This window comes from Pseudomonas zanjanensis (assembly GCF_014268745.2).
GTDB lineage: Bacteria > Pseudomonadota > Gammaproteobacteria > Pseudomonadales > Pseudomonadaceae > Aquipseudomonas > Aquipseudomonas zanjanensis.
In genome coordinates this window covers 282,840-743,019 of sequence record NZ_JABWRB020000001.1, presented here as the reverse complement: position 1 = coordinate 743,019, position 460,180 = coordinate 282,840, and the positions used below count along the sequence as shown (strand labels likewise).

Annotated in this window: 418 protein-coding genes, 2 tRNA genes, 4 pseudogenes and 1 riboswitch (2 of these 425 only partly in view); of the genes and pseudogenes, 160 read left to right on the top strand and 264 right to left on the bottom strand. The window is 60.8% G+C overall.

Annotation, left to right across the window (positions count from 1 at the left end; translation table 11 throughout):
- On the bottom strand, positions 1-223 hold the beginning of the coding sequence (locus tag HU715_RS03460) for an acyltransferase family protein (RefSeq protein ID WP_186704734.1). The gene continues 869 nt to the left of window position 1, outside the view; the window shows 223 of its 1,092 coding nt (coding positions 1-223); the start codon lies at positions 221-223; its stop codon lies beyond the left edge, outside the window.
- A 362-nt stretch (positions 224-585) separates the two neighbouring features.
- On the opposite strand from HU715_RS03460, the gene HU715_RS03455 reads away from it, so the two are divergent.
- Positions 586-2,526, top strand: coding sequence for an acyltransferase family protein (locus HU715_RS03455; protein ID WP_367617196.1), 1,941 nt, complete (start codon positions 586-588; stop codon positions 2,524-2,526).
- A 151-nt stretch (positions 2,527-2,677) separates the two neighbouring features.
- On the opposite strand, the gene HU715_RS03450 is transcribed toward HU715_RS03455, so the two are convergent.
- From HU715_RS03450 to mtnA, 22 genes are all read right to left on the bottom strand, one after another.
- Positions 2,678-3,883: a glycosyltransferase family 4 protein gene (locus HU715_RS03450; RefSeq protein WP_186704732.1), complete on the bottom strand. Its 1,206-nt coding sequence runs from the start codon at positions 3,881-3,883 to the stop codon at positions 2,678-2,680.
- A complete protein-coding gene (locus HU715_RS27485) occupies positions 3,880-4,449 on the bottom strand; it encodes an acyltransferase (RefSeq protein ID WP_272971935.1) in 570 nt (189 codons plus the stop codon). The genes HU715_RS03450 and HU715_RS27485 overlap by 4 nt, the downstream gene beginning before the upstream one ends.
- Positions 4,446-5,786: an O-antigen polymerase gene (locus HU715_RS03440; RefSeq protein WP_186704731.1), complete on the bottom strand. Its 1,341-nt coding sequence runs from the start codon at positions 5,784-5,786 to the stop codon at positions 4,446-4,448. The genes HU715_RS27485 and HU715_RS03440 overlap by 4 nt, the downstream gene beginning before the upstream one ends.
- Positions 5,787-5,798: 12 nt before the next feature.
- A complete protein-coding gene (locus HU715_RS03435; RefSeq protein WP_186704730.1) occupies positions 5,799-7,259 on the bottom strand; it encodes a lipopolysaccharide biosynthesis protein in 1,461 nt (486 codons plus the stop codon).
- Between the two features lie 590 nt (positions 7,260-7,849).
- The gene (locus HU715_RS03430; RefSeq protein ID WP_186704729.1) at positions 7,850-9,844 is read right to left on the bottom strand and encodes a polysaccharide biosynthesis protein; all 1,995 of its coding nucleotides are present in this window, start codon (positions 9,842-9,844) and stop codon (positions 7,850-7,852) included.
- A 114-nt stretch (positions 9,845-9,958) separates the two neighbouring features.
- Positions 9,959-10,975, bottom strand: a complete 1,017-nt coding sequence (locus HU715_RS03425; protein ID WP_186704728.1) for an MraY family glycosyltransferase — start codon at positions 10,973-10,975, stop codon at positions 9,959-9,961.
- Positions 10,976-10,993: 18 nt separating this feature from the next.
- Complete coding sequence (locus HU715_RS03420) at positions 10,994-11,968, bottom strand: NAD-dependent epimerase/dehydratase family protein (protein WP_225917543.1); 975 nt, start codon at positions 11,966-11,968, stop codon at positions 10,994-10,996.
- Positions 11,965-13,095, bottom strand: coding sequence for a glycosyltransferase family 4 protein (locus tag HU715_RS03415; RefSeq protein WP_186704727.1), 1,131 nt, complete (start codon positions 13,093-13,095; stop codon positions 11,965-11,967). The genes HU715_RS03420 and HU715_RS03415 overlap by 4 nt, the downstream gene beginning before the upstream one ends.
- 206 nt (positions 13,096-13,301) lie before the next feature.
- Complete coding sequence (locus HU715_RS03410; RefSeq protein WP_186704726.1) at positions 13,302-14,324, bottom strand: NAD-dependent epimerase/dehydratase family protein; 1,023 nt, start codon at positions 14,322-14,324, stop codon at positions 13,302-13,304.
- A gap of 42 nt (positions 14,325-14,366) precedes the next feature.
- Complete coding sequence (gene tviB, locus HU715_RS03405) at positions 14,367-15,650, bottom strand: Vi polysaccharide biosynthesis UDP-N-acetylglucosamine C-6 dehydrogenase TviB (protein ID WP_225917542.1); 1,284 nt, start codon at positions 15,648-15,650, stop codon at positions 14,367-14,369.
- 165 nt (positions 15,651-15,815) lie between these two features.
- The gene (locus HU715_RS03400) at positions 15,816-16,865 is read right to left on the bottom strand and encodes an LPS O-antigen chain length determinant protein WzzB (protein ID WP_186704724.1); all 1,050 of its coding nucleotides are present in this window, start codon (positions 16,863-16,865) and stop codon (positions 15,816-15,818) included.
- Positions 16,866-17,046: 181 nt separating this feature from the next.
- A complete protein-coding gene (locus HU715_RS03395) occupies positions 17,047-17,271 on the bottom strand; it encodes a LapA family protein (RefSeq protein WP_186704723.1) in 225 nt (74 codons plus the stop codon).
- A 26-nt stretch (positions 17,272-17,297) separates the two neighbouring features.
- A complete protein-coding gene (gene ihfB / locus HU715_RS03390; protein WP_003199243.1) occupies positions 17,298-17,594 on the bottom strand; it encodes an integration host factor subunit beta in 297 nt (98 codons plus the stop codon).
- Between the two features lie 145 nt (positions 17,595-17,739).
- Positions 17,740-18,018: a hypothetical protein gene (locus tag HU715_RS03385; protein WP_186704722.1), complete on the bottom strand. Its 279-nt coding sequence runs from the start codon at positions 18,016-18,018 to the stop codon at positions 17,740-17,742.
- Positions 18,019-18,285: 267 nt separating this feature from the next.
- Positions 18,286-19,974, bottom strand: a complete 1,689-nt coding sequence (gene rpsA / locus HU715_RS03380; protein WP_186704721.1) for a 30S ribosomal protein S1 — start codon at positions 19,972-19,974, stop codon at positions 18,286-18,288.
- Positions 19,975-20,093: 119 nt separating this feature from the next.
- Complete coding sequence (gene cmk / locus HU715_RS03375; RefSeq protein ID WP_003183882.1) at positions 20,094-20,783, bottom strand: (d)CMP kinase; 690 nt, start codon at positions 20,781-20,783, stop codon at positions 20,094-20,096.
- Entirely contained in the window at positions 20,780-22,987 is a 2,208-nt protein-coding gene (locus HU715_RS03370; protein WP_186704720.1) for a bifunctional prephenate dehydrogenase/3-phosphoshikimate 1-carboxyvinyltransferase, read from the bottom strand. The genes cmk and HU715_RS03370 overlap by 4 nt, the downstream gene beginning before the upstream one ends.
- 28 nt (positions 22,988-23,015) lie before the next feature.
- Positions 23,016-24,128, bottom strand: coding sequence for a histidinol-phosphate transaminase (hisC, locus tag HU715_RS03365; protein ID WP_186704719.1), 1,113 nt, complete (start codon positions 24,126-24,128; stop codon positions 23,016-23,018).
- Positions 24,129-24,141: 13 nt separating this feature from the next.
- Positions 24,142-25,236 (bottom strand): prephenate dehydratase, encoded by a 1,095-nt coding sequence (pheA, locus tag HU715_RS03360; protein WP_003199233.1) that lies wholly within the window; start codon positions 25,234-25,236, stop codon positions 24,142-24,144.
- Complete coding sequence (gene serC / locus HU715_RS03355; protein ID WP_186704718.1) at positions 25,236-26,321, bottom strand: 3-phosphoserine/phosphohydroxythreonine transaminase; 1,086 nt, start codon at positions 26,319-26,321, stop codon at positions 25,236-25,238. Before serC ends, pheA begins: the two co-directional genes overlap by 1 nt.
- A 302-nt stretch (positions 26,322-26,623) precedes the next feature.
- The gene (gene gyrA / locus HU715_RS03350; protein ID WP_186704717.1) at positions 26,624-29,287 is read right to left on the bottom strand and encodes a DNA gyrase subunit A; all 2,664 of its coding nucleotides are present in this window, start codon (positions 29,285-29,287) and stop codon (positions 26,624-26,626) included.
- A 444-nt stretch (positions 29,288-29,731) separates the two neighbouring features.
- Positions 29,732-30,808, bottom strand: coding sequence for an S-methyl-5-thioribose-1-phosphate isomerase (mtnA, locus tag HU715_RS03345; RefSeq protein WP_186704716.1), 1,077 nt, complete (start codon positions 30,806-30,808; stop codon positions 29,732-29,734).
- Positions 30,809-30,914: 106 nt separating this feature from the next.
- On the opposite strand from mtnA, the gene HU715_RS03340 reads away from it, so the two are divergent.
- The 5 genes from HU715_RS03340 to HU715_RS03320 all read left to right on the top strand — a co-directional run bounded on the left by HU715_RS03340 (position 30,915) and on the right by HU715_RS03320 (position 35,892).
- The gene (locus HU715_RS03340; RefSeq protein WP_186704715.1) at positions 30,915-32,246 is read left to right on the top strand and encodes a TRZ/ATZ family hydrolase; all 1,332 of its coding nucleotides are present in this window, start codon (positions 30,915-30,917) and stop codon (positions 32,244-32,246) included.
- Between the two features lie 61 nt (positions 32,247-32,307).
- Positions 32,308-33,006, top strand: coding sequence for a bifunctional 2-polyprenyl-6-hydroxyphenol methylase/3-demethylubiquinol 3-O-methyltransferase UbiG (ubiG, locus tag HU715_RS03335; RefSeq protein WP_063322361.1), 699 nt, complete (start codon positions 32,308-32,310; stop codon positions 33,004-33,006).
- Between the two features lie 4 nt (positions 33,007-33,010).
- A complete protein-coding gene (mupP, locus tag HU715_RS03330; protein ID WP_186704714.1) occupies positions 33,011-33,682 on the top strand; it encodes an N-acetylmuramic acid 6-phosphate phosphatase MupP in 672 nt (223 codons plus the stop codon).
- 189 nt (positions 33,683-33,871) lie between these two features.
- The gene (locus HU715_RS03325) at positions 33,872-34,612 is read left to right on the top strand and encodes a YciK family oxidoreductase (protein ID WP_186704713.1); all 741 of its coding nucleotides are present in this window, start codon (positions 33,872-33,874) and stop codon (positions 34,610-34,612) included.
- A 353-nt stretch (positions 34,613-34,965) separates the two neighbouring features.
- Entirely contained in the window at positions 34,966-35,892 is a 927-nt protein-coding gene (locus HU715_RS03320; RefSeq protein ID WP_186704712.1) for a GGDEF domain-containing protein, read from the top strand.
- A gap of 408 nt (positions 35,893-36,300) precedes the next feature.
- Here the strand turns inward: HU715_RS03320 and HU715_RS03315 are convergent, their stop codons facing one another.
- The 7 genes from HU715_RS03315 to HU715_RS03285 form a co-directional block, all read right to left on the bottom strand.
- Positions 36,301-37,071, bottom strand: coding sequence for an iron-containing redox enzyme family protein (locus HU715_RS03315; protein WP_189656065.1), 771 nt, complete (start codon positions 37,069-37,071; stop codon positions 36,301-36,303).
- A gap of 78 nt (positions 37,072-37,149) precedes the next feature.
- Positions 37,150-39,609 carry an EAL domain-containing protein gene (locus HU715_RS03310; RefSeq protein ID WP_186704710.1) on the bottom strand — a complete coding sequence of 820 codons (2,460 nt, stop codon included), beginning with the start codon at positions 39,607-39,609 and terminating at the stop codon, positions 37,150-37,152.
- A 191-nt stretch (positions 39,610-39,800) separates the two neighbouring features.
- Positions 39,801-41,627: an ATP-binding cassette domain-containing protein gene (locus HU715_RS03305; protein WP_186704709.1), complete on the bottom strand. Its 1,827-nt coding sequence runs from the start codon at positions 41,625-41,627 to the stop codon at positions 39,801-39,803.
- Positions 41,620-42,222 carry a DsbA family protein gene (locus HU715_RS03300; protein ID WP_186704752.1) on the bottom strand — a complete coding sequence of 201 codons (603 nt, stop codon included), beginning with the start codon at positions 42,220-42,222 and terminating at the stop codon, positions 41,620-41,622. The genes HU715_RS03305 and HU715_RS03300 overlap by 8 nt, the downstream gene beginning before the upstream one ends.
- 36 nt (positions 42,223-42,258) lie before the next feature.
- Positions 42,259-43,200, bottom strand: coding sequence for an oxygen-dependent tRNA uridine(34) hydroxylase TrhO (gene trhO, locus HU715_RS03295; protein ID WP_186704708.1), 942 nt, complete (start codon positions 43,198-43,200; stop codon positions 42,259-42,261).
- A gap of 284 nt (positions 43,201-43,484) precedes the next feature.
- Positions 43,485-43,784, bottom strand: a complete 300-nt coding sequence (locus tag HU715_RS03290; RefSeq protein WP_014337210.1) for a BolA family protein — start codon at positions 43,782-43,784, stop codon at positions 43,485-43,487.
- A gap of 12 nt (positions 43,785-43,796) precedes the next feature.
- Positions 43,797-44,318 (bottom strand): DUF2059 domain-containing protein, encoded by a 522-nt coding sequence (locus HU715_RS03285; RefSeq protein WP_092167494.1) that lies wholly within the window; start codon positions 44,316-44,318, stop codon positions 43,797-43,799.
- A 202-nt stretch (positions 44,319-44,520) separates the two neighbouring features.
- Between HU715_RS03285 and HU715_RS03280 the strand changes: the two genes are divergently transcribed.
- Positions 44,521-45,915, top strand: coding sequence for a class II fumarate hydratase (locus tag HU715_RS03280; RefSeq protein ID WP_186704707.1), 1,395 nt, complete (start codon positions 44,521-44,523; stop codon positions 45,913-45,915).
- A gap of 185 nt (positions 45,916-46,100) precedes the next feature.
- On the opposite strand, the gene HU715_RS03275 is transcribed toward HU715_RS03280, so the two are convergent.
- Entirely contained in the window at positions 46,101-47,063 is a 963-nt protein-coding gene (locus HU715_RS03275) for a DMT family transporter (RefSeq protein ID WP_186704706.1), read from the bottom strand.
- A gap of 192 nt (positions 47,064-47,255) precedes the next feature.
- Between HU715_RS03275 and HU715_RS03270 the strand changes: the two genes are divergently transcribed.
- The gene (locus HU715_RS03270; RefSeq protein ID WP_186704705.1) at positions 47,256-47,453 is read left to right on the top strand and encodes a DUF6316 family protein; all 198 of its coding nucleotides are present in this window, start codon (positions 47,256-47,258) and stop codon (positions 47,451-47,453) included.
- Positions 47,454-47,612: 159 nt separating this feature from the next.
- Here the strand turns inward: HU715_RS03270 and HU715_RS03265 are convergent, their stop codons facing one another.
- Together HU715_RS03265 and pap are read right to left on the bottom strand one after the other, a co-directional pair.
- A complete protein-coding gene (locus HU715_RS03265) occupies positions 47,613-48,797 on the bottom strand; it encodes a thiolase family protein (RefSeq protein WP_186704704.1) in 1,185 nt (394 codons plus the stop codon).
- A 103-nt stretch (positions 48,798-48,900) separates the two neighbouring features.
- Positions 48,901-50,415, bottom strand: coding sequence for a polyphosphate:AMP phosphotransferase (pap, locus tag HU715_RS03260; protein ID WP_186704703.1), 1,515 nt, complete (start codon positions 50,413-50,415; stop codon positions 48,901-48,903).
- 150 nt (positions 50,416-50,565) lie between these two features.
- On the opposite strand from pap, the gene mnmC reads away from it, so the two are divergent.
- From mnmC to HU715_RS03235, 5 genes are all read left to right on the top strand, one after another.
- Positions 50,566-52,548, top strand: a complete 1,983-nt coding sequence (mnmC, locus tag HU715_RS03255) for a bifunctional tRNA (5-methylaminomethyl-2-thiouridine)(34)-methyltransferase MnmC2/FAD-dependent 5-carboxymethylaminomethyl-2-thiouridine(34) oxidoreductase MnmC1 (RefSeq protein WP_186704702.1) — start codon at positions 50,566-50,568, stop codon at positions 52,546-52,548.
- Between the two features lie 423 nt (positions 52,549-52,971).
- Positions 52,972-54,744 carry an N-acetylglutaminylglutamine amidotransferase gene (locus tag HU715_RS03250; RefSeq protein WP_186704701.1) on the top strand — a complete coding sequence of 591 codons (1,773 nt, stop codon included), beginning with the start codon at positions 52,972-52,974 and terminating at the stop codon, positions 54,742-54,744.
- 3 nt (positions 54,745-54,747) lie between these two features.
- Positions 54,748-56,493 (top strand): N-acetylglutaminylglutamine synthetase, encoded by a 1,746-nt coding sequence (ngg, locus tag HU715_RS03245; RefSeq protein WP_186704700.1) that lies wholly within the window; start codon positions 54,748-54,750, stop codon positions 56,491-56,493.
- 179 nt (positions 56,494-56,672) lie between these two features.
- A complete protein-coding gene (locus tag HU715_RS03240) occupies positions 56,673-57,863 on the top strand; it encodes an osmoprotectant NAGGN system M42 family peptidase (RefSeq protein ID WP_053120340.1) in 1,191 nt (396 codons plus the stop codon).
- Between the two features lie 229 nt (positions 57,864-58,092).
- Complete coding sequence (locus tag HU715_RS03235) at positions 58,093-58,320, top strand: YheU family protein (RefSeq protein WP_003199186.1); 228 nt, start codon at positions 58,093-58,095, stop codon at positions 58,318-58,320.
- Here HU715_RS03235 and csrA read toward each other — a convergent pair.
- The 3 genes from csrA to HU715_RS03220 all read right to left on the bottom strand — a co-directional run bounded on the left by csrA (position 58,309) and on the right by HU715_RS03220 (position 59,866).
- The gene (gene csrA / locus HU715_RS03230) at positions 58,309-58,509 is read right to left on the bottom strand and encodes a carbon storage regulator CsrA (RefSeq protein WP_053120338.1); all 201 of its coding nucleotides are present in this window, start codon (positions 58,507-58,509) and stop codon (positions 58,309-58,311) included. The genes HU715_RS03235 and csrA overlap by 12 nt on opposite strands.
- Before the next feature lie 151 nt (positions 58,510-58,660).
- Entirely contained in the window at positions 58,661-58,993 is a 333-nt protein-coding gene (locus tag HU715_RS03225) for a YnfA family protein (RefSeq protein WP_060743066.1), read from the bottom strand.
- Positions 58,994-59,050: 57 nt separating this feature from the next.
- On the bottom strand, positions 59,051-59,866 hold the full coding sequence (locus HU715_RS03220) for an SDR family oxidoreductase (protein WP_186704699.1): 816 nt from the start codon (positions 59,864-59,866) through the stop codon (positions 59,051-59,053).
- A gap of 345 nt (positions 59,867-60,211) precedes the next feature.
- Between HU715_RS03220 and HU715_RS03215 the strand changes: the two genes are divergently transcribed.
- Positions 60,212-60,364 carry a DUF3309 family protein gene (locus tag HU715_RS03215; RefSeq protein ID WP_003183939.1) on the top strand — a complete coding sequence of 51 codons (153 nt, stop codon included), beginning with the start codon at positions 60,212-60,214 and terminating at the stop codon, positions 60,362-60,364.
- 64 nt (positions 60,365-60,428) lie between these two features.
- Here the strand turns inward: HU715_RS03215 and HU715_RS03210 are convergent, their stop codons facing one another.
- The 11 genes from HU715_RS03210 to ccmA form a co-directional block, all read right to left on the bottom strand.
- Positions 60,429-62,522, bottom strand: coding sequence for an LTA synthase family protein (locus tag HU715_RS03210; RefSeq protein ID WP_186704698.1), 2,094 nt, complete (start codon positions 62,520-62,522; stop codon positions 60,429-60,431).
- A 444-nt stretch (positions 62,523-62,966) separates the two neighbouring features.
- Complete coding sequence (locus tag HU715_RS03205) at positions 62,967-63,374, bottom strand: hypothetical protein (RefSeq protein WP_186704697.1); 408 nt, start codon at positions 63,372-63,374, stop codon at positions 62,967-62,969.
- A gap of 14 nt (positions 63,375-63,388) precedes the next feature.
- A complete protein-coding gene (gene ccmI / locus HU715_RS03200) occupies positions 63,389-64,591 on the bottom strand; it encodes a c-type cytochrome biogenesis protein CcmI (protein ID WP_186704696.1) in 1,203 nt (400 codons plus the stop codon).
- Positions 64,584-65,057 (bottom strand): cytochrome c-type biogenesis protein, encoded by a 474-nt coding sequence (locus HU715_RS03195; protein WP_186704695.1) that lies wholly within the window; start codon positions 65,055-65,057, stop codon positions 64,584-64,586. Before HU715_RS03195 ends, ccmI begins: the two co-directional genes overlap by 8 nt.
- Complete coding sequence (locus tag HU715_RS03190) at positions 65,054-65,590, bottom strand: DsbE family thiol:disulfide interchange protein (protein WP_186704694.1); 537 nt, start codon at positions 65,588-65,590, stop codon at positions 65,054-65,056. Before HU715_RS03190 ends, HU715_RS03195 begins: the two co-directional genes overlap by 4 nt.
- On the bottom strand, positions 65,587-67,575 hold the full coding sequence (locus HU715_RS03185; protein ID WP_186704693.1) for a heme lyase CcmF/NrfE family subunit: 1,989 nt from the start codon (positions 67,573-67,575) through the stop codon (positions 65,587-65,589). The genes HU715_RS03190 and HU715_RS03185 overlap by 4 nt, the downstream gene beginning before the upstream one ends.
- Positions 67,576-67,578: 3 nt before the next feature.
- A complete protein-coding gene (gene ccmE / locus HU715_RS03180) occupies positions 67,579-68,034 on the bottom strand; it encodes a cytochrome c maturation protein CcmE (protein WP_186704692.1) in 456 nt (151 codons plus the stop codon).
- Positions 68,031-68,207, bottom strand: a complete 177-nt coding sequence (ccmD, locus tag HU715_RS03175; RefSeq protein ID WP_003199159.1) for a heme exporter protein CcmD — start codon at positions 68,205-68,207, stop codon at positions 68,031-68,033. The genes ccmE and ccmD overlap by 4 nt, the downstream gene beginning before the upstream one ends.
- Complete coding sequence (locus HU715_RS03170) at positions 68,204-68,959, bottom strand: heme ABC transporter permease (RefSeq protein ID WP_081352495.1); 756 nt, start codon at positions 68,957-68,959, stop codon at positions 68,204-68,206. Before HU715_RS03170 ends, ccmD begins: the two co-directional genes overlap by 4 nt.
- A gap of 94 nt (positions 68,960-69,053) precedes the next feature.
- Positions 69,054-69,722, bottom strand: a complete 669-nt coding sequence (ccmB, locus tag HU715_RS03165; protein WP_003183957.1) for a heme exporter protein CcmB — start codon at positions 69,720-69,722, stop codon at positions 69,054-69,056.
- Positions 69,719-70,354, bottom strand: coding sequence for a cytochrome c biogenesis heme-transporting ATPase CcmA (gene ccmA / locus HU715_RS03160; RefSeq protein ID WP_186704691.1), 636 nt, complete (start codon positions 70,352-70,354; stop codon positions 69,719-69,721). The genes ccmB and ccmA overlap by 4 nt, the downstream gene beginning before the upstream one ends.
- Before the next feature lie 200 nt (positions 70,355-70,554).
- Between ccmA and fliK the strand changes: the two genes are divergently transcribed.
- Positions 70,555-72,126, top strand: a complete 1,572-nt coding sequence (gene fliK, locus HU715_RS03155; protein ID WP_186704690.1) for a flagellar hook-length control protein FliK — start codon at positions 70,555-70,557, stop codon at positions 72,124-72,126.
- Positions 72,123-72,452: an EscU/YscU/HrcU family type III secretion system export apparatus switch protein gene (locus HU715_RS03150; protein ID WP_186704689.1), complete on the top strand. Its 330-nt coding sequence runs from the start codon at positions 72,123-72,125 to the stop codon at positions 72,450-72,452. The genes fliK and HU715_RS03150 overlap by 4 nt, the downstream gene beginning before the upstream one ends.
- 244 nt (positions 72,453-72,696) lie before the next feature.
- Here HU715_RS03150 and HU715_RS03145 read toward each other — a convergent pair whose 3' ends face one another.
- The 14 genes from HU715_RS03145 to flhA all read right to left on the bottom strand — a co-directional run bounded on the left by HU715_RS03145 (position 72,697) and on the right by flhA (position 87,091).
- Complete coding sequence (locus tag HU715_RS03145) at positions 72,697-73,092, bottom strand: DUF2802 domain-containing protein (protein ID WP_003183966.1); 396 nt, start codon at positions 73,090-73,092, stop codon at positions 72,697-72,699.
- Between the two features lies 1 nt (position 73,093).
- A complete protein-coding gene (locus HU715_RS03140) occupies positions 73,094-73,579 on the bottom strand; it encodes a chemotaxis protein CheW (RefSeq protein ID WP_003199144.1) in 486 nt (161 codons plus the stop codon).
- A 70-nt stretch (positions 73,580-73,649) separates the two neighbouring features.
- Complete coding sequence (locus tag HU715_RS03135; RefSeq protein WP_186704688.1) at positions 73,650-74,525, bottom strand: CheW domain-containing protein; 876 nt, start codon at positions 74,523-74,525, stop codon at positions 73,650-73,652.
- Between the two features lie 96 nt (positions 74,526-74,621).
- Positions 74,622-75,413 carry a ParA family protein gene (locus HU715_RS03130; RefSeq protein ID WP_053120309.1) on the bottom strand — a complete coding sequence of 264 codons (792 nt, stop codon included), beginning with the start codon at positions 75,411-75,413 and terminating at the stop codon, positions 74,622-74,624.
- Between the two features lie 49 nt (positions 75,414-75,462).
- A complete protein-coding gene (gene motD, locus HU715_RS03125) occupies positions 75,463-76,347 on the bottom strand; it encodes a flagellar motor protein MotD (RefSeq protein ID WP_186704687.1) in 885 nt (294 codons plus the stop codon).
- 15 nt (positions 76,348-76,362) lie between these two features.
- Positions 76,363-77,103 (bottom strand): flagellar motor protein, encoded by a 741-nt coding sequence (locus HU715_RS03120; protein WP_186704686.1) that lies wholly within the window; start codon positions 77,101-77,103, stop codon positions 76,363-76,365.
- Positions 77,103-78,236 carry a protein-glutamate methylesterase/protein-glutamine glutaminase gene (locus HU715_RS03115; RefSeq protein ID WP_186704685.1) on the bottom strand — a complete coding sequence of 378 codons (1,134 nt, stop codon included), beginning with the start codon at positions 78,234-78,236 and terminating at the stop codon, positions 77,103-77,105. Before HU715_RS03115 ends, HU715_RS03120 begins: the two co-directional genes overlap by 1 nt.
- 48 nt (positions 78,237-78,284) lie before the next feature.
- Positions 78,285-80,543 carry a chemotaxis protein CheA gene (locus HU715_RS03110; RefSeq protein ID WP_186704684.1) on the bottom strand — a complete coding sequence of 753 codons (2,259 nt, stop codon included), beginning with the start codon at positions 80,541-80,543 and terminating at the stop codon, positions 78,285-78,287.
- A 28-nt stretch (positions 80,544-80,571) separates the two neighbouring features.
- Positions 80,572-81,357, bottom strand: a complete 786-nt coding sequence (locus HU715_RS03105) for a protein phosphatase CheZ (protein WP_186704683.1) — start codon at positions 81,355-81,357, stop codon at positions 80,572-80,574.
- An 18-nt stretch (positions 81,358-81,375) separates the two neighbouring features.
- Entirely contained in the window at positions 81,376-81,747 is a 372-nt protein-coding gene (locus HU715_RS03100; RefSeq protein ID WP_064378627.1) for a chemotaxis response regulator CheY, read from the bottom strand.
- A gap of 167 nt (positions 81,748-81,914) precedes the next feature.
- Positions 81,915-82,658: an RNA polymerase sigma factor FliA gene (fliA, locus tag HU715_RS03095; protein ID WP_014337177.1), complete on the bottom strand. Its 744-nt coding sequence runs from the start codon at positions 82,656-82,658 to the stop codon at positions 81,915-81,917.
- Complete coding sequence (gene fleN, locus HU715_RS03090; protein WP_003184001.1) at positions 82,655-83,485, bottom strand: flagellar synthesis regulator FleN; 831 nt, start codon at positions 83,483-83,485, stop codon at positions 82,655-82,657. Before fleN ends, fliA begins: the two co-directional genes overlap by 4 nt.
- A gap of 115 nt (positions 83,486-83,600) precedes the next feature.
- Positions 83,601-84,950, bottom strand: coding sequence for a flagellar biosynthesis GTPase FlhF (gene flhF / locus HU715_RS03085; RefSeq protein ID WP_186704682.1), 1,350 nt, complete (start codon positions 84,948-84,950; stop codon positions 83,601-83,603).
- Between the two features lie 11 nt (positions 84,951-84,961).
- On the bottom strand, positions 84,962-87,091 hold the full coding sequence (gene flhA / locus HU715_RS03080; protein ID WP_186704681.1) for a flagellar biosynthesis protein FlhA: 2,130 nt from the start codon (positions 87,089-87,091) through the stop codon (positions 84,962-84,964).
- Between the two features lie 478 nt (positions 87,092-87,569).
- On the opposite strand from flhA, the gene HU715_RS03075 reads away from it, so the two are divergent.
- Complete coding sequence (locus tag HU715_RS03075) at positions 87,570-88,631, top strand: RHS repeat-associated core domain-containing protein (protein ID WP_186704680.1); 1,062 nt, start codon at positions 87,570-87,572, stop codon at positions 88,629-88,631.
- A gap of 61 nt (positions 88,632-88,692) precedes the next feature.
- Here the strand turns inward: HU715_RS03075 and flhB are convergent, their stop codons facing one another.
- The 51 genes from flhB to HU715_RS02820 all read right to left on the bottom strand — a co-directional run bounded on the left by flhB (position 88,693) and on the right by HU715_RS02820 (position 144,298).
- A complete protein-coding gene (gene flhB, locus HU715_RS03070; protein WP_186704679.1) occupies positions 88,693-89,829 on the bottom strand; it encodes a flagellar biosynthesis protein FlhB in 1,137 nt (378 codons plus the stop codon).
- A 3-nt stretch (positions 89,830-89,832) separates the two neighbouring features.
- On the bottom strand, positions 89,833-90,615 hold the full coding sequence (gene fliR, locus HU715_RS03065) for a flagellar biosynthetic protein FliR (protein ID WP_186704678.1): 783 nt from the start codon (positions 90,613-90,615) through the stop codon (positions 89,833-89,835).
- 4 nt (positions 90,616-90,619) lie between these two features.
- Positions 90,620-90,889 carry a flagellar biosynthesis protein FliQ gene (gene fliQ, locus HU715_RS03060; protein WP_038858957.1) on the bottom strand — a complete coding sequence of 90 codons (270 nt, stop codon included), beginning with the start codon at positions 90,887-90,889 and terminating at the stop codon, positions 90,620-90,622.
- Between the two features lie 23 nt (positions 90,890-90,912).
- Complete coding sequence (gene fliP / locus HU715_RS03055; protein ID WP_186704677.1) at positions 90,913-91,662, bottom strand: flagellar type III secretion system pore protein FliP; 750 nt, start codon at positions 91,660-91,662, stop codon at positions 90,913-90,915.
- On the bottom strand, positions 91,662-92,099 hold the full coding sequence (gene fliO, locus HU715_RS03050) for a flagellar biosynthetic protein FliO (RefSeq protein ID WP_186704676.1): 438 nt from the start codon (positions 92,097-92,099) through the stop codon (positions 91,662-91,664). The genes fliP and fliO overlap by 1 nt, the downstream gene beginning before the upstream one ends.
- Positions 92,100-92,558: a flagellar motor switch protein FliN gene (gene fliN / locus HU715_RS03045; protein ID WP_053120289.1), complete on the bottom strand. Its 459-nt coding sequence runs from the start codon at positions 92,556-92,558 to the stop codon at positions 92,100-92,102. It abuts the gene before it with no gap.
- A gap of 59 nt (positions 92,559-92,617) precedes the next feature.
- Positions 92,618-93,586 carry a flagellar motor switch protein FliM gene (gene fliM / locus HU715_RS03040; RefSeq protein ID WP_186704675.1) on the bottom strand — a complete coding sequence of 323 codons (969 nt, stop codon included), beginning with the start codon at positions 93,584-93,586 and terminating at the stop codon, positions 92,618-92,620.
- Positions 93,587-93,595: 9 nt separating this feature from the next.
- Positions 93,596-94,102 (bottom strand): flagellar basal body-associated protein FliL, encoded by a 507-nt coding sequence (gene fliL / locus HU715_RS03035; RefSeq protein ID WP_186704674.1) that lies wholly within the window; start codon positions 94,100-94,102, stop codon positions 93,596-93,598.
- Positions 94,103-94,336: 234 nt separating this feature from the next.
- Positions 94,337-95,710 carry a flagellar hook-length control protein FliK gene (locus HU715_RS03030; RefSeq protein WP_186704673.1) on the bottom strand — a complete coding sequence of 458 codons (1,374 nt, stop codon included), beginning with the start codon at positions 95,708-95,710 and terminating at the stop codon, positions 94,337-94,339.
- An 89-nt stretch (positions 95,711-95,799) separates the two neighbouring features.
- Complete coding sequence (locus HU715_RS03025) at positions 95,800-96,144, bottom strand: Hpt domain-containing protein (RefSeq protein WP_186704672.1); 345 nt, start codon at positions 96,142-96,144, stop codon at positions 95,800-95,802.
- A 31-nt stretch (positions 96,145-96,175) separates the two neighbouring features.
- Positions 96,176-97,882, bottom strand: coding sequence for an ATP-binding SpoIIE family protein phosphatase (locus HU715_RS03020; RefSeq protein WP_186704671.1), 1,707 nt, complete (start codon positions 97,880-97,882; stop codon positions 96,176-96,178).
- 5 nt (positions 97,883-97,887) lie between these two features.
- Positions 97,888-98,193 (bottom strand): STAS domain-containing protein, encoded by a 306-nt coding sequence (locus tag HU715_RS03015; protein ID WP_186704670.1) that lies wholly within the window; start codon positions 98,191-98,193, stop codon positions 97,888-97,890.
- Positions 98,194-98,295: 102 nt separating this feature from the next.
- Positions 98,296-98,745: a flagellar export protein FliJ gene (fliJ, locus tag HU715_RS03010; protein ID WP_186704669.1), complete on the bottom strand. Its 450-nt coding sequence runs from the start codon at positions 98,743-98,745 to the stop codon at positions 98,296-98,298.
- Positions 98,746-98,751: 6 nt separating this feature from the next.
- A complete protein-coding gene (gene fliI, locus HU715_RS03005; protein ID WP_186704668.1) occupies positions 98,752-100,110 on the bottom strand; it encodes a flagellar protein export ATPase FliI in 1,359 nt (452 codons plus the stop codon).
- The gene (gene fliH / locus HU715_RS03000) at positions 100,100-100,939 is read right to left on the bottom strand and encodes a flagellar assembly protein FliH (RefSeq protein WP_186704667.1); all 840 of its coding nucleotides are present in this window, start codon (positions 100,937-100,939) and stop codon (positions 100,100-100,102) included. The genes fliI and fliH overlap by 11 nt, the downstream gene beginning before the upstream one ends.
- A gap of 7 nt (positions 100,940-100,946) precedes the next feature.
- Positions 100,947-101,966 (bottom strand): flagellar motor switch protein FliG, encoded by a 1,020-nt coding sequence (fliG, locus tag HU715_RS02995; RefSeq protein ID WP_003184041.1) that lies wholly within the window; start codon positions 101,964-101,966, stop codon positions 100,947-100,949.
- Positions 101,959-103,743, bottom strand: coding sequence for a flagellar basal-body MS-ring/collar protein FliF (gene fliF, locus HU715_RS02990; protein ID WP_186704666.1), 1,785 nt, complete (start codon positions 103,741-103,743; stop codon positions 101,959-101,961). Before fliF ends, fliG begins: the two co-directional genes overlap by 8 nt.
- 15 nt (positions 103,744-103,758) lie before the next feature.
- Entirely contained in the window at positions 103,759-104,085 is a 327-nt protein-coding gene (gene fliE / locus HU715_RS02985) for a flagellar hook-basal body complex protein FliE (RefSeq protein WP_003199082.1), read from the bottom strand.
- A gap of 215 nt (positions 104,086-104,300) precedes the next feature.
- Positions 104,301-105,683: a sigma-54-dependent response regulator transcription factor FleR gene (fleR, locus tag HU715_RS02980; RefSeq protein WP_186704665.1), complete on the bottom strand. Its 1,383-nt coding sequence runs from the start codon at positions 105,681-105,683 to the stop codon at positions 104,301-104,303.
- Between the two features lie 5 nt (positions 105,684-105,688).
- Positions 105,689-106,897: a sensor histidine kinase gene (locus HU715_RS02975; protein ID WP_434571670.1), complete on the bottom strand. Its 1,209-nt coding sequence runs from the start codon at positions 106,895-106,897 to the stop codon at positions 105,689-105,691.
- Positions 106,898-107,007: 110 nt separating this feature from the next.
- Entirely contained in the window at positions 107,008-108,483 is a 1,476-nt protein-coding gene (locus HU715_RS02970) for a sigma-54 dependent transcriptional regulator (RefSeq protein ID WP_003199076.1), read from the bottom strand.
- Between the two features lie 170 nt (positions 108,484-108,653).
- Positions 108,654-108,950, bottom strand: a complete 297-nt coding sequence (gene fliT, locus HU715_RS02965; RefSeq protein ID WP_063322407.1) for a flagellar protein FliT — start codon at positions 108,948-108,950, stop codon at positions 108,654-108,656.
- 11 nt (positions 108,951-108,961) lie between these two features.
- The gene (gene fliS / locus HU715_RS02960; RefSeq protein ID WP_030141090.1) at positions 108,962-109,357 is read right to left on the bottom strand and encodes a flagellar export chaperone FliS; all 396 of its coding nucleotides are present in this window, start codon (positions 109,355-109,357) and stop codon (positions 108,962-108,964) included.
- Between the two features lie 131 nt (positions 109,358-109,488).
- On the bottom strand, positions 109,489-110,925 hold the full coding sequence (gene fliD, locus HU715_RS02955; protein WP_186704664.1) for a flagellar filament capping protein FliD: 1,437 nt from the start codon (positions 110,923-110,925) through the stop codon (positions 109,489-109,491).
- Positions 110,926-111,007: 82 nt separating this feature from the next.
- Complete coding sequence (locus tag HU715_RS02950) at positions 111,008-111,373, bottom strand: flagellar protein FlaG (protein WP_186704663.1); 366 nt, start codon at positions 111,371-111,373, stop codon at positions 111,008-111,010.
- Between the two features lie 72 nt (positions 111,374-111,445).
- A complete protein-coding gene (locus tag HU715_RS02945; protein WP_186704662.1) occupies positions 111,446-112,297 on the bottom strand; it encodes a flagellin domain-containing protein in 852 nt (283 codons plus the stop codon).
- 254 nt (positions 112,298-112,551) lie between these two features.
- Complete coding sequence (locus tag HU715_RS02940; protein ID WP_186704661.1) at positions 112,552-112,821, bottom strand: hypothetical protein; 270 nt, start codon at positions 112,819-112,821, stop codon at positions 112,552-112,554.
- Positions 112,818-114,110, bottom strand: a complete 1,293-nt coding sequence (locus tag HU715_RS02935; RefSeq protein WP_186704660.1) for a motility associated factor glycosyltransferase family protein — start codon at positions 114,108-114,110, stop codon at positions 112,818-112,820. Before HU715_RS02935 ends, HU715_RS02940 begins: the two co-directional genes overlap by 4 nt.
- Positions 114,111-114,193: 83 nt before the next feature.
- On the bottom strand, positions 114,194-115,120 hold the full coding sequence (locus HU715_RS02930; protein ID WP_186704659.1) for a ketoacyl-ACP synthase III: 927 nt from the start codon (positions 115,118-115,120) through the stop codon (positions 114,194-114,196).
- A gap of 197 nt (positions 115,121-115,317) precedes the next feature.
- Positions 115,318-116,370, bottom strand: coding sequence for a pseudaminic acid synthase (pseI, locus tag HU715_RS02925; RefSeq protein ID WP_186704658.1), 1,053 nt, complete (start codon positions 116,368-116,370; stop codon positions 115,318-115,320).
- Positions 116,363-117,868, bottom strand: a complete 1,506-nt coding sequence (pseG, locus tag HU715_RS02920) for a UDP-2,4-diacetamido-2,4,6-trideoxy-beta-L-altropyranose hydrolase (protein ID WP_186704657.1) — start codon at positions 117,866-117,868, stop codon at positions 116,363-116,365. The genes pseI and pseG overlap by 8 nt, the downstream gene beginning before the upstream one ends.
- On the bottom strand, positions 117,865-118,566 hold the full coding sequence (pseF, locus tag HU715_RS02915; protein ID WP_186704656.1) for a pseudaminic acid cytidylyltransferase: 702 nt from the start codon (positions 118,564-118,566) through the stop codon (positions 117,865-117,867). The genes pseG and pseF overlap by 4 nt, the downstream gene beginning before the upstream one ends.
- Positions 118,567-118,572: 6 nt before the next feature.
- Positions 118,573-119,733 carry a UDP-4-amino-4,6-dideoxy-N-acetyl-beta-L-altrosamine transaminase gene (pseC, locus tag HU715_RS02910; RefSeq protein WP_186704655.1) on the bottom strand — a complete coding sequence of 387 codons (1,161 nt, stop codon included), beginning with the start codon at positions 119,731-119,733 and terminating at the stop codon, positions 118,573-118,575.
- Positions 119,730-120,731, bottom strand: a complete 1,002-nt coding sequence (gene pseB, locus HU715_RS02905) for a UDP-N-acetylglucosamine 4,6-dehydratase (inverting) (protein WP_186704654.1) — start codon at positions 120,729-120,731, stop codon at positions 119,730-119,732. Before pseB ends, pseC begins: the two co-directional genes overlap by 4 nt.
- A gap of 26 nt (positions 120,732-120,757) precedes the next feature.
- Complete coding sequence (locus HU715_RS02900; RefSeq protein ID WP_186704653.1) at positions 120,758-123,691, bottom strand: TIGR00180 family glycosyltransferase; 2,934 nt, start codon at positions 123,689-123,691, stop codon at positions 120,758-120,760.
- Positions 123,692-123,741: 50 nt separating this feature from the next.
- Positions 123,742-124,479: a cephalosporin hydroxylase family protein gene (locus HU715_RS02895; RefSeq protein ID WP_186704652.1), complete on the bottom strand. Its 738-nt coding sequence runs from the start codon at positions 124,477-124,479 to the stop codon at positions 123,742-123,744.
- A gap of 16 nt (positions 124,480-124,495) precedes the next feature.
- Positions 124,496-125,566: a class I SAM-dependent methyltransferase gene (locus HU715_RS02890; protein WP_186704651.1), complete on the bottom strand. Its 1,071-nt coding sequence runs from the start codon at positions 125,564-125,566 to the stop codon at positions 124,496-124,498.
- A complete protein-coding gene (locus tag HU715_RS02885; protein ID WP_186704650.1) occupies positions 125,556-126,413 on the bottom strand; it encodes an NAD-dependent epimerase/dehydratase family protein in 858 nt (285 codons plus the stop codon). The genes HU715_RS02890 and HU715_RS02885 overlap by 11 nt, the downstream gene beginning before the upstream one ends.
- Positions 126,410-127,636 carry a class I SAM-dependent methyltransferase gene (locus tag HU715_RS02880; RefSeq protein ID WP_186704649.1) on the bottom strand — a complete coding sequence of 409 codons (1,227 nt, stop codon included), beginning with the start codon at positions 127,634-127,636 and terminating at the stop codon, positions 126,410-126,412. Before HU715_RS02880 ends, HU715_RS02885 begins: the two co-directional genes overlap by 4 nt.
- Entirely contained in the window at positions 127,633-128,193 is a 561-nt protein-coding gene (locus HU715_RS02875) for a dTDP-4-dehydrorhamnose 3,5-epimerase family protein (protein ID WP_186704648.1), read from the bottom strand. The genes HU715_RS02880 and HU715_RS02875 overlap by 4 nt, the downstream gene beginning before the upstream one ends.
- Positions 128,190-129,263, bottom strand: a complete 1,074-nt coding sequence (gene rfbG / locus HU715_RS02870) for a CDP-glucose 4,6-dehydratase (protein ID WP_437182508.1) — start codon at positions 129,261-129,263, stop codon at positions 128,190-128,192. Before rfbG ends, HU715_RS02875 begins: the two co-directional genes overlap by 4 nt.
- Positions 129,254-130,027: a glucose-1-phosphate cytidylyltransferase gene (gene rfbF / locus HU715_RS02865; RefSeq protein WP_079305235.1), complete on the bottom strand. Its 774-nt coding sequence runs from the start codon at positions 130,025-130,027 to the stop codon at positions 129,254-129,256. The genes rfbG and rfbF overlap by 10 nt, the downstream gene beginning before the upstream one ends.
- Positions 130,028-130,292: 265 nt before the next feature.
- Positions 130,293-133,865 carry a glycosyltransferase gene (locus HU715_RS02860; RefSeq protein ID WP_186704646.1) on the bottom strand — a complete coding sequence of 1,191 codons (3,573 nt, stop codon included), beginning with the start codon at positions 133,863-133,865 and terminating at the stop codon, positions 130,293-130,295.
- 94 nt (positions 133,866-133,959) lie between these two features.
- The gene (locus tag HU715_RS02855; protein WP_186704645.1) at positions 133,960-135,525 is read right to left on the bottom strand and encodes a flagellar hook-associated protein 3; all 1,566 of its coding nucleotides are present in this window, start codon (positions 135,523-135,525) and stop codon (positions 133,960-133,962) included.
- 13 nt (positions 135,526-135,538) lie between these two features.
- On the bottom strand, positions 135,539-137,605 hold the full coding sequence (gene flgK / locus HU715_RS02850; RefSeq protein ID WP_186704644.1) for a flagellar hook-associated protein FlgK: 2,067 nt from the start codon (positions 137,603-137,605) through the stop codon (positions 135,539-135,541).
- A 10-nt stretch (positions 137,606-137,615) separates the two neighbouring features.
- On the bottom strand, positions 137,616-138,923 hold the full coding sequence (flgJ, locus tag HU715_RS02845; protein ID WP_189656063.1) for a flagellar assembly peptidoglycan hydrolase FlgJ: 1,308 nt from the start codon (positions 138,921-138,923) through the stop codon (positions 137,616-137,618).
- A gap of 11 nt (positions 138,924-138,934) precedes the next feature.
- On the bottom strand, positions 138,935-140,005 hold the full coding sequence (locus HU715_RS02840; protein ID WP_161798353.1) for a flagellar basal body P-ring protein FlgI: 1,071 nt from the start codon (positions 140,003-140,005) through the stop codon (positions 138,935-138,937).
- 60 nt (positions 140,006-140,065) lie between these two features.
- Positions 140,066-140,761: a flagellar basal body L-ring protein FlgH gene (gene flgH, locus HU715_RS02835; protein ID WP_186704643.1), complete on the bottom strand. Its 696-nt coding sequence runs from the start codon at positions 140,759-140,761 to the stop codon at positions 140,066-140,068.
- A 67-nt stretch (positions 140,762-140,828) separates the two neighbouring features.
- Positions 140,829-141,614, bottom strand: coding sequence for a flagellar basal-body rod protein FlgG (gene flgG / locus HU715_RS02830; RefSeq protein WP_053120245.1), 786 nt, complete (start codon positions 141,612-141,614; stop codon positions 140,829-140,831).
- A 49-nt stretch (positions 141,615-141,663) separates the two neighbouring features.
- Positions 141,664-142,401, bottom strand: a complete 738-nt coding sequence (locus HU715_RS02825; RefSeq protein ID WP_186704642.1) for a flagellar basal body rod protein FlgF — start codon at positions 142,399-142,401, stop codon at positions 141,664-141,666.
- 337 nt (positions 142,402-142,738) lie between these two features.
- Positions 142,739-144,298, bottom strand: a complete 1,560-nt coding sequence (locus HU715_RS02820) for a sigma-54-dependent transcriptional regulator (RefSeq protein WP_186704641.1) — start codon at positions 144,296-144,298, stop codon at positions 142,739-142,741.
- A 398-nt stretch (positions 144,299-144,696) separates the two neighbouring features.
- Between HU715_RS02820 and phhA the strand changes: the two genes are divergently transcribed.
- The 3 genes from phhA to HU715_RS02805 all read left to right on the top strand — a co-directional run bounded on the left by phhA (position 144,697) and on the right by HU715_RS02805 (position 147,131).
- Entirely contained in the window at positions 144,697-145,482 is a 786-nt protein-coding gene (phhA, locus tag HU715_RS02815) for a phenylalanine 4-monooxygenase (protein WP_186704640.1), read from the top strand.
- Between the two features lie 99 nt (positions 145,483-145,581).
- A complete protein-coding gene (locus tag HU715_RS02810; protein ID WP_003184087.1) occupies positions 145,582-145,938 on the top strand; it encodes a 4a-hydroxytetrahydrobiopterin dehydratase in 357 nt (118 codons plus the stop codon).
- Entirely contained in the window at positions 145,938-147,131 is a 1,194-nt protein-coding gene (locus tag HU715_RS02805; RefSeq protein ID WP_186704639.1) for an amino acid aminotransferase, read from the top strand. The genes HU715_RS02810 and HU715_RS02805 overlap by 1 nt, the downstream gene beginning before the upstream one ends.
- Before the next feature lie 195 nt (positions 147,132-147,326).
- Here HU715_RS02805 and HU715_RS02800 read toward each other — a convergent pair whose 3' ends face one another.
- Positions 147,327-147,890 carry an NAD(P)H nitroreductase gene (locus tag HU715_RS02800; protein WP_186704638.1) on the bottom strand — a complete coding sequence of 188 codons (564 nt, stop codon included), beginning with the start codon at positions 147,888-147,890 and terminating at the stop codon, positions 147,327-147,329.
- 161 nt (positions 147,891-148,051) lie between these two features.
- Here HU715_RS02800 and HU715_RS02795 point away from each other — a divergent pair, with 161 nt between their 5' ends.
- On the top strand, positions 148,052-149,506 hold the full coding sequence (locus HU715_RS02795; protein ID WP_186704637.1) for a TrkH family potassium uptake protein: 1,455 nt from the start codon (positions 148,052-148,054) through the stop codon (positions 149,504-149,506).
- On the opposite strand, the gene HU715_RS02790 is transcribed toward HU715_RS02795, so the two are convergent.
- Positions 149,463-150,524 carry an AraC family transcriptional regulator gene (locus tag HU715_RS02790; protein ID WP_186704636.1) on the bottom strand — a complete coding sequence of 354 codons (1,062 nt, stop codon included), beginning with the start codon at positions 150,522-150,524 and terminating at the stop codon, positions 149,463-149,465. The two genes, HU715_RS02795 and HU715_RS02790, sit on opposite strands and share 44 nt — an antisense overlap.
- Positions 150,525-150,683: 159 nt before the next feature.
- Here HU715_RS02790 and HU715_RS02785 point away from each other — a divergent pair, with 159 nt between their 5' ends.
- Both HU715_RS02785 and HU715_RS02780 read left to right on the top strand, forming a co-directional pair.
- Entirely contained in the window at positions 150,684-150,995 is a 312-nt protein-coding gene (locus HU715_RS02785; protein WP_186704635.1) for an Mpo1-like protein, read from the top strand.
- 12 nt (positions 150,996-151,007) lie between these two features.
- Entirely contained in the window at positions 151,008-151,592 is a 585-nt protein-coding gene (locus HU715_RS02780; protein ID WP_186704634.1) for an HD domain-containing protein, read from the top strand.
- Between the two features lie 150 nt (positions 151,593-151,742).
- Here HU715_RS02780 and HU715_RS02775 read toward each other — a convergent pair whose 3' ends face one another.
- The gene (locus tag HU715_RS02775; RefSeq protein ID WP_186704633.1) at positions 151,743-152,561 is read right to left on the bottom strand and encodes a UDP-2,3-diacylglucosamine diphosphatase; all 819 of its coding nucleotides are present in this window, start codon (positions 152,559-152,561) and stop codon (positions 151,743-151,745) included.
- Between the two features lie 134 nt (positions 152,562-152,695).
- Between HU715_RS02775 and HU715_RS02770 the strand changes: the two genes are divergently transcribed.
- Positions 152,696-153,445 (top strand): helix-turn-helix transcriptional regulator, encoded by a 750-nt coding sequence (locus HU715_RS02770; RefSeq protein WP_186704749.1) that lies wholly within the window; start codon positions 152,696-152,698, stop codon positions 153,443-153,445.
- Between the two features lie 219 nt (positions 153,446-153,664).
- Positions 153,665-154,555 carry a DMT family transporter gene (locus HU715_RS02765; RefSeq protein WP_186704632.1) on the top strand — a complete coding sequence of 297 codons (891 nt, stop codon included), beginning with the start codon at positions 153,665-153,667 and terminating at the stop codon, positions 154,553-154,555.
- Here HU715_RS02765 and HU715_RS02760 read toward each other — a convergent pair.
- Complete coding sequence (locus HU715_RS02760; protein WP_003199006.1) at positions 154,549-154,836, bottom strand: Rdx family protein; 288 nt, start codon at positions 154,834-154,836, stop codon at positions 154,549-154,551. The genes HU715_RS02765 and HU715_RS02760 overlap by 7 nt on opposite strands.
- Before the next feature lie 71 nt (positions 154,837-154,907).
- Between HU715_RS02760 and HU715_RS02755 the strand changes: the two genes are divergently transcribed.
- Entirely contained in the window at positions 154,908-157,097 is a 2,190-nt protein-coding gene (locus tag HU715_RS02755) for a patatin-like phospholipase family protein (RefSeq protein ID WP_186704631.1), read from the top strand.
- 420 nt (positions 157,098-157,517) lie between these two features.
- Here HU715_RS02755 and HU715_RS02750 read toward each other — a convergent pair whose 3' ends face one another.
- The 3 genes from HU715_RS02750 to recQ all read right to left on the bottom strand — a co-directional run bounded on the left by HU715_RS02750 (position 157,518) and on the right by recQ (position 162,286).
- Positions 157,518-159,488 (bottom strand): FimV/HubP family polar landmark protein, encoded by a 1,971-nt coding sequence (locus HU715_RS02750; RefSeq protein ID WP_186704630.1) that lies wholly within the window; start codon positions 159,486-159,488, stop codon positions 157,518-157,520.
- A gap of 119 nt (positions 159,489-159,607) precedes the next feature.
- Positions 159,608-160,042, bottom strand: a complete 435-nt coding sequence (locus tag HU715_RS02745; protein WP_003199001.1) for a MarR family transcriptional regulator — start codon at positions 160,040-160,042, stop codon at positions 159,608-159,610.
- A gap of 117 nt (positions 160,043-160,159) precedes the next feature.
- The gene (gene recQ, locus HU715_RS02740) at positions 160,160-162,286 is read right to left on the bottom strand and encodes a DNA helicase RecQ (RefSeq protein WP_186704629.1); all 2,127 of its coding nucleotides are present in this window, start codon (positions 162,284-162,286) and stop codon (positions 160,160-160,162) included.
- A gap of 414 nt (positions 162,287-162,700) precedes the next feature.
- Here recQ and HU715_RS02735 point away from each other — a divergent pair, with 414 nt between their 5' ends.
- A complete protein-coding gene (locus tag HU715_RS02735) occupies positions 162,701-163,288 on the top strand; it encodes a UPF0149 family protein (protein WP_186704628.1) in 588 nt (195 codons plus the stop codon).
- A gap of 8 nt (positions 163,289-163,296) precedes the next feature.
- Positions 163,297-163,692, top strand: a complete 396-nt coding sequence (locus HU715_RS02730; RefSeq protein ID WP_186704627.1) for a YbaN family protein — start codon at positions 163,297-163,299, stop codon at positions 163,690-163,692.
- 253 nt (positions 163,693-163,945) lie between these two features.
- Here HU715_RS02730 and HU715_RS02725 read toward each other — a convergent pair whose 3' ends face one another.
- The gene (locus HU715_RS02725) at positions 163,946-171,052 is read right to left on the bottom strand and encodes a retention module-containing protein (protein WP_186704626.1); all 7,107 of its coding nucleotides are present in this window, start codon (positions 171,050-171,052) and stop codon (positions 163,946-163,948) included.
- Positions 171,053-171,505: 453 nt separating this feature from the next.
- Between HU715_RS02725 and HU715_RS02720 the strand changes: the two genes are divergently transcribed.
- From HU715_RS02720 to HU715_RS02710, 3 genes are all read left to right on the top strand, one after another.
- Complete coding sequence (locus HU715_RS02720; protein ID WP_186704625.1) at positions 171,506-172,864, top strand: TolC family outer membrane protein; 1,359 nt, start codon at positions 171,506-171,508, stop codon at positions 172,862-172,864.
- 19 nt (positions 172,865-172,883) lie between these two features.
- Positions 172,884-175,043: a type I secretion system permease/ATPase gene (locus HU715_RS02715; RefSeq protein WP_186704624.1), complete on the top strand. Its 2,160-nt coding sequence runs from the start codon at positions 172,884-172,886 to the stop codon at positions 175,041-175,043.
- Between the two features lie 223 nt (positions 175,044-175,266).
- The gene (locus tag HU715_RS02710) at positions 175,267-176,631 is read left to right on the top strand and encodes an HlyD family type I secretion periplasmic adaptor subunit (RefSeq protein WP_186704623.1); all 1,365 of its coding nucleotides are present in this window, start codon (positions 175,267-175,269) and stop codon (positions 176,629-176,631) included.
- A gap of 148 nt (positions 176,632-176,779) precedes the next feature.
- Here HU715_RS02710 and HU715_RS02705 read toward each other — a convergent pair whose 3' ends face one another.
- Both HU715_RS02705 and HU715_RS02700 read right to left on the bottom strand, forming a co-directional pair.
- Entirely contained in the window at positions 176,780-177,376 is a 597-nt protein-coding gene (locus HU715_RS02705) for a tRNA-uridine aminocarboxypropyltransferase (RefSeq protein ID WP_186704622.1), read from the bottom strand.
- A 2-nt stretch (positions 177,377-177,378) separates the two neighbouring features.
- Positions 177,379-178,272: a LysR family transcriptional regulator gene (locus tag HU715_RS02700; RefSeq protein ID WP_186704621.1), complete on the bottom strand. Its 894-nt coding sequence runs from the start codon at positions 178,270-178,272 to the stop codon at positions 177,379-177,381.
- A 341-nt stretch (positions 178,273-178,613) separates the two neighbouring features.
- Here HU715_RS02700 and speB point away from each other — a divergent pair, with 341 nt between their 5' ends.
- From speB to HU715_RS02680, 4 genes are all read left to right on the top strand, one after another.
- Positions 178,614-179,564: an agmatinase gene (gene speB / locus HU715_RS02695; protein ID WP_186704620.1), complete on the top strand. Its 951-nt coding sequence runs from the start codon at positions 178,614-178,616 to the stop codon at positions 179,562-179,564.
- A 9-nt stretch (positions 179,565-179,573) separates the two neighbouring features.
- Entirely contained in the window at positions 179,574-179,981 is a 408-nt protein-coding gene (locus HU715_RS02690; RefSeq protein WP_186704619.1) for a YybH family protein, read from the top strand.
- A gap of 49 nt (positions 179,982-180,030) precedes the next feature.
- Positions 180,031-181,536 carry a cytosine permease gene (locus HU715_RS02685; protein WP_186704748.1) on the top strand — a complete coding sequence of 502 codons (1,506 nt, stop codon included), beginning with the start codon at positions 180,031-180,033 and terminating at the stop codon, positions 181,534-181,536.
- A 190-nt stretch (positions 181,537-181,726) separates the two neighbouring features.
- The gene (locus tag HU715_RS02680) at positions 181,727-183,115 is read left to right on the top strand and encodes a sodium:solute symporter family protein (protein ID WP_186704618.1); all 1,389 of its coding nucleotides are present in this window, start codon (positions 181,727-181,729) and stop codon (positions 183,113-183,115) included.
- Between the two features lie 286 nt (positions 183,116-183,401).
- Here the strand turns inward: HU715_RS02680 and HU715_RS27410 are convergent, their stop codons facing one another.
- The gene (locus HU715_RS27410) at positions 183,402-183,530 is read right to left on the bottom strand and encodes a PA1414 family protein (protein ID WP_003198971.1); all 129 of its coding nucleotides are present in this window, start codon (positions 183,528-183,530) and stop codon (positions 183,402-183,404) included.
- A gap of 139 nt (positions 183,531-183,669) precedes the next feature.
- On the bottom strand, positions 183,670-184,563 hold the full coding sequence (gene ptrR / locus HU715_RS02675) for a putrescine utilization regulator PtrR (protein WP_186704617.1): 894 nt from the start codon (positions 184,561-184,563) through the stop codon (positions 183,670-183,672).
- 104 nt (positions 184,564-184,667) lie between these two features.
- Between ptrR and HU715_RS02670 the strand changes: the two genes are divergently transcribed.
- Complete coding sequence (locus HU715_RS02670) at positions 184,668-185,840, top strand: MFS transporter (RefSeq protein WP_186704616.1); 1,173 nt, start codon at positions 184,668-184,670, stop codon at positions 185,838-185,840.
- Here the strand turns inward: HU715_RS02670 and HU715_RS02665 are convergent, their stop codons facing one another.
- Positions 185,841-187,295 carry an NCS1 family nucleobase:cation symporter-1 gene (locus HU715_RS02665; protein WP_186704615.1) on the bottom strand — a complete coding sequence of 485 codons (1,455 nt, stop codon included), beginning with the start codon at positions 187,293-187,295 and terminating at the stop codon, positions 185,841-185,843.
- 426 nt (positions 187,296-187,721) lie between these two features.
- Positions 187,722-188,558, bottom strand: a complete 837-nt coding sequence (locus tag HU715_RS02660) for a CvfB family protein (protein WP_186704614.1) — start codon at positions 188,556-188,558, stop codon at positions 187,722-187,724.
- 337 nt (positions 188,559-188,895) lie between these two features.
- Here HU715_RS02660 and HU715_RS02655 point away from each other — a divergent pair, with 337 nt between their 5' ends.
- The 3 genes from HU715_RS02655 (at position 188,896) to HU715_RS02645 (ending at position 190,931) form a co-directional block, all read left to right on the top strand.
- Positions 188,896-189,084: a PFL_1563 family small protein gene (locus tag HU715_RS02655; RefSeq protein ID WP_018607615.1), complete on the top strand. Its 189-nt coding sequence runs from the start codon at positions 188,896-188,898 to the stop codon at positions 189,082-189,084.
- 189 nt (positions 189,085-189,273) lie between these two features.
- Positions 189,274-189,984, top strand: a complete 711-nt coding sequence (locus tag HU715_RS02650; RefSeq protein WP_186704613.1) for a TorF family putative porin — start codon at positions 189,274-189,276, stop codon at positions 189,982-189,984.
- 80 nt (positions 189,985-190,064) lie between these two features.
- Positions 190,065-190,931 (top strand): DUF6279 family lipoprotein, encoded by an 867-nt coding sequence (locus HU715_RS02645; protein WP_186704612.1) that lies wholly within the window; start codon positions 190,065-190,067, stop codon positions 190,929-190,931.
- Positions 190,932-191,072: 141 nt separating this feature from the next.
- Here the strand turns inward: HU715_RS02645 and HU715_RS02640 are convergent, their stop codons facing one another.
- Positions 191,073-191,465: a transcriptional regulator gene (locus HU715_RS02640; RefSeq protein WP_186704611.1), complete on the bottom strand. Its 393-nt coding sequence runs from the start codon at positions 191,463-191,465 to the stop codon at positions 191,073-191,075.
- Positions 191,466-191,650: 185 nt separating this feature from the next.
- On the opposite strand from HU715_RS02640, the gene HU715_RS02635 reads away from it, so the two are divergent.
- Positions 191,651-192,382 carry a DUF899 domain-containing protein gene (locus HU715_RS02635; protein WP_186704610.1) on the top strand — a complete coding sequence of 244 codons (732 nt, stop codon included), beginning with the start codon at positions 191,651-191,653 and terminating at the stop codon, positions 192,380-192,382.
- Between the two features lie 278 nt (positions 192,383-192,660).
- Here HU715_RS02635 and HU715_RS02630 read toward each other — a convergent pair whose 3' ends face one another.
- The 3 genes from HU715_RS02630 to HU715_RS02620 form a co-directional block, all read right to left on the bottom strand.
- Positions 192,661-192,948: a HigA family addiction module antitoxin gene (locus tag HU715_RS02630; protein ID WP_186704747.1), complete on the bottom strand. Its 288-nt coding sequence runs from the start codon at positions 192,946-192,948 to the stop codon at positions 192,661-192,663.
- Between the two features lie 620 nt (positions 192,949-193,568).
- Positions 193,569-194,489, bottom strand: coding sequence for a hypothetical protein (locus tag HU715_RS02625; RefSeq protein WP_186704609.1), 921 nt, complete (start codon positions 194,487-194,489; stop codon positions 193,569-193,571).
- On the bottom strand, positions 194,486-195,181 hold the full coding sequence (locus tag HU715_RS02620; RefSeq protein ID WP_186704608.1) for a hypothetical protein: 696 nt from the start codon (positions 195,179-195,181) through the stop codon (positions 194,486-194,488). The genes HU715_RS02625 and HU715_RS02620 overlap by 4 nt, the downstream gene beginning before the upstream one ends.
- A 234-nt stretch (positions 195,182-195,415) precedes the next feature.
- On the opposite strand from HU715_RS02620, the gene HU715_RS02615 reads away from it, so the two are divergent.
- Positions 195,416-195,595, top strand: coding sequence for a hypothetical protein (locus HU715_RS02615; protein WP_186704755.1), 180 nt, complete (start codon positions 195,416-195,418; stop codon positions 195,593-195,595).
- A 48-nt stretch (positions 195,596-195,643) separates the two neighbouring features.
- Here the strand turns inward: HU715_RS02615 and HU715_RS02610 are convergent, their stop codons facing one another.
- On the bottom strand, positions 195,644-196,513 hold the full coding sequence (locus tag HU715_RS02610) for a LysR substrate-binding domain-containing protein (protein WP_186704607.1): 870 nt from the start codon (positions 196,511-196,513) through the stop codon (positions 195,644-195,646).
- Between the two features lie 184 nt (positions 196,514-196,697).
- On the opposite strand from HU715_RS02610, the gene aepX reads away from it, so the two are divergent.
- The 3 genes from aepX to HU715_RS02595 all read left to right on the top strand — a co-directional run bounded on the left by aepX (position 196,698) and on the right by HU715_RS02595 (position 199,635).
- Entirely contained in the window at positions 196,698-197,630 is a 933-nt protein-coding gene (aepX, locus tag HU715_RS02605) for a phosphoenolpyruvate mutase (RefSeq protein ID WP_186704606.1), read from the top strand.
- 53 nt (positions 197,631-197,683) lie between these two features.
- The gene (locus HU715_RS02600) at positions 197,684-198,826 is read left to right on the top strand and encodes a hydroxymethylglutaryl-CoA lyase-like TIM-barrel protein (protein WP_202892767.1); all 1,143 of its coding nucleotides are present in this window, start codon (positions 197,684-197,686) and stop codon (positions 198,824-198,826) included.
- A gap of 83 nt (positions 198,827-198,909) precedes the next feature.
- Positions 198,910-199,635: a sulfite exporter TauE/SafE family protein gene (locus HU715_RS02595; protein ID WP_186704605.1), complete on the top strand. Its 726-nt coding sequence runs from the start codon at positions 198,910-198,912 to the stop codon at positions 199,633-199,635.
- A 196-nt stretch (positions 199,636-199,831) separates the two neighbouring features.
- Here the strand turns inward: HU715_RS02595 and HU715_RS02590 are convergent, their stop codons facing one another.
- A complete protein-coding gene (locus HU715_RS02590; RefSeq protein WP_186704604.1) occupies positions 199,832-202,375 on the bottom strand; it encodes a sialidase family protein in 2,544 nt (847 codons plus the stop codon).
- Positions 202,376-202,728: 353 nt separating this feature from the next.
- Between HU715_RS02590 and HU715_RS02585 the strand changes: the two genes are divergently transcribed.
- Positions 202,729-203,004 (top strand): hypothetical protein, encoded by a 276-nt coding sequence (locus HU715_RS02585; protein ID WP_186704603.1) that lies wholly within the window; start codon positions 202,729-202,731, stop codon positions 203,002-203,004.
- Between the two features lie 237 nt (positions 203,005-203,241).
- On the opposite strand, the gene HU715_RS02580 is transcribed toward HU715_RS02585, so the two are convergent.
- Entirely contained in the window at positions 203,242-204,588 is a 1,347-nt protein-coding gene (locus HU715_RS02580) for a DEAD/DEAH box helicase (protein WP_186704602.1), read from the bottom strand.
- Positions 204,589-204,781: 193 nt separating this feature from the next.
- On the opposite strand from HU715_RS02580, the gene HU715_RS02575 reads away from it, so the two are divergent.
- Positions 204,782-206,080 (top strand): mechanosensitive ion channel family protein, encoded by a 1,299-nt coding sequence (locus HU715_RS02575; protein ID WP_186704601.1) that lies wholly within the window; start codon positions 204,782-204,784, stop codon positions 206,078-206,080.
- A gap of 115 nt (positions 206,081-206,195) precedes the next feature.
- On the opposite strand, the gene HU715_RS02570 is transcribed toward HU715_RS02575, so the two are convergent.
- The 4 genes from HU715_RS02570 to HU715_RS02555 form a co-directional block, all read right to left on the bottom strand.
- On the bottom strand, positions 206,196-207,062 hold the full coding sequence (locus HU715_RS02570; protein WP_186704600.1) for a carboxylate/amino acid/amine transporter: 867 nt from the start codon (positions 207,060-207,062) through the stop codon (positions 206,196-206,198).
- Between the two features lie 141 nt (positions 207,063-207,203).
- A complete protein-coding gene (locus HU715_RS02565; RefSeq protein ID WP_186704599.1) occupies positions 207,204-209,072 on the bottom strand; it encodes an ATP-binding protein in 1,869 nt (622 codons plus the stop codon).
- A 297-nt stretch (positions 209,073-209,369) separates the two neighbouring features.
- Positions 209,370-209,969, bottom strand: a complete 600-nt coding sequence (locus HU715_RS02560; RefSeq protein ID WP_122566133.1) for an FMN-dependent NADH-azoreductase — start codon at positions 209,967-209,969, stop codon at positions 209,370-209,372.
- A gap of 150 nt (positions 209,970-210,119) precedes the next feature.
- Positions 210,120-210,434: a 3-phosphoglycerate kinase gene (locus HU715_RS02555; RefSeq protein WP_122566132.1), complete on the bottom strand. Its 315-nt coding sequence runs from the start codon at positions 210,432-210,434 to the stop codon at positions 210,120-210,122.
- Positions 210,435-210,484: 50 nt separating this feature from the next.
- On the opposite strand from HU715_RS02555, the gene HU715_RS02550 reads away from it, so the two are divergent.
- The 5 genes from HU715_RS02550 (at position 210,485) to aqpZ (ending at position 215,800) form a co-directional block, all read left to right on the top strand.
- Positions 210,485-211,408: a PA3225 family LysR-type transcriptional regulator gene (locus HU715_RS02550; RefSeq protein ID WP_053120154.1), complete on the top strand. Its 924-nt coding sequence runs from the start codon at positions 210,485-210,487 to the stop codon at positions 211,406-211,408.
- 14 nt (positions 211,409-211,422) lie between these two features.
- Positions 211,423-212,226, top strand: coding sequence for an alpha/beta fold hydrolase (locus HU715_RS02545; RefSeq protein WP_186704598.1), 804 nt, complete (start codon positions 211,423-211,425; stop codon positions 212,224-212,226).
- A 4-nt stretch (positions 212,227-212,230) separates the two neighbouring features.
- Entirely contained in the window at positions 212,231-212,794 is a 564-nt protein-coding gene (locus HU715_RS02540) for a peptidylprolyl isomerase (protein ID WP_186704597.1), read from the top strand.
- An 84-nt stretch (positions 212,795-212,878) separates the two neighbouring features.
- Positions 212,879-214,711, top strand: a complete 1,833-nt coding sequence (locus HU715_RS02535) for an ABC transporter ATP-binding protein (RefSeq protein ID WP_186704596.1) — start codon at positions 212,879-212,881, stop codon at positions 214,709-214,711.
- Between the two features lie 399 nt (positions 214,712-215,110).
- Positions 215,111-215,800 (top strand): aquaporin Z, encoded by a 690-nt coding sequence (aqpZ, locus tag HU715_RS02530; RefSeq protein ID WP_186704595.1) that lies wholly within the window; start codon positions 215,111-215,113, stop codon positions 215,798-215,800.
- A gap of 16 nt (positions 215,801-215,816) precedes the next feature.
- Here aqpZ and HU715_RS02525 read toward each other — a convergent pair whose 3' ends face one another.
- The 7 genes from HU715_RS02525 to aceK form a co-directional block, all read right to left on the bottom strand.
- On the bottom strand, positions 215,817-216,941 hold the full coding sequence (locus HU715_RS02525) for a GNAT family N-acetyltransferase (RefSeq protein WP_186704594.1): 1,125 nt from the start codon (positions 216,939-216,941) through the stop codon (positions 215,817-215,819).
- A 140-nt stretch (positions 216,942-217,081) separates the two neighbouring features.
- Positions 217,082-218,392: an OprO/OprP family phosphate-selective porin gene (locus tag HU715_RS02520; RefSeq protein WP_053120140.1), complete on the bottom strand. Its 1,311-nt coding sequence runs from the start codon at positions 218,390-218,392 to the stop codon at positions 217,082-217,084.
- Positions 218,393-218,685: 293 nt separating this feature from the next.
- Positions 218,686-218,922 (bottom strand): anti-sigma factor family protein, encoded by a 237-nt coding sequence (locus HU715_RS02515; RefSeq protein WP_186704593.1) that lies wholly within the window; start codon positions 218,920-218,922, stop codon positions 218,686-218,688.
- Positions 218,916-219,527 carry an RNA polymerase sigma factor gene (locus tag HU715_RS02510; RefSeq protein WP_186704592.1) on the bottom strand — a complete coding sequence of 204 codons (612 nt, stop codon included), beginning with the start codon at positions 219,525-219,527 and terminating at the stop codon, positions 218,916-218,918. Before HU715_RS02510 ends, HU715_RS02515 begins: the two co-directional genes overlap by 7 nt.
- Positions 219,528-219,723: 196 nt before the next feature.
- The gene (locus HU715_RS02505) at positions 219,724-220,845 is read right to left on the bottom strand and encodes a beta-ketoacyl-ACP synthase III (RefSeq protein ID WP_186704591.1); all 1,122 of its coding nucleotides are present in this window, start codon (positions 220,843-220,845) and stop codon (positions 219,724-219,726) included.
- 337 nt (positions 220,846-221,182) lie between these two features.
- Positions 221,183-225,094: an ATP-dependent RNA helicase HrpA gene (gene hrpA / locus HU715_RS02500; RefSeq protein ID WP_186704590.1), complete on the bottom strand. Its 3,912-nt coding sequence runs from the start codon at positions 225,092-225,094 to the stop codon at positions 221,183-221,185.
- Between the two features lie 386 nt (positions 225,095-225,480).
- Positions 225,481-227,202 carry a bifunctional isocitrate dehydrogenase kinase/phosphatase gene (gene aceK, locus HU715_RS02495; RefSeq protein ID WP_186704589.1) on the bottom strand — a complete coding sequence of 574 codons (1,722 nt, stop codon included), beginning with the start codon at positions 227,200-227,202 and terminating at the stop codon, positions 225,481-225,483.
- Between the two features lie 130 nt (positions 227,203-227,332).
- On the opposite strand from aceK, the gene HU715_RS02490 reads away from it, so the two are divergent.
- Complete coding sequence (locus HU715_RS02490; protein ID WP_186704588.1) at positions 227,333-228,241, top strand: DMT family transporter; 909 nt, start codon at positions 227,333-227,335, stop codon at positions 228,239-228,241.
- 120 nt (positions 228,242-228,361) lie between these two features.
- Here the strand turns inward: HU715_RS02490 and HU715_RS02485 are convergent, their stop codons facing one another.
- The 3 genes from HU715_RS02485 to cysK all read right to left on the bottom strand — a co-directional run bounded on the left by HU715_RS02485 (position 228,362) and on the right by cysK (position 231,840).
- Positions 228,362-229,225 carry a DMT family transporter gene (locus tag HU715_RS02485; RefSeq protein WP_186704587.1) on the bottom strand — a complete coding sequence of 288 codons (864 nt, stop codon included), beginning with the start codon at positions 229,223-229,225 and terminating at the stop codon, positions 228,362-228,364.
- 339 nt (positions 229,226-229,564) lie between these two features.
- Positions 229,565-230,503, bottom strand: coding sequence for an aspartyl/asparaginyl beta-hydroxylase domain-containing protein (locus HU715_RS02480; protein ID WP_186704586.1), 939 nt, complete (start codon positions 230,501-230,503; stop codon positions 229,565-229,567).
- 362 nt (positions 230,504-230,865) lie between these two features.
- The gene (cysK, locus tag HU715_RS02475; protein WP_186704585.1) at positions 230,866-231,840 is read right to left on the bottom strand and encodes a cysteine synthase A; all 975 of its coding nucleotides are present in this window, start codon (positions 231,838-231,840) and stop codon (positions 230,866-230,868) included.
- 146 nt (positions 231,841-231,986) lie between these two features.
- Here cysK and HU715_RS02470 point away from each other — a divergent pair, with 146 nt between their 5' ends.
- The 3 genes from HU715_RS02470 to HU715_RS02460 all read left to right on the top strand — a co-directional run bounded on the left by HU715_RS02470 (position 231,987) and on the right by HU715_RS02460 (position 235,379).
- Positions 231,987-233,063: a DUF748 domain-containing protein gene (locus HU715_RS02470; protein ID WP_186704584.1), complete on the top strand. Its 1,077-nt coding sequence runs from the start codon at positions 231,987-231,989 to the stop codon at positions 233,061-233,063.
- 257 nt (positions 233,064-233,320) lie between these two features.
- Positions 233,321-234,166, top strand: coding sequence for an AAA family ATPase (locus tag HU715_RS02465; RefSeq protein ID WP_186704583.1), 846 nt, complete (start codon positions 233,321-233,323; stop codon positions 234,164-234,166).
- A gap of 34 nt (positions 234,167-234,200) precedes the next feature.
- On the top strand, positions 234,201-235,379 hold the full coding sequence (locus tag HU715_RS02460) for a vWA domain-containing protein (protein WP_003198888.1): 1,179 nt from the start codon (positions 234,201-234,203) through the stop codon (positions 235,377-235,379).
- Between the two features lie 106 nt (positions 235,380-235,485).
- Here HU715_RS02460 and HU715_RS02455 read toward each other — a convergent pair whose 3' ends face one another.
- The 7 genes from HU715_RS02455 to HU715_RS02425 form a co-directional block, all read right to left on the bottom strand.
- Complete coding sequence (locus HU715_RS02455) at positions 235,486-236,406, bottom strand: 5-oxoprolinase subunit C family protein (protein WP_186704582.1); 921 nt, start codon at positions 236,404-236,406, stop codon at positions 235,486-235,488.
- The gene (gene pxpB / locus HU715_RS02450; protein WP_186704581.1) at positions 236,403-237,107 is read right to left on the bottom strand and encodes a 5-oxoprolinase subunit PxpB; all 705 of its coding nucleotides are present in this window, start codon (positions 237,105-237,107) and stop codon (positions 236,403-236,405) included. The genes HU715_RS02455 and pxpB overlap by 4 nt, the downstream gene beginning before the upstream one ends.
- Positions 237,104-237,856: a 5-oxoprolinase subunit PxpA gene (locus tag HU715_RS02445; RefSeq protein WP_186704580.1), complete on the bottom strand. Its 753-nt coding sequence runs from the start codon at positions 237,854-237,856 to the stop codon at positions 237,104-237,106. Before HU715_RS02445 ends, pxpB begins: the two co-directional genes overlap by 4 nt.
- Before the next feature lie 77 nt (positions 237,857-237,933).
- Positions 237,934-239,220, bottom strand: coding sequence for an MFS transporter (locus tag HU715_RS02440; protein WP_060738732.1), 1,287 nt, complete (start codon positions 239,218-239,220; stop codon positions 237,934-237,936).
- A 283-nt stretch (positions 239,221-239,503) separates the two neighbouring features.
- Entirely contained in the window at positions 239,504-240,046 is a 543-nt protein-coding gene (locus HU715_RS02435; RefSeq protein ID WP_039593345.1) for a DUF2937 family protein, read from the bottom strand.
- 12 nt (positions 240,047-240,058) lie between these two features.
- Positions 240,059-240,835, bottom strand: a complete 777-nt coding sequence (locus HU715_RS02430) for a class II glutamine amidotransferase (protein WP_186704579.1) — start codon at positions 240,833-240,835, stop codon at positions 240,059-240,061.
- 32 nt (positions 240,836-240,867) lie between these two features.
- Positions 240,868-241,362, bottom strand: coding sequence for an MFS transporter (locus tag HU715_RS02425; RefSeq protein WP_186704578.1), 495 nt, complete (start codon positions 241,360-241,362; stop codon positions 240,868-240,870).
- Positions 241,363-241,497: 135 nt separating this feature from the next.
- Between HU715_RS02425 and HU715_RS02420 the strand changes: the two genes are divergently transcribed.
- The gene (locus HU715_RS02420) at positions 241,498-243,552 is read left to right on the top strand and encodes a S9 family peptidase (RefSeq protein ID WP_186704577.1); all 2,055 of its coding nucleotides are present in this window, start codon (positions 241,498-241,500) and stop codon (positions 243,550-243,552) included.
- Between the two features lie 220 nt (positions 243,553-243,772).
- A complete protein-coding gene (locus HU715_RS02415; protein ID WP_014337065.1) occupies positions 243,773-244,246 on the top strand; it encodes a cyclic nucleotide-binding domain-containing protein in 474 nt (157 codons plus the stop codon).
- A gap of 159 nt (positions 244,247-244,405) precedes the next feature.
- On the opposite strand, the gene HU715_RS02410 is transcribed toward HU715_RS02415, so the two are convergent.
- The gene (locus HU715_RS02410; RefSeq protein WP_186704576.1) at positions 244,406-244,693 is read right to left on the bottom strand and encodes a hypothetical protein; all 288 of its coding nucleotides are present in this window, start codon (positions 244,691-244,693) and stop codon (positions 244,406-244,408) included.
- Positions 244,694-244,766: 73 nt separating this feature from the next.
- Here HU715_RS02410 and HU715_RS02405 point away from each other — a divergent pair, with 73 nt between their 5' ends.
- Entirely contained in the window at positions 244,767-245,453 is a 687-nt protein-coding gene (locus tag HU715_RS02405; RefSeq protein WP_018607541.1) for a spermidine synthase, read from the top strand.
- Positions 245,454-245,501: 48 nt separating this feature from the next.
- Entirely contained in the window at positions 245,502-245,876 is a 375-nt protein-coding gene (locus HU715_RS02400; protein WP_003184246.1) for a YajD family HNH nuclease, read from the top strand.
- A 125-nt stretch (positions 245,877-246,001) separates the two neighbouring features.
- On the opposite strand, the gene HU715_RS02395 is transcribed toward HU715_RS02400, so the two are convergent.
- The gene (locus tag HU715_RS02395) at positions 246,002-246,334 is read right to left on the bottom strand and encodes a DUF2790 domain-containing protein (protein WP_186704575.1); all 333 of its coding nucleotides are present in this window, start codon (positions 246,332-246,334) and stop codon (positions 246,002-246,004) included.
- A gap of 238 nt (positions 246,335-246,572) precedes the next feature.
- Here HU715_RS02395 and HU715_RS02390 point away from each other — a divergent pair, with 238 nt between their 5' ends.
- Together HU715_RS02390 and HU715_RS02385 are read left to right on the top strand one after the other, a co-directional pair.
- The gene (locus HU715_RS02390; protein WP_030141187.1) at positions 246,573-247,043 is read left to right on the top strand and encodes an RNA methyltransferase; all 471 of its coding nucleotides are present in this window, start codon (positions 246,573-246,575) and stop codon (positions 247,041-247,043) included.
- Between the two features lie 77 nt (positions 247,044-247,120).
- On the top strand, positions 247,121-247,498 hold the full coding sequence (locus tag HU715_RS02385; RefSeq protein WP_186704574.1) for a YgaP family membrane protein: 378 nt from the start codon (positions 247,121-247,123) through the stop codon (positions 247,496-247,498).
- Between the two features lie 198 nt (positions 247,499-247,696).
- Here the strand turns inward: HU715_RS02385 and HU715_RS02380 are convergent, their stop codons facing one another.
- Together HU715_RS02380 and HU715_RS02375 are read right to left on the bottom strand one after the other, a co-directional pair.
- On the bottom strand, positions 247,697-248,926 hold the full coding sequence (locus HU715_RS02380) for a hypothetical protein (RefSeq protein ID WP_186704573.1): 1,230 nt from the start codon (positions 248,924-248,926) through the stop codon (positions 247,697-247,699).
- Between the two features lie 32 nt (positions 248,927-248,958).
- Entirely contained in the window at positions 248,959-249,408 is a 450-nt protein-coding gene (locus HU715_RS02375) for a YcgN family cysteine cluster protein (RefSeq protein ID WP_186704572.1), read from the bottom strand.
- Positions 249,409-249,568: 160 nt separating this feature from the next.
- Here HU715_RS02375 and HU715_RS02370 point away from each other — a divergent pair, with 160 nt between their 5' ends.
- Positions 249,569-250,162, top strand: a complete 594-nt coding sequence (locus tag HU715_RS02370) for a nitroreductase family protein (protein WP_186704571.1) — start codon at positions 249,569-249,571, stop codon at positions 250,160-250,162.
- Positions 250,163-250,433: 271 nt separating this feature from the next.
- Here the strand turns inward: HU715_RS02370 and HU715_RS02365 are convergent, their stop codons facing one another.
- The 6 genes from HU715_RS02365 to HU715_RS02340 all read right to left on the bottom strand — a co-directional run bounded on the left by HU715_RS02365 (position 250,434) and on the right by HU715_RS02340 (position 256,914).
- A complete protein-coding gene (locus HU715_RS02365; protein ID WP_186704570.1) occupies positions 250,434-251,366 on the bottom strand; it encodes a D-2-hydroxyacid dehydrogenase in 933 nt (310 codons plus the stop codon).
- A gap of 123 nt (positions 251,367-251,489) precedes the next feature.
- Positions 251,490-251,783, bottom strand: a complete 294-nt coding sequence (locus HU715_RS02360; RefSeq protein ID WP_186704569.1) for a YcgL domain-containing protein — start codon at positions 251,781-251,783, stop codon at positions 251,490-251,492.
- Positions 251,780-252,913, bottom strand: coding sequence for a ribonuclease D (gene rnd / locus HU715_RS02355; protein WP_186704568.1), 1,134 nt, complete (start codon positions 252,911-252,913; stop codon positions 251,780-251,782). Before rnd ends, HU715_RS02360 begins: the two co-directional genes overlap by 4 nt.
- Positions 252,914-253,034: 121 nt before the next feature.
- On the bottom strand, positions 253,035-253,676 hold the full coding sequence (locus HU715_RS02350) for a class I SAM-dependent methyltransferase (protein ID WP_186704567.1): 642 nt from the start codon (positions 253,674-253,676) through the stop codon (positions 253,035-253,037).
- A 68-nt stretch (positions 253,677-253,744) separates the two neighbouring features.
- A complete protein-coding gene (locus tag HU715_RS02345; RefSeq protein WP_186704566.1) occupies positions 253,745-255,394 on the bottom strand; it encodes a phosphoethanolamine transferase in 1,650 nt (549 codons plus the stop codon).
- 152 nt (positions 255,395-255,546) lie between these two features.
- A complete protein-coding gene (locus tag HU715_RS02340; protein ID WP_186704745.1) occupies positions 255,547-256,914 on the bottom strand; it encodes a glutamine synthetase family protein in 1,368 nt (455 codons plus the stop codon).
- Positions 256,915-257,450: 536 nt separating this feature from the next.
- Here HU715_RS02340 and HU715_RS02335 point away from each other — a divergent pair.
- Positions 257,451-258,392, top strand: a complete 942-nt coding sequence (locus HU715_RS02335; protein WP_186704565.1) for a LysR family transcriptional regulator — start codon at positions 257,451-257,453, stop codon at positions 258,390-258,392.
- On the opposite strand, the gene HU715_RS02330 is transcribed toward HU715_RS02335, so the two are convergent.
- The 6 genes from HU715_RS02330 to HU715_RS02305 all read right to left on the bottom strand — a co-directional run bounded on the left by HU715_RS02330 (position 258,386) and on the right by HU715_RS02305 (position 264,130).
- Positions 258,386-258,751: a 5-carboxymethyl-2-hydroxymuconate Delta-isomerase gene (locus tag HU715_RS02330; protein WP_186704564.1), complete on the bottom strand. Its 366-nt coding sequence runs from the start codon at positions 258,749-258,751 to the stop codon at positions 258,386-258,388. The genes HU715_RS02335 and HU715_RS02330 overlap by 7 nt on opposite strands.
- A 105-nt stretch (positions 258,752-258,856) precedes the next feature.
- Positions 258,857-259,780, bottom strand: coding sequence for a LysR family transcriptional regulator (locus HU715_RS02325; RefSeq protein WP_186704563.1), 924 nt, complete (start codon positions 259,778-259,780; stop codon positions 258,857-258,859).
- A gap of 207 nt (positions 259,781-259,987) precedes the next feature.
- Positions 259,988-262,072, bottom strand: coding sequence for a DUF6311 domain-containing protein (locus HU715_RS02320; protein ID WP_186704562.1), 2,085 nt, complete (start codon positions 262,070-262,072; stop codon positions 259,988-259,990).
- Positions 262,069-262,404, bottom strand: a complete 336-nt coding sequence (locus HU715_RS02315) for a GtrA family protein (protein ID WP_186704744.1) — start codon at positions 262,402-262,404, stop codon at positions 262,069-262,071. The genes HU715_RS02320 and HU715_RS02315 overlap by 4 nt, the downstream gene beginning before the upstream one ends.
- 44 nt (positions 262,405-262,448) lie before the next feature.
- Entirely contained in the window at positions 262,449-263,159 is a 711-nt protein-coding gene (locus HU715_RS02310; protein ID WP_186704561.1) for a class I SAM-dependent methyltransferase, read from the bottom strand.
- Positions 263,160-263,161: 2 nt separating this feature from the next.
- Positions 263,162-264,130 (bottom strand): glycosyltransferase, encoded by a 969-nt coding sequence (locus HU715_RS02305; protein WP_186704560.1) that lies wholly within the window; start codon positions 264,128-264,130, stop codon positions 263,162-263,164.
- Between the two features lie 291 nt (positions 264,131-264,421).
- Between HU715_RS02305 and HU715_RS02300 the strand changes: the two genes are divergently transcribed.
- The 3 genes from HU715_RS02300 (at position 264,422) to HU715_RS02290 (ending at position 266,121) form a co-directional block, all read left to right on the top strand.
- Entirely contained in the window at positions 264,422-264,613 is a 192-nt protein-coding gene (locus HU715_RS02300; protein WP_014337049.1) for a YegP family protein, read from the top strand.
- A 231-nt stretch (positions 264,614-264,844) separates the two neighbouring features.
- Positions 264,845-265,651, top strand: coding sequence for an AraC family transcriptional regulator (locus tag HU715_RS02295; RefSeq protein WP_186704559.1), 807 nt, complete (start codon positions 264,845-264,847; stop codon positions 265,649-265,651).
- 101 nt (positions 265,652-265,752) lie between these two features.
- Complete coding sequence (locus HU715_RS02290) at positions 265,753-266,121, top strand: cupin domain-containing protein (protein WP_186704558.1); 369 nt, start codon at positions 265,753-265,755, stop codon at positions 266,119-266,121.
- A gap of 11 nt (positions 266,122-266,132) precedes the next feature.
- Here HU715_RS02290 and HU715_RS02285 read toward each other — a convergent pair whose 3' ends face one another.
- From HU715_RS02285 to HU715_RS27580, 3 genes and pseudogenes are all read right to left on the bottom strand, one after another.
- On the bottom strand, positions 266,133-266,879 hold the full coding sequence (locus tag HU715_RS02285) for a phytanoyl-CoA dioxygenase family protein (protein WP_186704557.1): 747 nt from the start codon (positions 266,877-266,879) through the stop codon (positions 266,133-266,135).
- A 12-nt stretch (positions 266,880-266,891) separates the two neighbouring features.
- On the bottom strand, positions 266,892-267,671 hold the full coding sequence (locus HU715_RS27585; protein ID WP_411387473.1) for a methyl-accepting chemotaxis protein: 780 nt from the start codon (positions 267,669-267,671) through the stop codon (positions 266,892-266,894).
- A 78-nt stretch (positions 267,672-267,749) separates the two neighbouring features.
- Positions 267,750-268,526, bottom strand: a pseudogene (locus HU715_RS27580) (MCP four helix bundle domain-containing protein); the annotation flags it as partial.
- Positions 268,527-268,869: 343 nt separating this feature from the next.
- On the opposite strand from HU715_RS27580, the gene HU715_RS02275 reads away from it, so the two are divergent.
- The gene (locus HU715_RS02275; RefSeq protein WP_041475780.1) at positions 268,870-269,136 is read left to right on the top strand and encodes a hypothetical protein; all 267 of its coding nucleotides are present in this window, start codon (positions 268,870-268,872) and stop codon (positions 269,134-269,136) included.
- A gap of 188 nt (positions 269,137-269,324) precedes the next feature.
- Positions 269,325-269,471, top strand: a complete 147-nt coding sequence (locus tag HU715_RS02270; RefSeq protein ID WP_186704555.1) for a hypothetical protein — start codon at positions 269,325-269,327, stop codon at positions 269,469-269,471.
- Positions 269,472-269,625: 154 nt separating this feature from the next.
- Here the strand turns inward: HU715_RS02270 and HU715_RS02265 are convergent.
- The 5 genes from HU715_RS02265 to dapA form a co-directional block, all read right to left on the bottom strand.
- A tRNA-Ser gene (locus HU715_RS02265) sits at positions 269,626-269,715 on the bottom strand.
- An 83-nt stretch (positions 269,716-269,798) separates the two neighbouring features.
- Complete coding sequence (gene purC / locus HU715_RS02260) at positions 269,799-270,512, bottom strand: phosphoribosylaminoimidazolesuccinocarboxamide synthase (protein WP_030141208.1); 714 nt, start codon at positions 270,510-270,512, stop codon at positions 269,799-269,801.
- Between the two features lie 27 nt (positions 270,513-270,539).
- Positions 270,540-271,298: an MBL fold metallo-hydrolase gene (locus HU715_RS02255; RefSeq protein WP_186704554.1), complete on the bottom strand. Its 759-nt coding sequence runs from the start codon at positions 271,296-271,298 to the stop codon at positions 270,540-270,542.
- A 4-nt stretch (positions 271,299-271,302) separates the two neighbouring features.
- Entirely contained in the window at positions 271,303-272,418 is a 1,116-nt protein-coding gene (bamC, locus tag HU715_RS02250; RefSeq protein ID WP_186704553.1) for an NlpB/DapX family lipoprotein, read from the bottom strand.
- Positions 272,419-272,435: 17 nt separating this feature from the next.
- Entirely contained in the window at positions 272,436-273,314 is an 879-nt protein-coding gene (gene dapA, locus HU715_RS02245) for a 4-hydroxy-tetrahydrodipicolinate synthase (protein WP_186704552.1), read from the bottom strand.
- Positions 273,315-273,628: 314 nt separating this feature from the next.
- On the opposite strand from dapA, the gene HU715_RS02240 reads away from it, so the two are divergent.
- Both HU715_RS02240 and HU715_RS02235 read left to right on the top strand, forming a co-directional pair.
- The gene (locus HU715_RS02240) at positions 273,629-274,189 is read left to right on the top strand and encodes a glycine cleavage system transcriptional repressor (protein ID WP_003184325.1); all 561 of its coding nucleotides are present in this window, start codon (positions 273,629-273,631) and stop codon (positions 274,187-274,189) included.
- Positions 274,190-274,199: 10 nt separating this feature from the next.
- Positions 274,200-274,673 carry a peroxiredoxin gene (locus HU715_RS02235; RefSeq protein ID WP_186704551.1) on the top strand — a complete coding sequence of 158 codons (474 nt, stop codon included), beginning with the start codon at positions 274,200-274,202 and terminating at the stop codon, positions 274,671-274,673.
- A 138-nt stretch (positions 274,674-274,811) separates the two neighbouring features.
- Here the strand turns inward: HU715_RS02235 and HU715_RS02230 are convergent, their stop codons facing one another.
- On the bottom strand, positions 274,812-275,882 hold the full coding sequence (locus HU715_RS02230) for an AI-2E family transporter (RefSeq protein WP_186704550.1): 1,071 nt from the start codon (positions 275,880-275,882) through the stop codon (positions 274,812-274,814).
- Between the two features lie 30 nt (positions 275,883-275,912).
- Positions 275,913-276,152, bottom strand: coding sequence for a sulfurtransferase TusA family protein (locus HU715_RS02225; protein WP_109755885.1), 240 nt, complete (start codon positions 276,150-276,152; stop codon positions 275,913-275,915).
- A 98-nt stretch (positions 276,153-276,250) separates the two neighbouring features.
- On the opposite strand from HU715_RS02225, the gene HU715_RS02220 reads away from it, so the two are divergent.
- Positions 276,251-277,684, top strand: coding sequence for a M48 family metalloprotease (locus tag HU715_RS02220; protein ID WP_186704549.1), 1,434 nt, complete (start codon positions 276,251-276,253; stop codon positions 277,682-277,684).
- A 228-nt stretch (positions 277,685-277,912) separates the two neighbouring features.
- On the opposite strand, the gene HU715_RS02215 is transcribed toward HU715_RS02220, so the two are convergent.
- From HU715_RS02215 to rpoE, 4 genes are all read right to left on the bottom strand, one after another.
- Entirely contained in the window at positions 277,913-279,343 is a 1,431-nt protein-coding gene (locus HU715_RS02215; RefSeq protein WP_186704548.1) for a DegQ family serine endoprotease, read from the bottom strand.
- Positions 279,344-279,577: 234 nt separating this feature from the next.
- Positions 279,578-280,525 (bottom strand): MucB/RseB C-terminal domain-containing protein, encoded by a 948-nt coding sequence (locus tag HU715_RS02210; RefSeq protein WP_186704547.1) that lies wholly within the window; start codon positions 280,523-280,525, stop codon positions 279,578-279,580.
- Between the two features lie 12 nt (positions 280,526-280,537).
- On the bottom strand, positions 280,538-281,125 hold the full coding sequence (locus tag HU715_RS02205) for a sigma-E factor negative regulatory protein (RefSeq protein ID WP_053120046.1): 588 nt from the start codon (positions 281,123-281,125) through the stop codon (positions 280,538-280,540).
- Positions 281,126-281,156: 31 nt separating this feature from the next.
- Complete coding sequence (gene rpoE, locus HU715_RS02200) at positions 281,157-281,738, bottom strand: RNA polymerase sigma factor RpoE/AlgU (RefSeq protein ID WP_003172477.1); 582 nt, start codon at positions 281,736-281,738, stop codon at positions 281,157-281,159.
- A gap of 559 nt (positions 281,739-282,297) precedes the next feature.
- Between rpoE and nadB the strand changes: the two genes are divergently transcribed.
- Entirely contained in the window at positions 282,298-283,914 is a 1,617-nt protein-coding gene (gene nadB / locus HU715_RS02195; protein WP_186704546.1) for an L-aspartate oxidase, read from the top strand.
- Here nadB and HU715_RS02190 read toward each other — a convergent pair.
- Complete coding sequence (locus tag HU715_RS02190; protein ID WP_186704545.1) at positions 283,883-284,335, bottom strand: protein YgfX; 453 nt, start codon at positions 284,333-284,335, stop codon at positions 283,883-283,885. The two genes, nadB and HU715_RS02190, sit on opposite strands and share 32 nt — an antisense overlap.
- Positions 284,319-284,573, bottom strand: coding sequence for an FAD assembly factor SdhE (locus HU715_RS02185; RefSeq protein WP_003184348.1), 255 nt, complete (start codon positions 284,571-284,573; stop codon positions 284,319-284,321). Before HU715_RS02185 ends, HU715_RS02190 begins: the two co-directional genes overlap by 17 nt.
- 149 nt (positions 284,574-284,722) lie before the next feature.
- Here HU715_RS02185 and ygfZ point away from each other — a divergent pair, with 149 nt between their 5' ends.
- A complete protein-coding gene (gene ygfZ, locus HU715_RS02180; protein WP_186704544.1) occupies positions 284,723-285,664 on the top strand; it encodes a CAF17-like 4Fe-4S cluster assembly/insertion protein YgfZ in 942 nt (313 codons plus the stop codon).
- A gap of 35 nt (positions 285,665-285,699) precedes the next feature.
- Positions 285,700-286,521, top strand: coding sequence for an HDOD domain-containing protein (locus HU715_RS02175; RefSeq protein WP_186704543.1), 822 nt, complete (start codon positions 285,700-285,702; stop codon positions 286,519-286,521).
- Between the two features lie 175 nt (positions 286,522-286,696).
- On the opposite strand, the gene HU715_RS02170 is transcribed toward HU715_RS02175, so the two are convergent.
- Both HU715_RS02170 and HU715_RS02165 read right to left on the bottom strand, forming a co-directional pair.
- Positions 286,697-288,082, bottom strand: a complete 1,386-nt coding sequence (locus tag HU715_RS02170) for a sensor histidine kinase (RefSeq protein ID WP_186704542.1) — start codon at positions 288,080-288,082, stop codon at positions 286,697-286,699.
- Positions 288,075-288,746: a response regulator gene (locus tag HU715_RS02165; protein WP_003198779.1), complete on the bottom strand. Its 672-nt coding sequence runs from the start codon at positions 288,744-288,746 to the stop codon at positions 288,075-288,077. Before HU715_RS02165 ends, HU715_RS02170 begins: the two co-directional genes overlap by 8 nt.
- 456 nt (positions 288,747-289,202) lie before the next feature.
- Here HU715_RS02165 and HU715_RS02160 point away from each other — a divergent pair, with 456 nt between their 5' ends.
- Genes HU715_RS02160 through HU715_RS02145 form a run of 4 tightly spaced genes read left to right on the top strand, consistent with a single transcriptional unit; the run spans position 289,203 to position 293,264 of the window.
- Positions 289,203-290,195 (top strand): Bug family tripartite tricarboxylate transporter substrate binding protein, encoded by a 993-nt coding sequence (locus HU715_RS02160; RefSeq protein WP_186704541.1) that lies wholly within the window; start codon positions 289,203-289,205, stop codon positions 290,193-290,195.
- A 55-nt stretch (positions 290,196-290,250) separates the two neighbouring features.
- Entirely contained in the window at positions 290,251-290,712 is a 462-nt protein-coding gene (locus HU715_RS02155) for a tripartite tricarboxylate transporter TctB family protein (protein ID WP_186704540.1), read from the top strand.
- A 1-nt stretch (position 290,713) separates the two neighbouring features.
- Positions 290,714-292,228 (top strand): tripartite tricarboxylate transporter permease, encoded by a 1,515-nt coding sequence (locus tag HU715_RS02150; RefSeq protein ID WP_053120026.1) that lies wholly within the window; start codon positions 290,714-290,716, stop codon positions 292,226-292,228.
- Complete coding sequence (locus tag HU715_RS02145) at positions 292,221-293,264, top strand: AbrB family transcriptional regulator (protein ID WP_186704539.1); 1,044 nt, start codon at positions 292,221-292,223, stop codon at positions 293,262-293,264. Before HU715_RS02150 ends, HU715_RS02145 begins: the two co-directional genes overlap by 8 nt.
- 129 nt (positions 293,265-293,393) lie before the next feature.
- Here the strand turns inward: HU715_RS02145 and ung are convergent, their stop codons facing one another.
- Positions 293,394-294,086: a uracil-DNA glycosylase gene (gene ung, locus HU715_RS02140; protein ID WP_186704538.1), complete on the bottom strand. Its 693-nt coding sequence runs from the start codon at positions 294,084-294,086 to the stop codon at positions 293,394-293,396.
- Between the two features lie 131 nt (positions 294,087-294,217).
- Between ung and dspII the strand changes: the two genes are divergently transcribed.
- A complete protein-coding gene (gene dspII / locus HU715_RS02135; RefSeq protein ID WP_186704537.1) occupies positions 294,218-295,330 on the top strand; it encodes an enoyl-CoA hydratase/isomerase DspII in 1,113 nt (370 codons plus the stop codon).
- A 213-nt stretch (positions 295,331-295,543) separates the two neighbouring features.
- On the opposite strand, the gene HU715_RS02130 is transcribed toward dspII, so the two are convergent.
- Positions 295,544-295,954: a hypothetical protein gene (locus tag HU715_RS02130; RefSeq protein ID WP_186704536.1), complete on the bottom strand. Its 411-nt coding sequence runs from the start codon at positions 295,952-295,954 to the stop codon at positions 295,544-295,546.
- Positions 295,955-296,260: 306 nt separating this feature from the next.
- A riboswitch (guanidine-I (ykkC/yxkD leader) is annotated at positions 296,261-296,362 on the top strand.
- Positions 296,363-296,422: 60 nt separating this feature from the next.
- Here HU715_RS02130 and HU715_RS02125 point away from each other — a divergent pair.
- The 15 genes and pseudogenes from HU715_RS02125 (at position 296,423) to HU715_RS02055 (ending at position 312,128) form a co-directional block, all read left to right on the top strand.
- Positions 296,423-297,490: a putative urea ABC transporter substrate-binding protein gene (locus HU715_RS02125; RefSeq protein ID WP_186704535.1), complete on the top strand. Its 1,068-nt coding sequence runs from the start codon at positions 296,423-296,425 to the stop codon at positions 297,488-297,490.
- Positions 297,491-297,505: 15 nt separating this feature from the next.
- On the top strand, positions 297,506-298,321 hold the full coding sequence (locus HU715_RS02120; protein WP_053186390.1) for an ABC transporter permease: 816 nt from the start codon (positions 297,506-297,508) through the stop codon (positions 298,319-298,321).
- Positions 298,318-299,106 (top strand): ABC transporter ATP-binding protein, encoded by a 789-nt coding sequence (locus HU715_RS02115; protein ID WP_186704534.1) that lies wholly within the window; start codon positions 298,318-298,320, stop codon positions 299,104-299,106. The genes HU715_RS02120 and HU715_RS02115 overlap by 4 nt, the downstream gene beginning before the upstream one ends.
- Before the next feature lie 14 nt (positions 299,107-299,120).
- Positions 299,121-299,846 (top strand): urea amidolyase associated protein UAAP1, encoded by a 726-nt coding sequence (locus tag HU715_RS02110; RefSeq protein ID WP_186704533.1) that lies wholly within the window; start codon positions 299,121-299,123, stop codon positions 299,844-299,846.
- Positions 299,847-299,857: 11 nt separating this feature from the next.
- Positions 299,858-300,499, top strand: a complete 642-nt coding sequence (locus HU715_RS02105) for an urea amidolyase associated protein UAAP2 (RefSeq protein WP_186704532.1) — start codon at positions 299,858-299,860, stop codon at positions 300,497-300,499.
- Positions 300,500-300,802: 303 nt separating this feature from the next.
- Positions 300,803-304,444 (top strand): urea carboxylase, encoded by a 3,642-nt coding sequence (gene uca / locus HU715_RS02100; RefSeq protein ID WP_186704531.1) that lies wholly within the window; start codon positions 300,803-300,805, stop codon positions 304,442-304,444.
- 22 nt (positions 304,445-304,466) lie between these two features.
- The gene (gene atzF / locus HU715_RS02095; protein WP_186704530.1) at positions 304,467-306,245 is read left to right on the top strand and encodes an allophanate hydrolase; all 1,779 of its coding nucleotides are present in this window, start codon (positions 304,467-304,469) and stop codon (positions 306,243-306,245) included.
- 250 nt (positions 306,246-306,495) lie between these two features.
- Positions 306,496-307,113 (top strand): annotated as a pseudogene (locus HU715_RS02090) (GGDEF domain-containing protein); the annotation flags it as partial.
- A complete protein-coding gene (locus HU715_RS02085; RefSeq protein WP_186704528.1) occupies positions 307,106-307,324 on the top strand; it encodes a cysteine-rich CWC family protein in 219 nt (72 codons plus the stop codon). The pseudogene HU715_RS02090 and the gene HU715_RS02085, both read left to right, overlap by 8 nt.
- A 35-nt stretch (positions 307,325-307,359) precedes the next feature.
- A complete protein-coding gene (locus HU715_RS02080) occupies positions 307,360-308,052 on the top strand; it encodes a pseudouridine synthase (RefSeq protein ID WP_186704527.1) in 693 nt (230 codons plus the stop codon).
- 310 nt (positions 308,053-308,362) lie between these two features.
- On the top strand, positions 308,363-309,247 hold the full coding sequence (locus tag HU715_RS02075) for an alpha/beta fold hydrolase (RefSeq protein WP_186704526.1): 885 nt from the start codon (positions 308,363-308,365) through the stop codon (positions 309,245-309,247).
- Between the two features lie 160 nt (positions 309,248-309,407).
- Positions 309,408-309,481: transfer RNA gene (locus tag HU715_RS02070), tRNA-Gly, on the top strand.
- A 250-nt stretch (positions 309,482-309,731) separates the two neighbouring features.
- Positions 309,732-310,643 carry an Abi family protein gene (locus HU715_RS02065; RefSeq protein ID WP_186704525.1) on the top strand — a complete coding sequence of 304 codons (912 nt, stop codon included), beginning with the start codon at positions 309,732-309,734 and terminating at the stop codon, positions 310,641-310,643.
- 902 nt (positions 310,644-311,545) lie between these two features.
- A complete protein-coding gene (locus HU715_RS02060) occupies positions 311,546-311,845 on the top strand; it encodes a DUF3077 domain-containing protein (protein ID WP_014337003.1) in 300 nt (99 codons plus the stop codon).
- A 115-nt stretch (positions 311,846-311,960) separates the two neighbouring features.
- Positions 311,961-312,128, top strand: coding sequence for a type II toxin-antitoxin system ParD family antitoxin (locus tag HU715_RS02055; RefSeq protein WP_186704524.1), 168 nt, complete (start codon positions 311,961-311,963; stop codon positions 312,126-312,128).
- A 16-nt stretch (positions 312,129-312,144) separates the two neighbouring features.
- On the opposite strand, the gene HU715_RS02050 is transcribed toward HU715_RS02055, so the two are convergent.
- Positions 312,145-312,624, bottom strand: coding sequence for an Lrp/AsnC family transcriptional regulator (locus HU715_RS02050; protein WP_186704523.1), 480 nt, complete (start codon positions 312,622-312,624; stop codon positions 312,145-312,147).
- 145 nt (positions 312,625-312,769) lie between these two features.
- Between HU715_RS02050 and HU715_RS02045 the strand changes: the two genes are divergently transcribed.
- The 3 genes and pseudogenes from HU715_RS02045 (at position 312,770) to HU715_RS02035 (ending at position 314,484) form a co-directional block, all read left to right on the top strand.
- Entirely contained in the window at positions 312,770-313,399 is a 630-nt protein-coding gene (locus HU715_RS02045) for a LysE family translocator (protein WP_186704522.1), read from the top strand.
- Positions 313,400-313,856: 457 nt separating this feature from the next.
- A pseudogene (locus HU715_RS27220) lies at positions 313,857-314,033 on the top strand (type II toxin-antitoxin system HicA family toxin); the annotation flags it as partial.
- 40 nt (positions 314,034-314,073) lie between these two features.
- Positions 314,074-314,484, top strand: coding sequence for a type II toxin-antitoxin system HicB family antitoxin (locus HU715_RS02035; RefSeq protein ID WP_053119286.1), 411 nt, complete (start codon positions 314,074-314,076; stop codon positions 314,482-314,484).
- Between the two features lie 136 nt (positions 314,485-314,620).
- Here the strand turns inward: HU715_RS02035 and HU715_RS02030 are convergent, their stop codons facing one another.
- Positions 314,621-314,767, bottom strand: a complete 147-nt coding sequence (locus HU715_RS02030; RefSeq protein WP_186704520.1) for a hypothetical protein — start codon at positions 314,765-314,767, stop codon at positions 314,621-314,623.
- A gap of 175 nt (positions 314,768-314,942) precedes the next feature.
- On the opposite strand from HU715_RS02030, the gene HU715_RS02025 reads away from it, so the two are divergent.
- Positions 314,943-315,347, top strand: coding sequence for a low affinity iron permease family protein (locus HU715_RS02025; RefSeq protein WP_186704519.1), 405 nt, complete (start codon positions 314,943-314,945; stop codon positions 315,345-315,347).
- A 45-nt stretch (positions 315,348-315,392) separates the two neighbouring features.
- Here the strand turns inward: HU715_RS02025 and HU715_RS02020 are convergent, their stop codons facing one another.
- The 4 genes from HU715_RS02020 to fos all read right to left on the bottom strand — a co-directional run bounded on the left by HU715_RS02020 (position 315,393) and on the right by fos (position 319,150).
- Positions 315,393-316,301, bottom strand: a complete 909-nt coding sequence (locus HU715_RS02020) for an SDR family oxidoreductase (RefSeq protein WP_186704518.1) — start codon at positions 316,299-316,301, stop codon at positions 315,393-315,395.
- A gap of 79 nt (positions 316,302-316,380) precedes the next feature.
- The gene (locus HU715_RS02015; RefSeq protein WP_186704517.1) at positions 316,381-316,884 is read right to left on the bottom strand and encodes a DUF4142 domain-containing protein; all 504 of its coding nucleotides are present in this window, start codon (positions 316,882-316,884) and stop codon (positions 316,381-316,383) included.
- 344 nt (positions 316,885-317,228) lie between these two features.
- Entirely contained in the window at positions 317,229-318,578 is a 1,350-nt protein-coding gene (locus tag HU715_RS02010; RefSeq protein ID WP_186704743.1) for a sensor domain-containing protein, read from the bottom strand.
- Between the two features lie 155 nt (positions 318,579-318,733).
- On the bottom strand, positions 318,734-319,150 hold the full coding sequence (gene fos, locus HU715_RS02005) for a fosfomycin resistance glutathione transferase (protein WP_186704516.1): 417 nt from the start codon (positions 319,148-319,150) through the stop codon (positions 318,734-318,736).
- 257 nt (positions 319,151-319,407) lie between these two features.
- On the opposite strand from fos, the gene HU715_RS02000 reads away from it, so the two are divergent.
- Together HU715_RS02000 and HU715_RS01995 are read left to right on the top strand one after the other, a co-directional pair.
- Positions 319,408-320,643 carry an aminotransferase class I/II-fold pyridoxal phosphate-dependent enzyme gene (locus HU715_RS02000; protein ID WP_186704515.1) on the top strand — a complete coding sequence of 412 codons (1,236 nt, stop codon included), beginning with the start codon at positions 319,408-319,410 and terminating at the stop codon, positions 320,641-320,643.
- Between the two features lie 13 nt (positions 320,644-320,656).
- The gene (locus HU715_RS01995; RefSeq protein ID WP_186704514.1) at positions 320,657-321,820 is read left to right on the top strand and encodes an MFS transporter; all 1,164 of its coding nucleotides are present in this window, start codon (positions 320,657-320,659) and stop codon (positions 321,818-321,820) included.
- A 153-nt stretch (positions 321,821-321,973) separates the two neighbouring features.
- Here the strand turns inward: HU715_RS01995 and yiaY are convergent, their stop codons facing one another.
- Positions 321,974-323,122 (bottom strand): L-threonine dehydrogenase, encoded by a 1,149-nt coding sequence (gene yiaY, locus HU715_RS01990; protein ID WP_186704513.1) that lies wholly within the window; start codon positions 323,120-323,122, stop codon positions 321,974-321,976.
- A 141-nt stretch (positions 323,123-323,263) separates the two neighbouring features.
- Here yiaY and HU715_RS01985 point away from each other — a divergent pair, with 141 nt between their 5' ends.
- Positions 323,264-324,283, top strand: coding sequence for a DUF4917 family protein (locus tag HU715_RS01985; protein WP_186704512.1), 1,020 nt, complete (start codon positions 323,264-323,266; stop codon positions 324,281-324,283).
- A gap of 213 nt (positions 324,284-324,496) precedes the next feature.
- On the opposite strand, the gene HU715_RS01980 is transcribed toward HU715_RS01985, so the two are convergent.
- From HU715_RS01980 to HU715_RS01955, 6 genes are all read right to left on the bottom strand, one after another.
- Positions 324,497-324,841: a YegP family protein gene (locus tag HU715_RS01980; RefSeq protein ID WP_186704511.1), complete on the bottom strand. Its 345-nt coding sequence runs from the start codon at positions 324,839-324,841 to the stop codon at positions 324,497-324,499.
- A gap of 71 nt (positions 324,842-324,912) precedes the next feature.
- The gene (locus tag HU715_RS01975; RefSeq protein WP_186704510.1) at positions 324,913-325,494 is read right to left on the bottom strand and encodes a DJ-1/PfpI family protein; all 582 of its coding nucleotides are present in this window, start codon (positions 325,492-325,494) and stop codon (positions 324,913-324,915) included.
- A 218-nt stretch (positions 325,495-325,712) separates the two neighbouring features.
- Positions 325,713-326,930: a class I SAM-dependent methyltransferase gene (locus HU715_RS01970; RefSeq protein WP_186704509.1), complete on the bottom strand. Its 1,218-nt coding sequence runs from the start codon at positions 326,928-326,930 to the stop codon at positions 325,713-325,715.
- Positions 326,931-327,265: 335 nt separating this feature from the next.
- Positions 327,266-327,883, bottom strand: a complete 618-nt coding sequence (locus HU715_RS01965; RefSeq protein ID WP_186704508.1) for a TPM domain-containing protein — start codon at positions 327,881-327,883, stop codon at positions 327,266-327,268.
- A 28-nt stretch (positions 327,884-327,911) separates the two neighbouring features.
- On the bottom strand, positions 327,912-328,661 hold the full coding sequence (locus tag HU715_RS01960; RefSeq protein ID WP_186704507.1) for a TPM domain-containing protein: 750 nt from the start codon (positions 328,659-328,661) through the stop codon (positions 327,912-327,914).
- Between the two features lie 137 nt (positions 328,662-328,798).
- On the bottom strand, positions 328,799-329,407 hold the full coding sequence (locus HU715_RS01955; protein WP_186704506.1) for a LemA family protein: 609 nt from the start codon (positions 329,405-329,407) through the stop codon (positions 328,799-328,801).
- Positions 329,408-329,657: 250 nt separating this feature from the next.
- On the opposite strand from HU715_RS01955, the gene bglX reads away from it, so the two are divergent.
- Positions 329,658-331,949 (top strand): beta-glucosidase BglX, encoded by a 2,292-nt coding sequence (gene bglX, locus HU715_RS01950; RefSeq protein WP_186704505.1) that lies wholly within the window; start codon positions 329,658-329,660, stop codon positions 331,947-331,949.
- A gap of 140 nt (positions 331,950-332,089) precedes the next feature.
- Here the strand turns inward: bglX and HU715_RS01945 are convergent, their stop codons facing one another.
- From HU715_RS01945 to HU715_RS01925, 5 genes are all read right to left on the bottom strand, one after another.
- Positions 332,090-333,247: a phospholipase D-like domain-containing protein gene (locus HU715_RS01945; protein ID WP_186704504.1), complete on the bottom strand. Its 1,158-nt coding sequence runs from the start codon at positions 333,245-333,247 to the stop codon at positions 332,090-332,092.
- Position 333,248: 1 nt separating this feature from the next.
- Positions 333,249-333,839: a YceI family protein gene (locus HU715_RS01940; protein WP_186704503.1), complete on the bottom strand. Its 591-nt coding sequence runs from the start codon at positions 333,837-333,839 to the stop codon at positions 333,249-333,251.
- Positions 333,840-334,119: 280 nt separating this feature from the next.
- Positions 334,120-334,431, bottom strand: coding sequence for an amidase (locus HU715_RS01935; protein WP_186704502.1), 312 nt, complete (start codon positions 334,429-334,431; stop codon positions 334,120-334,122).
- Positions 334,428-335,522: a serine hydrolase domain-containing protein gene (locus HU715_RS01930; RefSeq protein WP_186704501.1), complete on the bottom strand. Its 1,095-nt coding sequence runs from the start codon at positions 335,520-335,522 to the stop codon at positions 334,428-334,430. The genes HU715_RS01935 and HU715_RS01930 overlap by 4 nt, the downstream gene beginning before the upstream one ends.
- 184 nt (positions 335,523-335,706) lie before the next feature.
- The gene (locus HU715_RS01925; RefSeq protein WP_186704500.1) at positions 335,707-336,579 is read right to left on the bottom strand and encodes an acyl-CoA dehydrogenase family protein; all 873 of its coding nucleotides are present in this window, start codon (positions 336,577-336,579) and stop codon (positions 335,707-335,709) included.
- Between the two features lie 146 nt (positions 336,580-336,725).
- Between HU715_RS01925 and olsB the strand changes: the two genes are divergently transcribed.
- Together olsB and HU715_RS01915 are read left to right on the top strand one after the other, a co-directional pair.
- Positions 336,726-337,481: an L-ornithine N(alpha)-acyltransferase gene (gene olsB, locus HU715_RS01920; protein WP_053119242.1), complete on the top strand. Its 756-nt coding sequence runs from the start codon at positions 336,726-336,728 to the stop codon at positions 337,479-337,481.
- Positions 337,481-338,275: a lysophospholipid acyltransferase family protein gene (locus HU715_RS01915; protein WP_186704499.1), complete on the top strand. Its 795-nt coding sequence runs from the start codon at positions 337,481-337,483 to the stop codon at positions 338,273-338,275. The genes olsB and HU715_RS01915 overlap by 1 nt, the downstream gene beginning before the upstream one ends.
- Positions 338,276-338,391: 116 nt before the next feature.
- Here HU715_RS01915 and HU715_RS01910 read toward each other — a convergent pair whose 3' ends face one another.
- Complete coding sequence (locus tag HU715_RS01910; RefSeq protein ID WP_186704498.1) at positions 338,392-338,976, bottom strand: acyl carrier protein phosphodiesterase; 585 nt, start codon at positions 338,974-338,976, stop codon at positions 338,392-338,394.
- Between the two features lie 156 nt (positions 338,977-339,132).
- Between HU715_RS01910 and HU715_RS01905 the strand changes: the two genes are divergently transcribed.
- The 4 genes from HU715_RS01905 (at position 339,133) to HU715_RS01890 (ending at position 342,482) form a co-directional block, all read left to right on the top strand.
- A complete protein-coding gene (locus HU715_RS01905) occupies positions 339,133-339,435 on the top strand; it encodes an ArsR/SmtB family transcription factor (RefSeq protein WP_053182660.1) in 303 nt (100 codons plus the stop codon).
- A 17-nt stretch (positions 339,436-339,452) separates the two neighbouring features.
- Complete coding sequence (locus HU715_RS01900) at positions 339,453-340,619, top strand: MFS transporter (RefSeq protein ID WP_186704497.1); 1,167 nt, start codon at positions 339,453-339,455, stop codon at positions 340,617-340,619.
- Between the two features lie 34 nt (positions 340,620-340,653).
- The gene (locus tag HU715_RS01895) at positions 340,654-341,703 is read left to right on the top strand and encodes an alkene reductase (protein ID WP_186704496.1); all 1,050 of its coding nucleotides are present in this window, start codon (positions 340,654-340,656) and stop codon (positions 341,701-341,703) included.
- Between the two features lie 272 nt (positions 341,704-341,975).
- Complete coding sequence (locus tag HU715_RS01890) at positions 341,976-342,482, top strand: hypothetical protein (protein WP_186704495.1); 507 nt, start codon at positions 341,976-341,978, stop codon at positions 342,480-342,482.
- A 204-nt stretch (positions 342,483-342,686) separates the two neighbouring features.
- On the opposite strand, the gene HU715_RS01885 is transcribed toward HU715_RS01890, so the two are convergent.
- Positions 342,687-343,319: a TetR family transcriptional regulator gene (locus HU715_RS01885; RefSeq protein WP_186704494.1), complete on the bottom strand. Its 633-nt coding sequence runs from the start codon at positions 343,317-343,319 to the stop codon at positions 342,687-342,689.
- A 266-nt stretch (positions 343,320-343,585) separates the two neighbouring features.
- Here HU715_RS01885 and HU715_RS01880 point away from each other — a divergent pair, with 266 nt between their 5' ends.
- The 4 genes from HU715_RS01880 (at position 343,586) to HU715_RS01865 (ending at position 351,969) form a co-directional block, all read left to right on the top strand.
- Positions 343,586-344,743, top strand: a complete 1,158-nt coding sequence (locus HU715_RS01880; protein WP_186704493.1) for an efflux RND transporter periplasmic adaptor subunit — start codon at positions 343,586-343,588, stop codon at positions 344,741-344,743.
- A 3-nt stretch (positions 344,744-344,746) separates the two neighbouring features.
- Complete coding sequence (gene emhB, locus HU715_RS01875) at positions 344,747-347,911, top strand: efflux RND transporter permease subunit EmhB (RefSeq protein WP_186704492.1); 3,165 nt, start codon at positions 344,747-344,749, stop codon at positions 347,909-347,911.
- Positions 347,908-349,365 (top strand): AdeC/AdeK/OprM family multidrug efflux complex outer membrane factor, encoded by a 1,458-nt coding sequence (adeC, locus tag HU715_RS01870; RefSeq protein ID WP_186704491.1) that lies wholly within the window; start codon positions 347,908-347,910, stop codon positions 349,363-349,365. The genes emhB and adeC overlap by 4 nt, the downstream gene beginning before the upstream one ends.
- A 1,350-nt stretch (positions 349,366-350,715) precedes the next feature.
- Positions 350,716-351,969 (top strand): OprD family porin, encoded by a 1,254-nt coding sequence (locus tag HU715_RS01865; RefSeq protein WP_186704490.1) that lies wholly within the window; start codon positions 350,716-350,718, stop codon positions 351,967-351,969.
- 225 nt (positions 351,970-352,194) lie between these two features.
- On the opposite strand, the gene pcaC is transcribed toward HU715_RS01865, so the two are convergent.
- The 11 genes from pcaC to pcaR form a co-directional block, all read right to left on the bottom strand.
- Positions 352,195-352,587, bottom strand: coding sequence for a 4-carboxymuconolactone decarboxylase (gene pcaC, locus HU715_RS01860; RefSeq protein ID WP_186704489.1), 393 nt, complete (start codon positions 352,585-352,587; stop codon positions 352,195-352,197).
- Positions 352,588-352,597: 10 nt separating this feature from the next.
- Positions 352,598-353,398, bottom strand: a complete 801-nt coding sequence (gene pcaD, locus HU715_RS01855) for a 3-oxoadipate enol-lactonase (protein ID WP_186704488.1) — start codon at positions 353,396-353,398, stop codon at positions 352,598-352,600.
- 12 nt (positions 353,399-353,410) lie between these two features.
- Entirely contained in the window at positions 353,411-354,775 is a 1,365-nt protein-coding gene (locus tag HU715_RS01850; protein ID WP_186704487.1) for a 3-carboxy-cis,cis-muconate cycloisomerase, read from the bottom strand.
- 214 nt (positions 354,776-354,989) lie between these two features.
- Positions 354,990-356,285: an MFS family transporter gene (locus tag HU715_RS01845; protein WP_186704486.1), complete on the bottom strand. Its 1,296-nt coding sequence runs from the start codon at positions 356,283-356,285 to the stop codon at positions 354,990-354,992.
- Between the two features lie 273 nt (positions 356,286-356,558).
- Entirely contained in the window at positions 356,559-357,125 is a 567-nt protein-coding gene (pcaG, locus tag HU715_RS01840) for a protocatechuate 3,4-dioxygenase subunit alpha (protein ID WP_186704485.1), read from the bottom strand.
- A gap of 1 nt (position 357,126) precedes the next feature.
- A complete protein-coding gene (gene pcaH, locus HU715_RS01835) occupies positions 357,127-357,831 on the bottom strand; it encodes a protocatechuate 3,4-dioxygenase subunit beta (protein ID WP_186704484.1) in 705 nt (234 codons plus the stop codon).
- A gap of 38 nt (positions 357,832-357,869) precedes the next feature.
- Positions 357,870-359,075 carry a 3-oxoadipyl-CoA thiolase gene (gene pcaF / locus HU715_RS01830; protein ID WP_186704483.1) on the bottom strand — a complete coding sequence of 402 codons (1,206 nt, stop codon included), beginning with the start codon at positions 359,073-359,075 and terminating at the stop codon, positions 357,870-357,872.
- Entirely contained in the window at positions 359,072-359,851 is a 780-nt protein-coding gene (locus tag HU715_RS01825; RefSeq protein ID WP_181290317.1) for a CoA-transferase subunit beta, read from the bottom strand. Before HU715_RS01825 ends, pcaF begins: the two co-directional genes overlap by 4 nt.
- Positions 359,848-360,708 carry a CoA transferase subunit A gene (locus HU715_RS01820; protein WP_186704482.1) on the bottom strand — a complete coding sequence of 287 codons (861 nt, stop codon included), beginning with the start codon at positions 360,706-360,708 and terminating at the stop codon, positions 359,848-359,850. Before HU715_RS01820 ends, HU715_RS01825 begins: the two co-directional genes overlap by 4 nt.
- Positions 360,709-360,920: 212 nt before the next feature.
- Positions 360,921-362,267 (bottom strand): 4-hydroxybenzoate transporter PcaK, encoded by a 1,347-nt coding sequence (gene pcaK / locus HU715_RS01815; protein ID WP_186704481.1) that lies wholly within the window; start codon positions 362,265-362,267, stop codon positions 360,921-360,923.
- Between the two features lie 141 nt (positions 362,268-362,408).
- Positions 362,409-363,251 (bottom strand): pca regulon transcriptional regulator PcaR, encoded by an 843-nt coding sequence (pcaR, locus tag HU715_RS01810; RefSeq protein ID WP_003184507.1) that lies wholly within the window; start codon positions 363,249-363,251, stop codon positions 362,409-362,411.
- Between the two features lie 570 nt (positions 363,252-363,821).
- Between pcaR and HU715_RS01805 the strand changes: the two genes are divergently transcribed.
- Both HU715_RS01805 and HU715_RS01800 read left to right on the top strand, forming a co-directional pair.
- On the top strand, positions 363,822-364,022 hold the full coding sequence (locus HU715_RS01805; RefSeq protein WP_003184509.1) for a hypothetical protein: 201 nt from the start codon (positions 363,822-363,824) through the stop codon (positions 364,020-364,022).
- A 365-nt stretch (positions 364,023-364,387) separates the two neighbouring features.
- On the top strand, positions 364,388-365,863 hold the full coding sequence (locus HU715_RS01800; protein ID WP_186704480.1) for an inorganic phosphate transporter: 1,476 nt from the start codon (positions 364,388-364,390) through the stop codon (positions 365,861-365,863).
- 251 nt (positions 365,864-366,114) lie between these two features.
- Here the strand turns inward: HU715_RS01800 and ccoM are convergent, their stop codons facing one another.
- From ccoM to HU715_RS01790, 3 genes are all read right to left on the bottom strand, one after another.
- A complete protein-coding gene (gene ccoM, locus HU715_RS27480) occupies positions 366,115-366,231 on the bottom strand; it encodes a cytochrome c oxidase subunit CcoM (protein ID WP_025212288.1) in 117 nt (38 codons plus the stop codon).
- A gap of 144 nt (positions 366,232-366,375) precedes the next feature.
- Positions 366,376-366,537: a hypothetical protein gene (locus tag HU715_RS01795; RefSeq protein WP_003184513.1), complete on the bottom strand. Its 162-nt coding sequence runs from the start codon at positions 366,535-366,537 to the stop codon at positions 366,376-366,378.
- A 95-nt stretch (positions 366,538-366,632) separates the two neighbouring features.
- Positions 366,633-366,974, bottom strand: coding sequence for an aspartate-semialdehyde dehydrogenase (locus HU715_RS01790; RefSeq protein WP_186704479.1), 342 nt, complete (start codon positions 366,972-366,974; stop codon positions 366,633-366,635).
- Between the two features lie 229 nt (positions 366,975-367,203).
- On the opposite strand from HU715_RS01790, the gene rapA reads away from it, so the two are divergent.
- Together rapA and HU715_RS01780 are read left to right on the top strand one after the other, a co-directional pair.
- A complete protein-coding gene (rapA, locus tag HU715_RS01785; protein ID WP_186704478.1) occupies positions 367,204-370,050 on the top strand; it encodes an RNA polymerase-associated protein RapA in 2,847 nt (948 codons plus the stop codon).
- Between the two features lie 530 nt (positions 370,051-370,580).
- Positions 370,581-370,841 carry a hypothetical protein gene (locus tag HU715_RS01780; RefSeq protein ID WP_217884304.1) on the top strand — a complete coding sequence of 87 codons (261 nt, stop codon included), beginning with the start codon at positions 370,581-370,583 and terminating at the stop codon, positions 370,839-370,841.
- Positions 370,842-371,066: 225 nt separating this feature from the next.
- On the opposite strand, the gene HU715_RS01775 is transcribed toward HU715_RS01780, so the two are convergent.
- The 4 genes from HU715_RS01775 to HU715_RS01760 all read right to left on the bottom strand — a co-directional run bounded on the left by HU715_RS01775 (position 371,067) and on the right by HU715_RS01760 (position 375,011).
- The gene (locus HU715_RS01775) at positions 371,067-371,903 is read right to left on the bottom strand and encodes a cache domain-containing protein (protein ID WP_186709157.1); all 837 of its coding nucleotides are present in this window, start codon (positions 371,901-371,903) and stop codon (positions 371,067-371,069) included.
- A 177-nt stretch (positions 371,904-372,080) separates the two neighbouring features.
- Positions 372,081-372,962, bottom strand: coding sequence for an ATPase (locus tag HU715_RS01770; protein ID WP_186709159.1), 882 nt, complete (start codon positions 372,960-372,962; stop codon positions 372,081-372,083).
- Between the two features lie 106 nt (positions 372,963-373,068).
- The gene (locus HU715_RS01765; protein ID WP_186709161.1) at positions 373,069-374,061 is read right to left on the bottom strand and encodes an NAD-dependent epimerase/dehydratase family protein; all 993 of its coding nucleotides are present in this window, start codon (positions 374,059-374,061) and stop codon (positions 373,069-373,071) included.
- Between the two features lie 56 nt (positions 374,062-374,117).
- On the bottom strand, positions 374,118-375,011 hold the full coding sequence (locus HU715_RS01760; RefSeq protein WP_186709163.1) for a LysR family transcriptional regulator ArgP: 894 nt from the start codon (positions 375,009-375,011) through the stop codon (positions 374,118-374,120).
- A 97-nt stretch (positions 375,012-375,108) separates the two neighbouring features.
- On the opposite strand from HU715_RS01760, the gene HU715_RS01755 reads away from it, so the two are divergent.
- From HU715_RS01755 to HU715_RS01740, 4 genes are all read left to right on the top strand, one after another.
- Positions 375,109-375,711 carry a LysE/ArgO family amino acid transporter gene (locus HU715_RS01755; protein WP_186709165.1) on the top strand — a complete coding sequence of 201 codons (603 nt, stop codon included), beginning with the start codon at positions 375,109-375,111 and terminating at the stop codon, positions 375,709-375,711.
- Positions 375,712-375,887: 176 nt separating this feature from the next.
- The gene (locus tag HU715_RS01750) at positions 375,888-376,484 is read left to right on the top strand and encodes a superoxide dismutase (protein ID WP_122566812.1); all 597 of its coding nucleotides are present in this window, start codon (positions 375,888-375,890) and stop codon (positions 376,482-376,484) included.
- Positions 376,485-376,779: 295 nt separating this feature from the next.
- Positions 376,780-378,831: a putative bifunctional diguanylate cyclase/phosphodiesterase gene (locus HU715_RS01745; protein WP_186709167.1), complete on the top strand. Its 2,052-nt coding sequence runs from the start codon at positions 376,780-376,782 to the stop codon at positions 378,829-378,831.
- A gap of 269 nt (positions 378,832-379,100) precedes the next feature.
- The gene (locus HU715_RS01740; protein WP_186709169.1) at positions 379,101-380,444 is read left to right on the top strand and encodes an imelysin family protein; all 1,344 of its coding nucleotides are present in this window, start codon (positions 379,101-379,103) and stop codon (positions 380,442-380,444) included.
- Positions 380,445-380,681: 237 nt separating this feature from the next.
- Here the strand turns inward: HU715_RS01740 and HU715_RS01735 are convergent, their stop codons facing one another.
- The 4 genes and pseudogenes from HU715_RS01735 to HU715_RS01720 all read right to left on the bottom strand — a co-directional run bounded on the left by HU715_RS01735 (position 380,682) and on the right by HU715_RS01720 (position 382,961).
- Positions 380,682-381,917, bottom strand: a complete 1,236-nt coding sequence (locus HU715_RS01735) for an RNA polymerase sigma factor (RefSeq protein WP_186709171.1) — start codon at positions 381,915-381,917, stop codon at positions 380,682-380,684.
- Positions 381,917-382,054, bottom strand: a pseudogene (locus tag HU715_RS01730) (SRPBCC domain-containing protein); the annotation flags it as partial. The pseudogene HU715_RS01730 and the gene HU715_RS01735, both read right to left, overlap by 1 nt.
- A 60-nt stretch (positions 382,055-382,114) precedes the next feature.
- Entirely contained in the window at positions 382,115-382,459 is a 345-nt protein-coding gene (locus HU715_RS01725) for a YciI family protein (protein WP_186709173.1), read from the bottom strand.
- Positions 382,460-382,526: 67 nt separating this feature from the next.
- Positions 382,527-382,961 carry a YybH family protein gene (locus HU715_RS01720; protein ID WP_186709181.1) on the bottom strand — a complete coding sequence of 145 codons (435 nt, stop codon included), beginning with the start codon at positions 382,959-382,961 and terminating at the stop codon, positions 382,527-382,529.
- A gap of 142 nt (positions 382,962-383,103) precedes the next feature.
- Here HU715_RS01720 and HU715_RS01715 point away from each other — a divergent pair, with 142 nt between their 5' ends.
- Positions 383,104-383,589 (top strand): GNAT family N-acetyltransferase, encoded by a 486-nt coding sequence (locus tag HU715_RS01715; RefSeq protein WP_186709182.1) that lies wholly within the window; start codon positions 383,104-383,106, stop codon positions 383,587-383,589.
- A 34-nt stretch (positions 383,590-383,623) separates the two neighbouring features.
- On the top strand, positions 383,624-384,229 hold the full coding sequence (locus HU715_RS01710) for a pyridoxamine 5'-phosphate oxidase family protein (RefSeq protein WP_186709243.1): 606 nt from the start codon (positions 383,624-383,626) through the stop codon (positions 384,227-384,229).
- Positions 384,230-384,240: 11 nt separating this feature from the next.
- Here HU715_RS01710 and HU715_RS01705 read toward each other — a convergent pair whose 3' ends face one another.
- Together HU715_RS01705 and HU715_RS01700 are read right to left on the bottom strand one after the other, a co-directional pair.
- A complete protein-coding gene (locus HU715_RS01705; protein WP_186709183.1) occupies positions 384,241-384,729 on the bottom strand; it encodes a GyrI-like domain-containing protein in 489 nt (162 codons plus the stop codon).
- 79 nt (positions 384,730-384,808) lie between these two features.
- Positions 384,809-385,471 carry a LysE family translocator gene (locus HU715_RS01700; protein ID WP_186709184.1) on the bottom strand — a complete coding sequence of 221 codons (663 nt, stop codon included), beginning with the start codon at positions 385,469-385,471 and terminating at the stop codon, positions 384,809-384,811.
- A 208-nt stretch (positions 385,472-385,679) separates the two neighbouring features.
- Between HU715_RS01700 and alaC the strand changes: the two genes are divergently transcribed.
- On the top strand, positions 385,680-386,897 hold the full coding sequence (gene alaC, locus HU715_RS01695) for an alanine transaminase (RefSeq protein ID WP_186709190.1): 1,218 nt from the start codon (positions 385,680-385,682) through the stop codon (positions 386,895-386,897).
- Between the two features lie 119 nt (positions 386,898-387,016).
- On the opposite strand, the gene HU715_RS01690 is transcribed toward alaC, so the two are convergent.
- Both HU715_RS01690 and HU715_RS01685 read right to left on the bottom strand, forming a co-directional pair.
- Complete coding sequence (locus HU715_RS01690) at positions 387,017-388,369, bottom strand: GntP family permease (RefSeq protein ID WP_186709192.1); 1,353 nt, start codon at positions 388,367-388,369, stop codon at positions 387,017-387,019.
- Positions 388,370-388,461: 92 nt separating this feature from the next.
- Positions 388,462-388,995, bottom strand: a complete 534-nt coding sequence (locus HU715_RS01685) for a gluconokinase (RefSeq protein WP_186613539.1) — start codon at positions 388,993-388,995, stop codon at positions 388,462-388,464.
- 216 nt (positions 388,996-389,211) lie between these two features.
- On the opposite strand from HU715_RS01685, the gene gntR reads away from it, so the two are divergent.
- The 3 genes from gntR (at position 389,212) to HU715_RS01670 (ending at position 391,673) form a co-directional block, all read left to right on the top strand.
- Complete coding sequence (gene gntR / locus HU715_RS01680; protein ID WP_186709194.1) at positions 389,212-390,243, top strand: HTH-type transcriptional regulator GntR; 1,032 nt, start codon at positions 389,212-389,214, stop codon at positions 390,241-390,243.
- A 162-nt stretch (positions 390,244-390,405) separates the two neighbouring features.
- Positions 390,406-390,960 (top strand): hypothetical protein, encoded by a 555-nt coding sequence (locus HU715_RS01675; RefSeq protein WP_186709195.1) that lies wholly within the window; start codon positions 390,406-390,408, stop codon positions 390,958-390,960.
- A 290-nt stretch (positions 390,961-391,250) separates the two neighbouring features.
- Positions 391,251-391,673 carry a GNAT family N-acetyltransferase gene (locus HU715_RS01670; protein ID WP_186709196.1) on the top strand — a complete coding sequence of 141 codons (423 nt, stop codon included), beginning with the start codon at positions 391,251-391,253 and terminating at the stop codon, positions 391,671-391,673.
- Between the two features lie 124 nt (positions 391,674-391,797).
- Here HU715_RS01670 and def read toward each other — a convergent pair whose 3' ends face one another.
- Together def and HU715_RS01660 are read right to left on the bottom strand one after the other, a co-directional pair.
- Positions 391,798-392,337 carry a peptide deformylase gene (gene def, locus HU715_RS01665; protein ID WP_186709197.1) on the bottom strand — a complete coding sequence of 180 codons (540 nt, stop codon included), beginning with the start codon at positions 392,335-392,337 and terminating at the stop codon, positions 391,798-391,800.
- On the bottom strand, positions 392,334-393,284 hold the full coding sequence (locus tag HU715_RS01660; RefSeq protein ID WP_053119137.1) for a YihY/virulence factor BrkB family protein: 951 nt from the start codon (positions 393,282-393,284) through the stop codon (positions 392,334-392,336). Before HU715_RS01660 ends, def begins: the two co-directional genes overlap by 4 nt.
- Before the next feature lie 246 nt (positions 393,285-393,530).
- Between HU715_RS01660 and HU715_RS01655 the strand changes: the two genes are divergently transcribed.
- The gene (locus HU715_RS01655; RefSeq protein ID WP_186709198.1) at positions 393,531-393,908 is read left to right on the top strand and encodes a hypothetical protein; all 378 of its coding nucleotides are present in this window, start codon (positions 393,531-393,533) and stop codon (positions 393,906-393,908) included.
- Positions 393,909-394,158: 250 nt separating this feature from the next.
- On the opposite strand, the gene fadD1 is transcribed toward HU715_RS01655, so the two are convergent.
- Both fadD1 and fadD2 read right to left on the bottom strand, forming a co-directional pair.
- Positions 394,159-395,850, bottom strand: coding sequence for a long-chain-fatty-acid--CoA ligase FadD1 (fadD1, locus tag HU715_RS01650; RefSeq protein ID WP_186709199.1), 1,692 nt, complete (start codon positions 395,848-395,850; stop codon positions 394,159-394,161).
- Positions 395,851-396,212: 362 nt separating this feature from the next.
- A complete protein-coding gene (fadD2, locus tag HU715_RS01645; protein ID WP_186709201.1) occupies positions 396,213-397,901 on the bottom strand; it encodes a long-chain-fatty-acid--CoA ligase FadD2 in 1,689 nt (562 codons plus the stop codon).
- A gap of 224 nt (positions 397,902-398,125) precedes the next feature.
- Between fadD2 and HU715_RS01640 the strand changes: the two genes are divergently transcribed.
- Positions 398,126-399,070 carry an alpha/beta hydrolase gene (locus tag HU715_RS01640; protein WP_186709204.1) on the top strand — a complete coding sequence of 315 codons (945 nt, stop codon included), beginning with the start codon at positions 398,126-398,128 and terminating at the stop codon, positions 399,068-399,070.
- Between the two features lie 40 nt (positions 399,071-399,110).
- On the top strand, positions 399,111-399,581 hold the full coding sequence (locus HU715_RS01635; RefSeq protein WP_014336929.1) for a MaoC family dehydratase: 471 nt from the start codon (positions 399,111-399,113) through the stop codon (positions 399,579-399,581).
- A gap of 174 nt (positions 399,582-399,755) precedes the next feature.
- On the opposite strand, the gene HU715_RS01630 is transcribed toward HU715_RS01635, so the two are convergent.
- From HU715_RS01630 to HU715_RS01615, 4 genes are all read right to left on the bottom strand, one after another.
- The gene (locus HU715_RS01630) at positions 399,756-400,619 is read right to left on the bottom strand and encodes an efflux RND transporter periplasmic adaptor subunit (protein ID WP_186709206.1); all 864 of its coding nucleotides are present in this window, start codon (positions 400,617-400,619) and stop codon (positions 399,756-399,758) included.
- A gap of 9 nt (positions 400,620-400,628) precedes the next feature.
- Positions 400,629-400,835: a DUF1656 domain-containing protein gene (locus tag HU715_RS01625; RefSeq protein ID WP_053119123.1), complete on the bottom strand. Its 207-nt coding sequence runs from the start codon at positions 400,833-400,835 to the stop codon at positions 400,629-400,631.
- Positions 400,822-402,822, bottom strand: a complete 2,001-nt coding sequence (locus HU715_RS01620) for an FUSC family protein (protein WP_186709208.1) — start codon at positions 402,820-402,822, stop codon at positions 400,822-400,824. Before HU715_RS01620 ends, HU715_RS01625 begins: the two co-directional genes overlap by 14 nt.
- Before the next feature lie 260 nt (positions 402,823-403,082).
- The gene (locus HU715_RS01615) at positions 403,083-403,547 is read right to left on the bottom strand and encodes a PA2169 family four-helix-bundle protein (RefSeq protein ID WP_186709209.1); all 465 of its coding nucleotides are present in this window, start codon (positions 403,545-403,547) and stop codon (positions 403,083-403,085) included.
- 206 nt (positions 403,548-403,753) lie between these two features.
- Between HU715_RS01615 and HU715_RS01610 the strand changes: the two genes are divergently transcribed.
- On the top strand, positions 403,754-403,990 hold the full coding sequence (locus HU715_RS01610) for a DUF3820 family protein (protein WP_186709211.1): 237 nt from the start codon (positions 403,754-403,756) through the stop codon (positions 403,988-403,990).
- A gap of 15 nt (positions 403,991-404,005) precedes the next feature.
- Positions 404,006-405,193, top strand: coding sequence for an aminotransferase class V-fold PLP-dependent enzyme (locus HU715_RS01605; protein WP_186709213.1), 1,188 nt, complete (start codon positions 404,006-404,008; stop codon positions 405,191-405,193).
- A 111-nt stretch (positions 405,194-405,304) separates the two neighbouring features.
- Here the strand turns inward: HU715_RS01605 and HU715_RS01600 are convergent, their stop codons facing one another.
- Genes HU715_RS01600 through zwf form a run of 3 tightly spaced genes read right to left on the bottom strand, consistent with a single transcriptional unit; the run spans position 405,305 to position 408,157 of the window.
- The gene (locus HU715_RS01600) at positions 405,305-405,970 is read right to left on the bottom strand and encodes a bifunctional 4-hydroxy-2-oxoglutarate aldolase/2-dehydro-3-deoxy-phosphogluconate aldolase (protein ID WP_053119112.1); all 666 of its coding nucleotides are present in this window, start codon (positions 405,968-405,970) and stop codon (positions 405,305-405,307) included.
- Between the two features lie 17 nt (positions 405,971-405,987).
- Positions 405,988-406,701, bottom strand: a complete 714-nt coding sequence (gene pgl, locus HU715_RS01595; protein WP_186709215.1) for a 6-phosphogluconolactonase — start codon at positions 406,699-406,701, stop codon at positions 405,988-405,990.
- Entirely contained in the window at positions 406,688-408,157 is a 1,470-nt protein-coding gene (gene zwf, locus HU715_RS01590; RefSeq protein ID WP_186709220.1) for a glucose-6-phosphate dehydrogenase, read from the bottom strand. Before zwf ends, pgl begins: the two co-directional genes overlap by 14 nt.
- A gap of 196 nt (positions 408,158-408,353) precedes the next feature.
- Between zwf and HU715_RS01585 the strand changes: the two genes are divergently transcribed.
- On the top strand, positions 408,354-409,214 hold the full coding sequence (locus HU715_RS01585) for a MurR/RpiR family transcriptional regulator (protein WP_170842276.1): 861 nt from the start codon (positions 408,354-408,356) through the stop codon (positions 409,212-409,214).
- A 140-nt stretch (positions 409,215-409,354) separates the two neighbouring features.
- Here HU715_RS01585 and HU715_RS01580 read toward each other — a convergent pair whose 3' ends face one another.
- The 11 genes from HU715_RS01580 to edd form a co-directional block, all read right to left on the bottom strand.
- The gene (locus HU715_RS01580; protein ID WP_186709221.1) at positions 409,355-410,209 is read right to left on the bottom strand and encodes a D-hexose-6-phosphate mutarotase; all 855 of its coding nucleotides are present in this window, start codon (positions 410,207-410,209) and stop codon (positions 409,355-409,357) included.
- 277 nt (positions 410,210-410,486) lie between these two features.
- Positions 410,487-411,833, bottom strand: a complete 1,347-nt coding sequence (locus HU715_RS01575; RefSeq protein ID WP_186709222.1) for a carbohydrate porin — start codon at positions 411,831-411,833, stop codon at positions 410,487-410,489.
- Positions 411,834-412,060: 227 nt separating this feature from the next.
- The gene (locus tag HU715_RS01570; RefSeq protein WP_186709223.1) at positions 412,061-413,221 is read right to left on the bottom strand and encodes an ABC transporter ATP-binding protein; all 1,161 of its coding nucleotides are present in this window, start codon (positions 413,219-413,221) and stop codon (positions 412,061-412,063) included.
- A gap of 2 nt (positions 413,222-413,223) precedes the next feature.
- Positions 413,224-414,069, bottom strand: a complete 846-nt coding sequence (locus tag HU715_RS01565) for a carbohydrate ABC transporter permease (RefSeq protein ID WP_003198539.1) — start codon at positions 414,067-414,069, stop codon at positions 413,224-413,226.
- On the bottom strand, positions 414,062-414,970 hold the full coding sequence (locus HU715_RS01560; protein ID WP_003198535.1) for a carbohydrate ABC transporter permease: 909 nt from the start codon (positions 414,968-414,970) through the stop codon (positions 414,062-414,064). The genes HU715_RS01565 and HU715_RS01560 overlap by 8 nt, the downstream gene beginning before the upstream one ends.
- A gap of 182 nt (positions 414,971-415,152) precedes the next feature.
- A complete protein-coding gene (locus tag HU715_RS01555) occupies positions 415,153-416,454 on the bottom strand; it encodes an ABC transporter substrate-binding protein (protein WP_186709225.1) in 1,302 nt (433 codons plus the stop codon).
- 116 nt (positions 416,455-416,570) lie between these two features.
- Positions 416,571-417,830 (bottom strand): D-mannose isomerase, encoded by a 1,260-nt coding sequence (locus HU715_RS01550; protein ID WP_186709227.1) that lies wholly within the window; start codon positions 417,828-417,830, stop codon positions 416,571-416,573.
- A gap of 242 nt (positions 417,831-418,072) precedes the next feature.
- Positions 418,073-419,542: an ATP-binding protein gene (locus HU715_RS01545; protein WP_186709229.1), complete on the bottom strand. Its 1,470-nt coding sequence runs from the start codon at positions 419,540-419,542 to the stop codon at positions 418,073-418,075.
- Entirely contained in the window at positions 419,532-420,263 is a 732-nt protein-coding gene (locus tag HU715_RS01540; protein ID WP_186709230.1) for a response regulator, read from the bottom strand. Before HU715_RS01540 ends, HU715_RS01545 begins: the two co-directional genes overlap by 11 nt.
- Positions 420,264-420,444: 181 nt before the next feature.
- Positions 420,445-421,404: a glucokinase gene (locus HU715_RS01535; protein WP_186709231.1), complete on the bottom strand. Its 960-nt coding sequence runs from the start codon at positions 421,402-421,404 to the stop codon at positions 420,445-420,447.
- Positions 421,401-423,227 (bottom strand): phosphogluconate dehydratase, encoded by a 1,827-nt coding sequence (edd, locus tag HU715_RS01530; RefSeq protein ID WP_186709232.1) that lies wholly within the window; start codon positions 423,225-423,227, stop codon positions 421,401-421,403. The genes HU715_RS01535 and edd overlap by 4 nt, the downstream gene beginning before the upstream one ends.
- Positions 423,228-423,457: 230 nt before the next feature.
- On the opposite strand from edd, the gene gap reads away from it, so the two are divergent.
- The 7 genes from gap to HU715_RS01495 all read left to right on the top strand — a co-directional run bounded on the left by gap (position 423,458) and on the right by HU715_RS01495 (position 431,657).
- Positions 423,458-424,459: a type I glyceraldehyde-3-phosphate dehydrogenase gene (gap, locus tag HU715_RS01525; RefSeq protein ID WP_003184623.1), complete on the top strand. Its 1,002-nt coding sequence runs from the start codon at positions 423,458-423,460 to the stop codon at positions 424,457-424,459.
- A gap of 201 nt (positions 424,460-424,660) precedes the next feature.
- The gene (locus HU715_RS01520) at positions 424,661-425,173 is read left to right on the top strand and encodes an RNA polymerase sigma factor (RefSeq protein ID WP_186709233.1); all 513 of its coding nucleotides are present in this window, start codon (positions 424,661-424,663) and stop codon (positions 425,171-425,173) included.
- A gap of 129 nt (positions 425,174-425,302) precedes the next feature.
- Positions 425,303-426,208, top strand: coding sequence for a FecR family protein (locus HU715_RS01515; protein WP_186709245.1), 906 nt, complete (start codon positions 425,303-425,305; stop codon positions 426,206-426,208).
- A gap of 119 nt (positions 426,209-426,327) precedes the next feature.
- Positions 426,328-428,922: a TonB-dependent receptor gene (locus HU715_RS01510; RefSeq protein WP_186709234.1), complete on the top strand. Its 2,595-nt coding sequence runs from the start codon at positions 426,328-426,330 to the stop codon at positions 428,920-428,922.
- Positions 428,923-429,072: 150 nt separating this feature from the next.
- The gene (locus tag HU715_RS01505; RefSeq protein WP_186709235.1) at positions 429,073-429,663 is read left to right on the top strand and encodes a biliverdin-producing heme oxygenase; all 591 of its coding nucleotides are present in this window, start codon (positions 429,073-429,075) and stop codon (positions 429,661-429,663) included.
- Positions 429,664-429,834: 171 nt separating this feature from the next.
- Positions 429,835-430,275 carry a YbaN family protein gene (locus tag HU715_RS01500; RefSeq protein ID WP_186709237.1) on the top strand — a complete coding sequence of 147 codons (441 nt, stop codon included), beginning with the start codon at positions 429,835-429,837 and terminating at the stop codon, positions 430,273-430,275.
- 35 nt (positions 430,276-430,310) lie between these two features.
- Positions 430,311-431,657, top strand: coding sequence for a CoA transferase (locus tag HU715_RS01495; protein ID WP_186709239.1), 1,347 nt, complete (start codon positions 430,311-430,313; stop codon positions 431,655-431,657).
- A gap of 150 nt (positions 431,658-431,807) precedes the next feature.
- On the opposite strand, the gene arcD (HU715_RS01490) is transcribed toward HU715_RS01495, so the two are convergent.
- Positions 431,808-433,235 (bottom strand): arginine-ornithine antiporter, encoded by a 1,428-nt coding sequence (gene arcD / locus HU715_RS01490; protein ID WP_217884303.1) that lies wholly within the window; start codon positions 433,233-433,235, stop codon positions 431,808-431,810.
- Positions 433,236-433,604: 369 nt separating this feature from the next.
- On the opposite strand from arcD (HU715_RS01490), the gene arcD (HU715_RS01485) reads away from it, so the two are divergent.
- From arcD (HU715_RS01485) to HU715_RS01460, 6 genes are all read left to right on the top strand, one after another.
- On the top strand, positions 433,605-435,032 hold the full coding sequence (arcD, locus tag HU715_RS01485) for an arginine-ornithine antiporter (RefSeq protein ID WP_217884302.1): 1,428 nt from the start codon (positions 433,605-433,607) through the stop codon (positions 435,030-435,032).
- Positions 435,033-435,063: 31 nt separating this feature from the next.
- Positions 435,064-436,320 (top strand): arginine deiminase, encoded by a 1,257-nt coding sequence (gene arcA / locus HU715_RS01480; RefSeq protein WP_186708480.1) that lies wholly within the window; start codon positions 435,064-435,066, stop codon positions 436,318-436,320.
- A gap of 70 nt (positions 436,321-436,390) precedes the next feature.
- Complete coding sequence (locus HU715_RS01475; RefSeq protein WP_186708478.1) at positions 436,391-437,401, top strand: ornithine carbamoyltransferase; 1,011 nt, start codon at positions 436,391-436,393, stop codon at positions 437,399-437,401.
- A 167-nt stretch (positions 437,402-437,568) separates the two neighbouring features.
- On the top strand, positions 437,569-438,498 hold the full coding sequence (gene arcC, locus HU715_RS01470) for a carbamate kinase (protein ID WP_186708476.1): 930 nt from the start codon (positions 437,569-437,571) through the stop codon (positions 438,496-438,498).
- Positions 438,499-438,562: 64 nt separating this feature from the next.
- Positions 438,563-438,922 (top strand): DUF5064 family protein, encoded by a 360-nt coding sequence (locus HU715_RS01465; RefSeq protein WP_186708475.1) that lies wholly within the window; start codon positions 438,563-438,565, stop codon positions 438,920-438,922.
- Positions 438,923-439,211: 289 nt separating this feature from the next.
- Positions 439,212-439,388 carry a hypothetical protein gene (locus HU715_RS01460; protein ID WP_162843733.1) on the top strand — a complete coding sequence of 59 codons (177 nt, stop codon included), beginning with the start codon at positions 439,212-439,214 and terminating at the stop codon, positions 439,386-439,388.
- A 7-nt stretch (positions 439,389-439,395) separates the two neighbouring features.
- Here HU715_RS01460 and HU715_RS01455 read toward each other — a convergent pair whose 3' ends face one another.
- The gene (locus HU715_RS01455) at positions 439,396-440,289 is read right to left on the bottom strand and encodes a helix-turn-helix domain-containing protein (protein ID WP_186708473.1); all 894 of its coding nucleotides are present in this window, start codon (positions 440,287-440,289) and stop codon (positions 439,396-439,398) included.
- 175 nt (positions 440,290-440,464) lie between these two features.
- Between HU715_RS01455 and pobA the strand changes: the two genes are divergently transcribed.
- Both pobA and HU715_RS01445 read left to right on the top strand, forming a co-directional pair.
- Positions 440,465-441,655, top strand: coding sequence for a 4-hydroxybenzoate 3-monooxygenase (gene pobA, locus HU715_RS01450; RefSeq protein ID WP_186708471.1), 1,191 nt, complete (start codon positions 440,465-440,467; stop codon positions 441,653-441,655).
- A 69-nt stretch (positions 441,656-441,724) separates the two neighbouring features.
- Positions 441,725-443,242 (top strand): MDR family MFS transporter, encoded by a 1,518-nt coding sequence (locus HU715_RS01445; RefSeq protein WP_186708469.1) that lies wholly within the window; start codon positions 441,725-441,727, stop codon positions 443,240-443,242.
- Between the two features lie 138 nt (positions 443,243-443,380).
- Here the strand turns inward: HU715_RS01445 and HU715_RS01440 are convergent, their stop codons facing one another.
- Complete coding sequence (locus HU715_RS01440; protein WP_186708467.1) at positions 443,381-444,730, bottom strand: spinster family MFS transporter; 1,350 nt, start codon at positions 444,728-444,730, stop codon at positions 443,381-443,383.
- 360 nt (positions 444,731-445,090) lie between these two features.
- Between HU715_RS01440 and HU715_RS01435 the strand changes: the two genes are divergently transcribed.
- Positions 445,091-447,268: a hypothetical protein gene (locus HU715_RS01435; RefSeq protein ID WP_186708465.1), complete on the top strand. Its 2,178-nt coding sequence runs from the start codon at positions 445,091-445,093 to the stop codon at positions 447,266-447,268.
- 298 nt (positions 447,269-447,566) lie between these two features.
- Here the strand turns inward: HU715_RS01435 and HU715_RS01430 are convergent, their stop codons facing one another.
- Both HU715_RS01430 and HU715_RS01425 read right to left on the bottom strand, forming a co-directional pair.
- Positions 447,567-447,872, bottom strand: a complete 306-nt coding sequence (locus tag HU715_RS01430; RefSeq protein ID WP_053119051.1) for a DUF2288 domain-containing protein — start codon at positions 447,870-447,872, stop codon at positions 447,567-447,569.
- A complete protein-coding gene (locus tag HU715_RS01425; RefSeq protein WP_186708488.1) occupies positions 447,869-448,030 on the bottom strand; it encodes a hypothetical protein in 162 nt (53 codons plus the stop codon). Before HU715_RS01425 ends, HU715_RS01430 begins: the two co-directional genes overlap by 4 nt.
- Before the next feature lie 181 nt (positions 448,031-448,211).
- Here HU715_RS01425 and HU715_RS01420 point away from each other — a divergent pair, with 181 nt between their 5' ends.
- The 9 genes from HU715_RS01420 (at position 448,212) to HU715_RS01380 (ending at position 455,919) form a co-directional block, all read left to right on the top strand.
- Positions 448,212-449,339 (top strand): branched-chain amino acid ABC transporter substrate-binding protein, encoded by a 1,128-nt coding sequence (locus HU715_RS01420; RefSeq protein ID WP_186708463.1) that lies wholly within the window; start codon positions 448,212-448,214, stop codon positions 449,337-449,339.
- 230 nt (positions 449,340-449,569) lie between these two features.
- Positions 449,570-450,493 (top strand): high-affinity branched-chain amino acid ABC transporter permease LivH, encoded by a 924-nt coding sequence (livH, locus tag HU715_RS01415; RefSeq protein WP_014336891.1) that lies wholly within the window; start codon positions 449,570-449,572, stop codon positions 450,491-450,493.
- On the top strand, positions 450,490-451,746 hold the full coding sequence (locus HU715_RS01410; RefSeq protein WP_186708461.1) for a high-affinity branched-chain amino acid ABC transporter permease LivM: 1,257 nt from the start codon (positions 450,490-450,492) through the stop codon (positions 451,744-451,746). The genes livH and HU715_RS01410 overlap by 4 nt, the downstream gene beginning before the upstream one ends.
- Complete coding sequence (gene livG, locus HU715_RS01405; RefSeq protein ID WP_053119044.1) at positions 451,743-452,510, top strand: high-affinity branched-chain amino acid ABC transporter ATP-binding protein LivG; 768 nt, start codon at positions 451,743-451,745, stop codon at positions 452,508-452,510. Before HU715_RS01410 ends, livG begins: the two co-directional genes overlap by 4 nt.
- The gene (locus HU715_RS01400; protein WP_053119042.1) at positions 452,511-453,212 is read left to right on the top strand and encodes an ABC transporter ATP-binding protein; all 702 of its coding nucleotides are present in this window, start codon (positions 452,511-452,513) and stop codon (positions 453,210-453,212) included.
- A 275-nt stretch (positions 453,213-453,487) separates the two neighbouring features.
- On the top strand, positions 453,488-453,793 hold the full coding sequence (locus HU715_RS01395) for a BufA1 family periplasmic bufferin-type metallophore (RefSeq protein ID WP_058544229.1): 306 nt from the start codon (positions 453,488-453,490) through the stop codon (positions 453,791-453,793).
- A gap of 25 nt (positions 453,794-453,818) precedes the next feature.
- Complete coding sequence (gene bufB, locus HU715_RS01390) at positions 453,819-454,688, top strand: MNIO family bufferin maturase (RefSeq protein WP_186708459.1); 870 nt, start codon at positions 453,819-453,821, stop codon at positions 454,686-454,688.
- Entirely contained in the window at positions 454,685-455,443 is a 759-nt protein-coding gene (locus HU715_RS01385) for an HvfC/BufC N-terminal domain-containing protein (protein WP_186708457.1), read from the top strand. The genes bufB and HU715_RS01385 overlap by 4 nt, the downstream gene beginning before the upstream one ends.
- On the top strand, positions 455,440-455,919 hold the full coding sequence (locus tag HU715_RS01380; RefSeq protein ID WP_186708455.1) for a DoxX family protein: 480 nt from the start codon (positions 455,440-455,442) through the stop codon (positions 455,917-455,919). Before HU715_RS01385 ends, HU715_RS01380 begins: the two co-directional genes overlap by 4 nt.
- Positions 455,920-456,041: 122 nt before the next feature.
- Here HU715_RS01380 and HU715_RS01375 read toward each other — a convergent pair whose 3' ends face one another.
- A complete protein-coding gene (locus HU715_RS01375; protein WP_186708454.1) occupies positions 456,042-456,956 on the bottom strand; it encodes a LysR family transcriptional regulator in 915 nt (304 codons plus the stop codon).
- A gap of 104 nt (positions 456,957-457,060) precedes the next feature.
- Here HU715_RS01375 and HU715_RS01370 point away from each other — a divergent pair, with 104 nt between their 5' ends.
- The 3 genes from HU715_RS01370 to HU715_RS01360 form a co-directional block, all read left to right on the top strand.
- Positions 457,061-457,660 (top strand): short chain dehydrogenase, encoded by a 600-nt coding sequence (locus HU715_RS01370; RefSeq protein ID WP_186708452.1) that lies wholly within the window; start codon positions 457,061-457,063, stop codon positions 457,658-457,660.
- A gap of 218 nt (positions 457,661-457,878) precedes the next feature.
- On the top strand, positions 457,879-458,553 hold the full coding sequence (locus HU715_RS01365; RefSeq protein ID WP_186708450.1) for a hypothetical protein: 675 nt from the start codon (positions 457,879-457,881) through the stop codon (positions 458,551-458,553).
- A gap of 73 nt (positions 458,554-458,626) precedes the next feature.
- Positions 458,627-460,180: the 5' portion of an NAD(P)/FAD-dependent oxidoreductase gene (locus HU715_RS01360; protein WP_186708448.1), read on the top strand. The gene runs 60 nt beyond the window's last position; 1,554 of the gene's 1,614 nt are visible here — the first part of the coding sequence; its start codon is at positions 458,627-458,629; the stop codon falls past the right edge of the window.

Below are 460,180 nucleotides of genomic sequence, written 5' to 3'. Positions count from 1 at the left end.
TGAAACCCTCCCCCCCGGCGGTCATCATGATGACAAAACCGCTGATCATGAAAAACAGCTCTACACCCAAATAACCATATTTTGCTACAGGTGCTAATAACGGATAAGGCAGGAGCGACCTGTCATCGGCGGCGTAGCCCCGAAATGTATAATGAAAAAAAACGACCGACATAGCAGCTATGAACCGGAGCAGATCTATCTCATTAATTCGCTTTTGGTTCATTTGCCGCCGTTACCTTTCATTTTTAAAACGCGCATGATACCGAGATCTCTGTTTTTATAGAATCTTTTTGAGTTAGAAGGCCAGCCACAGACTCCCGCACCCTGCATCACCGCACCAAGCCCTGCGAGAGGGTCTCTCTTCCAGTCCGGGCACGGTATGAGTGATGCTGGCGAAATCAAGCTGTCTGAACAGGAGCGAACCTGCGTCTTCGGTGCGCAAATATATGATTTCGGGAAGAAGCCGACCAACACTGGCCATCACGCCGACGCAGATCCAGTGATCAAATACACACGCAAGACCTCCGTCGGTACCGGTTTGCTACTTATTTTTCATGAGGTTAAACTCGGCGGCCGCGCACATTCATGCGGACACTCCATACCATTACGTCAAGGCCCCACGCCCTCATGCAACCATCCCTTCGGTATAGACCAGATATTGACGGATTACGCGCGATCGCCGTTATGGCCGTCGTACTATACCATGCGTTTCCGACTATTATCCCTGGCGGCTTTATCGGCGTAGATGTGTTCTTCGTTATTTCTGGATATTTAATTACCGGAATTCTATTGAATGGCGCTGCAAAGGGCAGGTTAAACATCCTGAGTTTTTACTCGAGGCGCATCCGTAGATTGTTTCCGGCGTTAATCCTAGTCCTCTTTTGTTGCATGGGATTTGGTTGGTACTTTTTATTTGACCCAGAGTACAAACAGCTTGGTAAACACGTTGCTTCAGGCATAGGCTTTGTAGCAAATTTGAATTTGTGGAGCGAGTCCGGCTACTTCGATTCGGCCGCTGAAATGAAGCCACTCCTTCATTTGTGGAGCCTTGGAGTTGAAGAGCAATTTTATCTGATTTGGCCCGTAGTAGTTTGGATGGGATGGACATTCAGGAAGACTTCCTTAGCTATAATTCCCGCGCTGATCCTTGCCTCCTTTATTTACAGCGTCGTAATGGTTGATTCTGATCCTGCGGGTGCTTTTTACTCACCACTTACGCGGTTTTGGGAGCTTGCGTCAGGAGGGTTACTAGTCTACGGATATGCATATTTTAAACGGGGCAATACCGCTCGCACGATTCCGGTGTGGATGATTGAGGCGAGTTCTGTCGGCGCGCTCGCTCTGCTGATGTTTGGTTTCATTTTTATTGATAAGAACAAACAATTCCCGGGTTTCTGGGCGGTATTGCCTGTGGCGATCTCTTTGTTACTTATTGGTCCGGCAGAAGGGTCCTGGTTAAATCGAAACATACTGGGTAGCAAATTATTCGTATCGATAGGCTTACTCAGCTTCCCACTTTATCTTTGGCACTGGCCCCTCTTGTCGTTTGCCACTTTGACGGGCGGCGAGGTTCCAAATTCTGGCTACAGGGGGGGCGCAATAGCGGTCGCGGTAATGCTTGCATGGACAACATATAAATATGTTGAAACGCCAATAAGACATTCCGAGCGCAGAAGCGTGGTTGGAATGCTTGCCTCGTTGGGCTTGATAGTTGGCACCCTGGGCTTTTATGTATATACCGGCGGCGCCACTCAACTTAGACCGGGCAAAGAAATAGCTGGAGAGATTGGGCACGAGCAGTTCTTTAACTATCTTACCGATAATTATCAGGTGTGCTCAGAGCCCAGCATTAGAAGTGTCGCACTGATTCACGAACGCCATGTGAGATGCATGCAGTCAAAGGCCGACTCTAGAATTGACGTGGCGATCATTGGGGATAGTCATGCCGAACATTTATTTAACGGCATGGCAAAGGCATTACCAAATCTAAACGTCGCATATTATATTAAGGCAAGCCCACCCTTTGTGAGCAATACAGAATTCAAGGAAGTCTATGACTTTCTCGCGAGTGAGGATGGACCAGAAAAAATAATCATCACGATGCATTGGATAAAACGTCTTAATCAAGTTCCCGTAGGTTCGACTGTTGAAGATGAGCTTTTCGCCTCGGTTGAGAGGCTGCTGGCTAGCGGCAAAGAGGTGTATTTATTCGACGACGTGCCTAGGTTTCCATTCGACCCTAAGAAGTGCATCACGAAAGCTCGGGTCCTAAAAAATGAATGTTCCATTCCCTTGGCCACTGCCAATAAAGAATTCGACATATACCGAAAGCAACTGCTTAATGTCGTGCAGAGAGAGCCGCGCGTTAAATATGTACCTATTAGTCAATACGTTTGCCGAAATGGGCAATGCGGCATGACTCGCAATGGTCATCTTCTCTATCGAGACAAAAACCACCTGAATGTTACCGGATCCAATCTTATAGGTAGTTCAATAGTGAGGGATAATCCTGACTTGCTTCGTTAGTGAGAGTCGCTGTGACAGATAGGTGCAATTGCAGAGTCTTATGCGTGGCTGCGCCACGCACTGGAGCGCCCGCCACAGGCATCCTCGGTCAAAATTACGATGCCTTGTCGTCGTGGAACTGCAAGCCTCGGCTCCACGGCAAGCGCGCTCTCTAGGTGCGGTTTATGGGTCGGTTACGATTGGACCCGATGTATTGCCCGAAAGAAGACCAGAAGGTCGTACGTCGGGTATCCAATACCGGTTGGTAGTATGACTGGGCTCTTTCGAAATTTTCCCGCGCCAAACGTAACATCGCTTCGTTATCCTGAAGCAATGCAAGAATCTTGCTCGACAGCGTCGCGTGGTCACCCGCCGCGATCATCTCGGAATCCTTTAACAACTCGGGTATACCTGCTATTGAAGTAGCAACGGCCGGACAACCGCGACTCATGGCTTCGACCAAAGCGCGAGGCAACCCTTCCTGAAAACTAGGCTGCAGATACAAATCGACAGTATCAAGCCATTCGTATATCGCGCTGCCCGAAGGTTTCGTACCGACAAACTTGACCTTTTCATCCACGCCGAGCTTATGAGCCAAATCGATATAGGCGCTCGCATCGCCTGAACCGACTACCTGAAATTCCCATTCAGGAAGCTTTTCATCTGCCAACGCCATTGCGCGAATGGCCACATCAATCCCTTTGTATTTGGATGAGTAATTTCCGATTAAGCCGATAACAACTTTTGTTTTATGTGATTCAATACGGCGTTGTCGGGCAAACAACACCTCATCAGCAACAGGCTGAATGTTCACATTGGAACAAAAAGTAGTGACCCCTCCTTTGCATGGGTAGCGTTTTTGTAGAAATTTCTCTGTGACATATAGAGCAAACGGCGCCGAAGCTACCGCCTGCCGAGTTTTCAGAGCTTCTATCGGCGCCAGAAACTTTCCTTTCCAACTACCATGGTCCCACAACGAACCCCATGCGCATCCCACCACCTCCACTGCGTAGGGTTTTCCTTGTCTTTTAGCCTCTTTAACAAACAAGTGACCCAGTCGACTTGGAAGACGTGCGATCACGCCTTCGGAGTCAGCCACCAGAGATCGGCAAACGGCCTCCACACCAGCATGGCCTAAAAGCAAACTCTTTAAATTTGAAATACCAGGAAGCAAGCAAAAATCGACTCCACTTGCGGAAGACAGGGTATACCCTTCTTCCCCTTCGATAAGAGTTCCACCATCCCGTCCAACGACGGTAAGTGAAGGAAAAACCTGCAGGTAGCGGGGCCATATGGCAGCAGGCAGCCCTCCCCCGGAGTAATACGCATTACCACGGTATTTGAAAATATGGTCATGAACAAACAACACGCGCTTCATACGATACTCTTGATAATTTTCGCCGGCACTCCCGCAACTATGACGCCGGGGGGCACATCGTTTGTGACAACGGAACCCGCTGCAATGATGGAGCGTTTGCCAATGACAACGCCGGGCAGGATACGCACGCCGCAGCCGATCCAAACGTCATCTTCAATGATGACGGGGGCTTTTTCTATCGGGTTATATTTTATAGGCTGACTCATATCCGACCAAGTGTGATTGAACGTAATGATAGACGTTTGATGCGCGATGGACACATCAGCCCCTATCTTCAATCCACCAATAGCATCCAAATAGCAGGAATCATGTATCGAAACGTTATTACCCACTGAAAACTCTGCGGGATTTTTCAGAACTACTGTCTTTCCAAAATAGATATTTTTCCCAAAGTGCTTGGCACGACCTGAAACAATACAATACCGCAGCAAAACCGCGACCTTACCACCAAAGGGTGAGACGAGATCCCACAAAAACCAGGCGACGAATGAGGGCAGCATCTTAAAGCAAGCTGAAACAACCCAAATCAAGAAAGAGAAATACTTGAAAAGCATTCTACCGTTCATAATTCCCCCTTATTAAGATCACCGCTTCCAGAAGGCCGCCTTAACAAATAATGCGCCATAAAAACAAACAGAACACACAGCCCGGATATTTTGAAAACCTGAGATAGCAAGTTGGCCAGATCTGCCCGCAGCGCGTATACAAAGGCTGCAAGCGCGAGGATATAAAACGCATACCAGTAAAGTGAGCGCCATCGGCGATTATAAAGAAATGCGAGCAGCCATGCATAAAACGTCATTATCAGAACAATACCCGCCAGACCGCCGACTATGTAACCAAATCCCACTATTGTAAAGCCCCAACCTGACGTGCCATCAAACCCGTGCTCAGGCCTAAACACACGATCAAACCAAGCGACGGTACTTTGCATACCGTAATCACCCAGCAATGCGGTCGGTACAAAGGCACGCACCACGTCACTGAGCAGGAATGAAATATTTTGGCCAGCATCGAAAACCAATAGGGAATAGAAATTACGCGAAGAAGACATGAATTCGCTATACAGAATCAAATCTCCACCAAAGCGATCAAAATTTACCGTACCCGACAGTAAAACGCTTTTAAAATACTGGGACACTGGAACAACAAACAAAAGCGCACCAAAGATAGCGATCATTTTCAGAAAATTAAAATTCCCACGCCGGTCATAATATATGATCATAAAACCGAATAATAACTTGAACAGACTGTCGCGTTCTCCAGTCAACAACACATAGAACACGCAGAACACCAAATAAAGCATCAAGAACAAATCTTTGTAAAAAAAGCGTCCTATTCTTGCCGCGCGCAGAAACACAAGAACAGTAAGTATCAATATCGAAAAGTCACTGATTGTTTTTACAGAAGAAAAACTGTCCAGCACTTCGCGCTTTGACGTCGCTTCCGAAGTCAGGATGATGACCAATGAATAAAAAACAAAGGGCAGCATAAAGACGAACAACAGCCGTTCCGAAGACGTACTACGAACCTGTTGAGAACAGAATGTTGAAATCCCTACTTGTCGCACGTTACTAACCAACAAATTTGAGACCGCAACAAAAACCAGCATTGCGATAAATTGCAACCGCAAACTGAGGATCAAAACGCCCTCATCGAATGGTAGATTTTCCGAGCCATACAAATAAGCACGCAACGGGAAAAACGTAAAATACACGGACATAAAGGCCAAAGGAAATACCCTTGGATCCGCCACGCCTTTTTTTGCGTAAAGGAAAACGATTATCCCTGTATAAAAATACACCAACGTGACTATGACCGGAATAGAGTCAATCACACCGATGAGACAAAGCATGAAAATGCCAAACAGAAACACTTGCAATTTCGAAAATAAACTATTCATCATTCACCACGTTCATCGCTTGGCAACAAGCTTGAGAACTCCAAACTCGTCTTTCAGGTACCTTGCAAATACGACCAACACCACTCCGAATGAAGCGGCATAAATCAGACTGGACACAACGAACCCCAAGAGCGGACTTTTAATATCAATCAACCGATTTAAAAACAGGAAAATCAGAAGCGAGATTGAAAACAAACCAAGCACTTTGAGGTGACGAAGGAATACTACGCCCACGTTAAAGTTCAATATTCTCCAGACAAGCATCATCATCATCAGATAATTGAGAACTATCGCCACCACCACACCTATCGAGGCGCCTATCAATCCCCACCCACTTCCCAACACCACGAGTACCACAACAGAGAGAGCGTAAAGGAATTGAATACCCGCACGGGCATAGACTTTCCCAACCGCCATCGTTAAGCAATCGCTAAATTTATAGCCGATTCTGAAATACAAACCGATTGACATAACCTCTATCAGTTTTGCTACCTCACCCCATCCATCACCGAAGAGAGCACCTATCAGTTGATCGGAAAAAATGTAGATATAACCGCTCAGATATACAAATATAAGCAATGAAAAATAAATCGAAGAGAGGTATAGCCTTTCGAGCGCCTCATTATTATTCTGCATTTTTGCCATCAGTGGAAAAAACACCTTATCCACTACGCTGCCAAATAAGATCGCGGGCATGGACATGATTTGATAGGCCCGCCCATAGAGCCCAACCGACTCGGCGCCGAGGAGCTTACCTACAACGAGGTTATCCCCCTGGCCTGCGGCATAGTTACAGAGCCGGGCCATCGAGTAGCCTACGCCGAAGTCCAGCATCCCCTTGGCGCTGGGGTAGCTAAAACCGACCTTCGCGGCATCCCTGCACAGTATCAGTATCAATATCAGAAAAATTATCGACTGAATCCAGAATGCAGCAACCAAGGACCACATGCCATATCCATGCAGCGCCATGTAAACCGAAACGCCGCCGTAAGCAACCAGATAACTTGAAAACGTAACACTCGACAACTTCTTAAATTCGAAGCGTCGTTGAAGCAACGATTGCCCTACCACAGAATATGAAATGACAGGCAGCATCAAGGCCAGTGTTCTCAATACTTCCGTCAGCTCCGGCATACTAAAAAAAAGTGAAAAACTTTCAGCTGAAAAATATAAAGAGATGGCCAGAATGACGCCCAATAGCAAAGACATCGAATTGGCTGTTTTGATGTCCACCGAGGATATTTCTTCTTTTTGAACCAGAGCAGGCCCTACTCCGACCTCAGAAAAAATCCTCAAAAACGCAATGATGGCGGCACCAATGCCAACGACCCCAAATTCTGCTGGCGTCAGGATTCGAGCTAGAATGAGAATTGAAATGAGCTGTACGGCGTTTTGACCAGCGGTCCCCAATAACAACCAAAAAAAACCACTTCTACTTTTTTCATTGGCCGTACTTATTGCTTTTGTCTTCAAAGTCAATCCTTGTATTTACTACAAACTTATTTATCAAGCAAAACAGTACACAATACAAACTGCAAATCGCTTGATGATTTCCGGCCTAGAGTATGCCAGAAGCTCTCAATACGCGCTCAGTCAACGACACATCGTGCCTTTTTATGCGGAAACTGTCCATCTGAAGGATGGTATCTACGATTTTCTCCAGACACGGATCGCTGTGTGCGCAAAATCCTTGCACCGTTCGGAGGCCAGGCCGGGCTTGATAATTGGAATGATTCTTGAAAAAGTCGATCTGCGGTCAGCCCACGGCATGGCGAGGCCGGATCAAACCACCTCAAACGACCGCTTTGGGCCTGCACAAAATACTATAGGACTGAACGTACCGGCTCTGTCTAACCTGAAGGAAGGGCTGGAGCATTGCTCAACGCAGTAGGCCTAGAAGTGGGCTTCATAAATTACAACGGCGCCTACCTACTAGTTTCCTCTAAGCATTGATGACGCTCCATGACATCGTTAAGAGAAAGCAGCTTTCCGAAGCTGCTTCTCAAATATTAGCGATGGTGAAAGGCTGTCAAAAACCTGCACGTTACAACATGTCAGATATGTTAAGGCTCAAGGCGACGCTGTTGATAAATCCAATCGACAATCTCGCCATCCGGGGCATATCCACTCACCGTATCCCTAAGCAACTGTCGAACCCTGGCGTAATCATCACGGTCAATGGCAGCGAGCAGCTCGGTCAAGCTGGCCTTCAGCAGCTCCCAAGGCAGGTGATCCTCATTGGCGCTCATGATCATAGGGTGTTGAGTCGCGACAACGTTGTTGCCGATCAGCAGCTCTTCGTAGAGCTTCTCTCCAGGACGAAGGCCAGTGAATTCTATCGAAATGTCCCCATGGGGATTTTTTTCAGAGCGGACACTTAGACCTGACAGGTGGATCATTTTTTCTGCTAGCTCGATGATTTTTACCGGCTCGCCCATATCTAAAACAAATACGTCCCCACCCAACCCCATGGAGCCCGCTTGGATTACCAACTGAGCGGCTTCAGGGATTGTCATGAAATAGCGCGTGATCTTGGGGTGCGTAACGGTCAGAGGCCCCCCCGATTTGATCTGTTTGTGAAACAGGGGAATTACTGAACCGGAAGAGCCCAGTACGTTACCGAATCGAACCATAGTGAAGCGGGTCTTATTGACCCGTGAGACGTTTGCCCTGTCGCCAAATAATACGGGGGCCAGCTCTCGACTGAGGGCTTGTAAAGTCAGCTCCGCGAGTCGCTTCGTACTGCCCATCACATTGGTGGGTCGAACTGCCTTGTCAGTAGAAATAAGCACAAAATTTGACACGCCAGCCTGCAATGCGGCCTGCGCGGTATTAAGCGTTCCGATTACGTTGTTCAGAACGCCTTCCGCAATATTATGCTCTACCATGGGCACATGCTTGTAAGCCGCAGCGTGATAGACCGTGTTGACGCTCCAAGTCTTCATCACGTCCAGCAATTTGTTCTCATCCCGTACCGATCCTAGAATCGGCAACACCCTTACAGACAAGGACTCCCGGGCTATTCGGGGTTCAAGTTCAGACAAAATGCTATAAAGATTGAATTCGCTATGCTCATAAAGCAACAGTGTAGTGGGTTGAAGGGCCAGGATTTGGCGGCACAATTCAGAGCCGATTGACCCGCCGGCACCGGTCACCAATACCGATTGCCCTGCTATACAATGCTCCAACAGATCAGCCTGGGCCGGTACGGAATCACGCCCAAGTAAATCCGCGATGTCCACCTCTTGGATGTCATCCACCTTGACCCGGCCGCTTGCCAGATCCATGAATCCCGGAACACTGCGAACGTGTAACGGGAACCCCTCCAGCAATGTCAGGATTTCCCTACGACGACCGCGTGACGAAGAAGGAACGGCCAACAGGATTTCCTGCGCGCCGGTCGCGTCAATCATCTTCTGGATATGTTTGGGCTGATAAACTTGCAATCCGGCGATAACCCGGTCAGCGATACTCCGATCATCATCAATAAATGCGACAGGCCTCATCACCCTCCCCATACGCAGTGCGGCGACGAGCTGGTTGCCCGCCGCACCCGCACCGTAAATCGCAACCTTGGGCAGGCCATCATCGCGATTCGCAAATGGCACATGCTGGGCTGCGGAGAACCAATCACCCAGAAAATATTGCCGCATCATCAAGCGCAGGCCTCCAAGCATGATGAGGCTCAGCCACCAGAAATTGAAAATGATAGATCGCGGTACCAAGGTCGTATGGTTGCTGTACCAATACACCACAAGCGCTAATAGCAATGCCGAAAGACTGACGGCCTTGCAGATGGTAATCAACGCATCATTGCCGAAATAGCGCATCACCGCGCGGTACATTCCGAAGCGAATGAAAATTGGAATCGCGATCACCGGGGCAGACGCAAAAAGCCAGAGATGGGTCTCGATGGGGGTCGCCCATACGTCAATACCTAACCGGACGACAAAAGCCAACCAGAGCGCGGCCCAGACTAAAACCACATCCGTGGTCACCTGGATTGCCCGCTTATGACGTCTGGGCAGCCCCAGCAACGCTGTTCTTACTTTATCCATAACTACCTTCACGCACCCTGACCGGGCTCTAATGCATCCATTACTGAAGTACGTTGTGAATCCGTTGTCCATTGGACAATTGCCAAACAGAAAAAACCATCCATCAGTCTGGCGTCATACCTTCTCGAGCTCCCCGGCATGAAATCTAACAGCCAGGAACACCAGCGGCGCATAAGCCACCGTCAGCGCTAACCCTCCATCGACATTCCACCATACGACACAAGCGGCCAGGGGTAGGAGCCAGAATAGATTAATGGCACCGACGGCGAGCGTCACTGGTAAATGACGCCCGTACTGGCGTGAGGCGAACTGATAGGCATGGCTGCGATGAGCTTCGTATACCTTGTCGCCCCGCAGAAGGCGCCTCATAAGGGTGACGGTAGCATCCACGATAAAGACACCGAGTAAAATCAGCCACACCCATAGAAGCTTCGGAGAAACCCAAGCGGCTTGCAAGGAAAGCAGCCCAAGGATGATCCCTAGGAACCCACTGCCCGCATCGCCCATGAAGATACGTGCAGGGGGGAAATTCCAGTAAAGAAACCCCACGACTACCATCGCCAACATCAGCGGCGCCACGATAAGGCCGTTAAATCCACCCAACCAGTAAATGACACATGCGCCGAGGCAAACGCATATCGCCTCCACGCTAGCGATACCATCGATACCATCCATGAAGTTATAGAGATTGAGCATCCACACCAAATAAACGACCGCCAGTACGTGTCCAAACCAACCCAACGCAAACTCATGACCAAACAAGTTAATCGTGGGCAGACCACTTAGCCAACATAACGCCCAAATTGCAGCTGAGAAATGGCCAAGCAACCTCCAGCGAGCTGCTATGTGACCGTGGTCGTCCAGAAAGCCGAGAACGGCGACCCCGATACCCGCTCCCAACATCGCCCACGCCGCGGACCAAGACAGAAAACCGTTGCCTGCAAGTAGCGGCAGCGCCAAGAGAAAGACAATGACAAATGCCAAGCCGCCCCCCCGGGGGGTGGGTATGGTGTGTGAACTACGCCCCCCCGGGATGTCGATAATGTTCTTATGAATGGCATACGAGCGTAAAATCCAGGTTAATACCAATGAGGCACCGGTGCTGAGCAAAAGCAAAACAAATATTTTCATTACAGAACACGCCTATGCTTAAACATCTAACTTTTTCTGCATCATATATTTACGTCCTGACTGATGCAGCGCATCAATCACCGAGATGGGCGGAGTCCAACCCAGCAGGTCACGAGCCTTCGATGAATCAATAACTAATGAACCACATAGCTGCGTGTAGATTGATTGTTTCCGGAAGACCCTAGCACCAGTACGGAGCAAAAAATCAGGTACCGAAATGAGCCGAGGTTTCAATCCCATGCCCTGGGCCAGCGCGGTTATCATCTCGCTTGTAGACACCGGCCTGATATCTGACACTAGAAACAGCTCGTTAGCCGCTGCTGGGTGTTCGATGCAAAGACAAATAAAGTCAACCAGGTTTTCCAGCGAAATTAGGCTTCTAAGATTTTTTATAGCACCGAGGGGTAAAGGCAAGCCCTTGGACACCAAACGCATCAAACGTTGGTAATTGCCTGGGGCATTCGCTGCATAGACTAACGGTGGCCGAATAACCACCAACTCCATCGAACTTTTTTCTACCAGAGCGCGCAATGCACATTCAGCTTCTAGTTTGGATACAGCATAGTCCGCATGCGGTTGTGGAGCTGCATCCTCATTAAATGGAACGGAATATGTTACAGAACCGTTAACCCCGATAGAGCTAACGAAAATGAATCTTTTGGCTCCAGCCTCCATTGCTTGACGCGCCAAGTCAATTGTAGCTTCAACATTAACGAGCCTGAATTCATGCAGAGGACTTTCGGATTTATCATCTAATATGTGTGCCCGTCCCGCCAAATGAATAACAGTCGCCCCCTTACTAATAGATAAAGGACGCTGAAAGGGCTTCTCCGACGGCACGACAACCTGATCTACACCTGATAAAAAACAGTCAACCTGTTTTCGAACCAACAACGTCAGCTTATAATCTGAATTACCTTGCAGTTTTTCGACTAGAGCCCGACCAACGAATCCTGTTGCGCCGGTTATAACTATGCTCTTTGGCAAGTTCAAGATTCAGCCTCAAGTGTTTGATAGACATCCAAATGGACTTTCACCACATTCTCAATGGCGAACTCACGCTCCGCCCATTTTCTTCCAGCACGACCCATGTCATGCCTTAACTCTGCATTCGAAACCAACTTCTCAATCGCGATGGCTAATGCTTCGGCGTCTTTAACCGGCACAAGCAGTCCGGTTTCTCCCGCTATAATAGCATCACGGCAGCCGGGAACGTCAGACGTGACAACAGGCCGCGCACAGGCCGCAGCCTCGATCAGGACTTTTGGTAATCCTTCTCGATAAGAGGGCAAGACTACAATATGCGAACGAGAAAATATCTTGGCCAGATCACTCTGATAACCGAGTACACGTACATTCCCTTCGACTGTCAGGGCCTCTACCTCAGCACCGGAAAGGCTGGTTGGGTTGCCTTCATCCACGTCACCAACCAGTTGAAAGATCACATCGTTCTGACGACGTTTGACTAATTGGGCGGCCTTGATAAATTCATGGACACCCTTGTCCCTAAGGAATCGTCCTGCAAACGTAACGGTTATCGTGCCGATTGGCTCTGGCAAAACCGGATAAGAAGCCAGATGGACCCCCGAACCACGAATCAACACCGCCTTATCAGCATCCAAGCCGCTCATCTTCATCACCAGGGCGCGGTCGCAAGGGTTCTGAAAGATCGCCCGAAGATTGTGAGTGCCCAGCGCTAATCGATACATACGTCTCAAAACAAACGACAGAACTTTCGACCGCAAGTCTCTTCCAATAAACACAGAGCCCATGCCAGCGATGGCGGATACAACCCCTCCGACAGGAGCGAGGCGAGCAGCCATCCCCCCATAAAGAACCGGTTTAGTCGTCACCAAATGCAAAAGAGTCGGCCGTAGACGCCAAAGCAATCTCACGAACGATATCATCGCAAAGAACTCAAGGAATGGGTTGGTACCGCCGCGCTCTAACTTGATCGTGTGATAAATAAAGCCTTCTTCAACAACTTTTCCTGACAAAGGGCTCGCAATGCTCGCAACGTGCACTTCATAGCCCTTCCCTTGGGCTGCCTTGGCTATCGGCAATCGGTGCGACAAAAAATACCGAGGGTCATTGACTACAATTAGCAGTATCCGACTCATTCCTCCCCCACATAAACTGTCAAATTAAAAATATATCCAGTTGAAGACCATGCACTCTTACATCAACCAAGAATGAATCGTGCAATTTACAGCTGACAGTCACAACCCCATCATCAGAGTGCATCAAACCATACTTGCTGAAGACAACTCTTCCAAAGTTAGAATGACTGGATACATTTCTAATCGAGACATCAAAGCAGCGCCCATCATACGTTTTTCAGATACCAAGGCATTGCCACTCTCAAGCCCTCAGCGACACTATAATCGGGAGCGTAGCTCAAATTATTTTTGATCTTTTCGATACTTGCCTGAGAATGCAGGACATCTCCAGCCCTGAAGTCTTTATATACAGGCTCCTTTGCATAATTTACGCCCAAATCTGCCAACATAGCCTTCAACATGGAAAACAGCTCTTCCAGGCTCGTTCGTGCATTCACCGCCACATTGTAAACATTATTCAAAGCATGGCTTTTTTCTTCGGTTGCAGCCAGAAGATTGGCCTGAACAACGTTCTCGATAAAACAAAAATCTCGGCTTGTTGAACCATCTCCGTTGATATTGATGCTCTCATCCAAAATCATCGCAGCGGTCCATTTAGGTATTACGGCAGCATAGGCTCCGTTCGGGTCTTGCCTTTTTCCAAACACATTGAAATAACGCAGGCCGATCGTGTTGAAACCATAGCTCTTGTAAAAAACATCGGCATACAGCTCATTAACATATTTCGTTACGGCATAGGGTGAAAGAGGCTTACCGATGACGTCTTCGACTTTTGGCAAAGCTGGATGATCGCCATAAGTAGAACTACTCGCCGCATAAGTGAAGCTTTTTACCCGCGCATCACGGGCAGCGACCAACATATTCAAAAAGCCGTCTATATTAGATGCGTTAGTAAGAATGGGATCGGCCAATGATCTGGGAACAGAGCCCAACGCCGCTTGATGGAGTACATAATCGACGCCTTCGCACGCGTTTCGGCAATCATCCAGAGTGCGGATGTCTCCAACTTTTAACGTGAAACGAGCCCATTGATCAGCTGAAACTTCGCCCTTGACCTCATCGAGATTTCGCTGATGGCCAGTAGCAAAGTTATCAAGGCCAATGACGCTCTGATCCAGTTTTAATAGCGTCTCAAGCAGGTTAGAACCTATAAACCCCGCAACACCAGTAATGAGCCATACACGCGGGCTCTTCGGGAGAGTGGCAACCAGCTCATTGTATCGACTCATACGACCTCCAAATTCATTCTGCAAAACAATAGACACGTATAATTAAAGTCGGATATCCGACTCATCATTATCAAGCAGATATTTAAGGTCATAAAGCACGTGATTTGCCTTGCCTAATGAGCGAATGTGACGAGGCCCCATATCGGCAAACTGAGAGTGCGCGACAGCCAGAACAATTGCGTCATACGAATCTGGGGCGGGCGTGGAAAGCAGCTTAATTCCATACTCATGCTCTGCCTCCTCAGCCGCTGCCCATGGATCAAAAACGTCGACAACGATATTATAGTCAGCCAACTCACTAATGATGTCGATAACTCGCGTATTTCTTAAATCCGGGCAGTTCTCTTTAAACGTAAGCCCCATTATCAATACTCGCGCACCGTCCACGTGTATGCGTTTCTTAACCATCGCCTTCACGAGTTGGGAAACGACGTATTCTCCCATGCTGTCATTAAGGCGCCGGCCGGCCAGGATAATCTCCGGATGGTACCCGATGGACTGTGCTTTGTGCGTCAGATAGTAAGGATCTACGCCAATACAGTGACCGCCCACCAAACCTGGACGAAACGGTAAAAAGTTCCACTTGGTTCCTGCGGCTTTCAGGACAGACTCCGTGTCAATGCCCAGCTTATTAAAAATAATCGCCAACTCATTGATTAGCGCGATGTTCAGATCTCGCTGAGTATTCTCGATGACTTTAGCAGCTTCAGCGACTTTTATTGAGCTGGCTTTATGTGTTCCAGCAATGATAATTTTTTTATACAGATTATCAATTTTGGTGGCCACTTCCGGCGTGGAGCCCGACGTCACTTTCTTGATCGTGGTGACACGATGCTCTTTATCGCCTGGATTGATCCTTTCAGGACTATATCCAACGTAGAAATCCGAATTAAATTTCAGGCCTGATACACGCTCTAAAACTGGGACGCAATCCTCTTCGGTTGCCCCGGGATACACGGTTGACTCGTAAATTACTACGTCACCTTTTTTTAACACACTCCCAATAGTCTCAGATGCCTTCAACAACGGAGTCAAATCCGGATTGTTATACTGATCTATGGGCGTTGGAACGGTCACTATGAAGATATTGCAATTACTAAGTTTCTCCACACTGGTGGAGAACTGCAGATTCTTAGCTTCGCCCAGCTCTTGCTCACTGACTTCAAGCGTCGAATCTCGACCTCCACTCAGCTCTTCAATCCTACGCTCACTGATATCGAAACCCAAAACGGAATAGTGCTTGCCAAACTCCACGGCAAGAGGCAGCCCCACGTAACCCAAGCCTACGATTCCAAGTTTTACACTTTCAAAGTTTTGATTATTCAATTTCATATCCACTTTAAATTGGTAGTTAGCGCAGCATTGAAATCTACCACTGTAGAATAATAGTCACTGCCGACTGAATATATACGAGCGCAATCTCCAGAACACTCGACCCGCACCGTCGCTGAGGGGCGCTTACACTATGTCCAGCCCCCTTATGAACAACGCTTAAACCAGATTCTTGTCACTTCGACTGAACAAGATACGAAGCAACGCGACAGAACAGCCTAGCAAAACGCCACCTATCACACCCAAGAGCAGGATCAGCATCTTCTTCGGCTTGATGGGACTCTCCGGCAGCTCTACTGTGCCGTCTTGGCGGTAGACTGAGATGCTCTCAGGATCGATGTTCAATTTGCTATAAAAATAGTATCGCATCTGAAGCGATCGCAAATCAGGAATAAACGCATCATCGGAAGAGCGTGCCTGCAGCGCGTCTACCTCCGCAGACAACGCTTTACTACCCCTTTGATAATCCAGCTTGTTTCCTGTTTCGACCGTAATATCAACCGCAGCCGTAGAATTCACGCTGGGTGTCGTGAGACCAATTGCCTGGGCGATATTTAAGGCTTCACGTAGCTGCTGTACCCGATCCTCTCGAATGCGCTGGGCGTTTTCCCGCAAGCTGATAATCCGCTGTTCCAGATTCCGTGCCCTAACCGACGCTTCTGCCGTTACGTTCTTGATAAGCTCAGATTCGGCCGCTTCGCTGGCGAGCTTCACATACGTTTTGGCCCACTCTGTGGCGCGAACGGGATCTTCGTTTTTCACAGCGACTAAATAACGATCCGGAGAATCCTTACCGGGCTGCTTGATGACCAGTTCGCGTGAAAAACGCACGTAGACCTGGTCGAGCGCCCCTTCTCGCTGCGATTCGCTCAATGATGGAAGGTAAACCTCGTTGAAAAACCTCTGACGAAGTGATTCTGCTTGTAAGTTACGAGCAAAAACTTCGTAGACGTGGTCTATGGAGTAGATGTCGAGCTCGCTACTTTTACCCCTGCCATAGTTGAGCTCAGCTATACCATTCTGAGTAGGCGGCATGATAAAAAGCTTGGCTTCATAGACAGGCTTACTGAGAAACGCATAAAGACCCGCGCCAACAGCAACCAAAAGAGTGACACCCAAAATCAACCCTTTCTGAGCCCAGAGGCCCCGGACCAGCTCGATCAGATCAATTTCGTCATCGCGACGCGCATCAATACGATCATTTTGCATGGAAAGCCTCGCTTGGCATCGCGTTCGCGTACACACCAAACGCATTAAAAGGCAAGACGGGCAAAGCCGCGTCGGACACAGCGGCACACTGAGCTAGATTAAATACGAACAAAACGCACCCAAAGTCAGAAAAAATTGTAGACAGTGATCCTTACCAAGACCCCTGGGCTCACACATCCATTTATTTCGATCGCCTACGCGCCCCCATGAACCACGCGAGCAACGGGCCAACCATCATACCAGCGAGAAGTGACACTAGCACGCAAACTGAAACAGGAAGTTGCGGTGATGACCAGCCCAGAAACAGCAATGCGACCGACTGGTTGTTTTCAAGCACAAACAGGACGACTGCCGAGGCCACGAGCAGCGCAAGTACAACAAGGGCCAGGCGTTTAAAGCTCCGCATGAGAACTCCTTTGTCTTAGCGCTCCGTCAGAGCTCATCCCCCTCCTCCTCATTCACCCGATCCCTAAGCTCTTTGCCTGGCTTGAAATGAGGAACAAATTTTCCATCAAGGCTGACGGACTGGCCGGTCTTTGGATTGCGACCTACCCGCGGGGCGCGGTAATGCAGAGAAAAGCTGCCGAAACCACGGATTTCAATACGATCACCCGTAGCCAGGCACTGGGACATTTGTTCAAGCATGGTCTTGATAGCCAGCTCCACATCCTTGGATGAGAGTAGCCCTTGATGGGTGACAATTCGTTCGATCAACTCCGACTTCGTCATATTTTTCCCTTCTTTTTCAAGCAGCTAGGAAAATCGCTTGAAAAGGTTTTAGCATGACCGGAGGGATTTGAACAGCCCAAGTATTGACATTCTTCTTTGCTCCCTTGTCGCTTCTTTCCATGCAGGCCCAGGAGTTTTTCTCAAACTATCGACAGATGAGCAACATCGTGCGAGTCAGATAGCCAGCCGGATTAAAACCAAAGGGGTATTGATCGTTATCCTTCGCGTCGTCGGATCGGGTAATGACCTTGTAGCCTGCGCCCTTGCACTCTCTTGCGGCTCTCTTATGGCACTTCTCCCAGCCAGAGCCCAACCCTGAACAGTCGACTTCAATACCGCTGACACCACGCACTGCGTGGGTCTTGGCACTTGTGGTGCAACCTGCCAATGTCAGTATTGCGAAGATCAGGATGAGTCTGTTCATTCATCTCCTTAAATATCTATCGCTCGACTGGGTGGTGCCTGATCTGGCGCTATCGCGAGCAGGCTCGCTCCCACATTGCTCAGGGGGAACCATGACATCTGTGGTCCAACCTTGATAGATGGCTGATACGCTTAAAGAAAGAGACAGCTGGGCTTGGAGGTTGGTTTCGCGACTGGAGAAAGATCGCAGCCTTCGGCAGCTCCTACAAGGAATCGAGCCCACAAAAAAGGGCGACCGAAGTCGCCCTTTTTCATGGTCTGACAGAACTTAGTTCTGTTTTTCCATCTGTGCACGCAGCAGGTCGCCCAGAGTGGTAGGACCAGGAGCATCAGTAGCTGGCTTCTCGCGCAGGCTCTGGATTGCTTCTTTCTCTTCAGCATCGTCTTTCGACTTGATGGAGAGCTGGATTACGCGGCTCTTGCGGTCAACGCTGATGATCTTGGCTTCTACTTCTTCGCCTTCTTTCAGAACGTTGCGCGCGTCTTCAACGCGGTCACGGCTGATTTCGGAGGCTTTCAGAGTCGCTTCGATATCGTCGGCCAGAGTGATGATGGCGCCTTTGGCGTCAACTTCTTTCACGATGCCCTTAACGATTGCGCCTTTGTCGTTCTCTTGAACGTACTCGGAGAACGGATCGCTTTCCAGTTGCTTGATACCCAGGGAGATACGCTCGCGCTCTGGGTCAACCGACAGGATAACGGTGTCCAGCTCGTCGCCCTTCTTGAAACGGCGTACGGCTTCTTCGCCCACTTCGTTCCAGGAGATGTCGGACAGGTGAACCAGGCCGTCGATGCCGCCGTCCAGACCAATGAAGATACCGAAATCGGTGATCGACTTGATGGTGCCGGAGATTTTATCGCCCTTGTTGAACTGGCCAGAGAAGTCTTCCCATGGGTTGGACTTGCACTGCTTGATGCCGAGGGAGATACGACGACGCTCTTCGTCGATGTCCAGAACCATGACTTCCACTTCGTCGCCGACTTGTACGACTTTCGAAGGGTGGATGTTCTTGTTGGTCCAGTCCATTTCGGAAACGTGTACCAGGCCTTCAACGCCTTCTTCCAGCTCAGCGAAGCAGCCGTAGTCGGTGAGGTTGGTAACACGAGCGGTGACGCGGGTGCCTTCTGGGTAACGGGCTTTGATAGCGACCCATGGATCTTCACCCAGTTGCTTGAGGCCCAGGGAAACACGATTGCGCTCGCGATCGTACTTCAGAACCTTGACATCGATCTCGTCGCCAACGTTGACGATTTCCGAAGGATGCTTGATACGCTTCCAGGCCATGTCGGTGATGTGCAGCAGGCCATCGACGCCACCCAGATCGACGAATGCGCCGTAATCGGTGAGGTTCTTGACGATACCCTTGACCTGCTGGCCTTCCTGCAGCGATTCCAGCAGAGCTTCACGCTCGGCGGAGTTCTCGGCTTCCAGGACGCTGCGACGGGAAACGACAACGTTGTTGCGCTTCTGGTCCAGCTTGATGACCTTGAATTCCAGCTCTTTGCCTTCCAGGTGCGTGGTGTCGCGCACTGGACGGACGTCAACCAGGGAACCTGGCAGGAACGCACGGATGCCGTTAACGTCGACAGTGAAGCCGCCTTTAACCTTACCGTTGATAACGCCCTTGACCACTTCCTCAGCTGCGAAGGCCGCTTCCAGAACGATCCAGCATTCAGCACGCTTGGCTTTCTCACGGGACAGCTTGGTTTCACCAAAGCCATCTTCAACCGAGTCCAGCGCAACGTGAACTTCGTCACCGACGTTGATGTTCAGTTCGCCAGCGTCGTTGTAGAACTGCTCAAGCGGGATCAGCGCTTCAGACTTCAGACCAGCGTGAACGGTTACCCAGCGAGCTTGGTAATCGATATCAACGATAACGCCGGTGATGATGGAGCCTGCCTGAAGGTTCAGGGTTTTCAAGCTTTCTTCAAAGAGTTCCGCAAAGCTTTCGCTCATTTTAATTCCTGTTGATTAGGGCGAAGTAAACGCCCATCTCCACACCCCAGACGGTGTGGGTTAGTTTCATATAAAAGAAGCGCCGCAGGACTATGACTGGTCCCCTGCGGAGCTTCCTGTCACCCGGCGATATCGCGAAGCGCGATCTCGCTCATGATGCGTTGCAACACCTGATCGATGGACAACTCCGTGGAATCCAGCTGTATCGCATCGGCCGCCGGCTTTAGCGGGGCTACTGCGCGCTGGGTGTCACGCTCATCGCGTGCACGGATCTCATCTAGCAGACTCGACAGACTAACATCCTCGCCTTTGCCCTTCAACTGCAAATATCGGCGGCGCGCCCGTTCCTCGGCGCTGGCAGTCAGGAAAATCTTCAGCGGCGCGTCGGGGAACACCACCGTGCCCATGTCGCGGCCATCGGCCACCAGCCCTGGCGGCTCCTGGAATGCACGCTGGCGTTGCAGCAAGGCTTCGCGCACCGCCGGCAGCGCGGCGACCTGGGAGGCACCGGCGCCCACGCTTTCGGTACGGATGACGTCGCTGACTTCGTCGCCTTCCAGAATAATGCGCTGGAGCTGACCGTCGGTCGCCGCGATGAATTGCACATCCAGATGAGCGGCCAGCGCCTTGAGCAATTCCTCGTTGGTCAGGTCGACGCCATGGTTGGCGGCGGCGAACGCCAACAGACGGTACAAGGCGCCCGAATCGAGCAGGTTCCAGCCCAACTGCCTGGCCAGGATCCCGGCGACGGTGCCCTTGCCCGAACCGCTTGGGCCATCGATGGTGATGACCGGTGCCTTGATGTTCACGACTGTGCCTCTTGTGCTACTCGGATACCGACCTGCGCGCACAGCGCCAGGAAGTTCGGGAACGACGTCGCGACGTTGGCGCAGTCATGGATGCGAATCGGCGCACTGGCGCGCAAAGACGCAACACTGAAGGCCATGGCGATGCGGTGATCACCGTGACCATGGACTTCGCCGCCGCCAATCTGGCCGCCGTCGATAATGATGCCATCCGGGGTTGGCTGGCACTTGACGCCCAGGGCGAGCAAGCCGTCAGCCATCACCTGGATGCGATCCGATTCCTTGACCCGCAGCTCCTCGGCACCCGTCAATACGGTGCGCCCTTCTGCACAGGCGGCCGCCACGAACAACACCGGGAACTCGTCGATGGCCAGCGGAACCAGCGCCTCCGGAATCTCGATACCCTTGAGTTTAGCCGCTCGTACGCGCAGGTCAGCTACCGGCTCGCCACCCACTTCACGCTGGTTTTCCAAGGTGATGTCGGCGCCCATCAGGCGCAGGATGTCGATCACGCCGGTACGGGTCGGGTTGATGCCAACGTGCTCCAGAACCAGGTCGGAGCCTTCGGCGATCGAGGCGGCCACCAGGAAAAACGCCGACGACGAGATGTCGCCCGGCACTTCGATGTGGGTCGCAGTCAGCTTGCTGCCAGACTCGACGGACGCCGTGGCGCCATCGACCGTGACCGGGTAGCCGAAGCCGCGCAGCATGCGCTCGGTGTGGTCGCGGGTCGGGGCCGGTTCGGTGACGGTGGTCTTGCCTTCGGCGTAGAGACCCGCCAGCAGCAGGCAGGATTTCACCTGGGCGCTGGCCATTGGCATGGTGTAGGTCAAGCCCTTGAGCTTGTTGCCACCACGAATGATCATCGGCGGACGACCCTCGGCGGCCGTCTCGATGACTGCGCCCATTTCCCGCAACGGGTTGGCCACCCGATTCATCGGACGCTTGGACAGCGAAGCATCACCGGTCAGGGTGCTGTCGAAGTCCTGGGCGGCCAGCAGGCCGGACAACAGGCGCATCGAGGTCCCGGAGTTGCCCAGGTAGATCGGCCCTGGAGCAGGCTTGAGGCCGTGCAGGCCGACACCATGGATGGTCACGCGACCGTGGTGCGGGCCTTCGATGACCACGCCCATGTCGCGAAACGCTTGCAGCGTCGCCAGGGCGTCTTCGCCCTCGAGGAAGCCTTCCACCTCGGTCACGCCTTCGGCCAGGGAGCCGAGCATGATCGAACGGTGGGAAATCGATTTATCGCCCGGTACACGAATACGCCCACTCAGGGAGCCACCAGGTTGTGCCAGGAAAATCAGATCGTTGGAGTTCATAGCGTCCACATAGGCCCGACGGGCCAGGATTTTACTGAAATGCTCGCGGGCCACCCTGGCGCGTGTGAAAACGCCCAGCAATTGGTGCCCGTCCCCTGCATCGACCGCGTCGCGCAAGGCGTCGAGGTCGCTGCGAAATGTATCGAGTGTGCGCAAGACAGCTTCGCGGTTGGCGAGGAAGATGTCGTGCCACATGACCGGGTCGCTTCCGGCGATTCTCGTGAAATCGCGGAAACCGCCGGCAGCGTAACGGAAGATCTCAAGATTTTCATTGCGTTTGGCCAATGAATCCACCAGGCCGAACGCCAACAGGTGCGGCAAATGGCTCGTGGCCGCCAACACTTCATCGTGACGCTCGACCTGCATGTGCTCGACATCGGCACCCAATTCGCGCCACAAACGGTCCACTACGGCGAGCGCGGCCGGATCGGTCTGGTCCAGTGGCGTGAGGATCACCTTGTGACGACGAAACAGTTCGGCGTTGGAGGCTTCCACCCCGCTCTGCTCGGAACCGGCAATTGGATGACCGGGCACGAAACGCGCCGGCATCCCGCCAAAAGCCTCGGTGGCTGCATGCACCACGTTGCCCTTGGCACTGCCGACGTCGGTCAGGATCGCTTGCCCCAGGTTCATGGTTGCCAGGCGCGCCAGCAATTTTTCCATGGCCAGGATCGGCACCGCCAGCTGGATCACATCCGCGCCTTGGCATGCGATTGCCAAGTCATCTTCGCAGCGATCAACCACGCCCAGCTCCACGGCCAGCTTGCGCGACTGCGGATCCAGGTCGACACCGACCACTTCACGGCACAAGCCGCTTTCACGCAAGCCCTTGGCAAACGAGCCGCCGATCAACCCCAGGCCGACTACCACCAGGCGACCGATCATAGGGACAGCAGGTTGCAGTGAAGTGACATCAACCACGAACCAGGACCTTGCTCAACGCCTCGAGGAAACGGCTGTTTTCCGCCGGCAGGCCAATGGTGATGCGCAGATGGTTCGGCATGCCGTAATTGGCCACCGGACGCACGATCACACCTTCGCGCAACAGCCCCTGGTACACCGGCGCGGCGACGCGCCCCAGGTCGACACAGATGAAGTTGCCTTTCGAGGGAATCCAGCCCAAGCCCAGTTCACGCAGGCCTGCTTCCAACTGCTCCATGCCGGCCGCGTTCAGGCGACGGCTTTCAGCCAGGTAGGCTTCATCCTGCAACGCGGCACAGGCGGCGGCCAGGGCGAAGCTGTTGACGTTGAACGGCTGGCGCACGCGGTTCAGCACATCGGCCACCACCGCAGTGGACAGGCCGTAGCCGACCCGCAGCGAAGCCAAGCCGTAGGCTTTGGAGAACGTACGCGATACCAGCAGGTTCGGGTAGGCCGCGAGGAAATCCAGGCCATCGGGCAAATCGCTGCCTTCGGCGTATTCGATGTAGGCCTCGTCCAGCACCACCAGCACATGCGCGGGCACGTCCTGGAGGAAGTCATCCAGGGCCTGGGCATCGAACCAGGTGCCGGTCGGGTTGTTCGGGTTAGCGATGAAGACCACGCGGGTATTGGCGTCGATGGCCGCCAACATGGCCGGCAGGTCGTGCCCCCACTCCTTGGCCGGAACCACATGGGCATCCGCGCCGACGGCCTGGGTCGCGATCGGATAGACCGCGAACGCGTGCTCGCTGAATACAGCGTTGAGACCTGGCGCCAGATACGCCCGCGCCACCAATTCAAGAATGTCGTTGGAGCCGTTGCCCAGGGTCACCTGGTTCAGCTCGACACCGCAACGCTCGGCCAGCAGGCTTTTCAACGCAAAGCCATTGCCATCGGGATAGCGGGTCAGCTCGGCCAGTTCGTCGCGGATTGCCGCCAGCGCCTTGGGGCTCGCGCCCAGCGGGTTTTCGTTGCTCGCCAACTTGACGATGCTGGCCGGATCCAGGTCCAGCTCGCGGGCCAGTTCGTCCACGGGTTTGCCCGGAACGTAAGGCGAGAGTTGTTGCACGCCTGGCTGAGCCAGAGCGAGGAAGTTGCCACTCATTTGCTATCCGCCCTTAAAGAACTGCCTTGGGGTAGGAACCCAGCACCTTGAGTGCCACTGCTTCCTGACTGATTTTTTCCAGCACACCTTTTACCAGCGGATCGCGGTGATGGCCGACAAAATCGATGAAGAACACGTAGGTCCATTTACCGCTACGCGACGGACGGGTCTCGATCCGCGTCAGGTCGATACCGTTGTCGTGGAACGGCACCAGCAACTCATGGAGCGCGCCCGGCTTGTTGCTCATGGAGACGATGATCGATGTCTTGTCGTCGCCGGTCGGCGGCACTTCCTGGCTACCGATCATCAGGAACCGCGTGGAGTTGTCCGGGCGATCCTCGATTTTCTCGGCCAGGCGCGTCAGCCCGTAGAGGCCGGCCGCCATGTCGCCGGCAATCGCCGCCGAGTTCCACTCGCCCTTGACCCGCTTGGCCGCCTCGGCGTTGCTCGAGACCGCCACGCGCTCGACGTTCGGGTAATGAGCGTCCAGCCACTTGCGGCACTGGGCCAACGACTGAGCGTGGGAATAGATCCGGCTGATGCTGTCGGTCTTGGTGTTCTCGCCCACCAGCAGGTGATGGTGGATGCGCAGCTCGACTTCGCCGCAGATCACCATGTCGTGTTCGAGGAAGCTGTCCAGCGTGTGGTTGACCGCACCTTCGGTGGAGTTCTCCACCGGCACCACGCCAAAATTCACCGCGCCGGCGGCGACTTCACGGAACACTTCATCGATGGCCGCCATCGGCTTGCTGATCACCGCGTGACCGAAGTGTTTCATGGCCGCAGCCTGGGTGAACGTGCCTTCCGGCCCCAGGTAGGCGACTTTCAGCGGCTGCTCGAGGGCCAGGCACGAGGACATGATTTCGCGGAACAAGCGCGCCATCTCTTCGTTGCCCAGCGGCCCCTTGTTGCGCTCCATGACACGCTTGAGCACCTGGGCTTCACGCTCGGGGCGATAGAACACCGGCACTTCGCCTTCAGCCAGGGAGGCCATCTTCACCCGGGCGACTTCCTGGGCGCAGCGCGCGCGCTCGCTGATCAGCTCCAGGACCTTTTCGTCCAGGGCGTCGATGCGCAGGCGCAGCGCCTTGAGTTCTTGCTCAGACATCAGCCATGTTCCTTCTCGAACTCTGCCATGTAGGCGATCAGCGCATTGACGGCGTTGATGTCGACGGCGTTGTAGATGGAGGCGCGCATGCCACCGACCGAACGGTGGCCCTTGAGGTTCAGCAGGCCGCGCTCGTCGGCACCGGCCAGGAACGGCTTGTCGAGACGGTCGTCGGCCAGGCGGAACGGCACGTTCATCCATGAGCGATCGGTCTTGTTGATCGGGTTGCTGTAGAGGCCGCTGGCATCGATGAAGTCATACAGTGTGCGCTGCTTCACTTCGTTGAGCTTGCCAATGGCTTCGACACCACCCTGCTCTTTCAGCCATTCGAACACCAGGCCGGACAGGTACCAGGCCAGGGTCGGCGGGGTGTTGTACATCGAGCCGTTGTCGGCCGCGACCTTGTAGTTGAGCATGGTCGGGCACAGGGAACGGGCGCGCCCCAGCAGGTCTTCGCGAATGATGGCGACCAGGATGCCACTTGGGCCGATGTTCTTCTGGGCACCGGCGTAGATCATGCCGAAACGGGAGATATCCACAGGGCGCGAGAGAATATCCGAAGACATGTCGGCCACCAATGGCACGTCGCCGGTTTCCGGGATCCAGTTGAATTCCAGGCCGCCAATGGTTTCGTTCGGCGCGTAGTGAACATAGGCCGCGTCCTTGGACAGCTTCCACTCGTTCTGGCCGGGAATGGCGAAATAGTCGTAGGGCTTGGCGGTGGCCGCCACGTTGACGTGACCGTAGCGCGACGCTTCTTCGATGGCTTTCTGCGACCAGATGCCGGTGTCGATATAGTCGGCGCTGCCGTTTTCCGGCAACAGGTTCAACGGGATCTGGGCGAACTGCTGGCTGGCGCCGCCCTGCAGGAACAGCACTTTGTAGTTGGACGGGATGTTCAGCAGATCACGCAGGTCCTGCTCTGCCTTGGTGGCAATGGACACGAACTCATCGCTGCGATGGCTCATTTCCATGACCGACAGGCCCTTGCCGTGCCAGTCGAGGAGTTCACCCTGGGCACGTTTCAGGACCGCTTCAGGAAGCGCCGCCGGGCCGGCACAGAAGTTATAGGCTCTCTTGCTCACATCCAATCTCGCTCTGATCTGGTGGTCACTTAAATCTTTTGATCCGCACCGCTCCCACAGGGGTTACCGCTCATTCAAGGCATGGATGAATCCGTGGCGAGGGAGCTTGCTCCCGCTTGAGTGCGAAGCGCTCACAAAAGGAGGGGCCGCTGCGCGGCCCAGCGGGAGCAAGCTCCCTCGCCACAATGAATCAAACAAGCCTCAAGAGAGGGGCAGCATCCTTGGGACTGTGCAGTGTCGCAAATTTTCAAACAGAACAAACAACAAGGGGGCGAATCTTCATCCGCCCCCTGTGTGTCCGCTTAGTCCTGCGGTTCTTCTTCGTCTGCGGCAGCGTCGAGCGGTTGGTCGCCGACAGCATCGTCGACATCGGCGCCGAGGGTGCCGTCGAGCGCCACGCCGTCTTCGCCTTCCAGCTCCTCGCCTTCGACTTCCGACGGCTCCTGGACCCGCTCGAGCCCGACCAGCGTTTCGTCGCTGGCCAGCTTGATCAGCGTCACGCCCTGGGTGTTACGACCCAGGCTCGACACTTCGTCGACCCGCGTACGCACCAGCGTGCCCTGGTCGGAAATCAACATGATCTCCTCGCCGTCGAGCACCTGCACGGCGCCGACCAGGCGACCGTTACGCTCGTTGCTGACCATGGCGATCACGCCCTGGCCGCCACGCTTGTACTCGGGGAACTCGCTGATGGCCGTGCGCTTGCCATAACCACGGGCCGAAGCGGTGAGGATCTGGCTGCCTTCTTCAGGGATCAGCATGGAAATCAGCTTCTGCCCTTCCGGCAGGCGCATACCACGGACACCGCGGGCGGTACGGCCCATCGCGCGAACGTCGGATTCCTTGAAGCGGGTGACCTTGCCGCCGTCGGAGAACAGCATGACCTCACGCTCGCCGTCGGTGATGGCGGCGGAAATCAGCACGTCGCCTTCGTCCAGCTCCAGGGCGATCAGGCCGACGCTGCGCTGGCGACTGAAGGATTCCAGCGGGGTCTTCTTCACAGTGCCGTTGGCGGTCGCCATGAAGATGTAGTGACCTTCGGTGTATTCCTCCACCGGCAGCATGGTGGTGATGTATTCACCATCGTCCAGCGGCAACAGGTTGACCAGCGGACGACCGCGTGCGGCACGGGAGGCTTCCGGGATCTCGTAGGTCTTGAGCCAGTACACCTTGCCTTTGCTGGAGAACAGCAGCAGCGTGGTGTGGCTGTTGGCGACCAGCAGGTGAGCGATGTAGTCCTCGTCCTTGACGCCGGTCGCCGACTTGCCTTTGCCGCCGCGACGCTGGGCCTGGTAGGCGGCCAGCGGCTGGGTCTTGGCGTAGCCGCCGTGGGAAATAGTCACCACGCGCTCTTCTTCCGGGATCATGTCACCCAGGGTCAGGTCCAGGCGCGCATCGAGGATCTCGGTGCGGCGCACGTCGCCGTATTCGGCGCGGATCACTTCCAGTTCTTCGCGGATCACTTCCATCAGGCGCGTGGCGCTGTTGAGGATGCGGATCAGCTCGCCGATCTGGTTGAGGATCTCCTGGTACTCGGCCAGCAGCTTCTCGTGCTCCAGGCCGGTCAGGCGGTGCAGGCGCAGTTCCAGGATGGCTTGCGCCTGTTCCGGGGACAGGAAGTACTTGCCTTCGCGCAGGCCGTATTGCGGATCGAGGTTTTCCGGACGGCAGGAATCGGCGCCGGCACGCTCGACCATGGCCACCACCGCGGAGGATTCCCAAGGCGTGCTGACCAGCGCTTCCTTGGCTTCCGACGGCGTTGGCGAGGCCTTGATCAAGGCGATCACCGGGTCGATGTTCGACAAGGCAACGGCTTGGCCTTCGAGAATGTGGCCACGCTCACGCGCCTTGCGCAGCTCGAATACGGTACGGCGGGTGACCACTTCGCGGCGGTGACGGACGAAGGCTTCCAGCAGGTCCTTGAGGTTCAGGATCCGCGGACGGCCGTCGATCAGCGCAACGATGTTGATGCCGAACACGCTTTGCAGCTGGGTCTGGGCGTAGAGGTTGTTGAGGATCACCTCAGGCACTTCGCCACGGCGCAGCTCGATCACGACGCGCATGCCGTCCTTGTCGGACTCGTCACGCAGCTCGGTGATGCCTTCGAGCTTCTTCTCTTTCACCAGCTCGGCGATCTTCTCGATCAGGCGGGCCTTGTTCAGCTGGTATGGCAGTTCGGTGATGACGATCTGCTGGCGACCACCGACCTTGTCGATGTCCTCGACAGTCGAGCGGGCGCGCATGTAAATGCGGCCACGGCCGGTGCGGTAGGCTTCGATGATGCCGGCGCGACCGTTGATGATCGCGGCGGTCGGGAAGTCCGGACCAGGGATGTATTGCATCAGCTCATCGACGGTCAGCTCGGGATTGTCGATGAGGGCCAGGCAACCGTCGATGACTTCACCGAGGTTGTGCGGCGGGATGTTGGTCGCCATGCCCACGGCGATACCGCTGGAGCCGTTGACGAGCAGGTTCGGGATACGGGTCGGCATGACCGCCGGGATCATTTCGGTGCCGTCGTAGTTCGGCACCCAGTCCACGGTTTCCTTGTGCAGGTCGGCCAGCAGCTCGTGGGCCAGCTTGGTCATGCGCACTTCGGTGTATCGCATGGCCGCGGCGTTGTCGCCGTCCACGGAACCGAAGTTGCCCTGGCCGTCTACCAGCAGGTAGCGCAGGGAGAATGGCTGCGCCATACGAACGATGGTGTCGTACACGGCAGTGTCGCCGTGGGGGTGATACTTACCGATCACGTCGCCGACGACACGGGCGGATTTCTTGTACGGCTTGTTGAAGTCGTTGCCCAGCTCGCTCATCGCGAACAGCACGCGCCGGTGCACGGGCTTCAAGCCATCGCGCGCATCCGGCAGCGCCCGCCCGACGATTACGCTCATCGCGTAGTCGAGGTAGGACTGTTTCAGCTCGTCTTCGATATTGACCGGGAGGATTTCTTTGGCCAGTTCGCCCATGAGAAGCCTGATTCCTTTTTCTGGTGAAACCTCGTCACATCCAGATGGGACGAACGAAGCTCGCCGCTGCAGAACAAGTGCCATGCAGCGACTTACGACAAATCAACGAGTTATGCCATGGATCTGCGCAGTAAAGACCACCTCGCGAGGCGGCCTTGGAAACCGCCGGATGTTATCACAAGAGCCGCCACGCACCTATCCCCCAGATGCGCATGGTGCGTAGTTAGTTGACCGGTGACAGGCTGATATGGGATCAGAGGGGCTTAGAAGCACTGCGGATGGAGAATCAGGGCGTAAATGCAAGGAATTTGTTGCCTTAAAGGCCTATTCGCGAGCAAGCCCGCTCCCACAGGGGATTTTTGTACGCCTGATATGTCAGCTCAACACATTCCACTGTGGGAGCGGGCTTGCTCGCGAAGGCAATGGATCAGGCAGCCCCAATCTTCAATGCAACCGCTTGCGGCACATCAACTGCGCCAGCTTCGCGGTGTCCGGACGCTCGATGATGCCCTTCTCGGTCACAATCACATCGATCAAATCCGCCGGCGTGACATCGAATACCGGGTTGAAGGCGTCGATATCCGCGCCGAGCCCCTTGCCACCGACTTCCAGCAGTTCGCGCCTGTCGCGCTCTTCCATCGGAATGTCGTCACCGCTGGCCAGGCTCAGGTCGACGATCGAACTCGGCGCCACCACCATGAAGCGCACGCCATGGTGCATGGCACAGACTGCCAGCTGATAAGTGCCGATCTTGTTCGCCACGTCACCATTGGCGGCGATGCAATCGGCACCGACGACCACCCAAGTCACTCCCTTGGTTTTCATGATGTGGGCAGCGGCCGAGTCGGCGTTGAGGGTCACCGGAATGCCCTCACGAGCCAATTCCCACGCCGTCAGGCGCGAACCTTGCAGCCACGGCCGGGTTTCGTCGGCATAGACGCGCTCCACCATGCCTTCGATATAGGCACCCCGGATGACCCCCAAGGCCGTGCCGAAACCGCCGGTGGCCAGGGCGCCGGTGTTGCAGTGGGTGAGGATGGCCTGGGCGTTGCCCTGGTGCTTGCGGATCAGGTCGACACCCAGCTGGGCCATGGTCAGGTTGGCTTCGCGATCACTCTCGTGGATGGCGATGGCTTCGGCCTCTAATACCGCCAGCGGCTCGGCATGCCCTTTCAAGCGCCCCAGCCGGTCACGCATCCGATCCAGCGCCCAGAACAGGTTCGCCGCCGTCGGCCGGGCCTCGGTCAGCAAGGCAAAATCGGCCTCCAGCGCCGCCTGCCAATCGCCGCCCTCGGCCATCCTGGCCCGCGCCGCCAGCACAACGCCATACGCCGCGCTGATGCCGATGACCGGCGCGCCGCGCACGACCATCGAGCCAATAGCCTCGGCCACGTCGGCGACACGGGTGCAGGCGATCCAGTTCTCCTCGAACGGCAGGCTACGCTGGTCCAGCAGGTACAGGACGCCATCACGCCAATCGATGGCCTTCACCTTCTCCGCAGCCAATAGTCGATCGCGCATCCTTCACCCCGTACTCATGAACAAAAGCCGCCGATTATAGCGATCCCTCCGCGAAGACGCTCGGGTATACTTCGCCATCCTTTATACCCCATGGAACCGTTCCACGATGCCCAAGCCTGCCGTTGCGCTCGACTTATTATTGCTGCCGACCTGGTTGGTGCCTGTCGAACCCGCCGGTGTAGTGCTCAAGGATCATGGCCTGGGCATCCGCGACGGCTGCATCGTGTTCATCGGCCCACGGGCAGAAGCCCTGAAATGTGACGCAACCGAAGTCCGTGAGCTACCCGGCATGCTGCTCAGCCCCGGTCTGGTCAACGCCCACGGCCACGCGGCCATGACCTTGTTCCGTGGCTTGGCCGACGACCTGCCCTTGATGACCTGGCTGGAACAGCACATCTGGCCGGCCGAGGCCAAATGGGTCGATGAGGATTTCGTGCGCGACGGCACCGACCTGGCGATCGCCGAACAGATCAAGGGCGGCATCACCTGCTTCTCCGACATGTATTTCTACCCCAAGATCGCCAGCGAGCGCGTCCACGACAGCGGGATTCGCGCGCAAATCGCCATTCCGGTCCTCGACTTCCCGATCCCCGGTGCCGCCAGCGCCGACGACGCCATTCGTCAGGGCATCGAATTATTTGGCGACCTCAAGCACCACCCGCGGATCAAAGTCGCATTCGGCCCGCACGCCCCTTACACGGTGGGCGATGAGAACCTGGAGAAAATCCGCGTGATCGCCGAGGAACTGGACGCGGCCATTCATATGCACGTTCACGAAACCGCCTTCGAAGTGCAGCAGGCTGTGGATAACACCGGTGAGCGACCGATGGCTCGCCTCGGGCGCCTGGGCCTGCTGGGGCCACGCTTCCAAGCCGTGCACATGACTCAAATCAGCGACGAAGACCAGGCCTTGCTGGTAGAAAGCAATTGCAGCGTGATCCACTGCCCGGAGTCGAACCTGAAGCTGGCCAGCGGTTTCTGTCCGGTGGAACGCCTGTGGCAGGCCGGCGTCAATGTCGCCCTTGGCACCGATGGCGCGGCGAGCAACAACGACCTTGACCTGCTCGGCGAAACCCGCACCGCCGCCCTGCTGGCCAAGGCCGTCGCCGGTTCGGCCACGGCCCTGGATGCCCATCGGGCCCTGCGCATGGCCACGCTCAATGGCGCCCGGGCGCTGGGCATCGAAACGACCGTCGGCTCCCTGGAAGTCGGCAAGGCCGCCGACCTGGTGGCTTTCGATTTGTCGGGCCTGGCCCAGCAACCGATCTACGACCCGGTGTCGCAGTTGATTTATGCCACCGGTCGCGATTGCGTCAGACACCTGTGGGTAGGCGGCAAGCCGTTATTGGAGGATGGCCGGCTGACCCGGATGGACGAACCGACACTGATCGCCACGGCCCAGGCCTGGGGTCGCCGCATCAGCGGCCACAACGAATGACCACGCCCCTTGAGCCACGGCTCGGGGCACCTGATTTTTCAAGCTTTTCGAGGATCTGCACATGAGCAACGTCGACCACGCCGAAATCGCCAAATTCGAAGCCCTGGCCCATCGCTGGTGGGACCGTGAAAGCGAATTCAAACCGCTGCACGACATCAACCCGCTGCGGGTCAACTGGATTGACGAACGGGTCAACCTGGCCGGCAAGAAAGTCCTCGACGTCGGTTGCGGCGGCGGCATCCTCAGCGAAGCCATGGCCCAGCGCGGTGCAACGGTGATGGGGATCGACATGGGCGAAGCCCCGCTGGCGGTGGCGCAACTGCATCAGTTGGAATCCGGCGTCAGCGTGGAATACCGGCAGATCACCGCCGAAGCCCTGGCCGAAGAAATGCCCGGCCAATTCGACGTGGTCACCTGCCTGGAAATGCTCGAGCACGTGCCAGACCCGTCCTCGGTCATCCGCGCCTGCTTCCGCATGGTCAAGCCGGGTGGGCAGGTGTTCTTCTCCACCATCAACCGCAACCCAAAGGCCTACCTGTTCGCCATCATCGGTGCCGAATACATCATGAAGCTGTTGCCACGGGGCACCCACGACTTCAAGAAATTCATCCGCCCTTCCGAACTGGGCGCTTGGAGCCGCGCGGCCGGGCTGACGGTCAAGGACATCATCGGCCTGACCTACAACCCGCTGACCAAGCACTACAAGCTGGCCGCCGACGTTGACGTCAACTACATGATCCAGACCTTGCGCGAGGAATAAGTCGATGCGTCTCAAAGCGGTTCTCTTCGACATGGACGGCACGCTGCTCGACACCGCGCCAGACTTCATCGCCATCTGCCAGGCCATGCGCGCCGACCGTGGCTTGCCACCGATGAACACCCAGCACATACGCGACGAGATTTCCGGCGGCGCCCGGGCGATGGTCGCGGTGACCTTTTCCATGGACCCGGAATCACCGGGGTTCGAGGAACTGCGCCAGGAATTCCTCGACCGCTACCTCAAGGGGTGCGCGGTCCACAGCCACCTGTTCGACGGCATGGCCGAGGTGCTGGCCGATATCGAAGCGGCCAACCTGATCTGGGGCGTGGTCACCAACAAGCCGGTGCGTTTCGCCGAACCGATCATGCAGCAACTGGGCCTGGCCGAGCGCTCGAAAGTGTTGATCTGCCCTGACCACGTGAAAAACAGCAAGCCGGACCCGGAACCGCTGACCCTGGCGTGCAAAATGCTCGACCTGGACCCGGCCAGCGTGCTGTTCGTGGGCGATGACCTGCGGGACATCGAGTCCGGCCGCAGCGCCGGCACCAAGACCTGCGCGGTGACCTATGGCTACATTCACCCGGACGACAACCCCAAGCATTGGGGCGCGGATGTGGTGATCGATCACCCATTGGCCCTGCGTGAAGTGCTGGATAACGCGCTGTGCAGTTGCTGAGCTGATGTCGCTTTTGTGGCGAGGGTGCTTGCTCCCGTCCGGCGGCGAAGCCGTCGCCTGGGGACCGCTTCGCGGTCCAGCGGGAGCAAGCTCCCTCGCCACAAAAGCTCACCAAGCTCACCAAGCTCACTGGCCATGACTGCTCTGCACAAACGGTAACGTGCCGCTTTATTTTGTTGAGGTTTTTTTATGTTTGATTATTCCGCCCGCCCCGATCTGCTCAATGGCCGGGTGATCCTGGTCACCGGCGCCGGTCGCGGGATCGGTGCCGCTGCTGCGAAAGCCTACGCCGCCCACGGTGCCACCGTCCTGCTGCTGGGCAAGACCGAAGCCAACCTGACCCAGGTCTACGATGAAATCGAAGCGGCCGGTCACCCGCAGCCGGCGGTGATCCCGTTCAACCTCGAAACCGCCCTGCCGCATCAATACGATGAACTGGCGGCGATGATCGAAACCGAGTTCGGTCACCTGGACGGCCTGCTGCACAACGCCTCGATCATCGGCCCACGTACGCCACTGGAACAGTTGTCCGGTGAGAACTTCATGCGGGTGATGCACGTCAACGTCAATGCGATGTTCATGCTCACCAGCACCTTGCTGCCCCTGCTCAAGCTGTCCAAGGACGCGTCGGTGGTGTTCACGTCCAGCAGCGTCGGCCGCAAGGGCCGGGCCTACTGGGGCGCCTATGGTGTATCCAAATTCGCCACCGAGGGGCTGATGCAGACCCTGGCCGACGAAGTCGATACCGTCGCCCCGGTGCGCGCCAACAGTATCAACCCCGGTGCCACCCGCACCAGCATGCGTGCCCAGGCCTATCCGGGAGAAAACCCGCTCAACAATCCAACGCCCGAAGCGATCATGCCGGTCTACCTGTACCTCATGGGCCCGGACAGCACCGGCGTCAACGGCCAGGCGTTCAACGCGCAATAACGACCCGAGCCGGCGGCGCGACGATTTACCGTCGCGACACCGGCCCTGATCCATGCCAAACCAGGCGAACCGCCAAGCCCACGTCGCCGAAGCTTATCGCGAGCTGTTTTCAATCCATTGATTCCTCATCGGTTTTTACTGAAATGAACCGAATGGCACGACTTTCGCTCTAACCTCTTCAAACATGCCATGTTCGGCAGGTAATGGACGTTGAGACGAGACTTATGCCTGCCATGGAAAGCGGACTAAACTCAAATCAGTTGTCCTACGGGACTGATGGACCAGTACGACGCGCAGCCCAAAGTCGCCACACCCAACCTGCGGGACAGATTTAGCTTAGGGGCTAACGCCATATGAAAACGCCCACCCAGATCAACGCGATCGACTTCGACAGCGCCAAATTGCAGCGCCTGGGCCTGGCCCAGCCATCGCCGCTTGCGGCACGCTCTGTCAGTCTGTCGCAATTGCGCCAACAACTGAGCCAGCAATTGCAGACCAGCCTGGAGCCACAGCGCATCCTGGGCCTGTTTTTCCGCGAAATTCAGCGACTGGTTCCCCTGGATGCGTTGGCCTATCAGCACAAAGCCAGTGACCTGCGCCTGGAGTTCGGGCAACGAGGGCATCACACCCTCAGCTACAACCTCAGCCATGAAGGCGAACAGCTGGGGGAACTGGTATTCCGCCGCAACCAGCGTTTCATCGAGGCGGAACAGAGCGATCTCGAATCCATCATGTCGACGCTGCTGTATCCGCTGCGCAACGCGCTGCTCTACCGCGCCGCCACCCGTAGCGCCCTGCGAGATCCACTGACCGCTACTGGCAACCGCATCGCCATGGACCAGACCCTGATGCGGGAAATCGACATGGCCAAGCGTCATTCGCAGCCCTTGTCAGTGCTGATGCTCGATATCGATCATTTCAAGCGCATCAACGACAACCATGGTCACGGCGTCGGTGACGAAGTGCTCAAGGCCGTGGCCGAGTCGATCAAGGGCCAACTGCGCAACGTGGACATGGTGTTCAGGTTCGGCGGTGAAGAATTTCTGATCCTGCTGGCCAATACCAGCCGGGATGCGGCAGCCATGGTCGGCGAACGGCTGCGTTATGCCGCCCAGGCCCAGGATTACTTCGCCGCTGGCACCCGGATCGAGCTGACCGTCAGCCTGGGCTGCGCCACCCTGCTACCGGGGGAATCCTCGGAGAGCCTGCTGCGCAGGGTCGACAGCGCGCTGTACGTGGCCAAGCGCGAGGGTCGCAATCGACTGGCGATGGCCGGCTGACAAGTATCGGCAGCAAAGAATATCGAAATATCTGTGGGAGCGGGCTTGCTCGCGAAAGCGGTGGGTCAGCCTACGACTATGTTGCATGTGCCAGAGTCTTCGCGAGCAAGCCCGCTCCCACAAGGTTTAAGGCGATTCAAGACAGCGCTCATCCAAAACAACTGTGGGAGCGAGCCTGCTCGCGAAAGCGGCCTAGCAGTCAACCTCCCCGTCGACTGGCAGACCGCTTCGCGAGCAGGCTCGCTCCCACAAGGTCTTGCGGCGATCACAGGCCAGCACTCACCCAAACAACTGTGGGAGCGAGCCTGCTCGCGATAGCGTCCTTGCAGCCAACCTCCCCGTCGACTGTCAGACCGCTTCGCGAGCAGGCTCGCTCCCACAGGTTGTGGCTATCTGTAGTGGTAGTAATCAGCTCCCGGCCAATGCCAGGCGCTCGCGGGGGGATGACGACTTACTCACCGTCTCCGACTGTTCCAGTTGCATGCAACGCTCCAGGAACAGATACATGTAGTCATAGCTCTTGCAAACGGCCTGGCGCAGCTCCGTCTGCAGGGCTTTGCTCGGGTTCATCCCCGCCAGCGTACAGATGATTTCCAAGGCTTCCCAAGGATGGGCATCGTCGTACTGGGCATGCATCTTGAGCCATTTCATGGCCCGCTTGCGGTCTTCCTCGGCGAAGGCGGCCGCATAGACACCGGTGGAACACACCAGCGCCGACCACTCTCCCGTGGCACCCTCGATGGCGTAGTTGGTCGCGGCGATGGCCACGATCAACGCGTCCGAGGAACTGGTGTGCCAGCACCAGTGGCTCAAGGCATGAAGCTCAGGCGGTACCTGCTGGGCCTGCAGGTCTTCCAGGGTCACGCCGTGGGCGGCGCTCCAGTTGACCCAATAATCGGCATGGTTGAGTTCGACACGAATGTTGCGCATCAGCCAGCGACGCGCCATGTCCTCGCCAGGATGGCGGGCAAAGCGGGTCTTGGTGAGGTTCTGTGCCATGTATAAAGCGAACTGTTCAACGACCGGCCAACCACCAATGAGGTAGTGGCGCATGGTCTTGGCGCTGAGCTTGTTGTCGCGCATGCGCTGATACAGTTCGTGTTCGACAACCCGGCGCTTGCTCTCGCTGCAATCGGTAATGAGCTGCTGTGCCCATTTCGGATAGCTTGTGGCGTCCATGAGCGGGCCTGTTCGGTTGAATGTGTCGATCACTGTCGGGCTCCTTTTGATTGTGATTTTCTCGGATCAACAAGCGTTTCAGCGGAACGTGCCGGGGGCCTTGAATAACAACGGCTGGGGCCGGGCCGGCCGACATTGCAACGTGTCGCAGGTAAACAATTGCGGGCGTTCGATCACATACCCCTGAGCGTAGTCCACCCCAATCTCCAACAATGCCTGCTCGATCTGGGCGGTTTCTACAAACTCGGCAATCGTGCGCTTACCCATGACGTGACCGATGTGATTGATCACTTCGACCATTGCACGGTTAATCGGGTCGTCCAGCATATCCTTTACGAAACTCCCGTCGATCTTCAAGAAGTCTACAGGTAAATGTTTCAGGTAAGCGAATGAAGACATTCCGGCGCAAAAGTCATCCAGCGAGAAATAACATCCCAAGCTCTTGAGTTCATTGATAAAACGGATCGCACTGCCGAGATTCGAAATAGCGCTGGTTTCTGTAATTTCAAAACAAATCATTTCCGGCGGGATCGAGTAGGCGGCGAACTGTTTACGCAGGAAGTCGAGGAACGCCTGATCTCCGATAGTTGTGCCTGACAGATTAATCGCACACATCGCCATGGGCCCCTGTCGCGATTCATTCAGGCACTGGCGGATGATCTTGAAGACGTTTTCCACTACCCAACGATCCAGGGATGTCATCAGCCCGTAGCGTTCCGCCGCGGGAATGAAGCTGTCCGGCAGGATCATCCGCCCGGCTTCGTCATGCAGGCGCAGCAGGATTTCTATGTGCCCGCCACCATGATCGCCCGGGCCCAGCGCGGCGATTTCCTGGGCGTACAGGCAAAAGCGGTTTTCCTCCAAAGCCATGTGCAGGCGCTGGACCCAGGCCATCTCGCCAAAACGCAGGGACAACTCCGAGTCGTCGGCATGATAGACCTGGACCCGGTTGCGCCCCTTTTCCTTGGCCATATAACAGGCCATGTCGGCGGCCCGCAGGGATGCCTCCAGGGTCGTCGGGGTCTGGGCGATGTGCACCAGGCCAATGCTCACGGTGGTCACGAACGGCCGGCCCTTCCAGACAAAATGCAGGTTCTGCACGGTCTGGCGCAGCCCTTCGGCAATCTTTTCCGCAGCCTCCGGCGAACAGTTCTCCAGCAGGATCCCGAACTCATCGCCGCCCAACCGGGCCAGGGTGTCGTTTTCCCGCAGCCCTGATTGCAACAAGGCACAGATATGCCGCAACAACTCGTCTCCCGCCGCGTGGCCGCAGGTGTCGTTAACCAGCTTGAACTGGTCCAGGTCGAGAAACATCAAGGCATGACGACCGACCTGGCGAGTGAGGTTGTGCAGGGCCTGCTCGAGGCGATACTCGAATTCCCGGCGGTTGGCCAGGCCGGTCAGGGCGTCGTGGGTGGCCTGCCACGACAGGTTGGCGATGTATTGCCGCTCCTGGGTCATGTCATGCAGCACCAGCACGGCGCCGCTGACCTTGCCAGCATGGCGGATCGGCGCGCCCACCAGGGTGACCGAGACCGTGCTGCCATCCAGGCGCTGGATCAGTTTCGAATGTTCGCTGGCGCCACTGAGTCGACCGCTGAGGATGTGCTCGATCAAGGTCAGCCCTTCGGTCTGGGCATTGTCATCGAGCAAATTGAACAGCGCGGCCAAGGGCAAGCCCGTGGCGTGTTCGGCCTTCCAATGGGTCATCGCTTCGGCAGCGGGGTTCATGTAGGCGATGGCCCCTTCCACGTCGGTGGTGATCACCCCATCGCCAATGGATTGCAGGGTGATCTGCGCTCGTTCTTTCTCCATCTGCAGCGCATTGGCGAACACCTGCCGCTGGGCCAGCAACTTATGGGTACGCAACAGCGCCAGGACGATCAGCCCCAGGGCGGTGGCGAAATTGGTCACCAGCAGAAGCCGCAGGATGAAACGCGAGCCCTCGCCCAGTGCGTCGCTGAACGCCTTGGCAGCCGGGGTCACGGAATCGTTGATCGCAAAGATCTGGGCCTTCCAGCCGCGGATGTCCACCTCCGAGGCCTGGCCCGCGGCGATGCTGCCGTGCATCTGCCGGGCGACGTTATTCAATTCGATCAGGTAGCCGTCGCCCACCGTCCAGAGATCGATGGCTTCTTCCAAGTAACTGAAGTGACGGAAATTCAAATAAAGCCAGATCAGGCTGGACACATCGTCCGGGTGATTGCCGCCCTTGAGGATGCCGGCCCGTGCGGCCTCCAGGTCCGGCGGCTCACGGTCCAGCGCCACCCGCAATTCGTGGCCGCCCTCGGGCACGGCGATGGCCTGCTGAAATTTTCGGAAAATCGCCTCATCGCGGCTGTCGGCGTAGAGGTTGAGGTAATAGATGGCGTCTTTCTGCCCCTTGGACCAGAGACTCTCCCCCGCCACATAGCCGCGAACCGCAGACAATACGTATAGGCTGACGCCGCCGAGCAATGCCTGAAATAGCACAACGGCGATAAAGGGCCAGACGATACCCAGCAGCCGTGGTGTTCCGAGAGTCTGCTTTTGCTTCATGAGGTCCCTTGCACACAGGTATTGCGGACGAACACCCGCCAGAATTCCACTCCTGACTCAATAGCCTAGGCTAGTTTTCGACCCATCGAATGAATGGATGAACAGATCGACAGACTTTGCGTGGAATTTGGGAAAAACAGCGGGTTTGCCTGCTTTTTTTCCGATACTAAGCGCAGAAAACCGCCGGAAACTCAAGGCTGCTGTATTTGTTGCAAATGACCGTAGAGCCGAGCGTACAGGCCCCCTTCGGCAATCAGTTGCAAATGGTCGCCGTCTTCGGCGATTCGCCCACCGTCGAACACCAATACCCGATCAGCCTGCTTCACCGCCGAGAGCCGGTGGGCGATGATCAGGGTGGTACGCGCGCTCAAAAAACGCGCCAGGGCCTGGTGCAGGTTGTACTCGGTGGCCGCGTCCAGGGCCGAGGTGGCTTCGTCGAGAATCACCACCCGAGGATTGGCCAATACCATGCGGGCAATGGCCAGCCGTTGGCGCTGCCCGCCGGACAACCGTACCCCGGAACGCCCAACGATGCTTTCCAGGCCCAGGGGCAGCGCCCGTACCGTGGCGTCGAGTTGGGCGATTTCCAGCGCCTGCCAGCAGGCCTCGTCGCTGCGTTCACGGCCCATGGTCAAGTTAGCCCGCACCGTGTCGTTGAACAACGCCGGATGCTGAAGCACCACAGCGACGTTCTCGCGAATGGTTTCCAGGCCAACCTCCTGCTGCGTGGCGCCGCCGAAACGAATGCTGCCCGACTGCGGCGTGTACAGCCCGAGCAGCAACTGCACCAGAGTGCTCTTGCCGCCGCCACTGGCCCCGACGATGGCGACTTTTTCCCCCGCAGAGATGGACAGGTTCAATTGGTCGAGCACCAACTCCTCGCCGTAACCGAAACTCAACCCTTGGATCTCGATGCCCACGGTGTCACGGCCCTTGAACGGATCGACGACGCCGGTGTACTGCGGCTCGTCGGCCCGGGCCAGCAGTTCATTGATGCGGTTCAAGGCGCCGCCGGCGGCGTAAAAAGCGTACTGCAAATTCAACAACTGCTCGACCGGACCGATCATGAACCAGAGGTAGCTGAACACCGCCAGCATCTGGCCGATGGACAGGTCGGAAAACACCACGGTGAGCATGGCCGCCGCGCGAAAAATATCGATGCCGAACTGGAACAGCAAACCACTGGCGCGGTTCGAGGCGTCGGTTTTCCACTGCGAGTTCACGGCATAATCGCGGACTTCCTTGGCGCGCATTCCCAAGCGCCCAAGGAAATGGCCCTGGCGGTTGCCGGCGCGCACTTCCTGGATGGCGTCCAGGGTTTCGGTCAAGGCCTGGGTAAAGCGCGAGGTGCTGTCGTTCTCCAGTTTCTTGAGGTGCTTGACCCGCTTGCCCAACTGTACCGTGGCGTAGATCACCAGCGGGTTGAACAGCAGGATCAGCAGCGCCAGTTTCCAATGCATCCACACCAGGATCCCGGCGGTGCCCACCAAGGTCAGCATCGCCACCAGGAAACGGCTGAGGGTTTCGCCGATGAATTTGTCGAGGGTGTCCAGGTCGGTGACCAAGTGGGCCGCCACCGTGCCGCTGCCCAGGCTTTCGTACTCGCCCAGGGAGATTCGCTTGAGACGTTCGATCAGACGGATGCGAATGCGGTAGACGAGGTCCTTGGCCAGCCTGGCGAACAAGCGCGCCTGCAGCACGTTGAACAGCAAGGCGCCGCAGCGCAGGGCCAGGGTCGCCAGCAACATCAGCCCGATATAGCCAGCAGCGCTCTGCCACGCCGTTGGCAATGCATGGTTCATGACGTTCAAGGCCGCATCGCCGTGCCCCAGCAGGACTTCGTCCACCAACAGCGGCAACAACAACGGGATCGGCACGCTGCACAGCGTCGCCAGCACGGCCACGCCGTTGGCGATCCACAGGGCTTTTTTATGGGTGAGGGCCAGGCGACGGATTTCCGCCCAGCTCAACCGATCGATGCGCCGCGAGGCCGATGGGTCTGGCGGCCGCTCAGGCACAGGTCGCGCGCTCCAGCCATCGGCCCAGCAACGGCGACAACTGGCCCAGGGGCTGATAACCGTTGGTCAGCAAGGCCAGTTGGCCGTCGCGCTCAGCCAACAGCGTGGGGAACCCGGCGATGCCCAGGTCCTGTACCCAGGTGAAATCCGCCGCGGTGGCCGCGTGTTGGTCGGCGCGGTCAAAAGCGGCAGCGAATTCGATGCGTGGCAACCCGGCCTGTTCGGCCAGCTCCACCAGGACGCTGGCGTGGGTGACGTCGCGGCCTTGCACATAAAAGGCCTGCTGGATCAGCTTCACCAGCTTCCAGGCCAAGTCCGGGGCGAGGCTGCGGGCCGTCACCAATGCCCGGCAGGCTGGTTCGGTGTCGTAGACGAAACCGTCCGGCAGCGCCCCTTCAAGCTTGAAGGGCTGGCCGGTGGCCTGGGTCACCGCCTGCCAATGCTCAAGAATGTAGCGCCGGGTGGTCGGCTCCAGCGCCGAACCACTGCCGGTGCGCAAACCGCCCACCACCAGGTGCAATTCCACGCCCGCGGCCTGCGCCTGCTCGACCAATGCCTCGGCCACCGGTGCAAAGCCCCAGCACCAGGAGCACATCGGGTCCATCACGTAGAGCAGGCGTGACGCCATGGTTCAAGCCTCGGAAGATGTTTGCTTATAGTTGTAGCCGATCGGGTGCGGCATGTTCCGCGCCTTGGCCAACTCGATCTGCTTCTGCCGGTCGATGGCGCTGCGACGGGTTTTCTCGCTCAGCTTATCCCAGCAATGCGGGCAACTGATGCCAGGCACGTAATGCTCCGAGGCGCGGTCTTCGACGCTCACCGGCGTACGACAAGCGTGACATTGATCGTAGTCCCCTTCGCTGAGGTCGTGGCGAACGGTCACGCGGTTATCGAACACGAAGCAGTCGCCGCGCCACTTGGTTTCCTCCTGAGGCACCTCTTCGAGGTATTTCAGGATGCCGCCCTTGAGGTGATAGACCTCGTCGAAGCCTTGGCCCAGCATGTAGCTGGAAGCCTTTTCACAACGAATGCCGCCGGTGCAGAACATCGCGACTTTCTTGTGCCTGGCCGGGTCGAAGTTGGCCTTGATGTACTCGGGGAACTCGCGAAAGCTGGTGGTCTTGGGGTCGATGGCGCCTTCGAAGGTGCCGATGGACACTTCGTAATCGTTGCGGGTGTCGATCAACAGCACTTGCGGATCGCTGATCAACGCGTTCCAGTCTTGTGGCTCGACGTACGTGCCGACCTGCTTGTTCGGGTCCACGCCTTCGACGCCGAGGGTGACGATTTCTTTCTTGAGCTTGACCTTGGTGCGGTAGAACGGCTGCTCGTCGCAGTACGACTCTTTATGGTCGATGTCGTCCATGCGCGGATCGTTCTTGAGCCAGGCCATCAACCCGTCGATGCCTTCACGGGTGCCGGAGACCGTGCCGTTGATGCCTTCCTCGGCGATCAGCAGCGTGCCTTTGATGCCGTTATCAAGCATGGCCTTGAGCAGGGGCTCACGCAGCTCGACGTAATCTTCAAGGGTGACGAACTTATACAGTGCCGCCACGACAATGGGTTGTGTCATGGGTGTTTCTCCAGGTGGCTACCCTCGTAAAGGGTGAACCGGATGCGAAAAAAAACGCGCCGGGTGAGCGGCGCGTTGCGGATTCTAACAAAAACAATGTGGTTTTAGGAGCGAGAGCCTGTGTGGCGAGGGAGCTTGCTCCCGCTGGGTTGCGCAGCAGCCCCAAAAAACTGATTGGGATCAGCCTGACACGACGCGTGTGATTGGCTTGGGGGCCGCTTCGCAGCCCAGCGGGAGCAAGCTCCCTCGCCACAAAAGCTTCCTGGCCATAACAGGTTGCCCGCTCAGTGCTTGCTGCCACCGGCACACGTCGGCGAAGCCGGGGCCGCGTCGATCTGCGCCCATTCTTCGGGGGTGTAGGTGTGCAGCGCCAACGCATGGAACTCACCCATCAGCTCGCCCAGCGTGCCGTAGACCTTCTGGTGGCGCTTGACGCGATTGAGGCCTTCGAACTGCTGGCTGACCACCACGGCCTTGAAATGCGTCTGCAGGCCACGGCTGTGCATGTGGCTTTCATCCAGCACTTGCAAGTGCTCGGGCTGCAAGAGCCCGAGTGTCGATTCGATGCGTTGTTGCATGCTCATACCGGGCTCCGCTTACGGCTTTTTCTTGGCTGGGGCAGCGGCTTTTGGCTCGAGCTCGGCCGTCATGTCGGCCAGCAGCTTGTTGACCACCGGCACCGCGCTTTCAAGCTTGGCCTGGGTCAGCTGGGCCGATTGCTGAGTCAGCTGTGGCATTTTTTCCAGGACTTTCTTGCCCAATGGCGATTGGTAGAAAGCCACCAGGTCCTTGAGCTCCGACTCGTTGAAGTTGCTGGTGTAGAGCTTGACCATGTCGGGCTTGAGCTTGTTCCAGCCAATGGCTTGGTCCAGCGCGGCATTGGCCTTGGCCTGATAGGTTTCCAGGGTGGCTTTTTTCGACTCAGGGGCCTTGGTCTGTTCAAAGCGCTGGGCAAACATTTGCTGCACTTGCATGTACACCGGAGTGCCCAGTTTGTCAGCGTGCGCCAGGGTCAGGAACGCTTCGGCGCTGGCGTTGTGGCTGGCGGTATCGGCGAAAACAGGGCCGCTGGCACACACCAGAGCAACTGCGGTACAGATGGCACGAAGACGGGTCATCGAGTTTCCTTTGTTTACAGGCGAGGTAAAACCCCAAGGGCGACCATTCTGCGCCTAAAAAACGCCGGGCCTCAACCCCGATGCTTGTCGGGTCCGATTGACGGAGCGAACACACCGCTCCTGGATTGAGCGATGATTGAGGGAACCGGTGCCGCCCATCTGGGCCTAAACTGCGCATTCAGCCTTTAAGGAGTTTGACCCGATGAGCCGTATCGAAACCGACAGCCTTGGCCAGGTTGAAGTCCCGGATGAGGCCTACTGGGGAGCCCAGACGCAGCGTTCCATGATCAACTTCGCCATTGGCAACGAACGCATGCCGCTGTCGGTGCTGCATGCCCTGGCACTGATCAAGAAGGCCGCCGCGCGGGTCAATGATCGCAATGGCGACCTCCCCGCCGACATCGCCCGCCTGATCGAACAGGCCGCCGACGAAGTGCTCGCCGGCCAGCACGACGACCAATTCCCGCTGGTGGTCTGGCAGACCGGCAGCGGGACCCAGAGCAACATGAACGTCAACGAGGTGATCGCCGGGCGCGCCAACGAACTGGCCGGCAACCCCCGCGGCGGCAAGAGCCCGGTGCACCCCAACGACCACGTCAACCGCTCGCAGAGTTCCAACGACTGCTTCCCCACCGCCATGCACATCGCCGCCGCCCAGGCTGTCCATCAGCAATTGCTGCCGGCCATCAGCGAACTCTCCGGCGGCCTCGCGGAACTGGCGGCGCGCCACATGAAGCTGGTCAAGACCGGCCGCACCCACATGATGGATGCCACGCCAATCACCTTTGGCCAGGAGCTGTCGGCGTTCATTGCCCAGCTCGATTATGCCGAACGGGCGATCCGCGCCGCGCTTCCGGCCGTCTGCGAACTGGCCCAGGGCGGCACAGCCGTGGGCACCGGCCTCAATTCACCCCATGGTTTCGGCGAAGCGATTGCCGCTGAACTGGCGGCGCTCTCGGGCCTGCCGTTCGTCACCGCACCGAACAAGTTCGCCGCGCTGGCCGGCCATGAACCCCTGACTTCCTTGTCCGGCGCCCTGAAGACCCTCGCCGTGACCCTGATGAAAATCGCCAACGACCTGCGTCTGCTGGGCTCTGGCCCCCGGGCCGGCTTCGCCGAGGTGAAATTGCCAGCCAACGAACCGGGCAGTTCCATCATGCCTGGCAAGGTCAACCCGACCCAGTGCGAAGCCTTGTCGATGCTGGCCTGCCAGGTCATGGGCAACGACGTGACCATTGGTTTTGCCGCCAGCCAGGGGCATTTGCAGTTGAACGTGTTCAAACCGGTGATCATCCACAACCTGCTGCAGTCGATACGCCTGCTGGCCGACGGCTGCAGCAACTTCCAGCAGCACTGCATCGCCGGTCTCGAACCGGACGCCGAGCAGATGGCCGCGCACCTGGAACGTGGGTTGATGCTGGTGACCGCACTGAACCCGCATATCGGCTACGACAAGTCAGCGGAAATCGCCAAGAAAGCCTACGGCGAAGGGCTGACCTTGCGCGAGGCGGCGCTGCAACTGGGGTACCTGACCGATGAAGAATTCGATGCCTGGGTGAGGCCGGAGAATATGTTGGAGGCCGGTAGCCAGGGCTAACGCCATCCCCCCTGTGGGAGCGAGCCTGCTCGCGATGAGGCCGGCAGGCTCGACATCCTTATCGCCTGCCAAGCCGCTTTCGCGAGCAAGCCCGCTCCCACAATGGATCTTCAGTGTATGCAATATTACGGCTCACATAGATGCCCTGTGGGAGCGGGCTTGCTCGCGAAGAACGATAACGCGGTTTAACGCCCGACAGCCAAACGCTCGCGTCGGGCCTTGAGCCCGGCGATCAACGAGGGGCCCAGGGCGACCAGCGCCGAACCCAGCACTACCAGCACCGCCCCGCCATAGCCCAGCAGGTTGATCTGCTCGGCATGGACATAATCAGGCCACCACCAGGCCGCCATCGCCACTGCGGCGAAGGTCACCAGCGGCGTGATCGCCAGGGTCGCGCTGACCCGCGACGCTTCCCAATGGGCCAGGGCTTCGGCAAACGCGCCATAGGCAATCAAGGTATTGAGGCAGCAGGCGAGCAACAACCAGCCTTGCAGCGGGCTCAATTGCAGCGCCTCCAACGGATGCACCCAGGGCGTGAGCAGCAGCGCGCAAAACAGGTAGATCACCATCATCACCTGCAGCGAATTCCACACCGTCAACAATTGCTTCTGGCCCAGGGCGTAGAACGTCCAGACCGTCGATGCCAACAACACCATCAACACCCCGGCGGTGTATTCGCTCAGGGACGTCAGCAACTCGCCCAAGCGCTGGTTGAAAAACAGCGTGAAACCGATCAGCAGCACCAGCAGGCCAATGCCCTGCCCCACGCTGAACCGCTCCTTGAACACAAACAGGCTGGCGACCAGCAACATGATCGGCCCCATCTGCACCACCAATTGCGCGGTGCCGGGGCTCAAGCGGTTCAGGCCCATCAGGTACAACACGTAGTTGCCCACCAGCCCGAGCACCGCCATCGCCACCAGCCAGCCGCCGCGTGGGCCGAGGACCTTGCGACTGGGCAGGCGCCGGGTCGCCGCCAAATAAATGAACAGCAAACCGCCGGACACCAGCAAGCGAAACCAGGTCACGGTAACCGGGTCCATCACTTGCAGCACTTGCTTGAGCTTGATCGGCAGGATTCCCCAGAGCAGGGCCGTCAACAGGGCGAGGAACAAGCCGTAGACCCAGCGACCGGACGATATGTGCATGCAACCCTCGAAGCCCAGGACAAAGAACGCCCATTCTAGGCATCTATTCGCCCAGCGACACAGGAACAGTTGCGGATTAATTGAATCAATACCGACATGGCACATGGCCGCCTATCGGCTGGCCAAGCAGCGGTTCACGCCAGCCTCTAAACTTCACTCAACCTGATCCCGCCGCCCCTTTTGGAGCCCCTCATGCTTGGCAAACGCGCCCAGGACCTCGCCCCTGCGATGGTCTTTCCCAGTGACCGGATTTGCCGCATCAACGGCGAATTTTACTTCAACACCCGGGAAGGCACCCAGGAAGGGCCGTTCGCCAATCGCGAGGAGGCGTTGCGGGAGGTGGAAGCGTATGTACAGCGGATGCTGCAACTGACTCAGGTCGCCAGCTAGCGCCGTACTCCTGTGGCGAGGGAGCTTGCTCCCGCTGGGTCGCGAAGCGGCCCCCTGCCCCATTCAATAAACCGCATCGACAGTTTGGCGCCTGCTTCGCAGCCGAGCGGGAGCAAGCTCCCTCGCCACAAAAGCTCTGTGCAAGCATACTTTTTGCGGTTATCTCACCGCCTCGAACAACCCCGTAGCCCCCATACCGCCGCCCACACACATGGTCACGATGCCGTAGCGCAGGTTGCGCCGTTGCAACTCACGCACCAGATGCCCGACTTGCCGGGAACCGGTCATGCCGAACGGATGGCCGATGGAGATCGAGCCGCCGTTGACGTTGTATTTCTCTGGATCGATTTCCAGCCGGTTGCGGCTGTACAGGCACTGGGAAGCAAACGCCTCGTTGAGTTCCCACAGGTCGATATCGGCGATCTGCAAGCCCTTGGCCTTGAGCAGCTTGGGAACTGAAAATACCGGGCCGATGCCCATTTCGTCCGGCTCGCAACCGGCCACGGCGAAACCACGGAAAAACGCCTTGGGCTTGAGCCCCAGCGCCAAGGCCTTTTCCAGGCTCATGACCAAGGTCATCGAGGCGCCGTCGGACAACTGCGACGAGTTGCCCGCCGTCACCGAACCGTCTTCGGCGAACACCGGCTTCAGGCCCGCCAGGCTTTCATAGGTGGTGTCCGGGCGGTTGCAATCGTCATGATCGACCACGCCTTCAAGAATCTGCACCGCACCGGTCTGCTTGTCCTCGACCCGGTACTTGACCGCCATCGGGATGATTTCATCATCGAACAATCCCGCCGCCTGGGCCTTGGCGGTGCGTTGCTGGCTCTGCAAGGCGTAGCGGTCCTGCTCCTCGCGGCTGACCTGGTAACGGCGAGCGACGATCTCCGCTGTCTGGCCCATGGGAAAATAAATCCCGGGCACTTGCTCCTTGAGCAGTGGGTTGATCAGGTTGTCGGTATTGACGCTTTTCATCGTCAGGCTGATGGATTCCACACCGCCCGCCACAATGATGTCGCTGCAACCGGAAGCGATCTGGTTGGCGGCGATGGCAATGGCTTGCAGGCCCGAGGAACAGAAGCGGTTGAGGGTCATCCCGGCCGTGCCAATGCCCAATCGCGAGAGCACCGCCACGTTGCGCCCGATGTTGTAGCCCTGGGCGCCCTCATTGGAGCCGGCCCCGACGATGCAATCCTCGACGCTGGCCGGGTTGATGTCGTTGCGCGCCAACAAGGCATCGACACAATGGGCCGCCATGTCGTCTGGACGGGTCATGTTGAACTTGCCACGAAAGGACTTGGCCAGGCCGGTCCGTACGCTGTCGACGATCACCACTTCACGCATGGCTGTACCTCATTGTTCTGGTCGGTTGAGAGTGAATCGAGCATAGATCCACTGGATAACCGACCGCGACAATCATTCACCTCGCGTATGCGTACCCATCGCCCTAGCGCTTCTTCTTGCGAGCCTGTTTTGCGCTGCGCTCGAAAGCCGCCTCCAATGCCTGGTTAAGGGTGCGCAGTACCTTGACCCGCGCCCAGCGCTTGTCGTTGGCCTCCACCAAGGTCCAGGGGGAAATCTCGGTGCTGGTGCGGTCGACCATGTCGCACACTGCGGCGCGGTAGGCGTCCCACTTGTCGCGGTTGCGCCAGTCATCCTCGGTGATCTTGAAACGCTTGAACGGGATTTCCTCGCGCTCCTGGAACCGCTCCAGCTGGGTTTCCTTGTCGATGGCCAGCCAGAACTTGACCACCACCACGCCGGCGTCGGCGATCTGCTCCTCGAAGTCGTTGATTTCCCCGTAGGCCCGCAGCCAGTCGGCTTGGCTGCAAAAACCTTCGACCCGCTCCACCAGCACCCGGCCGTACCAGGAGCGGTCGAACATGGTGAACTTGCCGCGCGCGGGGATATGCCGCCAGAACCGCCACATGTAGGGGTGGGCGCGCTCTTCTTCCGTGGGCGCGGCAATCGGCACGATGCTGTATTGGCGTGGGTCCAGGGCCGCCGCGACCCGCCGGATCGCTCCACCCTTGCCCGCCGCGTCATTGCCTTCGAACACCGCCACCAGGGCATGTTGGCGCATGCGTTTGTCCCGCAGCAGGCCGGCGAACCGCGCCTGCTCGGTGATCAATTGTTCTTCGTAGTCGGCCTTGTCCAGGCGCCGGGTCATGTCCAGGCTGTCGAGCAGCGTGACCTGGCCGTCCAGCTCGGGCAGCGGCGCCACGCTGACCTTTTGCGGCTTGATTTTCGACCGGTCCAAGGCCTGGCGCAAACCGTCGAGCAGGATCCGCCCGACGGTGAGGCTGCGATAACAGCTGTCCATGCCTTCGATCACGTGCCATGGCGCGTAATCGCGGCTGGTACGGCGCAGCACCCGCTCACCGTATTTGACGAACTTGTCGTAGGTCTGGGATTGCTGCCAATCCAGCGGGCTGATGCGCCAACTGTGCAGCGGGTCATCCTTGAGCCCCTTGAGTCGGGCCTTCATCTGCTTCTTGGAGAGGTGGAACCAGAACTTGAAGATCAGCGCGCCTTCATCGCAGAGCATTTTTTCCAGGCGCTCGGCACCGGCGATCGCCTGGTCGAGTCGTGGGTCCTTGAATTCGCCATGGACCCGGCCCTGGAGCATCTGGCTGTACCAGTTGCCGAAGAAAATCCCCATGCGCCCTTTGGCCGGCAGCATCCGCCAATAGCGCCACGCGGGAGGCCGCGCCAATTCCTCGTCAGTCTGCTGGTCGAAGGTGCGCACTTCGATCAGCCGTGGGTCCATCCATTCATTGAGCAACTTCACCGTCTCGCCCTTGCCCGCGCCTTCGATGCCGTTGATCAACACGATGACCGGAAACCGGCCCTGCTGCTGCAACTCGAACTGCGCTTCCAACAGCGCTTCACGCAGGGCGGGCACCTCGGCCTCAAAGGTGTCTTTATCGATCACATGGCCGATTTCAGCGGATTCAAACATGGGCAGCTCCTTCCGGGGATGGCTCAAGACTAGCGGATTGGATGCGGCCCTGTGCAGCAGATTCCATTCAGATGCGCGCTCTGTTGCGATGGGTCAAGCAAGCCGATACCGATCGGCTAGAATGGCCGCTCAGTTTTGACCGAGCCTGCCATGACGCCCATCCAGCAACACGCCCAACTCGACTGGGATGATCAGGGGCGCCCGCGTTCGCGGGTGTTCGACGATGTGTATTTTTCCGATCAGTCGGGCCTGGATGAAACCCGTTATGTGTTCCTCGAGCAGAACAACCTGGCCGAGCGCTTCGCTGCGCTGGCCGCTGGCGGGCGGCTGGTGATCGGCGAAACCGGGTTTGGCACCGGCTTGAATTTTCTCTGCGCCTGGCAATTGTTCGAACAGTGCGCGCCAGCAGGCGCTCGGCTGCACTTCGTCAGCGTCGAGAAGTATCCCCTGAGCCCCGAAGACTTGCGCCGGGCCCTTGCCCTGTGGCCGCAACTGAGCCTTCAAGCGGAACAATTGCTTGAGCAGTACGTGGCGATCCACCAGGGTTTCCAGCGCCTGGTCCTGGCCAATGGCCGGGTGACGCTGACCTTGTTGATCGGCGATGCCCTGGAGCAGTTGCCGCAGTTGGACGGGCAGATCGATGCCTGGTTCCTCGACGGCTTTGCCCCAGCCAGGAACCCCGAGATGTGGACCGCCGAGCTGTTCGCCGAACTGGCCCGGCTGGCCGCACCCGGCGCTACCCTCAGTACCTTCACCAGCACCGGTTGGGTTCGGCGGTTGCTGAACGCGGCGGGCTTCAAGATGAAGCGCACACCGGGCATTGGCCATAAATGGGAAATCCTGCGCGGCGTGTTTCTTGGCTGGCCCGAGCAGACACCCGCGCCGTCCCTGGCAAAACCCTGGTACGCCCGCCCCTTGCCGCCCACCGGCGAGCGTCGGGCCTTGGTCATCGGCGGCGGCCTGGCCGGGTGCGCCAGCGCGGCGAGCCTCGCCGCCCGTGGTTGGCAGGTGACGCTGCTGGAGCGTCATGCCGGGTTGGCCGAGGAAGCGTCCGGCAATCCCCAAGGCGTGCTGTACCTCAAATTGTCGGCCCATGGCACGGCGTTGTCGCAGATGATCCTCAGCGGCTTCGGCTACACCCGACGCGTGCTGGAGCAACTGCAACGCGGCGTTGACTGGGATGCCTGCGGCGTCTTGCAACTGGCCTTCAACAGCAAGGAAGCCGAGCGCCAGGCGCAACTGGCCGAGGCGTTCCCAGCGGACTTGCTGCATTCACTGGATCAGTCCGAGGCCCAGGTTCGCGCCGGCATCGGCCTGGCCTGTGGCGGCTTGTTTTATCCCGAAGGCGGTTGGGTGCATCCGCCGGCGCTGTGTCGCTGGCAAGCCTCGGGGCCGGCAATTGATGTGCGACCCCATCATGACGTGCTGCACCTGCGCCGAGTCGACGGCCAATGGTCGGCATGGGACGGCGAACGCTGCCTGGCCAGTGCGCCAGTGGTGATCCTCGCCAGCGCTGCCGAGATCAAACGCTTCGAACCTGCCGCTGGTTTGCCGCTCAAGCGCATTCGCGGGCAGATCACGCGGTTGCCGCAAACCCGCCGCAGCCAGAGCCTGGCGACGGTGGTCTGCGCCGAAGGATATGTGGCGCCGCCGCGGCTGGGCGAACATACCCTGGGCGCCAGTTTCGATTTCAACAGCGACGACCTGACCCCCACCGCTGCCGAGCATGCCGGCAATCTGCAGATGCTCGAAGAGATCTCCCACGACCTGGTGGAGCGCCTGGATGCTGGCACCCTGGACCCGCACCACCTCGAAGGCCGCGCGGCGTTTCGTTGCACCAGCCCCGATTACCTGCCGATTGTCGGACCGCTGGCCGGGCGCCAGGCCTTCACCGAGGCCTACGCTGCCCTGGGCAAAGATGCGCGCCAAGTGCCGGACGCCCCCTGCCCATGGCTCGATGGCCTGTACATCAACAGCGGCCACGGTTCCCGCGGCCTGATCACCGGGCCCCTGTCGGGCGAACTGATCGCCGCCTGGCTGGACAACGAACCCCTGCCGCTGCCCCGCAGCGTGGCCGAGGCCTGCCATCCGAACCGGTTCGCGTTGCGGGCCTTGATTCGGGGCAAGACCTGACACAGATGGATGACCCGCCACAAATCCTGTGGGAGCTGAGCTTGCTCGCGATAGCGATGTGTCAGCCAATTAAGATGCCGACTGATCCACCGCCATCGCGAGCAAGCCCACTCCCACAAAGAGCCTGTGCCAGACGCATCATTTCTGCGGTCGATGAAAATCAACTGTGGGAGCGAGCCTGCTCGCGATTGCGGTGTGTCAGTCGCTTAGATACCAACTGATCTACCGCAATCGCGAGCAGGCTCGCTCCCACAGGTTTCGCTCTATTCTTCAGTCATGCAGCAGACCAAACGGGCCCCACCCCGCCGGCTTATAACGCATTGATCTAAAACTCACAGCAATCCCTCCGGTCAGTTTCAGAGTACCCGCCCTTTCGGCGCGTGCTGCTTGACCCCTCCCCAACGGAAACACCGGTAAGGACTTATGTGCGGATTAGCTGGAGAGTTACGTTTCGATCAACAACCTGCGGACCTTGCGGCCGTAGAGCGAATCACCCATCACCTGGCCCCTCGCGGCCCTGATGCCTGGGGTTTTCATAGCCAGGGACCGATTGCCCTCGGCCACCGACGCCTGAAAATCATGGACCTGTCGGACGGCTCGGCCCAGCCGATGATCGACAATCAATTGGGCCTGTCGCTGGCTTTCAACGGCGCGATCTACAACTACCCGGAGCTTCGCACCGAGCTGGAAGGCCTGGGCTACACCTTCTATTCCGGTGGCGACACCGAAGTGCTGCTCAAGGGTTACCACGCCTGGGGCGAAGCGCTGCTGCCCAAACTCAACGGCATGTTCGCCTTCGCCATTTGGGAGCGTGATGCCAAGCGGCTGTTCATCGCCCGCGACCGCCTCGGCGTCAAGCCGCTGTACCTGTCGCGCACCGGCCAGCGCCTGCGCTTCGCCTCGGCATTGCCGGCGCTGCTCAAGGGCGGCGACATCAATCCGATGCTCGATCCGGTGGCCCTCAACCATTACCTGAATTTCCACGCGGTGGTCCCGGCGCCCCGCACCTTGCTGGCCGGTGTTGAAAAACTGCCGCCCGCCACCTGGATGCGCATCGAAGCCGACGGCACCACCGAGCAGAAAACCTGGTGGACCCTGCCCTACGGCCCTCGCGCCGACGAACAGCACCTGAATCTGGAAGACTGGATCGATCGCGTTCTCGACAGCACCCGCGAAGCGGTTGCCATTCGCCAGCGCGCCGCCGTCGACGTCGGCGTGCTGCTGTCCGGCGGCGTCGACTCAAGTATGTTGGTGGGCCTGTTGCGGGAAGTCGGCGTCGAGGACTTGTCGACATTCTCCATCGGCTTCCAGGACGCCGGCGGCGAGCGCGGTGACGAATTCCAATATTCGGACCTGATCGCCAAGCACTACGGCACTCGCCACCACCAACTGCGCATCGACGAAAAAGAGATCATCGAGCAACTGCCCGCCGCGTTCCGCGCCATGAGCGAGCCGATGGTCAGCCACGACTGCATCGCCTTCTACCTACTGTCGCGGGAAGTCGCCAAGCATTGCAAAGTGGTGCAAAGCGGCCAAGGCGCGGATGAGCTGTTCGCCGGTTATCACTGGTACCCGCAGGTCGATGGCGCCAGCGATCCGTACGCCGCCTATCGCGCGGCATTCTTCGACCGCAGTTACGCAGAATATGCCGCCACTGTGCAGCCCAACTGGTTGACGGCCAACGACGCGGCCGGGGACTTCGTCAAGGAGCATTTCGCCCAACCCGGCGCCGATGCCGCGGTGGACAAGGCCCTGCGCCTGGACAGCACCGTGATGCTGGTGGACGACCCGGTCAAGCGCGTCGACAACATGACCATGGCCTGGGGCCTGGAAGCGCGCACACCGTTCCTCGACTATCGCCTGGTGGAACTCTCGGCCCGGGTCCCGGCGAAATTCAAGTTGCCCGATGGCGGCAAGCAGGTGCTCAAGGAAGCCGCCCGACGGGTGATTCCCAGCGAAGTGATCGACCGCAAGAAAGGCTATTTCCCGGTGCCGGGCCTCAAGCACCTGGAAGGCGACACCCTGGCCTGGGTTCGCGAACTGCTGCTGGATCCGAGCCAGGATCGCGGCCTGTTCAACCCAGCCATGCTCGACCGCCTGCTCACCGACCCCAACGGGCAACTCACGCCGTTGCGCGGTTCGCGACTATGGCAACTGGCGGCGCTGAACCTGTGGCTCAGCGAGCAAGGAATCTGATCGATGAAACCTCACGCAACTGTTCACAACCAACGCCTCTTGCGCGGCCAGGCGCCCTCCTATGAACGCCTGCAGGCACGCCTGGCCGAAGACGGCAGCGAATTGGGCGCCGACCCGATCGCGGTGCATTGCGGCTGGGGCCGACTGCTGATCGGCCACACCTTCCCGGACGCGGCGTGCCTGGCCCGGGAACTGCTCAACGAACAACCCGGCGAACGCGACATTGCCTTGTACGTGGCCGCGCCCCAGCAGGTGCTGGGGCTGGAACCGGCGCAATTGTTCCTCGATCCGTCCGACACCTTGCGCCTGTGGTTCAGCGACTATCGCCAGTCCACCCGGGTGTTTCGCGGCTTCCGCATTCGCCGCGCCCAGAGCGAGACCGACTGGCAGGCCATCAACCAGCTCTACCAGGCCCGGGGCATGCTGCCCATCGACCCGCTGCGACTGACCCCGCGTCACGAAGGCGGACCGGTGTACTGGCTGGCTGAAGACGACGATACCGGTGCGGTGATCGGCAGCGTCATGGGCCTGAATCATCAGAAGGCCTTCAACGACCCGGAAAACGGCAGCAGCCTCTGGTGCCTGGCCGTCGATCCGCAATGCCCGCGACCCGGTGTCGGCGAGGTGCTGGTGCGTCACCTTATCGAGCATTTCATGAGCCGTGGCTTGAGCTACCTCGACCTGTCGGTGCTGCACGACAATCGCCAGGCAAAAAATCTCTACGCCAAACTCGGCTTTCGCAACCTCTCGACCTTCGCCATCAAGCGCAAGAACGGCATCAACCAGCCGTTGTTCCTTGGGCCCGGCCCCGAGGCGGAGTTCAATCCGTATGCGCGGATCATCGTCGAAGAAGCTCACCGGCGCGGCATCGAAGTGCAGGTGGACGATGCCGAGGCCGGCTTGTTCACCCTGGTCCACGGCAGCCGCCGGGTGCGCTGCCGCGAGTCCCTGAGCGACCTGACCAGCGCCATCAGCATGACCCTGTGCCAGAACAAAAGCCTGACCCACAAGGTGCTGAAAAACGCCGGCCTGAACCTGCCGGCGCAACAGCTGGTGGGGAACGCCGATGACAACCTGGCGTTTCTCGATGAGCACGAACGGGTGGTGGTCAAGCCGCTGGACGGTGAACAGGGCCAAGGCGTGGCGGTGGACCTGCGCACCATCGAGGAGGTGCAGAGCGCCATTGAAGCGGCTCGGCAGTTCGATAGCCGGGTGCTGCTGGAGAGCTTCCACGAAGGGCTGGACCTGCGCATCCTGGTGATCGGCTTTGAAGTGGTGGCGGCGGCGATCCGGCGCCCGGCGGAGGTGATCGGCGACGGCCGGCACACCATCGGTGCCCTGATCGAAGCCCAGAGCCGCCGACGGCAGGCCGCTACGGGTGGTGAAAGCAAGATACCGATGGACGCCGAGACCCTGCGCACCCTCAATGCGGCGGGGTACGACTACGACAGCGTCCTGCCGGCCGGAGAGCACCTGTTCGTACGCCGTACAGCGAACCTTCATACCGGCGGCGTCCTGGAAGATGTCACCGGTATCCTGCATCCGACCCTTGCCGATGCGGCGGTGCGTGCCGCGCGGGCGCTGGACATCCCCATGGTCGGCCTCGACCTGCTGGTGCCGGCGGCCGATCAACCCGAGTATGTGTTCATCGAAGCCAACGAACGCGCAGGTTTAGCCAACCACGAACCCCAACCCACCGCCGAGCGTTTTGTGGATCTGTTGTTTCCTCATAGCCAGACGGTGGCTTAGCCCTTCTTCCGTGGCGAGGGAGCTTGCTCCCGCTGGGCTGCGAAGCGGCCCCTCTGCGTAGCCATCCGGGTTTGTGCATCGACCTGGAGCTCAAAGGGACCGCTTCGCGGTCCAGCGGGAGCAAGCTCCCTCGCCACAGGGTTCCCCTATTTCAACCTAATGTTCCGAGAGGAGTTTCCATGATCAGCAAAATTCCCGAACCGGATCTCGAATACCTGCAAAAGGTCCTGCTGGAAATGCTCGCCATCCCCAGCCCGACCGGCTTCACCGACACCATCGTGCGCTACGTCGCCGAGCGGCTCGAAGAGTTGGGTATCGCCTTCGAAATGACCCGTCGTGGCACGATCCGCGCCACGCTCAAGGGCCGCAAGAGCAGCCCCGACCGGGCCGTGTCGGCGCACCTGGATACCATCGGTGCCTCGGTGCGGGCCATCAAGGACAACGGTCGCCTGACCCTGGCTCCGGTGGGGTGCTGGTCCAGCCGGTTTGCCGAAGGCAGTCGGGTCAGCTTGTTCACCGACACCGGTGTGATTCGTGGCAGCGTGCTGCCATTGATGGCATCCGGTCACGCGTTCAACACCGCCGTGGATGAAATGCCCATCAGTTGGGACCACATCGAGCTGCGCCTGGACGCCTATTGCGCCACCCGCGCCGATTGCGAAACCCTGGGCGTGGGCATCGGCGATTACGTGGCCTTCGACCCCTTGCCGGAATTCACCGAAAGCGGTCACATCAGCGCCCGGCACTTGGACGACAAGGCCGGGGTCGCGGCACTGCTGGCGGCGCTCAAGGCGATTGTCGACAGTGGCGAGGAACTGCTGATCGACTGTCACCCCCTGTTCACCATCACTGAGGAAACCGGCAGCGGCGCAGCGGCCGCACTGCCCTGGGACGTCAGCGAATTCGTCGGTATCGACATCGCGCCCGTCGCCCCTGGCCAGCACTCGAGCGAACATTCGGTCAGCGTGGCGATGCAGGACTCCGGAGGCCCTTACGACTATCATCTGTCGCGGCATTTGCTGAAACTGGCCAAGGAGAACGACATCTCGGCACGCCGCGACCTGTTCCGCTATTACTTCAGCGACGCTCATTCGGCCATCACCGCTGGCCACGATATCCGTACCGCCCTGCTCGCCTTCGGCTGCGACGCCACCCATGGCTACGAACGCACCCACATCGACAGCCTGGCCGCCCTCAGCCGCCTGCTCGGCGCCTACATCCTCAGCCCACCGGTGTTCGCCAGCGACGCGCAACCGGCCCAAGGCTCCCTGGATCGCTTCAGCCACCAGATCGAGCACGATGCCCAGATGGAAAGCGATACCCGGGTGCCGTCGGTGGACAGCCTGGTGGGGCAGCGGTCGGACAGCTGATCCAGCTCGCGATGTCGGCTGACACATGACGCTTTCGGAGTCTACACAAATCAAATTGTGGGAGCGGGCTTGCTCGCGAAGGCGGCGGTACATTCAAACTCTATGCTAGCCGACCCACCGCTTTCGCGAGCAAGCCCGCTCCCACAAGGATTCGCAATGGTCAAAACCCAGGCTAGCCGCAAAAGCCCATTGGCCGTAGCATCGCCCTAATGTCTAGCCGAGGTCCCCCATGCTCATCCCCCACGACCAACTCGAAGTCGACACGCTCACTCGCCTGATCGAAGATTTCGTGACCCGCGACGGCACCGACAACGGTGACGACACGCCCCTGGAGACGCGGGTGCTGCGGGTCCGGCAAGCCCTGACCAAAGGCCAGGCCTTGATTGTCTTCGACCCGGAAAGCGAACAGTGCCAACTGATGCTCAAGCACGACGTGCCCAAGCACCTATTCGACTGAACAGGCCTTGCGGGCGGCGTTAGCCTTTTTCCTCTGGATCTTTTCATAGATTTCGGAGCGATGGACATCGACGTGCCGTGGCGCTTCGACGCCAAAACGCACGGTGGTGCCACTGACCGACAGCACCCGGACGGAAATATCGTCACCGATGGAAATCAACTCGCCCACAGCACGGCTTAATACGAGCATGGTTCTTGTCCTTAAGAATGTCTGGACCCTGACCATGCCCGGCCTGCTTTCCGTTCTCAAGACACCAGCGAGAATTCAGTAAGGCCCTACAAGCAAAGTTCTTGCGACTGAAGGAAACGTCCTGCAAAAACCTGGCGAACCGTAGGTTATTTCAGGAAGCTGAGAGCCGTGGGCCGAATAGAATCACGCTCGCCCCCAACACGCAGAGCGCCACGCCAATCCAGTCGGAACCCAGTGGCCGGACCCGCTCCACCACGGCCAGCCAGCCGATCGAGGCAATGATATAGATACCGCCATAAGCCGCGTAGGCGCGCCCGGCGTAGGTCGCTTCGATGCGGGTCAGCAACAGCGCGAACAAGGTCAGGCTGAGCAGCGCCGGGGCGATCCACCAGGCGCTCTTGCCCTGGCGCAGCCACATCCAGAAGGCGTAGCAACCGGCGATTTCAAACAGCGCGGCGAGAAAGAACCACAGGTAGTTGAGCATGCAGATGTCCATCAAGAGGGCCGAATGGCGCCATCCTGAGGACATCGCGCAGCCAGGTCAATTCAGGTTCTGGCGGGCCTTGGCGCGCATCTTGTCGGCCATGGCGGTCATTTCGTCGTAGAGCAACTGTGGGTTCTTCTGCTTGAGCGCCCAGGCCATGCGCCCCTGTTCATGGGGCAGGATCATGAACTGCCCTTGGGCCACTTGCTGGTAGATGTAGTCGGCAATGTCAGCGGCGCTGATCGGTGAGCTTTCCAGCAACTTGCCGACCTGAGCCTTCATGGCTGGGGTCGGCCCGCGGAAGGAGTCCAGCAGATTGGTCTGGAAAAACGACGGGCACACCACGTGGACGCCGACTTCCTGCTGCGCCAACTCTACCAGCAGGCTCTCCGATAACGCCACGACGCCTGCCTTGGCCACGTTGTAGTTGCTCATGGCTGGCCCCTGCATCAAGGCCGCCATGGAGGCGATGTTGATGATCTTGCCGCGGCTCTTTTCCAGCAATGGCAGGAAAGCCTTGCAGCCCTTGACGACGCCCATCAGGTTGATCGCGATCTGCCAGTCCCAATCTTCCAGGGACAGTTCGCTGAAGAACCCGCCCGAAGCTACGCCGGCGTTGTTGACGATGATATCGATACCGCCGAGCTTTTCTTCGCAAGCCTGGGCGAACGCCGTCAATTGGCTGTAGTCGCGCACATCGCAACGCTGGATGAAGCCTTCACCACCGGCAGCGCGCACCAATTTCAGAGTTTCCACCAGGCCTGGCTCGCTGACATCCGACAAGGCCAGGCGCCAGCCTTCACGAGCCCAGCGCAGCGCGATTTCGCGACCCAGGCCGGAGCCGGCCCCAGTGATCATCATGCGATTTTGCATAGCAAACAGCCTTGTTCCGGGAGAGATAGGCCGAGTGTAGCGAAGGCGCCTGCCAGACCCACGCTCCATCAGATTGCTGAATGGCGAGGGCAAACTGTGGGTGCTGGCGAAGCCTGCGATTTTTTGATCTTTCGCTTGGGATTCAAGTGTGTGGGGAAAGATCGCAGCCTCGTTTCACTCGACAGCTCCTACACAGCTCCTACCAGCTCATACCGGCGCCTACAAAAACTTTGAATTTTTTACAGGACGTTACGGTCGGACTTATTAAGCCGCCCGGATTTAACGCATGCGTGCTGGTAGTTGGAAGTTGCATCAATCCAAAACTGACCAATAAGGAAATCTACAATGGGCACAATACTTATCATTATTCTGATCCTCCTGCTGATCGGTGGTCTTCCGGTCTTCCCGCACTCCAGAAGTTGGGGCTACGGTCCGTCCGGTATCATCGGTGTAGTGTTGGTGGTGCTGTTGGTCCTGCTATTACTGGGCAAGATATAAACCACTAAGTAAGCGCAAAAAAAAAAGAGGCCTCTGTAGGCCTCTTTTTTATGCTCGCCGTTTCTCAGTCCGGCTTGCCGTCAATCACGCCGGCGGTGTTATCCAGCAGGCTCTTGGTCGCGGTTTGCAGGAACGATTCGAGCTTGAGTTTCATCTCAGCCGTCTCCGGTGCATCCGGGATGACCTCTGCATGTGGATTGGCGCCCAGTTGATAACGGAACAGTTTCGGTGCCATTGCCTTTTCCTCTGGCAACACCAGGATCTTGTCGTCGTGGATAAGTGCGGTGGTCTGATCACTACCCGACGGTTTGATCACGCCAAAACCGGTGTCGCCTGGCGGCAGATTCAACAGGTCGCGGCCCCAGCACTGGTTGCGCACTTCCCCGCCAAGCCGGCCCATGATGGTCGGGACGATATCGACCTGGGTGCCAATGGTGTGGTTGCGCTGGCCGAATTTCTCCTGGACGCCCGGCCCGATCAGCAGCATCGGCACATTGAAGCGGCCCAGGTCCATCTCGGTGATCTGGCGCTCGTTGCCGAAGCCATGGTCACCGACCACGACGAACAGGGTTTCCTTGAAGTAAGGTTCCTTGCGGGCCTTCTCGAAGAACTGGCCCAGCGCCCAATCGGAGTAACGCATGGCGGTCAGGTGTTCGTTCAGGCGGCCACGGTCAGTGACCGGCTCCACCGGCAACGGCGTCGGCAGCGCATAAGGCGTATGGTTGGACAGAGTCTGCAGCAACGCATAGAACGGCTTGCCGTTTTCCCGCGCCTTGAGTTCGATCAGGCCCCGGTCGAACATGTCCTGGTCGGACACGCCCCAGGTCGGGTCGGAGAACACCGGGTTCACGAAGTCGTTACGCCCGATGAACGTGGTCATGCCTTGGCTGCTGAAGAAACCCGACTGGTTGTCCCAGGCAAAATCGCCGTTGTAGACATACACATCGTCATAGTTGCGGGCGCTGAGCAGTTGCGGCAGGCCCGACAGCTTGTGGCTGCCCTCCGGCGTCTGCATCAGGTATTCGAAACCCGGCAGGTTCGGGAAGCACGCCATGGTGGCGAACATGCCTTGGTGGGTGTGGGTGCCATTGGAGAAAAAACGGTCGAACAACAGGCCTTCCTTGGACAGTTTGTCCAGGTAAGGCGTGATGTTGCCCGGCGCGCCCAGGGCGCCCACCGAGTGACCGGCCATGCTCTCCATGAGGATCACGACCACGTTCTTGATCGGCAGGGTCTTGTCCGCTGGCGGCGTGTAGTCGCGGCGCACGGCGGCTGTCTCGGCGTCCACGAGTTTGTCGTCAGGCATCACCAGCATGTTGCGCACGGTCTGCTGTGCCAGCGGTTGCTCGAGTGTGGCCTTCCAGATGTTGTCACGGTGTTCGGACAGCCGGCTCTTGGCCGCCGCCACCAATGACAAGGTGCCATTGAGGCCCAACTGGTTGGCGAAGTTCGAATCGGTGGTGTAGACGTCGCCCCAACGCAATGGCGGACCTTGGCGCAGGGTACCGCGCGCAGCGGCCACGGCCACCAGCAGGCAAACCATGAACACCGCGACACGTCCGTACCACGGCGCGAGCTGACGCGTGCCGATGCTGCCGCCGCTGAACGGCCCACGCGGGCGGGTGGCATGGTCGGCGCCCTTGAACGCCAGGCTCAGGATAAGGGTGCCGCCCACCCAGGCCAGCAGGTAGCGCACTACCGGGAAACCGTACCAGAGCATGCTCATCACGGTTTTCGGGTCTTCCTTCACATACTGGAAGACCAGGCCGTTGAGGCGCTGGTGGAATTCACGGTAGAAGTCCATCTCCATCAAGCCGAGGAACAGCGCAACACTGGAGGTAATGGTCAGCCAGAAACGAAAGAAACCACGGGCGGCCATGGCCCTTGCGCTGAACAATGCCAGCAGCAACGGGATGCTGAGGTAGACCACCAGGCGCAAGTCAAAGCGCAGGCCATTGAAAAACGCTTCAACGAAGGTCGAGGCCGGGGTGTCGAGGATCATCTCGCGGTTGTAGACCAGCAGCGCCACGCGCAGCAGGCTCAGCATGACCATCATTACCAGGGCGCAAAGCAACGTGTAGGCCAGGTGCGATTTGACGGTCGGTTGCAGCAGGCGATGCGTGGTGCGCTGCTGACTCAGGGCGTCCGGGATTGCCATGTCGTTTAAGGACCCTATTGGAGTTGGAGTGTCAAAAAAAGAAACAACGGCGCGCCCTCTGTTGGCCAAAGCCTGGCCCCGGGGCTTGCGCGAGTGCGCAAATGTTGCACGAACGGCTATGGCATTGCCATTAAATAACCGGCGGCGATATGAGCGCGGGGGATTGTCCGCAAGATTTGGTGAAAATTTCGTTCAAAGAATATTCGGAAACACAAAAAGCCCGGCCTACTGCACGGTTGTGCCGAACGCCATTGTGGTGGAGGACTTGATTGTGGCGAGGGAGCTTGCTCCCGCTCGGCTGCGCAGCAGTCGTAAAACCTGGATAGCGAAATATGCCCGACAGACCGCGGTGGCTGGATTGGGGCTGCTTCGCAGCCCAGCGGGAGCAAGCTCCCTCGCCACAGGGTTGCCGATCACTTCCAGATCAGTGTGAAACGATCACTTTCAGTGGAACTTGCGCCCCAGCCCCGCCGGCACGCCTTCGATGGTGGTTTCTTCCCACGGGCCGTTCGGGCTGACGGAACGGCTCCAACCGTTGTTCCAGCGGAAATAGGTGCGCTGGCGGTAGAACGTATTGGTCTGGTTATCCAGCACATAGACCCCCAGCTTGGCGTCCCAGTGGCTGTTGCCACCCGGTGGCGGGGCGAAACTGGCGGAGGTACGTGGCACCGGCTTGGCCGGTTTGTTCGGGATGACTGGCTTGCCAGGAGGCATGGACGGGGCCGGCTTGGTGGTTGGGGTCGACGGTGGAATCGGTGGCAGTGGCGCCGAGGGCTCCGGCGGACGCTGGACCGCGCAAGCGCTCAGGCCCATGACGAGCGTGAGCAGGGTGATACGAGCGATGGCGGTCATGGTGCGAATTCCTGTTATTTATCCGGGCTGTCGATGGTCAATTGTTGTTGCGCCGTGGTGCTGCTCGCCAGGGGCTGGCTGCGGCCGATCCACTCACCCGCGGTCGGCTGGCCGGCCCGGGAGACGCGCGCCATCAGTTGGACTTCGGGGAAGTTCGACAGTTTCAACTGGGGCATCATGGCGTCTGCATCGCCCAGTTCAACCGTGACCGGCAGATCGGCCACTGTCAGGCGCTTGGCGGCCAGGGGTGCCGGCGGGCCGGCCACGGCGCGGGCAAAGATGAACACGCTGTCGCCCGGCTGCACCTTGGCCTTGAGCTCCGGCGCCAGGTCGACGCGAACCTTGAGCACTGCCCCGGTCTTGGCCGGCGGGGCCTGGACGACTTTGCCACCACTGGCCTGCAGCTTCTCGGTGGCCCGGGTAATGCCGCCCTGCAGCGCCTCGCGTGATTTGTCGCCTTCCGGCAGTTGCGCGAGCAGGCGCCCCCAGTAATCGATCGCCTCCTGATAGCGTTCGCCTTCAAACGCGGCGATGCCCAACAGGCCGAGGCTGGTGACTTCCTTCGGATCGAGCTTGAGCGCTTCGTCGGTCAAGGCCTGGACTTTATCCGACCATTTCTTGCCATCGGCGAAATACTGCGCCTGGGCCCACTGGCCCAACAGTTCCGGTTGGCGACCGGCGACCGCCACGGTGCGCTCGAAAATCTTCGCCGCATCCGCGGGCCGATCCTGGGCCATGTAGGTACGCCCGAGGAAATACAGGCCTTCGGCCGAGTCTGGCTGTGCCGCCACCGCGCGCTCCAGGCGCTGGGTCATCTCTTCCATCGACTGCGGCGCCTGGGCGAATTCGCGGGTCAGCTCGACCTTGTCACTGGCACCGAAATGCAGGTACAGCGCCAGGCCCAGCACCGGCACCAATACGGCGGCGAGCAACGGCAACGGTTTGCCTAGCCGGGATTCGCGCGGAGCATCGGTGCCCTCGGTGTCGGCGAGCAGCTCCCGGGCGGCTTCGGCACGACCGGTGTCCAGTTGCGCGGCGTTGAGCACGCCCTCCTCCCGCTCGGCTTGCAGTTCGGCCACGCGCTCCTGATACAGCGCTACGTTGAGTGCGGTGCGGTCCTCTTCGCGTTGAGCGCGACGACCACGCAGTACAGGGATCAACAGAAAACTCAGGGCAACCAGAAGAAGCAGACCTGCGGCGAGCCAGAAATCAATCATGCTTGGTTTTATCCAACAGTTGGTCGAGGCGCTGGCGCTCTTCGACAGAAAGCGTGTCCGGTGCGGCCGTGCGCTGGACCCGGCGCCGGCGCACGATGACTGCGATGATCACGAGACCACCGAGCAACAGCCCGGCGGGGCCGAACCAAAGCACCGCGGTCTTGGAGGACAGGGCGGGGTTGTAGCGCACGAACTCACCGTAGCGATCGACCATGAAGTCGATGATCTGCTGGTTGTCCTTGCCCTCGCCGAGCATGCGGAAGATTTCCTTGCGCAGGTCGGCGGCAATCGGGGCGTTGGAGTCGGCGATGTCCTGGTTCTGGCATTTGGGGCAGCGCAGTTCCTTGGTCAGCTCGCGAAACCGCTCGCGCTCGCCGTCGTTGGCGAACTCATAGGTGTCGATGGCGGCCTGGGCCACACCGACCAGGCTCAACCCCAGGATGGCAGCGGCTAACCAACGCTTCATGGCTTGGCCTCGTCCACCAGGGCCTGGTACTTGGCGGCCAGTTTCTCGCGCCAGACCTGTTCGTCGATCACGCCGACGAACTTGTCGCGGATCACGCCCTTGGCATCGATGAAGAAGGTTTCCGGCGCGCCATAGACGCCCAGGTTCAGGCCCAGGGAGCCCTCTTCGTCACGAATGTCCAATTGGTACGGATTGTGAAACTCGGCCAGCCACTTCAGAGCGTCGGCATTGACGTCCTTGTAGTTGACGCCGTAGATCACCACGCCGTTCTGGGCCAGCTTGTTCAGCACCGGGTGCTCGACCCGGCAGGAAATGCACCAGGTGCCCCACACGTTGACCAGCGCCGGCTTGCCCAGCAGGTCGGCACGGGTCAGGGTCTTGTCGCCTTGCACCGAAGGCAGGGAAAACTCCGGGAATGGCTTGCCGATCATCGCCGAGGGCAACTCGCTCGGGTTCAGGTACAACCCCCGGTACAAGAACACCGCCATCAACAGGAACAGCGCCAACGGCAACAGCATCAACCAACGTTTCATGCAGTGGCTCCCGTCACGCCCAAGGCTTCACGCACCCGGGTTCTCACCTTGACTCGATAACGCCGATCCAGCGCCGCCAGCATCCCGCCCAGGCCGGTGAGCAAGCCACCGAACCAGATCCAGCGCACGAACGGCTTGACATGAACGCGCACCGCCCACGCGCCGTCGCCCAGGGACTCGCCCAGGGCCACGTAGAGATCGCGAGTGAACCCGGCATCGATCCCGGCTTCGGTCATGACCGAGTTCTGCACGGTGTAGAGGCGTTTTTCCGGGTGCAGCACGGTGATTTCCTGGCCGTTGCGAATGACCCGCACAGTGCCTTTGTCAGAGGTGAAGTTCGGCCCTTCGAAATGCTTGGCGCCTTCGAACACGAACTGATAGCCCCCCAGGTCCATGGACTCCCCCGGCGCCAGGCGCAGGTCGCGCTCGGCACTGTTCTGGCTGGACAACACCACGCCCAAGGCGCAGACGGCGATGCCCAGGTGGGCGATCTGCATGCCCCAATAACTGCGAGTCAGGGATGGCAGGCCTTTGATCAGGCCTTTGTGGCGGGTCTTGTCGAAGATGTCCCGGACGCCGGCCAGCAACACCCAGGCCGCCAGCACGAACGTCGCCAGCACCGCCCAGTTGAAATCGCCGTAGGCCACGCCGGCCACCACGGCCAGGGCGGCCGTGCCCAGCAGCACCGGGGTCAACATGCCCAGTAGCCACTTGACCGGGGTGTCTTTCCAGCGCACCAGCATACCGATGGCCATCACCACCATCAGGATCGCCATCAGCGGGATGAACAACGCATTGAAGTACGGCGGACCCACCGACAGCTTGGCGCCGGACAGTGCATCGAGCACCAGCGGGTACAACGTACCCAGCAGGATCATCGAAGCCGCCACCACCAGCACCAGGTTGTTGCCCAGCAACAGGGTTTCCCGCGACCAGAGGTTGAAGCCGACCTGGCTCTTGACCACCGGCGCCCGTAGGGCGAACAGCGTCAGCGAACCGCCAACGACGAACAGCAGGAACATCAGGATGAACACACCGCGCTCAGGGTCCGAGGCAAAGGCATGCACCGACGTCAGCACGCCGGAACGCACCAGGAACGTGCCCAACAGGCTCAACGAGAACGCCGCGATGGCCAGCAGCACGGTCCAGCTCTTGAACACACCGCGCTTTTCCGTGACGGCGAGGGAGTGAATCAGCGCAGTACCCACCAGCCAAGGCATGAAGGATGCGTTTTCCACCGGATCCCAGAACCACCAGCCGCCCCAGCCCAGTTCGTAGTAGGCCCACCAGGAGCCCAACGTGATACCGACACCGAGGAAGGCCCAGGCGACGATGGTCCACGGGCGCGACCAGCGCGCCCAGGCGGCATCGAGCCGCCCGCCGAGCAACGCGGCGATGGCGAAGGCGAAGGCCACGGAAAAACCGACGTAGCCCATGTAGAGCATCGGCGGGTGAACGATCAGGCCGATGTCTTGCAGCAATGGGTTCAGGTCGCGGCCATCCATCGGCATCTGCGGCAGGATGCGCTCGAACGGATTGGACGTGACGATCAGGAACAGCAGGAAACCAGTGCTGATCATGCCCATGATCGCCAGTACGCGGGCGAGCATCACGCGTGGTAATTGCCGGGAGAACACCGAGACCGCAAAGGTCCATCCGGCGAGAATCAAAGCCCAGAGCAACAGCGACCCTTCGTGGGCGCCCCACACCGCGCTGAACTTGTAATACCAGGGCAAGGCGCTGTTGGAGTTGCTGGCGACGTACTCCACGGAAAAATCGTCAGCCATGAACGCGTAGGTCAGGCAACCGAAGGCGAACAGCATGAACGCGAACTGCCCCCATGCCGCCGGCTGTGCCAGGCTCATCCACAACCGGTCGCCACGCCAGGCACCGAGCAGGGGTACCACGGCCTGGACCAGGGAGAAACACAGGGCCAGGATCATCGCCAGGTGGCCCAACTCGGGAATAAAGATACCAGCCGTCATCGGTCAGCCCTCCTTCACAGGCGCGGGTGCCGACTGGCCGCTGTCTTTCAGGGCCTTGGTCACTTCCGGCGGCATGTATTTCTCATCGTGCTTGGCCAGCACTTCATCGGCGACCACAACGCCGTCAGCGTTGAGCTTGCCCAGGGCGACGATGCCCTGCCCTTCGCGGAACAGGTCCGGGAGAATGCCGCGATAGGTGATGGTCACGGTCTTGCTGAAATCGGTGACATTGAATTTCACGTCCAGCGAATCCCCGGAACGCACCAGCGAGCCCTGCTCCACCATGCCACCGGCGCGGATGCGTGTGTCTTTCGGCGCTTCGCCATTGGCGATCTGGGTTGGGGTGTAGAACAGGTTGATGTTCTGCTGCAAGGCGCTGAGAGCCAGGCCGACCGCGGCACCGACACCCACCAGGATCGCCAGAATGATGACAAGACGTTTTTTGCGCAGCGGATTCACTGACCGTTCTCCCGGCGCAGACGACGCGCCTCTTGTTGCAGATACCGCTTGCGGGCCAGGATCGGCACCGCCACGTTGAGGGCCAGCACCACCAGGCAAATGCCATAGGCTGACCAGACATACAGGCCATGATGGCCCATGGCGAGGAAATCGCCGAATGAAGCGAAACTCATCGAGCGGCCTCCAGGCTGTTCTGTACTTCGGCCTTCACCCAACTGGCCCGGGACTCGCGCTTGAGCACTTCCAGGCGCATGCGCAGCAACAGCACCGCGCCGAAGAAACAGTAGAAGCCCAGCACCGTCAGCAACAGCGGCAGCCACATTTCGACGGGCATCGCCGGTTTTTCGGTCAGGGTGAAGGTCGCGCCCTGATGCAAGGTGTTCCACCACTCCACCGAATACTTGATGATCGGGATGTTGATCACGCCGACAATCGCCAGCACCGCGCAGGCCTTGGCCGCGCTGTCACGATTGCTGATGGCGTTGCCCAGCGCAATAAGACCGAAGTACAGGAACAGCAGGATCAGCATCGACGTCAGTCGTGCATCCCAGACCCACCACGAACCCCAGGTCGGCTTGCCCCAGATGGCCCCGGTGACCAGCGCCACGGCGGTCATCCAGGCGCCGATGGGGGCGGCGCATTGCAGGGCTACGTCGGCCAGTTTCATCTTCCACACCAGCCCGACCACACCGCACACCGCCAGCATCACATAGATGGATTGGGCCAGCAGGGCCGTGGGCACGTGGATATAAATGATGCGAAAGCTGTTGCCCTGCTGGTAGTCCGGCGGGGCGAAGGCCAGGCCCCAGACCACGCCAGAACCCATCAATAGCAGCGCGAAGAGGCTCAACCAGGGGAGCAGTTTGCCGCTGATGCCGTAGAACCACTTGGGTGAGCCGAGCTTATGAAACCAGGTCCAGTTCATTGCTGTTTCCATCACGGTTGCGGTTCGCCATCACGAACCGCCGGGTCTGCCTTTACTTCCAGGGAAGTGGTCAATTTTTGACCAGGCCTCGTTATTATTCGCCGACGCTGATTTTCAGGCCAGCGGCTATTGCGAAGGGTGTCAGGGTTATCGCCAGGGCGGTCAGGCTCCCAAGCCACAGCAGATAACCGGTCGCGGGCATGCCTTGCAATGCGGCTTGCAAGGCACCGCTGCCCAGGATCAACACCGGGATATACAACGGCAGGATCAGCAGCGCCAACAACAGGCCGCCGCGCTTCAAACCCACCGTCAACGCCGCGCCCACCGCACCGAGCAAGCTCAGCACCGGAGTGCCCAGCAGCAGCGACACCAGCAGCACCGGCATGCACGCGGCGGGCAAGCCCAGCATCATCGCCAGCAGCGGCGAGAGCAGCACCAGTGCCAGCCCGGAAAAAACCCAGTGTGCCAGTACCTTGGCCAAAACCAGAAGGGCCAGGGGGTGCGACGAAAGGACCCACTGTTCCAGTGAGCCGTCTTCGAAATCACTGCGGAAAAGCCCGTCCAGCGAGAGCAGGACCGATAAAAGCGCGGCCACCCAGACCAGTCCTGGAGACAAGGTTTGCAACAATTGAGTCTCCGGACCGACCGCCAACGGGAAGAGCGCGATGACAATCGCGAAGAATACCAGCGGATTGGCCAATTCGGCCGGACGACGAAACAGCAGGCGCGCCTCGCGGGCAAGCAGCAGGCCAAACACACTCATACGGCCCAATTCCCCAGATCGATATTGCGATAACCGGACGGCATCCGCGCCAGCGTGTGGTGGGTCGTCAACAGGACCATGCCGCCGTTCTCGCAGTGCCGGGCCAGGTGTTCCTCGAGTTGCGCGACGCCCTGCTTGTCCAGGGCAGTGAACGGCTCGTCGAGAATCCACAGCGGCGGGCCGTCCAGGTACAACCGGGCCAAGGCCACTCGGCGCTGCTGGCCGGCGGACAGGGTGTGGCTCGGCACGTCTTCGAAGCCGCGCAGCCCGACCGCCGCCAACGCTTGCCAGATCGCCTCGCGCTCGGCCGGCGTATGCAGCGCACAGAGCCAACTGAGGTTTTCTTCGGGGGTCAGCAAATCCTTGATGCCCGCGGCGTGGCCGATCCAGAGCAGGTTACGGGCCAGTTCGCTGCGCTGGCTGTGCAAGGGCTGGCCATTGAGCAACACTTGCCCTGCGGTGGGCTGCATCAACCCGGCGAGCAGGCGCAACAGACTGGTCTTGCCACTGCCGTTGGGGCCACTGATCTGCACCATGTCGCCAGGCGAGAGTCTCAATTCCAGATGTTCGAAAAGCAGCCGCAAGTCTCGCTCACAGGCGAGGCCAACGGTTTGCAGGAGAGGACTGGTCAAGGGATCGCGGGCCTTATACGGTGTTCAAGTCGGCGGTGCAGCGGCCGTTAAAGAGGTGCAGCATAGATGCTTTGACGGCCTGTTCCACAGAGCTGCGTCAAACAATTGCAAGGTTTTCGCCACTCCCTGAAAGACGGGCGGCATTATACATGCCCTGACCTACTCTCAAGAGAGCTTATTTCCCCAAGGTAAGACCGCAAATGACAGGCGACATGAACATCCTGCCGCTGCCCCAGGCCACGGCAACGACGCGTATGCCAACGGTGACGGGGGAGCTGCTCAAGTTGCTGGCACCAGCCGAAGGGCTGATCGGGCCCGGCCAGACCGCCAAGGCCGAGGTGCTGTCGCTCAAGCAGGCGGACCAGACTTTTCAGCTACTGCTCAAGGTCACCCTGGAGAGCGGTCGACAGGCCACCGTGCAGGCCACCAGCACCCAGCCACTGCCCCAGGGCACCAGCCTGGCCGTGACCCAGCCGTCCGCCAGCAACCTGGCGATTGCCGTGCAACAGGCCGTTGCCTCCAGCGTTGCCACCTTGACGCGCATCGACACCGCGCAGATGCCGGTGGGCACGTTGCTGCAAGGCAAGGTGTTGACCAGCCAGGCGTTGCCCGCCTTGCCCGGACAGCCGGTGGTCTACCGGTCGTTGGTGAGCCTGCTCAACACCGCCCAGGCTGGCAGCACCCTGGACATCGACAGTCCCCAACCGCTGCGCATCGGCACACTCTTGAGCGCCCAGGTGCAAGATGCCCAGACGCTGAAATTCGTACCCCTGAGCAACCGTCAGGAGCAACTGGCGGTAAGCCAGCAACTGGTTACCCAAGTCAGCCGCCAGGGCTCGCTGGACAGTCTGATCACTGCGCTGCAAAACCTTCCCGTCACTGACGACACAGAAACACAGCTGCGCGCGGCGGTGACTCGCTTGCTGGCAGGCCTGCCGGATGTCCAGCAACTGAGCACGCCCAAGGGCGTGGCCCAGGCCATGATCGCCAGCGGTGTGTTCCTGGAAAGCAAACTGCTCGCCGGACAGCCACCGAGCCTGGCGCCGGACATGAAGGGCGACCTGCTGAAACTGATTGCCCAGCTGACACCGGCCCTGCCCGCCTCGACCAACCTCGGCGCCATCATTGCCGCCAACACGCTGGCCCAGGCCCTGCCGAGTTTCGTTCGCAGTGCCCTGGGGATGCTCGGCCAGGTCAGCGCCAAACCGTCGCCCACCAGCTTTCCGCTGCCCTCCCGGCAGCTGAAAGAGCAGGACGAAGAAGGCGACCTGGAACACCTGCTGCGCCTGGCCGCCGCGGCCGTGTCGCGCCTGCAAAGCCATCAGTTGTCGAGCCTTGAACAGACCGGCCTGACCGACGACGGTCGACTGATGAGTACCTGGCAGTTGGAGGTTCCGATGCGCAACTTGCAGGACATCGTGCCATTGCAGGTCAAGTTCCAGCGCGAGGAAACCCCGCCCCGGGAACAACCCGACGAACGCCGGGAAGAACGCGAGCCGAAACAGCAGCTCTGGCGGGTGGAGCTGGCGTTCGACGTGGAACCGCTCGGCCCCTTGCAGGTCCAGGCCCAGTTGCTCAGCGGCAGCCTGTCCAGCCAGTTATGGGCAGAACGGCCGTATACCGCGAGCCTGATCGAAAGCAACTTGACCGCCTTGCGTGAACGCCTTGTGACCTGTGGCCTGAACGTCGGTGACCTGGACTGCCACCTCGGTACCCCGCCCCAAGGCCCCAAGACTCGCCTGGAACAGCGTTGGGTGGACGAAACCGCATGACCACCCACACTGAACCCCGCCAAGCCATCGCCCTCAAGTACGACGGCCACCACGCCCCGACCCTCACCGCCAAGGGCGACGAGGCCCTGGCCGAGGAAATCCTGCGCATCGCCCGCGAAAGCGAAGTACCGATCTATGAAAATGCCGAACTGGTGAAGCTGTTGGCACGGATGGAGTTGGGGGACAGCATCCCGGAGGAACTGTACCGCACGATTGCCGAGATCATTGCGTTTGCTTGGAACCTCAAGGGCAAGTTTCCGCAAGGGTTTGACCCGCACGCACCGAGTGTCGAGAAGGATGTGACCGACCGCGGTGACGATTACTGATCAGTGGCGAGGGGATTTATCCCCGCTGGGTTGCGCAGCGACCCCATTTTTGCGGCTGCTGCGCACCCGAGCGGGGATAAATCCCCTCGCCACAGGGGCTGGGCTGGAAAGATTGGCGCCCCAGAAAACCTGTGGGAGCGAGCTTGCTCGCGATGACGGAATCACACCCGACATTTCTATCGACTGCCACACCGCTATCGCGAGCAGGCTCGCTCCCACATTGGTCTTGGGGGATAGCTAAAGATCAGCCGCCCTTGTGCAGCTTGCTCATCAACTCCGCCTCGGCCTGGGTCAGGCCGCAGGCTTGGGTCAGTTCGTCGACGCTGGCGCCCATGCCCACCAGGCGAGCGGCCTGGGCGAAGGACAGGCTGGAGGGGTCGCGCTGTTCCAACTGGGCGAGTTTGTCCGGCAACGGCGCGACCACGGCACGCAGCTCATGGAGCGCTTCGCCCATGCGCACGGTGCCGTTCTGGTAATCGTCGACGCGCTTGGCCAGGTCCTTGATGCGCTGGTCGCGCAGCGCATCGCCCTGGGCCTGCTGAGCGGCGATCTGCCGCTGGCCACGTATGTACGCCAAGAACATCGCCAGCGTGCCTGCCCAGAAAAGGAACAGGACAATGACTGCTACCTCAAGAATCAAATCAGATACTCTCCAGTTCCGACCACTCTTCTTCGCTCATCATCTTGTCCAGTTCAACCAGGATCAGCAACTCGTTGTTCTTGTTGCACACGCCCTGAATGAACTTGGCGGATTCTTCGTTACCCACGTTTGGCGCGGTTTCGATTTCCGATTGGCGCAGGTAAACCACTTCGGCAACGCTGTCGACCATGATGCCGACCACTTGCTTGTCGGCTTCGATGATGACGATCCGGGTGTTGTCGCTGATCTCGGCGTTCATCAGGCCGAAGCGCTGACGGGTATCGATCACGGTGACCACGTTGCCGCGCAGGTTGATGATGCCCAGCACATAGCTCGGTGCACCCGGTACCGGGGCGATCTCGGTATAGCGCAGCACTTCCTGAACGCGCATCACGTTGATGCCGTAGGTTTCGTTATCGAGCTTGAAGGTCACCCATTGCAGAATCGGATCTTCAGAACCCTTTTGAGACGACGCCTTATCATTCATACCCTGACCCCTCGAAAAACCGCCTGTGGCGGCGTGTATTCTGTCCGGCGACTGTGCGCCACCGGTTGTCTTATTTCGGTTTCTGGGCTGGCTTCTTGCTGCCACCCAGGTGTTTTGCCCCGCCGCTGGCGATCAGCTCCGCCAGTTCGGAAACGTCCAGCAAGGCGCACATGTGCTCGATCACCGTACCGGCCAGCCATGGCCGTTGCCCTCGATGGCTGCGCCACTTGATCTCGTTCGGGTCCAGGCGCAGCGAACGGCTGACCTGGTGCACCGCCAATCCCCACTCATAACCTTGCACCGAAATCACGTATTGCAAGCCCTGGCGAAAGTCGTCGCGATAACGGTCCGGCATCACCCAACGCGCCGTATCCAGCACCTTCAGGTTGCCGGCCTGGCTCGGCAGGATCCCGAGGAACCATTCCGGCTGGCCAAACAACGGCGTCAATTCCTGACCGGCCAGGGAATAAATCGATCCCAGGCAGACCAGCGGCACCGCCAGGGTCAACCCGGCCACATCGAACAACAAACACTCGAACGGCTCGGCCGCCCAGGCCGGACGGTCGTCGCCCGGCACCGGTGGCGGCGGACTGCTCGGCGGCAAGTGGACTTCCACCACCGGCGTCACCAGGCCCTGCAGCAACGGGGCGACGGTCGAGACCGGGGCCAGGATCGGCGCAGGTGCGTCCATGACCGCCAGTTGCGGCTTGATGAACGGTGCTTCGACCACCGCAGCCACTACTGATTTGCGTGCATCACGGGCCTGCTCTTCGAGCACGGCCGCTTGAAATTCATCCAGCACACCCTCGGCTTCGACGGGTTCGGGCAACGCCTCGATCACGCTTGGCGGCGGTGGTAGTTCTTCGGTCGCTTCCTGCAACAGCCCATCCAGATAGGACTGCAGGGCCATTTGCGGACGCGAGGTTGTCTTTATCGGGCGGCTCATGGGAACAGTGCGCCACTTGAAGAGGTTATCGGCATGAATGCGCTAGGACTTGAGTGCTCGCAAGCGAACACGATGCCAGTGGAAAGCCTCGTCACCTTAAGCCACCTGCTGCGGAACAAGCTGTTGGGCCAGCAGGTGCTTGAGCAGCGCCCGGTAAGCCAGTACGCCACGGCTCTTGCCATCGAATTGCGAAGGGGTCACACCGGCACGGCTGGCATCGCGCAGGCGCGTATCAACGGGGATATAGCCTTGCCAGATGTCCTCCGGGTACATGTCCCGCAAGACGCGCAGGGTGCCCAGGGACGCCTGGGTGCGACGGTCGAACAAGGTCGGCACGATGTTGAAGGCCAGCGTCTGCTTGCGCGAACGATTGACCATCGCCAGGGTATTGACCATGCGCTCCAGGCCCTTGACCGCCAAATGCTCGGTCTGCACCGGGATCACCAGTTGTTGGCTGGCTGCCAAGGCATTGACCATCAGCAAACCCAGCAACGGCGGGCTGTCGATGATCGCGTAATCGAAATCCTGCCACAGCTGCGCCAGACTCTTGGCGATCACCAGGCCCAGCCCGCTCTGCCCAGGCGACTGTCGCTCCAGGGTGGCCAGGGCGGTGCTCGACGGCAACAGGGAAATGCGCTCGTCGCTGGTGGACAACAGCAACTGCCCCGGCAGGCCCTCGGGCACCACGCCCTTGTGCAGGAACAGGTCGTAGTTACTGTGCTCCAGGCTGTCGGGATCGTAGCCGAAATAGCTGGTCATCGAGCCGTGGGGGTCCAGGTCGACGATGACCACGCGCTTGCCCGCCTCGGCCAGCAACCCGGCTAAAGCGATGGAAGATGTGGTCTTGCCCACACCACCTTTTTGATTGGCGACTGCCCAGACTCTCATTCGGATCGTTCCTCCCGGCCGAAACTGGCTCGACCGAGAAATAGCTCGGTTATAAAGCGGGTGACGGAGAATTGACGGCACTCTGTCTTCCCGGCGACTTGACCGGAGCCGGTGCAGTTTGTGTGCCAGCCCGCTTCAATGCCGCGTCCGGGGTTGCTTTGGCCGTACCGGTACCGGTCAGACTGCGACGCACATCGAGGTTGCGCGACACCACCAATATTACGCGACGGTTGCGCGCACGCCCCTCGGCGGTGGCGTTGTTGGCCACCGGCTGGAACTCGCCGTACCCCACCGATGCCAAGCGCCCGGGATTGAGTCCCTGCATCGCCAGCATGCGCACGATGCTCGCCGAGCGGGCCGAGGACAGTTCCCAGTTGGTCGGGTATTGAGCGGTACGGATCGGCTGGTCGTCGGTGAAGCCTTCGACGTGGATCGGGTTGTCGAACGGCTTGAGGATCGCCGCGACCTTATCGATGATGTTGAACGCCATGTCGCTGGGCATGGCATCGCCACTGCCGAACAACAGGCTGGAATTGAGTTCGATCTCGACCCACAGCTCGTTGCCGCGCACGGTCATCTGGTTGGAGCTGATCAGGTCGCCGAACGCCGCGCTGATGTCGTCGGCGATGCTTTTCAACGGATCGCTACTGCCGGCGATACCGGCGTCGACCTGCTCGCTGTCCTTGACCAAGGGTTTGGCCGGCGTGGTGGTCTTGGGCCGCTCCTCGCCGATCGGAATGGGCTTGAGAGCCCGGTCGGAATCAGTGAAGACCCCAATCAACGCCTCGGAAATGACTTTGTACTTGCCTTCGTTGACTGACGAGATCGAATACATGACCACGAAAAAAGCGAACAGCAGCGTGATGAAGTCGGCGTAGGAAACCAGCCAGCGTTCATGGTTGACGTGTTCTTCACGATGCCTGCGACGTGCCATGCTCCATATCCCCCATTAATCCATGAAGCCCTGGAGCTTCAATTCAATGGAGCGCGGGTTCTCACCCTCGGCGATCGACAGGATCCCTTCCAGCAGCATTTCGCGATAACGCGACTGGCGCAACGCGATGGACTTGAGTTTGGCCGCGATCGGCAGCAACACCAGGTTGGCGCTCGCCACGCCGTAGATCGTCGCGACGAAGGCCACGGCGATGCCGCTGCCCAGTTGCGACGGATCGGCCAGGTTGCCCATTACATGGATCAGGCCCATCACCGCACCGATGATGCCAATGGTCGGCGCGTAGCCGCCCATGCTTTCGAAGACCTTGGCCGCCTCGATGTCGCGACTTTCCTGGGTGTAGAAGTCCACCTCCAGGATGCTGCGGATGGCTTCCGGCTCGGCGCCGTCCACCAGCAATTGCAGGCCTTTGCGCGAATAGCTGTCGGGTTCGGCATCGGCCACCCCTTCCAGGCCCAGCAAGCCTTCCTTGCGAGCGGTCAGGCTCCAGTTCACCACGCGGTCGATGCCACCGGCCAGGTCGACGCGGGGTGGGAACAGAATCCAGATCAATATCTGCATGGCGCGCTTGAAAGCGCTCATGGGTGATTGCAACAGCGCCGCGCCAATGGTGCCGCCGATCACGATCAACGCCGCCGGACCGTTGGCCAGCGCGCCCAGATGACCGCCTTCCAGGTAATTGCCGCCAATGATGGCGACGAACGCCATGGTGATGCCAATCAGGCTGAGCACATCCATTACAGGCAGGCCTCGACCAGGTGTCGACCGATGTCATCCAACCCGTACACCGCGTCGGCAAGATCAGCTTTCACGATCGCCATGGGCATGCCGTAGATCACGCAACTGGCTTCGTCCTGGGCCCAGATCGCACTGCCGCCCTGCTTGAGCAGGCGCGCGCCTTCGCGACCGTCGGCGCCCATGCCGGTCAGCACCACTGCCAAAACTTTGTCACCGTAGGACTTGGCGGCGGAACCGAAGGTAATGTCCACGCAAGGCTTGTAGTTCAGACGCTCATCGCCCGGCAGGATTTTCACCGCGCCGCGGCCGTCGATCATCATCTGCTTGCCACCCGGTGCCAGCAACGCCAGGCCGGGACGCAGGATGTCGCCATCCTCGGCTTCCTTGACGCTGATGTTGCAGAGCTTGTCCAAGCGCTCGGCAAATGCCTTGGTGAACGCCGCCGGCATGTGCTGGATCAGCACGATGGGGGCCGGGAAGTTGGCGGGCAACTGAGTCAGGACCCGTTGCAGCGCCACCGGGCCGCCGGTGGACGTGCCGATCGCCACCAGCTTGTAGGCTTTGCGCTTGGGTGCCGGCGACGATGCACTGGCAGGCGCCGAACGCGTCGGCGCAGGTGCCGGGGCGCTACGCACCGGTGCAGGATTGAAGCTGCTCGAAGCCGTCGGCGCAGGCGCAGGGCTTGGCGCCGCCACCGGGGCGGGTGCCGGCGCGCTATAGGCACTGACACGGCGATTGCTGCGGGAAATGCTGTGGACCTTTTCGCACAGCAACTGCCGGACCTTGTCCGGGTTGCGCGAAATGTCTTCGAAATTCTTCGGCAGGAAATCCACCGCCCCGGCGTCCAGCGCATCGAGGGTCACCCGGGCGCCTTCATGAGTCAGGGAGGAGAACATCAAGACCGGGGTCGGGCAGCGCTGCATGATATGCCGCACGGCCGTGATGCCGTCCATCATCGGCATCTCGTAGTCCATGGTGATCACGTCCGGCTTGAGTGCCAGGGCCTGATCGATCGCCTCTTTGCCGTTAGTCGCGGTACCGACGACCTGAATACTCGTGTCCGCTGAAAGAATTTCCGAGACGCGGCGACGGAAAAAACCCGAATCGTCCACCACCAGGACTTTAACTACCATAAACACTCCGTTAGACGAGACGCGGCCCTGGGCCACGCCCCTCCAGAATCAAATACGCCGGGCGGCGTAACGCTTGAGCATGCTCGGCACATCGAGAATCAACGCGATGCGGCCGTCGCCGGTGATGGTGGCGCCGGACATGCCCGGGGTGCCCTGGAGCATCTTGCCCAACGGCTTGATGACCACTTCTTCCTGGCCCACCAACTGGTCGACGACAAAGCCGATCCGCTGGGTGCCCACCGAAAGGATCACCACGTGGCCTTCGCCCTGCTCGACGTGAGCAGCGGAGCTGACCAGCCAGCGCTTGAGGTAGAACAGCGGCAGCGCCTTGTCCCGCACGATGACCACTTCCTGGCCGTCGACCACGTTGGTGCGCGACAGGTCGAGGTGGAAAATCTCGTTGACGTTGACCAACGGGAAGGCGAAGGCCTGGTTGCCCAGCATCACCATGAGCGTCGGCATGATCGCCAGGGTCAACGGGACCTTGATGACGATCTTCGAGCCCTGGCCCTTGGTCGAGTAGATATTGATCGAACCGTTGAGCTGGGAAATCTTGGTTTTCACCACGTCCATGCCCACGCCACGGCCCGACACGTCGGAGATCTCGGTCTTGGTTGAGAAGCCCGGGGCGAAGATCAGGTTGTAGCACTCGGTATCGCTCAGGCGGTCGGCGGCATCCTTGTCCATCACACCGCGTTTCACCGCGATGGAACGCAACACATTCGGGTCCATGCCTTTGCCATCATCGGAGATCGACAGCAGGATGTGGTCGCCCTCCTGCTCGGCGGCCAGGATCACCTTGCCGCTGCGGACCTTGCCCGAGGCTTCGCGTTCTTCCGGCGACTCGATGCCGTGGTCGACCGCGTTGCGCACCAAGTGGACCAGCGGGTCGGCCAGGGCCTCGACAAGGTTCTTGTCGAGGTCGGTCTCTTCACCCACCAGTTCCAGGTTGATTTCTTTCTTGAGCTGGCGAGCCAGGTCGCGAACCAGGCGCGGGAAGCGCCCGAAAACTTTCTTGATCGGCTGCATCCGCGTCTTCATGACCGCGGTCTGCAGGTCCGCCGTGACCACGTCGAGGTTCGACACGGCCTTGGACATGGCTTCGTCCTGGCTGTTGAGACCCAGGCGCACCAGGCGGTTACGCACCAGCACCAGTTCGCCGACCATGTTCATGATCTCGTCCAGGCGCGCGGTGTCGACCCGAACGGTGGTCTCGGCTTCGCTGGCCGGTTTTTCCGCTGGCGCAGCCGCTGGAGCACGGGCTGGCGCCGGGGCGGCGGCAGCGGCAGGCTTGGCGGGCTCGGCCTTGGGTTCCGGTGCCTTGGCGGCGGGTTTGGGCGCGGCCTTGGCCGCCGGTGCGGCCGTCTTGGCGGCGGCAGGCGCGGCGGAAGCGGTACCGACCTCGCTGAACTTGCCCTTGCCGTGCAGCTCATCGAGCAGCGATTCGAATTCGTGGTCGCTGATCAGGTCGCTGCCTGCGGCAGCGGCAGCAGGTTTGGCCGGCGTCGGTGCCGAAGCGATGGCCGAATCCAGGGCGTCAACGGCAAAGGTGCCCTTGCCATGCAACTGGTCGAGCAACGCTTCGAATTCGTCGTCGGTGATGTCCGAGCTGTCGCCCGCCGCTTTCGCGGCGGCCGGGGCTGCTGGCGGGACAACGGCATCTGGCGCGAATTGGCCCTTGCCGTGAAGCTGGTCGAGCAGCGACTCGAACTCGGCATCGGTGATTTCGTCGCTGCCAGCCCCATTGCTGGCCGGTGCGGCCGGCGCAACCTGAGCGGCCGGTGCCTCGGCCTGGGCCTTGACGGCACTCAGGGAGTCCAGCAACTGTTCGAATTCATTATCGGTGATGTCGCCCGATTCTTCGGCGACCGGTTCTTCAACCACAGCCTCGGCAACCGGCGCGGCTTCGTCAGCCGATTGCGGCTCGGCCAGGCGTGCCAGCGCGGCGAGCAGCTCGGGGGTGGCCGGGGTAATCGGCGAGCGCTCGCGCACTTCGCTGAACATGCTGTTGACCGCATCCAGCGCTTCGAGCACCACGTCCATCAATTCCGAATCAACGCGACGCTCACCCTTGCGCAGGATGTCGAACACGTTCTCGGCAATGTGACAGCACTCCACCAGCTCGTTGAGCTGGAGGAAGCCGGCGCCTCCTTTTACAGTGTGGAAACCGCGAAAAATTGCATTGAGCAGATCCGCATCATCAGGTCGGCTTTCCAGCTCGACCAGCTGTTCGGACAGTTGCTCTAGAATCTCGCCGGCCTCAACCAGGAAATCCTGAAGGATCTCTTCATCGGCGCCGAAGCTCATTAATGGCTGCTCCTAAAATAGGGCTAAATCAAAATCCAAGGCTGGACAGCAAATCGTCCACATCGTCCTGACCGGACATAACGTCTTCTCTTTTATCGGCATGAATTTGCGGACCTTCACCCTGAGAGAGATGTTTTTGTGGATCTTTTTCAGCAAGTATCGCTTCACGGTCGTGTTCGATGCCTGCAAAGCGGTCGACCTGGCTAGCCATCAGCACCAGTTTGAGCAGGTTGCTTTCCACTTCGGTGACCAGTTGGGTCACACGCTTGATCACCTGGCCGGTCAGGTCTTGATAGTCCTGGGCCAGCAGAATGTCGTTGAGATTACTGGCCACGGCGCGGTTTTCGTTGCTGCTGCGCGTCAGGAAACCGTCGACCCGACGGGCCAGCTCCCGAAATTCTTCAGCACCGACTTCGCGACGCATGAACCGGCCCCAGTCGGTGCTCAAGGCCTGGGCCTCTTCACTCAGGCCATTGACCAGCGGTGTTGCGCTTTCCACCAGGTCCATGGTGCGGTTGGCCGCGGCCTCCGTCAGCTTGACCACATAGCCCAGGCGCTCGGTGGCGTCGGTGATCTGCGAGACTTCCTCGGCCTGCGGCATGTGCGGGTCGATCTGGAAATTGACAATCGCGCTGTGCAGTTCACGCGTGAGCTTGCCCACTTCCTGATACAGACCGCGGTCACGGGTCTGGTTGAGCTCATGGATCATTTGAACCGCATCGCCAAAGCGACCTTTTTCAAGGCTGTCGACCAGTTCGCGGGCATGTTTTTTCAGGGTCGATTCGAAATCGCCCATTGAAGATTCGTTGTCCATAGCTCCCCCGTGGCGCCGTTAACCGATGCGTTCGAAGATTTTTTCGATCTTCTCTTTCAACGCCTGGGCCGTGAAGGGCTTGACCACATAGCCGTTTACACCGGCCTGGGCCGCTTCGATGATCTGCTCGCGCTTGGCTTCGGCAGTCACCATCAGCACCGGGAGGTGCTTGAGTTTTTCGTCGGCGCGCACATGGCGCAGCAAGTCGATACCGGTCATGCCGGGCATGTTCCAGTCAGTCACCAGAAAGTCGATGCTCCCGCTGTTGAGGACCGGAATGGCTGTGACGCCATCATCCGCCTCGACCGTGTTGGTGAACCCAAGGTCACGCAACAGGTTTTTTATGATCCGCCGCATCGTTGAGAAGTCATCAACGATGAGGATTTTCATGTTCTTGTCCAATTCGACCTCCAAGCAGTCTTAAACGCGCCCAGCACCTGGACGCGCCATTTCAATCAATTCCGGCACAACACTCGACAACGGTCTGGAGCACAACGGATGGAAACTGACCCGGCAACGCCATGCCAGCCCCGCTCGCAGTGTCCCCACACTGCCTGTCAGCGCGCTCGCCACTCCCCCAAACGGCCCCGCAAGCGGGCCGCGCACTGGCTGTGTAACTGGCTGACCCGAGATTCGCTGACCCCCAGGACCTCACCGATTTCCTTGAGGTTCAGCTCTTCGTCGTAGTACAGCGCCAAGACCAGTCGCTCACGTTCCGGCAAATTGGCAATCGCATCCGCCAGCGCGCTCTGGAAACGTTCATCTTCCAGGTCACGTGACGGCTCCATGTGAGCACTCGCGTTATCCTCATGCAGCCCTTCGTGCTCGCCGTCCTGCAAGAGGTCGTCGAAGCTGAACAGGCGACTGCCCAAGGTATCGTTCAAAATCCCGTAATAATCATCGAGACTCAACTGGAGTTCGGCCGCAACCTCGTGATCTTTAGCGTCACGCCCAGTTTTAGCTTCGATTGCCCGAATCGCGTCACTGACCATGCGGGTATTGCGGTGCACCGAACGCGGCGCCCAATCGCCCTTGCGGACTTCATCGAGCATCGCCCCACGAATGCGAATACCGGCATAGGTCTCGAAACTGGCGCCCTTGCTGGCGTCGTATTTGTTCGACACTTCAAGCAGGCCGATCATGCCGGCCTGGATCAAATCCTCGACCTGGACACTGGCCGGCAACCGCGCCAGCAAGTGATAGGCGATACGCTTGACCAGTGGCGCATAACGCTCGATCAATTCGTATTGGGCGTCCCGTGCCGATTTTTTGTAGAGATGGTTGTAACCGCTGGCTGTCATAACACGGGCCCTGCTGTTTGTTGCACAAGACGCTCGACGAAAAACTCCAGATGCCCGCGGGGGTTGGCCGGCAGCGGCCAGGTATCGACCTTCTGGGCGATCGCCTTGAACGCCAGCGCGCATTTGGAACGTGGAAAGGCTTCATAAACGGCACGTTGCTTCTGGACGGCCTTGCGCACGCTTTCGTCGTAAGGCACTGCACCGACGTATTGTAGGGCGACGTCCAGGAAGCGATCGGTGACCTTCGTCAACTTGGCGAACAGGTTGCGTCCTTCCTGCGGGCTCTGGGCCATATTGGCCAGGACGCGGAAGCGGTTCATGCCATAGTCGCGGTTAAGCAGTTTGATCAGGGCATAGGCGTCGGTGATGGACGTCGGTTCGTCGCAGACCACCAGCAGCACCTCCTGGGCGGCGCGCACGAAACTGACGACCGAGTCGCCGATGCCGGCCGCGGTATCGATTACCAGCACATCGAGGTTATCGCCGATGTCGCTGAACGCCTGGATCAGGCCCGCGTGCTGCGCCGGGGTCAGGTGAACCATGCTCTGGGTGCCGGAGGCAGCCGGCACGATGCGAATCCCGCCCGGCCCCTGCAACAGCACGTCGCGCAGTTCGCAACGGCCTTCGATCACGTCCGCCAGGGTGCGTTTGGGGGTAAGCCCCAGCAACACGTCGACGTTCGCCAGGCCCAGGTCGGCGTCCAGCAGCATGACCCGTCGGCCAAGCTCTGCCAGAGCCAGGGACAAGTTCACTGACACGTTAGTCTTCCCGACGCCACCTTTGCCGCCGGTCACCGCGATCACCTGTACGGGATGCATGCTGCCCATGTTCGTTCTTTACCTTGTCTTCTTAGACGGAGGCCACATTACTGGCTGCGCGTTCGCATACGGAACAATGCATGGCAGACCATCGATGTAGGTACAAAAAATATTCATGATTACCTCAGCCGACCTGCTTGGTCGGGCTGTGGTAGATGTCAGCGAACATGTCAGCCATGGCTTCTTCGCTGGGTTCTTCCTGCATTTGCACACTCACGGCACGACTGACCAGTTGATGACGGCGCGGCAGATGCAAATCATCCGGGATCCGCGGCCCGTCGGTCAGGTAGGCCACCGGCAGTTCATGACCGATCGCCAGGCTCAACACCTCGCCCAGGCTTGCCGTTTCGTCCAGCTTAGTCAGGATGCAGCCGGCCAGCCCGCAGCGTTTGTAGCTGTGGTATGCGGCGGTTAGAACCTGTTTCTGGCTGGTGGTTGCCAACACGAGATAATTTTTTGACTTGATACCGCGTCCGGCCAGGCTTTCGAGCTGCATGCGCAGGGCCGGATCGCTGGCTTGCAGGCCGGCGGTATCGATCAGCACGACGCGTTTGCGCAGCAGCGGCTCCAGCGCCTGGGCCAGGGATTGGCCCGGATCCACATGGGTTACCGACACATTGAGGATCCGGCCCAGGGTCTTGAGTTGTTCCTGGGCACCGATGCGGAAACTGTCCATGCTTACCAGGGCGATGCTCTGGGCGCCGTACTTGAGTACATAACGGGCGGCGAGCTTGGCCAGGGTGGTGGTCTTGCCCATGCCGGCGGGACCGACCATGGCAATGACCCCGCCCTCTTCCAGCGGCTCGACTTCCGGCGTGGCAATCATGCGTGCCAGGTGCGCCAGCAGCATGCGCCAGGCCTGGCGCGGCTCTTCGATACCATTGATCAGCGCCAGCAGGTCGCGGGACAACGGGCCGGACAGGCCGATGCGTTGCAGGCGACGCCACAGGTTGGCCTGGGCCGGACGGCTGCCTTGCAGCTGGTTCCAGGCCAGGGAGCCGAGCTGGACTTCCATCAGCTCGCGCAGGCTGTTGAGTTCGAAGCGCATCGAGTCCAGGGCGCGCGGGTCAAGCCCACGGGCTGGCGCGGCAGGTGCCGGCTCTGGACGACGCGGTTCGGCCTGGACCTGTTCCATCAGCGGTTCGGCGGCGGTCAACGGCAGGCCGGCGGTCAGCGGCTGACCGGCGAACAATTGACGATTGGTGCCCGGCGCACCTTCGCCTTCGCTGCTGCGCAGGCTCAGTTCGGCCTGGGCGCTGGCGATGCGCGATTGAGTCTTGCGCAGCTCGTCTTCAAGTTCCATGTTCGGAACCCGTGGCGCCAGCGCCGACAATTTGTAATCCAGGGCCGCCGTCAGCTCGACACCGCCGGCGATACGACGGTTGCCAATGATGGCTGCTTCAGCGCCCAGCTCGTCACGAACCAGTTTCATGGCCTGACGCATGTCTGCGGCGAAAAAACGCTTCACTTGCATAAACCACTACCTCAGCCGTTGGGCCCTACTGTCGCAACGATGGTCACTTGCTTGTTGTCCGGTATTTCCTGGTACGCCAGCACATGCAGCCCCGGGACCGCGAGGCGTCCGAATCGCGAGAGCATCGCGCGAATCGGACCGGCCACCAGCAGGATCACCGGTTGGCCTTGCATCTCTTGCCGCTGGGCTGCCTCGATCAACGAACGCTGCAGCTTCTCGGCCATGCTTGGCTCCAGCAGAACACCCTCTTCCGAGCCTTGTCCTGCCTTCTGCAGACTATTGAGCAATATCTGTTCCAACCTTGGCTCCAAGGTGATAACAGGCAGCTCAGACTCAGTGCCTACAATGCTTTGGACGATTGCGCGGGATACGCCGACCCGAACCGCGGCCACCAGGGCGGCGGTATCTTGACTCTTGGACGCGTTGTTGGCGATGGCTTCGGCAATACTGCGTATGTCGCGCACGGGCACTTGCTCGGCCAACAACGCTTGCAGGACCTTGAGCAACTGCGACAACGAAACCACGCCCGGCACCAACTCTTCAGCCAGCTTCGGCGAGCCTTTGGCCAGTACTTGCAGGAGTTGCTGGACTTCTTCGTGGCCAATCAACTCGCTGGAGTGCTTGTACAGAATCTGGTTCAAGTGGGTCGCCACCACGGTACTGGCGTCCACCACGGTGTAGCCGAGGGACTGGGCCTGGGCCCGCTGGCTGATTTCGATCCACACCGCCTCCAGGCCAAAAGCCGGATCCTTGGCGGTGATGCCGTTGAGGCTGCCGTAGACCTGGCCAGGGTTGATCGCCAGCTCGCGGTCGGGGTAGATCTCGGCTTCGGCCAGGATCACGCCCATCAGTGTCAGGCGATAGGCGCTCGGCGCCAGGTCGAGGTTGTCGCGGATGTGCACAGTGGGCATCAGGAAGCCCAGGTCTTGGGAGAGCTTCTTGCGCACCCCCTTGATCCGCGCCAGCAACTGACCACCCTGGTTGCGGTCGACCAACGGAATCAGGCGATAACCGACTTCCAGGCCGATCATGTCGATGGGCGTCACGTCATCCCAGCCCAATTCCTTGGTTTCCATGGCGCGGGCCGGCGACGGCAGCAGTTCCTGCTGGCGCTTGACCTCTTGCAGGGCCTGGACTTTCTGCACGTTCTGCTTCTTCCAGAACAGGTAGGCACCGCCAGCCGCCAGGGCCGCCATGCTCAGGAAGGAAAAATGCGGCATGCCAGGCACCAGGCCCATCACCGCCATCAGGCCGGCGGCAACAGCCAGGGCCTTGGGCGAGGCGAACATTTGGCGACTGATCTGCTTGCCCATGTCTTCGGAGCCCGAAGCACGGGTCACCATGATCGCGGCGGCTGTGGATAACAGCAGTGATGGCAATTGCGCCACCAAACCGTCACCGATGGTCAACAAGGCGTAGACCTTGCCGGCGTCACCGAAGGTCATGCCATGCTGGAAGATACCGACGGCCATGCCGCCGATCAGGTTGATGAACAGAATCAACAGGCCGGCGATGGCGTCACCGCGCACGAATTTGCTGGCACCGTCCATGGAGCCGTAGAACTCGGCTTCCTGGGCCACTTCCAGGCGACGCAGCTTGGCCTGGCTCTGGTCGATCAGGCCGGCGTTGAGGTCGGCGTCGATCGCCATCTGCTTGCCGGGCATCGCATCGAGGGTGAAACGTGCGCTCACCTCGGAAATCCGCCCGGCGCCCTTGGTCACCACGACGAAGTTGATGATCATCAAGATCGCAAAAACCACGATACCGACCACGTAGTTACCGCCGATCACCACCTCACCGAAAGCCTGGATCACCTTACCGGCGGCGGCGTGGCCTTCTTGGCCATGAATCATCACCACCCGGGTGGACGCCACGTTCAGCGCCAGGCGCAACAGCGTGGCCACCAGCAGGATGGTCGGGAACACGGCGAAATCCAGCGGCCGCAGGGCGTAGACGCACACCAGCAGCACCACGATCGACAGGGCGATGTTGAACGTGAAGAACACGTCCAGCAGGAACGGCGGCACCGGCAGCATCATCATGGCGAGCATGACCAGCAGCAACAGCGGCACGCCCAGATTACCCCGGCTGAGGTCTACGACATTGCTGCGTGCAGAGCTGAGTAACTGAGAGCGATCCACCAAAATTCCCCGTTCCTGTGAAGCAAACTTTTGACGCCCGGAGGGGGCGCAGACGGGGTATTGCAAGAAGCCTTCCAACTTTTCTTGAAGACTGCAATAGAGCGGCTGACGCACATTCAACCCTGTGGGAGCGAGCCTGCTCGCGATTGCGATTTGTCAGTCAACATTTGCATGGGCTGGATTACCGCATTCGCGAGCAGGCTCGCTCCCACAGGGTCATGCTGTTCACCTAAGGCAAACGACAAACCTGTGGCGAGGGAGCTTGCTCCCGCTGGGTCGCGAAGCGGCCCCGAAACCAGCCGAATACGAAACATCAGACACACCTGCGTTATGGCGGTCGCTGCGCAACCGAGCGGGAGCAAGCTCCCTCGCCACGGGGCCTGTCGCTTTCCAGGCAAACCTAACAGTTCTGCTAGTTCCCCCTCTGCATCCCAACCCCGATAATCCAACGGAGCCTCACCCGAACGGAGCGTCGACCATGTCAGCCACGCGCCTCTGCACTTACCGCTATGACCCACTGGATCGCCTCACCCACCACGCGCTGGCGACGCATGCTCCGATCCAGCGGTTCTACTGTAAATCGCGCCTGGCCACCGAAATCGAAGGTGTGATCAACCGGTCAATCGTTCAACACGGCGACCAACTGCTGGCCCTGACTGAAACTCAGGGCAACCTAAGGCAGGCAACACTATTGGCGACCGATCAACAACGCTCGGTGCTACAGGCCATTGCCTGCAATGAATCGCAATCCCATGCCTATTCGCCCTACGGCAATCGAACTATCGGCAACGGCTTGTTGAGCCTGCTCGGCTTCAATGGACAGCGACCGGATCCGGTGACCGGACATTATTTGCTGGGGAATGGTTATCGGGCGTTCAATCCGGTTTTGATGCGGTTTAATAGTCCGGATAGTTGGAGTCCATTTGGGAGGGGGGGATTGAATTCGTATACATACTGCTTGGGAGATCCAATTAACAAAATCGACCCAACAGGACACCTACCAAATTTTTTTGCTAAGATATTTGGCAAAAAAGTCGTTATCAACAACTTCTACGTGTCAAAACGCGGAGTTCCTGCTGATAAGGCCCACAAGATGTATCAACGCATCCTTGATTTAGAAGGCGGTATTTATAGGCGCGTAAATGAGGCACAACACGCAGCCTTTAATCAAGACAAACTTCTCATAGATTCAATCGATGCTCCCCCGCAAGACCCCTCACTACTAAGACGCCTGGTTCATGAGGCGGCGCAAAACAAGCTGCTAAGCCACTACCCAACAACTCAATCTACGGCTGTATATAAAGCAGCGACCGATGACCTGGCACGCTACGCTCCCTTATTTAAACGAATAGACGAGAGCAGGAAAGGGATAGCGCATACACAAATTTCACAGCATATTTACTTTGCAACAAAAAGACACAAGGATATTAATCCATGGATAGCTTCTTTATATACAAAAAAAATGGAATCAATTAGAAGCGCCATAACCAATGAAGTTAACGCCGAGATCCAGAGTATTAAGGACAAGTATTTTGTTTAGGAGCGCGAATTGTATAAAGACCTCTGGTGATGACCAGAAGTCATCACACGCGAAATTTAACTCACGTATCCCGTCGCAGCTCCGGCGGAATGGGCAGATCCCTCAGCGGATCGGGGCGTTTGCCCTTGCCGGCGCGGTGCTGGCGAATCTGATAAACGTAGGCCAATACCTGCGCAACAGCCAAATACAGCCCCCCAGGGATTTCCTGGTCGAGTTCGGTGGAGTAGTAGATTGATCGCGCCAACGCCGGGGATTCGAGCAGCATCACTTCATTGGCCACGGCGATCTCGCGGATCTTCAGTGCCAGGAAGTCACTGCCCTTGGCCAGCAACACGGGAGCGTTGCCTTTTTCGGGGTCGTACTTGAGGGCGACAGCGTAGTGCGTCGGGTTGGTGATGACCACATCGGCGTCGGGGATCGCCGCCATCATCCGCCGCTGGGAGACCTCGCGCTGCAACTGGCGAATCCGTTGCTTGACCTCCGGCTTGCCTTCCTGATCCTTGTGTTCGTCGCGTATCTCCTGCTTGGTCATCATCAGCTTCTGCTTGCTCTGATAGAGCTGGATCGGCACATCGATCGCAGCAATCAGGATCAAGCCGCAGGCCATCCACAACGTGCTCCAGCCCACTAACTGCACGCTGTGGATAATGGCCTGTTCCAGCGGCTCATGGGCAATGCGCAGCAGGTCATCGATGTCAGCCTGCAAAACCGTCAACGCGACAAAAAGAACCAGGAAGAATTTTCCGAGGGCCTTGAGCAGCTCCATCAACGCATTGGTGGAAAACATCCGCTTCAGACCGCTGGCCGGGTTCATTCGACTGAACTTCGGCGCAAGGCTTTTGCCGGCGAACAGCCAGCCACCCAAGGAAATAGGACCAATAATGGCGGCCAGCAGCAGAAATATCAGCACTGGCTGCACCGCCAGAATCGCGATCTTGCCGGAATGCAGCAAATATTGCCCCATCGCCTCCGGACTGAGCAGCACCTCACGAGGCAGGGAAAAATTAAGCCGCATGATTTCCAGCAGATCCAACGCCAGCCCCCCGCCGTAGATCAGCAACCCGCCCGCCCCGGCCAGCATCACCGCCAGCGTATTGAGCTCCTTGGATCGGGCGATCTCGCCCTTTTCCCGGGATTCGCGCAGGCGCTTTTCCGTGGGGTCTTCTGTCTTGTCCTGACCACTCTCGCTCTCGGCCATGGTTCAGCGTGCCTGTGCCATGTCGCGCAGCAGCTGCAAGGCCTGGGTGGCCAGCGGCTGATACTGGTTGAGGATATCCCCCAGGCTGACCCAGAAAATCACCAGGCCCAGCACCAGGGTCAACGGGAAACCGATGGAGAAAATATTCAATTGCGGCGCCGCCCGGGTCATCACGCCAAACGCGATGTTGACCACCAGCAACGCCGTGATCGCCGGCAATACCAGCACCATCGCGGCGCCGAGGACCCAGCCGAGCTTGCCGGCGATGTCCCAGAAATGATTGACCAGCAATGCGCTACCCACTGGCATGGTGGTAAAGCTCTCGGTCAAGACCTCGAACACCACCAGATGCCCGTTCATGGCGAGGAACAACAGGGTCACCAGCATCGTCAGGAACTGGCCGATCACCGCGGTGTTGACGCCATTGGTGGGGTCGATCATGGACGCGAAGGCCATGCCCATCTGGATCGAAATGATTTGCCCGGCCACCACAAAGGCCTGGAAGAACAGTTGCAGCGAGAACCCCATCAAGGCACCGATGAGAATCTGCTCGGCCACCAGCATCAGCGCACTGAGGTCCAGGGCATTGACCGGCGGCATCGGTGGCAGCCCAGGTGCGATAACCACCGTGATCGCCAGGGCGAAGTACAAACGCACCCGAGTTGGCACCAGTGTCGTGCCGAAGATCGGCATGCTCATCAGCACCGCGGTGACGCGAAACAGCGGCAGAATGAACGATGCCACCCACGTGCTGATCTGGGTGTCCGTCAGCTCGAGCATCGACATGGGGTCAGCCGATCAACTGCGGAATACTGCCGTACAACTGCAGGATGTATTCCATGAAGGTCTGTACCATCCAGGGGCCGGCGACGATCAACGTCACCAGCATCACCAACAGGCGCGGCAGGAAGCTCAAGGTCTGTTCGTTGATCTGGGTCGCAGCCTGGAACATCGCCACCAGCAAGCCCACCAGCAGGCTGGGGATCACCAGGATGGCAACCATCATAGTCGTCAGCCAGAGCGCTTCACGGAACAGGTCTACCGCTACTTCAGGCGTCATATTGTCCTACCCGTACAAGAGGCCTAAACACCGCCGAAACTGCCCGCCAGGGTACCGATGATCAGCGCCCAGCCATCCACCAATACAAACAGCATGATCTTGAACGGCAGGGAAATGATCAGCGGCGAGAGCATCATCATACCCATGGCCATCAGTACGCTGGCGACCACCAGGTCGATGATCAGGAACGGGATGAAAATCATGAAACCGATCTGGAACGCGGTCTTCAGCTCGGACGTCACGAACGCCGGCACCAGGATGGTCAGCGGTGCCTGGTCGGCACTCGGGATGTCGGTGCGCTTGGACAGGCGCATGAACAATTCCAAGTCACTGCTGCGAGTCTGGGCCAGCATGAAGTCCTTGATCGGCACCTGGGCCTTGGCTACGGCATCCTGGGCGCTGAGTTGTTCCGCCAGGTAAGGCTGCAGCGCATCCCGGTTCACCCGGTCGAACACGGGCGCCATGATGAACATGGTCAGGAACAGCGCCATGCCAGTGAGGATCTGGTTCGAGGGGGTCTGTTGCAGACCCAGGGCCTGGCGCAGGATCGAAAAGACAATAATGATCCGGGTGAAGCTGGTCATCAGCATGACGAACGCCGGAATGAAACTCAGCGCGGTCATGATCAGCAGGATCTGCAGGCTGACCGAGTATTCCTGGGCCCCTTCGGCGTTGGTTCCCAGGGTGATCGCCGGGATCGACAGCGGGTCCGCGGCGAACGCCAACGGTGCGGCCAGCATCAGGGCCAATGCCAACAGAATGCGCAACGGCATTACTTTTTATCCTTCTGGTCTTTCCCCAGCAGCTCCATGAGGCGCTGGGCAAATTCGGGGCTGGCCGACTCGGTGGAGGGTACCTGTACCGGCTCCTTGAGGACGTGCAACGCAGTGATGGTGCCCGGGCTCAGGCCCAGCAGGATCTGCTCGTTGCCGACCTGCACCAGCACCAGCCGGTCGCGCGGCCCGAGCGCGCGGGAACCGACGATGTCGATGACCTGGCCCTTGCCGGCCGGCCCCGCCTGTTGCACGCGCCGCAACAACCAGGCGAGAAAGAAGATCAAGCCCAGCACCAGGAGCAAGCCGAGCACCAGTTGCGCCAGTTGCCCGGCGATACCCGTGCCCGACGTCGGCGCAACGGCGGCCGTGGCAACCGGTTCGGCCGCCAGCACGCTCAAGGGCAGCATCGACGCTGCGGCGAGGAAACCTTTCACTCAGCGCAACTTCTTGATGCGTTCGCTCGGGCTGATCACGTCCGTCAGGCGAATGCCGAACTTCTCGTTGACCACCACCACTTCGCCATGGGCGATCAAGGTGCCGTTGACCAGCACGTCGAGTGGCTCGCCGGCCAGGCGATCCAGCTCGATCACCGAGCCCTGGTTGAGCTGCAACAGGTTGCGGATGTTGATATCGGTGCTGCCCACTTCCATGGAGATGGACACCGGAATATCGAGGATCACGTCCAGGTTCGGCCCGTCCAGCGTCACCTGTTCATTGCTCTTGGGCACGCTGCCAAACTCTTCCATCGGCAAGCGATTGGAGCCGTGGTTACCGCTATCGGCGGCCAGCAAGGCATCGATGTCAGCCTGCCCGGCATCGCCGGTTTCTTCCAGGGCCGCGGCCCATTCGTCGGCCAGCGCCTGGTCATCCTGGGTGTTCATATCGTTAGCCATCATTTGTCCTCGGCGGGCAAAAATCAGTTAGAAACGCAAACTTAAAAATTCGACACCGCTCAGCGGCGTTCGATCGGCTCGATCACCTGCAACGCCAGGTTGCCTTTGTGAGAGCCCATCTTGACCTTGAAGGCCGGTACGCCATTGGCGCGCATGATCATTTCGTCGGGCATTTCGACCGGAATGATGTCACCCGGCTGCATGTGCAAGATGTCCCGCAGGCGCAGTTGGCGCCGGGCGACCGTCGCGCCGATCGGCACATCGACGTCGAGCACGTCCTGGCGCAAGGCGTTGATCCAGCGTTCATCCTGGTCGTCGAGGTCCGACTGGAAACCGGCGTCAAGCATTTCCCGCACCGGCTCGATCATCGAATACGGCATGGTCACGTGCAGGTCGCCGCCACCGCCATCGAGTTCGATGTGGAAGGTCGAGACCACGATGGCTTCGCTCGGCCCGACGATGTTGGCCATGGCCGGGTTCACTTCCGAGTTGATGTACTCGAAGTTCACTTCCATGATCGCCTGCCAGGCTTCCTTCAAATCGATGAAGGCCTGCTCCAGCACCATGCGCACCACTCGCAGCTCGGTCGGGGTGAATTCGCGACCTTCGATCTTGGCGTGACGACCGTCGCCGCCGAAGAAGTTGTCCACCAGCTTGAACACCAGTTTGGCGTCGAGGATGAACAACGCAGTACCGCGCAACGGCTTGATCTTCACCAGGTTGAGGCTGGTGGGCACGTACAGCGAATGCACGTACTCGCCGAACTTCATCACCTGCACGCCACCCACGGCCACATCGGCCGAGCGGCGCAGCATGTTGAACATGCTGATGCGGGTGTACCGGGCGAAACGCTCGTTGATCATTTCCAGGGTCGGCATGCGTCCGCGAACGATGCGATCCTGGCTGGTCAGGTCGTAGCTTTTGACGCTGCCCGGTTCAGCAGCGTTTTCGGTCTGTACCAGACCGTCGTCGACACCATGCAACAGCGCATCGATTTCGTCCTGGGACAGCAGGTCCTGCACGGCCATGTCGTGTTCCTACTGCAATACGAAGTTAGTGAAGAGCAACTGTTCGATCACCACTTTGCCGAGCTCTTTCTGAGCCACTTCCTGCACGCTGGCCGTGGCTTTCTGGCGCAGCATTTCCTGGCCGACGGGGGTGGCCAGGGTGTCGAAACTCTGTCCGGAAAACAGCATCACCAGGTTGTTGCGAATCAGCGGCATGTGGACCCGAAGCGCTTCCAGGTCAGCCTGGTTGCGCCCCTGCAACGTAATGCTGACCTGCATGTAGCGTTGGCGACCGTTCACGGTGTAGTTGGCCACGAAGGCCGGCGCCATCGGTTCGAAAATCGCCGGCTGCTTGCCCACTGGCGCGACTTCGGCCGCTGCCGCCGCCGGCTTGCTTTGAGCGCTGTGCATGAAATACCAGGTTGCCCCCACGGACACGCCGATCGCCAGGAGCAAACCCACCACGATCATGATGATCAGCTTGAGTTTGCCTTTGGTTGCAGGGTCTTTTACAGCTGCTGCTTCGCTCTTCGCCATGCCAATAATCCGTCACTAATCGGGGTTTTCACTGTTGCACGGCAAGGCTGGAGCAAGTGTTATGCCAGAAGTGTCGGCACTTGGGATGACGGGCAGATACGATCTTCAGACCCCCCATAAACCAGTGTGGGAGCGGGCTTGCTCGCGAAGGCGGTGTGTCAGTTAACAACTATGTCGACTGACACACCGCCTTCGCGAGCAAGCCCGCTCCCACAGGGGGAAAACGTCATTGGATCAGGCGTAGTAGTCGACCGCGCTGGTGCCGATGACGCTGGTCGTGCTGGCGGCCACTTCAGCGATGCTGGCCGCAGTGGCTTCATCCCCGGCTTCCACCGGTCCACCGGAAGAGGTCGAACGCCCCGCCCGGGCCTGCTGCTGGGCTTGCTGCTCCTGGTTCTGCGAACCACGGGATTGGTCCGACACGCTGACGTCGACCTGGCCCATGCCCTGCTGGGCAAAACTGTCCCGCAGGCGATGCATCTGGCCTTCGAGGGCTTCGCGAACGCCGGAGTGGGCGCTCATGAAGGTGACCTGGGTCTGCTGGTCCGGCACCATGTTCACCCGGATATCCAGGCGTCCGAGTTCGGCGGGCTGCAATTGGATGTCGGCCGCCTTGAGATTGACGCTGGACAGGTACATCACCCGGTTCACCACCTCTTCGGTCCAACCGCTCTGGTTCATCGCGATAGGTTGGTTGATCGGCACCGCGTTGGCGGTTTTGGGCGTGGCGGCCTGGGTCAGTGCAGCCAGGCGGTTGGCGAAATCGTCTACGCGGGTGTCACTGGACGCGGCGCCCAAGTCCTTGAGGCCCTCGCTGATCAAGCCGCCGAAGGCCTTGTCACCGCCCTGGCTGCCGGACTCGGTGCTGTTCTGGTCGGCTTGCACGCCGAGCATACTGGCCATGCCGGCGGCGAAGGTCTGCGCCGAAGTCGGCTCGCCGTCGAGCGACGCCGGGGCAGCGCTCTTGGGCTGCGCCTGGCTGCTGGCGGAAACATGACCGCTCTGCTCCATTGCCAAGCGCAAGGCGGGCAATGCGTCGAGCGGATCGGCTTGTGGGTCGAAGGCTGGATCGACGACCGGAACCGCAGGTTGGGCCGGTGCGGCCAATGGGACAACCGGTGCCGCGACCGCAGTCGTTACCTGAGCCTCAGCCGTAACCACTACGGGGGCAGGTTCGGCCGGGGCTGTCGCCACCGGCACCGCCATGTCCGTCAGCGCGCCTGGGTCGAGGCTCGGATCGACCGGTGCCGCATCCGCCACCGGCGCTTCAGCCGCGTCGGCATCGTTATCGCTGGCCGCTTTGTCGTCGGTGCTCGGGGGTTTGTCCGCGGGCAAGGGTTTGCCGCTATCGGCAACCGTCGCTTCCGGGGCGGCAGGGTTTTCGTTGCCGGCGTCTTTTTTGACGGTGTTGTCAGCGGCCTTGTCGCGCGCCGGTTTCACCACGGGATCAGGGGCCGCCGCGGCTTTGGCAGGGGCCTGCTTGGCGAAGACTTGAGCGAAGCTGGAGGCTCTATCCCCGAGGTCCGGGGCCGCTGCCGGTGAATTGACGGCGGCCTGGGGCTTGGCCTGGACGGAGGCCTGAAGCAATGAATTAGGGGTGACGGGCATAAAAAGGTCTCCGCTGCACTGGGATCATAGGTACAGTCGAGACTAGGCAATGCAAGGCACGGGCCAACGTTTTACCCGAGCGTCAAATCTCAGCAGCGGAAACCTTCACGCTCTTCCCGGCACAGCTTGCGGACATGGGCGAATTCGCTGTCGATTTCGTTGACCAGGTTTTCGATGCCGCCCAAGGACGGCTGCTTGGCACGCTGTTCCAGCTCGCCGCACAGCTCGGCCAGGCGAATGGCGCCCATGTTGCTGCTGCTGCCCTTGAAGCTGTGGGCGGTGGCGCTCAGTTTTTCAGCGTCCTGTGCCTCGTGCAGCACGCGCAGGCGAGCCTCGGAGTCGTTGAGAAACGTATCCAGCAACTCCGGATACCCCTCCTCCATGACTTCCTTCAACGTGCTAAGCACGTCGCGGTCCAGATGAATCTCGTTCACTTGTTCGCTCCCTGATCAAGAATGGCCCCAATTATGCCAGAGCCTCCCAGAAAAACTCCACGCGCGCACTACGACCATCGTCTGACCAACTGGCCTGATGGCTCAGTTGGCGAACCAGGCTCACGCCGCGCCCCGACAATCGATCACTGTCCACGGGCCGTGCCAGCACCCGGGCGACATCGAACCCTTCGCCACTGTCCTCGACTTCGATGGCCAGGCGTCCGCCCTCGCCGTTTGGCGAAACGTGCAAGTGCACCCGCACGTAACCGTCGCTCAACTCATCCAGGCGCGTATTGCGCTCCCTGTAGTAGCGGGCGAAACCCGCCGCATCACGCTTGAGACTCGAATCGAGGCCCAGCACCCCGTGATCCAGGGCATTGGAGTAGAGCTCCGACATGACGCTGTAAAGGGCGCCACTCTGCGCCCTGAGCCCATGCACCTCCAGCAGCAACTGCAACAGGTAGGGCATCGGGTTGAAGCGCTTGAGGGTCTGCGCACGGAACTCGAAGCTCACCGACCAATCCAGCGGGCTGGACTGGCCGCTATCGGAATAGACCGGTGGTGGCGGATTGAGTTGCGTCGGAGCGACCAGCCGCACCTCGACCATGCTGAAGTCGTCACGGGCCTCACCACGAAAATCCAGCAGCGCCTGCTGGATATCCTCGAAAAGACGGTCGGGCTCACGGTTGGCCGAAAACACCTGCTGCAACCGCTCCACGCCAAACGGCTGGTCGTCGCGGTCACTGGTCTCGATGACGCCATCGGACAGCAGGAACACCCGGTCCCCCAGCGACATCGGATGCACTTCGGTGCGGTCATCGAACAGCTGCGGGGTGAGCACGCCCAATGGCAGGTGTCGCGCCGGTAAGGGCGTGCGCACGCCACTGAGGCTGTCATGCAGGTAACCATCGGGCATGCCGCCGTTCCAGATCTCCACCGTGCAACGCTGGAAGCTCAGGCATAACAGCGTCGCACAGCAGAACATATCCACTGGCAGAATGCGTTTGAGCTTGGCATTCATCTCCCGCAGGATTTGCGCCAGCCCATAGCCCTTGGCCGTCATCCCGTAGAACACTTCCGCCAGGGGCATCGCGCCGACCGCCGCCGGCAAGCCGTGCCCGGTGAAATCCCCCAACAGGATGTGCATGTCGCCGGCCGGGTTGAACGCGGCCAGCAACAGGTCGCCGTTGAACAAGGCGTAGGGGGATTGCAAATAGCGGATATTCGGCGCGCTCAGGCAACCGGAGTGGGCGATCTTGTCGAACACGGCCTTGGCGACCCGTTGTTCGTTGAGCAGATAATCATGGTGCCGGGCGATCTGGTCGCGCTGTTCCACCACCGTGGCCTGCAACCGGCGCAAGCGGTCCATGGCCTTGATCTTGGCCGTCAGGATCACTTGGTTGTAGGGTTTGGCCAGGAAATCGTCGCCACCTGCTTCCAGGCAACGGGCCAGGGCTTCGCTCTCAGTCAGCGAGGTGAGGAAAATGATCGGGACCAACTGGTCCCCGGCCAACTGTTTGATTTTCTGCGCCGCTTCGAAGCCGTCCATCACCGGCATCATCGCGTCCATCAGCACCAGGTGCGGACGCTGCTCCAGATAGACGTCGACCGCTTCGGCGCCATCGGCCGCCGTGAGCACATGATGGCCCTGGCGGCGGACAATGGTCGACAGCAGCAGTCGATCAGCGGCGCTGTCTTCGGCAATCAGGACCGTCAGTGGCTCCGACGACGATTGCATGGCGATCAACTGATGTCGAACAGCTTGTCGAAATTGGAGATCGCGAGGATTTTCTTGACGTCGCTGCTGCTGTTGACGACGCGGATATCCGACTGGTCGCCACCGGCATGATCGCGCAACAGCAGGAGCATGCCCAAGGCGGAACTGTCGAGGTAGGTGGCTTCTTTCAAATCCACCACGATGGAGTCAGGTTTCTTGTGGAGCCGCTCATAGGACTCACGAAACTCCTGATGCCGCCCGAAATCGAATCGACCCTTGATCGAGATCGTCAGCTTATGCCCATCGGGGGATACTTCGGTAACGACTGACATGATCGGCTTCCTTGTCATGGACATACGTGTACAAGGTGTAGCATCTGGTAAAGGTCTGAGCAAGGTTTTGCCTCGTTCATCCGACAAAATCCTCGTTTCCCATCAGTAGGGATTCTGCCGCGGCAGGCGCTGGGACAATTCATCGAGCAATTTCTGTTCGCGTTTGTCTTCCAGTTGCCGCGCCTCATCGATATAGCGCTGCACCAGTTTGCGCAGCCCTTCGACTCGGGCGAATGCTTCTTGCCAGCTCTGGCGGGCCTTCTCCAGGTTGTTCTGGTGCCAGACCAGGCTCTGGCGCTGCTGATCGATGGCCGTGCCCAGTTGCGCAAGAAATCCTTGGTAACCCAACAACCACTGCCCCGACACCCCGTGGGCGCCACGGGCGATCCACTGTTCTTGATATTCGAGTCGAAAGTTCTCGAGGTCTGCCAGCTTGCTCTCGGCAACGGCCACTTGCCCCTGGAAATACGCCAGGCGCTGGACGGCGGTCTTCTCGGCCTTTTCCGCCATGTCCACCACGGGTGCCAGGCGTGCCGCACGACTCGTGGCCATGGTCGGTTATCCGCCAGCGACCGGAGCGAAAATGGTCTGCAGGTGCGCTTCGCTGGCACCCATGCCGATATTGTCGTTCAGGCTCTGGCGCAGATAAACGGCCATCGCCGGGTAAAGGCTGATGGCGGTGTCGGTTTCGCGGTCGCCACCAGGTACATAGGCGCCGACGCTGATCAGGTCACGGCTTTGCTGGTAGCGCGACCAATATTGCTTGAACTGCTGGGCACGCCTCATATGCTCGGCACTGATCACCGACGGCATGACCCGGCTGATGGACGCCTCGATGTCGATGGCCGGGTAATGCCCTTCTTCGGCCAGGCGCCTGGACAGCACGATGTGGCCGTCGAGTACGCCTCGGGCCGAGTCGGCGATGGGGTCTTGCTGGTCGTCACCTTCGGACAGCACGGTATAGAACGCGGTGATGGAACCGCCGCCCTTTTCCGCATTGCCGGCGCGCTCGACCAGTTTCGGCAGCTTGGCGAACACCGAAGGCGGATAACCCTTGGTGGCCGGCGGCTCGCCGATGGCCAGGGCGATTTCCCGCTGGGCCTGGGCGAAACGAGTGAGCGAATCCATCAGCAACAGGACGTTCTTGCCCTTGTCGCGGAAATACTCGGCGATACGGGTGCAATACATCGCCGCCCGCATACGCATCAGCGGTGCATCGTCCGCTGGCGAAGCCACCACGACCGAACGCTTGAGCCCTTCCTCGCCGAGGATGTGCTCGATGAATTCCTTGACCTCACGGCCCCGCTCGCCAATCAGCCCCACCACGATAATGTCGGCTTCGGTGAAGCGGGTCATCATGCCCAGCAGCACACTCTTACCTACGCCGGTACCGGCAAACAGGCCCAGGCGCTGGCCGCGACCGACCGTCAACAAACCGTTGATGCAACGGATGCCCACGTCCAGCGGCACGCTGATGGGGTCACGCTTGAGAGGGTTGATCGTCGGGCCGTCCATCGGCACCCAGTCTTCGGCTTTCATGCCGCCCTTGCCGTCCAAGGCCCGTCCGGCCCCGTCCAGAACGCGCCCGAGCATGCTCATGCCCATGGGCAGGCGACCGTTGTCGGCCAGGGGCACCACGCGCGCGCCGGGGGCGATGCCGGCGACACTGCCCACCGGCATCAAGAAGACCTTGCTGCCGGAAAAACCCATGACTTCGGCTTCGACCTGCACCGGGTGGTAGCTGTCGTCGTTGATCACCATGCAGCGGCTGCCCATGGCGGCACGCAGGCCCTCGGCTTCGAGGGTCAGGCCAACCATGCGCAGCAAGCGACCTTCCAGGATCGGCTGGCCGGCCAGCTCACTGGCCTCGGCGTAGCTGCCCAGGCGCTTGCCGAAGCTGGTTCGCTCAAGGCGCATCGCGGCTGTCCAGTACAGAAGCGTCCAATTCAGGCAAGTCCACCCCCTCTTCGACCGTCGCCACGTCACCCTGGAGTTCGTCCGGCAACTCCAGGCTCAGGTCGGCGGCGGCCGGGTGCAGGGCCTGTTCGTGTAGCTGGTCGAACAATTTGGCCATGATCTGGCTGATGCGTGTTTCAACCGTGGCGTCGATGCGGCTGTGTTCGGTTTCCACCCGACAACCGCCCGGCAGCAGCGTCGCATCCTCGACGATGCGCCAGGTTTCCTCATGGCGCTCGCGCAGGGCCTTGACCAGTTCGAAATCCTGGGGATTGATGTACAGCCGCACGTTGCCCACGCCCAACGGCAACAGCTTGAGCGCTTCACGCATCACCTCTTCGATCTGGGTCGAATCGATGGCCAGCTCGCGCTGGATCACTTGTTTGGCGATGTGTTGCACCAAACCCACCAGGGATTTCTCGATCTGGGTGTCCTGCTCGGCAATGGGGTCGAACAGGTTGAGCATCAGCGATTCCAACGCACGAAGCTTGGCCGTCAACGCCACATCGGCTTCCTGGCGGACCTTGAGCGTGGTGCTGTGGAAGCCCTCCTTTTCGCCCACGGCGAAGCCTTCGTTATAGGCTTCCTGGCGAATGCTCTCGACTTCCTCGAGGGTCAGCGGCTGGACTTCTTCCAGCGGCACCTCTTCCATCTCCGGCAGTTCCTCCACGGGCTCCGGCTCAGGCTCGGGCACGTGGGGGTCGAAGCTGGGCAGCGACCAGACGTCGAAATTACTGACGTCTCGGCCGCGGATCAGGTCGCTGGGTGCTTCATCACTCTTGGCAGACATAACGACCTTAGATCATCTCTTCGCCGCCCTTGCCACCGAGAACAATCTCCCCGGCTTCGGCCATGCGGCGGGCGATGGTGAGGATTTCCTTCTGTGCGGTTTCCACGTCGCTGACGCGCACCGGGCCCTTGGCCTCGAGGTCGTCGCGCAACAGTTCGGCCGCCCGTTTGGACATGTTCTTGAAGATCTTTTCCTTGACGCCTTCGTCCGAACCCTTGAGGGCCAGCACCAGCACGTCGGACGACACTTCGCGCAACAGCGCCTGGATGCCACGGTCGTCGACATCGGACAGGTTGTTGAACACGAACATGAGGTCTTCGATCTGACCGGACAGGTCTTCGTCGACTTCGCGGATCGAGTCCATCAACTGACCTTCGATCGAACTGTCGAGGAAGTTCATGATGTCCGCCGCGCGCTTGATGCCACCCAAGGTGGTGCGCGAGGCATTGGAGTTGCCCGAGAACTGCTTCTCGAGAATCTGGTTCAATTCTTTCAGGGCCGCCGGCTGCACGGTGTTGAGCGACGACACCCGCAGGATGATGTCCAGGCGCACCTTGTGATCGAAGTTGCCGAGCACTTCACCAGCCTGGTCCGGGTCGAGGTAAGCCACCACGATCGCCTGGATCTGCGGGTGCTCGTAACGGATCACGTCGGCAACCGCCCGCGGCTCCATCCACTTGAGGCTGTCCAGGCCGCTGGTGTTGCCACCCAACAGGATCCGGTCGATGAGGCCGTTGGCCTTGTCCTCGCCCAGTGCCTGGGTGAGCATCTTGCGCACGTAGTCGTCGGAACCGACGCCCAAGCTGGTTTGATCGCCGACGATGTCGACGAATTCGCTCATCACCTGCTCGACCTGCTCACGGTGCACGTTGCCCATTTGCGCCATGGCCACGCCCACGCGCTGGACCTCTTTGGGGCCCATGTGACGCAGCACTTGGGCGGCGTCGGTCGAACCCAGGGACAGCAGCAGGATCGCGGCTTTGTCGACCCGGGACAATTTGGCAACAGCGGCTCGATTATCACTCATCTGCGTTAATCCACTCTTTCACGACCTGGGCCACACGACCCGGGTCTTCTGCCACCAGACTCTTGATGGCGTTCAACTGAGCGTCGTAGCCTTCGCTCGGGCTTGGCAGCAGGATGCTCTGCGGCCCGCCGAGGCTGACGCGATCGTTGGCCAATTCGCCATCCAGGCCGCCCATGCCTCCCAGCTCGACATCGCCCAAGCCTGCCAACTGCTTGTTCTTGCCGCCACCGGTGATGTTGTTCAGCACCGGACGCAACACACCGAAGACCAGTATCAGGATGAACAACACACCCAATACTTGCTTGACCACATCCCAGAACCAGGGTTGCGAATAAAACGGAATGTCGGCGATTTCTTCACCGCGCTCCAGGGAGAACGGCACGTTGATTACACTGACGCTGTCGCCACGGCTGGCGTCGAAACCGACCGCGTCCTGCACCAGGCGAGTGAAGCGCGCCAATTCGTCGGCGGTCCACGGCGCACGGCTGGTTTCGCCGTTGGCCGGGTTGACCTTGACCTGGTCGTCCACCACCACGGCGACCGACAGGCGATTCAAACGGCCCTGCTGCTGCTTGGTGTGGCTGATGGAACGGTCGAGCTCGAAGTTCTTGGTCGATTGCTGGCGCTTATCGGCCGGGTACGGCGCGAGCATCGGCTGGCCGGTGGCCGGATCCATGATTTGCTGGCCATTGGCATCGATCAGCGGCTGGCCTGGCTGCACCATGCCGGCGGCCGCCGTAGCACCACCGGTGGTTTGCGGCGCGCTGGCCGGCGACGGCGGCTGGTTGCTCAGGGCACCGGGCACGCCCTGCGGGCCATTGCTGGCGGTACGCTGCTCGTTCACCGACTGCTCGCTGCGCAACGCCGGTTGATCCGGGTTGAACTGCTCGGAAGTCGATTCGACGGCGCTGAAATCCACATCCGCGGAGACTTCGGCCTTGTAGCGACCATTGCCGAGGATGGGTTGCAGAATGTTATGTACCCGCTGGGTGAACATGCCTTCCATGCGGCGGCTGTAGTCGTATTGCTTGCCGGCCATGGTCAGTTCGGAATTTTCCGCCTGGTCGGACAGCAGGTTGCCCTTCTGGTCGACCACAGTGATCTGCGACTTGCTCAGCTCGGGTACGCTGGTCGCCACCAGATTGATAATGGCAACGACCTGGCCTGGCTCAAGGGAGCGGCCGGAATACAGTTCGACCAATACCGAAGCACTCGGCTTGCGCTCATCGCGCACGAACACCGAGCTTTTCGGAATCGCCAGGTGCACACGCGCACCCTTGACGTTGTTCAGGCTGGAAATGGTCCGCGCCAGCTCACCTTCCAGGCCGCGACGATAACGGGTCGCTTCCATGAACTGGCTGGTGCCCAGGCCCTGGTCCTTGTCGAGGATCTCGAAACCGATGTTGCCATCGGTCGGCGTCACGCCAGCGGCGGCGAGCTTGAGGCGCGCACGCGCGACATCGTCGGCCTTGACCAGCAAGGCGCCAGAGTTGGGCTCGACGGTGTAAGGAATGTCGGCAGAAGCCAGGGTCTCCATGACTTGCTTGGCATCCATGCCCTCCAGGCTGCCGTACAACGGACGGTAGTCTGGCTGCTGGGACCACAACACCACGGCGAAACCAATCGCCACGCTGGCAGCCAGGCCGACCAACAGGCCGACCTGACGCAGCATGGTCATCTCGGAGAGATTTTCCAGGAAGGACAGGCCGAACAACGGCGGTTTGCCGTCTACCGGAGTGGCCTTGGCTGGAACGTTATCAACGGCTGCTTCTGCCATGACTCAATAATTTCCTTAAACCGGCATCTGCATGATGTCTTGGTAGGCCTGAACCAGTTTGTTGCGAACCTGGGTCAGCGCCTGAAACGAGACACTGGCTTTCTGCGAGGAGATCATTACGTCCGTCAGGTCGACGCCACTTTTGCCAATCTCGAAAGCACTGGCCAACTGGTTCGAAGCCTGCTGGGTATCGTTCACTTTATTGACGGCCTGACCGAGCATGTCGGAAAAGCTGCTGCCACCCACCTGGGGGACCGCGACCGATTTAGGCTGGGCCATGGCGTCCATTTGCATGGCCCGCATGTCCAGCATCAACCGATTAAATTCAATACCTTGGCTCATGGTCTACTCTCTCTGGCGGCCCGCGTTTTTTTGACACTTACTCAGCGGGTACGTAGGTATTAGCAACAAGGGTGCCAGCTCCATGGCCGCAAAAAACAAATGCATGTGGGAGCGGGCTTGCTCACGAAGGCGGTGGTTCAGTCAATGCAACGGTGACTGATAAAGCGCTTTCGCGAGCAAGCCCGCTCCCACAAGGGATATTCGGTGCACATCATTCAACTGGCGAACAGATAAGCCTCGACATCCATGCCGGCGTCGCGCATTTGCGCCAGCTTGTAGCGCAGGGTGCGCGGGCTGATGCCCAAGCGTTCGGCCGCCTCCTTGCGACGACCGCGTTCGGCGCGCAGGGTATCGATGATCATCTGGAACTCGCGGCGTCGCAGGTCGTCTTCCAAAGCACCAACCGAGTCGCCCTCGACATCCGGGGTTGCTGCCGGTGCCGGCGTCAAGGCTGGCAATGGCGCACAGGCCACCGGCCCGGCCAGGCAGAAATCCTCCGGCTGGATCAAACCGCCTTGCTGCAGGATCAGGGCCCGCTGAATGGCGTTATCCAGCTCTCGGACATTGCCCGGCCACGGGTAGGCAACCAGACAGGCCCGGGCTTCGGCTGAAAGCCGCGCCGCCGCGTGCTTCATTTTATTGACGTGTTTGTTCAGCAGGCGCTCGGCCAGCGGCAGGATATCGGCGGTGCGCTCGCGCAACGGACGCCAGGCCAGCGGAAATACCGACAGGCGGTAATAGAGGTCTTCACGGAAACGCCCCGCCGCGACTTCGCCGGCCAAGTCGCGGTTGGTGGTCGCCACCACGCGGATGTCCAGGCTGATGGGCTTGCGGGCACCGACCCGCTCCACTTCCCGCTCCTGCAATACCCTCAACAGCTTGGCTTGCAGGCCCAAGGGCATTTCGGAAATCTCATCGAGCAAGATCGTGCCACCGTCGGCCTGCTCGAACTTGCCGGCCTGGGCGGCAATGGCGCCAGTGAACGAGCCTTTTTCGTGGCCGAACAGCGTCGCCTCGAGCATGTTGTCAGGAATCGCCGCGCAATTGATGGCGATAAACGGTTCCCCGGCACGCCGGGATTGTTGATGGATGTAGCGGGCCAGTACTTCCTTGCCCGTACCGGATTCGCCGGAAATCAGCACCGTCGAATCGCTGCGAGCCACCCGCGCGGCCAATTCCAGCAGCTGCGCGCTGGCCGGTTCGATGGCCACCGGGCCTTCGCCCTCCACCGCCAGGCTGCCCAAGGCATGACGTGCGACCAGGTCCAGCAGCGCCTTGGGCTCGAACGGCTTGACCAGGTAATCCGCCGCGCCCTGGCGCATGGCATCCACCGCTCGCTCGACGGCCCCGTGAGCCGTCATCAGCAAGACCGGCAGTTGCGGCTGACGGGCGCGCAACAGGCCAAGCAACTGATGACCATCCATGCCCGGCATGTTGACGTCACTGACCACCAGGCTGAACGCTTCCCGGCCGACCGCCAACAGCGCTTCTTCCGCCGAACCGACGGCGGCGTAATCGTGCCCGGCCAGCACCAGCGTATCGGCCAGCGCCTCGCGCAGGGCCCGATCATCCTCAACCAGCAACACCTTGATCGCCATTGTGTTCACTCCACCCCCGGCGCGTTGGAAAACAGCGGCAAGCACACCGTTGCGCAGGTGCCACGGCCCAGCCGCGAGCGCAGCTGCAATTCTCCCTGGTGGGCACGGGCCACGGCCTTGACCACGGTCAGGCCCAGGCCAGTGCCGGTGGTCTTGGTGGTAAAGAATGGCTCGCCCAGGCGCGCCAGCACCGCCGGCTCGATACCGCTGCCGTTGTCGCTGATCGACAGGCGCAGGGTGTTGCCTCGTGTGTATAAGTGCACTTTCAGCCGGACATCGCCACCGCTGGCCTGGATCGCGTTTTCGATCAGGTTCAACACCGCACCCACCAGCGTGTCGCGATTGCACAACACTTCGCCGGCATGGCTGTCGCACTGCCAGCGGATCGGCAATTGCTGCACATGGGTCAATGCCGCGGCTTGCAGCGATTGCAGCAAGGCCTTGGGGCTGACGCGGTCAGTCAACGGCAGCTCGCCGCGGGCGAACACCAGCATGTCGCGCACTTGGTGTTCCAGCTCGTGCAGGCGCTCTTTCAAGCGCCCAGCAAAGCGTTGCTGGGTTTCCACTGGCAATTGCTGCTCGGTCAGATGACTGGCGTAAAGCAGCGCGGCGGAAAGCGGGGTACGAATCTGGTGGGCCAGCGAGGCCACCATCCGCCCCAGGGAAGACAGGCGCTCATGGCGCGCCAATTGGTCTTGCAGGTGACGGGTTTCAGTCAAGTCGTTGAGCAGTACCAACTGTCCAGGCTCGGCATCCAGCGAGCGCGTCGAGATGGACAGGCGCCGACCGTCCTTGAGGGACACTTCATGGCCATCGTCTTCCCGGGGCGCAAAGCAGCGGGCGATAACGTGCCGCCACAGCTCGCCTTCCAACGGCAGGCCGAGCAATTCGCAGGCCGCCGGGTTGGCTTCGCGCACGAAACCGTGAGCATCGATGACAATGACGCCACCCGGCAAGAGGTCGAGGAGATTCTGCAGCCGATTGGCCAGGCGTTCCTTTTCCGCCAGCTCCTGCATGCGCTGGGCGCTGACCACGGCCAGCTCACCCTTGAGTTCGGTGACCCGGGCTTCGAGCAGGCTGTAGGAATCGGTCAGTTGGCTGGACATCTGGTTGAACAGCGAAAATGCCTGCTCAAGTCCAAGCCGGCTCGCCTGTTCGGCGGACGGCAGGTGTCCCGGCTCGGGGACAGGCGACATCTGGGCGGCTTGGGTCATCGTGCTCTCTCGCTTGGCTGACCGTCAGTTAAACGGAACGTTGCGAGGGCTATAGCAATACCCGTGCCGAAAAAAAACCGCCTGAAAATCAGGCGGTTGGAAAACAGGCGTCAATCATCCGCCTGTTCATCTCCTTCGCGACGGCTCATGCCGTACTTGCGCATCTTCTCCACCAGGGTGGTACGGCGGATGCGCAGGCGTTCCGCCGCGCGGGCCACGATGCCGTTGGCATCGTCCAAGGCCTGCTGGATCAGCCCTTGTTCAAGGCCTCCCAGGTAATCCTTGAGGTCCAAGCCTTCGGGCGGCAACAAGGCATTGGCGGTGAAGTCCGGCGTGTGGCCGTTGATCGCCACCCGCTCCTCCAGGTCGCTGCGCAGGCTGTCGACCATTTGCTCGTCTTCGTCGTCGACGTAGCGGAATTTCTTCGGCAGTTCGTTCACGCCGATCACCCCGTACGGGTGCATGATCGCCATGCGCTCCACCAGGTTGGCCAACTCACGGACGTTGCCCGGCCAGCCATGGCGGCACAGGGACATGATCGCCGCCGAGTTGAAGCGGATCGAACCGCGCTTTTCGTGCTCCATGCGCGAGATCAGCTCGTTCATCAGCAACGGGATGTCTTCGACGCGCTCACGCAGTGGCGCCATCTCGATCGGGAAAACGTTGAGGCGGTAATAGAGATCTTCGCGGAAACTGCCGACCTCGATCATGCTCTCAAGGTTCTTGTGCGTGGCGGCGATGATGCGCACATCGACGCTCTGGGTCTTGTTACTGCCCACGCGCTCGAAGGTGCGTTCCTGCAGGACGCGCAACAGCTTGACCTGCATCGGCAGCGGCATGTCGCCGATTTCGTCGAGAAACAGCGTGCCGCCGTTGGCCAGTTCGAAACGCCCGGCGCGGCTGGTGATTGCGCCGGTGAAGGCGCCCTTCTCATGACCAAACAGTTCGCTCTCCAGCAACTCGGCCGGGATCGCGCCACAGTTGACCGGCACGAACGGCGCTTCGCGGCGCTTGGAGTGATAATGCAAGTTGCGCGCAACCACTTCCTTGCCGGTGCCCGACTCGCCCAGGATCAGTACGCTGGCGTCGGTGTCGGCGACCTGCTGCATCATCTGGCGCACATGCTGGATCGCCCGGCTGGTGCCGACGAGGCTGCGGAACAGGTTGGGTTCGCGATGCCGGCCGCGCTCGCGGGCCTGATCGTACATCTCGCGATAAACCTGCGCGCGATGCAGCGAATCGAGCAGCTTGCTGTAGCTGGGCGGCATTTCGAGGGTGGAAAGCACCCGGCGACGCTGGTCCTCAGGCAAGTCAAGGGAAGAATTTTCGCCCATTAACAAAACCGGAAGGAACTCATCCCAGGTTGAGAGTGTCTTTAGCAAGCCCAAAAGCGTTGCGGGAGCATTTACGGTCCCGATAAGGACACAAATGACTTCACGACTGGACGACAATGAGCCGACAGCCTGCTGCCAGTCATGGCTTCCGCAGGGTAAATTTTCTTCGCCAAGAAAATTTAGGATCACCGCCAAGTCGCGGCGGCGGACGCTATCGTCATCGATCAGGAGAATTTTGGTTTCACGCCACATGCAATAGCAACTTCCCTAGTCAACCCAATGCCCAAAAATTAGGGGGCAAGCTAGACGCTTGCAGACTTGTTATGCCTGTAGACGCCTTAAATCTGTAAACAGTTACTAGTTAAGTCAAAAAACCGTGCACAGTCAAATTTATGGCGCAACGGATTCGGATTAACTGAGCATTAACCGAACAGATGGTAAACCTTTGCAGCGTTCTGTGCTTGATGGATCTGCTGCATCTCATCGACGATCGCCTGACGCTCTCCCGTCGCCGCCTCCAGCAATTGCCGATACACCCCCAGCAATTCCTCAAGATTGATCCGCAACGCCGCCTCGTCCACCTGAGGCTCACCCAAGACGTCTTCCATGCAGGAACGGCACGCCAGGTCCAACTGACCGATGGCCTCCCAGTTACGCTCGGCCAAGGCATCGACCAAGGCGTCACGGGTTTGTTCGATTCGCTGCAGGACAAGACTCATGAGAGCACTCCTTAGAATTGCGGACCAGCTGGCGCGATGCCGTCCCAGCCTTCCTTGACCGTGCGGAGCAGATCGGCGACTTCGTCGAGGATCTTCGGATCGGTCTTGGCGTTGGCTTCGGCCAGGCGTTTCATCATGTAGGTGTAGAGAGCGTCCAACTCGGCTACCGACTCGGCCTGGTTTTCCAGATCCAAGCCTTCACGCAGGCCGCCGACGATGCCGATGGCCTTGCTGATCAGTACGCCTTTGTTGGCGATGTCCTTGCGTTCCATAGCGCCCTTGGCCTGGGCGATACGGTCCAATCCACCTTCCATGAGCATCTGCACCAGACGATGGGGACTTGCTTCGGAGGTTTGCGCCTGGGCGCCAATCTTCTGGTATTGGCGAAGGGCTAACATCGGATTCATGTTCTACCTCATCAAAAACTTCGGTTCGTATAAACAGCGTATCGACGCTGCGTCAAAAAACTTTAGGTCGAAAAAGCCGAAAGCCCGGAACGTTGTCAAAACGTTGCCGGGCTTTTTGCATCGGTCGAAAATCAGCTGTTTTTCTGCTGTGCCGTCATCGCTTCGAACATGGAGGTGATGTTGCTGGCGGTGGCTTTCAGCCTGCCGACCAGGGTGTCCATGTCGTTGTACTTTTTGGTCAGCACTGCGGTAAGGGTTTCGATCCGGCGATCCAAAGCCAACTGGTCTTCACTCAGTTTCGCCTTGAGGACTTCCAGGTTTTTCGATCGAGCCGTCAGGATGTTATCGACAGGCTTCCCATTGGAGTCCTTCTTGCCGGTCTCCGTGTAAGGATTGAGTGCATTCTGCATGCGCTCGATGAGCCCGTTCTCCCCAGTGAACAGGGTTTGGATTTCTCCACCCAACTGTTTTTCGTTCACGGCAGTTGCGAATTTTGCGCTGTCAAAATCCAGAGTGCCATTTGTCTGGTTGGTGGTAATCCCCAACTGAGACAATACGGTCAGCTTATCGCCGGCACCGGTTTCAGACAAAGGCGCACGAATGGCCGCCAAAAGCGAGCGCGGCAGTGAGTCACCGGTCAATGCTGCCGGAACCGAGTTACCTTCGGCGTCTGTCGATGGCTTGGTCAACGAAGTCACAGCCTTCGCGATAGCATTATAGGCATCGACAAATTTCTGGATCGAAGCTTTCAGGCCATCGGTGTTAGCGGCAACAGTGACAATCGTTGGGCCAGTATCCTCAACGAGCAACGTCATGCTCAAGCCCGAGACCACGTTATCCAGCTTGTTGGTCGGACTGGTCATTGCCAAGCCGTCAACAGTAAAAATGGCGTCCTTGGCAAACCCCAGCGAACCCGAAGAAGTCGCGGTGGGTGGTGAGGCCATGACTACGGAGCCATCAGCTGCGAGGCTGGCAATGCCACTGAGGGAAATATCGTTACCCGCACCGGTCTTAGTCGATCCCACCACAAGACGCGAACCGAAACTGTCGGTCACGATGTTGGCGGTCAAGCCACTTGAAGAGTATTTGCTATTGATAGCGTCCCGAACCGACTGCAGCGTAGAGTCAGCAGGGATATCAAGGGTGTAGTCCGTGCCGCCCTGACTGATAGTCAGCGTACCCGTCTCCACGGCGCTGGAAGCACCGCCTGCGAAAGCAGCCGTCGCAACTTTCGACGAAGTTGCCAGTTGAGTGACATTTACCGTGTAAATACCGCTAACCGCCGAATTGCCGGCCGTCACCGTCAACGCGCTGGTATTGGCCGAAGTAGCGGCGACGCCAGTAAATTGTGGCGTAGTCGTGCTCCCCAGGCTTTTCAGCGCGGACTGGAAGGTAGCCAACAGCGACTTCAGGGTACCAATCCCCGAAATGTTGGCCGTATTGGTCTTGGTGGCACGGTCGATCTGACCTTGCTTGGCCGCTTTGTCAGAGTCAACCAGTGCCTTGACGATAGCACTGGTATCAAGGCCGGAGCCTAAACCCAAGCCAGGTAGAATTGGACTTGCCATGTGGGACTCCCTTCAGTGTGTCGCCGGCCTTTTGACCTTTACAACGCCCAAAAGAACATAACAACAGAATTCGTGCCGGTTGTCAGGCTTCGGCGCTGAACAACAAGCTGTTTGCATCATTCAAACTGTCCGCCAGCCGCAAGACTTCCTCATTAGGAATCTGGCGAATCACTTCGCCGGAACTGCTGGCAATCACTTTGACTATTACTTTGCCTGAAGGCTCATCGATAGAGAACTCCAGGTTGCGCTTGACCGACTGGACGAACTTCTCGATTTCCTGAACGGCTTTCTTGAGTTTGTCCTGCTCGGCAGCAGCATCTTTAGGGGCTTCTTTGACCGGAGCTACCACAGCAACCTCGGCCCGAGGCTTCTCCACGGGCTTATCGGCCACATTGGGCGCCGGTTTCGCCGCCGGATAAGACAAGTTCAGCTTCACGCTCATATCCATGTCCATCACCTCTTGAACGGAAAAAGCGAGAGAGTACGCAAGCGCACTCCCCCGCTAAAACTCATCCGACTATTACTGAAGCAGCTTCAGTACAGCGGATGGCAACTGGTTGGCCTGGGCCAGAACCGAAGTGGAAGCTTGTTGCAGAGTCTGCTGCTTGGTCAGCTGGGCAGTTTCAGCAGCGAAGTCGGTGTCTTGTACGCGACCCAGTGCAGCAGCGGCGTTTTCGTTCACGTTCTGCAGGTTGGAGATGGTGCTGGTCAGACGGTTTTGTGCAGCACCGAGGTCAGCACGGCTGGAGTTGATGGTTGCCAGAGCTGCGTCGATTGCGTCGATTGCAGCAGAGGTACTTGCTTCAGCAGTGGTGCTGTCGCTACCGGTGATGGCGATGGCCGCAGAGTCTACGCTCAAGGTTGCAGCGTCGAAGCCACTGTCCAGGGTCAAAGTGATCTGGTTGGTAGCGCCGGTGTTGGAGCCGACCTGGAAGGTCATGGTGCCAGCGGTACCGTCGATCAGGTTCTTGCCGTTCAGGTTGGTCGACTCGGCGATACGGGTCAGTTCGTCCGACATCTGAGCAAATTCTTTGTTCAGTGCCTCACGGTCAGCAGTACCGTTGGAGTCGTTTCGAGCCTGGACAGCCAGTTCACGCATACGCTGCAGGATGTTGGTGGATTCCTGCAGAGCGCCTTCAGCGGTCTGGGCGATGGAGATACCGTCGTTGGCGTTTTTGATTGCAACAGTCTGACCGCGGATTTGCGAAGTCATACGGGTAGCGATCTGCAGGCCGGCGGCGTCATCTTTGGCGCTGTTGATTTTCAGGCCGGAGGACAGACGGGTCATCGAAGTGGAGAGAGCATCGGAAGCCCGGTTCAGGTTCTTCTGAACGTTCAACGATGTGACGTTGGTGTTTACTGTTAAAGCCATGACGAATTCCTCGTTGGTTGGGTACTGCGGCTTCCGGCCCTGGCAACCGCCGGGTGTGGCCTAGAGAACCTTCGTAATAGTTATCGTCGTAATCGGAACTTGCTTTAGCAGATTTTTCAAAAATTTTGCCATCAGGGTGCCACCCCTCGTAAATCAAGGACTTGGCTGCGATTCAAGGGTAGAAAAATGGCGTCAGGGAAACGCCGCTGGCGTCGTTGAAGGCAATACCCAGTGATGAACGTAGCCCAAGAGAGCTAGATAGCCTGACCAGCGGTCAACAGTTGGACCCATTCGTACTCAAGGTAATCGGCCAGGGAGATCCAGTTCTGCGCCTGCTGGTCATCGAACATCAAGGCAAGCAGCCCATTCCATGATGTGGTGACATCGCCTGGCATCCGTTCAACCAAGGGCTGAGTCGATTCAACCAGCGCGACCATCGCCAACCCCGCCTCAATGTCCCTGCCGAGACGAAACAGGCGCGCGCATTCACGGGCATCATTGATTGCCTCATCAAGCGTAGTCATTGCGCATACTCCGGATGGAAATCGGTGCCGACGATCATCGCCCCGTCCCGACTGCTGTTGAGGAACCGCACCTGGGGGTGCCCGGCAATAAAACGTTCCAGCTCACAGAGGTAGCTGCGGAAGTTGAGTTGGGTCTTGACTCGCCGGCCATACCCATCGAGCACCCAATGCCGGGACGCGCCCAGTTGCGGGCCCAAATCACCGTCGCCCCAACCTGCATGAGTCTTGTCATGGGGAAAGGCAAAATCGGCACCGAAGAGCGTGACCTGTACAGCGCCCATTTTCACCGCCAGGTCGACGGCCGGATGAATCACGCTGCCGCCTACATGGAGTTCGGCGCGGCGCAGCTGCGCCCGCATCTGACGGTAGACAGGGCTCGAGGAGTAGCCGGCATAACGCGCTCCCCGCCACGCTCCGATCACCAAGGGGTCGGCCATCGGCAGATAGACCAGGGCAATGCCGTCGGTGTCTTCAGGCGGAAGATGACGTGCCGAAATACGCTGGTCGATGCTGACCACGATATCCGGGGCAACGCCATGATCGATCAACGGTCGGTAAGCCGTATCGACACAAATCAACAATGGTCGCTCGGTTTGGTTGCTCAGGTGACGCAATTTCTCGAAGTGCCGCTCAAGACTGGGACCGGTGGCAATGACGAACGCCTCACGCCCGTCCAAGGAACCGAACAGCTCGGAAACGTCACGATCTTCCTGCACAAGACTTAACGTCGATTGCAGGCGCTCGACAATCTCAGGGGACCGGGGGTCAAACGCCTGGTTGGTGAAGTCCAGATGAATTTCGCTGATCAACCGATCACGAATCTTGGCGCTGTAATCATCGGCCAGCACCAACTCGGCGGGGAGCGCAAAAAATGGCAGTTGGATTTCCGCCAGATCGCCGGCATAGCGCAACACCACCCTCGGGTCGGAAAGCCAGGGCGATTGGTCCAGCACCTGCAGCACCAGGGCGAACACCGCGCCGTTGAGGATATGCACCGACAACCGTTCAAGCCCTGCCCGCTCCAGCAAACGACTCTGCAGATCGCCCAGCCCGGTGCCATAGACATGCACAATGGAGGCGTCCGGCGCCACGCTGGCGGCTTGCAGGTCGGCCTCGGCGAGGCGATCATGGCGACTGCTCAGTTGGATACCGTTGACGCTCAGGGTCGACCCAAGCCCCTCCACCAGATCGGTTTGCAAGCCAGCAACATCCTCCATTGACAGGCGCCCGGCCAGGGCCGGCCAACGCTGCTGGATGATCTGGAGATTGCGCTCGAAGAACTCGCTCATGGTGTCTCGCTTTCGCGTCAGGCAAAAAAATAGCGTCCAAGATTACACCTTGGACGCTATTTTTGTGCCTGGGTTTTATAGATTCACGGGCGATAGATGATCGCCGAACCCCATGACAGACCTACGCCGAAGCCACTCAACGCCACCCGTTTCCAGTCGGAATCGAGCACGTGCTTCTCCAACAGCAGCGGAATGCTCGACGACACCGTGTTTCCGGTCTCAACCATGTCCTTGATGAACTTCTCCGGCTCGCCTTCGAAACGCCGCGCCACGGCATCGACAATCGCCGCGCTGCCCTGGTGAATACAGAACGCATCGATATCGCTGGCCTGCAGGTCAGACTCGGCCAGCAGCTCATGCAAATGAGCCGGCACCTTGAGCAACGCGAAGTTGAACACCTGGCGACCGTTCATGAAGAACACACCATCGCTGACCTTCAGGTGCGGCGCACCGGAACCGTCAGTGCCAAACTTGGCCTTGCCCAATTGCCACGGCGCATCTTCACCCATCCACGTCGCCGTGGCGGCATCGCCGAACAGCATCGTGGTGTTGCGGTCTTCCGGATCGACGATCTTCGAGTATGGGTCGGCGGTCACCAACAGGCCATTCTTCAGGCCGGCGGCTTCCATGAAACCTTTGATGGCATAGATGCCGTAGACATAACCCGAGCAGCCCAGGGAAATATCGAACGCCGCCACGCTAGTGGGCAGACCGAGCTTGTCCTGGACGATGGCCGCGGTGTGGGGCAAGCCTTCTTCATCGCCGTTCTGGGTGACGACGATCAGTACATCGATTGATTCGCGCTTTAGATCGGGATTATTGGCAAACAGCGCATTGGCCGCTTCGACACACAGATCCGAGGTTTCCTGACTGTCATCCTTGCGTGGCAAGAAGGCGGAACCGATCTTGCCAAGGATGAACTCTTCATCCTTTTCAAACTTCGCACCTTGTGCGTAATTGTCCACGCCGGCTACAGGAACGTAGCTCGCAATGCTTTTTATGCCAATCATTACGGCTTCCCAATCAAAAACAGCCCAATACCACCGCTCGCAAGGAATCGAGGGGCGCCGACAAACGGGAAGTGTAAAGGGCTATCACTGGTCCTGATAAGGGCCAGGCGCCATCTTCCCGGTCAATACAATACAGTGAAGATGCGCGTTATGACTCGCAGGTCACGCTAAATTGCCGAATAAGCCCGATCAAAAAGCTATTCGACCAACGACCACGACAGCGCAGTGCCGCGCTTGATGGCCTGGCGGGCGCGATGGCCTATCAGGGAATCCAAATGTTTCGGCGCCAGTCCGAGGCCCGGGCGGATGGCCCGCACGTTCTGCGACGTAAACACTTCGCCGGCAGCCATGTCTTGCGTGACATACAGCGAACGGCGATAGACCAGCGACTTTTGCTCAGCCTCGGTCACGCCGTAGCGCACCTGCCCCATGGCCTGCCAGGCGCGCTCGGTTTCGACCACCAGCGCTGCCAGCTCTGCCGGTTCCAGGGAGAAACTGGCGTCCACGCCGCCGGCGGCACGGTCCAGGGTGAAGTGTTTTTCAATGACGGTCGCCCCCAGCGCCACCGCAGCCACGGACACCCCGACGCCCATGGAATGGTCCGACAACCCCACCTCGCAACCGAACAACTCCCGCAAATGGGGGATGGTGCGCACGTTGCTGTTGGCCGGTGTCGCCGGATAGGTGCTGGTGCACTTGAGCAATACCAGATCCTTGCAACCGGCCTCGCGGGCAGTACGCACGGTTTCGTCGAGTTCGGCAATGCTGGCCATGCCGGTGGAAATGATCAGCGGCTTGCCGGTAGCGGCGACCCGGCGAATCAGCGGCAAGTCGGTGTTTTCGAAACTGGCGATCTTGTAGGCCGGCACGTCCAGGCTTTCCAGGAAACCCACGGACGTCTCGTCGAACGGTGTGGAGAAGGCGAGCATGCCCAGCGCCTTGGCCCGGGCGAAAATCGGAGCGTGCCATTCCCACGGCGTATGGGCCTTTTGGTATAAATCATAGAGCGATGTTCCAGCCCAAAGGCTGTTGAGGTCCTTGATGAAGAACTCGCCTTCGCTCAGATCCAGCGTCATGGTATCGGCGGTGTAGGTCTGTAGCTTCAACGCATGAGCACCGGCCCGGGCGGCGGCTTCGACGATCTGCAAGGCCACCTCCAGGGATTGGTTATGGTTGCCGCTCATCTCGGCAATGATGAAAGGCGGCGCGTCAGCCCCGATGCTGCGCTGGCCGATCTTGAAACTACTCATGAACTTCATCCTTCAACACCCGGTTGAACACGCATGTGCCCCGACTGAAACCTGCCTGGCGGAACAGCGCCAGAGACGCTTGATTGCCGGACAGAACCTGAGCGGTAAAACTGCGCAGTTGCGGCCAGTGGGCGCTAGCAAACGCCTCACCATGGGCCAGCAGTGCCCTGCCCCACCCCATGCCCAGGCGGTTCTCGAACAGATAAATCGATATCAGCGCTTCGCTGCCTTGCAAGTCATAACGCAGTGCGCCGACGGGACCATCGGACGCTTCGCCAATCAACAGCAAGCGCTGTGGATTGACCAGGCTGGCTTGCAGCCATTGGCAATGACGATCCCAGTCGATGACCGAATGATCCAGCGATACTCGGCGAACGGCCTCGGCATTACGCCCCTCGAAAAGCAGACGGGCGTCAGCTTGCGTGGCCGGACGAACCCGCAACAAGGCACCGGCCAGCGCGACGGCGACGCGTGAGACGCCCAAGCCATCGACCAGTCGCCGGGAGTGCTGTGCCAAGCTCTTGCGCAACCCCTGGTTATCCACGACGAATCCGATGGCCTGGCGCAACTGTTCAACCGTGACGTTCTCTCTAGGGCCAAGGTAAATATGGGCACCGAATGTCGCCATTACGTCACTGTTAGCCTGCTGATTGTTCGATACCGTGATACAGATCGTGGGCAATCCCACGGCTGCCCGCTCCCAACTGGTTCCGCCACCGGCACCAATGAACAGATCGGCCTCCAACATGAGCTGATGAAAATGACTGACGAAACTGTGCAATCGCCAGTGGGGCCGACTCGCCGCCATCCGTTCCATCCGAACCCAAGCCGGGTTGTCCGCACCGGCAACAAAATCCACTTCCAGCTCAGGGTAATCCGCCAGTGCCAGCATTGCGTGATGGGTCTGCATCGCCGCATCAAAACCGCCGAAATTGACGAGCACGCGCTTGACCTTGGGTTTTATGTCAATCGCCTCGCAACGGAATTCCTCGCGCAACAACGCGTAGCGCGGGCCCAGCAGCGTACGGCATTCCTCGGGAAGCAACCCTTCATACGCCGCTTGCGTGCCGGACAGGTTCTGATTGAGCAAGAGGTCGACGCTATAAGTCCGAGTCGCCAAGTCGTCCACCGCCATGATCCTTGGCGCAAAGCGCCGGGCAGCGGTCTGCCAATGATGATCCAGGCCATAATGGTCAACGATGATCCAGTCGAAACCGGGCCGGCCGGCCAAGGCTCGTTCCAACGCATCGATATCTGCGTGCCAGGGCAGCAACGACTCGATGGCCTGTTGCGGATCTTCCCCGGGATAAAAATTGGGCAGGGCGAACGTCTCGAAGCCCTCGGCCTCCAGGGCATGCAGGCGATGCCCAGTGAGCAGCCGGCAGGCAAACGCGACGTGCGCACCCTGCTCGCGCAACACCCGCGCCAAAGTCAGACAACGGGCAATATGCCCGCTGCCTATGGTGGGCGAAGCGTCGGCGCGAATCAGCACTCTCATTGCAATTCACCGCCCGCTCTCAAAGCGGCGTAGAGATACTCGGCGCGCTTCCAATCTTCGGCTGTATCGATGTCTTGCACCAAATAACGAGGCAACACGACCGGCAGGCTTTTGGACGAAAACAATGCATCGCCACGCAACCAGGCGTCCCGCCGCCCCCAATAGAATTGGCCGGCATCCTGGAAAGCTTCGGCCAGGTCCTGGGAGCGGCTGTCGCGAAATTGCGGATACAGCGGCGTCAACGCGCCCTGATCGTCCAAGGTCAGTGCACGCTGTACGGGGAAGCCGAAAGTGCTCACGGAAAATGCGAACGATTTGTCGGGATGCCCGCGTAGCAAGTCAAAACCTTCACGCAGAAACCGAGCTTGCAGCAGGGGTGCCGTGGCATAGATGCAACAGGCGAATTCGAACGGTCGTTCACGCAGCTCATCCAGGGCATGAGCGATCACCGCCGCCGTCCCGGTGAAATCATCCGCCAACGCTGCCGGCCGCAAGAATGGCACTTGCGCACCGTGAGCCTTTGCCACTTCGGCAATTTCCTCATCATCGGTGCTGACGATCACTTCGTTGAACAACCCCGATTCCAGCGCCGTGCGAATCGAACGGGCAATCATCGGCACGCCATCGAACGGTTTCAGGTTTTTGCGAGGAATACGCTTGCTGCCGCCACGGGCGGGAATGATCGCGATTGCGCTCACGCGTCGTTACTCCTCGAGTAATCGTTGCAGTTGCCCAACCACATACTCTTGCTCCTCGTCGCTGAGGGAAGGAAACATCGGCAGACTGATGGCCTCGGCGTAATAACGCTCGGCCTGTGGATAATCACCCTGGGCAAATCCCAGATCGCAGTAATACGGCTGCAGGTGGACCGGTATGTAGTGCAGGTTCACGCCAATCCCTGCCGCACGCAAGCCTTCGAAGACCTGACGATGATCGAGGGATATCTCGTCGAGCCGCAAGCGTACGACATACAAATGCCAAGCCGATTCGGCCTCGGGTTGCAAACCGGGCAAGGTCAGTGGCAAACCATTCAGCAAGCGGTTATAGCGCGACGCCAGTTCACGACGCCGCGCGATGAAACCTTCAAGCTTATTCAACTGGGAAAGCCCCAGGGCAGCTTGAAGATCCGTGATGCGGTAATTGAAACCCAACTCCACCTGCTGGTAGTACCAAGGCCCATGGCTAGGCTCGCTCATCTGTTCAGCGTCACGGGTCATCCCATGGCTGCGCAGACGTTGCAGGTGCTGCGCCAGCTCCGGGCGATTGGTCAGGACCATCCCGCCTTCGGCGCTGGTGATGATTTTCACCGGGTGGAAACTGAACACCGTCATGTCCGCGAATTCGCCACACCCCACCGGCCTGCCGGCATAAGAGGCTCCCACCGCGTGAGAGGCGTCCTCGATGACCGTGAAACCGTAACGCTCGGACAAGCGGGCGATTTCACGCATGTCACAGCTTTGTCCGGAGAACGCTACCGCCACCAACACCTTGGGCAGGGTCCCGTTACGCTCGGCCTTTTCAAGCTTTGCGGCCAGGGCAACGGCGTCCAGATTCCAGGTCAGCGGATCGATATCGACGAAATCCACCTGCGCGCCACAATATCGGCCGCAGTTGGCCGAGGCCAGGAAGGTGTTGGGTGTGGTCCACAAGCGATCCCCCGGCCCAAGCCCCGCCGCCAGGCAAGCAATGTGCAGCGCGGCGGTCGCGTTGCACACCGCCACGGCATGGCCGGCCTGGCAGCGGCGGGCCATGGCCTGTTCAAAGCGCTCGATCGCAGGCCCTTGCGTCAGCCAATCGGACTGCAACACGGCCATCACGGCATCGATGTCCGCCTGATCGAGGCTTTGCCGACCGTAAGGAATCATACCGACAGCCGGGCGTGCAAATCTGCGATCTGCTCCACCGACAGAAAGTGCGGATTGGTGTCGGAGCGATACTCGAAATCCTCCGCGACGGGCCTGCCGCGTTCACCCAGGTTATCCACAGCGAAATCCACGTCCACGCTGGTGAAGCGAATCGATGGCTGGATCGTGTAATGATCGGCGAACTCGATGGTCATGCGCGCATCGTCCAGCGGCACCATCAACTCATGAAGCTTTTCACCAGGCCGAATACCGACGTTCTTATGAGGCAAATGACCCGCCATGCCCGACGCCAGGTCGACGATGCGAATCGACGGGATCTTCGGCACGAACACCTCGCCGCCATGCATGCGGGCGAAACTGTCGAGCACAAATTGCACGCCGTGATCGAGGGTGATCCAGAAGCGAGTCATGCGCTCATCGGTAATCGGTAATTCGGTGGCACCCTCAGCAATAAGCTTGCTGAAGAACGGCACCACCGAGCCCCGGGAGCCCGCAACGTTGCCATAGCGCACCACGGCGAAGCGGGTCTGCTGTTCGCCCGCGATATTGTTGGCGGCGACGAACAGTTTGTCCGACAGCAACTTTGTCGCGCCGTACAGATTGATCGGGCTGGCCGCTTTGTCAGTGGACAACGCAACGACCTTTTTCACGCCGTTGTCGATGGCCGCTGCGATGATGTTTTCGGCGCCATTGACGTTGGTACGAATGCATTCGGTGGGATTGTATTCCGCCGCCGGCACCTGCTTGAGGGCCGCGGCATGCACCACGTAATCGATGCCACGCATGGCCTGGCGCAGGCGATCGGCATCGCGCACGTCTCCCAGGAAATAACGCATGCACGGGGCGTTGAAGGTCTGTTGCATCTCATACTGCTTGAGTTCGTCGCGGGAAAACACCACCACGCGCTTGGGCTGGTATTGCTCCAGCAACCGGCGGATGAAGTTGCGCCCGAACGAGCCGGTGCCGCCTGAGATGAAAATCGATTTACCGTTGAACATACCCTGATTCCTTTTGCCTGGCAGGCTTATGCGAGCAACCGCGCCCAATCGACAGCCGTGGCGGCGCCCAACGCAAAACCGGTGCCGGTCAAGGCCAGGTTCGGGTTCCGGGCCGCGTCATGGTCGAAGCGTGCCTGCCACTTGTTGCGCAAGGCGTCGGCCGCCTCCGGCGCATCGGGGAACGTACCGGCGTGCAGCATCTGGGCCTGGGGTGTCCAGACCGTGATATAACCCGCGTCGGCGGTTTTCAGGCAAAGGTCGACATCGGCAAAGGCCTCGGCGAATTGATCCTCGTCCAGGCCACCAACAGCGTCGAACAAATCCTTGCGGATCATCAGGCAAGCGCCGGACACCGCCGAGTAGTTCTGTTCCGCCTGATGGCCGTTGAGATAACCCTTGGCGTCCTTGCGTTCGCCAACGAACACCGAGGCCACCTGGCCATCGGGCTTGAGCACCAGGCCAGCCTGGGTGGTGATGCCACGAATATCCATCTGCTTGCTGCCGACGATCCCCACTTCCGGTCGCTGGGCTTGGTTGAGCAGGCTATCGAGCCAGTTGGCGTTGATCACTTGCACCTCGGCCGACAACAGCACCAGGTATTCACCCTTGGCCTGGGCGCTCGCCCAGTTGTACAGAGCCGACGCACTCAAGCGCCGATCGCTGCGCAGGATACGGATCCGATCGCCCTTGCCTTCCAGGCTGTCGAGCCACTGGGCCAATGCTTCGGATTGACTATGGTTATCGGCGATCAGAACTTCGTGACGATGATAACGGGTGCGCTGCAGCACGCTCACCAGTGCCTGCTGTACCTGTTCGAAGTTGTCCCGGCTTTCGAGGATGATCGATACCAACGGCCGCTCGGCATGCTGGTAGTCGATTTGATAGGTCATCGGTAATGCCGCAGTAACCTGGGCACGATAACCCCGGGCTGCCAAGTGGCGTGTCAGTACTTGGCGTTCCTGGGGGTTTTCCTCTTGCGCCGGGGCGTTGCAGATCAGCAACGGCTCGGCCAAGTGCGCCAGGCCGGCCAGCCCGGCGTCTTCGATCAAACGCAACAGCAGGTCCAACTCCAGGGCCTGAGTGTATTCAGGTGTGAAACCGCGAGCCTGTACCAGTACATCACGATGAATCAGCCAATGCCGTGCCATCAGCGAAGGCACCGATTGCAGGAAATCGAGATTGACGCCTGGCCGGAACACATCGGTGAGACTGCCATCGGCCTTGCGCTGGATTTCGTCCATGGCCACGGCACGCACGCCATCGGCGCCGATCAACTCGAGGCTGGCCCGCAGCAGTCCGCTTTGTGTGAACTGGTCACCAGACTCGGCCAGCACCATCCAGTCGGCTGAGGATTGCCCGATGATCTGGTTGATGCGCTCGACATAATTAGTCGTGCTGACTTTGACGAAGTGCACGGTGTCATGTGCCGAGGTGGTCGCTGGTAAGTCGCCGGTGGTGAATACCACCACATTGAACGCCTTGCAGTGGCCGTTGACCAGACTGTCGAAGGTGGTCTGCAGCTTGAACATGTCAGCGTCCAGATCCAGCAAGAGGATGCCGAATCGCGGTCCGCCTTGATGCTCAGCCAGGTGAGACGCGACGGACTTGAGCTGCTGCGCGCCTGGATTACGTGCCTCAAGCCAGTTCAACAGACGACCAGAGTGCATGTTTTCCAACAATCGGCGATCCTGCTGACCCGGTAGCGCGTCCAGTCGCTCGGCCCAGGCTTGCAACTTCACCGCCTCCTCAGGCTCATCGCTGCTCTTCAACGACTCGGCCAAGCGCTGGACCACGGTACGGTTGAACGCATACAGGCCTTGGGCCTCCCACAAACGACTGCGCACCGTGCGCTCGTTGTCATTAGGATGCACGCGCATCAGTTCGTGCTGGCGCAGCAAAATACCTTCCAACTGCTGCAACTGCAGGCGACCGGCCGGCATGGCGTGCAAAAGGAATTCAAACTCGGTCAGGAGATCGAACACACGCTGGTTGTAAAAAGGCATCTCTACAAATTGTTGCGGGCCAAACGAACGAACCGGCTCGCCACCCGCCTCCAACCAGGCCGAACGAATGATCTGGGTGCCTTTGAGTGAGCGCCCCTGCAGCAGGCAGTCAGCCATGGCCGCGAAGCTATCCAGGGCAATCTGTTTGACCCGCCCCGGAGCCTGCTCGCGCAGCGGTGTTGGAAGGGACGCCAGGAACTCGGCGAATTGCTCACGCTCAGCAACGCTTTTTGCGTCCTTGTAGCTGAGCACGGTCAACACGTTGGTGTTGTGTTCCGAACCGCCGTAGTTGAGTTCACGAACGGCGAATGGAATCGGCAGGATCCGCGCCTTGGCGCAGGCCAGCAGATAAAAGGTGTGGCCGATCTCCTGCCATTCGAAACTGGTGCCCGGCGGCAACAGGCCATACCACTGTTGCAGCAGATCAGTGCGGGTCACGGCATAAAATGGTGGCAGGAACTGATCCATGAAGCGGATGACCCGGTCTTCGGCCAGCTCGCTGTTGTAATCCTCATGCACTTTGCGATCGCGACGGAAGTAATTCACTTCAGTCGCGCAGGACAGATACATGATCCCGTAGCCATGGCATAGACCGTAGTCGAGGTTGGCCTCGAGAAACTCCACCGATTCGGTCAACGCATCGTGCAGCAAGAAATCATCATCGGCGGCAAACACCATGTACGGCGTCGTGACCTGGGTGACGCCGTACACCAGTTTGTCCTGCAGTCCCTTGTAGGTGAACTGAGGCAAGTGTCGGTAATCGACCAAGGGAAAGTCCCGAGCGATTTGCTCATCGCGCTCAACCGACGAGTCAAGCACCAGTACCGAACACGGATAGCTGCTGTAGTAATGCAACGTGCGCCGCAGGAATGCGCTGCGGTTGTGGGAAATCACCACCACGGTGAACCGCTCGTTCAGCGGTGCCACGTTGTTTTGAATATTGTTTCGAACCTGCATATTTCCTGTCCCCACAACCTGCCAGACGCCAATGACTTGAAACGGATGGATTAACGAACCCGACGCAGATAACCGTCTGGAGCAACGGTGATCAGCAGCTTGTTCTGCAATTGCTGGTCAATTTCAAAATCAGCGTTTTCCTCAAGGTATTTCCACACGGCGGTTTTCGGGTTATCGCCAGGGCCCCATGGGCGATCCGGGAAAAAGTCCGCTGGCATGTCTTCGACCACGGTGTCCATCACCACGCAATAGCTGCCCACCGAAACCAGCGGCGCGTACAGGCGCAGCTCTTCGAGGACATGGTCATGGGTGTGGTTGGAGTCGAGAACCAAAATGACCTTTTTACCTTTCGCCGCCGCATGGACCTGCTCGGCGATGGCCGGATCGATGCTCGAACCCTCGATCATTGAGATGCGTTTACTCATCGGATGGCTCTCGATGGCTTCGCGGTTATGGGGACGAATATCCAGGTCGATGCCCAGCACTTCGCCGTGGCCCTGCAACTCCAGCAACGAAGCGTAATAAATGATCGAACCGCCATGGGCGATACCGCATTCGATGATCAGGTCAGGCTTGATCTGCCAGATCAATTCCTGCATGGCCATCATGTCCTGCGGCAGTTGGATGATCGGTCGCCCCATCCATGAAAAATGGTAGCTGTACTTGTGGCGGGCCGATTCGTTGAAAAACGCCTTGGCCAAGCCGACGAGTTTCTGATCTTGGCCCTGACCGGCGATTTCGGTCTGGCATTGGGCTTCGAAGGCTTTATGGATAGTGTTGTCGGTCATTTTTCGAATCTCGTGGTTATTGGAACGAAGCGCTGTCAACGGCGTGGTAGACGTAGCGCCCACCCGTCATCCGCTTGATCTCTTCGAGGTAATTGGAGTTCATTACGAACAGGTTGGCGCCTTCGGGCAGCGCATTCATAGCTTCTTGCGGCGAAGATACCCGAGCGCCCGACAACGGCAGATACCGCCCCTGCTTGGCCGGGTTGATATCCACCACGCAGTCCACTGCAACACCGGCTCGTTGCAGGAATAGCGAATAGATCACGCCCTTGGAGGAAGCCCCCCAGATCGCCGAGCCTTGTTGCGGCGCAGCCTGGACGATCTGCACGGCATGACCGAGGCTGGCGGTGAATCCATCGGGCATTTGCAAGGCTGGAACGGGCCGTTCTGGCTTCAGGCGCAACGTGGCCAGATCGGCAACGATGTACAGGTACTGACCGCCAAACAGATGCCCCGCCTCATGCACCGTGCCGAACATCCGCCGCAGATCGTCAAGGCGGAAATAATTGACGTGTTCGTAGAACAGGTCGAACCAGGCTCGATGCTCCAGGATCCAGTCCAGGCACGGCACTTCGATGTAAATCTGTCCGCCCTGGTTGGCCGCTGAGATTTCGGCGAGGAAAGCCACCGGATCCTGAATATGCTCCAGCACATGACGCAGCACGACCGCGTCAGCCGAAAGCCCGAGGTCACGGGTAAACGGCGCCTTGATGACATCTGCGTTATTGCCCTCATAGGCCGGGTCGATACCCGTGATCGCGTAACCACACTCCTTGAGCAGCTCCAGGAAATAGCCTTTGCCGCAACCGACCTCGATCAATTCCTGGCCGCTGAAATGCCGGGCGATGATGCCTTCCACGTCAGCAAGATGCTTCTGAAACTGACCGGAATGGGCCTGTTCATTCTGGTAGTCGCTGTCATAGCTGAGCTTGTCGGCATCGAACGCCTGGTTGAAAACCAACCCGCTCACTTCGTCCTGGACCAACACCATGTCGGCACTCGCCGAGGTTTTGGCTGACTGCTCATCGGCGAAGGTACGGTTCTGCAGAACCGGAAGGCCGGTGGCCCGGTACAGCTCAAGCGTCATGTTCGGCTCCCAACAAGGTTTGCAAACGTTCGGCCACGCCCCAGAACGCCATGGGTTCGTGAGTCGGATAGGGATAGTGGCCCAGGTTCAGGCGAATGGCCGCGCCACGCTCGCGCAGCCGTGCTTCTACCAGCGCGCGAACCGACACCGGTTCACCACTTGAGCAATTGACGACCCCATTGAATTCGCGCTGCGACAGCAGCCCCGCCAGATAAGCACTCGCTGTTTCGATTGCCAGGTAATCGCGCAATTGCTCGCCCCCCGACATATCGAATACTGGCGCCTGGGTATCGATGGCCCGGTCCAGCGCCGCGAGCAGGCTGGTGGGGTTCTGACCGGTGCCGTACAAATAGAACAAACGTGCCCACTGCAAGGTAAACGGGTGCTCGCGCTGCAGGTGTTCAAGAAACAGGCGCAAGGTATTTTTCGCCAAGCCGTAAGGGTTGGCCGGTTGCGGCGCAGTCTGCTCATCGAGCGGTCCGCTCTGCAGGCCGTACTCGAAACAGGTACCTGTGACCAGCACCTGTCCCACACCCGCCACGACAGCCTCTTTGATGAACTGATAATCGGCCATCAAGTTATGTTCGAAATGAAACAGGGCCTGGTAGTTCGGCAGCCCCGGCCACGCCAGATGCGCCAAGGCATCGACATCCTCCACCAATGCAACAACGTCCAGCGCTTCTGCGTAGACATCGGCCGCGACGAATTCAACCTGGTCGAACCAGGGCAATTCCCTGGCCGGCTCTTCCCGGCGCGCAACCGCCCGGACCTGACACCCGCGAGCGAGCAAGGCCGCGACCAGATGACGGCCTACAAACCCGGTGGCGCCAGTTACTAAAACTTTCATAGCAGCGTCAACTCAGGCACCGCGATGACGAATTGCCCACCCCATTGACGAACCTCAACCAGCTGCTGGCTGACTTCGCTCAGCAAATTCCAGGGCAGGACGAGCACGTAGTCGGGTTTCTCTATTGCGATACGCTCAGGCGACACAATAGGAATCCGACTGCCCGGCAAATACTTACCCTGCTTGTGCGGATTGGCGTCCGCCACCCACGCCAGCAAGTCAGGCTTGACCCCGGCGTAGTTGAGCAAGGTGTTGCCCTTGGCGGCCGCGCCATAACCGACCACACGCTTGCCATCGGCCTTGGCCTGTAGCAAAAAGCGTAGCAAGCCATGCTTGATCGCTTCGGCGGCTGGCGCCAGGGTGGCGTAGTAGGCGGCGGTTTTCACGCCTGCCTCCCGTTCGGCCTGCAATTGTTGTTGCACTGAAGATTGGACCGGACGCCGGACTCCATCAATCCGCTGGACGAAGACTCGCAACGAGCCGCCGTGGGTCGACAGTTGGCTAACATCGAATACTTCAAGCCCATTGCGCTCGCACAGGGTCTGCACGGACGTCAGCGACAAGTAGGAAAAATGTTCGTGGTACAGCGTGTCGAACTGCTGCCCGGCCATCAATGTGAGCAGTTGCGGAAACTCGAACGTGGCGACACCGGTTGGCTTGAGCAGAGTGGCAAAGCCGGCGAGGAAATCATTGATGTCCGGCACGTGGGCCAATACGTTATTGGCCGCCATCAAATCCGCTGCCCAGCCTTCGCCGATCAGTTGCGTGGCCGTTTCGCGACCAAAGAACAACTCGCGGATCTCCAGGCCTTTGGCACGGGCGGCCTCTGCGGTGCTGCGTGTCGGCTCGACGCCCAGACACGGAATACCGCGCTTGGCCACGTACTGCAACAGATAGCCATCGTTGGCGGCAATTTCCACCACGCGACTGTCAGCACTCAGGTCGAAGCGCTCGACCATCTCGGCAACGTAGCGCTCGGCGTGGGCCAGCCAGGTGCTGGAAAAAGAACTGAAATAGGCATACTCGGCGTCGAACAATGTGTCCGCGCGGGTATAATCCTCGGTCTGCACCAACCAGCATTGCTGGCATACCGCGACCTTGAGCGGCACCCACTGCTCGGCCTGGTCCAATTGGTCGGCCCGCACATAAGCGTTGGATGGCGGCGAAGTACCGAGATCGATCAAAGGCAAAGCCAGGGCAGTCCCACAACCTCGGCAGTTCATAGACGCACTCCAGCGAAACGCTCGTCGAGCAAGGGATGGTTGCTGTCCCGACTCGACAGATTATTGACAGGCAGCGGCCAGGCAATTGCCAGCCGCGGATCATTCACCGACAGGCCACCCTCGTGCTCGGGAGCGTAGTCGGCACTGTGCAAGTAAAGCAGCTCCGCGTCGCCGGTGAGGGTCTGGAACCCATGGGCGAACCCCGCCGGGATCAACAGGCTGCGGCCATCGCCGGCCTTCAGGTGCTCGGCATGCCAATGCAGGAAGGTCTCGGAATCGGGACGCAAATCCACCGCCACATCCCATACTTCGCCACGCAAGCACGTGATCAGCTTGGCTTCCGGCTGCGCCGCGTTCTGATAATGCAACCCGCGCACGCTACCGCGCTCACGTGTGCAGGAGTGGTTGATCTGACGAATATGGAACGGCTGGCCGAATGCGCTCAGGCTGCCTTCGCAGAACAGCCGGGCGAAATGCCCGCGCTGGTCTTCGAAGCGTTTGTGCTGGACGCTGAACAGATCGGCCAGCGGCAATGCCTTCAAGGAAAACTCGCTCACAACGCGCCTCGATACAGGTTCAGTTGACCGAGGGTGACTTGACGCATGTCATCACCGTTCTGCCACGCCAAATGCCAATCCAGGGTCTGGGCCAGGCATTGCTGCAACGACCAGCGCGGCTGCCAGCCAAGCAACTGCCGGGCGCGGCTGCTGTCCAGGCGCAACAGGCCGGCCTCATGCAAATCGCTCGGTTCGATGCGCAGGCCCGGCGCTTGCGGCCAGCGCTCAGCCAACAGCTGGACGACTTCACCGACGCTGCACATGTCGGCTTCACTTGGACCGAAATTCCAGGCACCGGCGAACTCCGGCCCCTGCTGATACAGACACTCGGCCAATTGCAGATAACCGGCCAACGGTTCCAGGGCGTGCTGCCACGGACGCACGGCCTGTGGATAACGCAGCGTCACCGGCTCGTCTGCCGACCACGCTTTAAGCACGTCGGGAATCAGGCGCTCGGGAGCGAAATCACCGCCACCCAGCACGTTGCCGGCCCGTGCCGTCGCCAGCGCCAGGCCATGCTCGGCATAGCGCTCAGCCGAGAAGAATGAGGCGGCATAAGACTGCGCCAGCAATTCGCAGCAGGCCTTGCTGCTGCTATAGGGATCGTGACCGCCCAAAGGCTCGTTTTCGCGGTAGGGCCATAACCATTCCTGATTGGCGTAGACCTTATCAGTGGTAACCAGTACACACGCCTTGACCCCACCCACTTGGCGAACCGCTTCCAGCAGGTTGAGCGTGCCCATGACGTTGCTGGAATACGTGCCCAACGGGTCGCGATAACCTTCGCGCACCAACGGCTGCGCCGCCAGATGCAGGACGATCTCCGGCTGCACGTCCGCCAGCAATTCCAGCAAGGCGCCGAGGTCGCGCAAATCACCGCGCCGGTCATCGATGCCCTCGCCCACGCGGGCCAGCTCGAACAGGTTTGGCTGGGTGGCCGGGTCAAGGGAAAAGCCACTGACCTTGGCCCCCAGGCTTTGCAACCACAGCGTCAGCCAACTGCCCTTGAAGCCGGTATGGCCGGTGACCAGTACGCGCTTGCCACGCCAGAACTCCGGATTCAAGACCATTGTTTCCATGGGGCCTCGCCGCTTTGCCACAGGGCTTCGAGGTGGTTTTTATCCCGCAGGGTGTCCATTGGATGCCAGAAACCATCGTGCTGGAACGCCTGGAGCTGCTGCTCGCTCGCCAACGCAGCCAGCGGCTCAGCCTCCCAGGACGTTTGGTCATCGGTGATAAAAGGCAAGACTTTTGGCGAGAGCACAAAGAAGCCCCCATTTATCCAGCCACCGTCACCTCGAGGTTTTTCAGTGAAACCCAGAACGCTATCGCCGTCGCGCTCCAACGCACCGTAACGCCCGGGGGGCTGGACTGCCGTCACGGTGGCAAGCTTGCCGTGAGACAAATGAAAATCCACGAGCGCGCCAATATTGAGGTCCGACACGCCATCACCATAGGTGAAGCAGAACGCCTCTTCATTTTCCAGGTAACGTGCCGCCCGACGCAGACGCCCACCGGTCATGGTGTCCTCACCGGTGTCGATCAATGTCACGCGCCACGGCTCGCTGTAGTTCTGATGAACGTCCATGCGGTTGTTGCACATATCGAAGGTGACGTCAGAGGTGTGCAGGAAGTAATTGGCGAAGAAATCCTTGATGGCATAGCCCTTGTAGCCCAGGCAGATCACGAAGTCGTGGATTCCGTGGGCGGAATACTGCTTCATGATGTGCCAAAGAATTGGCTTGCCGCCGATCTCGATCATCGGCTTGGGCTTGAGGTGGGACTCTTCGCTGATCCGCGTGCCGAGACCACCTGCCAAGATAACTGCCTTCATCGTCTCCCCTCTTGTTCATCACCGGGCTTGGGCAAGCGTTGTTTCGCTTTGCGGGCACAGGGATTACACCTTCAATGCCGGTACGGGCGCTGCGACGGGCCGCGAGCGCTCGTTTTATGGCGATATGAGGGGGACTTGCAGGAAACGCGCCAGCTCTGGCGGGGGCGGTTTCAGGAGTAGAAATCACAAAAACGGCCGCACGCGGCCTTGGTGGCGAAGTGGCTAGTTTCTCCGCCACGAGTGTCGACGCTGCACAAGGCAACGATCAATCCGGCAACCACCCCCACAACCAATGCTGCAGGTTCTTGCCGCTGAGCATGTAGTCCCGCAATACCGCTTCACGCAGTTCATCGCCCATGCGGTAGCTGGCGTCCGGATCGGCCAGGTGCATGCGGATGGCCGCGATCCATTCTTCGGTGCTGTTGCTGCGCACTTTGGTACAAGGCAGGAAACCGTCGTAGGCCTTGGTATCGGTGCAGATGACCGGGTAGCCACAGGCACCGTATTCCAGCAAGCGCAGGTTGCTCTTGCAGTCGTTGAAGATATGGAATTCCAGTGGCGCCAAGGCCAGGTCGAGGTTCAAGCTGGCCAGCTTGAACGGATAGGTGTTTAGGCCGACCGAGGCATGGAACTCGTGAATATACGGACGCAGCGCTTCCGGACACATACCGAAGAACACCCAGTCCACTTCATTGGCCAGCTCGCGAACCAAGTCTGCAATGATCTCCAGATCGCCACTGTGGCTGGTTCCTCCCCCCCAACCCACCCGAGGCCTGGAGGACGTGCCGCGCCGGCTGGTCAGTTGCGCCCACGGCTCAGGTGGCAACATATTAGGCACGATACGAATTTCATTGTGCATGCTGGACAAGGCATCAGCGAGCGAAGGTGTGGTCACCACCACGCGATCACACATCCTGATTCCTTCGCGCAGCATCTGCTCGATATTGGCCGGCTTGTTGCGCGCATGCGTGTTTTTCTTGGGGGCCTTAACGACGTAATCGTCGAGCTCGAAGATCCGCAAGGCACCGGAGTATGTCTTCATTCTAAGAATATCGCCAGCAGCCCCTTCGCTGTAGCGACCCTGCAATACGATCGTATCCGGCGACAAGCGCTCGATCTCAACGGTCGAAGGCGACTCGTAGGCAACTCGGGCGATTACCCGTCCGGCGGCCTCCAACTCTGCCAACGGGGCCGTGACGCGATAATGGCCGACCGCAGTGGAGTTGACCGGCAAGCCAAGTATCAATGGCAGAGCGCGGGTGCAGAACGGGTTCCAGTTATTGCGCAGCGACGGTTCCAGGCTAAAGCTGGAAGCCCCCAGACTCAGTGCTGGGTTGTAGCTCGAATCTCGGGCGATCTGCGGCAGCCATTTGCGATAAAAGACTTCACGCTCTCGCTCCACCAACGGGGTTTCTTCAGGCTGGGCGGCGGTCGATTGTGGGTCGACTTTCATGACCGTGGCGTAAGGCGTCCAGACCACCAGATAGCCGTTTTTGCTGGAGCGCAAGCACAGGTCCACATCGCTGAGGCCGAAGGTGAAGGACGCATCGTCCAGGCAGCCCAGTTCGTCGAAAACCTGCTTGCGCACCATCAAACAATCGCTGCTGACCGAACTCCAGTTCTGCGTTGCATGCAAACGTTGCATGTAGCCGCGCGAAGCCGCGGATTCACCGTAGAACGGCGTGCCCACCGGCCCAGCCAACCCGAGAACCTGTCCGCCGCCGACAATCGTGCCTTGAGGACTGAGTATTCTAGCACCGACCACCGCGACCTCTGGCCGCTGGGCATGATTGATCAGCTCGTCCAACCAGTCATTTTCACAAATGACCGTTTGCGGACTGAGCAACAGCAAATAGTCGCCCCGGGCCTGACCTGCAGCAAAATTGCGCACCGCTGCATCGCTGTCATCACCGGCGTATCGCAATACGCGCAACATGCTCGCGCCCAACTGCGACATGTTCTCCAGCCAGTCGAGCATGGCCGGATCCCGGACGCCGCTGTCCACGATCAGAATTTCATAATGGGTGTAGGCCGTGCGCTCGATCAGGCTCTCAGCGCAACGCTGCAAGGCTGTGAGCGAGTCACCGGTACGCATGATGATCGATATCAGTGGGCGACCGCCGTGCCGGTAGTTGATGCGGTTGATTAACGGCAACGTGTCGGGGGATATCTCATGATCGATGCCGATACGTTCCAGGTGTGCGCCAACCAACCGGGCATTGCCATCGATGACCTCAGGCAACGACAACCATTGAGCGAAGCTCAGGACCGACTCGACCTGGATTTCCGCGATGTGCTCGACGGTCTGAGGGCCAGTCTCCTCCAACAGGCGCCAAAGCAGATCATGGGGCGCCAGTTCACCGTGATCCGATTCGAAGCCGCCGAGAGCCATGAATCGCTCACGCTCGAAAGCCAGGGTCCGACCGACATAAGGGTAGGCGCGCATCAGGTCCAGGTTGAAATCCGGCTTGAACACCGGTTCGAAGGACTCCCCGTCGACCAACGCGCCTTCGTCACTGTAGATGCAAAGGATGCCCTGCCTCCCAGCGACACGCTCGGCCAGGATCAGCAACGCCGAATTGCGCAGCACGTCGCCCGCTCGCAGCAGGTAGAACCAGTGCGCGCCTTCCAGCTGTGGCACGATAACATTGAGCTGACGCGGCCAATCGGCCTGATAAGGCAGCTGCAACACTCGATCGTCCACTTCGCAATGAGCATCGGAAAGCACCACTGCGGCCTGGGCTGGATACAACTGATCCTTGATGCTAAGTAATGTCGCCGCAAGCGCCTGCGCATCGCCGAGCGCGTCGATGACCACAGTTACGATGTTTGGCCGAAACGGCCAGCTATCGATGCGCGCAGGCATGACGCGCTGTTCAACCTTGGTGAACCGGCGGACAGCAAGCCACTCACGGTAAAAGTCGGCGTAGCTCTCACTTTGCGCCCCAACCCGACCGTTGACGACGGTATTGCGGTTACCGAGTACGCGGGTTACGCAGAGCTCCTGCCAGGCATGAGGCTCATCAGTGATTTTGTCCAGATCAATGCAGCGCACCCAGCCCGCGGCCGGAGCCGCTTCACCGCTGCGCGCGACAAGCATTTGTGCCAGCCATTCCCACTCAATCTTTGCTGCCTTGAGCATTTCCGGGGTCTTGCTCAAACGCCCCGGATAGAGACGCTCAACGCTCAGCACAGTATTCAACGCAATCAGATTACCGCGCCGCATCAGGCAGACAAACAAAGCAAAATCGAGCACCGCAACAAAACCGGCACCGTCCTGAATCAGCGCGGGCAGCAATTCCAGCACATCGGCCCGGCGCATCAGAGTCGAACTGAAATTGCCAATGAAATTGGTTGGCGTGCTCTCGAAAATCGCCAGCATATCGTCGCCCTTGAGCAAGGCGTCATTTGGCGAGAAACGACAGTTGTCCACACGGGATGGGAGGATGAAGTTGCCGGCATCGCACAACAGCCGCAGCGCGAACACCACGCTCACGTCAGCATGATCCATCAACGCCTGGGCCTGCATCGCAATGCTCGGTGCGAATAGCCGGTCGTCATCGCACAGCACCTTGATGAACTCGCCCTGCGCCTCTTCGACACAGCGCAACAGGTTGCCCTGCAGCCCTAGTCGTTGACGGTTTTTCAGATAGCGGACCGGATGGGCCGGCTCTTTGAAAGACGCGACTATGTCGCGGATTTCATCGCCAGGCGAATCGTCGCAGACGATGATTTCAACGTTTTCGTAGGTCTGGGCCAGGGCACTGAGCAGTGCCTGGTCGAAAAACCGAGGGTTATAGGCAGGAATGACGATGCTGACGAGGGGAAGTGACTTCACGGTTAAAACTCTCGAGCGGCGGGCTCCGGCCTTTTCAGGTCGGAGCCCCGAAACCGCTTAAAAAAAGACGGTTGGCGGCTCGGTCGATACCGGCTCAGATCTTGTTGAACAGACCCAACTGGGCGATCTTGCTGAACGCCAGTTGCGAGGCTTGCAGCATGGTCTGTTGCAACGTCAGGCGGGTCATCACCTCGGCCGCATCGGAATCGCGGATAGACGATTGGGTCTGGTTGTTGGCCAGGATCAGGCTCTGGTTGGTGTCGCTCTGGGTATCCAGAGCGGCACCACGACCACCCACTGAACTCAGGGCACTGGACAATTGATCGGTGCCGCTTGCCAGGTTGCCAATACCGGACGCCAGCGAAGCCTGCAGCTTCTGCAGCGCAATAGGATCGTTGTTAGTCGGCGTGCTCAACGCGGTCTTCAACTGATTCACGGTGTCCAGGACGTTCTGGGTTTCGTGGGTGTTGACCGCGATGCTGAACTGATCGTCAGCGGCTGGCGTACCGTTCAGGGTAAAGCTAACGCCCGACGCTGTTGCGACGTTGCCAGCCAGGGTGCCACTGGACACGGGTTGGCTGTTAGCCGTCAGCGGTGCTGCGTAGAGATCGAAATCGGTGGCGCTGGTGAACTTCAACACGGCCGCCCCGGTAGGGAAACTGGCGTGGTACGCCACCGGATCGGTGATCTCGCTGCCGGTGATCTGCACTGCGGTCGGGTTGCCGGGACTGCGCATCGGAACAAAGGTGTCCGGCTTGGCAGCCAGGGTGAAAGTATGGCCTGGCAACACGGTGCCCGGGACGTCACCCGCTTGCAGATTGATGTTCAGGGTCAGTTCCACACCACGGAACTGGACCGCCTGCCCACTCTTGCTGTTAGGGTCGAACGCGCCACCCTGGCTGGCTTCGGCGGTCACGTCATTGCCGAGCGCGTCGGTAATTTTCAGTTGCGTGCCGCTGGTGAACTCAACGGTGTACGGCTCTCCGCTGCGGAACTTGCTGTTGTAGCTGACACTGGACGACACCTGGCCGTCGGACAAGACCACGCGTCCGTCATCCACCGGCGGCGCGGTGCGGGTGACCTGGCTGCGGCTGGTATTGACGGCCTGCTGGAACACTTCCCAGCCAGTGCTGTTGGTGGCCATCGACATGGTGTCGCCGATCGGCAGGTCGAGCGTCACCTGGTCGCCGTTGTAGCTGTAGCTGCCATCGGTGTTGCGGGTAAACGGGATGGTGTCACCCTTGGAACCGGCAAAGATGTACTTGCCGTTTTCGTCCTTGCTGTTCATCAGGCTCAGCAATTGTTCTTCGATCTGCGCCAGCTCCGAAGCGTTGGCCTGGCGATCGGCATCAGTGTAACCGGCGTTACCCGCACCGACGGCCAATTCCTTGGCGCGCTGCAACACGTTGCCGATGCTGGTCATCACCGCTTCGGTGGTGCCCAAGGTGGCCTTGATGGTGTTGGCGTTGGTTTCGTACTGGGCCAGCATCGAAGCCTGTGTACCCAGTTGCAGCAGACGCGAAGCCCCCACCGGGTCGTCGGCGGCGGTGTTCACGCGCACCAGGCTGCTGGCCTCTTCGCTGGTCTTGACCACATTGGCGAAGTTTTTCTGGTAGTTCGCAGCCGTGCTTTCGTAGAACTGAGAAGTAGAAATGCGCATGGGCTACGGCTCCTTAAAGACTGTTGATCAACGTGCTGAAAATTTCCTGCGCAGCCTTGATGATCTGCGAAGACGCGGTGTAGTACTGCTGGAACTTGACCAGGTTTCCGGTTTCTTCATCCAGGTCCACGCCCGACAGCGAGTCGCGGGCGTTCTTGGCATTGTCCAGGATTGCACCAGTGGCGGCGCTGTCCAGCTTGCCCTGGGCAGCCTTGGCGCCGACGCCTTCAACCAGTTTGCCGTAGGCATCGTTCAGGGAAATGCCTTTGCTGGCGGCACCGGTGTCGACGGTCTTGGCGGTCTGCAAGCCCGCGAGCGCGTTACCGTTACGGTTGTCCAGGGTGCCAGGCTGGCTGAGGCTTATGTCGATGCCTGCCCCATTAGATGGCGCGCCGGCGATGGACATGTCGAACGCGACAGTACGTTGCACCGGCGGTACGGACGAATCCATGATCGGGTTGCCGCTGGCATCCTTGAGCGGAACACTCAGGCTCAGGGTGTTGCTCTGACCGGGTTTGATCGTGCCGCCACTGATAAATCCGCCCTTGGCATCGAGCAACTGATAAGCCTGGCTCGTGCCATCGGCCGAGGTCGCGCCGAACACCACCTTGACCGGCATGGAATTCTTGATGCCGTTCTGGATGATGCTGGTGGTGGCCTCGTCGTAGATGTCCAGCTTCGTCGTCATGGTCGGCTGGCCGCTGGCCGGAATGGTCAGCGTGCCACTGCCGCCCGGCGTGATGGCGGCGCCCAGCGGGGCAGCAATCGCCAGCCGCTTGGAGTCGGTCATCTCGGTCTTGATGCTGCCCGCCGCGTTGCGGGTCGGGGTGATCTTGAACGAATCGCCGGCGGCCGCAGTGCCATTGGCGAAGGTCAGCGAGAAGCCATCGACGACCGGCGCTGGCGTGGTCGTCGTGCTGAACGCGCCCAGGGAGGTGTTATCAGGCAGGCGCTGTACGGTGTAGTTGGTGCCGCTGGTGAAGGTGATCTTGTAGTCGTTGGTGGTCAGCTTGCCGGTGTCTTCGATGGACACATTGAAGTTGCCGGAGCCTGCGCTATTGCCCAGCGAGGCGACGCTGCGCTGGCTCATCTGCGCGGCGCTGTTGATGCTGCTGAACAGGTTGGAACCAAACGCACCGTTCTTGTCGATGCCCGAGGCCTGGATGCTGTTCATCTGATCGGCGACAACCAGTGCCACGCGGCCCAGCTCGTTCATGGCCGGGTCGAGCACGGTGCTGCGGTAGCGCATCAGGCCACCGATCTCGCCACCGGTCATCACCTGGGTGAGGTCCATGACGCTGGAGCCGCTGTTGAGCTGGATGCCGATGCGCCCCGGATCGTTCTTGTCCGGCACCGCTTCGAGTTTATTGGTGATGTTGCCCATCACCAGCGGCTGGCCGGAACCGAGGTAGATGTCCAGGCTGCTGCCGTTCTCGACGACTTGGGTGCCGGTGAAGGTCGACAGTTGGCGAATGGTTTCGCTGCGCGCGTCGAGCAAATCGTTCGGCGCGCCTCCAGAATTGGAGACTTCGGCGATTTTCTTGTTCAACTGGGCAACGGTGGTGGCCAGGCTGTTGATCTGGTCGACCATGTTCGACAGGTTGCCATTGATGTTTTCGTTCTGCGCGGTCAGCTGGCTGGCAACCGAATTGAAACGGTTGCTCAGGGCTTGAGCATCGCTGAGCAGCAACTGGCGGGACGCATCGTCGCCCGGCTTGGCGTTGACGTTCTGCACCGAGGCGAAGAATTTGGTCAGCGCGCCGTTGAGGCCGGTGCCGCTGTCCGACAGCAGCGAGTCAAGCGGCGTGATCTGCCCCTGGTAGGCCGCCGCATCGCTGTTGAGCGAGGTGGTGGTCTTCAGTTGCGCTTCAAGATACGAGTTATACACCCGGCGCACATCGGCCAGGGTCGTGCCGGAACCGATGAACACGTTGCCGTACTGGTTTGACGCCTTGGTGGTCTGCACGGTCTGCTGACGCGAATACCCGGCGGTATCGACGTTGGCGATGTTGTTACCCGTGGTCACCAGTGCGGTCTGGCTTGCGGACAGACCCGACATCCCGATATTGAGCAAACTCATGGTTCAGACCTTATAAAGTCGTGGTGGCACCAGCCGATGCGTAGTTTTGGTAACTCGTCATCTGCCGGGCTATGTTCGAAATCTTGCTGGCGTAGTTCGGGTCGGTGGCGTAACCGGCCTTCTGCAACTCGCGTACAAACTGTTCCGGTTTATCGGCCGACTTCAGCACTTCTTGATAGCGGCTGTTGCTTTGCAGCAGATTGACCAAGTCATGGAAACTGTCGCGGTACGAGGCGTAGGAACGGAACTCGGCCGTCTCCTTGACCATCTCGCCATTGCGGAATTCGCTAGTGATCGCCCGCGCCGAATCGCCCGTCCAATTCTTGCTGGCCTTGATGCCGAACAGGTTGTGGCTGCTGCTGCCATCGGGCTGGCGCATCACCGATTTGCCCCAACCGGTTTCCAAGGCGGCCTGGGCCACCAGGTAACGTGGGTCGACACCGATGCGGTCGGCGGCTTCCTTGGCCATTGGCAGCATGGCATTGACGAATTCATCGGCATCGCGGAAGGCCTTGCGCGCTGGCGCCAACGGTGGCTGGGCCACGGCGCGACCATAGACCTGCATGTCGCCTTTGGGCTCGGACGCCTTGAGCGCGGCCAGCCAGTCGCCATTGGCCAGTTCGCCGGTGGCCGGCTTGACGGCGGCGATGGCGCGATCCGGCAGCAGGTTCTGCGCAGGGGCATCGGCATTGGCCGCAGCCGAAGGCACCAGCCCGGCGAGCAGGCGGTCAGCCAGTTTCGGTGGCAGGGCCAGGCGCCGCTGGTTGAGCAGTTCCATGTCGTTACGGTGGACGCCCTCGGCCCCTTGCGGCGCGCTCACGGCCCGCGAGGCCCACAACGGACGCTGGCCACTGGTACGCGACAACGGCCCATCGGTAGGCAGGGTCCCGGCCGCTACTGGCGTCGGCACCGGTGCCTTGGCGACGGTGTCCTGCGCCTCTTGTTGCTTGGCAGCCGACAATGTCGCCGCCTCGCCGGACACCAAAGGCTTGTTCTTCGACATCTGGCGCAACAGCACATCGGCCAGGCCGATACCACCGCCTTCGCGGGACATGGAAACGGCCAACTGCTGGTCGTACATTTCCTGGTATTGCTTGGCTTCCGGCGTGTTCATCGGATTGTCCTTGCCCAGGGCCTCGGTGGCCGAACGCATGGACTTGAGCATTTCGCCGAGGAACAGCGACTCGAATTCCTGCGCCACTTTGCGCAGGTTGCCTTCGCTGTTCTTGTCGCCGACCTTGAGCTGGTTCAGGCGATTCAGGTCCGAGTAGGACCCCGAATCCCCGCTGATCAAGGCGCCTTTGCGCATATCCACCATGACCGCTTTCCTTAAATCACGATCAGGTCGGCTTGCAACGCGCCGGCCTGCTTCAAGGCTTCAAGAATGGCCATCAAGTCGCCCGGCGCCGCGCCGACCTGGTTCACCGCCCGGACGATTTCATCCAGGGTCGTGCCCGGGCCGAACTTGAACATCGGCTTGGCTTCCTGTTCGGCATTGACTCGCGAACGCGGGACCACGGCGGTCTGGCCGTTGGACAATGGCCCCGGCTGGCTGACGATCGGGTCTTCGGTGATGGTCACGGTCAGGCTGCCGTGAGTCACGGCGGCCGGGGAAACCTTGACGTTCTGGCCGATCACGATGGTGCCGGTACGGGAGTTGATGATGACTTTCGCCACCGCCTGGCCCGGATCGACTTCGAGGTTTTCCAGGATCGACAGGTAGTCGACGCGCTGGCTCGGATCCAGTGGCGCGGTGACGCGGATCGAACCGCCGTCGATGGCCTGGGCCACGCCTGGGCCAAGCATGTCGTTGATCTTGTCGACGATGCGCTTGGCCGTGGTGAAATCGGAACGGTTGAGGTTCAGTGTCAGGCTGTTGCCCTGGTTGAAACCGCTCGGCACCGCACGCTCCACCGACGCACCACCCGGGATGCGACCGGCCGACGGAACGTTGACGGTGATCTTCGAACCGTCGCGACCCTCGGCATCAAAACCGCCCACCACCAGGTTGCCCTGGGCAATGGCGTAGACGTTACCGTCGATCCCCTTGAGCGGCGTCAGCAACAACGTGCCGCCACGCAGGCTCTTGGAGTTACCGATCGACGAAACGGTGATATCCACTTGCTGGCCGGGCTTGGCGAATGCCGGCAGATCGGCACTGATCGACACCGCCGCGACGTTCTTCAACTGCACGTTGCCGGAGCCGGCCGGCACCTTGATGCCGAACTGCGACAGCATGTTGTTGAAGGTCTGCAAGGTGAACGGGGTCTGGGTGGTCTGGTCACCGGTGCCGTTCAGGCCCACGACCAGGCCGTAGCCGATCAACTGGTTGGAACGCACGCCGGAAATGCTGGCGATGTCCTTCAGACGCTCGGCTTGAGCGGTGAAGGCTGCCGACATCACCAGGGCACCGATCAACAGCTGTTTAAGATTCAACCGCTTGAGATTCAACTTGGCCACCTAGAAAGGGAACTTCGGGCTGAGGAAGAAACGGTCGAACCAACCTGGCTGACTCGCATCGGCAAAGGCACCAGTGCCCGAATAGGTGATGCGCGCATCGGCCACGCGGGTCGATGGAACAGTGTTGTCGGTGGAAATATCATCGGCGCGAACCATGCCGGCGATACGCACCAGCTCATCGCCCGTGTTGAGGGTCAGCCACTTCTCGCCGCGCACGGCGATGATGCCGTTGGGCAACACATCGGCGACGGTCACGGTGATCGAGCCGGTCAGGCTGTTGCTCTGGCCGGACTGGCTGTCGCCTTTGCTCGATCGGTCGGAGCCGTAGCCGGCATTGAGGCTCAGGTCGCCGCCACCGATCGGGTTGTTGGTGGTCAGGCTGGAGCCGAACAGCGAGGTCAGGCCGACACTGGTCTCGCTGGTCTTGTCGATCTGCGAGTTGGCGTTCTTGCTGGCCTGGGTCCGCTCGTTCAGGGTGATGGTGATGATGTCACCGACCCGGAAGGCCTTGCGGTCGCTGTACAAGTTCTGCTCGAAGCCGGCCTGGTAGATCGAGCCATTGTTGGCGGCAGCCGGCAACGGCGTACGCGGCAACACCGGAGCGTAATACGGGTCATTGGGCCGTGGCGTTGGCGCAACACAGCCCGCGAGTGCGGTAATCCCACTCAGTGCCAGAACAGATACGAAGCGTTTCATGACCCTACCTCTTGGTGTTGCAGGCGACCCTGGGGCCGCCCTGTCTACGTAATGACGGACGACGCGGTTACAGATTCTGCGTAACGAACGAGAGCATCTGGTCGGCGGTGGAGATCACCTTGGAGTTCATCTCGTAGGCGCGCTGGGTGGTGATCATGTTGACCATCTCCTCGACCGTGCTCACGTTGGAGGTTTCCAGGGTGTTCTGCAGCGTGGTACCGAAGCCGTTCAAGCCTGGGGTGCCGACTTGCGGCGCGCCACTGGCAGCGGTTTCCAGGAACAGGTTGTTGCCCACCGCTTGCAGGCCGGCCGGGTTGATGAAGTCGGCGGTCTGCAGGTTGCCGATAACCTGGGCGGCCGGGTTGCCCGCCACGGTGATGGACACGGTGCCGTCACGGCCCACGGTGAAGGTCTGGGCATCGTTCGGGATGACGATGGCCGGTTCCAGGGCGAAACCGCTGGCGTTGACGATCTGGCCGTTGGAGTCGAGGTGGAAGGTACCGTCACGGGTGTAGGACGTGGTGCCGTCCGGCTGCAGGATCTGGAAGAAACCGCGACCGTCGATGGCCATGTCCAGCGGCTGCTCGGTGGTTTGCAGGCTGCCGGCGTTGAAGTTTTTCTGGGTGCCGACAATGCGCACACCGGTACCCACTTGCAGGCCCGACGGCAATTCGCTGTCCTGGGTCGATTGGGCGCCTGGCTGGCGTTTTACCTGGTAGAGCAAGTCCTGGAACTCGGCGCGATCACGTTTGAAACCCGTGGTCGAGACGTTCGCCAAGTTGTTGGAAATGGTAGAAAGGTTGGTGTCCTGGGCGGACAGACCTGTTTTGGCAACCCAAAGAGCCGGAAGCATTCGATTCTCCTCGTACGCCTGTTTTTCGGCGCGACGCTGTAATTAATAGTTAGATCTGCAAGACCCGAGCCATGGCTTCATCGCCTTCTTTGGCGGTGTTCATCATCTTGACGTGGAGCTCGAACTGCTTGGCCAGGGCCAGCACCGACGTCATTTCATCCACGGCATTGACGTTGCTCGCCTCCTGGAACCCGGACACCAATTGCACGTTGCCGTCGATGGGCGCCGGCTGGCCGTCCTTGGTCCGGATCGAGCCGTCCAGGCCCTTGGTCATGGTCCTGAGGTCTGGGTTGACCAGCTTGATGCGGTCCACTTCCGCCATCACCCGCGGGCCTTCGCCCATGGCGCGGATGCTGATGGTGCCGTCCTGGCCGATTTCGATTTTCTGCTCGGGTGGCACGGCGATCGGACCGCCATTGCCCATCACCGGCATGCCGTTGCCGGCCCGCAGCACGCCCAGGGCGTCGACATTGAGGCTGCCGGTGCGCACGTAGCTTTCACCGCCATCGGGGTTCTGCACGGCCATCCAGCCCGGCCCGCTGACCGCCACGTCCAGATCGCGACCGGTCTCGATCAGCGCACCCGGGGTGAAATCGGTGGCAGGACGCTCGGAGAGGGCAAACGCCCGCGCCGGAAAGCTGTCGCCGAACACCGGCATCGAGCGCGCCTGCTCCAGGTCTTTCTGAAAACCATTGGTGGAGATGTTCGCCAGGTTGTTGGCATGGGCCCGCTGCGCCAGTGCGTTCTGGCTGGCGCCGGTCATTGCCACATAAAGGTACTTGTCCACTGTCGTTCCTCTGCATGCCGGACGTTTGCCGCCCACTGCTGTGTTGCACAGCCTTAAGCAATTTGCAGACCAACTTTTTTCTGGCGCCCCTGGGTCCTGGAAACAAAGGACTTGAGGGTTCTGGAAGGGATTTGGGGAAGGTATCGAAGACGAAAAACCGGCGGTGTTGTGCCGGTTCGTGGCAATGCTTTTCCTTGGGTAATGGCCTCTGCCGTCATCGCGAGCAGGCTCGCTCCCACATTGGACCTCCAGTGCTCCAATGATTTGTGAGCAATCAGTAATCTTGTGGGAGCGAGCCTGCTCGCGATAAGGCCGCATGAGCACCGAGAGCAAGCAACTATGGCTCGGTTTTGCCGACTTCGTATTCGCGCAATTTATTAGCAATGGTCGTATGGGAAACCCCCAGCCGCTTGCCCAGTTGCCGGCTGCTGGGATGTTCGGAATACAAGCGCTCCAGTACCGCTTTCTCGAAACGCCCAACGATCTCGTCCAAGCCCCCCTCAAGGGAGAAATCGCCAAGGGGCTGGCGCACGCCGTAGTCCGGCAGGCGGATGTGCTCGGCTTTCACCTTCCCGCCATCGCACAGGGAAACCGCTTGGAACAGCACGTTTTCCAATTGCCGGACGTTGCCCGGCCAATGGTAATGACTGAGGCGGTCCATGGCCGCCGGCGCCAGCTTGGGCAGTGCACAGCCGATCTGGCGGCTGGCCTGGTCGAGGAAATGCTCCACCAGTGGCCCCAGGCCATCGAGGCATTCGCGCAGGGGTGGGATGTGTAGCGAAAGCACATTCAAGCGGTGGTACAAATCCTGACGGAATTCGCCCCGGGCGCAGAGTTCGGACAAGTCCACCTGGGTCGCACAGATCACCCTGACGTCCAGGTACACCTCTTCATCGCTGCCGACACGCCGGAAGCAACCGTCCTGCAGGAAGCGCAGCAGTTTCACTTGCAGGCGCGGGCTCATCTCCCCGACTCCGTCGAGGAACAGCGTTCCTCCAGCGGTCAGTTCCAGCAGGCCGAGCTTGCCTTCGGCCCTCGCCCCTTCGAATGCACCGGGGCCGTAGCCGAACAGCTCGGTCTCGGCCATCGACTCCGGCAGCCCGGCACAGTTGAGTGCCATCAAGGGCGATTGCCCACGCGGGCTCGCCAGGTGACAAGCCCGGGCCAGCAGTTCCTTGCCGGTGCCGGTTTCGCCTTCTATCAATAGCGGCGCGTCCAGCGGGGCCATCCGCCGGGCCTCGCGCACCACGGCCGCCATCACTTTCGAACTCTGGAAAATACTGTCGAAGCCACGCAGTTCCTGCTTGCGCACGTTGTAGATCCGCTCACCCACCCGGTCGGCCCGGTGCAGGGTCAACACCGCACCGGCCATGGCTTCGCTGTCGTCGTGTTCCGATTGCAGTGGCGCGATGTCGGCCAGGAACACGTCGCCCTTGACCTTGACCCTCAGGCCGTTGATGCGCGACTGGTTGGCGCGCACCAGTTCCGGCAAGTCGAAATCCTCGGCATAGCGTGACAAGGGAATCCCCGGCACCTCGTCGACCCGCACCCCGAGCAACTGCGCCGCCGCCCGGTTGGCCGCGACGATGGAACCCCCCATGTCGATGGACAGCACTGGAAACTCCAGGGCGCCGAGCAAGGCGTTGAGCTCCATGTGCCGACGCTCGCTGGGCATCAGTCCTACGCGCTTGACGCCAAACACCCCGGCAATCCCTTCGAATTTCGGACGCAACGCCTGGAACTGGATGTTGATCAGGTTCGGGCAGTGCAGGTAGATCGCATTGCCATGCTCGCCACCGACCTCGCCCCGGGCGACGTTGATGCCGTACTCCACTAACAGGTTGAGGATGTCCCGGAGGATGCCGATGCGATTCTGGCAATGGACTTTGATGCGCATGAAAGGGCCCAGGTGCATATGAGATAGAAAAACGCGCCATTCCAGCCCCTCTGTGGCGAGGGAGCTTGCTCCCGCTGGGCTGCGCAGCAGACCCAAAACAGGGGCCGCTTCGCGCCCCAGCGGGAGCAAGCTCCCTCGCCACAAAGGTTTTCGGCGTGGCAACGCAAATAATCGTCAAGATTATGTGACAGATGTAGGCCATTTCCCACCCGAAAATCCCGGAAAGATCGTACCACCCGCCAAATCGTAACGAAAACTTTACGATTCAACCCGTCGTTCGCCCAATCCATCCTCGCCAAGCCAATGCACACATCGCCGCTTCGGGTTATCTCTAATGCATCGCTCGACATAACAACAAACGCATCTTCCCCCTGAGGGAAAATCAGCAGGAGAGCAGCATGAAGCAGACGCAATACGTGGCCCGCGAGCCCGATGCGCAAGGTTTTATCCACTACACCGCTGAAGAACACGCGGTGTGGAACACGCTGATCACCCGCCAGCTCAAAGTCATCGAAGGCCGTGCGTGCCAGGAATACCTGGACGGCATCGACAAGCTGGGCCTGCCCCACGACCGCATCCCGCAACTGGACGAAGTCAACAAAGTGCTGGGCGAGACCACGGGCTGGCAAGTCGCCCGCGTGCCGGCGCTGATACCTTTCCAGACCTTCTTCGAATTGCTCGCCAGCAAGCAGTTTCCGGTGGCGACCTTCATTCGTACCCGTGAAGAGCTGGATTACCTGCAAGAGCCGGACATTTTCCACGAGATCTTTGGCCACTGCCCGTTGCTGACCAACCCTTGGTTTGCCGAATTTACCCACACCTACGGCAAACTCGGCCTACAGGCTTCCAAGGAAGAACGCGTCTACCTGGCGCGCCTGTATTGGATGACCATCGAGTTCGGCCTGGTGCAGACCCCGCAGGGCCGGCGCATCTACGGCGGCGGCATCCTCTCCTCGCCCAAGGAAACCGTGTACTGCCTGTCCGACGAGCCCGAGCATCAGGCCTTCGATCCGTTGGAAGCCATGCGCACGCCGTACCGCATCGACATCCTGCAACCGGTGTATTTCGTGTTGCCCGAGCTCAAGCGCCTGTTCGACCTGGCCCACGAAGACATCATGGGCATGGTCAAGCGCGGTCGGGAACTGGGCCTGCACGCCCCGAAATTTCCGCCCAAAGCGGCGTGAACCGCGTCTTTTAATCCCAATTGAGTCTGTTGCACGACGCGGCTTTGCTTTAGCGTGGGTGCATCGACGTTTTTCAAATATTCGATCCAGGAACACACCATGAACACTCTGAACCAAGCCCACTGCGAAGCCTGCCGCGCCGATGCCCCACAAGTCAGCGACGAAGAATTGCCGGTGTTGATCAAACAGATCCCAGACTGGAACATCGAAGTGCGCGACGGCGTCATGCAGCTGGAAAAAGTTTTCCTGTTCAAGAACTTCAAGCACGCCCTGGCGTTCACCAACGCCGTTGGCGAGATCTCCGAGGCCGAAGGCCACCACCCAGGCCTGCTCACCGAGTGGGGCAAAGTCACCGTGACCTGGTGGAGCCACTCCATCAAGGGCCTGCACCGCAACGACTTCATCATGGCCGCTCGCACCGATGACGTGGCCAAGACCGCCGAGGGCCGCAAGTAATGCATTTCGACGCCATCGGCCGGGTACCCGGCGATCCGATCCTCGGCCTGATGGAGGCCTACGGGGCGGATAGCAACCCGAGCAAGTTCGACCTGGGCGTGGGCGTCTATAAGGACGCCCAAGGCCTGACGCCGATCCTTCAATCGGTGAAGCAGGCCGAGCAGCGACTGGTGGATCGCCAGGTCACCAAGACCTACATCGGCGGTCATGGCGACGCCGCGTTCGGCCAGTTGATCAATGAGCTGGTGCTGGGCGCCGACTCGCCGATGATCAGCGCAAAACGCGCCGGCGCCACCCAGACACCCGGCGGCACTGGTGCCCTGCGCCTAAGCGCCGACTTCATCGCCCAGTGCCTGCCGGGCCGTGGCGTCTGGCTGAGCAACCCGACCTGGCCGATCCACGAAACCATTTTCGCCACGGCCGGGGTCAAGGTCAGCCATTACCCTTATGTGGGCGCCGATAACCGCTTGGATTTCGAGGCGATGCTGGCAACCCTGAACCAAGCGCCCAAAGGCGATGTGGTCTTGCTGCATGCCTGCTGCCACAACCCGACAGGGTTCGACCTGTCCCATGAGCAATGGCAGCAGCTGCTGGAAGTGGTGCGCAGCCGCGACCTGCTGCCGCTGATCGACTTCGCCTACCAAGGCTTTGGCGATGGCTTGGAACAGGACGCCTGGGCGGTCCGGCTATTTGCCGAAGCGTTGCCGGAAGTGCTGATTACCAGCTCCTGTTCGAAGAACTTCGGCCTGTACCGCGACCGTACGGGTGCGTTGATCGTCTGCGCCCGGGACGGCGAAAAACTGATCGATATCCGCAGCCAATTGGCCAACATCGCCCGCAACCTGTGGTCGACGCCACCCGACCATGGCGCAGCCGTGGTGGCGACCATCCTCGGCAACCCGGAACTCAAGAGCCTGTGGGCCGATGAAGTCCAGGCCATGCGCCTGCGCATCGCGCAATTGCGCAGCGGTTTGCTGGAAGCCCTCGAACCCCATGGTCTGCGCGAGCGCTTCGCCCATATCGGCGTGCAACGCGGGATGTTTTCCTACACCGGCCTGACGCCGGAACAGGTCAAGCACCTGCGCGAACGCCACAGCGTCTACATGGTCGGCACCGGCCGGGCCAACGTGGCCGGTATCGATGCCACGCGCCTGGACTTGCTGGCCGAGGCGATTGCCGACGCGTGCAGATAACACCACCGTCGGCTGTTGATTGTGTGGCGAGGGAGCTTGCTCCCGCTCGGCTGCGCAGCAGTCGTAAACTGGCCTGGCGCGGTGTGCCTGAGGGTAGCGCTGTTCCACTTGGGGCGGCTTCGCCGCCCAGCGGGAGCAAGCTCCCTCGCCACGGTGGATCAAACCAGCCTCAAGTCATCCGCCGCCCTTGAGCCGTTATTGGCCCGTCCACTCCCGGACAAACTGCCCCACATCTTCCTGCGGTGCGGTACGCGCTTCTTTCTGCGGCGTGCCCAGGTAGAGGAGACCAATTACTTCCTCCCCGTCTTCCAGGCCAAGCCCCCGGGCCACATGTGGCGAGTACGCCAGTTCGCCGGTGCGCCACACGCCACCAATCCCCTGGGCATACGCGGCCAGCAGGATGCCATGGGCCGCGCAGCCAGCCGCCAGCAGTTGCTCGGATTTCGGGATTTTGAAATGGTCCTGCAGACGGGCGATCACCACCACGACCAGGGGCGCGCGCAATGGGCCATTGAGGGCCTTTTCCACGACGGCTTCGGGCACCAGCGGGTCATTGAACTTTGCCGCTTCGGCCAGCAGCTCGCCCATGCGATGCCGCGCCTGCCCTTCCACCGTCAAGAAGCGCCATGGCCGCAACTGGCCGTGATCCGGTGCCCGCATGGCCGCGGCGAACATGAGCTCGCGCTGTTCCGGCGTGGGTGCCGGCTCCACCAGGCGCGGGACGGAAACACGGTTGAGCAAAGCGTCGAGAGCCTGCATCGGCCACCTCCTGAAAAAATGTCCAGCTATTCTAGTGGCTGTGCGGCGAGTCCGTTAGCGCAAATTCCGCGGCCAGGCAGCCAGGCGCCGCCGAGTGCCGGTTTACAGGACGCTGGCCGCAGGTAGAATGGCGCCCTTCCCTTTCAGCCTGAGCGGACTTCATGGCGTTGCCGACCCTGCGAATCATCGGTTTCATCATCGGCATCTTCCTGATCACCCTGGCGATCTTCATGGTCGTGCCCATGGTCACGCTGATGATCTTCGAGCGCACTGGCGACCTGCCGTCGTTCCTCTGGTCGAGCATGATCACGTTCCTCGCCGGCCTGGCGCTGGTACTTCCCGGGCGCCCGGAACACATCCACCTGCGGCCGCGGGACATGTACCTGCTGACCGTCAGCAGCTGGCTGGTGGTGTGTATCTTCGCTGCGCTGCCGTTCCTGCTGACCCAGCACATCAGCTATACGGATTCGTTCTTCGAAAGCATGTCGGGCATCACCGCCACCGGCGCCACCGTCCTGAGCGGCCTGGACAATATGTCGCCGGGCATCCTGATGTGGCGCTCGCTGCTGCACTGGCTCGGCGGTATCGGCTTCATCGGCATGGCGGTGGCGATCCTGCCCCTGCTGCGCATCGGTGGCATGCGGCTGTTCCAGACCGAGTCATCGGACCGCTCGGAAAAAGTCATGCCCCGCTCCCACATGGTGGCGCGATTGATCGTGGCGGCCTACGTGGGCATCACCATTCTTGGCACCCTGGCGCTCTGGTGGGCCGGGATGAGCCTGTTCGATGCCATCAACCATTCGATGTCGGCGATTTCCACCGGCGGCTTCTCCACCTCGGACCTGTCCCTGGCCAAGTGGACCCAGCCGGCGGTGCACTGGGTCGCCATCGTCATCATGATCCTCGGCAGCCTGCCGTTTGCCCTGTACGTCTCGATGTTGCGGGGCAATCGCCGGGCGTTGATCAAGGACCAGCAGGTCCAGGGGCTCATTGGCGTGCTGCTGGTGACCTGGCTGGTGCTCGGCACCTGGTATTGGGCGACCACCGACCTGCATTGGCTGGACGCCCTGCGGCACGTGGCGCTGAACGTGACGTCCATCGTCACCACCACCGGCTTCGCCCTCGGCGACTACAGCCTGTGGGGCAATTTTTCGCTGATGCTGTTCTTCTACCTGGGGTTCGTCGGCGGTTGCTCGGGTTCGACGGCCGGCGGGATCAAGATCTTTCGCTTCCAAGTCGCCTACATCCTGCTGCGGGCCAACCTTAATCAATTGATCCATCCCCGTGCGGTGATCAAGCAAAAATACAACGGTCATCGCCTCGACGAGGAAATCGTCCGCTCGATCCTGACGTTTTCGTTCTTCTTCGCCATCACGATCTGCGTGATCGCCCTGCTGCTGTCGCTGTTGGGGGTGGAATGGATGACGGCGTTGACCGGTGCGGCCAGTACCGTGTCGGGCGTCGGCCCGGGGCTGGGGGAAACCATCGGGCCGGCCGGCAACTTCGCACCGCTGCCGGACGCCGCCAAGTGGATTCTGTCGGGGGGCATGTTGCTGGGCCGGCTGGAGATCATCACCGTGTTCGTGCTGTGTATCCCGGCGTTCTGGCGTCACTGACCGGTTCAGGCTGGCTCGCCAATCGCGCCCGGTATTCGCCGGGCGTGGTGTCGAACCAGCGGCGAAAGGCCCGGAAAAAATTGCTCGGGTCGGCAAATCCCAACAGGTAGGCGATTTCCAGCAGCGTCATGCCCGGCTGTGCCAGGTACTGCTCGGCCAGCTCGCGGCGGGTGTCCTCCAGCAGGCTCTGGAAACTGGTGCCCTCTTCCTGCAAGCGCCGTTGCAAGGTGCGCTGGGACAGGTGCAACGTCTGCGCCACCACGTCTCGCTTGGGTTCCCCCTGGGGCAACAACCGACACAAGACTTGTCGTGCCTTGTGGGTCACGCGGCTTTCCGAGAAACGCGCGAGGTATTCCCCGGCAAACCGATCGTGCAACTGCGCCATGGCTTCATTGGCCGTTGGCAGCGGCGCCTCCATGTCGGCCCGTTCGAAGATCAGCGCGTCGTAAGGAGCGCCGAACACCAACGGCGCGTGAAAAGCTCGCTGATAAGGCGCCGGGTCCGAGGGTTCGGCGCCCTGGAACAGCACCTTTACCGGATGCAGGGTGCGCCCAGTCAACCAGCTGCACAGGGCCAGCGCACAGGCCAGGGACGCTTCGGCGCTTTGGCGGGTCGGGGGCAGATGGTCGCCATGCACGGTCAGGATCAGCCCATAGCCGCCTTCCAACGGGCGGAAACTCAAGTCGGCGCTTTCGGCGATGATCCGCTGGTACCGCACCAGCCGTTGGAAACCCTCCACCAGGGTGCGACTGGACATCAAGGCGTAGCCCGCCACATGGAACGAGGCCGGGCGCACCACCTTGCCCATGTTCAAGCCAATGGCCGGGTTGCCCGACAACTCCACCGCCCGTTGCCAGAGCCGTGTCATCGAGTCCTGGGGGAACCGTGCATCCGGATCGTCCAGCGCATCGAAATCCAGCCCCAATTGATTGAACAGCGCCCGACAATCCAGGCCGTCCATTTCCAACGCCTTGACAATCCCCATCGCCCAGCTTGAAGAAGTCGTTCGTTCGCTCATGACGTTTTACTTGCATGACGAGCCGCAGGGTACGGCTGGATTTGCGAAGGATACTAAAGTGGCGCTGATTGTCACTGGCTGTAGTAAATGATGGTTCTAGACTTGAGTTAGAAGCCTTAAGCAGTGATCGCCAGAATAATAACCACAGAGAGCGCAGTCGTGGAAAACGCCAAACGATTCAATACCTTCGCCGAGTTCTACCCGTATTACCTCAGCGAACACAGCAACGGCACCTGCCGACGATTGCATTTCATCGGCACCTCCCTGGTCATCCTGGTATTCGTCATGGCCCTCGTCGTGGGCGCCTGGTGGCTGTGGGTCGCCCTGCCGGTGGCCGGTTACGGCTTTGCCTGGGTCGGGCACTTCTTCTTCGAAAAGAACCGTCCCGCCACCTTCCAGCATCCGCTCTACAGCCTGCTCGGTGATTTCGTCATGTACCGCGACATGCTGCTGGGCAAGGTCGCGTTCTGATAAGGAGTGTCGATGAGCAACCACGCACGCTTCACCCACATGCAAGAAGGCACTGCGCAAGATTGGGCGATCATCGCGGCCGACTTCAGCGCCTACGCGCGACAGTTGTCGGGCCGGATCCTGGCCCACTTAAGACTGCTGGACGGTGATTTTGGCGGGTTCCCAGTGGACCGCCTGACCCATTCCTTGCAAACCGCCACCCGTGCCTACCGTGACGGGCGCGATGAGGAATACGTGGTCTGCGCCCTGCTCCACGACATCGGCGACACCTTGGGTTCGTATAACCACCCGGACATCGCCGCGGCGATCCTCAAGCCCTTCGTCAGCGCCGAAAACCTGTGGATGGTGGAGAAGCACGGAATTTTCCAGGGTTATTACTTCTTCCATCACCTGGGCATGGACCGGCACCTGCGCGAGCAGTTTTTCGAACATCCGCAGTACCAGGCGACCATTGATTTCTGTGCGAAATACGACGCGGCGGCGTTCGATCCCGAGTACGACACATTGCCGTTGAGCTTCTTCGAGCCGATGCTGGAAAGGCTGTTTGCCGCGCCGAAGCAATCGATCTACAAGGCGGCGATGGCGGAGCAAGCCTGAATCCAATGGACGCAGAAAAACCTGTGGCGAGGGAGCTTGCTCCCGCTGGGCGCGAAGCGCCCCTCTTTTCCAGGGCTGCTGCGCAGCCAGCGGGAGCAAGCTCCCTCGCCACACAAGCACTCTGTGGGCTTGAGAAACAGGCAGACTGGCCTAGGCAGGCTCAGTCACTTTCAACTCAGTCTTGGCCAGCGCCTCCCGCGCCTGGGCGTCCGCCAACCGATACAACTCGATCGTCCCATCCCAATGTTCGATCAGCGCCGTGCAGGATTCGACCCAGTCGCCACAATTGAGGTATTCCACCTCGCCCACCTTGCGCATCTCGGCATGGTGGATGTGCCCACAGACCACGCCATGCAATTCGCGCTTCACGCACTCGTGGGCGATGGCTTCTTCGAAGTCGCTGATAAAGCTGACGGCCGTCTTCACCTTGTGCTTGAGATACGCCGACAGCGACCAGTAACCGTAGCCATAACGGGCCCGCCAGTGGTTGAGCCAGCGGTTCAGCGTGAGGGTGAATTCGTAGGCTGAGTCCCCGAGGAACGCCAGCCAACGGTGGTAACGGGTGATGACATCGAACTGGTCGCCATGGATCACCAGCAGGTGCCGGCCATCGGCGGTGACGTGCACCGCTTCGTCCACCAACTGGATATTGCCCAGGATCAGCTTCGAATAGCGCCGCAGGAATTCGTCATGGTTGCCAGTGACGTAGATCACTTCGGTACCGCGCTTGCTCATGGTCAGCAAGCGGCGAATGACGTTGGTGTGGGCCTGGGGCCAATACATGCCACCGCGCAGCTTCCAGCCGTCGATGATGTCCCCCACCAGGTAGATCTTGTCGGCGTGGTAGCCCTTGAGAAACTGCGACAGGTGCTCGGCCTGGCAGTCCCGGGTGCCCAGGTGCACATCGGAGATCCACAGGGTGCGTACACGCTGCTTGCGGCTGGGTTTGGCGAGCTCGGCGCTGGTCATTGGGCAACCCTCTGATCGTTTTCGCCACTGTGCACCCCAGCGGTTAATGGCCTATGACAAACACAAGTCCATTGCATGACAGCGCCGGGCGTTGCCCCTCGGTGTATGCTGGCGGCCTGACACGGGAGACCGCGATGCGACCGATCCTCACGCTACGCCACTACAGCCACGACTTGATCGCCCACAGCCACGACCACGCGCAGCTGGTGTTCGGGTTGTCCGGCGCGCTGGACTTCGAGGTCGAAGGTCGTGGCAGCCAAGTGGTGCAACAAAGTTTCGTGGTGGTACCTGCCGGCGCCCATCATGGCTGTGGCAGCCCCCACGGCAGCCGCTGCCTGGTACTGGATGTGCCCAGTGACGACTGGGTCGGACAATGCCTGGGGGATCACGCCGACGCCAGCCGCCGCTTGCTCGACGACAGCGTTCGCCTGCCCCTGGACGCGGGGCAAAGCCAGTTGGTCAGTTGGCTGGCGGGCAGCCCGGTGGACGACCCGGTGATCGCCCAGCAAGGCGCAGTACTGCTGCTGGCGAGTCTCAACGGCGTTCGCCGGGAAACCCTCGGTGGCCGGCGCCTGCCCTATGCCGCGCTCAACGCCCACATCGACCAGAACGCGGCCTACCCGCTGCAAGTGGCGGACCTGGCACGGGTCGCCGGCCTTTCCAGTGCCCGCCTGCACGCGCGTTTCATCGCCGAGTGCGGGCAAACCCCGATGGCGTACATCCGTAGCCGCCGCTTGCACCAGGCCGTGGCGTTGTTGCGGGAGTCGGACCTGCCCATCGGCGAGATCGCCCATCAGGTCGGCTACAGCTCCCAGAGTGCTTTCGCCGCGGCGGTGCTGCGCGAATTCGGCGCCACGCCGGGCAAGCTGCGGCATCAGCGCTAGGTTCGCGCTAAAAATCGCTAGGCTCGCGACAGACACAGCCGCCTCAACCGCGCTTAAATACTGCAATCTGTGAGGGGAACAGCCCTGTGGGAGCGAGCCTGCTCGCGATTGCTATCTGTCAGTCAATATCTGCATTGCCTGGACCAGCGCTTTCGCGAGCAGGCTCGCTCCCACAGAAGACATTCACCAGTTGCCCCACTGTCTGTTGAAAGGATCGAAATGACGCCTCGTACTGCCCTCGGCGCCCTGCACATTGGCGCACTCATGTTTGGCCTGACCGGTGTCTTCGGCAAACTCGCCGCAGCCTCGCCAGCGGTCATCGTGTTCGGTCGCGCCGTCTTCGCCGTGCTGGCCCTGGCGGTGTTTGCCCGGTTCGCCAGCCGCAGCCGCTGGCAGAAACTGCGGGCCGAGGATGGTCGGCGATTGCTGCTGGGCGGCCTGTTGCTGGCCGGGCACTGGGTGAGCTTCTTCATCGCGGTGAAAGTGGCCGGCGTGGCAATCGCCACGCTGGGGTTCGCCAGTTTCCCGGCCTTCACGGTATTGCTCGAGGGGCTGATCTTTCGCGAGCGGATTCGCGCCAATGAAATCTGGCTGGTGGTGTTGGTGAGCGTCGGCCTGGTGCTGGTCACGCCGAGCTTCGACCTGGCCAGCGGTGCCACCACCGGCCTGCTCTGGGCCGTGGCCTCGGGGCTGCTGTTCTCCCTGTTGTCATTGACCAACCGTGCTGGTTCCGCCCATGTGCCGCCGGTGCAGGCCGCGCTGTGCCAGAACGTGGTGGTCGGGTTGTGCCTGCTGCCGGTGGCCGCACCGCAATTGAGCGATGTTCGCCCCATCGACTGGTTGTGGATCGGCTTGCTCGGCGTGTTTTGCACCGGCCTGGCCCACAGCCTGTTCGTCGCCAGCCTGGCCGTGATCAAGGCCCGAACGGCGGCGGTGGTCTTTGCCATGGAACCGGTCTACGGCATCGCCATGGCCTGGTGGCTGTTCGACGAGCGCCCGACGTTGCGCATGTTGCTGGGCGGCGTGGTGATCATCACGGCCATCGTGATCTCAAGCCAACTGGGCGGCTCGAAAAAACCGCGGGTGGAGACCCAAGCCGCGTCTCACTGAACCCGATCGTTGTGGCCCAGGTCCCGCTCCGGGTCGATCCGGTCGCGGACCCGCTGCTTGAGGACCTTGGCCTCGGGGAAACCGCCATCGGCCTTGCGCTCCCAGATCTGCGTACCGTCACAGCTGATGTGGAATACACCGCCGGTGCCCGGCACCAGGGACACTTTGCCCAGGTCGTCGCCAAAGGTGCTGAGCAGTTCCTGGGCCAGCCAGGCGGCGCGCAGCAACCATTGGCACTGGGTGCAATAGGTAATGACGACTTCCGGTTTGTGTTCGGTCATGGCGGGTGGACTCCTGGGTGCTAAGGCGTCGTTATAATACCCGCCTTTGATCGCCCGCCCCGAGATTGACGATGCGCCGCCTCCTGCCCCTCCTGCTTCTGCTGCTGTTGCCCCTTTTCGTCCAGGCTGTCGAAGCACCGCGGCCGAAAATCGGCCTGGTACTGTCCGGCGGCGCGGCGCGGGGACTGGCCCACATCGGTGTGCTCAAGGCCTTGGAAGAGCAAGGCATCAAGATCGATGCCATTGCCGGCACCAGCATGGGCGCGGTGATCGGCGGGCTGTACGCCTCGGGCTACAAGATCGACGAACTGGAAAAACTCGCCCTGGGCATCGACTGGCAACAGGCCTTGTCGGACGCGCCGCCGCGCAAGGACGTGCCGTTCCGGCGCAAACAGGATGACCGGGATTTTCTCGTGAAGCAAAAACTGAGCTTTCGTGACGACGGCAGCCTCGGCCTGCCCTTGGGGGTGATCCAGGGCCAGAACCTGGCCCTGCTGCTCGAAAGCCTGCTGGCCCATGCCAGCGATACGCGTGACTTCGACAAACTGCCGATCCCGTTTCGCGCCGTCGCCACTGACATCGCCACCGGCGAAAAGGTGGTGTTCCGCAAAGGCCACCTGCCCAAGGTCATTCGCGCCAGCATGTCGATCCCGGCGGTGTTCGCCCCGGTGGAACTGGACGGCCGGCTGCTGGTGGACGGTGGCATGGCCGATAACATCCCGTTGGATGTGGCCCGGGAAATGGGCGTGGACATGGCCATTGTGGTCGACATCGGCACGCCGCTGCGCACCCGCAAGCAACTGGTCACGGTGGTCGATGTGCTGAACCAATCGACCACCCTGATGACCCGGCGCAACTCTGAAGAGCAACTGGCGACCCTGAAAAAAGACGACGTATTGATCCAGCCGGCCCTGGCGAGCTTCGGCTCTACCGACTTCGGCCGTGCCCAGGAAATGATCGACGCCGGCTACCGCGCCACCCGCATACTCGACGCCCGCCTGGCCCCGCTACGCCCGTCCGAGACACCCGACGCCGAACTCATGGCCGCGCGTACGCCCAGCGAACGCACGCCGGTCATTACCGCCATTCGCGTGGAGAACGACTCCAAAGTCGGCGATGACGTGATTCGCTATTACATTCGCCAGCAGATTGGCGAGCCGCTGGACCTGGCTCGCCTGCAGACCGACATGGGTACGCTGTACGGCCTGGATTACTTCGAGCAGGTTCAATACCGCGTGGTCCACAAAGGCCAGGACCGTACGCTGGTGATCAGCGCCCGGGGCCGACGGACCGGCACCGATTATCTGCGGCTGGGGCTGAGCCTGTCGGACGACATGCGCGGCGACAGCGCTTTCAACCTGGGAGCCAGTTATCGGGTCAACGGCATCAATCGCCTGGGTGCCGAATGGCTGACCCGGGCGCAGATCGGCGACAAGCAGGAGTTGTACAGCGAGTTCTACCAGCCATTGGATGTCGGCTCGCGCTACTTCATCGCCCCCTACGGGCAATTCGAATCGCGCAATGTGGAGTCCATCCTGGACAACGACCCCGTGGCCCAATATCGCGTCGAGCGCTATGGCTTCGGGCTGAACGTGGGCCGCCAGATTGGCAACAGTGGTGAAATTCGCTTCGGTGTCGGCCAAGCCTGGGGCAAGGCCGATGTGCGCATCGGCGACCACGACCAGCCCAGCGAGAATTTCAACGAGGGTTTCTACGAGCTCAAGTATTCGTTCGACTCCCTGGACAGTGTGTATTTCCCCCATGAAGGGGAAGACATCGGCTTGAGCTGGCGCCAATACGAACCGGGGCTGGGCTCCGACCAACGTTACCGTCAATGGGAGTTCAAACTGGACAAGGCCCTGAGCAGCGGCCCGGACACTTTCATCCTGGGCGGGCGCTACGGCCGCACCTTGGACACCGCCGAGGTGGTGACGTCCAGCTTTGTGCTCGGTGGCGCGCGGCAATTGTCGGGCTTTCGCGAAGATGGAGTGTCCGGACAGAACATGAGCCTGATGCGTGCCGTGTATTACCGCCGCCTCACACCGCGGGCCTACCTGCCCTTGGACTTCCCGCTGTACATCGGTGGCTCGTTGGAGCGCGGCCGGGCCTGGAACAACGACAACGAGTTCGACAGCGGCTACATCAATGCCGCGAGCATTTTCCTCGGCTTCGATACGCCGCTGGGGCCACTGAATTTCAGCTATGGGTTTAACGACGATGATGAACAGGCGGTTTACCTGAACCTGGGGCAGACGTTTTGAGAAGTAGGCGTTTGCCTGGGAAAGGTAGAGGGGCTGACCTGACGCCTTCGCGAGCAAGCCCGCTCCCACACTGGATTCGGGATGTAGGCGAAATCCCTGTCCACCAAAGATCCCTGTGGGAGCGAGCTTGCTCGCGATAGCGGTGGGTCTGTGCCAGTGATGTTGGCTGTGCTGCCGCCTTCGCGAGCAGGCTCGCTCCCACACTGGATTCGGGATATACGCGAAAATCCCTGTCCACCAGAGATCCCTGTGGGAGCGAGCCTGCTCGCGATAGCGGTGGGTCTGTGCCAGTGATGTTGGCTGTGCTGCCGCCTTCGCGAGCAGGCTCGCTCCCACATTGGATTCTCTGTGTACCAAAGATCCCTGTGGGAGCGGGCTTGCTCGCGAAGGGGCCCGTTGACTCGACATCCATCAACAGCTTCAGCGAATCCCAGCCAGCAGCACCCGGGCAGTCTCCTTCAGGGGTTCGTCGCCCTCTTCGAGCAACTCTTCAAGCAGGGTCACGGCGGTCTTCAGGTCGCCATCGTCGATGCAGTTCTGGGCCTGTTCCAGCTTGGCCGAATGTTCCGGGGGCTGGGGTTCGAGGGACAGGGTGTCCAGGGAAACAGGTTCAAGGGCCAGTGGTTCAAATTCCAGCGCCTGTTCTTCATCGGCAAAACCATCGAGGAAAGCATCGTCCAGCGATTCGGTTTCCAGGGGCGCTTCCCATTGCAGCTCCGGTTCGTCGAAACCTGAAAGCGACAAACCCTCGGCCGGGTCGTTAGCAAGGGGGGCGACCGGTGTGTTTTCGGTGGAGGCGTCCTGGTCATCGGCAAGGTCCCAACTGGTTTCCATGGACAGCGCATCCAGGTCCAGCTCGAACTCATCACGCGGCGCCTGTTCAGGTTCAGGTTCAACTTCAGGCGCCGGTGCCTGGGGTTCTGTCGGAGCCACTATCGGTGCGGTGATCGCGGCAACCTTGGGATAACGCCCACGAATGTCCTCCAGCGTCCCGGCATCGACCCCCTGTCCCAGCAAATGATTTTCCTGGGCCTGGAAACCGATGACATCGCCCTGCCTGCCCAGGACCTCCAGCAGTTTCAGGCCCAGGTCGGTGCGTTCAGGCTCCGCCAGCAATGCCGCGCGCAACAGCCCCGCTGCCTCGGTGAAACGGCCGTAGGTCAGGTAGATCCCGACGCCCTCCAGCACATCACCCAGGGGCGCATCGCCGTTATTGAACGTTGTCGCCGCCTCGGGGGGCTCCGTGTCGGGGATTGAGTCGAAGTTTTCGTCGCCCGCCTCCAGCATCGGTGTGGGGCGCTCGGTCATCGGCTCCAACTCGGCCTGCTGCTGGCGACGCCGGATGAACAGTAACAACGCCAACAACCCCAACAGGGCTACCAACCCGGCCACCCATGTCCAATCGATGCCCTCTGGCTCTGCAACCGGTTCTGTCGCGGGCTGCTCTAATGTTTCAGGCGCAGGTACGGATGGGGCGGCCTCAGCTTGCGACTGCAAATCCGTAACTGTCGTGAGCCTAGCCAGTTGCGTCTGCAATTCGCTGATCTGCTGGCGCTGCCCGGCGAGTTCCGCATCCTGGGCCTGGAGCCGCGCTTGCAGTTCCTCGATGGTCTTCTGTTGTTGCTGATTTTGCAGCACGCTGGCGGCCAGCTGCTCATCGGACGCGGCAGAAGCCTGGCCAGCGGCGGTCGCTGCCGATGTCGGCAACACGGCCGAATCGGGCAACAACAGGCGTTGGCCGATGGAGAGCCGGTCGCTGCCGGGATTCAAGGCCTGGATCCCTTGCACCAGCTCATTGACCGACGCGTTACTGCCAGCGTCATGCAGGCGCTGGGCAATGATCCAGGGGTTGTCTCCCTGCACGACCGTATAGCGCTTGCCCTGTACCGCCGGGGGCTTGATGGCCGGGGTGGCCTGGCTCGGCGCAGGCTGCGCAGCCGTGGAAGGCTCGTCACGCTCCGACACGATACCCGGTGAGCCCGGAGGGTCGAGCAGCACGGTGTATTCGCGCAGCAGGCGCCCATTGGGCTGATTGAGCTGCACCAGGAAATTAAGGAAAGGTTCCTCCACCGGTTTGCTGGAGGTCACTCGAATGAAGCTGCGCTCCCCGCGCAAGACCGGCGTAAAGCGCAGGTTATTGAGAAAGAACACCCGCTCCACACCCGCACGACTGAAATCGTCCGGGCTCGCCAGGCTGGCCGACAGATCACCTTCACTGATCCCGGCCACGTCGACCAGGGCGATATCGGCACGCAACGGCTGGTTCAGGGCGGAATGGAGCGTGATCTCGCCAAGCCCCAGCGCTGACGCCAAGGCCGGAAACCCAAGGGCACCCACGACGATCGACACGTTGACCCAACTGCGCAACGTGGACTGCAAACTTTCAAGCATGGGCATCCCTTTCGATTACCAGAACCAACCTCGGCATAAACGCCCTCAATAGGAACGCTTACTACTGGTTATAGTTCGCTAACCGGCGAATCTCAAAAGTCTGACGCCAGGGATATGCCTCAGGATTTTTCCAGGTTGGCCAGGATCGTGCCATGGACCCGCATGCAGACGCGCATGTCCGCCTCGTCGACACCTTCGAACAGCTCCCGACGCAATTGCGTGGCGATGGTTTCGATTTGCTCGATCAACGGCAGGGCGGGTGCGCAGAGCACGATTTTCTTGGCCCGGCGGTCTTCTGCCACGGCTTGGCGCTGTACCAGCCCCTGGGTTTCCAGGCTGTCGAGCAAGCGGGCCAGGGTCGGGCCTTCGACCGCGACGCTCTGGGCCAATTCGCGCTGGGTCGGCGCCTGTTCGAAACGGGCCAAGTGCAGCAGCACCAGCCAGCGCGCCTGGGACAGGCCCAGCCCGGCCAGGCGACGGTCCAGTTCGGCACGCCAGCCTCGGGACATCTGCGCCAACTGCATGCCAAAACGGTGTTGATCGGTTAACGGCATAAAAAACTCATCAGATCTGAAATAGAGAAAAACTAATTATTAGTCAGCTAAGCATGAGCTTTGGATTCAAGCAAGGCTGGCCTTGTACTGAATCGTTAAAGGAGCGCAACTCACTGATCAGACTTCAAATTCCGACTGCAATGCAGCCCTGACGCAGTACAGCACACCTTCGGGCACCCGTCCGACAAACAACGCGGCGACTTCGGACACTGGCGGCAACTCGCCTTCGCCATCCAGGAACGCGTCCTGTACTTCGCCCATCAGCTCCTCGGGCAGATCCAGTGCCTGCTCCAGGGATAACTGCTGTTTGCCAATGGCCTCGGCCAGCATCGTGTAGACGTTTTTTTCCGAGCATTGCAATTGCCCGGCGATCTGCACCGGTGTCATGCCGGCCCGAGCCAGGGTGATGAGTTCGTGGCGCACATCGGCCACCGCTTTCGGCGCTTCGGCTTCGCCGCCCAGCACCTGGAGGAAAGCCTCGCCATAACGCTCCAGCTTGCGCGCCCCCACACCGCTGACCCGGGCCATTTCCGCCAGGGAAGTGGGCTGGCTGCGGAGCATTTCCAGCAGCGTGGAGTCGGGGAAGATGACGTACGGCGGTACACCGTGTTCCTCGGCCAGCTTGCGACGCAAGGCGCGCAAGGCTTCCCATTGATCGCGCTCTTCGCCACGGACCAATTGGCTGGCCTGGCTCTTGCTGCTCTTGACCGCCGTTGCCGGCTTGAGGTCGCGGCGCAGTTCCAGGGTGACCTCGCCCTTGAGCAGGGGCCGGCAGGTTTCGGACAAACGCAAGCCGCCGTAGCCTTCCAGGTCGATGTCCGCCAGGCCGCGGGCCACCAGTTGCCGGAACAATGAACGCCACTCGCCCTCGGTACGGGCCTTGCCCACGCCGAACACCGTCAGGTGCTGGTGGCCGAAGTTGCGGACCTTCTCGTTGTCCTTGCCCAGCAACACGTCCACCAGGTGCCCGACGCCATAACGCTGGCCGGTGCGGAAAATCGCCGACAAGGCCTGGCGGGCCGGTTCGGTGGCGTCCCAGGTTTCCACGCCATCGACACAGTTGTCGCAGTGCCCGCACGGCTGGGGCATGTCTTCGTCAAAATAGGCCAGCAACGTCTGGCGACGGCAGCGGGTTTCCTCGCACAGCGAGAGCATGGCGTCGAGCTTGTGCTGCTCCAGGCGCTTGTGCCGCTCATCGCCTTCGGAGTTCTGCAACATCTGCTTGAGCATCACCACGTCTTGCAGGCCGTAGGCCATCCAGGCATCGGCCGGCAAGCCGTCACGGCCGGCGCGCCCGGTTTCCTGGTAATACGCCTCGAGGGACTTGGGCAGGTCCAGGTGCGCGACAAAACGCACGTTGGGCTTGTCGATGCCCATGCCGAACGCCACGGTGGCCACCATGATCAGGCCTTCCTCGTTGAGGAAACGCTTCTGGTGGTAGGCCCGCAGGTCGTTGGGCAGGCCGGCGTGATACGGCAACGCCGGGAACCCTTGTTCACACAGGAACGCCGCCACTTCGTCGACCTTCTTGCGCGACAGGCAATAGACAATGCCTGCATCGCTGCGGCGCTCGGCGAGGAACGCCAGCAACTGCTTGCGCGGCTGCTCCTTGGGCACGATGCGGTAGAAAATATTCGGACGGTCGAAACTCGACAGGAACCGCTCGGCATCCTGCAAATGCAGGCGCTCGACGATTTCCTCGCGGGTGCGCTTGTCGGCGGTGGCGGTCAGGGCGATGCGCGGCACGTCGGGGAACAGTTCCGCCAGTTGCCCCAACTGCAGGTATTCACGCCGGAAGTCATGACCCCACTGGGACACGCAGTGGGCTTCATCGATGGCGAACAGGGCGATTTCCAAGCTCTGCAGGAACGCCAGCATGCGTGGCTGCACCAGGCGTTCCGGGGCCAGGTACAACATCTTCACTTCGCCGCGCTTGATCCGCGTCGCCAGGTCTCGCTGTTGCTCGGCGCTGAGGGTGGAGTTCAGCGCCGCGGCGGCGACACCCAGTTCCTCGAGGGTCGCGACCTGGTCATCCATCAGCGCGATCAGCGGCGAAACCACCACCGCCAGGCCGTTGCGCAGCAGCGCCGGTACCTGGAAGCACAAGGATTTGCCGCCGCCGGTGGGCATGAGCACCAAGGCATCGCCACCGCTGGCCACGCGCTCAATAATGGCACCCTGGCGGCCACGGAAACTGTCGTAGCCGAAGATGTCCTTGAGGACGCGTTGAGCCTGTTCGAGCATAGAAACTCCAAAAATCACCAAAACATCCCTGCAAGGCTGGTTCAGAATCACAAACGCTGCACCGGCAATTCGTAAGTGCGCGTTTCGAACCGGCGGGACGCCGCAGGGCATCGCAAAACGCGGCAGTATACCCGAGGCCTTCGTTGCAAAGGGGGCTGCTGACAGGAGGTGCTAGCGGCGAGTGTTGGACAACACCCAAACCTGTGGCGAGGGAGCTTGCTCCCGCTGGGTGGCGTAGCCGCCCCCAAAAACAGGGCCGCTGCGCGCCCCAGCGGGAGCAAGCTCCCTCGCCACAAACCGCCCTGACTTTGAGTCAAGCCCGGCCAACAACAAGGCAAATCCACCACGCGGCTGGCCTGGGCGCTCAAGAAGGCCTAGAATTCCCGCATTGTTTATTCCCCAAGGTAGCCCGTAATGTCCTTCGCTGAGCAACTGACCCGCCTGCAAGTCTTCCTCGACGCCGATGAGCTGCACGACGAAGCGCTGGACTACGTGGCCGCTCATGGCTACTTGACCGCCCTGTCCATCTGCGCAGAAACCGTGCCGGAGCGTGAGTGGATCGACGCCCTGTTCGCCGAAGAGCCGCACTACAGCGACGAAGCCCAGCGCGCCGAAATCGAAGCCACGCTGATTGGCCTCAAAGCCCACATCGCCCGCCAACTGGCTTCCGATGAAGAATTCGAGCTGCCGTGTGAACTGGACCTGGGCGATGACCCGGACGATTCGGAGCTGCGCGGCTGGTGCATCGGCTTCATGGAAGGTGTGTTCCTACGCGAAGCCGCCTGGTTCGAAACCGCCGAAGAGGAAGTCAGCGAAATGCTGCTGCCGATCATGGTGGGTTCCGGCCTGTTCGACGAGCAACCGGAGTTTTCCGACATCGCCGCCGACGCGAACCTGATGGACGACATGATCGTCCAGATCCCCGAAGCCCTCACCGCCTTGTACCTGCTGTGCAACGCCCCGGACGAGAAACCGGCGATCCTCAAGCCTCGCCACCACTGAGTGACCGGGTGCCCTCGCCCGTCGGCAACCGCTCGCTGATCCTGCGTTACGCTCTACTGGCCATCGGCTGGTTGAGCGTGGTGCTGGGGGTCATCGGCATCTTTATTCCCGTCCTGCCCACCACCCCCTTCCTGCTGCTGGCCGCCGCCTGCTTCGCTCGCAGTTCACCGCGCTTCTACCAATGGCTGGTAGAGCATCCCCGCCTCGGTCCGTGGATCCGCGACTACCTCAGCGGCAACGGCATCCCGCTCAAGGGCAAGTTCTATGCCATCGGGCTGATGTGGGCCAGCATCCTGTTGTCCTGCTACCTGGTGCCATTGCCATGGGCGCGGGGGTTCATGCTCACCAGCGCGGTGCTGGTGACGGTTTATATTCTCAGGCAGAAAACGCTGCGCAAACCCTGAATATCTAACGTGGCGAGGGAGCTTGCTCCCGCTGGGTGGCGAAGCCGCCCCTCTCAGGATTAACTCAATCTCCCAGGCATTGCGCGCCAGGCCTTTTGCGGCTGCTGCGCAGCCGAGCGGGAGCAAGCTCCCTCGCCACAAGGGTCTGTGTGCATTCAAGTAGCGGTGGGGCATCCCCATTTATCTTCACTAACATGAACAAAACCCGCCACATCCAAACCGGACATGGCGGGTTTTGTCGTTTCAGCTCACCTCACACCGTATCCACCTTCAACGAGTGATCATTCAACATCCCATTGATGATGGTCGCCGTGTCCGCACCGCCGATGATTCCCCCCGCGCCCGGCGTGACGCCGTAGTGACTGGCCAGGTTGACGCCGGCCAGGTCGATGGTCTGGTTCGGCGTGGCGCCGGCAAGGGCGCTGATGTCGATGCTAGTGGTGACCGATGCACCGCTGCCGCTGACGGAGAAATGCAGGTAATCGTCCAGTGACGCCGCGCTGCCGTTCTCCCCTTGCAGCAGTTGGGACAGGTCGAGCTTGTCGACGCCGGGCGCGAAGTCGGTGATCACATCGTGGCCGCTGTTGCCCGCCTGCCATTGGAAGGTGTCGGCGCCACTGCCGCCGGTCAGGGTGTTGTTGCCCTGGCCGCCAATCAGTAGGTCATCGCCGCCTGCACCATTGAGCACGTCATGGCCCAACCCGCCGTCGATGCGATTGCTGGCACCGTCGCCGGTGAGGGTGTCGTTGAAGTTCGAGCCCACCAGGTTTTCGATGCCTGCCAACGTATCGGTGCCGGCGCCCAAGGTGTTCTGCGCCGCGAGCAGGCCCAGGTTCACCGTGACCGCCGAGATGGCGTGGGCGTAGCTGGCGGTGTCGTGACCGCTGCCGCCATCGAGCAGGTCATTGCCCGCGCCACTGTAAAGCACGTCATCGCCCGCCCCACCCTGCAAGGTGTTGTTGCCCGAACCGGCACTGAGGGTGTCGTTGCCGTCCCCCGCATTGAGGACATCGTCGCCATTGCCGGCCAACAGCACATCGTCGCCACTGGTGCCCGTCAGGGTGTGGCCCGCCTGATAGCTGATGCCGACCGAGGCGCTGTCACTGCCGCCGTGGTTGTCGCTGGCGGTGTAGCTTCCGTGGAAATCCGCAGTCTTGTCCTGCGCCCCGGCATAATCGACAGTCAGGGTCAGTTGGTAGTTTTCCGCAGCGTTGGCGTTGCCGCCGCCGGGATTGGCGATGTTGGTGACGTGGATCTGATAATTGCCATCCGCTGCCGCGGTGAAAGACGCGCCGTCGTTGATTGCGATGAACGGCCCGCCGTTGAGCGAATACTCCATCGCAATGCGACTGGCCGAGAGGTTGTGGTCCAGGGTGAGGGTTTCGCCCTGTTTGAGGCTGATGTTGAGCCGGTCTTCGTCGTTGGCGTTGTTGTTGGAGACCATTCCCAGGGCACCGCTGACCACCAGCATCGCCGTCATGCTCGCGGTATTGGCGACGAAAGCACTGCGGCTGAGGTTGATCGACTGCACGTTGTTGCCAGTGAAGCTGGCCGTGCCGATGCTGCCGGTAAAGTCCGCGCCCTTGGCGAGCCAACCGGTATTGAAACTGGTGGGCGAAGCCGTGAGCGGATCGCCGTTGGCGTCGCTGTCGTTACCCAGCAGCAATTCACCCGGGATCACGATGTTGCCCGACAGCACGTTGGTGATGACGTTGTCATCGACAGCGATCGGCGGGCTGTTCGGAACGACTTTGATCACCAGGTTGGAGCTTGCCAGGTCACCGTCGTTATCGCTGACGGTGTAGCCGATATTCTCAGTGATCAAGGCATGGGTGACGGTCTGGGAGGTATAGCTGAACGCACCGGTATCCAGGTTGACCACCAGGGTGCCGTCGTGGTCGGTGGCGATACTCAGCGTATTGGTGGCGGTATTGAAGGAGCCGTGGTTGAGCCCGCCGCTAGCGGTCAATGCACCGTGACCACCGTTGGCCGCCGGGTCGTAGTTGTACGTGGTGCCATCGACCACCAGGCTTTTGACAAACCCGCCATCGGCGCCGAACGAGCCGCCCTCGCCCAACAGGTTGCCGGTGACCGGTGCACCTTGCACGGTGTCGGCGAGCACCGAGTTGAGCTGGTTCAGGTCAGTGACCACCACCGCGTTGGTGTTGGTGTGGGTGCTGCCGTCGTAGGCCAGCGGGTCGAGGTGGGCATTGCTGACGCCGCTGCCCAGGCCAATGGCGTAGTTCTTGATGCCGTTGGCGTCGAGGAAGGCTTTCCACGCGGCTTCATCCGCCGAGCCGATTTCGCCCAAGGTCGGCTTGCCGTCGGAGAAGAAATAGCCAACGTTCTGTGCGCCGGTCAGTTGGCCGGAAGTTGCAAACGCCGTCTGGGCCATCGCCACGGCCGCATCGTAATTGGTGTCGCCGTGCGCCGTCAGCGCGGCGATCAGCGTCTTGGCCGTTGCCACGTCTACCCACACGGCGCTCTGGTCGGTGGCGCTGCCGCTGAAGGTCACGAGCTGGACTTTTACATCGCCCATGTCGTCGTATTTGTCGAGCAAGGCGCTGACCGCCTGCTTGGCCAGGTCCATTCGCGAGAGCCCCGACACGCCAGAGGGGTCTTTCATGCTGCCGGAGACGTCGAGCACGATCAGCAGGTTGGAATCGATCTCGGTCGCCGTGACCGACCGCTCGGACGCGACAGCCTTGGGCACGTCATCGACAATACTGACCACCAGGCTGCCGGTGGTGCTGTTGCCCAGGGAGTCCGTGGCCTGGTAGGTGAAGCTTTCACTCAGGGTATTCTGGCCATCGTTGGTGTGGGGCGTGGTGGTGGCTGGCGCCGTCAGGGTGTAGGTGTAGGAACCGTCGGGGTGAAGCTGCAACTGGCCATAGGCACCGGTGGCGTTGCCCACCAGGGTGAAGGTGACGGCGCCGGTGGCTCCGCTGATCGAACCGACCAAGCTGCCGCTGGCGGTTTCACCGGTGGCACTCGGCTCGCTGCCGGTGACGGTGCCGGGGGCCAGGTCCTGGCCATCTTGGTTCAGGTCGAGGGCTTTCTCGTAGACGGTAATGTCGTGGTCGGTTTCGGCGACGAGGCAGCTGTTGTGTACATCAATGGTGATGGTCGTGGTGCTTTCATCGCCATCGGCGTCGCGCACGGTGTAGGTGAAGACATCGGTCGCGCCGAGGGCACCGACAGAGCCAGGGTTGCTGTGGTAGACCGCGTTGCCATTGGCGTCCAGGGTCAGGTAGCCATAGGTGCCGTTGACCTGGGTGTTGAGGCCGCCGATGGCAGGGTTCGAGGTGTCGTTGCCAGCGCGCACGCCGATGACTGCGCCGCCGTCGGCGCCGAGTACGTCGTTGTCCAGCACGTTGCCATTGACCGTCCCGCCCTCCACCACCGAGGCAGCGTCGCAGTGAGCCTTGGGTACGTCGTCGACAATGTCGATGACGATGGTGCTGGTGACCGTGTTGCCCAACGAGTCCGTGGCCTGATAGGTGAAGCTTTCGCTCAATACGTTCGGGCCATCGTTGGCATGAGGTGTTGTCGTGGCCGGCGTGGTCAGGGTGTAGGTGTAGGAACCGTCGGGCTGAAGCGACAGTTGACCGTAGGCACCGGTGGCGTTGCCCACCAGGGCGAAGGTCACTGCGCCAACCGCGCCGCTGACCGAACCGACAAGGCTGCCGCTGGCGGTCTCACTGGTGGCGCTCGGGGCGCTGCCGGTGACGGTGCCGGGGGCCAGGTCCTGGCCGTCCTGGTTCAGGTCGAGGGCTTTTTCGTAGACGCTGATTTCCTGGTCCGGTGTGGCGACGAGGCAGCTTTCGTGGACATCGACGGTGATGGTGGTGGTGCTTTCATCGCCATCGGCATCGCGCACCGTGTAGGTGAAGACATCGGTCGCGCCCGGGGCGCTGACAGTGTTCGGGTTGCTGTGGTAGACGGCGTTGCCGTTGGCGTCCAGGGTCAGGTAGCCGTAGGTGCCGTTGATTTGGGTGTTGAGGCCGCCAACGGCCGAGGTCGAGGTGTCGTTGCCGGCGCGCACGCCGATCACGGCACCACTGGCAGCCGGCCCGTCGGCACCACCTTCGTCGTTATTCAGGACATTGCCACTGACCGTCCCGCCCTCATCCACCGAGGCGGAATCAGCATGAGCGGTCGGCAGGTCGTCGACGATGTTTACGTCCAGGTTGCCGTTGGCCGTGGTGCCGTTGTCATCGGTGACGACGACCGCGAACTGTTCGCTGAGGCTGTTCGCGCCGTTGGCATTAGGATGGGCTTCATTGTCCAGAAGCGTGTAGCTGTAGCTGACCACGCCGGTGCTGGCATTGAAGCCGGTGATGGTCAACGTATTGCCCAGCGCGGTGGTAATCGATTGTGGGAAACCGGCCGCTACGCCGCCCGTCACCACATTGATCCCGCCCACGCTCAGGGTCTGCACACCGTCCAACGCCGTCACGGTAAACGTACCGCTTTGGGTCAGGGCCGATGCATCCGGGCTGCTGCCATCGCTGAGGTTTTTTTCCTGCAACGACAGCTCGCCGCCTTCGGTGTCGAGGCCGGTGATGATCACCGGATCATCGTTGTTGTGCACTTGCAGCACCAGGTTCGCGGTGCTGGTATCGCCGTCGGCGTCGGTCAGGGTGTAGGTGAAGGTTTCGCTGCCATTGCCGCCGCCGTGCAAGCCTTTGAAATCAGCGTCGGCGGTGTTGAGGGTGTAGGTGTAGGAACCGTCGGCGTTGAGCACCAGGGTGCCGTAGGTACCGGTGAACGTGCCGGGGGTGATTGGGCCGGACGCCACAGCGTCCGCACCTTGGGTGTCGTTGGTCAGCACGCTGCCGGTCAGGGTCAGGTTGGTTTCCGAGGCGGTACCGTTGCTGTCGTCCACGGCTTTGGGCAGGTCATCGACGATGTTCACATCGAGGTTGCCGTTGGCGGTGGTGCCGTTGTCATCGGTGGCCACAACCGCGAACTGTTCGCTAACGTTGTTGGCGCCGTTGGCATTTGGATGGGCTTCATTGTCCAGAAGCGTGTAGCTGTAACTCACTACACCGGTAGCCGCGTTGAAGCCGGTGATGGTCAGGGTGTTGCCCAGCGCGGTGGTAATCGATTGCGGGAAACCAGCCGCTACGCCGCCCGTCACCACATTGATCCCGCCCACGCTCAGGGTCTGCACACCGTCCAACGCCGTCACGGTGAACGTGCCGCTTTGGGTCAGGGCCGATGCATCCGGGCTGCTGCCATCGCTGAGGTTTTTTTCCTGCAACGACAGCTCGCCGCCTTCAGTGTCGAGGCCGGTGATGATCACCGGATCATCGTTGTTGTGCACTTGCAGCACCAGGTTCGCGGTGCTGGTGTCGCCGTCGGCGTCGGTCAGGGTGTAGGTGAAGGTTTCGCTGCCATTGCCGCCGCCGTGCAAACCCTTGAAGTCGGCGTCGGCGGTGTTGAGGGTGTAGGTGTAGGAACCGTCGGCGTTGAGCACCAGGGTGCCGTAGGTGCCGGTGAACGTGCCGGGGGTGATTGGGCCGGACGCCACAGCGTCCGCGCCTTGGGTGTCGTTGGTCAGCACGCTGCCGGTCAGGGTCAGGTTGGTTTCCGAGGCGGTACCGTTGCTGTCGTCCACGGCTTTGGGCAGGTCATCGACGATGTTCACATCGAGGTTGCCGTTGGCGGTGGTGCCGTTGTCATCGGTGGCCACAACCGCGAATTGCTCGCTAACGCTGTTGGCGCCGTTGGCGTTTGGATGGGCTTCATTGTCCAGAAGGGTGTAGCTGTAACTCACTACACCGGTAGCCGCGTTGAAGCCGGTGATGGTCAGGGTGTTGCCCAGCGCAGTCGTGATCGACTGTGGGAAACCAGCCGCTACGCCGTTGGTGACGACGTTAATCCCGCCTACGCTCAGGGTCTGCACACCGTCCAACGCCGTCACGGTGAACGTGCCGCCTTGGGTCAGGGCCGATGCATCCGGGCTACTGCCGTCGCTGAGGTTTTTCTCCTGCAATGACAGCTCGCCGCCTTCAGTGTCGAGGCCGGTGATGATCACCGGGTCATCGTTGTTGTGGACCTGCAAGACCAGGTTCGCGGTGCTGGTATCGCCGTCGGCGTCGGTCAGGGTGTAGGTGAATGTCTCGGTGCCACTGCCCCCGCCCTGCAACGCGACGAACTGCGGGTCGCTGGTGTTCAGGGTGTAGGTGTATGTGCCGTTGGGGTTGAGCACCAGGGTGCCGTAGGTGCCGGTGAACGTCCCGCCAATGATCGGTCCGCTGTCGGGGCCGGTGGGGATCCGGTCGGCGCCCTGATGGTCGTTGGGCAATACGTTGCCGGTGAGGCTGACCAGGGTTTCCGACGCCGTGTTGGCGTGGCTGTCATCGATCGCCTGGGGCACGTCATCGGTGATGTTGACGTCCAGGGTGCCAGTGGCCGTGTCGCCGTCGGTGTCGACCGCCACCACAGGGAACTGCTCGGTAATGTTGTTGACACCGCCGCCAGCAGGATGGGTTTCATTGTCCGTCAGTGTGTAGGTGTAGCTGACCACTCCCGTAGCCGGGTTATAACCGGTGATGGTCAATGTGTTGCCCAGCGCCGACGTGATGGTTTGGGGGAAGCCTGCGGGCACACCGCCGCTGATCACGTTGATGCCGCCGATGCTCAGGCTGTTCAGCCCGTCAGGCGCGGACACCGTGAACGTGCCATTTTGCACCAGCGCCCCCGGATTGCTGGCCGAACCGTCGGCCAGATTGGCCTCGTTGGTGGTCAGTTCGCCGCCCTCGACAGTCACACCGTCGAGGGTCACGGGGTTGTCCGGGGTCTCCGGGACGACCGGTGGCACGGTCGCATCGTCGCCCGTGTTATCCGGGTCACCGGCCAGGCGCAGTTCTGGAAACTCAGGAATCCCGTTGAACCCGGCCGTCGGGAAACCGATCAACGGATCGACCTCCCCGCCCACCTCTTCCAGCAACACAAAACTGTGCCCACCCCCTACGCCACCCGGGTTGCCCCCTTCGGGTCCGGCAGCCGTGGCTTCACCGGTCTGCGTCGGGTCGGCACCGGCGGCGATGGCTTGCTGCAGCTTTTGCACATCGGTCAGTTGCGCGTCATTCGGTGCCACTGTGTCGGGCGTGTCGACATGAGGCGCAGGGTTGGCGAGCAGCTGCGGGGTCAGGGTCAGGTTGCTTTCGCGGCCCAGGGTCAACGCCTGGCCGTTTTGCAATTGGACAGCCACGGCCCCTTCGGCACCGGTGACCAAGTGTTCGCCGGCATAGAGCCGATCGCCTTCGACCAGAGGCCGCCGCAGGCCACCAGCCGTTTCCGCGAAAACTTGCCCGACCACTTTGCTGACGATACCGATGAGCGCTGCCATGTGCATTTCCTCCGTTGCCGACCGCAGTCGGCACCTGTTTGGGTGAAGAATCCGTCCTCAGATTGGCGATCTGCAAAGCTGGAAAATCTGCCAGCTTTCGAGAAGGAGAAACGTGCTGGCAATTCGCTAAAACGACAAAAAACCGTCACCGTTAACCGCCTTATCCAGCGCCCTTTCGGCACTTCTTCACATCGCTTGAAAATCTGAATGGAACTTTTATTGACGCCTAAAATCCGTCAGAACCCGCAGATTCAAAGGCTTTCGCTTTGAACAATGTGCCGGTTTTTTACAAGCACATAAGTTTTTTTCGGAATAAGCGTTATGAGAAATTCTTCTTAGGTTTTGCGCAGGATGTTCTTAGCTGTGTTGTTACAAGGTTGAAACGGTTTTGATCTTAAATACGTCAATAAATTGGCGACAACGAAGCACTACAGACCTCAGGAGATGCACCCCATGCGCGTTCTAACCCCCCTCTGCAGCGCGGTTTTGCTGGCCATGGCCTGCTCTTCTCAGGCGCAGGCCATGTCCTTGACCGAAGCGATCCAGAGCACCATCGCGACTCACCCGGAATTGGCACAACGGGTGGACAGCCGCCTGTCGGCCAATGAAGACGTCAAAGTCGCCCGGGGGGGCTTTTTCCCGTCGGTGGATCTCAATGCCGGTTATGGCCGTGGCTACAGCGACAACACCAACACCCGGGCGCAGGGCAACCACCACACCAATATCCTGACCTACACCCAATCGGAACTGCGCCTGCGGCAGATGATCTTCGACGGGTTCAACACCGCCAATGAAGTGCAGCGCACCCAGGGCGTGGTCAATTCCCGGGCCTATTACGCCCAGGGCACCGCCCAGGATCTGGCGCTGCGCACCATCGAGGTCTACCTGGAAGTGCTCAAGCGTCGTGAACTGGTGACCTTGGCCAAGAACAACCTGCAGGCGCACCTGCGGGTCAACGACCAGATCGGCCTGCGCACCGAGCGAGGGGTGGGCAGTACGGCCGACTCCGACCAGTCCAACGCCCGTCGGGCCCTGGCGGAAAACAACTTCGACACCGCCCAGGTCGACCTGGCGGACGCCGAGGCGAACTTCTACAGCGTGGTCGGGCGCATGCCCGATGAGCTGGAAGCGCCGCCCTCGACCAAAGGCGAGCTTCCCGCCGACCTGCGCGAAGCCCAGCAAAGCATGGTGGATAACAACCCGTACCTGAAATCGGCCCAGGCCGACATCCAGTCCGCCGAGAGCCAATATGAAGTGGCAAAGTCGCCGTTCTATCCGCGCTTTGACGCCGAGGCGGCAGTGGGCGCCAACAACAACATCGGTGGCGAAGAAGGCCACGACAACAACTGGCGGCTGGGCGTGGTGATGAACTACAACCTGTTCCGCGGCGGCAGCGACAAGGCGCGGCTGGCGTCCAACGCCCACCAGATCAACCAGGCCATGGACATCCGCAACAACGCCCTGCGCCAGCTCAACGAAGACACGCGCCTGGCCTGGAACGCCATGCTCAACGCCCGCAAGCAGACCCCGACCGCCCGCGAATACGCCGACACCACCGCCCGTGTGCGCGCCGCCTACCAGGATCAGTTCGGCCTCGGCCAGCGCACCCTGCTCGACCTGCTCGACAGCGAAAACGAGTTGTACAACGCCAACCGTCGCTACACCGAAGTGCGCTACACCGAGGAATACTCGATGTACCGGGTGCTGGCGAACATGGGCCTGTTGTTGCAAAAACAACGGATCGTGCTGCCGGCCGATGCGGTCGCGCAGACCGAAGTCAAGAACCAGGCACGGTTGCCGGAACTGAAGTAATCCAGTGGGAGCGATCAATGTGACCAGCATGGAACCCGCAACCCCCGGCGCCGATCCGCGCCTGAACTTCGATGATCCGTTGCTGGACGGCCTGTTGATCCTCTGCAAACTCCATGGCGCGACGGCCAGTCGCGCCAGCCTCAGCGCCGGGCTTCCTATGGCGCACCAACGCTTGAGCCTGGACCTGCTGCCCCGCGCAGCGGCCCGGGCGGGCTTGCAGGCGCGGCTATTGCGGCGTGAGCTGGCGGACATCTCAGCCCTGAACCTGCCGGTGATGCTGATCCTGGCGGGGGGCCGCTGCGCCGTATTGCGGCGCTGGGGCGAGGATGGCAAGGCGCTGATCCTCCCCAGCGAAGCCGATGGCGGTGAACAATGGGTCAGCCGCGAGGAACTGACCACCGATTACAGCGGCCAGGCGCTATTCGCCCGGCCGCGCCATGAACTCGAAGACTTGCGCGCCCCGCTGGTGCCGCGGGTCGAGGCGTGGTTTCGCGACACCCTGAAACTGTCGCGCTGGCTGTACAGCGATGCGATCCTGGCGAGTTTCCTGATCAACCTGCTGGGCCTGATGGTGCCGCTGTTCGTGATGCAGACCTACGACCGCGTGGTGCCGAACCAGGCCACATCGACCTTATGGGTGCTGGCCGTGGGGCTGCTGATCGGCACCGGTTTCGAACTGGTGCTGCGGGTGGTGCGCGCCCATCTGCTGGACACCGCCGGCAAGAAAACCGACGTGATTCTCTCCGCGACTTTGTTCGAACGCATCACTGGCATGGCGATGAAGGCCAAACCGGTGACCATCGGCGGCTTCGCCCAGAGCATCCACGACTTCCAGGGCCTGCGGGAATTCCTCACGGCGGTGACGCTCACCAGCCTCATCGACCTGCCCTTCGCCCTGCTGATGCTGGTGGTGATCGGCCTGCTGGGCGGCTGGCTGGTGGTGATTCCCGTGATCGCATTTCCGATCACCATTGTCTTCGCCATGATCATCCAGGCACGCCTGCGCGACACCGTGCAAAAAAGCCTGGCCCTCGGCGCCCAGCGCCAGGCCCTACTGATCGAAACCCTCGGCGGCCTGGAAACCCTCAAGGCTTGCAGCGCCGAAAGCGAGCGCCAGCACCAATGGGAAAGCACCCACGGCGCCCTCACCCGCCTGGACAGCCATGCGCGCAACCTCTCGGCACTGGCGACCAACGGCACCTTGTTCCTGCAACAACTGGCGGGCATGGCGACCATCGTCGCGGGGGTCTACAGCATCATTGCCGGCAATCTCAGCGTCGGCGCGCTGGTGGCGACCTACATGCTCGGCAGCCGCGTACTGGCCCCGCTCGGGCAGATCGCCGGGCTGATCACCCGCTACCAGCAAGCCCAGCTCACCATGCGCAGCACCGATGCCCTGATGGCCTTGCCCCAGGAGCGTGACGCCAAGCAGCGGCCCCTTGAGCGCACCCAATTGCAGGGCGCGCTGGACGTCAGCGGCGTGACGTTCCACTACAACGGCCAGAGCGCCCCGGCACTGGCCAATATCAGTTTCAGCCTCAAGCCCGGCGAACGGGTCGGGATCATCGGCCGCAGTGGCTCGGGCAAGAGCACCCTGGCGCGCCTGGTGATGGGTTTCTATGCACCGGAGGAAGGCCAGTTGCTGCTCGACGGCCTGGACTTGCGGCAACTGGACGTCGCCGACCTGCGCCAACAGATCGGCTATGTCGCCCATGACCTGCCGCTGCTGGCCGGCAGCCTGCGGGACAACCTCACCCTCGGTGCGCGCTACATCAGCGACGCGCGCATGCTGGAAGTGGCGGAACTGACTGGTGTCACCGAACTGGCGCGCCAGCATCCCCAAGGTTTCGACCGCCCGGTGGGCGAGCGCGGACAACTGCTGTCCGGCGGCCAGCGCCAGGCTGTGCTGCTGGCCCGGGCCTTGTTGCTCGACCCGCCGATCCTGCTGCTGGACGAACCCACCAGCGCCATGGACAACAGCAGCGAAGACGTCTTGCGGCAGAAGCTTCATACCCACGTGCAGGGCAAGACCGTGCTGCTGGTCACCCACCGCACCTCGATGCTGAGCCTGGTGGACCGCTTGGTGGTGCTGGATAACGGCCGGATCGTGGCGGACGGGCCGAAGGACGCGGTGATCGATGCGCTGCGCAAGGGACGGGTGGGCTCCGCGGCGGTTTAGAGGCCGACACATACCCCTGTGGCGAGGGAGCTTGCTCCCGCTGGGCTGCGAAGCAGCCCCAAGGGCCATTCCCCCGGTTGTATCAGGCGGACCGCGCCGGCAGGTTTTGCGACGGCTTCGCCGCCGAGCGGGAGCAAGCTCCCTCGCCACAAAAAGCAGCACCCAGCTCTTTTACTTAAAAGCAGCACCCAGCTCTTTTCATTTAACCAACGGGTACCGCCCCATGTCTGCTCAAACACCGGATTCAGCCGCCCGAAGCTACTTCGGCAGTTTCAGCAAAAGCGCCGAAAGCGAGTTCATGCCGGAAACCGCCGGCGCCACGCTGCAGGATTCTCCCCGGCGCTCGCGGGTTACCGTGTGGCTGGCCGCCGGGTTGATCGTCACCGGGTTGGTCTGGGCGAAGTTTGCGGTCTTGCAGGAAGTCACCACCGGCGAAGGCAAGGCGATTCCGTCGAGCAAGATCCAGGTGATCCAGAACCTGGAGGGCGGCATCGTCACCGAAATTTTCGTGCGCGAAGGCCAGATGGTAAACAAGGGCGACACCCTGCTGCGCCTCGACGATACGCGGTTCCTGTCGAACAAGGGCGAGAGCGAGGCTGACCGCTATGCCCTGACCGCCCAGGTCGAGCGCCTGTCGGCCGAAGCTGAAGGGCGGCCCTTCGCGCTCTCGGCAGAGGTCACCGCCAAGGCCCCGCAAGTGGCCGAGGACGAACGCTCGCTGTATGAACAACGCCAGCGACGCCTGGCCAGCGAACAACGGACCCTGACCGAACAGCTGCGGCAGAAGACCCAGGAACTGGCGGAGTTTCGTTCCAAGCAAGGCCAGTTCAGCTCCGCCCTGGCCTTGCTGCAAGAAGAAATGAACATGTCCGCGCCGCTGGTGCGCACCGGGGCGGTATCGCCGGTGGAGATCCTGCGGCTCAAGCGCAGCGCGGTGGAAATCCGCGGCTCGCTCAACGCCACCACCCTGGCCATTCCCAGGGCCGAATCGGCGATCAACGAGATCAAGAGCAAGATCGACGAATCGGAACAGACCTTCCGTTCCGAGGCGGCCAAGGACCTCAACGAGAAACGCACCGAACTGTCGAAAATCACCGCCTCAAGCATCGCCATCGACGACCGCGTGACCCGCACCACCGTGGTCTCGCCGGTGCATGGGGTGATCAAGCAATTGAAGGTCAATACCATCGGCGGCGTGGTGCAGCCGGGCAACGACATGGTGGAAATCGTGCCCCTGGAAGACAACCTGCTGATCGAAGCCAAGGTCCGCCCCCAGGACGTGGCGTTCCTGCACCCTGGCCAGAAAGCCATGGTCAAGTTCAGCGCCTACGACTACACGATCTATGGCGGGCTCAGCGCCAAGCTCGAACTGATCGGTGCCGACACCATCACCGACGACAAGGGCAACAGCTTCTATTTGATCCAGGTGCGGACCGATAAAAACCACTTGGGCGGCGATGCCAAGCCGTTGCTGATCATTCCGGGGATGGTGGCGACGGTGGACATCATCACTGGGGAGAAAAGTGTGTTGGATTACTTGCTCAAGCCGGTGTTGAAGGCGCGGACCGAGGCGATGCGCGAGCGCTGATTTCTGCTGAGATATGCGGTGATTGAGAGGCCGCCTTCGCGAGCAAGCCCGCTCCCACAATGGATCTGCGGCGAACACAAATTTTGCGGCCACAGGCGATCAAATGTGGGAGCGGGCTTGCTCGCGAAGGCGCCGGCAAAGACAACCATTATTTCTCAGCATGATTACGCCGAAACGTCTCCTCCCCCATCGCCACAATCTGCCCCTCGATCAACGCCTCGAACGGCTTCAGCAGCGGCTCGAAACGGGTCGGCGCTTCGAGTGTCTGCAACGCCTGGACAATCGCCTCCACCGTCGACAACGCCCCCGGCCCCGGTGCCTTGCGCAAACGGTAACGAGACACCCCACCGTTAGCCAACGTCACCCTCGGCAACGCCGCCAGCAGCGGATTGAGGTGCAGCAGTTTTCTCGCCTTGCGCCAGGTGCCATCGGGAACGACCAACAGCAGCGGCTCATCGGACGGCCCGTAGGTTTGCAGCGGCTGCGCGTCGTTAGCGGGAAACAACAACCGCGCCTGATAACCCGCCTGGTTGAGCAACCGGGGCAGATCCTCGAACACCTCGCCCACGATCAGCTCGGCATTGCGCAGCCCCAAGGCCGCCAGCCGGGCAGTGTTCAAGGCGTGGTTCACTTCGCTCGGATGTTGCAACAGCAAGACCCGGGTGCGGCTGTCGAGGTTGGGGATCAACGGGCACAGGCAATGGCTTTGCGGTCGTTGGCAGCGCGGGCATTGGATTCTGGACATGATCAGGCCTGGTTCAGTTGAGCTTTGAGCAAATCACGGAAGGTCTGGATCAGCGGCTCGCGGCTGCGGCCACGGCGCACGATCATCGAAAACGGCGCCTGATAACCGAAGGTCGCCGGCAACAGCACGCGCAAGTCGCCCTTGTCGACCCAAGCCTGGGCATAGTGCTCAGGCAAATAACCGACGTAGGCACCGGACAACACCAGGATCAACTGCGCTTCCATGCTCTCGACCGTCGCCGCACTGTGCTTGAAGCCATGACGAGCCAGCTCGGCCTGGCTCCAGTAACCGCGTCCGACCATGCGCTGCTGGGTGATGACCTGTTCGGGGATGCGCCGCTCGTTGAACAGCGGGTGGCGGTTGCTGCAATACAACCAGTGCTGCTCGCGGTACAACGGCATGTAGACCAACCCGCTCATGCGCGTGGAAAACGCACCGATGGCCAGGTCCAGGCGGTTGTCCTGCACACCGAGTTGCAGCTCGTAAGGGCTCAGGACCGACAGGTGCAAATGCACCGCCGGATGTTCCTGGCTGTAGGCACCGATGGCTTCGGCGAATGGCAAGGCCGTGTCGCTCACTGTCGAGTCGATCACCCCCAGGTTCAGCGTGCCGCGCAGTTCCCCCTTGAGCGCGGCGGCGTACTGTTCGAAGCCTTCGAGCTCGCCCAGCAGGCGCAGGGTTTCCTGATGGAACAACTCGCCCTTGCTGGTCAGGCTGAACCCGCCCCGGCCACGATGACAGAGGACCAGGCCCAGGGCCGATTCCAGCTGGCTCATATAAGTGCTGATGGCCGAGGTGGAGAGGTTGAGCTCGTGCTGGGCATTGGCGAACCCCTGGTGCCGGACCACGCTGACGAAAATGCGCAGCAGTTTCAGGTCGGGTAGAGCGTTGGCCATTGGGTGTCTCCGGATCACACATAAACAGAACTTGTCGCGCTTTTGTGGCGGGGGAGCTTGCTCCCGCTCGGTTGCGAAGCAGTCGTAAAACCTGCCCACGCGATCTACCTGATACACCGAGGTGAATGGTTTTGGGGCCGCTTCGCAGCCCAGCGGGAGCAAGCTCCCTCGCCACCGGGGTAATCGTCTGCCCCAGGATTGCGCTGCTGCGGAGTCTATCGCCCCGCCCGCCATTAGTTTAGAAAAATCTGAACTAAGTATTTGCCGCCAGCGATTCTTCACGACAGCGGCTTTTCGCAGAATCGGCCCCTGATAAATAAAACAACGATGAGGCCCTACCCGTGGACAAGATTCTTCACCAACCACTGGGCGGCAACGAAATGCCGCGCTTCGGCGGCATCGCCACCATGATGCGACTTCCTCATTTGCAAACCGCTGCCGGCCTGGACGCTGCTTTCGTCGGCGTGCCGCTGGACATCGGCACCTCCCTGCGCGCCGGCACCCGTTTCGGGCCGCGGGAGATTCGCGCCGAATCCGTGATGATCCGCCCCTACAACATGGCCACCGGCGCTGCACCGTTCGACTCGCTGTCAGTGGCGGACATCGGTGACGTGGCGATCAACACCTTCAACCTGCTGGACGCGGTGCGGATCATCGAAGAGTCGTACCACAAGATCCTCGAACACAACGTCATCCCCCTGACCCTGGGCGGCGACCACACCATCACCCTGCCGATACTGCGAGCCATTCACAAGAAACACGGCAAGGTCGGCCTGGTGCACATCGACGCCCATGCCGATGTGAACGACCACATGTTCGGCGAGAAAATCGCCCACGGCACCACCTTCCGCCGCGCCGTGGAAGAAGGCCTGCTCGATTGCGACCGCGTGGTGCAGATCGGCCTGCGGGCCCAGGGCTACACCGCCGATGATTTCAACTGGAGCCGCCATCAGGGCTTTCGCGTGGTCCAGGCCGAAGAGTGCTGGCACAAATCCCTGGCGCCGTTGATGGCCGAAGTGCGTGAAAAAGTCGGCGGCGGCCCGGTGTACCTGAGCTTCGACATCGACGGTATCGACCCGGCCTGGGCGCCCGGCACCGGCACCCCGGAAATCGGTGGCCTGACCACCATCCAGGCGATCGAAATCGTCCGTGGCTGCCAGGGCCTCGACCTGGTCGGTTGCGATCTGGTAGAAGTCTCGCCGCCGTACGACACCACCGGCAACACCTCGCTGCTGGGCGCCAACCTGCTGTACGAAATGCTCTGCGTACTGCCTGGCGTGGTTCATCGCTGAGGCGCCGTCATGAGCCATCGAGACCAGGTTCTCAAGGCCGCCGCTGAGCTGGTGTCGGCCTTCGCCCGCAACGATCGCGAGGCTTATTTCAGTGCGTTCAGCACCGATGCGAGCTTCGTGTTCCACACCCTCGAACAGCCCCTGCTGTCACGCGATGCCTACCGGGCGTTGTGGGATCGCTGGAGGTCCGAGGATGGCTTCGAGGTGCTGAGCTGCACCTCGAGCAACGCCTTCGTCAGCCTGCAAGGGGACGTGGCGATTTTTATCCATGACGTGGCCACCGAGCTGCGCATGCAAGGGGAGCTTCACATTAGCCAGGAGCGCGAAACCATTGTGTTTCGCCAAGAACAACAAGGCCTATGGCTGGCCTGTCATGAACATTTGTCCGCAATGCCGGAAGGGCTGCCACCCCCTTAGCCACAGGCGACATTCACAACCGATGAATGCGCCTCGATGATCGGAGCAGATCATGAATAACAATAACGATAAAAGCCTTACGCAGATTGAAACCAACGGGGTCGAACAGATCCCGGACCACGAACGCACCGCAGGCACAGGCGACCTGTTTCGCCTGATCTTCGGCGGCGCCAATACCTTTGCCACCGCCGTGCTCGGCAGTTTTCCGGTGCTGTTCGGCCTGTCGTTCCAGGCCGGGGTCTGGGCGATTGTGCTGGGCGTGTTGGTGGGTTCGATCATTCTCGCGCCGATGGGCCTGTTCGGTCCGCTCAACGGCACCAACAACGCGGTGTCATCCGGCGCGCACTTCGGCGTGCACGGGCGAATCGTCGGCTCGTTCCTCTCGTTGCTGACCGCCATCGCGTTTTTCTCACTGTCGGTGTGGAGTTCGGGCGATGCATTGATCGGCGGCGCCAAGCGGCTGATCGGCGTGCCGGAAACCGACTTGAGCCTGGGCCTGGCCTACGGCCTGTTCGCCCTGCTGGTGTTGACCGTGTGCATCTACGGCTTCCGCTTCATGCTGTGGGTCAACCGCATCGCCGTGTGGGCCGCCAGCCTGCTGTTCCTGCTCGGCATCTTCGCCTTCGCACCGACCTTTGACAGCCAGTTCGCCGGCACGGTCAGCCTTGGCCAGCCGGGCTTCTACGCCGCCTTCATCGGCGCGGCGCTGGTGGCCATGAGCAACCCGATTTCCTTCGGTGCGTTCCTCGGTGACTGGTCGCGCTACATCCCGCGCAACACGCCCAAGCGCCGCATCATGCTGGCGGTGATCGCGGCGCAACTGGCGACATTGATCCCGTTCCTGTTCGGCCTCGCCACCGCCACCATCGTGGCGATCAAGGCGCCGGACTACATCGCGGCCAATAACTACGTGGGCGGGCTGCTGGCGGTGTCGCCGGGGTGGTTCTTCCTGCCGGTGTGCCTGATCGCGGTGATCGGCGGCATGTCCACCGGCACCACGTCGCTGTATGGCACCGGGCTGGACATGTCCAGCGTGTTTCCACGGCTGCTGTCGCGGGTCAAGGCGACGCTGCTGATCGGCGTGCTGTCGATTGCCTTCATCTTCATCGGGCGCTTCGCGGCGAACCTGGTGCAGAGCGTGTCGACCTTCGCGGTGCTGATCATCACCTGCACCACACCCTGGATGGTGATCATGATCATCGGCCTGCTGGTGCGCCGCGGCTTCTACTGCCCGGACGACCTGCAAGTGTTCACCCGCGGCGAAACCGGCGGGCGCTACTGGTTCAGCCACGGCTGGAACTGGCGCGGCCTGGGGGCGTGGATCCCCAGCGCGCTGGTGGGGTTGTGCTTCGTCAACCTGCCAGGGCAGTTCGTCGGGCCGCTGGGGGAACTGGCCGGCGGGATCGACATCAGCCTGCCGGTGACCCTGGGCCTGGCCTCGGTGGTGTACCTGGCGTTGTTGGGGCTGTTTCCAGAGCCGGCGGCGGTGTATGGGCCGCAAGATCCGCGGGGCACAGCGCCGCTTGCTAAATCAGAGCTCCGGCAGACCGCCTGACTGAAAAATACCCGTGGCGAGGGAGCTTGCTCCCGCTGGGCTGCGCAGCAGCCCCCCAAGTTTCTGAACCGATAAGCGACGACTGCTGCGCAGTCGAGCGGGAGCAAGCTCCCTCGCCACAAAGACTCGTTCGCCAGGGACAGCAGCACTTCGTCCCGTACATAAAAAAGACAATCGGAGACACGCCATCATGGCTTTGGATTTAATCGTCGTTCTCATCTACGCCGCCGGCATGATCGCCCTCGGCTGGTACGGCATGCGCCGCGCCAAGACCCGTGACGACTACCTGGTCGCCGGGCGCAACCTCGGCCCGGGCTTCTACTTGGGCACCATGGCCGCCACCGTGCTGGGCGGCGCATCGACCATCGGCACCGTGCGCCTGGGCTACGTCCATGGCATTTCCGGGTTCTGGCTGTGCGGCGCCATCGGCCTGGGCATCGTAGGCCTGAGCCTGTTCCTCGCCAAGCCGTTGCTCAAACTGAAGATCTACACCGTGACCCAAGTGCTGGAGCGCCGCTACAACCCGGCCGCGCGCCAGGCCAGTGCGCTGATCATGCTGGTGTATGCGCTGATGATCGGCGCCACCTCGACCATCGCCATCGGCACCGTGATGCAGGTGCTGTTCGGCCTGCCGTTCTGGTTGTCGATCCTGGTGGGCGGTGGCGTGGTGGTGCTGTATTCCACCATTGGCGGCATGTGGTCGCTGACCCTCACGGATATCGTGCAATTCTTGATCATGACCATTGGCCTGGTGTTCCTGCTGATGCCGATGTCCATCGGCGATGCCGGCGGCTGGGACGCGATGGTGGCGGCCTTGCCGGCCAGCTACTTCGATTTCACCGCGATTGGCTGGGACACCATCCTTACCTACTTCCTGATCTACTTTTTCGGCATCTTCATCGGCCAGGACATCTGGCAGCGGGTGTTCACCGCCCGCAGCGAAGGCGTGGCCAAAGTGGCCGGCACCGCCGCCGGCCTGTACTGCGTGCTGTACGGCCTGGCTGGGGCGCTGATCGGCATGGCGGCAAAGGTGTTGCTACCGGATCTGGAAAACGTCAACAACGCTTTCGCCAGCGTGGTGCAGACCAGCCTGCCCAATGGCATTCGTGGATTGGTGATCGCCGCGGCCCTGGCGGCCTTGATGTCCACCGCCGCGGCGGGCCTGCTCGCCGCGTCCACCACGGTGGTCCAGGACCTGCTGCCCCGCCTGCGTCATGGCCGTGAGAGCGGCAGCGGCGACGTCCACGAAAACCGCATCGCCACCCTGCTGATGGGGGCGATGGTCCTGGTGATCGCCCTGGTGGTCAGCGACGTCATCAGCGCCCTCACCCTGGCCTACAACCTGTTGGTGGGCGGCATGCTGATCCCGCTGATCGGCGCCATCTACTGGAAACGCGCCACCACCGCTGGCGCGATCACCAGCATGTCGCTGGGCTTCTTGACCGCGCTGTTCTTCATGTTCAAGGATGGCCTGGATGCGAACACACCGATCTACTACAGCCTGAGCGTGGCGCTGGTGAGTTTCGTGCTGGTGAGCTTGCTGTCGCACAGGTCGAACGTGGTGGCCAAGGCGGTTTGACCGAGCACTGAGACAGATTCTTCAAGAGGCATGGCGTCGGTGGCCATGCCCCTTTTTGCAACACATCCCTGTGACGAGGGAGCTTGCTCCCGCTGGACTGCGAAGCAGGCCCCGGCGTCCTGTCTGCCGCACTGCGGTGATGGATACATCTTGGGGCTGCTACGCAGCCCAGCGGGAGCAAGCTCCCTCGCCACAGGGGTTCGCGCCACCAATAAAAAGATCGCAGTTCCGGGCCATCTCGATCGAGATGGTCCGGAACTGCGATCTCTCCAAATTCCTGGTGTATTTACCGGCGGCGCGGCTGGCGGCGGCGTTGCTCGTCATCGGTGCGGATCGGTACCGGTTGCATCGGCGGCTCGATCAGGCCAAGCGCGACACCCAAGTCGTGAAGCCAGTTCTGGATTTTCTCTTTCATCGTGGTGCCCCCTCAGGGTGGTGCGAGCGGCAGATTTCTGTGGCCCCTTCGCACTGATAATAGTCCGATGTGCTATGCAATGCTCGTCTCAGTTTGCAATGATCTGTTACTGAATTGATCCAAATCCACCTCCCGGAGTTCAAGCCGATTGCGCCGTGATCATTGGCGCTCGCGGCCACGCCTGTTGTTGCAATTCAATCCAGGCATTCAAGTTGGCCCCGACCATGCCTTTACGCCACATCAGCCAAGTGGTGGCGCTGGCAAACGGCTCGGCCAGCGGATGCACCGTCACCCGCTCGCGGCCCGGCAGGCTGGCCAGCATCGACTCGGACATCAACGCCACGCCGGATCCGGCGATCACACACGCCAGCATCCCCTGGTAAGACTCGATTTCCATCGCCCGGCCCATGGTCGCGTGATCGTGGGCAAACCAGGCTTCCAAGCGCATCCGGTACGAGCAGCCACGGCGGAACGTGAACACCGCGCGGCCCTGCACATCCAGCGCACTGCGCACCGGCGGGTGATCGGCCTCGGTGATCAGCACCAACCGTTCGTCGCACAGCGGCACGCCATCCAGCCCCGCCAGCTCCAGCGGGCCGTCCACCAACGCCGCATCGAGCCGATTGGTGAGCAGGCCTTCAAACAGTTCACCACTGGGCCCCGACTGCACTTGCAGGTTCACCGCTGGATACCTCCGGTGATACGCCGCCAGCAGGTCCGGCAAATGCGTCGCCGCCGTGCTGTACATCGTTCCCAGCAGGAAATCCCCGGCCGGTTGTCCGCCCTGCACCGCTGCGTGGGCTTCGTCGTGCAAGGCGAAGAGCTTGGTTGCATAGTCCAGCAGGACTTTTCCTGCCGGTGACAACTGCAAGCGCTGACGCTCTCTTAGGAAAAGGTCTACGCCCAACTGCTCTTCGAGCTGCTTAAGCCGGGTCGACAGGTTCGAGGGCACCCGGTGCAAGCGCTCCGCAGCCCGGGTGATCGAACCTTCCTCGGCCACGGCCTGGAAAATCCTTAACTGGCTGAACTCCACGACCTTCTCCAAAAAAGAACAAGTTACTCACTATTATTCATTTTTAATGAAAGTCAATCAGTCCTAGCCTGACGGTCATTCCCCCCGACAACCGGAGAACGACCATGTCACCTTTTATTCGCCTGCTCGGCAGCTTCATCGCGCTGATGATGGCCATGGGCATCGGCCGCTTCGCCCTCACACCGCAGTTACCTCATTTGATCGGCGAAGGTCAGGTCGACTTGACCGCCGCCGGTCTGATTGCCGCCGCCAACTACCTGGGTTATTTCCTCGGCGCGCTGGACGCCATGTTCGCCCGGCGCCCGGAACAGGTGCGGCGGCGGTTGCTCGGCGGCCTATGGCTGTGCGTGCTCCTGACCCTGGCGTCGTTCTGGGCATGGGGCTTCTGGCCGCACCTGGCATTGCGCTTCGGCATCGGCGTGGCGAGCGCCTGGGTGATGGTGATGATCACCGCCCTGAGCCAACCCTTGGCAGCGGCGACGGGACGGCCGCGGCTCGGCGCCCTGGTGTTTGCCGGTCCTGGATTGGGGATTTTCCTGACAGGTTTGTTGGCATTGGGCTCGAACCTGCTGGGCCAGACCTCGGCAACCCTGTGGCTGGCGTACGCCGGCGTGGCGCTGGCGATGTTGCTGGTGATTTTGCCGATCCTGCCGCAACCCGCCGCAACCGCGACCGTTGCCGCGCCAGTCACCTCCTCGCCGAATCGTGGCATCGCTCGACTGGGCGTGGTGTATGCCTTGTACGGCGTGGGCTACATCATTCCGGCCACGTTCCTGTCACAAATGGCCTCGGCGCAGTTCCACGGACAGTGGCTGGCGGATCTGTTCTGGCCCAGCTTCGGCCTGGCCGCCGCCATCGGCGTGTTGCTGGTCAGCTTGCGGCGGCCGAACCCGAACAGCACCGGTCGCTGGCTGATCGGTACGCTCTGGCTGCAAGCCGCCGGGGTGTTTGCATGCCTGCTGGGCAGTGGGCCGGGGCTGGCGCTGGGGGTGATCCTGTGTGGTGCGCCATTCCTGGCCTGCATGCAGCTGGTGATGCTGCGCTCCCGGGAACTGGCCCCCCACGCCACCCAGCGCAACGCCGGCCTGCTGACCGCCTGCTTTGCCGTGGGCCAGCTCAGCGGGCCGTTGCTGGCAGCGCTGAGCAGTCATTTCAGCGGCGGCCTGCAACCGGCGCTGATCATTGCCGGCAGCGGCCTGCTGTTGGCTGGCGGCCTGTTGTTGCGGCCCGCCAGCCGGGGCGCGGTGGGCCCTTGCGCCCAGACCGCCCTGCGTTGATCAGGCCTGGCCGGCCGGACTGAACGCTTTGCTCGATTGCGCGGTCGGCTCTCGTAGGGCCAAGACGAAATACAACACCCCGCCGAGGAAACAACCGGTGAACCAGGCGAAGTTGGCCATCGGTTGCAGCAGCGGCGTGAAGGTGATTGCCACGCCCATCAAGGTCGCCGGGATCAGCGCCTTGACCGCGGTCCAGTTGATACCGCCGCTGTAGTAATAGCGTCCGCTCGGACCGTCATTGAACAGCGCATCGACGTCAATCTGCTGTTTTTTGATCAGGTAGTAATCCACCAGCAGGATCCCGAACAGCGGGCCGATGAACGCGGCCAGCACGTCCAGGGTGTAGTGGATCACTTCGGGGTTGTTGAACAGGTTCCACGGAGTGATGAAAATCGACGCCACCGCCGCAATCATGCCACCGGCGCGCCAACTGATCTTGCTCGGCGCGACGTTGGCAAAGTCGAACGCCGGGGACACAAAGTTGGCGACAATGTTGATGCCAATGGTGGCGGTCACGAAGGCAAAGGCACCCAGCAGGACGGCCACGTCGTTGTCGATGCGCGCCACGGTGGCAATCGGGTCGTGGAGCATTTCACCGAACACCGGCAAGGTCCCGGAAACAATCACCACGGTGACCAGGGAAAACGCCAGGAAATTCACCGGCAGCCCCCAGAAATTGCCCCGGCGCACGTCAGACATGCTCCGGCAGTAACGGCTGAAATCACCGAAATTCAGGGTGGGCCCGGAAAAGTACGACACCACCAGGGCCGTCGCCACGATCACTTGTCCGAACGCTTGCCAGCCAGACAACGACTTTTCCGCCAGGGTGAAGCTGATGTTGCTCCAACCGGCCTTCCACACGATCCAACCGGCCAACAGGAACATCACGGCATACACCACCGGTCCGGCCCAGTCGATGAAACGCCGGATCGACTCCATGCCGGTCCAGAACACCAGCGCCTGGACGAACCACAAGCTGAGGAAACCGAACCAGCCCAGGTAGGACAAACCGGCAAAATGCGGCGTCGCGTAGACTTCCATCGAAGGAAAAAACCGCAGCACCACGATGATCAGCGCACTGGACGCCAGGTACGTCTGAATCCCGTACCAGGCTACGGCGATCAAGCCGCGAATGACCGCTGGAATATTCGCCCCGAACACGCCGAACGCCAGCCTGCAAATGACGGGATAGGGCACTGCCGCCTGCTGGCTCGGCCTGGCGACCAGGTTGGCGATCAACTGCACGATGCAGATCCCGCCGAGCAACGCGATCAGCACCTGCCAACTCGCCAGGCCCAAGGCGAACAGGCTGGCAGCGAACACATAGCCGCCGACGCTGTGCACATCACTCATCCAGAACGCGAAGATGTTGTACCAATTCCATTTCTGCGGCAGCGGGCCCAGGTCCTGGTTATAGAGGCGGGGGCTGTAGCCGTTGGGCAATTGCTCGGACATTGCGGGGCTCCTTTTGAGTACCGCCGTGCCCCCGTATCGACCTGCTCACCATACTGCGCACGGGAGCCGGCATGGTTTGTATACGCGTTGCTACGCAGAATGCGTGCCATAGACGTGGAATGTTAGACAAACCGGGGTGTGTAGCGGGGGTTAAGATCGAGCAGGAGCAGGCATGCGCCCACGAACAGGGCGTGAATGCATGCTAAAGGTGCAGGAGTTTGTATACAGAGATGAGCGCCCGTGGCGAGGGAGCTTGCTCCCGCTGGGCTGCGAAGCAGCCCCAAAAATGATTTTTAACCACAGTACGTCAGGAAGAACGCCGGGGCCCGCTGCGCAGGCCAGCGGGAGCAAGCTCCCTCGCCACAAGGTCACGAGCCACTGGATCATTGATCACAAGGTTCACAAGCCCCGGATTCTGCGTTCGAATCAGCTCAATTCAATGCGATCCGCATGAATGACAATCTGCCCATTCTTGTACAGCGCACCAATGGCCTTCTTGAAGTTGCCCTTGCTCACGCCGAACAGGCTGCTGATCAGCGCCGGGTCGCTCTTGTCGCTGACCGCCAGGGTGCCGTTGTTCTCACGCAATTTGGCGAGGATCTTGGCGTTGAGGCTGGTGGCGGCCTCCTGGCCAACGGGCTGCAGGCTCAGGCTGATCTTGCCGTCCGGACGGATTTCCTTGATGAAGCCCTTTTCCTGTTTGCCGGCGCGCATGAACTTGAAGATTTCGTTCTTGTGGATCAGGCCCCAGTGCTTGTTATTGATGATCGCCTTGAACCCCATGTCGGTGGCTTCGGCGACCAGCAAATCCACTTCCTGGCCCGGCGTGTAGTTGGCCGGGGTCTTGTCCAGATAACGATCCAGGCGCGCCGTGGCGGTGATGCGGCGGGTGTGCTTGTCGAGGTAGACGTGCACCACGCAGTATTCGCCGGCGGTCATCTGGCGCTTTTCTTCGGAATACGGCAGCAACAGGTCCTTGGGCAGGCCCCAGTCCAGGAACACGCCGATGCTGTTGATCTCAACCACTTTCAGGCTGGCGAATTCACCGACCTGGACCTTGGGTTTTTCCGTGGTAGCGATCAGTTTGTCGTCGCTGTCCAGATAAATGAAAACATTGAGCCAATCTTCATCTTCGCTGGGAATATCCTTGGGAATATATCGATTGGGCAGCAGGATTTCGCCGTCCGCACCACCGTCCAGATATAAACCGAAGTTAGTGTGTTTAACCACTTGCAAACTGTTGTAGCGCCCGACTAAAGCCATTTCCAATACCCTCATTGCGTGGGCGCATTCTACCCGGTTTTACGGTGCGATTCGTGGTCGCCGGCACGGTTTGCCGACAAGGCCCGGCACAACCCTTGATTTTCCTGGGTTTTCACCCGGGCACGGCCATTCGTCAGGCGAGCGGCGGTGCGTACCGCTTGCCATCGGCACACTATTTTTCGCACGGTTGTTATTTAAAACAGGGGCTTAGGGCAGTAATTGACGGATAACCGCGCACTATTCCCGCCACGCCGATGATAATTCAGAAGGATATTTGCCAAGCAATTGTCAAGTATTTCCTGTACGATGCCTGGCCCAATTAATTATCTACAGGTTAATGGCCGTCATGCGCGTAAAAGCATCCAACAGCAAAGCAAAGCCAGCTCCAGCCGTTGAAACCAGCGAGTCGATCAACGACCAGATCGCTGCGTTCCTCAAGTCCGGCGGCGAGATCCAGCAAATTGCCAAAGGCGTCAGCGGCCAGACATTCGGCCCGTCCAAGCAGATCAGCCTGGGCAAGAAGTAACCTGCGCGTCACCTGGTCCCAAAGCGCTTTGAGCTTCGAAGCGCTTGGACTGGAACCTTTCCTGCCTCACCCATTTCCCAAAAATCGACGAACGGCCTTCGCTGCCGAGTATTCGCCGGTATGCTTGCACCTCTCTAGCCCAAGCGTTTCAGCTTAGTTCCTGCTCCTCGCTATTTCATGGAGTGAAGCATGCGCATCCCTATTGTCCCGCTGATGATCAGCCTACTGTCCTGTTCTCTCGCTCATGGGCAGGTGTTCCAGCGCGAACTCGGCGACTTCGACCTCAAGCTCGGCACCACCCCCAGCCGCAGCATGGCCCAGGGCCTGGTCACGCCGTCGAGCACCGGTTCGTTCCATGGCGGCCTTGACCTGAGCCACGACAGCGGCTGGTACGTCGGCCAGTGGTCACCCAGCGCCGGCCTATCCGCCGATCTTGAAGTCGATTCCTACATGGGTTTTAAACAACCCTTCGACCAGACCCTGGGCTACGAAGTCGGCCTGATCCACTACAGCTACCCCACCGTCGATACCCTCGACAGCCAGGAGTTCTATGGCGGCCTGACCGTGCTGGGCAGCCGCTTCGGCGCGGCCCTGAGCAACGATCCGGACAAGCAGAACAGCACACTGTTTGCCGACCTGGGCGGCAATGTGCCGTTCGGCATTGGCATCAGCGCCAAATACACCACCCACCAACTCAATACGCCGGTCTCGGTCGAGAACGGTTCTGTAGGCAGTTTCAGCGACTGGTCACTGAAAATTTCCCGCCCCTGGATGGGCATCGACCTGGACCTGATCTACAGCGACTCAAGCCTCAGCGGCAGCAGCTGCTCGGCGTACTCTGGCCACAACAGCGAATGCGACAGCCTGCTGACCCTCAAGATGGCCCACCCTTTTTACTAAGCGTTACGCATTAATCAGCTGAACTGCCGCGCGCCTGCCATGCTCAAACAAAGCACTTACGCATTCGCAAGGACTCGCTCATGTCGCGCTGGTTAACACGCTCCGCCATGTTCATCGCCATGCTCTTCGTGCTCACCGCTTGCAGCCGCGTCGGGCTGGCGTACCGCAACCTCGACCTGATCATCCCCTGGACCCTCAACGACTACCTGGACATCAAAGGCGAGCAAAAAGACTGGTTCAACGAACGCCTCAAGGACCATCTGACCTGGCACTGCACCACCCAGTTGCCCGGCTACCTCGACTGGCTGGATCGCCTCAAGACCATGGTGCAGACCAACCAGGTCACCGACGAAGCGCTACAACAGCGCACCCGGGAAGCCAAGGCCGCCATCGCCGAAACCGCCCGGGCAATCACCCCCTCGGCCATCGAACTGCTGCAAGGCCTGAGCGACGACCAAGTTGCCGACATGGACGCCGCCTTCGTCAAGGACCAGCGCAAGCGCCAGCAGCAATACCTCAAGCCGACGCTGCAAGAGCAGATCCAGCAACGCAGCGAACGAATGGTCAAACGCCTGGACGACTGGCTCGGCCCGCTCAACGACGCCCAGCGCCAACGGGTGATGGCCTGGTCCACTGCCCTCGGCGACCAGAACCAGCAATGGATCGCCAACCGCGCCCACTGGCAAAACCAGTTCAGCGAAGCCGTGGCCCAACGCCACAGCCCGGACTTCCCCAAACGCATCGAGCAGCTACTCGTCGACCGCGAAAGCCTCTGGACTCCAGCCTACCGCGAGGCCTTCAGCAAAACCGAAGCCCAGGCCCGCAGCCTGCTGGTGGACCTCATGGCCGAAAGCACCCCGCCCCAGCGCGAACAGCTGTTGAAGAAAATCGACGGGGTGAAGAAAGATTTCACTGATTTGAAGTGCCTGAAAGCAACACAGCCCTGAGACCAGCAAAAATCCAATGTGGAGTGAAAAACAAATGTGGGAGCGGGCTTGCTCGCGAAGGCGGTGCATCAGTCAACATAATCATTAATGGCCCACCGCCTTCGCGAGCAAGCCCGCTCCCACAAAAATCTGCTCTCGGCGCTAGGCAATCTGCGCCTTCGAAGCCACTTCATCAAAGGTAAACTCATCCAGCGCGTCTTCCTGCTCATCCAACACCTCGCGTGGATGATCATTGCCCGGAATGCTGCTGTCGATCAGGCTCAACAACCGCGAGCCACGCGGCGTCAGCACAAAATTCTCGCCGTTGCCGCCCTCTTCCTCCGGCCGCGGCTCGATATAGCCACGCTCCAGAAGTAACTTTTCATACTCCCCGGCGACCGCTTTCAGATGATCGAGGTTCTCGATTTCCTCGCCTTCAGCCGCTTTTGCCGCCGCGTACTGCTCCGCATAGGGCCGAGGGGTAAAACTGTGGCCAGCGCCGTTCTGCACTTCGTGCAACAACCGTTCGATCAAGTCCCAGTTATAAGTCGTCATCCTGGTCCATCCTCTAAAGAGTGAGATGCCTACCTAGGTTGTGACCGAGGCGCCACGCCACCGTTCAGCCGGGTTGGCGGACGGGCCATCCCGCCAGCCGACCAACGGCCTGTCGAATTCACCCCAGGCCAAACGACCAATCAGTGAAGCGCCGACTTGAGCAACTGCCTACAGGAGAAATCACCATGAACGTAGAGAATCATCCAGTCGTCTCGCGGGAAGAATGGCTCGCCGCCCGCCGCCAGCACCTGGCCCACGAAAAAGCCTTCACCCGCGAACGGGACAAACTCAACGCCGAACGCCGCACCCTGCCCTGGGTAAAAATCGACAAACCCTACCGCTTCCAAGGCCCTCACGGCGAACTGAGCCTGGCCGACCTGTTCGGCGGCCGCAGCCAACTGATCATCTACCACTTCATGTTCGGCCCCGGCTGGACAGAAGGCTGCCAGGGCTGCTCTTTCCTCTCCGACCACATCGACGGCGCCAACCAACACCTGGCCCACCACGACGTGGCCGTGGTCGCCGTCTCCCGCGCGCCCTTCGGCGAATTCCAACCGTTCAAACGCCGCATGGGCTGGGCCTTCGATTGGGTCTCGTCAGAAGGCTGCGACTTCAACTACGACTTCGGCGTCAGCTTCAAAGCCGAAGACACCGCCGCCGGAAACGCCACCTACAACTACGAAAAAACCGACACCACCGAAGGCGAACTCCCAGGCCTGAGCGTCTTCTATCGCAACGAAGCCGGCGACATCTTCCACACCTACTCCACCTACGCCCGCGGCCTCGACATCCTGGTCGGCACTTACAACTACCTCGACCTGACGCCCAAAGGCCGCAACGAAGACGAAATCATGGACTGGGTGCGGCATCACGATAAATACGAAGAGGCCAAGCCCCATGGCTGCTGCCACAGTTGATGCGCCCACCCACACAGTCGAGCACGATCCCCTGTGGCGAGGGGATTTATCCCCGCTGGGCTGCGCAGCAGCCCCAAGCCAAGCAACTCGATGTGACAGGAGGAATGAGTTCACTGATTTAGGGCTGCTACGCAGCCCAACGGGGATAAATCCCCTCGCCACAAAAGGTGTTGTTCGACTAACTCCAAACAAGAACTGGGTCAGGCCACAATTAAAAAGACAGCCGATCTCGATTGGTCTGTCTCGGATCCACACGTCCGGCGACGTTCGAGGTTGATTCAGGCAAAAGCGAGTTTTCTTACCAGCAACAAATCAACATGCTGACGAGCCACCCACAGATCGTAAGCATCCTGCTTGGCTAGCCAACTCTCCGGCGAGCGGCCAAGCGCTACAGACAGCCGCAGCGCCATTTCGGGCGTCACGCGGCTGGAGCCCTTCAAGACACGGCTCAGTGTTGAGGGAGCTACACCGAGTTTTTCCGCCAGCTCATGGCCGCTGATGCCGTTCGGTTCCAGATAAGTCTCGGTAATGAATTCCCCGGGATGGGGAGGGTTATGCATGTTCATCAGCTTGGCGCGGCGGAAAAAATCCCCGTCTAGCGGGGGTATATCGCTGGTATCGATGTCCAAGTCGTTCATCTTGCCCAAGCGCTCCCAATCGGTTTTCGATGTTTCCGACATAACGTATGCCTCCTATTTCGTAGCTATCGCGCGGAGACATGCAGATCTCATCGCCTCGCCGTTCGGTGTAGCCAACCGCGCCAGCCACATACTGATCGGGTCAATGGTTCGACGCGGCGCACCTCTGACCAAAGAGACTACTGTCGAAACCGTCCTTCTGAAATCAGACGCGTCCCGTACAGAAGTACGAAGGATCCCGCTCGAAAGTTGAAACTTCCTACAAATAGACAGATGACAAAACAGCGCGTAGTGGAAGAAACGAGGAATTATCCACATCCCTACGGACACTAAGAGGCCAAGCCCTGCGGCTACTGATGCGGATAAGCACAATCTTCAAGCCGAACACCGCCCCGTGGCGAGGGAGCTTGCTCCCGCTCGACTGCGCAGCAGTCGCTTGCTTTGCCTGAGCCAAAGCCGACGACTACCACTGCCATCCTCGCCAGAGTGGTAGCCGTCGTTGGTTATCTGCACGAGCGAAACAGGTTGAATGTTGGGGGCAGGTGTTTTTAACGGAGATGGGGTACGCCGTAGGCCCTTTTCAACTGCTCCCCCGTCAAGGCGTCCTCGAATGGCACCGGCACTGATTTCACCGCGCCGTAAAGGTTACGGTAGCGCCAGTAATTGCCGTTATTGGGCAGTTGGTAACCACGCTCGACCACACGTTGGCCGTCGAGCACATAGCGCAAGGTTTCCTGAGCGGCTTCCGGCGGCGGCGCTAACATCAGGTCAGTGGCCAGCACTCGCATCGACTCGTCGATGCACTCGTCGAGCACCGCCGTGACTTGCGCCAGGTCCAGATCGCCGTCATCGATACAACGTTTGCCGCAGCGTCGAATCGGCTGGCTGGTGACTTCGATGCGCATGCGATACAGCGCGGAGCCGGCAATGTCCTGAACCTGCACCTGATTGATCAGCACGAAACTGCCGCGATCCGGTGTGAGCATCATTTTCGGTTCTACCACCAGTCGCGCGCTGACGTCCCCGCTCCCCTGCTTGAGGCCCGCGGTTAGCGAAGCCTGCTGGAAACGCTGTTGCAGACGCTCCTGCAACGGCACGCCTGCAAGCAAGTCTGCCATCGGGCGCGACTCCTTAGCGGCGGCGTTTTCCGCATCCCGCTGCAAACTGCCGCTGCCCATCTGGGTGTTGATCAAGCTGGCAACCAGCAAACCGGCAAGACCGGCGCTGTTGCCGGAACTCGCGATCAGATTATGACTCGACGACGCGGCCCTCTGTGCGCTCTCAGCGTCGATCACCGTGCTGGCACCGACGAATGCCTGAGGCAGTTGCATATCCACTTTGACCCCATGGGCCTGGATGTAGGACACCGCCTCTTGCGACTTGAAACCGGTCTGCGGCGCCGGCTTCTGCGCGCAGCCAGCCAGCATCAGCAAAAGCAGCGCGCTGACCGATATTGGCGAGCACTTCATTGTTCGAACGGAGTGATCATTTGCTGACGGCTGGTGTCCATCGCCTGGTAGAAGGCGTTAGTCAGATTAGTGTAGGTCGGCTCGTCCCACTCGCCCTGAGCAGCCTGCACTACTGAAAAAGGTTTGAACCACAGCAGTTTGTTGTCGGCCAGATCGACGACCATGCCCTGCCCGCCCACCTGCGCCATCGGAACGCTGGTAGGCACAATGCTGTAATAACTGCGAGTGGCCCCGGTGCCCAGGATGTTGACCAAGAGCAGGCGATCGACGCCGTAAGTCGCCTTGATCGGGGTCAGGTCGCGGACCGTGTAGCCTTCGCGGAAGCTCACCTCTTTATAGGATTTCAGGTCAACGGGGTCATTGATTCTTTTGGCCTTGTAACCCTTGGCCTGCAACTTGGCAACAATGACATCGGGCAACGTGTTGAGGTCGCGCACTTGCCATTTTTCGACATTGTCGCTGAGCTTGCTGTTGACGCCCGTGTTGATGGCCAGATCCAGAATCCCCTGGTTGCCGGTCAAGGCCAGCACAGGTTCCGGCACCACGGAAATCGCCACCCCGATCGTTGGTTCCTTGGCATCCCAGAATTGATGGTCCAGCGGCACCGGTGGTTGAACATGGGCGCATCCGGTGAGCGTCAAGCAGGCAAGCAATGTCAGTGCCGCCAGGGTGCGAAGCGTATGAAAAGGCATGTAATCCAAGTCCTTATGATTAAAAATGATGTTGCTTATGTCGGCAGGGGCGGGCAAATGATTAGTGGCACATTGATATATTTTTCAACCGTGGTTCAGCACGTTCGGTAAAACGGTGTGCAAAGCGGCGTTCCAGCTGAGATCGAACCACCCCGTGGCGAGGGAGCTTGCTCCCGCTCGACTGCGCAGCAGTCGCCCGCTTTAAGCCGACAAATTCCAGGCCAAACGTCCTACATGAAGCTCGCAAACGTCCTCTTCGAAACTGCCGATTACCGCATCCGCACCGTGACCCAACTGCTGGAGAACATCGCGTTCCGCTCGGATACGGTGGTGCTTTCGGACTTTTGCAAGATACTGACGATAGCGTTGCGTGATGGATGTGATTGGGAGGCGGTTGCGGGCACAAGCTGCTGAATAACGAAAACGTGGTCTCTCCCGTGATCCCTCGCATCGAAACCAAGGCTATGAAGCCTGCCCACGCAGCCATTCCAGAAAGGTCAGCACCGCTGTGTTTTCCTGGCGCGATCGCACGGCATAAGAATAATGGCCGGTCAGCACACGCTGCGGATCTACGAGAGACAGCAACCTTCGCTGCAACATAGTCGCTACAAAAATTTCCGGTACCACCACCACCCCAAGACCTTCAAGCGCAGCCTGAATCGCGAGGACTGTGTTATCGAACTCCAATGTCGGCTCAAGAAAAGATGACTGAATCTGATGATGTGCGCCCCATTGCGACCAAAGCGTAGGCCTGGAGCGTGCGCCTATCCGGGGAATTTCTTTGACGATTTCCGGGAGGCTGAACGGTGCTCCCGGAAGCAATCTCGGGCTGCCGACAAGAACGGACCACTCCTCCAGAAAAGGTTGATAAGCCAAGTCGCCCAGATCTGCCGGATCACGGCGAATATGCAGATCGACTCTAGTCGACAGTGTGATCGGGCCACCGGAAGTCCCGAGTTGCACGTCAAGGTCCGCCTGCGCCTCGCTGAACGAAGCAAGGCGTGGCAGAAGCCAGTGCATCGCGAACGTCACACCCGCATCCACGCGTACCACCGCCTTATGACCACCACGACGCAGAAGGCTGACTTCCGCGGCGACGGATGCCAGCTTATCACCCACCCGAGCCTGCAACTCCACACCTTTGGGGGTGAGCTCCATCTGGTGCGCGCCACGTTCAAAAAGCCGGAACCCCAGGTATGACTCAAGGGCCTGGATCTGTCGACTGACTGCACCGGGGGTAACGCACAACTCGTGCGCGGCCTTACGAAGGCTGCCGCACTGGGCCACCGTGGCAAAGGCATAAAGTGCCGTTAAAGGGGGACGAGGGGACATGGTGGGCCGTTGAGTTTTTCTCAATGCAGCACGAAAAGAAGTCGATTGTGACACCGGCATGACATCGACAAGACTTGCTCATCGCCATAGGGGGCCAAGCGGAACGCCATTCCCCGGAGGCGAAACGGCGCTGCCAACCGCACGCCCTGCAACCGAGTCATCGAATGCTTATCAGGAGCAAGGGATGGAAAAGTCACGAACGACGACCACTGAAAAGCGAAGAGCCCGTATTCGATCTGCTTTGCAAGAGAAGCGCTGCTTGCGTCTGCTCGAAGCCCACAGTCCGATTGCCGCGTTGCTTGCTGAGTCCATTGTTGTCACCGATTCCTTCGGCCGAGAGATTTCCTATGACGGCTTCTGGTCCAGCTCGCTGACGGATTCGACAGAACGCGGAAAGCCAGACACCGAAGTTTTAACTATCCATGATCGATTACTCAACATCAACGAAATATTTGAGGCTACCACCCTGCCGTTAGTTGCCGATGGCGATACGGGCGGGCTCGCCGAACACTTCGCCTTCCATGTTCGCTCCATGGAGCGCCTGGGGATTTCGGCGGTCGTGATCGAGGACAAGCGTGGCCTCAAGAGGAACTCTTTGCTGGGCATGGAAGTATTCCAGGAACAAGAGGACATCGAGTCCTTTTGCCGGAAAATCCGCATCGGTAAAGCCGCACAGATCACCCCAGACTTCATGGTGATCGCCAGGATCGAGAGCCTGATACTCGAGGCGGGGATGGACGACGCCCTGAAGCGTGCCCGTGCCTACGTCGAGGCAGGGGCCGACGGCGTAATGATCCATAGCCGGATGACTGATCCGGGTGAAGTCATGGCGTTCGCACAGACGTTCAAAGCAGAGCATGAAGAAGTGCCTCTGGTCTGCGTGCCAACAAGCTATTCACAAACATCTTTCGAAGATCTTCAGGCCGCCGGATTCAATGTCGTGATCTATGCCAACCACATGCTTCGATCGTCGTATCAGGCGATGCGGTCGGTGGCCGAAGGCATCCTGCGCCATGGGCGGTCCCTTGAGGTGGAAGGCAGCTGCCTGGATGTAAAGGAACTACTAAGCATCATTTCGTCGGGACTCGGCGAAACGACGCGAAGTTCATCTGCTTGACCATTGATAAAACCTTATTGCAAACGACATCGGTAATGACTGGGAGGTCCGTCATGCGAAATGACATTATCTTGGAAGACACGACTCTTAGAGACGGGGAGCAGGCACCGGGAGTAGCTTGGGCGCGGCCTCAAAAGTTGGAACTGTTGCGCGCCTTGATCGAGGCTGGAGTCCGCTGGATTGAGGTTGGAATCCCCAAGATGGGCGGCGATGAATTGTCGTTCGTGGCTCAAGCACGCGAATATGCCGATCAAGCCAGACTGATCGCTTGGAACAGAGGCCTGTACGACGATATAGAGCAGTCCATGGCGCTCGGATACGACGCGATCCACATTGGTCTGCCAACGTCGGACATTCATCTCCAATCCAGCGTCGGAAAGAGCCGTGAATGGGTATGCCAGCGGGCGGTCGAACTCATCAAGGCTGCCAAGGATCGCGGGGTCTTTGTGTCCATCAGTGCCGAAGATGTCGGGCGGACCGAACTCCCTTTCCTGCAGGAGTACGCCGGTCGAGTCCACGAGGCCGGTGCTGACCGCCTCAGGCTATCCGACACGATCGGAATCCTGAACCCCGAATCTTATGCTGAGCGAGTCCGGGCCGCTAAACAGGCAGCCCCAATAGACTTGCAATGCCATTGCCATAATGACTTCGGTCTCGCAGTGGCTAATACCCTCGCAGGTTTGCAGGCGGGTGCCCGGTACTTCCATGTCTGTGTCAATGGTATTGGCGAACGCGCGGGCATGCCGGACCTGGCCCAGACTGTGCTCGCGTTAAAGCACCTATACGGGCACGACATCGGCGTGGACACGACTCAACTCCCAAGGCTGTCACGCCTGGTTTCCACACTGACGAAAACGGCCATCGAGCCGTGGCGACCGGTTGTAGGAGCAAACGTCTTTGCCCATGAATCAGGCATTCACTCCAACGGCACACTCAAGGATGCAAAGTCCTTTGAGCCCATTGCGCCGGAAGAGGTTGGCGGCCAACGGCGGATTGTGATCGGAAAGCATTCTGGAAGAGCCGCACTCGCTCACGTGCTGGGGCAACAAGGCGTGGATTATGACGAGAAGAGACTCAACGAACTCTTGGAGCACGTGCGTACCCTGTCCATCGCCAAAAGCGGCGAGGTACTGGCGGAGGAACTGGTGACCCTGTACCGCGACCTTCCTGAACAAGGGCGTTCGTTGCCAAACTGAACGCCATAAGGGGCCGGGCTTAGCTTTGTGACGCCAGAAGCGGCCATAGACGAACAAGGGGGTTGCAATTGGGAAACGTTGGCGTGTACGAGGCAGTGTTGGTCGCCGCCGTTGCATTCTTTGCCTCCCTGATCGGAGGCGTTTCAGGCTTCGGCACGGGATTGATCCTGCCCATCGTACTGGTGCCCATTGTTGGTGTTGAGAATGTGATCCCCCTCATGGCCGTCGGCATGGTCCTGACCAACGGGAGCCGGGCATGGGCGTTTTGGCGGGCTGTCGAGTGGGCACATGTCAAGAGGCTATTGTATGGTGGCTTGCCGTGTTGCGCCTTGGGCGCTTACAGCTACACCTTGTTGTCCTCACGGTGGATTTACCTCCTGCTCAGCGGGGTCATGTTTTGCAGCATCGTGTTCCGACGGCTGCGTTCGTCATCCAACTACCGCCTTGGCCCCCTCGGAGAACGCATTTGCGGCGCGGGGTTTGGCCTGGTCAACGGGGCAATGACCGGGACGGGGCCGGTCCTCAGTACCATCCTCTTGTCGTCGGGGCTGTACGGGGCTCCGCTCATTGCGACCGACGCGGTCATCTCCTTGACGATGGGACTGGTCAAGGTGGCAGTGTTCGGCGGATTCCAGCAGCTCGACGCCAAACTTTTGTTGGGAGGGCTTTTAATCGGTCTGGCAACGGTGCCCGGGGCGTTTGTCGCCCGTTATTTATTGCGTACTGTGACGCCGGGCGGGCATTCGATTTTAATGGAGGGCGTGGTGTTTATCGGTGCGGTTATGCTGCTGGTGCGGGGCTTCTACTGAAACTTGGCCTGGTTGGGGCTGCTACGCAGCCCAGCGGGAGCAAGCTCCCTCGCCACAAAGGCAGGGCCAAATTCAGGTTTGGACTTCAATAAAAAACCGGACCCAAAGTCCGGTTTTTTATCGAAAGCGTGTTGCTTCTGCTTCAGGCAGCAGAGCGGTCCGCGTTTGCGCCGCTCCTGCTCGAGGCGTTCGGCTGCTACTTGCCCGTACTCTCCACCACATCCTGACTCTGGAAGCCCAAAGCGTATTTCCGGGCCCGCTCAGCCATGGTGTGAGGGTCCGGCAAGCCGACGGTTTCTGGATTCCTGAACCCGGTAGGCTCAACGAAGCTGGGTGTATGAGGTTTGACCTTGGGTGGTTTGATCGCATCGAACAGGAAGCTGAAACCTTGCTTCAATTGGCTCTGGGCAATGCCGTGACACCCCATGCAACCGCCCATGGTCAGGGTGCTTTTCGTGCTGTGGTCATAATCGGGCACCCTGATGTTCAGGAAGTCGCGAGTATTGGTCAGGACGCTGTCCTCTGGAATGGGAAATGAGTTGCTACCGCGAAACAGCTGGATCCCCGGCTGGCTGCTCTCGACCATGATATTGGCCAGGTAGTAATCCGGGTCGGTTTGCTCGCTAGAAGGGATAGCCTGCACCCCTTTAAGTTTGTAATGCTTCCAGACCGAACTGGTGAATTCGCTGCTCCCGTTCATCAGCGCTTTGACCTGATCGTTGACCGCAGCGACTTCGTTAAAGACGGTTTGCGGTTGCACTACAGCAATCGGACCGGCTTGCCCCTCAGGGATCCCCTTGGTGCCGGAGTAGATTTGCGGATTAACGCTCGATTTTACGAAATCCTCTCTGGGCAGGGTAACCGTATGGGTTGTGTTGCCATCAGAGAAGGTCGCGACCGGTGGATTAGGCGCTACTGCTGAGGAGGAGGGATAGTCAATCTTGTTGTAGTTGGCGATGTAGTAGAGACCGGTCGGTTTGCCGTCACTTGTCAGGGCATCTTCGTGCTCGAACGTGGCGAAGATGAAGGTCGGGTAGTTGGGCGTCTTATGGATAATGTGCAAGGCGACCAAAGCGTAGTCTTCATTGTATGCAACCGGCTGAGCGTCGGTGCCCCGATAGGTCACCACAGTTGCCGTGAGGTAGCGCGATTGATTCGGTACTGGAATGTCTGCCAGCTTGCGCCATGCCGCCTTGACCTCCACCGCGCCGTCGGGCAAGACGATATTGGTGTCGGGATAGCTTGTCAGCTTCCGAGCATACTCATAGATGACTGGATTCGCCTTGGCCTCAAACAATATCTGACTGTCCTTTGAAGGCGCGTAGTCCCCGGTTGGGTCGTCTTTTGTCTTCGCTGGATAGGGGGGATTCACAGGGAAAAATATCGCGTTTTGCCCTATCTGGGTCGCCTCATCCAAATTGTTGTAATGAGCATAGGTAGCGCCCGACGCCAAAGGCGCCCCCTGGGGAAACTCGATATAACTGTATTGCGGGTCAGAACCAAACGGACGCGTAGGTCCGCCTGCGCCGTTTTTATTGATTGCCGGAAACAACTCGGTACGGTGCGCGAAGGTTTGCCATAACAACGGGCTGGGAGACTTTGACACCTTGCCCGAATCAGCAAAACTGCTGGCGGGATTGCCGACGCCGCGGTTAGCGGGCAATGGTGCCGCTGCCGTGTTGTTGAGGGCGAAAAAGCTGCGCCAGGCGAACGTTGCGTAATCGGTATGGCTGAGGCCTGTGGCCAGATCGGCCGGCAGTTTCGGGTTGCGCGTGGTTAGATCGCTTGTGGTAATGGCGTAGGAAACGCCCAATCCCGAGGGGTAGGCGGAACGTCCGGGAAAAGCGAAATAGGGCGCCCATTCAAGTCCATTGATTGAACCGGTTGGACCGGTTGAAGCGGTGGAATAAAAAACATTGGGGCCACTGCTGATGAACAACCGTTCATTGACCATCGTGGCACTGTTCAGGGAACTCTTGTCAGGTATACCCTTCAGGCCCTGCTTCGTGCCCCAGTTCCCACCCCGGTCATAAGTACGCTCGAACAGCCCACCGTTAAAAAAACTGTAATAGACCCTTAAATCTCCGTTGTAGACGACAGGTACCAGATTCACGATCGTGTCGGGACCTTCCTGGAATGCAGTTTTTTCCGTGCTCCACTTAAGGCCGTCGTAGGTCACGTAGTAAACAGCCTTGCCACTGTTTTCGTTATACAAGACGAACAACTGACCGTTGTACACGACGGCTTTGTTATTAAGCGCAGTATGGATTGTATTGACCGAATCAACAGCGGACCAATTGATGCCGTCGTCGGAATTGATGGTCTTTAACTGTTGGCGCGGGGAGTCGGCAAAGGTCAGTACCAGTTTTTGCTGAAAAACGGTGGCCGAGACACCACTGTAGATGTTACCGACCGGGATGGGCTTCGGCGCGGACCAGACTTTTCCCTCTACCGAAGAAGAGAAATAAATATTCTTTTGATCATTGTTGCTGGCCCAGAACATGTAGACCTTGCCCTTGAACGACTGCACCACGGGGACAAAGTACGATGAACTGTAGCGCACCACGCTCGTTGAAGACGGCTTGCCACTGACGTCATCCGGGTTATCAAAGACATTCACTTCGATCCCTACGCCTTGTTGCGGCGTCGCGACAATCACGCTTTCCGCATAGCTTGAGGAGACAATAAATAAACCACACAGACACAACATCAGCCGACCGAGTATCGTTCTAAGGCTCATCGCTTTCATTCCTTGAGTGAGTGACTACCCAGGCCGCACGTGTACTTGGGTAGTTATTCCATTGCTAAAGCATGATCTGCACCGACAGCGACGTGTTCAGGCTCAACCGTTTCTGGAGTCTCCTCCGTTGTTATTCATGGACAGTGCATAGGGTTGGAAGGCATCGACTGCAGGCGAGCTCCGGCTTTTTCTGGCGGATGTGCGGCAGGTGCATCCTCCATGGTAGCCGACTGTTTAATATCGGCTAGGAGAACGCCGAAAAAGACTTCAAGCGATGGCGGCTCAAGATGAACTTTCCGGCCTATACCAGCCTCAACCCATTACCTGCCCAACAAGGAATATGAGGCCCTGCCATGAAAACCCTCATCAAACTCACCCTCGCCGCCACCCTCACCTGCGCCCTGCCCGCCTGGGCCGCTTGTACACCTGAGGAGGCGACCATCAAGCGTGAACAACTGGCGGATAAAATCGCCAAGCTCACCGAACAGGATCCGTCCAAGGCCAAGGAGATGAATGACGAGTTGAAGGCTATGGATCTGGAAACATCCAGCAAGGAAGTGCCGGATAAGTGCCAGTTGATCGATAAGCGCCTGCAGGAGCTGGAAGAGGCGCAGAGGAAAGCGGAGTGATCGCCGAGCGAGCACGGCCAGCTTTTGTGGCGAGGGAGCTTGCTCCCGCTGGGTGCGAAGCGCCCCAAAACGCTGGCATCCGCGCATGAATCAAACCGTTTTGTTGGGGCTGCTGCGCAGCCCAGCGGGAGCAAGCTCCCTCGCCACAAGAGCCTGTGTTGTACGTAAGGCTGAGTAACCGCCCATAAAAAAACCGGACCCAAGGTCCGGTTCTTTTTAGCAAGCGCTAACGCAGCTTCACTCAGCCGCTGGTGCCTCTGGCTTGCGCCGCTTGAGCGGGGCCATGCCGTCCTTGCTGACCAGCGACGGGGCGTCGGACTTAGGGCGATTGGCGGTCTTGCGTTTGGTCGGGCCCTTGGCGCCGGCTTTTTTCTTGTCGCCCTTGGCGTCGACCTTTTTCTTCTTCACGCCAACGGCCTTGCCCGACGCCTTGACCTTCTTCGGTCCGCCGTAAGTACCTTTGACTTCCTTGATGGTGCGGCGCTCGAAGCTCTGCTTGAGGTAGCGCTCGATGCTCGACATCAGGTTCCAGTCGCCGTGGCAGATCAGCGAGATCGCCAGGCCGTCGTTGCCGGCGCGGCCGGTACGACCGATGCGGTGCACGTATTCATCGCCACTGCGGGGCATGTCGAAGTTGATGACCATGTCCAGGCCATCCACGTCCAGGCCGCGGGCAGCGACGTCGGTGGCGACCAGGATCTTCACGCCGCCCTGCTTGAGGCGGTCGATGGCCAGCTTGCGGTCCTTCTGGTCCTTCTCGCCGTGCAGCACGAACGCCTTGTAATCCTGGGCAACGAGCCGGCCGTAGATGCGGTCGGCCATGGCCCGGGTGTTGGTGAACACGATGGCCTTTTCGTAGGTCTCGTTGGCCAGCAACCAGTTGACGATCTGCTCTTTGTGCTGGTTGTGGTCGGCGGTGATGATCTGCTGCCGGGTGGTGGAGTTCAGTTGGCTGACCGCGTTGAGCTGCAAGTGCTCGGGGTTGTTCAGCACCTTGGCGATCATCTCGCGCAGGCCCGAACCGCCGGTGGTGGCGGAGAACAGCATGGTCTGCTGGCGGTTGACGCACTCGTCCACCAGGCGCTGCACGTCTTCGGAAAAACCCATGTCCAGCATGCGGTCGGCTTCGTCCAGCACCAGCACTTCGACTTCCTTGAGGTCGAGATTGCCGGCGTTCAACTGCTCGATCATCCGCCCCGGCGTGCCGATCAGGATGTCCGGCACCTTGCGCAGCATGGCGGCCTGGACCTTGAAGTCTTCGCCGCCGGTGATCAGGCCGGACTTGATGAAGGTGAACTGCGAGAAGCGCTCCACTTCCTTCAAGGTCTGCTGGGCCAGTTCACGGGTCGGCAGCAGGATCAGGGTCTTGATGCTGACGCGGATCTTGGCCGGGCCGATCAGGCGGTTGAGGATCGGCAGCACGAACGCGGCGGTCTTGCCGCTGCCGGTTTGCGCCGTTACCCGCAGGTCACGCCCCTGGAGCGCGAGCGGAATAGCCGCTGCCTGCACCGGCGTTGGCTCGACAAATTTAAGCTCGGCCACGGCTTTGAGCAGGCGTTCGTGCAGGGCGAATTGGGAAAACACGGGTGCTACCTCGAAGAAATGCAAAAAAACAGCTGCATAGGGTAACGGTTTCGAGCGCGAAGGCCGAGTTTCTTTATACAAACGGCGGTAAATCAGTGCTTTTTTATCAGCCGATATTGCATCAACGGTCACTTGAGCGGGCTTAAATGCTCTAATCGCCCCGTCGCGTCTCTATAGAAGAATCGTTTCGTCCATGGACATCAAACAACTCTGGGTCAACATTCAAGACCTCTGGGGTGCCCTTGACCAGCACCCGCTCCTGCATTCCAGCCTCGCCCTGATGTTGCTGCTGGTCATCGCCCTGGTGCTCGGACGCGTGGCGCGCTACCTGATCCTGCACGCCGCCAAGTTGCTTGGGCGCCAGCCGGCCTTGCATTGGGTCAACGACCTGCGCCAGAACAAGGTCTTTCATCGCCTGGCGCAAATGACGCCGTCACTGATCATTCAATCCGGCCTGCACCTGGTGCCGGAACTGAGCAAGACCAGCATGATTTTCCTGGGTAATGTGGCCCTGGCGTTCACCATCCTGTTCATGGTGCTAAGCCTCAGTGCCCTGCTCAGCGCCCTGCTGGACGTCTACGCACGCACCGAACATGCGCGTACTCGCTCGATCAAAGGCTACGTGCAACTGACGAAGATGGTGCTGTATGTGTTTGGCGCGATCATCATCGTCGCCACGCTGATCGACCGCTCGCCACTGTTGCTGCTGTCGGGCCTGGGTGCGATGTCGGCGGTGATCCTGTTGGTCTACAAAGATACCCTGCTGTCGTTCGTCGCCAGCGTGCAGTTGACCAGTAACGACATGCTGCGGGTCGGCGACTGGATCGAGATGCCCCAGGTCGGCGCCGACGGTGATGTAGTGGACATCACGTTGCACACGGTCAAGGTGCAGAACTTCGACAAGACCATCGTCTCGATCCCCACCTGGCGCCTGATGTCCGAGTCATTCAAGAACTGGCGCGGCATGCAGCAGTCCGGTGGGCGACGGATCAAGCGCAGCCTGTTCATCGACGCGAGCGGCGTGCGTTTCCTGCATGACGAGGAGGAACAACGCCTGACCCAGGTCCGCCTGCTGACCGACTACATCAGCCGCAAGCAGGCCGAGCTCAAGGCCTGGAACGAGGCCCAGGGTAATGTCGCGGCGATGTCGGCCAACCGCCGCCGGATGACCAATCTCGGCACCTTCCGCGCCTATGCCCTGGCCTATTTGAAAAGCCACCCGGAGATCCAGCCGAACATGACCTGCATGGTCCGGCAGATGCAGACCACCGCCCAGGGCATCCCGCTGGAAATCTACTGCTTCACCCGCACCACCGCGTGGGCGGACTACGAGCGCATCCAGGGGGACATTTTCGATTACCTGCTGGCGGTGATGCCGGAGTTCGGATTGAACCTGTACCAGCAGCCGAGCGGCACGGACCTGCGCTCGGGGCTGCTGCCGGCAGTGCTGGGGGCGAGTCACCTGCCGGAGCCGCAGAAGCAGGTGGTTTGACCCTCACCACAAATCCCCCTGTGGGAGCGGGCTTGCTCGCGAAGGCAGAGTATCAGTCGATATTTAATTGACTGACCCACCGCCTTCGCGAGCAAGCCCGCTCCCACAAAGGTTTTCAGTGTGAAGGCTGAGGTTTGCGTACCCCCAACCGACTGATCCACACCGCCATCAATATCACCGCCCCACCCAGCAGCAACCGCCCCAGCGCCTCATGCTGGTTCCAGATCAGCAGGTTCACCAACAGCCCCACCGGCACGTGCAGGTTGTTCATCACTGCCAGCGTCCCGCCGTTGACCAGGCACGCGCCCTTGTTCCACCAGTACAGCCCCAATGCGGTGGAAACCAGCCCGAGGAACACCAGCACACCCCATTGCAATGGGGCTTCGGGCCAGAAGTCTGGCTTGCCGAACAGCAGGAACGCCGGCAACGCCACCATCAGCGCACCGAGATAGAAATAGCCGAAACGCCGGTAATGCGGCAGGTCGCTCGGGTGACGGGCCACCAGGTGTTTGTAGAGCACCTGCCCGGCGGCATAGGTGAAGTTGGCCAGTTGCAGCAGCAAAAATCCCATGAAGAAATCCGGGTTGATCCGGTCATAACGAATCACCGCCGCACCGGCCACGGCCACCAGCGCCGCGATCAGCGCCCAGGGATTGAAGCGGCGGTTCAGCGCGTCTTCGATCAAGGTCACGTGCAGGGGCGTGAGAATGGTGAAAAGCAGCACTTCCGGCACGGTCAAGACCCGGAAGCTCAGGTACAGGCAGACGTAGGTCACGCCGAACTGCAAGGCCCCGATCAACAGCATGCCGCGCATGAATGACGGCTCCACCTGGCGCCAGCGGGTCAACGGAATGAACACCAGTCCCGCCAGCACCACGCGCACCAGCACCGCGAAATAACTGTCCACATGCCCAGCCAGGTACTCGCCGATCAGGCTGAAGGAAAACGCCTGGACCAAAGTCACAAACAGTAGATAGCCCATACCGCCCCTCGTTTCGAATGGCGGCGAAGATAGCGGTTTTGAACGGCGGGAGCGAGCTTGCTTGCGATTGCGGAGTGTCAGTCAACATCAATATTCTGACCCATCGCCATCGCGAGCAAGCTTGCTCCCACAGGTCCTCCACTAACTTGGAGTTTCATCCACGACCCAAGGATGGGCCTGGCGCTGGCGCCGATGGTTGGCCGCACGTTGAAGCACACGGGTCAACGCCTGAAAGTTCGCCGGCTTGGTCAGGATGTCGTCGGCACCCGCGGCCCTGAAACGTTCTATCTCGCTGGAAAAGGCGCTCGCGGTGAAGGCCACGATGTAGCAGGTATCGCCCCCCGGGAGTTCACGGATGCCATGGATGGCCTCCAGTCCGTCCATGACGGGCATGTTGATGTCCATGAAAATGATTTCCGGCGTCGAAACCCTGCACTGATCGACCGCTTCCCGCCCGTTGGATGCCAAGTCGGGTACATAGCCCAACTCTTGTAGCATCGCCATGGCAACTTTCTGGCTCACGGGATGATTTTCCACCAGCAGGATATCCAGCGGGTAATCCTCGGCAAAAGAGGCGTCGAAACTCACCGCGGCGCGATCGTTTCCGAGGGGTATTTCCGAGACTGAAAAAAGCGTTAGGGGAAGCGAGAAGCAAAACGTCGATCCAACCCCAGGCTGGCTGGTAAAGGACAAGGTCCCCTGCTGCGCCTCGATCAGTGTTTTGCAGATGGAAAGCCCCAGCCCACTCCCGGTAAAACCTTGGCTGACCGGCTCTTTAAACTGGGTAAAGGGCTTGAACAGACTGTTCTGCCGCTCAAGGGGAATGCCAATGCCGGTATCGCGGATGGAAAAGTCGAGCCGGGCTTGGGGGCCGTGGCCGATGGTGGAGACCGTGAGCGAGACCTCGCCGCTTTCGGTAAACTTGACGGCGTTGCCCAGCAAGTTGATCAATATTTGGCGAAGGCACTCGATATCGGTTTTGATCAAGGGCGGCACGTCCGCAGAAACCTTGGCCTCAAGGACGATTGGTTTACCCTGGATATTTTGTCGGATCATTTCAAGACTGGATGAAACCAGTGTTCTCACATCGAACACACAAGGCTTCAACTCAAGTTTGCCCGCTTCGATTTTTGCCAGATCGAGAATGTTATCAATAAGCGACAACAGCGTTCGTCCACTGCCATGAATCGTTTTTAACAGGCGGCGCTGCTCAGGATTCAGTTCGGACTTCGCCAGCAGCTCGGTCGCGCCGATGACGCCGTACATAGGGGTGCGAATCTCATGGCTCATGGTGGCCAGAAACCGGGTTTTAGAACGATCCGCCTCTTCGGCGGCATTTTTTGCCTGATTCAATACCTGTTCATTGACTCGCAGTTGCTGGACATGCGTACGCATGCGCAAAAGGATTAAAGCGAGAAAGACCAAAATGGCCAGGATGATATGGTAGAGGGAGTCATGACTGAGTTGTTGGTAGTACTCCGCCAAGGTAATTTCCGCCCCGACAACGTACACCGTACCGTCTTGTGATTTCAGTGGCACAAAGACCGCGCGAAAATCCCCCCAATGATCCGAGTAATCGATCCAGGTTGGCTCGGTGCGTTTGAAACTGTCGAGTAAGGCTTGGCTGGCATCGGGATACGGATCGAAAAAGCGCACGAAATTCCCCGCTTGGATTTCTTCCTTCGATGCGCTGGAGCTGACCAGATAAGCCTCTCCACCTCGCTGGATCACGCTATAGACAAAAGCAGTGCCCATGGACTCGTTGAAGTTGGAGAGCCGCTCGATGGTATCCCAGTCTTGCGCCTGGGATTTGGAACGTTTATCGACCAGATTGTCATGGTAACGGTCGCCGAGGATGGCCGAAGCGCCCAGCGCGGCATGCAGCAATTTATTGTTGATATTGTCAGTAAGGACGCTTTGCGTCTCGACATAGAGGTAGTAGATGTAGCCACTCGCCCCTAAGAGATAGGCCAGGAATAAGGCCCATGTTTTCCGTTTAACGTTGAACATATCACAGTCTCCCTACTGTAATTGCGCGCATAAATTACCACAGCAGGCATCGAGAGATTTGCCCAATCCGGGTGACGCTACGGCCTGACCATTTCCAGTGCTCAGGACTTGAAAGACCGTCCATCTTAAGGCCGTTTTTTCCATTTCCCCAAAAAAAAAGCCCGATCTCGCTAAAGCGTTCAATCGGGCTGATGCACTCAGGAGCAATAAGTGCAAAGGGAGGTTCGATGCGCAAAACGGTTTGAAGGGAAGCGCCAGGTCACTAAACCACCTGGCGATTATCCGAGGATTAACGGATCAGGCGACCTGGGACAGTTTGGCGTTGGCCTGATTCAACCCTTTCTCCTGGAAGTCGCCACCCAGGTTCATGCCCTCGGCATGGATGAAGGTCACGTCGTGGATCCCGATGAAGCCCATGACCTGGCGCAGGTAGGGTTCCTGATGGTCGGTGCTGCCACCGGCGTGAATGCCGCCGCGGGCGGTGAGCACGAAGGCGCGCTTGTCGGCCAGCAGGCCTTGCGGACCGGTGGGCGTGTATTTGAACGTCACGCCGGCACGCAGCACGTGGTCGAGCCAGGCTTTCAGGGTGCTGGGAATGGCGAAGTTGTACATCGGTGCTGCCATCACCAGTACATCGGCGGCCAGCAGCTCATCGGTCAGTTGGTTGGAGCGTTCCAGCGAGGCGTTCTCAATGTCGTTGCGCTGCTCGGCCGGCTTCATCCAGCCGCCCAGCAGATTGGCATCCAGGTGGGGCACCGGGTTGATGGCCAGGTCACGAACGCTGATTTCGTCGGCCGGGTGCGCAGCTTTCCACTGGCTGATGAAGGTTTGGGTCAGTTGGCGGGAAACCGAGTCTTGCTGGCGGGCACTGCTTTCGATGATCAGAACGCGGGACATGGCTTGTAGGCTCCATCTGAGAATGTTGTCAGTCGATGGAGTGAAGGTTAAACGTGAGCATATCGATGAAAAAGCGCAAATAACTGCTGTAATGCATCGATATTTTCGTTTATAAGCGGAGCAAGCAATGTCAACTGCCCCGCCGCCGGCCTATTTCGGCTGACAGGTCAGCTTGATGCGCAGCTTGATGATGTTGCGGTTGAACTTGGCCGTGGCGTTCTTGAACTTGCCGGCGGCGACTTCGATCTTGCGGGTGCGCGGTGCCTCGGGACCGTTGCGGAACACGACGGTGCAGGCCGCATCGGTACTGCCGTAGTTGTTGACCTGGATGGAACCGATGTCGGCATCGGTGTCATAGGCGGTGTAGTCGATGCTCAGGCCGTTGAGGTGTTTTTCCACATCGATCGGGTAGGCAAACGCGGTCAGTGGCAGCAAGGCCAGCACCACACAACAGATTTTCTTCATTCGGCAGTCTCCACCAAGGGACCGCCAGCTTAGGACAAGAGGAGCTCGATATGAAAGCGCCCCGCGTGACCCTGGATCAATGGCGCACCCTGCAGGCGGTGGTCGACCACGGCGGTTTCGCCCAGGCCGCCGATGTGCTGCATCGCTCCCAGTCGTCAGTGAGCTACACCGTGGCCCGCATGCAGGATCAACTCGGTGTGCCGTTGCTGCGCATCGATGGGCGCAAGGCCGTGCTGACCGAAGCCGGCGGCGTGCTGCTGCGCCGTTCGCGGCAACTGGTGAAACAGGCCAGCCAACTGGAAGACCTGGCCCACCACATGGAGCAGGGTTGGGAAGCGGAAGTGCGCCTGGTAGTCGACGCGGCCTATCCCAACGCCCGCCTCGTTCGCGCCTTGACCGCGTTCATGCCGCAAAGCCGCGGTTGCCGAGTGCGGCTGCGGGAAGAAGTGTTGTCGGGTGTCGAAGAAGTGCTGCTCGAAGGCGTGGCCGACCTGGCCATCAGCGGTTTCAGCATTCCCGGTTACCTGGGCGCGGAATTGAGCGATGTGGAATTCATCGCGGTGGCCCACCCCGAGCATGCCCTGCACCGTCTCAATCGGGAACTTAACTTCCAGGACCTGGAAAGCCAGTTGCAAGTGGTCATTCGCGACTCCGGCCGCCAGCAACCCCGGGACGTTGGCTGGCTCGGCGCCGAACAACGCTGGACCGTGGGCAGCCTGGCCACCGCCGCGAGTTTTGTCGGCAGCGGCCTGGGTTTCGCCTGGCTGCCCCGGCATATGATCGAGCGGGAACTCAAGGAAGGCGTGCTCAAGCGTCTACCCTTGGAACAGGGAGGCAGCCGCAACTCGACCTTCTATCTTTTTTCAAACAAGGAAAAACCCCTGGGGCCGGCCACGCAAATCCTGATCGAACTGCTGCGCACCTTCGACACCGCGCCGCTGGATGCCCCATTCGCCGCCCCTGAACAAGCCTGACAAGGACTTCGCCGATGGCCTATTTCGAGCACGAAGGTTGCAACCTGCACTACGAGGAATACGGCCACGGCGCGCCCGTGGTGCTGGTCCACGGGCTGGGCTCCAGCACCCAGGACTGGGAAAAGCAAATCCCGGTTCTGTCCGCCCACTACCGCCTGATCGTGATGGATGTGCGCGGCCACGGCCGTTCCGACAAACCCCGCGAGCGCTTCAGCATCGCCGGTTTCAGCGCCGACCTGAGCGCGCTGATCGAACACCTCGCCGTTGGGCCGGTGCATCTGGTGGGCTGGTCCATGGGCGGCATGATCTGTTTCCAACTGGCGGTGGATGAACCCGAACGGGTCAAGAGCCTGTGCATCGTCAACAGCGCGCCGGAAGTCAAAGTCCGCACGCCGGACGATTGCTGGCAATGGTTCAAGCGCTGGAGCCTGATGCGCCTGCTCAGCCTGGAGACCATCGGCAAGGCCCTGGGTGCGAAGCTGTTCCCCAAACCTGAACAAACCGAGTTACGCCTGGAAATGGCCCGGCGCTGGGCAAAGAACGACAAACGTGCTTATCTCGCCAGCTTCGATGCGATCGTAGGCTGGGGCGTTCAGGAACGACTTTCACAGGTTACCTGTCCAACCCTCGTCATCTGCGCCGACCATGACTACACCCCGGTGGCGCTGAAAGAAGCCTATGTAAAGCATCTGCCCAACGCACGGCTGGTGGTCATCGCCGATTCACGGCACGCTACCCCGCTGGATCAACCCGAACGCTTCAACCAAACCCTGCTCGACTTTTTGACCGCAACCGATTCCACCACTCAGGATCACTGACCCCATGCTGAAAAAAATCGTCCTCGCCGCCGGCACCGTACTGTTCGCCGCCAACCTGATGGCCGCGACACCTGCCAAGGCGCCGCATGTATTGCTGGACACCACCAACGGCCAGATCGAAATCGAACTGGACCCGGTCAAGGCCCCCATCAGTACCAAGAATTTCCTTGAGTACGTGGACAGCGGCTTCTACACCAACACGATTTTCCACCGTGTGATCCCGGGCTTCATGGCCCAGGGCGGCGGCTTCACCCAGCAGATGCAGCAGAAAGAAACCAAGGCGCCGATCAAGAACGAAGCCAGCAACGGCCTGCACAACGTTCGCGGCACCTTGTCGATGGCCCGCACCTCCAACCCGGACTCAGCCACCAGCCAGTTCTTCATCAACGTGGCCGACAACGCCTTCCTCGACCCGGGCCGTGACGCTGGCTACGCGGTGTTCGCCAAGGTGGTCAAGGGCATGGACGTGGTGGACATCATCGTCAACTCCCAGACCACCACCAAGCAAGGCATGCAAAACGTGCCGATCGACCCTGTGATCATCAAGTCAGCCAAGCGCATCGACTGAACACACAGGGCAAGCCTGAGCGGTGCCGGCGACCCCGCGCCGCTCACAGCAATATAAGGAGAGCCCTGCCCGGGCTATGTACCCATGGTTTACCGCCGTTTTGAGAAACTGATCGACATCTTTCGCGACGCCCCTACCTCGGCCCCGCCGGACCGCGTCCTGCCCTTCTATACTTATTACCTGAAACAGGTCTGGCCAAGCTTCGCCGCGTTGCTGGTGGTGGGCCTGATCGGTGCGCTGATCGAGGTGGCGCTGTTCAGCTACCTGAGCCGCATCATCGACCTGACCCAGGCAACGCCCAGCGCGGATTTCTTCAAGCTCCACGGCCTGGAACTGGCGTGGATGGCTGTTGTGGCCCTGGTTTTTCGGCCTATCTTCGTGGCCCTGCATGATTTGCTGGTGCACCAGACCTTGAGTCCCAGCATGACCAGCCTGATCCGCTGGCAGAACCACAGCTACGTGCTCAAGCAGAGCCTGAACTTCTTCCAGAACGATTTCGCCGGACGCATCGCCCAGCGCATCATGCAGACCGGCAACTCCCTGCGCGACTCGGCGGTGCAGGCCGTGGACGCGCTGTGGCACGTGCTGATCTACGCCATCAGCTCACTGGTTCTGTTCGCCGAAGCCGACTGGCGCCTGATGATTCCGCTGCTGATGTGGATCGCCTCGTACATCGGTGCACTTTATTACTTCGTGCCACGGGTCAAGGAACGCTCCGTGGTGTCCTCCGATGCCCGCTCCAAGCTCATGGGACGGATCGTCGATGGCTACACCAACATCACCACCCTGAAGCTGTTCGCCCACACCAATTTCGAACAGCAATACGCCCGCGAAGCCATTGAGGAGCAGACTGAAAAAGCCCAACTGGCCGGCCGCGTGGTGACCAGCATGGACGTGGTCATCACCACCATGAACGGGCTGCTGATCGTGGGTACCACGGCCCTGGCCCTGTGGCTGTGGACCCAGTCGCTGATCAGCGTAGGCGCCATTGCCCTGGCCACGGGCCTGGTGATTCGCATCGTTAACATGTCCGGCTGGATCATGTGGGTGGTCACCGGCATCTTCGAAAATATCGGCATGGTCCAGGACGGTTTGCAGACCATCTCCCAGCCCGTCAGCGTCACCGACCGCGACGAGGCCAAGCCGCTGGCGGTGGCCCAGGGCGAGGTGCGTTTCGAGCATGTGGATTTCCACTATGGCAAGAAAAGCGGGGTCATCGGCGACCTGAACCTGGTGATCAAGCCCGGCGAGAAAATCGGCCTGATCGGCCCGTCCGGCGCGGGTAAATCCACCTTGGTCAACCTGCTGCTGCGCCTCTACGACGTACAGGGCGGGCGCATCCTCATCGATGGCCAGAATATCGCCGAAGTCGGCCAGGAAAGCCTGCGCGAGCGCATCGGCATGATCACCCAGGACACGTCGCTGCTGCATCGTTCGATTCGCGACAACCTGCTCTACGGCAAGCCCGACGCCACCGATGCGCAACTCTGGGAAGCCGTGCACAAGGCCCGGGCCGATGAGTTCATCCCGTTGCTGTCGGACGCCGAAGGCCGCACCGGCTTCGATGCCCATGTGGGTGAGCGCGGTGTGAAACTGTCCGGTGGCCAGCGCCAGCGCATCGCTATCGCACGGGTGCTGCTCAAGGACGCGCCGATCCTGATCATGGACGAAGCGACGTCAGCGCTGGACTCGGAAGTCGAGGCCGCGATCCAGGAAAGCCTTGAAACCCTGATGCAAGGCAAGACTGTGATCGCCATCGCCCACCGCCTCTCCACCATCGCCCGGATGGACCGCTTGGTGGTGCTGGAAAATGGCCGCATCGCCGAGACCGGCAGCCATGCCGAGTTGCTGGCCCATGGCGGGTTGTATGCGCGACTGTGGCAGCATCAGACGGGTGGATTCGTGGGGATCGACTGATCTCTACCAGACACCACTTACCCGTGGCGAGGGAGCTTGCTCCCGCTGGGGCGCGAAGCGCCCCCAAAATCTGAGTTCCAACACAATAAATACGTTGGACACCCAGCCTTATTGGGGCTGCTGCGCAGCCCAGCGGGAGCAAGCTCCCTCGCCACAGGGTCTGGTTTGAGTCCGCAATACTGAAAAATTCTGTCCAGGATCCATTTAGCCCACGCAGCCACCCCATACTCCCCGCCGACCACGGCCAAAACCGCCACAGTCCCTGACTCTGGCGGTTTTTTCATGCCGCTGGATTTGTCGATAAACCCTGCTGTACTCAGCCCAGGTTCTGGAGATGAACCTGTCGTAATGCTGCTGGATGCATAACCGATTATCACGACTGTTTTATCAAGGAAACTTATGTCTTTACTCAAACGTTCAACGACTGAGTTGTTGGGTACGTTCTGGCTGGTGCTGGGCGGCTGCGGCAGCGCGGTATTGGCCGCCTCCGGGATTGGCGTGCTGGGGGTGGCCCTGGCCTTCGGCTTGACGGTATTGACCATGGCGTTCGCCATCGGTCATATCTCGGGTTGCCATTTGAACCCGGCCGTTTCGTTGGGCTTGTACGTGGGGGGTCGTTTTCCAGCCAAGGAACTGCCTGCCTACATCATCGCCCAAGTTATCGGCGGGGTGCTGGCCGCCGCGTTGATCTACTTCATCGCCAGCGGCAAGGAAGGTTTTGACCTGGCGGCGTCCGGCCTGGCCTCGAACGGTTACGGCGAGCATTCGCCCGGTGGGTATTCGATGGCGGCCGGTTTCGTCACCGAACTGGCAATGACGGCGATGTTCATCCTGATCATCCTCGGCGCCACCGATAAACGCGCGCCGTCCGGACTGGCACCGATTGCCATCGGCCTGGCCCTGACGCTCATTCACCTGATCTCGATCCCGGTCACCAACACATCCGTCAACCCGGCCCGCAGCACGGGTCCGGCGCTGCTTGTCGGCGGCTGGGCCATCGAGCAATTGTGGCTGTTCTGGGTGGCACCGCTGCTGGGCGCCATCATCGGTGGTGTCTCGTACCGCTGGCTGGGTCAGGAAAGCCGCTGAGTCATTCCCGCAAAAATCAGCACTGCCGATAAGGCAGTGCTGTTTTCGCTTCTTCGGCATACGCCAGCACGCCCTCCTGCTCCCTCATGAGGAAGTCCGCCACTGCCGCCTTCAAGCCCGGGTGGCGCAGGTAATGCCACGAGCGAGTAATCACCGGCTCGAACCCGCGAATCAATTTGTGCTCACCCTGGGCACCGGCGTCAAAGCGCTGCAAACCGTGGGCAATCGCGTAGTCCATACCCTGATAGAAACAGGTCTCGAAATGCAGGCGATCGAACTCCGCCAGGCAGCCCCAGTACCGCCCGTAGAAACTGTCACCGCCCACCAGGCTGAACGCCATCGCCACCGGCCGTGAACCTTGCTTGGCCAATACCACGCGAATGGCCTCGGGCATGCGCTCGGCCAGCAAGCTGAAGAATGTCCGGGTCAAGTAAGGCGCCTGCCGTCGTATCGCGTAGGTATTGGCATAACAGGCGTAGACAAAATCCCACTGCGCCTCGTCCAGTTGACCGCCTTCCAGCCACTCGAACTCGATCCCCTGCCCCGCCACCTGCTCGCGCTCCTTGCGCATCTGCTTGCGCTTGCGGGAACTGAGGGCATCGAGAAAGTCCTGGAAGTCCCGATAACCGCGGTTTTGCCAGTGATATTGGCAGCCAATCCGCTGCAGCCAGCCTTCTTGCCCGGCGAGCGCCGCGTCGGTGAAGGCATCGGTGAAGTTGATGTGGGCGCTGGAAAGCCCTTCGATTTCCAGATAACCCGGCAGGCTGCCCAGCAGCTCCAGGCCGTCCTCCACCCGCGCCGCCAATAATCGCGGCCCACTGACCGGGCTGAACGGCACCGCTGTCAGCAGCTTGGGGTAATAGTCGATGCCGGCGCGGGCGCAAGCGTCGGCCCAGCCGTGGTCGAACACGTATTCACCGTAGGAATGCCACTTGCGGTAACTGGGCAAGGCCGCCAGCAGATGACCGTCTTCAATGTGCAGCAAATGTTCGGCTTGCCAACCGGATTGCGGGCCCAGGCTGGCGCTGTCTTCCAGCGCGCTCAGGAAGGCATGACTCAGGAAAGGCTGGTTGACGGGCACCAACGCGTCCCACTCCAGAGGCGCGATGGCGGACAGGCTGTCCAAGACGTGAAGCGGCATGCGGTTCCTCGAGAGCCAAACGATGGATGGAACGAGTATCGCCGATCCTGACCGGGCGCACATAAAAAAACCCCGCCAGGGGCGGGGTCGAAAGGAGCATTAACGGATGAAAGTGCAGCGGTGTATCAAATCAAAACGTTTTAGAACACGTACTGGGCACGGACAACAAAACCGTCGCCATCGTCATCGCCATTGGCGTTGGTGACTTTGTCGGTCTTGGCCTTGACGTAGGCGCCGGTGATTTTCACCGCTTCGTTGGCGTACCAGTTCACGCCCAGGTTGTGCACCTTGGCTTCGGCATCGCCGACTTCACGGGTTGCCGAGGCAGTGGTGATGTTGTCGTCTTCGACGGTCATGCTGTCGAAGCGGTAGAACACTTCCCAGGCGCCGATGGATTTGTTCTGAGGCTTGATGGCGTCGAACTTGCCGACTTTATAGCCACGGGATTCACCGGTGATGGTGTAGGCACCCTGGACGTAGAAGCCGTGGCCTTTGAGGTCTTCGAAGGCGTCGCTGTCAGCCTTGGTCTTGCGGGAGATGTATTCACCTTGGATCGACGCTGGGCCCATGGCGAAAGCGGCTTCCAGGCCGAAGGCGGTGTCGGTGTCGTAGGAACCGGCCGGCGAGTTGTTGGCGCCGCCCAGGACCGGACGGTTACCGTTAGGACCGGCATCGTTGCCGCCCAGGGTTTCAACGCCACGCATGCCCAAGCGGGAGCGGTAACGCGCGTCGAATGCGGTGTCCGAAACGTCGCGGGAGGCCACGTTCAAACCGAAGTGCAGCACGTTGCCGGCTTCGTGCATCGGGGCGAACACGAAGCGACCGTTGGCTTGCTTGATGCTGTTGCCGTCGGTGTCGTCGGTGTCTTTGCTGAATACACCGGCCGAGGCGTAGAACGAATCGGCGAAGGTGCTGGAAGCCTGGATGCCCAGGCCGTTCTGATGGCCGTTGGCCCAGTCGATCAGGTCGTAGGCGGCGTTACGCTCAGGCGCGGTTACCCACTTGGAGCTGGTGGCTTTTTCCAGGCCGAAGTCGGGGTCGAAGCGACCGACTTTGATCGAAACGGGCTTGAAACCGTTATAGGCCAGGGACGCTTCGTCAAAGTAGCCGTTGTCGGAGTCGCCGCTGTTGTGGGCGAAATCGTAGTTGATGGTGTAGGCCCAATCCGTGTACAGCACACCCGACAGCTCCAGGAAGCCACGACGGATGTAAGCCGCATCGGCCTTGTCGCCATTGTCGGTGTAGATACCGTCGAACTGGCTGTAGTCAGCCTGCAAACGACCGCCGAGCTTGAAGCTGAACTCTTTGTCAGTGGTAGCGACCTCAAGGCCGCCCTTGGTTTTGACCACGATATCGGCGCCGTCGGTGGTGACGGTGCCGGCGAAAGCCTGGGCGGTTACTGCCATTGCCAGTGCGCTGGCGGCAACACCTGCGAAGTGCTTACGGATCATCGAAGAATTCCCCTGTTGGTAGTCTATGCGTTAGAAAACACGCGGAACTGGGCCCGCTGGTGTTGGGAGGGGATCTTGGCGGCCGGTTGTGTCAGGCGAGTTGCTATCACATAAAGATTTTATGACAGCGGAACTTTTTACTTCGAATGGGAATAACCAGTACCGCTATGGAGACCCTGTGGGAGCGAGCCTGCTCGCGATAGCGGTGGGTCAATTAACATCAATGCTGGCTGATCCGCCGCTATCGCGAGCAGGCTCGCTCCCACAAAGGGTCGGTGGGTGTATCGAGGGGTTCAGCGGCTGTTTTTACGGCGTTCGGCGGCGAGTTTCTCGGCGAGGTGATCCAGGTCGGGAATCGGTGGCTGCGGCAGTTTTTTGAGGGTCGCCTGCATCAGGCGCATCTGGCGGATGAACCGTCGGCAATTGGGGCAGAACATCAGGTGATGACGCACCAGCAGGCGTTCACGAAAGCTCAGTTGTCCGTCGAGGTAGTCGCTGGAGCGGGCCACTTGTTCCTTGCAGGTCAGCATTCGCCGGTTTCCTCGAAATGTTCAACAGTCGCGAAGACCTTCAATCGGGCGCGATGCAACAGCACGCGTACATTGGAGAGCGAAATGTCCAAAAGATTACAGATTTCGTCCAACTCCAGGCCCTGTTGTTCCCGCAGGGTCAGTACGCTGCCTTGCAGTTCCGACAGGCTGGACAAGGTGTGTTCCAGGCAATCACGTAATTCACCCTCGGTGAGCAGCGCTTCGGGCGTGTCCTGGTGCCAGGCGAACGGCGCCAGCAGCCAGTGCCCGTCAGCGGCGAAACGCTCATCGCCAAGGGTGCCGTGGGGCGCCGGAAGGTCGTCGAGCAACACTTCCCGCCGGTTCTGTTTGTAACGTCCCTTGGCGGCGTTGGCCGTGATGGTCAGCAGCCAGGTCTTGAGGCTGGAACGTCCCTGGAAACCATTGAGATTGCGCACCACCGACAGCCACGCGTCCTGCACCACTTCGTCGGCATGGCGGCTGCCGACGATGGCATAGGCCACGGCGCGCATCGGGCTCTGGTAGGTGCTGACCAGTTCCTTGAAGGCCTGCTGCTCACCGGCCAGGAGGCGTTGGAGCAGGGGGGTGTCATCGGTGATCGTCATTCAACATCCCAATATCTGCAAGACTGCGATGCTTTTGTGGCGAGGGAGCTTGCTCCCGCTCGGTTGCGCAGCAACCGCAAAATCTTGGGGCCGCTTCGCCCGAAGCGTCGGACCGGCCCAGCGGGAGCAAGCTCCCTCGCCACAAAAGCTTCCCCCAGAGCAAGCGCCCTTGCCCAAAAATCTGGACCAGACCAGATCAATGCTTACGCAAAATCACGCTACCAATCGAATAACCGGCGCCAAACGAACTGAGGACAGCGACCGAACCGCTGGGCAGGTCGTCCTGGTAGGTGTGGAATGCAATCACCGAACCGGCCGAACTAGTGTTCGCATAGCGGTCCAGGATCACAGGAGCTTCCGCTTCGGTGGCTTCGCGCCCCAGCAGTTTGCGCACGATCAGATGGTTCATGCTCAGGTTGGCCTGGTGCAGCCAGAAACGTTTCACGTCGCCAACGCTCAACTGGTTCTCGTCCAGGTGGGCACCGATCAGTTCGGCCACCATCGGACAGACATCGCGGAACACCTTGCGGCCTTCCTGGACGAACAGTTTGTCGCGACTGCCCATGCCCTCTTCCGCGGTGCGGTTGAGGAAGCCGAAGTTGTTGCGAATGTTGTTGGAGAACTTGGTCAGCAGCTTGGTACTGACCACGTCGAACTGGTACGGCGAGGTCGCCAGGTCGGCGCGTTCGATGATCACGGCAGTGGCCGCGTCGCCGAAGATGAAGTGGCTGTCGCGGTCACGGAAGTTCAGGTGGCCGGTGCACACTTCCGGGTTGACCATCAAGATCGCCCGGGCCTGGCCCAGTTGCACGCTGTTGGCCGCGGCCTGGATGCCGAAGGTTGCCGAGGAACAGGCCACGTTCATGTCGAAACCGAACCCTTCGATGCCCAGGGCTTCCTGGACTTCGATGGCGATGGCCGGGTACGCACGCTGCAGGTTGGAGCAAGCGACGATCACCCCGTCGATGTCGGCGGCCGTACGGCCGGCGCGCTCCAGGGCCTGTTTGGCGGCGCCGACGGCCATTTCGCAGAGCACCGACCACTCATCGTTGGAGCGCTCGGGCAGGCGTGGGGTCATGCGTTGCGGATCGAGAATACCGTCCTTGTCCATGACAAAGCGGCTCTTGATGCCGGAAGCCTTTTCGATGAACGCGGCGTTGGATTCGGTCAAGGCCTCGACTTCACCACGCTCGATGGCAGCGGCGTTATCAGCGTTGAATTGGGCGACATAGGTATTGAAAGATTGCACCAGCTCTTCGTTGGAGATGCTGTTGGCCGGGGTGTACAGGCCGGTGCCGCTGATGACGACGTTATGCATGGGTCGTGTCTCTGATCTGTTCAGGCAGAAAGTATTGGCACCGACGTACCAACACGCAAAGGGACTTTTCCCATCCGGGGAAGCAGCCCTGGCATCGCTTTATTCCGATCCGCCCGTGGCATTGAAGCTCAAAACCACGGAACCGGCATTTATAGGCGCCAAGTTTGCCATAAACGCTGGGGTTTGGCCCATTCTCCCTTACTTACGACAAAAAACCTGTGGGAGCGGGCTTGCTCGCGAAAGCGGTTGTACATTCACTATAAATGCAAGCTGATCCACCGCCTTCGCGAGCAAGCCCGCTCCCACAGGGGGTATGTGTGGTGTCCAACTTATCTGATCAACCCTCCACCTGCCCCCATTGCTTGCCCAGGCGCTTATCGGAAATCGGCACCTTGGTGCCCAACTGCTGCGCGAACAACGACACCCGGTATTCCTCCAGCCACCAGCGGTACAGTTCCAGTTGCGGGTCGCGCTTGCCTTCCTGGGCGTGTTTGCTGGCGCGGGCCTGGTATTGCGCCCAGAGGTTCGACAGTTCGCCGCTCCAGACCCGGTCCTTCTGCACTTGGCTGCCGAGTTTCTCGAAGCGTTGTTCGATGGCCTTGAGGTAGCGCGGCAGTTCCTTGAACCACTGATGCGGGGTTTCCCGCACGAAGCCCGGGTACACCAGGTGACTGAGTTGCTGCTTGATGTCGTTCAGCGCCACGGCCTGGGCCAGGTCGATCTTGCCCTTGAAGCGCTTTTGCAGGCCGTGCCAGAGCTTGAGGATGTCCAGGGTCAGCTTCGCCAGGCGTTCGGCGTGCTCGGTCCAGCCGCCGCGCTTGCGCTCGGCCAGGCCGGCCAGGGCGGCGCCGTCACGGGGTAGGCTCGCTTCACCTTCGAGCACGCAGCTATCGAGGCTGGCGAGCAGGATGTCTTCCACCAAGCCATCGATGCGGCCCAAGTCGCGGTACAGCAAACCCAGCTCCGTCAGGCCCGGCAACTTGCCACGCAGGAACTTGGCCGATTCGGCCAGTTGCTGCATGAGCAAGCGCTGCAAGGCGCGGCGATGCTGGAATTCGGCTTCGGCCGGCGTCGGGAAACGCCCTTCCTTGACCACGCCGCCCTCTTCCACCAACGCCGGGTACACCGTCATCGACAGCCCGGCGATCTTCTGTTGGGTTTTCTCCGCCACTGGCGCGAAGACCTTCGCCTCCACCGGCGCCTGGCTTTTCGCCGTTTGCGGCACGGCCAAGGCCGCCTGGCTGGCTTCGGCAAAGCGTGCCGTCAGCTCGGCCAGGTCGCGGCCCTCGCCGAGGAACTTGCCCTGGCCGTCGACGATTTCCAGGTTCATGCGCAGGTGGCTTTCGACCTGCTGGGCCGCTTCGGCCCAGGCTTCGTCGCTGACCCGCGCCCCGGTCATGCGCAGCAGCTCACGGCCCAAGGCCTGCGGCAACGAACCCTCGGCGAAGGTGATGCGCTGCAACGCCGCCTTGACGAAATCCGGCACCGGCACGAAGTTCTTGCGCAAGGCCTTGGGCAGGTTGCGCACCAGGGCGATGCACTTGGCCTCGATCATCCCCGGAACCAGCCATTCCAAGCGCTCCGGCGGCAGCATCGGCAGCAATGGCGCCGGAACCCGCAGCGTCACGCCGTCACGGGGATGGTTGGGTTCGAAGTGATAGCTCAGCGGCAAGGTCAGGTCACCGACGCGCAAGGTGTCGGGGTACTGCGTGGCGGTGACTTCGCTGGCCTCGCGGGCCAGCACGTCTTCCTCGCGCATGATCAGCAATTGCGGGTCTTTCTGGCTGTTGATCCGGTACCAACTGTCGAACGTTGCGGTCTGGTGAATCTCGGCCGGCAAACGGGCGTCGTAGAACGCAAACAGGGTTTCTTCGTCGGCCAGGATGTCGCGGCGACGGGCCTTGGCTTCCAGCTCGTCGAGCTGCTCCAGCAAGCGCGTATTGGCCCCCAGGCACTTGGCCTTGGACTGGATTTCCCCGCGCACCAGCGCTTCGCGGATGAACAGCTCACGGGACACCACCGGGTCCACCGGTCCGTAGTGCACCGGCCGGCGGCCGACGACGATGAGCCCGAACAGGGTGATCTGCTCATAAGCCACCACTTGCCCGCGCTTCTTCTCCCAATGGGGTTCGAAGTGGTTTTTCTTGATCAGGTGCCCGGCCAGCGGCTCGATCCAGTCCGGTTCGATCTTGGCCACCATGCGCGCGTACAACTTGGTGGTTTCCACCAGCTCGGCGGTCATCAGCCACTGCGGACGCTTCTTGCCCAGGCCCGACGAGGGGTGGACCCAGAACCGCCGTTGGCGAGCGCCGAGGTAATCACCGTCCTCGGTTTTCTGGCCGATCTGACTCAACAGCCCCGACAGCACCGCCTTGTGCAGTTTCGGGTAGTCGGCCGGGTCTTTGTTGAGGCTCAACTGCATGTCGCGGCAGATCAGGCTCAACTGGCGATGGGAATCGCGCCACTCGCGCAGGCGCAGGTAGTTGAGGAAGTTCTTGCGGCACCAGTTGCGCAGCGGGCTGGCGGTCAGGGCCTGGCGCTGCTCTTCGAAACCGCGCCACAGGTTGACCAGCCCGGCGAAGTCCGAGTCGGCATCCTTCCATTGGGCATGGGCCTGGTCGGCCGCTTGCTGCCGTTCCGGCGGACGCTCGCGCGGGTCCTGGATCGACATGGCGCTGGCGACGATCAGCACTTCCTGGAGGCTGCCCAGCTTCGCCGCTTCCAGCAGCATGCGGCCCATGCGCGGGTCCACCGGCAGGCGCGCCAACTGCCGACCCAGTGGGGTCAGCTGACTGTTGCGGTCCACCGCCGAGAGTTCTTGGAGCAGGTTGAAACCGTCGCTGATGGCCTTGCCATCCGGCGGCTCGATGAACGGGAAATCGGTGATCTCACCGAGGCGCAGGTGCAGCATCTGCAGGATCACCGCCGCCAGGTTGGTGCGCAGGATTTCGGGATCGGTGAATTCCGGCCGTCCAAGAAAATCTTCTTCGCTGTACAGGCGCACGCAAATCCCTGGCTCGACCCGCCCGCAGCGGCCCTTGCGCTGGTTGGCGCTGGCCTGGGAAATGGCCTCGATGGGCAGGCGCTGGACCTTGGCCCGATAGCTGTAGCGACTGATGCGTGCGGTACCGCTGTCGATCACGTAGCGGATGCCCGGCACAGTGAGCGAGGTTTCGGCGACGTTGGTCGCCAACACCACTCGACGGCCCGGGTGGGACTGGAAAATCCGCTGCTGTTCGGCCGGTGACAATCGCGCATACAACGGCAGAATCTCGGTGTGCTTGAGCTGGGCCTTGCGCAGCATTTCGGCCGCGTCGCGAATCTCCCGCTCGCCCGGCAGGAACACCAACACATCCCCAGGGCTGCGGCGCTCGCTGCGCTCGTAGGCGGCGACTTCGTCGAGGGTGGCGAGGATCGCCTGGTCGACGGTCAAGTCGTCCTCGACCCGGTTGCCCTCTTCGTCCTGCTCCAGGGTCAGCGGGCGATACCAGGTTTCCACCGGGAAGGTACGGCCCGAGACTTCGACGATCGGCGCGTCATCGAAGTGCTTGGAAAAGCGTTCCAGGTCGATGGTCGCCGACGTGATGATGACTTTCAGGTCCGGACGGCGCGGCAGCAAGGTCTTGAGGTAGCCGAGCAGGAAGTCGATGTTCAGGCTGCGTTCGTGGGCTTCGTCGACGATGATTGTGTCGTAGCGTTCGAGGTAGCGATCATTCTGGGTTTCGGCCAGCAGGATGCCGTCGGTCATCAGCTTGATCAGGGTGTTGGCGTCGCTCTGGTCTTCGAAGCGGACCTGATAACCCACCAGCGCCCCCAACGGCGTGGCCAGTTCCTCGGCCACGCGGCTTGCGACACTGCGGGCGGCGATGCGGCGCGGCTGGGTGTGGCCGATCAAGCCATGCTGGCCACGACCGATTTCCAGGCAGATCTTCGGCAATTGCGTGGTTTTGCCCGAGCCGGTCTCGCCCGCGATGATCAGCACCTGGTGCTTGAGCAGCGCTTGCTTGATTTCGTCGCGCTTGGCGGCGATCGGCAAATTGTCGTCATAGCGGATCACCGGCAGGCTCGCCTTGCGCGCCAGCACCTGATCGCACGACGCCTGCATCCGCGCCACCCACTGGGCCAGCTTGGCCTCGTCGGGCTTCTTGCGCAGCTCGAGCAACTGCCGCCGCAACCGGTGACGGTCGGCAAGCATGGCGTGGTCGAGGTTTTTCAGCAGTTTGTCGATAGCGGGGGCTTGGTCAGTCATCAGGTACGCAAGGGTCGTCGGTTTGAGCAAGGGGGCGATTGTCGCAGATTTGCGGCTATTGCGCCGAGCACCAGAAGCGGCCCCACCACCCTCCCACAGGAGGGTTTGTGCCAAGGCTGGGCTTTTGTGGCGAGGGAGCTTGCTCCCGCTGGGGTGCGAAGCAGCCCCCAGCAGTATTCGGCACCGCGATGTGACGGACAGAACGCAGGGGCCTGCTGCGCAGTCCAGCGGGAGCAAGCTCCCTCGCCACAAAAGCCACAAAAGCCACACAAACCACAAACCACAGAACACAGAACACAGAACACAGAACACAGAACACAGAACACAAACTACAAGCCACAAGCCACAAGCTACAAGCCACAGGGGCTTCGTTTGCTCGCCTGGCGTTATTCGCTGTCCAGGTCCTTGCGCCGATACGGGAACACATCGATCACCTTCCCTGCCCGGATCGCGTCCTGCAGGCTTTTCCAGTAGTCAGCGTTGTACAGCTCGCCGTGCAACTGGTCGAACAGCTTGCGTTGCCCGGCGTCGGCGAACAGGAACGGCGGGAACTCTTCGGGGAAGACGTCCAGCGGTCCGATGGAATACCAAGGCTCGGAAGCCATTTCGTCTTCCGGTGTACGGGGCTCCGGGATGTGGCGAAAGTTGGCTTCGGTGAGGAAGCAGATTTCATCGTAGTCGTAGAACACCACGCGGCCGTGGCGGGTCACGCCGAAGTTCTTGAGCAGCATGTCGCCGGGGAAGATATTGGCCGCCGCCAGTTGCTTGATCGCCAGGCCATAGTCTTCCAGCGCCTCGCGCACCTGGTCCGGGTTGGCGTTTTCCAGATAGAGGTTCAGCGGCGTCATCCGGCGTTCGGTCCAGCAATGGCGAATCAGTACCGTTTCGCCTTCCACCGACACCGTGGACGGCGCCACTTCCAACAGTTCCTCCAGGCAGGCCGGCTCGAATTTGCTCAGGGGAAAGCGGAAATCGGCGAACTCCTGGGTATCGGCCATGCGCCCGACGCGGTCGACGCTTTTCACCAGTCGGTATTTCTCGATCACCGTGGCCCGGTCGACGTTTTTCGACGGCGAGAAGCGGTCCTTGATGATCTTGAACACGGTGTTGAAGCCCGGCAGGGTGAACACGCTCATGACCATGCCACGCACACCCGGGGCCATGATGAACTGGTCGTCGGTGTTCGCCAGGTGGTTGATCAGTGCCCGGTAGAACTCGGACTTGCCGTGCTTGTAGAAACCAATGGAGGTGTACAACTCGGCGATGTGCTTGCCCGGCAGGATGCGCTTGAGGAAGCCGATGAATTCCGCCGGCACCGGCACGTCCACCATGAAGTACGAACGGGTGAACGAGAAGATGATCGACACCTGCGCCTCGTCGGTGATCAGCGCATCGATCTGGATACCCCGGCCCTCGCGGTGCAACAGCGGAATCACCAGCGGCCATTGGTCGTCGCGGGTGTAGATCCGGCCCACCAGGTAGGCGCCCTTGTTGCGATAGAGCACCGAGGAAAACAACTCCACCGTCAGTTCCGGGTCCTTGCAGACCCAGTCCGGCAGGTTCTCGCGCAACTGCGCTTCGAGGCGCTGCAGGTCCCCCGGCAAATCGGCGTAGTCCTCGCTGAAACGGTAATCGGCGAAGACGCTCTCCAGCATCCGGTCCAACTGTCCCTGGGGCTTGTAGGTGCGCGTCTGGGCGGCGCGGGCCCGGCGCAGGCTGGGCCGGGTGGTGTGGATGAACATGGTGCCGTCGCTGATCAGGTCGTGGCTGAACAGCCCGCAGAAGATCGAGTTGTACCAGGTTTCCGACAGCTCATCGTCGAAGCGCAGGTCGATCAGGCTGATGTAGGCGCTCTTGACCAGCGGCCAGCAGCTCACGTCCATCAGGGTTTCGTCATCGAAGGCCTTGTGCAGCTTGGCGACGGTTTCGAAGACTTTTTCTTCATACAAGTTGATGCGCGCCGCCGAAGCCGTTTGCGCCTCCAGCCACAGCGCCTGCTCGAACCGGGCGCGAGCGCCGTCGGTGATCTGCCGGAAATGCTCACGATAATCGTCGAAGCCGTCGAGGATCGAACGGGCGATTTCGATGGCGGGCCATGGCTGCGGCATAGGGTAAACCTCGGCGGGTCATGCTTGTTATTGGCGACTGAGCTTAGAGGCCAATCACGCGGCAACGCAACCATTGCCATCGGTATGCAAGGCGGCGACACTTGCCCCCCCATCAAGGAAGGAGTGGCTCGTGAACCTCGTCGACATCTTGCGTTTACTGTCATTGGCCGCCATCTGGGGCGCCAGTTTCCTGTTCATGCGCATTATCGCCCCCGTTATCGGCACGATTCCCACGGCCTTCTTTCGTGTGTCCATTGCCTTCGTCGGGCTGCTGGTGATCCTGGCCCTGATGCGCGTCGACTGGAATTTTCGTGGCAAGCTCAAAGTCGTGATGGTGCTGGGCCTGATCAACTCGGGCATTCCGGCCACGTTCTATTCGGTGGCGGCCCAGGTGCTGCCGGCCGGTTATTCGGCAATCTTCAATGCCACCACGCCGCTGATGGGGGTGTTGATCGGCGGTTTGTTCTTCAGCGAAAAACTCACTTTGGCCAAGGTCGGCGGGGTCTTCCTCGGGCTGCTCGGCGTGGGCATCCTGACCCGCGCCGGCCCGGTGGCGTTCGACCTGCAACTGTTGATGGGCGCCCTCGCCTGCCTGCTGGCCACGACCTGCTACGGCTTCGCCGGTTTCCTCACCCGGCGCTGGCTCGATCACCAAGGCGGCCTGGACAGCCGTCTTTCGGCCCTGGGCAGCATGTTCGGCGCCACGGTGTTCTTGCTGCCGCTGTTCGGCTACAGCGTCATCAGCCAGCCGCCGGCCAGTTGGGGTGGCTGGAGTGTCTGGTTGTCACTGCTGGGCCTGGGCCTGGTGTGCACCGCGCTGGCGTACATCCTTTATTTCCGTCTGCTCAGTTCCATCGGCCCGGTCAAGTCCATGACCGTGACATTCCTGATCCCGCCGTTCGGTGTGTTGTGGGGGGCGTTGTTGCTGGATGAGCCGTTGGGGATGGCGCATTTGTATGGCGGGGTGTTGATTGCGGCGGCGTTGTGGTTGGTGCTCAAGCCTTCCGTCGCGAAACCGGCTGAGGTGTCTGCCCGATAACCCATCGGTGTCGCTGAAAATGCTATCGCGAGCAGGCTCGCTTCCACAGGGAATTGCGCTAACCCTGTGGGAGCGAGCCTGCTCGCGATAGCGGTAGTTCAGTCAGCGAGTAGCCAAAGCTCAGCGGCTTTTACGAAACACAAACACCAACCCCACGATGATCAGCACCATCCCCAGCAAGCTCAACAACGCCAACCGGTTGCCGAACACCAGGTAGTCCATGATCGCCGTCACCGCCGGCACCAGGTAGAACAGGCTGGTGACGTTCACCAGATTGCCCCGTGCAATCAAACGGTACAGCAGCAGCGTCGCCAGCACCGACACCACCAGCCCCATCCACAGCACCGGCACGAAGAACCCCGTGCTGTATTCGAAGTGAAACGGCTGGAACGGCACGAACACCGCGCATAGCACCAGCCCGGCCAGGTACTGCACCGGTAGCGTGCCCAGTGGGTTGTCGGTGATGCGCTTCTGCATGATGGAGCCGGCCGTCATGCTGACCAGTGCCAGCAACCCGCACAGCATCCCCGCCAGGGACATGCCGGCCAGGCCGATGCCCTGGTACACCACCATGACCAACCCGACCAAACCCAACACCAGGCCGAACATCCGCGCCCCGGAACGCCGGCGCTCCATAAGCACTACAGTCAGGATCGGTTGCACACCCATCAGGGTCGCCATGACGCCGGGCGTGACATTCATTTGCAGCGCCAGCAGATAAAAAATCTGATAGGCGCCCAGCAGCACCAGTCCGGTGGTCACCGCGTACAGCATCGGCTTGCCGGTCTTGGGCAACTTGAACTTGAGCAACGGAATCAACAGCACCAGCGCGAACAGCGCGATGGCAAATCGGATCAACAGAAAAGCGAAGGGTGAAGCGTGGGCCAGGCCCAGCTTGGAAAAGATCGCCCCGCTGCTCCACAGCAAAACGAACAGGCTCGTGGAAGCCGCCGCCAACAAGGCGTTTTTGGAAAGGGAAAACATGGATACCACCTGTAGTCAGGCAAAAAGCCAACTCAGCCGAAGCTGAAGTCCAGTAGTTTTTTCAGGCGGGCACAGGGGATGGCAACCGTTGCCGATCAGCCCTGAATGCCAACACCCGGCGGTGATACGACGACGTACACCGATGAGCTACGGACAGGTGGGGGGTATTGACCGATCTGCGCAGGCTGCTGGTTCCCACACGGCACGACGCCAGCGTTGAACGCTGGAACCACGACCGCGATGACAGGGGATGCAGGCATGAGCCGATCTCTTGGAGAGTGGGTTCGAAAACCCGAAGAGCGCTGACTATAACCAGCGCCCGATGGACTACGCAATGTTTTAAACGAACAACCAATAGCCAAGCGCCGTCAGCACTGCCACCGCCAACACCGGCCGCATCACCCGGTAGGCCTTGGGATGCTTGCGTTTGAACTGCTTGACCCGACCGCTGATGCCGTCACTGAACGACTTGCTCCAGGCATAGGCCTGGTTGATGCCACCGACGTGTTCATCGTCCAGGTTCTGTGGCGCGGTGGCACGGCCGAGGAACGCGCTGAAGGTGCGGTTGAGGCGGGTCATCAGCCGACTTTTCAAGGGCCGCTCGACATCACAGAACAGGATCAGGCGGGTCTGCGGGGTTTCGTTCTTGACCCAGTGCACATAGGTTTCATCGAACATGACGTCTTCGCCGTCGCGCCAGGCATAGATCTGACCGTCGACGAAGATCCGGCAATCTTCGGAATTGGGGGTTGAGAGCCCCAGGTGATAACGCAACGAACCGGCGAAGGGGTCTCGATGAGGGTTCAGATGGCTACCACCGGGCAGCAAGGCAAACATCGCGCCGCGAACGCTGGGGATCCGACTGACCAGTTCAACCGTCCTCGGGCACAGCAACTCAGCCGACGGCAGCGGTTTGTCGTACCACTTGAGGTAGAAGCGCTTCCAACCCTTCTTGAAGAACGAACCGAAGCCCGCATCGTTGTTCTTCTCGGCGGCTCGAATGTAGCCATCGTCGAACAAGTGCATGGCTTCGTCGCGGATGACTTGCCAGTTGTCCTTGAGCACATCCAGTTCGGGAAATTGGCTGCGATCCAGGTAAGGCCTCGAGGGCACGCCGGAGAACAGGTACATCAAGGCGTTATAGGGGGCGAACAGCGCCGAGTGGTTGACGAACTGGCGCAGCACCGGCAACCGCGCCTTACCACGCAAATGCACATAAAGCGTACTGCCCAGGAACAGCAGCAACACCGAGGCCTTGGCGACAAACGAAACGGTCATTTTTTTAAACTCCTTGTCCAAAAACAACTGACGCAACGCCTACTGCCCGACGTAGCCGGGGGCCATGTTAAATACCCATGGCCCGGGTAAAAACCGTCTGACGCAAGATTCTCTGTTGAGTGAAACGCAATAAACACTTTTTAACAGACGTCACCTGAACCTTGGCTGACGCATCGAACAATCATTCAACCTACCTGAGATCGCGAGTGCTCTTGTGGCGAGGGAGCTTGCTCCCGCTGGCGTGCGGAGCGCGCCCCTGGGATTTGGCGACCCGGGTTGAATCCGGGGCGCCTGCTGCGCAGTCGAGCGGGAGCAAGCTCCCTCGCCACACAAGCAATGCTCGCCACCCATCCTGCCTGCGGTTACTGCTGAGTCTCCTGCTCGGTAAACAGATCACTGAACAACATGCTCGACAAATACCGCTCGCCCGAATCCGGCAGGATCACCACGATGGTCTTGCCCTGCATTTCCGGTTTTTCCGCCAGGCGCACGGCCACGGCCATCGCCGCGCCGCAGGAGATCCCGCAGAGGATGCCCTCCTCCTGCATCAAGCGCAGGGCCATGGCCTTGGACTCGTCGTCAGTGACGCGCTCGACCAGGTCGACGATGGACAGATCGAGGTTCTTCGGCACGAACCCGGCGCCGATCCCCTGGATCTTGTGGGGGCTGGGCTTGATTTCATCCCCCGCCATCGCCTGGGTGATCACTGGCGACACTTCGGGCTCGACCGCCACCGACAGGATCGGCTTGCCACAGGTGTTCTTGATATACCGCGAAACCCCGGTAATGGTTCCGCCGGTGCCCACGCCCGCGACCAGCACGTCCACGGCGCCGTCGGTGTCGTTCCAGATTTCCGGGCCGGTGGTTTTTTCGTGGATCGCCGGGTTCGCCGGGTTATCGAACTGCTGCGGCATGAAATATTTGGACGGATCGCTGGCCATGATCTCGGCGGCTTTCTCGATGGCGCCCTTCATGCCCTTCGCCGGTTCGGTGAGCACCAACTCCGCGCCCAGGGCCTTGAGCACCTTGCGCCGCTCGATGCTCATGGAGGCCGGCATGGTCAGCATCAGCTTGTAGCCACGGGCGGCGGCAACGAACGCCAGGCCGATCCCGGTGTTGCCCGAGGTCGGTTCGACAATGGTCATGCCCGGCTTGAGCTTGCCCGAACTTTCAGCGTCCCAGATCATGTTTGCGCCGATCCGGCACTTGACCGAATACCCTGGGTTACGCCCCTCGATCTTGGCCAGGATGGTCACGCCGCGCGGCGCAATGCGGTTGATCTGTACCAGTGGCGTATTGCCGATGGAATGGGCGTTGTCAGCGAATATGCGGCTCATGGCTGGGTCCTTGATGGGGCGAAATTGAAGCCTTTAAAGGTATGCCTGTTGCCCATGGGCGTCCAGTTGCACCGAACGTTCCCGTTGTTGCGACAGTCAATGGCATTAGGAGGCGCTCCCCCAACAAACGCTGGAGACTGACAGACATGAAGCGTCGATACCGCTGGCCACTGTGGGTTTTCGCCACCCTCGTCGCGGTGCTGGTGGCCCTGCATTTCGCCCTGCCTTACCTGGTACGCGACTACCTGAACGATAAACTGGCCGACATGGGCGATTATCGCGGCCAGATCACTGACGTGGACCTGGCCCTGTGGCGCGGTGCCTACCGGATCAACGGCCTGGAAATCGTCAAGGTCGACGGCAAGGTCCCGGTGCCGTTCGTCAATGCCCCGCTGGTGGACCTGTCCGTGAGTTGGCACTCGCTGTGGTACGACCATGCGGTGGTGTCCGAGGTGGAGTTCACCCGCCCCGAAGTGAACTTCGTCGACGGCGGGGCCAACCGACAGAACTCCCAGACCGGCCAGGGCACCAACTGGCGCCAGCAACTGGAAAAACTGCTGCCCATCACCTTCAACGAAGTGCGCATCCGGGAGGGCAAGGTCACCTTTCGCAATTTCAATTCCAAGCCGCCGGTCAACCTGCGGGCCACCGACGTCAACGCCAGCTTCTATAACCTGACCAACGTGGTCGACACCGAAGGCAAGCGCGACGCCCGCTTCGAAGGCAAGGCCCTGGTGGCCGAGCATGCGCCCCTGGAAATGCAGGCTACCTTCGACCCCTTGAGCGACTTCGAGGATTTCGATTTCCGCCTGCGGGCCAGGAACATCGAACTCAAGCGCCTCAACGATTTTGCCGCCGCCTATGGCAAGTTCGATTTCAATGCCGGCCACGGCGACCTGGTGATCGAGGCTGAAGCCGATAACGCCAAGCTCAGCGGCTATATCAAGCCATTGCTGCGGGATGTCGACGTATTCGACTGGCAGCAGGACGTGGAAAACCAGAACAAGAACATCTTCCGCTCGGTCTGGGAAGCGCTGGTCGGGACCGGCGAAACGGCCCTCAAGAACCAGCGCAAGAACCAGTTTGCCACCCGGGTGGAACTCAGCGGCAATGTTCACCAGCAGGACATCAGCGCCTTCGAAGCCTTCCTGCAGATCCTGCGCAACGGTTTCGTCCAGGCCTTCAATGCCCGTTATGAACAGCCACCGCCTTCGAAGGATTGAGATTTGCGGCTTTTAGTGGCGAGGGAGCTTGCTCCCGCTGGGCCGCGAAGCGGCCCTAAAAAGCCTGCGAGCGCTGCGCACTCGAGCGGGAGCAAGCTCCCTCGCCACAAGACTGAGTCAACATGTGACGCTCCATTCAGAGACTGAATACAGCGTCTGCGTTCACAGTCGGCGCGGCCTCGCGTTATAGTCGGGCACGATATTTATTTCGCGCGCCCCGCCTCGCCGGGCCGGCGACACGTTCGAGGAAATTGCAGATGAAGTTCGAAGGCACCAGCGCCTACGTGGCCACCGATGACCTGAAACTGGCCGTGAACGCCGCCATCACCTTGGAGCGGCCATTGCTGGTCAAGGGCGAACCAGGCACCGGCAAAACCATGCTGGCCGAGCAATTGGCCGAGTCCTTCGGCGCGCGCCTGATCACCTGGCACATCAAGTCCACCACCAAGGCCCACCAGGGCTTGTACGAGTACGACGCGGTCAGCCGCCTGCGGGACTCGCAGTTGGGCGTGGACAAGGTCCACGACGTGCGCAACTACCTGAAGAAGGGCAAGCTCTGGGAAGCGTTCGAGTCCGAGGAGCGGGTGATCCTGCTGATCGACGAAATCGACAAGGCCGACATCGAGTTCCCCAACGACCTGCTACAAGAGCTCGACAAGATGGAGTTCTACGTCTATGAGACCGACGAAACCATCAAGGCCAAGCAGCGCCCGATCATCATCATTACCTCCAACAACGAAAAGGAACTGCCGGACGCCTTCCTGCGCCGCTGCTTCTTCCACTACATCGCGTTCCCCGACCGCGTCACCCTGCAGAAAATCGTCGATGTGCATTACCCAAACATCAAGAAGGACCTGGTCAGCGAAGCGCTGGACGTGTTCTTCGACGTGCGCAAGGTGCCGGGCCTGAAGAAAAAACCTTCCACCTCCGAACTGGTGGACTGGCTCAAGCTGCTGATGGCCGACAACATCGGCGAAGCGGTGCTGCGCGAGCGTGATCCGACCAAGGCCATTCCGCCGCTGGCCGGCGCCCTGGTGAAAAACGAACAAGACGTGCAACTGCTCGAGCGCCTGGCGTTCATGAGCCGTCGCGGCACCCGCTGATCCTCTTCGTTTAACAAGAGCGAGGGCGATTGCCATGCTGCTTAACCTGTTCAATGAGATGCGCGCCGCCAAGGTGCCCGTGTCGGTGCGTGAACTGCTGGACCTGATCAACGCGCTGAAACAGCGGGTGATCTTCGCCGACATGGACGAGTTCTATTACCTGTCCCGGGCGATCCTGGTGAAGGACGAACGGCATTTCGACAAGTTCGACCGGGCCTTCGCCGCCTACTTCAACGGTTTGGAGAAGCTCGACGATCACCTCCAGGCGCTGATTCCCGAAGACTGGTTGCGCAAGGAATTCGAGCGTTCGCTGACCGACGAGGAACGGGCGCAGATCCAGTCCTTGGGTGGCCTGGACAAGCTGATCGAAGAATTCAAGAAACGCCTGGAAGAACAGAAGGAACGCCATGCCGGCGGCAACAAGTGGATCGGCACCGGCGGCACTAGCCCGTTCGGCTCCGGCGGTTTCAACCCCGAGGGCATCCGGGTCGGCGACGCCGGCAAACGCCAGGGCAAGGCCGTAAAGGTCTGGGACCAGCGCGAATACAAGAACCTCGACGACCAGGTGGAATTGGGCACCCGCAACATCAAGATCGCCCTGCGCCGCCTGCGCAAGTTCGCCCGCCAGGGTGCGGCCGAAGAGCTGGACATCGACGGCACCATCGATCACACCGCCCGGGACGCCGGCCTCTTGAACATCCAGATGCGCCCGGAGCGACGCAACACCGTCAAGCTGTTGCTGCTGTTCGACATCGGTGGCTCGATGGATGCCCACGTGAAGATCTGTGAAGAACTGTTCTCGGCCTGCAAGACCGAGTTCAAGCACTTGGAGTATTTCTACTTCCACAACTTCGTCTACGAATCGGTGTGGAAGAACAACCTGCGCCGCACCTCGGAGCGCACCTCGACCCAGGATTTGCTGCACAAGTACGGTGCCGACTACAAAGTGATCTTCATCGGCGACGCCGCCATGGCGCCTTATGAAATCACCCAGGCCGGCGGCAGCGTCGAGCACTGGAACGAAGAAGCCGGTTATGTGTGGATGCAGCGCTTCATGGAGAAGTACAAGAAACTCATCTGGATCAACCCATACCCCAAGGACACCTGGGGCTACACCGCCTCGACCAACATCGTGCGCGAGTTGGTGGAGGACCGGATGTATCCGCTGACGTTGCGGGGGTTGGAGGAAGGGATGCGGTTTCTTTCCAAGTAAAGTCTTCCGGTGCCTGTAAGGGCCTCTTCGCGAGCAAGCCCGCTCCCACAAGGGATCTCCTGTGCGACACAGATCCAGTGTGGGAGCGGGCTTGCTCGCGAAGCTTTTAGCGGTTTGACAGCCCCCGCAGGCACTCCACCTGCTGCCGATGCGCAACCTCCTGCACCACCGGCCGCAACCGCACCTGCGCCCCGGGCAGGCATTGCGCCAGCCGGGCCAGGGACAGCGGCGTCAACGCCCCCAGGCGTGGATAACCACCGATGGTTTGTCGGTCGTTGAGCAACACGATCGGCTGGCCGTCCGGTGGCACCTGCACGGCACCGAGGGGAATGCCCTCGGAAATCATCGCCGGCCCCTGATATTCCAACGCCGTGCCCAGCAAGCGCATGCCCATACGGTCGGCGCGACTGTCCAGCGTCCACGCAGTGTTGAACGCATCGAACAGGCTGCGCCCACTGAACGCGCCATTCTGCGCACCGAGGATCAGGTCCAGCGGCTGCGCTTGCTGGAAATCCGGAATACGCGTGTGGGGCATGGGCCGCGGCGTCGGCGTGCCTGAATAGCTCAAGTGTTCACCGCGACTCAGCGCCCGTCCCCGCCCATCCAGGCCACCGAGTTCCTCACGGACCACCGTCGCCCGGCTGCCCAGCACCGTAGGCGCATTGAACCCACCTGGGGCCGCCAAGTAGGCCCGGGCACCGAGCACGGGCTGGGTGAGCGCCAGGACCTGGCCTTTGCGCAAGCTGAAGAAACGCCACGATGCCACGCCCTGGCCGTCTATCCGCGCGCCCAGGTCAGCCCCGGCCAGCGCCAGCACGCAATCCTCGTCGGCCACCACGGTAAAGCCGCCGAGGGTAATCTCCACCACCGCCGCGTCCAGGTCATTGCCCAGCATCCAATTGGCCCAGGCCATCGACAACCAATCCGCCGCGCCACCCTGGGTCACGCCCAGGTGTCTCACGCCGAAACGGCCGGCGTCCTGTAACAGGCACAGCGGGGTGCTGGCCTCGATCAACAACCGGCTCATGCCTGGGCCTCCAACGGTGTGTCGTCGCCACCCAGGGCAATGAATTCGGCGTGGTCCACGGCGGCGAAACGTACCGTGTCCCCCGGCTGCATCAGGCTGTAGCCGTCACGCTCACGATCGAACAGTTTGGCCGGGGTGCGCCCGATCAGGTTCCAACCACCGGGTGAGACCACTGGATACGCCGCGGTCTGACGCTCGGCAATACCGACGCTGCCCGCTGCCACGCGCTTGCGTGGCGTGTCGAGGCGCGGGGCGGCCAGTTCTTCGTCCACCAGCCCCATGAAGGCGAAACCGGGGGCGAAGCCCAGGGCAAACACCTGGTACTCCCGTTCGCTGTGGCGGCGGATCACCTGGGCGACCGTCAAACCGCTGCGACTCGCCAACAGCTCAAGCTCCGGCCCGACGCTAAGGTCGTACCACACCGGCAGCACATGGCATTGGCCGGTCGAGCGGGCATCCGGTGAAAGGTTATGCAGCGCCTCGTCGATCAAATCGCGGGCCTGGACCGGGTTCAGGGCGAGCAAATCGTAGTGCACCATCAAGGTGGTGTAGGACGGCACCAGATCGATCAAACGCTCGGCAAACACCGCTCGCAGGCGCTCGCTGGCGGCGAGCATCCAGGGCATGTTGGCCTCGGCGATCTCATCGAACAGGCGCACCATTAGGCAGTCCACCGCCACCACTTCCACGCGTGGTTTCATGGCGCACTCTGCCGGTCCAGGGCTTCGCGGATGCGCTGCACGGCCGCCACGGAGCTGGCGTTGTCGCCGTGCACGCACAAGGTATTGGCCATGAGGTGCAAGGCACTGCCGTCGCTGGCGGTCAACGCATCGCCACGGGCGATGGTCAGGGCCTGCCCGATGATGACCTCGGGATCGTGATGCACCGCCCCCGGTGCCTGTCGCGAAACCAGGCGACCGGCACTGTCATAGGCCCGATCGGCAAAGGCCTCGAACCACAGGGTCAGGCCGTACTCGTCGCCCAGGGCCTGGGCGGCGCTGTTGTCCCGGGTCGCCATGAGCATCAGTGGCAGTTGCCGGTCGTAGGCCGCGACGGCCTGGATCACGGCGCGCAATTGCGCCGGGTTGGCCATCATGTCGTTGTACATCGCTCCGTGGGGCTTGACGTAGCTGACTCGCCCGCCCTGGGCCCGGCAGATGCCGTCGAGGGCGCCGATCTGGTAGTGCAGCAAGTCCTGCAGCTCCTGGGCGCCATAGGCCATGGAACGCCGGCCGAAGCCCGCCAGGTCCTGATAGGCCGGGTGCGCGCCGATCCGCACGCAGTGGCTCAGGGCCAGGCTGACGGTCTTGCGCATGATGCTCGGGTCGCCAGCGTGGAAGCCGCAGGCAATGTTGGCGCAATCGATGAAGGGCATCACCTCGGCGTCCAGACCCATGGTCCAGCTGCCGAAGCTTTCGCCGATATCGCAATTCAGTAGCAGGCGGTTCACGGTGAACGCTCCTGTAGGTTTTTTCTTCTTTGACTGTGGGGCCAAGCCATGGAGCCCAGGCCCCCACAGGGTATCAGTTACTCGGCTTCCAACTGCTTGCCTTGGGTTTCCGGCAGGCTCAGGGCCGCGAGGATCACCACGCCGTAGGACACCGCCGCGAACGCGCCGATACCCACGCTCAGCGGCACCTTCTGGCTCAAGATACCGATCAACAGCGGGAACAATGCCGCCACCGCCCGGCCAATGTTGTAGCAAAAGCCCTGGCCCGAACCGCGGATGCGCGTAGGAAACAGCTCGGTGAGGAACGAGCCCATGCCGCTGAACATCCCGGAAGCGAAAAAGCCCAGGGGAAAGCCCAACCACAGCATCACGTTATTGCTCACCGGCACCTGGGTGTACAGCAGGACGATGGTGAACGAGCCGACAGCGTACAGAACGAAGTTCTTCTTTCGTCCCAGGATGTCCGACAGGTACGCGCTGATGACATAGCCCACGTAGGAACCGACGATCACCATCGCCAGGTAGCCACCGGTGCTCAATACACTCAAGCCCCGTTCATTCTTGAGAAACGTCGGCAGCCAGGACGTGATGGCGTAGTAGCCGCCCAGGGCACCGGTGGTCAGCAGCGAGGCACGCAGGGTGGTGAAGAGGATGCCAGGGGCAAAAATCTCGTAGAACTTCGCGGGATTTTCCGGCGTCAACCGGGCCTTGGTCTGGTTATAGACTTCCGGGTCCTTGACCAGCCGGCGGACGAAAATCACGAACACCGCCGGCACGATGCCGAGGATGAACAGTGCGCGCCAGGCATCTTCCGGCGGCAACACCGAGAACAGTAGCGCATACAGAATCGCCGTCATGCCCCAGCCCAGCGCCCAACCCGATTGCACCATGCCCACCGCCTTGCCACGGTCCTTGGCACGGATCACCTCGCCCATCAACACCGCACCGGCGGTCCACTCGCCGCCAAAGCCGAAGCCCATCAAGGTGCGGGCGATCAACAGCTGCTCATAGTTCTGGGCAAAGCCGCACAGGAAGGTGAAGAACGCGAACCACAGCACCGTCAGTTGCAAGGTGCGCACCCGACCGATCCGGTCCGAGAGAATACCCGCCACCCAGCCGCCAATGGCCGACGCGATCAAGGTGCTGGTGTGGATCAGGCCTGCCTGGCCGGTGGTGATGCCCCACATCGCGATCAGGGTCGGCACCACGAAACTGAGCATCTGGGTGTCCATGCCGTCCAGGGCGTAACCGATCTTGCAGCTCCAGAAGGTGCGACGTTCCTGCTGGTTGATGTTGCGATACCAATCGAACGGGCCAGAACGGGCCTGGGGTTGGGGGACGCCGAGCGTGTCGGGTGCACTCATGGTGGTTCTCCACGGTTTTATTGTTGTGAGTCTCGACGACGCTGACGTGGAGACCGTTGCCCCGATTCTTGAGCGCGCGGCCGATCCCGTCCAACGAATAAAACCTTGGCTGGGTCATAAGAAAAATTTGATTGGGCAGCACATCACCCGCAAAGGCAGACCGCTTTTGTGGCGAGGGAGCTTGCTCCCGCTCGAGTGCGTAGCGCTCGCAAAATCTTGGGGCCGCTCCGCAGCCCAGCGGGAGCAAGCTCCCTCGCCACAGGAAGCTCACTGAACCATCGAGTCAGAGCCCGCGCAGGTCACGCTCTTCGATCGGCCGGCCCTGGCGCAGGCGCTTGCCGCCCAGCACCACCCAGTCGATCAGGCGGAACAGGCATTCCAGGCCGAACGACAGCAACATCGCGCCGCTGATGCCCCAGATCATCGCTTCGGGGGTCAGCAGTATCTGGTAGCTATATCCGTTCCAGGTTTCCTTGCGGATGTCCGGATCGGCGGCCAGCGCCACTTGCAGCAGGCGGATGTACCACGGGCCTTGCATCGCCTGGAATTGCTTGTCCAAGGCCTGCTGGCGCACGAGCAAGGTGTTCAGGCTGTCGGCGTCGCTGCGAAAGATCGGGTCTTCGCTGGCGCGGTAATGGGCCACCAGCGCCTGCATGTCACCCTTGAAAAATTGGTTGGCGGTGCCCTGGAAACCTTGCAGGCCGGTCTGCGCCTCGATCAGGTGAGCCTCGACCCGCTTGGCGTAATCATTGATGAACCCTGGCACCTGGACCCCAACCAACAGGCCCACCGCGAACAACACCAGCCGTAGATAACTGAGCAACATAGCGTGACGTCCTTATTCGGTCCGGCCTTGGCTGACGCATTCGCCGCGTCGCCACAGGCTCCATTGGCCCGGTTCGTAGCGGGTCCAGGTTTCGTTTTCGGTCAAGGGTTCGGTGGCGATCACCGTGACCACGTCGTTGGGTGTGGTTTCCGCCTGGAAATCGACAATCACGTCCACATCCTTGAGCCGCGCCGGGCCGAACGGCGCGCGACGGGTGATCTGGGCCAGTTTGGTCGAGCAATAGCAGAACAGCCAGTCGCCATCGCTGAGCAGGCAATTGAACACGCCTTTGCTGCGGTATTCGGTGCAGGCCTCGATCAACGACGGCAGCAACTGTTCCACGTCCACCGGTTCGGGGAAGGCCTGGCGCACGCGGTTGAGCAGATCGCAGAAAGCCGCTTCGCTGTCGGTGTCGCCCACCGGGCGGTAGAAGCTTGCGCCCGGCTGGAAATCGGCGAGCTGGCCGTTGTGGGCGAAACACCAGTTGCGGCCCCACAACTCACGCACGAACGGATGGGTGTTGGACAGGCAGACCTTGCCGACGTTGGCCTGGCGGATATGCCCGATCACCACTTCGCTCTTGATCGGATAACGCTGCACCAGGTTCGCCACTTCCGATTCGCTGCTGGCGGCCGGGTCCTGGAACAGGCGCAGGCCACGGCCCTCGTAGAAGGCGATGCCCCAGCCGTCCCGGTGCGGCCCGGTCTTGCCGCCGCGCTGCATCAGCCCGGTGAAGCTGAACACGATGTCGGTCGGCACATTGGCACTCATGCCCAGTAACTCACACATGCTCGAACTCTCGCTTCAAGGGGCAGGCCTGCTTACAGGCGCGGTTCGATACGCGAACGCTGGGGGTTGCTCGGCACGGGTGGGCGACCGTAACGGTCATCCCCGGCCACGCCGAATGGTGGTTCGTCCTCCGGCTCATCGGCCGCGGCGGCTTTGGCGGCGGCAGCCCGCTCCTTGCGCGCGTTGGCGGCCCGCTCGATGGGGAAGCGGATCAGCACGATCACCAGGTAGAGGCCGAAGGCGATCATGCCGTACATGAGCAGGTCGGACGCTGCCCGCCAGGCGTTGTTGCCGACCTTGAACAAGATGTCCAGGGCGACAATGGCCAGGGCCGGGGCAACCTTGTCCTTCACCGGATCGACGACGGTGGGGCTGAACAGCAACACCGCCATCAGCAAGCGCAGCGGTTCACGCAACCAGCGCCACATCCAGCGCGTCATGCGCATCCACACCAGCAGGCAGCCCAGGGCGGCGAAGGCGTAGAGGCCCCAGGCGATCAGATAGTCATTCTCGGTCATGGTGTCCATGGCAAGGCAGGCAAAGAGGCGCTTATAGTAACGGCTTTTCGCGCGTCAGGCTGCCCCGGCGTCTGGCGAATGGCCTGGGCGGTGGGTTCTGTCCAGGCCGCGTGTCCCTTTTCGTACAACGTTCGAGAGCCTTTCATGTCCCTATCTGCCCACGTTTCCAACGCCCCGATCGCCCGCAGGGACGCCGGTGTTGACCCGTACGCCTGGCTGCAGGAACGCGACACCGACGCCGTGCTCGACTACCTCAAGGCGGAAAACAGCTACCAGGAGGCGCAACTCGCCGATCAGGCCGAACTGCGCGAAACCCTGTTCCAGGAAATCAAGGGCCGGATCCTCGAGACCGACCTGTCGCTGCCCTCGCCCTGGGGCCCGTACCTGTATTACACCCGCACCACCGCCGGTGACGAATACCCACGCCATTACCGTTGCCCGCGCCCGGCTGACGACAGCCTGACCGTGGACGAAAGCCACGAACAACTGCTGCTGGACCCGAACGCGTTGGCCGGCGGCGGTTTCTTTGCCCTGGGCGCCTTCAGCATCAGCCCCGACCACCAGCGCCTGGCCTACAGCCTGGACACCACGGGCGACGAGATCTACACCCTGTTCGTGAAGGAATTGTCCAACGACAAGGTCAGTGAACTGTCCTTCGACAATTGCGACGGCAGCATGACCTGGGCCAACGACAGCCTGACGCTGTTTTTTGGCGAACTGGACGACACCCACCGCCCCCACAAGCTCTGGCGCTATCGCCTGGACGGCACGGCCGCCGAGGAAGTGTTCCATGAGCCGGACGGACGTTTCTTCCTGCATTGCTATCGTTCGAGTTCGGAAAAGCAGTTGATCCTGTCCCTCGGGAGCAAGACCACCAGCGAAGTCTGGGTATTGGACGCCGCGCAACCGCAACAGCCCTTCACCTGCCTGGCACCACGGGTGGAAAACCACGAATACGACGTCGACCACGGCCTCCTCGATGGCCAATGGACCTGGTTGATCCGCAGTAACCGCGACGGGATCAACTTCGCCCTGTATCAGGCCGCCGACACCGGCGTGGCACCAACCGAGGCCGACTGGCAGAACCTGATCCCCCACAGCGACACGGTGATGATCGACGGCCTGAGCCTGAACGCCGGGGCCATGACCTTGAGCCTGCGCGAAGGCGGCCTGCCGATCATCGAGGTGCATCCCCAGGGTTTGCCGGCGTATCGGGTGCAACTGCCGGACGCGGCCTACAGCCTGCATGTGCAGAACAGCCTGGAATTCATCAGCGATCGCATTCGGCTGCGTTACGAGGCCTTGAACCGTCCGGCGCAGATCCGTCAGTTGGACCTGGCCAGCGGCGCCCAGGTGGTGCTCAAGCAAACCCCTGTGCTGGGGCCGTTCGATGCCGATGCCTATGTCAGCCAGCGGCTCTGGGCCACGGCGCCGGACGGCACCCAGGTGCCCATCAGCCTGGTGGTCAGGCGCGAAGACCTCGGCCGGCCGGTGCCGCTGTACCTGTACGGCTACGGTGCCTATGGCGAAAGCCTCGACCCGTGGTTTTCCCATTCGCGGCTGAGCCTGCTCGACCGCGGCGTGGCGTTTGCCATTGCCCATGTACGGGGCGGCGGCGAGCTGGGGGAAGCCTGGTATCGCGCCGGCAAACAGGAACATAAGCACAACACGTTCGGCGACTTCATCGCCTGCGCCGAACATTTGATCGCCAACGGCTTCACCACCGCCGGGCAACTGGCGATCAGCGGCGGCAGTGCCGGTGGCCTGCTGATCGGCGCGGTGCTCAACCAACGCCCGGAGCTGTTCAAGGTGGCGATTGCCGAAGTGCCGTTCGTCGATGTGCTCAACACCATGCTCGACCCGGACTTGCCGCTGACGGTCACCGAATACGACGAATGGGGCAATCCAGAGGAGCCGGACGTTTATGATCGGATCCGGGCCTACGCCCCGTACGAAAACGTCAGCGCCCAGGCGTACCCGGCGCTGCTGGTGATCGCTGGCTACAACGACAGCCGCGTGCAGTACTGGGAAGCGGCCAAGTGGGTGGCGAAATTGCGCGCCACCAAGACCGACGACAACCCCCTGCTGCTCAAGACCGAGCTGGGCGCCGGCCACGGCGGAATGAGCGGGCGCTACCAGGGATTACGTGACGTAGCGCTCGAATATGCATTTGTCTTGAAGGTTTTGGGGCGGGTCTGAGGAACTCTGTGGGATGGCCGGGTCTTAGCTGCATGCGCAAGGCTCAGACATGACGCTGTCCCATTGTGGGAGCGGGCTTGCTCGCGAAAGCGGACTGACATTCAACTTGGATGTCGGATGACCGACCGTCTTCGCGAGCAAGCCCGCTCCCACAAGAGATCGCCTTGCACTCAAGACAATCCAAAACCGCAGAAAACGACAAGAAAAAGACCGTGCCGACATGTCAGAACCGACCTTACTGAACAAAGAAATCCGCGACTGGCTGATGGACTGCGGCCTGTTCGACCAGTTGCTACCTGTAGACTTCGCCGCGGCGTCGGGCTATTTCAGCATCAGCGCGATCGCCGAGGGCGAAGCGATTTTCCGCGAAGGCGATGCCGGCAGCTTCATGTGCATCATCCACACCGGCCAAGTGGCCGTGCAGAAAACCGGCCCCGACGGCCAACCCGTGACCATCGCCACGCTGCGCAGCGGCCGGGCCTTCGGCGAAATGGCCGTGCTCGACGGTGAACGGCGCTCAGCCAGTTGCATCGCCGCCAGCGATTGCCAGTTGCTGAACCTGGGCAAGGACTCCCTGGAAAAAATGCTCAACGACGCCCCCAAGATCGCCGCCAAGATCATCCGCGCCCTCGCCGTCTCCCTGTCCAAGCGCCTGCGCATGGCCGATGGGCAGCTGTTGTCGCAGCAGGTCTGACGTACCTCTATCAGCTGAAACACAGAACCTGTGGGAGCGGGCTTGCTCGCGAAGGCGTCGGATCAGCCAGCATCTCTGTCGCCTGACACACCGCTTTCGCGAGCAAGCCCGCTCCCACAGGACCTCATCATGCATGAAGTTAAGTGACTGGCTTCATATCTACCCCCCCGGCGACTTGGCCTTCGCCGGCTTCGGCTCCATGCCCGGTATCGGCTGGTCCTTGGGCGGCTTGGGCATTTCGATCGGCGGCAGCAAGGGCGGCCCACCATTTCCCGGGCCGGCCTTGGGCACGCCGTTAGGCGTGACCGGCGGATACGGCATGGGCGTGGCAGTGCCCGGCGATCCGGGGATGCTCGGCGGGTTGACCGGAATCGTCGGTTGTTGAGCCTGGGCGCAACTTATTGAGAGCGCCGCCAGGGCAATGGCCGTTAGAATGATGAACTTCATCAATGGCTCCGTGGCTATTGTCTGCTTTAAGGCTAGTCGTTACCGCGCCGGTCTGCCCTCCTACGAGATTTCCATGAAACGTTTCGTTCTGCTCGACACCACGCCCATTCCTGACAACGGCGGTGCCCTGTGCCTGTTCGAGTACGGCGAAGACTTCGTCATCAAGATCCAGGGCGGCGATGGCGGGCAGTTGATGAACACCCGCATGCACGGTTCCGAAGACGCCCTGGCCGAGATTCCTTGCCGCAAGGTCGCCGGCCGTCCTGGCTCGCGCGTGCTGATCGGCGGCCTCGGCATGGGCTTCACCCTCGCCTCGGCCCTCAAGCACCTGGGCAAGACCGCCGAAGTGGTGGTGGCCGAGCTGGTGCCCGGCGTGGTCGAGTGGAACCGTGGCCCCCTGGGTGAAAAGGCCGGGCGGCCGCTGGCGGACCCGCGCACGGTGATCCGCATGGAAGACGTGGCCAAGGTGCTGCAAGCCGAACCCCAGGGGTTCGACGCGATCATGCTCGATGTCGATAACGGCCCGGAAGGCCTGACCCAGAAAGCCAACAGTTGGCTGTATTCGGCCGGTGGCCTGGCCGCTTGCGCCAAGGCCCTGCGGCCCAAGGGCGTGCTGGCGGTATGGTCGGCCAGCGCTGACCGGCAGTTTTCCGACAAGCTGAAGAAGGCCGGTTTCAAGGCCGAAGAGGTGCAAGTGTTCGCCCATGGCAACAAAGGCACTCGCCACACCATCTGGATTGCCGAGAAGCTCAAGGGCTGAGCTAAACTCTGTCCAACCGTCATCAGTCTTTTCTACGAAGGTGAACCCATGAGTTCGTCAACGCCACCGTCCAACACCGCCAAGCTGGACCGCATCCTCGCCGATGCCCAGCGCGACCGGGAGATGGGCTACCGCGACAAAGCCCTGAAAATGTACCCCCATGTCTGTGGCCGCTGCGCCCGTGAGTTTTCCGGCAAGCGCCTGAGCGAACTGACCGTTCACCACCGCGACCACAACCATGACAACAACCCGCAGGACGGTTCCAACTGGGAACTGCTGTGCCTGTACTGCCACGACAACGAACACTCGCGCTACACCGACCAGCAATACTTCGGCGACGGCTCCCTGAGCACCCCGAAGATTGCCAAGGCGACCCACAACCCGTTCGCCGCGCTGGCTGGGTTGATGAAGAAAGACGAGTAGCGTCACCCCGTTCAATCCGAGGCAAGAGAACGTCACGCACCAGCATCCTGATCCCTGCGATAAAAACAGGCGCCACCAGGGCGCCTTACCGTCTCAAAACCAAAGGAAAACAAACGAGACGGGAATCAGCTGCCATTCGGACAGTTCTCGCCCAGGAGCCTGTATTCCACGGTATTGAGCTTGCCGTTCGAGTCTTCGTAAGTCATGCGCGACGGCCCGACGCCACAACCTTTATTGGCCGGTGTACTGCTCACCACTTTTTTCACATCGAGCTTCATGCCGTATTTGTAATGAACGATTTCGGGGACGGCTTTGCCGTTTTCGGCGGCGTATTGCGCCATGGCTTGTTGATTGTTACGGATCATCTGCCCATAAACGCGATCGCTTCCTCCTTCCGCCAAGGCCAGGGAGGAAAGGGAGAGGATCGAAACAGCGAGCAAGGCATTAAGGGTTTTCATGAGAAACTCCGGCAGTCATGTGTCAGGCAACCATAACGACTGGTGCCTTTCACAACGCTGGCGGGAACGTTACCGATTGGTCAGGTTCGTGAACAGGCTAGGGACCACCAGCCCCCACGAATCGAATGTGTGCGGGCTTGCTCGCGATGGCAACCAAACAAACACCACACATCTCGAACCTGACCACCCTCCCCCATTCCCCGTATAATCGCGCCTTTTCCCCAAAGGCACCCTGCCCGTGGCCAACAAACGCTATAGCTGCATCGGTCTGTTCAACCCCAAGTCCCCGGAAAACGTCGGTTCGGTCATGCGTGCCGCCGGTTGCTACGGCGTGGCGTCGGTGTTCTACACCGGCAAGCGCTATGAGCGCGCCGCCGACTTCGTCACCGACACCAAGAAAGTCCACTACGACATCCCGCTGATCGGTATCGATGACCTGAAGAAAATCCTGCCCCTGGGCTGTGTGCCAGTGGCCGTCGAGTTGGTGGAAGGCGCTCGCCCACTGCCCGAATACACCCACCCGGACCGGGCGCTGTACATCTTCGGCCCGGAAGACGGCTCGCTGGACAAGGACATCCGTGATTGGTGCGAAGACGTGATCTATATCCCCACCAACGGCTGCATGAACCTGGCCGCCACCGTCAACGTCGTGTTGTACGACCGCATGGCCAAGGGCAACAACACCCGTTCGGGGCCGCAATTCCGCTGATCGGTGCGATATTCGATTGAACAAGGCAATCGCTCAGGCAGTCAGCTTTATACCAATCCCCACACTGGAGACAGATCATGAGCGATAACAATCCGTTCGAGCCGATTGAGCGCACCCCTTTCCAATCCCATCCGCCGCAAAACGTGCACGGCTGGGAGCGCATAGGCTCGTTGGCCGGCGGCGTGCTGATGATGGGCAAGGGTCTACGCCGTGGCGGGGTGATCGGGCTGGCTCAACTGGCGATCGGCGGCATGGCGTTGGCGCGGGGCATCACCGGGCATTGCTCGGCCAAGAGCCTGCTGGAAAAGAATCGCCAGAACCTGGACAACGCCCGTGCCCGCATCGAGCAGGCCGGTGAAGAGCTGAGTCGCCTGAAGGCCAACGCCGAGGCGGCGACTGGCACGGCTACGGTGACGGGGAATGATTCGTTGAATTCGCCGAAGGTTGGGCTCTGAATTGCCCCGGAGCAAGCTCCCTTTCACAGAGGTTTAAAAATCGCACAGTCTCGTGGCGAGGGAGCTTGCTCCCGCTTGAGTGCGAAGCGCTCACCGCTTTTTTGGGGCCGCTGCGCGCCCCAGCGGGAGCAAGCTCCCTCGCCACACAAGCCTCCAGGCCATTGCGCAAAACGGTGGGGGTTGCTCGCGATGGCGATGTCACTGAAGTAACTGGGTATCCAGCACAGTGGAAGCCCCACCCAAAACACTTTCACTGAGCTGCACAAACGCCTCGGTGTCGACGGTTTCCAGGCGCATCGCCCCCTGCAACACATCATCCAGCGAACGCTTGTTACGGGTCTTCAGGCGAATCTCGCGGTCCAATTCCTGCAACAGCAATACCGCCTTGGCCACGGCCGCCGGGCTGATCTGCTCGCCGCGCAAAGTGGTGACGCCCTTGCTGTCGTGGGCGAGTCGGTCGTTCAGGGTCTGGTAGCGCTCATCGCTCAAGCCGCCAGCGCGGCGCAGCAGTTCGACCGCGTAATATTCGGTCAGCCCCTCGCTGATCCAATCGCTACGGTCCTGATCATTGACCCGGGCCAGTGCCTGCACCAACTCCCGCAACAACGGGCTGCTGCCCCGCTCGCTGACCAGCGGCGGGCGGCTGTGCAGGTAAATCGAGTCATGGCCGGCCTGGGCGCCACGCCACAGCGGATCGCCGGCGCCGACAATCAGCAACTTGGCCGGATGGCGCGGCACCAGCGCTTGCACCTGCGGCCAGACGAACGTCAGCAGCGTCAGCACGTCCATCCGGCGCATGCCCTGGCCCCGGGGCGAGGCCACGGTCACTTCGGTTTCACCCAGGCGGGTACGGCGGCTGCCCAGTTTGCCGGCGAGCATCCAGCCCGTGGGACGGTCGAACAGGCGCGCGGGGTTGTCGATGCGGAAGCGCTGCTTGCCGATGCGCGGCCAAGGGGTCTCGATGCTTTTCCAGCCGTCAGGCAATTCAACCTCAAGACGCGCCACCAGTTCGATGCCGTCCTGCTGATCGAGTTTGGCCGACGGCACCAGATCATCGCCGCGCAGCAACGCCCAGGTCGGGGTCATGCGGGTTTCGAAGGTGGCGTTCCTGCGGGCATGGCTGATGCGCACGCGGTAGCTCAGGCTCGCCTTGTCCGAGGCCGGACGCCAGACACCACGGGCCTCTTTGCCTGGGGTGAGCTGCCATTGGCCGTCGGCCTTGAAATCGCTGTAGCGATTGCCGTCGCCGAGGTCGAAATCCAGGCTGCGCACCGCCGAGCCCCGGGCCAGGGTCAGGCGCACTTCGGCCTGGTCGCTCTGGGGCAACAGGTGCACGTGATAATCCAGGTCGACTTTCTGCGCCGCCCACAGCGGCCCGCACACTGCCAGCAACCCGGCCGCCAGTATCCGTTTCAATCCTGCAGCCATGGGTTCTCCCAGGTGGCGCGCCGCCCGGCGGTTCAGCCGGCGCGAAAAATCAGATGATCTTCCCAGTCGTCTTCCGGCACGCTGCCTTCGGCCAGCATACGTCCAGACTGGGAAATGCGTTCATGGTGCACGGCATCGCGATCGCCGCAGACCAGGTGGTGCCACAACGGCAAGTCCTTGCCCTCGCTGACCAGCCGATAACCGCAGGTCGGCGGCAGCCATTTGAACTCATCGGCCTTGCCCGGCGTGAGCTGGATGCAATCGGGCACGTACTCACGACGGTTGGGGTAGTCGGTGCACTGACAGGTTTTCAGGTCCAGCAGTTTGCAGGCGATGCGGGTGTAGTAGACGCTGTTGTCATCTTCGTCTTCGAGCTTTTGCAGGCAGCACAGGCCACAGCCGTCGCACAGCGATTCCCATTCCTGGGGATCGAGCTGATCGAGGGTTTTGCGTATCCAGAACGGTTCGACTTTGGCGGCCATGGTTCGAGCATCAACATCAGGTGGTGAAAAGGCCGACAGTCTAGTGCCGGGACCTCTTGAGGCCAAGCATTGGCGACTGTCGGTATACAGGGGCTTGTCAGGCCGGGCGGCGGGACGTAGGTTGCTTGATTGTCTTTCCACACTCGAGCCAGGTAAGCCCATGAGCGCCAACTCCCGTATTGCCGATTACGCGATCCACCCCCAGTTCATCGAACGCTGGTCGCCCCGCGCCTTTACCGGCGAAAGCATTGCCGAAGAAACCTTGCTGAGCTTCTTCGAAGCCGCACGCTGGGCCCCTTCGGCCTACAACTCCCAGCCTTGGCGTTTCCTGTACGCACGGCGAGACACGCCGAACTGGGAGCGTTTCCTGGGCTTGCTCAACGAGTTCAACCGCGGCTGGGCCCAACACGCCTCGGCGCTGGTGATCATCGTCTCGAAAACCACCTTCGCGGTGCCCGGCGCCACCGAGGAAACCCCGGCGCAGAGCCACACCTTCGACACCGGCGCGGCCTGGGGCCACCTGGCGCTGCAAGCCAGCCTCAGCGGCTGGCACACCCATGGCATGGCCGGTTTCGACCAGGAACTGACCCGCAAGGAACTGAAGATCCCGCAAGGCTACGCCCTGCACGCCGCCGTGGCGATTGGCAAGCTGGGGGACAAATCGACCCTGGCCGAATACCTCCAGGCCCGCGAAGTCCCAAGCCCACGCCGGCCGCTGAGCGAACTGGTGGCAGAAGGTGATTTCACCCTGTAACCCCTTTTATGCTCACTGAAATAACCACTGTGGGAGCGAGCCTGCTCGCGATGGCGCCAGACCAGCCACTTCGATGGCGACTGACACACAGCTATCGCGAGCAGGCTCGCTCCCACAATGGGTTCTGTGGCGAACGCATTTTTTGTGGCCACTGAAAAATCACTGTAGGAGCGGGCTTGCTCGCGAAAGCGGAGTCTCAGTCAGCATAAATGTTGAATGTGCCGGCCCTTTCGCGAGCAAGCCCGCTCCCACAGTTTGATCGAGGATGGCTTCAATAGCCTCGGGCGAAATCCACTTCACCACGCAGTGCTTCGCCCGCCTGATAGGCCCGCAGGTTATCCAGGAACAACTGCGCCATCATCGGTGGCGAAGTCGGTGCCGAACTGTGGCCGGTCAGCAGCAGGCCCCAGGCGGTCCAGAACGGATGGCGCTGCGGCAGCGGCTCCTGGCGGCAGACGTCGATCACCGCACCGGCCAGGTGCCCTTCCTTCAAGGCTTGCACCAGGTCCGCGTCCACAACCGCTACGCCGCGGCCAACGTTGATGAACAACCCGGTCGGCTTGAACTGCTTGAACAGCGCCGCGTCGTAGATGTCATGGGTCTCTGGCGTGTTGGGCAGCAGATTGATCACGTAATCCACCTCGCCCACCAGCCGCGGCAGATCCTTCAGTGCCCCGACCTCGATGAACGGCGCCATTTCCCTGGCTTCGCTGGCGATGCCGTACAACTGCACGCCGAACGGCACCAGGAACTGCGCCACACGCTGGCCGATGTCCCCCGTCCCGACGATCAGCACCTTGCGTCCAGCCAGGCCTTGGCCCTGGCGGTTGTCCCACTTGCGCTCGACCTGGCTGACCAACCGGGCCAGTACCTCGCGCTCATGGCCGAGCATGTAGGTCAGCACATACTCAGCCATCACCTGGCCAAAAATGCCCACGGCACGGGTCAGGCGGTAATCGCGGCTCAAGCCATCGGCCAGCAGCGGCGTGATGCCCGCCCAGGTCGATTGCAGCCAACGGGGTTGGTGGCCTTGACGCAACAGGGTGGCCAGCAGATCAGGCTGGCCGAGCCAGACCGGGCAATCGGTGGCCAGTCGCGACAGCTCGGCGGAATCGCCGCTGGTCAGCACTTCAATATCGGGTGCAGCCTGACGCAGAAGCTGGGCATACACCGCGTGATCGTGTTCGGCAATCAGAACGCGCATGAATCAAACCTTTCAAAAACAGTGCAGACGAGCGCCGACAGAGTGTCGCTCTATCCTTGCGATCGTCGTCAATAAATCATTCCGTTTTTCAAGAAGCGCCCAGGACAGGCGCCTCCAATACCATCAGACCGGGTCGTTGCGGCGCAACAACTCTTCGGGCAAATGCTCGATGTACTCGTCTTCGGCCGGTGGCATCTGCAAGTGATAGCCCTGGGTGTCGAGGTTTTCCAGCACTTTGTTGATGTCTTCCCGGGACAGCTCACGCTCGGGGCTCAGCACCAGGTCAAAGGCGTGGATCGCCTTGCCGAAGGCGGCCATCAATGGCTCGGGCACGCGCTCCAAGGCATCGCTCTTGAGCACATACAGGTACATCTCGTTTTTCTTCGAGCTGCGGTAGATGGAGCAGATACGTTTCAAGGCTGTTCTCCGGCAGTGGCCAGGCTGTCGAGCAGCGCCTGGCCCATCAATTCGCGGCGCCAGCCACGCAGCGAATCGGGCAATTGGTAAGGGCCCTCGGGAAAGCCGCTCTTGATCAGCGCCTCGAGGGTTTTCTTGCGCAGCATCAGCTCCGGGGCAATGCCCAGGCGCTCGGCTTCAGCCTGCCCCAGCGCCCGCAGGCGCTTGACTAGGGCAGCGGCCTCGATGGGCAAGGGCTCGGCCACGGCCGGCGGCCATTGCTCGGGCGGGATGCTGGCGGCGCGCTGGATCAGGTCCAGCAGAAACTGGCCGTCCTGGCGCACGGTACGCGGGTGCATGTCTTCGATTTTCGCCAGCGCGCCGAGGTTATCCGGCTGGGTGCGGGCCAGGGGCCACAGCGAATGCTCGCGGATGATGCGGTTGCGCGGCAGGTCACGGGCCCGCGCCTCACGTTCGCGCCAGGCGCACAGCTCGCGCAGTACGGCCAATTGGGCACGGGACAGTTTCCAGGCCAGCTTCGCCTCGCGGTAGACCTCGTACGGGTCGACTTCGCGACGCAGGTTGGCCACCAGTTCGGCCCCATCCTCCAAGACCCAGCGGTATTTTTCGTCGGAAAGCTTCGGGCGCAGTTCTACGAAAACCTCCGCCAGATGCACCGCATCCTCTGCCGCATAGCTGATTTGCGTCTCGGACAGGGGCCGTTGCAACCAATCGGAACGGGTCTCGCCCTTGGGCAGCTCGATGCCCAGCACTTCCTGCACCAGCCGCGAATAGCCCATGGAGAAACCCAGGTTCAGGTAGGCGGCAGCCAATTGGGTATCGAACAGCGGCGCGGGCAGGCTACCGGTCAGGCGCAGCAGCACTTCAAGGTCTTCGCTGCAAGCGTGCAGCACCTTGAGCACCGCCGGGTTTTCCAGCAGAGCGGCCAACGGCTGCCAGTTGTCGATGGTCAAGGGGTCGATCAGGTAGGCACGCTTGCCGTCGCCAATCTGCAATAAGCCAGCAATGGGATAAAAGGTGTCGACCCGCATGAATTCGGTGTCGAGGGCGACGAATGGCAACTGCTGCCACTCGGCGCAAAACTGACCGAGGCTATCGTTGTCGCGAATCCAGTGAATATCGATGGCCACACGGCTCTCCCTTGAAGAATGGCGCGCAGTATATATCGCCGCTGGCGATTGCGAGCATCCATAGAGCAGCTGTCTGAGAGAAATCGCCTGCGAAAAAGCAAGAATAGCCCTACATCAAGAATTAACCGGTCTTACGCAATACATAAACACGCGTCAGCGCAAAACCGGGTAGGAAATCCTGGTACCAAAGCACGCTGAAACCCGCCTGGCGAAACTCGGCTTCGACATCGGCCTTGTCGGCCAGGCTGCGTTGCGGCACCTGGCCCCTCTTGAGGCGCCCTTCGATTTTCACCGAAACGATCACCGTGTCGCGACTGACCCGATGAAACTCGCGCAACAGCACCAGGCGATGCTCGCTGGCGCTGAGGTGGCGAAACAGTTGCAAACAGAAAATACAATCCACTGCGTTGGCCGACAGCCCAAGGGTGAATGCCGAACTCGGGAAGGTCTTGACCCGCTGGAGCAACGTGTCGCCATGGTGGGTGAGCGCGTGTTCGAGCATGTCCGGCGACGGGTCCGCCGCCAGGATCACCCGGTTGGCATGCTCGGCCAGCACCGGCCAGAACCGCCCTGCCCCACAGGCCACGTCCAGCACCAACCCCGGCTCGCCCGCCACTTTCAGGGCATTGCGCACCATTTGTTCGTCGCGCCAGAACGCCAGGCGCAAGCGGCGAGGCGCCGGTCGGCAGCAAACCTGCGCATGCTCCTGGTCATGCTGCCTGGCGAACTCAAGCTCGATGGTGGATGGGGGTAACCCGGACATACAAACGGCTCTTGGAAAAGGCTGGCTGACAGGTTAACCAACCCCGCGTGAAAAAAAGGTCCAGGCGTTCACTCCCGTGCCAGGACACCGTCAATCACCGCGCCGCGACAATTGGCGAACAGGTCCAGGTCGCGGTTGTAGACCTGGCTGTTGACTTCCAGCAACCCGAGCATCGAATGAAACAGGTTGTCCTGGCTCAAGGGCTTTTCACGACTCAGTTGCAGGCAATGGGTGTCGACCGAAAAGGACTTCTGATAGCTGTCGGAGAACCAGGCCAGCATCGCCACGTGTTTCTGTTGTTCCGGGGCGAGCATGTAGGGCGTGCCATGGAGAAACAGGTTGTACTCGCCCAGGGACTCGCCATGGTCGGACAGGTACAGCATGGCCGTGTCGACCTTGTCCTGGTTGGCCCGCAGCAGATCGATCAGGGTCGACAGCACATGATCGGTGTACACCAGCGTATTGTCGTAGCCATTGACGATGCTCTCGCGGCTGCAATTGTTCAGCGCATTGCTTTCGCACACCGGCGTGAAATGCTCGTATTCCTTGGGGTAGCGCTTGAAGTATTCCGGCCCGTGGCTGCCCATCTGGTGCAGCACCAGTACCGTGTCCTTGTCGAGGGTGTCGATGAAATGCTGCAGCCCCTGGAGCAGGATCTCATCGCGGCACTCACTGTTGGCGCACAGCGCCGGGTCCTTGAGGTTGCTGACATCCTGCAGCGTGACCCGGTCGCAGGTGCCCTTGCAGCCAGATTGATTGTCCCGCCAGATCACCTCCAGCCCGGCGCGCTTGAGCACATCCAGCAAGCCCTCCTCATTCTTGGCCTTGCTGGCGTCGTAGTTCTTGCGCCCCATGTTGGAAAACATGCAGGGCACCGACACGGCGGTCTCGGTGCCGCAGGAATGCACGTCGGTGAAGGCGATCAGGCCGGCCTCCTTGTCCAATGTCGGCGTGGTGTCGCGGTGATAACCGAGGATGCCGAAGTTCTCGGCCCGGGCGCTCTCGCCCACCACCAGGACGGTCAGGGATTTACGGCCATGGGTTTGCCAGGCCGGGTTGCGACTCGCGTCCTCGCCCAAGGTGATGAACGGCTGCTTGGCCGACGCGACCTGTTCGCGCAAATACCCAAGCGAGGCACCGATGTAATTGCTCGGCACGACCATCAAGCGCAACTCGTGGTGGTTGCGAAACAGTGACGACAAACCTTGGTAGTTGACCAGGGCAACCACGCCGATCACCGCGGCCGAGGCCACGCCGACCAGTAACTTACTTAATAACTCCTTTGGCCAACGACGGTAGTTGATCGGGGTCTTGAACAACAACCAGCACGGCAAGACACCCAATAAGCCGATATAGACAAACAACTTCAACGACAACAGATCACGGACTTCCGTGGCATTGGTTTCAGCGAAGTTGCGCAACATGCCGGCATCGATCAAGACGCCGTATTGGGCCATGAAATACGCCACGCCGGCGCTGATCAGGAACAACAGCATCAGCACCGGCTTGAGCAGCGGACGGAAGGCCACGAGGGTCAACACCAGGTTGAACGCACAGAAAATCATCAGGCCAAACGCCACGCACATCAGCAGGCCCCGAGCGTCCGCCGTCGTGATCGCCAGCAAGTGTTGCCAGAGCACGAGGTTGAAGCCCACTAACAAAAAGGCACTGGCGGCCAGCGTCACCCACTCGGGGCGCACGGCTTTAATAGTCAGCATGAGGGTTGACGGCTTCCTGAAGTTGCTCTTTGAAAAAGAAGTGCCGCAGAAAACATGTAAAAAAGATGTTTTCTACGGCAACACAAACTTTAGGCAGTCCACCATCAATTTTTCGTGAAAAAGTTGCTGTTAAATAATTATTTAAGCTGCTGCTAGGCCTGATTCAGATACCAGCGCCAATCCTGCTCCCCGACTTCCCCCATGAACTGCCGGTATTCGGCGCGCTTGACCGCCAGATAAACCCCCAGGAACGCCTCGCCAAACGCTCCCCGCGCCCAAGTCGAAGCTTCAAGGGCACGCAGGGTAGTGAGCCAGTCAGTGGGCAGCAGCTCGGTCGCCTGGGCGTAGCCGTTGCCTTCCACAGGTTTCCCGGGATCGCACTGTTCACGCAAGCCGTGATGGATGCCCGCCAATATCGCCGCAGCCGCCAGGTACGGGTTGGCATCGGCGCCGCAAATACGATGCTCGATGTGCCGCGAGAACGCCGGGCCGCCCGGTACCCTCAGGCTCACGGTGCGGTTGTCCACGCCCCAGGTGGCGGCCAGCGGTGCGTAGCTGTTGCTTTGGAAGCGCCGGTAGGAGTTGGCGTTCGGGCAAAACATCAACAACGAATCGAGCAAAGTATCGAGCATCCCGCCCACGGCATGGCGCAACAGTGGCGTACCGTCGCCGGCTTCACTGGCAAACAGGTTGTGGCCATCGCGGTCGGCCAGGCTGATATGCATGTGCAGGCCGGAGCCCGCCAAGTGCTCGAACGGCTTGGCCATGAAACACGCCTGCATGCCGTGCTTGTGGGCCACGCCCTTGACCAGTCGTTTGTAGCGCACCGCTTCATCCATGGCTTGCAAGGCATCGCTGCGGTGTTCAAGGGTGATTTCCACTTGCCCCGGGGCGTATTCGGAAATCGCGGTCCGGGCCGGAATGCCTTGCAGCTTGCACGCGGCGTACAGATCGGCGAGGAACGGCTCGATCTGCTCCAGTTCGCGCAAACCATAGACCTGGGTGGTGCGCGGCCGACCACCGTCAGCGTCCCGCGCCGGTTGCGGCCGGCCTTGGCTGTCGCGCTGTGCGTCCAGCAGATAAAACTCCAGCTCCGCCGCCATCACCGGATAAAAACCGTCGGCCTGCAGGGCTTCGATCACCTGGCTGAGCAGATAACGCGGATCGGCGATGGTCGCTGGCATGCCTTCCTGGGGATGCATACTGACCTGCACCGTGGCCGTGGGAATCAACCGCCACGGCATGCGTTGCAAGCTGCCGCTGAGGGGGTAGGCGCGGCAATCGATGTCACCGACTTCCCACACCAGCCCGGAATTTTCCACATCATCGCCATTGAGGGTCAGCCCGAGAATCGTACTGGGCAGCGGCCGGCCACTTTCATAGACCGCCAGCAACTCGTCCCGATGCAACAACTTGCCACGGGGCACGCCGTTGTTATCGAGAATGAACAACTCGAACAACTCGATATCGGGGTTTTGCGCAAGGAACGCCTGGGCGTGTTGCACGGGTGCGAAAGACATTTTGGCAAGGCTCATGAGAAAACTCGTATTTCCGTGTCGGACGGGCGACAACGCGCCGTCAGTCTGTGCTCGCCATTGAGCGAGCGCCGTGGAGGTTCAACGGGAAAAACGAGTGTCCGGAGGACGCGCATGGCGACAATGCCAGAGCGCCCAAAAAGCCAGCTCGGAGGGCAGCGCACCAAGGGAGGGGGCCATGACGGGCGTGCATCTGCCGACCGAATCGACTGCGGCGGATGGAGGGTATTGCACTGCCTGGGGCCAAGCGTCCATGAGCGCATCACAGGAAACACATCGGGCAAGCGTCCCACGGCACCTTGGGCGGTTAAACATGGATTTGATGAAGCTTGGATCACCGCTAACTAAACTTAAGCAAACGAGTCGGTCGTTGATCGACACGTCGTTTTCCCTACACTATCTGTCCCGTTCCCGACCATGAAAGCGCCTGCCTGGCATTCTCTTGGCACCATCGTTCCGTTACGATCGTCAGCCTGGTTTGCGCAAGATCCGCGCAAGGAAGCGAGTGAGAGACAGAACGGATGCTGAACAGTAACGCCCTCAGAAAGCTCGACATGCAGGACCTCATGGTGTTTAGCGCCGTGTACGAGCAAAGCAGTGTCACCGGTGTGTCCGAGGCCCTGTGCGTCAGCCAGTCAACCGTCAGTTATTGCCTCAAGAAACTGCGAACCTGTTTCGAGGACGAACTGTTTATCAACACCCGCACCGGCATGCGCCCCACCTGCAAGGCCGAGGGCATGTACAACCATGTGCGCGCCATTTTGCAAAGCATCAACCTATGCCATGCCGGTCCGCCGACCTTTGATCCGACCCGGCAAGCCGTTACCTTCAACATCTGCGCACCAGAATATTTCGAACACCTGATCCTGCCGCAACTGCTGCAAGGCTTCGATTACGCCAACTTGCCGGTGGTGGTGAACGTGCACAAGCTTGAAGCCGACATTCCCGCCGAGGAGTTGCGCGACGGCAGCCTGGACTTGGTGATCTGCTTCGGCCCGAACGTTCACGGCGACCATGCCGATTTCAGATCCCGGCAGTTGCTGGAGGAAGATTGGGTCTGCGTCGTGGACAAACGGGCGACGCCACTTGAGCCGCAACTGAGCCTTCAATCTTTCGTACAGCGCCGACACGTGTTTGCGACGCCTTGGGCGTCAGCGAGCAACAGGGTGGACGGCTGGCTGTCGCGGCAGGCCCATCACCGGCAAGTCGCCGCGCGCGCCAACAGCTACAGTGCCGCGCTGAAGATGATCACCGGCACTGACTTCATCCTGACCCTGCCCCGCCGTATTCAGAAACTGCTGGCCAATGAGGCGATCTTCAATCACCACGAAGCGCCCAAGGACTTGCCGGGGTTGACCTTGGACATGCAGTGGAGCCCGGCCCTCGATCAGGACAGTGCCAACGCCTGGCTACGCGAACAGATCATCAAGGCCTGCGCCCACGCAACGCCTGCGCGTCATTGACCGATCAAGGCCTTGGCATAGGGCTCGCGGTCGATGTCGAGGATCTCCACGCACAATTGCACGCTGACTTCGGCCGGCCATGGCTCCAGGCCTTTGATCACCTCCAGCAGGCTTTCGGCCAATTGTTTCTTGATTTCCGGCGAACGGCCACTGAGCAGGGCCAGTTTCACGTGCACGAAACCCCGCTCGCCCATTCCTGTACCCACCCGGAACGTCTCCAGTTTCACGGCCCGGCCCTTGATATCGTGCTCGGCGGAAAATTGACCGGAGGCCACCAGCGCATTGTTCAGCCGCAGCAACGCGACGTCGGCCTTCAGCCCGGGCAGGTTGGCGGTGTACTCCATGTGCAGGTGAGGCATGTGTTCGACTCCGATTCGAAAAATATGACGAGGTGGTTTCAGCGGTCACAACCTTACCTCGACTTTATTCTTTGGGGCAGGATTTTGTTTCGCGGCAGGCCGGTGTCAAGGTTGTGCCAAGGGCCCGCGCTCGCCCATGAAGGCCTCCAACCGCGAGCGCAACCAGCGTTCGGCTGGATCACTGTCGACATGGCTCAGCCAAACCATGGATAAATCCAGGGTCGGGGTCTTGAAGGGAAAGGGTTCGTTGAACAATTGCCCCGAGGCCGCCATGGCGGCGGCGGTGTAGTCCGGCAGGCTGGCAATCAGGTCAGTACCGGCCAGCAATGCCGGCAATGCGCTGTATTGCGGCACCGACAACACGACCTGGCGCTTGCGCCCGATCTCCGCCAGCCATTCGTCAGCGAACCCGGCGACGTTGGCGGTATGGGACACCAGCACATGAGGTCGCGAGCAGTATTCGTCCAGGGTCAGCGGCGTGTCCGACGCATCGGCGCGCAACACGCGGGGTTGGATATGGCGCAACAGCTTGCGCTTGGCGTTGGCCGGCAGGCCGCGCGTCTGGCTGATGCCCACGGTAATGTCGCCCGATGCCAGTAGATCGGGGATGCGCCAGTAATCGACATGCTGGACCACAAACACGATTTGCGGCGCCTCTTGCCGCAGGCTGCTCAACAGGGGCGGCAACAGGCCGAACTCGACATCGTCCGACAGGCCGATGCGGAATGTCATGGCGCTGTTGGCGGGATCGAAATCGTGGGTCAGGCTCAACGCCACCGACAGCGAATCGAGCGCCGGCGAGAGGTGCTGGATGATTTCCTCGGCCCGGGCCGTCGGCTCCATGCGGTGGCCGACGCGAATGAACAGCGGATCGTTGAACATCTTGCGCAGACGATTGAGGGCCGAGCTGATGGTCGGTTGGCCCAGGAACAGTTTTTCCGCCACCCGTGTCACGTTGCGCTCAAGCATCAACGTTTCGAACACCACCATCAGGTTGATGTCGGCCTTGCGCAATTCGTTGCGGTTCATCCACTGCCCCTCGACTCCTTGATTGGGTGCAGTGTAGAAACGCAGGGATTGTGCGTCTATGCGCTAAAAGTCCAGTCGCCTGCTTTTGTGGCGAGGGAGCTTGCTCCCGCTCGGTTGCGCAGCAACCGCAAAATATTGGGGCCGCTTCGCAGCCCAGCGGGAGCAAGCTCCCTCGCCACAATGAGTAAGCCATTGTGAAGTGGAAAACTACTTCACAATCAGCGATTTCAACCCCAGCGCCATGACTCGCTCATCACTCCCCAACCCCAGCGCCTTGGGACTGATGGCATCGGGCAAATGGAACCGCACCCGCACTCGCCCATCCGCACCCATCGTTTCGCGAATGGCTGCCGTCAGAGGCAGTTCCAGCGTGTTGTCCTGCAGTCGGTTGAACTGCGTCGCCAGCGCCGCAATACCGTTGATCGACACCTCCACCCGCTGGCGCGTGTGCGAGGGCTGCACGAACGCCGCGGCTTCAATCGAGAGGGAACGCGCTTCTGGCGGTATGCGTAAAACAACCTCAGCCTCAGGCCCTTCCGACCAAGTGCCCCAATCCTCGACCCGTCCCCAGCCATTGGCCAACATCGCGTTGGTTCGGCTGAACACTTGGCGCTCACCGAGCTTGACCTGCATGTCCAGTGTTTCATCGGCGAACGGTGGGCATTGGGCGCATGTCTTCCAGCCCGGCGCCAGCACCACCAGGCCATCGATACGGGTCAACAGGTCGGTCTGGCGATTGACGGTTTTCGCCGCCTGGAGCGCGGCGCCAGGGTCGAGGATGTACAGCGAATCCGCGGCGTACTGGCCGCTGGCAAGCATCTGCTCGGCGTGTCGCTGGGCTCGCTCGATCGCCCGGTCACTCATCCGCCCCAAGTAAACGCCATCGGTTTCCAGGCCGTGCGTCAGGGCGTATTGGCTGGTCAGCAGCCAGTTGTCCGGCTGGTTCTGCGGCAATAACGTGCGGACTTTCGAATAATGACCGGCGGCACTGGCCCAGAACGGATCATTCAGGGGCGTAGGCCAACTCGAGGCCGCCGGCGTCATCCGGCTCTGGCGCAGGCCGGCCCATCCCGCGCGGGTATCCAGGACCTGCACCACCAGGGTCATGGCCAGCAGACACGCCGCCGTCCGGGGTTTGTTGCCGCGGATCACCAGGAAAATCACCGCAAATATGATGGCGTAGAACACCGGCCAGAACATCCGACCGGCCGCGCGAAAGACGTTCGCCACAAGCTCAACGGGTCTTGGCAGCCAGTAATGCACGTTCTGCATGCCGATGCCGAGATGGTTGGTCAGCGAAAACAACGTCAGCCCGATCAATGCCCACAGCAACAGGCGCCTGTGGCGCACGGCATTCACCAAACCGGTGTTGCCTTGCAGCAAAGCCACGCCGGCGCAGATCGCCAGCATGAGGATGCCCAATCCCAGGTAATTGAAACCTTCATAGTCCCCGGGGCCCTGGGGCATATCGCGCAAGGTGTAGGACCAGCCGCTAGGGTTGACCAGCGACATCACATTCAGGCGATACAGCCCAAAACCACCGGCCACGGTCCCGCCACCCACGCTGAAATACCCCGCCTGCCAACAACAGAACGCCACCAGCACAAACAAGCCGCCCAGCTCAATCAAGGCATCACGCCGGGACAACCGCCCCTTCATGGCCTGGCTGGCAAGGTCGGCCAGCCAGATCAACGCCACCATCGCCAACAAATACGCATGCACCAGCGCCGTGGCGGCCAACAGCGCGCCCCAGGCCAGCCGCCGCTTTTGCAAGCCAGGCCGCAGCGCCAGGTACAGGGCCGCGAGGATCAGGAAATGCCCGGACAGCGACAAGTGCCCGCCCATGCGCAGAAACATCGGAGGCGAAAACACAAATAACCCAGTACCCAACAGCCTGATCCACAGCGACGGCGTCAGCAGTCCGACGAGTTTCCAGGCGAACCAGGCCTGCAGGACGAAACAGGTCAGCAACCACAGGCCAAAATACTGGAACGTCTCGGGAAGCCAGGCATTAAAGGGTTTGAACAAGAACGCCAGCAACGGATTGGAGTCGGAAAAAATGATGCCGTTGCCCAACTCCAGACCATAGGAAGGGTTCATGCCCAACGGAAAGGTCCAGGGTGAACTGCGGAAAAACGCCCAGCCCATGTAATGGGTCGCCGCATCGCCCTCCCCCAGCCAGGCGATGTTGGTCGGATCCAGCACCCGAGGACCGATCACCAGCAGGAACGCCAGCGCGCCCAACAATATGGGCAACAAGGAAACCGGGAAACGCTGACTACGAAGGGTCATCGATACGTCCAGAAATTATGCAGGATGAAGGTGTACACCGGGATGATCAGCGCCACGGCCGCGATGCCCGCCAGGTAACCCAGGCCGACGCGCTGGGCCACCCAGGCCACCAGCATCGCCAGCCCCAACCCGCCGATCGAGACCACCACGAAACGGCCGAGGGTGCGGCCATGCAAGCGGCTGGAAAAACTCCAGAGGGTGTTGATCAGGTACGACACCATGGTCGCCACGACAAAGGCGAAACCATTGGCCAATGGCGGGTTGGCCAGGACCAGGTGCACGAACAGCACGGCCGCCACCACGTGGACGCCAGTGACGAGCAGGCCGGTCATGGCAAAACGCAAGGCACGTCGCAGCAAGGGCGAGTGCGTCCAGGTCACGGCTTCTGCGCCAGGCAGAACACCGTCAGGCCGGCTATGCGATTGGCCCCCATGAATGGACGCTCCAGGCTGCACAATGTCCTCAACACGCCATTGACCAGCGGATGATGCCGCGCCAGCTGCGACTTGGCCGGCGCCCCGGTGGCGTTGCGCTGTAACAGGCGCAGGCCGGCGGCGATGGGAAAGACCAGGCCGAAGTAGTACGCACCTTGCTGCACCTGCAAACCCGCCTGCGCCACGACGCTCTCCAACTGCTTGAGGGTATAGCGGCGCTTGTGCTCGAGAAAGTCGTCATGCCCGCTCCAGAGGAACTGGAACGCCGGCACGGTGATCAGGAAACGGCTGCCGGACGGCACCTTGTCGACATAGGCCTTGAGCAGGCCCACGTCATCGTCCACGTGCTCCAGCACATCCATCAGCAACACCAGGTCGGCGTCCAGCGTGTCGATGGCGCGTCGGTAGCGGACCGGTTTACCGGCGGTGCTGGCGTCGGAGTCGGCCGGGTAGCTGATGTCCACGCACCAGGCCTGGGCGGTTGCGGTATGGGTCAACAAGTGATGGGAAAAAAAGCCCGACCCGGCGCCCACGTCCAGCAGCGTACTGGCGGAGGTGCCCTTGAGCATGTGGAGCATGGCCCGCGCTTTCGACCGGTAGTACCAGTGCTGCTCGATATCGGGACCGAGGATATCGGTTTCCTTGAGGTCCATGGTCAGTCCTTGGCGTCATAGATGCGCCGCACCAGGAAAACCGGTCGACGCTTGGATTCGATATAGGTGCGGCCCAGGTATTCACCCAACACGCCGATGCCGATCAGTTGCAACCCGCCCAGGAAGGTGACCGCGACCATCAGCGAGGCATAGCCCGGCAGGTCGACCCCGGAAATCAGGGTCCGCAACACGATGAAAATGGCGAACGCAAAGGACACCAGCGAGACGCAAAGCCCCAGGTACGTCCAGATACGCAGCGGTTCGGTGCTGAAGCTGGTGATGCCTTCGAGGGCAAAATTCCACAAGCGCCAGCCATTGAACTTGCTTTCTCCGGCGCTGCGCTCAGGCCTGACGTAGTCCACGTAGGTGGTCCGGAAACCCACCCAGGCAAACAACCCTTTCATGAAGCGACGCGATTCCGGCAGGGTGAGCAAGGCATCGACCACGCAGCGATCCATCAAGCGAAAATCGCCGACATTTTCCGGCAGCTTGTGGTCGGCGATTTTGTTGTGCAGTCGGTAGAAGCCGTTGGCGGACACCTGTTTGGCCCAGGAATCGGAGTCGCGATTGATCCGATGGCCCAACACCACTTCGGCGCCGTTGCGCCAATGGGCGATCATTTCCAGGATCACTTCGGGAGGATCCTGCAGATCGACATCGATCGGCACCACCGCCTGGCCACGGGCGGCTTGCAGGCCGGCACTCAAGGCCGCCTCCTTGCCGAAATTGCGACTCAGGTCGACGATCCGGATGCGCGGGTCGGCCTTCTGCCTGTCCAGCAGCAACACCAACGTATCGTCGCCACTGCCGTCGTTGACGAACACCAGCTCCAGGCTCACCAGTGATTCATCGGCAAAGACCTGGTCGATCCGGGCCATGAACAAATCGATGGACTGGGCTTCGTTGAAGACCGGGATGACAAGCGAAAGCGTTAGACGACCTTGTAGATCCACTCCTGGATATTCAGTCACTTGATGGCTCTTTTTCTTATAGTGTTTTCAGTCCCTTCGGGCTTCCGGCCCTAGGCGTCGAAACGTATTAAGCAGGACCAGGCAGGGCAACGCAAGGATCCAGCCCGAACTTCCAGCCGACCACATGTTCGCAACATGACTTTCCCCATGGAAATGGTCAAATGCCCGATCCGGCAATATTCGATAACCAATGGAAACGATTTTCCCGTAGCCAAAACCACCCACTTGGCTAGGCTTGCAGCCACATGTCCAACGCATGTCTTGACTGAATCAATCGCAGGGAGCGAACCGATGTATTTTGAAATCTATCGACAGACCCGAGGCACCCCGAGCACCGGAAAAGGCCAATGGCGCTGGCGCTTGAGGGCCGGCAACCACGAAACGATCGCCAGTGGCGAATCCTATGTGAACAAGAGTGACTGTCTTCATGTGATCGGGCTGATCAAGAATGTCCAGGGTGAGACGCCGGTAAAAGAGATCTGAACGGCGCTGAAAGAGATTGGCCTGGGCTCAACTCACTGGCTTGTTTGAATCATTGTGGCGAGGGAGCTTGCTCCCGCTGGGCTGCGAAGCAGCCCTTTTTTGTGAGCGCTTCGCACTGGAGCGCCAGCCCGGTCAAGCGGGAGCAAGCTCCCTCGCCACAAGGTTCATCGTTTTTCTTGAGAGAACTGCGTTAGGTAGGGTATACGGGACAAAAGCAGGAGGCCCGGCGCAATGACTCGATCCATCCACAACCGCGACTGGCTGGTGCGAGCACCCGAATCGAGGAAAATGGAACGCATCGAGGCTTATTTCAGTGGCCATGGCTACAGCACCCATCGCCATGACACCTACGCCATCGGCATCACGCTTTCGGGTGTGCAGAGCTTCAACTATCGCCACAGCAAACGCCACAGCCAGCCCGGCGGCACCATCGTCCTGCACCCGGACGAGGTACACGATGGCGAAGCCGGGACGCGCGAGGGCTTTCGCTACCGGATGTTCTACATAGAACCGTCGATGATCCAGCACGTACTGGGAGGCAAGCCATTGCCTTTCATCGAAGGTGGATTGTCCAACGACCCTCGCCTCAACATCGCGACCCGCCGATTGTTGAGCAGCCTGGATCACCCCCTCGACCCGCTGGAGGAAGAGGACGCCATCTACGACGTGGCCCAGGCGCTCGACCTTGCGGCGGGCAATCGGCGTGGACGGCGATTGATCGAATACCCGGCAGCAGAGCGTGCCCGCCTGTTCATTCACGATGCCCTCGACCAGGTCATCACCCTGGACGACCTGGTGCAGGCAAGCGGCAGGGATCGATGGAGCCTGTCCCGGGATTTCCGGGCGCTGTACGGCACCAGCCCCTATCGCTACATCACCCAGCGTCGCTTGCATGAAGCCCGGCGCCTGGCACTCCACGGCACGCCATTGAGCGAAGCGGCCCTGGCTTGTGGTTTTTTCGATCAGAGCCACATGACCCGGCTGCATACCCAGGCCTTTGGCGTTTCACCGGCACGCTGGCTGAACATGCTGCGCTAAGGCATTGACTGCGCGCTGCAAAAAAGCTGCACGATCATCCAATACGCACGTTGGCTCGAACAATAAAGTAGGACGCACCACCCACCCAGGAGCATGCCTCGATGACCCGCTATTGCCCCATCAACTTCGCCCAGAAATACACCCTGTTCCAGGAACAGTGGACGCCAAAAGTCGTGGCCGAAATGAACGACTACCAATTCAAGCTCGCCCGGCTCGAAGGTGACTTCGTCTGGCACACCCACGCCGACACCGATGAAACCTTCATCGTGCTGGAAGGCGAGCTGCGTATCGACTTTCGCGATGGCGCGGTGACCCTTGGCCCAGGCGAGATGTACGTGGTCAAAAAAGGCGTCGAGCACAAGCCCAGCGCCGCGCAGGAAGTGAAACTGCTGTTGATCGAGCCTCGCGGCGTCATCAATACCGGCGAAGAAACCAATGAGCGAACGGCGGTCAATGATGTATGGATCTGACTGAGCCCGCCTCAATCGTATTCAGCTTCCTGGTGATCACCCAGTAGCCGCCGCTGTCGAGGTGTCGCCGCGGCCAGCACCTCAGGGTTGAACTGCCAGTGCAGATAGGGTGAAAACTTCTGTGCGACCATCCGCCGACCGTAGTGCACCTGGACCATGTAGCGTGTGCGGTCGGCGGTGCGGTTGTCGCTGCCGGCGTGCCACAGTTCGCTGCGCAATATCAAGACATCGCCCGCCCGGCACAACACGGGCTGCACGGAGCGCCCCTGCCATTGCGTTTCACCCGCCACCGGCGCCCGACCAGCCTTGTGGCTGCCAGGAATCACCTGGGTCGGGCTCAAGTCGGCGTCGATGTCATCCAGGTAAAACTGCGCGGTGAACACCTGCATTGGCAGCTCGAAGGCCGGGTCGGCCAACAGCGTGGGCGGCAATTTCATCGCCAGGTAATCCAGGTGCAACGGCGCCCCCTTGAAACCCGGATGGCAGCGCCAGGCCGTCTGGCCGATAACGTGACAGTCATCGCCCAGGGCCGCCTCGGCCAGTTCGATCACGCCGGCCACCTCCAGGAACGGCAGCCAGAACGGGTCGCGATTAAACACGCATTTGTAATGATCGATGACGCCGCTGTAGTCCCAATGCTGAGGCTTCAACTGGTCGATGGCATGGCGCAGGTTGGCAATCTGCGCGGCATTTAGTACGGCTGGCATCAGGACGAAACCGTCCTGATGCAACGCTCGGAGACTATCGCTGATGGCCACAGCGCGCCGACCTCAGGTGCGGAAGCGGCCGACCAGCCCAGCCAGGTTTTGCGACAGAGAGGACAGCTGTCGGCTGGCATGCATGCTCTGGGCGGAATTGGCAGCCGCTTCGTTGGACAAGTCGCGGATATCGGAGATGTTGCGGGCAATCTCCTCGGTGACGCTGCTCTGCTCCTCGCAAGCACTGGCGATCTGCGCGGCCATGTCGTTGATCCGCTGGATCGAACCGCCGGTACCGCTGAGCACCTGGTCGACACCCGCTGCACGTTCGACACTGTCCCGGGCCTTGCTGCTGCCCACATGCATGGCTTGCACAGCCTTGGCGACACCGCTCTGCAAGCGCTCGATGCGAACCTGAATGTCTTTGGTCGAGTCCTGGGTGCGGGCCGCAAGCGCCCTCACTTCATCGGCCACCACGGCAAAACCACGGCCCTGCTCACCGGCCCGCGCCGCTTCGATGGCAGCGTTCAGCGCCAACAGGTTGGTTTGTTCGGCGATGCCACGGATCACTTCGAGCACGGCGCCGATACTGGACGTTTCCTGGGCCAATGCCTCGATAGTGCCCGAAGCGGTCTCCACTTCCTGGGCCAACTGGCGGATCGACTCGATGGTACTGCTGACCACCTGAGCGCCGTCACGAGACTGGCTGCTCGCCTCCTGCGCGGCGCCCGAGGCGCTCGCCGCGTTATGCGCCACTTCATGCACCGCAGCGCTCATCTGGGTGGCGGCGGTACTGACCTGATCGAGCGCCGCGTGCTCGCTGCTGATCAATCGGTCATTCGTCGAGGCCATGTCGGCCATGGCCCGCGCTGCGGAGTCTACCTCTCCGGTCACCCGCCCAACCTCGGCGATCAACGGTTGCAACTTGTCGAGAAAACGGTTGAAGGCACTGCCGAGTTGTCCCAGCTCATCGGCCGAGCGTACTTCGAGACGCCCTTTCAGATCGCCACCGCCCTCGGCAATCTGCTCGACGCGGTGCAGCAAGCGACGCATGGGGCTCAACACCACCAGCGGCAGGGCAACCAGCACAAGGACGCAACCAAGCAGGCCGATCAACAGAATCACACCCTGATGCACTCCGACTGCCTCACCGTTTTCAATCGCAGCATCGCCTTCGCGATGGGACGCCGCATCTTCCAGCTCACCCAGCTTGTCGATGGCATCCCGCGTGGCTTCAAACAGGCGCTCACTGTCACCGAAGCTCAGCGCACTGGCACCCTGCGGATCGCCTACCGACAGCTCGAGGACCCGCCGTGAAACCTGCATCCATTTGCCGAAGCTGTCATTGAACTGACTGACCAACGCCTGCGCCTCGGCACCGGGCTGCATCGCGGCATATTTCTGCACACGGTCGTAAGCCTGCTTCGCATTTTCGCCATGGCTGGCGCTCAACGCTTTCAAATGCTCGTTTGCATGACCGTCCAGCAGGCTGCGCTCGGCCACGAATGCCTGGTAGAGGTCGCGGTCGGCATTGAGCAACAGGCTGATGGCCGGCAGATAACGTTTGGTCAACTGCGTACTGGATTCGGTCACCTGACTGATGCCGCGCATCCCCGCGCCCCCCATCAGGACCAGCAACACAGCCAGGAACACTATCGGGAGAGTGATTTTCCAGCGAAAGCCCAAGTCGGCGAAGAACCGCAGCATGGTGTCACTCCTTACACGGGGGGAATACCTGCCTATCGGCAGCCATGTCTTGAGCTATAGCCCATTAGTCTGATTGTCACAAAGGTTTTGGTGTGAAGGGCTGTGGTTATTCAGAATGCGGAGGGAAGTTGAGCTGGATAAAAAGGTACAGGTTGGACGCAGTATCGCCGGGGAATTTTCTGACATTTTCCGCTCACATAATTCAGGGAAGCTTCCTACGCATCGTCTGATTGATGATCTCTACAGAAAGGCCCTATAGTCCAAGCGTCGTTCGTAAGAGCGGCTTGGGTTTGGCGACTCGATTACAAATGGTAAGAAGGCCTTCAATCAAACGGAGTTTGAAATGAACAGATACATGGCTCTTACTAGTAACGCCGACGATCAACCCCTTTTCGTCGATACTTCCGCACCGTTGCATATCCTGCTCGACACGGCGGGCTATAGAATTCGCGCGGTTACCCAGCTTTTAGAGAACCTCGCGATGCGAGGGGATATTCCGAGTGACTCAGTAGTCCTTCAGGACTTTGCACAACTGTGCTGCATCTCTTTGAGGGATGGTTGTGACGTGCTCGATGTCATCGCCCGACGCTTGGATGCAGAACCGGCCTAGAGGTGATACCAATCAGTTGAACAGCACAGCTGTGGGAGTAAAGCTTGCTCGCGATTGCGGTAAGCCAGCCGGCAACAATATTGGCGACTCGACCGATATCGCGAGCAAGCTTTGCTCCCACAGGATTTACGCCTAACTGACAGGCATCAGCCCTCAGGGTCCATCTTGTCGAAACCTCGGAGACTCCGATGGATAACACAAAAAAAGTCGAAGAAGCGCGCAGAAAAATCATTCACGAAGAGCTGACATTTCTTGACGTTCGACAAGCTGCGCGTGATGGTCAGAAAGTGTTTGATAGATTTTTAATTACTAGCAAGCTTGCTACTAAAAAGTAGTTCGGGATGCCAACCGTTAATTCGCGTCCCTTTTGAAGAGTATGGCAATTTTCAAACCTGCATTCATGCCCTGAAAATACCCTGAACCAAACGCCAGAAACGAAAAAGCCCCTGAAATGTTCAACCATTTCAGGGGCTTAGTCATACACAATAATGGCGGAGAGATAGGGATTTGAACCCTAGGTACTGTCGCCAGTACAACGGATTTCGAATCCGTCCCGTTCGGCCACTCCGGCATCTCTCCAGTGGCGCGCATCATACCAGCACATTCGCCGGAAGCGAACCCCCGAGCGAAATTTTTTCCGTGCTATCAGATGCTTGCGTCGATTACAGCGGCACACCCAGGCGCTGGGCAACTTCTTCGTAGGCTTCGATGACGTCACCGAGGCCTTGGCGGAAGCGGTCCTTGTCCATTTTCTTCTTGGTGTCCTTGTCCCAGAGGCGGCAGCCGTCCGGGCTGAATTCGTCGCCCAGGACGATGGAGCCGTCGCTGAACACGCCGAATTCAAGCTTGAAGTCCACCAGCAGCAGGCCGGCGTCGTCGAACAGCTTGGTCAGCACGTCGTTGACCTTGAGGGACAATTCCTTCATGCGCGCCAGTTGCTCGGCGGTGCCCCAACCGAATGCCACGACGTGGGATTCGTTGATGAACGGGTCGCCCTTGGCGTCGTCCTTCAGGAACAGCTCGAAGGTGTAGGGGTTGAGCTTCATGCCCTCTTCCACGCCCAGGCGCTTGACCAGGCTGCCGGCGGCGTAGTTACGCACGACGCATTCGACCGGGATCATGTCCAGCTTCTTGACCAGGCATTCGTTGTCGCCCAGCAGCTTGTCGAACTGGGTCGGCACGCCGGCGGCTTCGAGCTTTTGCATGATGAAGGCGTTGAACTTGTTGTTCACCATGCCCTTGCGGTCCAGCTGTTCGATGCGCTTGCCGTCGAACGCCGAGGTGTCGTTGCGAAACAGCAGGATCAAGCGGTCAGCGTCGTCGGTCTTGTAAACCGACTTGGCTTTGCCGCGGTAGAGTTCTTCACGTTTTTCCATGATGGGCTCCGCTTGCTAAGTAGTGGGCTAGGCGATATGTCGCCAGTCGAGCCCTGAATCTTGATCGGCCAGTTGCAGCCAGTCCGGGTCGCACCCGAGGGTGTCGACAAAACATTGCCGGGCCAGCTGCGGCAGGTTGTTCTTGCTGCTCAGATGGGCCAGGACCAGGTGTTGCAGGCCTTGCCAGCCCAACTCGGCCACCAGGAACGCGGCCTGGTGGTTGTTCAAATGTCCGTGCTCCCCGCCGACCCGCTGCTTGAGAAAGTACGGGTAGTAACCACGGGCCAGCATGTCACGGCAGTGGTTGGACTCGATCATCAACGCATCGAGGTCCCGGTAACTGTCCATCACCCTGTCGCAATACGACCCCAGGTCGGTGAGCAAGCCGAAGCGCCGCTCGCCGTCACTGAACACATACTGCGTTGGCTCCCGGGCATCGTGGGCCACGCTGACCACGCTGATGTCCAGGCCACCGATACGCAGTTGCTCGCCACCGGCCACGAAACCAGCTGGCTCGATGGGTTTACGCAGGCCTTCCAGTGTGCCACGGCTCAGGTACACCGGCAGATTGTAGCGCCGAGACAGCAAACCCACGCCATGCACATGGTCGGCATGTTCGTGGGTCACGAGTATCGCGCTCAGTTGCGCCGGGTGCACACCCAGGCGCAACAGGCGTTTCTCGGTTTCCCGCAGGGAGAAACCACAATCGACCAGCACATACGTGCCGGCGCTGGCGATCAGCGTGCCGTTGCCCTGGCTACCGCTGCCGAGAACGGCAAAACGCATCGGATCAGCCCAGGTTGTCCTGAATCACGCTCAACACCTTGCGGGCCACGTCGGCCGGCGCCACGGTATTGATGTTTTTCTCGACGGTGACCTGGACGTTGTCGCCGACCTTGCTCAGGCGAACCTGGTAACGCTCGGCGCGGGCTTCGACTTCTTCCTTGTCCGGCTTGCTGCCGAACAGGCCACTGAAGAAGCCAGGCTTCTCGTCTTTCCTCTCGGCCTTTTCAGCCAGGTTGATGTAGTACAGGCCCAGGCTGCGGTTGATGTCTTCAACGCGCCACTCGCCCTGCTCCAGCGCACGGCCAACGCTCGACCAGGCACGGTCCAGGTCGGAGCCAACGTTGAGCACCGGGTTGCCGCTGCCGTCTTCGTTCAGGCTGACGCGGCTCGGCGTATCGTAGTCCCGGGTCGCCAGCATCGACACCGAACCGCCCTGCTCTGCGGTACGGCTCATGCTCGCAAGCATGTCGTCCACCAGCGCAGCGTCGAGACCGGTATTGACCGAACGGTTGGTGAAGGCCACATCGGCGGTGCTGCCGGCGGGACGCTCGGCGCTGACCACGTAGATTTCACTGGTGTTGCGCTGCACGCCCGGCTCGATGCGCACCCGCACGCGGGTTTCGCTGTCGGCCGCGACACCGGCGGCGCTCAGACGCTTGGCCATGGCGGCGGACAGTTCATCGGAACGCTGCCAGGTGGTGGTGAACTCGCCGGTTTGCGGGCGCTGTTCGTCCAGGCGGAAACCGTTGTCCTGGAAGAACTGGATCGCCACGGGCCAGACTTCGGCCGGTGGGTGCTGGCCCATGACCCAGCTGGAATCGCCACTCTTCTGCAGGGTGTAGTCGCTGGCATCGGCCACGGCCGACAGCGGCTGTGGACGCGGAACGATGTATTCGCCCTTCACGCTGTCGTCCGCGACGTTGCGCGGGATCGGCAGCAACGGATCCAGGCGCTTGGCGACGCTGACGTCTTGCGGCAGTTGCATCGGTGCAGTCTGTTGCGCTTGCAGGTAATCACTACCACGGTCGCGGAAGTAACCCTCCGGCCCCCAGATCCATCCGCAGCCGCTGGTGCTGGAGATAATCAAGGCAAGTGCGGAAAGTCCGGCCATTCGCTTCATGCGTTGTACTTCCTCAATTAAACCAGGACGCCGGACTGGCGCAGGGCCTGCCGCAGCGGTTCGTGACAGGGGGTGCTCAACCAGGTCAGTGGCAGGCGGATGCCATCGTGCATCAAGCCCATTTCGACCAAGGCCCACTTCACCGGAATCGGGTTGGCCTCGATGAACAGGTCCTTGTGCAACGGCATCAGTTTTTCGTTGATGGCCCGTGCGGTCTCGGCGTCGCCCTTGAGCGCGGCCTCGCACAGGTCGGCCATTTCGCGCGGCGCGACGTTGGCAGTGACGGAGATGTTGCCCTTGCCACCCAGCAGGATCAGTTCGACGGCGGTCGGATCATCACCGGACAGCACGATGAAGTCCTTGCCCACGCCATCGAGGATGGCCTTGGCGCGCTTCATGTCGCCGGTGGCTTCCTTGATGCCGATGATGTTCGGCACGGTGGACAGGCGGATCACGGTCTCGGCCTGCATGTCGCAGGAGGTGCGGCCGGGAACGTTGTAGAGGATCTGCGGGATGTCGACGGCTTCGGCAATGTGCTTGAAGTGCTGGTACAAGCCTTCCTGGGTCGGCTTGTTGTAGTACGGGACGACCAGCAGGCAGGCGTCGGCACCGGCTTCCTTGGCGTTGCGGGTCAGCTCGACGGCTTCGCGGGTCGAGTTGGCGCCCGTGCCGGCGATGACCGGAATGCGCCCGGCAACCTGCTTGACCACGGCTTTGATCACGGCGATGTGTTCTTCTACATCAAGCGTTGCCGACTCGCCGGTGGTACCGACGGCGACAATGGCATGGGTGCCGTTTTCAAGGTGGAAGTCCACGAGTTTGCTGAGGCTGTCCCAGTCAAGACGCCCGTCTGCATCCATGGGTGTGACCAGAGCCACCATACTGCCCGCAATCATGAAACCGCTCCTGCCGGAAAAAGAGAGCGTAATGGTACTGGCGCCAAGATGCTTGTACAAGCGAACTACCATTCCCCTTGGCGTTGGTTTTCGCTACCCTTCAGGCTTTGATCGGTACCGACAAGCTCATACGCCGGTTTCCAGCCTCCGTTTTCGACGTCACAAGCCCCGATCCCGGGTTTGTCCTGGTGCACTCCTGTTGTCGCGGAATGCAGCACAACCCCGGGCACCAGGCTTGAGCCGTTCGTTTTCCGGGGCCGGGCGTCGTGTCGAGCGGCAAAGGTACCGACCGCTCATCGCTTTAGGAATGCTGCATGTCCACCCCCACAGTCCGCGAACAATTCCTTGTTATCAGTGCCCTCGGCGCCAACCCCATGGAGCTGACTAACGTCCTGTGCCGCGCCAGCCATGAAAATCGCTGCGCCGTCGTGACCTCACGCCTGACCCGTCATGGCGAATGCAGTGCACTCGTGCTCGAGATCTCCGGCAGCTGGGACGCCCTGGCGCGCCTGGAAGGCAGCCTGCCGGTGCTGGCCAAGAAGCATGCCTTTACCGTCAACGTGGTGCGCAGCGCCGCCCTGGAGAACCGTCCCCAGGCCCTGCCCTACGTGGCCTACGTGAGTTCGGCCTACCGTCCGGACATCATCAACGAGCTGTGCCAGTTCTTCATGGACCATCACGTCGAGCTGGAAAACCTGACCTGCGACACCTATCAGGCTCCGCAGACCGGCGGCACCATGCTCAACGCCACCTTCACCGTGACCCTGCCGGCCGGCACCCAGATCAGTTGGCTGCGCGATCAGTTCCTGGACTTCGCCGATGCGATGAACCTGGATGCCCTGATCGAGCCGTGGCGCCCACAAAACCCAATGTAAGGAAGCGTTCATGGCCGTTGCCGTCGACCAGCCGGTTACCGATTTCCAAGCGCCTGCCACCAGCGGGCAGACGATCAGCCTCGCCGCCCTCAAGGGCAAGCAGGTGGTGATCTATTTTTACCCCAAGGACAGCACCCCTGGCTGCACCACCGAAGGCCAGGGTTTTCGCGATCAATATGCACAATTCCAAGCCGCCAACACTGAAGTGTTCGGCGTCTCCCGGGACAGCCTCAAGTCCCACGAGAACTTCAAGTGCAAACAGGAGTTCCCGTTCGAGCTGATCAGCGACAAGGACGAGGCTATCTGCCAATTGTTCGACGTGATCAAGCTGAAAAAGCTCTATGGCAAGGAATACCTGGGCGTTGATCGCAGCACCTTCCTGATCGACAAGGAGGGTGTGCTGCGCCAGGAATGGCGTGGTGTGAAAGTGCCGGGACATGTGGATGCGGTGTTGGCGGCGGCCCAGGCCCTCGACAAGGGCTGATTTTACCTTGGGCCTGTTCAGGCCCTTCGCGAGCAAGCCCGCTCCCACAGGGGGTCTGGGTTGACCAAGTCACCGCAGATCCAATGTGGGAGCGGGCTTGCTCGCGAAGGGGCCATCAGCATCACCTGAATAATCAAGCTACAACAACGGCGCCACCACCGGCTCCTTGCTCGGCCACGCATCCAGCACCGCCTTGAACAGCGTCGCCAGGGGAATCGCAAAGAACACCCCCCAGAACCCCCACAGCCCGCCAAACAGCAGCACCGCGCAGATGATTGCCACCGGGTGCAGGTTCACCGCCTCGGAGAACAGCAGCGGGACCAGCACGTTGCCGTCCAAGGTCTGGATGATCCCGTAGACCGCCATCAGGTAGATGAACTGATCGCTCCAGCCCCATTGGAACAGCGCAATCAAGGCCACCGGCACGGTCACCACCACCGTGCCGACGTAAGGCACCACCACCGAAATGCCCACCAGCAGCGCCAACAGCGCAGCGTAATTGAGCCCCATGGTCACGAAGCCGATGTAAGTCACGCCACCGCAGATAAAAATCTCGATGACTTTTCCGCGAATGTAATTGGCGATCTGCCGGTTCATCTCCTGAGCCACGCGGGTAATCAGCGCCCGCTCGCGCGGCAGGTAGCCACGGACCCAACGCCCGATCATTTCCCGGTCCTTGAGGAAGAAAAACACCAGGATCGGCACCAGCACCAGGTAGATCATGATGTTGACCAGCAGCGGCAGGCTGGACAGCGAAAACGTCAGCGCCCATTGGCCGAACTTGCCAATTTCGCCGCGCACCACTTCGATGGTCTGCAGCACTTGCTCATCGGAGACCAGGTGCGGATAACGCTCGGGCAGCAGCAACAGCAAGGATTGCCATTTGGCGAGCATGCCTGGCAACTCATTGAACAAGGTCACCAACTGGTGCCAGAGCAACGGCACGATCACCACGAGAAACACCACCAGCACACCCATGAACAGGGCGAACACCAGCCCCACTGCCGCGGTGCCGGGCAGCCGCAGACGCTCCAGCGTCGTGACCAGCCCTTGCATCAGGTACGCCAGCACCATCCCCGCCAGCACCGGCGCCAGCATGCCGCCCAACGTGAGCACGGCGGTAAAGGCCAGGAACAACAGCACTGCCAGGACCACCGCCTCTTCATCGGAGAAGTAGCGCTGAATCCAGTCGCGTAACACTTTGAACATTAAAAATCCTTAAGGACGCTGTCGGTGTTTTCAGGCTTTTTTCAGCCAATAACGGTAGACGCCGTTTTCGTCTTCTTCATGCAGCAGCGTATGACCGGCCAATCGGGCGAAGGTGCGAAAGTCACGTTGCGAGCCCGCATCCGTGGCGATCACCTTGAGCACACTGCCGCTGGCCAGGCGATTGAGTTCCAGCTTGGCCTTGAGCAACGGCAACGGACAGTTCAGGCCGCTGGCGTCCAGTTCGGCATCGTGGGCTACAGCATCAGTCATGGGTTCGCTCCGCGGCAGGTCGTTGAGCGGCCTAGAATATCTGGTCCCGGGCCCGGTGTCCGGCTACAGTAGGGTCTTTGTCAACTAAGGCCTCGTGCATGACATTTCTGCGCCCCACCCTGCTGACGCTCGCTTGCCTGCTTGCCTCACCGGGCTTCGCCGACGACTTGCCGTCACTTGGCGATGCCAGTTCTGCCATCGTCTCACCAGAACAGGAACACCAGTTGGGCCGCGCCTGGCTGGCCCTGCTGCGCAGCCAGGTTTCACAGCTCAACGATCCACAGCTCAAGGACTACGTCGAAACCAGCGTCTACAAGCTGGTGGAGACCAGCCAGGTCAATGACCGGCGCCTGGAGTTCATCCTGATCAACAGCCCGCAGCTAAACGCCTTCGCCGCACCGGGCGGGATCGTCGGGGTCAACGGCGGCCTGTTCCTCAACGCCCAGACCGAAGGCGAATACGCCTCGGTCATGGCCCACGAACTGGCCCACTTGTCACAGCGCCACTTCGCCCGTGGCGTCGAAGCCCAGCAACGCATGCAGGTGCCGATGATGGCCGCACTGCTGGCCGGCATCGTGATTGCCGCCGCCGGTGGCGGTGACGCCGGGATCGCCGCCATCGCCGGGACCCAGGCCGCCGCCATCCAGGAACAACGGCGCTTCTCGCGCCAGAACGAACAGGAAGCCGACCGCATCGGCATCCAGAACCTGGAAAAGGCCGGCTACGACCCGCGGTCCATGCCCACCATGTTCGAGCGCCTGATGCGCCAGTATCGGTTCGACGCCAGGCCCCCGGAATTCCTGCTGACTCACCCGGTGACCGAATCGCGGATCGCCGACACCCGTAACCGCGCCGAACAGGCCAGGCCGGGCGGCATCGAGGACAGCGTGCGCTATCAATTGATTCGTGCACGGGTCCAACTGACCTATGAAGAAACCCCGGGCCTGGCCGCCAAGCGCTTCCGGGCACAGCTGGACGAGAACCCGAAGAACGACGTGGCACGCTATGGCCTGGCGATCGCGCAGATCAAGGGCGGCCAGTTGAACGAAGCTCGGGAGAACCTCAAGCCGTTGCTGGCCAAATCACCCAACGAGATCATCTACAACCTCGCCCTGGTGGACCTGGACATCACCAGCAACAAACTGGCCGACGCTCAGTCCCGCGTCGACCGAATGCTGAGCCAGTACCCGGGCAATTATCCGCTCAACCAGGTCCGCGTCGACCTGCTGCTCAAGCAGAACCGTCCCGCCGACGCCGAGAAGGCCCTGGAAACCTTGCTCAAGTCGCGCCCGGACGATCCGGACGTCTGGTACATGGTGGCCGAGACCCGTGGGCTGTCCGGCAACATCATTGGCCTGCATCAGGCCCGTGCCGAGTACTTCGCCCTGGTGGGCGATTACCGTCAGGCCATCCAGCAACTGGACTTCGCCAAACGGCGCGCCGGCACCAACTTCCCCCTTTCGTCACGCATCGATGCGCGCCAGCGGGAACTCATGGAGCAGGAGCGCATGGTCAAGGACATGATGGGCTGAGCATTCGCCAGGCATAAAAAAACCGCCTCTCTCGAGCTAATGCGGCTCACTTAAGTCGATCGAAAAAAACCGTGGCGAGGGAGCTTGCTCCCGCTGGGCTGCGAAGCGGCCCTTTTTGTGAGCGCTTCGCGCTCAAGCGGGAGCAAGCTCCCTCGCCACAGGTCCATCGTCTCTCTTGAGTAACTGCATTACTTCTTTGGAGGCGGTTTTTTTTCAGCGGCTAACCGGTCATTCGGCCAGCTTGAACGTGATGAAGCTCGCGCGCCCCTGGCGCAGGACCCGCATCGACACCGAACGATTCTTCGGCAATGCCTTGGCGATGTCGGTGAACTCCTTGGCCGAACCGATGGCCTGGTTGTTCAGGTGCGTGATGATGTCGCCCGGCTGGAGACCGATCAGCGCGGCAGGACCGTCCTGCACTTCCTTGATCACTACACCACCCTGCAGTTCCAGGGTGCGTTTCTGCTCTTCGGTCAGCTCGACCACGGCCACGCCCAGGCGGTTGCTGCTGCGCTCGACGCCGGATTTTGGCAGCGAATCCAGTTCCTTGCCTTCTTCAGGAATGGCGCCGACGGTCAGTTCGACGTTCTTGCGCTTGCCTTCGCGGATCACTTCCAGATTAGCCTTGGCGCCGGCCTTGAGAGCGCCCACCAGGTGCGGCAAGTCGGCGGACATGACGATCGGCTGGCCGTTCATGCTCAGGATCACGTCACCCACTTGCAGGCCGCCCTTGGCAGCCGGGCCACCTTCCTGGATCTGCGCCACCAGCGCACCGGCAGGTTTATCCAGCCCGAACGACTCGGCCAGATCCTTGTTCACTTCCTGGATCACCACGCCCAACCAGCCACGGCTGACCTTGCCTTCGCTTTTCAGCTGGTTGGACACGTCCATGGCCACGTCGATCGGAATGGCGAAGGACACGCCCATGAAGCCGCCCGAACGGGTATAGATCTGGGAGTTGATGCCGACCACTTCACCGTCGAGGTTGAACAGCGGGCCACCGGAGTTACCCGGGTTGATCGGCACGTCGGTCTGGATGAACGGCACGTAGTTTTCGTTCGGCAGGCTGCGACCGATGGCGCTGACGATGCCCTGGGTCACGGTATGGTCGAAGCCGAACGGCGAACCGATGGCCACCACCCATTGGCCGGCTTTCAGGTCCTGGGATTTGCCCAGCTTGAGCACCGGCAGGTCCTTGCCTTCGATTTTCAACAGCGCCACGTCGGAACGTGGGTCGGTGCCGATCAGCTTGGCCTTGAGCTCGCTACGGTCGGCCAGGCGCACCAGGATTTCGTCGGCGTCGGCGATCACATGGTTGTTGGTCAGGATGTAGCCATCAGGCGAAATGATGAACCCCGAGCCCAGGGATTGCGCTTCGCGCTGGCGGCCACCACCGGGCGAGCGCGGCTGTTGCGGCATGCCGCGCTCGAAGAACTCCCGCAGCATGGGCGGCAAGCCTTCCAGGTCCGGCATCTGCGGGTCCGATACACGGCGATCCGGCAGCTTCTGGGTGGTGCTGATGTTCACCACGGCGGGTGAAGCCTGCTCGACCAGTTGCGTGAAATCGGGCAATTCCACCGCCACGGCAGGAACGGCCTGGCCGAGCACAAGCACGGTGGCAAAAATGGAGAGATAGGTTTTCAAGCGTGGTATCGACATACGGCTCCCGTTACGACGAGCATGGTTAAGCGATATGGAGCAAGGAATACCAGGGAAAGATACGCCGGTATTTTTGTTCCGGGAACAGACAAGGCCAGAGCCGAGCGGCTCTGACCTATAGAAAAAAAGCTGAGTTTTTGCAAATGAAAATGCTGACAGGAAGTTTCGGCATTTCGATCAAGCCCTGGCGTCATCGGCCTCTCGCGCAATCGAATCACCCGTGCAGCCAGCAGGTTATTGGGTCGCCGTGACGTCAGAGCGCATGGACAGCGCGATCCGTTCCGCCGTACCGATAGGAATTTCACCGACCACCGTGACCATCATTTCGCCCTGGGGCGTCGTCAGCCTGCGAGACACGGCCGCCGTCGGACCGAGCTGAGTACGGGTATCGGTGGCGTTGGCACCGTTCAACGGCTCCAGGAACACCGAGAAGCGCGCCAGCCCGTCGTCATACATCAGGCTGCTGACTTGGACCTGGGAATCCGGGTCCTTGCGCGCGGTACTGCTGGTCAGCTCGAAGCCGGGCGGCAGCCAGTCCGAGCGCCAGGCGGTTTTCGCCGCGACGGCCTTGCCAGGATCCTGCGTGACGGCCTTGCAATCGGCGCTGGCCTGCAAATCAGTGTCTGCGGGCGCGGCGAGATTCATGCGGGTGAACTGGAAGCGCTCGAGCAACTGGCCCTTGTCATTGAGTAACAAGGATTTGAGCGGCAGGCCGGTTTCTCTGTCCAGGTGCAGCTCGAAGCCATAGCGATGCTGGTCCTTGGGCGTCAGCGCAACGATGACCGTTTGACGTCCGGCCACACGTGATTTGCCAATGACTGCAAGGTCATACCAATTCTTGAGTTTTTGCGGATCGAGCGCACGTGAAGTGCTGTCCGGCGTATTGCCCAGCCCCGGGATCAAGGAGCCGCTTACGCATTGAGTATGCCCATCAATGCGCACGACTTCCTGTGCCGAGCCGTCGAGCTGGAGTAACCGCTCGCGGACCTTGCCATCCTGGACGCGATGCCAGATGTTATGGGTAGAAAAACTACCGTTGCGCTCGTAAACGAAAGTGCCCTGGAAGCTCTGCTGTTGCTCGGCTTGACTCAGGCGGTTCAACCAGTCCTGAGCCTCATCGGCATGGGCTGGAATTGCACACCAGCCACCAAGCAGAAGCGTGAATAGAGGTATGGCGCGCAATGGCTTTCCTTATTAACGGTTTTCCAGGCTGGCGGCACGGGCGTAAGGCAGCGCGCTTTCGGTACCTTTCAGGGCAGCTTGCTGGGCATGCTGACGCAGGTAGTTGGGCAGGCGCTGATCATGCCAGCCAGGCTGGCCTTGCAGAACACCGTTGGCCATTGGGCCTGCGGTTTCCGAACCTTCGCTGTAACCGGCCAATACCGCTGGGCCCTTGACCTGTGGAGCGGCCAAGCCAGGCTGGTTGGACTGCTGCGCCATCTGCACGCCAGCAATCTCATCCTGGTTATACAGGCGTACACCCGCCAGTACAGCGACGGTGACCGACGCGGCTACCGCCAGGCGACCCAGGCTGCGCCATGGTCCGCGAGATGCTTTTGCCGGTACGGCTTCGTCAGCCAATGCAGCAGAAACGGCGGCAGCGATGTCCAGGCGAGGAAGCAACAAGTCCTTGTGCATCACAGCCCGGGCGATCTGGTAACGAGCCCAGGTCTCACGTGTTTCAACATCGTCGAAGGCATTCAATACCCGACGTAATTCAAGTTCGTCCGCTTCGTTGTCCATAACTGCGGACAGCGATTCCTGCAGGGCTTCACGACTCATGGCGTTCCTCTCTTGGCTGTCGCCGCTGTCTCTAGTTTTCCTGCAACAACGGTTGCAGGGCTTTATCAATGGCCTCCCGAGCGCGGAAAATCCGGGAGCGCACGGTGCCCACAGGACATTGCATGACGCTCGCAATGTCTTCGTAACTCAGACCGTCGAACTCACGTAAAGTTAAAGCCGTACGCAAATCTTCAGGCAGTTGCTGGATGGTTCGATGGACGGTGCCTTCGATCTCATCCCGTAGCAACGCACGTTCCGGTGATTCGAGATCCTTGAGGCCATGATCGCCATCGTAGAACTCGGCATCTTCAGAACTTACATCGCTATCCGGCGGCCGGCGGCCGCGTGAAACCAGATAGTTTTTCGCCGTGTTGATGGCGATGCGGTAAAGCCACGTGTAAAACGCGCTGTCCCCGCGAAAATTACCAAGTGCGCGGTAGGCCTTGATGAAGGCTTCCTGAGCGACATCCTGCGCTTCATGGGTGTCGTGCACGAAACGCACGATCAACCCGAGAATTTTGTGCTGGTATTTCAGCACTAGCAGATCGAAAGCTCGCTTGTCGCCGCGTTGGACGCGCTCGACCAGCTGCTGATCCTCTTCCTGGGTTAGCATGAACACTCCTCGATAAGCTCGAAGGAGGCTTGCATTACTAATTGACCGGGCTTGCAAACATAGACTCGGGCTTTTCGCAAAAGTTCTCCCCCTTCCAAGCAAGTTTCCGACGCGCTCTGATCTCGGCACGCACGAAAAACGCAGCAGGAGATTCCCCGGCTGCGCGAATAATCTGTCGCCGGGCCTATTGGCAGGGATTCCAATCGAAATCCTGCATCAACCCGACGCTGCTCCCTTTTGCAGACAACCGTCTATTGAACGTAGGCGCCTGGCAAAAGTTCCCGCTATTTCCAGCGTCGCAAATAGAATAATGGACGACCATGACGTGATAAACAGCGTTCTGTCTTCGAAACAGACGCCTTTGTCGACTCAGAGCCAACCGGCTGGTCCGACGAAGCGTGCCGCTTTTCTGTCACACTGGTTTCACATTGCCATGAATGCCCGGCTATTGTGCCGATCCCCCCCTCTATATACTAGTGGGCTGCGTGGCTGCCCGACCCGTTGAAGCGGTGTCTGGCGCCAACCCCGACCCGGGTCGCCTTGAGCGGAAACCATTCGAATGAGCCAACAGTTCCAACATGATGTTCTGGTAATCGGCAGCGGTGCCGCCGGATTGAGCCTGGCCCTGACCTTGCCTGCGCATTTGCGCATCGCCGTCCTGAGCAAGGGCGACCTGGCCAACGGTTCGACCTTCTGGGCCCAGGGCGGCGTCGCCGCCGTGCTGGACGATACCGACACCATTGAATCCCACGTCGACGACACCCTCAACGCTGGCGGCGGCCTTTGCGATCCGCAAGCGGTGCGCTTCACGGTCGAGCACAGCCGGGAAGCCATCCAGTGGCTGATCGACCAAGGCGTGCCGTTTACCCGTGACGAACAATCGGGCACCGAAGACGGCGGTTTCGAGTTTCACCTGACCCGCGAAGGCGGCCACAGCCATCGGCGCATCATTCACGCAGCCGACGCCACGGGCGCGGCGATCTTCAAGACCCTGCTCGCCCAGGCGCGACAACGGCCGAACATCGAATTGCTGGAACAGCGCGTCGCGGTCGACCTGATCACCGAAAAACGCCTGGGCCTGGACGGTGATCGCTGCCTCGGCGCCTACGTGCTCAATCGCGGCACCGGCGAAGTCGACACCTACGGCGCGCGCTTCGTCATCCTGGCGTCCGGGGGTGCGGCGAAAGTCTACCTTTATACCAGCAACCCCGACGGCGCCTGCGGCGACGGCATCGCCATGGCCTGGCGCTCGGGTTGCCGGGTGGCGAACCTGGAGTTCAACCAGTTCCACCCCACCTGCCTCTACCACCCACAGGCCAAGAGCTTCCTGGTGACCGAGGCCCTGCGTGGCGAAGGGGCTCATTTGAAACTCCCCAACGGCGAACGCTTCATGCAACGCTTCGACCCGCGCGCCGAACTGGCACCACGGGACATCGTCGCCCGGGCCATCGACCATGAAATGAAGCGCCTGGGTATCGATTGCGTCTACCTGGACATCAGCCACAAGCCCGAAGCGTTCATCAAGAGCCACTTCCCGACGGTGTACGAGCGCTGCCTGGAATTCTCCATCGACATCACCAAGCAACCGATCCCGGTGGTGCCAGCGGCACATTACACCTGCGGTGGCGTGATGGTCGACCAACGGGGCCGCACCGACGTGCCGGGCCTCTACGCCATTGGCGAAACCAGCTTCACCGGCCTGCACGGCGCCAACCGCATGGCCAGCAACTCGCTGCTGGAATGTTTCGTCTACGCCCGCTCGGCGGCAGCGGACATCCTCGAGCAATTGCCGCAGATCGCCATTCCGGCCGCCCTGCCCTCGTGGGACGCCAGCCAGGTCACCGACTCGGACGAAGACGTGATCATCGCTCACAACTGGGACGAGCTGCGGCGCTTCATGTGGGACTACGTCGGCATCGTGCGCACCAACAAGCGCCTGCAACGGGCGCAGCACCGGGTGCGCTTGCTGCTGGATGAGATCGACGAGTTCTACAGCAACTACAAAGTCAGCCGCGACCTGATCGAGTTGCGCAACCTGGCCCAGGTGGCCGAACTGATGATTCGCTCGGCCATGGAGCGCAAGGAAAGCCGGGGGCTGCATTACACCCTCGACTACCCGAACCTGCTGCCCGAGGCGCTGGACACTATCCTGGTGCCACCCACCTACGCCGACTGAACCTGAGCTGCACCCGCAGGCGCCGATGGACATCCGGCGCCAGCGCGTCGCGGGGCACGCACAGCGAGCGAACCCGCCGCTCCCCCTGCAGGCGAAAGCGCAGCACGATGATCATTGGCAGCGCCAGGCTGTCGGGGCGCAATTGCACAGCCCGCCAGCCGTCAGCCCGGGTCCAGAGCTGCCAGCCAGCGGCGTTACGACGTAACCCGCAAAAAGCCCGGCGCTGGGTCAGCAATAGATGTCGAGGGATCACCCAGGCGCCATGAGCCAGGCACACTACGACGCCAAGCGCTGCGCACCAGGACGGCACGGACAACAGGAACAACGAACCCAGGGCGAACGCCTGGGCAAGCAGATAGGCCGCCAGCAACTGCCCGGAGGCCTGCCAGCGGCATTCGAAGCGATTACTTGGGCTGGACACGGTCCAGGATCATCCGGACCATGCGCTGCAACTCAGGGTCTTCGGATTCGCTGCGTTCCATGAACCAGCCGAACATGTCCTGATCCTCGCATTCGAGCAAGCGGACGTAGCACGCACGGTCCACTTCATTGAGATGGGGATAAACCTCTTTCACGAACGGCACCAGCAACACGTCCAGCTCAAGCATGCCGCGGCGGCTGTGCCAGTAGAGGCGATTCAGTTCAACGTCTTCGACCATGGAGCGCTCCTCAAATAGAGCGCAAGTATACAGGCCCCACCGCAGCGGAACAGACAGCTTTGGTCGGGCGCCATCGATCCTTTGTGAACTACCCATTTCAAGGGCGTCCCCTTATGATGTCTACCAGACTTTTTACCCTGCGATGACCCATGGCTGATTTCGCTTTTTTCTGCACCCTGTCCCACGAAGGCGTCCTCGCTGTCCGCGGCGTGGATGCCAGCAAATTCCTGCAAGGCCAATTGACCTGCAACCTCGACTACCTGAGCGTCAGCCGGGCCAGCCTCGGTGCCCGCTGCACCCAGAAAGGCCGGATGCAATCGAGTTTCCGCATCCTGCTCGAAGGCGACGGCGTGTTGATGGCCATGGCCACCGAACTGCTCGAACCGCAACTGGCGGATCTGAAAAAATATGCCGTGTTCTCCAAATCCAAGCTCACCGACGAAAGCGCCGCCTGGGTTCGCTTCGGCCTGGAAAACGCCGACACGACCCTGGCCGGCCTGGGCCTGGAACTGCCGAGCGACACCGACAGCGTGGCGCGCCATGAAGCCTTGATCGCCATCCGTGTTTCCCCCGGCCGCGCCGAATTGTGGGCGCCCGCCGACCAAGCCCAGACATTGCGCACCCGCCTGGGCGCCGAACTGGCCGAGGCCGACCTGAACCCGTGGCTGCTGGGTCAGATTCGCGCCGGGATCGGCCAGGTCATGCCGGCCACCCGCGAATTGTTCATCCCACAGATGCTCAACCTTCAAGCCGTCGGCGGCGTCAGTTTCAAGAAAGGCTGCTACACCGGCCAGGAAATCGTTGCCCGCATGCAATACCTGGGCAAGCTCAAGCGCCGTCTGTATCGCCTGCAGCTGGACGCCAGCGAACTGCCGGAACCCGGCACGGCGCTGTTCTCCCCCACGCATGGCAGTTCCATCGGCGAAGTGGTGATTGCCGCCCGCGGAGAGGGAAACATTGAACTGCTGGCGGTTTTGCAGGCCGAAGCAGCAGAAGATGACAATGTGCACCTCGGTGCCTTGGAAGGCCCGCGCCTTCAATTGTTGGACCTGCCTTACGAACTGGACCGCGACCGCGAAATCCAGCGCTGATCGCAGTATTTGCCGCAGTACTCTAGAGAACCTAAATGAGCGATTTGGCGGATAAGGTCCAACGGGATTTGGTACAGGCCATCGATAACGACGACCTGGTTCTGCCAACATTACCGGAAGTGGCCATGCAGATTCGCCGGGCCGCCGAAGACCCGGAAATCAGCGTCAGCAACCTGAGCAAAGTGATCGGCCGCGATACGGCCCTCTCGGCACGCCTGATAAAAGTGGTCAACAGCCCGCTGTTGCGCGCCACCCAGGAAGTCACTGATCTGCACACGGCCATCACTCGATTGGGCGTCAACTACAGCAGCAACTTGGCCATCGGCCTGGTCATGGAGCAGATTTTCCATGCCCGCTCCGAGGTGGTGGAACTGAAGATGCGCGAAGTCTGGCGCAAGAGCCTGGAGATCGCCGGCGTCAGCTATGCGCTGTGTCGCGGCTACACCCAACTCAAGCCCGACCAGGCCGCATTGGGCGGGCTGGTGCATCAAATCGGCGTGCTACCGATCCTCACGTATGCACAAGACAATAATGAATTGCTGTCGGACCCGGTCAGCCTCAACCACGTCATCGAGACGATTCACCCGGTGCTGGGGGACAAGTTGCTCAGTGTCTGGGAATTTCCGGAGCGGTTGGTGAAGCTGCCAGGGCTGTACCTGGATTTCAGCCGGGACTCCAAGCAAATCGATTATGTCGATCTGGTGCAGGTCGCTGCGCTGTACTGCTACAAGGACACCGACCACCCGCTGTCCAGGATCGACGTGTTCGGCGTCCCGGCCTTCAAGAAACTGGGCATCGACCCGGAAAACAAGGCCCGCTGCGCGGATATCGAAGAAGCGCGGTCGATGTTCTACTAGAAACATCTGAAACCATGAAGACCTCTCTGGCCATGCCTCTCTTTTGTGGTCAGGAACGCTTTTGTGGCGAGGGAGCTTGCTCCCGCTCGGTCGCGTAGCGGCCGCAAAAGCTCAGGGCTGCTTCGCAACCCTGCGGGAGCAAGCTCCCTCGCCACAGGGTTTTGCATCGCCAGGTTTATCCCGGGACAAAACTCACCCGCACCTTCAACCCACGCTCCTGCCCGTCGTGCAAGGTGATCTGCGCCAGATGCGCGCGGCAGATTTCGCCGACGATCGCCAACCCGAGGCCCGAGCCGGCCACTTGCTGGTTACGTCGATAGAACCGCTCGAACACCCGGTCCCGCTCATGCAACGGAATGCCGGGGCCATCGTCCTCGACTTCCAGCACCGCCGGCGCTGACACCCGCAGGATTACGTTGCCGCCCGACGGCGTGTGGGCCAGGGCATTGTCCACCAGATTGCTCAACAGCTCGTTCAACAAGGTCGGCTCGCCCCGCAGCCATACCGGTTCGTCGGCCTCCAGGGCCAGCGCCACGCCTCGGGCATGGGCCAGCGGGGCCATGGCCATGCCCAGCTCACGGGCCAACTGGCTCAGATCGAGCAACTGCGCACCGCCTTCGGCAATGGCCCGGGCGCCATTTTCCACCCGCGCCAGGGACAGCAACTGGTTGGCCAGGTGGGTCAATCTATCGGTCCCCTGGGCCGCGGTTTCCAGGGTTTCCCGCCAGGTCACCGGCTCGCTGGCGCGCAAGCCCAGCTCCAGGCGCGCCTTGAGCGCGGCCAAGGGCGTGCGCAGTTCGTGGGCGGCATCGGCGATGAACTGCGCCTGACGTTCGAACTGCCCGCGCAGGCGCTCGGTGAAATGGTTGAGGGCCCGCACCAGCGGCCATAACTCGTGCTGCACCTCCACCAGCGGCAACGGCCGCAGATCGTCCGGCTGACGCTCCTCCACTGCCGTGCGCAAACGCTCCAACGGGCGCAGCGCCGCGCTGACGGCGAACCACACCAACAGCAGCGCGCCCACGGCCAGCATGCCCAGGCGCAACAGCGTGTCGGCCATCAGGCTGCGGGCCATGCTGACCCGCGCCTCTTCAGTCTCGGCCACGCGAATTTCCGCCATGCCGTTCATGTTCGGCTCGCTCACGGCCTTGAGCAGGCTCACCACGCGCACGTTCTGCCCCTGGTATTGAGCGTTGTAAAAACGCGCCAGGGCTGGGTAGTCGTCCGTGCGGGGCGTTCCGGGCGGCGGGCCGGGAAGGTTTTCGTAGCCGGAAATCAACTTCTTGTCGATGTCGTTGACCTGGTAATAAATCCGTCCGGCACTGTCGTAGGCAAAAGTGTCCAGGGCCACGTAGGGCACATCCGCGCTGAGGCTGCCGTCGCGCTGGGACAGGCCAGCGGCGATGGTCCGGGCCGAGGCCAGCAGGGTCCGGTCATAGGCGGTGTCCGCCGCTTCGCGACCGTTCCAGTAGGCGCTCAAACCGCTGGCGAGCATCAGCACCACCAGCAGCAAGGCCAGGTTGCGAAGCAACCGCCAGCGCAGGCTGTCGGGTTTATGCATTGCGATTTTCCAGCAGATAGCCCAAGCCGCGGAACGTCACGATCGCCACCGCATGGCCGTCGAGTTTCTTGCGCAGGCGGTGGACGTAGATTTCGATGGCGTCGGGGCTGGCCTCTTCGTCCAGTCCGAACACCTGGGCGGCCAGTTGCTCCTTGCTCATCACCCGCCCCGGACGGGCAATCAACGCTTCCAGCACGGCTTGCTCACGGGAGGTCAAGGTCAGTAATTCGTCGTCGAGGGTAAAACGGCGGGTGTCCAGGTCGTAGACCAGCCCGCCGCAGCGCTGCTGGCGTTCTCCGCCCAGTACGCTGCGGCGCAGCAGGGCCTTGACCCGGGCCTCCAGTTCGGTGAGCTCGAATGGCTTGGCCAGGTAATCGTCGGCCCCCAGGTTGAGGCCATGGACGCGGTCCTTGACGTCGCTGCGGGCGGTCAGCATCAGCACCGGCAACGTCTTGCCACGGGCCCGCAGACGCGCCAGCACCTCGAAACCGTCCATGCGCGGCAGCCCGACATCAAGGACCGCCACGGCGTATTCCTCACTGCTCAAGGCCAGGTCGGCCGCGACGCCATCATGCAACACATCCACGGTCAAACCGGTGCTCTTGAGCGCCTGGGCAACGCTTTCGGCGAGCTGCAGATGGTCTTCGACGAGCAGGACACGCATGGGTTATTCCTCGATTCAGGGATGGCCGACGCCATTCTTTGGCGCGGAGTTTACAGCCGCATCCGCCACTGTGAAGCCAAAAAACACGCTGAAAGGTTTTGAAAGGTTAGCGAAAGGTTGGGCCGTTAGAGTCTTGAAACGGACAGTTACGACTGCCGGTCGCGAAACAGATCGCGAACGAAAAACGCCTCGAAGCGTTTTCGCCGAATAAAAACAATAAGCGGAGTATTCATCATGCTGTCCATGCACCTCCAGGCCTTCACACCCGCCCCTCTTTTACGCTCCAACCAGACTACCCTTGCCTGTGCCGACGCCTGCGCCGATTTGCATCGACGACAAGGTGCATGCGCGCAACGTGACCTGCCGCGTCGTTGAAACGCTGCGCAGTTGCGCTACAGCTTCAAGCTTGCAATGCCCCATCTACAACACACAACAACAACTCCTGTGGAGACAACAATGAACCTATCACTGCGTAAAGTAGCCCTGGCAGCCGGATGCCTGATGTTCGCCGGGCAATTGCTCGCCGCTGATCCATCCAAAGAACCGAAGCGCCCGGAATGTATCGCCCCGGCCTCCCCCGGTGGCGGTTTCGACCTGACGTGCAAGCTGGCGCAAAGCGCGCTGGTCAACCAGAAGCTGCTGACCAAACCGATGCGCGTCACCTACATGCCCGGCGGTGTCGGCGCGGTGGCCTACAACGCAGTGGTCGCCCAGCGCCCGGCCGACGCCGGTACGCTGGTGGCCTGGTCCAGCGGCTCACTGCTGAACCTGGCCCAAGGCAAGTTCGGTCGTTTCGATGAAAGTGCCGTGCGCTGGCTGGCCGCCGTGGGCACCAGCTATGGCGCCATTGCCGTGAAAAGCGATTCGCCCTACAAGACCCTCGACGATCTGGTACAGGCCCTGAAGAAAGATCCGGGCTCGGTGGTGATCGGCTCCGGCGGCACCGTCGGTAGCCAGGACTGGATGCAGACCGCCCTCATCGCCAAGGCCGCCGGCATCAACCCTCGCGACCTGCGTTACGTGGCCCTCGAAGGCGGCGGCGAAATCGCCACCGCACTGCTTGGCGGGCACATCCAGGTAGGCAGTACGGATATTTCCGACTCCATGCCGCACATCCAGAGCGGCGACATGCGCCTGCTCGCCGTGTTTGCCGAGAAACGCATCGACGAGCCGGAAATGAAGGACATTCCGACCGCCGTGGAACAAGGCTACAACATCGTCTGGCCGGTGGTTCGCGGCTTCTACCTCGGGCCGAAGGTCAGCGATGAAGACTACGCCTGGTGGAAAGACGCTTTCGACAAGCTGCTGGCTTCCGAAGAGTTCGCCAAGCTGCGCGACCAGCGCGAGCTGTTCCCGTTTGCGATGACCGGTCCGGAACTGGACACCTACGTGAAGAAGCAAGTGGCTGATTACAAGGTGCTGGCCAAAGAGTTCGGCCTGATCCAGTAATCCTCCCTGTTCTCGCGGCGGCGCCGGCACAACCGGCGCCGCCCAGGAGTTAGTCATGCTCACCATCCAACGTATTTTTGCCGCGGTGCTGCTGCTGGCCTGTATCGGCCTGGCGCTGATGGCCTGGCCGTATCAGGCCGCCTTTTCCTACGAACCGGTCGGCCCGCGCGCCTTTCCATTATTGATCCTGGGACTGATGGGCCTGGCGCTGCTGTACATGCTGTTTCGCCCTACGCCCGTCGTACACAGCGAGGACGACCCGCAACTGGACCGTGAAACCCTGCAGAAGATCGGCATCTGCGTCGCGCTGCTGCTGGTCTTCGCCGGGACCTTCGAACCCCTGGGCTTCATCGTCGCCAGCATCTTGGTCGGTGTGCCGATGGCGCGCCTGTATGGCGGTCGCTGGGTACCGAGCGTGGTGATCATCAGCCTGATGGCCATCGGTCTTTATCTGTTGTTCGACAAGCTGATGGACGTGCCGCTGCCCCTGGGCCTGCTCGACGTCCTGGAGAATTGATATGGATACCCTGAATTATCTCGGCCAGGGTTTTGGCGTTGCACTGACCCCCTACAACCTCGTCACGGCATTGAGCGGTACCCTGATCGGCACCGTGGTCGGCCTGCTGCCGGGCCTGGGCCCGATCAACGGCGTGGCGCTGCTGATCCCGATCGCCTTCGCACTGGGGCTGCCGCCGGAGTCGGCGCTGATTCTGCTGGCGGCGGTGTACCTGGGGTGCGAATACGGCGGGCGTATCAGTTCGATCCTGCTTAACATCCCCGGTGAAGCCTCCACCGTGATGACCACCCTCGACGGCTACCCGATGGCCCGCCAAGGCCTGGCCGGGGTGGCGTTGTCGCTGTCGGCGTGGAGTTCGTTCATCGGCGCGCTCATCGCCACCTGTGGCATGGTGCTGTTCGCACCGTTGCTGGCCAAATGGGCGATTGCGTTCGGGCCGGCGGAATACTTCGTCCTGATGGTGTTCGCCATTGTCTGCCTCGGCGGCATGGCCGGCGATCGTCCGCTCAAGACCTTCATCGCGGCGCTGATCGGCCTGTTCCTGTCCAGCGTCGGGATCGATGCCAACAGCGGCGTCTATCGCTTCACCGGTGACAACATCCACCTGACCGACGGGATTCAGTTCGTCGTGCTGGTGTTGGGCTTGTTCTCCATCAGTGAAATCCTGTTGCTGTTGGAGAAAACCCATCGCGGCCAGGAAGCGGTGGAAGCCACCGGGCGGATGATGTTCAACCTCAAGGAAGCCGCCTCGGTGTTCTGGGTGAACATCCGCTGCGGCGTGCTGGGTTTCATCATGGGCGTATTGCCTGGGGCGGGCGCGACCCTGGCCAGCGCCGTGGCCTACATGACTGAAAAACGCATGGCCGGCGCCAGTGGCACGTTCGGCCAGGGCGACAAGCGTGGCCTCGCGGCGCCGGAAACCGCCATCGGCGGCGCAGCCTGCGGTGCGCTGGTGCCGATGCTGACCCTCGGCGTTCCCGGCTCGGGCACCACGGCGGTGATGATCGGCGCGCTGTCGCTGTACAACATCACCCCCGGCCCGCTGCTGTTCCAGCAACAGCCGGACATCGTCTGGGGCCTGATCGCCTCGTTGTTCGTCGCCAACATCATGCTGGTGATCCTCAACATCCCGATGATCCGCATCTTCACCCGCATCCTGGCCGTGCCGAACTGGGCGCTGGTACCGGTCATTGCGATCATCACCGGGATCGGCGTCTATGCGGTGCATGCCACCACGTTCGACCTGTTCCTGATGATCGGCATCGGCATCTTCGGCTACATCCTGCGCAAGTTGGATTTCCCACTGTCGCCGGTCTTGCTGGGCTTCATCCTCGGCGGGCTGATGGAGCAGAACCTGCGCCGTGCGCTGTCGATTTCCAACGGTGCGCTGGAGATCCTCTGGTCGAGCCCGATCACCTTCGGTTGCTGGATCCTGACGGCGATCATGTTGTTCCTGCCGCTGCTGCGCATCTGGCGTCGTCGCAGTGCCCAGCGTCGTGCCCTGGCCAATGTCTGAGGCAACAACCTTCAGACAATGGTGGGGAACACCGCTGGTCGGTCTGGCCGGCGGTTACCTGGCCAGCCTGATCGGCTGGCCCCTGCCCTGGATGGTCGGCTCGTTGTTGGCGATCATCCTGGTGCGCTGTCTCACGCCGTGGCAATTGATGGAAATCCCCGGCGGCCGCAAATGCGGCCAATGGGTGGTGGGCATCGGTATCGGCCTGCACTTTACGCCGGTGGTGATGGAGCAAGTCCTGAGCCACTTCGGCCTGATCTTCTTCGGCGCGCTGATCACCAGCGTGTCCAGCGTGGTGAGTGTCTGGCTGATGCGTCGCACCGGCGAGGACCGTGCCACCGCGTTCTTTTCGAGCATGCCGGGCGGTTCCGGCGAAATGGTTAACCTCGGCGCCCGCAACGGCGCGGACCTCAGCCGCGTTGCAGCGGGCCAGAGCCTGCGGGTGCTGGTGGTGGTGTTGTGTGTGCCGGCGGCCTTCAAGTACTTGTTGGGTGAAGGTACGCCGATGCAACACGCCACGACGGTGGACTGGCTGTGGCTGGCGATCCTGTTCCCGGCGGGCGCCCTGCTCGCCTGGGTCTGGGAGCGCTTGCGCCAACCCAATCCCTGGTTGTTCGGGCCGTTGCTGGTGAGCGCGGCGGTGAGTGTCGGTTGGGACCTGCACATTGGCCTGCCCGACGGCGCCAGCCAGCTTGGCCAGTGGCTGATCGGCAGCGGGTTGGGTTGTCATTTCAACCGGCAGTTCTTTCGTCGGGCACCATCGTTCATGGGGCGCACGTTGGTTGGCACGGTGTTGACGATGCTGATCGCCACACTGGCAGCCCTTGGCTTGAGCACCTTGACCCATCTGGATCTGCGCTCGTTGACGTTGGGCATGATGCCCGGCGGCATCGCGGAAATGAGCCTGACGGCGGAGACGCTGCAACTGTCGGTGCCATTGGTAACGGCGTTGCAGGTGATGCGGTTGTTGTTCGTGCTGTTCCTGGCAGAGCCGTTGTTCAGGTATTGGACGAGCAGGTCGGGGTCGGATTTGTAGACCGATTTGTCTTCATCGCGAGCAGGCTCGCTCCCACAGGAGTCCTGCGGCGAGCACACATTTTGCGTCCCACCACAAAACCTATGTGGGAGCGAGCCTGCTCGCGATGGGGCCCGCTCGACTAGCTCATCAAACCGGCGGCAACCGCCACTCGATCGGCTGCTCGCCATGCTGCTGGAGAAACTTGTTGGCCCGGCTGAAATGCCCGCAGCCGATGAAGCCACGGTGGGCCGACAGCGGTGACGGATGGACCGAGGTCAACACCAAGTGCTTGGTCGCATCGATCAACTTCTGCTTGCCCTGGGCATGGGCGCCCCACAGCAGGAACACCAGGTTCGGCTGGTGTTCGCTGACCACTTCGATGACCCGGTCGGTAAAGTGTTGCCAACCTTTCTTGGCATGGGCGTTGGCATTGGCGCGCTCCACGGTGAGGGTCGTATTGAGCAGCAACACGCCCTGGTCGGCCCAGCTTTGCAGGTAACCGTGATTCGGGATGTCGATGTTCAAATCGCGCTTCAATTCCTTGTAGATGTTCACCAGCGACGGCGGCGTCGGCACGCCCGGTTGCACCGAGAAGCACAAGCCATGGGCCTGGCCTGGACCGTGGTACGGATCCTGGCCGAGAATCACCACCTTGACCTTGTCCAGCGGCGTGGAATTGAGGGCATTGAAGATCAACGGTGCCGGTGGATAAATTTCCTTGCCGGCGGCGTATTCACTGCGCAAAAACTCGCGCAACTCCGCCATGTAGGGCTGGTCGAACTCGGCACGCAAGGCCTGCTTCCAGCTCGGTTCGAGTTTGATACGGTCGTCGGCAGTCATGTTTGCATCCGGTAAAAACAATGGGCGCACCCTAGGAAAGCCTACATGGCTTGTCAATTGATCTGACGCAGAACCGGCACTTTCCTACGCAGCGGTCATACTGATCATTCCAATTTCTGATCGAGGTCACGATGAATCTGCACTTCGAAGAGCTCACCGGCATCGACGGGGCCCGTATTGGCATCGCCACGCTGGATGCCGAAAAATCCCTGAACGCCCTGTCCCTGCCCATGATCAACGCCTTGCGTGATCGCCTCGATGCCTGGGCCCGAGAGCCGCAGGTCGTGTGTGTGCTGTTGCGTGGCAACGGCGCCAAGGCCTTCTGCGCCGGCGGCGAAGTGCGCAGCCTGGTGGAGGCCTGCCGCGCGCATCCCGGCGAAGTACCGCCGCTGGCGGCGCAATTCTTCGCAGCGGAATACCGCTTGGACTTCAACCTGCACACCTACCCCAAACCCCTACTGTGCTGGGGGCACGGTTATGTACTGGGCGGCGGCATGGGATTGCTGCAAGGCGCCAGTACCCGCATCGTCACGCCCAGCAGCCGCCTGGCGATGCCGGAAATCAGCATCGGCCTGTACCCGGATGTCGGCGCCAGTTGGTTCTTGTCGCGCCTGCCCGGCAAGCTCGGGCTGTTTCTCGGCCTGACCGGCGCCCACATGAACGCCCGGGACGCCATCGACCTGGGCCTGGCTGACCGCTTTCTGCTGGACGAACAACAGGACGATCTGATCGAGGGCCTGCTGCAACTCAACTGGCAGGAGCAGACCGAGATGCAGCTCAACAGCCTGCTCAAGGCTTTGCAGCAGGAAGCGGTCGGCAAAATGCCCGAAGCCCAATGGCTGCCACGCCGGCAGAAAATCGATGAATGGCTGGATGTCAGCGACGTGCGCTGCGCCTGGAAAGCCCTCAGCCTGCTGGTGGAGCACCCTGATCCGCTGATCGCCCGGGCGGCCAAGACCATGACCGAAGGCTCGCCGTTGACCGCTTGTCTGGTCTGGGAGCAGATCACCCGGGCCCGGCATTTGTCCTTGGCCGGTGTGTTCCGGATGGAATACACCTTGAGCCTCAACTGCTGCCGCCATCCGGAATTCAGCGAAGGCGTACGCGCGCGCCTGATCGACAAGGACCACAAGCCCCGCTGGCACTGGCCGGACATCAACCATGTGCCCGAAGCGGCGGTCGAGGCGCACTTTCACAAAGCGTGGGAAGGTCGGCATCCGTTGGCGGATTTGTCCAACGAATAAAGAACCTGGGTGACACCCTGTGGGAGTGACATTCTGTGAGAGTGACATCTGTGGGAGCAAAGCTTGCTCGCGATAGCGGTATGCCAGTCACAGAGAGGCTGACTGCCCCCCTGTCATCGCGAGCAAGCTTTGCTCCCACAAGCCTTATCCCATCGGGTTTATTGCAGGCATAACAAAGCGGCGCTTAATGCGCCGCTTTTTTCTGCCCTGGGATCAGCGGTGGTTGCGTCGTCCATCGTGATCGCCGCGTCCACGATCATAATCACCGCGTCCCCGATGATCACGCCCGCCTCGACCCCGTCGGTCATCATTCCAGCCACCCCGGTTATGGCCGTCCCAGCCCCCACGGTGTGGATAAGGTCGGTACGCCGCTCGCGGCGGCGAGTAGTGGCGTGGGCCATGTTGGTAGTAACGCGGTGCCGAGTAGTAGCGCGGCGCCGGTTGGTAATACCGCGGGGCGTAATAACCACGCGGTGCCGAATAATAACTCCCGCCACCGTAATAGACAGGCGCCGGTGAGGTGTAGACCTCGGAACGGTAGTAGCTCGAGTCTCCGTCGTAATAAGGCACGCAGGCCGAAAGAGTCAAACCGAGAAACGCAATGAGCAGCAGTCGTCGATACATGGCGGCCTCCTGGACCGCGGATGGGCCACATCAGCGACGCTGATGGGCGGCAGTCATCTATTGGGTGACTGACGATTAATCTGACAGCGAAATCGAGATCTGGTGCGCTCCAGCAATAAGTTGAAACATGTAGCTCTTTGCCTCATGCCGGTGCGCAGCGGCACCACAATTGCGCACCCCGCCAGTCCCCAGCCACCGTCTTGCGGCACCCGCCCTCTCTGGACCGGGCCTTGACTCCAGTTGGCACGGCTCTCGCTTTAACAAACTCCGTGCAGGAGTCATCACAGGTTCGCGGCACCACAATTTGCAATGGCTGACTAGGGTTCCGGCTCGCTTCTGGCGAGTGGCTGGTCCGAGAGTTGGCGACCTCCAGTTGAGGTTACACGGCGGGACAAAAGCCCGGGAGACAAGCCACCGTTCGCGGTGCCGCGTTGCTCCTGTCCGCCCTTGATCAACTGGAGAACCACCATGCTCAAGCTTCGTCTGTCCGCCCTGCTCCTCGCTGCCCTCTCGGCCCTCGCGAGCTTCTCATCCGCCGCCGCCCAAAAAGACCACTTCAGCGTCTGCTGGACTATTTACGCCGGTTGGATGCCCTGGGAATACGCCGGTAGCCAAGGCATCGTCGATAAATGGGCGAAAAAGTACGGCATCCAGATCGATGTCGTGCAGCTCAACGACTACGTCGAATCCATCAACCAGTACACCGCCGGTCAGTTCGACGGCTGCACCATGACCAACATGGACGCCCTGACCATTCCCGCCGCCGGTGGCGTGGACAGCACCGCACTGATCATCAGCGATTTCTCCAACGGCAACGACGGCATCGTCCTCAAGGGCGAGGGCAAGAAAGTCGCCGACCTCAAGGGCATGGACGTCAATCTGGTGGAACTGTCGGTGTCCCACTACCTGCTGGCCCGTGCCCTGGATTCGGTTGGTCTCGCCGAGAAAGACTTGAAAGTCATCAACACCTCCGACGCCGATATCTCCGCCGCCTTCAACACCGACCAGGTCAAGGCCGTCACCACCTGGAACCCGATGCTCTCGGACATCAAGGCCCAGCCAGGCGTGAGCGAAGTGTTCAACTCCAGCCAGGTGCCCGGCGAGATCATGGACATGATGGTGGTCAACACCCAGACCCTCCAGGACAACCCCGCCCTGGGCAAAGCGTTGACCGGCGCCTGGTTTGAAGTGGTGGCACTGATGAACGCAAAAAACGCCGCGAGCAAGACGGCGCTGGAACACATGGCCAAAGCTTCGGGCACCGACCTGGCCGGCTTCCAGGCGCAACTGGACACCACCAAGCTGTTCGCCACGCCCAAGGAAGCCCTGAGCTTCGCCACCAGCGAGCAACTGCCCGCCACCATGGGCAAGGTGGCCGAGTTCTCGTTCCAGCACGGCTTGTTGGGCGAAGGCGCCAAGGGCACCGACGCGGTCGGCATGACGTTCGCCAATGGCCTGACCCGCGGCGACAAGGCCAACCTCAAGCTGCGCTTTGACCCGACCTACGTACAGCTGGCCGCCGACGCCAAGCTGTAAACCGGAGGACCTGGCATGCGCCTGATCAACCGCTACCCGGATCGTCCCAGCCGCTTGTTGCTGGTGATCCTGCCATTCGCGCTGGTGTTGTTCGCCTACTTCATGGGCTCGGCCGAACGGTTGACGGACAACCCCAACGACAAGCTCCTGCCCAGCGCCGTGCAAATGGTCGACGCGGTCAAACGCCTGGCCTTCACAGCCGATGCCCGCAGCGGCGACTATCTGCTCTGGCAAGACACCGCGTCGAGCCTGCGTCGGTTGGCCATCGGCCTGGGCATCAGCGCCCTGGCCGGGCTGTGCCTGGGCATAGCCGCCGGTACGCTGCCACTGTTTGGCGCACCGCTGTCACCGTTGCTCACCGTGGTGTCGATGGTGCCGCCGCTGGCCATCCTGCCGATCCTGTTCATCGTCTTCGGCCTGGGCGAACTGTCGAAAGTGATGCTGATCGTGATTGGCATCACACCGTGCCTGGCGCGCGACCTGGAACAGCGCGCCCGGGAAATTCCGCCCGAGCTGCTGATCAAGGCCCAGACCCTCGGTGCTTCAACCTGGACCCTGATGCTGCGGGTGGTGCTGCCGCAACTGCTGCCGCGCCTGTTGATTTCCCTGCGGCTGATGCTGGGTTCGGCCTGGCTGTTCCTGATCGCCGCTGAAGCCATCGCCTCTACGGATGGGCTGGGCTATCGGATTTTTCTGGTGCGTCGTTACCTGGCGATGGACGTGATCTTGCCGTATGTGGTGTGGATCACCCTGCTCGCCTGGCTGATGGACTGGGGCCTCAAGCGCCTGACCCGCCGAGCGTTCCCCTGGTACGAGGGGGCGAAGGCATGAGCTTCATTACGGTGAACAACGTCTGGCAACAGTATGCCGACCAGGTGGTCCTGGAGCGTTTGAACCTGAGCGTCTCTGAGGGTGAGTTCTGCACCCTGGTGGGCGCGTCGGGTTGCGGCAAGTCGACCTTCCTGCGCTTGCTGCTGGGCCAGGAACGCGCCAGTCGCGGACAAATCCTGCTGGATGGCCAGCCGTTGGCCGGTGAACCCGACGCGAGCCGGGGCGTGGTGTTCCAGCGCTACTCGGTGTTCCCGCACCTGACGGTGCTGGACAACGTGACCCTGGGCCTGGAGTTGCCGCGCTCGCCGCTGTTGGGCCGCCTGTTTGGCAGCGCCAAGCACCAGGCCCGCGAAGACGCCGCGCAACTGCTGGACAAGGTCGGCCTGGGCCATGCGCTGGATAAGTACCCGGCGCAACTGTCCGGCGGCATGCAACAGCGGCTGGCGATCGCCCAGGCACTGATCATGAAGCCGCGTGTCCTGCTGCTCGACGAGCCCTTCGGCGCCCTCGACCCGGGCATTCGCAAAGACATGCACGCCCTGTTGCTGGAGCTGTGGCGCGAAACCCGGCTGACGGTGTTCATGGTCACCCATGACCTGTCCGAAGGTTTCAGCCTCGGCACACGCCTGCTGGTGTTCGACAAGGTCCGTGTCGACCCGCACGCCCCCGGCGCCTATGGCGCACGCATTACCTACGACATTCCATTGAACAGCGACCGCCGCACCGCCCGTGCCGCCGTCGACGCCCTGCCCGCCGAACTGGCCGGCACGTTGCGTATCGCTTGAAAGGAGTTTTTACCATGACCGACTCGACCCAATTGTTTACACCTTTCGCCGAAGAACTGCTGCCCGGCGGCGGCCACCGTTCCTTCGTACTCAAGCGCGGTCAACTGCTGCGCCTGACCGACCTGCGCGGCGGGGCCAACGTGAGCCTGACGCTGCTCAACGCCAACGAAAAAACCGAACGGCTGAACCTGCCCGACAGCCTCAAATGCCAACACACCGCCAAGCTCACCACCGGCCATTGCCTCTACTCCGACATGGGCCGGGTGCTGGCGGCCATCACCGCCGACACCTGCGGCTGGAGCGACAGCCTCGGCGGTGTGCTTTGCGCTGAGGAAGTCGCTGAAAAATACGGTCAGGGCCGCTATCAGGAACTGCGCAACGGCTTCTTTCGCAACGGCACCGACAACCTGCTGGTGGAGCTGGGCAAATGGGGGCTGGGCCTGTCCGACCTGCTGATGACCCTCAACCTGTTCAGCCGGGTCGATGTCGATGAGGCCGGAGGCTTTCATTTCGTTGAAGGCAACTCCCAGGCCGGCGACTACATCGAGCTGTACGCGCCGATGGACACCCTGGTGGTGCTGACCGCGCTGCAGCACCCGATGGACCCGAACCCGCAATACGCCCCACAACCGCTCAAGCTCAGTTGGATGAACGCTGACGCCAGCGTCGCCGAGCACTGTCGCCATTCGCGCCCGGAAAACCAGCGCGGCTTCATCAACACCGACCGCCTGATCGCCTGAGGATCGCTGCCATGTCACTCGCCATCGCCACCGTACAAAAGCAGCCTGACGCCGCCATCTATCGCGCCACCATCCCCGCCGGGGAACCGTGGCTGGTGGAGGTCAAGAAGGGCCAGACCCTGCGCATCCTCGACCTGGAAGGCAACCAGGCGGTCGATACGCTGTTCTACAGCCTGGCCAACCCCAAGGAGCGCTACGACGTGCAGCGCACCCTGCGCCGGCAGAACAGCGTTTACCTGAGCACCGGCAGCGTGCTGTATTCCAACCTCGGCCACCCGATGCTGACCATCGTCGAAGACACTTGCGGGCGCCACGACACCCTCGGCGGTGCCTGCGCCCAGGAAAGCAACACCGTGCGCTACGCCCTGGAAAATCGCTACATGCACAGCTGCCGCGACAACTACCTGCGGGCCTGCGCCCACGACGGACGGCTGGGCAAGGGTGACATCGGGCCGAACATCAACTTCTTCATGAACGTGCCGGTGACCGCCGACGGCGGCCTGACCTTCGAAGACGGGATCTCGGCACCAGGAAAATACGTCGACCTGCGGGCCGAGATGGACGTGATCGTCCTGATCTCCAACTGCCCGCAACTGAACAACCCGTGCAACGCCTACAACCCCACGCCAGCGGAGCTCTTGATATGGAACTGAAACTCACCCGCCTGCGCCGCTGGTTGTTCGCGTTGTGCCAGAGCCGGTCGGGGCAGTGCATCAAATAAACACAGATTTTATGAACACCACCCATCCCCTGTGGGAGCGAGCCTGCTCGCGATAGCGGTCTGTCAGTCACATTGATGCTGGATGTACCACCGCTATCGCGAGCAGGCTCGCTCCTACAAGGGGGGCAGTGGTGTTTGGAGGTTTGTCGCCAGGGACGACCCCGGCGGCCATCGAAAACTGCGGGACGGCCCGCATCCCAGTTCAGGCAGCACGCATGCCTGAGGGGGCAATGCCATGTTCGAAAAAATCCTGATCGCCAACCGTGGCGCCATCGCCTGCCGCATCCTGCGGACCTTGCGTGAGCTGAAGGTCGAAGGCGTCGCAGTGTATTCCCAGGCCGACGCCGCCAGCTTGCATATCCTCCAGGCCGATGAAGCCCACTGCCTGGGCGAAGGCGCGGCGGCCGGTACTTACCTGGCGGTGGACAAGCTTTTGGCGATTGCCAAAAGCAGTGGCGCGACCGCGATCCATCCCGGCTACGGCTTTCTCTCGGAAAACGCCGCCTTCGCGCAAGCGTGCGAAGCTGCCGGTATTGCCTTCATCGGTCCGACGCCAGAGCAACTGCGTGTGTTCGGACTCAAGCACACCGCCCGCGACCTGGCGCGTCGCCACGGCGTGCCGCTGCTCGAAGGCACCGAACTGCTCGACAGCCTCGACGCCGCGCTGTTGGCCGGCACACAGGTTGGCTATCCGGTGATGCTCAAAAGTACCGCGGGCGGCGGCGGCATCGGCATGCGCGTGTGTCGCAGCGCCGCCGACCTGAGCGAATCCTTCGAAGCGGTCAAGCGCCTGGGCCAGAACAACTTCAGCGACGCCGGGGTGTTCATCGAAAAGTACATCGAACGCGCGCGGCACCTGGAAGTGCAGGTGTTCGGCGACGGCCAGGGCCAAGTGATCGCCCTGGGCGTGCGCGACTGCTCGGTACAACGGCGCAACCAGAAAGTCCTCGAGGAAACCCCGGCGCCGAACCTGCCCGAGGGCATGGCCGAGGCACTCTGCACGGCGGCGATCCAGCTGGCCCAGGCCGTGAACTACCGCAGCGCCGGCACTGTGGAGTTCGTGCTCGACAGCGACGCGGGGCGCTTCTATTTCCTGGAAGTGAACACCCGCCTGCAAGTCGAGCACGGCGTCACCGAGCAGGTTTGGGACGTGGACCTGGTGCGCTGGATGGTGCAACTGGCGGCCGGTGATCTGCCGCCGCTGAGCGAGTTGCGCCAGGGATTGAAAGCCGAGGGTCACGCGATCCAGGCACGCTTGTATGCCGAGGACCCAGGCCGGGATTTCCAGCCAAGTCCGGGGCTGCTGACCGCCGTGAAATTCCCGGAGGCCGACGGCAAACAGTTGCGCATCGACACCTGGGTCGAGGCCGGTTGCCAGGTCCCGCCCTACTTCGACCCGATGATCGCCAAGGTCATTCGCTGGGCGCCGACCCGCGAGCAGGCGCGCCTGGGCTTGCACCAAGCGCTGGACGAAAGCGTGTTGTACGGCGTCGAAACCAACCGCCATTACCTGCAACAGATTCTCCTCGACCCGCCGTTTGCCAGCGGCCAACCCTGGACCCGCTGTCTGGAGGCATTGGTCTACCGCGCCAACACCGTGGAAGTGCTCAGCCCCGGCACCCAGACCAGCGTCCAGGACTATCCCGGCCGTCTCGGTTATTGGGCGGTGGGGGTGCCGCCGTCGGGACCGATGGACAGCCGCTCGCTGCGCCTGGGCAATCGCCTGCTCGGCAACGAGGACGGTGCGGCGGCATTGGAAATCACCATGAACGGGCCGCTGCTGCGTTTCAACTGCGCTACCCGGGTGGCGGTGACCGGTGCGGTGATCGGCCTCACGCTCGACGGTGAAGCCGTGCCGATGAACACTCCGTTGTCGATTGCTGCCGGCTCTACCCTTGCGATTGGCAACATCGCGGGTGCCGGGGCGCGCAGCTATCTGTGCCTGCAAGGCGGCGTGCAAGTACCGGATTACCTGGGCAGTAAAAGCACCTTTACCCTCGGTCAGTTCGGCGGCCATGGCGGACGCGCGCTGTGCACCGGTGACGTGCTGCACCTGGCGCCGCTGGACAAGCACTCGACGCTGGCGCCAACGCGCGCACCGGTCCTGGAGTTGCCGAGCGTGCGGCAGATCCGCGTGATCTACGGTCCCCACGGCGCGCCCGAATATTTCACCGAGCGCTACATCCAGACATTCTTCGACACCGCCTGGGAAGTGCACTTCAACTCCAGCCGCACCGGCGTGCGACTGATCGGGCCGAAACCCGAATGGGTCCGCGCCGACGGGGGCGAGGCTGGGCTGCATCCGTCCAATATCCATGACAACCCCTACGCCATCGGTGCCGTGGACTTCACTGGCGACATGCCCGTCATCCTCGGCCCCGACGGTCCGAGCCTGGGCGGTTTTGTCTGCCCGGTGACGGTGATCGAAGCGGACCTCTGGCAGTTGGGGCAGCTCAAGGCAGGGGACAAGGTGCGGTTTGTGCCGGTAGATATCTCCACCGCCCGATCTCTCGCCTTGAAATGGGATCAATGTGGGAGCGGGCTTGCTCGCGAAAACGGTCTGTCAGATACATCAATGTTGACTGTGCCATTGCTTTCGCGAGCAAGCCCGCTCCCACAGGGGATGGTGTCGCCTGTGGTGTTGGATATTGGCCAGGACGATACGCGTCTGGTGGCAAGGTTATCTGGCGACACCCATCTGCTGCTGGAAATCGGCGCCGCCGAACTGGACCTGGTCCTGCGCTTCCGCGCCCACGCCTTGATGCAGGCCTTGGAACACAAACAACTGCACGGCGTGATCGACCTGACGCCAGGCATTCGCTCGCTGCAAGTGCACTACCAACCCGAGCAAATGCCCCTGGCCGAGCTGCTGAGCATCGTCGTCGGTGAATGGGACGCGGTGTGCGCCGCGCAGGACCTGCAAGTGCCCTCGCGCATCGTCCACCTGCCGCTGTCCTGGGATGATCCGGCCTGTCAGCTGGCCATTGAAAAATACATGACCACGGTGCGCAAGGACGCGCCCTGGTGCCCGAGCAACCTGGAGTTCATTCGACGCATCAACGACCTGCCCAATCTCGACGAGGTGCAACGCACGGTGTTCGATGCCAGCTACCTGGTGATGGGCCTGGGGGACGTCTACCTCGGTGCGCCGGTCGCCACGCCGCTCGACCCACGCCACCGACTGGTGACCACCAAATACAACCCGGCCCGGACCTGGACCGCGGAAAACTCGGTGGGCATCGGCGGCGCCTATATGTGCGTATATGGCATGGAAGGGCCTGGCGGCTATCAGTTCGTCGGGCGCACGTTGCAGATGTGGAATCGGTATCGGGAGGTCGCTGCCTTCGACGGCAAGCCCTGGTTGCTGCGATTCTTCGACCAGATCCGCTTCTACCCGGTCAGTGCCGACGAACTGCTGCACATCCGCCGCGAATTCCCGCTGGGCCGCTTCGACCTGGAGATCGAGCACAGCCAGCTCAACCTTGCCGACTACCAGCGTTTCCTGGTGCAGGAAGCCGACAGCATCGCCGCGTTCCGACAACAGCAACAAGGCGCCTTCGACGCCGAGCGCGAGCGTTGGATCGCCAGTGGCCAGGCGCATTTCGACAGCGAAGAACCGACCATCGCGCCAAGCGAAGATTCGCAGTTGAGCGACGGTCAACTGAGTGTCGACAGCCACATCGCCGGCAACCTCTGGCAGGTGCAGGTCGACGTTGGCACGCGGGTCGCCGTCGGTGATGTGCTGGTCATTCTGGAGTCGATGAAAATGGAAATCCCGCTGCTTGCGCCTTCCGCCGGCGTGGTGCGCGAGGTGCGCGTGCAGCCTGGCTCGGCGGTGCGCGCCGGACAGCGCGTCGTGGTACTGGACCGTGACTGAACTCAATCAAAGGATTAACACGATGAACCTCTCTCTTCGCTTGGACGACCTGCGCAACACCTACCGCAGCGGCGAACTGACGCCACGCCAATTGCTGTTGGGCCTGCGGGAAAAGGCCGCGGCGCTGAACCCGGACTATCACCTATTCATCCACCTGCTGACGGCCGAAGAACTGGAACCCTACCTGACCGCATTGGAAAGCCGCGACCTGGAGAGCCTGCCGCTGTACGGCGTGCCGTTTGCCATCAAGGACAACATCGACCTGGCCGGCATTCCAACCACCGCAGCCTGTCCGGCATTTGCCTACGTACCGCCACGCTCGGCGACCATTGTCGAGCAGTTGCTGGCACTGGGCGCGATCCCCCTGGGCAAGACCAACCTCGACCAATTCGCCACCGGGCTCAATGGCACCCGCTCGCCCTACGGCGCCTGCCGCAACAGCGTGTTGCCCGACTTCCCGGCCGGTGGGTCGAGCGCCGGCTCGTCCTTGGCCGTGGCCTTGGGCGTGGCGAGTTTTGCCCTGGGCACCGATACCGCCGGCTCCGGTCGGGTACCCGCGGCGCTGAACAATCTGGTGGGATTGAAAGCCACCCTGGGGTTGATCTCCACGGCGGGCGTGGTCCCGGCCTGTCGCACGCTGGACTGCGTCACGGCCTTCACGGCGACAGCAAAGGAAGCCAGCCAGCTCTTGGCGCTGACGGCCCGGCCAGACCCTCGTGACGACTACAGCCGCCGCAACCCGCAGTGGAACGATGGCATCGCATTCGGCGTGCCCCGGCGCTTTCGTTTCGGCGTGCCGCGCCAACAGGACTTGGCGTTTTTCGGCTGTCATGAAGGTCCGCAATTGTTCCAGGAAGCCATCGAGCGACTCGAACAACTGGGCGGCGAAGCCGTGGAACTGGACTTATCACCGTTCCTGGAGGCCGCACGGTTGCTGTATGAAGGCCCCTGGGTGGCCGAACGCTACAGCGTTGCCGGGCCATTGATGGAACGCGAGCCGGAGGCCGTACTGCCGGTCATCCGTGCGGTGCTGGCGAAAGCGCCTACGGTGGATGGCGTACAAACCTTCCGTGCCCGCTACCGTTTGCAAGCGCTAAAAGCCCTATGCGACCGGGCCATGGACACGCTCGATTGCGTCCTCACCCCGACCATCGGTCGTCCGGTGACCCTCGCCGAACTGGCCGCCGAACCGGTGCTGCGCAACTCGGAGCTGGGGTACTACACCAATTTCATGAACCTGCTGGACTACGCCGCCGTCGCCGTTCCCAGTGCTTTCATGAGCAACGGCTTGCCCTGGGGCGTGACGCTGTTCGGTCGAGCCTTCACCGATCAATACCTCTTGAGCGTGGCCGATGCCTTGCAACGGCAACAGGACAAAGCCTTGCCAGCGCCCGCCAACCCGGCGCGCCACGACCGGGCGCGGCTGGTCGTGTGCGGCGCCCACCTGGACGGGTTGGCGCTGAACTGGCAGCTCAAGCAACGCAGTGCCCGACTGATCGAGGCCACCCAAAGCTCAGCGGATTACCGTCTCCACGCCTTGGCCGGCGACCCACCCTTGCGTCCCGGCATGGTTCGGGTCAGGGAAGGCGGCGTGGCGATCGAGGTCGAGGTCTGGGAACTGCCGAGCAGTGAACTGGGCTCGTTCCTGACGGGTATTCCCGCACCGTTGGGGCTGGGCAAGGTGCAACTGGCCGATGGCCGCTGGGAAAGCGGATTCATCTGCGAGCCGTATGGCCTGGAAGGCGCGCGGGACATCAGTCACCTGGGAGGATGGCGGGCTTATCTGCGTAGCCTGGAATAAGGCTGAACCGGTGGTGAGGGCACTTGTTCCTCATCACCGTCCTACAAACCTGAAAATCCGAATGTCTTTTCCCACAAGGCCACTAAACTGACTTCATTGGGTCTGCGCCAAGGGAATCGCCATGTCGCTCCGTTCGTCGTTGTATTCCCAGCGCAAGCCGCTGCTTGCCGTGGTCGCGCTGCTCGGTACAGGTTTCCTGATCATTGCATTGCTGGGCTATTACGCGGCCCATGTCTCGGTACGCGAGCACATTCTCAAGACCCTGTATGTGAACCTGCTGATCGGCCTGCTCGTGACACTGGCTGTCCTGGCCATCCTCTATCGGCTAATCAACAGCTACCAACAGCGCATCGATGCCCAGGCCACCCTAGACGGCCTGACCGAATTGCCTAACCGCCGTGGCTTCGACCTGCTGGCCGTGCAAGCCCTGCACGAAGCCCAGCGCGAGCCCAGGCCCTTGACGGCGCTGCTGGTGGAGCTGGACGACTTCAAGCGGCTGGACACCACCCACGGTCATATCGCCACCGATCAACTGCTGACCGGCTTCGCCCGCAACCTGACCGAGAGCCTGCGGCATTCGGACATCGTGTGTCGTTGGAGCGCCGACGCCTTTGTCGTCCTACTCAAGGACACCGATGGACCGACCGGTCTGAGAATCGCTGAGAAAATTCGTCAGCACATCGAAAAACAGCGTTATTTCTGCAGTGGAAAACAATTGCAGGTCACCGTCAGCCTCGGGCTCACCACCCTGCAGGACGAAGACACCTTGCACAGCCTGCTGTCGCGGACCGATCATGCGCTGCAACGCGCCCGGCAGACCGGGTGCAACCGAACCTGCGTGGAAATGCCTCACTCCAGTTATGAATAAACCCGACCTTTGCCCGGCCTGCGGCAGCACCAACGACTGCACCCTGGCCGACCCTCGAACCGCCGACCGGCCCTGCTGGTGCTACAGCGTAAGCATCGACCCGGCCGTGCTCGAAGCATTGCCGGCCGAACTGCGGGATCAGTCCTGCCTGTGCCCGCATTGCGCGCGGGTCGACATCCAGTTGCGCGCCAAGCCCCGGCCAATCGCGTAAGATGCCCGCCCTCCGCTGCCCTGCCTGAACTGCCCATGCGCGTCGACCGTTTCCTCAGCAATCTGCCGCGATTCAATCGCCAACAAGTGCGCCTGTTGCTGGTGGAACGCCGAGTGCGAATCGACGGCCAGACCGTCAGCGATCCCCATGCCCCGGTCCGTGAGTTCAGTCGCGTCGAAGTCGATGACGACGTGCTGCAAGCCGGCCGCCCCGCGCGCTACTTCATGCTGCACAAGCCGCCCGGCTGTGTCAGCGCCACGCGCGATCCGCAACACCCTACCGTGCTCGACTGGCTGGACGAACCGGACAAGGACGATCTGCATATCGCCGGGCGCCTGGATTTCAACACCACCGGGCTGATGCTGATCACCAATGATGGAACCTGGTCCCGACGCCTGACCCAACCGCAGACCAAACTGCCCAAGGTCTACTACGTCGAAACCGAGCAAACCATCACCGCCGAATACGCCGACACCTTCGCCCGAGGCATGTACTTCGCCTTCGAAGACCTCACCACCCAGCCGGCAGAACTGACACTGCTGGGGGAAAAGTCGGCGCGCTTGAGCATCGTGGAAGGACGTTACCACCAGGTCAAACGCATGTTCGGCCACTTCAACAACAAGGTGCTGCGCCTCCACCGCGAGCGCATGGGCCCGCTGGTGTTGGACGCTCATTTAGCGCCTGGCCAATACCGGGCCTTGCGCCCTGAAGAAGTCCAGCTCATCTGAGCCCGCTACCGCTGGGCAGAAGTGTCGAACAATTTTCCGATAGGGACTTGCGCAACGGTCGCCCCCCTGCTTGAATCAAACCGTCGGCCGAAATGTGACCGATGAGTCACCTCATACCTCTAAGAAACTTTTTGCCGGCGGGAACCCTCAGGTTCCGCCTTATCCGCCCGGCAAACTGCCCGCCATAACAATACCCGTCGACCGGCTTTCATGGATCGACATGGGCCTTATCTTCCAGGCGTATGCCTACCTGTCACATTGCCCGTGCAATCTCATTGCGCGCATACCCGCTTGCCAGGAGTCTTATGACATGAGGCCAGAAATCGCTGTGCTGGATATACAGGGTCAGTATCGGGTTTACACGGAGTTCTATCGCGCAGACGCCGCACAAAAGACCATCATCCTGGTCAACGGCTCAATGGCCACCACCGCGTCGTTTGCACAGACCGCCAAAAACCTCTACCCGCAATTCAACGTCGTGCTGTACGACCAGCCCTACGCGGGCAAGTCCAAGGCCCACAATCGGCACGAGAAAATGCTGACGAAGGAGATCGAAGGGCAGATCCTCCTGGAACTGATCGACCACTTCGCCGCCGAGCACGTGCTGTCGTTTTCCTGGGGCGGCGCCGCCACCCTGAGCGCCCTGGCCCAACGGCCACGGCGCATCGAAAAAGCGGTGATCAGCTCGTTCTCGCCGGTGCTCAATGCGCCGATGCGCGACTACCTGGAGCGTGGTGTGGACTACCTGGGCAGCCTGGACGGAGACCGTGTCGGCCACTTGGTCAACAGCACCATCGGCAAGCATCTGCCGCCGCTGTTCAAGCGCTTCAACTATCGCCATGTCAGCAGCCTGGCCGAGCACGAGTACGGGCAGATGCACTTCCACATCACCGACGTGCTCCACAGCGACCAACAGTGCTATATCAACGCGGCCAAGAAAATCAACGTGCCGGTGCTATTCCTGAACGGCGAATGGGATGAATACACCTCGGCCGACGACGCCAGGCTGTTCGCCAACCACGTCGAGCACAGCACTTTCAGCACGCTGCAAGCCACCGGGCACTTCCTGGACATGGAACACAAGGCCGCCTGCCGCGACAGCCGCAACGCCCTGATGGGTTTCCTCACACCGGAACCCCACGAAAGCCGACCGCGCTACAGCTACGTGCAGGGCTACCATGCACTGGCCATCTGAAACCGAGTCCTGGCGAGCAAGCCCCTTCCCCCCTTCAGCACAGGGGCTTGCCCGCCAACGACCGCTCTGGTTTGAGGCTCGCGTAGACGACTGGTCGCACACGATGCGAAGAAAAACTTCAAATCCGTGCCCACATCTGGTACAAAGTCAGCCGCTCTGAGCGGGTGTCGTATAATGGCATTACTCCAGCTTCCCAAGCTGATAACGAGGGTTCGATTCCCTTCACCCGCTCCACTATTTTCAAGGCCTCAGCGGTGCTGGAGCCTGGTTTCATCAAACTGATGACAGTTTTGATGACTGGCGAGAAAACGTACCCAAAGCTTGCTAGCGCGCTGGCGACCTCAACCTCCCCAAGTGGTTGACGGCACGGTCAAAGACGAATAGCCTAAACGCAACACACTCGCCACACGTCCTACTCAACGGGTAGGGTCCTGCTTCATTGCAGGCGTGCAAAAGGCGAGTTTTTTTTGCCCGGAGTTTGAGTATGGCCAAGAAGGCTCCCGTCACAAAAACCCCTTTCGCAAAAACGGCTTTTACTCCCCAGGCACTGCTTGCCAAGCTTAAGACGCAAGGTCTGATCATCAATGATGACAACACCGCCTTAAAATATATCGCGTATGTCGGTCATTTTCGATTGAAGGGATATTGGTATCAGTTGCAAGACAGCACCACCAAAAACTTCCTACCGAATACAACTTTCGAACATGTTTGCCAGCGCTATGAATGTGACCGAGAGATCCGTGCAATTATCATGGAATCCGTGGAAAGGCTTGAGGTCGCAGTACGCACCGTCATTTGTAATTTACTGAGCCTCAAATACTCTCCGCACTGGTATCTCAAAACAGAAATTTTCGCACCAAGGGGCAAAAATGGCATTGGACAAATGCTGTCAAAAATTGAAAGTGAAGTTGACCGAGCAGCGTCTCGAACCTACATAAAAGCTTACTATGATAATTATGAGGATCCCTATCTTCCGCCGAGCTGGGCTATGAGCGAATGCGTGACGCTAGGCACTTGGTCAAAGATTTTCGCAATGCTACGCGACCCAACAGACAGAAAGGTCATTTCGTCAAAATTTGGCATCACACAAGTAGAAGTGTTTGAAAGCTGGTTGCACACTTTGACAGTCTTACGCAACATGGCTGCCCATCATGATCGATTCATTGACGTTAAAATCGGTGTCTCCCCAACCAATCTAAAACTCAAAAACATTAAATTCGCGAACAATAAGACGGTGTATGCCTCACTTACAGTAATCCACATCTTATTGAATGCGATTGAGTTCAACGGCACCTTCAAAAAAAGATTAGTTTCGATGGAAGAAAGATATGGCGCCGCACATTTCCAGCGAATGGGCTTCCCTGAACGCTGGAAGACTGAGGAAAAAGGCTGGTGACGAAACAGAGCGACGACTACATGCCGCTTTGATATTTCATCGAATAAATGAGTCCGTGACGAAGGCGCTTTCTCGCGCTTGAGTGCGAAGCGCTCACGAGATGCAGCCCAGCCCAGCAGGAAGAAGCGCCCTCGCCACAATGATTCAAACCAACCTTGAGTGAACATCTCGTCGCGCTCATTTCGCATTTGAATTGGTTTACGGCGAGACTTCAGGCTGAGCAGCTGTCTGTGTGGCTTTGATAGCCTCTGCTTTCTGCACAACAGCACGCTGAGAGGCGTTAGCCTTGTTAATGATGCCCATCAAAATTTCTCGCCTGGTCTCGGCGCAAGTGTTGGTAAAAAACTCAGTCAATGCGCTGGTTTTCCTGACCCTATCTGCACACATCAATTTTCACCTTCTATCAGCGGCTCAACGAGCTGGACCTGATCATGGAGTTGGGAAATCAGCACAACCGACAATATCGTAGGGCTCCCTGGGAGATTTGTAGGCAAAATCCGAGAATTGCGTAGGGGGTGCGCTTACTTTGCTTTTCGGCGAGTTTTCGCCTTGTTGCCCTTGCCCTTCGATGGCTACTCTCCAGATGTCGCTGCAAATTCAGCGATCGGGCCTAGGAACCCGTTGAATTCAAGGCGCACAGCGCCCATAAAATTGCAGGCGCTTTTTGTGTTTGCGATGATGTTTTATGGCGACTGTGCGTGGGACACCCTCGGGTGTGCCGGGTGCCTTGATTCCCGGTTCCTAGCCCACGTACGGTCGCCACCCGAATCTAGGAAAGGATGGCGGCGGTTTCCCAAGTCAAGGAGTGAAACTATGCGAAACGTAATTCCATCCTATCTACACGCTTACCGAACCAAGCCTCAGCTTCGGGCCAACGACCTTCCGTTCTTCGGAGGCAGGCCATGAACGAAAACACTGAGTTAAAAACCATCGGCTACACCCCCTTCAACTATTCCGCTGATCGAGCACTGTTCCGTGTCAACGGCGGCGTCCCCATCCAAGAGGCATTGGAACGGGCGTCGGATCTTTTGCATCTCGCTCACCGGCTTGCCGAAGACGCGGCGTTTGAAAAGAGCACCGACCGATACGCCTGGGCTGCGCACTTTTTGTTGGAGATGAGCAAGGCGGTGATTGATGACGTTGTGAAAGTCATTACGCCAAGACCAGCGGCTGAGTCCAAGAAAAAATCCGAGGCACAGTAGATCGACAGTAAGTCCTGAGAATGGGGACATAGGGAACCCCATCCGACAGACAGCGCTAAGCCCTGCTTCTTTCGCAGTGGGGCTTAGCAATACCGACCTCCCTAGAGGCTCAAGCATGGGAAGCGTTCGAAAAACCATCACCGTTGCCAATCAGCGTGCTCAGGAACGTAATGCAGAACTGAAGGATATCCGCTCGGCCCTTGAAGACGGTGAGTCCAGCGGCCCCCCTCGCCCATTCAATTCCGACGCCTTCAAACAGCGAATGTCATTAGGACGTGGATAAATCCCCATCGTAAAAACTATTCAGCCCCAGGCAAATGCCCCAACGGCAACGCCCCCGGCGTCTTCACCGTATTAATCGCAAAGTTACTCCGGATATCGCTGATCCCGGGCAATTTCAACAACTGCCCCGTGACAAAACGGTCATAAGCCCGCAGGTCCGGCACCACGACTTGCAATAGAAAATCCGATTCGCCCGATACCAGGAACGCCGAGATCACTTCGGGCAATGCCGTCACTGCCTGGCGAAATGCTTCGGCTCGCTCGTCGTTGTGCCGTTCGACCTTGACGCCGACGAAGATCGTCAGCCCGAGGCCCACTTCGTCGCGGTCCAGGACGGCTTGGTAACCGCGAATTACCCCTGCCTCTTCGAGCATCCGCACGCGGCGCAGGCAGGGTGACGGGGACAGACCGATTTCTTCAGCCAGTTGCACGTTGCTCAGGCGCCCGTCGCGTTGCAGTGCGACGAGGATTTTGCGGTCGAAGGCGTCCAGTTTCATGAGTTGGCATTTTCCGATTGGATGACGCAGATGCTTGGCAGGTTATGCCAATTTCAGACGCTTTAGAAGCTGTCTTCGCAACCACCTGCCCTGCCCGTCAGCCATAGACTTGGCACTTGCGAATCGTTGATCAAAGGGGTGTGGCATGGCAGAGCTCGGGTTGTTTTTGATGGCGTTGACGGTGGCGTATCTGTTGCCCGGGCCGGACATGATCCTGCTGCTGCAAACTGGTGCCCGTCAGGGCAGGGGCGCGGCGCTCGCGACGGCGGTGGGCCTGGGAGTTGCTCGTGGATGTCATGTTGCGTTGGCGGCACTGGGGCTTTCGGCCTTGTTCAAGACCGCGCCATGGACGTTCGATGTCGTGCGCCTGGCGGGTGCTGCCTACCTGTTATGGATTGGCTTTCAATGCCTGCGGACCACGTTGCTGCCGAACTTTGAAGGCGCCACTGTCGAGGTTGGAAAACGGCATTACTACGAGGCCATTCGACGCGGGCTGCTGACGAACCTGCTCAATCCCAAGGCCTTGCTGTTTTGCTCGGTGTTGTTACCGCAATTCATCGATCCACAGGCCGGGCCGGTGCTGGGGCAGTTCGCGATCCTGGGCGTGGTGCTGGTCGGCGTCGGCCTGCTGTTCGACTGCGCCTACGCGTTGGCCGGCGTGGCACTCGGCCGCTGGCTTCATCGCTCGCCCTCGGCCCAGCGCGTACAGCAGTGGTTGTTTGGGAGTCTTTTGATTGGGTTTGCGGTGCGGCTGACGTTTGTGCAGCAGTCATAGTTCCGGTGGATAAACTGATCGGGCTCGCGAGTGAGCGCCAGGCAAACTGAGCCGATATCCGGGGCTGCTTCGCAGACGAATGCGTCGGGTCAGCTTGCGATGATGTTGACTGTGCCGCCGCCATCGCGAGCAAGCTCGCTCCCACAGGTTTCGTTTATTTACTCAATGGCATTAGTCCAAAGTGGCCTGCCGGTTTTTCGCACTCTCCGGCAGCGGCTAAAGATCCAGGCTGCTTGCCCCAACGGGAGCAAGCTCCCTCGCCACACACAAGCATTTTCGCCCGGTTTCACATCCCGAAATAAACCCGCCCTCCCCTCCGCCGCCCTTGCGCGCCGCCGCTTCTAGACTTTGTTGCAGCGACTGCGTGCGCCTACCGAGATCACCTTCGGTGGTTATAGTGTTGATCATTCATTTTCAGTAGGTATAGTACCTACCAAGCACACCACACGGAGGTGTTGTGAATAGCCGATTTTTGATAAGCCAGATCATTGCAGACGGTTGGTATCTGGTTCGGGTTCGAGGCAGTCACCATCACTTCAAGCACCCGACCAAACCGGGGTTGGTCACGGTTCCTCATCCGAAGAAGGACCTGCTCAAGAAAACGGCCATCAGTATTTTGCAACAGGCGCTGCTTCAGCCGGCCCGTTGCGCGACGTTCCCGGAGGACGATGAATATGCTTTATCCGATTGCGATTTCCATGGGCGATGACAAGCACGCCTGGGGTGTTGAAGTGCCGGATATTCCGGGGTGTTTTTCCGCAGGCGATGATCTGGACGAGGCTATGGCAATGGCACGGGAGGCCATCGAGGGGCACTTTGAAATTCTGGCTGAAGACGGCTCGCCGATTCCACCGGCCAACACCGTCACCTTGCACGCCGCCAATCCACAATATGCCGGTTGCACCTGGGCACTGGTGGACATCGATGTGACCAAATACCTGGGCAAGGCGCAGAAACTCAACATCACGCTGCCCGGCTACCTGCTCAATCGTATCGATGAATATGTGTTGCACCATCCTGAAGAAAAGAGCCGCTCCGGCTTCCTGGCGTCGGCAGCGCTGAAGGTGTTGCAGCAAGGCCGGTGAACAACCATTGACGACACACAAATCTGTGGGAGCGAGCTTGCTCGCGATGGCGTCGGGTCAGCAATATCCTGGGTGCCTGACACACAGCCATCGCGAGCAAGCTCGCTCCCACAGTTTTTACATAGCCATGCCAGGGCTATTTATTCTCTGACTTGGACTCCTGCATCTGCACCGAAGACTTGGTGCCGTCGGTATTGTCCTTGGTCTCGTTATCCGAGTTGTCGAAGCAGCCGTGCAGGGCGAACAAGCAGCAGGCGAGGCAAAAAGTGCGGGCGAAATTCATGATGGACTCCGATGCTGGGGCTTTAAGGAGTGACCTGCGAGCGTGGCAATGGTTGCGACTGTCTTCGTGCCGGACGATGAACGTCGACGGATGTTTGCGATTGAAATGTAAGTAGAATTTTCGCCGACTCGTTGCTGTCACACCAGACAGGTGCATCCCATAAGGAAACACGGCAATGACGTTCGCAAAAATCGCGCAAAAACTATCCCTTTGGGCGGGGAGCCCCAAAACCTTTCTAGGCGCCATCGTGTTGTTGTCGATCTGGGCCGCCAGCGGACCTTTCTTCGGCTTCAACGACACCTGGCAACTCATCATCAACACCTCGACCACCATCATCACGTTCCTGATGGTGTTCCTGATCCAGAACACCCAGAACCGCGATACGGACATCCTGCATTTGAAAGTGGATGAATTGCTGCGGGCGTCCAAGGACGCACAGAACGCAATGCTCGGCCTCGAGTCGCTGGACCTCAAGCAACTTGAAGCGCTGCGCAAGCGCTATCAAGACATGGGCAAGGACGAAGCCAAGGGCCTTGATGGCGTGGAACAAAAGAACAAGATCGACCTGAACCAGTGCTGATGCCTATGCGCGAGTGGCGTCAACCACTCGCGCATTTGTCAGGCATCAAGGCAACGGGTTACCGCCCGTCACGCCAAATACTTCCCCGGTGATGTAGCTCGACTCCTGCGATCCCAGCAGGACATAGAGCGGCGCGCACTCGGCCGGTTGGCCCGGGCGCTTCATGGGTACCTGGGAGCCAAAGGTGGGAATCTTTTCCCGAGGTTGACCGCCGCTCGGTTGCAGCACGGTCCAGATCGGCCCCGGTGCCACGGCATTGACCCGGATGCCCTTGCCGATGACCTGCCCAGCCAGCGCCTTGGTAAACGCTACGATGGCCGCTTTGGTGGTGGCGTAATCTAGCAAGGTCGCGGACGGGTCGTAGGATTGGATCGAGGCGGTATTGATAATGGTCGCCCCTGCCGGCATCAGCGGCACCGCTGCCTTGCAGATCCAGAACATCGCATAGATGTTGGTCTTCATGGTGTCGTCAAACTGCGCGGTGGTGATGTCGGCAATGTCTTTTTGCGCTTCCTGCTTACCGGCAACGTTTACCAGGATATCCAGCCCGTCGAGCTGTTGTTGCGCCATCTTGACCATTTGCACACAGAACGCTTCGTCCTTGAGGTCGCCAGGAATCGCAATCGCCTTGCGGCCCTCGGCTTCGATCAACTCGATAACTTGCCGGGCGTCGCGCTCTTCGCTGGGTAGGTAGTTGATCGCCACATCGGCACCTTCTCGGGCGTAGGCGATCGCCGCGGCGCGACCAATCCCCGAGTCGCCACCAGTGACCAGCGCCTTGCGCCCCTCCAGGCGGCCGAAACCTTGGTAACTTTTTTCGCCATGATCGGGTTGCGGCAGCATGTCCTGATCGATGCCAGGCGGCGATTGCGGTTGGTCGGGAAATTCCGGGCGCGGATATTGGGTCAGTGGGTTCTGCATCGCGTATTGGTTGGGTTCTCGGCGTGTGGACATCGAGGTTCTCCTTTTCGGCGGGCAAAATCTGCCGGGACGCTGACGCCCCGGTCCTGAATGTAAAACCAGATGCGGCAGGTCAACGGCTGGCCTGCAGCGCCCTGGCCATTTCGAGATGGGTCTGCAACTTGGGCAGGGTTTCGTCGGCGAAAGCCTTTATTTCCGGCACTTCGGTGGTCTGGGCTTCCTGCTGGATCTGCGCGATGGCCTCCTCGGTGGCCTTGACCTGGCTGGCGGCATACGCGGCTTCGAACGACTCGCCATCCTTGACCTGCGGCATCAAGGCCTTGGCCTTGTCGGCCACTTCCTCCCGGGGGGCGACGGGCAAGTCGAGTTTCTTGGCAATCTTCGCCAGATGTTGATTGGCGGTGGTGCGATCGTTGATCACCATGATGGTGTAGTCCTTGACCTCCCTGGATTCGGCTTTTCCGTGGGCCATGCGACTGGTCTCGATGTCGGCCATGCCTTTGGCGGAAGCATCGTTGATGAATTCGACAGGCGATTGGGCCCAGGCACTGTTGGCACCCAGGCCCATCAGCACGACGAGACTGGTGGTGCGAAATAAACTGGCCATACGGCTCATGATCGCGCCCTCCTCTGATAAAAGTTCTGGTGGGTTATCCACCTTGAATCAGAACCAACCCTGAATATTCAGCGAGACGTCCGACCCGGCTTTCGGCCAATTTCGGCTTTCGGCGGGTTTCGATCGACGGCCGTGATGGTGGTTCTCCCACTTTTGCGACCTGCTTCGGACACCTTCGTTCGATCATGGGCACTGTTTGTCGGATAAATACTGCTTGAACCAGGCATGGTTCAGCCCTCCGTATTCGTGAATGCCGGGCGCGCGGGCCCTGCCCTATATTCGAATGGGATGCGGGCTGAAGGTTTGAGAAAGCTGCGGGCGCCACGACGAACGGTGACGCGTTTTCAGATGCCGAACGCCCGGTGATTGTGGCGTTTGGCGGCATACATCGCCTCGTCGGCGTGGCGGAACAGTGCGATGTCTTCAGTGCCATGGTCGGGAAAGCAGGCCACGCCGATGCTCGGTTCGATGCTCAAGCAATGCCCGTCCAGACGCAGCGGCTGGGCCAGTGCATGATGGATTTTGTCCCGCACGCGATGGGCATCCTCCAAGGCCTGGATGCTGTGCAGCAGGACCACGAATTCATCTCCACCAATACGCGCCACGGTGTCGGTGTCGCGGATACAGCCCTTCAGGCGACTGGCCACCGCTTGCAGCAGCATGTCACCCACGCCGTGGCCATAGGTGTCGTTGACCTGCTTGAAACGATCCAGGTCGATATACAACAAGGCCATGCGCCCGGACGCAGCACGAGCGGCCGCCACTGCGCACTTGAACCGTTCACGGAGCAATTCGCGGTTGGGCACCTGGGTCAACTGATCGTACTGAGCCATGTGCTGCAACCGTGCGTGCAACTGCTTGCGCTCGATGGCGACGGTGATTTGTGCGCAAACGTATTGCAGCAGCTCCTTGTCCTGTTCGGTGTAGCGTTCGTTGTCCGGCGCACTCTTGACGATCAGCGCGCCAATCGTGCCGCTCTGGGCGTTCAGCGGCACGCCCAGCCAGCATGGCGCGTCCGGTTGCGCCACCAAATCGTCGAACCCCGCTGGCAACGCGCTGCCACCAGGCGTCAGGAGGATCGGCTGGCCACTGCGAATCACCTCGGCGCACAAACGCCCGGTGACCGTGCCCGGCAATTCGGGTTGCCCTTCCCGGTCATCGACGTGATACGGGAAATTCAACTGTGAGCATTGTTCGTCATACAGCGCCACCGAGAAATTCAGCGCCGGCAGCCACTCGCCAATAATCAGGTGGATGCGCTTGAACAGCGCCAGCAAGTCAGCTGCGGCATGGGCCGCTTCGGAAATCGCATACAACGCCGCTTGCCGGGACTCGGCCTGCTTGCGTTCAGTGATGTCCCGGGCCACGGCAATGCGCAGTTGGTCCACCGGCGACCAGCGCGCCGACCACAGGATGTGCACCACCCGTCCGTCCTTGCGCAGGTAGCGGTTCTCGAAATTGAGCTTGGGCTCGCCCCCCATGATTTCCCGCGCCGCCTCGAGGGTCCGCTGGCGGTCGGCGGGGTGTACCAGATCGATCATCGGCTGGCCGATCAGCTCCTGCGGGGTGTAGCCGAAAATACGCTCGCAGGCGGCACTGACAAACACGAAACGCCCTTGGCCGTCGACGGCACACACGGCGTCCAGCAGAAGATCGATGTAGCTGGCCAGCGGCGCGGAACTTGAAGTGTCCATGGGGCTGGAGGTCATCCGGGTAATGCAGCGGTGAACGAAGCGGGTGATGGTCAGTGCGTGACCGACGTACCCAATACCGGTGAGGATAGCGCAGGCAATCAACCGTAGTGGACGAAACGCCCAGTAGATCAGCCACGCGACTCGACACAGCCCCATCACAGCTCTGTAAAAAACACCATGCCGGCATACGGTGCCTGCCGACAAGCCTTTAGCCGCGACGCGAGGTCACCCACATGGACCTCCAGCTTGTGCCCGTCAGGGTCGAGAAAGTAGAACGAATCCCCCTCGCTGCGGTTGTCTCGCCAAGACGACACCTGGGCCGCGTTCAGCCGCGCCACCAGCAGCGGGAGATGGCCGGCGCTGATGCTGAACGCGTAATGGGTGTAGTCCGCCGCCGGCTCGGGCCCGCGTAACGGGTCGAGAGACAGGCACAACCACAACCCCGGCAGCGACAAATACGCCCCGCTGTTCCATTTGGCCTCAAGACACAGCTGCAAGAGCTCGCCATAAAAAGCCACACTGCGATCCAGATCGGTGACCGCAAGGGTCAGATGATTGAGACCTGAGAGCATCAGCAAGCTACCTTCCGAAAAGAGTGATAACCCAGCGGGCTTGGGGCAAATCCACGGTGCTCCGAAGCTCCGACACTATTGATGGATTCCCCGTCCAAGGTCCTAGGCAAAGTCCTACGCAGAAATCTCCAGTGACACTCAAGCACGCCGGAAACAGCCGATTCAAAGCCCTGCACAACAATCTGTAAAGTCTGGAAACACGCCGCAATCGAAACACCTCACGGACAGCACCACTCACCAAGGAATGTAAACGCACCATGAACCAGACGGCTCAATCACCTCATTACTTCACCAACTACCGCAAACTCATTTCCCTCGCAGACCAGGATTGGCAAAGCACCGAAGCCGGGAAAATCTCAGGGCTGAATGTCGAGGTCAATACACCCAACGTGCTGGTCGACCAATACGGCCGGGCTTTTCATCACTTCTGCACGACATCCTACCTGGGCCTGGACTATCACCCTGCGTTGCTGGACGGTGCCATGACCGCCCTGTGGGAGGCCGGGACCCTGCGGGTCGCCAATTCAAGGAATCGCTGCAAGCTGGCGATCTTGGACCAGTACGAAACCCAGTTGTCGGAGCTGTTTGGCGCCAGTTGTCTCAGCGCCCTGTCTTGCAGTGCGGCGAGCGCCGGGATCCTGCCGCTACTGGCCAGCGGTGCATTCACGCAAAATCGTGCGCCCGTCATGGTGTTCGACAAACAGGCCCATTATTCGATGAACCACAGCAAGGCCGCCTGCGCCGACGAAACCCAGGTCATCACCTGCCCGCACAACGACATGGATTTCATCGAGGACGTGTGCAAACGCCAGCGCGAGGTGGCGTATGTAGCCGACGGCGCCTACAGCATGGGCGGGATGGCGGACCTGGACAGCCTGATGTACCTCAAGCAGCGCTATGGCTTGTTTCTTTACCTGGACGATTCCCACGCCCTGTCTGCGGTCGGGGAATCCGGCGCCGGCCTGGTCCGCTCGCGTATCCCGGCGGTGGACGAGCGCACCCTGGTCGTCGCCTCGCTGGCCAAGTCATTCGGCGCCAGTGGCGGGCTGGTCATGTTTGGCAGTGAACGGCACAAGGCGCTGGTGCAGCGTTACGGTGGACCGAGCAATTGGTCCCAGAGCCTGAACGCAGCGGCCATCGGTGCCGGCATGGCTTCGATCCGCCTGCACCGCAGTCTGGAATTCAGCGCCTTGCAGGCGCGTTTGCAGGCTAATATCCGCCTCTTCGACAGCCTCGTGCGGACCGGACAGCGCGGCACTCCCATGGCGATCCGTATGGTGCCTTGCGGTGAAGCATCCCTGGCCAACAGCCTGGCGGTCGAATTGGCCGAACTGGGGTATTTCACCTCAGCGGTGTTTTTTCCCGTGGTGCCGCAAGGCAAGGCCGCCATTCGCATTACCCTGCGCGCCGACATGGAGCCTGACGTGATTCGCTCCTTTTGCGAAAAGATCACCGAACTGCTGCTGACCCACGGGCGTGACCTCCGCCCCTGAGACAGGACGCTTGATGAAGAACCGTACAACCCTGATCGTCACTTGCACCACCGTCTTCCTGGCACAACTGGGCATGAGCATCTATTTGCCGGCCCTGCCGGATATCGCCCGGGATATCGGTGCCGATGCATCCCGGGTGTCCTGGGGCCTGTCGGTGTACCTGATCGGCATGGCGCTGCCCATGTTGTTGTGGGGCAGCCTGAGCCAGCGCCTGGGGCGCAAGCCGGTCTTGCTGGCGGCTTTGGGGTTGTACGGCCTGGGCAACCTGGCCTTGCCGCTGGGCACGACAATCGAGGCGTTCCTGATGCTCCGGTTGATCCAGGGCATCGGCGCCAGCGGTATCTCGGTGATGGCGCGGGTCCTGATTCGTGACAGCTTCAGCGGTGACCTGCTGGCCAAGGCCCTGTCCTGGATATCGATCGCCTTTGTGATTGCCCTCGGTATTGGCCAGTACCTGGGCTCGCTGATCCAAGCGGCTTTCGGCTGGGAGGCGATTTTCCAGGGATTGGGCGCCGTCAGCCTGGCCATGGCAGCGGCGGTGTCCAGGGCCCGTTTCCCGGTGCTGATACAGGCCAGCAACGGGCAATCGGCGTGGGGCATCTACGGGCAGATATTCCGGCAACGGGCGTTCCTGCTGCCGGCCTTGGCCGGTGGGCTGGGTTACGGCGTGATCGTCGCGTTCAATACCACCGCGCCGCTGATCCTGCAGGAGAGCTTCCACTGGTCGGCCATTGAATATGGCTTGCTGGGCTGGCCGATCAGTGCCGCGTACCTGCTCGGGGCACTGGCGGTGAACGCCTTTGTGCTGCGCACCGGTCAACGGCGAATGATGGGCTGGGGCATCGCGCTGGTGCTCGGCGGCAGCATGACCATGCTGGCAGGCAGCCTCACCCTGAGCGGCATCGCGTTGCTCTTCTGGCTGCCGTACTGCTTCGCGGTGTTCGGCCAGTCGTTGATCTACCCCATCAGCCTGTCCCTGGCCAATGAAGGCTCACCGGTGGCCGGCGCTTATGCCATGGCATTGAGCGGGTTCCTGCATCAATTGATGGCGTCGGTGATCGGCGCCATGGCCAGCCTGCTGTTGAGCCAGCAAGCCTGGCCGCTGGCGGCGTTGTGCGCACTGCTGGGGGCGGCGGCGATGCTCTGTGTGAGGTTCGTGCCACCCCGGGTCGCTTAGGCTTTGTACGAAAAGTGCCTGCGCGACGATCATGCTGCGTTGAAAACAGGCTCGGAATGCTCATTGACAACCGTCAAGTCGAGCGCGACCCCGGCCGTTCCTCGCCTGTTTTCGCCTTGCCTGATCGCCGCTCGGCGACTTTTCATACAAAGCCTAGAACGCGCTGCGGAAAATCTCCTCGATCTGCCGCTGGTCCGCCGCCCGTGGGTTGGTCAGGCCACACGCGTCTTTCAAGGCGTTGGCGGCCAGCACCGGAACGTCGTTGAGGCGCACGCCCAAATCACGCAAGCCGGCCGGAATGTCCACGTCCTGGGCCAGGCTGCGGATCGCCGCAATGGCGTTCCGGGCCCCCTCTTCCGGGCTGAAACCCCGTGTATCGGCGCCCATGGCATGGGCCACATCGGTCAGGCGAGCGGCGCACACCGAGGCGTTGAAACTCTGTACATGGGGCAACAGCACGGCATTGCACACGCCGTGAGGCAAGTCGTAAAAACCACCCAGTTGATGCGCCATCGCGTGCACGAAACCCAACGACGCATTGTTGAACGCCATCCCCGCGAGAAATTGCGCATAGGCCATGTTTTCCCGCGCCGCCAGATCGGTGCCGTCGCGCACGGCCAGGCGCAGGTTGTTGCTGATCAGGGTAATGGCCTTCAGGGCGCAGGCATCGGTTATCGGCGTGGCGGCGGTGGAGACATAAGCCTCGATCGCATGGGTCAGCGCATCCATGCCAGTGGCGGCCGTCAGGCCCTTGGGCATCGCCACCATCAACGCTGGGTCATTCACCGACATCAGCGGGGTCACGTTGCGATCGACAATCGCCATTTTCACATGGCGGGTCTCGTCGGTGATGATGCAGAAACGGGTCATCTCGCTGGCGGTGCCCGCCGTGGTGTTGATGGCGATCAGCGGCAGTTGCGGCTTGCTCGAACGGTCCACCCCTTCATAGTCACGGATCTGTCCGCCGTTGGTGGCGCACAGGGCGATGCCCTTGGCGCAGTCGTGGGGTGAACCGCCGCCCAGGGACACGACGAAATCGCACTGGCTTTCCTTGAGCAAGCCCAGCCCGAGCTCGACATTGGCAATGCTCGGGTTAGGCTTGGCACCGTCGAAAATCACCGAGTCGACGTCCTGCAGCGCCAACAACTCGGCCACCTTGGTGGCGACGCCGGCCTTGGCCAGCCCTGCGTCGGTGACGATCAGCGCCTTGCGAAAGCCGTAGTTGCGAATGGCGGTCATGGCCTCGTCGAGGCAACCCAGACCCATGATGTTCACGGCGGGGATGAAAAAAGTGCTGCTCATGGCACACGCTCCTGGAAGAGGCCGAATCGGCAGGGGCGTACAGGATTGACCGAGTAGTCACGACGTATCTTGATCTGGCTCAAGACTGGGTCGTGATAAAGTCGCGGCCTGCCTTTGCCACGTTTTGAGATGATCCTTGCGATGACCGATTTCCAGGAATACGACACCCGGCTCGAAGACTGGGAGGCCTTGCGCGCCGACACTGCCTTCAGCGGCCTGCTGCTGGGCAATGGCGCCAGCCGTGCGGTGTGGGACGATTTCGGCTATGACTCGCTGTTCGAAAATGCCCGCACCGTTGAGGAAAAACCCTTGAGCCCGTCGGAACTGAGCGTGTTCGACGCGATGCAGACGCGCAGCTTCGAACAGGTGCTCGGCGCGCTGAAAACCACCAGCCGGGTCAACAAGGCCCTGGCCGTCAGTTCCGCCGCCCCGCGTAACCGCTACTACGCAATCAAGGAAGCGCTGATCAACACCGTGCATGCGGTGCATATCCCGTGGCGGTTGGTGCAGCCATCGACCCTGGCGACGATCAATCAGGAACTGAGCCGCTACCGCACGGTGTTCACCACCAATTACGACTTGCTCAATTACTGGGCGATCCAGCATGGGGCCGAGACCCTCAGCGATCTGTTCTGTGGCGATGACCACAGTTTCGACCTGAGCCAGGCGGGCGCGGACAAACCACGCCTACTGTATCTCCACGGCGGCCTGCACCTGGTGCGCAACCAGGACGGCACGGCGCGCAAACTCACGTCCACCGAAGGCACCTTGCTGGGCAGTTTCGCCATCAACAACACGATCAAGACCCTCGACGACGTGCCGCTGTTCGTCAATGAAGGTCCCAGCACCGACAAGCTCAAGACCATCCGCAGCAGCGATTACCTGTCGTTCTGCTACGACCAGTTGCTGCAGCATGGCGATAATCTGTGCCTGTTCGGCCATGCCCTCGGCGAGCAGGACCGGCACATTGTCCATGCCCTGCGCCTGGCCGCCCCGAAAACCGTGGCGGTTTCGATCTATCCGCGAAGCCAGGCGTTCATCCAGCATCAGAAGCGGCATTACGCCAAGGTGTTCGAGGGGCTGGACGTACAATTGCGCTTCTTCGATGCCAAGAGCCATCCGTTGGGCGATCCGAAATTGTCGGTGCCGGTGGAGGTTTAGCCTCGGACTACATGACCTGGAAACTCAATGCCAGGTCAGCGCATGACTGTGGCGAGGGAGCTTGCTCCCGCTCGGCTGCGCAGCAGTCGTCATTTTGTGAGCCTGCTGCCTGGTCTTGGAACCGATGGGGACCGCTTCGCGGTCCAGCGGGAGCAAGCTCCCTCGCCACAAAAGCCCACTCGTTACAGCAGGCTCGCTCCCATAGGGATGGGTTCAGAGCGCAGCCACGGTCTTGTCCTTGATGACTGTCGTCGGTCCATTGGCCTTGACGCTGGCGATGCCTTTGTCCCGGGCTGCATCCGATGAATACGCCTCACTGCTGCCAATCACTTCGTGGTTGCCGGCCTTGAGGTTGAAGTACGGATGGCCGTCCTTGGTGGTCTTGAGCTCATAGCGTTCGGCCAATGGGCTGTTTTTCTGCACCGAAGCGATGCCGCCGTCGGCGCCGCTGCGGGTGGTGTACAACTCGCTGGTCAGGATTGTCTCGGCGTTGGCCGCCTTGAGCACAAACCGAAACTGGCCACTGCTGCTTTTGCTGACTTCGTACCATCCGGACATGATTGTTCTCCAGGCAATGAGGGCATGCCCCGAGAGTAAAGACCCGCTGCGCTTGTCCCGCCAGTCCATTACTACAAAGTGATGGCCGTGCCCAGCAAGGTCAGGAATCCCGCCAGCCAGTTCGGGTGCGCAGGCCAGGCCGGTGCGGTCGCCAGGTTGCCCTGGACATGGCCTTGGGTCACGGGAATGTCCATATAGGTCCCGCCCGCCAGCCGTACTTCCGGGGCGCACGCCGGGTAGGCGCTGCATTCACGCCCTTCGAGGATGCCCGCCGCCGCCAGCAATTGCGCACCGTGGCACACCGCGGCAATCGGCTTGCCCGCCAGATCGAAATCACGCACCAGTTGCAGGACGGCTTCGTTCAGGCGCAGGTACTCCGGCGCACGCCCACCCGGTACCAGCAGCGCGTCGTAGTCTGCGGCCTGGACGTTGGCGAAGTCATGGTTGAGGGCGAACAAGTGCCCCGGTTTTTCACTGTAGGTCTGGTCGCCTTCGAAATCGTGGATCGCCGTGCGCACCGTTTGGCCCGCGGTTTTGTCCGGGCACACGGCGTGCACGGTGTGGCCGATCATCTGCAAGGCCTGGAACGGCACCATGACTTCATAATCTTCGACGTAATCGCCGACCAGCATCAGGATTTTCTTGGCGGCCATGGGAAGGGCTCCTTTGGGAATGCGTGAGGGGTTGACGCATTAAAGGTAGCCCGGTACGTCGGTAGGTGAGGGATAAGCGCTGATAACCTGACGGACTGCATATCGTGGGAGCGGGCTTGCTCGCGAAAGCGGTGTGTCAGTCAGCTATTCAGTCGGCTGGCACACCGCTTTCGCGAGCAAGCCCGCTCCCACAGGGGGTTGGTGCTAGCAGGGCGAGGTCAGGCGAGATAGCCATCCGCCCGCAGCAGCGTTTCGAGACAGTGCTCGGTGATGTGGTAGAAGGCCTTGAGTTCTTCGATTTTTGCCAGCAGCTCGGTGGGGTCCGCCGGTTCGGCGCGTTTGACGGCCAGGATCATCTTGTTTTTGTTGGTGTGGTCCAGGGAGATGAACTCGAACACCTTGGTCTCGTAGCCACACGCTTCGAGGAACAGCGCCCGCAAGCTGTCAGTGACCATTTCCGCCTGCTGGCCCAGGTGCAGGCCGTATTGCAGCATCGGCTTGAGCAACGCCGGGCTCTGGATCTGCAGGCGGATCTGCTTGTGGCAGCACGGCGAGCACATGATGATCGAGGCGCCCGAGCGAATGCCCATGTGGATCGCGTAGTCGGTGGCGATATCGCAGGCGTGCAAGGCGATCATCACATCCACCGCACTCGGCGCCACGCTGCGCACGTCACCGTGCTGGAAGCTCAGGCCCGGGTGCTCCAGGCGCGCGGCGGCTTCGTTGCACAGCTTGACCATGTCTTCGCGCAGCTCGACACCCGTCACCACGCCCTCGGCCTGCAAGGTGTTGCGCAGGTAATCATGGATGGCGAAGGTCAGGTAGCCCTTGCCCGAACCGAAATCCGAGACCCGCACCGGTTTGTCCAAGGCCAGGGGCGAAGAGGTCAGCGCATGGCTGAAGACCTCGATGAACTTATTGATTTGCTTCCACTTGCGCGACATCGCCGGAATCAGCTCGTGCTTGTGGTTGGTCACGCCCAGGTCAGCCAAAAATGGCCGGTTCAGGTCGAGAAAGCGATTTTTCTCACGGTTGTGCTCGGCAGACGGCACTTCCCGCAGTTGCTGGGGCTTGCTCTTGAATAGTGAGCTCTTGCCCTTCTTGCTGTACTCCAGCTGCGCCTCGTCGGTGACCGCCAGCAAATGCGCGTTCTTGAACGACGCCGGCAACAGCGCGGCGATGGTGTCCACGCCTTCGGCCAGTGGGAAATTCTTGGTGATGTCGCGGGTCTTGTAGCGGTAGACAAAAGACAGGCATGGCTGGTCCTTGACCGTCAGCTGCTTGATGATCAGCCGCTGGAGGTCCGCTTCGTCCCCCACGTACTTGGCCAGTACCAGTTTGATGAAAGCGTTTTGTTCAAGGCTGGTGCGCAGCAGCTCGATGAATTGGGCGTGGTGATCCGGCGCGGGACGGGCTGGAGTTGCGGTGGCGGACATGAACAAGCGGCCTCGGGGCGGGCGGATCGGGAATGGCGGGTATTTTAGGGGGGATGGGCAGCGAGGGCACGGGGAATTTCCCCAGTGGTAGAAAATCCAGGCCCTTTTTACGAAGGCCCCGGCTTTTGCGGCTCACTGAGCTTTTTGTGGCTCACTGGGGCTTTTTTGTGGCGAGGGAGCTTTTGTGGCGAGGGAGCTTGCTCCCGTTGGACCGCGAAGCGGTCCCCATCGGCTCCAAGGTCGGGCAACGAGCTCGCAAATCGACGACTGCTTCGCAGCCGAGCGGGAGCAAGCTCCCTCGCCACAAAAGCGGCTCTGGCCATGGTGATCGACAATCAGCTTAAAACCACCAACCGATTCGGCAGTTCATTGCGCTCTTGGGTCAGCGGCACGTGTTCCTTGAGCAATTCTCCGCAGGCTTCGATGCACGTCACGAAACCCTGCAAGGTCTGCCCCTGGCGAACCTGCTGGGTAAACGCTGCGACAATGGCGTCCCAGCAGGTGTTGTCCAGGTGCTTGGAGATGCCTTCATCGACGAGGATTTCCACATACCGCTCGGCCTCGCAGACGAAGATCAGCACACCCGTGCTGCCCACGGTGTGGTGCAGGTTCTGTTCGAGGAATTGCCGGCGCGCCAGGTTGGAGGCCCGCCAGTGGCGCACGGAACGGGGAATCAGGTGCGTGGTGATCTTGGGGATGCGGAACACCAGGCACAACACGATGAAACTGACCCACTGCACCAGTAGCAGGCTGTGCACGGCCAGCCACCCGCTGAGGTAATGGACCACGCCGGGCACCACGAGGGCCAGCAAGCTGGCCCACAGCAGCGGGATATAGGCGTAGTCGTCGGCGCGGGCGGCCAGCACCGTGACCAGTTCGGCGTCGGTATGCCGCTCGACCCGGGCGATGGCCTCGGCAACCTTGCGTTGTTCGTGTTCAGTCAGTAATGCCATGGTTAAAAGTGCCTGCTCATTATTATTATCACCAGCCGCCCGACGAACCGCCGCCCCCAAAACTGCCACCACCGCCGCTGAAGCCGCCCCCACCGCCTCCGCCGCCAAAGCCTCCGCCACCGTAACCGCCCGAGCCGCTGGAGCCACCGCGTCCGGCCGGCAGGATACCGAGCGTCTGGCAGACCAGTACCGTCAAGATAAACAGTATCACCAGGAAGATGAACAGCCCCGGGTGACGCTCGACAAAATCGCCCTGCTGCCCATCTGCATTGTAAGCAGTCGCGGGCTCGTCCAGCGGGCTGCCGCCCAGCACCACCAGCATCGCCGCGACGCCATCGCTGATACCTTTATTGAAGTTGCCCGTCTTGAAGGCCGGCGTGATCACCTGATGGATGATCACCGAGCTCTGGGCGTCGGTCAGGCGATCCTCCAGGCCATAACCCACTTCGATGCGCAGTTTACGGTCATCCCGGGCGACGATCAGCAGCGCGCCGTTGTTTTTATCCTTCTGCCCGATACCCCAATGGCGCCCCAGTCGATAGCCGAAGTCCTCGATGCTGCTGCCCTGCAAGTCCGCCAGGGTCACGACGACCACCTGTTCGCCGGTCGCCTGTTCATGGGCCTTGAGCTGCGAGTCCAATTGCGTGCGCACCGAGGGTTCGAGCATCTGGGCGGCGTCCACCACCCGCCCGGTCAGTTCCGGAAACTTCAATTCGGCCTGGGCCGTGATGGCAAACGCCCAGAGCAACAGCACCAGGCCAAATTTCAACGCTCGCATTGCAACTCCTGTGTGGGAGCGAGCTGCTGTGGGAGCAAAGCTTGCTCGCGATGAAGGCACCTCGGTCTTTTTAATGACCCGCGTTATCGTTCATCGCGAGCAAGCGTTGCTCCCACAGGCTCGCTCCCACAGTTTCATCAGAACTTCACTTCAGGGGCTTTTTCAGCATTGGGGCTGGTGGCCTCGAAGGTTTCGCGGATCGGCAGGTCGCTGTACATCACGCTGTGCCACAGGCGCCCCGGGAACGTGCGGATCTCGGTGTTGTACTTCTGCACCGCCAGGATGAAGTCGCGGCGGGCCACGGCGATGCGGTTCTCGGTGCCTTCGAGCTGCGATTGCAACGCCAGGAAATTCTGGTTGGCCTTGAGGTCCGGATAACGCTCGACCACCACCATCAGCCGGCTCAATGCGCCGCTCAGCTGGTCCTGGGCCTGCTGGAACTGCTTGAGTTTTTCCGGGTTGTCCAAGGTGCTGGCGTCCACCTGGATCGACGTGGCCTTGGCCCGCGCCTCGATCACTGCGGTCAGGGTGTCCTGCTCGTGCTGGGCGTAGCCCTTGACGGTCTCCACCAGGTTGGGAATCAGGTCGGCGCGGCGCTGGTACTGGTTCTGCACCTGGCCCCAGGCGGCCTTGGCCTGTTCGTCCAGGGTCGGGATGTTGTTGATGCCGCAACCGGCCAACAACGTGGTGAGCAGCATCAGCGCCAGCATCGGCAGGCTGCGAAGGTGATTCAGTCGAGGATTCATCGGATATGGCGCTCCCTTGCATGACATAGGAAAACCCGGCCACCTATCCCGCCGACGTCTGGGGCATAATCTGCCGTCGCGCTGGATTGAAACGGGCCGATGGGCTAAAAGATGCGCAGTGCGAAACTAAGTTCAGCCCAATGGGTTCGAAAGTCTGCTGCATTTAACTGAACAACAATAGCCGCTCCTCACATTTTGGCTGACCGGCGTGTCTTGATCACCGCCCTTTAGGCTTGCGAGAAAATTATTCATGAAGAAGCTGTGTTTGCTGGGCCTGTTTGTCAGTCTGGCCAGTCACTCCGTATTAGCCGACAACCTGCCCGCCCCCATGGAGAACAAGGATGCGTTCATCAGTAACCTGATGAAGCAGATGACCCTCGAAGAGAAGATCGGCCAATTGCGCCTGATCAGCATCGGCCCGGAAATGCCCCGGGAGATGATTCGCAAGGAAATCGCCGCCGGCAATATCGGCGGCACGTTCAACTCCATCACTCGCGATGAGAACCGTCCGATGCAGGACGCGGCCATGCGCAGCCGGCTGAAGATCCCGATGTTCTTCGCCTACGATGTGATTCATGGCCACCGCACCATATTCCCTATCCCCCTGGCCCTGGCTTCAAGCTGGGACATGGACGCCATCTACCACTCCGGCCGAATCGCAGCCAAGGAGGCGGCGGCCGACAGCATCGACATCACCTTCGCGCCCATGGTCGATATTTCCCGCGACCCGCGCTGGGGCCGGACTTCAGAAGGCTTCGGCGAAGACACTTATCTTGTGTCGCGCATTGCCGGGGTGATGGTCAAGGCGTTCCAGGGCACCGGGGCCAACGCCGCCGACAGCATCATGGCCAGCGTCAAGCACTTCGCCCTGTATGGCGCCGTGGAAGGCGGTCGGGACTACAACACCGTGGACATGAGTCCGCTGAAAATGCACCAGGACTACCTGCCGCCCTACCGCGCCGCCATCGACGCCGGTGCCGGCGGGGTGATGGTCGCGCTGAACTCCATCAACGGCGTGCCGGCCACGGCCAACACTTGGCTGATGAACGACCTGTTGCGCAAGGAATGGGGCTTCAAGGGCCTGGCGGTCAGTGACCACGGCGCCATCTTCGAGTTGATCAAGCACGGCGTCGCCAAGGACGGTCGCGAAGCGGCGAAGCTGGCGATCAAGGCCGGCATCGACATGAGCATGAACGACTCGCTCTACGGCAAGGAGTTGCCAGGGCTGCTGAAAGCTGGCGAGATCGAGCAGAGCGACATCGATAATGCGGTGCGCGAAGTGCTCGCGGCCAAGTACGACATGGGCCTGTTCAAGGACCCGTACCTGCGCATCGGCAAGGCCGAGGATGACCCCGCCGACGTCTACGCCGACAGCCGCATGCACCGCGCCGATGCCCGGGATGTGGCGCGCCGCAGCCTGGTCCTGCTGGAAAACCGCAACCAGACCCTGCCCCTGAAGAAAACCGCGAAGATCGCCCTGGTCGGTCCCTTGGCCAAGGCCCCCATCGACATGATGGGCAGTTGGGCTGCCGCCGGGCGCCCGGCGCTGTCGGTCACCCTGTTCGACGGCATGACCCGCGCTCTGGGCGGTGAGTCGAAGCTGATCTACGCCCGTGGCGCCAACATCACCGGCGACAAGAAGGTCCTGGACTACCTGAACTTCCTCAATTTCGACGCCCCGGAAGTGGTGGATGACCCGCGCCCGGCCCAAGTGCTGATCGACGAAGCGGTGAAGGCCGCGAAGTCCGCCGACGTGGTGGTGGCCGCCGTGGGTGAGTCCCGGGGCATGTCCCATGAATCGTCGAGCCGTACCGAGCTGAACATCCCCGCCAGCCAACGCGAGCTGATCAAGGCCCTGAAGGCCACCGGCAAGCCCCTGGTGCTGGTGCTGATGAACGGCCGTCCGCTGTCGTTGCTGGAAGAAAAGCAGCAGGCCGATGCGATCCTGGAAACCTGGTTCAGCGGCACCGAAGGCGGCAACGCCATCGCGGACGTGCTGTTCGGTGACTACAACCCGTCTGGCAAGCTGCCGATCACCTTCCCACGCTCGGTAGGGCAGATTCCGACCTACTACAACCACCTGAGCATCGGCCGGCCGTTCACGCCGGGCAAGCCGGGCAACTACACCTCGCAGTATTTCGACGACACCACCGGCCCGCTCTACCCGTTCGGCTACGGCCTGAGCTACACCGAATTCAGCCTGTCGGACATGGCGCTGTCGTCGACCACGCTGAACAAGACCGGCAAGCTCGATGCCAGCGTGACGCTGGAAAACACCGGCAAGCGTGACGGCGAGACCGTGGTGCAGCTGTACATCCAGGACGTGACCGGCTCGATCATCCGCCCGGTGAAGGAGCTGAAGAACTTCCGCAAGGTGATGCTCAAGGCCGGCGAGAAGAAAGTCATCCATTTCACCATCACCGAAGACGACCTGAAGTTCTTCAACGCCCAACTCAAGTACGCCGCGGAGCCGGGCAAGTTCAACGTGCAGATCGGCCTGGACTCCCAGGATGTGAAACAGCAGAGTTTTGAGCTGCTCTGACCCAACAACATGCATGACCCTGTGGGAGCGGGCTTGCTCGCGAAGGCGGTGTATCAGTCAGCAATTGAGTCGGCTGACACACCGCCTTCGCGAGCAAGCCCGCTCCCACATGGGGTTCCATGTGTTTTCAAGGATTGCGCTTAACCCCGCCGATCCAGCAGATTCACCACCAACCGATCCACCCACCCCCACAGCCGCTGCTTGAACCGCTTCCACAGCGGTCGGCGCTGCCAGGCGTCGAGGCTGACTTGCAGGCTCTGGGCGAAATCCCGCTCGAAACTGGCCGCCACGGCGCTGCTGAGCTTGGAGTCCAAGGCTTCGAGGTTGGCTTCCAGGTTGAAACGCAGGTTCCAGTGATCGAAATTGCAGGAACCAATGCTGACCCAGTCATCCACCAGCACCATCTTCAAGTGCAGGAAACACGGCTGGTACTCGTAGATCTGCACGCCGGCCCTGAGCAGTCGCGGGTAGTAACGGTGCCCGGCGTAGCGCACGGACGGGTGATCGGTGCGTGGGCCGGTCAGTAGCAGGCGCACATCGATGCCGCGGGCGGCGGCCTTGCGCAAGGAGCGGCGCACATTCCAGGTCGGCAGGAAGTACGGCGTTGCCATCCAGATGCGTTTCTGGCCGCTGTTCAATGCCCGGGACAGCGATTGCAGGATGTCGCGATGCTGACGGGCGTCGGCATACGCCACCCGGCCCATGCCCTCGCCCACCGGCGGCACGCGAGGCAGGCGCGGCAAGCCGAAGTTGGACGCCGGTTTCCAGGCACGCCGATGGCGGTTGGCGAGCCACTGGCGGTCGAACAGCAGTTGCCAGTCGAGCACCAGCGGGCCGACGATTTCCACCATCACTTCGTGCCACTCACTGCGGTCGTCGAGGGGGTTCCAGAATTCATCGGTCACCCCGGTGCCACCGACCACGGCCAGGCGTTGGTCCACCAACAACAGCTTGCGATGATCCCGATACAGATTGCGCACCCAGCGCCGCCAGCTCAGGCGATTGTAGAAACGCAACTCCACCCCGGCCTCGGTCAGGCGCTTGCGCAGGGCCAGGGTAAACGCCAGGCTGCCGTAGTCATCGAACAGGCAGCGCACGCGAACGCCACGCTCGGCGGCCTGGACCAGTGCCTGGACCATTGCTTCGGCGCAGGCCCCCGCCTCCACCAGGTACAGTTCCAGCTCGACCTGTTCCCGGGCACGGGCGATTTCCACCAGCATGCGCGGAAAGAATTCCGGGCCGTCGACCAACAGCTCGAAGCGATTGCCTTCACGCCAGGGAAAGACCGGGCCGCTCATGTCAGCGCGCCGTGAAAATCAGCACCGCATTCACCGGCACCGACAAACTGATGGCCGATAACCCGGCCAGGTTGCGCAGCTTTTCCAGGCCCGGCGCCAAATCGAAATCCGCCGCGTTGAGCACCACCGGTTCGAGGGTCACCACTTGGAAGCGACGCTCATCCAGGCGCGTCGCGAGCAACTCAACGGGATATTCATGCTGCTTGCCGTGCAGGTTCACCGTCAGCGGCAGGCGCAATTCCAGCTGCGCGCCGTTGGCCAGGTCCTGGATCGGCATCAGGTCGATCTTGGCGGTGACCGTGGCCTCGGCGAATTGCTTGATGTCGAACAGCTCGGCGCGCATGCGCTCATCCCGCAGGGGGATACCGCTGTTGATGGATTCGAGTTCCACTTCCAGGCGCGCCAAGCCGTCGGGCTGGACTTGGCCGTGCAGCACCAGGAAACGCTGGACCTCGGAAATGTTGCCGTTTTTGCTGCTGATAAACGACAGCCGCGACGACTCGCCGTCCAGGTACCAGTCGGCCTGGGCCGGCAGCGCTGCGCAGGCCAGCAGCACGCTGGCGACCACGCGTGGGAAGAACCGCTTGAACATATGCACTCGGAGGGTAGATAAACCTGTGGCGAACCTTAACCGGGCCGAGGGCGCTTGCAAACTGTCTGTTTCAGAACATCGCTGCTGCGCACATAACCTTTGTGGCGAGGGAGCTTGCTCCCGCTGGGCCGTAGGAGCTGTCGAGTGCAACGAGGCTGCGATCTTTCCCCAGACACTTGAGTCTCAAGCGAAAGATCAAAAGATCGCAGGCTTCGCCAGCTCCTACAGAGCCCAGCGGGAGCAAGCTCCCTCGCCACAAAAGCCATCATCGAATCAACTTTCAGGGTTCCAACCGACACCCCTGCCGCTCCCCCATCCACCGCGCGCTGTTGCTACGCCCCAACCCGCTGACGGTGATGCGTTTCGCGTCTGCGGTCTCGAGAAAGTCGCTGGTGGGCACCGACTGCCTCACATAGCCACGGCAGTAGTCCGCCGATTGCTCCATCACATAGCGACACGAGCAGTATTCCTTGGCGGTGTAGGCGCTAATGATGTCGGGAAAGGCCCGCAACGCCACCCGCTCCAGCCACATCCAACTGAACAGGGCGATGAGCACCGCCGACAGCAGGGTCAGCAACACGTTGCGCCTCATGGCTGCACCGTCCCGGCGAACGCCGCCATGGCCCGCTTGAGCAGTTCGTTATGGCGATAGCGGCCGTCGCGGTCGTCGCCGTAGCGCACGATCACCAGTTTGGCGCTGGGAATGACGTACAGCGCCTGGCCCCAATGGCCCAGGGCGGCGAAGGTGTCCGGCGGCGCGTCGGGCCAGGGGTGGATCGCCGGATCGGCGGCGCGGTTGAGCCACCAGTGCCCGCCCGGCACGGCTTCATCCTGGCCGGCCTGGAAGTGCACGAACGGTTCACGGCTGAACGCGACCCAAGCCTTGGGAATCAGCTGCCGTTCGCCCCAGCGGCCGTCCCGCTGCATCAACAAGCCGACACGCGCCAGGTCCCGCGCCGTCAGGTAGGCGTAGGACGACCCCACGAACGTGCCGCTGGCGTCGGTTTCCCAGGTGGCATTGCGGATGCCCAAGGGTTCGAACAGAGCGGTCCAGGGGTAATCGGGATAACGTGCCGGGCCGACGATATTTTTCAGGGCCGCCGCCAACAGGTTGCTGTCACCGCTGGAATAACGGAACGCCCGCCCAGGCGGACTGAAGCTTTCATGCTGCGCGGTAAACGCCGCCATGTCATGACGCCCGCGGGTGTAGAGCATCGCCACCACCGATGACTTCAGCGGCGCGTATTCGTAGTCTTCCTGCCAGTCGAGGCCGGACGCCCAATGGAAAAGATCGGCCAGGGTCAGGTCCGGGTGTCGGTTCAGCGGCGGGTAGTACTTGGCGGCCGGATCGTCCAGGGCAAAGCGCTGTTCGCCATAGGCCACGCCGAATACCGTCGCCAGCAGGCTTTTGCTGATCGACCAGGTCAGGTGCGGGGTCTGGGCGGTGGTTGGCCCGGCGTAGCGTTCATAGACCAGCCGACCGTCCTGGATCACCAGCAGCGCATCGGTGCGGATGCCCTCGCGGCTCTCATCGTCCCGGGGTGGGAAGGCGTATTGCGCCAAGGCTTCGATGGCCGGCCCGCTCGGCGTCGGGCCGCTTGGCCATTGCTCGCCGGGCCAATCTTCGGCGTGGGCGCTCAGGTTGAGCAATAACAGCGGAATCAGGAACCAGCCTTTGGACATACTTGGGGCTCGCAGGGTTGAACCTTCGGAGCCTATTCAGACTTGATGACAATTTGAGTCTTGTCTGGCCTTCCCTGTGGGAGCGAGCCTGCTCGCGATAGCGGTTTGTCAGTCGACATATTCTTGGCTGCCACTCCGCCATCGCGAGCAGGCTCGCTCCCACAAGGGTTAGTCACGCCGAGGGCTATCCCAACGCCTTGGCCAACCGCTTGGCCCGCGCCCCCGCCGCGATATCCATCACGCCTTTATCCCGCGTCCACAGCTCGCGCCACGTCGCAGGCCCGCCGGCCAGGGCAGCGTCGAGTTCACCGTCGAGCCCGTGGAACTGGGCGAACAACCCGCCCAGCAGCACATGCCCGGCAGCACTCGAAGGGTTATGCCGGCTCACTTCCGCACAGCCGGCGAGCAATGCCAGCAGGCGCAGTTGCAACGCCTGGGGCCAGGCGCACTCCTGCCCGACGCCATGCAACCAGGCCGTCATCGCGCTGAGCACATAAAGGTCTTCCAGGGTGCGGAACGGTTTGACGTAGGCGTCCCAGCCATCGCCCGCCAGCAATTCGCACAACGCGCCGTCGAGCAGCACGCGGCCATGGCTGATGTCGGGCATCAGGCCCATGGCGGGCAGTTTCTCCAAGGTCACGCCGGGCTCGCCCGCGTAGGCCACCGCCAGGTTCAGCCGTGGCGTTTCACCGGGCGCTTCGCAGCGGGCAGCAATCAACAGCCATTCGGCGGCGTCGCCAGCGGTGACGAAATCCTTGCGTCCGCTCAGGCGCAAATCGTCGAGACGGGTGTGCATGTCCGCCGGCCGCACGCTGCGCTGCTCAGTGGCACACAGAGCGCCGAGGCTCTGCGGCGCGCTGGGCCAAAGCACTCGCAGTGCCGCCTGGTAGCCCACCAGGAACGCCAGCCCCGGCGTGGCCATCGACCGAGCCCCAAGCACGGCCAGCTCGAACGGCGTTACCGGCCCCAGGCGTTGCAGCAACGCGGCATAACCTTCGGCCAGGTCCGGATGGGCGGGCAAGCGCTCGCCGTGTTCGATCAGGGTGTGCCAGGGCATTGGGCGGACTCCTTGAGGGCTGTCATATAAGCATCACCAAAGCTTCATGGCGATGACACCGGGGCTACATAGCCTGACTTTGCACAACATGGCTGCATAAAGAAAGTCGACAGGCTGCAACTGAACAGCCCGCACGGAGATTCGCTATGACTCAGATCGCCCGCATCAGCGACACCGGCAATGAACGCCGCCTGCAAGCCGAACGCCTGATCGGCGCCCACGCCTTGCAAGAAGCCCAGGCCCTGCGCTTCAACGTCTTCAGTGGCGAGTTCAACGCCAAGCTCAAAGGCGCGGAAATGGGTCTGGACATGGATGACTATGATGTTCACTGCGCTCACATCGGCGTACGCGACCTGAACACCGGCCGCCTCGTGGCGACCACTCGCCTGCTCGACCACCAGGCCGCCAGCAGCCTGGGCCGGTTCTACAGCGAAGAAGAATTCAGCCTCCACGGCCTGGTCCACCTCAAGGGCCCAATCCTCGAAATCGGCCGTACCTGCGTCGACCCGGCCTACCGCAACGGTGGCACCATCGCGGTGCTCTGGGGCGAGCTGGCCGAAGTCCTGAACGAAGGCGGCTACAGCTACCTGATGGGCTGCGCGAGCATTCCGATGCAGGATGGCGGCATACAGGCCCAGGCGATCATGCAGCGCCTGCGCGAACGCTACCTGTGCACCGAACACCTGCAAGCCGTGCCGAAAAAACCACTGCCGACCCTGGACGTGCCGTCCAACGTCATTGCCGAGATGCCTCCGCTGCTCAAGGCCTACATGCGCCTGGGCGCGAAGATCTGCGGCGAGCCGTGCTGGGACGAGGATTTCCAGGTGGCCGATGTGTTCATCCTGCTCAAGCGCGACGAACTCTGCCCGCGCTACGCCCGTCACTTCAAGGCAGCGGTGTGATGAGTCGGTTGCGGGTGTACGCGCGTATCGCGCGAGTCTTGCTGGTGGTGACGCTGGGGCTGAGCATGGCCAGCGTGTTCGGTTTGTTCGAACGCCTGGGGATCGCCAACTCCATGGTGCGTCGCCAACGCTGGTCGCGGTTCTTCATGGCCCGGCTGAGCCATGCCCTGCCCTTTGCCGTCACCGTCCATGGTCAACTGCCGCAACGACCGATGCTCTGGGTCAGCAACCATGTGTCCTGGACCGACATCCCGCTGCTGGGCATGCTCACGCCGCTGTCGTTCCTGTCCAAGGCCGAAGTGCGCACCTGGCCGGTCGCCGGCTGGCTGGCCGCCAAGGCCGGCAGCCTGTTTATCCGTCGCGGCTCGGGTGACAGCCAGCTGATCCGCAAACAGATGAGTCGCCACTTGGAACAGGCCCATCCGTTGTTGATGTTCCCGGAAGGCACCACCACCGACGGCCGTTCCCTGCGCACCTTCCACGGTCGCTTGTTGTCGGCGGCGATCGATGCCGATGTCGCCTTGCAACCGGTGGCGATTCGTTATCTGCGCAACGGCGAGCCGGATTCCCTGGCGCCGTTCATTGGCGATGATGATTTGCTGTCGCACCTGATGCGCCTGTTCGCCAATGATCGGGGCGAGGTGCACATCCACCTGCTGGAACCGATTGCCTGCCATGGCCAGGAACGCGCGGCCCTGGCCTTCCAGGCGCAGCAGGCGGTGCACAAGGCGTTGTTCGGCGCGATTCCCGAGAAACAGCAAGTGCCGGTGCGGCCTGCGGCGATTGCGGCCTGATCCGGATTCCCGTGGAAAATCCCTTGTGGGAGCGGGCTTGCTCGCGAAGACGGCAGTACATTCAACACAGATGTTGACTGATCCACCGCCTTCGCGAGCAAGCCCGCTCCCACAATTTAGTTATTTGGTGTGACCTGGCTCAGCGCAAAATCCTGAAGCTGCGGATAGAACAACCGAAAGTCTTCGCTCAACGGCTCATAGAGCCTGATCAATTCCGGCATCGCCCCGGCCAGTTCCTCGGGACGGGACAGGCGGCGGGAAATGCCGCGCAGTACTTGCGCCAACACCTCGAATTCCTGATAAGACCCCAGCCAGTCATCCGCCGCCATGTGCGGGGCGATGTGCGCCAGGCGTCCTGGTAACTGCGGTTCGGTGCCGAGCACCTGGTACACCCGGGACGTGAAATCCAGCAGCGGCTCTTCGCCGTACAACGGCCAGTCCCGGGCCAGGCAATGATCGAAAAACACGTCGAGCACGATCCCGGCATAGCGCCGTCGCACCGTGGAAAAGCGCGACAGGGCGATGTCCACCAAGGGATGACGGTCGGTGTACATGTCGATGCGCCGATGCAGGGCAATCGCCGCCTCGATCCGCGGGTCGTAGAGCCCTTGCAGCGGTCCCTTGACGAAGTCGCCATAGAGGCTGCCGAGCAGTTGTTCCCGGCCGGGGCCGCCGAGGTGCAGGTGCGCGAGATAGTTCATGGCCCGCAGCTTAGCACTCCCGCGCCCATATCGTTATAACCCGATATAGCGATTTGTTGGGCATTCAGATCAAATCCATATTGGTATATCGCGAAGTAACGATTTAAGGTTCGCTCCATCGCGATATGGCGTTTTACTCACCCGAGCTTGCTACCCATGACCCTCGACCTCGACGAAATAATAAAAGCCCTGGCGCACCCAGTACGGCGAGACATCCTCAACTGGCTCAAAGACCCCAAGGTCCAGTTCCCCGACCAGTTGCACAACCATGAGTTCGGCATTTGCGCCGGGCAGATCGACCAGCGTTGCGGCCTCTCGCAATCCACGGTGTCTGCGCATTTGGCGGTGTTGCAACGGGCGGGGCTGATCACCAGCCAGAAGGTCGGTCAATGGCACTTCTTCAAACGCAACGAGGACGTGATCCAGCAGTTCCTCAAGCAAATGAGCCAAGAGCTCTGACCTGACAAGGACCCATCATGCCCCTTTCACTCCTGATCCTGGCCCTGAGCGCCTTCGCCATCGGCACCACCGAATTCGTCATCATGGGCCTGCTGCCCGACGTGGCGGCCGACCTGGGCGTGTCGATTCCCGGCGCCGGCTGGCTGGTGACCGGCTACGCCCTGGGCGTGGCCATCGGTGCGCCGTTCATGGCCCTGGCCACCGCCCGGCTGCCGCGCAAGGCCGCCCTGGTGGCGTTGATGGGGATTTTCATCGTCGGCAACCTGCTCTGCGCCATCGCCAGCGACTACAACGTGCTGATGTTCGCCCGGGTCGTCACGGCCCTGTGCCACGGTGCGTTCTTCGGTATCGGCTCGGTGGTGGCCGCCGGCCTGGTGGCGCCCAACAAGCGCGCCTCGGCCGTGGCCCTGATGTTCACCGGCCTGACCCTGGCCAATGTGCTCGGCGTGCCGCTGGGCACCGCACTGGGCCAGGAAGCCGGCTGGCGCTCGACCTTCTGGGCAGTGACGGTTATCGGCGTGGTGGCACTGATCGGCCTGATCCGCTTCCTGCCGGCCAAGCGCGACGAAGAAAAACTCGACATGCGCTCGGAGCTGGTGGCGCTCAAAGGCGCCGGTCTGTGGCTGTCCCTGAGCATGACCGCGCTGTTCTCCGCCTCGGTGTTCACCCTCTTCACGTATGTCGCCCCGCTGTTGGGTGAAGTGACCGGCGTATCGCCCCGTGGCGTGACCTGGACCCTGGTGCTGATCGGCCTGGGGTTGACCCTGGGCAACATCATCGGCGGCAAGCTGGCGGACAAGAGCCTGGCAAACACCTTGATGGGCGTCTTCATCACCATGGCCGTGGTGTCCACTGTGCTGAGCTGGACCAGCGTGGCGCTGATCCCCACTGAAATCACCCTGTTCCTCTGGGCCACCGCCTGCTTCGCCGCCGTGCCGGCCCTGCAAGTCAACGTGGTGACCTTCGGCAAGGACGCGCCCAACCTGGTCTCCACCCTGAACATCGGCGCCTTCAACGTCGGCAATGCCCTGGGCGCCTGGGTCGGCGGCAGCGTCATCGACCAAGGCCTGGGCCTGACTGCCGTGCCCCTGGCCGCCGGCGCGCTGGCCGTGCTGGCGCTGCTGGTCACCCTGATCACTTTCCGCCAGGGCGGCAATACCGACCTGGCCCCGGCAACTCGTTGACTGTTTACCCTTCCACTTTCGAGGTTGTATTTTCATGGCGACTATTTTCGACCCCATCAAACTCGGCGACATCGAGCTGAAGAACCGCATCATCATGGCCCCGCTCACTCGCTGCCGCGCCGACGCAGGCCGCGTGCCCAATGCGTTGATGGCCGAGTACTACGTGCAACGCGCCTCCGCTGGCCTGATCCTCAGCGAAGCGACCTCCGTCACGCCGATGGGCGTGGGCTACCCGGACACCCCGGGCATCTGGTCCAACGACCAGGTACGCGGCTGGTCCAACGTCACCAAGGCGATCCACGGCGCCGGCGGCAAGATCTTCCTGCAACTGTGGCACGTCGGCCGGATCTCCCATCCGTCGTACCTGAACGGCGAAACCCCGGTGGCCCCCAGCGCGATCCAGCCCAAGGGTCACGTCAGCCTGGTCCGTCCACTGGCCGACTACCCAACGCCGCGCGCACTGGAAACCGCTGAAATCGCCGACATCGTCGATGCCTACCGCGTCGGTGCCGAGAACGCCAAGGCCGCCGGTTTCGACGGCGTGGAGATCCACGGCGCCAACGGCTATCTGCTCGACCAGTTCCTGCAAAGCAGCACCAACCAGCGCACCGACAACTATGGCGGTTCCCTGGAAAACCGTGCCCGCCTGCTGCTGGAAGTGACCGACGCCGCCATCGAAGTCTGGGGCGCCGGCCGGGTTGGCGTGCACCTGGCGCCACGCGCCGACTCCCATGACATGGGTGACGAGAACCGCCTGGAAACCTTCAGCTACGTGGCTCGCGAACTGGGCAAGCGTGGCATCGCCTTCATCTGCTCCCGTGAGAAGGAGGGCGAAGACAGCATCGGCCCACAACTCAAGCAGGCTTTCGGCGGCCCGTACATCGCCAACGAACGCTTTACCAAAGAGAGCGCCAATGCCTGGCTGGCAGAAGGCAAGGCTGACGCCGTGGCCTTCGGCGTGCCGTTCATTGCCAACCCGGACCTGCCGGCCCGCTTGAAAGCCGACGCGCCATTGAACGAGCCGCATCCGGAGACGTTCTATGGCAAAGGACCCGTTGGCTATATTGATTACCCGGTGATGTAAGTCCGCCGCAATTACATTGCAAACAAGCCTCGGCAACGAAAGTAGCCGAGGCTTTTTTATGCGCGCAAGTTGGCGTTAAAACAACAAACAAAGCCGGGAAAAAGATACGAAACATAAAATAACAAGCCGAAGTGCTCGCACTATGGATCCCAGGGATTAATCACGCTAATAATAAAAACGCCGAAGCAGCATCACCGTTGCCTGGCACACAAACTAAAAACCAACAACCTACGCAGATCCAGATTCAACCTGCACTCAAGGAAGAGAACACAATGAACCACATCAAGCGTTTTGCCCTGGCCGTCGCACTGGGCCCTGTTTTCATCAGCGGCGCCATGGCGGACACAGCCGTACTCGTACAGGTCACGAACAACACTTCAGACACGCTAAGACTGAAGCATCTTTCGGTACTTCCGCCCGACTATCCAACAGCGGGCTACGATGTCTCGCCCAACAGGCTTCGAAACATCAATATTCCTTTCCAGAGGGCGTTCACCTATCCAACTTCCGGCTGGCAGCCCACCTTGAAAAAGATAGAACCTATCGAGTTCAACCTGGCGTATGAAATCAATGGCCATACCTGCCAACTTTACACACGTCTCGAAGTTCCCGTAATACCAGGCTGGGCAGAGCCCAGCTACATTCCACGGTGGAGTAAAAATATAAAATCGTCAGGTAATAATGATTACACCTGCGAAGCGGTCATCTCCGAAAAAATGACTGAGGCTCCATTCAGCTACACCATCAAACTGGCGATCGATCGAAAGACCCCGACCTGATGTTTCCCGCCGCCTCGTCACTCCGGGAAATGTTCCCGTAGCGGGCGAGGTTTGACCAAGGCGCAACAATTTCCCTACAAAATTGCCGGCCGGCGGCCTGTCATCCGCTGTGGCGCCTATATAAAGTACCCCCGCCGATCATTTCCGTCGGGGTACGCCCGGGACTGGCTATTGACACAAACCGACGCAATTACGCATTTTGTTTCATTTGCGCAGGCTAGGGCTCAGGTGCAGCATGTCCAGCCCGATCTCCACCCAACGCTCGGCCTCACCCGCCAGGGCGAAGCTGTCGGGGGCCAGCAGCCACTGGTACAGAATGCCATCGATGTAGGCATGAATGGCGACTGCCGCCCTTTCCGGGTCCAGATCATCCGGCAACTGGCCGCGTTTCATCGCATTGCGCAACGACAGGGCGATGCGCACATTGCAATCGAGGCTGACCTCGCGTCGCTGCTGGCGCAAATCGCACATTTCATCGGTGAATTCACACTTATGGAACAGGATCTCATTAATGCGTCGGGTTTTCGGGTCCAGGGCCACTTGCTGGAACAACCGGACCAGCAGCTTGCGAATACAGCCCAGCGGGTCAAGCTCTTCTTCACTCTCACTGGCACGGGCCAATTCGTCGAGCGGCTCGTGCAAGGTATCGAGCATGGCCTGGAGCAAATCCGCCTTGTTGCTGAAATGCCAATAGATGGCCCCGCGCGTCACACCAGCCAGTGTCGCGATGTCGGCCAGGGTCGTACGCGCCACGCCACGCTCGAAAAAGGCCTTTTCGGCCGCTTCGAGGATCTGGCTGCGAGTCTCCTGGGCTTCCTCTTTGGTACGACGGACCATGGCAGTAAACACCTCAATCAGGATGCGGTCAGCAATGCGTAAGAATCAGCTGAACAAAATATGAGGCGACGTCCCTTGGAGCACGTCCCCGATCTACGCTGGCCTTTGTAAGGCTTTTGTAAATCCGGATCTTACGCAATTTGGCTGTTTACAAACAACCGTGTACGTAAGTATATTTCTTAGCATCCTACTAATTGAATTACTGCTGCTTTTTTACCTTTCCACCTTTCGAGTGCGCTCGTTGCGCGCCTGACCCGAGGATTTCCATGCAATTCAAGCCAGCTGTTACCGCTCTGGTCACTGCCATCGCCCTGGCATCGCTGCTCAGCGGATGCAAAAAGGAAGAGGCTGCGCCTGCGCCTCCTCCTCCTCAGGTCGGTGTGGTAACCCTCAAGACCCAGCCCTTCACCTTGACCTCGGAACTGCCGGGCCGCACCAGCGCGTTCCGCGTCGCGGAAGTACGGCCACAGGTCAACGGGATCATTCTCAAGCGCTTGTTCAAGGAAGGCGCCGACGTCAAGGCCGGCCAGCAGCTGTATCAGATCGATCCGGCTGTCTATGAAGCGACTCTCAAGAGCGCCGAGGCCAACCTGCGTTCCACCAAGTCGATTGCCGACCGCTACAAGCAACTGGTGGACGAACAGGCGGTGAGCCGCCAGGAATACGACACCGCCGTGGCCAATCGCCTGGAGTCGGAAGCCAACCTGCAGACTGCCCAGATCAACGTGCGCTACACCAAGGTCTATGCGCCGATTTCCGGTCGCATCGGTCGTTCCTCGGTGACCGAGGGTGCGCTGGTCAGTAACGGCCAGACCGACGCCCTGGCGACCATCCAGCAACTGGACCCGATCTATGTCGACGTGACGCAGAGCTCGGTCGAGCTGCTGCAACTGCGCCGCGAGCTGGAAAGCGGTCGTCTGCAAAAGGCCGGTGAGAACGCCGCCATGGTCAAGCTGACCCTGGAAGACGGCAGCCAGTATCCGCACGAAGGCAAGTTGGAGTTCTCCGAAGTCTCGGTTGACCAGACCACTGGTTCGGTGACCTTGCGCGCCGTGTTCCCCAACCCTGACCACACCCTGCTGCCGGGCATGTTCGTCCACGCCCAATTGCAGGCAGGCGTGAACAGCGCGGCGATCCTGGCACCGCAGCAAGGCGTGACCCGTGACCTCAAGGGTGCGCCGACCGCCCTGGTCGTTGGCCCGGACAACAAGGTCGAACTGCGTCAGCTCAAGGCCAGCCGCACCGTCGGCAGCCAATGGCTGATCGAAGACGGGCTCAAGGCCGGCGATCGCCTGATCACCGAAGGGTTGCAGTACGTGCGGCCGGGGGTGGAAGTCAAAGCCACCGAAGCCACCAACGTCAACACCCAGAACCCGGCCCCCGCTCAGGCAGCTGATAAAGCAGCCGAAGGCAAAGGGGAGTAAACCATGTCGAAATTTTTTATCGACCGTCCGATTTTCGCCTGGGTGATCGCCCTGGTGATCATGCTGGTCGGGGCTTTATCGATCCTCAAGTTGCCGATCAACCAATACCCGAGCATCGCGCCACCGGCCATTGCGATCCAGGTGACCTACCCGGGCGCGTCCGCGCAAACCGTGCAGGACACCGTGGTGCAGGTGATCGAGCAGCAGCTCAACGGTATCGACAACCTGCGTTATGTATCGTCGGAAAGTAACTCCGACGGCAGCATGACCATCACCGCGACCTTCGAACAGGGCACCAGCTCCGATACCGCCCAGGTCCAGGTCCAGAACAAGTTGAACCTGGCCACCCCGCTGTTGCCGCAAGAAGTGCAGCAGCAGGGTATCCGCGTGACCAAGGCGGTGAAGAACTTCCTCATGGTCATCGGCGTGGTGTCGCGTGACGGCAGCATGACCAAGGACGACTTGGCCAACTACATCGTGTCCAACCTGCAAGACCCGATCTCGCGTACTGCGGGTGTCGGTGACTTCCAGGTCTTCGGTGCCCAGTACGCCATGCGGATCTGGCTCGACCCGGCCAAGTTGAACAACTTCAACCTGACCCCGGTGGACGTGAAAAACGCCATTGCCGCGCAAAACGTCCAGGTTTCGTCCGGCCAACTTGGCGGCTTGCCTGCCCTGCCCGGCCAGCAACTGAACGCCACCATCATCGGCAAGACCCGTCTGCAGACCGCCGAGCAGTTCAAGGCGATCCTGCTCAAGGTCAACCCGGACGGCTCGCAAGTGCGCGTCGGCGACGTCGCCGATGTCGGCCTGGGCGGTGAGAACTACAGTGTCAGCGCCCAGTTCAACGGCGCCCCGGCGTCGGGCCTGGCGGTCAAACTGGCCAACGGTGCCAACGCCCTCGACACGGCCAAGGCCCTGCGCAAGACCATCGACGATCTCAAGCCGTTCTTCCCGCAAGGCGTGGAAGTGGTGTTCCCGTACGACACCACGCCGGTGGTGAGCGAGTCGATCAAGGGTGTGGTTGAAACCCTGGTCGAAGCGGTCGCGCTGGTGTTCCTGGTGATGTTCCTGTTCCTGCAGAACTTCCGCGCCACCATCATCACCACGATGACGGTGCCGGTGGTGTTGCTGGGTACGTTCGGCATCCTCGCGGCGGCCGGCTTCAGCATCAACACCCTGACCATGTTCGGCATGGTGCTGGCCATCGGCTTGCTGGTGGACGATGCCATCGTCGTGGTGGAAAACGTCGAACGGGTGATGAGCGAAGAAGGCCTGTCACCCAAGGAAGCCACCAAGAAGTCCATGGGCCAGATCCAGGGTGCGTTGGTGGGTATCGCGCTGGTGCTGTCGGCGGTGCTGTTGCCGATGGCATTCTTCAGCGGTTCCACCGGTGTGATCTATAAACAGTTCTCCATCACCATCGTCTCGGCCATGGCCTTGTCGGTCCTGGTGGCGTTGATCTTCACCCCGGCCCTGTGCGCCACCATGCTCAAGCCGATCCCCAAGGGTGAGCACGGCACACCGAAACGCGGCTTCTTCGGCTGGTTCAACCGCAATTTCGACCGTGGCGTTCGCAGCTACGAGCGCGGCGTGGGCAATATGCTCAGGCACAAGGCCCCGTACCTGCTGGCCTACGTGCTCATCGTGGTTGGCATGATCTGGCTGTTCACCCGCATCCCGACGGCGTTCCTGCCCGAAGAAGACCAGGGCGTGTTGTTCGCCCAGGTGCAGACCCCGGCCGGTTCCAGTGCCGAGCGCACGCAGGTGGTGGTGGACAACATGCGTGAGTTCCTGCTGCGTCCAAGCAAGGACGGCGGTGAGGGCGATGCGGTGGCGTCGGTGTTCACGGTGACCGGCTTCAACTTCGCCGGTCGTGGCCAGAGCTCCGGCATGGCCTTCATCATGCTCAAGCCATGGGAGGAGCGTAACGCCGACAACAGCGTGTTCAAGCTCGCGGCCCGCGCCCAGCAACACTTCTTCACGTTCCGTGACGCGATGGTGTTCGCCTTCGCCCCGCCGGCGGTGCTGGAACTGGGTAACGCCACCGGTTTCGACGTGTTCCTGCAGGACCGTGCCGGTATCGGCCACGACAAGCTGATGGAGGCTCGCAACCAGTTCCTGGGGATGGCTTCCCAGAGCAAGATCCTCTCCCAGGTGCGTCCGAACGGCCTGAACGACGAGCCTCAATACCAGCTGGAAATCGACGACGAGAAGGCCAGCGCGCTGGGCATCACCCTGTCGGACATCAACAACACCCTGTCGATTGCCTTGGGCAGTAGCTACGTGAACGACTTCATCGACCGTGGTCGGGTGAAGAAAGTGTACGTGCAGGGTCAGCCCGGTGCCCGCATGAGCCCCGAGGACCTGCAGAAGTGGTACGTGCGCAACAGCGCCGGGACCATGGTGCCGTTCACGGCGTTCGCCAAGGGCGAGTGGGTCTATGGTTCGCCAAAACTGGCCCGCTACAACGGTGTGGAAGCGATGGAAATCCTCGGTGCTCCTGCCCCGGGCTACTCCACCGGTGAAGCCATGGCCGAAGTCGAAGCCATCGCCAAGAAGTTGCCGGCCGGTGTGGGTATTTCCTGGACGGGCCTGTCCTACGAGGAACGTCTATCGGGCTCCCAGGCGCCGGCGTTGTATGCCTTGTCGCTGCTGATGGTGTTCCTGTGTCTGGCGGCGCTGTATGAAAGCTGGTCGATCCCGATCGCGGTCATGCTCGTGGTGCCCCTGGGGATCATCGGGGCGCTGATGGCGACCAGTTTGCGCGGCTTGTCCAACGACGTGTACTTCCAGGTGGGCTTGCTGACCACCATCGGCCTGGCGGCGAAAAACGCCATTCTGATCGTGGAGTTCGCCAAGGAACTCCACGAACAGGGCCGAACCCTGGTGGAAGCCGCCATCGAAGCCTGTAGGATGCGTCTGCGGCCGATCATCATGACGTCCCTGGCGTTCGTCCTCGGTGTGGTTCCGCTGGCGATTTCCACGGGTGCCGGTTCGGGCAGCCAACACGCCATCGGTACCGGTGTGATCGGCGGTATGCTCACCGCGACCATCCTGGCGATCTTCTGGGTGCCCTTGTTCTTCGTGACCGTGTCGTCGATGGGTCGTCGCAAAAATATCGACCAGGACAACACTCCTGAAACTTCCAAAGAGGCTGGCCAATGAGCAAGTCGCTACTCTCCCTGACCATCGCCGCCGTCGTGCTCAGCGGTTGCTCGCTGATCCCCGACTACCAGCGGCCCGACGCACCGGTTGCGGCGCAATACCCGCAAGGGCCGGCCTACGAGGCCGCCAAGGCGCCCGGCCAGGCCGCCGCCGAGCAAGGCTGGAAGCAGTTTTTCCATGACCCGGCGTTGCAACAGCTGATCCAGGTCGCCCTGGAAAACAACCGCGACCTGCGCGTCGCGGCGCTGAACATCGATGCCTACGCCGCGCAATACCGCATCCAGCGCGCGGACCTGTTCCCGGCGGTCTCGGCCACCGGCTCCGGCAGCCGCCAGCGGGTACCGGCGCGGGCATCGCAGACCGGTGAAGCGGCGATCACCAGTTCCTACTCGGCAACGCTGGGCATCAGCGCCTATGAACTGGACCTGTTCGGTCGGGTTCGCAGCCTGAGCGAGCAAGCGCTGCAAAGCTACTTCGCCACCGAAGAAGCCCGGCGCAGCACCCAGATCAGCCTGGTGGCCAACGTCGCCAATGCCTATCTGACCTGGCAAGCCGACAAGGAACTGCTCAAGCTGACCCAGGAAACCCTCGGTGCCTACGAGCAAAGCTTCAAGCTGACCTCGCGCAGCGCCGAAGTCGGCGTGGCCTCGGCCCTGGACTTGAGCCAGGCGCGCACCGCCGTGGAAAACGCCCGCGTGCAACTGGCCCGCTACACTCGCCAGGTCGCCCAGGATGAGAACAGCCTGACCCTGCTGCTGGGCACCGGCCTGCCGGCGAACCTGAACTCGCAACCGTTGAGCGATGACCTGCTCAGCGAAGTGCCGGCTGGGCTGCCGTCGGACCTGCTGCAACGTCGTCCGGACATTCTCCAGGCCGAACGCAACCTGCTGGCCGCCAACGCCAACATCGGCGCCGCGCGGGCCGCGTTCTTCCCGAGCATCAGCCTGACGGCCAACGCCGGCACCCTGAGCCCGGACCTGTCCGGCCTGTTCAAGGGCGGTTCGGGCACCTGGAGCTTCGCGCCGCAGATCAACCTGCCGATCTTCAATGCCGGCAGCCTGCGAGCAAGCCTGGACTACGCGAAGATCCAGAAAGACATCAACGTCGCGCAGTACGAGAAGTCGATTCAGACCGCGTTCCAGGAAGTCTCCGACGGCCTGGCCGCGCGCCAGACCTACAACGAGCAGTTGCAGGCCCAGACCGATTTCGTCGCCGCCAACCAGGACTACTACCGCCTGGCCGAGCGTCGCTACCGCATCGGCGTCGACAGCAACCTGACCTTCCTCGATGCCCAGCGCCAGTTGTTCAGCGCGCAGCAATCGCTGATCACCGACCGTCTTGCGCAACTGACCAGCGAGGTCAATCTGTACAAGGCATTGGGCGGTGGTTGGAATGCCGAGACGGGCAAGAACGAGCCGGTGGCGGAGAAAGCGCCGGAGACGAAGTTGTTCTGATCCAATGCTTAAAAACACGAAGCCCACCGAAAGGTGGGCTTTTTGTTTGTGCACCTTTTAACGCTGGCTTATGTGGGAGCAAGGCTTGCCCGCGATGGCGGCCTGACAGCTGGCCTTGCTCTTGTTGACTGGGTACATATCCATTTTCGCCGTAACGGCGGCTTACGGTTCCGCCCTGACGGCGGCTCACTTTTGAAGAGCCCGGAAGCCGGCCCAGTCAAAAGTAAGCAAAACGCTCCTGCCCCACCACTCGGTGCCTCGCTAGGGCTCGGCATGCCTGAACGAAGGCATTGCTCCGTGGGCCGCCGCGAGGCGGCCTAGTAGCCGACCTGGTTCTTGAGGAGACCGCGTTCCTCCTGTGGGAGCGGGCTTGCTCGCGAAGAGGCCGGCAAATTCCACATCGCCACCGACTGTGACACCCACACTTGGATTGAAGTAGAGCCGTCAGAACTAGGTCGGTTGTCAGGCCGCCTTCGCGAGCAGGCTCGCTCCCACAGTTGGGTCGAAGTACAGCTGCCAGAACCCGGTCGACTGTTAGGCCGCCTTCGCGAGCAAGCCCGCTCCCACAGATTTAGATAAGAGTACGACCGGGAGAGCCAGGTCGGCTGTCAGGCCGCCTTCGCGAGCAAGCCCGCTCCCACAGATTTAGATAAGAGTACGACCGGGAGAGCCAGGTCGGCTGTCAGGCCGCCTCGCGAGCAAGCTTTGCTCCCACAGATCTGACGGGTGTACGACCGGGAGAGTCAGGTCGGCTGTCAGGCCGCCTCGCGGTGGACTTTGATCTCGGGCGCCCCGTTAACCACGATGGCCGAACGCAGGCATTGTGGAGTGGGTAACCCGGCATGGATGCCGGGTTAGCCGCGCTGGGCCATGGATGGCCCTTCGCGGCGGCCCACGGAGCAATGCCGGAGTGAGGGCATGCCGAGCCCTAGCGAGGCACCGAGTGGAGGGGCAGGAGCGTTTTGCTTACTTTTGCGCTTCTCAAAAGTGAGCCGCTGTAAGAGCGGAACCATAAGTAGCCGTTACCGCAGCAATGGATATGTACTCGACAGCTGACAGGCCGCCATCGCGAGCAGGCTCGCTCCCACAGTGGAATGCGTCCATCCAATCGGCCGTTTTGCCGTTCGATAATCGCCCAAAACCCGCAAACGGCAATTGAACCGATCCCAGGCAGCCCTTCACCATCCCTCACACAAAACCAATAACAACAGGTTCGACGCCATGCCTCTGCGCCCCGCTCCGTCCGGCTGATCCTCGATCGTTTTAACCCTCCAGCTCCACCGCAATGTTCGTAACCCACGGTTGCGGCAACAACTCGCTTCGTCCATAAAAAAACAAGAGACAACGCCCATGAAGCCCACACAGCACCTGTTCCCCAGCCTCATCGCCGTCGCCCTGGCCAGCACCGCCCTGCCCGTCCTGGCTGCGGAATCCGGATTCGTCGAAGATGCCAAGGCCACGCTGAACCTGCGCAACTTCTACCTCAACCGCAACTTCACCAACCCGAACAATGCCCAAGGCAAGGCTGAAGAGTGGACCCAGAGTTTCATCCTCGACGCCAAGTCCGGTTTCACCCAAGGCACGGTCGGTTTCGGCGTGGACGTGCTGGGCATGTACTCGGTCAAGCTCGACGGCGGTCGTGGCACGGCAGGTACACAACTGCTGCCGGTACACGATGACGGTCGCCCCGCCGATGACTTCGGTCGCCTCGGCGTGGCCCTCAAGGCCAAGGTCTCGAAGACTGAGCTGAAGGTCGGCGAATGGATGCCGGTGCTGCCGATCCTACGTTCCGACGATGGTCGCTCCCTGCCGCAAACCTTCCGCGGCGGCCAGGTCACCTCCACCGAAATCAACGGCCTGAGCCTCTACGGCGGCCAGTTCCGAGGCAACAGCCCGCGCAACGACGCGAGCATGGAAGACATGTCGATGAACGGCCGCGGCGCGTTCACCTCCGACCGTTTCAACTTCGGCGGCGGTGAATACGCCTTCAACGAAAAACGCACCCAGGTCGGCGTCTGGTACGCAGAACTGTCCGACATCTACCAACAGCAATATTTCAACCTGACCCACAGCCAGCCCATGGGCGACTGGACCCTGGGCGCCAACCTTGGCTACTTCACCGGCAAGGAAAACGGCAGCGCGTTGGCCGGCGACCTGGACAACAAAACCGCGTTCGCCATGCTCTCGGCCAAATACGGCGGCAACACCTTCTACGTCGGCCTGCAGAAAGTCGGCGGCGATGATGCCTGGATGCGCGTCAACGGCACCAGCGGCGGCACCCTGGCGAACGACAGCTACAACTCCAGCTACGACAACGCCAAGGAAAAATCCTGGCAAGTGCGCCACGACTTCAACTTCGCCGCCGTCGGCGTGCCGGGCCTGACCTTGATGAACCGCTACATCAGCGGCGACAACGTGCACACCGCCACTGTCGACGACGGCAAGGAGTGGGGCCGCGAAAGTGAACTGGCCTACACCGTGCAGAGCGGTGTGCTGAAGAGCCTCAACGTGAAATGGCGTAACTCGACGATGCGCCGGGATTACAGCACCAATGAATTCGATGAGAACCGGTTGATCGTCAGCTATCCGATTAGCTTGCTGTAAAAGCCAAGCATGGAGGGAGGCTGTACCACCGCTTTCGCGAGCAGGCTCGCTCCCACAAGGGATCAGTGCCGAGTACAAAATTTGTGCTCACCGAGGATCCCGTGTGGGAGCAAAGCTTGCTCGCGATAGCGGTGGGTCAGTGGCATTTCTGGTGAGTGTGGCATTGCATCGCGAGCAAGCTTTGCTCCCACAGCATTGCCCCCCCACAGGGATTAGCGATGGACCTCAAGCCCGCGATTCGACACCCAGTTCGTCCCAGATGGATTCGGCCAGGTGGAAGGTGGCATTGGCCGCCGGAATGCCGCAGTAAATGGCGCTCTGCATGATCACTTCCTTGATCTCGCTACGGCTTACGCCATTGTTGGCGGCGGCGCGCAGGTGCAGCTTGAGTTCTTCGTTGCGGTTCATACCGATCAGCATGGCGATAGTAATCAGGCTGCGGGTATGGCGCGGCAGGCCCGGGCGGGTCCAGATGTCTCCCCAGGCGTGGCGGGTGATCATCTCCTGGAATTCGCTGTTGAACTCGGTCAGGGCATTGAGGCTGCGATCGACGTGGGCATCGCCCAGCACCGCGCGGCGTACTTGCATGCCTTCGTCGTAACGTTGTTTCTCGTCCACAGGAAACTCCTCAGGCGCGGCCAGAATCAAGCAGGAAATCCAGGACCCGCGCACTGAACGCAGCACCGGCCTGGACGTTGGACAGGTGCGCCGCATGGAACTCGGCGTACTCGGCGCCATTGACGCGCTCTTGGATAAAGTGCGCCCCCGACGGTGGCGTCACCGCATCTTCGGTGCCGGCGATCACCAGCAGCGGCACGCGAATCGACGACAACTGCTCGCGAAAATCGGCGTCACGTACCGCCGCGCAGTTGGCGGCATAACCCTGGGGCGAGGTCGCGGCCAGCATGTCAGTGATTTTTTTCGCCGTCGCAGGCTGGGCCTCGGCAAAGTCGGGGGTAAACCAGCGGGCAATCGACGCATCGCGCAACGCTACCATCGCATCCTTGCCGTCACGCAGCACGGTTTCGATGCGCGGGTTCCACATCGACGGGTCGCCGATCTTGGCCGCGGTGTTGCACACCACCAGTTTGTGCAGGCGTTCACTGGCATTGATGCCCAGCCATTGACCGATCAAGCCCCCCATGGACAAGCCGCAGAAATGCACCTTATCGATGTTCAACTGATCAAGCATCGCCAGCACATCGTGGCCCAGCTGTTCAATGCTGTAGGGGCCTTCGGTCACCAGCGACTGGCCATGACCACGGGTGTCGAAACGCAGCACGCGAAAATGTTCGCTGAAGGCCGGGATCTGCTCGTCCCACATGTGCAGGTCGGTGCCCAGGGAGTTGGAGAGCACCAGCACCGGGGCGTCTTGCGGCCCGTCCAATCGGTAGTTCAGATCGCCCTCGGCGAGTTTGACGAATCCCACAACAATCTCCTTTCAGGCATTCAAGGCAAGGTGTTCGGCCACGGCTCGGGCGACCCAGGTCTGGGCCTGGCCGAGGTAGTGGGCCGGGTCGAGCAGATGGTCGAGCTCGGTCGCGGATAACTGCGCGTTGACCTGGGGTTCGTCTCCCAGCACAGCGCGCAGATGCCGCTGTTCGGCCACGGCGCGCTTGCAACATTGCTCCAGCAGATGATGGGCGGTGTCACGACCAACCCGCTGGGCCAGGACAATGCTCACCGCTTCGGCCAGCACCAACCCCTGGGTCAGTTCCAGGTTGCGGGCCATGCGCGCCGCGTCCACTTCCAGCCCTTCGGCCAGCAGTCGCGCCTGTTGCAAGGCGCCGGAGACCAGGCAGCAGATCTCCGGCAGGGTTTCCCATTCGGCGTGCCACAGGCCCAGGCTGCGCTCGTGCTCCTGAGGCATGGCGCTGAACAGCGTCGACAACAGGCCAGGCACTCGTGTCGCCGCGCCGATCAGCACCGCCGCGCCCACCGGGTTGCGCTTGTGCGGCATCGTCGACGAACCGCCCTTGCCCGGTGCAGAAGGTTCGAACGCTTCGCCGGCCTCGGTCTGCATCAACAGGCTGATATCGCGCCCCAATTTGCCCAGGCTGCCGACGATCAACCCTAGCACCGCGCCGAACTCCACCAGGCGATCGCGCTGGGTGTGCCACGGTTGCTCAGGCAGGTTCAGTTGCAACTCGGCGGCCAGGGCTTCGGCGACCGGCAGCGCCTGTTCACCCATGGCGGCGAGCGTTCCGGAGGCGCCGCCGAATTGCAGCACCAGCAAACGCGGCTTGAGTTCCCGCAGGCGTTGGCGACTGCGGGTGATCGCCCCCAGCCAACCGGCGATCTTCATGCCCAGGGTTACCGGGGTTGCGTGTTGCAACCAGGTGCGCCCGGCCAGCGGTGTGGCGGCGTAGCGCTCGGCTTGTCGGGCCAGGGTCGCGGCCAGTTGCGCCAGCTCTGCCTCGATCAAGTCCAACGCTCGGCGCAGTTGCAGCACCAATCCGCTGTCCATCACGTCCTGGCTGGTGGCGCCCAGGTGTACATAACGTTCAGCCTCGGCGCTCTGGGTGGCGATGTGTTTGCCGAGCGCCTTGACCAGCGGAATCGCCGAGTTGCCGGCACTGGCAATCGCTTCGCTCAACACCGAAAAATCGTATAACTGGGCACGGCAGGCGCTCTCGATCGGCGCCACCGCGTCCTGGGGGATCAACCCCACTCGCGCTTGGGCCCGGGCCAATGCGGCCTCGACGTCCAGCATGGCCTGCACCCGCCCTGCATCGCAGAACACCTCGCGCATGTCGCGGGCGGTGAAGTAGGCATCGAACAGCTGATTGCCCGGTCGTTCGCTCATAAACAGTCCTTCGAAAAATGGATGCCTTTGTGGTCACTGCTTGCTGTGGCGAGGGGATTTATCCCCGCTGGGGCGCGAAGCGGCCCTTAATACCTGCCCTCGTCAGACGACTGATCGAGCCGACCGAGGGGCTGCTGCGCAGCCCAACGGGGATAAATCCCCTCGCCACAAGCTCCCTCGCCACAATGAATCTAACAGGCCTTAAGTTCACCACTCACAGGTCATGGTGCAAATACGCCGGCTGCTTGGGCAGGCGCAGGCTGAACAGGAATGCCACTGCCATCATCACCGTGACATACCAATAAAAAACGTTTTCCATGCCCTGGGCCTTCAGGCTCAAGGCGACGTATTCGGCCGATCCGCCAAAAATCGCATTGGCCACCGCGTAAGCCAACCCTACTCCCAGTGCCCGCACTTCAGGTGGAAACATTTCGGCTTTCACCAGGCCGCTGATGGAGGTATAGAAACTGACGATCGCCAGCGCCAACGTAATCAGGACAAACGCCAGGAACGGGCTGCTGATGCTTTTGAGCGTCAGCAGGATCGGCACCGTGCACAACGCTCCCAGGCCACCAAACCAGAGCATGGAGTTACGCCGGCCGATCTTGTCCGCCAGCATGCCGAACAGCGGTTGCATGCACATGTAGAGGAACAGCGCGCCGGTCATGATGTAGCTGGCGGTCTTGGCATGCAGGCCTGCGGTGTTCACCAGGTATTTCTGCATGTAGGTGGTGAAGGTGTAGAAAATCAGCGAACCACCGGCGGTGTAGCCGAGCACGGTGATGAACGCCGCCTTGTGGTCGCGAAACAGCGCGGCGATGCTGCCGGCGTCTTTGTTCTCGCGCATTTCCTTGCTGCTGGTTTCCTTCAACGAGCGACGCAGGAGCAGGGAAATCAACGCCGCCGCGGCGCCTACCACGAACGGAATCCGCCAGCCGTAGGCACGCAGTTCGTCCTCGTTGAGAAACTGTTGCAGGACCACCACCAGCGACACCGCCAGCAACTGCCCGCCAATCAGCGTCACGTACTGGAACGAGGCGAAGAAGCCGCGCTGGCCCTTGAGGGCCACTTCACTCATGTAGGTGGCGGTGGTGCCGTATTCCCCGCCCACCGACAGGCCTTGCAGCAAGCGCGCGAGCAACAGCAGCACTGGCGCCCAGACGCCGATGTCCTTGTAGGTGGGCAGGCAGGCGATGAGCAACGAGCCGAAGCACATCATCAGCACCGAGATCATCATCGAATTCTTGCGCCCGTGACGATCCGCCACTCGACCGAAAATCCAGCCGCCGATGGGGCGCATCAGGAACCCGGCGGCGAACACACCGGCCGTGTTGACCAGTTGCACCGTCGGGTTGTCCGAGGGGAAGAACGCCGGCGCGAAATATATCGCACAGAACGCATAGACGTAGAAGTCGAACCATTCGACCAGGTTGCCGGATGAAGCACCGACGATGGCGAAGATGCGCTTGCTGCGTTCTTCACCGGTGTAATGGCTGATTGGGATGGTCATGGGTTATTCACTCGTTGGGGCTGACGAAGTCTAGACACACTTCGTAACACTCCCGTTCCACAGTATTGCATTGCCTGGACTGACGCTATCGCGGGCAAGCCTTGCTCCCACAGGGATTGCATCATCTCTGTGGCGAGGGAGCTTGCTCCCGCTGGCTTGCGCAGCAAGCCCAAGCTGACGACCCGGTGTATCAGGCCGGTCGTGGTAGCCGGGTTTGCGACTGCTTCGCAGCCGAGCGGGAGCAAGCTCCCTCGCCACAAAATCGCCCATCACTCAGTAATCGAAGAACACCGTCTCGGCATCCGTGCCCTGCAGGATCACATTCCACTGGTACACGCCCGACGCATCGGGCTTGGCGACGAGGGTGCCGCGGCGCTCCTCGGGGACGCAGGCCAGCAGCGGGTCAGCTTCGTTGGCCTGTTCGCCGTCAAAGTAGATGCGTGTCAGCAAATGCTTGACCAGCCCACGTGCGAACACCAGCACGACCAGATGCGGCGCCTGGGTCGTACCGCCCAGCCCTGGCACCGTGCCCGGCTTGATGGTGGTGAAGCGGAAGCGCCCTTCGGCGTCCACCGGCACTCGACCGAAGCCTTCGAAGTGCGGGTCCAGGGGCTTGTCCTGGTCGTCTTCCGGGTGGGCGTATTTGCCGGCGGCGTTGGCCTGCCAGACTTCCAGCATCGCGTCGTTGACGAACTGGCCATTACCGTCGACCACCTGCCCCGTGATTGCCACACGTTGGCCAAGGGTTTGGGCAACGGTCAGGTCTTCGCGGTTCAGCCAGGTCAGGCCGATGTGGTAGTAAGGGCCAACGGTATGGGACGTGGTGGCGGTGAGCGTCATCTTATTTCTCCATCGGCGTGGCATCGCGGCCGCGCAAGACGATGTCCCAGCGGTAACCGAGGGCGTAGTGAGGGACGGTTTTTTCCAGGTCGAAACGGGCGATCAGGCGCTCCTTGGCGCGGGTGTCCGGCACGCAGTTGTAGATCGGGTCGTATTCCAGCAAGGGATCGCCCGGGAAATACATCTGCGTCACCAGGCGCGTCAGGATGCTCGGCCCGAACAGTGAGAAATGGATATGCGCCGGGCGCCAGGCGTTGTGATGGTTGCCCCACGGATAGGCGCCGGGCTTGATGGTCTGGAACTGATACCAGCCGTCGGCATCGGTCACGGTGCGACCGGTGCCGGTGAAGTTCGGGTCCAGCGGCGCGTCATGGTCGTCACGGTCATGGTTATAGCGGCCGGCGGCGTTGGCCTGCCAGATTTCCACCAGGATGCCGGGCACCGGCTCGCCGTGCTCATCCAGCACCCGCCCGTGAATGATGATCCGCTCACCCAGTGGCTCGCCGGCATGCTGGGCGGTCAGGTCGTGGTCCTTTTCCTGCAGGCGGTCGGCGCCTACCGTTGGGCCGGTAATTTCCGACAGCGAATGGGGCAGGAACACCAACGGCTTGGACGGCGAGCGCAGGTTGGTGGACTGGTACGGCGGGTGCAGATACTCCGGCTGGGTGCCCGCTTGGGGGCGACGATAACCAGGCTTGTCAGTCATGAAGCATTCCTCGGTTTTCTTATTAGTAGAGCGACGCGTCAGACGCGTTCGATGGCCAATGCCAGACCCTGGCCGACGCCGACGCACATGGTCGCCAGGCCTTTCTTGCCGCCGGTTTTTTCCAAATGGTGCAGCGCCGTCATCACCAAGCGTGCCCCGCTCATGCCCAGTGGATGGCCGAGGGCGATAGCGCCGCCGTTCGGGTTGACCTGCGGCGCATCGTCCGCCAGCCCCAAGTCCCGCAGCACCGCCAGGCCCTGGCTGGCAAAGGCTTCATTGAGTTCGATCACATCGAAATCCGCGACCGCCAGGCCCAGGCGTTCAGTGAGCTTGCGCACCGCCGGCACCGGGCCAATGCCCATCACCCGTGGCGCGACGCCTGCGCTGGCCATGCCCAACACTTTGCCCCGAGGCGTCAGGCCGTGTTTTTTCACCGCTTCGGCCGACGCCAGGATCAAGGCGGCCGCGCCGTCGTTGACACCCGAAGCGTTGCCGGCGGTGACGGTCTTGTCAGGGCCATTGACCGGTTTGAGTTTGCCCAAGGTTTCCAGCGTGGTGTCGGCGCGCGGGTGCTCGTCCTGTTCGACCACGGTTTCGCCTTTTTTATGAGTGATGCGCACCGGCACGATTTCTTCGGCGAAAAACCCTGCCGCCTGGGCCGCCGCCGTTCGCTGTTGGCTGCGCAAGGCGAAAGCGTCCTGGTCGGCGCGGGACACGGCGTAGTCATCGGCCACGTTATCGGCGGTCTGCGGCATCGCGTCCACGCCGTACTGGGCTTTCATCAATGGGTTGATGAAACGCCAGCCGATGGTGGTGTCTTCCAGCTTCATGTTGCGGGAAAACGCGGCGTCGGCCTTGCCCATCACGAACGGCGCCCGAGACATCGACTCCACGCCGCCAGCGATGGCCAGTTCCATCTCACCGCTGGCAATGGCGCGGAACGCGGTGCCGATGGCGTCCATGCCCGAGGCGCAAAGGCGATTGAGGGTCACGCCGGGAATACTCTGCGGCAGGCCCGCCAACAGCAGCGCCATGCGCGCCACGTTGCGGTTGTCTTCACCGGCCTGGTTGGCACAGCCGAGGAACACCTCATCCACCGCACTCCAGTCCACCGATGGATTGCGTTCCATCAGCGCCTTGATCGGCACAGCGGCCAGGTCATCGGCGCGCACGGCGGACAAACCGCCGCCAAACCGACCGATCGGGGTTCGAATCGCATCACAGATATACACGTCGCGCATCAAGCTTCTCCCGGTGCCTGGCCGTGGGCCGCCGCGGTGCGAGCTTCCAGGTCGCGCAGTGCGCGCAGCTCCACCTCGGTCGGCTCGGCGGTGGTTTGCACCTGGTCGGCGAAACGGATCGCCCACCCGGTGGCCGCAATGACTTGCTCGCGGGTCACGCCGGGGTGCAGCGCGGTGACCACGAATTCATGGCTGCCGGCTTCCGGTTCCATGATGCACAAGTCGGTGATGATGCCCACGGGCCCCGCCCCGGGCAGGCCAAGACGCTTGCGCGAATCACCGCCTTCGCCATGGCCCACCGAGGTGATGAAATCCAGCTTGTCGACAAACGAACGCGCCGACTGTTTGAGGATGATCAACACGCTTTTGGCGGAACCGGCGATTTCCGGCGCGCCACCGGCACCCGGCAAGCGGACTTTCGGCTGATGGTAGTCGCCCACCACCGTGGTGTTGATGTTGCCAAAACGGTCGACCTGGGCCGCGCCAAGGAAACCGACATCGATACGCCCGCCCTGCAACCAGTAGCGAAAAATCTCACCGGTCGGTACGACAGTGTCCGCGGTTTCCGCCAGCTCTCCGTCGCCGATGGACAGCGGCAGTACGCTGGGCTTGGCACCGATCGGACCCGATTCGTAGATCAGCACGACGTCCGGCGACGAGGTCAGCCGCGCCAGGTTGGCCGCTTTCGACGGCAGGCCGATGCCGACGAAGCACACGGCATTGTTCTTCAAGCGACGCGCCGCGGCGACGGTCATCATTTCGTTGGTGGAGTAGTTCATGGTTTCACCTGCGAAGCGGCTGCCAGCCGGGCCTGGAATTCACTGAAATCTCGAGTGCCGTGAATGTATTCGTTGATCCATGCGGTAAAGGTCTCACGGTCCCGGGCGATCGGGTCCCACGCCTGGTAGAAACGGTTGTCACGCTCGGTGTAGCCATGGGCGTAGGACGGATGGGCACCGCCGGGGACATGGCACACGGCGCTCAACGCCCAGGTCGGCAACACGCAGGCGTTCATCGGCGCGTTCAGGTCGTCGACGATTTCTTCCACGGTGACGATGCAACGCTTGGCGGCCAGGGCAGCTTCTTTCTGCACACCGAGGATGCCCCATAGCAACACGTTGCCCTTGCGGTCGGCTTTCTGGCCATGGATCACCGTGACGTCCGGGCGCACCGAAGGCACGGCGGCCAAGACTTCACCGGTGAAGGGACAGGTCACGCTCTTGATCAGCGGGTTGACCTTCGGCAGGTCAGAACCGGCGTAGGCCCGCAACACCGCGAACGGCAGGCCGGAAGCGCCGGCGACGTAGGCATTGGCCAGGTCGGCGTGGCTGTGTTCCTCGATCTCCAGTGGGTGTGGCCATTGTTTCTCCACGGCATCGCGCAAGCGGTGCAACGACCCGACGCCAGGGTTGCCGCCCCAGGAAAAAATCAACTTGCGAGCACAACCGGCGCCGATCAACTGGTCATAGATCAGGTCAGGCGTCATGCGCACCAGGGTCAGATCTTTCTTGCCCTGACGAATGATTTCATGACCCGCCGCCGTAGGAATCAGGTGAGTGAAGCCTTCGAGCGCGACGGTATCGCCGTCATTGACGAATTGCTTCACCGCGTCGTGCAGCGAAAGGATTTCAGCCATGGGGCAGGCTCCCGTTATCCAGTAGACCGACATGAAGAAAAAGGCGCGAGGTTAAGCGCCGGAGTGACTGAAGATTAAGCTTCGGGATGACGGCAAAACAATCCGATAATCGACTGAGTGTTCGTTTATCGAACAGATTGTTGTTTGGCTATCGATTTATCCAAGCACACAGCCCGCTCCCACAGGTGTTCCACTGGGGTTAGGTCGTGGGCTCAGGTCGCATCCGCATGACTGACCATGCCCTTGATCACCACCGCCGTGGTCGCCAGGGCCGCAGGAATAACCAGCGCCGTCAGGACCTGTTCGAAGTTCCAGCCCAGCCCCAGCAGTGTGGCGCCCATCCAGGCGCCGAGGATCGCGCCGAAACGACCGATACCCAGCATCCACGAGACCCCGGTGGCCCGGCCCTGGGTCGGGTAGAAACGCGCCGCCAGGGAAGGCATCGCCGATTGCGCACCGTTGACGCACATGCCGGCCACCAGCACCAGGGTGGCGAGCAAGGTGATGTTGCCCAGGCTCTGCCCCACCGCGTAGGCAAACACCCCGGCCATCAGATAGAAAAGGCCGATGACCTTATGCGGATTGAACCGGTCCATCGCCCAACCGACAAACACAGCGCTCAACACGCCGCCGAATTGAAACAACGCGCCGATAAACGCGGCCTGCTCCATGCTCGCGCCACTGTCGCGCATCAAGGTCGGCAGCCAACTGGTCAACAGGTAGACAATCACCAGGCCCATGAAATAGGTCAGCCACAGCAGCAAGGTGCCGGCGCTGTAGGTACCGGAGAAAATCACCGCCAGCACGTTGCGGGCTTTGACGGTTTTCTGTTCCGGTACGCTGAAGCTCGCCGCTTGGGCAACCGTGTGCGGCTCGATCGGCGCCAGGGTCTTGCGCACTTTGTCGGTGCCGCGGTTGCGCACCACCAGGTAACGCGCCGACTCCGGCAGCCAGAACAGCAACACGACCGCCAGGATCAACGGCAGCACCCCGCCGATCAGCAGCAGGCTGTGCCAACCGAAGGCCGGGATCAACTTGGCGGAGATGAACCCGCCGCCCGCCATGCCCAGGTTGAAGCCACAGAACATGCTGGTCACCAACAGCGATTTCTTGCGTTCCGGGGTGTACTCCGAGAGCAAAGTGGTGGCGTTCGGCATTCCGGCGCCCAAACCCAGGCCGGTCAGGAACCGCAACACCAGCAATTGATCGACGTTAGTGCTGTAGGCCGAGGCCAGGCTGAACGCGCCGAACAGCACGACCGCGCCCACCAGTACGACTTTTCGCCCGAAGCGGTCAGCCAACGGCCCTGAACCCAGTGCGCCGAACACCATGCCAATCAGCGCGGCACTCATTACCGGGCCGAGGCTGGCGCGATCGATGCCCCAATCCTGGGACAGCGCCGGGGCGATGAAGCCCATCGCGGCCGTATCGAGGCCGTCGAGGAACACAATCAGGAAACACAGAATCACCACCCGCCACTGATAACGCGATATGGGCTGGGTATTGATGAAGGACTGCACATCGAGGCAATTGCCTACGGAGGTCTGGGGCTGGTTCATTTTATTTTTATTCCAAGCGAAAAACGCAGGCGGACGAACGGAGACCCGGCGACACACGCCGGATGACGCTGCGCGACATTAATGAGGCCGGGCAAACACCGTCAATTCATCGCCGCCGACTGTGTGCGTTTATCGAACAGCTTAAGTGAACAGCTGCGCGCTCAGGTCGCGACTGGCCCCCAGCAGGCCAGGCAGGAAGCGTTGCTCCAACTCATTGCGGCTGACCCGTCCGGCATGGGTACTGACGTTGAGCGCGGCCACTACTTGACCGGAAGCGTCGTACACCGGTACGGCAATCGAACGCAGACCCTGTTCCAGTTCCTGGTCGACGATGCACCAGCCCTGCTGCCGCACCTGTTGCAGGCACTCGAGCAAAGCCTCAGGTGTGTGCAAGGTGCGGCTGGTCTTGGCCTGCAGGTCGGCGTGGTCGAGGTAGTCGCGCAACGACGCATCATCCAGGGCCGCCAGGAGAATCCTGCCCATGGAGGTGCAATAGGCTGGCAGGCGCCCGCCCACCGACAGGTCCACCGAAATCAGGCGCTGGGTGGTCGCGGAGCGGGCGATATAGAGAATGTCGTCGCCTTCGAGCGTGGCCATGTTGCAGGCTTCGTGCAGTTGCTCGCTCATGCGGTCCAGGTACGGCTGGGCAGAAACGGCCAGGGGTGTGGAAGACAGATAGGCGTGACCGAGGGTCAACACCTTGGGTAGCAGCGAATAGGTGCGCCCGTCCGTGGTGGCGTAGCCCAGCTTGATCAAGGTATGCAGGCAACGCCTGACAGCGGCGCGGGGAATTTCCGTGCGATGGCTGATCTGGGCGATGGTCAGGTGCCGCTTGCGCTCCTGGAAGGCCTGGACCACGGCCAAGCCACGGGCCAGGGACGTCATGAAGTCGGGATCACCGGTCAGGGCCTGGATCCGCTTGGCCGGCGAGGCGACGATCGGTGGCGCGACAGAAGTGAAGGCATTGCGCAATTGGTCGTTCATGTCTGATCCTTCCCCGGGAATGACGGCTATTCAAGCGGCTGCCCGATGGGCAAGCAAGGGCCGCCGGCCGAGAGCGTTCGATTATCGAACCGCCGACCGATAATCGCAATCGGGTCCGCTATCGAATGGCTCCCGCTGCGAACACGTTTGAGTTAAGTTGCAGGAAACAATGACTCGAGTTTGGCGTGAAGGCGTGGGGTAAATTGAACTTGTCGGCGTGAACGGCATCTGGATAGCGGTACTCGCCGACCTTTTTCACGCGGTGATACAAGTTGCACATACAAACATGAGTTCACACAACAACAGCACCTTTTAATTTTCCCGATAGTGTTATTCGGCTGGGCCGCTATAATGCAAAACAGTGACGGTACGGCCAATCAACCGTTCTCGTACGCTGGCGCCGTGGTCATTAGCCTGGTGCCCGGAGCGCCTTTATGGTCGCTTCCCCTGTTTGGCAACAACGCGAAGCCCTGATGCTACGTCAGCTGTCAGCTCTGGTGCCGTGGCCGTCTGCATGTCCACATGCAGTGCGTATCACCAGATTCAACTTCAATTAATTTAGGTAAAACTGTGACGAAAGACGAACTGCGCGCGGAACTTGAGCGCCAGGAACAACGTTACAAGGAAGTTTACGGCGGGGAAGTCACCACCTACGCCGCGCAACCTGAACCGGAACGCAAACCCTGGCGTAAGCGCGCCACCGTTCAGGACCAGGCCTTCACCCAAGAACTCCAGAAAATGGAAAAGGAACTCAAAGCCGAAGAGCAGTGACGCTCAGCGCCCGAGGTTCCTGTGAAGAGGTTTCCGGCCGCCACCCAGGCTGGAATCCGTAGCGCACGCCCGCCATGAGCGGGCCGCCATCCGCTCCTGCCCGACGGTCCGGAAGGGTCATGGCCGACCTTCTTTTCAGAAATTTCATACAACCGCTCACGGCATCATTCAGCTTGCCGTGATCCTGGCCAAGTGTGCTTTGCGCCCCTGATTCAAAGGGTTACGCAACCCGCGGCAAACCTGGCGCCTGAGACGGTCCTACAATTATTTTCGTTGAAGAATGTTACCGATGAGCAGGCAGTGCATCGATTACCGAGGTTTTCTGGCATAATCGCGCCCCCTTATGACCGGGTCAGAAAACCTTCATGATCGATTTATTCAGCGGACTGGATGCTTGGGTGCTTGTGAGCCTCTTGCTCGCCCTGGCTTTTGTCCTCGCCTTCGAGTTCATCAACGGCTTTCATGACACCGCTAACGCGGTTGCCACTGTTATCTACACCAAAGCCATGCCGCCTCACCTGGCGGTGTTCTTTTCCGGTGTGTTCAATTTTCTCGGCGTGTTGCTGGGCGGCGTGGGGGTGGCGTACGCCATCGTTCACCTGTTGCCCGTGGAGCTGCTGATCAATGTGAACACCGGACACGGGCTGGCCATGGTGTTTTCGCTGCTCGCAGCGGCCATCACCTGGAACCTGGGCACTTGGTACTTCGGTATCCCGGCATCCAGTTCCCACACATTGATCGGTTCGATCCTCGGCGTGGGCCTGGCCAACGCGCTGATCAACGATATCCCGTTGGCCGACGGGGTGAACTGGCAGAAGGCGATCGATATCGGCGCTTCCCTGGTGTTCTCGCCCATGGCCGGTTTCCTGATCGCCGCCCTGGTGCTGATCGGCCTGAAATGGTGGCGTCCGCTGTCGAAGATGCACAAGACGCCGGAACAGCGCCGCCAGATCGACGACAAGAAACACCCGCCGTTCTGGAACCGCCTGGTACTGGTGATCTCGGCCATGGCCGTCAGCTTTGTCCACGGCTCCAACGATGGCCAGAAAGGTATCGGCCTGATCATGCTGGTGCTGATCGGTATCGTGCCGGCGCAGTTCGTACTGGATCTGGGCAGCACCACCTACCAGATCGAGCGGACCCGTGACGCAACCCTGCACCTGAGCCAGTTCTACCAACGCAACCACGAGTCCCTGGGTGAATACCTGGCGCTGGGCAAAAGCGTGAACGGCGACCTGCCCGAGAAATTCCGCTGCAACCCGCAGCAGACCGAACCGACCATCAATGCCCTGCTCGACACGCTCAAAGGCGTGGCGGACTACCATTCGCTGCCGTCGGAACGACGCATCGAGGTTCGCCGCTACCTGCTCTGCCTGGACGACACGGCGAAGAAGGTAGGCAAGTTGCCAGGCTTGGCAGCTCGCGAGAAAGACGACTTGAACAAGCTGCGCAAGGACCTGACCGCCACCACCGAGTACGCCCCGTTCTGGGTGATCCTGGCAGTCGCACTGGCACTGGGCCTGGGCACCATGGTCGGCTGGAAGCGCGTGGTGCTGACCATCGGCGAGAAGATCGGCAAACAAGGCATGACCTATGCGCAAGGTATGTCGGCGCAGATCACCACCGCGTGCATGATCGGCGCGGCGAATATCTTCAGCCTGCCGGTTTCTACTACCCACGTGCTGTCCTCCGGCGTGGCGGGCACCATGGTCGCTAACAAGAGCGGCCTGCAAGGCGGCACCGTACGCACCATCCTGCTGGCCTGGGTACTGACCCTGCCGGCGACGGTGGCACTGTCGGCGGCGCTGTTCTGGCTGGCGTCCAAGGCCATCGGCAGCTGATTCCAGCGGCTCAAAAAAGAAGGTGCGACCCTTGCGGATCGCACCTTTTTTTATGCCCAGACACTGGGCAACTTGTGGGAGCGGGCTTGCTCGCGAAAGCGGTATGTCGGGCACTGAATAGATGACTGACCCGACGCTTTCGCGAGCAAGCCCGCTCCCACCGTAGTTTTGCGTGATCAGGAAATTTGCCAAAAAAAAGGGCGACCGAAGTCGCCCAAAATGCCTTGCGTGCTCGTTGTAGCCAGAAAGACCTACGGTTTTTTCCGCTTGTGTGCGTCTTTCCAGATGAATAATCCAAAACCTGCGAAAAACACGAACATGAGGCCGACCGTCAACACCCCGGCAAACACCACATTATCGAAAAACATGACTGGCCTCCTGGTCTTGCCCCTGTTGCGATGGGTTCAAGGTAACCAATCAGGCCTGGATGAAAATTGACCGGGGTCAATAACGCCCTCGACGGGGCGCAAAGGTGGGGAAATAACTGATCTGCATCAATGGATCGAGGGGGTTCAGCGCTTTTTCGGTTTGTTCTTCGGCTTTTTCTTGGGCTTGCCCAACGGCATGGCCTGTTCGAAAGCCTGGCGGACTTCATTGAGGCGTTTTTCGTTGAGGTCGTGAACGCGCTTGGCGCGCTCGGCACTGAGGTCGATCAGCTTGTCGTCTTGGCTCATGGCGTGTGGGCATCGTGCAGTGAATTGCGGATGCGCCCATGATGCGGGCTGTTGGCGGCGTTGACCAGCCTGTGAATGCAGCCAGACACCCAGGATCAGATCTGGATATCGACCCACAGGCCTTGGCGTGACTCTTCGTCGATCAGCGGCACCACCGGCACGGTATTGTCGGCGTTGAGTTCGGTACCCGGTACGGCCAGGTGCTCTTCAGGGTCTTCATCGGCCTCGCGGCGGCGGCGCTCGCGCTCCTGCTGGCGCTGCTGTTCCTCGCGCAACAGCAGCGCGGTCTCTTCCGGGTCGCGGTTTTGCAGGTCGATGGTGCTTTCGTTGGAGCTTTGCTGCACCGGGACCACGGGCGGTATGTCCGGTCGCTGGCGAACCGGATCCTGTTGAGCGGTGATGGGTACAACGCTCAAAGGGAGTATGGGTGGCAACATAAAGTTCTCCTGTCTTCAGGTTGTCGGCGGCTAAAGTGGCAGCTTGAACCGCCGGTCCGAAACTTGTGACCCAGTTGGCAATTGCGGCGATGACCAAGGCCGAGCTTGTTTGATCGCCGGGCAAGCATAAGTTCCGTAGCATCGCGACGAATCAGCGTACGTAAATCCTTTGGTATGAAGGATCCTTCCGTTAAGATAACCGGCTTTTTCAAGGCGGGAGTCAGGCAGCATGGCGCAGCAGTATCAACCGGGGCAACGCTGGATCAGTGACAGCGAAGCCGAGCTGGGTTTAGGCACCGTTCTGGCACAGGACGGCCGCTTGTTGACCGTGCTCTATCCGGCCACTGGCGACACTCGCCAGTACGCGCTACGGAATGCGCCACTTACCCGTGTACGGTTTTCGCCGGGCGATGTGATCACTCACTTCGAAGGCTGGAAAATGACCGTGCGCGAAGTCGATGACGTCGACGGGCTGCTGGTCTACCACGGTCTCAACGAGCAGAACGAAGTAGTCACCCTGCCCGAGACCCAACTGTCGAACTTTATCCAGTTCCGCCTCGCCAGCGACCGTCTGTTCGCCGGCCAGATCGACCCGCTGGCCTGGTTCTCCCTGCGCTATCACACCCTGGAACACACCAGCCGCCAGCTACAGTCTTCCCTGTGGGGCCTGGGCGGCGTACGTGCCCAGCCGATCGCCCACCAACTGCATATTGCCCGTGAAGTGGCCGACCGCATTGCGCCGCGGGTATTGCTGGCCGACGAAGTGGGCCTGGGCAAGACCATCGAAGCCGGCCTGGTCATCCATCGCCAGTTGCTGTCCGGCCGTGCCAACCGCGTCCTGATCCTGGTGCCGGAAAACCTCCAGCACCAGTGGCTGGTGGAAATGCGTCGGCGCTTCAACCTCCAGGTCGCGCTGTTCGACGAAGAGCGCTTCATCGAAAGCGATGCCAGCAACCCGTTCGAAGACACCCAATTGGCCCTGGTGGCGCTGGAGTGGCTGGTGGACGACGAAAAGGCCCAGGACGCGCTGTTCGCCGCCGGCTGGGACCTGCTGGTGGTCGACGAAGCCCATCACCTGGTGTGGCACGAAGACCAGGTTAGCCCTCAATACGCCCTGGTCGAGCAGCTTGCCGAAACCATCCCGGGCGTGCTGCTGCTGACCGCGACCCCGGAACAACTGGGTCAGGACAGCCATTTCGCCCGCCTGCGCCTGCTGGACCCGAACCGTTTCCATGACCTCAAGGCCTTCCGCGCCGAGAGCGAAAACTATCGTCCGGTGGCCGAAGCCGTGCAGGAGTTGCTGGACAAAGGCCGCCTCTCGCCCGAAGCCCACAAGACCATCCAGGGTTTCCTGGGGAACGAAGGCGAAGCATTGCTGACCGCCGTCAATGATGGCGATGTCGAGGCCAGTGCCCGCCTGGTGCGTGAACTGCTGGATCGCCACGGTACCGGTCGCGTGCTGTTTCGCAACACCCGCGCCGCCGTACAGGGCTTCCCCGAGCGCAAGCTGCACGCCTACCCGCTGCCGTGCCCGCCCGAGTACCTCGAACTGCCCTTGGGCGATCACCCCGAGCTGTACCCGGAAGTCAGCTTCCAGGCACAGCCGGACGCCAGCGAAGAAGAACGCTGGTGGCGTTTCGACCCGAGGGTCGAATGGCTGATCGACACCCTGAAGATGCTCAAGCGCACCAAAGTGCTGGTGATCTGTGCCCACGCCGAAACCGCCATGGACCTGGAGGACGCCCTGCGCGTGCGCTCCGGCATCCCGGCCACGGTGTTCCACGAAGGCATGAATATCCTGGAGCGCGACCGCGCGGCGGCCTATTTCGCCGACGAAGAGTTTGGTGCCCAGGTACTGATCTGTTCGGAAATCGGCAGTGAGGGACGCAACTTCCAGTTTGCCCATCATTTGGTGCTGTTCGACCTGCCGGCGCACCCGGACCTGCTGGAACAACGTATCGGTCGTCTGGACCGGATCGGCCAGAAGCACACCATCGAGCTGCATGCGCCGTACCTGGAAACCAGCCCCCAGGCGCGGCTGTTCCAGTGGTATCACGAAGCCCTGAATGCCTTCCTCAACACCTGCCCGACCGGAAACGCCTTGCAGCACCAGTTCGGCCCGCGCCTGCTGCCCTTGCTGGAGGAAGCCGATGATGGCCAATGGCAGGCTCTGATCGACGAGGCCCGTACCGAACGCGAGCGCCTGGAGGCCGAGCTGCACACCGGTCGCGACCGTTTGCTGGAGCTCAACTCCGGCGGCGCCGGTGAAGGCGATGCGTTGGTGGAGGCCATTCTCGAGCAGGATGACCAGTTTGCCTTGCCGATCTACATGGAAACCCTGTTCGACGCCTTTGGTATCGACAGCGAAGACCATTCGGAAAACGCACTGATCCTCAAGCCGAGCGAAAAAATGCTCGACGCCAGCTTCCCGCTGGGCGACGACGAAGGCGTGACCATCACCTATGACCGCAACCAGGCGCTGTCGCGCGAAGATATGCAGTTCATCACCTGGGAGCACCCGATGGTGCAAGGTGGTATGGACCTGGTGCTGTCCGGCTCCATGGGCAACACCGCCGTGGCGCTGATCAAGAACAAAGCGCTCAAGCCCGGCACCGTGTTGCTGGAGCTGCTCTACGTCAGTGAGGTGGTTGCGCCGCGCTCGCTGCAACTGGGCCGCTACTTGCCGCCGGCCGCCCTGCGCTGCCTGTTGGACGCCAACGGCAACGACCTGGCCGCCCGGGTTTCGTTCGAAACCCTGAACGACCAGCTCGAAAGCGTGCCGCGCGCCAGCGCCAACAAGTTCATCCAGGCCCAGCGCGACCAGCTCACGCCTCGTATCAATGCCGGCGAAGAGAAGATCGCCCCGCGTCACGCCGAACGCGTGGCCGAGGCCCAGCGCCGCCTGGCGGCCGATACCGACGAGGAACTGGCACGCCTGACCGCCCTGCAAGCGGTCAACCCAACCGTGCGCGACAGCGAACTGGTGGCCCTGCGACAACAGCGGGAGCAAGGCTTGGCGATGCTTGAGAAAGCGGCGTTGCGTTTGGAGGCGATTCGGGTGTTGGTGGCGGGCTGAGTTTGGCTGGGGTCCCGATATAGGTTCCGCTGTGGTGCTTTTATCGGGTGTATATCCGTTTTTTCGGTAACGGCCGCTGGCGGTTCCGCTTTTACAGCGCCGCCGCGAGGCGGCCTGATAGCCGACCTGGTCAGGGTGATCGCGTTTCCCCTAATGTGGGAGCGAGCCTGCTCGCGAAGGCGGTGGGTCAGTTTGCGGTGATGTTGGATGTGCCGGCCTCTTCGCGAGCAGGCTCGCTCCCACAGGGGATCTTGGGTGTTTATGAGTCTTGTGTTCACTGCGGCCCATTGTGGGAGCGAGCCTGCTCGCGATAGCGGTGGCTCAGCCAAATAAATGCAGGCATGTGCCCCAATGCCGATCAGTTAAGCGAAATAAAGCCCGGCAGTAACCCTGTGGCGAGGGAGCTTGCTCCCGCTGGGTCGCGAAGCGGCCCTGTTTTTGGGGCTGCTACGCAGCCCAGCGGGAGCAAGCTCCCTCGCCACGGTTTGTGTGTTTGCCCGTGCTATCCACTTAACTGACAGGCATTAGGCATGTGCCCCGCTCTTGCTCTTGCTCTTGCTCTTGCTCTTGCTCTTGCTCTTGCTCTTGCTCTTGCTCTTGCTCTTGCTCTTGCTCTTGCTCTTGCTCTTGCTCTTGCTCTTGCTCTTGCTCTTGCTCTTGCTCTTGCTCTTGCTCTTGCTCTTGCTCTTGCTCTTGCTTTGGATCTTGATCTTGATCTGAGCGCCCCGTTAACCACGATGGCCGAACGCAGGCATTGCGCAGTGGGCAACCCGGCATGGATGCCGGGTTAGCCGCGCTGGGCCATGGATGGCCCTTCGCGGCGGCCCACGGAGCAATGCCGGAGTGAGGGCATGCCGAGCCCTAGCGAGGCACCGAGTGGTGGGGCAAGCCTTTTTTGCTTACTTTTTTTGGCGTTTGAAAAAAAGTGAGCCGCCGTAAGGGCGGAACCGCCAGTGGCCGTTACCTAAGAAACGGATATACACCCAAAACCCAGCCCCAGCCCCAGCCCCCCAGCCTCAAGGACTGTAATACCCCACCGCCACCAGAAAATGCCCAACCTTCTTCAGATAAGCATGCTTGTCCTCAACCTTCCCGGTCACCGGATTCTTCCAGCGATACTCATACTCCCCCACATCCTGCTTGCCGATCATGGCCAGGATCGGCTCCCCCACTGGTTTGCCATCCGGGTCCTTGACCTTGGCAAAGTCGGTGTTGATCAAACGCAGATTGGTGCCATGCCCCACATAGCGCCGGGTATCGAGGTCGACGACAAAGACATACAAATCATCCTGCAGATACCCGCCCTTTAGAGCGTTGACTGCCGTCAGCGTGGCTTTCTCGTTTTTCAGCAGGTCACTCGAGGCCTTGTCCAGCAGTGCCCGGGCCTGTTCGGCTGAAGCACGCGGCAAGTAATAACCGACGGCCAGGATTCGCTCACCAACACGCTGGAAATACACATGCTTGCGCTCGACCTTGCCGTCCGCCCAGTTCTGCCAACGGTACTCGGCTTGCTGAATGCCACTGGCCTCGGGAGTTTTCAAGGCGTCCTTGAAGGCTTTGCGCAAATCCGGCCCCAGCACTTCGGACACGTCCCGTCCGATCAACGCCGAGGAAGGTCCGCCGCTGGCAAGCATCACACCCTGGGTATCGACCACGAACACATAGCGATCCTTGTCGACAAATTCCCCTTGGCGGCTGAAGGCGGCAAAGGCTTTGTCGCCATTGTCATGGTAATAGGCCAAGGCCTTCTCCAGCAGCGCCCGGGCCGCGTGGCCATCGTCCGCAGTGGCCGCCTGGGCCATCCCCAGCATGAGCATTGCGCCCAGCCAGGCCATCCTGTGAAAAAAACCCATGCGTGCGCCCCTCGTTCTTGTTGGTGTTTCAAGAGCGTAGACGGCGTGGGGAAGTAGGAGCTGACGAGTGCAACGAGGCTGCGATCTTTTCCCAGACAATTGAGTCTTGAGCGAAAGATCAAAAGATCGCAGCCTTCGGCAGCTCCTACAGGGATAGGCGCTAGCCGAACATCAGGCTTATTGAGCCCGAGCGCTGAGTTGCTGCTGCAAATGCTGGATCTGCGCTTGCAAGGTATTGATGTTACGGGTGACCTGCCCGCGGAAGGCGTCGAACTCGGCGGTGTTGCCGTTATCCTGCTGGCTCTTGAGCACGATCACGTCCTGCTCCAGGCGCTCGATGGCAGAGTTGGAGGTGGCTCTTTTCAGGGCGGTGATGTCGGCACCGATGCTCTTGAGCTGGGCATCCAGGGCACCACCCTCGCCTTGATTCTTCAAGGCGGTCACTTCAGCGGCCAGCGCCTTGACCTGGGCTTGGAGCTCCTTGTTGGAAGCTTGCAGTTGAGTGTTGGTGTTCTGCTGGTCAGAAGCCTGGGCAATGAGCTGGGCAAGTTCCTTGTCCAGGTCGGCGGACGGACCGAACGTGGCTTGTTGCTGCCGGTACTGCTCCTGCAGCTTGCCGTCGAATTGCCGGGCCTGCTCCTGCAGCTTGTTGTCCAACTGTTTGATCTGCAATTTCAAGGCTTCACTGTCACTCATGACATTGGACTGCCCGGCGACCACCTTGCCGGAAATGTCCTGCAAGCGCCCCGCCGCATCTTCACTGATCCGGGCGAAGCTTTCCTGAGTCGCCACCAATTGCTGCTCCATCAGGGAAATCTGCTGGAAGCTCCACCAGGCCAGGAAACCGAACGCACACAGCAGCGCGCCGACCAATGCCCACAGCGGCCCGGTGCTGGGCCCCTTGACCTTGACTTTCGCCGCGGCGGCCGGCGCCGGGCGCGCTTGCACGTGGGGCGACTGGCGGTTGGGCAGGAAATCATCGTCATCGGGAATGTCGGCCCGCATCCGCAGGCTCGGTACATCATCGAAGTCGTCGTTGGCATCGTTACGCATGGGCATGGTTCGACCTTTGGGAAACCGGTAATGGCTTGATGCGGCGAGTATAACCCCGTCGCCCGCCGCACCGATTGACCCCGAACCGGGCACTCGGTTCATGGCGGGCCGATCAGCGGGTGTTTTGGACCGTCCACCAGGCGCAAAATTCATCGAGCGCCGTCCACAAGCTGACCTGCGGATCGTAATCGAGATAATGCCGGGCCCGGCTGATGTCCAGGGTGAAATTTTTGTTCATGACCTGCATGCCCAGGCGCGACAGCGTCGGTTCGGGGCGGCCTGGCCAGAGCTTGCAGACCCCTTCATTCAGGGCCGCGACGCTGTAAGCCAAGCCGTAGGAACGATAACGTCGGACCTGTGGGACTTCCATCTGGCGCATCACATAATTGACCACATCCCACAATGGGACCGGTGCGCCGTTGCTGATGTTGTAGGCCTTGCCCAAGGCGGAATCGGTAGCCAGCAGACTGCTGAGCAACGCTTCGTTAAGGTTCTGCACGCTGGTGAAATCCACCTTGTTCAAGCCGTTGCCGACAATGGCCAGGCGCCCCTTGCGCTGCATTTTCAACAGGCGCGGAAAAATACTCATATCACCGGCACCCGTCACGAAACGCGGGCGCAGGGCCAGCACTTCGAGGCCGAACTCCTGGGCGCCGAAGACTTTCTGCTCGGCCAGGTACTTGGTGGCGGCATAAGGATGCTTGAAGCGCTTGGGCACCTGTTCTTCGGTCAACCCGAGGTGGTCACGGCCATCAAAGTAAATGGACGGCGAGGACAGATGAACCAGGCGACGCACCTTCTGCTTGAGGCAGGCCTCGACGACATTTTCCGTGACCTGAACGTTACCCTGGTGGAAATCCTGGTAGCGGCCCCACAGCCCAACGGAACCGGCGCAATGCACCACGGCCTCGACATCCAGGCACAGGTCGCGGGCCAGCAGCGGGTCGCTCAAGTCCCCTTGGACGAATTGCGCACCGCGCCGCACCAGGTGCTCCACACTCTCGGCCCGGCGACCGGTGACCCGCACATCCAGGCCCTGCTCCAGGGCGAAACGCGCAAAGCGCCCGCCAATGAAGCCGCTCGCGCCGGTGACCAAAATCTTCATGAATGCTCCTAAAATCAGTTTCCAGCTGCAAGCGACAAGCTTCAAGCACTGCGCGCTCAACGTACTGCTTGCAGCGTGCTGCTTGCCGCTGCGATCAGTCGCTCGGTCAATAAGCCGAGCAACTGCCCACCATTGCGCCAATGATGCCAGTACAGCGGCACATCGATCGGTTTATCTGCCAACAATTCCACCAGCACGCCTCGTTCCAGCTGTTCGCGCACTTGCAGCTCCGGCACCAGCCCCCAGCCCAGTCCCGCTTCAGCGAGACGGATGAAACCTTCGGACGAGGGGCACAGATGATGCTCGAAACCGCCCTCCACGCCCACGGACGCGAGGTAGCGGTGTTGCAGGAAATCATCCGGACCAAACACCAAGGCTGGCGTACGGGCCAGTTGATCGGCTCGCACGCCGCCGGGAAAATGCCGGGCGATGAAGGCCGGGCTGGCCAACGCCCGGTAACGCATCGCCCCCAGCAATACACTGCGGGCGCCCGCCACCGGGCGTTCGCTGGCGCAGACACAGGCCGCCACTTCACCGGCGCGCATGCGCTTGAGGCCAACGGTCTGGTCCTCCACCACCAAGTCGAGCAACAGGTGTTGGTCGGCGCAGAAATCGCCCACGGCAGCGGCCCACCAGGTCGCCAAACTGTCGGCGTTCAAGGCGATGCGCAGACGCTCCGGCAGGCCCTCTTCATCCAGCGCCGGCACCAGGCTTTGCAGGTCACGCTCGAGCAGCCGCACCTGTTGCACATGGTTGAGCAGCCGACGGCCGATTTCCGTCGGCACCGGCGGCGTGGCCCGCACCAGGACGGGCTGGCCGGCACGCGCCTCCAGCAACTTGATTCGTTGGGAAATGGCCGACTGCGACAAACCCAGCACCTGGGCTGCACGCTCGAAACCGGCCTGCTCGACCACGGCGGCCAGGGCAGAGAGCAATTTGTAGTCGAACATCAGTAATCCTAATGGGCAATCAGCAATATTGGTTTTTCTTATACAGCCCTTCCCGGGAAAATGACCAGCAACAGCAACTGACCGGGGATAAAAAAAGATGTGGCAAAGCTATGTGAACGGGCTCGTGGTGGCCCTCGGGCTGATCATGGCCATCGGCGCCCAGAATGCGTTCGTATTGGCCCAGAGCCTACGCCGCGAGCATCACTTGCCGGTAGCGGCGCTGTGCATCACCTGCGATGCCCTGTTGGTCGCCGCCGGGGTTTTCGGCCTGGCGACCTTGCTGGCCCAGAGTCCGTTGCTGCTGTCGATTGCCCGCTGGGGCGGTGCGGCGTTCCTGCTCTGGTACGCCAGCCTGGCCTTGCGCCGGGCCTGCTCGAAGCAGAGCCTGCAGCAAAGTGAGAACCACGCCGTACGCTCGCTGCGGGCGGTGTTGCTCAGCGCGCTGGCGGTGACGCTGCTCAACCCCCACGTCTACCTCGACACGGTGCTGCTGATCGGTTCCCTTGGCGCCCAGCAGAGCGTTCCCGGTGCCTACGTGATAGGGGCGGCCAGTGCCTCGCTGCTATGGTTCCTCACCCTGGCCATCGGCGCGGCATGGCTGGCACCGTGGTTGGCCCGCCCAAGCACTTGGCGGATCCTGGACCTCTTGGTCGCGGTGATGATGTTTACCGTGGCGATGCAATTGATCGTCACCGGCTGATTATTCCAAACCGCTCTGGAACCTCTATTCCACACAGTTGTTGCGTGGTTATGCCGCACCCCCGGTGCTATGATCCGACTCCTGCGCCGCAAAGAGTACAAACTCCCCGGCGCTAGTCTGGCCGCCCGTGATCGGCCTTGCGCTCACCGCAACCTGACCTGATTAGGAGAATCACCATGGCTTTCGAATTGCCGCCGCTGCCCTATCCACACGATGCACTGCAGCCGCACATCTCCAAAGAGACTCTGGAATACCACCACGACAAGCACCACAACACCTATGTCGTGAACCTGAACAACCTGGTGCCTGGCACCGAGTTCGAAGGCAAGACCCTGGAAGAAATCGTCAAGACTTCCTCGGGCGGTATCTTCAACAACGCCGCTCAGGTCTGGAACCATACTTTCTACTGGAACTGCCTGGCGCCCAACGCCGGCGGTCAACCAACCGGCGCGCTGGCTGAAGCCATCAATGCAGCCTTCGGTTCGTTCGACAAGTTCAAGGAAGAGTTCAGCAAGACGTCCATCGGCACCTTCGGTTCCGGTTGGGGCTGGCTGGTGAAAAAGGCTGACGGTTCCCTGGCCCTGGCCAGCACCATCGGCGCCGGCAACCCACTGACCAACGGCGACACCCCGCTGTTGACCTGCGACGTGTGGGAACACGCCTACTACATCGACTACCGCAACGTTCGTCCGAAATACGTCGAAGCGTTCTGGAACCTGGTCAACTGGAAATTCGTCGCCGAGCAGTTCGAAGGTAAAGCCTTCACTGCCTAAGCTCGATGCCAGCCCAAAGAAACCCGGCGCCATGCCGGGTTTTCTTTGCACGGCGAAAAATGATCGCGGACTAGAGACCTCGCGTCTGGAAAGCAAGAAAAAATCCCGGCGGGCCTCAAGTTGCGGTGCCTTTCAACCGACACAATGGTCGTAGAGCAATCACTCTGGAAAAAACGTATACCGGTCAGGTTTCAAGCGAAAACCCTTGTGTTTGATTGTCCCTTTGACTGACATCACAGGATTGCCAATACTCATGGCAACTTGACGCTACCCGCACGGAACAAGGAACCACTCTTTGAAGCTGGAACTCAAGAACAGCTTGTCTGTGAAGTTGCTCCGGGTCGTGCTCCTCTCGGCATTGATCGTTGGTGTGGTCTTGAGCTGCGCCCAGATCGTGTTCGATGCCTACAAAACCAACCAGGCCGTCGCCACTGACGCCCAACGTATCCTCGACATGTTCCGCGACCCTTCGACCCAGGCCGTCTACAGCCTGGACCGGGAAATGGGCATGCAGGTGATCGAGGGCCTGTTCCAGGACGAAGCCGTACGCATGGCGTCCATCGGCCATCCCCGCGAAACCATGCTCGCCGAAAAAGCCCGGCCCTTGAAGCACTCCGACAGCCGCTGGCTGACCGACCTGATCCTGGGCAAAGAGCGCACCTTCACCACGCAACTGGTGGGACGCGGCCCCTACAGCGAATATTACGGCGACCTGAGCATCACCCTCGACACCGCCACCTACGGCGAGGGCTTCATCGTAAGTTCGGTGATCATCTTTATCTCCGGGATGCTGCGGGCCCTGGCCATGGGCTTGGTGCTGTACCTGGTCTATCACTGGCTGCTGACCAAGCCGTTGTCGCGGATCATCGAGCACCTGACCGAAATCAACCCCGATCGTCCCAGCGCGCACAAGATCCCGCAGTTGCGCGGCCACGAGCAAAACGAACTGGGCCTGTGGATCAACACGGCCAACCAACTGCTCGAATCCATCGAACGCAACACGCACCTGCGCCACGAAGCGGAAAACAGCCTGCTGCGCATGGCCCAGTACGACTTTCTCACCGGCCTGCCCAACCGCCAGCAACTGCAACAGCAACTGGACAAGATCCTGGTGGACGCCGGGCGCCTGCAACGTCGGGTGGCGGTGCTGTGTGTGGGGCTGGATGACTTCAAGGGCATCAACGAGCAGTTCAGCTATCAGACCGGCGACCAGTTGCTGCTGGCCCTGGCGGATCGGCTGCGGGCCCACAGCGGCCGGCTCGGCGCGCTGGCGCGTTTGGGGGGTGACCAGTTCGCCCTGGTCCAAGCCGACATCGAGCAGCCCTACGAGGCCGCCGAGCTGGCCCAGAGCATCCTCGATGACCTGGAAGCGCCGTTCGCCATCGATGATCAGCAGATCCGCCTGCGGGCCACTATCGGCATCACCCTCTTCCCCGAAGACGGTGACAGCACCGAGAAACTGTTGCAGAAAGCCGAGCAGACCATGACCCTGGCCAAGAGCCGCTCGCGCAATCGCTACCAGTTCTACATCGCCAGCGTCGACAGCGAGATGCGCCGCCGTCGCGAACTGGAGAAAGACCTGCGCGAGGCCCTTGCCCGCGAGCAGTTCAGCCTGGTGTACCAACCGCAGATCAGCTACCGCGACCTGCGGATAGTAGGCACCGAAGCCTTGATTCGCTGGCACCATCCCGAGCACGGCCTGGTGCCGCCGGACTTGTTCATTCCCCTGGCCGAACAGAACGGCACCATCATCGCCATCGGCGAATGGGTGCTGGACCAGGCGTGCAGGCAATTGCGCGAATGGCACGACCAGGGTTTCCTCGACCTGCGCATGGCGGTCAACCTGTCGACGGTGCAACTGCACCACGCCGAGCTGCCGCGGGTGGTAAACAATCTCCTACAGATGTACCGGCTGCCGCCGCGCAGCCTGGAACTGGAAGTCACCGAGACCGGCCTGATGGAAGACATCACCACCGCGGCCCAGCACTTGCTGAGCCTGCGCCGCTCCGGGGCGCTGATTGCCATCGATGACTTCGGCACCGGCTATTCGTCCCTGAGCTACCTCAAGAGCCTGCCGCTGGACAAGATCAAGATCGACAAGAGCTTCGTCCAGGACCTGCTCGACGACGAGGACGACGCGACCATCGTCCGGGCCATCATCCAGTTGGGCAAGAGCCTGGGGATGCAGGTCATTGCCGAGGGCGTCGAGACGGTGGAGCAGGAAGCCTACATCATCGCCGAGGGCTGCCACGAAGGTCAGGGGTACTACTACAGCAAACCGCTGCCGGCGCGGGAGTTGGGCATTTACCTGAAGCAGGCCGAGCGCAGCAAGGTTTCCATAATCTGACTCTCCCCAGCGCCAAGCCTTCGTAGGAGCTGGCGAAGCCTGCGATCGTTGGTTTGTTCGCTTGGAATTCAAGCGCCAGGGGAAAGATCGCAGCCTCGCTTCGCTCGGCAACTCCTACAGACGCCTCCTACAGGGGGTGATTCTCATCATTAAACAAGAAATATTTACAACCATAACCCTTTACACATAATGCAAATCTTTCGCATTATGTCGCAGTTTTTGCGCACCCTCGCGCCTGTCCCATCCATCACCGAAGCAGGATGTTCGCCATGATTCGTATGCCCCTGGCTACCGCCAGTCTGCTGGCCATCGCTATTTCCCTCGCCGGTTGCGGCGAAGGCAAAGACAAGGCCGCCGCGCCGCAAGCGCCAACGCCGGCCGCCAGCACTGCGGCACCGGTCGCCCCTGCTGCCGCTGGCAAAATCGACGAAGCCGCCGGCAAGGCTGTTGTCGCGCACTACGCCGACATCGTCTACGCCGTCTACAGCGATGCCGAATCCACGGCGAAAACCCTGCAAACCGCCGTCGACGCGTTCCTGGCCAAGCCGAACGCCGAGACCCTGAAAGCCACCAAGGCTGCCTGGGTCGCCGCACGCGTACCGTACCTGCAAAGCGAAGTGTTCCGCTTCGGCAACACCATCATCGACGACTGGGAAGGCCAATTGAACGCCTGGCCCCTGGACGAAGGCCTGATCGACTACGTCGACAAGTCCTACGAACACGCCTTGGGCAACCCGGGCGCCACCGCCAACATCATCGCCAACACCGAAGTCCAGGTTGGCGAAGACAAGGTCGACGTCAAAGACATCACCCCGGAAAAACTCGCCAGCCTGAACGAGCTGGGCGGTTCCGAGGCCAACGTCGCCACCGGCTACCACGCCATCGAATTCCTGCTGTGGGGCCAAGACCTCAACGGTACCGGTCCGGGCGCTGGCAATCGCCCAGCTTCGGATTACCTGGAAGGCGCCGGCGCCACCGGCGGCCACAACGACCGTCGTCGTGCCTACCTCAAGTCCGTGACCCAACTGCTGGTCAACGACCTGCAGGAAATGGTCGGTAACTGGAAGCCGAACGTGGCCGACAACTACCGCGCCACCCTGGAAGCCGAGCCGGCCGAGAGCGGCCTGCGCAAGATGCTGTTCGGCATGGGCAGCCTGTCCCTGGGTGAACTGGCGGGCGAGCGCATGAAGGTGTCCCTGGAAGCCAACTCGCCTGAAGACGAGCAGGATTGCTTCAGCGACAACACCCACAACTCGCACTTCTACGATGCCAAGGGTGTGCGTAACGTGTACCTGGGCGAATACACCCGCGTCGACGGCAGCAAGCTGACCGGCGCCAGCCTGTCGTCGCTGGTCGCCAAGGCCGACCCGGCCGCGGACACCGCGCTCAAGGCCGAGCTGGCCGACACCGAGGCCAAGATCCAGGTCATGGTCGATCACGCCAACAAGGGTGAGCACTACGACCAACTGATCGCCGCCGGCAACACCGCTGGCAACCAGATCGTCCGCGACGCCATCGCCGCCCTGGTCAAGCAGACCGGTTCGATCGAACAGGCCGCGGGCAAACTGGGCATCAGCGACCTGAACCCGGACAGCGCTGATCACGAGTTCTGATCAACGCCGGCTGGCTGAAACGGATTAACGCAGCCAGCCAAACCACTAAACCTGTGGGAGCGGGCTCGCTCCCACAGTGGTTTCCGGTGTTTCGAAGATGTGCGATCAGTCATCACTTCCCTTGTGGGAGCGGGCTTGCTCGCGAAGACGGTGGGTCAATCAACAACTGTCTTGACTGCGCCGACGTTTTCGCGAGCAAGCCCGCTCCCACAGGAATTTCGTTGTTCTTGTGGTTCATCACTGCAACCCGGCGAGCCTGGCTTCAATGAACCGCCGTTCCGGCAGTTGCTGCGTCAGTTCAAGCGCACGTCGGTAGGCGGCCCGCGCCTCCTCCACCTGCCCTAACTGCCGACAGAACTCCGCCCGTGCCGAATGGGCCAGGTGATAGTCCGTCAAATCGCCCCTGGCGAGTATTCCGTCAACCAGGCGCAGCCCTTCCTGGGGCCCGTCGCGCTTGGCCAGGGCGGCGGCTCGGTTGAGTTCGATCACCGGCGACGGCACGGCCCGCAGCAGCACATCATAGAGCCCGACGATCTGCGGCCAATCGGTCTCCTCGGCCGTCGGCGCTTCGGCATGCACCGCCGCTATCGCCGCTTGCAAGCAGTACGGCCCGAACCGCCGGGTTTTCAGCGCGGCTTCCACCAACGCGCAGCCCTCGGCGATCAGCTCGGCATCCCACAAGGATCGGGACTGTTCATCCAGCAGGACCAGCTCACCGGTCGACGACGTTCGCGCCGGTCGCCGGGATTCGTGCAGCAGCATCAACGCCAGCAGCCCCATGACCTCGGCCTCGGGCAGCAACTCCATCAGCAGACGCCCGAGGCGGATGGCTTCGCGCGTCAGGTCTTCGCGGGTCAGCTCGGCGCCCATCGACGCCGAGTACCCTTCGTTGAACACCAGGTAGATCACCCGCAGCACGCTGTCCAGACGCTCCGGCAGCTCCGCCCGGGACGGCACCTGGTAGGGGATCCTGGCATCGCGGATTTTCGCCTTGGCCCGCACGATGCGCTGGGCAATGGCCGCCGGGGCGGCGAGGAATGCCCGGGCGATCTGCTCGGTGGTCAGGTCGCAGACTTCCCGCAGCGTCAGGGGCACCTGGGCATCCGCCGCCAGGGCTGGGTGGCAGCAGGTAAAAATCAGCCGCAGGCGATCGTCTTCCACGTCTTCGTCACTCCACTGGCCCTGTTCCAGTTCCTCGAGTTGGGCGATCAACATCGGTTGGGACGCGGCGAAACGCGCCCGTCGGCGCAAACTGTCGATGGCCTTGAAACGCCCGGCAGACACCAGCCAGGCCCGTGGATTGTCCGGCACGCCGTCGCGCTGCCAGCGCTCGACCGCAATGAAAAAGGCCTCGTGCAAGGCCTCTTCCGCCAGGTCGAAGTCCCCCAGCAGGCGAATCAGCGTCGCCAGGATCCGTCGCGAGTCTTGCCGATACACCTGCTCGACCCGCGCCTTGACCGTTTCGGCCGACATCAGTCGGGCATGCCTCGGATAACCAGCGCTTCAAGCCGGTCCAGGCTCTCGCCCCACCCTTCATGGAAGCCCATGGCTTCGTGCGCCTGGCGATCCTCCTCGCTCCAGTGCAGCGCACGGGCGGTGTAACGGGTTTGGGATAACGCATGAGAGGCCGTTGTGTGGTTCATGAATGAAATCCTGTTTGTGCTTGTTGTTCAGGGGTTCAGTTGGCGTACCGGTCGTACTTCGACGCAGCCGACCCGGGCCGCCGGAATATTGCCGGCGACCTGGATGGCTTCGTTGAGGTCCTTGGCGTCGATCAAATAGAAGCCCGCCAGTTGCTCCTTGGTTTCGGCGAACGGGCCGTCGGTGATCGACAGCTTGCCGCCGCGCATGCGCACCGTCGTGGCGGTCTGTACCGACTCCAGGGCCTCGGCGGCCACCATGCGCCCGCTGCCCTGGATCGACTCGGCATAGGCCATGCACTCGGCGTCCTCCGGGCTGTCGGGCGAATTGTGCAGCGTGTGTTCGTTGCTATACACCAGGCATAGGTACTTCATGGAAGGCTCCGTGATCGGACTGATCAACTATGGACGGCAGAATGACTCTCGGCAAAAAAACCGACGATCAGGGTTGCAGGTCGAACAGCGCCGTCCCGGCCATCGGGTCGAACGGGGCGGACCAATGTTCATGGACGATCCGCCATTGTCCGGCAACACGCTGATAGCAGGCCGTCACGCGCATCCAGCAGGCTTGCTCCTCACCCTTTTCGTTGGTGCCGCCGCAATAGGCGAGCCAGTGGGCGAAGGCGATGTTATCGGCCGGGGTAATCTTGACCTGATGAAAGTCGAACTTGTGCGGGCCGGGGCACATTTCCATGCAGGCTTGCCAATGGGCCCGGTAAGCGGCCTTGCCCTTGAACTGCAAGGCCTGGATGGCATCGAACGAGACAATGTCCTCGTCATAGAGCGCCATGACCTTTTCAACGTCCTTGGTCATCACGGCCTGGCGATAGGTGTCGATCAGGGCCTGGATCTGGGTTTCAGTGGTTTGGGTATTCATGGTGATTCTCCGCAGTTTTTTTGTTGAAGACACCCTTGGTCGTTTGGAGAAACAGCGAATCGACAATCCAACAAAAATAATCCAAAGAAAAAAATTCGCTAGAATCCACGTCTCATTTAGCCGGCAAACAATGGATGTTTTTGTGACCGTTCAGCTCGTCCCCTACGAAGACCTGACCCCGCGTCAACGCGAACAGGTCACCGCCATCGAAATCCACCCCGGACAGATCAAGTTCGCCGGCGATATCCACGGCGCCCTGCATACGCTGCTGTCCAAACCCGGCCCCGGGGTCAAAGGCTTTGCGCTATTGGCGCAGGAGGTGCCGGTGGCCTTCCTGCTGCTCAAGCGCCCACCGGTACTGCCCGCCTGGGCCAACGAACACAGCGCCACCCTGCATGCCCTGCAAGTCGACCACCGGGCCCAGGGCCAAGGTTATGGCAAGGCCTGCCTGCAGGCGCTGCCCGCCGTGGCGCGCGCCGCCTGGCCGGAGATCCGCGGGCTGGAGCTCTCGGTGGACGCCGACAACGACTCGGCCATCGGCCTGTACACCCGGATGGGCTGGGTCGACAGTGGCGAAGCCTACAAGGGCCGCATCGGTTATGAGCGGCGGATGGGGTTGATGTTTTGAAGACCTTGGCCCATAGACTCAGGATGAATGGATGATGGTGACGTCGATTGAACAGTTGGAAGCCCTGTATGGCTTGCCTCACGAACGGGCAGTGCGTAAACAGATCCCGTTTCTGAACGAGGATTATCAGGCGATGGTCCGGGCCTCGCCGCTGGTGGTCATCGGTTCCGCAGGCCCCGACGGCCTCGATAGCTCGCCCCGGGGCGACGTGCCAGGTTTTGTGCAGATCCTCGACGAGCGGACCCTGGCCCTGCCGGATCGTCCCGGCAACAACCGCATCGACACGCTGCGCAACGTTTTGCACGTTCCACGGGTATCGCTGCTGTTCCTCATTCCAGGCATTGGCGAGACCTTGCGGGTCAACGGCACCGCCCGGATCAGCGCCGAACCGGCACTGCTGGAACGCTTTGCGGTCAACGGCAAGCCGGCTCGCACCGTGCTGCTGGTGACGGTCGAAGCGGCGTTTTTCCATTGTGCCAAAGCCATCGTGCGTTCAGATCTGTGGAACCCGGCCCGCCATCTCGAGCGCTCAGCCCTGCCCAGCGCCGGGGCGATCCACAAGCGTTTGAATGATGGGCAGTTCGATGCCGAGACTTACGACCGTGAAGCGCCTGCGCGGGTGCAGGCCAGTTTGTACTGAAGCCGCGACGATCAGCTCGGCTTGAGCGGGATCCAGATCTCCAGGGTGCCTTGGCCGGTCCTGGGGTTGAAATCCTCGCTGTAGCGCTCGAACTCCGGCAGGTCGGCCGCTTCGTGGCCGGAATGCGGCAACCACTCATTCCAGATGTATTGGAACGTGTCCGGCAGCTGTTTCAACGGCCCCTTGTGTTCGAAGACCGCGTAATGCCCTGGCTGGATTTCGATCCAACGGTATTGCTCCGGCAGATCGTCGAGCCGACTGATCTCCACGCCGGCGATGTATTCGAACCCACCCTTCCCGTCCGGGTTGCAACACACGCCGTAGGTCACTTCATCTTTCTGCCCTGGCACTTTGCCGAGCCAGGGCAGGAACTTTTCCCAGAGCAAAGGGATGTCTTGGGCGGTGTCCTCGGTAAACCGGGCACCAAAGCCGGCGATCAGCTGAAAACGTCCCTGCTCAAAGCGTGGTTCGGTTGTGCAATCGCGTTTGTGCTTTTCCATGCGGCAACACTCCAGCAAACGTGAAGTCGGGTTTGGCAGTATAGAAGCCAAACCGTGATTGGCAGGACCGTTTCGCTTGTCAGAAGCCAGGCACAGTGCCGGTGCCGGTTTTTCCTACAAACTCGTTGTAGCCAGAAACGATCACATATACTGCGAAATAGCAGAAGATCGCGGCGGATGCCCAATAGGAATAGCGCAACAGTTTATCCCCCAACAGTTTGCCGCCCTGGGTCGCGGCCAGGCACAAGGCCGCGCACCACAGCAGCCCGGCACAGAGAAAACCGCTGAGGAACAGCGCCGAGCTGAGCAAGGTTCCGCCGCCCGAACGAGCAATCAGCGTGCCGCCCACCGCCGCGAACCAGAGGATGGCACTGGGCGATGACATGGCCAGGAAAATCCCGCGAAAAAACTCCTGGCGCGAAGAGTTGCCCTGCACCTCGCCCGCCTCGGCCAGTACGGTGCTGTGATAGATCGCCGAATGGATCATCTTCGCCGCGAAATACAGCAACAGCACCGAACCACCGAGCCACAGCACCCAGCGCACCGTTTCGTATTGCAGCAGCACGGTCATGCCGGCCAGGGCCAGGACGGCGTAGACCAGGTCGCCCACGCAAGTGCCCAGGCCCAAGGCGAAACCCTGGAAATAGCCACGCTGCATCGCCAGGGTGATCATCGCGATATTGGCCACGCCAATGTCCAGGCACAGGGAAAGGCTCAGCAGGAAGCCGCTGGAAAATTCCATCATTCATTCCATCAGGATTGGGAGAGACAGGTTAAACATGTCGCGGCGACCATCGATAGCGCCGCAGCCTGGGCGACAGTGTCGTCGAAAATAGTTCGACGCGGCTACTGGACAATCCGACATCCGCCCGATTATCTTGCGCCGCAGGCCACCGCAGTGGCCAACGTCGCTCGGACGGTTCCGGGCGCTCACGTATCTCGAGGCAACAATGGCCGAACAAGGTTCGCCGCGCCGCTTTGCGCGCATCGATCGACTCCCCCCGTACGTATTCAATATCACTGCCGAGCTGAAGATGGCTGCGCGTCGGCGCGGCGAAGACATCATCGACTTGAGCATGGGTAACCCCGACGGCGCCACGCCCCCGCACATCGTGGAGAAACTGGTCACCGTCGCCCAGCGTGAAGACACCCACGGCTACTCCACGTCCAAAGGCATCCCACGCCTGCGCCGCGCCATTTCGCGCTGGTACAAGGACCGCTATGAAGTGGACATCGACCCGGAAAGCGAAGCCATCGTCACCATCGGGTCCAAGGAAGGCCTGGCACACCTGATGCTGGCTACCCTGGACCAGGGCGACACGGTGCTGGTGCCCAACCCCAGCTATCCGATCCACATCTACGGCGCGGTGATCGCCGGCGCCCAGGTGCGTTCGGTGCCGCTGGTGCCAGGGGTGGATTTCTTCGACGAACTGGAGCGGGCCATTCGCGGCTCGATTCCCAAGCCGAAGATGATGATTCTGGGCTTTCCCTCCAACCCCACCGCCCAACGCGTGGAGCTGGACTTCTTCGAACGGGTCATCGCCCTCGCCAAGCAGTACGACGTGCTGGTGATCCACGACCTGGCCTACGCCGACATCGTCTATGACGGCTGGAAAGCCCCGTCGATCATGCAGGTGCCTGGCGCCAAAGACATCGCGGTGGAGTTCTTCACTCTGTCCAAGAGCTACAACATGGCCGGCTGGCGCATCGGCTTCATGGTCGGCAACCCGGAACTGGTCAGCGCCCTGGCGCGGATCAAGAGCTACCACGACTACGGCACCTTCACCCCGCTGCAAGTGGCCGCCATCGCCGCTCTCGAAGGCGACCAGCAATGCGTGCGCGACATCGCCGAACAGTACCGCCAACGCCGCAATGTGTTGGTCAAGGGCCTGCATGAGCTGGGCTGGATGGTGGAAAACCCCAAGGCTTCGATGTACGTCTGGGCGAAGATTCCCGATGCCTATGCGCACCTGGGCTCGCTGGAATTTGCCAAGAAGCTGTTGGCCGAAGCCAAGGTCTGCGTCTCGCCGGGGGTGGGGTTCGGGGAATATGGAGATGATCATGTGCGCTTTGCGCTGATCGAGAACCAGGACCGGATTCGCCAGGCTGTGCGGGGGATCCGTGGGATGTTTCGGGCGGATGGGTTGACCAAGAAACCTGAGGCCTGACACAAAATTAATGTGGGAGCGGGCTTGCTCGCGAAGGCGGTGTGTCAGTCATCATCTACTCGACTGAGACAACGCCTTCGCGAGCAAGCCCGCTCCCACAGTTTGAGCCGCAGCGCCTGTTAGATCACCAGCGACAACAGCAGGATAAAGATCAGCCCCACCACGGACAGGATGGTTTCCATTGCGGTCCAGGTCTTGAAGGTTTCGGCCACTGTCATGTTGAAGTACTGCTTGACCAGCCAGAAACCTGCGTCGTTCACGTGGGACAGGATCAACGAACCGGCACCGGTCGCCAGCACCAGCAGCTCACGGTTCACGCCCGGCATCATCCCCACCACCGGCACCACGATCCCGGCACCCGTAATGGTCGCCACAGTGGCCGAACCCGTCGCAATACGAATCACCGCCGCCACCAGCCACGCCAACAGGATCGGCGAAATCTGCGCACTGACCGCCATGTGGCCGATCACATCGCCGACGCCGCTGGTCACCAGCATCTGCTTGAAGCCGCCACCGGCACCGATGATCAGGATGATCGCGGCAGTCGGGGCCAGGCTTGCGTCCAGCCATTTGAGCATCTGGCTGGAGCCGATGCCCTGCTTGTAGCCGAAGGTGTACAGCGACAGCAGCAACGCCAGCAGCAAGGCCGAGATCGGGTGGCCGATCATGTCCATCCAGACGCGGAAGAGGTTGCCGTCCGGCAGCGCTACGTCAGCAAAGGTCTTGAGCAACATCAGGAACACCGGCGACAGTACGGTGATCAGGGTGATGCTGAAGCTTGGCAGCTCGGCGGAGTTCGTCTCGCGGGCCAGCTGATCCACCAATTCCTGGTTCGGATGGCCGGGGATGTGCTTGGCGATGAACGTACCGAAGATCGGGCCGGCAATGATGGCGGTCGGCAGTGCGACGATCAGGCCATAGAGAATGGTCTTGCCGATGTCTGCGCCAAAGATGCCGATCGCCAGCAGCGGACCCGGGTGCGGTGGCACCAGGCCGTGGACCGCGGAAAGGCCGGCCAGCAACGGGATACCGATCTTGATAATCGACACGCCGGTGCGGCGCGCCACGATGAACACCAGCGGGATCAGCAACACGAAGCCGATCTCGAAGAACAGCGGGATGCCCACCAGGAACGCGGCGAACATCATCGCCCACTGCACCTTGTCCTTGCCGAAGGCACGGATCAAGGTCTGGGCAATCTGATCGGCCCCGCCCGACTCGGCCATCATCTTGCCGAGCATCGTACCCAGCGCCAGGATGATGCCGACAAAGCCGAGCACGCCACCGAAGCCGTCCTGGAACGCCTTGATGATGGTGCCGGTCGGCATGCCCGACGTCAGGCCGAGGAACGCGGCGGCGATGGTCAGTGCAATGAACGGGTGGAATTTGAACTTGGTGATGAGGACGATGAGTCCGATCACCGTGACCACTGCATCAAGCAGTAGGAACGTCTCGTGGGACATGCCGAACATGGGAGGTGTCTCCTGATTTGTTGTTGTTATTGAAGCAGTTATTTATAAGCCGTCGGGACAGCGCTATCTTTCTGACGCAAATTTTTTGAAACTCAGCCGGCAAGCTTCAAACCGTGGGCCAACCACCAGACGTAAGCCTGGCGCGCCAGTTCGTCGATGCTGTGGCTGGACGCGTCCAGAGCCAGGGTCAGGGGCTCGCCGACAGGGGATTCAAGGGTGGCAAACTGGCTGTCGATCAGAGTCGACGGCATGAAATGACCGGGACGGTGGGAAACGCGATCGGCGGCCACTTCGGGGGTCAATTCAAGGAATACGAAGCCCAGGCCGGGCAAGGCACTGCGCAGACGTTCGCGATAACTGTGCTTGAGGGCCGAGCAGGTCAGCACCGGGCGCTCGCCCGTGGCGTCGACACGGCGCAACTCATCGCACAGGCTGTCGAGCCAGCCGGCACGGTCGTCGTCGTTCAGGGGAATACCGGCGCTCATCTTCTGGATGTTGGCCGCGGGGTGGAAGGTGTCGCCTTCGATGGCGGTGGCGCCGCTCAATTGGCACAGGGCCTGGCTGACGCATGTCTTGCCGCAACCGGCAACGCCCATGATGACCAGGGCGGTGATGGGATTGTTCATGTAACACCTCAGCGCGCAGACAGCGCTACCTTTGCCAGTTATGACACCGCAGCAAAAGCAGAAGTTGCCGACGCCTTCTTGTCATTTTTGTGGTTGCAGCATGTTCGTTCACGACGCGAGCGGACGGGAGATCAGGCAACCCCCGTTCACGCATTTGCAGCGGCGTCGAGACAGCGCTACCTTAGTGCCTTGATTTTTGTTTGGCAAGCCGCCCTGATGACCGCCCCTAAAAACGATAAGAATACTCGCACCACCGGTCGCCCCACGCTCAACGAAGTCGCACGCCTGGTCGGTGTCAGCCCCATCACCGCCTCCCGTGCCCTGCGCGGCGTCAGCACCGTTGCCTCGGAACTGGTGGAAAAAGTCCGCCAGGCCGCCGTGGAGCTCAACTACGTCGTCAATCCCGCCGCCCGTGCCCTGGCTTCGGCCCAGAGTCATTCGGTGGTGGTGTTGGTGCCGTCGTTGTCCAACCTGTTGTTCATCGACACCTTGGAAGCCATCCATCGGGTCCTGCGGCCCAAGGGTTTCGAAGTGGTGATCGGCAACTATCACTATTCCCGGGACGAGGAAGAAGACCTGTTGCGCAACTACATGGCCTATCAGCCACGGGGTTTGCTGCTGACCGGTTTCGATCGCACCGAAAGTGCCCGGCGGATGATCGAGGCCAGCAACATTCCCTGCGTGTACATGATGGAACTGGACCCCGGCGCCGGGCTCAACTGCGTTGGTTTTTCCCAGCTCAAGGCGGGCGAAACGGCAGCCGAGCACTTGATTTCCAAAGGACGCAAGCGCCTGGCCTACATCGGCGCGCAGCTGGACCAACGCACCCTGCTGCGCGGCGAAGGCTTTCGTCGCGCCCTGCAGAAGGCCGGCTTGTATGACCCGGACCTGGAACTGCTGACCCCGCGCCCCTCCTCGGTGGGCCTGGGTGGTGAATTGTTCCTGCAATTGCTCGACAGCCACCCGGACGTCGATGCGATTTTCTTCGGCAACGACGACCTGGCCCACGGCGCCTTGTTCGAGGCCCTGCGCTGCGGCATCAAGATCCCCGAGCAGGTCTCGGTCTTGGGCTTCAACGACCTGCCCGCCTCGGCCCACATGGTGCCGCGCCTGAGCAGTATCAGCACCCCACGGGAAGCCATCGGCCGTCGCGCCGCCGAACAGATGCTGACGCTGATGGCCGGCAACCGCATCGCCCAGCCGGTGGTGGACATGGGCTTTGAGCTCAAGGTACGCGAAAGCACCTGAGCAACCCGGCACGAGGCGGTCGATCCCTGCCGACGAACGGCAAGGATTGGCCGCCCCGCTCGCAGCACGCCCGTCTAAAAGCCCTTGGCATAAGGTTCTCGCGGCAACGGCATGGGAATTGCTCCTGCCCCTCGCTCAGCCATTACCTACAAGGTGTTCATCATGTTGGTCAGTGCAAAACAGCAAGCGATGGTCTTGCCGCTCAAGCGCCCGGGCGAGGATCCCACCGCCGAAGCCGCCAGCGGCCTGCAAAGCGCCGTATTGCAGGCGTTGCGCGATAACGTCCAGGCCCAGGCCAGCCAGGGCAGTGCCCAAGTCCAGGACGCCTTCACCCAACAAGCCACGCAGCAGGTCAGCGCCGCCACCGCCATCGGCGACAAGGTGGACGAGGCATTCGCCAAGACCCGCGTGCACTTGCAGACTGTTGCTTCGTCAGCGTCCGAGGAAACCACGACGCTTGGTGGCTCCGCGACGGCAGAATTCAAGGACTACATGAGCAAGACGCCCGAAGAGCGCCTGCGCGACAGCATCCTTGAAGAGATGGGCATTACCCAGGAAGAGTTGGAGGCGATGCCGCCCGAGAAGCAGATGGCCGTCAGTCAGGAGATTGCCCAGCGCATGCAGGACAAATCGGCGATGGCGCAAGTGGAAAAGGCCGAGGAAAGCCGCACGGGCGACGAGGCCTCGGCCACGGACATGTTTCTCGCCTCGCTTTGAGCTTCGACACATAACGAAGGGGTTGAGCTGGGGCGACCGTCCCAGCTCAAACTGAGGCCAACCGGGACGGTAGCGGCTCAATGACCGAACAGATTCACCTTCTTGGCCTTCTTGTCGGCACGCTTTTCATCAGCACTCTTCGCCGGTTTTTTCTTTGCCGGTTTTTTTGAATCCATGCCTTTGGCCATGATACGTACTCCACTCATACGGGATGTGCAGTCAGGTATACACCTATCGCCGCACCCGCGTTCTTTTATAATCGCCTCCCCCTTCTGCGCCACGACCCTGCCATGTCCGAAATCCATTACACGCAACTCGACGAGCCGCTGTGGCCACTGATGAACAAGTTTTACCGCGCCCACCAATCTTCGATGAAAGCGGTGCGTGACGCACAATTGTGGGTAGCAAGACGCGATGAGATTGTCGCCGCCCTGTGCCTGCGGCCCGTGTCGGGCGGGCATTGGTTGACCGGATTGTTCGTCGCCCCGACGTACCGCGTACAGGGCATTGGCGCGCGGTTGATCGCCGAGGCGGTGAAAGACCTGGATGAGCCGGTGTGGTTGTTCTGTCACCCGGACTTGCGTGGTTTTTATGAGCGACGTGGTTTCAGCTTCGATCCTGAACTGCCCTATGCCATGGCCGAGCGCCTGAGCCGGTATGCGCGCAGCAAGCCGATGATTGCGATGGGGTTAAAGCTAAATACACAGTCCTGAAGTGCAATACAGATCAATGTGGGAGCGGGCTTGCCCGCGAAGACGGCGGCACATTCAACATCAATGCAAGCTGACCTACCGCTTCGCGAGCAAGCCCGCTCCCACAGGGTTCGGGGGCGGGTTATTAGTCGTCGGCCATGGGATCCAGGTCCGGAAACATCACCTCGGTAAAGCCGAACTTGCTGAAATCCGTAATGCGCGACGGGTACAAGCGCCCGATCAGGTGATCGCATTCATGCTGCACCACCCGCGCATGGAAGCCCGACGCGTAGCGCACGATCGGCTCGCCCTTGGGGTCGAAGCCTTCGTAGCGGATGTCCTGGTAGCGATCCACAGCACCGCGCAGGCCCGGTACCGACAGGCAACCCTCAAAACCCTCTTCCATCTGCGGGCCCAACGGAGTGATCAATGGGTTGATCAGGATCGTCTGGGGCACCGCCTCGGCGTCGGGGTAACGCTCGCTGTGTTCGAAGCCGAAGATCACCAGTTGCAAGTCGACGCCGATCTGCGGCGCCGCCAGACCGACACCGCCGACGCTTTCCATGGTCTGGAACATGTCGTCGATCAATTGCCACAACTCAGGGCTGTCGAACAGGTCGGCGGGCACCGGTGGGGCGATGCGCAGCAGGCGTTCGTCGCCCATTTTCAGGATTTCACGGATCATGGTCGGGCTTCGTCAGGGTGGGTGTGAGGGATGGAATGGTCGCGCCCCAGGCCGGACACGTGCTGCTTTTCATGCTCGCCCGGGTTCTTTTCACCTGGATTCTTGCCCTCGGCGGACATGTGCTCGATCACCGCATTCATCTCCGCACCGAGCAACAGCACCGCCGCAGAAATATAGAAATACAGCAACAACACGATGATCGCGCCAATGCTGCCATACATGGCGTTGTAGTTGGCAAAGGTCTTGACGTAAAACGCGAAGCCCAGGGAGGCGATGATCCACACCACCACCGCCAGCACCGACCCTGGGGTGATGAAGCGAAACTCCTGCTTGACGTCGGGCATCACGTAATAGATCAGCGCCACGGCGACCATCAGCAAGAACACGATCACCGGCCAGCGCACAATCGTCCAGAGCGTGACGATGAACTCCTCCAGGCCGACCTGGGCCGCAATCCAGCCCATCACCTGCGGCCCGAGCACCATCAGCGCCGCGGCGGCCAGCAGCATGCCGGCGATGCCGACCGTGTAGAAGATCGACAGCGGAAAGCGCTTCCAGGCCGGACGGCCCTCGACCACGTCGTAGGCGGCGTTCATCGCGCTCATCATCAACCGCACGCCCGCCGAAGCGGTCCACAAGGCAATGACGATACCCACCGACAACAAGCCGCCCTTGGATTGCTGGAGCTGGTCGATCACCGGGTTGACCTGCTCCAGGGCCTGGGGCGGCAGCACCAGTTCCGATTGCAGGCGCAGCCAGGAGAAGAAGTCCGGCAGGTGCAGGAAGCCGATCAATGCGATCAGAAAGAGAATGAACGGGAACAGCGAAAACAGCATTTGGTAGGCCAAAGCCGAGGCGTAGGTCGACATCTCGTCGTCGAGAAATTCGGTCACGGTGCGCATCATCACACGATGCAAGGGTAAGCCTTTCAAGGCCGGGAACATCATGTGCGTCTCCTTTCGCCGCAAAAAGGGGTGGTCGCTTGGCGACTCAGGGGCGTTGCCTCGACAAAGTAGCCTGTTTGGCGACGCTGGATCAATTTCGTCTTTTCAGGCCCGACGCTGAGTTGACCGATGATTGCCAAGCCAAGTTTCATCGTTCGTACAGGCGGGGCTTTATGTTTACCCGGCAACCACCGAGAATGCCCCACGTATTCAGGCGGCGGCCTGAAGCTCCAACCCCGTAGGAACGTTATGAAACTCGATAAAAAGCAGGCCATCGCCCGCAGAAACCTTGAACTGGGCGGCGCCGTACTGGGCGTCAACAACTGCCACTTCAGCGAATTGAACCGCAACCGCAACATCTTCTGGTTCGATATCCCGGTGGCGCGCCTGGCCATCGGTCAGTACGAATGGATCCACCTACTGCTGCACACGCCGGCCACCGATGAGCTGTTGCACTTGAAAGTGCCGACCGTGTTCCTGCGCGAAAAGATGGAAGGCCTGGAAGTGCGCAACCAGGGCAAACGCAAGGCAGCCCTGAGCCTGGAGCTGAGCGCTGACAAGGACTCCTACCTGCAGGACATGCGGCCGGGGGGCACCAACCTGGATTTTGCGCAGTTCAGGTTGTAATGCTCCACATAGGTTGATTGCAGGGGAGCTGTTGTGGCGAGGGAGCTTGCTCCCGCTATGTGGGAGCAAGGCTTGCCCGCGATGGACGCGATGCGGTCTTACAGAATCGAGGCGCCTGTTTCGCGAGCAAGCTTTGCTCCCACAGCCCAGCGGGAGCAAGCTCCCTCGCCACAAAAAGCGGCCCCGCCTCGGGACATTCGCCGCACATGAAAAGCCCCGCATCAGCGGGGCTTTGTCATTGGCAACGGCCTTACTTCTTCAGCCCCAGCTTTTTAAGCTCTTCATCACGCAACTCGCGCCGCAGGATCTTGCCCACGTTGGTGGTCGGCAAGGCATCGCGGAATTCCACGGCCTTGGGCACCTTGTAGCCGGTGACGTTGGCGCGCATGTGCTCCATCACCTGTTCCTTGGTCAACGTGACACCCGGCCGTGCGACGATGAAGATCTTGATCGCCTCGCCAGACTTCTCGTCCGGGATGCCGATGGCCGCGCATTGCAGCACGCCCGGCAGGGTTGCCAGCACATCTTCCAGCTCGTTGGGGTACACGTTGAAACCGGAAATCAGGATCATGTCTTTCTTGCGATCGACGATGCGCATGTAGCCATCCGGCTGGATCAGCGCGATGTCACCGGTCTTGAGCCAGCCTTCGCTGTCGAGGATCTCATCGGTGGCTTCCTGGCGCTGCCAGTAGCCTTTCATGACCTGCGGGCCTTTCACGCACAACTCGCCGATTTCGCCCAACGGCTGTTCGACGCCCGCGTCATTGATCACCTTGCACAGCGTCGACGGCACGGGGATGCCGATGGTACCGACCTGGATGTGCTGGATCGGGTTGACCGTGGCCACCGGGCTGGTTTCGGTCATGCCATAACCTTCGCAGATCGGGCAACCAGTGACCGCTTTCCAGCGCTCGGCTGCCGCGAGTTGCAGGGCCATGCCACCGGACAGGGTGACTTTCAGGGCCGAGAAGTCCAGCTTGCGGAAGGCTTCGTTGTTGCACAGGGCCACGAACAGCGTATTGAGGCCGACGAAACCGCTGAACTTCCACTTCGACAGTTCCTTGACCATCGCCGAGAGGTCACGCGGGTTGCTGATCAGGATGTTGTGGTTGCCGATCAGCATCATCGCCATGCAATGAAAGGTGAACGCATAAATGTGGTACAGCGGCAGTGGCGTGATCAGTACCTCACAACCTTCATTGAGGTTGGAGCCCATCAGCGCCTTGCACTGCAGCATGTTGGCCACCAGGTTGCGGTGGCTGAGCATCGCGCCCTTGGCCACGCCGGTGGTGCCACCGGTGTATTGCAGCACGGCCACATCGTCGCTGGAGGGGTTGGCTTCGTTCACGGGCTGGCCGTGGCCTTTGCTCAACACGTCGTTGAACTTCACGGCCTTGGGCAAGTGATAGGCCGGGACCATTTTCTTGACGTACTTGATCACGCTGTTGATCAACAGGCGCTTGAGTGGCGGTAGCAGGTCGGCGACTTCGGTGACGATGACGTGCTTTACGCCCGTCTTCGGCACCACGGTCTCGGCCAGGTGCGCCATGTTCGCCAGGCACACCAGCGCCTTGGCGCCGGAGTCATTGAACTGGTGCTCCATTTCCCGCGCGGTATACAACGGGTTGGTGTTGACCACGATCAGCCCGGCGCGGATCGCACCGAACACGGCCACCGGGTACTGGAGAACGTTGGGCAACTGCACGGCGATTCGATCGCCCGGCTGTAAATCGGTATGCTGTTGCAGGTACGCGGCAAACGCCCCGGACAACTCGTAGAGCTCACCGTAGGTGATCGTCTTGCCGAGGTTGCTGAATGCCGGCTTGTTGGCAAAGCGTTGGCAGGACTGCTTCAACACCGCCTGAATATTCGGATACTCGTCTGGATTGATGTCGGCAGCAATCCCAGCTGGGTACTTATCCTTCCAAAAGTCTTCGATCATGGAAGCCCACTCCTCAGCAACGCGAATTCTCACCGCATTTGATGCGATTATTATTGGTGTGTTTATTGGTGAATCTGGCTTGAATCAAGGCCGAGAAGTCACAAAAGCGCGCCGAGAGTAGCAGCTTTGCCGAGGGTCGCCTAGAGCCAAAAACAACCCCCACAGTCATAAACATGACTCATGAATAGTCAATGGTCATTTTTAGAGTAAAAATTCAAACTCCAGCACAATTACTACAAAATACACAAACCTGTGGGAGCGAGCCTGCTCGCGAAGGCGGCATATCAGTAACAAAGATGTTGGCTGATATGCCGCCTTCGCGAGCAGGCTCGCTCCCACAAGAACACCATGAGGCAGGCGCCTCAGGCGATATCCCGCAACTCCCGCCGCAGGATCTTGCCCACCGGCGTCATCGGCAATGAGTCCCGCAAGACGATGTGCTTGGGAATCTTGTAGCCGGTGAAGTTCTCCTTGCAGTAGGCCTTGAGTTCTTCAAGGCTGACCCCGGTTTCCCGCGCCACCACGAACAACTTCACCGCCTCTCCCGAACGCTCGTCCGGCACGCCGATCACCGCACAGTTGGCGACCTTGGGGTGGGCCATCACGACGTCTTCGATTTCGTTGGGGTACACGTTGAAACCCGAGACGATGATCATGTCCTTCTTGCGGTCAACGATGCGCACGAACCCGTCCGGGTCGATCACCGCGATGTCGCCGGACTTGAACCAGCCCTCGCTGTCCAGCACTTCGGCCGTGGCCTCGGGCTTGTTCCAGTAGCCTTTCATGATCTGCGGCCCCTTGATGCACAGTTCCCCGCGCTCGCCCAGGGGTTGCTCGACGCCCTCGTCATCGATCACTTTCATCAGCGTGCCCGGCACCGGCATCCCCACCGTGCCCAGGCGGGACTTGCCGCCATAAGGATTGGCGCTGGCCACCGGCGAGGTCTCGGTCAGGCCATACCCCTCGGTAATGCCGCAACCGGTAATCTGCTGCCAGCGCTCGGCGGTGGCCTTGATCAACGCGGTGCCGCCGGAGTTGGTGACCTTGAGGTGGGAAAAATCCAGGGTCTTGAAATCCGGATGGTCCATCAGCGCCACGAACAGCGTGTTGAGCCCCAGCAATAACGAGAAACGCCAGTTCTTCAGCTCCTTGATGAAGCCACCGATGTCCCGCGGATTGGTGATCAGCACGTTGTGGTTACCGGTCACCATCATGCACATGCAGTTCGCCGTGAACGCATAGATATGGTACAGCGGCAATGGCGCGATCATGACCTCCTGGCCTTCGCGCAGCAGCGGCTGGCCGTCATCGCCGAGCTGTCCCAGGCACGCCCGGGCCTGTTGCATGTTGGCCACCAGGTTGCCGTGGGTCAGCATCGCCCCCTTTGCCAACCCGGTGGTGCCGCCGGTGTATTGCAGCACGGCAATGTCATCGAGGCTGACCTTCAACGGCTTGATGCCCTGGCCGCGTCCCAGGCGCAAGGCGCTCTTGAAGGAAATGGCCTGGGGCAGCGAATAGTCCGGGACCATTTTCTTGACCTTGCTCACCACCGTGTTGACCAGCCAGCCCTTGGTGGTGGGCATCAGGTCACCCATCTTCGCTTCGATCAGGTATTGCAGGTCCGTGTCGGGCAACACCTCCTGGACTTTCTGCCCGAACATGTTCAGGTAAACCAGCGCCCGGGCACCGGAGTCCTTGAACTGATGACGCATTTCCCGCGGGGTGTACAGCGGGTTGGTGTTGACCACGATCAGCCCGGCGCGCAACGCACCGAACACGGCGATCGGGTACTGCAGGATGTTAGGCATCTGCACCGCGATACGATCGCCCGGCGCCAGGTCGGTATGGGCTTGCAGGTAACCGGCGAAGGCTGCGCTGTGGCGCTCGAGCTCGGCGTACGTGAGGGTCACCCCCATGTTGCTGAACGCCGGGCGGTCGGCGAATTTCTTGCAGGAACGCTCGAACACCTCGACCACCGACTTGTAGGCCCCGAGGTCGACATCCAGGGGCACGCCGGCCGGGCGTTTGTCATTCCAGAAATCAGGCTGCATTGTTTTTGTCCTCTTTACCTGAGCATATCCGGGCCGCGTCTGTATCGCTTGCAGAGGCGGAGCTCCTGGGACACTAGCAGCTATGGCGAATCAGGCAAATATGGCAACCTGCGTCATAGATTGTGTGAATCTTCCTCCCATGGATCAGCCTGATCAGGCGAGACACAGCGGATGCGCTATACAATGCAGCGACGCTGCGTCTGACTTTGTGCAAAGGAACCGCCATGATCCACCAAACGTTCTGGCTGACCGCGACCGACCACAGCCGCCTGTTCGTCAACCAGTGGCTGCCTGAAACCGCCCCGCTGGCGGTGGTCATGCTGGCCCATGGCATGGCCGAACACAGCGGCCGCTACGCCCGCCTGGCACAGGCCCTGTGCGACGAAGGTTACGGAGTCTACGCGCTGGACCTGCGCGGCCATGGCAAGACCGGCGAGGAAGCGATCCTCGGTCACTTTGCCGACGAGGACGGCTGGGCGAAGGTCGTGGGCGACCTGGCCAGCCTCAACCATCACATCGGCCAGCAACATCCGGATACGCCTATTCTGCTACTGGGCCACAGCATGGGCAGCTACCTGGCCCAGGGTTACCTGCTGCATCACAGCGCCAGCCTGCACGGGGCGATTCTCAGCGGCTCGAACTTTCAACCGGTGGTGCTCTATCGCAGCGCTCGCCTGATCGCCCGCTTCGAACGCCGACGCCAGGGTGCGGCGGGGCGCAGCGCCCTGATCGAGTGGCTGTCGTTCGGCAGTTTCAACAAGAAATTCAAACCGACGCGTACTCCCTTCGACTGGCTCAGCCGTGACCCGGTCGAAGTCGATAAATACATCCACGACCCTTTGTGCGGTTTCCGTTGCACCAATCAGCTTTGGATCGACCTGCTCGGCGGCTTGCAGCAAATCAGCAAAGCGTCCAATCTCGCCCAGATCGATCCGGGCCTGCCCCTGCTGGTGATCGGCGGTGAATGTGATCCGGTGAGCGAAGGCAAGCGTCTGAAGGATCTGGCCGACGCCCTGCGCGACGCGGGCAGCCAACACCTGCAATTGACGATTTACCCGCAGGCCCGGCACGAATTGTTCAATGACACCAACCGCGATGAAGTGACCGCCGACGTGCTGGCCTGGATCGCCCAGGCCTTGGACCACAAGCGGCCGCCACGCAGCGAGTAGGTTTGCGACGTTTTTCTTTACCCCACAGGATCTGAAACAGATGACCCAGGTTACCAACACCCCTTACGAAGCCCTCGAAATCGGCCAGACCGCCAGCTACAGCAAGACCGTCGAGGAACGCGACATCCAGCTGTTCGCGGCGATGTCGGGCGATCACAACCCGGTGCACCTGGACGCCGAATTCGCCGCGGCGAGCATGTTCAAGGAGCGCATCGCCCATGGCATGTTCAGCGGTGCGCTGATCAGCGCGGCGGTGGCGTGTGAGTTGCCTGGGCCGGGCACCATCTACATCGGCCAGCAGATGAGTTTCCAGAAACCAGTGAAAATTGGCGACACCCTGACCGTGCGCCTGGAAATCCTGGAAAAACTGCCGAAGTTCCGCGTGCGTATCGCCACCCGCGTATTCAACCAGCGCGACGAGCTGGTAGTGGACGGCGAAGCCGAGATCCTCGCCCCGCGCAAGCAGCAGACCGTGACGTTGCCGACGTTGCCGGCGATTACTGTCGGTTGATGCACCCTGTGGATTGAATGAACTGTGGCGAGGGAGCTTGCTCCCGCTCGGCGGCGAAGCCGTCGTAAAAAAAGCGCCCGCGTTTGATCAGATCTAACGTGGGCGCCTTTTTTGGGGACGCTTCGCGCCCCAGCGGGAGCAAGCTCCCTCGCCACAGGGAACGCAGCGCGGCGGTTATTGCAAGTCTTCCCGCACCTGCACGCTCGCCGTCATCCCGGCGCTCAGGTTCACGCCCTCAGGCACCTTGTCCAGCTTGATCCGCACCGGGATCCGCTGGGCCAGGCGCACCCAGTTGAAGGTCGGCTCGACCTCCGCCAGCAACTGCGCATCGGGGTTGGTGTTGCGGTCGGTAATGCCACGACTGATGCTTTCGACATGCCCCTCCAGCGCATGGCCGGCACTCATCAGCCAGACCTTGACCGGATCGCCCACACGAATCCTGGGCAACTTGGTCTCTTCGAAATAGGCCTGAACATAAAACGTCGAGTCGTCGATCAGCGCCATGACCGGCTGCCCGGCATTCACGTAGTTGCCTTCGGCCAGGCGCAGGTTGGTGATGTGGCCGCTGCGGGGGGCCAGGACCTGGCTGCGGGCCAGGTTGAGTTCGGCCACCTTGGCCTCGGCCTGGGCTTCGCGCAATTCGCCCCGGGCGATGCCGGCGTTGATCTGGGCGTTTTCCCGCAGTTCGGCACTGATGGCCTGGGGGCCCAAGGCGGCGCGGCGACTGGCTTCGTGTTCACGCAGACTCAACTGCTGCTGGCGTGTCTGGACCACGGCCCGGGCCTTCTCCAGCGCCGCTTCGAAACGCTCGCGATCAATGCTCAACAGCAGGTCGCCAGCCTTGACCTGCTGGTTATCCACCGCCTTGAGCTCGCGCACCCACCCCGACACATCGGGGGCAATCACCACCACGTCGGCGCGGATCCGCGCATCGCGGGTCCAGGGTGTGAGCATGTAGTACTGCCACAGGTGAAAGCCGGCGAAGATCGCCACGGCCACCATGCACAGCGTGACGGCAACACGTACGGATGTACGCATGTTCAACTCCTATAGCGGCCCTAGGACCACGGTAATAACAGTCAGGACACAGACATACAGGGCGCAGTCGAACAAGGCTTCATGCCAGATCCAGCGCCCGGCCGGCACCAGGCTGAGCAACAGGCGCAACGCACCCGTCACCAGCAAGGCCAGCACCACATAAATCAGGAACGGGCTGAGCAACACCCCACCCATCGACCACTCACGCAAGCCCATGGCTGTGCTCCCGTCGTTCAGGTTCGTGCTGGCGGCACCAGGCGCGCCAGCTGTTTTGCAATTGCACCACCGCGCCTTGGGCCAGCTTCAGTGCGTCACCGGGCGGCTGGGCAGACAGCACGTTCAGGAACTCGGCGCTCGCCGGGGCCAGCGCATCGGCCTGGTCACCGGCCGGGCCGCGTTCGAGTACCTGCTCCAGCGCTTCGAAATAACGGCGCTGCGCCCGGGTATCGGGCACTTGGGCGACGGCCAGGCTCAGGCGCAAATGCAGCAACTCATCGCCAATGTCCAAGCCAAGCAAACCATCATCCCAACGGCTGCGCGCCTGCACCGGCAATTCAGGGTAATGCCGCGCCAGCTGCAACAGCCGGTCGGCCATGCGCCCACCGAACCAGCTCTCGGCGCCACGCAGGCTGCGATGGGTCAGGCGCACCAGATCGTGGAGAGTCGCCGCCAGCAGGCGGCGGCTGTGCCAGGCCGGATTGCGCAAAATCAGCAGATTGAAAGCCAGCACCGCCGCGCCCACGCCGATCATCATCGCTTGGGCGTTGTTGAAGAACGCCGCGACGTCGTATTTCATCGCATTGAGCGGCGAAATCAGCACCACGAAATGCAGGCAGAACGACGTCGCCGTGGCGAAGATCTGCGGCTTGGCCATGCCCAATGCGCCGAAAAACAACGGCACGCCCATGGCCATGCACAGCATTGCGAAACTGCTCCATTGCGGCAGTATGAGCTCACCGATCACGAACGCCGTGGGCACGGCCAACAGGATACCCCGCAGAAAACTCATGCCGATCTGCGCGCCGTTTTCGCGACTGGCGAACAGGCTGCACACCACGCACGTCAGCAGCATCGCACCCGATGCGGCGGGCCAGGCGGTCGCCAGCCAGAAACAGGCAACGACCAGGAACGCCAGGGCGCTGCGAGCGCCGAAGACCATGGCCAGGGACAAGTCGCGATGGGGCGCCAGGGTGCGGGGTGGATCCGCCGCTTCCCTACCCTCCTGCACTGCCGTCAAGGCGGCGCAGGCGGCCAGGGCGGTATCGAGCAACAAGGCGAAGCGGGCCAGGCAGTAACTTTGCGCCGCGCTGAACTGCGGGTCGTGGGACGCATCCCATACCCGGGGACGCAAGGCTTGGAGGGTCGCACTGTCGGCGTCGAGGGCTAGCTGTACCTCGTTCATCCATGGCTGGAGCGCCACGGTTTCCTCGGGATCGAGCTGTTTCCACTGCCGCCGCACCGAGCGTGAAAGGCGCAACAGCATCAGCAACTTCTGGCTCAAGCCGCTGATGGCCCGGGCGCGCTGCCGGCCACGGCTGCCTTCGAACCAGGCATGTTCACGCTGGGCATCCACCGCGACAATCCTGCCCAGGATTTCCAGCAACCCTTTACGGGCCTGGGCATCGCCGGCCAGGGTCGCACGGGCGGCCTGCATACCGCTTTGCCACGCCGCCAGCGCCTGACCGGCCAATTGCCGCTCGACCCGCAACGGCCAGAGCAAGGCGCTGGCCGCCGTGGCGCAGACGATGCCCAGGCTGATCTCGGTGCAGCGCGCCACCGCCTGATCGAACACGCCCAGCGGATGGGAAAGGGCCGGCAAGGCAATGATCGCCACCGTGTAACCGGCCAACACGAATGAGTACGACCAGGCACTGCGCAGCAGCGTCGAGCAGGCCGTGCACAGGCCCAACCAGAGTGCCAACGCCAGCAGGAATAACCACGGTGCCTGGGCGAACAGGCCCATGAACACCACCGACATGACGGTGCCCACCAATGTGCCGAGCAATCGCGCCAAGCCCTTCTGCACCACCATCCCGGACAAGGGCTGGGCGACGATGAACGCGGTCATCAGCGCCCACGACGGCTGCTCCAGCCCCAAGCGCAAGGCCAGCCACAACGCCAACCCACCGCCAAGCACGGTCTTGATGGCGAACTGCAAAGCGAGGCGGTCGGGGGCGAACAAGGCCTGGAAGGTAATGGGCACGCGGAAAACTCTTTGGGGGACGCCAGTAACAATAGATGCAATGCGAGGGGATGGGCGATGCAATTATTAGCTAGCTATCTATTGGAGTCCAGAGCTGTTTGTGGATGGATTCAACAACACACTTTTTCTGTTTGATGCTGAATGAGTTGAAATGCCATCGACCTGACTCCCCTCGCCACAACAGCGTTCACCTTCAACCTGAGTCGTCACACACAAAAAAACGCCAGCATGCTGGCGTTTTTTTGTGTGTGACGGGTTGTTTAGCTCGCGCGCGCCTGGTTACGCAGCGCCTTGACCTGGTCATGGTTGCGTTGCACACCGTGGTACTGACGCTCCACAAGGTCACGGATGCCCACCAAGTTGTGTTTGTTGATCTTCTCGATGGCTTCCTTGTACGCCTTCAGCGCGTGGTCTTCGCCGCGCTCGGCTTCGTTCAACACGGCTTCTTCATCCTTGCCGGTGAACATGGATTTTACATCTACCCAACGGCGGTGCAGGTCACCGGCCACGCTGGTGGAAGTTTCCGGATCGCCGCCCAAGGAACGAACCGCTGCTTGCAGCTCAGCCGCGGCGGTTGCGCAATCTGCGGCGCGCTTGACAAACAGAGCCTTGAGTTCGGGGTGCTTGATGTCTTCAGCGCAGGTCTTGAAGCCTTCCTGGCCATCCTTGCTGGTCTCGATCAGGTCGTTCAAGACAGAGATGGATTCTTTGTTGATGTCAGTCATTTTTCAGTTCCTTTGCTGGTGAATAAAAAACCTGCAAGGGATATTGCATTGGCCATGCCAGCCCTCAATCAAAGTTAATTTTCTTTAAAATCAAAAAGTTAACTAACACGCAAAAATCTGTATCCGCGCGATTTGCATGATCTGTCATTTGGCCTGCATGCAGAATGCCTGTATTTTCGAGGCAGGTTTGAATCAAGACAATTGCCATGAATCCGGAAAAGCTCGAATTGCTCGTCACGCGCCAAATGCCCTTCGGAAAATACAAAGGCCGAATCCTCGCCGACCTGCCGGGTCAATACCTGAACTGGTTCGCTCGCGAGGGTTTCCCCAAGGGAGAGCTGGGCGGTTTGCTGGCCTTGATGCAGGAAATCGACCACAACGGCTTGGCCGACCTGCTGGATCCATTGCGCGCCAAACATGGCCTGCCCAAACCTCGCCATTGACTGACTGAGACCGCCATGCCCGAGAACACGCTGCGCGCCCACGATGAAGTTTTCTGGCGAACCTTCGTCGACCGCTACGACATCGACCCCGCCGGGCCGCTCAATCTGGAAAACGGCTACTTCGGGCGCATGTCCCGCACCGTGGTGGAGGAGTACCAGCGCAACATCGAATTCATTAACCGTGGCAATTCGGTGTACGTGCGCCAGCATTTCGACCTGGAACACGGCGAAGCCATTCGGCGGCAGGTGGCCCGGCTGATCCACGCGTCCCCCCAGAGCGTGGCCTTGGCTGGCAGCGCCGTGGATGCCCTGCAAACGTTGATTCGCAACTACAACGGCCTCAAGCCGGGCGATCAGGTGCTGATCTGCGATGTGGAGTACGCCTCGGTCAAAAGCGCCATGCGCTGGCTGGCCCGCCAGCGTGGCGTGGAAGTGATCGAAATTGTCCACCAGCACCCCGCCAGCTTCGAAAGCCTGGTGGGCACTTATCGCGAAGCGTTCATTCGCTATCCGCGCCTCAAGCTGATGGCGCTGACCTACGTCAACCACCTCACCGGTTTGGTGATGCCGGTCCAGGCCATTGCCGAGAGCGCCCGGGAGTTTGCCGTCGATATCATCCTCGACGGTGCCCATGCCCTGGGCCAGATCGATTTCGACCTGAAGAAGCTCGGGATCGAATTCGCCGGATTCAACCTGCAGAAGTGGATCGGCGGCCCGCTCTCCCAAGGCTTCCTGTACATCGCCCCACAGCGGTTGGCCGACATCGATCCGGACATGGACGAAGACAGCTATCCCACCACCGACGTCCGCTCCCGCACGCCCCACAGCACGCCGAACATCCCCGCCTTGCTCACCCTGCCCCTGGTCTTCGAAGAACATCGGGCCCTGGGGGGTGCCTTGGCCAAGGGCGCGCGCCTCTGTTACCTGCGTGACTTGTGGGTGGACGCCGTGCGCGATGTACCGGGCATCGAAGTCATGACCCCGGATGACCGGCGCCTCTATTGCGGCATCACGGCGATGCGCTTCAGCGCCCACACCGATCAACAGGCGATGGCTGATCGATTGCTCAATGAGCATGGGATCTTCACGGTGGTGCGCCAGACCAGCACCGGGCCGTGCATCCGCATTACTCCGGGGTTGATTACCTTGGCGAGTGATATCGAGCGGTTGGCCAAAGCACTGATCCATCTGAGCCGCACCTAGATCCCTTGCCACAGGAAATCTTTGCCGGCATGAAAACCCGGGCAAAAAAAAACGGTGCGCCGACCAAGCGCACCGTAAACCGTAGAACACCCAACGAGGTTCGGTAAAATATCAGTCCAGCAGGGCCAAGGCCTCGGCGGTGCATTCCTGAATGCGGGCCCAGTCGCCGTTCTTGATCCACTCCGGATCGAGCATCCAGCTACCGCCCACGCACATCACGTTTTTCAACGCCATGTAGCTCTTGATGTTGGCCGGGCTCACGCCGCCGGTCGGGCAGAATTTCACTTCGCCGAACGGACCGCCCAAGGCCTTGATGGCCGCGACGCCGCCGCTGACTTCGGCCGGGAACAGTTTGAAGCGGCGATAGCCCAGGCCGTAGCCTTCCATGATGCCCGAGGCGTTGCTGATGCCGGGCAGCAAGGGGATTGGGCTGTAGACGCTGGCTTCGAGCAGATCACGGGTAATGCCCGGGGTGACGATGAACTGCGAACCGGCAGCCTCGGCGGCAGCCAGCATGTGGCGGTCGAGCACCGTGCCGGCGCCGGTCACCAGTTCCGGACGCTGCTCGCGCAGCACCTGGATGGCCTTGAGGCCGTATTGGGAACGCAGCGTCACTTCCAGCGCCGTCAGGCCGCCGGCGGCCAGGGCATCGGCCAGCGGCAGGATGTCCTGTTCACGGGCGATGGTGATCACCGGCAGGATCCGCGCCTTGGCGCAGAGGCTGTCGATCAGGGCAACTTTGTCCGCCATGGAAACGGTCGGGGATGGGTTTGTCATAGCGGCTGATCCTTGGTTCATGGGCACCAGTAAATCTCTAACGTAGGTTGCAGAAACGCGCGGATCGGCATTTCGGCGACGTCGTCACCCGCCACCGCAGCGTTCAATGTGGTCAACTTCGATTGGCCGGAAATCGACAGCACTTTGTGTTGCGCCGAAGCCAGCAAGGCGCGGCTCATGGTCAGGCGCTGGTGCGGCACGGTCGGCGCCAGCATCGGCCAGCAGCGGCGTGCGCCATTGATGTCCAGGGCCTGGGCCAGGTTCGGACTGTCGGGGAACAGCGAGGCGGTATGCCCGTCATCGCCCATGCCCAGTACCAACACGTCGATAGGCGGCAGCTCGGCCAGCAAACGGTCCGCCTGTTCGGCCGCCGCTTCCAGGTTGGCGCTGGCGCTGTAGAGGCTCAGGAACTGGGCCTTGGCCGCCGCGCCTTGCAACAGGTAACGCTTGAGCAGGCCGGCGTTGCTGTCGGCGTGCTCAACCGGTACCCAGCGCTCGTCGGCCAGGCTGACCACCACTTTGGACCAGTCCAGCGCCTGCTTGGCCAGGTGTTGGAAAAACGCCACCGGGCTGCGGCCACCGGAGACCACCAGGGTCGCCGCACCGCGCGCGTCGATTGCGTTGCGCAACTGCTCGGCCACCTTCAGCGCCAGGCCTTCGGCCAGCAGCACCGGATTCTTGAATGCATGGGCGCTGACGCCCTGCGGCAGTTTCACATCAGATATCGCCATACCACGACCTCCCATCCCGCGTGATCAGTGCAATGGAGCTCATCGGCCCCCACGACCCGGCCGCATACGGCTTGGGCGCATCGCCGGACTTCTTCCACCCGGCGATCAACTGGTCACACCACGTCCACGCGGCTTCAATTTCATCTTTACGGACAAACAGGTTCTGATTGCCGTTCATGACTTCCAGCAACAACCGCTCGTAGGCATCGGGGATACGTGCGCTGCGATAGGTGTCGGAGAAGTTGAGTTGCAGCGGACCACTGCGCAATTGCATGCCCTTGTCCAGGCCCTGCTCCTTGGTCATCACCCGCAAGGAAATCCCTTCGTCCGGTTGCAGGCGGATGATCAGCTTGTTGCTGATCTGCAAGCGCTGCTCGGGGGCGAAGATGTAGTGGGACGGTTCCTTGAAGTGAATGACGATCTGCGACAGCTTCTGCGGCATGCGCTTGCCGGTACGCAGGTAAAACGGCACCCCAGCCCAACGCCAGTTGCGGATGTCGGCGCGCAGGGCGACGAACGTCTCGGTGTCGCTCTGGGTGTTGGAATTGGGTTCTTCGAGGTAGCCAGGCACCGCCTTGCCTTCGCTATGGCCGGCGATGTACTGGCCGCGCACCACCTGGGTGGTCAGGCCTTCCGGGCTGATCGGGGCCAAGGCCTTGAGCACCTTGACCTTCTCGTCACGGATGCTGTCGGCGGACAAGTCGGCCGGAGGATCCATGGCGATCAGGCACAACAGCTGGAGCAGGTGGTTCTGGATCATGTCCCGCAGTTGGCCGGCCTTGTCGAAATAACCCCAGCGGCCCTCGATACCGACCTTCTCGGCCACGGTGATTTCCACGTGGGAGATGTAGTTCTGGTTCCACTGGGTCTCGAACAGGCTATTGGCGAACCGCAACGCGATCAGGTTCTGGACCGTTTCTTTGCCCAGGTAATGGTCGATGCGATAGGTACGGTTTTCCGGAAAGAACTGCGCCACGGCGTCGTTGACCTTGCGCGACGACTCCAGGTCCGAGCCGATCGGTTTTTCCAGGACGACGCGGGTATTTTCGCTCAAGCCGACCTTCGCCAGGTTCTCGCAGATCGCCCCATACACCGCCGCCGGGGTGGCGAAATAGGCAATGACCTGCTGGGCCGAACCGGCCGCTTCGGCCAGGGCAACGTAATCGTCGGCCTTGAGGAAATCCACGTGCAGATAGGTCAAACGTGCCAGGAAGCGCTCGAGCACGGCCTCGTCCACGTCTTTTTCCCCCACGTAGCGACGCAGCTCGGCGGCAATGAATGCCAGGTGCTGCTGCTCGCCGCCGGGTTCACGGGCCAGCGCTATGATCCGCGTGTCCTCGTGCAACAGTTGAGCGCCATCGAGTTGATACAGGGCAGGAAAGAGCTTGCGCAGGGCCAGATCGCCCAACGCGCCGAACAAGGCAAAGGTGCACGGTTCAACCGTAATCGAAGGCATGATGTTTGTTCTTTTATCAAGTTAAACTACAAATACCTTTTTTCAAGGTATCACTCAAGGAAAAATGTAGTAATAACCACAACATTTTTCGAAAATACTGATTCCGAGTGGTGGTCCGCCGGAGCCATCAGTAGGATAGGCCACCGCAAAGGGTCGTATCAAAGACCCGTCTTCCTAGGAATCTTGTATGGACCGCGTGCGAAATCTACTGGAACAGATCCAGAGTCGCCTTGAAGACCTGAACAAGGCCGAACGCAAGGTGGCCGAGATCATCCTGCTCAACCCGCAGCAGGCCACCCGCTTCAGCATCGCCGCCCTCGCCCAGGCGGCTTCGGTCAGCGAACCGACCGTCAACCGCTTCTGCCGCTCGTTCGGCGTCAGCGGCTACCCGGAACTCAAGCTGCAATTGGCCCAGAGCCTGGCCAGCGGCGCCGCTTATGTAAGCCGCGCAGTGGAAGCCGACGACAACCCTGAAGCCTATACCCGCAAGATCTTTGGCAGCGCCATTGCCTCATTGGACAGCGCCTGCCAGGCCCTTGATCCCAATTTGATCAGCCGCGCCGTGGACCTGTTGATCCAGGCCCGGCAGATCCACTTCTTCGGCCTCGGCGCCTCCGCCCCGGTGGCCCTGGATGCCCAGCACAAGTTCTTTCGCTTCAACCTGGCAGTGACCGCCCACGCCGACGTGCTGATGCAGCGCATGATCGCGTCGGTGGCCCATACCGGCGAACTGTTCGTGATCATTTCCTACACCGGCCGCACCCGCGAGCTGGTGGAAGTGGCACGCATCGCCCGGGAAAACGGCGCCTCGGTGCTGGGCCTGACCGCCGAAGGTTCGCCGCTGGCCAAGGCCAGTACCCTGAGCCTGAACATCCCCCTGCCCGAAGACACTGACATCTATATGCCGATGACCTCGCGGATCATCCAGCTCACCGTGCTGGACGTGCTCGCCACCGGCATGACCCTGCGCCGGGGCGTGGACTTCCAGCCGCACCTGCGCAAGATCAAGGAAAGCCTGAATGCCAGCCGGTATCCGGTGGGGGATGAGTTCAACTGATTCGGTCCAGAATCTCTAGCGTCTGGTAGTCCGTCTTCGCGAGCAGGCTCGCTCCCACAGGGGTTTTGTGAACACCAAAGATCCAATGTGGGAGCGAGCCTGCTCGCGAAGGGGCCAGCCGCCACACCAGAGATCCTGGCCTAAGCCCCCACCCACGCCTGCAAACTCAAGTGCGCCCGCTCCCCCGGCGCCAGGCACAGGCTGTCGGTGCCGCCACTGGCCGCTTCGACACAGACAAACTCGTTGACCTCATCCCAACTCACCCCCAACAGCGGCCGGGTGCCGGGATGCCAGACCACGGTGTCGGCGCTGTCACCGGTGTCGATGCACAATTCGCGCTGCCAGGCGTGGTCCTTGAGCTGCAATTCGCCTTCATGCTGGAACACTCGCTGACAGCCGCCCTCGACCCGTAACTCGCCTTCCTGCTGGCAAGCTTCGCGACTCAACTGGTCATAACCCTGGGCGCCTTCGAGCCCAGACAGCGCTACCTCGCCGACATCGCCAATACGCCAGTAAGCGTGCAAAGCCTGGCTCAACTGGCACGGCAGGCTGTCCTGGTGCTCGGTGCTCAAGCGCAGCTCCATGCGTTCACCCAAGTCTGCATGCAGGTCCACTTGCCAGTCGCACAGTTGCAGCTGCCAGTGCAAATGCACGCCCTCTTCATCACTGCGGCTGTCCAGCAGTTTCCAATCGATCAACCGCGCCCAACCGTGGGACGGCCAGGCGTTTTCGCTGGGATGACGTCCATACCACGGCCAGCACACCGGCACCCCGCCGCGTATCGCCCCGACTTGCGGCCACTTGGCCGCGCACCACAACCAGGGCTTCTGGCCGCGCGGCTGGAAGTGCAGCAACTGCGCGCCCTGGCGACTGAACACCGCCTGGCACAACGGGTGATCGATCACTAGCACATCGCGCTGCCGATAGCGCTCCCACGCGAATACCGGGCGCTCGCGCAAGGATCTGAAAAAGCGTTGTAGCGGATGCTCATGCATGGGCCGCGGTCCTGGAAATCATTGAATAGCTCATCTGTTTGCAACGCTTGCTTTTGTGGCGAGGGAGCTTGCTCCCGCTCGGCTGCGAAGCAGTCGCAAACGAGGTAAATACGGTCTGGCGGACACACCGCAGTGAATGGCTTTGGGGTCGCTTCGCAACCCAGCGGGAGCAAGCTCCCTCGCCACAGGTTCAGTGTCAGCCACTGCGCAAAAAAAAGCGGACAGCCTTGGCCGTCCGCAAATATGCGCACATAGAGAGGAGCTTATCGCAACAGCGTTAGAACACCGACTGAATTTTCAGGCCGGCCACCAGCGCGTTGTCGACTTCATCCACACCACCTGGGTGAGTGATGTATTGCAGGTTCGGACGCACGGTCAGCCAGTTGGTGACGTGGAAACCGTAGTTGATCTCGTAGTTGTACTCAGTGCTACGCAGTGGCGCGAACAGCGGATCGTCGTAGTCGGTGACGCCATTGGCGGCGTTGACCAGTTCGGAGTTTTTCTTCACGTCTTCGTTGACATGGATACGCGAGAAACCGATGCCGACATCGTCTTTTGGACGAGCATCGAACGGCCCCTTGTACACGAACATCAACGACTGGTAGTTGTCGACGACGTTGGTTTCCTTGTCGTGGAAAGTGGCGTTGGCGGCGATGTTCAGGCCGCGCGAAGCATCACCGTTGTGGCTGGTGAGCTGTTGCTGCACGACGAGCCAGTAGCCGTCCTTGCTGCTGTGGCTGCGATAGGCGTTGCCGGTGGTCGCGGCGTCGTTGCCATCCTCGTCTTCACGGACGTCATCGGCCTTGGCTGTACTTTTGTAGTAACCAACACGGTATTCACCCGGCAGGTTATTGATCTTCGGCGACCAGACCAACTCGACCGGAATCAGGGTACCCTTGGTACCGCTGCCGCTGAGTTTGTAGCGGTTGTTGTTTTCCAGCTGCGAAGGGTTCTGGTTGTAGGCGCCGATTTGCGCATAGAGCTCAGGCGTGAGGTTGTATTTGACGCGAATCGCCGCCTGCATGATCGGCCAGTTGTACCAGATGCCGGTCGCCCAGTTACCCGCTTGTGAACCGCAGAACGCCAGGTTCTGGAATTCGCACGGGAAGGTGTTGAAGTCTTCGCCTTCACCGAAATAACCGGCTTTGACATCCAGTTTGCTGTCGAAGTATTTCTGCTTGATCCACAACTGGGTCAGACGCGTGGTTTGCCCACGGCCCCAGACTTCCTGGGAAGAACTGAGGGTACCGGCGCGTGGATCACCGATGCGGTCGTTGGAGATGTTGCGACCGTCACGTCGGGTGAACTGGATCTTGGCTTCCGTATCGCCCCAGCCTGCCAGTTTTTCCAGGTCGAGCGCGACGCCCAGGCCAAACTGCTGGGACCAGCGCGCGGTCTTGTCATCGTTGTAGCCGCCGTGGAGGTTGGCACCCATCTCGCCGACGAAATCCGCCTTGATATCGATACCTTGCTCGATCAGCTTGGTCCGTTCACCGCCCCAGTCGCCCGTCATCCACTGCGAATCGGCGCTGAACGCGTCGGCTGCGTGTGCGCTACCGGCCAGCATCATCGCCGCAACGGCTGACAACTGGCAGATACGCTGGGCGTTTTTTTGCTTTTTCATCCCTACATCCTCGTCTTTATTTATTGTTATTAACTGTTTTTATCTAACGCGGTTTACAACGATTGCGGTGGATGTCCCCATCCACCGCATACTCCTTTCCAGTGGGAGAGAGCTTTTGTGGGAGCTGAGCTTGCTCGCGATGAAAGCGCCTCGGTCTTTCGAATGACCGCGTTATCGTTCATCGCGAGCAAGCTTTGCTCCCACAAGCGCCCTCCCACACTCGTTCTTCACCGACCTTTGAACTGCGCTACGTTGGCGCTTCGGGCATCGGTTTGCGGCTGGCCGGCCACACCCAGGCGTTCGCCGGACTGGGCGTCGAACAGCAGCACTTTCGACGGATCGAATTGCAGCGTCAGGGTTTCCCCGGGCTGCGGTGCCACGTCCGGCGCCAGGCGGCAGCAGACCTTGGTGTCGTTGAGGTTGACGAATACCAGGGTGTCCGGTCCGGTAGGCTCGGTGACCTGGACTTCCGCGCGAATGGTCGGCAAACCATTGGGCTCGCTACCGGCCAACGCGATCTGTTCCGGACGCATGCCAAGAATCACTTCGCGGTCTTCCAGGCCGGCGTCCTGCATGCCCAACGGCAGCTCGCAACGGGCCTGGCCGCTGTCGAGCAGCGCCAGCAGGCGACCGTCCTTGCGTTGCAGGCGCAGCGGGATGAAGTTCATCGGCGGCGAACCGATGAAGCTCGCCACGAACAGGTTGGCCGGGTTGGTGTAGATGTCTTTCGGCGTGCCGAACTGCTGGATGATCCCGTCCTTCATCACCGCCACTTTGTCGCCCAGGGTCATGGCTTCGATCTGGTCGTGGGTGACGTAGACCGTGGTGGTCTTCAGGCGCTGGTGCATCAGCTTCATTTCGGTGCGCATCTCGACCCGCAGCTTGGCGTCGAGGTTGGACAGCGGTTCGTCGAACAGGTAGATCTTCGGCCGCCGCGCCAGGGCCCGGCCCATGGCCACGCGCTGTTGCTGGCCGCCGGAAAGCTGGCCAGGCTTGCGATTGAGCAAGTGCTCGATCTGCAGCAGCTTGGCCACGCGGTTGACTTCTTCGTCGATGTCCGACTGTTTCATCTTGCGAATTTTCAGGCCGAACTCGATGTTCTCGCGCACGCTCATGGTCGGATACAACGCGTAGGACTGGAACACCATGGCGATGTCGCGATCCTTCGGGCTCATGCCGCTGACATCCTGGTCACCGATCATGATCGCGCCGCCGGTGATGCTCTCCAGACCGGCGATGCAGTTCATCAGCGTTGACTTGCCGCAGCCCGAAGGGCCGACGAGGATCAGGAACTCACCGTCCTTGATCGACAACTCGATGTTCTTCAGGGTGTCCGGCAGGCCGGCACCATAGGTCTTGTTTACATTGCGAAGTTCAAGCGTTGCCATGATTACCCCTTGACTGCGCCGGCCGTCAGGCCGCGCACGAAATACTTGCCTGCCACCACATAGACCAGCAGGGTCGGCAGCCCGGCGATCATCGCCGCCGCCATGTCCACGTTGTATTCCTTGGCCCCGGTACTAGTGTTGACCAGGTTGTTCAGCGCCACGGTGATGGGTTGCGAATCACCGCTGGAGAAAACCACGCCGAACAGGAAGTCGTTCCAGATCTGCGTGAACTGCCAGATCAGGCAAACCATGATGATCGGGGTCGACATTGGCAGGATGATCCGCCGGAAAATGGTGAAGAAACCTGCACCGTCCAGTCGCGCCGCCTTCACCAGCGCATCGGGAATGCTGACGTAGTAGTTGCGGAAGAACAGCGTGGTGAATGCCAGGCCGTAGACCACGTGCACGAACACCAAACCGGTGGTGGTGCTGGCCAGGCCCATCTTGCCAAGGGTGAACGAGGCCGGCAGCAGGACGGTCTGGAACGGCAAGAAGCAGCCGAACAGCAACAGGCCGAAGAACAGCTGCGAACCGCGGAAGCGCCACATCGACAACACGTAGCCATTCAAGGCACCGATGGCGGTGGAGATCAGCACCGCCGGGACGGTGATCTTGATCGAGTTCCAGAAGTAGCCGTCGACCGTGGCCCAGGCCTTGACCCAACCGATGCCGCTGACCACGGTCGGCCAGCTCAGCAGGTTGCCGGTGCTGATGTCTTCCGGCGTCTTGAAGCTGGTCAACAGCATGACCACCAACGGCACCAGGTAAAGCAGCACGGCGAGGATCAGCACCGCGTAGATCGCGATGCGACTCAGGCTGATGGAAGGTTTGGCAGCGAGACTAGTCATGACGCTTGGTCCTCAGCTCGGAGTACAGGTAAGGCACGATGATCGCGAGGATCGCACCGAGCATCAGGATTGCACTGGCCGAGCCCATGCCCATCTGGCCGCGACTGAAGGTGAACGAATACATGAACATGGCAGGCAGGTCGGAGGAATAACCCGGGCCACCGGCTGTCATCGCCGCCACCAGGTCGAAGCTCTTGATCGCGATATGTGCCAGGATCATCACGGCGCTGAAGAACACCGGGCGCAGGCTCGGCAGCACCACTTTCCAATAGATGCGCGGCATGCTCGCGCCATCGATCTGTGCGGCACGGATGATCGACTGGTCGACACCCCGCAGGCCGGCCAGGAACATCGCCATGATGAAACCCGAGGCCTGCCACACCGCCGCGATCACCAGACAGTACACCACGCGGTCCGGGTCGATCAGCCAATCCAGGCGGAAGCCTTCCCAGCCCCAGTCACGCAACAATTTGTCCAGGCCCATGCCCGGGTTGAGCAGCCATTTCCAGGCCGTACCGGTGACGATCATCGACAGCGCCATCGGGTACAGGTAAATGGTGCGGATGAAACCTTCGCGACGAATGCGCTGGTCCAGGAACACGGCCAGCAGCACGCCGATCACCAGGGTGATGCCAATGAACAGGCCGCCGAACAGCGCCAGGTTCTTGCTCGCCACCCACCAGCGGTCGTTGTCCATCAGCCGCGCATACTGCGCCAGGCCTGCCCATTTGTAGTTCGGCAGGAACGTCGAAGTGGTGAACGACAGGACGAACGTCCACAAGATATAGCCATAGAAGCCCACCAGAACGATGAACATGCTCGGCGCCAGCACCAGTTTCGGGAGCCAGCGCTGCAATGCATCGAACGGCGAGGCCTTGCTGAACACAGCAACAGAACTCATGGGAAGATCCAGTACAAGGGAAAAAAGACTACAGAACATTCCCTGTGCGGGAGCGAGCTTGTGTGGGAGCTGAGCTTGCTCGCGATGAAGGCACCTCGGTCTTTCGAATGACCGCGTTATCGTTCATCGCGAGCAAGCTTTGCTCCCACAGGCCCGCTCCCACAAAGGGACCGCGGCGCTAATTACTTGGCTGACTGAACCGCTGCACCCAATTTCTTGGCTGCATCGGCTGGGTCGGCTTTCGGGTCGTTGATGTAGTTGGTCACCACATCGAAGAACGCACCCTGTACCGCCAGCGTGGTCGCCATGTTGTGCGCCATGCTCGGCTGCAGGCCGCCGGACTTGGCGTCCGTCAGGAAGTCCTTGGCCGCGGTCTGGGCGCAGGAATCGAAACCGTACTTGGCCATGTCGCCGAGCATGTCGTTACGCACCGGGATCGAGCCCTTGTTGATGCTGAAGACTTTCTGGAAGTTCTCACCCAGCACGACCTTGGCGATATCCTGCTGGCCCGCCGCAGTGCCTGCGTCCTTCTGCTTGAACACCGCCAGGGAGTCGATGTTGTAGGTGAAGGCCTTGTCGGTGCCCGGGAAGGCCACGCACTCGTAGTCCTTGCCGGCGACTTTCTTCGCGGCGGTCCACTCGCTCTTGGCCCAGTCACCCATGATCTGCATGCCGGCCTTGCCATTGATGACCTTGGCCGCTTCGAGGTTCCAGTCCTGGCCCTTGCCGTCGGCGTCCATGTAGGTCGCGACTTTCTTCAGTTCGGTCAGCGCCTTGACCATTTCCGGACCGGTCAGGGCCTTGTTGTCCAGGTCGACCAGGGCCTTCTTGTAGCCATCGGCCCCCATGACCGAGAGCACCACGGCTTCGAACACGGTGCTGTCCTGCCAAGGCTGACCGCCGTGGGCGAGCGCAATGAAACCCGCGGCCTTCAGCTTGTCGCCAGCCGCATAGAATTCTTCAAGGGTGGTCGGGTTCTTGGTGATGCCGGCTTTCTTGAAGACTTCCGGGTTGATCCACAGCCAGTTGACGCGGTGAATGTTCACCGGCACGGCGACGTAGTCACCTTCGTACTTCACGGTATCGGAGACTTTCTTGTCGAGCAGGCTGTCCCACTTCTCGGCCTTGGCGACGTCCTCGAGGATGTCGGTGTCGAGCAGCCCGGTGGACGCCCACTCCTGGATGTCCGGACCCTTGATCTGGGCGACACCCGGTGGGTTGCCGGCCACGGCACGGCTCTTGAGTACGGTCATGGCAGTGGAACCACCACCGCCGGCGACAGCGCCGTCCTTCCAGGTAAAGCCGTCTTTTTCTACCTGGGCCTTGAGCACATCGACCGCGGCTTTTTCGCCACCCGACGTCCACCAGTGGACGACTTCCACGGAACCTTTGGATTCGGCGGCAAGGGCAGTGACGGGAAATGCTGCGACGGGAAGCAGGGAAGCAAGAGAAATGACAGTAGCGAGGCGAGAAATCGCATTCATCTAGAATTACCTTTCTTGTTGTTATGCATGCAAGTCTGGAGCTTGCGCTGCATGGATTCTAATCAGAGGGAATCCCTTCGCAGGTAACGAAGGGACGTGCAAATGTCACGACATGGTTACACAGGCGCAGGGCTGGATAACCGCGCCAGGGCTGACGCCATGCTCGGTGCCAGGGGCAGGCGGGGAATCAGGACTGCCTGCCAGGCGTGATACAGGTCCGGCTTGCCCGGCCAGATATCGGCGCTGGGGCGGTTTTGCGGATCGAGTTCGTGATGCCAACTGCCGTTGCAGCGATCGATGAAATGCTTGTCACAGAACTCCCAGAAACGCCGATACCAGGCTTCGTATTTCGCCTCGTCGGTGCGCTTGAGCAAGGCGCTGGCCGCGGCCGCCGCTTCGGCGTGGACCCAATGCAGGCGGTGGCGAACCACGGCGCGGTTGTCCCAGTCCAGGGTGTAGACAATGCCCGGCGCACCATCGACGTCCCAGCCGTGGCGGCAGTTTTGGTCGAAGAGTTTTTGCGCGTCCTGGGCCAGCCAACCCGGGGTCAGCATGCCAATCTGCACCCGCGCCGCTTCAAGGTGCAGCAACAACCGCGCCCATTCGAAACCGTGGCCGGGCGTGGTGCCGTAGGGGCGAAAACCATCGGCGGGATTGTCCTGGTTGTAGTCGCGCAGTGGCTGCCAATGGCGGTCGAAATGCTCCACCACCAAGTAGTCGTTGGCGGCGGCGTGATCATGGATCACCCGTTCGACGATGCGCAGGGCGCGGGCCAGCCAACGCGGATCGTCGGTGGCATCGGCCAGGGCGAGAAAGGCTTCGGTGGCGTGCATGTTGCTGTTGGCACCGCGATAGGCCTCTTCCTCGCGCCAGTCGCGGTTGAAGGATTCGCGCATGGCGCCCTCCTCCTCACACCAGAAATGCGCGTCGATGATCCGCACCGCTTCGTCCAGCAATGCAGGGGCGCCGGGACGCTGGGCCACCACCGCGGAACTGGCCGCCAGGGCGACGAAGGCATGCAGGTAGGCGGCTTTGCCGGTGCTGTCCGCATCGGGTTGCGACGTGGCGAACCAGCCACCGTGCTCGGCATCGCGCAAGGGGCCATTGAGGGCCTGGATACCGTGGTCCACCAGCTCGGCGAAACCCGGCAAGCCCTGGATATGGGCCATGGCGAAGCTGTGGGTCATGCGCGCGGTGTTCATGGTTTCGGCCCGGGCATCGGCCGGAAGGCGCCCAAGCTCATCCAGGTTGCCAAAGCCGTCCGGCAGCTTCGAGGCCTTGGCGAACGCCAGCAGCCGCACGCCTTCATCGGCGAGCCATTGCTGGTGGGCAGGGGCATTCAGCCAACTGCTGAAGGCCGGTTGGAAGGTGTCCATCGGAGTACCTTTTTTGTTGTTTTGACGCAGGGAGTCTAAACAAGGGATGGCGAGGGGCAGGTAACGAAAGGGGCGAGTTATGTCACCGACTTGTGACACTCCCCTGCGGCATGCGTCGAGGCTACTGACGTATTCGCGAGCAAGCCCGCTCCCACAGGGGATCTGTGTCGAACACAATATCTGTGTCCAATGAGGACCAATGTGGGAGCGGGCTTGCTCGCGAAGAACGATAACGCGGTCTATTAATCCACACTACGAGGCAACTGCAACGTCACCCGCAACCCCCCTTCACGAAGGTTCTGCAGGCTCACCTCGCCGCCATGGCTGTGGGCGATGTTGCGGGCGATGCCCAGGCCCAGGCCATAGCCCTGCTGTTGCCCGGCGAGACGGAAATGCGGCTCGAAGACTTGCTCCAGGCGCTGTTCCGGCACCCCGGGGCCTTCGTCGTCGACGTGGAGGATGAAGGCGGTTTCATCGTCATCGATGTGCAGGTGGGCGTTCTGCCCGTATTTCAAGGCGTTGTCGATCAGGTTGCCGATGCAACGCTTGAGGGCCAGCGGCTTGCCGGGATACGGCGCCAGCGCCCGGCCATCCTGGGTCACCCGGCCGTTGCCGTTGGGCGCCAGGTAAGGTTCGACCAGGCAATCGAGCACATGGTTGAGGTCCACCGGCTCGATGTTCTCGTGGATGTCGGTGTCCTTGACGCATTGCAGCGCGCCTTTGACCAGCAGCTCCAGTTCATCCAGGTCACGACCGAACTTGGCTTGCAGGTTTTCGTCCTCCAGCAGCTCGACCCGCAGGCGCAATCGGGTAATCGGTGTGCGCAAGTCGTGGGAGATCGCGCTGAACAACTGGCTGCGCTCCGTCAGGTAGCGGCTGATGCGTTCGCGCATGGCATTGAACGCCCGCCCCACTTCCACCACTTCGCTGCCGCCACCCTCGGCCACCGGCTCCACTTCGGCGCCCAGGGACATGTCCCGCGCGGCCCGCGCCAATCGCTTGAGGGGCCGGCTCTGCCAGTGCACCAGCAAGCCGATGAACAGCAACAACAGGCTGCTGGTGAGCACGATGAAACCAACCTGTTGCTTGGGCAGGTCTTGCTCTTCGAGGCTGGTGTACGGTTCGGGCAGCAGCGAGGCGATGTACAACCATTCCCCCGGCGCCATCTGGATCTGCGTGACCAGCACCGGTGGATTTACCGGCTCCAGCGTCAGGGCATAGTGGGCCCACGAACGAGGCAGTTCATCGAGCTTGAGCCCGGCATTGAAAATCCGCAGGTCGTCGGGGCTGACGAACGTCACCGAGATGTCGGCGTTATGACCCAAGGAGCGGCGCAGCACTTCATCCACGGCCGTGAGCACCGCCTGCTTGCGCGGCGTCACCGGCAGCACGTCCATGCCCAGGGGTTTGTCGTTGAGGGTGACGACGAACCGCGTGCCGCCCATGCTGCGCAACTGGTCCAGTACCAACGGCCGGTACGCCACGGGCAGCGAGCGCAAATAACTGACGCTGGCGGTCATCGAATGGGCCAGGCTGCGAGCGCTGGTGACCAGGCCTTCGAGTTGGGTGGCGCGCAATTGCGAAACCCAGATCAGGCTGGACAGGGTTTGGGCGAACAGCACCACCAGCAAAGTCAGCAACAACATCCGGCCCAGCAACGAGCGCGGCACCGGTACCCGCCGGGCGATTTTCTTGATCCCGTCAATGACCATTGCTGGCAACCACACTGGCCGCCAACTGGTAACCGCTGCCCCGCACCGTGCGAATCAGCCGCGGCGGCTTGTCGGTGTCCCGCAGGCGCTGGCGCAAGCGGCTGACCGCCATGTCGACGATCCGGTCCAGGGGCATCAGCTCACGGCCACGGGTCGCGTTGCCAATGGTGTCGCGGTCGAGGATTTCCTGGGGATGGTCGAGAAACAACTTGAGCAAAGCGAAGTCGGCACCGGAGAGAATCACTTCTTCACCGTCGGTATGGAACAGCCGATGGCTGACCATGTCCAGCCGCCATTCATCGAAGGCCAGCACTTCGCCGCCGGCGCGTTCCTGGCCGAATTGCGCCCGGCGCAGCAGCGCCTTGATGCGCGCCTGCAACTCACGCGGGCTGAAGGGTTTGCCCAGGTAATCATCGGCGCCCAGCTCAAGGCCGATGACCCGGTCGGCCTCGTCGGAACTGGCGGTGAGCATGATGATCGGCACATGCGCCTGGCGTGGATGTTGGCGAACCCAGCGGCAAAGGCTGAAGCCGTCTTCATCGGGCAGCATGACATCGAGGATCACCAGATCGCTCGGTGCATCGTTCAACGCCTGGCGAAACCCGGCGCCGTCGGGCGTGGTCCGCACGTGGAAACCCGCACGGCTGAGGTAGGTGTCCAGCAGCTCGCGAATCTCCTGGTCGTCGTCGACCAACAAAATCGATTTGTTTACTGAACTCACGGGCCTCGTCCTTGTTGTTTGGATGGGGGCGATTATGCCTGATGGACGGGTTCTACAAACACACTGCGCCCCCCTGTGGGAGCGGGCTTGCTCGCGAAGGCGGTGTGTCATTCAACTTTTTTGTTGTCTGACACACCGCCTTCGCGAGCAAGCCCGCTCCCACAAGAGGCCACATTTCACTTCAAACAGCGGCGGATTGCTCCAACGCCACGCCCGCGCCCATCAGGCCGGAGTATGGCGCGGTCACCAGCCAGACCGGAATGCCCTTGAAATAATCGCTCATGCAACCCTTGTCGGCGAAGCACTTGGCGAAACCGCTTTCGAGGAAGAAATCGGCAAAGCGCGGGACCACGCCACCGACGATGTAGACGCCGCCGCGTCCGCCCAGCGTCAACACATTGTTGCCCGCCACGCGCCCCAGCCAGCGACAGAACTGCTCCAGCACTTCCAAAGCGATTGGGTCGCCAGCCAGGCCGGCCGCGGTGATGGATTCGGGGGTATCGAGCACCGGCACATGGCCGTCCACGGCGCAAATGGCCCGGTACACCCGAGGCAAACCGCTGCCGCTCAAAGCGGTTTCGGCGCTGACGTGGCCGATCTCGTTGTAGATGTGCTGCCACAACTGGGTTTCCCGCGGGCTGCTCATGGGCAGGTCGACATGGCCGCCCTCCCCTGGCAACGCGGCGAACCGGCCCTCACCCAGATCCAACAGCGTACCGACGCCCAGCCCGGTGCCTGGCCCGATCACCACCGCCGGACGCATCGGCTCCGGGGTGCCTTCGCACACGACTCGGTATTCATCGGGACGCAAGCGGGTCATGCCCAGGGCCATGGCCGAGAAGTCGTTGACCAGCAACAGCTTCTCCACCTGCAACCTTTCGCAGAACGCCAGGTTGCTCAGGCGCCAGTGATTGTTGGTAAAACGAAACTCATCGCCGCTCACGGGACCGGCCACCGACAGGCACACCGAACCGATGGCGCCCGGCTTCAGGCCCATGCCACTCAAGTAGACCTCGATGGCATCTTCCGGGCAGGCGTAATCCGCCGTGGCCAGCACCTGGATGTTTTCCAGGGTGTGATTTTTCCACAGCGCGAAGCGTGCGTTGGTCCCACCGATGTCACCGACCAAAGCCAGTTTCAATTAAGCGTCTCCAGGGCAGAAGTGAAGGCGCTGGCGCCCTGCTCCGCCGAGCTGAAGGCCATGCGCATGAAACCGAACAGCTCGCGACCAGTGCCGATGTTGTTGCCCAACAGGCCCTTGGCCGGCGTGCGCGCGGCAAATTCTTCGGCGTCCACCTTCAGTTCCAAGGTGCCTTTGACGCCATCGACACGGATGATATCGCCCTCCTGCACCCGGGCCAACGCACCACCGACATACGCTTCCGGGCTGACATGGATGGCCGCCGGAATTTTCCCGGATGCGCCGGACATGCGCCCGTCGGTCACCAGCGCCACTTTGAAGCCGCGATCCTGCAGCACACCGAGGAATGGCGTCATCTTGTGCAGCTCCGGCATGCCGTTGGAGCGCGGGCCCTGGAAGCGCATCACCGCGACAAAATCTTTCTCCAGCAGGCCGGCCTTGAACGCGTCCGCCAGGTCCTGTTGGTCCTGGAAGACCATGGCCGGGGCCTCGACCACCTGGTTTTCCAGGGCCACGGCCGAAACCTTCATCACGCCACGGCCGAGGTTGCCTTCCATCACCCGCAACCCGCCTTCTGGCGAGAAGGCGCGGGCCACCGGGCGCAGGATGTTTTCGTCGAGGCTTTCGATCGGACCGTCGCGCCATACCAGCTCGCCGTCCTCGAGGAACGGCTCCTGGGTGTAGCGGCTCAGGCCGTGACCGAGCACGGTGTTGACGTTTTCGTGGAGCAAACCGGCTTCCAGCAATTCACGGATCAGGAACGACATGCCGCCCGCCGCCTGGAAGTGGTTGATGTCGGCCTTGCCGTTCGGGTAGACGTGGCTCAGGGTCGGCACCACCTCGGAGAGGTCGGCCATGTCCTGCCAGGTCAGCTGGATACCCGCCGCCATGGCAATGGCCGGCATGTGCAGGGTGTGGTTGGTGGAGCCGCCGGTGGCATGCAGCGCGACGATGGAGTTGACCAGCGAGCGCTCGTCAACGATTTCGCCGATGGGCATGAAGTTGCCGCTCTGCTTGGTCAGGCGCGTCACCTGGAACGCCGCTTCACGGGTCAGTGCATCGCGCAGCGGCGTGTTCGGGTTGACGAACGAGGCGCCCGGCAAGTGCAGGCCCATCACTTCCATCAACAACTGGTTGGTGTTGGCGGTGCCGTAGAAGGTGCAGGTGCCGGGGCTGTGGTAGGACTTCATCTCCGATTCCAGCAGCTCTTCGCGGGTGGCCTTGCCTTCGGCGTAACGCTGGCGCACGTCGGCTTTTTCCTTGTTGGAAATACCCGAGACCATCGGCCCGCCGGGCACGAAGATCGTCGGCAAGTGACCGAAGCGCAGCGCGCCCATCATCAGGCCGGGAACGATCTTGTCACAGATGCCGAGCATCAGTGCGCCGTCGAACATGTTGTGGGACAACGCCACCGCCGTGGACAGCGCGATCACTTCGCGGCTCGGCAGGCTCAGTTCCATCCCCGCCTCGCCCTGGGTCACGCCGTCGCACATCGCCGGCGTGCCACCGGCGAACTGGCCGACCGAGCCGATTTCGCGCAGGGCTTTCTTGATCTGTTCCGGGAAGGTTTCGTAAGGCTGGTGGGCCGAGAGCATGTCGTTATAGGACGACACGATGGCGATGTTGGCGGCGTTCATCATCCGCAGGTGGTGCTTGTCTTCGGTGCCGCAACCGGCCACGCCATGAGCGAAGTTGGCGCATTGCAGCTTGCCGCGCATCGGACCGTCGCTGGCCGCACCACGGATCAATGCAAGGTAAGCCTCACGCGTGGCGCGGCTGCGGGCGATAAGCCGTTCGGTGACCTCAAGAACGCGGGGATGCATGTGTAGAACTCCAGGCTAACGGATGTGGCGACCTGATTGTCTATGCTGGTCAAAAGCCCGCTGCACGCTGTGTGGAAGGCGAGGCGACAGACGGTTTTTGACCATTCGGACCAGTTGATTCAGGTCACTCGTTGTAGATAAAACAAAATATTGCCACTAAAAAGGCTTGTTTTCTATTTTTATGCGAATAATCTTGTAATTCCAACAACAAATCGACGGCGGCGCAGTTAATGACTCTTCGAATCGCAATCAATGGTTTTGGCCGCATCGGCCGCAACGTCCTCCGTGCACTGTATACCCAAGGTTACCGTCGCGACCTGCAGATCGTCGCCATCAACGACCTGGGTGACAGTGCAATCAATGCCCATCTGCTCAAGTTCGACACCGTGCATGGCACCTTCGATGCCGACGTCCAGCACGATCATGAAAGCCTGACGGTCAATGGCGACCGCATCTCGGTCAGCGCCATCCGCAACCCGGCCGAACTGCCCTGGGCCGCCGAGAAAATCGACGTCGTGTTCGAATGCACCGGTCTGTTTACCGACCGTGCCAAGGCAGCCGCGCACATCAGCGCCGGCGCCCGCAAGGTGATCATCTCGGCTCCGGCCAAGGGCGCCGATGCCACCGTCGTGTATGGCGTGAACCATGACATCCTGCGCCAGTCCCACCAGATCATCTCCAACGCGTCGTGCACCACCAACTGCCTGGCCCCGGTGGCCCAGGTGCTGCACCGCGAGCTGGGCATCGAAAGCGGCCTGATGACCACTATCCATGCCTACACCAACGACCAGAACCTGACCGACGTCTACCACAGCGACCCGTACCGCGCCCGTTCGGCCACCCAGAACATGATCCCGAGCAAGACCGGCGCCGCCGAAGCGGTGGGCCTGGTGCTGCCGGAACTGGCCGGCAAGCTGACCGGCATGGCCGTGCGCGTACCGGTGATCAACGTCTCCCTGGTCGACCTCACCGTGCAGCTCAAGCGCGAAGCCTCGGCCGAAGAAGTCAACGAACTGCTACGCCATGCCAGCCAGCATTCGAAGATCCTCGGCTACAACACCCTGCCGCTGGTCTCCAGCGATTTCAACCACAACCCGCTGTCGTCGATCTTCGACGCCAACCACACCAAGGCCAGCGGCAAGCTGCTCAAGGTGCTGGCCTGGTATGACAACGAATGGGGCTTCTCCAACCGCATGCTGGATAACTGCCTGGCGTTGTGTAACGCCGAGTAACTGAAACGGCAGTTGAGCTTTTTTGTGGGAGCGGGCTTGCTCGCGAAAGCGGAGTGTCAGTCAATAAAAAAGGTGGCTGATCCACCGCTTTCGCGAGCAAGCCCGCTCCCACAGGGTTACAGGGGACCGGTGAAATGAAGGCTTGACCCACCATGTAGATGATAAGCATTATCATCTTCTCGAACCGGATCGGGCCCTACCGTGAGTCAATCGCGCTTTCATCATGTCTTCCTCGCCCAGCGCACGCCGCTGCTACGCACCCTCGAGCGCATGGTCAGCAACCCCAGTACCGCCGAAGACCTGCTTCAGGAAACCTACCTGCGCGTCACCCGAGCGTTGGCCGAACGTACGGTCGAGCACCTCGAACCCTTTGTTTTCCAGACCGCCCGCAACCTGGCGCTGGACCATCTGCGTGCCCGGCGCATCCAATCCCGAACGCTGTTGGACGACGTACCGCTGGAAGTCGTCCACAACGTCGTCGCCCCCCAGAGCAGTGCCGAGGACGCCGCCCATGCCCAGCAACTGCTTGAGCGCCTGGACGTCAGCTTGCAAGCCCTGAGCCCGCGCCAACAGCGGATATTCATCCTCAGCCGCCTGCATGGCCACAGTTACCAGGAAATCGCCGAACGGCTCGGTGTATCCCTGAGCACCGTGCAAAAGGAACTGAAGCTGATCATGGCGATCTGTGTGGGTGTGGCTGAGCGCAACCCATGAACTTCACGCTGCGTACAGGCTTGCCTCCTAATGCCTGCGGCTTGTAGCTTGTGCGGGCCGCTAATAAGAGAACCCACCGTGACGGACTACTCCCCTTCTCCTGAGCCGACGCCGGAAACCGCCCATGCCATGGAGCAGGCGCTGGACTGGCTGATCCTGCTGGACAGCCCCAGCGCGGAACAGACGCGGCAGTTCCAGGCCTGGCTGGCGGCCGATCCACGTCACGGCGAGGCGTTTGCCCGGGCCCAGGCGATCTGGAACGGCCCGCAGGTGCTGGAAAGTGCCCGCCGGCTGGAAACCGCGCCCAAGGTCACCGCCCTGTCGCGCCTGCGTGACCACTGGAAACCCCTGGCCACCGCCGCTGTTCTGCTTCTCGGCCTGTTCAACTTCAGCGACCTACCCCTGCATTTCCAGGCCGATCACCTGACCGTGGTCGGTGAGCGCCAGCGCCTGCAATTGGAGGACGGTTCCAAGGTCCTGCTCAACACCGATTCGGCCTTCTCCAGCACGTTCAACGAACAACGGCACGTGGCGCGCCTGTACAAAGGCGAGGCCTTCTTCGAAGTCCCGGGCAACAGCACCCTGCCGCTGGAAATCGATGCCGGCCCGGTCACCGCCAGCGTCAGCGACACCACCTTCGCCGTGCGTTACCTCGACGGTGTGGCCCAGGTCCAGGTGCAGCGCGGCGATGTGGACCTGCGGGCCACCCGCAACGACACCCATGTACGCTTGTCCGCCGGGGAAAGCATCCGCATCGGCCCCAACGGCTTCGACCGCCCGGCCCGGCTCGATGCCAGCACCGAGCTGGCCTGGGTCCAGGGTCGGCTGGTGTTCGAAAACCGGCCGCTGAGCCAGGTACTGGCCGAGCTGCGCCGCTATTACCCCGGCTGGATCATCAACAGCAACGAACAATTGGCCAACGTCGCGGTGACCGGCAATTACCGCCTCGATCAGCCGCTGGACGTGGTCCGTTCCCTGGCCCACATCACCTCGGCGCGCCTACAGGAATTCCCCGCGCTGGTAATCCTGAACTAAATGAGAATTATTTTTACTCGATAGGCTTCGCTGGTTCGTCTCGTTATAGCCAATGCAATTGATTCGCATCTATCCATGCGAATCTGCACCTATAACAGATGCGACACGGAGCGCTATCGATGTCCTCTCGCCTTACTTGCCGGTTTCTTGCCCCTTCTTGCACGCTGTCACTGCTCACCGCCGCCATCCTGATGGCCGGCACCGCGCCGCTCGCCCTGGCCGCCACCACCGTGCAGCCCCCTGCACGCAACATGGGCGACTACACCTTTGCCATCGCCCGGCAACCCCTGGTCTCGGCCCTGAATGCATTCACCGCGGTCACCGGCTGGCAGGTCGGCCTGCCGGCGGAACTGGCCGAAGGCGTCGCGTCGCCAGGGGTGAACGGCTCGCTACCGCCGGAAAAAGCCCTGGAACGCCTGCTGGCGGGGACCCAACTGAGCTATCGCAAGCTGGGCGACAACAGCATCGTCCTGGAAAAACGCAGCCGCGGCAGCGCGCTGGAACTGCAACAGGTGACCATCAGCGCCACCCGCCAGGAACAGGACATCACCAGCGTACCGAGCACGGTCACCGTCCACGACCGCCAGGCACTGGACCGCAACAACGTCAATACCCTCAAGGACCTGGTGCGCCATGAACCGGGCGTATCGGTGGGTGGTGCGGGCCAGCGCGGCGGCATCAGCGGCTACAACATCCGCGGCATCGACGGCAATCGGATCCTGACCCAGGTCGACGGCGTGGAAATACCCGGCGGGTTCTTCAACGGCCCCTACGCCAAGACCCAACGCAACTACGTCGACCCGGAAATCATCAAGCGCGTGGAAATCCTCCGCGGCCCGGCCTCGGTGCTGTACGGCAGCAATGCCATTGGCGGTGCCGTCAGCTACTTCACCCTCGATCCGGACGACATCATCAAGCCGGGCGAGGACGTCGGCGCGCGCCTGAAGACCGGCTACAGCTCCGCCGACGAGAGCTGGCTCAAGTCCGCCACCGTCGCCGGCCGTAGCGGCCCAGTCGATGGCTTGCTGCACTATAGCCAGCGTGACGGCCACGAAACCGAATCCTACGGCAGCCACAACGGCACCGGCCTGGATCGCACCGCCGCCAACCCTGAAGACGTGCGCACCTACAACGTGCTGGCCAAGCTCGGCTGGAACTATAACGATGATGCACGCCTTGGCCTGGTCTACGAGAAATACAAGGACGACCGCGACAGCGACCTGAAAAGCGCCTATGGCGGCCCCTACTCCAACGGCCGCCCCACGATCCCCACCTCCATGCTGCCCGGCGGCATGTACCAGTGGCGCACCGGCAACGACACCATCACCCGCGAGCGTTTCGGCCTGGAACACAGCTTCGCCCTCGACAGCCTGCTGGCCGATCACGTCAAGTGGAGCCTGAATCACCAGGTCGCCAAGACCGACCAGAGCACCGCCGAGTTCTATTTCCCCATCACCCGCCAGGTCCTGCGCACCCGGGAGACCCTCTACGAAGAGAAGCAGTGGGTCTTCGATGCGCAACTGGACAAGGCCTTCAGCGTCGCCGACACCGACCACGCCTTGACCTACGGCACCACCCTCAAGCAACAGAAAGTCACCGGCTCGCGCAGTGGCAATGGCGTGTGCCTGGCGGTCGGCGTCGGTTGCCCGGCGGTGGGCGCCATCAGCACCCGGGACGTGCTGGCAAAAGCCAGTGACTTCCCCGACCCGACCATCAACACCTACAGCCTGTTCGCCCAGGACCAGATCAGTTGGGACAAATGGACCTTCACCCCCGGCCTGCGCTACGACTACACCCGGCTCAAACCGCACCTGACCGAGGAATTCCTCAGTACCGTGGACCCTACCGGCGGCGGTACAGTCAGCGGCAAGGACAAGACCTGGCATCGCGTCTCGCCCAAGTTCGGCGTGACGTACGCCCTGAGCGATGAGTACACCTGGTACGGCCAGTACGCCGAGGGTTTCCGCACCCCCACCGCCAAGGCCCTGTATGGCCGCTTCGAGAACACCAACCCTGGCTATAGCGTGGAGCCCAACCCCGACCTGGAGCCGGAAAAAAGCCAGGGCTACGAGACCGGCCTGCGTGGCCGTTTCGATTCCGGTTCGTTCGACGTGGCGGTGTTCTACAACAAGTACCGCGACTTCATCAACGAGGACGCCATCATCCCCGGTGCCGACCAGTTGACCTTCCAGAGCAACAACATCAAGCACGCCACCATCAAGGGCGTCGAAGCCAAGGGGCGCCTGGACCTGGACGTGCTGGGCGCGCCAAAAGGCCTTTACACCCAGGGTTCGGTGGCCTACCTCTACGGTCGCAACAACGACACGGGCGAACCGCTCAACAGCATCAACCCGCTCACCGGCGTGTTCGGCCTGGGCTACGACCAGGAGCAGTTCGGCAGCTTGCTCAGCTGGACCCTGGTCAAGAAAAAGGACCGCGTCGACGACAGCAACTTCAACTCCCCCGATGGCGTGAGCAGCCAATTCAAGACCCCAGGCTTCGGCATCCTCGACCTGACGGGTTACTACAAGGTGACCGGCGACGTGACCGTCAGCGGCGGCCTCTACAACCTCACCGACAAGAAATACTGGCTGTGGGATGACGTGCGCGGCTACGACAGCGTCGGCGAAGCGGCCGTGCTGAGCCCCGCCAACCTCGATCGCCTGACGGCGCCCGGGCGTAACTTCGCGGTGAACCTGATCTGGGATATCTGACCAAGATTTTTGTCGACAAGCCAAATGCCCTGTGGCGAGGGAGCTTGCTCCCGCTGGACTGCGCAGCAGTCCCAAGAACTTGCGGTCGCTGCGCAACCGAGCGGGAGCAAGCTCCCTCGCCACAATGTTCCAACTCGAAGGAATTTTTTCATGACCACACAACGCCCCGCTTCACGCTCCCAACGCCTGAACCAGATCACCCACGAGCCCCACGGCAAGCTCGATGCGCTGGTCAAGGCCCATGCGCCGTTCGACACCCCGGCCAGCTTCGCCCGTTTCGTCGTCGCCCAGTACCTGTTCCAGTCGGAACTGGTGGCGCTGTACAACGACGCCGAACTGGCCGCCTTGATCCCCGACCTGCCAGCCCGCTGCCGTGCCGACGCAGCCAAGGCGGATCTCGCCGACCTGGACACCGAAGTCCCTGGGCCGGTGGCCGGTGCGGTGAAAAACCCGACCCAGGCCGAAGCCCTGGGCTGGCTGTTCGTCTCCGAAGGCTCGAAGCTCGGCGCCGCCTTCCTGATCAAGCGTGCCGTAGGCCTGGGGCTGAGCGAAACCTTCGGCGCCCGGCATCTGGCCGAACCTGACGGCGGGCGTGCCGAAGGCTGGAAAACCTTCACCCGCACCCTCGATGGCCTGACCTTCACCGAACAACAGGAAGCCGAGGCGGACAAAGGCGCGCTGGATGCCTTTAACCGCTTCACGGTGCTGCTGGAACAGGCTTACGAGACCGAGTTGGCCTGATTCGCACAAGGAATCTAGGGTGGATGCATATCTTGCAGTCCACCCAGAAACCAGTGTGGGAGCGGGCTTGCTCGCGAAGGCGGTGGGTCAGTTAACGGTTATGTTGGCTGATATACCGCCTTCGCGAGCAAGCCCGCTCCCACAGGAAATGTGTATGACTGAAAAACGCTGATGAACCATCCGTCGAAACTCACCCAACTGCTCTTCGCCCTGCTCGCCTACACCAGCCTGGCCATCGGCCTGGTCGCCATCGTCGTGCCTGGCCTGCCGACCACCGAGTTCATCCTCTTGGCCGCCTGGGCCGCGACCCGCAGTTCGCCGCGCCTGAGCGCCTGGCTGGAGAACCATCGGCTGTTCGGGCCGATGCTGCACAACTGGCGCAACGGCAAGGTCATCCCGCGCCGGGCCAAGGTCGGTGCCAGCGCCAGCATGCTGCTGTGTGCCGGGCTGATGTTGGTGATGCTCGACCACGGCTGGCCGGTCTACCTGGCGCTCGCCGGCATGGGCCTTGGCAACCTGTGGATCTGGTCGCGACCGGAACAAGCGCGAGGTATTCGTGGCGAGGGAGCTTGCTCCCGCTGGGCCGCAAAGCGGCCCCCAACGGATTTTTGATCTATGCTCGCCCTCTGGTTCAGGAGGGGCTTTCGATGGCAGATCTACTCACATCCATGCAAGCCGCGCTCGGCTTGCCCACGACCCCAATCACCTTCAGCGGCGAAGGCGCCCTGCCCTCGGCGTTCGCCGTCACGGAGCTGGCCAGCGCCAGCATCGCCGCAGCCGGCCAAGCCACCGCCGAGCTCATCCACCAGCAGACCGGCCGCCTGCCCCCCGTCGAAGTCGACCGACGCCTGGCATCGTTCTGGTTCGCCACCTCCCTACGCCCCATCGGCTGGCGCGTGCCGCCGATGTGGGATCCGGTGGCCGGCGACTATGCCTGCGCCGACGGCTGGATTCGCCTGCACACCAACGCGCCGCATCATCGCCTGGCGGCGGAAAAAGTCCTCGGCACCTGCACCGACCGCGCCGACATGGCGGCCAGGGTCACCCGCTGGAACAAGGCCGAGCTGGAGCAAGCCGTGGTCGACGCCGGCGGTTGCGCTGCCCAGATGCGTTCGTGGCAGGCCTGGCAAACTCACCCTCAAGGCATGGCAGTGAATGCCGAACCGCTGGTGCATCTGAGTGAAACGACTGGAGGACAGCAGAAACCCTGGCCTGGCTCCGTGACCCAGCCACTGGCGGGCCTCAGGGTCCTGGACCTGACCCGCGTACTGGCCGGCCCCGTCGCCAGCCGCTTCCTCGCCGGCCTCGGGGCCGACGTGCTGCGCATCGACCCGCCAACCTGGAACGAACCCGGCGTGGTCCCGGAAGTCACCCTGGGCAAACGCTGCGCCCGCCTCGACCTGCATCGAGCCGATGATCGCGCGGCGTTCGAGGCATTGCTCAAGGACACCGACCTCCTCCTGCACGGCTACCGTGCCGACGCTCTGGAACGCCTGGGCTACGGCGCCGAACAGCGCAGTAAACTGGCTCCGGGCCTGATCGACGTCAGCCTCAACGCCTACGGCTGGAGCGGCCCCTGGCAGAACCGGCGCGGCTTCGACAGCCTGGTGCAGATGAGCAGTGGCATTGCCGAAGCCGGCATGGCGTGGAAACACACCGACAAACCGACACCGCTGCCCGTGCAAGCACTGGACCACGGCACCGGCTATCTGCTGGCGGCCAGCGCCTTGGTGCTGTTGGCCCGGCGCCTGCACACGGGCCATGGCGGCTCGGCACGTCTGTCACTGGCACGCACGGCGAAGCTGTTGATCGAGCGTGGCGCAGGGGACTCGAGCCCATTGCGAGCCGAGGCCGAGGATGATCAGGGCCTGGTGATCGAACAGACGCCATGGGGGCCAGCCCACCGGCTGCAGGTGCCCTTGAAAATCACCGGGACGCCGCTGCAATGGACCTTGCCGGCAGCTGAACTGGGGGCGCATCGGGCCCGGTGGTGACATGCACTAGCAGTTTCAACGGCCCCCTGTGGCGAGGGAGCTTGCTCCCGCTGGGGCGCGTAGCGGCCCTATTTTTTTGGGGGCTGCTGCGCAGCCCAGCGGGAGCAAGCTCCCTCGCCACAAGGGTTCGCCTCGGCATTACGGTGAACCTCACAACGCCAAAAACCCACTGTATAACCCATACGCCGCTACACCCGCGCCAAATAGCACACAGGCAAAAACACCTTTTTCCACAGCGGTGAACAAGGGCTGTCCCTGTTCCCACTTGGCCTGGGCAAACAGGATCACTCCGGGTGCATACAACAACGCCGACAGCAGCAGGTATTTCAACCCGCCGGCGTACAGCAGCCACACCGCGTAGCACAGGGCCACGCCACCTATGCACAGGTCTTTCATGCGCTGGGCCGAGGCTCGTTCGTAGGTTTCCCCACGGACGCACAGCAGCACCGCATAAGCGGCCGACCACAGGTACGGCATCAGGATCATCGATGAGGCCAGATAAATCAGGCTGGTGTAGGTGCCGGCGGAAAACAACGTGATCAGCAAAAACAGTTGGATCATGCCATTGGTCAACCACAGCGCATTGACCGGAGCATGGTTGGCATTTTCCTTGGTGAGGAATGCCGGCATGGTCTTGTCCCGGGCGGTGGCGTAGAGGATCTCGGCGCACAGCAGCGCCCAGGACAGCAGCGCCCCCAGTAATGACACCGCCAAGCCCAGGCTGATCAGCAATGCGCCCCAAGGCCCGACAATGTGCTCCAGCACGCCGGCCAGTGACGGGTTCTGCAACTGCGCCAATTCCGGCTGGCTCATGACTCCCAGGGACAACACATTCACCAGCACCAGCAACGCCAGGACACCGAGGAAACCGATCACCGTCGCCCGCCCAACGTCCGCGCGTTTCTGTGCCCGCGCCGAGTACACGCTGGCACCTTCGATACCGATGAACACGAACACCGTGACCAGCATCATGTGCCGCACCTGGTCCATCACGCTGCCCAGGTCCGGGCTCATCGCGCCCCAGATATCGCGGGTGAACACCTCGGCCTTGAAGGCCACGGCGGCCAGGACGATGAACATCAACAGCGGCACGACCTTGGCCACGGTGGTCACCAGGTTGATGAACGCCGCCTCCTTGATGCCCCGCAACACCAGGAAATGCACGGCCCACAACAGCAACGATGCACAGCCGATGGCCACCGGCGTGTTGCCCTGGCCAAACGCCGGGAAGAAATACCCCAAGGTGCTGAACAGCAGCACGAAGTAACCGACATTGCCCATCCAGGCGCTGATCCAGTAACCCCAGGCGGACGAGAAGCCCATGTAGTCACCGAACCCGGCCTTGGCGTAGGCATACACGCCCGAGTCCAATGCCGGTTTGCGATTGGCCAGGGTCTGGAACACGAAAGCCAGGGTGAGCATGCCGACAGCGGTGATGGCCCAGCCGATCAGTACCGCACCGACATCGGCCCTAGCCGCGACGTTTTGCGGCAGGGAAAAGATCCCACCACCGATCATCGACCCCACCACCAGTGCGACCAACGCGCCCAGTGGCAACTTTTCAGTCGGTGGCGACATTTCCCCTCGCTATTTAATAATTAAATAAAAGCCGATAGCGTTTTTGAATAACGCGCGCATTGCAAAGTCCGTTGTCTTATTTATCAGCCACTATTCAATGGCGCTAAATAAAAATACCAGGACAGCCACCTACAAAATAGTTGCGGCTCAGTGGAAATCAACTAGCGTGAATATCCTACGGAAACGCAATCACCCAGCGCCCCTGCAAAAAGCCTCTGGAATAGGCTTTTTGTGCATCTAAACACGCCAACGGACGCTTTAAGTTCTTCATTACAATGGAATGTTGTCATGCACTGATCCAGATCAGCTAATTAACTTTCAAATCGACTTAGTCTGTTGACTCTCTTCTCCTGCATTGGAGTCTCGCATATGTCTGATACCCCCGGAAAACTTCGATTGGGTGCGTTGGTCGCATTGGTCGTCGGCTCAATGATCGGCGGGGGAATCTTTTCCCTGCCACAAAACATGGCGGCCAGTGCCGATGTCGGCGCGGTGCTGATCGGCTGGGCCATCACCGCCGTCGGCATGTTGACCCTGGCCTTCGTGTTCCAGACCCTGGCCAACCGCAAGCCTGATCTGGACGGCGGCGTGTATGCCTATGCCAAGGCCGGGTTCGGCGACTACATGGGTTTTTCGTCGGCCTGGGGCTACTGGATCAGCGCGTGGCTGGGTAACGTCGGTTACTTCGTGCTGCTGTTCAGCACCTTGGGCTACTTCTTTCCGATCTTTGGTGAAGGCAATACCGTCGCGGCGGTGATCGGCGCCTCCGTGCTGCTGTGGGCGGTGCATTTCCTGGTGCTGCGCGGGATCAAGGAAGCCGCGTTCATCAACCTGGTCACCACCGTCGCCAAGATCGTGCCGCTGGTGCTGTTCGTGCTGATCGCCCTGTTCGCTTTCAAGCTCGAGATCTTCACCCGGGACATCTGGGGCACGATGAACCCGGACCTGGGCAGCGTGATGAACCAGGTGCGCAAGATGATGCTGGTCACCGTGTGGGTGTTCATCGGCATCGAGGGCGCGAGCATTTTTTCCGCCCGGGCCGAGAAACGCAGCGACGTCGGCAAGGCCACCGTCATCGGTTTCATCACCGTGCTGCTGTTCCTGGTGCTGGTGAACGTGCTGTCCCTGGGCATCATGACCCAGCCTGAACTGGCGAAGTTGCAGAACCCGTCCATGGCCGCCGTGCTGGAACATGTCGTTGGGCATTGGGGTGCGGTGCTGATCAGCGTCGGCCTGATCATCTCGCTGCTCGGCGCCCTGCTGTCCTGGGTATTGCTGTGCGCCGAGATCATGTTTGCCGCCGCCAAAGACCACACCATGCCCGAGTTCCTGCGCCGGGAGAACGCCAACCACGTACCGGCCAACGCCCTGTGGCTGACCAATGCGATGGTCCAGCTGTTTTTGGTCATCACCCTGTTCTCGGCCAGCACCTACCTGTCACTGATCTACCTCGCCACCTCGATGATCCTCGTGCCGTACCTCTGGTCGGCGGCCTATGCGCTGCTGCTGGCGGTGCGCGGCGAGACCTATGAAGGCTTCGCGGCCGAGCGGCGCAAGGACCTGGTCATCGGGGCCATCGCCCTGATCTATGCGGTGTGGCTGCTGTATGCCGGCGGCATCAAGTACCTGCTGCTCTCCGCCCTGCTCTACGCCCCTGGCGCGATCCTGTTTGCCAAGGCCAAGCGCGAGTTGGGCAAACCGATTTTCACCTCTGTCGAGAAGCTGATTTTCGCCGCGGTGGTCGCAGGCGCCCTCGTGGCCGCCTACGGGCTCTACGACGGCTTCCTGACCTTGTAGTTGGCTGATTGTTTTAACGGGAGGATGTGTAATGACCACGGAAAAAGTGAAGTACGGCGTTCATTCCGAAGCCGGCAAACTGCGTAAAGTCATGGTCTGTTCCCCAGGCCTGGCCCACCAGCGGCTGACCCCGAACAACTGCGACGAGCTGCTGTTCGACGATGTGATCTGGGTCAACCAGGCCAAGCGCGACCATTTCGATTTCGTCACCAAGCTGCGCGAGCGTGACATCGACGTGCTGGAAATGCACAACCTGCTGACCGACATCGTCGCCATCCCCGAAGCCCTGGACTGGATCCTCCAGCGCAAGATCACCGCCAACTCGGTGGGCCTGGGCCTGGTGAATGAAGTCGGTTCGTGGTTGCGCAGCCTGGAACCGCGCCACATCGCCGAATTCCTCATCGGCGGCGTCTCGGCCGATGACCTGCCGGACAGCTTCGGTGGCAAGACTATCCAGATGTTCCGCGACTTTCTCGGGCACTCCAGCTTTATCCTGCCGCCGCTGCCCAATACCCAGTTCACCCGCGACACTACATGCTGGATCTACGGCGGCGTGACCTTGAACCCGATGTACTGGCCGGCGCGCCGACAGGAAACCCTGCTGGCCAGCGCCATCTATAAATTCCATCCGGAGTTCACCCACGCGGACTTTCAGGTCTGGTACGGCGACCCGGACCAGGACCACGGCAACGCCACCCTTGAAGGCGGCGACGTCATGCCCATCGGCAACGGCGTGGTGTTGATCGGCATGGGCGAACGCTCGTCCCGCCAGGCCATCGGCCAGTTGGCGCTGAACCTGTTCAAGCACAAGGCGGTGGAACGGGTGATTGTCGCCGGCTTGCCGAAATCCCGGGCCGCCATGCACCTGGACACCGTGTTCAGTTTCTGCGACCGCGACCTGGTCACGGTATTCCCCGAAGTGGTGAGCCAGATCGTCGCCTTCTCCCTGCGCCCTGACGAGAGCAAGCCCGGCGGCATCGACGTGCGCCGCGAGGACGGCAGCTTCCTCGACACCGTGGCCGCCGCCCTCAAGCTACCCGCGTTGCGAGTCGTGGAAACCGGCGGCAACAGCTTCGCCGCCGAACGCGAGCAATGGGACGACGGCAACAACGTCGTGGCGGTGGAACCGGGCGTGGTGATCGGCTACGACCGCAATACCTACACCAATACCCTGCTGCGCAAGGCCGGCGTGGAAGTCATCACCATCAGCGCCAGCGAACTGGGCCGGGGCCGGGGCGGTGGCCATTGCATGACCTGCCCGATCATCCGCGACCCGATCGATTACTGACTTCGAGCCGGGGCCGTTCCTTATCCAAAATCGGTCTCGGGGATAACCTACACCAGAGGAGATCCACACCATGGCGTTCAACATGCGCAACCGCAGCCTGCTGAGCCTGATGCACCACACCAACCGCGAGCTGCACTTTCTGCTGGACCTGTCCCGCGACCTCAAGCGTGCCAAGTACACCGGCACCGAACAGCCGCACCTCAAGGGCAAGAACATCGCGCTGATCTTCGAGAAAACCTCGACCCGCACCCGCTGCGCCTTCGAAGTCGCCGCCCACGACCAGGGCGCCCACGTCACCTACATCGACCCGGTGTCGTCGCAGATCGGCCACAAGGAAAGCATGAAAGACACCGCCCGGGTCCTGGGGCGGATGTTCGACGCCATCGAATACCGTGGCTTCGAGCAGGAGATCGTCGAGGAGCTGGCCACGTTCGCCGGGGTGCCGGTGTTCAACGGCCTGACCGCCGAATTCCACCCGACCCAAATGATCGCCGACACCCTGACCATGCGCGAACACAGCGACAAGCCGCTGCATGACATCAGCTACGCCTACCTGGGCGATGCCCGCTATAACATGGGCAATTCGTTGCTGATGATCGGCGCGAAGCTGGGCATGGACGTGCGCATCGGTGCGCCAAAAGCCTTGTGGCCGCACCAGGATTTCATCGACCAGTGCCAGGCCTTCGCCGCCGAAAGTGGCGCCCGCCTGACCATCACCGAAGACCCGAGGGAAGCCGTCAAGGGCGTGGACTTCATCCACACCGACATCTGGGTGTCCATGGGCGAGCCGGTGGAGGCCTGGGATGAGCGCATCGAGCAATTGCTGCCCTACCAGGTCAACGCGCAGATGATGAAGGCCTCGGGCAACCCACGGGTGAAATTCATGCACTGCCTGCCGGCGTTCCATAACAGTGAAACCAAGGTCGGCAAGGACATCGCCGCACGCTACCCGAACCTGGCCAACGGCGTGGAAGTGACCGAGGAGGTGTTCGAATCCCCGGCCAACATCGCCTTCGAGCAGGCGGAAAATCGCATGCACACCATCAAGGCGATCCTGGTGGCGGCGTTGGCGGATATTTAAACCCTAGCCCGCCCCCATGTAGGAATGCGATCCAATGTGGGAGCGGGCTTGCTCGCGAAAGCGGTGTATCAGTCCAGATAAATATTGCCTGTAACACCGCTTTCGCGAGCAAGCCCGCTCCCACAGTTGGACTGCGTCGTTCGATCCATTTTTTAAAGGACAGCACCATGCGCATCGTCGTTGCCCTGGGCGGTAACGCCCTCCTGCGTCGGGGTGAACCCATGACCGCAGCCAATCAACGCAGCAACATCCGCACCGCGACCGAACAGATCGCCAAGATCCACCCCGGCAACCAACTGGTCATCGCCCACGGCAACGGTCCGCAAGTCGGCCTGCTGTCGCTGCAGGCGGCGGCCTACACCTCGGTCACGCCGTATCCGCTGGACGTGCTCGGCGCCGAAACCGAGGGCATGATCGGCTACATCATCGAACAGGAACTGGGCAATCTGCTGGACTTCGAAGTCCCCTTCGCCACGCTCCTGACCCAGGTTGAAGTGGACGCCAACGACCCGGCCTTCCAAACCCCCACCAAGCCCATCGGCCCGGTCTACAGCCGGGAAGAAGCACAGGAACTGGCCGCTGAAAAAGGCTGGGCCATCGCCCCGGACGGCGACAAGTTCCGTCGCGTGGTCGCCAGCCCCAGGCCCAAGCGCATCTTTGAAATCCGCCCGATCAAATGGCTGCTGGAAAAAGGCAGTATCGTGATCTGCGCCGGCGGTGGCGGCATCCCGACGATGTACGACGCCGACGGCAAGCTGCAAGGCGTGGAAGCGGTGATCGACAAGGACTTGTGCTCGGCGCTGCTGGCTGAACAGCTGGAAAGCGATCTGCTGGTGATCGCCACCGACGTCAACGCCGCGTTCATCGACTTTGGCAAGCCGACCCAGAAAGCCATCGCCCAGGCCCATCCCGACGAACTGGAACGGCTCGGCTTCGCCGCCGGTTCCATGGGGCCGAAAGTGCAGGCCGCCTGTGAATTCGCGCGCAACACCGGCAAGGTCGCGGTGATCGGGTCGCTGTCGGACATCGATGCTATCGTCCAGGGCACCGCCGGCACGCGCATCAGCACGGCGACGCCGGGCATTGTTTATCGCTAACGGGAAAACTTATGCGGCAGGCACGGTGTCTGCCGTTCTCCATGCCTTCGAAGGAGAGTCGTTTATGGCCACGTTCAAACCCGGTCACCTGCACATGGAACGCCATGCGCTGAACAAGGATGATTTCAGCTACAACCTGTGCATCGACTACAAGCTCGATCGGAATGACAAGGGCGAGACGGGCATGTCGTTCCAACTGCACGGCACGGTGGAAGAAAAAACCCTGGACGAAACCTTTTTCCTGGCCAAGGACCAGGCCTTCGACTTCGCCCGCCATGCCACGCGCATCGCCCAGAAATACGGCCTGCCCAAGGCTGCCAGCATCGGTTCGATGCACAAGTACTACGACGAAATGTTCGAAGACGTGCGCCACCAACTGGACGTCAAGCCGGGCGACCCGATGAAGCCGGAGCACCTGGAATAACTGGCTGGGAAACGCTGCCATTCCTGACATGAAATGAACCTGTGGCGAGGGAGCTTGCTCCCGCTGGGCCGCGCAGCGGCCCCAAGCTCTTGCGGTCGCTGCGCAACCGAGCGGGAGCAAGCTCCCTCGCCACAATGAAGCAGGGCTTCAGCCTGAAGCCTGGGCCCAACAGGGGAATATCAGTGTTCTGAATATCGGGTTACACACAAGACCTGCCTGGCTGGCAACTCGCTATAGCTGACCTATGCTGAATACAGTACCCCCGGGTATTCGTTCAGAGGTCACCGCCATGAACATCAAAACAAGAAGACGCCTCGCCATTTTCGTCACTTGCGCCGCTACGCTTGCGCTGTATGGCACGGCGGCCTACCGGGTCGAGCAGGCCAGGCAACTGCCCCGTGAATACGCCAGCTGCAACTTCGAACGCTGCATCCCCCACAGCGCAACCCTGAACGCCCTGCGCTGAGGCGTGGTCAGTCTTCCTGTTGATCGGTCTTGAGCCGGTCCCGGAACGCCTTGGGCGAGATGCCGACGCGCCGGCGGAACAGCCGGGTGAAGTTGGTCGGGTCGGAAAACCCGAGCAGTTCGGAAATCTCGTAGATGGTCATGCCGGTGTAGGTCAGCAGGCGCTTGGCTTCCAGCAACTGGCGCTCATGCATGATCTGCAACGCCGGTTGACCCGCCAGTTCACGACAGGTGCCGTTGAGGTGCGACACGGAAATGCCCAGGCGATGGGCCAGGTCTTCGACCTTGACGTGCTCGCGATAGGTTTCTTCCACCAACTGAATGAAACCGTTGAGGTACTCCCGGGCCCGTTGCGGGCGCTGGGCCTGGGTGTGGCGCTGCATCACCTGGCGACTGACCCAGACCATGATCACGCTGACCAGGGCATGCATGAGCATTTCCCGGGCCGGTTGATGGCCCATGTACTCATTCTGCAAGGCACTGAACAGGCTGTTGAGGTACTCGGCATTCTCGAGGGCCGGGTAGCTTTCGGCCTGGGCCAGCACGTTGACCGAATGCCCCAGCTGCGCTTGCAGGTGCGTGACCAGCGGCGCCGCCAACGTCACCACGTAACCTTCCACATCCTCGGAAAAACGAAAGCCATGGACCGACAGCGGCGGCAGGATCTGCACGGCCGGCTCGGTGAGTTGCGTGCGCCGGCCTTCGATTTCCAGTTCCGCCTGGCCCTTGAAGACAAACAGCAACTGGCACAGGTCGGCGTGCCGATGGGGTTTGATTTCCCATTGGTGCTCGCGGCTGCGCTTGGAGATGGTCTCGCAGTGCAGCAGATCCGGCGTCGGCCATTCCTGGCTCTCACCGTAGAGCTTGAACACCGGGATCGAAGGCAGGTCAGGTTTTTTCATAACGTGGATCCGGGCCTGGGGTTGCGGGCGATAATCGCACCAATTGGCGAAAAGAACAGGTATCGGCTCAGTTTTCCCCTTCAACTGACAGGTCCGCAAGCGAAAAATGCAGGCACTCGGTCCATAACAATCAACACCGACCCTGGTCGCGTGCTTCGTGCGAGTCATAAGAACAATGAAAACCCTCAAGACCCAAGTCGCTATCATCGGCGCCGGCCCCTCTGGCCTGCTGCTCGGCCAGTTGTTGCACAACGCCGGGATCGACACTGTCATCCTCGAACGCCAGGCCCCGGACTATGTCTTGGGCCGCATCCGCGCCGGTGTGCTGGAGCAAGGCATGGTCGAGCTGCTGCGCCAGGCCGGCGTTGGCCAGCGCATGGACGCCGAAGGCCTGCCCCATGACGGCTTTGAACTGGTGCTCAACGATCGGCGGGTGCACATCGACCTCAAGGGCCTGACCGGCGGTAAAAACGTCATGGTCTACGGCCAGACCGAAGTCACCCGTGACTTGATGGCCGCCCGCGAAGCCGCCGGCGCCCGCACCCTGTACCTGGCCAGCGACGCCCAGCCCCACGACATGCAAACCGAGCATCCCTTCGTGACCTTCGAACACGAAGGGCAAACCTGGCGCCTGGACTGCGACTACATTGCCGGTTGCGACGGTTTCCACGGCGTGGCCCGCCAGTCCATTCCAGCGGAAAAGCTCAAGGTCTTCGAGCGCGTCTACCCGTTTGGCTGGCTCGGCGTACTGGCCGACACCCCGCCGGTGCACGAGGAGCTGGTCTACGCGCGGCACGACCGCGGGTTTGCCCTGTGCAGCATGCGCTCCAAGACCCGCACCCGTTATTACCTGCAAGTCCCCGCCGAGGAACACGTCGCCGACTGGCCTGACGAGCGCTTCTGGAGTGAACTGAAAAACCGCCTGCCCGCCGACCTGGCCGACGCCCTGGTGACCGGCCCCTCCATCGAAAAAAGCATCGCGCCCCTGCGCAGCTTCGTGGTCGAACCGATGCAGCATGGGCGGATGTTCCTGGTGGGCGACGCGGCCCACATCGTCCCACCGACGGGGGCCAAGGGCTTGAACCTGGCGGCCAGCGATGTCAGCACGCTGTTCAACATCTTGCTCAAGGTCTATCGCGACGGCCGTGTGGACTTGCTGGAACAATATTCGGCCATCTGCCTGCGACGCGTGTGGAAAGCCGAGCGGTTCTCCTGGTGGATGACGTCGATGCTGCACCGCTTCGACGACGACGCCTTCAACCAGCGCATCAGCGAAGCCGAACTGGAGTATTTCCTCGACTCCGAGGCCGGTCGAAAAACCATTGCGGAAAATTACGTCGGGCTTCCTTACGAGGCTATCGAATAGCCGCCTATCGACTTAAACTGCGGGCTTCATCCCATTCGCCTCTTTGGCGCGACGCCCGCAGGTTCTGTCGTGACTCAGCTCAATACGCTCCAAGCCCCAAAACCGGCCATTCGCAGCGTACTGGTTGCCCTGATGCTGGCGATTTTCCTCGGTGCGCTGGACCAGACCATCGTCGCCGTCTCGATGCCGGCCATCTCCGCACAATTCGCCGACGTCAGCCTGCTGGCCTGGGTGATTTCCGGCTACATGGTCGCCATGACCGTGGCGGTGCCGATCTACGGCAAGCTTGGCGACCTTTATGGCCGCCGACCACTGATGTTGTTCGGCATGGGCCTGTTCACCCTGGCCTCGCTGTTCTGTGGCCTGGCGCAAAACATGGAACAACTGGTACTGGCGCGGATTTTCCAGGGCATCGGCGCCGGCGGGATGATTTCGGTGAGCCAGGCGATCATCGGTGACATCATCCCGCCCCGGGAGAGGGGTCGCTACCAGGGGTATTTCAGCAGCATGTACGCGGTGGCCAGCGTGGCCGGGCCGGTGCTCGGTGGCTACATGACCGAATACCTGTCGTGGCGCTGGGTGTTCTGGATCAACCTGCCACTGGGCCTCGTGGCCTGGTGGGTGGCCCGGCGCACCCTGGTCGGGCTGCCAGTACCGCAACGCACGCCGATCATCGATTACCTGGGCACCGTGTTGCTGATCATCGGCCTGACAGCATTGTTGCTGGGGATTACCCAGGTCGGCCAAGGCCATGCCTGGCACAGCCCTGAAGTGCTGGGGTTGCTGGGTTGCGCGGGGGTAGCGCTGGGGATGTTCGCCTGGCACGAGCGCCGGGCCCGGGAACCGTTGCTGCCGATGCACCTGTTCGTCAACCGCAGCGCGGTGCTGTGCTGGTGCACGGTGTTCTTCACCAGTTTCCAGGCGATTTCCCTGACGGTGCTGGTGCCGTTGCGCTTCCAGAGCGTGACCGGCGCCGGTGCTGACAGCGCCGCGTTGCACTTGTTGCCGCTGGCGATGGGGCTGCCCATTGGCGCGTATTTCGCCGGCCGCCGAACCTCGGTCACGGGGCGCTACAAACCGATGATCCTCAGCGGCGCCCTGCTCTTTCCATTCGCGATCCTCGGCATGGCCTTCACCGCGCCTGACGCGTTCTGGCTCAGCAGCCTGTTCATGCTGCTCAGCGGCATCGCCTCCGGCATGCAATTTCCCACGTCGCTGGTGGGTTCGCAAAACGCCGTGCAGCAACAGGACATCGGCGTCGCCACCAGCACCACCAACCTGTTCCGCTCCCTCGGCGGCGCGGTGGGCGTGGCCTTGATGTCGGCGTTGCTGCTGGCCTTGCTGCAGGATTCAAGCTTCGCCCAGCTCACCGGTTCGTCGCCGCTCGGCGAAGGGCATTCCGGCAACGTCTTGCTCGACGGCCTCAACGCTGCCCCGGGCGAGGCGCAGCATGCCTTGCGCCAGGCGTTGCAGGCGACGTTCCGGCATTTGCTGCTGATCAGCGCGGCGGTGTCGCTGCTGGGGTTGGCCGCAGCGGTAGCGATGCCTGATCGCCTGTTGCGGGGGCGGGATGACAAGGCTGGATAACCTGCAACACACCACCTCTGTGGCGAGGGAGCTTGCTCCCGCTGGGCCGCGAAGCGGCCCCAAAAATGGTGCGGTCGCTGCGCAACCGAGCGGGAGCAAGCTCCCTCGCCACAAAAGCATCGGCGCCACAAAATCTCATTAGGCCGTCGCCACGACACCTTCGGGCACCACCACTGCACTCATCCCATCCTTCATCCGCTTGGCATCGCGCACGAAGCAGCGTGACGCCAGGAACAGGAACACCATGGTCAGGAGCAACGCCACCGGGATCAGGTACATCGCGTCATGCAGGCCGATGGCCTTGAAGGCTTCGGTCATCTGCGGGGCGCCTGCGGTCGCCATGGCCGTGCGGGCGAAGTAGTCGGACAAGCCGCCCACCACCACCGGCCCCAGGCCGCCGCCGAGCAAATACAGCCCGGCAAAGTACAACGCCATCGCCGTGGCGCGCAGGCGCGGCTCCACCACGTCCTGGATCGCGGTGTAGACGCAGGTGTAAAAGTTATAGGCAAACAGCCAACCGACGCTGAACACCGCCACGAACACGCCGATTTCTATGCGCCCGGCATGCAGGGCCCACGCCGTGGTGACCGTCGAAATCGCCAGGCTGAACGCGGCAAACAGCAGGCGGCCGTTGGGCACGCACTGGTGGATCTTGTCGGCGACCCAGCCGCCCAGGGTGAGCCCGAACAAGCCCGTCACGCCCACCATGATCCCGGTCGCCACGGCCGCCTCGTGCAGCGGCATCAGGAAATAACGCTGCAGCATCGGCACCAGGAATGAGTTGCAGGCATAGGTCGCGAAGTTGAAGCACAGCCCCGCCAGCACCAACCAAAGAAAGGTCGGAATCGCCAGCACCCGGCGGACCGGTTTGTCGATCTTTTCCTGGGACACCTGCACGGTTTCCGCCGCGCCGCGCTTGGGCTCCTTGATGAAAAACATGAACACCGCCAGCACCAGCCCCGGCACCGCCGCGATGAAGAACGGCGCGCGCCAGCTGTCGAAGGCCTTGACCATCGCGCCGATGGTGAAAAACGCCAGCAGCAGCCCCAGCGGCAGCCCGAGCATGAAAATGCCCATGGCCCGCGCCCGCCGATGGGCCGGGAACAGATCGCCAATCAAAGAGTTGGCCGCCGGCGCGTAGCTGGCCTCGCCGATGCCGACGCCCATGCGCACCACCAAAAACGCCCAGAAACTGCCGACCAGGCCGTTCACCGCCGTCAGCCCGCTCCAAGCCGCAAGCCCCCAGCCCATCAATTTGCTGCGCGAACCGTTATCGGCCATGCGCCCCAGGGGCAAACCGGCAATGGCATAAACGATGGTGAACGCGGTGCCGATGATGCCGATCTGGAAGTCACTGAGGCTCCATTCCATGCGGATCGGCTCGATGATGATCGCCGGGATGGTGCGGTCGAAGAAATTGAACAGGTTGGCCAGGAACAACAGGAACAGAATGCGCCAGGCATTCGCCGCTTGGGTCGAGTTCTGCATGGGTCCGTCTCTTTTATTGTTATGGGCCAACGATCCGTGGCCTGGTTATGCAATCTAGACAGCGGCACGGGGCCTGTCTCCAATTATTCGCAAGGCTGATACCCGACCATGGAAAGCGGCGTATTTCTTGATGCCGGTCAATACCCTGCAACAATTGCCATCATTTTGCCTTTTATTGGTTAAAGATCGAGGTTCGGTGGCCGATTCAACATGATCAGGAAAAGATTATCCCGAGCGCTGCTCAGGCTGCAGCCCTGACCGCTTGGACCGATTTTTCGCGTTTATCCCGGCGCGAATTCCCATCCGCGAGGGTTCGATGATCGCATTCGTCGAGCCACCAGTTCAGGCACATGGCGCACAATGACCTCAAAAAAAACAGCCACTGCGGTATCCGATCTGACCTTGAGCCCGGCCGCCAACGGCCCTGAAGTCTCGAAGCCGTCGCCCCCTCCGCGCCCTCTGTCGACCCAGCAGTACCTGTATTTCACCGAAACCAATACCGACCGTATCCTCGACAACCTCGATGGCCTGCGTGACACCGTGTTCCCGCGCCCACCGCACCTGGTGGACGACGAATTCGACCGTGCCCAGCAAGAGTTTCCGTCGGTGTGCCTGATCGGCCTGGGTCGCTGCGGCTCCAACATCGCCCTGGACGTGGCCGAGCTGGTGTACAACGCCCGCAAGTTCTACCTCAACGAATTCAACGCCGAAGACAAAGGCTACAGCGACAAGGGCTACAGCCCCGCCCAGTGGATCCGCAACAACCTGCGCCTGGGCACCAGCAAGGCCAGCAAACCGGTATTCCTGGTGGAACCGCTGGTCATGCTCGGCGACCTGGACAAGGACATCGCCGGGCGCATCCGTTTCTCGCGCAAGGGCGAGAAAAGCGGCTTTTTGCGCGACTACAGCAAAATGAAAATCATGGACCTGTCGGAAGTCCACGCCGGTGGTGCCGGTAACGCGCCGATCCTCGGCCAGTACCTGGCCAAGATCATCCTGAACAAGGACACCCAGCGATTCTCCAGCCCCGACTGGAAAATGATCCACTCGTACCTGATCGACAGCTGCGGCATCAAGGCCAACCAGTCGCGCCTCTATTTCTCGATCTTCAGCGCTGGCGGCGGTACCGGTTCGGGCATGGCCTCGGAGTTCGGCCTGGCCCAGCAGTACTCGTATATGAACAAGACGTTCGACACCAAGCCGATGGACGAGCACGACAGCAAGAGCGGTCATTCCTTCGTCTTCGAGCCGATTTTCACCAGTGGCATCTGCGTGCTGCCGAACATTTCCGACCATCGCAGCGAAATGTCCGAGGCGCTGCACATCAACGCCGGACGCTTGCTGTGCAAGTACCTGTCGGAAGAATGGGATTTCTCGTACAACTTCGCCAACGAAGACAGCAGCGAAGCCAGCGTCATGGGCCGCATTCGCCCGTGGAACGCGATGATGCTGATCTCCAACGACATCATGCGCTACGCCGAAGAAAGCGATGACGGCAACATCCAGAACATTGATGTCAATGCCATGGAGAAGCACGCCAACCAGTACATCTCCCAGCAGATCTTCAACATCCTGACGGCCCAGGCCGTCACCACCGACTACGACCAGAACTACTTCCGTCGCGCCGGCATCGACATCGGCGAAACCATTCGCCTGGATGCCAACGACCTGTTCATGAGCCTGGCCGGCCCGGTGGCGATTGCCTACGCCGAGTCCGTCGTCCCGGAAACCCCGGCACCGAGCGGCGACAAGTTCAAGGTGTTCGAAAAAGAGCCGCCGCGCCTGAACATCGACGACCTGTTCTTCCGCTCCATCGACTTGCCGCACTTCAACAAAGTCACCCAGGCCATCGAAGGCATCAGCCTGTTACCCATCGAATCCAAGCGCTACCGTGCCTCGTTGGAGCAGTACAAGAACTCCGGCTATGACGCCGCCGCGCTGCACGACCTGCACTTCTTCAAGAACTGCTCGTCGGTGGTGTCCATTGTCTCGTTGCCCAAGGATTACAAGCTGTCCTACATGGACCTGAACCGGCTCAAGACCCACCTCAACAGCCTGTTCCCCAATACCACCCTCAAGCGCTACGCGCTGGTGATCGGCGCCTCGGCCAACCTGTCGCTGACCACCCTGATCGCCAAGAGCCCGTGCCTGTCGGATGACTTCCTGACCCTGATCGTGGCGTTCATCAAGCGCTGCTTCGCCCGCACCCCGTACCGCTTCGACGAGACCCTGGACAATTCGATCCTGGACTTCATCATTAATGAAGACTTCGACGAAGCCCGCATCGACGAACTGCTCAATGAGTTCGAGAACCCGGCGAAGATCCTCGACACCAACTGGTACGCGATCAAGCCGATGTATGAGAAAAAGTACCGTGAGCTGATCAACGATAAAGACAAGTTCGTCTCGATCAACGACATCCGCCTGTCCCGCGACTGCGTGAAGAAATCCATCAAGTACCTGCGCGAGATCTATCGTCACCGGATTGGCAAGACCAAGGTTATTTCCCTTAATAACCATACGGGCAGGTCTTATTGAGGCTGGCGCAGCACCGCGTTGCCCCTTTCGCGAGCAAGCCCGCTCCCACAGTGGACCGCATTCTTTCTGAAGAAACGCGGTCCACTGTGGGAGCGGGCTTGCTCGCGAAGGCGGCCTTGGATACACCACCGAGACAACATCCAGAAACAATTGAGCAGCCCAAAGGCTGCTCAATGAACTGTTCCCGTTACGTATACGTCACCCTGCCCTGTGGCGTTTCGCCACGGCAGGCTGACATCACGCTACTCACCTACACACTTTCAATCAGGCCAACGAGCGAACCAACTTGGTGCGCCGATCAATTCGATGCCCTTTCCTGGATCATAATCCAGGGCGAAACCACCACCGCCCAGAGCTGCGGATCGCGCTCCAAAAAATCCAGCGCCCGCGTTTCAGACAGCTTGGCGAGCTGGTCGGCGGCCAGCCAGGCGGCGACTTTGGTACCTTCGTCCTGGGCCACGGCCTCGGCGGCGGCGATCAGATCCAGTGCCGGATCGACCCACAATAGGGCACCCTTGGCAAAGAACGGCTCCAGCTCTTTCCAGGTGATGGATGCGGTTTCACCAAGCAGCTTGGCATAGAGGGTGCTAGGTTCTTGATTCATGGGAGCTGTCCGGAAAAGAAATCGGCGCGAATGATAACGTCGGTGGTCTGGCAGAAAAACCCGGTAGCAATTGCAGCACCGATTGAAAAGCGCAGGAAAGCCAAGGATTGCCGAAACGACCGGACAACCCCCGCCGCTATTCTGTCTTTTTCTTTCAATTAAGCGACACCTCCAGGTTTTGCCCCCAAGCGCCAGCTTCCCTTGCCAACAATCGGCGCTCTACACTGTACCGGTACAGTTGCCGGGGGCATTTTCCGCGAGGGTATCCAAGATATCTGACCCGGTTCTGCTGCTACGGCGCCAGGACTATAAAAACTACAACAGCATGAGTGGAGCACTATGACTAAGGCTACTAAGCAGATTTCCAAACTGTTTGCCGCTATGGTTCTGGCCGGGGTTGCCAGCCATTCGTTTGCCGCCGACACCATCAAGATCGGCATCGCCGGCCCGAAAACCGGCCCTGTAGCCCAATACGGCGACATGCAGTTCAGTGGCGCGAAAATGGCCATCGAACAGATCAACGCCAAGGGCGGCGTCGACGGCAAGCAACTGGTCGCCGTTGAATACGATGACGCCTGTGATCCAAAACAAGCGGTCGCGGTCGCGAACAAAGTCGTCAACGACGGCATCAAGTTCGTGGTCGGCCACCTGTGCTCCAGCTCCACCCAGCCCGCTTCCGACATCTACGAAGACGAAGGCGTGATCATGATCACTCCGGCGGCTACCAGCCCGGACATCACCGCTCGCGGCTACAAGATGATCTTCCGTACCATCGGCCTGGACAGCGCCCAAGGCCCTGCGGCCGGCAACTACATCGCCGACCACGTCAAGCCGAAAGTCGTTGCGGTCCTGCACGACAAGCAGCAGTACGGTGAAGGCATCGCCAGCGCCGTGAAGAAAACCCTCGAAGGCAAAGGCGTGAAAGTGGCCGTCTTCGAAGGCGTGAACGCCGGCGACAAAGACTTCTCCTCGATGATCGCCAAGCTCAAGCAAGCCAACGTCGACTTCGTCTACTACGGCGGCTACCACCCGGAGCTGGGCCTGATCCTGCGTCAATCCCAGGAAAAAGGCCTGAAGGCCAAGTTCATGGGTCCGGAAGGCGTGGGTAACGATTCCATCTCGCAGATCGCCAAGGAATCTTCCGAAGGCCTGCTGGTGACCCTGCCGAAATCCTTCGACCAGGATCCGGCCAACGTCGCCCTGGCTGACGCGTTCAAGGCCAAGAAAGAAGACCCGAGCGGTCCGTTCGTATTCCCGTCCTACTCCGCAGTGACCGTGATCGCCGACGCGATCAAGGCTGCCAAGAGCGAAGACGCAGGCAAAGTGGCTGAAGCCATCCACGCCGGCACCTTCAAGACACCTACCGGTGACTTGAGCTTCGACAAGAACGGCGACCTGAAGGACTTCAAGTTCGTGGTCTACGAGTGGCATTTCGGCAAACCTAAAACCGAAGCTTCGCCTCAGTAAGGCCTGGCCTGACTGACTGCCAATAAAGCCCACGGCGTGCCGTGGGCTTTGTTTTAAATGTATTGGGCCGCGCTGGCGTGATCCGCCAGTCTCCCCACCTGAAAATCTCAAAACCGTCATCAGCGGTTCGCTGGCAAAACTCGAGTCCGAAGTGGATGCAGATCCATGGGACCCGGGCGGGAAAATGACTCCACCAGTGAAATGCGTATCAGGTTTTTAGGAGCGCTGTAATGCCTGACATCTATCACTTCTTCCAGCAGCTGGTTAACGGCCTGACCGTTGGCAGCACGTATGCCCTGATCGCCATCGGCTATACGATGGTCTACGGCATCATTGGAATGATCAACTTCGCCCACGGCGAGGTCTACATGATCGGCTCCTACGTGGCGTTCATCGCCATCGCCGGGCTGGCCATGATGGGACTCGACAGTGTCCCGCTGTTGATGACCGCGGCTTTCATCGCGAGCATCGTGGTCACCAGTTCCTATGGCTACAGCATCGAACGGATCGCCTACCGCCCCCTGCGCGGCAGCAACCGTCTGATTCCGTTGATTTCCGCCATCGGTATGTCGATCTTCCTGCAGAACACGGTACTGCTTTCGCAAGACTCCAAGGACAAATCCATTCCCAACCTGATCCCGGGCAACTTCGCCATCGGGCCAGGCGGGGCACATGAAGTGCTGATTTCCTACATGCAAATCGTGGTGTTCGTGGTGACCCTGGTCGCCATGCTCGGCCTCACGCTGTTCATCTCCCGTTCCCGCCTGGGCCGCGCCTGCCGCGCCTGTGCCGAGGACATCAAGATGGCCAACCTGCTGGGCATCAACACCAACAACATCATCGCCCTGACCTTTGTCATCGGTGCGGCCCTGGCCGCCATCGCCGCGGTGCTGTTGAGCATGCAATACGGCGTGATCAACCCCAACGCCGGCTTCCTCGTGGGCCTGAAAGCCTTCACCGCCGCGGTACTGGGCGGCATCGGCAGCATCCCCGGCGCCATGCTCGGCGGGCTGGTGCTGGGCGTGGCCGAAGCCTTTGGCGCCGACATCTTCGGCGACCAGTACAAGGACGTCGTGGCATTCGGCTTGTTGGTTCTGGTTCTGTTATTCCGGCCGACCGGCATCCTGGGCCGCCCGGAGGTTGAGAAAGTATGACTAGGCATCTCAAATCGGCGCTCTTCAGCGCCCTGCTGGTCTGGGCCGTGGCCTACCCGGTACTGGGTCTTAAACTGACCATCGTCGGCATCAACCTGGAAGTGCACGGCACCAGCCCGGCCATCCTGGCGACCATCGCCGTGTGCTCGCTGTTGATGTTCGTGCGCGTGTTGTTCAGCACGCAGATCAGCGCGGCGTGGAAGTCTTCGCCCGGCCTGCCGGTGATGCCGGCCAAGGCCAGCAACTTCCTGACCCTGCCGAGCACCCAGCGCTGGATCGTGCTGGGCTTGATCGTCGTGGCCCTGGTGTGGCCGTTCTTCGGTTCGCGCGGCGCGGTGGACATCGCCACGCTGATCCTGATCTACGTGATGCTGGGCCTGGGCCTGAACATCGTCGTAGGCCTGGCCGGCCTGCTGGACCTGGGTTACGTCGGTTTCTACGCCGTCGGTGCCTACAGCTACGCGCTGCTGTCCCATTACTTCGGCCTGAGCTTCTGGATCTGCCTGCCGATCGCCGGGATGATGGCCGCCACCTTCGGTTTCCTGCTGGGTTTCCCGGTCCTGCGCTTGCGCGGCGACTACCTGGCGATCGTGACCCTGGGTTTTGGCGAGATCATCCGTTTGTTCCTGCGTAACCTGACCGACATCACCGGTGGCCCGAACGGCATCAGCAACATCGAGAAACCGACGTTCTTCGGCCTGACCTTCGAACGTAAAGCCGCCGAAGGTCTGCAGACCTTCCACGAGTACTTCGGCCTGGAATACAGCTCGATCAACAAGGTGATCTTCCTCTACCTGGTTGCTCTGTTGCTGGCCCTGGCCGCGTTGTTCGTCATCAACCGCCTGCTGCGCATGCCGATCGGCCGCGCGTGGGAAGCGCTGCGTGAAGACGAAATCGCCTGCCGTGCCCTGGGTCTCAACCCCACCGTGATCAAACTGTCGGCCTTTACCCTCGGCGCTGCGTTCGCCGGTTTTGCCGGCAGCTTCTTCGCTGCTCGCCAGGGCCTGGTGACGCCGGAATCCTTCACCTTCATCGAGTCGGCGATCATCCTCGCCATCGTGGTGCTGGGCGGGATGGGCTCGCAACTGGGCGTGATCCTGGCGGCGATCGTGATGATCCTGCTGCCGGAAATGATGCGTGAATTCAGTGAATACCGCATGTTGATGTTCGGCGCCTTGATGGTGCTGATGATGATCTGGCGTCCTCAAGGTCTGCTGCCTATGCAACGCCCCCACATGGAGCTGCGCAAATGAGCCGCGAGATCCTGAAAGTCGAAAACCTGAGCATGCGCTTCGGCGGTTTGCTGGCGGTCAACGGCGTAGCCCTGACCGTGCAAGAGAAGCAAGTGGTTGCCCTCATCGGGCCGAACGGCGCGGGCAAGACCACCGTGTTCAACTGCCTGACCGGCTTCTACCAGCCAACTGGCGGCACCATCCTGCTGGACGGCGAGCCCATCCAGGGCCTGCCCGGTCACCACATCGCCCGCAAGGGCGTGGTGCGCACCTTCCAGAACGTGCGGCTGTTCAAGGACATGACAGCGGTCGAGAACCTGTTGATCGCCCAGCACCGTCACTTGAACACCAACTTCTTTGCCGGCCTGTTCAAGACCCCGGCGTTCCGCAAGAGCGAACGCGAGGCCATGGAATACGCCGAGTACTGGCTGGACAAGGTCAACCTCACCGAGTTTGCCAACCGTACCGCCGGGACCCTGGCCTACGGTCAGCAACGGCGCCTGGAAATCGCCCGCTGCATGATGACCCGTCCACGGATCCTCATGCTCGACGAACCGGCCGCCGGCCTGAACCCGAAGGAAACCGAAGACCTGAAGGCGCTGATCGGCGTGCTGCGTGAGGAGCACAACGTCACCGTGCTGTTGATCGAGCACGACATGAAGCTGGTCATGAGCATTTCCGACCACATCGTCGTGATCAACCAGGGCACGCCCCTGGCCGACGGCACGCCGGAACAGATCCGCGACAATCCTGAAGTGATCAAAGCCTACCTGGGGGAAGCGTAAATGCTGCAGTTCGAAAACGTTTCCACCTTCTACGGCAAGATCCAGGCCCTGCACAGCGTCAACGTCGAGGTCCGCCAGGGCGAAATCGTCACGCTGATCGGCGCCAACGGCGCCGGCAAATCCACCCTGCTGATGACGCTCTGCGGTTCGCCCCAGGCCCACAGCGGCAGCATCCGCTACATGGGTGAGGAACTGGTGGGTCAGGACTCGGCGCAGATCATGCGCAAGAGCATCGCCGTGGTGCCTGAGGGCCGTCGGGTATTTGCCCGTCTGACCGTGGAAGAAAACCTCGCCATGGGCGGTTTTTTCACTGACAAGGGCGACTATCAGGAACAGATGGACAAGGTCTTGCACCTTTTCCCACGCCTGAAAGAACGCTTTACCCAGCGCGGCGGCACCATGTCCGGCGGCGAACAGCAAATGCTCGCCATCGGCCGTGCGCTGATGAGCAAGCCCAAGCTGCTGCTGCTCGATGAGCCGTCCCTGGGCCTGGCACCGATCATCATCCAGCAGATCTTCGACATCATCGAACAGCTGCGCAAGGATGGCGTGACGGTGTTCCTGGTGGAGCAGAACGCCAACCAGGCGCTGAAAATCGCCGACCGGGCGTACGTGCTGGAGAACGGTCGCGTGGTAATGCAAGGCACCGGCGAAGCCTTGCTGACCGACCCGAAAGTGCGCGAGGCGTACTTGGGCGGTTAAGTCTGGCGCAATGAAAAAACGGCCTTCGGGCCGTTTTTTTTGCCCTTCGTAAAATGATTGCCTTTGTGGCGAGGGAGCTTGCTCCCGCTCGGTTGCGCAGCGACCGCAACACCTTGGGGCCGCTGCGCGGCCCAGCGGGAGCAAGCTCCCTCGCCACGGGTTTGGGGAAAACCGAAAAAAATCTGCAGACGCTGTAACGCTTTCCCCTCTCCCTCCTCTAGTTCAGTAGACCGGCACTAACGCCGGTTCATTTCCCTGAAGACTGGAGAATCACCATGACTGCTTCGACCCGCACCCTGTCCGCCACCGCCCTGGTCCTGGCCCTGGGTTCTGCCCTGAGCATGACAGCCGTCTCGACCGTCCACGCAGCCGACGACACCATGGAGAAATGCTTCGGCGTTGCCCTAAAAGGCAAGAACGATTGCGCCGCCGGTGCCGGCACCACCTGCGCAGGTACGGCAAAAATGGACTACCAGGGCAACGCCTGGAAATCGGTGCCAAAAGGCACTTGCACCACCATGGAAAGCAAAACTTCCCCGACCGGTTTCGGCCAGCTCGAAGCGTTCAAAGCCAAATCCTGATCGCATCTGCCTGAGGCCCGTCACCATGTTGAAGACCCCTTCCCCCGCCCTTGATAGCCGGTTGCCGCCCAAGGCGGGGCTGGGGCTCAAGAGCGAGCATTTTCGTGAAGTGCTCCAGACCCGACCGGATCTGGGCTTTTTCGAAGTGCACGCGGAAAACTACATGGTGGCGGGCGGGCCGCTTCATCACTTCCTGGGGCGGATACGCGAGCAGTACCCGCTGTCATTGCACGGTGTCGGCCTGTCGATCGGTGGGGAGGGGCCGCTGGATGTTGCGCATCTGCAGCGCCTGGCCGCATTGATCGAACGCTATCAGCCCCAGTCTTTTTCCGAACACCTGGCCTGGTCCAGCCACGGCCCGGTGTTCCTCAATGACCTGCTCCCCCTGGCCTACGACGAAGCAACCCTCGACCGCGTCTGCCAGCACATCGATCAGGTCCAGAGCAGCCTCAAACGCGTGCTGTTGCTGGAAAACCCGGCCACCTACCTGGCCTTCGAAGCCTCGACCCTCGACGAGCCACACTTCATCAGCGAAGTGATCCGCCGTACTGGCTGCGGCCTGCTGCTGGATGTGAACAACGTCTACGTTTCGTGCATCAACCACTGCCGCGATCCCTTGGCCTACCTCGGTGCCCTGCCCTTGCACGCGACCGGCGAAATTCACCTGGCCGGCTTTGCCGAAGACACCGACAGCCTCGGCGAGCGCCTGCTGATAGACGATCACGGCGCCCCTGTCGACCACGCTGTCTGGCAACTATATCTCAAGGTGTTGGAGCGGATCGGGCCGGTGGCCACTTTGATCGAGCGCGACAACCACGTGCCTGCGTGGGAAGTGCTGCTGGCCGAAGCGCGCCAGGCCGATCGGCTGTTGAGCGCCGCAGGAGCGCGGTCATGAGCAACCAGCACGCCTTCACCGCCGCCCTGCTCGACCCGCGCAAAGCGTGTCCGCCCGGCTTGGTCAGCGCCAACGGCGCGGCCCCGGAAAGCCGTTTCGCGGTGTACCGCAATAACGTGCTCGGTTCATTGATCAACGCCCTGGCCGACAACTATCCGGTGGTGGTGCATCTGGTGGGTGAGGAATTCTTTCGGGCCATGGCCGGGGTCTACGTCCAATCGACAGCGCCGCGAAGCCCGGTGATGAGCGACTACGGGGACGATTTTGCCGAGTTCATCAAACACTTCGAACCCGCCGCCAGCGTGCCGTACCTGACGGACGTCGCTCGCCTGGAGCGACTGCATTTACAAGCCTGGCATGCCGCCGACGCCGAGCCCATGGCGCAAGAACAAATTGTAAAGGCGCTGTCGTCCCCCACGCTGGCGGGACACCTGAAGATTGGGCTTCACCCGTCACTGCGCCTGCTGCAATCGCCCTTCGCCGTGGTGACGATCTGGGCCGCCCATCAGCACCAGACGCCGGTGCCGTTCGAAGCTTTCCCCGCGCAAAACGCCTTGGTGCTGCGCAACGGCCTGGACGTGAAGGTGTTTGCGATCAGTCACGCTGCCCATGGCTTTATCACGGCCCTGCAACAGGGGGTGTCCCTGATTGCAGCCATTGAAGCCTCAAACGACCTCGACCTGGAACACACCCTGGCGGGCCTCATCCGTCACCAGGCCATCACTCACCTCCTCGCCGAACAGGTATCTCCATGAACACCCTGATTGCCGGTTTCATTCAATGGCTGGAGAAAATTCCCCACAGCCTGATCGCCTTCGTCGCACGTTTTTCGATTGCCGCGGTGTTCTGGAAATCCGGCCAGACCAAAATCGAAGGCCTGGCCATCGACCTGCTCGATGGCACCTTCCAGGTCGGCCTGCCGCACCTGGCGGACTCGACCATTCCCCTGTTCAAAAGCGAATACGCCCTGCCGCTGCTGTCGCCGGAACTGGCCGCGTACCTGGCGGCCTCAGCCGAGCATGTGTTCCCGGTGCTGATCCTGCTTGGCCTGGCGACACGCTTTTCGGCGCTGGCCTTGTTGGGCATGACCGTGACCATCCAGCTGTTCGTCTACCCGGACGCCTACCCGACCCATGGCACCTGGGCGGCGGTCTTGCTCTACCTGATGGCCCGTGGGCCGGGGCTGCTGTCGATCGACCACCTGATTGCCAAGCGCTACGCCCACGCCTGAACACAGATCCCCTGTGGGAGCGGGCTTGCTCGCGAAGGCGGTGGGTCAGTTTGCATAAATACTGGATGTACCACCGTCTTCGCGAGCAAGCCCGCTCCCACAAAAAATCTCCAATGGCTGGACTATCGCTGCAGTCGATCCAACGCCTCGCCGCTGCGCTTGAACCAATCGATCAAATAATCAGCCAACACCTGGGTGCGCTTGGGCAGGCCGCCCTGGTACGGGTGCACCAGGTACATCGGCATGCGCCGGGTCTGGTAATCGCGCAGCAGCCAATGCAGGCGTCCGTCAGCCAACTCTTCATGCAGCAAGTACGACGGCAGCCGGGCGATTCCGGCGCCGGCCAGGGCGGCTTTTTTCAGCAGGCTGTAGTGATTGCTGGCAAACGGCCCTGAGACGCGGACCCGCAGCAGTTCGTGCTGCTGGTGGTAAAGCCATTCTTCGCGACCGCTGTAGTGGCTGTTGAGCAAGCAGCGGTGCTCGGCCAGGGCCTGGGGCGTCTCAGGTGCGCCGTAACGCTCAAGGTAGGCCGGGCTGGCGCAGGTCATTTCGTGCCACGCCAGCACTGGCCGGGCGACCAGCCGTTCATCGATGGCAGCGTCGGAACGGATCGCCAGGTCGAAGCCATCGCGGCTCAAGTCACGGTAACCGTTGTTGAGCTCCAGTTCGATCTGCACGTCGGGATAGGTGCGAGCGAACTCCGTCAACAAACCCTCGAAGAACGTTTCGCCCAACGAAACCGGCACCGTCATACGCACCGGCCCGGAGATGTCATCCTTCAACCGCGCCAATGCCTGACGCGCCCTTTCTACTTGCACCAACAATGCCTGGGCCTGGGGCAACAACGCCGCCCCTGCCGCCGTGAGGCTCAAGCGTCGAGTGGTGCGTTGCAGCAACACCACTGAAAAGCGCTTCTCCAACAAGCTGATGCGCTTGGACAACTGACCCTTGCTGCACCCCAACTGCTGGGCCGCCAAGGTGAAACTGCCGGCCTCCATCAACACGGCAAATGCCGCCAGGTCATCCATTTCGCTCATTGGATTGTTTCCAAATGAAAACCAAAGGTTGCCTATTAGCATGATTATCAATGGAAAGAACCCCTCTAGACTGAAAACTCATTCAGCCCATTGAGGAACAGCTCATGAAAATCCTGTTGATCGGCGCCAACGGCACCATCGGTTCGGCCATCGATAACGAACTGTCGCCCCGCCACGACATCGTTCGGATCGGCCGTCACAGCGGTGAATTGCAAGTGGATATCAGCGACAGCGCCTCGATTCGCGCCCTGTTCGAGAAGACCGGCCGTTTCGATGCCTTGGTCTGCGCCGCCGGCAACGTCACCTTTGCGCCCCTGGCCGAGATGACCGAAGACAGCTTTGCCCTGGGTTTGAAAGACAAGCTGATGGGCCAGGTCAACCTGCTGCTGATCGGCCGCGAATTCGCCAACGACGGCGCATCCTTCACCTTCACCACTGGCGTGCTCAGCCACGATCCGATCAAGAGCGGCGCCTCGGCGGCCCTGGTCAACGGCGCCCTGGACAGCTTCGTGCGCGCCGCGGCAATCGAGTTGCCACGGGGCCTGCGGGTCAACTCGGTGAGCCCGAACGTGCTACTGGAAGCCATGGACAAATACGCGCCTTATTTCCGCGGCTTCAAGCCCGTACCCGCAGTGGACGTGGCATTGGCCTACGCCAAGAGCGTCGAAGGCCTGCAAACCGGTCAGACGTTTCACGTGGGTTGACCGATCACCTACCCGTGTAGGAGCTGCCGAAGGCTGCGATCTTTTGATCTTTTGATCTTTGGTCTTTCATTCAAGACTCAATTGTCAGGGGGAAAGATCGCAGCCTCGTTGCACTCGACAGCTCCTACACAGCTCCACACCGCTCCTACACCGCTCCTATGGGTTGTGATGTGAGATCAGTCTGAGTAACGTGGCGACACTTGTCTGGAGACCCAATGATGCGTGCCGCCCGCTCCCTGCTGTTTGTCGCCCTCCTGCCGCTGTTCACCGGCTGCCAATTGCTCGACGCCCCTCGTCAGAGCGCCTCCCACGCCGGCCAGGTGCGCCTGCAGGGCGAACTCACGGCGGCCGATGGCAAACTGGTCATCCAGCCGTGCCAGGAACAACGCCGCTACATCGTCAACGACGCCGGCGGCACCAGCGTCCTGCAACAAGCTGCATCCTTGGCCGACGATCACGGCAAATTGTTTGCCGACGTACGCGGTCGCATCGTTTCCAGCGCGGCGGCCGGTACCGACAGCCAGTTGGACGTCGAGCAGCTCTATCGCCTGGAACCGTCGGGGACCACATGCGACAACGCTGACTTCAAACGCATGATTCTGCGTGCAGTGGGCCACAGTCCGGAATGGACCCTCACGGCCAGCGGCAAGGGCCTGGTACTGGATCGCGTAGGTCAGCCGCCACTGGCAGTGCCTTATGTCGAAGAGCAATTGGGCGATGGCCGCTTCAACCTCGGCACCGAAGCCAACGGCGAGAAAGTCGAACTCTGGGTGACACCGGCACGCTGTGTCGACAGCGCCACTGGCAGCGTGCAACACATGAGCGCCGAGTTGCGAGTCAACAACCAGGTCCAGCGCGGCTGCGCCTACTTCGGTGGCGCGCGCGACGACTGATTCACCGCTTTTGGCTTATAATCGCCGGTTCACGCCCTGGTGCAGTTGTGCATCCCGCGAACCGGACCCCGCCATGTTACGAATCACCGAACTCAAGCTGCCAATCGATCACCCCGAAGACGACCTGCGCCCTGCCATCCTGCAGCGCCTGGGCATCGCCAGCGATGACCTGCTCGACTTCACCTTGTTCAAGCGCAGCTACGACGCGCGCAAGAAATCCTCGGAACTGTGCTTCATCTACACCCTCGACCTGACGGTGCGCGATGAAGCCAGCCTGCTGCGCAAGTTCGCCGATGACCGTAACGTCAACGAAGCGCCGGATGTCAGTTACAAAGTGGTGGGCCAGGCGCCGACCGACCTGAGCGAACGGCCGATCGTAGTCGGCTTCGGCCCGTGCGGGATCTTCGCCGCCCTGTTGCTGGCACAGATGGGTTTCAAGCCGATCATCCTCGAGCGTGGCCCGGAAGTGCGCCAGCGCACCAAGGACACTTGGGGCCTGTGGCGCAAAAGCGTGCTCAACCCCGAATCCAACGTGCAGTTCGGTGAAGGTGGCGCAGGGACGTTTTCCGACGGCAAGCTCTACAGCCAGATCAAGGATCCGAAATTCCTCGGTCGCAAGGTCCTGCACGAATTCGTCAAGGCCGGTGCACCGGAAGAAATCCTCTACGTCAGCAAACCGCACATCGGCACCTTCCGCCTGACAGGCGTGGTGGAAACCATGCGTGAGCAGATTCGCGCCCTGGGCGGTGAAGTGCGCTTCGGGCAGCGGGTCACCGACGTTTTGATCGAAGACGGTCAACTGGTTGGCGTCGAGCTGGCCAGCGGTGAGCAGATCCATTCGAAACACGTAATCCTGGCCTTGGGCCACAGCGCCCGGGACACGTTCCGCATGCTCCACGGTCGGGGCGTGTACATGGAAGCCAAGCCGTTCTCGGTGGGTTTCCGTATCGAACACCCGCAATCGCTGATCGACAGTGCGCGCCTGGGCAAATACGCCGGCCATCCGAAACTCGGCGCCGCCGATTACAAGCTGGTGCACCACGCCAAGAATGGTCGTTCGGTGTACAGCTTCTGCATGTGCCCGGGCGGCACCGTGGTGGCGGCGACGTCCGAGCCGAACCGCGTCGTGACCAACGGCATGAGCCAGTACTCGCGCAATGAGCGCAACGCCAATTCCGGCATCGTCGTCGGCATCACCCCGGAAGTGGATTATCCAGGTGGCCCACTGGCCGGGATTGAATTGCAGGAACGCCTGGAATCCCATGCGTTCGTGCTCGGCGGCAGCAACTACGAGGCTCCGGCGCAACTGGTGGGCGACTTCATCGCCGGCAAGCCGTCTACGGCCCTGGGCAGCGTCGAACCTTCCTACAAACCAGGGGTGTCCCTCGGCGACTTGGCCTTGGCCCTGCCGGATTTCGCCATCGAAGCTATCCGCGAGGCCCTGCCAGCGTTCGAGAAACAGATCCGCGGCTACTCGCTGCATGACGCCGTGCTGACCGGCATCGAAACCCGCACCTCGTCGCCCCTGCGCATCACCCGCAACGAGTCGCTGCAGAGCCTGAACGTCAAGGGCCTGTTCCCGGCGGGTGAAGGCGCCGGCTACGCGGGCGGGATCCTGTCGGCGGGG

Coding starts and splice junctions, on each gene's coding strand:
- HU715_RS03455 (WP_367617196.1), top strand. CDS start 586: ATGCGGACACTCCATACCATTACGTCAAGGCCCCACGCCCTCATGCAA.
- HU715_RS03450 (WP_186704732.1), bottom strand. CDS start 3,883: ATGAAGCGCGTGTTGTTTGTTCATGACCATATTTTCAAATACCGTGGT.
- HU715_RS27485 (WP_272971935.1), bottom strand. CDS start 4,449: ATGAACGGTAGAATGCTTTTCAAGTATTTCTCTTTCTTGATTTGGGTT.
- HU715_RS03440 (WP_186704731.1), bottom strand. CDS start 5,786: ATGAATAGTTTATTTTCGAAATTGCAAGTGTTTCTGTTTGGCATTTTC.
- HU715_RS03430 (WP_186704729.1), bottom strand. CDS start 9,844: ATGGATAAAGTAAGAACAGCGTTGCTGGGGCTGCCCAGACGTCATAAG.
- HU715_RS03425 (WP_186704728.1), bottom strand. CDS start 10,975: ATGAAAATATTTGTTTTGCTTTTGCTCAGCACCGGTGCCTCATTGGTA.
- HU715_RS03415 (WP_186704727.1), bottom strand. CDS start 13,095: ATGAGTCGGATACTGCTAATTGTAGTCAATGACCCTCGGTATTTTTTG.
- HU715_RS03410 (WP_186704726.1), bottom strand. CDS start 14,324: ATGAGTCGATACAATGAGCTGGTTGCCACTCTCCCGAAGAGCCCGCGT.
- HU715_RS03400 (WP_186704724.1), bottom strand. CDS start 16,865: ATGCAAAATGATCGTATTGATGCGCGTCGCGATGACGAAATTGATCTG.
- HU715_RS03395 (WP_186704723.1), bottom strand. CDS start 17,271: ATGCGGAGCTTTAAACGCCTGGCCCTTGTTGTACTTGCGCTGCTCGTG.
- ihfB (WP_003199243.1), bottom strand. CDS start 17,594: ATGACGAAGTCGGAGTTGATCGAACGAATTGTCACCCATCAAGGGCTA.
- HU715_RS03385 (WP_186704722.1), bottom strand. CDS start 18,018: ATGAACAGACTCATCCTGATCTTCGCAATACTGACATTGGCAGGTTGC.
- rpsA (WP_186704721.1), bottom strand. CDS start 19,974: ATGAGCGAAAGCTTTGCGGAACTCTTTGAAGAAAGCTTGAAAACCCTG.
- HU715_RS03370 (WP_186704720.1), bottom strand. CDS start 22,987: ATGATCGGTCGCCTGGTGGTAGTCGGCCTGGGGTTGATCGGCGGCTCG.
- hisC (WP_186704719.1), bottom strand. CDS start 24,128: ATGAGTGGCAACTTCCTCGCTCTGGCTCAGCCAGGCGTGCAACAACTC.
- pheA (WP_003199233.1), bottom strand. CDS start 25,236: ATGTCTGAGCAAGAACTCAAGGCGCTGCGCCTGCGCATCGACGCCCTG.
- gyrA (WP_186704717.1), bottom strand. CDS start 29,287: ATGGGCGAACTGGCCAAAGAAATCCTCCCGGTCAATATCGAAGACGAG.
- mtnA (WP_186704716.1), bottom strand. CDS start 30,808: ATGCGCGATCGACTATTGGCTGCGGAGAAGGTGAAGGCCATCGATTGG.
- HU715_RS03340 (WP_186704715.1), top strand. CDS start 30,915: ATGCCCAAGCCTGCCGTTGCGCTCGACTTATTATTGCTGCCGACCTGG.
- ubiG (WP_063322361.1), top strand. CDS start 32,308: ATGAGCAACGTCGACCACGCCGAAATCGCCAAATTCGAAGCCCTGGCC.
- mupP (WP_186704714.1), top strand. CDS start 33,011: ATGCGTCTCAAAGCGGTTCTCTTCGACATGGACGGCACGCTGCTCGAC.
- HU715_RS03325 (WP_186704713.1), top strand. CDS start 33,872: ATGTTTGATTATTCCGCCCGCCCCGATCTGCTCAATGGCCGGGTGATC.
- HU715_RS03320 (WP_186704712.1), top strand. CDS start 34,966: ATGAAAACGCCCACCCAGATCAACGCGATCGACTTCGACAGCGCCAAA.
- HU715_RS03315 (WP_189656065.1), bottom strand. CDS start 37,071: ATGGACGCCACAAGCTATCCGAAATGGGCACAGCAGCTCATTACCGAT.
- HU715_RS03310 (WP_186704710.1), bottom strand. CDS start 39,609: ATGAAGCAAAAGCAGACTCTCGGAACACCACGGCTGCTGGGTATCGTC.
- HU715_RS03300 (WP_186704752.1), bottom strand. CDS start 42,222: ATGTGCTCCTGGTGCTGGGGCTTTGCACCGGTGGCCGAGGCATTGGTC.
- trhO (WP_186704708.1), bottom strand. CDS start 43,200: ATGACACAACCCATTGTCGTGGCGGCACTGTATAAGTTCGTCACCCTT.
- HU715_RS03290 (WP_014337210.1), bottom strand. CDS start 43,784: ATGAGCATGCAACAACGCATCGAATCGACACTCGGGCTCTTGCAGCCC.
- HU715_RS03285 (WP_092167494.1), bottom strand. CDS start 44,318: ATGACCCGTCTTCGTGCCATCTGTACCGCAGTTGCTCTGGTGTGTGCC.
- HU715_RS03280 (WP_186704707.1), top strand. CDS start 44,521: ATGAGCCGTATCGAAACCGACAGCCTTGGCCAGGTTGAAGTCCCGGAT.
- HU715_RS03275 (WP_186704706.1), bottom strand. CDS start 47,063: ATGCACATATCGTCCGGTCGCTGGGTCTACGGCTTGTTCCTCGCCCTG.
- HU715_RS03270 (WP_186704705.1), top strand. CDS start 47,256: ATGCTTGGCAAACGCGCCCAGGACCTCGCCCCTGCGATGGTCTTTCCC.
- HU715_RS03265 (WP_186704704.1), bottom strand. CDS start 48,797: ATGCGTGAAGTGGTGATCGTCGACAGCGTACGGACCGGCCTGGCCAAG.
- pap (WP_186704703.1), bottom strand. CDS start 50,415: ATGTTTGAATCCGCTGAAATCGGCCATGTGATCGATAAAGACACCTTT.
- mnmC (WP_186704702.1), top strand. CDS start 50,566: ATGACGCCCATCCAGCAACACGCCCAACTCGACTGGGATGATCAGGGG.
- HU715_RS03250 (WP_186704701.1), top strand. CDS start 52,972: ATGTGCGGATTAGCTGGAGAGTTACGTTTCGATCAACAACCTGCGGAC.
- ngg (WP_186704700.1), top strand. CDS start 54,748: ATGAAACCTCACGCAACTGTTCACAACCAACGCCTCTTGCGCGGCCAG.
- HU715_RS03240 (WP_053120340.1), top strand. CDS start 56,673: ATGATCAGCAAAATTCCCGAACCGGATCTCGAATACCTGCAAAAGGTC.
- HU715_RS03235 (WP_003199186.1), top strand. CDS start 58,093: ATGCTCATCCCCCACGACCAACTCGAAGTCGACACGCTCACTCGCCTG.
- csrA (WP_053120338.1), bottom strand. CDS start 58,509: ATGCTCGTATTAAGCCGTGCTGTGGGCGAGTTGATTTCCATCGGTGAC.
- HU715_RS03225 (WP_060743066.1), bottom strand. CDS start 58,993: ATGCTCAACTACCTGTGGTTCTTTCTCGCCGCGCTGTTTGAAATCGCC.
- HU715_RS03220 (WP_186704699.1), bottom strand. CDS start 59,866: ATGCAAAATCGCATGATGATCACTGGGGCCGGCTCCGGCCTGGGTCGC.
- HU715_RS03215 (WP_003183939.1), top strand. CDS start 60,212: ATGGGCACAATACTTATCATTATTCTGATCCTCCTGCTGATCGGTGGT.
- HU715_RS03210 (WP_186704698.1), bottom strand. CDS start 62,522: ATGGCAATCCCGGACGCCCTGAGTCAGCAGCGCACCACGCATCGCCTG.
- HU715_RS03205 (WP_186704697.1), bottom strand. CDS start 63,374: ATGACCGCCATCGCTCGTATCACCCTGCTCACGCTCGTCATGGGCCTG.
- ccmI (WP_186704696.1), bottom strand. CDS start 64,591: ATGATTGATTTCTGGCTCGCCGCAGGTCTGCTTCTTCTGGTTGCCCTG.
- HU715_RS03195 (WP_186704695.1), bottom strand. CDS start 65,057: ATGAAGCGTTGGTTAGCCGCTGCCATCCTGGGGTTGAGCCTGGTCGGT.
- HU715_RS03190 (WP_186704694.1), bottom strand. CDS start 65,590: ATGAAACGTTGGTTGATGCTGTTGCCGTTGGCGCTGTTCCTGTTGATG.
- HU715_RS03185 (WP_186704693.1), bottom strand. CDS start 67,575: ATGACGGCTGGTATCTTTATTCCCGAGTTGGGCCACCTGGCGATGATC.
- ccmD (WP_003199159.1), bottom strand. CDS start 68,207: ATGAGTTTCGCTTCATTCGGCGATTTCCTCGCCATGGGCCATCATGGC.
- HU715_RS03170 (WP_081352495.1), bottom strand. CDS start 68,959: ATGAACTGGACCTGGTTTCATAAGCTCGGCTCACCCAAGTGGTTCTAC.
- ccmB (WP_003183957.1), bottom strand. CDS start 69,722: ATGAGTGTGTTTGGCCTGCTGCTTGCCCGCGAGGCGCGCCTGCTGTTT.
- fliK (WP_186704690.1), top strand. CDS start 70,555: ATGACAGGCGACATGAACATCCTGCCGCTGCCCCAGGCCACGGCAACG.
- HU715_RS03150 (WP_186704689.1), top strand. CDS start 72,123: ATGACCACCCACACTGAACCCCGCCAAGCCATCGCCCTCAAGTACGAC.
- HU715_RS03140 (WP_003199144.1), bottom strand. CDS start 73,579: ATGAATGATAAGGCGTCGTCTCAAAAGGGTTCTGAAGATCCGATTCTG.
- HU715_RS03135 (WP_186704688.1), bottom strand. CDS start 74,525: ATGAGCCGCCCGATAAAGACAACCTCGCGTCCGCAAATGGCCCTGCAG.
- HU715_RS03130 (WP_053120309.1), bottom strand. CDS start 75,413: ATGAGAGTCTGGGCAGTCGCCAATCAAAAAGGTGGTGTGGGCAAGACC.
- motD (WP_186704687.1), bottom strand. CDS start 76,347: ATGGCACGTCGCAGGCATCGTGAAGAACACGTCAACCATGAACGCTGG.
- HU715_RS03120 (WP_186704686.1), bottom strand. CDS start 77,103: ATGGATGTGCTCAGCCTGATTGGCATCACCATGGCGTTCGTCGCCATC.
- HU715_RS03115 (WP_186704685.1), bottom strand. CDS start 78,236: ATGGTAGTTAAAGTCCTGGTGGTGGACGATTCGGGTTTTTTCCGTCGC.
- HU715_RS03110 (WP_186704684.1), bottom strand. CDS start 80,543: ATGAGCTTCGGCGCCGATGAAGAGATCCTTCAGGATTTCCTGGTTGAG.
- HU715_RS03105 (WP_186704683.1), bottom strand. CDS start 81,357: ATGGACAACGAATCTTCAATGGGCGATTTCGAATCGACCCTGAAAAAA.
- HU715_RS03100 (WP_064378627.1), bottom strand. CDS start 81,747: ATGAAAATCCTCATCGTTGATGACTTCTCAACGATGCGGCGGATCATA.
- fliA (WP_014337177.1), bottom strand. CDS start 82,658: ATGACAGCCAGCGGTTACAACCATCTCTACAAAAAATCGGCACGGGAC.
- fleN (WP_003184001.1), bottom strand. CDS start 83,485: ATGGGCAGCATGCATCCCGTACAGGTGATCGCGGTGACCGGCGGCAAA.
- flhF (WP_186704682.1), bottom strand. CDS start 84,950: ATGCAAGTGAAGCGTTTTTTCGCCGCAGACATGCGTCAGGCCATGAAA.
- HU715_RS03075 (WP_186704680.1), top strand. CDS start 87,570: ATGTCAGCCACGCGCCTCTGCACTTACCGCTATGACCCACTGGATCGC.
- flhB (WP_186704679.1), bottom strand. CDS start 89,829: ATGGCCGAGAGCGAGAGTGGTCAGGACAAGACAGAAGACCCCACGGAA.
- fliR (WP_186704678.1), bottom strand. CDS start 90,615: ATGTCGATGCTCGAGCTGACGGACACCCAGATCAGCACGTGGGTGGCA.
- fliQ (WP_038858957.1), bottom strand. CDS start 90,889: ATGACGCCTGAAGTAGCGGTAGACCTGTTCCGTGAAGCGCTCTGGCTG.
- fliP (WP_186704677.1), bottom strand. CDS start 91,662: ATGCCGTTGCGCATTCTGTTGGCATTGGCCCTGATGCTGGCCGCACCG.
- fliN (WP_053120289.1), bottom strand. CDS start 92,558: ATGGCTAACGATATGAACACCCAGGATGACCAGGCGCTGGCCGACGAA.
- fliM (WP_186704675.1), bottom strand. CDS start 93,586: ATGGCCGTGCAGGACCTGCTGTCCCAGGACGAAATCGATGCGCTGTTG.
- fliL (WP_186704674.1), bottom strand. CDS start 94,102: ATGGCGAAGAGCGAAGCAGCAGCTGTAAAAGACCCTGCAACCAAAGGC.
- HU715_RS03030 (WP_186704673.1), bottom strand. CDS start 95,710: ATGCCCGTCACCCCTAATTCATTGCTTCAGGCCTCCGTCCAGGCCAAG.
- HU715_RS03020 (WP_186704671.1), bottom strand. CDS start 97,882: ATGCAATCGTCGTCGGAGCCACTGACGGTCCTGATTGCCGAAGACAGC.
- HU715_RS03015 (WP_186704670.1), bottom strand. CDS start 98,193: ATGTCAGTCGTTACCGAAGTATCCCCCGATGGGCATAAGCTGACGATC.
- fliJ (WP_186704669.1), bottom strand. CDS start 98,745: ATGGCCACGAGTCGTGCGGCACGCCTGGCACCCGTGGTGGACATGGCG.
- fliI (WP_186704668.1), bottom strand. CDS start 100,110: ATGCGCCTTGAGCGAACCAGCTTCGGCAAGCGCCTGGGCAGCTACGCC.
- fliH (WP_186704667.1), bottom strand. CDS start 100,939: ATGTCTGCCAAGAGTGATGAAGCACCCAGCGACCTGATCCGCGGCCGA.
- fliG (WP_003184041.1), bottom strand. CDS start 101,966: ATGAGTGATAATCGAGCCGCTGTTGCCAAATTGTCCCGGGTCGACAAA.
- fliF (WP_186704666.1), bottom strand. CDS start 103,743: ATGGCAGAAGCAGCCGTTGATAACGTTCCAGCCAAGGCCACTCCGGTA.
- fliE (WP_003199082.1), bottom strand. CDS start 104,085: ATGAGCCAAGGTATTGAATTTAATCGGTTGATGCTGGACATGCGGGCC.
- fleR (WP_186704665.1), bottom strand. CDS start 105,683: ATGGCGATCAAGGTGTTGCTGGTTGAGGATGATCGGGCCCTGCGCGAG.
- HU715_RS02975 (WP_434571670.1), bottom strand. CDS start 106,897: ATGACCCAAGCCGCCCAGATGTCGCCTGTCCCCGAGCCGGGACACCTG.
- HU715_RS02970 (WP_003199076.1), bottom strand. CDS start 108,483: ATGTGGCGTGAAACCAAAATTCTCCTGATCGATGACGATAGCGTCCGC.
- fliT (WP_063322407.1), bottom strand. CDS start 108,950: ATGAGTCTTGTCCTGCAGCGAATCGAACAAACCCGTGACGCCTTGGTC.
- fliS (WP_030141090.1), bottom strand. CDS start 109,357: ATGAATCCGATGTTAGCCCTTCGCCAATACCAGAAGATTGGCGCCCAG.
- fliD (WP_186704664.1), bottom strand. CDS start 110,925: ATGGCAAGTCCAATTCTACCTGGCTTGGGTTTAGGCTCCGGCCTTGAT.
- HU715_RS02950 (WP_186704663.1), bottom strand. CDS start 111,373: ATGGATATGAGCGTGAAGCTGAACTTGTCTTATCCGGCGGCGAAACCG.
- HU715_RS02945 (WP_186704662.1), bottom strand. CDS start 112,297: ATGGCTTTAACAGTAAACACCAACGTCACATCGTTGAACGTTCAGAAG.
- HU715_RS02940 (WP_186704661.1), bottom strand. CDS start 112,821: ATGACTACGCTTGATGAGGCAATCAATGATGCCCGTGAATGCGCGCGC.
- HU715_RS02935 (WP_186704660.1), bottom strand. CDS start 114,110: ATGAGCGAGTTCTTCGAGCGCAATCTCCAGATCATCCAGCAGCGTTGG.
- HU715_RS02930 (WP_186704659.1), bottom strand. CDS start 115,120: ATGATTGGCATAAAAAGCATTGCGAGCTACGTTCCTGTAGCCGGCGTG.
- pseI (WP_186704658.1), bottom strand. CDS start 116,370: ATGAGTAGTTTCAAGATCGGCCAGCGCAGCATCGGGGCTGACGCGCCG.
- pseG (WP_186704657.1), bottom strand. CDS start 117,868: ATGAGAGTGCTGATTCGCGCCGACGCTTCGCCCACCATAGGCAGCGGG.
- pseC (WP_186704655.1), bottom strand. CDS start 119,733: ATGATTCCTTACGGTCGGCAAAGCCTCGATCAGGCGGACATCGATGCC.
- pseB (WP_186704654.1), bottom strand. CDS start 120,731: ATGTTCAACGGTAAATCGATTTTCATCTCAGGCGGCACCGGCTCGTTC.
- HU715_RS02900 (WP_186704653.1), bottom strand. CDS start 123,691: ATGCAGGTTCGAAACAATATTCAAAACAACGTGGCACCGCTGAACGAG.
- HU715_RS02895 (WP_186704652.1), bottom strand. CDS start 124,479: ATGACCGACAACACTATCCATAAAGCCTTCGAAGCCCAATGCCAGACC.
- HU715_RS02890 (WP_186704651.1), bottom strand. CDS start 125,566: ATGACGCTTGAGCTGTACCGGGCCACCGGCCTTCCGGTTCTGCAGAAC.
- HU715_RS02885 (WP_186704650.1), bottom strand. CDS start 126,413: ATGAAAGTTTTAGTAACTGGCGCCACCGGGTTTGTAGGCCGTCATCTG.
- HU715_RS02880 (WP_186704649.1), bottom strand. CDS start 127,636: ATGAACTGCCGAGGTTGTGGGACTGCCCTGGCTTTGCCTTTGATCGAT.
- rfbG (WP_437182508.1), bottom strand. CDS start 129,263: ATGGTCTTGAATCCGGAGTTCTGGCGTGGCAAGCGCGTACTGGTCACC.
- rfbF (WP_079305235.1), bottom strand. CDS start 130,027: ATGAAGGCAGTTATCTTGGCAGGTGGTCTCGGCACGCGGATCAGCGAA.
- HU715_RS02855 (WP_186704645.1), bottom strand. CDS start 135,525: ATGCGCATTTCTACTTCTCAGTTCTACGAAAGCACGGCTGCGAACTAC.
- flgK (WP_186704644.1), bottom strand. CDS start 137,605: ATGAGTTTGCTCAATATCGGGATGTCGGGTCTGTCCGCAAGCCAGACC.
- flgJ (WP_189656063.1), bottom strand. CDS start 138,923: ATGGTGGATATGCGCAAAGGCGCCTTGATCAGCGGGGATTCGGGGTCC.
- HU715_RS02840 (WP_161798353.1), bottom strand. CDS start 140,005: ATGTCGGCAGCCTTCACCGCTCAAGCCGAGCGTCTGAAGGACATCGCC.
- flgH (WP_186704643.1), bottom strand. CDS start 140,761: ATGAAACGCTTCGTATCTGTTCTGGCACTGAGTGGGATTACCGCACTC.
- flgG (WP_053120245.1), bottom strand. CDS start 141,614: ATGCTTCCGGCTCTTTGGGTTGCCAAAACAGGTCTGTCCGCCCAGGAC.
- HU715_RS02820 (WP_186704641.1), bottom strand. CDS start 144,298: ATGCGCATCAAAGTCCATTGCCAGAATCGCATCGGCATCCTCCGGGAC.
- phhA (WP_186704640.1), top strand. CDS start 144,697: ATGAAGCAGACGCAATACGTGGCCCGCGAGCCCGATGCGCAAGGTTTT.
- HU715_RS02810 (WP_003184087.1), top strand. CDS start 145,582: ATGAACACTCTGAACCAAGCCCACTGCGAAGCCTGCCGCGCCGATGCC.
- HU715_RS02805 (WP_186704639.1), top strand. CDS start 145,938: ATGCATTTCGACGCCATCGGCCGGGTACCCGGCGATCCGATCCTCGGC.
- HU715_RS02800 (WP_186704638.1), bottom strand. CDS start 147,890: ATGCAGGCTCTCGACGCTTTGCTCAACCGTGTTTCCGTCCCGCGCCTG.
- HU715_RS02795 (WP_186704637.1), top strand. CDS start 148,052: ATGGCGTTGCCGACCCTGCGAATCATCGGTTTCATCATCGGCATCTTC.
- HU715_RS02790 (WP_186704636.1), bottom strand. CDS start 150,524: ATGAGCGAACGAACGACTTCTTCAAGCTGGGCGATGGGGATTGTCAAG.
- HU715_RS02780 (WP_186704634.1), top strand. CDS start 151,008: ATGAGCAACCACGCACGCTTCACCCACATGCAAGAAGGCACTGCGCAA.
- HU715_RS02775 (WP_186704633.1), bottom strand. CDS start 152,561: ATGACCAGCGCCGAGCTCGCCAAACCCAGCCGCAAGCAGCGTGTACGC.
- HU715_RS02770 (WP_186704749.1), top strand. CDS start 152,696: ATGCGACCGATCCTCACGCTACGCCACTACAGCCACGACTTGATCGCC.
- HU715_RS02765 (WP_186704632.1), top strand. CDS start 153,665: ATGACGCCTCGTACTGCCCTCGGCGCCCTGCACATTGGCGCACTCATG.
- HU715_RS02760 (WP_003199006.1), bottom strand. CDS start 154,836: ATGACCGAACACAAACCGGAAGTCGTCATTACCTATTGCACCCAGTGC.
- HU715_RS02755 (WP_186704631.1), top strand. CDS start 154,908: ATGCGCCGCCTCCTGCCCCTCCTGCTTCTGCTGCTGTTGCCCCTTTTC.
- HU715_RS02750 (WP_186704630.1), bottom strand. CDS start 159,488: ATGCTTGAAAGTTTGCAGTCCACGTTGCGCAGTTGGGTCAACGTGTCG.
- HU715_RS02745 (WP_003199001.1), bottom strand. CDS start 160,042: ATGCCGTTAACCGATCAACACCGTTTTGGCATGCAGTTGGCGCAGATG.
- recQ (WP_186704629.1), bottom strand. CDS start 162,286: ATGCTCGAACAGGCTCAACGCGTCCTCAAGGACATCTTCGGCTACGAC.
- HU715_RS02735 (WP_186704628.1), top strand. CDS start 162,701: ATGTCCTTCGCTGAGCAACTGACCCGCCTGCAAGTCTTCCTCGACGCC.
- HU715_RS02725 (WP_186704626.1), bottom strand. CDS start 171,052: ATGGCAGCGCTCATCGGTATCGTCAGCAAAGTGGTCGGGCAAGTTTTC.
- HU715_RS02720 (WP_186704625.1), top strand. CDS start 171,506: ATGCGCGTTCTAACCCCCCTCTGCAGCGCGGTTTTGCTGGCCATGGCC.
- HU715_RS02710 (WP_186704623.1), top strand. CDS start 175,267: ATGTCTGCTCAAACACCGGATTCAGCCGCCCGAAGCTACTTCGGCAGT.
- HU715_RS02705 (WP_186704622.1), bottom strand. CDS start 177,376: ATGTCCAGAATCCAATGCCCGCGCTGCCAACGACCGCAAAGCCATTGC.
- HU715_RS02700 (WP_186704621.1), bottom strand. CDS start 178,272: ATGGCCAACGCTCTACCCGACCTGAAACTGCTGCGCATTTTCGTCAGC.
- HU715_RS02690 (WP_186704619.1), top strand. CDS start 179,574: ATGAGCCATCGAGACCAGGTTCTCAAGGCCGCCGCTGAGCTGGTGTCG.
- HU715_RS02680 (WP_186704618.1), top strand. CDS start 181,727: ATGGCTTTGGATTTAATCGTCGTTCTCATCTACGCCGCCGGCATGATC.
- HU715_RS27410 (WP_003198971.1), bottom strand. CDS start 183,530: ATGAAAGAGAAAATCCAGAACTGGCTTCACGACTTGGGTGTCGCGCTT.
- HU715_RS02670 (WP_186704616.1), top strand. CDS start 184,668: ATGTCACCTTTTATTCGCCTGCTCGGCAGCTTCATCGCGCTGATGATG.
- HU715_RS02665 (WP_186704615.1), bottom strand. CDS start 187,295: ATGTCCGAGCAATTGCCCAACGGCTACAGCCCCCGCCTCTATAACCAG.
- HU715_RS02660 (WP_186704614.1), bottom strand. CDS start 188,558: ATGGCTTTAGTCGGGCGCTACAACAGTTTGCAAGTGGTTAAACACACT.
- HU715_RS02655 (WP_018607615.1), top strand. CDS start 188,896: ATGGCCGTCATGCGCGTAAAAGCATCCAACAGCAAAGCAAAGCCAGCT.
- HU715_RS02650 (WP_186704613.1), top strand. CDS start 189,274: ATGCGCATCCCTATTGTCCCGCTGATGATCAGCCTACTGTCCTGTTCT.
- HU715_RS02645 (WP_186704612.1), top strand. CDS start 190,065: ATGTCGCGCTGGTTAACACGCTCCGCCATGTTCATCGCCATGCTCTTC.
- HU715_RS02640 (WP_186704611.1), bottom strand. CDS start 191,465: ATGACGACTTATAACTGGGACTTGATCGAACGGTTGTTGCACGAAGTG.
- HU715_RS02635 (WP_186704610.1), top strand. CDS start 191,651: ATGAACGTAGAGAATCATCCAGTCGTCTCGCGGGAAGAATGGCTCGCC.
- HU715_RS02630 (WP_186704747.1), bottom strand. CDS start 192,948: ATGAACATGCATAACCCTCCCCATCCCGGGGAATTCATTACCGAGACT.
- HU715_RS02625 (WP_186704609.1), bottom strand. CDS start 194,489: ATGAAGTGCTCGCCAATATCGGTCAGCGCGCTGCTTTTGCTGATGCTG.
- HU715_RS02620 (WP_186704608.1), bottom strand. CDS start 195,181: ATGCCTTTTCATACGCTTCGCACCCTGGCGGCACTGACATTGCTTGCC.
- HU715_RS02615 (WP_186704755.1), top strand. CDS start 195,416: ATGAAGCTCGCAAACGTCCTCTTCGAAACTGCCGATTACCGCATCCGC.
- HU715_RS02610 (WP_186704607.1), bottom strand. CDS start 196,513: ATGTCCCCTCGTCCCCCTTTAACGGCACTTTATGCCTTTGCCACGGTG.
- aepX (WP_186704606.1), top strand. CDS start 196,698: ATGGAAAAGTCACGAACGACGACCACTGAAAAGCGAAGAGCCCGTATT.
- HU715_RS02600 (WP_202892767.1), top strand. CDS start 197,684: ATGCGAAATGACATTATCTTGGAAGACACGACTCTTAGAGACGGGGAG.
- HU715_RS02590 (WP_186704604.1), bottom strand. CDS start 202,375: ATGAGCCTTAGAACGATACTCGGTCGGCTGATGTTGTGTCTGTGTGGT.
- HU715_RS02585 (WP_186704603.1), top strand. CDS start 202,729: ATGAAAACCCTCATCAAACTCACCCTCGCCGCCACCCTCACCTGCGCC.
- HU715_RS02575 (WP_186704601.1), top strand. CDS start 204,782: ATGGACATCAAACAACTCTGGGTCAACATTCAAGACCTCTGGGGTGCC.
- HU715_RS02570 (WP_186704600.1), bottom strand. CDS start 207,062: ATGGGCTATCTACTGTTTGTGACTTTGGTCCAGGCGTTTTCCTTCAGC.
- HU715_RS02565 (WP_186704599.1), bottom strand. CDS start 209,072: ATGTTCAACGTTAAACGGAAAACATGGGCCTTATTCCTGGCCTATCTC.
- HU715_RS02560 (WP_122566133.1), bottom strand. CDS start 209,969: ATGTCCCGCGTTCTGATCATCGAAAGCAGTGCCCGCCAGCAAGACTCG.
- HU715_RS02555 (WP_122566132.1), bottom strand. CDS start 210,434: ATGAAGAAAATCTGTTGTGTGGTGCTGGCCTTGCTGCCACTGACCGCG.
- HU715_RS02550 (WP_053120154.1), top strand. CDS start 210,485: ATGAAAGCGCCCCGCGTGACCCTGGATCAATGGCGCACCCTGCAGGCG.
- HU715_RS02545 (WP_186704598.1), top strand. CDS start 211,423: ATGGCCTATTTCGAGCACGAAGGTTGCAACCTGCACTACGAGGAATAC.
- HU715_RS02540 (WP_186704597.1), top strand. CDS start 212,231: ATGCTGAAAAAAATCGTCCTCGCCGCCGGCACCGTACTGTTCGCCGCC.
- HU715_RS02535 (WP_186704596.1), top strand. CDS start 212,879: ATGGTTTACCGCCGTTTTGAGAAACTGATCGACATCTTTCGCGACGCC.
- aqpZ (WP_186704595.1), top strand. CDS start 215,111: ATGTCTTTACTCAAACGTTCAACGACTGAGTTGTTGGGTACGTTCTGG.
- HU715_RS02525 (WP_186704594.1), bottom strand. CDS start 216,941: ATGCCGCTTCACGTCTTGGACAGCCTGTCCGCCATCGCGCCTCTGGAG.
- HU715_RS02520 (WP_053120140.1), bottom strand. CDS start 218,392: ATGATCCGTAAGCACTTCGCAGGTGTTGCCGCCAGCGCACTGGCAATG.
- HU715_RS02515 (WP_186704593.1), bottom strand. CDS start 218,922: ATGCTGACCTGCAAGGAACAAGTGGCCCGCTCCAGCGACTACCTCGAC.
- HU715_RS02510 (WP_186704592.1), bottom strand. CDS start 219,527: ATGACGATCACCGATGACACCCCCCTGCTCCAACGCCTCCTGGCCGGT.
- HU715_RS02505 (WP_186704591.1), bottom strand. CDS start 220,845: ATGCATAACGTCGTCATCAGCGGCACCGGCCTGTACACCCCGGCCAAC.
- hrpA (WP_186704590.1), bottom strand. CDS start 225,094: ATGACTGACCAAGCCCCCGCTATCGACAAACTGCTGAAAAACCTCGAC.
- aceK (WP_186704589.1), bottom strand. CDS start 227,202: ATGCCGCAGCCATGGCCCGCCATCGAAATCGCCCGTTCGATCCTCGAC.
- HU715_RS02485 (WP_186704587.1), bottom strand. CDS start 229,225: ATGTTTTCCCTTTCCAAAAACGCCTTGTTGGCGGCGGCTTCCACGAGC.
- HU715_RS02480 (WP_186704586.1), bottom strand. CDS start 230,503: ATGACCGTTTCGTTTGTCGCCAAGGCCTCGGTGTTGCTGCTGTTCCTG.
- cysK (WP_186704585.1), bottom strand. CDS start 231,840: ATGAGCCGCATATTCGCTGACAACGCCCATTCCATCGGCAATACGCCA.
- HU715_RS02470 (WP_186704584.1), top strand. CDS start 231,987: ATGAAGCGTCGATACCGCTGGCCACTGTGGGTTTTCGCCACCCTCGTC.
- HU715_RS02465 (WP_186704583.1), top strand. CDS start 233,321: ATGAAGTTCGAAGGCACCAGCGCCTACGTGGCCACCGATGACCTGAAA.
- HU715_RS02460 (WP_003198888.1), top strand. CDS start 234,201: ATGCTGCTTAACCTGTTCAATGAGATGCGCGCCGCCAAGGTGCCCGTG.
- HU715_RS02455 (WP_186704582.1), bottom strand. CDS start 236,406: ATGAGCCGGTTGTTGATCGAGGCCAGCACCCCGCTGTGCCTGTTACAG.
- pxpB (WP_186704581.1), bottom strand. CDS start 237,107: ATGAAACCACGCGTGGAAGTGGTGGCGGTGGACTGCCTAATGGTGCGC.
- HU715_RS02440 (WP_060738732.1), bottom strand. CDS start 239,220: ATGAGTGCACCCGACACGCTCGGCGTCCCCCAACCCCAGGCCCGTTCT.
- HU715_RS02435 (WP_039593345.1), bottom strand. CDS start 240,046: ATGTTGCTCAGTTATCTACGGCTGGTGTTGTTCGCGGTGGGCCTGTTG.
- HU715_RS02430 (WP_186704579.1), bottom strand. CDS start 240,835: ATGTGTGAGTTACTGGGCATGAGTGCCAATGTGCCGACCGACATCGTG.
- HU715_RS02425 (WP_186704578.1), bottom strand. CDS start 241,362: ATGGACACCATGACCGAGAATGACTATCTGATCGCCTGGGGCCTCTAC.
- HU715_RS02420 (WP_186704577.1), top strand. CDS start 241,498: ATGTCCCTATCTGCCCACGTTTCCAACGCCCCGATCGCCCGCAGGGAC.
- HU715_RS02415 (WP_014337065.1), top strand. CDS start 243,773: ATGTCAGAACCGACCTTACTGAACAAAGAAATCCGCGACTGGCTGATG.
- HU715_RS02410 (WP_186704576.1), bottom strand. CDS start 244,693: ATGAAGTTCATCATTCTAACGGCCATTGCCCTGGCGGCGCTCTCAATA.
- HU715_RS02405 (WP_018607541.1), top strand. CDS start 244,767: ATGAAACGTTTCGTTCTGCTCGACACCACGCCCATTCCTGACAACGGC.
- HU715_RS02400 (WP_003184246.1), top strand. CDS start 245,502: ATGAGTTCGTCAACGCCACCGTCCAACACCGCCAAGCTGGACCGCATC.
- HU715_RS02395 (WP_186704575.1), bottom strand. CDS start 246,334: ATGAAAACCCTTAATGCCTTGCTCGCTGTTTCGATCCTCTCCCTTTCC.
- HU715_RS02385 (WP_186704574.1), top strand. CDS start 247,121: ATGAGCGATAACAATCCGTTCGAGCCGATTGAGCGCACCCCTTTCCAA.
- HU715_RS02380 (WP_186704573.1), bottom strand. CDS start 248,926: ATGGCTGCAGGATTGAAACGGATACTGGCGGCCGGGTTGCTGGCAGTG.
- HU715_RS02375 (WP_186704572.1), bottom strand. CDS start 249,408: ATGGCCGCCAAAGTCGAACCGTTCTGGATACGCAAAACCCTCGATCAG.
- HU715_RS02370 (WP_186704571.1), top strand. CDS start 249,569: ATGAGCGCCAACTCCCGTATTGCCGATTACGCGATCCACCCCCAGTTC.
- HU715_RS02365 (WP_186704570.1), bottom strand. CDS start 251,366: ATGCGCGTTCTGATTGCCGAACACGATCACGCGGTGTATGCCCAGCTT.
- HU715_RS02350 (WP_186704567.1), bottom strand. CDS start 253,676: ATGTCCGGGTTACCCCCATCCACCATCGAGCTTGAGTTCGCCAGGCAG.
- HU715_RS02345 (WP_186704566.1), bottom strand. CDS start 255,394: ATGCTGACTATTAAAGCCGTGCGCCCCGAGTGGGTGACGCTGGCCGCC.
- HU715_RS02340 (WP_186704745.1), bottom strand. CDS start 256,914: ATGTCTTTCGCACCCGTGCAACACGCCCAGGCGTTCCTTGCGCAAAAC.
- HU715_RS02335 (WP_186704565.1), top strand. CDS start 257,451: ATGCTGAACAGTAACGCCCTCAGAAAGCTCGACATGCAGGACCTCATG.
- HU715_RS02330 (WP_186704564.1), bottom strand. CDS start 258,751: ATGCCTCACCTGCACATGGAGTACACCGCCAACCTGCCCGGGCTGAAG.
- HU715_RS02325 (WP_186704563.1), bottom strand. CDS start 259,780: ATGAACCGCAACGAATTGCGCAAGGCCGACATCAACCTGATGGTGGTG.
- HU715_RS02320 (WP_186704562.1), bottom strand. CDS start 262,072: ATGACCCTTCGTAGTCAGCGTTTCCCGGTTTCCTTGTTGCCCATATTG.
- HU715_RS02315 (WP_186704744.1), bottom strand. CDS start 262,404: ATGACCGGCCTGCTCGTCACTGGCGTCCACGTGGTGGCGGCCGTGCTG.
- HU715_RS02310 (WP_186704561.1), bottom strand. CDS start 263,159: ATGGACCTCAAGGAAACCGATATCCTCGGTCCCGATATCGAGCAGCAC.
- HU715_RS02300 (WP_014337049.1), top strand. CDS start 264,422: ATGTATTTTGAAATCTATCGACAGACCCGAGGCACCCCGAGCACCGGA.
- HU715_RS02295 (WP_186704559.1), top strand. CDS start 264,845: ATGACTCGATCCATCCACAACCGCGACTGGCTGGTGCGAGCACCCGAA.
- HU715_RS02290 (WP_186704558.1), top strand. CDS start 265,753: ATGACCCGCTATTGCCCCATCAACTTCGCCCAGAAATACACCCTGTTC.
- HU715_RS27585 (WP_411387473.1), bottom strand. CDS start 267,671: ATGGCCTCGACGAATGACCGATTGATCAGCAGCGAGCACGCGGCGCTC.
- HU715_RS02275 (WP_041475780.1), top strand. CDS start 268,870: ATGAACAGATACATGGCTCTTACTAGTAACGCCGACGATCAACCCCTT.
- HU715_RS02270 (WP_186704555.1), top strand. CDS start 269,325: ATGGATAACACAAAAAAAGTCGAAGAAGCGCGCAGAAAAATCATTCAC.
- purC (WP_030141208.1), bottom strand. CDS start 270,512: ATGGAAAAACGTGAAGAACTCTACCGCGGCAAAGCCAAGTCGGTTTAC.
- HU715_RS02255 (WP_186704554.1), bottom strand. CDS start 271,298: ATGCGTTTTGCCGTTCTCGGCAGCGGTAGCCAGGGCAACGGCACGCTG.
- bamC (WP_186704553.1), bottom strand. CDS start 272,418: ATGAAGCGAATGGCCGGACTTTCCGCACTTGCCTTGATTATCTCCAGC.
- dapA (WP_186704552.1), bottom strand. CDS start 273,314: ATGATTGCGGGCAGTATGGTGGCTCTGGTCACACCCATGGATGCAGAC.
- HU715_RS02240 (WP_003184325.1), top strand. CDS start 273,629: ATGTCCACCCCCACAGTCCGCGAACAATTCCTTGTTATCAGTGCCCTC.
- HU715_RS02235 (WP_186704551.1), top strand. CDS start 274,200: ATGGCCGTTGCCGTCGACCAGCCGGTTACCGATTTCCAAGCGCCTGCC.
- HU715_RS02230 (WP_186704550.1), bottom strand. CDS start 275,882: ATGTTCAAAGTGTTACGCGACTGGATTCAGCGCTACTTCTCCGATGAA.
- HU715_RS02225 (WP_109755885.1), bottom strand. CDS start 276,152: ATGACTGATGCTGTAGCCCACGATGCCGAACTGGACGCCAGCGGCCTG.
- HU715_RS02220 (WP_186704549.1), top strand. CDS start 276,251: ATGACATTTCTGCGCCCCACCCTGCTGACGCTCGCTTGCCTGCTTGCC.
- HU715_RS02215 (WP_186704548.1), bottom strand. CDS start 279,343: ATGTCGATACCACGCTTGAAAACCTATCTCTCCATTTTTGCCACCGTG.
- HU715_RS02205 (WP_053120046.1), bottom strand. CDS start 281,125: ATGAGTCGTGAAGCCCTGCAGGAATCGCTGTCCGCAGTTATGGACAAC.
- rpoE (WP_003172477.1), bottom strand. CDS start 281,738: ATGCTAACCCAGGAAGAGGATCAGCAGCTGGTCGAGCGCGTCCAACGC.
- nadB (WP_186704546.1), top strand. CDS start 282,298: ATGAGCCAACAGTTCCAACATGATGTTCTGGTAATCGGCAGCGGTGCC.
- HU715_RS02185 (WP_003184348.1), bottom strand. CDS start 284,573: ATGGTCGAAGACGTTGAACTGAATCGCCTCTACTGGCACAGCCGCCGC.
- ygfZ (WP_186704544.1), top strand. CDS start 284,723: ATGGCTGATTTCGCTTTTTTCTGCACCCTGTCCCACGAAGGCGTCCTC.
- HU715_RS02175 (WP_186704543.1), top strand. CDS start 285,700: ATGAGCGATTTGGCGGATAAGGTCCAACGGGATTTGGTACAGGCCATC.
- HU715_RS02170 (WP_186704542.1), bottom strand. CDS start 288,082: ATGCATAAACCCGACAGCCTGCGCTGGCGGTTGCTTCGCAACCTGGCC.
- HU715_RS02165 (WP_003198779.1), bottom strand. CDS start 288,746: ATGCGTGTCCTGCTCGTCGAAGACCATCTGCAGCTCGCCGAAAGCGTT.
- HU715_RS02160 (WP_186704541.1), top strand. CDS start 289,203: ATGAACCTATCACTGCGTAAAGTAGCCCTGGCAGCCGGATGCCTGATG.
- HU715_RS02155 (WP_186704540.1), top strand. CDS start 290,251: ATGCTCACCATCCAACGTATTTTTGCCGCGGTGCTGCTGCTGGCCTGT.
- HU715_RS02150 (WP_053120026.1), top strand. CDS start 290,714: ATGGATACCCTGAATTATCTCGGCCAGGGTTTTGGCGTTGCACTGACC.
- HU715_RS02145 (WP_186704539.1), top strand. CDS start 292,221: ATGTCTGAGGCAACAACCTTCAGACAATGGTGGGGAACACCGCTGGTC.
- ung (WP_186704538.1), bottom strand. CDS start 294,086: ATGACTGCCGACGACCGTATCAAACTCGAACCGAGCTGGAAGCAGGCC.
- dspII (WP_186704537.1), top strand. CDS start 294,218: ATGAATCTGCACTTCGAAGAGCTCACCGGCATCGACGGGGCCCGTATT.
- HU715_RS02130 (WP_186704536.1), bottom strand. CDS start 295,954: ATGTATCGACGACTGCTGCTCATTGCGTTTCTCGGTTTGACTCTTTCG.
- HU715_RS02125 (WP_186704535.1), top strand. CDS start 296,423: ATGCTCAAGCTTCGTCTGTCCGCCCTGCTCCTCGCTGCCCTCTCGGCC.
- HU715_RS02120 (WP_053186390.1), top strand. CDS start 297,506: ATGCGCCTGATCAACCGCTACCCGGATCGTCCCAGCCGCTTGTTGCTG.
- HU715_RS02115 (WP_186704534.1), top strand. CDS start 298,318: ATGAGCTTCATTACGGTGAACAACGTCTGGCAACAGTATGCCGACCAG.
- HU715_RS02110 (WP_186704533.1), top strand. CDS start 299,121: ATGACCGACTCGACCCAATTGTTTACACCTTTCGCCGAAGAACTGCTG.
- HU715_RS02105 (WP_186704532.1), top strand. CDS start 299,858: ATGTCACTCGCCATCGCCACCGTACAAAAGCAGCCTGACGCCGCCATC.
- uca (WP_186704531.1), top strand. CDS start 300,803: ATGTTCGAAAAAATCCTGATCGCCAACCGTGGCGCCATCGCCTGCCGC.
- atzF (WP_186704530.1), top strand. CDS start 304,467: ATGAACCTCTCTCTTCGCTTGGACGACCTGCGCAACACCTACCGCAGC.
- HU715_RS02085 (WP_186704528.1), top strand. CDS start 307,106: ATGAATAAACCCGACCTTTGCCCGGCCTGCGGCAGCACCAACGACTGC.
- HU715_RS02080 (WP_186704527.1), top strand. CDS start 307,360: ATGCGCGTCGACCGTTTCCTCAGCAATCTGCCGCGATTCAATCGCCAA.
- HU715_RS02075 (WP_186704526.1), top strand. CDS start 308,363: ATGAGGCCAGAAATCGCTGTGCTGGATATACAGGGTCAGTATCGGGTT.
- HU715_RS02065 (WP_186704525.1), top strand. CDS start 309,732: ATGGCCAAGAAGGCTCCCGTCACAAAAACCCCTTTCGCAAAAACGGCT.
- HU715_RS02060 (WP_014337003.1), top strand. CDS start 311,546: ATGAACGAAAACACTGAGTTAAAAACCATCGGCTACACCCCCTTCAAC.
- HU715_RS02055 (WP_186704524.1), top strand. CDS start 311,961: ATGGGAAGCGTTCGAAAAACCATCACCGTTGCCAATCAGCGTGCTCAG.
- HU715_RS02050 (WP_186704523.1), bottom strand. CDS start 312,624: ATGAAACTGGACGCCTTCGACCGCAAAATCCTCGTCGCACTGCAACGC.
- HU715_RS02045 (WP_186704522.1), top strand. CDS start 312,770: ATGGCAGAGCTCGGGTTGTTTTTGATGGCGTTGACGGTGGCGTATCTG.
- HU715_RS02035 (WP_053119286.1), top strand. CDS start 314,074: ATGCTTTATCCGATTGCGATTTCCATGGGCGATGACAAGCACGCCTGG.
- HU715_RS02030 (WP_186704520.1), bottom strand. CDS start 314,767: ATGAATTTCGCCCGCACTTTTTGCCTCGCCTGCTGCTTGTTCGCCCTG.
- HU715_RS02025 (WP_186704519.1), top strand. CDS start 314,943: ATGACGTTCGCAAAAATCGCGCAAAAACTATCCCTTTGGGCGGGGAGC.
- HU715_RS02020 (WP_186704518.1), bottom strand. CDS start 316,301: ATGTCCACACGCCGAGAACCCAACCAATACGCGATGCAGAACCCACTG.
- HU715_RS02015 (WP_186704517.1), bottom strand. CDS start 316,884: ATGAGCCGTATGGCCAGTTTATTTCGCACCACCAGTCTCGTCGTGCTG.
- HU715_RS02010 (WP_186704743.1), bottom strand. CDS start 318,578: ATGGACACTTCAAGTTCCGCGCCGCTGGCCAGCTACATCGATCTTCTG.
- fos (WP_186704516.1), bottom strand. CDS start 319,150: ATGCTCTCAGGTCTCAATCATCTGACCCTTGCGGTCACCGATCTGGAT.
- HU715_RS02000 (WP_186704515.1), top strand. CDS start 319,408: ATGAACCAGACGGCTCAATCACCTCATTACTTCACCAACTACCGCAAA.
- HU715_RS01995 (WP_186704514.1), top strand. CDS start 320,657: ATGAAGAACCGTACAACCCTGATCGTCACTTGCACCACCGTCTTCCTG.
- yiaY (WP_186704513.1), bottom strand. CDS start 323,122: ATGAGCAGCACTTTTTTCATCCCCGCCGTGAACATCATGGGTCTGGGT.
- HU715_RS01985 (WP_186704512.1), top strand. CDS start 323,264: ATGACCGATTTCCAGGAATACGACACCCGGCTCGAAGACTGGGAGGCC.
- HU715_RS01980 (WP_186704511.1), bottom strand. CDS start 324,841: ATGTCCGGATGGTACGAAGTCAGCAAAAGCAGCAGTGGCCAGTTTCGG.
- HU715_RS01975 (WP_186704510.1), bottom strand. CDS start 325,494: ATGGCCGCCAAGAAAATCCTGATGCTGGTCGGCGATTACGTCGAAGAT.
- HU715_RS01970 (WP_186704509.1), bottom strand. CDS start 326,930: ATGTCCGCCACCGCAACTCCAGCCCGTCCCGCGCCGGATCACCACGCC.
- HU715_RS01965 (WP_186704508.1), bottom strand. CDS start 327,883: ATGGCATTACTGACTGAACACGAACAACGCAAGGTTGCCGAGGCCATC.
- HU715_RS01960 (WP_186704507.1), bottom strand. CDS start 328,661: ATGCGAGCGTTGAAATTTGGCCTGGTGCTGTTGCTCTGGGCGTTTGCC.
- HU715_RS01955 (WP_186704506.1), bottom strand. CDS start 329,407: ATGAATCCTCGACTGAATCACCTTCGCAGCCTGCCGATGCTGGCGCTG.
- bglX (WP_186704505.1), top strand. CDS start 329,658: ATGAAGAAGCTGTGTTTGCTGGGCCTGTTTGTCAGTCTGGCCAGTCAC.
- HU715_RS01945 (WP_186704504.1), bottom strand. CDS start 333,247: ATGAGCGGCCCGGTCTTTCCCTGGCGTGAAGGCAATCGCTTCGAGCTG.
- HU715_RS01940 (WP_186704503.1), bottom strand. CDS start 333,839: ATGTTCAAGCGGTTCTTCCCACGCGTGGTCGCCAGCGTGCTGCTGGCC.
- HU715_RS01935 (WP_186704502.1), bottom strand. CDS start 334,431: ATGAGGCGCAACGTGTTGCTGACCCTGCTGTCGGCGGTGCTCATCGCC.
- HU715_RS01930 (WP_186704501.1), bottom strand. CDS start 335,522: ATGTCCAAAGGCTGGTTCCTGATTCCGCTGTTATTGCTCAACCTGAGC.
- HU715_RS01925 (WP_186704500.1), bottom strand. CDS start 336,579: ATGCCCTGGCACACCCTGATCGAACACGGCGAGCGCTTGCCCGCCCAT.
- olsB (WP_053119242.1), top strand. CDS start 336,726: ATGACTCAGATCGCCCGCATCAGCGACACCGGCAATGAACGCCGCCTG.
- HU715_RS01915 (WP_186704499.1), top strand. CDS start 337,481: ATGAGTCGGTTGCGGGTGTACGCGCGTATCGCGCGAGTCTTGCTGGTG.
- HU715_RS01910 (WP_186704498.1), bottom strand. CDS start 338,976: ATGAACTATCTCGCGCACCTGCACCTCGGCGGCCCCGGCCGGGAACAA.
- HU715_RS01905 (WP_053182660.1), top strand. CDS start 339,133: ATGACCCTCGACCTCGACGAAATAATAAAAGCCCTGGCGCACCCAGTA.
- HU715_RS01900 (WP_186704497.1), top strand. CDS start 339,453: ATGCCCCTTTCACTCCTGATCCTGGCCCTGAGCGCCTTCGCCATCGGC.
- HU715_RS01895 (WP_186704496.1), top strand. CDS start 340,654: ATGGCGACTATTTTCGACCCCATCAAACTCGGCGACATCGAGCTGAAG.
- HU715_RS01890 (WP_186704495.1), top strand. CDS start 341,976: ATGAACCACATCAAGCGTTTTGCCCTGGCCGTCGCACTGGGCCCTGTT.
- HU715_RS01885 (WP_186704494.1), bottom strand. CDS start 343,319: ATGGTCCGTCGTACCAAAGAGGAAGCCCAGGAGACTCGCAGCCAGATC.
- HU715_RS01880 (WP_186704493.1), top strand. CDS start 343,586: ATGCAATTCAAGCCAGCTGTTACCGCTCTGGTCACTGCCATCGCCCTG.
- emhB (WP_186704492.1), top strand. CDS start 344,747: ATGTCGAAATTTTTTATCGACCGTCCGATTTTCGCCTGGGTGATCGCC.
- adeC (WP_186704491.1), top strand. CDS start 347,908: ATGAGCAAGTCGCTACTCTCCCTGACCATCGCCGCCGTCGTGCTCAGC.
- HU715_RS01865 (WP_186704490.1), top strand. CDS start 350,716: ATGAAGCCCACACAGCACCTGTTCCCCAGCCTCATCGCCGTCGCCCTG.
- HU715_RS01850 (WP_186704487.1), bottom strand. CDS start 354,775: ATGAGCGAACGACCGGGCAATCAGCTGTTCGATGCCTACTTCACCGCC.
- HU715_RS01845 (WP_186704486.1), bottom strand. CDS start 356,285: ATGACCATCCCAATCAGCCATTACACCGGTGAAGAACGCAGCAAGCGC.
- pcaG (WP_186704485.1), bottom strand. CDS start 357,125: ATGACGCTCACCGCCACCACGTCCCATACCGTTGGCCCTTACTACCAC.
- pcaH (WP_186704484.1), bottom strand. CDS start 357,831: ATGACTGACAAGCCTGGTTATCGTCGCCCCCAAGCGGGCACCCAGCCG.
- HU715_RS01825 (WP_181290317.1), bottom strand. CDS start 359,851: ATGAACTACTCCACCAACGAAATGATGACCGTCGCCGCGGCGCGTCGC.
- HU715_RS01820 (WP_186704482.1), bottom strand. CDS start 360,708: ATGGCTGAAATCCTTTCGCTGCACGACGCGGTGAAGCAATTCGTCAAT.
- pcaK (WP_186704481.1), bottom strand. CDS start 362,267: ATGAACCAGCCCCAGACCTCCGTAGGCAATTGCCTCGATGTGCAGTCC.
- pcaR (WP_003184507.1), bottom strand. CDS start 363,251: ATGAACGACCAATTGCGCAATGCCTTCACTTCTGTCGCGCCACCGATC.
- HU715_RS01800 (WP_186704480.1), top strand. CDS start 364,388: ATGATCGATTTATTCAGCGGACTGGATGCTTGGGTGCTTGTGAGCCTC.
- ccoM (WP_025212288.1), bottom strand. CDS start 366,231: ATGTTTTTCGATAATGTGGTGTTTGCCGGGGTGTTGACGGTCGGCCTC.
- HU715_RS01795 (WP_003184513.1), bottom strand. CDS start 366,537: ATGAGCCAAGACGACAAGCTGATCGACCTCAGTGCCGAGCGCGCCAAG.
- HU715_RS01790 (WP_186704479.1), bottom strand. CDS start 366,974: ATGTTGCCACCCATACTCCCTTTGAGCGTTGTACCCATCACCGCTCAA.
- rapA (WP_186704478.1), top strand. CDS start 367,204: ATGGCGCAGCAGTATCAACCGGGGCAACGCTGGATCAGTGACAGCGAA.
- HU715_RS01780 (WP_217884304.1), top strand. CDS start 370,581: ATGTGCCCCGCTCTTGCTCTTGCTCTTGCTCTTGCTCTTGCTCTTGCT.
- HU715_RS01775 (WP_186709157.1), bottom strand. CDS start 371,903: ATGGGTTTTTTTCACAGGATGGCCTGGCTGGGCGCAATGCTCATGCTG.
- HU715_RS01770 (WP_186709159.1), bottom strand. CDS start 372,962: ATGCCCATGCGTAACGATGCCAACGACGACTTCGATGATGTACCGAGC.
- HU715_RS01765 (WP_186709161.1), bottom strand. CDS start 374,061: ATGAAGATTTTGGTCACCGGCGCGAGCGGCTTCATTGGCGGGCGCTTT.
- HU715_RS01760 (WP_186709163.1), bottom strand. CDS start 375,011: ATGTTCGACTACAAATTGCTCTCTGCCCTGGCCGCCGTGGTCGAGCAG.
- HU715_RS01755 (WP_186709165.1), top strand. CDS start 375,109: ATGTGGCAAAGCTATGTGAACGGGCTCGTGGTGGCCCTCGGGCTGATC.
- HU715_RS01750 (WP_122566812.1), top strand. CDS start 375,888: ATGGCTTTCGAATTGCCGCCGCTGCCCTATCCACACGATGCACTGCAG.
- HU715_RS01740 (WP_186709169.1), top strand. CDS start 379,101: ATGATTCGTATGCCCCTGGCTACCGCCAGTCTGCTGGCCATCGCTATT.
- HU715_RS01735 (WP_186709171.1), bottom strand. CDS start 381,917: ATGTCGGCCGAAACGGTCAAGGCGCGGGTCGAGCAGGTGTATCGGCAA.
- HU715_RS01725 (WP_186709173.1), bottom strand. CDS start 382,459: ATGAAGTACCTATGCCTGGTGTATAGCAACGAACACACGCTGCACAAT.
- HU715_RS01720 (WP_186709181.1), bottom strand. CDS start 382,961: ATGAATACCCAAACCACTGAAACCCAGATCCAGGCCCTGATCGACACC.
- HU715_RS01710 (WP_186709243.1), top strand. CDS start 383,624: ATGGTGACGTCGATTGAACAGTTGGAAGCCCTGTATGGCTTGCCTCAC.
- HU715_RS01705 (WP_186709183.1), bottom strand. CDS start 384,729: ATGGAAAAGCACAAACGCGATTGCACAACCGAACCACGCTTTGAGCAG.
- HU715_RS01700 (WP_186709184.1), bottom strand. CDS start 385,471: ATGGAATTTTCCAGCGGCTTCCTGCTGAGCCTTTCCCTGTGCCTGGAC.
- alaC (WP_186709190.1), top strand. CDS start 385,680: ATGGCCGAACAAGGTTCGCCGCGCCGCTTTGCGCGCATCGATCGACTC.
- HU715_RS01690 (WP_186709192.1), bottom strand. CDS start 388,369: ATGTTCGGCATGTCCCACGAGACGTTCCTACTGCTTGATGCAGTGGTC.
- HU715_RS01685 (WP_186613539.1), bottom strand. CDS start 388,995: ATGAACAATCCCATCACCGCCCTGGTCATCATGGGCGTTGCCGGTTGC.
- gntR (WP_186709194.1), top strand. CDS start 389,212: ATGACCGCCCCTAAAAACGATAAGAATACTCGCACCACCGGTCGCCCC.
- HU715_RS01675 (WP_186709195.1), top strand. CDS start 390,406: ATGTTGGTCAGTGCAAAACAGCAAGCGATGGTCTTGCCGCTCAAGCGC.
- HU715_RS01670 (WP_186709196.1), top strand. CDS start 391,251: ATGTCCGAAATCCATTACACGCAACTCGACGAGCCGCTGTGGCCACTG.
- def (WP_186709197.1), bottom strand. CDS start 392,337: ATGATCCGTGAAATCCTGAAAATGGGCGACGAACGCCTGCTGCGCATC.
- HU715_RS01660 (WP_053119137.1), bottom strand. CDS start 393,284: ATGATGTTCCCGGCCTTGAAAGGCTTACCCTTGCATCGTGTGATGATG.
- HU715_RS01655 (WP_186709198.1), top strand. CDS start 393,531: ATGAAACTCGATAAAAAGCAGGCCATCGCCCGCAGAAACCTTGAACTG.
- fadD1 (WP_186709199.1), bottom strand. CDS start 395,850: ATGATCGAAGACTTTTGGAAGGATAAGTACCCAGCTGGGATTGCTGCC.
- fadD2 (WP_186709201.1), bottom strand. CDS start 397,901: ATGCAGCCTGATTTCTGGAATGACAAACGCCCGGCCGGCGTGCCCCTG.
- HU715_RS01640 (WP_186709204.1), top strand. CDS start 398,126: ATGATCCACCAAACGTTCTGGCTGACCGCGACCGACCACAGCCGCCTG.
- HU715_RS01635 (WP_014336929.1), top strand. CDS start 399,111: ATGACCCAGGTTACCAACACCCCTTACGAAGCCCTCGAAATCGGCCAG.
- HU715_RS01630 (WP_186709206.1), bottom strand. CDS start 400,619: ATGCGTACATCCGTACGTGTTGCCGTCACGCTGTGCATGGTGGCCGTG.
- HU715_RS01625 (WP_053119123.1), bottom strand. CDS start 400,835: ATGGGCTTGCGTGAGTGGTCGATGGGTGGGGTGTTGCTCAGCCCGTTC.
- HU715_RS01615 (WP_186709209.1), bottom strand. CDS start 403,547: ATGACTGACATCAACAAAGAATCCATCTCTGTCTTGAACGACCTGATC.
- HU715_RS01610 (WP_186709211.1), top strand. CDS start 403,754: ATGAATCCGGAAAAGCTCGAATTGCTCGTCACGCGCCAAATGCCCTTC.
- HU715_RS01605 (WP_186709213.1), top strand. CDS start 404,006: ATGCCCGAGAACACGCTGCGCGCCCACGATGAAGTTTTCTGGCGAACC.
- HU715_RS01600 (WP_053119112.1), bottom strand. CDS start 405,970: ATGACAAACCCATCCCCGACCGTTTCCATGGCGGACAAAGTTGCCCTG.
- pgl (WP_186709215.1), bottom strand. CDS start 406,701: ATGGCGATATCTGATGTGAAACTGCCGCAGGGCGTCAGCGCCCATGCA.
- zwf (WP_186709220.1), bottom strand. CDS start 408,157: ATGCCTTCGATTACGGTTGAACCGTGCACCTTTGCCTTGTTCGGCGCG.
- HU715_RS01580 (WP_186709221.1), bottom strand. CDS start 410,209: ATGCATGAGCATCCGCTACAACGCTTTTTCAGATCCTTGCGCGAGCGC.
- HU715_RS01575 (WP_186709222.1), bottom strand. CDS start 411,833: ATGAAAAAGCAAAAAAACGCCCAGCGTATCTGCCAGTTGTCAGCCGTT.
- HU715_RS01570 (WP_186709223.1), bottom strand. CDS start 413,221: ATGGCAACGCTTGAACTTCGCAATGTAAACAAGACCTATGGTGCCGGC.
- HU715_RS01565 (WP_003198539.1), bottom strand. CDS start 414,069: ATGACTAGTCTCGCTGCCAAACCTTCCATCAGCCTGAGTCGCATCGCG.
- HU715_RS01560 (WP_003198535.1), bottom strand. CDS start 414,970: ATGAGTTCTGTTGCTGTGTTCAGCAAGGCCTCGCCGTTCGATGCATTG.
- HU715_RS01555 (WP_186709225.1), bottom strand. CDS start 416,454: ATGAATGCGATTTCTCGCCTCGCTACTGTCATTTCTCTTGCTTCCCTG.
- HU715_RS01550 (WP_186709227.1), bottom strand. CDS start 417,830: ATGGACACCTTCCAACCGGCCTTCAGCAGTTGGCTGAATGCCCCTGCC.
- HU715_RS01545 (WP_186709229.1), bottom strand. CDS start 419,542: ATGGTCATTGACGGGATCAAGAAAATCGCCCGGCGGGTACCGGTGCCG.
- edd (WP_186709232.1), bottom strand. CDS start 423,227: ATGCATCCCCGCGTTCTTGAGGTCACCGAACGGCTTATCGCCCGCAGC.
- gap (WP_003184623.1), top strand. CDS start 423,458: ATGACTCTTCGAATCGCAATCAATGGTTTTGGCCGCATCGGCCGCAAC.
- HU715_RS01515 (WP_186709245.1), top strand. CDS start 425,303: ATGGAGCAGGCGCTGGACTGGCTGATCCTGCTGGACAGCCCCAGCGCG.
- HU715_RS01510 (WP_186709234.1), top strand. CDS start 426,328: ATGTCCTCTCGCCTTACTTGCCGGTTTCTTGCCCCTTCTTGCACGCTG.
- HU715_RS01505 (WP_186709235.1), top strand. CDS start 429,073: ATGACCACACAACGCCCCGCTTCACGCTCCCAACGCCTGAACCAGATC.
- HU715_RS01500 (WP_186709237.1), top strand. CDS start 429,835: ATGAACCATCCGTCGAAACTCACCCAACTGCTCTTCGCCCTGCTCGCC.
- HU715_RS01495 (WP_186709239.1), top strand. CDS start 430,311: ATGGCAGATCTACTCACATCCATGCAAGCCGCGCTCGGCTTGCCCACG.
- arcD (WP_217884303.1), bottom strand. CDS start 433,235: ATGTCGCCACCGACTGAAAAGTTGCCACTGGGCGCGTTGGTCGCACTG.
- arcD (WP_217884302.1), top strand. CDS start 433,605: ATGTCTGATACCCCCGGAAAACTTCGATTGGGTGCGTTGGTCGCATTG.
- arcA (WP_186708480.1), top strand. CDS start 435,064: ATGACCACGGAAAAAGTGAAGTACGGCGTTCATTCCGAAGCCGGCAAA.
- HU715_RS01475 (WP_186708478.1), top strand. CDS start 436,391: ATGGCGTTCAACATGCGCAACCGCAGCCTGCTGAGCCTGATGCACCAC.
- arcC (WP_186708476.1), top strand. CDS start 437,569: ATGCGCATCGTCGTTGCCCTGGGCGGTAACGCCCTCCTGCGTCGGGGT.
- HU715_RS01465 (WP_186708475.1), top strand. CDS start 438,563: ATGGCCACGTTCAAACCCGGTCACCTGCACATGGAACGCCATGCGCTG.
- HU715_RS01460 (WP_162843733.1), top strand. CDS start 439,212: ATGAACATCAAAACAAGAAGACGCCTCGCCATTTTCGTCACTTGCGCC.
- HU715_RS01455 (WP_186708473.1), bottom strand. CDS start 440,289: ATGAAAAAACCTGACCTGCCTTCGATCCCGGTGTTCAAGCTCTACGGT.
- pobA (WP_186708471.1), top strand. CDS start 440,465: ATGAAAACCCTCAAGACCCAAGTCGCTATCATCGGCGCCGGCCCCTCT.
- HU715_RS01440 (WP_186708467.1), bottom strand. CDS start 444,730: ATGCAGAACTCGACCCAAGCGGCGAATGCCTGGCGCATTCTGTTCCTG.
- HU715_RS01435 (WP_186708465.1), top strand. CDS start 445,091: ATGACCTCAAAAAAAACAGCCACTGCGGTATCCGATCTGACCTTGAGC.
- HU715_RS01430 (WP_053119051.1), bottom strand. CDS start 447,872: ATGAATCAAGAACCTAGCACCCTCTATGCCAAGCTGCTTGGTGAAACC.
- HU715_RS01420 (WP_186708463.1), top strand. CDS start 448,212: ATGACTAAGGCTACTAAGCAGATTTCCAAACTGTTTGCCGCTATGGTT.
- livH (WP_014336891.1), top strand. CDS start 449,570: ATGCCTGACATCTATCACTTCTTCCAGCAGCTGGTTAACGGCCTGACC.
- HU715_RS01410 (WP_186708461.1), top strand. CDS start 450,490: ATGACTAGGCATCTCAAATCGGCGCTCTTCAGCGCCCTGCTGGTCTGG.
- livG (WP_053119044.1), top strand. CDS start 451,743: ATGAGCCGCGAGATCCTGAAAGTCGAAAACCTGAGCATGCGCTTCGGC.
- HU715_RS01400 (WP_053119042.1), top strand. CDS start 452,511: ATGCTGCAGTTCGAAAACGTTTCCACCTTCTACGGCAAGATCCAGGCC.
- HU715_RS01395 (WP_058544229.1), top strand. CDS start 453,488: ATGACTGCTTCGACCCGCACCCTGTCCGCCACCGCCCTGGTCCTGGCC.
- bufB (WP_186708459.1), top strand. CDS start 453,819: ATGTTGAAGACCCCTTCCCCCGCCCTTGATAGCCGGTTGCCGCCCAAG.
- HU715_RS01385 (WP_186708457.1), top strand. CDS start 454,685: ATGAGCAACCAGCACGCCTTCACCGCCGCCCTGCTCGACCCGCGCAAA.
- HU715_RS01380 (WP_186708455.1), top strand. CDS start 455,440: ATGAACACCCTGATTGCCGGTTTCATTCAATGGCTGGAGAAAATTCCC.
- HU715_RS01375 (WP_186708454.1), bottom strand. CDS start 456,956: ATGAGCGAAATGGATGACCTGGCGGCATTTGCCGTGTTGATGGAGGCC.
- HU715_RS01370 (WP_186708452.1), top strand. CDS start 457,061: ATGAAAATCCTGTTGATCGGCGCCAACGGCACCATCGGTTCGGCCATC.
- HU715_RS01365 (WP_186708450.1), top strand. CDS start 457,879: ATGCGTGCCGCCCGCTCCCTGCTGTTTGTCGCCCTCCTGCCGCTGTTC.